The following is a 461373-nucleotide window of genomic DNA, read 5'->3' on the forward strand; positions in this document are numbered from 1 at the left end:
CGACGCTAACGGAACAGAGTTTGCGACCAGTGACGCCACGCTGACGATTGTCGCCAGCGCATTGCCAGTGGCCACTCCCGGTGTGGCATTCAATGATGGCATTCTCAACGGTGAGGAAGCCTCGGCAGGTGGCGTGATCACCGGCAGCACCGGCGTAACCGGTGACGGCCAGACGGTCGTTGTGACGCTGGGCGGCAGTAACTACAGCGGTACGGTGGATGCCACGGGCAACTGGCAGGTCGCGGTTCCGGCCGATATTCTGGCTGCGCTGCCACAGGGCAATGCGCCTTACACCGTGGTTGTCAGTGATGTAGCAGGCAACACCAGCCAGGCGAATGGCAACATTGTGGTGGATACCGTGCCTCCGGTGCTGAACTTCATCACGCCATCCGATGGCATTATCAATGCTGCCGAAAGTCAGCAGCCGCTCACGCTGACCGGCAGCAGCGAAGCAAACGCGCTGATTGTGGCCAGCTTCAACGGCACCACGCTGAGCACCACCGCTGACGTTAATGGCAGCTGGTCGCTGGCATTGCCTGCCACGGTTTACAACGGGCTGGGCAACGGTAGCTATCCACTGACCGTGACCGCCAGCGATGCGGCAGGCAATGCCACCACCACCAGCCGTGACCTGGCGCTGAAAGTGGAACCCGGCACACTGCCAACCCTGACGCTGGATGCGTTTGCTGGTAACAACGTGGTTGATGGCGCGGAACGCCTCACCGATCAGCGTCTCTCGGGCACCACCACCAATGTTGAAGCGGGCCAGCTGGTCACTGTGAACATTGAGGGGACGGTTTACAGCGCCACCGTGCAGGCGAGCGGCGCGTGGAGCCTGACCGTGCCAGCCGGTGCGCTGGCGGCCATTAATGACGGTAGCGCCAGTTTCACTGTGGCGGTCAGCGATGTGGCAGGCAACACCACTAGCCGTGATCTCAACTTTGACGTGAACAGCAACGCCTCTGGCCTGGCGATGGACGCCATCAGCCAGGACAACTACCTGAATGCACAGGAGCTGGGTCAGTCGCTGATCGTGACCGGCACCTCGGTGAATGTGCCTGAGGGCAGTACGGTGACGCTGCTGTTTAACAACATCAGCTATACCGCGCAGGTCTCGGCCACTGGCCGCTGGAGTGCGATCGTGCCGGCTGAGGCACTCACGGCGCTCGCCGATGGGCCTTACACCGTGACCGTCACCGCGACAGACAGCGGCGGGTCGACCCTGAGCAGTGAGGCGACGCTTAACGTACTGGCGACCACTCTGCCGGCACCACAAATCCTCTCTGCCTTTGGCGATGGAGTGCTCAACAGCAGCGAGATCGCCACAGCACAAACCCTGAGCGGCACCACAGGTGTAACAGGTGACGGACAGCGCGTCAGCGTGCAGCTGAATGGCGTCACGTATAACGGTACGGTCGACAGCAACGGCAACTGGCAGATCAACGTGCCTGCTACGGCGCTGGCTGACCTGCCAGAAGATGTTATTAGCTATACCGTCACGGTGCAGGATGCGGCGGGTAACACCGGCAGCACACCGGGCAGCGTAACGGTGGATCTGACGCCACCGACGCTGACCCTGAACGCCGTTGCGGGCGATAACAGCGTTAATATCGCCGAAAGCCTCGCTCCGATTGTCCTCAGCGGCAGCAGCAATGCTGAAGCCGGGCAGCAGGTCACGATTACCCTGAACAATCAGCTCTGGACGACTACCGTTACCCAGGAGGGCGACTGGAGCCTGACACTGCCTGCAGGTTCGCTGGCCGGTATTCAGGCCGGCGCTTACATCCTGACTGTGACAGTCAGTGATGCGGCGGGTAACCCGGTCACGGAAACGCGTGAAATCACCGTGGCAACCGGGGCATTGTCGGTCAGCATAAACACCCCGTTTGGTGATGGTTATCTGAATCTGGCTGAGCAGGGTGTCGGCCAGACACTGACCGGCAGCACCGGTGTGCCGGGCGACGGCCAGACCGTCACCGTGACGCTAGGCGGGAATGATTACCCGGCCACGGTGGATGCGCAGGGCAACTGGACGCTGAATTTAACACCTGCGCAGGTGCAGACGCTGGACGAGGGGATTAATACCCTGGTGGTCAATGCCAGCGATGCGGCCGGTAACAGCGGTCTGCTGACCAGCGCCGTCACCGTTGATCTCACACCGCCGGTATTGAGCGTCAACCCCATCGGCGGCGATAACATCATCAATTCCCTGGAGGTACTGGAAGCGGTCGCCATCAGTGGGTCGGCAACGGTGGCGGATGCCGGGCAGACAGTGACGGTCAGTTTCCAGAATGTCGATTACACCACTCTGGTGCTCTCTGACGGCACCTGGCAGGTGACGCTGCCTGCCAGCGTTGTGCAGGGGCTGGCGGACAACACCTACCCGGTTGTTGTCTCAATGACCGATGCCGCAGGCAACCCGGCGGTTGCGGTTCAGACCACACTGACGCGCGATGCTGACAGTCTGAATCTGCCGACCCTGACCCTCGGGACGCTCAGTGAGGATAACTTCCTTAACCAGGCCGAGTCGCAGCAGGATCTGAGCATCGGCGGCACCAGCACCAATCTGGCTGAGGGCCAACTGGTGGCGGTGACGCTGAACGGCCTGCAGTACAGCGGCACGGTGACCGCGAATGGCAGCTGGGCGGTAACCGTTCCGGCCGCCGCGCTGGGTAATCTGCCGGATGGCGATCAACTGGTGCAGGTGGTGGCAACCGATGCCTCTGGTAACCCGGCCAGTGCCAGTGGCAGTCTGGTTGTGCTGGCCAGCGCGCAGGTTCAGCCGACGCTGACCATGAACGTGGTCGCCGGCGATGATGTGATCAATGCCACCGAGTCCACTGCAGAGGTTGCGGTCAGCGGCAGCAGCACGCTGCTGGCAGCGGGTACTGTCGTAACGGTGTCACTGAGCGGCACGGATTACACGACGACGACCCTGCTCGATGCAAACGGCATCTGGACGGTGAATGTACCGTCCACGGCCTTTGCCGATGTGGTGCCAGGCAGCAGCCAGACCTTTACCGTCAGCGCAACGGATGTCGCGGGTAATCCGGCAACCGCCACGAAGGAGGTTGATTTTATTACCACACGTCCTGTGCTGACGGATATCACGGTCAGCGCGGGCGACACCCTTAACCTGTCGGAGTCGCTGCAGGATCTCACCATTAGCGGCACCACCACGGGCGCAATACCTGTGACGGTAACGCTGAATAATGTCAGCTACACCGCCACGGCAGATGCCGACGGAAACTGGACAATTACTGTTCCGACGGCCGACGTGCAACAACTGGCGGATGGCCCCAATGCGGTCACCGTTTCTGTCACTGACGCGGCGGGCAATATCACCACGGACACCACCACCTCACTGGATGTGGCGTTTAACACCCTGCCAGCGCTGACCCTGAACACACCGTTTGGCGATTCGCTGCTCAGTCTGGCAGAAACCGAAGGCCCGATAACGCTGAGTGGTGACAGTACTAACCTGCCGGAAGGCAGTGTAGTAAACATCGCTCTTGGCGGGCTGACGTTCAGCACCACCACGGATGCCAGCGGCAGCTGGACGCTGAACCTGGCATCAGGTGCGCTCACAGGCCTTGACGATGGACTGACCCAAGTGGTGGTCACTGCTGTTGATGCTGCCGGAAATCCGGCGCAGGCTACTGCAGGCGTTGAGATCCTGCAAACCCCACCGGTTTCCGCTGACTTTGCCGTTACGCAGTTCGGCGACAACGTTATTAACATCAGTGAAGCCGCCTCGGTGCAGCAGGTTACCGGCACCTCCACCGTCGTGGCGGGTCAGACGCTGAGCGTCACGGCAGGTGATGACGCTATCCCGTTATCCGTCACGGTCGATGCCAGTGGCAACTGGACGGCCAGCCTGACGCCAGAGGTGATCGCCAGCCTGGGGAGCGGGGAACATACCCTGACCCTCACAACCACGGATCGGGCAGGAAACACGACCGAGGCGACCAAAACATTTATCTCTGCGATTACACCGATTGCTGACCCCTCGCTGGATACACCCTTTATTGATGGGCGGATTAACGCCGCAGAGGCGGCCGCAGGGGGATCGCTTACCGGTGCGGTGAATGTTGATAACGCAGCGGGGGTCACCGTCACGCTCAATGGGACTGTTTATTCCGCAACGCTCAGTCAGGATGGTTCCCGCTGGTCACTGGACCTGCCACCTGCTGTATTGCAGTCACTGCCGGATGGCAACTGGCCGGTGACGGTGACTGTCACCGATGTGAACGGCAACACCGGAAGCTTCGGCGGTACGGTGCTGGTGGCGATTAACTCGCTGCCGGATGTCAGCCTGAATCTGCCGTTTGGTGACGGTGCGCTGAACGCTGCCGAGGCGGGAACGGAACAGATCCTGACGGGTACCACCGGCATTAGCGGTGCCGGTCAGACTGTATCGGTCCTGATCTCCGGCTTTAATAATGATCAGCCGCTGGCTGCAACGGTGCAGACCGACGGCAGCTGGTCTCTGGCCCTGTCGCCAGCGCAGCTGGCCACGTTCACCAGCGGCACTCACACCATTACCGTGACCGCAACCGACATCGCGGGTAACAGCGATAACACGGCGCTGAATGTGGTCACCGAAGTGGCCGTGCCGGTACCCGGCTTTAACCCTGGTGCATTTGGCGGAGATAATCTGCTGAACATCAGTGAAGCTTCGGCAGGCGTGACCCTGACCGGCACCACCGGCAGTGTGGGGGCAAATCAGGCGGTCAGCATCACCGTCGATGTTAACGGCAGTCGCTATTCTGGCTCAGTGGATGGCGACGGTAACTGGACCGTGGATATTCCGCCGGATGCCCTGAGTTCACTGGGTAGCGGGCCGCAGACGCTGACGGTCAACGTGGTGGATGCAGCGGGCAATAGCGCATCAGCGCAACTGCCATTCACCGCTGATCTCACCGCGCCACAGCCTGCAGTCAATCCGGAATTCCTTGGCAGCTATGTAAACAGTAGCGATGTTGCCGCGGGCATTACCCTGAGCGGCACCACCGGTGAGGTGGGCGCGAATCAGACGGTGGGGCTCACGCTTGACGGCACGACCTATACCGCAACAGTGGATGCGAATGGCAACTGGACGGTGCCCCTGACTCAGGCGCAGCTTTCAGCACTGCCGGATGCCACCTATCCGGTCAGCGTGACAGCAACCGATGCAGCGGGCAACAGCACCACCATTACCAGTTCGCTGGTGCTCGACAAAACCCCGCCGGTGCTTAGCTTTACCGACTTCACTGGCGACAACGTCGTTAACTACGCCGAGAGCATTCAGCCGCAGATACTCAGCGGCACCACGACCGGCGCAGAAACCGGTGCTGTCGTCACGGTTTCGCTGAATACCAACATCCTTGGCACCGCAATTGTTGACGGTAACGGCAACTGGAGCGTGACGCTGACGCCAGAGCAGATGGCCACCTTTACGCCATCGACCACGCTGACGCTGGCAGTGACCGATCTGGCTGGCAATACCGCAACCGTGCCTGTCTCGCTGACCGTCGATCTGACGCCACCACCAGGCCCGCTGGTAACGCTGGACACAGTCTCGGGCGACAACATTATCAGCACCCAGGATGTGGCGGGTGGGGTAGCGGTAAGTGGTACTTCGGCTAACCTCGGCGCGAACGGGTCAGTGGAGGTGGTGATCAATGGTGTTCCCTACACCACCACGCTGGATGCGTCGGGCAACTGGTCGACCGGGGCCTTGCCCGTCACCGCCTTTGGCAATGTGGACGGCAGCGTCGGCATCACCGTGACGGGCACAGATGGCACAACACCGGTGACGACCAGCGGTAACGTGCTGATCGATCTGACTGCACCAACCCTGTCGATCAATACCTTTGCGGGTGATAACCAGGTTAATGGCAATGAAAGCACCCTAAGCCAGGCGATTACCGGCACCGCCGATATCGCTGAGGCTGGCCGCACGGTCGTTGTGACCTTCAATGGCCAGACCTACAACGCGGTGGTGCAAACCAACGGCACCTGGTCCACTACCGTTCCTGCCAGCGCAATGCAGGCACTTACCGATGGCACCACGCCAATCACCGCGCAGCTGACGGATGCCGCCGGTAATGTGGGGACGGCTACCCAGACAGTGACGGTCGATACCGCCGCGCCACTGGTGCAGGTGGACGCATTCCTCGGCGACAATGTGGTCAACGCCGCTGACCTGGTGGCCAGTCAGGTGCTGACCGGCAGCGCGACGGGCGCCGAGGGCCAGACCATCGGCCTCTACCTGGGTGATGCCTCGCCGATCGCCACCGCGACGGTGGGGGCTGACGGACGCTGGAGCATCGATCTTGCGCCGAACGTCCTGTCGAGCCTCAATGACGGCGCGCTGGTGTTTGGCGTGCGGGTCAATGACCTTGCAGGCAACCAGACCGACGCCACGCTAACGGTCAATAAAGTGGTCAACAGTGCGCTGACGCTGGTGGTTGATTCGGTGTTCGGCGACGGCACGCTCAGTGCGCTGGATACCACCGTCGCGCAGACGATCTCCGGGACCGCACTCTCCGCGGGCGTCGGTGCCACAGTTTCCGTGGTGCTGGGCGGGACCACGCTCTCTGCCTCAGTGGGTCAGGATGGTAAATGGGCTATCGTGGTGCCACCGTCGGTACTGGGTCTGCTCACCGATGGTCAGCTGGATATTGACGTCACCCTGACGGATGCCGCAGGCAACACCCGCACGGTGGGTGAAACCGCTACGGCGATTGTCGATGCGGTGCCGGTCGTTGGTCCGCTCACCGGCTTGTTTGGCGGCGATAACCTGCTGAACATTGCAGAAGCCGCAGCCGGACAGCTGGTCGGTGGCGTCATCAGCAACGCAGCTGAAGGTTCGCAGGTGACTGTGACCTTTGGCAGCAAGACGTACAGTACAACGGTGCAGGCGGGCGGAAGGTGGAGCGTTAACCTGCCGGGCAGCGATCTGACCTCACTGCTGGATGGCAATCTGACGCTGGGCGTCAGTGTCAGGGATGCCGTGGGTAACGTTGCCTCTAACAGCGCCTCAATTGGTATCTTTACCCAGACACCGTCCATTTCGCTGACGTCACTGTTTGGTGATGGGGTACTGAATCTGGCCGATATCGCCACCGGACAGGTGATCAGCGGCGTGGTAAATAACGTTGCGCAGGGCAGTGTGGTCACACTCTCGGTGGGCAACAGCCAGCTCAGCGCTACCGTGGGTGCGGGCGGCGCCTTCAGCACCACGGTAACGCCGGATATTCTGGGCACGCTGGCACAGGGCAACGTGACGGTAGGGGCTTCGGTCACGGATGCAGCGGGCAATACCGCCAGCACCAGCGCCGGTGTCCGCGTCGATACGCTGCTGCCGACCATCACGGTGAATCCGCTGTTCGGCGACGGTCTGCTGAACGTGGCAGATGCGCTGTCGACGCAGATCATCAGCGGCGTCGTGGGCGGTGCGGAAACGGGGTCGCGTGTGGTGGTGTCGGTGGGCGCACAGCAGTTTGTGACGGGAACGGATGCGAATGGCAACTTTACCGTCTCGCTGACGCCTGCGCTGCTGCAGGGGATTGCCGATGGTAACCTGACGGTCGGATTCAGTGTCACCGACAGCGCCGGTAACACCACCAGCACCACTGCCGGGGCGCTGGTGGGTATTCACAATCTGCCGAAGGTCACGCTCAATCCGCTGTTTGGTGACGGCGTGCTTAACCTGGCGGAATCGCTGGTCACGCAGACTATCAGCGGCACCGTCTCCGGGCTGGCGGCGGGCAGCAGCGTCAGGCTGGCGATTGGCAGTACCAACGTCACCGCGCAGGTCAACGCCGACGGTACGTTCTCTACTGCCATCTCGCCAGCGGTGCTCTCGACGCTGCTTAACGGTAACTTCACCGTCAGTGCGTCGGTCACCGACACGGTCGGTAACGTCAGCAGCACCAGCGCGGGCGTCTCCCTGGGACTGGTCCAGCCAACCCTGACAGTGAATACGGTGTTTGGCGACGGTGTGCTGAGCGCCCTGGATCTGGCTTCCAGCCAGACCCTGAGCGGGACCTCCAGCCTTTCAGCGGGTTCTGTCGTCAGCGCCACACTGAATGGCCAGACCTATACCACCAAAGTAGTGAGTGGCGGCAACTGGAGCATCAGCGTGCCAAAAGCGGACCTTGCCTTGATCACTGACGGCATTAAAACCGTGACGGTCACTGGCACCGATGCCTACGGAAATGTGGTGAACAGCAGTGGAACGCTGAACGCCATCAGCCAGTCGACGCCAGTGGTCGCCATTACCTCACTGTTTGGAGACGGTGCGTTGAGCGCGGTGGATGTAAAAACCGCACAGACTATCTCAGGTACCGCCAGCAATGCTGAGGGATCGGTGGTGCGGGTGACGCTGGGTGGGCAGACATACAGCACTACCGTGAGCAGCAATGGCAACTGGAGTCTCTCTGTTCCGGCAGCTAACCTCGCCGCCATTGCAGATGGACTACAGACTGTCACCGCCAGCGTCATCAACGGTGCAGGTACCAGTGGTTCCACTTCGGCGTCGCTGGGTGTGGTGAGTCACACCACGCCGACGGTCAGCGTGAACAGCTTCTTTGGTGGCGATGGCTACCTCAACATCTCAGAGGCCAATGCCCCTGAGACCATCAGAGGAACCAGCACTAACGCGGCGGGTGGCACGGTAACGGTGAACGTGGCGGGCAACATCCTCACCACCACCATCGGTGCGAACGGCGCATGGAGCATCAGCGTGCCATCAGCGACGCTGAAAGGCATTCCGGACGGCAGCCATCCGCTGACCGTGACGGTGGCGGATATTGGTGGCAACACCGCGACCAGTACCAGCAGCTTTACCGCGTTGTCGCATAATCAGCCGCTGGTGGGTGTTGATCCTGTACTCAGCATTGTGGGTTCTCTGCTCAGCGGTCTGGTGGTGCAGGGCGGATCGCTGAATGCCGCGCAGGGCTCAAAAGTCAGCGTAACGTTGCTTCTGGCCAACGGCAACAACGGTCCGACGCTGAACACCACAACCGATGCGCTGGGGCGTTATGCGGTTAACTTCTCACCGTCACTGCTGTCGGTGGGTGGCCTGCTGCTGTCGCTGAGTACGCTGGCAAAAGTTTCGATTACCGACGCAGCCGGTAACAGTTACACCACCACAAACACGCTGTTGCTGGGTGCTGTGCTGCCGGTCACGCTGGCGGCATCCGAGTCGCTTGCGCTGTTCTCAATAGCGGATGACAGCGCCACGGTCGCCAGTGCCAGCACGGAAACGCAGCACAATACGAGCACCAGCAGCGACGATAACAGCGCCCATGTCGCAGTGACCTCGACGCTGATTACCGAAGCGGATACCGTAACGCCGGTCAGCAGTGAAACCGCCACAGCGAGTGACACCGCGGTGGCAGCGGCACCGGCAGAGGAGGCGGGCTATACCATCGGCGGCGTAGTGATTACGCTGGCTGATGGCACGACGGCAGAAGGGGCGTCGGTTACCGGCAGCAGCGGCGCGGATACCGTGACGGTCAGTGACCTTAACTTTACCCATATTGATGGCGGCGCAGGCACGGATACACTTGTGCTTAACGGTGAGTACCTCAGTCTGGACCTCACCGCGCTGGGCCTGAAAGTTGAACACATTGAAGTGCTCGATTTGGGTAAAACCGGCACCAACTCCGTGAAACTCGATCTCAATGAGGCACTCAATATTACGGACAAACAGAGTGACGATTTGATGATCAAAGGCGCGGATGGCAGTCAGGTCACCCTGGCGAACAGCAACGGCGGTACCTGGGAAGTGACTGGCGAGCGCACGGTAGAGGGCAGAGTCTTTGAGATCTACCACAACTCGGCGCTGACCAGTGAGAACACCCTGGGTGATGTGCTGGTGCAGCAGAATCTGCAGGTTCATGTGGTGTAGCAATAATAACGTCGGTCAGGCTGATCGGAGAAGCGGGTGCGAAAGCACCCGCTTTTTTATTTAGTCACGTGATAATTTATTTTCCAGATAATCGCCAATATTCATTAGCAGAATGAAAGATTAGGGTAGGTGCAACAAACGGCGTCACGCCGTGAATCATTATTCTGGCTCCCTTTGTCGCTTTATCAGCGTCCTCTTTCTCCATCCCTGTTACCTGCGGGTAATCAGTTCCGACCAGCGGAAACGGGCAGCATCAGCTGACCCACCACCTGTCGACAGCCTTAACGTCCGGTTTATCCGGGCGTTTTAGTCTGCGTTTCTGTTCTGAACTGAGGTTACCTATGTCAACACGTGATACGTTTCGTTCTGTCCGGCTTGAATCCATTTTCCAGACGGCAGTCAGCGACTTTGCCGTTACCGACAGCACGCTGCCAGCCATCGTGCCACTTCCCCTGCAAAGCCTGAGCCTTCCGGTGGCTACGCAAAGCCTGAACCTGCCAATCAGCACTTTCTCCACGGAATCGCTGCATAGCAGCCCGGTTAATGACAACACGCTGTCCACGGTGAAGAGTTCATCTCCCCCGGCACTACGGCCTTACGAACCCATCGCCATGGACGGCGTTATCGCCAGCTGGGAAGCGCATAAGCCAGTACATCTGCGGGGGCGTGCTGAAGGTGAAGCGGGTTCAACAGTGACACTGACTTTTAACGACCAGAGCTGGCACAGTACGGTCAATAAGTGGGGCTACTGGAACGCCTCTATGCCCGCTGAGGCGCTAAAAGGGGTGCCGGATGGCAATCACAGCCTGCAGCTGACCCTCACCAATAAAGCGGGCCACAGTACCACTACCGACGTCGATTTTGGTCTCTATGCTGATCGCACCATCAAACCGACACTGACCGTGGATACGGTCAGTGGTGACAACGCGGTGAGTATTGCCGAGAGCATTTATGGTGTTGAGATCAGTGGCAGCGCAACACACCTGCCGGTGGGGTCGGTGCTGAAACTAACGCTGGGCACGCAAACCACCACCGCGCACATGGAAAGTGACGGCAAGTGGTACGGTTCTTTTGCTGAAAGTGATTTAACCGCGCTGCCGGATGGCGTTTACAGCCTCAACGTCACGGCGACCGATCCCAATGGAAAAACGGCAACTGATTCTCACGATTTGACGCTGATCACTCATCAGAGCAGCCTGCCACAGATAACTTTCGATAAGATTACTGCGGACGATGTGATTAACCTTGCGGAAAGCCAGCAGGATCTGCTGCTGAGCGGCATGCTGACCACCGTCATGCCGGGCCATCAGCTGGTTATCAGCGGCGCCAACGGAAAAGATTATAACGCCACCCTGGGCCAGGAAGGACACTGGCAGGTGATCATCCCGGCAGCGGAGGTGAACGCCTTTATCAGCGCCGGGGAAATCCGTGCCTGGTCCATTGATGGGGCAAAAAACTACACCGACGTCACCCATGAACTGAATATCCATACGGATTTACAGCAGGTCTACACCGAAATGGATATCGGTGGTGACATGATCCTCAACTATCAGGAAGCGCAGCACGATCTGAGCTTCTATATTGAGGGCTGCAGAACACTGGAAATCAATGGGATAACCTACCAGCCTGACGCAAAAGGCATGGTCACGATGACCTCCAGCGAGCTTATGGCGCTGCCGGATGGTCCGGTCACCGCCACTTTCCATCGCCAGGATGACTATGGCAACAGCGATACCCAAAGCTGGGACACGCTATTTACCGTTGCCGTACATCAGCGGCCAACCCTGACGCTGGACATCGCCTTTGGCGACAACAAAATCGATGCTGCCGATGTGAACAGCTGGCATCTGATTCAGGGCAGCTCCAGCAATCTGCAACCGGGAAGCCAGGTGGAATTAACGCTGGGCGATCAGCATTACAGCGCCAGTGTCAAAGCGGATGGTGGCTGGTCCCTGACCATTCTGGCCGGACAACTGGCTCCACTGGATGAGGGGGAATATCCGATGACGGTCAGCGCCAAAGACAGCGCCGGTAATATCGCGACGGCCAGCCAGACGGTGCAGGTGGCATCGCATACCGAAACGGCGAGCCTGACAGAGGGGCAGACGCTGGATCAGCTGCTGGAAACCGTTAGTCAGACTCAGCAGGCAGAGACCGGGCATGTGGCACAGGCATCTGTTGCTGTCCTCCCTCAGGAGAGCCATCTCTTCTCAGATGTGCCTTATACGCTTGCCGATCACCTGTTGCAGCATCCGGCAGCACAGTCGATAGTGTGACGCTAAATCATTAGTAAAAGTACTGACTTCCGGGCAGGTCTGTTAAGCCTGTCTGGAGTGGTCAGGCGTGGCTGGGTGGTTAATTTTCATTCATTCAGGCGGAGTATTAAAGATTTCATCACTATTTAACAGGAATAAGTACAGAATATGATCTAATAATGTTAATAGTTATTTAGTGTCTCTGATGTTAATCATAAATAAAATAATGCAATAACTCTGTCAGGATCTGATCGTCATCCCTTTTGCTCGCGTTGTTCACCAGGAAAAACATCATGATGATAAAACCCCCTGTTGGTATGGATAATGAACAAAGCGCAGTTAACTTTTTTATTGTGCGCCCTGAGCGGCGTGTCAGTGAATGCGGTCTTTTCCGCACCCTTACCCAAAGCAGAATTTAACTGGCGCGCAGCGCCGACCGAAGAACAGATTGCCAGCTTAACGCTGCGCGACGCCATTCTCCGGGCCTTCGCCCGTAATCCGAAAATCTCGGAAGCGGCGGCACAGATCCACGTTGGCGAGGGCGATCTTGATGCCGCCCGCAGCGCCTGGTATCCGCAAATCTCACTACAGGGTGCGGCGGGCCGCTCCCATCAGACTGACTCCGCCGGGAGCCTCAACAACAATGGCTCCGGCGGTATCACGCTTAGCCAGCTGCTCTACGACTTTGGGCGTACCGGCAGCGCCATCGATGAACAGCATGCACTGTCAGAGGCTTATCGCTTCGGCCTGTTCGACTCCATGACCACCGTGGCGGAAGATACGCTGCAGGCCTACCTCGAAGTCAAACGCTACCAGGCGCTGGCAGACATCGCGCACACTAATATCGCTTCACTGCAGCGGGTGCGGGATATCGCGAAACTGCGCGCCGATGCGGGGCTCAACTCACAGTCAGACGTGCTGCAGGCGGAAACCCGCATCGCCGCAATGCAGGCCACGCTTGAGCAGTATCGCGCCCAGCTGCGCTCCGCTACCGCCCAACTCACTGTACTGACCGGTGTGGTGCCCGCCACACTGCCAGAACTGCCCCAGGCACTCCTGAAACAGCAGATCACCCTCGACAAAATTGCCTATGAAAGCAGCGCGGCGGTGCGCAGCGCACAGTCTAAACAGGAGGCCGCCCGTGAACGGGTACGCCAGGCACAGTCCGGTCACTGGCCAACCATCAAAGTGCAGGCGGGCCGGACCCGCTATGAAAACGATCGCCAGTCTTACTGGGATGATGAAGTGCAGCTGCAGGTGGAAGCGCCGCTCTATCAGGGTGGCATGGTCAATGCCAAAACTGAATCAGCGGAGGGCGACCGTGAGGCAGCGCAGGCTGCAGTGCAGCAAGCCAAACTCGCCATTAATCAGAACGCCTCAACCGCCTATGCCGACATGATTGGCGCGCAGCAACGGCAGGCTGCCGGGGAAGTGCAGCTGGCCAGCGCCGACCATACCCGCAATGTTTATGCCGATGAATATCGTCTGAGCAAGCGCAGCCTGAACGATCTGCTGAGTGTAGAACAGGATGTGTTTCAGGCTGACAGCTCACGTATCACCGCGCTCTACGATGGCTGGGACGCCACCGTACGCTATGCCGCCGCAGTAGACAATCTGCTCGATATCATGGGTATCGATCGCCAGCAAAGCAGCGGCGATCTCCTTCCTTCGCTGCAATAGCGATAAGGCAAAAATCATGAGTACGTTAACCCTGAACACCGATAACTGGATTGCCGCCATGCTGCGCGTCGCCGCGCGATTCGGTAAGCCTGCCGATGGCAAAACCCTGCGTCAGCAGATGCGCTGGTTTGAACATCTGCCGGTGTCACAGCAGCTGGAGCGGCTCTCCGGCCTGCTGGGACTGCATCTGACCATGGTGCCGCAGAACAAACTGCGCTGGCGTCAGGAGATCACGCCGGTGGTGCTGGTGCTGGAAAATGCCAGCGTAGCGGTGCTGGAGAATATCGATGCGGACGGCAGCGCGCGTTACTGGCTCAGTGAAGGCGGCGATGTGGTGCGTGAAAGCGCCTTATCGGAGCTGCTGACACGTGCTCAGGGCGATGTTGGCGTGATTGGGGTGGCGGCGCGTGGCCGTGATGCGCGCATCGACGAATTCATTCAGCCTTATGAGCCACACTGGTTCTGGAAAAACTTTCGCGGCATTGGGCGTCGTATCACCGAGATCTCACTGGCGTCGGTGATCGGTAATGTGCTGGCACTGGCCGGAATTCTCTTTTCGATGCAGGTCTACGATCGGGTGATTCCGGCGCAGTCACAGTCCACGCTGTGGGTGCTGTTTGTCGGGGTACTGATTGCTGCGGCTATTGAATATCTTATCCGGCTGATGCGAACCCAGGTCTCAGATTTAATGGGTAAACGCATCGACCTGAAAGTTTCCGCCATGCTGTTTGCCCGGGCGATGAGCATCCGTAATGAGGCGCGGCCGAAATCGACCGGCTCATTTATCTCGCAACTGCGTGAGATCGACCAGGTGCGCGAGTTGCTGACCTCGACCACGGTTGGTGCCGCGGCCGATCTGCCGTTTGTTATCCTGTTCCTGTTCATCATGTCGTTTATAGGCGGCTGGCTGGTGCTGATTCCGCTGGCGGCGATCCCGCTGATCGTCATTCCGGGTCTGCTGGTTCAGATTCCCATGGCGCGGCTGGCTAAAGAGGGGCTGCGTGAGGGCGCGCTGCGTAATGCCGTGCTGGTGGAGACCATTGAAGGCATTGAGGATATCAAGGCGCTTCAGGCCGAACCCTATTTCCAGCGTCAGTGGGAGCAGACGCATGAAGTCAGCGCCGCGATCAGCAATCAGCAGCGATTGTGGGGCGCGCGCCTTACCGGCTGGGCATCGACGGTGCAGCAGCTCACCTATGCAGGGATGCTGGTGTTTGGGGTTTACCTGGTGCTCGATTCACACATCACCACCGGTACGCTGGTCGCCTGTAGCCTGCTCTCATCCCGCACTATCGCTCCACTGATGCAGCTGACCATGGTCTTCTCACGCTGGCAGCACGCCAAAATGGCGATGAAAGGGCTGGATGAGTTGCTGAAAAAGCCGCTCGATCAACCTGAAGCCGCCACGCTGGCGCACTGTCCGACGCTCACCGGCCAGTACGATCTGCGCAATGTGCATTACAGCTATGACGAAGAGAATGAAAAAAATGTGCTCAACGTGCAGCAGCTGCAGATCAAGCCCGGCGAGAAGATTGCCATTCTGGGTAAGGTCGGGGCAGGGAAGTCGACCTTGCTGAAGATTCTTGCCGGTCAGGCACAGGCCAGTCAGGGCAAGGTGATTGTTGATGGTGTCGATATTGAGCGTATCGATCCCACTGATTTACGCCGTCAGCTCGGGTGGCTGTCGCATGACTCCCGCCTCTTCTTTGGCACGCTGCGGCAGAACCTGATGCTGGGCAATCCCCATGCCAGCGAACAGGAGATGCTGCAGGCACTGCGTATCAGCGGCGCACTGTCGCTGATCCAGCAGGACGCCGCCAGCCTGGATCGTATTATCAATGAAGGCGGTCGCGGGCTCTCTGGCGGGCAACGTCAGATGGTGATGCTGAGCCGATTGATCCTGCGTCAGCCGCAGGTGGTGCTGCTGGATGAACCCACTGCGGCAATGGATGAACAGCTGGAGGAGCATGTGATTCGTCAGCTGCAGGGCTGGATCAGCGGCCGGACGCTGGTGCTGGTGACGCACCGTCCGGCACTGCTGAAAATGGTCGATCGTATTGTGGTGATGGATAACGGGCGCATTGTCGCTGATGGTCCGCGCGACGAGATCCTGCGCCGCGCGACTGCACCTGCTACGGCAGGTAAAGGAGATGTGGCATGAGTCTGGTGATTGTTGATAAAGATCTTGCCCGTCATGAGCGCCGGACATCAGCGATTATCTGGCTCTGCACCGCCGCGCTGGCGATATTTCTGATCTGGGCGCACTTTGCCATTCTGGATGAGGTCACAGTGGGCACCGGTAAAGTGACGCCCTCCAGCCGCGCGCAGGTGATCGACAGCCTGGATGGCGGCATCGTCAAACAGCTTAATGTGCATGAAGGTGACATTGTTGAGAAAGGGCAGGTGCTGGCGACCCTCGATCCAACGCGCTTTCAGTCAAATTTCGGTGAAGCGCAGGCTAAAGTGCGCACGCTGCGTGCCTCGTCCGAGCGGCTGGAAGCGGAGCTGTCGGGCACGCCGCTGAAGTTCAGTGCCGAAACGCTGAAGGAGCCGAATCTGGTTACGCGCGAGCGGCAGCTCTATGAGTCACGACGTCGTAATCTCACTGAAACCATCAGTAACCTGCAGCAGTCGCTGAAACTGGTGCAGGATGAGCTGCGGCTCACCGAACCGCTGGTGGCGAAAGGCGCGGCAGGGCAGGTTGAGGTGATCCGTCTGCGTCGTCAGGTCAGCGATCTACGTGGCAAAATCGACGAAGCGCGCAATGACTATCTGGTGCGCGCTCACGAAGAGCAGGTGAAAAACAATGCGGAACTGGATGCGCAGTTGCAGGTTGCCGCAGGCAAAGAGGATCAGCTGACGCGCGCGACGCTCTACTCGCCGGTGCGCGGCATCGTCAAAGATATTCAGGTCACCACGGTGGGTGGTGTACTGGAACCGGGCGGTAAACTGATGGAAATTGTGCCGCTGGAGGATCAACTGCTGATTGAGACGCGTATCAATCCACGCGATATCGCCTGGATTCGGCCCGGACTGGCCGCCACCGTGAAAGTCACCGCCTATGACTCCTCTATTTATGGCGATCTGCACGGCGAAGTGGAAACGGTGTCGCCAGACACGCTGCAGGATGAGGTGAAACGTGATCAATATTATTATCGTGTCTACGTTCGTACCCAGAAAGCCGAGCTGACCAACCGCACTGGCCGAAAATTCCCGATTGTGCCCGGAATGGTGGCCAATGTGGAGATTAAAACCGGTCAGAAATCCGTCATGGATTACCTGATTAAACCACTGAATAAAGTCAAAGAATCGCTGCGCGAGCGCTGAAAATGCGGTCCAGCTGAGAGGCTTATTTGCTTAATTACGGTGATAAATTAACATGGCGGATATTCAGACTATCCGGGCACAAAGTGTGCGCAATTTAACAAACTGTGCGGAAGCAGAGTGAAGTTAATTTAACCACGTTAAAAATGTTTACGAAGATATAGTGCGACGGCGAATGACAGGCAAAAAAATGCCGGACAGATTGTCCGGCGGGAAATAATAAGTTGTACATCTCATTCGGGGAGAATGAAGGTAATAATGGAATAAATGATGATAGCGGGGTCTATTCTATTATCAGATGTCGTATAAGTTTTATCATTCAGTGCTTCAGAATGCTCTGATGTAAACTGTTGATAACAAAGATATCGGAAGGGGTGTATCAATTTGTGCGGTTTTTTTTACCGATCTGTGCTGGTTATTAGTTCCCCGCTATTTACATTATGAAATAACTGTTTCGATGGATGAAACAGTTTTGGAAATTTAGTAGCATTTTCCTGGTGGATTATTACCCGCTATAAAACAACAATGACCTGCCGGCTGAATTTTTAATCATTCAGTTAGCAGTGGCAAATTATAAAGGCATATAACAGAGGGTAATAAAATGAAACGTCGCGTTCTCTCCCTGATGATTCCTGCACTGCTGGTTGCAGCAGGATCAGCAAACGCAGCTGAAATCTATAATAAAGACGGCAACAAATTAGATCTCTTCGGTAAAGTTGACGGCCTGCACTACTTCTCTGACAACAGCAGTTCCGACGGCGACCAGTCATACGTTCGCTTCGGCTTCAAAGGCGAAACAGAAATCAGCAATCAGCTGACCGGTTACGGCCAGTGGGAATACCAGGCAGCACTAAACAACTCTGAAGACCAGGGGACAGCAGACAGCTTTACCCGTGTTGGGTTCGCCGGTGTGAAATTTGGTGATGCGGGATCCTTCGACTATGGTCGTAACTACGGCGTAGCCTATGACATCGGCGCATGGACTGACGTGCTGCCTGAGTTCGGCGGCGATACCTATGGCGCGGATAACTTCATGTATCAGCGCGGTAACGGCATGGCGACCTACCGTAACAACAATTTCTTCGGTCTGGTGGATGGCTGGAACTTCGCAGTCCAGTATCAGGGTAAGAATGGCAACAGCAGCGAGTCACCGAATGGTCGTGACGTGCTGGGCCAGAACGGCGACGGCTGGGGTCTGAGCACGACCTATGATCTGGGTTCAGGCTTCGGCATTGGTGCGGCAACCTTCCAGTCTGACCGTACCAACGACCAGAACAGCGAAACATCAGGTATCCTCGGCCATGGCGATAAAGCGTCAGTGTATACTGGCGGTCTGAAATATGACGCGAACAACGTCTATCTGGCAGCGATGTACTCACGCTCCTTCAACGCAACCCGCTTCGGCAGCACCGACTCTTCAGCGTTTGGTTATGCGGATAAAGCGGATAACTGGGAACTGGTTGCGCAGTATCAATTCGACTTTGGTCTGCGCCCATCTCTGGCCTACGTGACCTCACGTGGCACCGATGTTCAGAACTGGGGCACACAGAATCTGAAAAAATATATCGATGTTGGCGCGACGTATTACTTCAACAAAAACATGTCTACCTATGTTGATTACCAGATCAACCTGCTGGACGACAACGCCTTCACCGACGCGGCCGGTATCAATACCGACGACGTGGTGGGTGTAGGCCTGGTTTACCAGTTCTAAGTGATAAGGGAGCGCAGTTACGGCTGCGCTCCTGCGTTATCTTCCGGGCTAAACGCATCAGCCTTTGGCCACTTCGTTGCTTCCGGCGCCGTTGTTTCTGATGACATAACGCTGCCAAACCGCGCGCCTTCAAATGCCACGCCTGCCAGAGTAAAAGCAGAAAAGCTCAACCAGTGATGCCATGCTGACTGCCACTTCTGTGAATTTTTCATTCTGCACCTCTCAGAGATAAACACTGTTTCAACAGTGCAGAATTCATGCCAGCTTTACCGCTCTCACAGCCACAGGCGTTACGCCCGTTTTGATACACTTGCCGCGCACGTCAGGGAGCGATTGCCCCAATCAGGTGCAGTTAAGCCCGTTACTGGCGCGGCCGGGAAGGGGTCATGTGACGATGACGACGCTGTTCGACAACTTTATAACTGCCGTAAACAAACAGACCCAGGGCAACGACCAGAATCGCATAGATCATCTGTAGCTCCTTACTTTGATTAATGTTAATCCCCTGTCGCGAGGCGGGATCAGGATAGATGACCGGGGAATGCTCTCGTGATTCAGTGAAATATTCAACTCTATTTAAGCGAATTTACCCAAACTTTATGCTTTGTAGTGGCTATTCATAAAGTGTTACAGGCGAGGAATGATGAGTTATAAGATTAATCTGCTGTTTATGTCGATTTTAATTCTGACGGCGGCGGGCTGTGATCAATCAGCACCGACAACAGCGATGGTGCTGGAAGGAAAAACCATGGGCACCGTCTGGCGGGTGAGCCTGGCGGGTGTTGAGAGTAAGCGTAAAGCGGCCTTACAGCAGCGGATTCAGCAGCAGCTGGACGCGGATGATGCTGAGCTCTCCACCTGGAAGCCGGACTCTGCGTTATCGCGCTTTAACCAGAGCCGTGACCTGTCACCGCAGCCGGTGAGTGAAAACATGGCGGACATTGTCACGACCTCGCTGCGGATTGGCCGTAAAACCGGCGGGGCGATGGACATTACCGTCGGTCCACTGGTTAATTTATGGGGCTTTGGCCCGACGAAACAGCCCATCCATACACCGGATGTAGCCCAAATTGCCGCCGCCCGTGCGCAGACCGGATTGCAGCATCTGAGAGTGCTGCAGGGTGCGGATGGACAATGGTTGCAGAAAGATTTGCCAGAGCTCTATGTCGATCTCTCGACGGTGGGTGAGGGCTTTGCCACCGATCATCTGGCACGGCTGATGGAGCAGCTCGGTATCAACAACTATCTGGTGTCAGTCGGCGGTGCCGTGCTGAGCCGGGGTCTTAATGCGCAACAGCAGCCGTGGCGGGTGGCGATCCAGAAACCCACCGATCAGGAGAATGCGGTTCAGGCACGCGTGAGTCTGCAGGGACACGGTATCAGTACATCCGGCAGCTATCGCAACTATTATGAACTGGACGGCAAGCGCATTTCTCATGTGATCGATCCCGTTACCGGACGACCCATTGAGCATAAACTGGTTTCTGCCACGGTGATTGCCACCACGGCGCTGGAAGCCGATGGCTGGGACACCGGACTGATGGTGCTCGGCACCGAGAAAGCCAAAGCGCTGGCAATTGAACAGCATCTGGCGGTCTATCTGATCAGCAAGCAGGGCGATAAATTTGTCAGCTGGATGTCGCCGCAGTTTGCTGCTTTTCTGATTCCCGCTGAATCCGGAGAACCCTGATGTTAGATCTTTTTAGTGAAGAGCAACCCTGGCAGGAGCCGCTGGCGGAGGGGGCCGTGATCCTGCGGCGCCGCGCACGTGATGACGCAGAGGCGCTGTATCAGCAGATACTGGCGATTGCGGATCAGAACCCCTTTGCCCATCGCATTACGCCGGGTGGCCATCGCATGTCGGTGGCGATGACCAACTGCGGCGATTTTGGCTGGTCGGTGGATTCACGCGGCTACAATTATCAGCAGCAGGATAACCTCAATGGCCGCAAATGGCCGCCCATGCCACCGCTGTTTCGCGAGCTGGCGCAGCAGGCCGCGGCGGAGGCGGGCTTTCCTGGCTTTAATCCGGATGCCTGTCTGCTTAATCGCTATGAACCGGGTGCGAAGCTGACGCTGCATCAGGATAAAGATGAGAAAGACCTGCACCAGCCCATCGTTTCGGTGTCGCTGGGTCTGCCGGCCGTGTTTCAGTTCGGTGGCTTCGAACGGGGCGACAGCACCCAGCGTGTGCTGCTTGAGCATGGTGATATTGTGGTGTGGGGCGGGCCGTCGCGCCTGCGTTACCACGGCATTTTGCCGCTTAAGCCAGGCGTGCATCCGCTGGCCGGCGCCTGGCGTTATAACCTGACATTTCGTCGCGCCTTTTAACCCACTACGGCAGTCACGGCGTGGTGAGAATAACTATTGCTATCATTTGGCATCCCATTAAACTGCAGGCTGTTTTTTAGCTGATGGATTGCCTGCATGACGTTGTTAAGCGTTGTTTTTCGCCAGTTTCGCTGGCCTTTTATCGGGGTCATTGCCCTGACGTTGTTAAGCGCCGTGCTGGGTATCGGCATGATCGCCTTTATCAACCGCGAAATGATTGTCGCCATCAACACCTCATTCGCGGTGCTGCCGCAGTTCCTGTTGCAGCTGGTGGTGCTGATGGCGGTGACGCTGGCTTCGCAGCTGGCACTGACGATGCTCGGGCATCAGTTTGTCTGGCGACTGCGTGGCGAGTTCATCAAGCGAATCCTTGATAGCCGGGTTGAACGCATCGAGCAACTCGGCAGTGCACAACTGCTGGCGGGACTGACCAGCGACGTGCGAGCAATTACGCTGGCTTTTGTGCGTCTGCCGGAGCTGTTTCAGGGCGTAATCATTACCCTCGGCTCAGCCATCTATCTCGCGTGGCTGTCACCAAAAATGCTGCTGGTGACCAGTCTCTGGCTGGGTGTGACGCTGGTGGGCGGCTGGATGCTGGTCTCGCGGGTTTACCAGCACATGGCAAAGTTGCGCGAAATCGAAGACAACCTCTATCGTGATTACCAGACGGTGATTGAGGGGCGTAAAGAGTTACAGCTTAACCGCTCACGTGCGCAACAGGTCTATGACACAGTTTATCAGGAAGATGCCCGCGCCTGGCGTCACCATATTGTGCGTGCCGATACTTATCATCTGAGTGCGGTCAACTGGTCAAATATCATGACCCTGGGCGCTATCGGCATGGTCTTTTTCATGGCTAACAGCCTGGGCTGGGCCAATACTGCTGTGGCCGCGACTTTCTCCCTGACGCTGCTGTTCTTACGCACGCCGCTGCTTTCTGCAGTGGGCGCGTTACCCACGTTGCTCAGCGCCCAGGTCGCATTCCGTAAGCTCAACGCCTTTGACCTCGCGCCTTATCAGGCAGGGTTTCACGCGCCATCGGCGTCGTCAGACTGGCAAACTCTGGAGCTGCGCGACGTCTCTTTTCACTATGGTGACAACGGCTTCCAGGTCGGGCCGATTAACCTGGCGCTGCGCCGGGGCGAACTGGTGTTTCTGATTGGTGGCAACGGCAGCGGAAAATCGACGCTGGCGATGCTGCTGACCGGGCTGTATCAACCGCAGTCCGGCACGCTGCTGCTGGATGGTAAAGCGATCACGGCAGACGAGCTGGATGTCTGGCGCAGTCAGTTCTCCGCGGTCTTTACCGACCTGCATCTGTTTGACCGGTTAATCGGGCGGGAAGGCGTTGCCGCCAATCCGGCGCTGGTGCAGCAGTGGCTGGAAAGGCTGAAGATGCAGGACAAGCTGAAGATTGAAGGCAATAAAGTGCTCAATCTGCGGCTCTCAAAAGGACAGAGTAAGCGACTGGCGTTGTTGCTGGCGGTGGCAGAAGAACGCGATGTGCTGCTACTGGATGAGTGGGCGGCAGATCAGGACCCACATTTCCGACGCATCTTCTATCGTGAGCTGCTGCCGTGGTTGCAGCAGGCGGGTAAAACGGTGTTTGCTATCAGCCATGACGATCACTACTTCATTCATGCCGACCGGCTGCTGGAGATGCGCGAAGGCCAGTTGACGGAGCTGACCGGTAATGAACGCGACCTCGCCACGCTCGACTCGGTTAAACGCACCGATACCGGGCTTTGACGGCAGATGGCACACTCAGCAGTTAGCGCGTTAAGTTCCGTGCAGGTCGCTGAACACGGTGTTAACACTTCTGTAAGCGTCAGCAGCAGGCAGCCGTGCTGACTGAACAATCCGTTGGCAGGTGTGCCTCATACGCAGTAAATCACAGATAACAGCCCTGTACGGCAGGTCATCTGCAGTGAAGTCGATCCGTTAAAGTTTGCCTCCTGCCAGCGCAGGAGGCCGCGGATTAGTGGGCGAAATGTTGATCAAGCGGTGCGCTGAACCAGCGATTGTTCAGCACGTTTTTGATAACACTCTTTTTGTCTGCCGCTGACAGGGCGTTGTCCTGTTCAATGCGGGTGAGAATATCGTTATAGCTATACGTCTTATTGCTCATGTAGATAATGGCTTTCTGCTTGTTAGCATCCATCACCAGCAGCGATTCCCCCGCTGCGGCATTTTCCGGTGTCCATTTCTTCCATTCCGGAAGGGTCTGATCGTTGGGTGACCCTGTTGCCAGGAAGTTTTTAATGTAGGAATTAAAAGATTCACCTAATGCCTGAGAGCCTTTTAGCTTCAGCGCATCCTGCGTAAATTCAGCATACTTATTTTTATCCCAAAAAGGCATAAACACGCCGTGGAAAGAACCGATGGCCGATAGTTTATCACCTGTGACAAACGCATCCGTGCCATAACGGAACTCCATCCCATACAGCGGCGCGTTATAATTTTTATACATGCGCTCAGCAGACTGGTTAACATTAAACAGGCTATATAGCAGCCCGCCATAATAATTTGCAAAGGTGTATTTATTCAGCAGCGCGGTATCATTTTTAAGCGAACCGTCTTTCACCTGTGTTGCAAACAGTGGGTCGTTACGGGCGAAGAAAGAAAACTCCTGTTGTCCTGTGGCCATGATGGCGGGGACGGCATTATAATTTTTGGTCTCAAATCCATCCTTCGGGATCACCACACCATCGCGGTAGAGATGCGGGAATTGATTCATGCGAATTCCCGCATCGCCAAAAAGCATTGCCAGATCTGCTGCCGGAAGCTGATAGAGAAAATGACGAACCTCTGGTGAGCCCGACAGGAGCCAGCTTTTCGCTGCGCCGGCATCCGGTTTAATGCCCTGTTTAACGACCAGAGGCGCTATTCTTTGCGCGAAGATGCTTTCCGCTTCATGTTTGTCAGAGGTGGTCATGCCACCACTGAAAACAATGGCTTTGTTGAACGTATTTTTAAAAAGGGGCGATATAAGCATCGCCATCACGTCTCTGCCACCCGCTGAAAATCCGGAAACGGTAATATTATTTCTGTCACCACCAAAAGCCGAAATATTGTCTTTGATCCACGCCAGCGATTGTTTGATGTCGAGTAAGCTGTAATTCCCGGAGTCATCCAGCGGGTTGCCATCGTTCAGCGCTTTCAATGGATTAAAGCCGAGTGCGCCAAGACGGTAGTTTACGGTGACAATCACGGCATTGTATTTTTCAGCGATAAACGCCGGCGCGAACTCAGTGGAACTGCCCAGCTGATTATTGCCACCATGAATATAGACCAGCACCGGAAGCGGTGTGCTGCTCTCTGTCGGGCGATAGATATTGAGATTCAGGCAATCCTCATCACCTTTGGCTCCGTCCGGGGAAACCTGGATACAGTCTGTCGCGGGCCGGGTCGCATCGAAAACGGTTTGCCATGCGTCAGGGGAAATCGGTTTTTTCCAGCGCAGTTCCCCGACCGGTGCTTTTGCATAAGGAATACCGGTCCAGGACAGCGTGTTTTGATGCTCTGCGCCTTTGACTTTGCCTGACTGCGTCGTAATTTCAGGGGAGATCGTTTGTGCAGTGGCTGATGAGGCAAGCAAAAAGAGTAAAAAGGTCGGGGACAATCTGAACAGAGAATTTTTCATGCGTACCTTGTTCCAGGGAAATATTTCTTATACCTGAAGTTCCGTAATACCCACTCATGTCTGGTTCACAAAACAGCACAAATCCAGCCATTATCGCGTGTTACTCTTTTTTGGTGGTGAAATATGCCTGTGGCTGGCGGAACGCATCGCCCCTGTTGTGCCTCTGCTTATTGTGGATTCTGATTTAGTGGTTGTCGCAAATCACAAGGTGACAGGCCAGGAAAAAACATACTGGCGTTCTGTTTAGAACGCTTTTAAAGCCGATGCATAATCAGCGTGATCACCTGATTATCGCGCCACATAAACTCCGCCTCCAGTAACGTCCCCATCGCAAAACAGCCACCGAAGTCCTGAGCCAGTTGCAGCGTCGCGCGCTGCTGCGCGAAATCTACCGACACCAGTGCAGCATCCAGAAAATCCATCGGCTGATGCAGTTGTGGCCACAGCGCTTTATAAAGGCTCTCTTTGAGAGAGAAGAGCAGCGTCGCGGCAGTGCTGAAGGAGACGGGCAGCGTCTGCAACAGTTGCTGTTCCTGCGCATTCATCAACAACTCTGCCGTTTCCTGCGCCGTCGTCTCTGACATCAACTGCTCAACATCGACGCCAACCGCACAGCGTTGCCGGGTTGCCGCTACCACGACGACACCGGCACTGTGCGACAGCGACGCCTGAACGCCAGCGGGCCAGCAGGGGGAGCGATCGGATGCGTTGGTCAGGATGAAATCAGCAATGCCCAGCTCTGTCATTACCGACCGGACCAGTAAACGGCTGGCGAGGTATTCAGCACGCCGTTTAGTGACAGCCTGCTGCAGTCGGGCGGGTAAGGGAATACCCCATTCGACAGCCAGCACGTCATGATACTTTTGCGGGTCAAAGCGACTCACCGCCAGCAAATAATCGCTGTGGTTCAGGTGGCTGGAAAGAATAAAGCCGCCTGGAACAGGCGGCAGCGGCAGGTCGGGATAGCGCATGCGAAACCATTTAAGCCAAAAAGGCATTAAATCAGGCACGATGCATCAGGGCAAGCAGCCCGCCGTAATCAGTCGTTGGGAGGAATGGCAAAACTCTTCAGAGAAACAACAAAATGGTGGTGACCCCTGCTGATGCGTGCACCCCGGTCGCACCAGTGGCTCGCCAGACGAAAGAAGTCGTCGCTACCAATGTCATACGCCAGTTCCACTTTGCTAATGCCTGAATGCAGTAAAGCTTCCGCATCTTTCAGGCTTTTCGCTTTGATCGCCATAAAAATTATCCGTCAATTTCTGGGGAGTTTAGAGTAGGCAATTTTTGTGACATTTTTGTTTCAGTTTGATGAAAAGACGCGACTGATGGCCGATTTTGTGAGGCAGATCAGTTTTGGGCGCCCGCGTTAACCTGCTGATTGTAAGAGAAATGTTAACTGCTTCAGCGGACAATTCTGAATGTTAAGCCGGAGAGTGGGCAGAGATAACAGAAACAGAAAGGCCGCGTCATACGCGGCCCTGTGGGTTACTTCTGGTCTGGCGGGGAAGGTTGCTTATCGCCGGACTCGGGTGCTTCGGATGGATCATCTTTTTCGATTAATGTCATGAACTCTCCTCTTGTTACCCACACGCTATTAAGTATAGAACGCTTTGCAGGAGATGTGATGAAAGTTATGTTTTGATGACAGAAACGAAAAAAGCAGCCTTTTGGGCTGCTTTTCAGGGAATTTGGTCGGCACGAGAGGATTTGAACCTCCGACCCCGGACACCCCATGACCGTGCGCTACCAGGCTGCGCTACGTGCCGAACACTGGAGGATTAGTCTACTGGTTATCGTCATGAATGCAAGATACCTGCCGACTATTTGCCTGATAATTAATCAGTTAGCGATAAACCGCTTCTCCTCGGTCAGGACCTGCAACAGCAACGCCAGCTCTGGCTTGTGATCTTTCAGCGCGTTGCCCTGTGCATCATAAGCGCGATAGCTGCCGTTGTTGTTGAGCACCAGCGTCACCTGCGGCGTGGTAATCACCAGCTTATTCTCTTCACTGCTCGCCACCCAGTCATGACGGCGACGTGCAGCAAACAAATCTTCACCCTGTGAATAGTTCACCGGATTGGTCCGCACATGCAGCAGTCGCTGCATCAGCGTTGCCATTACATCCTGATGATCAGAGAGCCGATCAACAGTTTGCGCCGGTGTATCAGGCCAGTGAATCACCAGTGGCACCTGCAGCGTCTGACGGTTTCCGGCGCTGTCAGGATCGCCATCCAGTGCCAGACCACGCTGCGCCGTAATCACTACGACGGTGTTCTTCAGCAAATCACGCGCCTGCAGGCTGCTTAGCACGGCGCTAATCTGTTCATCAACAGCAGGTGCCTGACGGAGATAACTGCGCTGACGCGCTTTGCTGTTGTCGCCGGTGACATCAGGCCCGTTCAGAGCAATCCATGAGAACCACGGCGCCTGCGAAGCTTTCTGTTTCTCCAGCCAGTTCTGCCATTGCGCCACGGTGCTGGCGTTGGGCTGGCTGGTTGTCGCAGGCAGTGAATAGTCGGTCAGCAGCGCCTGACGGTAGAGCGGCGGATTAAAGCCTTCCGAGGAGAACAGGCCAAACTGATAACCCTGAGTACTCAGTGCCCCCAGCAGTGCCGACGGTGTTCGTGATGCCAGAATACCGTTCATGTAACTGGAGGAGATGCCATAGAACAGGCCAAACAACCCTTTCTCAGGTGTATCACCGGCGCTGTAGTGCTGGGTAAAACGCACGTTTTCGCTGGCGAACTGATTAAGCTGCGGCAGCGCTTTGGCAAGCGTAGCATTGTTCAGACCATCAACAGTCAGCACCAGCAGGTTGTTACGGGTGCCAGCATCGCGGAAGGTGATATCGCTCAGCGGATACTCTACCGCCACCGCTTCCGGATCGCCCTGCTGAATCAACCGGCGCTGATACTCCTGCGCATCCAGCAGACCGTGACGTTCAAGGAAGCGACGGGCCGTCATCGGATAGGAGAGCGGCAGATTGGCGCGCTGCATGGTAATCGGGCGATAGAAGTTGGCATCGGCCCAGATATACATCAGGTGGCTGGCAAAGAAGGCGCTGATAAACAGAGCGGCGACAGGTTTACCAAACGAGCGGCGATTCAGGCTACGCAGCTTCTGCCAGCTCCAGGTCGCAAACAGCATCTCGACCAGGAATATCAGCGGCACGCTGATAAACATCAGTTGCCAGTCGCGCGCCATCTCGCTCTGGTCGGGGTTAATGACCAGCTCCCACACCACAGGATTAAGGTGCAGGTGGAAACGGCTGAACACTGCACTGTCGACCATTATCAGCGTCAGTCCGGCAGTGGCGACCACCGCGGATAACACCCGCATCAGCCGTTGCGACATCACCACAAAGGTCAGCGGGAAGATAATCAGCAGATAGGCAGCGAAAACGACAAAACTAAAGTGGCCAACCCAGCTGGTATAGGCGTAGATGCGCCCCGCCAGCGAAGAAGGCCAGTCGGCGACCAACAGGTAGCGACTGCCTAAAATCAGCGCGAATAAGATGTTAAACAGAGCAAACCAGTGCCCCCAACTGATCATCTGGGAGACTTTTTCGCGGTAGCGCTGCCGGTTGGTTACCATATTATGAAATCAAATCAGCCAATTAATGGGCGTTATCGTCACGCACTGATGCCTGAAGGGCATCGGCGAAAGAACGTGCCAGTGAACGACGTTGCGCCGGAGCGACATCGCTGTTAATTAAGTTGGTCACCATATTTCCCAGAACCATCAGGGAGAGATCGGTGGGGGCCTTGTCCTTGTGCAGGATTTGGGCCATTTCCGCGAGGAGTTGTTCCACGCGTTCGTCACTGTAACGGGATGATTGTGCCATATCGTCGTCTAAGCTCATTTCAAAAGGCGATATATTACCGGAATAGCGCACTTTTTACCGCAATTTTATCGAAAGCAGTACGTTCGCTTCACGCATAGAGTTGAAAGCCGATGCTGGCGGTGTTTGAATACGCGCCTGTGCTAAAAGGAGAGTCTACCATGAGTCTGGATATCGACCAGATTGCCCTGCATCAGTTAATCAAACGCGATGAAAACCAGCTTGAACTGGCGCTGCGCGATTCACTGCTGCCTGCCACCAACACGGTTAACGCGATGGTGGAGGAGTTACACCGGGTTTACAGCGCAAAAAGCAAAGCCTATGGCCTGTTCAATGCAGAAAGTGAACTGGCAGAAGCGCTGCGTAATTGTCGTAAGGGCAACGATGATTTTCTCGCTTTTAGCCGCGCTGCAACAGGTCGTCTGCGCGACGAGCTGGCCAAATATCCGTTCGCTGAAGGCGGCGTGGTGCTGTTTATTCACTATCGCTATCTGGCGGTGGAATATCTGCTGATTGCGGTGCTGAACAGCCAGTCCAGTATGCGCGTCAATGAGCAGATGGATATCAGCAGCACCCACTATCTCGACATCAATCATGCGGATATCGTGGCGCGAATTGATTTAACCGAATGGGAAACCAACCCGGAATCGACCCGTTACCTGACCTTCCTGCGCGGCCGCGTCGGACGTAAAGTGGCTGACTTCTTTATGGACTTCCTGGGTGCCGAAGTGGGATTAGACACGAAGGCGCAGAACCGCGGTCTGTTGCAGGCCGTTGATGATTACTGCAACGAATCCGAACTGGATAAGCAGGAACGGCAGAACTATCGCCAGCAGGTTTACAGCTACTGCAACGAACAGTTGCAGGCGGGCGAGGAAATTGCACTGGAAGATCTGTCGAGCGAGCTGCCACCACTGGGCGAAAAAACCTTCCAGGCCTTTACCCAGGAGCAGGGCTACGAGCTGGAAGAGAGCTTCCCGGCGGATCGCAGTACGCTGCGTCAGCTGACGAAGTTTGCCGGCAGCGGCGGGGGACTGACCCTGAATTTTGATGCGATGTTACTGGGCGAGCGCATTTTCTGGGATCCGGCCACGGACACCCTGACGATTAAGGGCACACCACCCAATCTGCGGGACCAGCTTCAGCGCCGTACCAGCAGCAAATAAAAAAAGCCGGGCTTAGCCCGGCTTCTGTTCTCTGACACGTCGATTATCTCTGTGTATCAGGGACAAAATAAAAGGGCCGGTTTCTCAACCGGCCCTTTTACATTTCAACGTAATTCGCGATTAAGCGCGAACGAAGTCGATGTGGAACAGTTTTGGCTTGAACGGGTGACGCTGAACAGCCTGAACTTTCACTTTAGTTTCTTTGCCGTCAACTGACAGGGTCAGAACTTCGTCGTAGAAACCTGGCTTAGATTGCAGGTTCATTACTGAGTCGTGATCCAGATCGATGGCAACAGCCGCTTCAGAACCACCGTAGATGATGGCCGGGAAACGGTTTGCTGTACGCAGGCGGCGGCTCGCACCCTTACCCTGCTCTTTACGTTCTACTGCATTGATAGTGAGCATTAATATATCTCTTTATTTAAATCCTGCTACAGGCGACCCAGTAACAGGCAGGTTATTCAATACCGCTGATGCACATGCAAAAGCGGGCGGCAGTATAGCCGTTATGCCGGGTGGTAGCAAACGATATACCCGCTCGCCGGGTTCAGCATCCGGTCAGCCCTCGCTGGCATCACCTGTTAACGCAGCTCATTGGCGCGGCGATAGCGGCCCTGATAATCGAACATTTTCTCGCGGATCTGCCAGAACTGGCCTTTGGCCCGTGCGACGACAAAATCGGGATGACGTAGCAGCGGCTGGAGTGCCAGGACGTCAGCGGCGGTCTGCCAGCCCAGCGGCACGCCGGGGGCGCGCTGATGGGGACGCATAAAGAGCTGTTCAAACGCCTTACGCTGGGCCGGCGTCTGCAGACGAAAGCGTTCGCTGACGCTGGTGCCTTCCTCATCAAAATAGGTCGCCTTCAGCCATTCCCCTTTGGCGTCATGGCCCTGTTCCAGCGTCATGCCACCACAGCGAAGCACCAGTGCGTCTTTCAGTTTCAGCGCCGCTTTCAGCATATCGTCCGGATCGACCAGAATTTTGTCGCACTGGTGACAACGTCGGGCGGCAATATCATTCTCTGCGCCGCAGTCGGGACAACTTTTAAACCGGAAGCGGAAATCACACTGTTCGCGCTCACCTTCGTCATCTTCCAGTACGCCCTGACAGCGCCGGCCAAAATGCTCGATCACCATGCCATCTTCGGTCGCCTTGCCCCAGAAGGTGTTGGCGAAACCGCAGGCGGGACAGAAAACCTGAACCGGCTGATTGTCGCTGGCCCCTTTGGGGGCGCCAACTTCGGGCGTAAAGAGATCGTGCGGATTACCCGCGTAATCGAGAATCAGGCAGTCGGTTTTACCCGGTGAGAGCCGCAGGCCGCGTCCGACGATCTGCTGATAGAGGCTGACCGACTCGGTCGGACGCAGGATTGCAATCAGGTCAACGTGCGGCGCATCAAACCCGGTGGTCAGCACCGCCACATTCACCAGGAATTTCAGTTGCTGCGCCTTAAACGCCAGAATCAGGGCATCGCGCTCTCTGGCTGGCGTTTCGGCCGAGACGAGCGCGCTGTTTTCTGGCAGCAGCCGCAGGATTTCACGCGCATGCTCCACCGTTGAGGCGAAAATCATCACGCCCAGCCGATCTTCAGCGAACTCCACGATCTGGCGAATGATATGGGGCGTCACGCGCTGCTGCTGCTTCAGTTCACGATTCAGATCGGCTTCGCTGAACAGGCCGTTGGACTGTGCCGTCAGTCGGCTGAAGTCATACTGCACCACCGGCATATCCAGTCGTTCCGGCGGCACCAGAAACTGATGCTTGATCATGTAGCGCAGGGGCAGTTCATAGATACAGTCGCGAAACAGCGATTTTTCATCGCCACGCACCATGCCGTGATAGTGGAACTGATAAATCCAGCCTTTACCCAGACGGAATGGCGTAGCGGTCAGTCCCAGTAAACGCAGTTGCGGATTGTGCTGACGCAGATGATTAAAGATCTGCTGATACTGACTCTCTTTATCATCGCCAATGCGGTGACACTCATCGACAATCACCAGCGAGAAGGCGCTGTCGAACTGGTCGAGGTTACGCGCCACTGACTGCACGCTGCCAAACACCACTTTGCGCTGACTCTCTTTGCGCTGAAGTCCGGCAGCAAAGATATCCGCCTCCAGCCCGTAGGCCTGATATTTACTGTGGTTCTGCGCCACCAGCTCTTTGACGTGCGCCAGCACCAGCACCCGGCCACGGGCCAGCCGGGCCAGCTCGGCAATCACCAGACTCTTGCCGGCACCGGTTGGTAGCACAATGACGGCAGGTTCCTGATGGCGACGGAAATGCGCCACGGTGGCATTCACCGCATCCTGTTGATAGGGGCGTAAGGTAAAAGACATGTTGCTCACTTTTGTATAACTGGCGGCAATTATGCCATGAAAGTGCGGTAAACGCGCTGTCAGGCTGGCGCGGATCACGTTATACTTCCCGCACATTTTCAACGGTTAACCAGGCCGTTTCAGATTCCCTCCGCAGTAACAGGCAAAACGAATTCATGCGACTCGACAAATTCATCTCTCAGCAACTGGAAATCAGCCGCGCCATCGCTCATCGCGAGATCCGTGGCCAGCGTGTCACCGTTAACGGGGAAGTTGTCCGCGATACCGCGTTCAAACTGCTGCCCGACCACGAAGTCGTCTATGACGGCAACGTACTGCAGATGCAGACCGGTCCTCGCTACTTTATGCTGAACAAACCGCAGGGTTACGTCTGCTCAACCGACGATCCCGATCATCCCACCATCATCTATTTCATCGAAGAGCCGATGTCATTCAAACTGCATGCGGCAGGGCGTCTGGATATCGACACCACCGGACTGGTGCTGCTGACAGATGATGGCCAGTGGTCACACCGCATTACCTCGCCACGTCATCACTGCGAGAAAACCTATCGGGTGACACTGGAATCGCCGATCAGTGACGATACGGCCGCACAGTTTACAGCGGGCGTGCAGCTGCACAATGAGAAGAGCCTGACGAAACCGGCACAGCTGGAGGTGATTACCCCCACAGATGTGCGGCTGACACTGAGCGAAGGTCGTTACCACCAGGTGAAACGGATGTTTGCAGCCGTCGGCAATCGGGTCATTGAGCTGCATCGTGAACGCATCGGTGACATCGTGCTGGACGAGGATCTGGAACCGGGCGAATACCGTGCGCTGACAGAAGACGAGATCGCCAGTATTGGTCTGCCGAAAGAGCTGCAGACAAAATAACCGGGCGGGCCAGGCGGCCCGACCCAGACTCATTTGTGCAGGAGAAGGTGTGCGTAAGGAAAAGAACTCGCCAACAGGACTGGTCGTCATCCTCGGTCTGTTAGCCATGCTGATGCCGTTGTCGATTGACATGTATCTGCCTGCCATGCCGCAGATTGCGCGTGAGTTCGGGGTGTCAGCCGGTAGCGTGCAGATGTCGCTTAACCTCTACATCCTTGGCTTCGCGATTGGCCAGCTTATCTATGGTCCGCTGGCAGACAGCTATGGGCGTAAGCCGGTAATTGCACTCGGCACGCTGATCTTTGCCTGCGCCGCTGCGGCCTGTGCACTGTCACAGACCATCGATCAGCTGATTCTGATGCGCTTCCTGCACGGACTTTCTGCCGCCGCAGCCAGTGTGGTGATCAACGCGCTGATGCGTGACAGTTACTCGAAAGAGGACTTCTCGCGCATGATGTCCTTTGTGATGCTGATTACCACCATCGCGCCGCTGCTGGCGCCGATCATCGGTGGCTGGCTGCTGGTGCTCTGGAGCTGGCACGCAATTTTCTGGGCGCTCGCGGGTGCGGCATTAGTGACCACTGTGCTGGTAACCACACAAATCCGCGAAACCCTGAAGCCGGAGCAGCGACAGCGTTTTCATCTGCGCACCACGCTCGGCAACTTCGTGACGCTGTTTCGCCACAAACGGGCGTTCAGTTACATGCTGTCGAGCGGCTTCTCCTTTGCCGGGCTCTTTACTTTTCTCAATGCCGGCCCCTTTGTTTACATTGAGCTGAATCACGTCTCACCGCAAAACTTTGGCTACTACTTTGGTCTCAACGTGGTGTTTCTGTTTGTCCTGACGCTGATTAACAGCCGTGCCGTGCGCCGCTTTGGCCCGGTGGCGATGTTCCGGCTGGGGCTGCTGATACAGTTCTGCATGGGCATCTGGTTGCTGGTTGTCAGCGCCTTCAGCCTCGGCTTTTTGCCGCTGGTGATGGGAATCGCGATGTTTATCGGCTGCGTGTCGATGGTCTCATCGAATGCGATGGCGGTGATCCTGGATGAGTTTCCGCATATGGCCGGAACGGCATCCTCTCTGGCGGGCACGCTGCGTTTTGGCGTGGGTGCTTTTGTCGGTGCACTGCTGTCGCTGGTGAGTTTCAACAGCGCCTGGCCGATGGTCGGCACAATTGCCCTGTGCGCGACAATTTCTCTGCTGCTCTTCTTCTACGCTTCACGTCCCCGCACTGCGACCCGTTAACCGGGCGCAGTGGTTTCTTCCCCGATTGCCCGCAGTGATGCACATCCCGACGGTTTTGTTTCTTTATTGTGAAAATTTTTAGTTAAAAAAGTAATCATAATGCGTCTAAAATGATTGTTAACGGTGAGTGAACGCGGTACATATAGGCTGAAGTGCGATGTAAGTCGCAAAAATGCGCTTCTGCAATCCGCACGGATGGGCCTCCCTGTCCGGACTCTGCGGTGAATGACCCGCTGGCTGCGGGCAGGTCGGTGTTGCGACATAAACTCATCCGGGGAAAGTAAACTATGCTGCAACTTTCAATTGTGCATCGTCTGCCACAGCATTTTCGCTGGGCCAGCGATCACCACAGCGCCATTGATTCTGATGATGCAACGCTGGATGAGCAGGATTTCGTGGCGCTGCGATTGATCAGCCATGACGGCATTCCGGCGTGGGAGATTCTGCAGCAGTTAAAAGAGGTTCTGGCGGATATTCAGGTTGATTGCAAAGTTGCTGAGTGCGAAGGGCAGCCCTGCCTGTTCATTCAGCGTCGTGACGAAAGTGCCACTAACTGCTGTTTAAAAAATCAGGGCGTGGCGATAGCAGAAACCTTTATTGGAGGTTAAGCTGCGCCGACTGCAGTAGCTCGCGGGTATAATCTGCCACGGGTGAAGCAAACAGCCTTTCACACTCGCCCTGTTCCACGACCTCTCCCTGGCACAGCACGATAAGCTGGTGGCACAGCGCGCGAACCACATCCAGGTCGTGACTGATAAACAGATAACTGAGCTGCCGCTGCTGCTGCAAACGGCGTAACAGCGTCAGAATTTGCTTCTGCACCGTGCGATCCAGCGATGAAGTCGGTTCATCCAGCACCAGCAACTCCGGCTCCAGAATCAATGCCCGCGCAATAGCAATACGCTGTCGCTGACCGCCAGAAAATTCGGCCGGATAACGATGGCGACTTTCCGCTTCAAGCCCCACTTCCTCCATGACGGCGATAACCCGCTGCGTCTGCTGCACACTGTCGAGTTCAGGCTGATGTACCGCCAGACCCTCAGCAATAATCTGCTGCACCGTCATGCGCGGATTGAGTGAGGAGTTAGGGTCCTGAAACACCACCTGAATACGCTGACGCAGCGGCAACAGTTGCTGACGCGACAGTTGATGCAGCGGCTGACCGTCAAACCAGATCTCGCCGCGTGAGGCAATCAGCCGCAGCAGTGCCAGCCCGGTGGTGCTTTTACCCGAGCCGGACTCACCCACCAGGCCCAGACTTTCGCCACGCCGCAGGCTAAAACTCAATCCGGAAAGCACCCGCTTTTCACTGTTCTGGCGACGGAACAGCCCGCGCCGCTGTGTAAAGCTCACCTGAAGCTGCCCGACACGAAGAAGAATGGGCGACGCTGCGGGCAGCGGAACGGCTTTTCCCTCCGGTTCCGCAGCCAGCAACTGCTGGCTGTAAGGATGCTGCGGCTGGTTCATCAGGGTCTGGCAGCGATTCTGCTCCACGATGTGACCGTTGCGCATCACGCTGACATTATCTGCCAGCTGACGCACAATATTCAGGTTATGCGTGATGAACAGCATGCCCATGTTCAGCTCACGTTGCAGTTCGCGCAGCAGCGTCAGGATCTGGGCCTGAACCGTCACATCCAGTGCCGTGGTCGGCTCATCGGCAATCAGCAGCTGCGGCTCGGTCAGCAGCGCCATGGCAATCATCACCCGCTGGCGTTCACCGCCGGAAAGCTGGTGGGGAAAATCATTGAGCCGGGTGGCGGGCTGCCGGATACCGACCCGATCGAGCACGCTGAGAATCTCCCCGCGTGCGGCCGGACGACGCATCCCGCGATGCAGTGACAGCACTTCATACAGCTGCTTCTCCACGGTGTGCAGCGGATTCAGTGACACCATGGGCTCCTGAAAAATCATCGCGATCTGGTTGCCGCGAATACCCCGCAGACGCTGCTCGCGGGCGCGCAGCAGATCTTCACCGTTAAACAGAATCTCGCCGCTGGGATAAATCACTGAAGCCTCATGCAGCAGTCGCATTACCGACAGCGCGGTGACGCTCTTGCCGGAACCAGACTCACCCACCAGCGCCAGCGTTTCACCTGCGTCAATGCGCAGCGACACGTCATTCACGACCTGTCGAAGCTGCTTGCCCTGACGAAAGGCGACTGAGAGATGATTGATAGCAAGCAATGGCGTCGTCATTCAGGCTCCTTTGCCCGGATCAAAGGCGTCACGCACCGCTTCGCCGATAAAAATCAGCAGCGAAAGCAGGATCGCCAGAGTGAAAAAGCCCGCCAGACCTAACCAGGGAGCCTGCAGGTTGTTCTTGCCCTGCAGCAGTAACTCGCCCAGCGAGGGCGAACCCAGCGGCAGGCCGAAGCCCAGAAAGTCGAGTGAGGTCAGCGTGGTAATCGATCCGCACAAAATAAACGGCAGAAAGGTCAGTGTGGCCACCATCGCGTTAGGCAGCATATGGCGCAACATAATCCGGCCATCGCTCACGCCCAGCGCCTGCGCGGCACGAATGTAATCAAAATTTCGGGTACGGAGAAACTCTGCCCTGACAACACTTACCAGACTCATCCAGCCAAACGCCACGGTGACCAGCAACAGCCACCAGAAGCCAGGCTGAATCACGCTGGAGAGAAGAATCAGCAGAAACAGCGCGGGCATGCCAGACCAGACTTCAATCATCCGCTGCCCAATCAGGTCAATTCTGCCGCCGAAATAGCCCTGCACCGCGCCGACCACAATCCCGATGACGCTGGAGAGAAGCGTCAGCAGCAGACCGAACAGCAGAGAGATACGTGTGCCATAGAGCAGCCGAGCCAGTACGTCGCCGCCGTTGGCGTCCGTGCCGAGCCAGTTCTGCGCAGAGGGCGGAGAAGGGAAGGGCACCTGAGTAGCAAAATTAATGGTTCCGTCGCTGAAACGAATCGGTGCCCACAGCGCCCAGCCATTCTGCCTGATGCGCTGCCGCAGCCAGGGATCCTGATAATCCGCCGCTGTCGCCAGTACACCGCCATAGTCGGTTTCGCTGTAGTCAAACAGCAGCGGCACCGTCCAGCGTTGGTGGTAATGCACCAGCAACGGCTTGTCATTCGCGATCAGTTCAGCACCCAGCGACAGCAGAAAAATGATCAGAAAGATCCAGAGCGACCAGTAGCCGCGTCGGTTGTGACGAAAGCGCTGCCAGCGCTGCTGATTCAGGGGTGAGAGCGTCATGAGCGGCTCCCGAAGTCGATGCGGGGATCGACCAGCGTATAAGTCAGATCGCTGAGGATATTCATCAGCAAACCGATCAGCGTGAAAATATAGAGCGTGCCAAACATCACCGGGTAGTCGCGTTGCAATGTCGCGTCATAGCCGAGCAGCCCAAGCCCGTTGAGCGAAAACATCACTTCGATGAGTACCGAACTGGTAAAGAACATGCTGATAAACGTGGCCGGGAAGCTGGCGATCACCAGCAGCATCGCATTGCGAAACACATGATGATAGAGAATGCGTCGCTCTGGCACCCCTTTGGCGCGCGCGGTCACCACATAGAGTTTGCGGATCTCGTCCAGAAAGGCGTTTTTGGTCAGCATGGTCAGCGTGGCGAAGCCGCCGATCACTGTCGCCAGCACCGGCAGAGCGATATGCCAGAAGTAGTCCAGCACTTTGCCATACCAGGGCAGTGTATCGTGCTGCGCAGAGGTGAGCCCACGCAGCGGAAACCAGTCGAGATAGCTGCCACCGGCAAACAGCACAATCAGCATGATGCCGAACAGAAAGGCCGGAATAGAGTAGCCGATGATAATAAAGGCGCTGCTCCAGACATCAAAGGCGCTGCCATTGCGCACCGCTTTGCGGATCCCCAGTGGAATCGACACCAGATAAATAATCAGGGTGCTCCAGAGTCCCAGGCTGATCGAGACTGGCAGGCTCTCTTTGATCAGCCCGATCACCGAGGCGCTGCGAAACAGGCTGTCGCCAAAATCCAGACGCAGGTAATTCCACAGCATCTCGCCGTAGCGCTGCCAGAGAGGTTTATCGAAGCCGTAACGCTTTTTAATCTCAGCAATCACTTCAGGATCCAGCCCGCGTGCGCCACGATACTGATTATCGCCAGGATTAATGTGACTGAAGCTGGCGCGTGAACTGGCGCTCTCCGCCCCGCTGCCGGGCAGGCCGGTTGTCTGACCAAACTCAATATTTGCCAGCGCCTGATCGACCGGGCCGCCGGGCGCGATTTGCACGATAAAAAAATTAAGCGTGATGATCGCCCACAAGGTCGGGATAATCAGCAGCAGTCTGCGCAGAAAGTAAGCGGCCAACGGTGATCTCCTTAGCGTTTACTGGCCGGCAGGCGTCCGGCTTTGTTTGTGTCGTACCACCAGTTTTCCAGCCCTGTACTGTAGGCGGGCTTGCGTGCAGGGTGAGAAAACTTATCCCAGTATGCCAGCCGCTGTTCAGCGTTGTACCACATTGGGATCATATAGGCATTCCACAGCAGCACCCGATCCAGCGCCTGTGCCAGCGGGCGAAGTTCAGCAGGATCGTCCTGATGCGCCACAATCTGTTTCACAAAGTGATCCACTATCGGATCTTTAACCCGCGCACTGTTCCACGACGAGTTGATGTAGTCGGAGTGCCAGAGGATCTGCAGGCTGGACGTCGGGATGGGCATCGCTGAATAGGCGGTGGCAATCATATCGTAGTCACCTTCCCGTTTGCGCCGCAGATACTGCGAGCTGTCGATCTGCCGCAGATTCAGCGTAATGCCAAGCCGCGAAAGATTGTGCTGCAGCGGGAGTGCCCAGTCGATGTCAGAACCGCTGCGTAACAGCAACTCTGCGGTGAACGGCTGACCGGTTTTATCATTGACCAGGCGGCGATTTTTAATCTGCCAGCCCGCCTGTTTTAACAGGTCAAATGCGGTTAACAGACTGGCGCGGTCATAGCCGCTGCCATCCGTTTTGTGTGGCTGATAGGGCTGGCTGAACAGCTCTGGCGGCAGTTGTGCGCGCCAGGGTTCAAGCAGCGCCCGTTGCTGTGCATCCGGCACACCACTGGCAGCATACTCCGTGTTCTGGAAATAGCTGCTGGCGCGATGCCAGGCTCCGTAGTAAAGCGCTTTGTTCATCCACTCGAAATCGAACATCAGTGAGATAGCCTGACGCACGCGTCGATCATGAAACAGCGGTTTTTCATTGTTAAATGCCAGCCAGCGGGTATCAATAGCAGCGTCATTGGGCGTAGTCTCTTTGACGATGCTGCCATCGTCGAAATGGCGGCCGCGATACTGGGTGGCCCATTTCTTCGCCGAAGTCTCTTCACGCCAGTCGAAAGCGCCAGCCTTAAAGGCCTCAAACGCCACATTGTCATCCAGATAGTAGTCATAGCGTATGCGATCAAAATTAAAACGTCCGCGGTTTACCGGCAGATCGGCGGCCCAGTAATCTTTTACCCGGCTGAACTCAATAAACTGACCCAGTTTCCAGCGGGTGATGCGATAGGGTCCGCTCGACAACGGCGGTGCGCTTAACGGTTCATTAAACTTTTTATCGTGCCAGAATGACTCGGCGATCACCGGCAGCGTCAGTAATCCAAGCAGCAGGTCTTTATCCGGCTTCTGTGCTTCTATACGCACTTTAAGGTCGTTCAGCGCTTTTACGCTAACGCCACGGTAGGCGACGCGGAACTGGGGCACGCCCTCAGTCATGAATTTTTCAAAGGTGAACGCCACGTCGCGGGCGGTGATCGGTGTGCCATCCTGGAAGCGGGCGTGGGGATTCATCTGGATCTCGATCCACGAAAAATCGCTGGCATAGCGCGCCGACTCGGCAATCAGCGGATAATAGCTGCCGGGTTCATCGTCTGAACTGGTGTAAAGCCCGTCATAAAGCGAGCCGGTGTTAATGCCTGGATTGCCGCGTGAGGCATAGCGATTGAAGTTGTCATAGGTACCGATCACCGCCAGGGTGATGCTGCCTCCTTTGGGCGCGCTGGGGTTGGCATAGTCGTAATGGCTGAAACCGGGCGGATATTTTGCTTCACCAGCCTGGGTGAATGCATAGCTTTGCTGGACAGAGGCAGCCAGCAGCGGGGCGCTGAGCAGGCCACACAGCAGTATGAGTCCAAAGCGAAACAGCATGATTCCTCCAGTCAGATGTCCGGGGCGTTTCAGGCCAGGTCATGTCAGGCCTTATGACGACGGAAATAGTCTATCAGGGTTTCTGGCCGTAACGGACGGCTAAAGATATAACCCTGCAAATGCGTTACACCACGATTAATTAACCAGGTGGCCTGCTCACCGGTCTCAACGCCTTCGGCCACACTCTTTAAGTTGAGTTTCTTCGCCAGTTGCAACACGGAATCCAGAACCGGTGAGGTCAGGGTGTCTGTACCGATGCTCTGAACAAAACCGCGATCGATTTTGAGGTAATCAAAGTCATAACGTTCCAGATAGATTAACGCGCTATGCCCGGTACCAAAATCATCAATAGCAATATGAATCTGCTGCTGATGCAGCCAGTCAAACAGTTCTCCGACGTTTTCATCCCGCACCATGGCTCGCTCAGTAATCTCAAACACATAGTTAAAGTGTCCCGCAGGCATGGTATCAAGCCAGTGCAGCACATCCTGACGGAAACCACTGTCAGCCAGATGCAGGGGCGAAATGTTGAGACTCAGGCTGGCATGACGGGGAATGGTATGACACAGCAGATGTGCATCACGGGAAACCAGCTGAAACAGATGCCGCGTCAGCGGAATAATCAGATTCTGTGATTCTGCAAAATGAATAAAGACATCGGGCGGAACCGGGCCTTTCGTCGGGTGAGTCCAGCGTAATAATGCTTCCATACCATAAGGCTGGCCATCATGAGACGTCACCAGCGGCTGATACTCAACGTGAAACTCGCCGCGTTTCATGGCCCGAATCAGCTCTCTGCCGGGACGCTGATACACCGACAACAGTAGCCACCATCCGCCTGCAAACAGCAGCGACAGCAACAGGCCACTTAGCAGGATAGTTTGATAGTCGCTGACTGCCAGAGTGGAGCCGTACACGACAAACTGGAGCGGATATCCTGTCAGCGCCCGCTGGTGCAGGGGCGTCGGCAGGTTTTTATTCTCAATGAGGCCGGGCTGCCAGCTGGTTAAGGCGCTGCGCTGTGCCACGAGTGCCATGCCGGTGATTTCCGGTCGCCGGGACGCCAGCAGCTGATAAGGCGCGAGAGTGATATTGAGCGTCGCGAAAACGCCTGACTGCAGGCTGCCTGGATTTTTGATCCACAAGGCCAGCACCGGTTTATTCGGCTGCAACGGCGTGCCTGGCATCAGTTGCAGGTCGGTATCGCGAGAAATGTCACTGTGCGGCGCAATCACATTAAGTGGCAGACTAAAACTGCCGGTCGCTGACGAGCAAAAGGCTGTACCGTTATCAACCAGCAGAATGGCGCGAAGGTTTCCGGCAAAGGCGGCGCGTGAGGTCAGTTCACGATCTATGTTATGGCAGGCAGTGTGGGTAAACGGAAGCAGGGGAGTGAGAGTGCTGTTAATCAACGTGGAGAGCGTTTGCTGCAATGCCGTGCGACTGTTCTCCAGCAGTTGCTGATGCTGCCGTTCGCGCTTCTGCCAGGTCTGGTGAAAAGAGAGTACGGCGAACAAAAGAAAGAATAAGCCGCCAGCCATCGCGCTACTGCATGCGATACGGCGAGGAGTAGTGTCACGGCGCCGTAGTGCCCCCGACAATGGCATGAGGTGCTCCTGATAAATTATTATTATGTTATTGCGCACGACTGCTTCGGTTTAAGCGACCGAGAATATAACGAGAGAGTCTGAAATGTCTCGTTATTTATCTGAAATACAATGCTTTTATCTGATAAAAATCTGCCTGCCATCTTCAGGCACGAAAAAAAACGCTGCACAGGCAGCGTTTCTTGTTCTCTGGCGAGAGAAAATCGAAGGTGATAATCAGGTCGGGTTACGACTTAATACACGACGCCCTTCACGGTAACGCTTTTTCCAGTAGTCATCATTGAGACTGGAAATCATCACGCCACTGCTGGTAGATGCATGAACAAAGTTATCGTTACCCAGGTAAATGCCCACGTGGCGGCCCGTTGAACCGGCACGGAACATCACCAGATCGCCAGGGCGTAATTTACTGCGGGTGATCTCTTTGCCTGTGTCTTGTTGCTCAGAGGTAGAACGAGGTAATTCTAAGCCAAACTGATCGCGGAAGGTGCGTTGTACAAAGGCGGAACAATCGATCCCGCGTTTGGTATCGCCACCGAGGCGATAGCGCACACCTTTCCAGACGGCGTATTGTTCCATGATGCGCGACTTAACATCGACGTTACGCACCATTTCTTCAAACTCATCCTGAGACGCCTGAAGTAAAAAACCATTGTGGTTGTTAACTTCATGATTCTCGTTATTCGCGTTTTGACTGCTATGGGTACTGCTACAAGCTGAGAGGAGTGTGGCTAGCGCCAATGCGGGCACGATCCGCATTATATATCTCAGTATTGGTTGAGACTTGACCATTATTCGGGTTTTCCTTCGATTTCCTTACGACAAAATTGTCGCCAGCCAGATGACAAAACAGGGAGATTAATAAGCGAAACAGGCTAAGACAAATCCTTAATTACTAAAATGTGTTAATGGACACACTTTAACGGTAAAAAATCTGAATTTTCTGCCGCTGTAGTCTCACTGCGACTGAGGTTAACTGATTACAGACGCCGTGGCGAGTGCTTTTAATCAATTTCATATAGGTTTTTTTGATGAGAATCAAACCGTAACACACTGACTATTTTAGAGACAATTGTGGGGAAATAATGGTGAGAACAGGGGATGAAAGGGAGGTCAATTCGGGGCATAGCCTGCTGTTTCAGTGTTTTCTTAATTGACAGCCTGGTGTGAAGACCCGTTAACGCGTAAGCCGGGTCATAACCTTTTCTTTTCGTGAATTTAATTAGCAGCCTAATAGTGAGGAGCTGTTTTTTATAAGCGCGGGCGGTTATGAACCTGGCGGGTAAACCGACCGCGCTTAACATTTACATCACGGGCTTATATTTACCCGGTAATTTGCGATAAAACCAGTTAACCAATACGTCACTTGCTGGTGTTAATAGCCACCAGCTCAGTCCGACTAAAACGACCGACAGTGAACCGACGGCAATATCGGTAAACCAGTGCGCGCCCGCCATGACGCGCGGCAGTGAAAATATCACCACAATAGCGGCGGCAACGATAAAACGGCTGAAACCAAAATAACGCCAGATAAAGCAGGCGAAGATGATCAGCATCATACCGTGGTCCCCAGGGAAACTGTCTTTTGAGGCATCTTTAGCGGGAATACCGGTTAATTCACTGACGCGATAAACGTGATCAAAGAATCGCGTCGGACTCGAGTGTTTCACGGGCAACAAATGGCCCAGCTGATTAAGCACCACGGCGGTTAACAACATGGTGATACCAATGGCCAGCATCCGACGCCTGGCCTCTGGCGTTTCCTGCCGCCAGATCGACAGATAAAGCAGACCCATCGCCAGCAGGGATACCGCATCAAAACCACGAAAATTGGTGATAGCGACGATCAGCGCGAAGAGCGGATGAGTGCCCATCTGATTATTGAAGCCAAAGAAAACAGATTTATCGATGCCAAACCAGAAACCGTGTTCAGGCGGCAAATACCAGGAAAGAAACAGCACTATGCCCAGTGCATTGAGCAGCAGGATAGTAATAAGGCGGGTTACGCGCATAATTAAAACTCATTAAAAAAATAACCGCCGACAATACCTGTCTTAGCGTAAACGGCACTTCAACAATGCCGATTGTAGCTGATTCCAGTCGACCTGCTGAGAATGGATGATCTCAATACGGCTATCGGGCGGCAGTGAGGTGAATGTCTCACTTTGCAACTCTTTTGCCTGGCAGTTAATACGCATTGTGCCTTCTGGCGTGCGCATTACCCCTTTAATGCGATCGACCGCTGCCAGCCGGACCCACTCCAGCAGCGCATCGCGGCTAAACAGCGTGTCAGCATCAAACAGCCAGCCGCAGGCGCTATAGCCCTGGCCGTGGTTCAGCGCCCGACGCCATCGCGCCTCGCCATCCAGTCGTAATGCCGCCAGACCGCTGGTCGGGGGCGACGAATGATGGTGATGCGGCGCAGGGAGGTCGCGCGGCAGATAAGGGGCATCAAGCAGGGAAAGGGGGATTTGACCGAATTCGGTCTGTATCAGAGGACGAGCAGGCTGCATCTGCTGCTGCCAGTCAGCCAGGCGCTGACGGTCCTCTTCGCTCCAGCAGTCGCGCTTATTAGCAATAATAATGTCGGCGGCAGCGAGTTGATCGCGAAAGTTTTCATTGGCAACAATACGCGGCTCAGCCAGTTGACGAGCATCCAGCAGCGTCAGAGTGGCGTTCAGTTGCAGCCACGCCTGATACACCGGCGCACTTAACATCTGCAACACCTGACGCGGATGGCCCAGACCCGTTGGCTCAATCAGCAGTCGGTCGGGCTTGCTCTTCAGCAGCATATTCAGCCCAACCTGCATCGGCAGACCGTTAACGCAGCACAGGCAGCCGCCGGGAATCTCCTTCAGCGTGGCACCGCGATCGGCCAGCAGGGCACCGTCGATCCCAATCTCGCCAAATTCATTGACCAGCACCGCCCACTTTTCTCCTGCGGGCCGCGCTGCGAGCAGATGGCAGAGCAGCGTGGTTTTGCCGCTGCCCAAAAAACCGGTAATCAGATTAACGCGTGTCATGGGACGCCCCCGCCAGAAAATAACGCAATAGTGTAATACTATAACATTATCGCGATCAGCAGCAGGCTGGCGGTTTAGTCAGCGCGGCCCATGTAACGGCGTTCAGCGATATGGATGCGGATGCGGTCACCGTTGCTCAAATATTCCGGAACCTGAATAGAGAGGCCTGTGCTCATTCCGGCTGGTTTGGTACGGGCGCTGGCGGAAGCCCCTTTAATGCCTGGTGAAGTATCCACGATCTCCATATCCACGGTTTGTGGCAGTTCCAGCGCCAGTACCTGACCCTCCATCGTCAGCACGTGAATGCCAGGGATGCCGCCTTCAGGGATAAACAGCAGCTCTTCTTCGATCTGCTCCTGCTTAAAGGAGTAAGGGGTGTAATCCTCATCATCCATGAAAATATATTCGTCACCATCTATATAAGAGAAGGTGACGCTGCGACGGCTGAGCGAAATCGCATCAATAATCTCGTCGCCTTTGAACCGCTCTTCAACTTTTAAACCGGTGCGGACATCGGTAAAGCGCATTTTATACAGGGTGGCAGCACCGCGTGCGCTGGGGCTCTGGACATCAATGTCTTTAACCAGCAGCAGTTTACCGTTGTGCGTGACGGCCATCCCTTTTTTGATTTCATTGGCTTTTGGCATTGCTGTTCTCGCTATCTTGAGAGTGAAGTGCGCGCAACGTTACGCGTGCCGGTGAAAACTGGCAATATGGTGGAGGCGAAATTTTGTGTCAGGCCGCGGCTTCCATGGCAATTTCTGCCCCGGACTGCTATTGTCGCCGCGACTTTCTCTGCCGGAGCACAGCATGCAATGCCGTAGCCAGTGCGGTGCCTGTTGTACAGCGCCCTCGATCTCTTCACCCATTCCTGGCATGCCTGACGGCAAGCCCGCGAACACGCCCTGCGTTCAGCTCGATGACTCACTGCGTTGCAAACTGTTTGGTTCGCCATTGCGTCCTGCCGTCTGCGCAGGCCTGCAGCCTGCATACAGCATGTGTGGCAACTCACGCCAGGAGGCGATGACATACTTACTTCAGCTCGAAGCCGATACTACCCCCTGAAGCGCTGACGCTGCTGACATTTTCGGTCCACAGATCTCTGCATTACAGCAACCGCGTCAGCCTGTTCACTTTTTATTCCCCTTAATCCTCCTGAAATGTGCGTAACGTCAAAAATCTGTTACGCCGTTTGCGCATTCTCTTGCCTCCGCAAAATTGCTGTACCACAATCCCTGAAACGTTTCAGCGGTGACTGCGCCACCTGTTTTCAACAGCATGGCGTAAAAAAATCCCCACTGGCTGAAACGATTCAATCTCAGCAAGCGAGGAGAATTATGTTCCAGCTCGAATTGCAGGCCATCCATACCGGAGCCAGCGCCCAGAATAAAGAAGAGGCCATTCGTCAGGTTGCTGCCGCGTTAACCGCTGCGGGTAATGTGACGGAAGGCTACGTCAACGGCATGCTGGCCCGCGAACAGCAAACCTCAACGTTCCTCGGCAACGGCATCGCAATTCCCCATGGCACCACCGATACCCGCGACATGGTCCTGAAAACCGGTGTTCAGGTGTTTCAGTTCCCGCAGGGCATTGCCTGGGGTGACGATCAGACTGCTTATGTCGCCATCGGGATTGCCGCTAAGTCGGATGAGCATCTGGCGCTGCTGCGTCAGCTGACCCATGTTCTGAGCGATGACACCATTGCTGAACAGCTTAAAACTGCCTCTGCTGAAGATCTCCGTGCGTTGCTGATGGGCGAAAAACAGGCCGCCGAGTTCAGCTTCGACACCTCATTAATTACGCTCAACGTCGCTGCCAGCGATCTGATCACTCTGCAGGCAATGAATGCTGGCCGGCTGCAGTCCGCGGGTGTGGTGGATGCGAGCTACGTCGCAGACGTGGTCTCGACGGCTCCGCTGAATCTGGGTCAGGGCATCTGGCTCAGCGACAGCAGCCTCGGCAACCTGCGCAGCGGTGTTGCCATCAGCCGCGCTGAACATGCATTCGACCATCAGGGCGAATCCGCGGCGATGTTAATCAGCGTTTCAGCGACCGATGAACGTCCACTGGAAGTGCTGGGTTACCTCAGCGCATTACTGCAGCAGAACAAAGCAGATCGCCTGCTTAATGCGGATGCAGCAGGCGTTTACGCACTGCTGACCAGCGAAGTTGATGAGCAGGCTGAGGTGCTGACCGCAGAATTCACTATTCGCAACGAGCATGGTCTCCATGCCCGTCCAGGCACCGCGCTGGTTAGCGTAATCAAGCAGTTCAACAGCGACATCACTGTGACCAATCTCGACGGCAGCGGTAAACCTGCTAACGGCCGTAGCCTGATGAAAGTGGTTGCGCTGGGCGTGAAGAAAGGCCATCGCCTGCGCTTTACCGCCAGCGGTGACGATGCACAGCAGGCGCTGACCGCCATTGAAGAGGCGATCAACAGCGGTCTGGGCGAGGGGGCAGCATGAGCAGACGCGTCGCCACCATCACGCTGAATCCGGCGTATGACCTGGTGGGATATACCCCTGAAATTGAACGCGGCGAAGTCAACCTGGTGAAAACCACCGGGCTGCACGCGGCGGGCAAGGGCATCAACGTTGCTAAAGTCCTGAAAGACCTGGGTATTGATGTCACCGTGGGTGGATTCCTGGGTAAAGAGAATCAGGACGGCTTCCAGCAGCTGTTCAGCGAGCTGGGCATTGCCAACCGTTTCCAGGTGGTGCCGGGCCGTACCCGTATTAACGTTAAACTCACTGAACAGACCGGCGACGTTACCGATCTCAACTTCTCCGGTTTCCAGGTAACGGGTCAGGACTGGGATCGTTTTACGGCTGATTCTCTGACCTGGCTGGGCCAGTTCGACATGGTCTGCGTCAGCGGCAGCCTGCCAGAAGGCGTTGATCACGATGCCTTTACCCGCTGGATGACCGAACTGCGTACTCACTGCCCCTGCATTATCTTCGACAGCAGCCGCGAGGCGCTGGTGGCAGGACTGAAAGCCGCACCATGGCTGGTGAAACCTAACCGCCGTGAGCTGGAGATCTGGGCCGGTCGCAAACTGCCTGGTCTGCAGGATGTGATTGGCGCTGCGCACGAACTGCGCGAGCAGGGCATCGCCCATGTGGTGATTTCATTGGGCGCGGAAGGCGCACTGTGGGTCAACGCGTCAGGCGAATGGATTGCTAAACCGCCGGTGTGTGAAGTCGTAAGCACCGTGGGTGCCGGTGATTCGATGGTGGGCGGCCTGATTTATGGCCTGCTGATGCGTGAATCCAGCGAACACACGCTGCGTCTTGCGACTGCCGTGGCGGCGATGGCCGTCAGCCAGAGCAACGTTGGCGTTTCCGATCGTACGCAGTTGGCCGCAATGATGGCGCGTGTCGACTTACAACCCGTTAACTGACAGCAGGAGAGCGATAATGAAAACGCTGCTGATTAAAGACCCTACACTGGGACTGGCTTCCGCATATATGGCGCAACAACGTCTGGCTGCCGCCGCAGCTGCTGCGGGCCTGACCCTGACTGAGAACCCTGCCGACGCTGAACTGGCGATTGTGCTGGGTAAAAACGTGCCGGATGATGCGGCGCTGAACGGCAAAGCGGTCTGGCTGGGTGATATCCAGCTGGCGGTCCGCGAGCCGGAAACCTTCCTTAACCGCGCCAAAGCTGAAGCCAAAACCTGGCAGGCTCCTGCGGCTGTGGCAACACCTGCAGGTGCATCAGCTGCAGCACCGGCTCAGGCTGGCGCGCAGAAACGCGTTGTGGCCGTTACCGCCTGTCCGACCGGCGTGGCACACACCTTTATGGCTGCCGAAGCTATTCAGGCTGAAGCGACCCGTCGCGGCTGGTGGGTGAAAGTTGAAACTCGCGGTTCAGTGGGTGCGGGTAACGCCATCACCCCGGAAGAAGTTGCTGCCGCCGATCTGGTGATCGTCGCAGCTGATATCGAAGTGGATCTGGCGAAATTTGACGGGAAGCCGATGTACCGCACCTCAACCGGTCTGGCGCTGAAGAAAACCGCGCAGGAACTGGATAAAGCGGTTGCAGAAGCGACGCCGTATAAAGCGGTGGCTGGTGGACAGAGCAATAGCAGTGAAGAAGAGAAGAAAGGCGGGGCAGGGGCTTATCGTCACCTGCTGACCGGTGTTTCTTACATGCTGCCGATGGTGGTCGCGGGTGGTCTGAGCATCGCCCTGTCGTTTGCTTTTGGTATCACAGCGTTTAAAGAACAGGGCACTCTGGCCGCTGCGCTGATGCAAATCGGTGGGGGCAGCGCTTTTGCTCTGATGGTACCAGTGCTGGCGGGCTTTATCGCCTTCTCCATCGCTGACCGTCCGGGTCTGACGCCAGGTCTGATTGGCGGTATGATCGCCACCAGCATCAATGCAGGCTTCTTAGGCGGTATTATCGCGGGCTTTATTGCCGGTTATGCAGCGAAGCTGATCAGCGGCAAAGTCAAACTGCCGCAGAGTATGGAAGCGCTGAAACCGATATTGATTATCCCGCTGTTCGCGAGTCTGATCACCGGCCTGCTGATGATCTACGTGGTGGGCAAACCGGTTGCGGGCATCATGAGTGGCCTGACACACTGGCTGGCTAACATGGGCACGGCGAATGCGGTCCTGCTGGGCGCAATCCTGGGCGGCATGATGTGTACCGATATGGGCGGTCCGGTGAACAAAGTGGCTTACGCATTTGGCGTCGGCTTACTGAGTTCGCAGACGTATGCACCGATGGCCGCCATCATGGCAGCCGGTATGGTGCCACCGCTGGCGATGGGTCTGGCTACGCTGGTTGCCCGTCGTAAATTCAACAAAGGTCAGCAGGAAGGTGGTAAAGCGGCACTGGTTCTGGGTCTCTGCTTTATCTCTGAAGGTGCGATTCCATTCGCAGCCCGTGACCCGATGCGTGTTCTGCCTTGCTGTATCGTGGGCGGCGCAATCACCGGCGCGATCTCCATGGCGATTGGCGCGAAACTGATGGCACCGCACGGTGGACTGTTTGTACTGCTGATCCCTGGCGCCATTACCCCGGTTGTCGGTTATCTGATGTCGATTGTCATCGGTACTGCGGTTGCGGGTCTGGGCTATGCGATACTGAAACGTCCGGAAGAGCAGCTGGCGAAAGCCTGATGTGCAGAAATGCATAATCTGCTGAAGTGATAATAACAGGGAGCCGGTGGCTCCCTGTTTGCTTTTACGTCTTTCCGATCTGACCTTGTTCCCTGTGCAGGCTCAGTCTTACAGCAACCAGGCCTGACTTTGTCAAAAATCTCGGAGCCAGCTGGCTCCCTTTTTCTATCCCTGCTGTTCGGCTTTCAGCCAGGCAATCTCATCTTTCCAGATGTCGGGATTAATAGTCTCAAGAATTAACGGAATACCATCAAACCGCGGATCTTTCATCAGCCAGCTAAATACGGTTTTGCCGATATTCCCTTCACCCAGGCTATGATGGCGGTCAACGCGACTGTCGAAGGCGCTTTTGGCATCGTTAAGGTGCATACCGCGCAGATAATCAAAGCCGACAATGCGCTCAAACTCAGCAAAGGTTGCCTCGCAGTCCGCTTCGGTACGCAGGTCATACCCGCCAGCAAACGCATGACAGGTATCAATGCAGACGCCGACGCGCGACTTATCTTCGACATGTTCAATAATGGTGGCGAGGTGCTCGAAGCGGAATCCGAGGTTACTGCCCTGACCGGCGGTATTCTCAATGACGGCGGTCACATTCTGGCTCTGGTCGAGGGCGATGTTGATCGACTCCGCAATCCGCTTCAGGCAGGCCTCTTCTTCAATCTGATGCAGATGGCTGCCGGGATGGAAGTTCAGCAGCGTCAGGCCGAGCTGGTCACAACGTTTTAATTCATCAATAAAGGCCGCGCGGGATTTCTCCAGCGCCTCTTCAACCGGATGACCGAGGTTAATCAGAAAACTGTCGTGCGGCAGAATTTGCTGCGGACTGAATTTGTACGTCTCGCAGGCGGCGCGAAAAGCATCAATCACCTCAGTGGAGAGCGGGGCGGCCTTCCACTGACGCTGATTTTTAGTAAAGAGGGCAAAGGCGGTGGCTTCTATTTCATGGGCGCGAATCACTGCCTGATCCACACCACCTGCCGCACTCACGTGTGCGCCGATATATTTCATGCCTTTCTCCTGGGGCTATGCACGGATGAAACGGCATGATACCCGATGCTGTTAGCCCATGAAATGTTGCACCAGCAGATTGATGGTGCCGCCACCCGCGATTAACCAGCCAAATACCAGTGCGCCCAGAAGCAGCGGTTTAACGCCCGCCTCACGTAATGCGCTAAAACGGGTGGTTAATCCCAGAGCCGCCATCGCCATCGCCAGCAGCAGACCCGCCAGCTCGTTCAGCGTGGCCACTACCGTGGCAGGCAGCAGCTGCAGCGAGTTAAACAGCGCGACTGCGATAAACAGCAGGGCGAACCAGGGAAACGTCACCGGCTGACGCGCGTTGCTCGCTTTGCGTTTGCCGCGTAGCACTGCACTCAGGCAGAGCAGGAACGGGGCCAGCATCATCACCCGCAGCATTTTGGCAATCACCGCGCTGTTCTCGGCATCGGGACTGATGCTGTGTCCGGCAGCCACGACCTGTGCCACTTCATGGATGGTCGAACCGGTAAATACCCCAAACTGCGATGCACTCAGGCCTGGAAAAAGATGGTGCGCCAGCGGCCACAGCATTGGATAGATAAAGATTGCCAGCGTGCCGAACAGCACCACGGTTGCAATAGCCACCGCCACTTTCGAGGAGGCGGCTTTTACCACTGGCTCGGTCGCCAGTACGGCCGCTGCCCCACAGATGCTGCTGCCCGCGCCAATCAGCCAGACGGTATCGCGATCCAGTTTCAGCAGCCGGATGCCCAGCAGGCAGGTAATAAAGAAGGTGCTGCTCAGCGTCAGCGCATCAATCAGGATGCCGCTAAAACCAACGTCGGCAATCTGTTGTAAGGTGATGCGAAATCCAAACAGGATGATCCCCAGCCGCAGCAGCTTCTGCTTAGCCAGTATCACGCCGCTGTCGCAGCGCGACGCCAGAGGCGTATAGACGCTATTGCCGACCAGGATGCCCAGCATGATTGCCAGGGTCAGTGAACCCAGCCCCGCTGCTGCCACCACCGGTTGCTGTGCGAGCCAGCTGGCAGCCGCGGCAATCGCGGCAGTCAGCAGCAGACCGGGGAACCAGAGCGTAACAGGATGATGGGGTTTAGCGATGCTCAGTTCGGTCATGGTGGTCACTCCTCATGGTTGAGTCATGATCATGACGGCGACTGGCTTAAAAGTGAAATTGATAATATATTTATAATTGACCAGAATAAACGATAAGGCCGCAATCATGATAGTTTCGCGTCTGCGCCGCTGGGCGACGCTGATCAAAAGAGATGCCCGGGTGCTGTGGTTTGCCTTTCGCGATCCGCGCACGCCCTGGTGGAACAAAGTGGCGATGCTGGGGCTGGTCGCGTATGGCGTCAGCCCGATCGATCTCATCCCGGATGTGATCCCGTTTGTTGGTCTGCTGGATGACGCGGTGATTATCCCGACGGGCGTCATGGTGCTGATGCGGTTGCTGCCGAAAGACGTGCGTATCAGCAGCATCGCGAAAGCGCAGTCTCAGCGTGCGCGCGGTAAAAAAATGGCTGGCTGGCTGGGCGTCGCCGGGCTGCTCTGGCTGGCATTAATGATTTATCTTGTCAGGCATTCATTGAGTTAAGAGGCAACAATGCACATTACGCTGCGGCAAATCGAAGTGTTCACCGAAGTGCTCAAAAGCGGTTCAACGACGCAGGCTTCGCAGTTGCTGGCGCTGTCGCAGTCCGCAGTCAGCGCGGCGCTGGCCGATCTGGAGAGTCAGCTCGGGGTGCAGCTGTTTGATCGGGTCGGCAAACGGCTGGTGTTAAATGAGCACGGGCGGCTGCTCTATCCGCGTGCGGTAGGACTGCTGGAGCAGGCAGGTGAAATTGAGCAATTGTTCAAAGAGGATAACGGCGCAATTCGCATCTTCGCCAGCAGCACCATCGGTAACTATCTGCTGCCGGGCATGATGGCCGCTTATCGCCGTGATTTTCCGGGGTTGCCGCTGGAGCTGAGCGTCGGAAACAGTCAGGATGTGATTCAGGCGGTTTCCGATTTTCGCGTAGACGTCGGGTTGATTGAAGGGCCGTGTCACATGACCGAGCTGGTCAGTGAACCCTGGCTGGAAGATGAACTGGTGGTGTTTGCCGCACCTGACGCCGCGATCCTGCAACAGCCGGTGACGCTGAAAACGCTGGCCGAAGCGCCCTGGATCCTGCGCGAGCGCGGCTCGGGCACCCGTGAAATCGTCGACTATCTGCTGTTGTCACACCTGCCAAGTTTTCAGCTGGGCATGGAGCTGGGCAACTCCGAAGCGATCAAGCATGCAGTGCGGCATGGCATGGGGATCAGCTGTCTTTCACGCCGGGTGATTGCCGATCTGCTGGAGGCGGGCACGCTGACAGAACTGACGATTCCGTTGCCGCGTCTGACCCGAACGCTCTACCGCATTCATCACCGGCAGAAGCATATTTCAAAAGCGCTGACGCGCTTTTTGTCCTATTGCCGTGAGTGACCGCTAATAATTCGGGCGCGATCATGAACATAACTTATAACAGCATGGCATCAGCTATACAGAGGCGGTCTGGCTGCTACAATCGCGCCTCATTTTTACCCAGCGTAGCGTTAACACATGCATAATGACCCAAATACAACACAACAACCTGCATTACGACGTGCGTTAAAAGCCCGTCATCTGACGATGATCGCCATCGGCGGCTCAATCGGTACTGGCCTGTTTGTCGCCTCTGGCGCAACCATCGCACAGGCTGGCCCCGGCGGAGCACTTCTCTCCTATATGCTCATCGGCCTGATGGTCTACTTCCTGATGACCAGTCTCGGTGAGCTGGCCGCCTTTATGCCCGTATCGGGTTCTTTCGCCACCTACGGCGCGAAATATGTTGAAGAGGGCTTTGGCTTCGCCCTCGGCTGGAACTACTGGTACAACTGGGCGGTGACCATCGCGGTTGACCTGGTGGCGTCCCAGCTGGTGATGACCTACTGGTTCCCTGACACGCCAGGCTGGATCTGGAGCGCGTTGTTCCTGGGTCTGATATTCCTGCTTAACTACATCTCGGTGAAAGGCTTTGGCGAGGCGGAATACTGGTTCTCGCTGATTAAAGTGGCCACCGTGATTATCTTTATCATTGTTGGCGTGCTGATGATTACCGGCATTATGCGCGGTGCGGAGCATGCGGGCTGGCATAACTGGCAGGTTGGCGATGCGCCGTTTGCGGGTGGCTTTGCGGCAATGATTGGCGTAGCGATGATTGTGGGATTCTCCTTCCAGGGCACCGAGCTGATCGGTATCGCGGCGGGCGAATCTGAAGATCCGGCGAAAAATATCCCGCGCGCGGTGCGGCAGATTTTCTGGCGTATCCTGCTGTTCTATGTGTTCGCCATCCTGATTATCAGTCTGATCCTGCCGTACACCGATCCGCAGTTGCTGCATAACGACATTGACGATATCAGCGTCAGCCCGTTCACCCTGGTGTTCCAGAACGCCGGTCTGCTCTCTGCGGCAGCGGTGATGAATGCGGTGATCCTGACGGCGGTGCTGTCAGCCGGTAACTCCGGTATGTACGCCTCAACGCGTATGCTTTACAACCTGGCGAGTGAAGGCAAAGCGCCGCGCATTTTCGCGAAACTCTCTAAAGGCGGCGTTCCGCGCAATGCCTTATGGGCGACGACCGTCGTGGCCGGGCTGTGCTTCCTGACCTCTAAGTTTGGCAATCAGGAAGTCTATCTGTGGCTGCTGAATACCTCAGGCATGACCGGTTTTATCGCCTGGCTGGGTATTGCCATCAGTCACTATCGCTTCCGCCGCGGCTATGTTGCCCAGGGTCATGATCTTAACGATCTGCCTTACCGTTCCGGCTTCTTCCCACTGGGGCCGATCTTCGCCTTTGTGCTTTGCCTGATCATTACGCTGGGTCAGAACTATCAGGCATTCCTTAACGACAGCATTGACTGGTACAGCGTAGCGGCCACCTACATTGGCCTTCCGCTGTTCCTGATTATCTGGTTCGGCTACAGGCTGACGCGCGGCAGCCGTTTCGTGAAGTACAGCGAGATGGAGTTCCCGGTTCATAAAGATTAGAACTGTGCGCTGGCGCTGTTAAGTCAGGTACCTGACACAGCGCCTTGAGGCAGCTCCCGGCCTTAAAGCGATAGGCGCATACGTCTTTGCGAAAGACGTATGCGCCCTGAGCATCTTCCCCATCTTTAACGTCAAGGCGCTATAACTGCCATTATCGTTCCCCTAACAACACCATTTTTTACGGTTTTTTCTCGCCTCGCTTATGCGAACGAATTGATAATTATTATCACCTGCACTATTGTGACTGCGTTTTCTGACGTGATAGCCACACAGGGTTCAAAAATGACTACCGAAACTTCGCTGCTGGCGGGGGAAGAGACGCTTCACCACACCATGCAAAACTATCATCAGGTGCTGCGCCGCCGCCTGATCTGGATTGGCGTATTACTGGTGGCGATTGTTGCCTCGTTAATCCTCGACTTTACGCTCGGTCCGGCCGGGCTCTCACTGGACACGCTGTGGAATACGCTGCTCAGCCCCGACAGTGTCGATGCCGGTACCCGTGTTATCGTCTGGGATATTCGTCTGCCTTATGCACTGATGGCGCTGGTGGTCGGGCTGTCGCTGGGCCTGGCCGGCGCAGAAATGCAGACTATCCTGAATAACCCGCTGGCCAGCCCGTTTACGCTCGGTGTCTCATCGGCGGCGGCGTTTGGTGCCGCGCTGGCGATCATTCTCGGCGTCGGTATTCCTGGCATTCCTGATCAGTGGTTAATCTCAGCCAACGCCTTTGTCTTTGCACTGTTTGCCGCGCTGATGCTGGATGCCGTGACCCGCTGGACGCAGGTCTCCTCTGCGGGCGTCGTTTTGTTCGGTATCGCACTGGTCTTTACCTTTAACGCACTGGTCTCAATGATGCAGTTCATTGCCAGCGAAGATACGCTGCAGGGTCTGGTGTTCTGGACCATGGGCAGCCTGGCGCGCGCCTCCTGGGAGAAGCTGGGCGTGCTGACCGTGGCGCTGGCCATCCTGGTGCCGTTCTCAATGATGAGCAGCTGGAAGCTGACGGCGCTGCGTCTGGGTGAAGACCGCGCCGTGAGCTTTGGTATCGACGTGCGTCGGCTGCGCCTGACCACCTTGCTGCGCATCAGTATCCTTTCGGCGCTTGCGGTGGCGTTTGTGGGACCCATTGGCTTCATCGGCCTGGTTGCACCCCACATTGCCCGCATGATGTTTGGTGAAGATCACCGTTTTTATCTGCCTGCCAGTGCGCTGGTTGGCGCGCTGGTGCTCTCCCTGGCGTCAGTCGCGTCGAAAAACCTGCTGCCGGGTGTCATTATTCCCGTGGGTATTGTGACGTCACTGATTGGTGTGCCGTTCTTCCTGAGTATTATTCTGCGCCATCGGGGGACGGTATAATGGAAACGGGTCTGACATTACGCGGCTTCAGTGCCGGTTATCCCAAACATAAAGTGATTGAAAACCTCAACGTGGCTCCGTTGCCACGGGGTGAGATTACCGTTCTGCTGGGACCGAATGGTTGCGGTAAATCGACGCTGTTGCGTGCACTGGCTGGTCTGAATAAAGGTCAGGGCGAGATGTGGCTTAACGGTGAAGATCTCATGACTCAGCCGTTTGCCCGCCGTGCGAAAAACGTAGTCTATCTGCCACAGTCGCTGCCTGCGGGCGTGCATCTGCATGTGCTGGAATCGATTATCGTGGCACAGCGTGCCTCCGGTGGCCTGCACAGTGCCAGCAGTGAAGCGGAAATCATGCATCTGCTGGAACAACTGGGCATTGCCCATCTGGCGATGCGCTACCTTGATCAGCTTTCGGGCGGACAGAAGCAGCTGGTCGGGCTGGCGCAATCTTTAATCCGTCGCCCTAAACTGCTGCTGCTGGATGAACCGCTGAGTGCGCTGGATCTCAATTACCAGTTCCACGTCATGGACCTGGTGCGCCGCGAAACGGCCCAGCGCAACATCGTGACGGTGGTGGTGGTGCATGACATCAACATCGCGCTGCGTCATGCGCAACATGCCCTGATGCTTAAGCAGGGCGCGCTGGTCGCAGAAGGGCAGCCGGATAAGGTGATTACGCCGGCTACGCTGGCAAAAGTGTATGGCGTCAACGGGCGTATCGAACACTGCTCACGCGGCATTCCGCAGGTGATGATCGATGGGCTGACCGGTCCGGCCTTAGTCTGATCGTCAGGTTAAGGTTGCGGCGGCTGAAGTATCCGCCTCTTTCGGAAAGGAGAGTGCAGGGCTGGCAGGGCGCTGACGTTGCAACCATGTTCCCGCCTCTACAGCATGCAAAAAAAGAGGGCCGCAATAGCGGCCCTGATTATTTACGCCAGCAGATGCTGGGCATGGAAGCGAAGATGATCTTCCACAAAACTGGCAATAAAGAAGTAGCTATGGTCATAACCCGGCTGAATACGCAGCGTCAGCGGGAAACCCACCTCGCGGGCGATCTCCTCTAACCGCTCTGGTTGCAGCTGATCGGCCAGGAACTGATCGCTGTCACCCTGATCGATCAGCATTGGCAACCGATGGGAGACTTCCGCCATCAGCTGGCAGCTGTCATATTCCCGCCACGCCGCCTGATCGTCGCCCAGATAGGCCTGAAACGCTTTCTGGCCCCAAGGCACCTGCATTGGATTCACAATCGGTGCAAAGGCTGAAGCCGAGGCAAAGCGATTACCCAGACGCAGCGCCAGCATCAGCGCGCCGTGTCCGCCCATAGAATGACCCATGATTGACTGGCGTTCACTGACCTTGAAGTTATCCGCAATCAGGGCAGGTAACTCGCTGCTCAGATAGTCGAACATGCGGAAATGACTCGCCCAGGGTTGCTGGGTGGCATTGAGATAAAATCCCGCACCCTGACCCAGATCGTATCCCTCATCGTTCGCCACGCCGTCACCGCGCGGGCTGGTGTCCGGCATAATCAGCACCAGACCCAGTTCCGCCGCAACGCGCTGCGCGCCCGCTTTGGTGGTGAAATTCTCGTCGTTACAGGTCAGGCCGGCTAAAAACCAGACCACCGGCGGCGGTGCATCACCGTGCGGGGTGGGCAGATAGATGCTAAAGGTCATCGGGCAGTTCAGCACGGCTGACTGATGACGCCAGCGCTGCTGCCAGCCGCCAAAAATACGGTGTTCTTCCAGTAGCTCCAGAGTGGATGCCATAACGCCTCCTGATTACTTGTTAAAGTGCACGACCGAGCGAATCGATTTTCCTTCGTGCATCAAATCAAAGGCGTCGTTGATCTCTTCCAGCGGCATGGTGTGAGTGATGAAGTCGTTAAGGGCAAATTTACCGTCGAGGTAATCCTGCACAATGCCTGGCAGCTGTGAACGGCCTTTTACGCCACCAAACGCGGAACCGCGCCAGACGCGACCGGTTACCAGCTGGAACGGACGGGTAGAGATCTCTTCACCGGCACCGGCAACACCGATAATCACAGACTCGCCCCAGCCTTTGTGGCAGCACTCCAGTGCGGAACGCATTACGTTGACGTTACCGATACACTCAAACGAGAAGTCCACGCCGCCGTCGGTCAGCTCGACAATCACATCCTGAATCGGTTTGTCGTAATCTTTCGGGTTAATCAGATCGGTGGCACCCAGTTTACGTGCCAGATCGAATTTGCTGGTGTTGAGGTCGATGGCAATGATACGGCCTGCTTTCGCCATTTTCGCGCCAATCACCGCAGAAAGACCGATGCCGCCGAGACCGAAGATCGCCACGGTGTCGCCTTCTTTCACTTTGGCGGTGTTCATTACCGCGCCCATGCCGGTCGTGACGCCACAGCCCAGCAGACAAACCTCTTCCAGCGGTGCTTCTTTACTGATTTTTGCCAGTGAGATCTCCGGGATGACGGTGTATTCAGAGAAGGTCGAGGTGCCCATGTAATGGAAAATCGGTTTGCCATCTTTGAAGAAGCGGGTGGTGCCGTCCGGCATCAGGCCCTTACCCTGGGTGGCGCGAATCGCCTGGCAGAGGTTAGTTTTGCCCGACAGACAGTACTTACATTTGCCGCACTCCGGGGTGTAAAGCGGGATGACATGGTCTCCCACTTCCACGCTGGTTACGCCTTCGCCCACCGCTTCCACGATGCCGCCGCCTTCATGGCCAAGGATCGCCGGGAAAACACCTTCCGGGTCAGTGCCGGAAAGGGTGTAGGCGTCGGTATGACAGACACCGGTCGCGACAATACGCACCAGCACTTCACCTTTTTGCGGTGGCATTAAATCCACTTCTTCGATTTTCAGTGGTTCGCCAGCAGCCCAGGCAACCGCGGCACGGGTTTTGATCATGTTCATGCAATCCCTCTTCCAGTCAGATTGTGACGCGTAATAGCGCCTTTTTTCGTGAGTTAAACATAGCGTGGAACGCTTATTCCGTCGCCTGCAATGGGTGGATCAGCTCATCGTTGAGCGGACGATCGTCAAACTGTTCAATAATCAGGTATTTCAGCGCTTCGACATTCGGGGTAAAGGCGTCACGCCGCCACATCAGCCAGGTGGCGGTGTCGCGATAAGCTGCGGGCAGGGTATGCGCCTGCACCCGCGACCGATCCGCCATCTGCTTCAGCACCGAAGCCGGAATCATCGCGACCCCTGCACCGCCCGCTACGCAGGCCAGCATGGCGTGATAGGACTGAATCTCCATCACACTGTTGGGTGCGGTCTGGCTGTCGCGATACCAGCTCTCCAGCTTCACCCGGTAAGAGCAGCTGTTGCGGAACGCAAACAGAGTATCGTCCTGCACGTCGCGCGCCGTGGTGATTGGCCCATGATCCAGCCCGGTGATCAGCACCATCTCCTCGCGAAAAGCGATGCAGCCATTCAGGTCATCATGAGAAACCGGGCCATCCACCAGCGCAGCGGCCAGGGTGCCTTCACGGACCCGATCGATAATTTCGCCTGAGGTGCCGGTAATCAGCGACAGCGCCACTTTAGGAAAGCGCTGATGATAGGCGGCGAGCAGGCCAGGCAGGCGGGTCGCTGCGGTGCTCTCCATGGAGCCCAGTGCAAAGTTTCCCGCCGGTTCGCCGGTTCGGGTCATGCTCATCGCTTCTTCACTTAACGCCAGAATGCGTTGCGCATAATTCAGGAAATTATGGCCCATCGGCGACAGGCGAATGCGCTGCTTCTCACGAATAAAGAGATCAACACCTAATTCCTCTTCCAGCTGACGCAGCCGCGTGGTGAGATTAGAGGGGACGCGATGCAGATGTTCTGCTGCGCGCGCCAGTGAACCCGTTTCGGCGACGGAACAGAACATACGCAGCTGAACTAAATCCATATCTTCTCTTCCTGTAAACAAGTTGGTTAATATTATTCACTTTCCGTGAGTTTAGTCATCCTGCATGCTATTAGCAAGTCAGAAGAGATCTCAGGGCAGAACAACAGGAGTTCAGCAATGGCGTTACGCGTCGCGCTCAGTGCATTTTTAACTTTATTTGTGGCGATGGGCATAGGGCGATTTGCCTTTACGCCGCAGGTGCCACTGATGATTCAGGCTCACCAGCTGACGCTTACCAGTGCCAGCCTGGTCGCAGCCCTCAACTATTTAGGCTACCTGTGTGGCTCCTTTGATGCGATGCGGGCGCATCAAAGGGTCGAACTGCGGCTGCAGGCGGGTGTATGGGGCGCGGTAATCCTGACGCTGCTCTCGGCACTGGCAACCGGCCCGTGGCTGCATGGCGCTATTCGTTTTCTGATTGGCTGGGCCAGCGGCTGGGCGATGGTGCTGGTGGCGGCCTGGAGCAACGAACAGCTGCATCGGCATGGGCGGGCAGGGTTGTCGGCGGCCGTGTTTGCCGGACCGGGTTGCGGCATTTTTGTCAGTGGTTTGCTGGGGGTAGCGCTGCACACATTCCAGGTCTCCGCCGGTCTTGCCTGGGCTGCTTACGGGGCGCTGGCGCTGCTGCTGATTGCGTTAATCACCCGTAATTTACCGCGTCGCGGCGAACTGCATCGTCCGGATCAGGCACCCGAGCCGCTGGTGCTGAACCGCAATCTTAAACGTCTGGTGCTGAGTTACAGTCTGGCAGGGTTTGGCTACATCCTGCCCGCGACTTTTCTGTCGCAGATGGCCGCCACACGTTTTCCTGACGGCATCTTCGCGCAGTTTGTCTGGCCGATATTTGGCGGGGCGGCAATGATCGGCATCCTGCTGGGTATTCTGACGCGGCGCTGGGGGCACAGCCATGTCCGCCTGGCGCTGGTGCTCTGGGCACAGGCGCTGGGTGTGTTTGCTGCGGCGCTGCTGCCCGGCTTTAGTGGCCTGCTGGCCGGTGCGTTGCTGGTCGGAGGCGGCTTCCTGAGTGTGGTGCAGTTGTCAATGCTCTGCGCCCGCGAACTGGCGCCCAACCATCTGCGATTCATGGCTGGCCTGCTGACGACCGGCTATGCGATTGGACAACTTGTCGGCCCGCTGCTCTCTTTTCTCTCAACGGCCTTGTTACATCGGCTTGAGCCTGCGCTCTGGGTGGCAGGGGTGAGTCTGGTCTGGGCAGGCCTACTGGTCTGGCGAAGAATTGAGTGAAAAGCTTTCATCACCAATCTGATTGATTGCTGGATTCCCCGCAAAGAAAGTTTCACAATACGCGCCTGATTACAGGGCCCGCAGGCAAAAGCTTGCGGGCGCAACACCAGCCGGAGAAGAGTAGATGAGCACCTTAAGTCAGGAAGCTGCCCTGGTTCACGAAGCGCTGCTGGCGCGTGGACTGGAAACGCCGTTACGTGCACCGACGCGCGACATTGATGACGAAACGCGTAAGAGCCTGATTGCCGGGCACATGACCGAGATTATGCAGCTGCTGAATCTGGATCTTGAAGATGACAGCCTGATGGAAACGCCACATCGCATCGCCAAAATGTATGTGGATGAAATCTTTTCCGGCCTCGACTACGCAAACTTCCCGAAAATCACCGTCATTGAGAACAAAATGAAGGTCGATGAGATGGTGACCGTGCGTGATATCACCCTGACCAGCACCTGTGAACACCACTTTGTGATCATCGATGGCAAGGCTACCGTCGCCTATATTCCCAAAGAAAAGGTGATTGGCCTGTCGAAAATTAACCGCATCGTGCAGTTCTTTGCTCAGCGTCCGCAGGTGCAGGAGCGGCTGACGCAGCAGGTTCTGGTTGCATTGCAGACGCTGCTGGGCACTAACAATGTGGCTGTTTCTATTGATGCGGTGCACTACTGTGTCAAAGCGCGTGGCGTAAAAGATGCCACCAGCGCCACTACCACGACGTCGCTGGGTGGCCTGTTCAAGTCAAGTCAGAACACCCGTCAGGAATTTTTGCGCGCGGTGCGCCATAGTTGAGTTTATGGCGGGCGCATAACGTTGCCCGCCTCAATGTGCAGGTGCCGCATGCAACGCTATCACGCGCTGGATTTCATTCGTGGATGTGCCATTCTCGGCATTCTGCTGCTCAATATTGTCGGCTTCGGTCTGCCTTCAGCCGCCTACCTTAATCCAGCCTGGCAGGGTAGCGTCACGCTTTCCGATGCCTGGACATGGGCACTCTCTGACGTTTTTGCTCAGCTCAAATTCCTCACGCTGTTTGCGCTGCTGTTTGGCGCGGGTCTGCAAATGCAGCTGCCGCGCGGCAGTCGCTGGCTCACAGCCCGGCTTTCCCTTCTGGTCCTGATCGGTTTTGTTCACGGGGTTTTTCTCTGGGAAGGGGACATCCTGCTGGACTACGGCATTATCGGGCTGGTGGTGTGGCGGGTGCTGCGTGATGTTCCCTCCACCCGCAGCCTGATGAATACCGGCATTCTGCTCTACCTGGTCGGCTGTGGGGTGCTGCTGGTGTTTGGGTCGATCTCCTCTCCTGAACCGACTAATTCCTGGCTGCCGGGCGCAGCGGAACTGCAATATGAACAGTTCTGGAAACTCGCTGGCGGCTGGGACGCGATACAGAACCGGCTGGACCATCTTTCGTCAGGGCTGATGGCGCTTGCAGCGCAGTATGGCTGGCAGCTGGCAGGTCTGATGATGATCGGTGGCGCACTGCTGCGCAGCGGCTGGCTGATTGGCGAATTCCCTGCACGGCATTATCGTCAGGCGGCGGCGCTGCTGTTAATCATTGGGTTCGCCATTGCGGTGGCCGGTGTGGCAGCGCAATGGCTGTTACATTGGGAGTTTCGCTGGACCGCATTTTACCTGCAAGCGCCGCGCGACCTTGCCAGCCCGCTAATTAGTCTGGGCTACACCGCACTCTGCCTGGCTTACTGGCCGCAGATCGTGCGCTGGCGCATCAGCTATGCCATCCAGTGCGTGGGCCGGATGGCGCTGACCAACTACCTGCTTCAGACCGTGATCTGCACTACGTTGTTCTATCGCTTTGGCTTCTATATGCACTTTACCCGGCTGGAACTGCTGCTGATAGTGCCTGCGGTATGGCTCTTCAATATCCTGTTTTCACTCATCTGGTTACATTTCTTTGCACAGGGTCCGCTGGAATGGCTTTGGCGGCGGTTTACGCTGCTCTCAACCGGCAGATCACGCATCACTGACAACGCAAGATAATGACCGTCATCACAAAGGTTACAGAATTGTATGTAACCGTTTTCATTGATGTGACGCAATTCACGCTGTACGCCTCCTGCCCCTGACAAAATAGCGCCGGTGTTCAACCCGGCGTGATGCCTAATTTTCCTTTCTGGAACTGCTGCATGATAACTATTCGTGATGTTGCCCGTCAGGCTGGCGTGTCAGTGGCGACCGTGTCGCGCGTCCTTAATCAGAGCAACGCCGTGACCTCAGACACCCGTGATACCGTGTTACAGGCGGTTGAAGCGCTGGGCTATCGCCCTAACGCCAACGCCCAGGCGCTGGCGACGCAGGTCAGCGACACGATTGGGGTGGTGGTGATGGATGTCTCCGATCCCTTCTTCGGGGCGCTGGTTAAAGCAGTCGATACCGTAGCGCAGCGCGTGCACAAACATGTGTTAATCAGCAACTCCTGGCATCAGGAAGAGAAAGAGCGTCATGCCATTGAAGTGCTGATCCGTCAGCGCTGCAGCGCGCTGGTGGTGCATGCAAAAACACTGCCGGATGCGGAACTGGCGGACTTTATGCAGCACGTACCCGGCATGGTGGTCATTAACCGTATCGTTCCCGGTTTTGAACACCGCAGCGTCAGTCTGGATAACGTCACTGGCGCATTGATGGCTTCAAGAACCCTGTTACAACAGGGACATAGCCGCATCGGCTATCTCTGCTCCAGTCATCCGATCGAAGATGTCGCCCAGCGTCGTGAAGGGTGGATGCAGGCGATGGCAGAGCAGGGCATTCGGCCCCAGGAGAGCTGGATAGCCAGTGCAGAGCCCGACATGCAGGGCGGTGAAGCAGCGATGGTGGAGTTGCTGGGGCGCAATCTCAACCTTACGGCGGTGTTTGCCTATAACGACGGCATGGCAGCTGGCGCGCTCACTGCGCTGAAAGACAACGGCATTCAGGTTCCACAGCATTTTTCTGTCATTGGCTTCGATGATATTCCCATTTCCCGTTACACCGACCCACAGTTAACGACTGTTCGCTATCCCATTGTATCTATGGCAAAAATCGCCACTGAACTGGCACTGCAGGGCGCAGCAGGCCTGCTTGATGACACCGCAACACATATCTTTATGCCGACGCTGGTGCGGCGTCATTCGGTGGCGCAGCGGCAAAATGTGGAGTCCGTCACTAATTCAGGTGATTCAGGCATGTAACCGTTTTCAATCTGTGATTACATTCACAGTTAATTAACATTGCTCTCACTATGATGGCAGCGTCTTACCGGACTGAAACATTATGTAACGCCAGTGTAACGGCATCAGTTGTGGTCTCAGTAGCCGGTTATAGGGTTCACCCCCTCTTCATGGAAGCATTCAGGCACAAGGATGTCAGGTTTTAGACGGTGTTCAACGGCTCAACATCCCCATTACGTTAGCCGACGCGCCGATCTGTTTTACCGATTGCTCTCCCGCATGTTACGCGGTAGCGCTAAAAAGACCCTGCATAATAAAACCGGAGATACCATGAATAAGAAGGTTTTCACGCTTACAGCACTGGTTGCCAGCATGATGTTTGGTGCAACCGCTCACGCAGCTGACACCCGTATCGGCGTGACCATTTACAAATACGATGACAACTTCATGTCAATGGTGCGTAAAGACATCGAGAAAGAAGCGAAAGCGATCGGTGGCGTACAGTTGCTGATGAATGACTCACAGAACGACCAGTCCAAACAGAACGATCAGGTTGACGTGCTGATGGCAAAAGGCGTGAAAGCGCTGGCGATTAACCTGGTTGACCCGGCTGCCGCTGCGGTGATCGTAGACAAAGCGCGTGCTAACGATGTGCCGGTTGTCTTCTTCAACAAAGAACCGAACGCCAAAGTGCTGGCTGGTTATGACAAAGCCTACTATGTCGGTACCGACTCTAAAGAGTCCGGCATCATTCAGGGTCAGCTGATCGAGAAACACTGGAAAGCGACACCAGCCTGGGATTTGAACAAAGATGGCACCATTCAGTTCGTGCTGCTGAAAGGCGAGCCGGGTCATCCTGATGCAGAAGCCCGTACCAAATATGTGATCGACACCCTGAACAAAGATGGTCTGAAAACCCAGCAGTTAGCAATGGATACGGCCATGTGGGATACCGCTCAGGCTAAAGATAAGATGGATGCATGGTTGTCAGGCCCGAACGCCAAAAAAATCGAAGTGGTGATTGCCAACAACGATGCGATGGCAATGGGTGCGGTTGAAGCGCTGAAAGCGCACAACATGACGTCAATCCCTGTGTTCGGCGTCGATGCCCTGCCAGAAGCGCTGGCGCTGGTTAAATCCGGTGCGCTGGCCGGTACCGTGCTGAACGATGCGGAAAACCAGGCGAAAGCGACGCTGGATATTGCCAATAACCTGGCGAACGGCAAAGCGGCAACTGACGGCACTAACTTCAAGATGGTTGATAAGATCGTCCGCGTTCCTTACGTGCCGGTTGATAAAGAAAATCTGTCTCAGTTCGTGAAATAAGATCGATTACGGGCGCGACCGCGGTCGCGCCTTTTTTATGTCACCACCGTTTTTTAGCCAGGTAAAATATGGCCAGTGATAACACGACCGCGCAGCGAGAATATTTGCTGGAAATGACGAATGTTTCAAAATCATTTCCCGGCGTTAAAGCGTTAGATAATGTTAATTTGAAAGTGCGGCCTCACTCTGTTCATGCATTAATGGGCGAGAACGGTGCCGGGAAATCCACATTATTAAAATGCCTGTTTGGTATCTATAAAAAAGATACCGGCAGTATCCTGTTTCAGGGTAACGAGATCGATTATAAAAGCTCCAAAGAGGCGCTGGAAAATGGCGTGTCGATGGTGCATCAGGAATTAAACCTGGTACTGCAACGTACCGTGATGGACAACATGTGGCTTGGGCGCTATCCGCGCAAAGGCTTTTTTGTCGATCAGGATAAAATGTATCAGGATACAAAAGCGATTTTTGACGAGCTGGATATCGATATCGATCCGCGCGACAAAGTTGCCAATCTTTCTGTATCTCAGATGCAGATGATTGAAATTGCCAAAGCGTTCTCTTACGACGCGAAAATTGTGATTATGGATGAACCGACTTCCTCGCTGACTGAGAAAGAGGTTAATCACCTGTTCACGATTATTCGCAAACTGAAAGATCGCGGCTGCGGCATTGTTTATATTTCGCACAAGATGGAAGAGATTTTCCAGCTGTGCGATGAGATCACCATTCTGCGTGATGGTCAGTGGATTACCTCTCAGCCGCTGGAAGGGCTGGATATGGATAAGATCATCGCTATGATGGTCGGCCGTTCACTGAACCAGCGTTTCCCTGACCGTACCAACGTGCCAGGCGAGACCATTCTTGAGGTGCGCAATCTGACGTCGCTGCGTCAGCCGTCGATTCGTGACATCTCATTTGATCTGCGTAAAGGGGAGATACTCGGCATTGCCGGGCTGGTGGGCGCCAAACGTACCGATATCGTCGAAACGCTGTTTGGCATTCGCGAAAAATCGGGCGGCACCATTAAACTGCATGGTAAACCGATTAATAATCACAGCGCCAACGAAGCCATTAACCACGGTTTTGCGCTGGTGACGGAAGAGCGTCGCTCAACCGGTATTTATGCTTATCTGGATATTGGTTTTAACTCGCTTATTTCCAATATTAAAAAATATAAAAACAGTATGGGGCTGCTGGATAATAAACGCATGAAGAGTGATACCCAGTGGGTGATCGATTCTATGCGCGTTAAGACACCAGGCCACCATACTCAAATTGGTTCGCTTTCGGGCGGTAACCAGCAAAAAGTGATTATTGGCCGCTGGTTATTGACCCAGCCTGAAATCCTGATGCTTGATGAACCAACTCGCGGTATTGATGTTGGTGCAAAATTCGAAATTTACCAGTTGATTGCTGAGCTGGCGAAGAAAGAAAAGGGCATCATTATTATCTCTTCTGAAATGCCGGAGCTGTTAGGCATTACCGATCGTATTCTGGTAATGAGTAATGGACTGGTAGCAGGCATAGTTGATACCAAAACGACCACGCAGAACGAAATATTGCGTTTAGCGTCATTACACCTTTAATGAAGCAAGGGCTGTTAACATGAAAGCGACCACAAAAAAGAATGCGCTAACCTGGTTAAAAGAGGGCGGCATTTACGTCGTTCTGCTGGTATTGCTGGCTATTATCATCTTCCAGGATCCATCGTTTTTAAGTTTAATGAACCTGAGTAATATTCTGACCCAATCTTCAGTGCGCATTATTATTGCACTGGGTGTGGCAGGTCTGATTGTGACCCAGGGTACTGACCTGTCAGCCGGACGTCAGGTTGGTCTGGCTGCGGTTGTCGCCGCGACGTTGCTGCAGGCGATGGATAACGCGAACAAAGTCTTCCCGACGCTGGATACCGTGCCGATTCCACTGGTTATTCTGACCGTGTGCATCATCGGCGGTGTGATTGGTCTGGTCAACGGTGTGATTATTGCTTACCTGAAGGTAACGCCATTTATCACCACGCTGGGCACCATGATTATCGTTTACGGTATCAACTCACTCTATTACGACTTTGTTGGTGCATCACCGATTGCCGGTTTTGACGCGGGCTTCTCGAAATTCACCCAGGGCTTCTTGCGCTTTGGTGATTTCAAACTGTCGTTCATCACGTTCTACGCTGTGATTGCCATTATTTTCGTCTGGGTGCTGTGGAACAAAACCCGCTTCGGCAAAAACATTTTTGCTATCGGCGGTAACCCGGAAGCGGCGAAAGTCTCTGGCGTGAACGTCCCGATGAACCTGATCATGATCTATGCCCTGTCAGGTGTATTCTACGCCTTCGGCGGGATGCTGGAAGCGGGTCGTATCGGTTCTGCCACCAACAACCTCGGCTTTATGTATGAGCTGGATGCGATTGCGGCCTGTGTGGTCGGCGGCGTCTCCTTTGCCGGTGGTGTGGGTAGCGTAGCGGGCGTCGTGACCGGTGTACTGATCTTCACCGTTATCAACTACGGTCTGACCTATATCGGCGTCAACCCTTACTGGCAGTACATCATTAAAGGCGGCATCATTATCTTCGCCGTTGCGCTGGATTCACTGAAATACTCTCGTAAGAAGTAAGTCTGATTCAACGCTAAGAAAGCGACCTTTGGGTCGCTTTTTTTATGGGCAGATGTTGTGAGGAATTGCTGTGAGATCGAGTCAGCGAAGGGAACAGGGTCAGATCGGAAAGTCGCAAAGGCCGTCATCCATGACACGCTCGGCCCGCGCCATCCATGGCGCGGGACGCTTTCCTCTTCTGACCCTGTTCCCTGCGCGTTGAGCTTAGTCGTTGCTGTCAGAATTCCCTGAACCTTGTACCTTGCTGCCAGACCGCAGCAAAGTGCTAACAATGCGATTTCAGCAAAGCTAAAAGAAGCCGCTGAGCGCCAGCTATTTCCGCAGTTTTTGTTCCAGCTCCAGCAGCTGCTCCGGCGTCACCGCAGGGTAACTCTGCGCATCTTCAGGGACATCGCGTACGGCGGGAATAGGTACCAGCGGACCTAAGAAGCGAGGTTCACGCTTGAGCAGAAAGAGGTCCGCCAGCGCGCCCAGTCGGGCACCGACTTCACGGAAGCGCACGCTGAGCATGTTTTTAGGTGAGGGCACCGCATAGCACTGCGCCTGAATGCCCAGCTGTAAGGCGATAAACAGCGCACGCTCACAGTGAAAACGCTGCGTGATAATAATGAAATCGTTGGTATCAAACACTTTACGTGTGCGAACGATGGAGTCCAGCGTACGGAACCCGGCATAATCGAGCACGATATCAGCCGGATCGACACCAGCTTTGATGAGGTCGCGTCGCATGGTCATCGGCTCGTTATAACTTTGCAGCGCGTTATCACCACTCAGCAGCAGGTAATTGACCTTGCCGCTGTTGTAGGCGTTCAGCGCGCCCTGAATGCGATAGAGGTAATACTGATTGATGACGCCGGTACGATAATATTTAGCCGTACCCAGCACCACGCCAACCTGACGATGGGGTAAAGAGGCGACATTTTCGTAGATAAAAGGCGCAGTTTTCCAGCTGATCCAACGATCAAGGCCGAGCGCCGTTGCCATCATCAGTAAGATGATGAAAAGCAGACCAATGGAAACGCGTTTCAGCATGCGCCTGGAGACTCGATGTCAGAATGTTGAGATGGGACAAGGCTACTTGAGCTGTCGCAGTGAAGCAAGTTACTGCCGGCTGGCTGTGCTATTTTTGAACACTGCCGGATCGCCTGCGATCCGGCAGTCTGAAGGTTAAATCGAGGTACGACGATAATGACGATACTGCGGCAGCCAGAAGTTGTTGGCGATAGCCTGTGACAACACATCCTCTGAGGTCACTACGGCGACACCCGCCAGCTGAGCCGCTTTACCCACTTCCATCGCAATGATTTTCGACACACCCTGAATATCTTTAATCTCAGGCAGCACCGGGCCTTCGCCTTCATTCACCAGCGGTGAACAGTCGGCGAGCGCACGGCTGGCGGTCATCAGCATGGTATCGGTAACGCGGCTGGCGCCTGACGCAATCACACCCAGCCCAATACCGGGGAAGATATAGGAGTTGTTGCACTGCGCAATCGGATAGGTTTTACCATTCCAGCTCACCGGTGAGAACGGGCTGCCCGTGGCGACCAGCGCGGCACCGTCAGTCCAGGCAATGATATCCGCAGGTGTGGCTTCCACGCGTGATGTCGGGTTCGACAACGGCATCACGATAGGGCGCTTACAGTGCTTGTGCATCTCGCGAATGATCTCTTCGGTGAACAGACCCGGCTGGCCGGAGACACCAATCAGAATATCGGGTTTCGCATTGCGTACGACATCCAGCAGCGAAATGGAATCATTGGTGATATCCCAGGTCTGCAGGTTTTCGCTTTTCTGCACCAGCTTGCTCTGGAAGTCGAGCAGGTTGGGGAGCTTATCAGTCAACAGACCAAAGCGATCCACCATCATTACCCGGCCACGCGCTTCATCATCACTCAGACCTTCTGATTTCATCTGCGCAATGATCTGTTCAGCGATTCCGCAACCCGCAGAACCGGCACCCAGGAACACCACTTTCTGCTCGCACAGGCGGCTACCGGCTGCGCGGCTGGCCGCAATCAGCGTGCCAACGGTCACGGCGGCGGTGCCCTGAATATCGTCGTTAAAGCAGCAGACTTCATCGCGATAGCGGTTCAGCAGCGGCATAGCATTCTTCTGGGCGAAATCTTCAAACTGCAACAGCACTTTCGGCCAGCGGCGCTTAACGGCCTGAATAAACTCATTCACGAACGTATCATACTCTTCGCCAGTGATACGCGGATGACGCCAGCCCATGTAGAGCGGATCGTTCAGCAACTGCTGATTGTTGGTGCCGACATCCAGCACAACCGGCAGCGTGTACGCCGGGCTGATGCCGCCACAGGCGGTATACAGCGAAAGCTTACCAATCGGGATACCCATGCCACCGATGCCCTGATCGCCGAGGCCCAGAATACGTTCGCCATCAGTCACCACAATGACCTTCACATTCTGCTTGGTGGCGTTTTGCAGCATATCTTCGATGCGATCGCGGTTTGGGTAGGAGATGAACACGCCACGCGCACGGCGGTAGATTTCAGAGAAGTGTTCACACGCTGCGCCAACGGTCGGGGTGTAGATAATCGGCATCATCTCTTCGAGATGGTTATCCAGCAGGCGGTAAAACAGCGTTTCGTTGGTGTCCTGGATGTTGCGCAGGTAGACATGCTTATCGTTATTGTTTTTGAAGTCCTGGAACTGACGCCAGGCACGCTGCGCCTGTTCTTCAATCGATTCTACGGCTTCTGGCAGCAGACCATTGAGGTTGAATTCGTTACGTTCTTCGATACTGAAGGCGCTGCCTTTGTTTAACAGGGGAAATTCCAGCAAAATCGGGCCAGCATAAGGGATATACAGCGGGCGTTTACTTTCGTAGTCGAGTTCCATGCAGTGATGCTCCGGTTGCAGTGTTGTCTGGCGTCACGCCGGAAAGGTAGCGCCAGTTTTCTTACCCGTTATAGCTCAGACTGCAGGCCCGGCAGCGGCAGGGTAACCGCTCCAGAAAGATTCACGACCGCGGTGCCATCCTGCAACCTGAATTATTCAGAGTAATTTGTGATCACGTGAATTCTGGCGCCAGATCCTATGAAATTTCCCGCAGAAGTACAGCGTTTGTTCATAAAAGCTCACAAAACTGTGGCCTCTCTGACAGCGGGTTATGCTTTGTACAGCGTCACCTGCAGCAGCTCACCGCAACCAAATGTCTCAAGTGTTGCCTGTGTGGCGGCAAACTGGCTTAACGTGGCATTTTCTGCTTCAGCTAAAACCGCTTTTTTTATCTGATGAACATCGCCGCCCTGCATGTTCAGCAAGACCAGCGCCGCCTGAAGTGGCGGGAAGCTTGGGTTGAACGCGGCATTTTCCGCATAGCGACCCGCGACAATCGCGCCATCCTGGGTCAGCAGGGCAACACCAGCGTGTGACTGACTGTAAGGCGCATGGCTGGCATTGGCGGCGGCCACGGCGGCCTGTACCAGTTCATCGCCCACGGCCACGTAACCATGATCAACCTCGTCCATCAGGAAGGTTGTGATGTCGAGATCGCGTGGGCCAAAGGCATCGGGCAGATAGTCGGCCAGGGTGCTGATCGCGCGCTTTGGCAGGCTGATCCGAATGCTGGTGCCGCTGTTCAGCTCGTTCATAAACTGACGGCAGTGCCCGCACGGCGTGTAGTTAACGGTTATCGTCTCAAGCTGGCGCTCGCCACGCAGCCACGCATGGGTAATGGCGCTCTGCTCGGCGTGAACCGTCTGCTGCATCGCCGTGCCGACAAATTCCATGTTGGCCCCGAAGTACCAGTTGCCGCTGACGCCACGGGCAATCGCCCCGACGTTAAAATGCGACACGGTAGCCACGGCGCAGGACGCCGCCAGAGGCAGCAGCGCCAGCGCCAGTGCATCGGCATCCATCTGGGTCTGTTGTTGCAGCGAGGCGACCTGGTCGGCGCTGAGCACGGCGTTGAAGTCAGCCTCGTTCAGCAGGGGAACCAGTGCAGTTTGCAGCGTTGACGGCAATGCCTCAAAAGCGGAGAGGAAACGGGATTGCATGTGAGCCTCATTAAATTCAGCAGGGCGATGTGCCAGTCACCGGTTTATATGTGATCCACATCGCTCTGACAATGTAACCTGTGTTGCATGTTTCAACTTTGCGAGATCTATCGCAAAGTTTCAGCCAAACCAGTGCAGCAGGAGCGGAAAAATAAAGGGCGCCAGCAGTGAGGTGATGATGCCGCAGATCACCAGCGCCAGTGAACTGAAGGCGCCCTCCTGATAGTCGAGCTCGGCCGCGCGTGCTGTGCCCAGGGCATGTGACGCATTGCCAATTGCCAGTCCGCGCGCGGCTTTAGACTTCACGCCCAGCAGATTCAGTACCGTGTGCCCGAACACCGCACCCAGCACACCGGCAATAAGTACACATATAGCGCTGATAGCGGGGATACCATGCAGCGAGCCGGAGACAGCCATCGCGATGGGTGTGGTCACGGATTTGGGCATGATCGTGGCGGCAATTTCGGGCGTGGCACCCATCCACAGAGCAATAGCAGTACCTGAACTCATGGCGGTCACACTGCCAATAAAGCAGACGCCGATAATGGACTTCCAGCGGGCACGAATCTGGTGCATCTGCTCATACAGCGGCAATGCCAGCGCAACCACGGCCGGTTGCAACAGCTGATTGAGAATCTCACTGCCTGCGAAATAGCGCGAGTAGGGCAGCTGTAACAGCAGCAGTATCGGGATAATGATCGCCATCGCCACCAGCAGCGGATTGAGCAGCGAAATCTTCAGTTTTATCGCCAGCTTGCGCGCCAGAAAAAAGGCGGCCAGCGTCAATGGCAGCGACCACCATATCTCACTCATCAGCAGACCCCCCGGCCGGACGGCGGCTGTGAAGCTTGTGGGCACTTACGCCAACAATGGAGAGGACCAGCAGGGTGCTGACGACGCAGGAGACAACGATAGGGCCGAACTGCGCGGTAAGAATATCGGTGTAGCTCATTACCCCGACGCTAATCGGCACAAACAGCAGCGCCATGTAGCGAATCAGCAGATGGCATCCCGGCTTCACCCAGTTGACTGGCAGAATCTGTGACGCAAGCAGGGCAAACAGAATTAACATCCCCAGAATGCTGCCGGGCATTTTTATAGGCAGCAGCGAGGCGATACCGATACCGGCGTATAAGCAGAGATAAATGATGATAAAAGCGCGAAGATAACGTCCGCAGACAGACAGCACGGTGAGCATGGCAGGCTCCTGTTTTCACTGAGCTTCATCATACGCATTAACCGCTTAGCGTGCTAGCGATCACACTTATGGGTACAGGGCAGTGCCGGGTGAAGCGTGCCGGGAAAGAAAAGGAGAGGTTGGGTAGTCGTGGGAACAGAGAAGAGAAAACCCTTCGCGCCAGAGCTAAGGCACGAAGGGTTTCAGAACGGCAGTGTGCTTTACAGTTTAAACCGCAGAGGGCAGACCTTTACTTAACCGGCATGCCCGGTACAGCACCGCTATCAACGGACAACACGAACAGATCTTTCCCGCCCGGACCCGCTGACAGCACCATACCTTCGGAGATGCCGAAGCGCATTTTACGCGGCGCCAGGTTGGCCACGATGATGGTCATTTTACCGACCAGCACAGAGGGATCAGGATAAGCGGCGCGGATGCCCGAGAAAATCTGACGCTTTTCACCGCCCAGGTCGAGTTGCAGACGCAGCAGCTTGTCTGAACCTTCAACCCGTTCCGCCTGCTCGATTAGCGCAACGCGCATATCCACTTTGGCGAAATCGTCGATGGTGATGGTGTCACCAATCGGCGCATCTGCCAGCGGACCGGTTGCGGCTGGTGCACTTGCTGCGGCAGCATCCTCTTTTGAGGCGTCAATCAGTCCCTCAACCTTCGCCATTTCAATGCGGCTGTAGAGTGCTTTGAATGGCGCAACCTGATGATCCAGCAGCGGCTGCGCAATGGCATCCCAGCTCAATTCACAGTTCAGGAAGCCCTCTGCACGGGCGCTCAGTGACGGCAGCACCGGCTTCAGCCAGGTCATCAGAATGCGGAACAGGTTAATGCCCATTGAGCAGATGGCCTGCAGATCGGCATCACGGCCTTCCTGCTTCGCGACCACCCACGGAGCCTGCTCATCGACATAACGGTTCGCCAGGTCGGCCAGCGCCATAATTTCACGGATAGCACGGCTGTATTCGCGCGCAGCCCAGGCATCACCAATCTTCTCTGACGCATCAACGAAGGTCTGATAGAGCGCCGGATCGGCCAGTTCTGCTGCCAGTTTGCCCTCAAAGCGTTTGGTAATGAAGCCTGCGTTACGTGACGCCAGGTTAACCACTTTGTTGACGATGTCGGCATTTACGCGCTGGACGAAATCTTCCAGATTCAGGTCGATGTCGTCGATACGTGAAGAGAGTTTCGCCGCGTAGTAGTAACGCAGGCTGTCGGCATCCAGATGTTGCAGCCAGGTGCTGGCTTTGATAAAGGTGCCGCGCGACTTCGACATCTTGGCACCGTTAACGGTGACATAGCCGTGTACAAACAGATTGTTCGGCTTGCGGAAGTTGCTGCCTTCCAGCATCGCTGGCCAGAACAGGCTATGGAAATAGACGATATCTTTACCGATGAAATGATACAGCTCGGTGGTGGAGTCTTTACGCCAGAATTCGTCGAAGTCGATGTCGCCGCGCTTGTCGCACAGGTTCTTGAACGAGCCCATGTAGCCGATAGGCGCATCCAGCCAGACGTAGAAGTATTTGCCTGGCGCATCCGGAATTTCAAAGCCGAAGTAAGGCGCATCGCGTGAGATATCCCACTGCTGCAGGCCTGACTCAAACCACTCCTGCATTTTGTTCGCCACCTGATCCTGCAGCGCACCGGAGCGGGTCCACGCCTGCAGCATGGCGCTGAAGGACGGCAGATCAAAGAAGAAGTGCTCAGAGTCGCGCAGAACTGGCGTCGCACCAGAAACCACAGACTTCGGATCGATCAGCTCGGTCGGGCTGTAGGTCGCGCTGCAGACTTCACAGTTGTCGCCGTATTGATCAGGTGACTTACATTTCGGGCAGGTGCCTTTCACAAAACGGTCCGGCAGGAACATCCCTTTTTCCGGATCGTAAAGCTGGGAAATGGTGCGGTTTTTAATAAAACCGTTCTCTTTCAGGCGGCCGTAAATCAGCGCAGACAGCTCGCGGTTTTCATCGCCGTGAGTGGAGTGATAATTGTCATAGCTGACGTTGAAACCGGCAAAGTCGGCTTCATGCTCGCTTTTCATTTCTGCAATCATCTGCTCCGGCGCAATGCCCAGCTGCTGAGCTTTCAGCATGATAGGCGTGCCGTGCGCATCATCGGCGCAAATGAAATAAACCTGATTGCCACGCATTCGTTGGTAACGCACCCAAATATCTGCCTGGATATGCTCGAGCATGTGGCCGAGATGGATTGATCCGTTCGCGTAAGGCAGTGCGCACGTTACCAGAATTTTTTTAGCGACTTGAGTCATAGTTTGCGTAGCTTTCTGTTGATTGAAAAAACGGGCTTAGATGGTAACTGATGGCTTCTCCTGCGTAAACATAAGGGATTCACCCCGCCAGTCGCCGCAGATCCACGAGCATCTGATATCATTGACAATACATCGCTGAAACACAGCGTAAGCACAGCAGAAATAAGGAGCAGGGGATGACAGTACAATCCCGGGAACCGCATACGCCAGAGGGCCTGCGCGCCATCGTAGCGGGCGTATTGAGAAGCTTTGAGCATCCGACCCTTAAACAGAATCTCACCTCGCTGAAAGCGCTGCACCACGTGGCGCAGCTGGATGGAACGCTGCATGTTGAACTGCTGATGCCGTTTGCGTGGGCCAGCGGGTTCGATGCCCTGAAAGAGCAGGTAAGCGCCGACCTGCTGCGTCAGACCGGCGCACGCGCCATCGACTGGCGGCTCAGCCACGATATCGCCACCCTGAAGCGGGTGAAAAACCAGCCGGGCGTTAACGGGGTTAAAAACATTATTGCGGTCAGCTCCGGCAAAGGCGGCGTGGGTAAATCCAGCACCGCCGTAAATATGGCACTGGCGCTGGCAGCTGAGGGCGCGCGCGTCGGCATTCTTGACGCGGATATCTACGGCCCGTCTGTGCCGAACATGCTTGGGACTCAGGACCAGCGGCCAACCTCGCCGGATGGGACCCATATGGCGCCGATCATGGCACATGGGCTGGCCACCAACTCCATTGGTTATCTGGTCACGGATGACAATGCGATGGTGTGGCGCGGCCCCATGGCCAGTAAAGCGCTTATGCAGTTGCTGAATGAGACTCTGTGGCCTGAGCTGGATTATCTGGTGCTGGATATGCCGCCCGGCACCGGCGACATTCAGCTGACGCTGGCGCAGAACGTGCCGGTAACCGGTGCGCTGGTGGTCACGACGCCGCAGGATATCGCCCTGATTGATGCCCGCAAAGGACTGGTCATGTTTGAAAAGGTCAATGTGCCGGTGCTGGGCGTGGTAGAGAATATGAGCCTGCATGTCTGCAGCCAGTGTGGCTTCCACGAGCCGATTTTCGGCACCGGCGGCGCGCAGAAACTGGTGGAAGATTACCAGACGCAACTGCTGGCCCAGTTGCCACTGCACATTGATCTGCGCGAGGATCTTGATGAAGGTGAACCGACAGTGATTCGCCGGCCCGATAGCGAGTTTACTACGCTGTATCGCCAGTTGGCCGGACGCGTCGCGGCCCAGCTTTACTGGCAGGGCGAGGTCATCCCTGGCGATATCGCCTTCCGCGCGCTTTAAGCCCGACCCGACCCGCTGGCGTATTGTGAGGCCAGCGGGTAGTGCATCAGCACATAACCGCCGTGCTCGCCTTCGCCCTGTGAAATCATCTTCCAGCCATGCTTCAGATAAAATGCCTGCGCCGCTTTGTTCTTCTGCAGGCACTTAAGCGCGCCGGTTGAGGTAAAACGCGCCTCTACCGCCTCCAGCAACGCGCTGCCCACGCCGCGCCCCTGCCAGTCTGGATCGACATAGAGACTGTGCAGGAAGTTGTCGTTCTCCAGCAGACCTGCAAAGCCGACCCGATGGCCATCAGCCTCCGCAACCAGGACGGTCTCCCCCAGAATAACGCCATCAAAATCTTCCAGTTGCCACTCGCTGCCCTCCAGCCAGCGCCAGTTATGTCGTCGCGCTGCCAGAAACAGCGTACGCAGGAAAGGACGGTCGGCTTCAGTAAACGGACGAATCTCCACGGGTCAGCTCCTTATCATCTGGTCTTACAAAACTAGCAGTGATTAGCGGAGACGTGCCTAAAAGATCATGTAAAAGATAAAGCGGGTTAAATGTCACGTAAATCGCTGTACACTGCCTGCCGGGCCAGAGAGCATCAGGCTCTCAGCGTTTGATAGCTTTCGTTTATCAGATTGATAACGTCCGCATATTAGATGTTGGCCCGAAAATTATGTAACCTGCATCACATATTTTAACGGAGGCCACCAGATGTCTATTATCAATACCAAAATTAAGCCGTTCAAAAACGCAGCATTCAAAAACGGCGAATTCATCGACGTAACCGAGAAAGACGTTGAAGGTAAATGGAGTGTGTTCTTCTTCTATCCAGCTGACTTCACCTTCGTCTGCCCGACCGAACTGGGCGACGTAGCTGACCATTACGAAGAGTTCCAGAAACTGGGCGTAGACATCTACTCCGTTTCTACCGACACCCACTTTACCCACAAAGCCTGGCACGGTTCTTCAGACACCATCGCGAAGATCAAATACACAATGATCGGTGACCCGACTGGCGCGCTGACCCGTAACTTCGAAATCATGCGTGAAGACGAAGGTCTGGCTGACCGTGGGACGTTCATCGTTGACCCGCAAGGCGTAATCCAGGCAATCGAAATCACCGCTGAAGGCATTGGCCGTGACGCCTCTGACCTGCTGCGTAAAGTGAAAGCGGCTCAGTACGTGGCTTCTCACCCAGGTGAAGTGTGCCCGGCTAAATGGAAAGAAGGTGATGCAACACTGGCTCCGTCTCTGGACCTGGTTGGCAAAATCTAATCCCGCTTTGCTCTTTCGATCATTCTCCAATCGGGTGCTGCGGCACCCGATTTTTTGACCAGGATATCACTATGCTCGACACAAATTTGAAAACCCAGCTCAAGGCCTACCTTGAGAAATTAACCAGACCTGTTGAGTTGATTGCCACCCTGGATGAGGGTGCAAAATCAACCGAGATCCGTGAACTGTTGGTTGATATCGCCGGCTTGTCTGACAAAGTCAGCTTCCGCGAAGAGAACGATCGTCAGGTGCGTAAGCCCTCATTTCTGATCACCAACCCAGGTTCGAACAGCGGCCCGCGTTTTGCCGGTTCACCTCTGGGTCACGAATTTACCTCACTGGTGCTGGCACTGTTACAGACCGGTGGGCATCCGTCTAAAGAAGCACAGAGCCTGCTGGACCAGATCGCCGCGCTGGACAGCGACTTCCATTTCGAAACCTATTATTCACTCTCATGCCATAACTGCCCGGACGTCGTCCAGGCGCTGAACCTGATGGCGGTGATTAACCCGCGCATCAGCCACACCGCTATCGACGGTGGCCTGTTCCAGAACGAGATTCAGGAACGCAACGTGATGGGCGTGCCAGCGGTTTACCTGAATGGTAAGGAGTTTGGTCAGGGCCGCATGAGCCTGGCGGAAATCGTCAGCAAAGTAGATACCAACGCGGATAAACGTGCAGCGGAAGAGCTGAACAAGCGTGACGCCTATGAAGTCCTGATTATCGGCAGTGGCCCGGCGGGTGCAGCGGCAGCCATCTACTCAGCGCGTAAGGGTATCCGTACTGGCCTGATGGGCGAACGTTTTGGCGGCCAGGTACTGGATACGGTGGATATCGAAAACTATATTTCCGTACCGAAAACCGAAGGCGCGAAACTGGCAGGTTCACTGCGCGCACACGTTGATGATTACAATGTGGATGTCATTGAAAGCCAGAGCGCCATCAAATTGATCCCGGCGGCGAAAGAGGGCGGACTGCATGCCATCGAAACCGCCTCCGGCGCAGTATTGAAGTCACGCAGTATCATTCTGGCGACCGGCGCACGCTGGCGCAACATGGGTGTGCCGGGTGAGGAAGAGTATCGCACCAAAGGCGTCACCTACTGCCCACACTGCGATGGCCCGCTGTTTAAAGGCAAGCGTACGGCAGTGATCGGCGGCGGTAACTCCGGCGTTGAAGCAGCCATTGACCTGGCGGGTATCGTTGAACATGTTACGCTGCTGGAGTTTGCCGGTGAGATGCGTGCCGACCAGGTATTGCAGGATAAGCTGCGTAGCCTGAAGAACGTTGATGTCATCCTGAACGCGCAGACCACCGAAGTGAAAGGCGACGGCACTAAAGTGACCGGCCTGCACTATCTTGACCGTACGACGCAGACCACCCATGAGCTGCCGCTCTCTGGTATCTTCGTTCAGATCGGTCTGCTGCCAAATACCCCGTGGCTGGAAGGCGCGGTTGAGCGCAATAAAATGGGTGAGATCATCATCGATGGTAAATGCGAAACCAGCCTGAAAGGCGTGTTCGCGGCGGGCGACTGCACCACCGTGCCGTACAAGCAGATTATTATTGCCAGCGGCGAAGGCGCAAAAGCCTCACTGAGCGCTTTTGACTATCTGATTCGCACTAAATCAGCTTAATAACGTTTAGTCAGACAGACAATAGCCCTTCAGCATTCGTGCTGAGGGGCTTTTTTTAGTCTGTTAATAGCCCGCCAGCGTCATCAGCATCATCCATATCGGCGTCGTTACCGCGGCAAACACCGTAGAAAAGAGCATGCTGGCCGCCGCCGGGCCGGTAATGACATTAAACTTCTGCGACATCAGATAAACGTTTACTCCCACCGCCATTGATCCCAGCAGGACTACCACTTTACTCTCCAGCGGCGGCAGACCGGTCAGCCACGCGATAGCCCATACCGTCATCGGTTGCAGCACCAGCTTCAGCAGGCAAATGGTGTAGCTCTCTTTTAAGCCGTCCCGCACCCGATAGTGCGCCAGGCTCATGCCCAGCGTGACCAGCGACAGCGGCGCGGCCAGCGAGGCCAGCATCTTTAATGGTTCAGCGGCCAGCAGTGGCAACGGGCGTTGCAGAAAACTCCAGGCTGTACCGCTGAGAATGCCGATGATGAGCGGATTCTTCAGCACACCGATCAATGTGCGCCAAAGGCCATTCAGCGAGAAGCTGCCCTGCTTCGCCCACTCGACTGAAACGGTCAGTAAAGTCCACAGGATCAGGCTGTTAAACACCAGCACCAGCGCCACCGGCGGCAGCGCTTCTGGCCCGAGTAACACGGTGGCCACCGGGATCCCCAGCATCACGTTATTAGAGAAGATACCGCCCAGGGCAAAGACTGAAGCCGCCACGCCATCCAGATCGAACAGCCTTGTTGCCAGCAGTCGCCCCACGATAAACACCAGCAGGCAACTGCCGAAGAAGGCCAGTAACAGGCGCGCATCCACCGGCGGGCTTTGTGAGAAGGTACTCATTACCCGAAACAGCATGCAGGGCAGTGCAACGTTAAACACAAAGCGGTTCATCCCTTCGCTGATGCTGGCAGGCCATTTTCCGAGGCGTGTCAGGCAGTATCCCAGTAAGATCAGGATAAACAGCGGAGCTGAGAGATAAATTTGATGGCTTAAGCTTTCAAACAGCAGTGGCATAGAGGGCGTCTGATCAGGCGATGATTAGTTATCAGACTAACAAATTGCTAACTAACTGTTAACTGGAACGGTGTCTGAACCCTCCGCCGTGAGGGCGACTAATCTAGCCAGCGACGCGCCTGTTCATCGGTGATATCACGATAATAGACGCGATGGATTATTTCGTTACAGCCTGAGCAGCGTGCGGAAATATAGGTTGAAAAATAATATCTGCCACTGGGTGCGACGGCACCCTGACGTTCAATAATAATATCCTGCCATCGATGACGGTGTGGAATAAGCGCTAAAAATCGCATCATACATCCTGCATAGTATGAAGTTCCGCTTCAGGAGGTAACTAACCTCATGAAATAAAATATTTTTTACGATGATGCTGCAAGCAGGTTAATTATTATTATGCAGTCAGAGACACTGCAGGAAATATTTCCTGTCAGGGGGATAAATAAAGCTAACTATAAAGAGGTGTTTCGTTAACCCGCAGCATTAAGCCTTTTTTTGTGACCTCAGGCGTTGATCGGGATCATATGAATTGTTTCAGCACGGATTATTTCCCCGACAGGTGTCGCTTGCTTTCACCGTATAGCTCTCCTATGCTGCAAGCCGTAACACGACTCGGGGTGCCGCTTTCCACACGGAAAGGGCTGAGAAAAACCCGCTGACCTGAACTGGATAATGCCAGCGTAGGGAAGTCTGATGCCTGACCGCATTCGCCTTCTTGTTCGCCGGTTGGGAGCTACGATGACACATCAATCTCAACACCTTTCTGCCGCGCACTTCGCGCCCATCCTGCACACTTTCCGCCGTCAGTCACCGCTGGTGCACTGCATGACCAATGACGTGGTTCAGAACTTCACCGCCAATGTACTGCTGGCACTTAATGCCTCACCGGCGATGGTGATCGATCCGGAAGAAGCCGCAGAGTTCAGTGAATTGGCCGATGCGCTGCTGATTAATGTGGGCACGTTAACCCGCGAACGGCAGCAGGCGATGCAGGCTGCCATCACTGCCGCTAATCTGGCGGGCACACCCTGGACACTCGATCCGGTTGCGGTCGGCGCGCTGACGCTGCGCAGTGACTTCTGTCAGCGGTTATTGAGTCAGCAACCGGCGGTGATCCGCGGCAATGCATCAGAGATTCTGGCGCTGGCACAGCAGGCCAGTGGCGGGCGGGGCGTTGATACACTGCATCAGGCGGATGCGGCAATTGATGCAGCACAGCAACTCGCTGAGACCTGGAAAACGCTGGTGATCGTCACCGGTGAAGTGGACTACGCCACGGATGGTCAGCGGATCCTCGCCATAAGCGGTGGAAGCCCGTTAATGACACGGGTGGTGGGCACCGGCTGTGCACTCTCCGCCGTGGTAGCGGGCTTCAGCAGTCTGCCTGGTGATCGTCTAATGAATGTCGCGGCCGCCTGTCAGGTCATGGCCCTGGCGGGAGAAAAGGCAGCGGCGCAGGCTGCCGGGCCGGGCAGTTTTGCCACCGCGTTTATTGATGCCCTCTGGACGCTGGAGGTGGGCAATGAAGCGCATTAATGCCCTGACGATTGCCGGTACCGATCCCAGCGGCGGGGCAGGCATTCAGGCCGATCTGAAAACTTTCTCGGCTCTGGGCGCCTATGGCACCAGCGTCATAACCGCGCTGGTGGCACAAAACACGCAAGGCGTGCAGTCTGTTTACCGGATTGCACCTGACTTTGTTGCCGCCCAGCTCGATTCGGTGCTGAGTGATGTGCGCATCGACAGCGCAAAAATTGGCATGCTGTCAGAAACGGCTATCGTAGAGCAGGTTGCTGCCCGGCTGAGAAAGGCTGATATCCCGTTTGTGGTACTGGATACAGTGATGGTCGCAAAAAGTGGCGATGCGCTGCTCTCGCCAGACGCCGTGGCCAGCGTACGTGAGCTGTTATTGCCGCAGGTCTCGTTGATCACACCGAATCTGCCGGAAGCGGCGGCGTTGCTCAACTGTGCTGTCGCCAGCGATGAGGCGGAGATGCGCGAGCAGGGACGGGCATTGCTGGCGCTGGGCTGTCAGGCTGTGCTGATGAAAGGCGGACATCTTACGGCGGCAGAGAGCCCGGACTGGCTGATCACGCATTCCACTGAGCAGCGATTCAGCACGTCTCGCGTCAACACCCGTCACACCCATGGCACCGGCTGCACGCTGTCGGCCGCCTTAGCCGCGTTGCGTCCGCGTCATGCTGACTGGGCAGAGACGATTGGGGAAGCCAAAAACTGGTTACAACAGGCGTTGTTAATGGCAGATACGCTGGAGGTCGGGAAGGGCATCGGGCCGGTTCACCATTTTCATCAATGGTGGTGACGGCGAAGACCCGCACCGGCCTGAAATTCAGGCGGTGCGGGTGATGAGCGATTAGGGTGCTTCAAACCAGGCGCTGTTACGCTCGGCAATGGGGGTGATTGAGAAGATCATCTCCTGCAGGTGGCGACGCATCGCCGCTTCGGCGGCATTGTCGTCATGGCCCTTGAGCGCGGCAAAAATCTCTTCATGCTGCTCAATCAGCTTTTCTGGCGGCGAGACTTCACTCAGCGTCAGAAAGCGCACGCGGTCCATTGCCGCTTTGATGTTCTCCACCGTCTCCCAGGCCAGCTTGCAGTCGATACTTTCAGCGATCAGGCGATGAAACTCATCGTCCAGCGTAAGAAAAGCCTGGCTGTCATGGCGCTCAGCAGCCATGCGCTGCAGCTGCAGGTTATGTTCCAGCGCCATCAGCGACGAATCGTCTATCTCCAGCGCCGCACGACGAACCACCGACACTTCCACCGCTTCACGGATAAAGCGGCCATCCGCTACCCGCTTAGCGGAGATTTTGCGCACAAAGGTGCCGCGCTGCGGCAATACCTGTACCAGTCCGGCTTCAGCCAGCTTGATGAACGCTTCGCGCACCGGCTGGCGTGAGACGTTGAAGCGCGCGGACACTTCCTTTTCAGAAAGCAGCGAGCCTGGCTGAATTGCGCAGGTGACAATATCTTTGCGCAGATACCGGTAAATCTGCTGATTTACCGGTTCGCTGGTCGTAATGGTATAGGCGATCGACATGCAGCAATATCCATATTACGGCTGGCAAAAGCCAGCGCGATGGGAAAGTGCCAGTCTAATCAGCGCGCTGCGTCTGCGCCAGCCCTTTTAGCTGCGGTTGAGAGACTGATGCACCGTCGTGCGCGCGCCCTGAGCGGTCAGTTTGTTATACCAGGCGGTCAGTCGGCCGACCACATCGGCATTCTGCGCCAGATCGTCGCCAAACACTTCGCGCATGGAGAGTAACGCCCGAACACGCGCTTCACCCTCTTCGCTGCTGGCGACGCATTCTGCCAGTTGCGCTTTCATCGGATCACGAATCTCAATCGGCTGACCCTTCTCATCAATGCCGCCGACATAGCGCATCCAGCCCGCCACGCCCAGCAGCAGCAGGTCGCAGTCGCTGCCGCGCTGCAGGTGCCAGCGCAGGCTATCAAGCATACGTTGTGGCAGCTTCTGGGTGCCGTCAGTGGCAATCTGTCCGGTGCGATGTTTAATCGCACGGTTTTCATAACGGGCAATCAGCGAATCGGCGTATGCATTGAGATCCACGCCCTGAGTGCGCAGCGTCGGGGCTTGCTCATCCACCATCAGTGAACGGGCGGCGGCGCGGAAATGAGGATCGGCCATGCAGTCGCTGATGTACTCATAACCGGCCAGGAAGCCAAGATAGGCCAGGAAAGAGTGGCTGCCATTCAACATCCGCAGTTTCATCTCTTCATAGGGCAGGACATCGCTGACCAGCTCTGCGCCTGCTTTTTCCCACGCCGGACGACCATTAACGAAGTTATCTTCGATCACCCACTGGAAGAAGGGTTCCGCTTCAACCGCAACGGGATCGCTGCAACCCAGGCGCGCGTTCAGCGCGGCAAATGCCGCATCGGTCATGGCCGGAACGATGCGATCCACCATGGTGGAGGGGAAGGTGATGTGCTGCTGAATGTAGTCTGCCAGCGCCGGATCCTGATACTGTGCCAGCTGCACAATCACATTACGGATGACGTGACCATTTTCCGGCATGTTGTCGCAGGACATGACGCTGAACGCAGGCAGATCCTGCTTCCGCCGGCGGCGAATCGCGGCCAGAATCAGACCCGGCAGCGAGCGAGGCGAGTCTGGATTCTGCAGATCGTGCACGATGTCAGGATGATCGGGGTTTAAATTTCCACTGGCGGGCTGATGGCAATAGCCTTTCTCGGTGACGGTCATAGAGACAATGGCCACCTCTGGCTGACTCATTGCGTTGATCACCGCCTCAATCCCATCACTTTTGCCGTGCAGCGCCTGAGTAATCACGCCAATGACCCGGGTTTGCAGTGAGTCATCGGCCATCTCTGTCAGGGTATAGAGCAGATTTTGCTCACGCAGAGCCTGAATCAGATTGCCGCTGTTGAGGTTAACTTCGCAGTAGCCCCAGTCACTGCCCTGTTCAGCCAGCTTATCGCTGCAGAGTGCCTGATGCGCGCGGTGAAACGCACCAAAACCAATATGTACCATGCGAGTCTTTAAATTGCTGCGGTCGTAAGTGGGGCGCTGGACCTCAGCGGGCAGGCGATCAATCTGTAACATACTCCGTCCTTATGGCAAACGGGGCGCATGGCGCCCCGAAATCATCGTTCTGTTAGCGGAACAACACTCAGACCGAAACCGGTTTATCCTGGGATTTCGGACTGCGAATCACGAACAGCACCAGGAAAGCCCCCAGCGCGGCGACACAACCCGCCAGTACAAAGGCGCTATCGAATTTACCGGTGTGCTGGACAATAAAGCCGGTGACGATCGGCCCGATGATGCCGGAGAGGCTACCCACCAGATGGATAAAGCCGCTGATGCTGCCGATACGACTCTTGTGTACCACATCCTGAATAATCGCCCAGTAGATCGCGCCGGTGATATAGAGAAAGAAAATCGACACCGACATCATCATAACGGCGGGAACCACTTCTTTTATCGTACCCGCCAGTGCCACACAAATTGCGGCTGCCAGCAGTGAGACAACCAGCACAATTTTACGGGACAACAACAGTTTGCCGGTGATATTGAAGATTTTATCGGAGATCCAGCCACCCAGCGCCAGACCAACGAATCCGACTATCCACGGGATCATGGTGGTGATGCTCATGGATTTGATATCCAGGCCGTGCGCCTGCACCAGATAGGCCGGGAACCAGCTCAGGAAGAAGAACAGGATGTAGTTGTAGCAGAAGAAGGCAAACGCCGTGACCAGGATAATCGGCTGGCGCAGGTAGTAGCCAAACGGATGCGGCGTTTCAGCCAAGTCAACCTCATCATTCGGATTGGTGGCTTTCAGGCGATCAATCAGCAGACGCTCTTTTTCGGTGACAATTTTGCTTTTTGCCGGGTTATCAGCGGCAAAGAAGAGCCAGAACGCCATCCAAACCAGACCGATACAGCAGACGATCACAAACGCCGGACGCCAGCCATAGGCCAGAGCAAGATAGCCAATGATCGGGCCGGCGACGGCGCCACCCAAAGGTGAGCCGGCACTCAGTAAGCCCATCGCTGTTGCGGCCTGTTTTTTCGGGAACCAGCCGTTAATGGCTTTGTTGGCTGAGGAGCAGATTGGGCCTTCCGCCATGCCGAATAGCACACGCAGAATCAGCAGCGACCAGAAGCCGGTCGCCAGTGCGGTCATGCCGCAGAAAATGGACCAGGCACCCACCGCCACGGCCAGCACGATTTTCGGGCCAAAGCGGTCAGTGGCGAGGCCGCCGACAAAGTTAAACAGGGCATAGCCGAAAAAGAAGCTGCCGAATATCATGCCGAACTGCTCAGCATTGATCGCCAGATCTTTCTCCACCAGCGGCACCGTCAGTGAGAGGGCAACACGATCGAGGTAGTTGATCATGTAAACCAGGAAGAGCAGCAAAACGAGGGTCCAGCGCAGATTCTTGAACATACAAACTCCGTGATCTGTTTTCTTTTTTAATCAGGCCGGCGGGTACGCACCGGCGAAGGAGACCTGGTGTTCAGCGGGAGTTAACCCATTTGCAGGATCACTTTGCAGCAGGTGCGCGGATCTTTTTCGAACAGGCTCATCGCGCGTTCAATCTCCTGCAGCGGGAAGTAGTGCGTCACGAGTTTCTCTGGCTGGATCAAGCCTTTTTCCATCCACGCGATCACCTGTGGAAAGCGGTTGCTGTTGAGACGCGAGGTAAACAGCGACAGCTCTTTGCTGGTCAGGCTCTGCTGAGTAATGCTGCACGGTTCGCCGGAGAAGCCCAGCAGACCGATACGCGCGGCCGGTGAGGCGAGCGCGGCGGCTTCTGCCAGAATAGCGGGATGGCAGGCGGCGTCGATAATCAGCGTGGGCTGGACGCCCTCAAGCTGTGCTGCCAGTGGGATTTCGCTGTTATCGAACAGCTGATCGGCACCACTCTCTTCAGCCAGCGCCAGGCGTTCCGGCAGACGATCCACCACCATCACTTTTTTCACTTTATAGACGTTTTTCAGTACCTGAATCGCGGTAAGCCCCATTGGTCCGGCGCCATAAATCAGGGCGACATCGTCTGGCTGCGGCTTAAGAAACGCCGTGATGTTGGCTGCGATGGTAAAGGGCTCAACCAGGCTGGCAAGCTTGTCGGGGATGGCGTCCGGCAACTCCCAGGCATTTTTTGCCGGGGCCAGCGCATAGTCGCTGAAGCCGCCGTCGCGATGCACGCCAATCACCTGCAGTGTGGTACAGACATTGGGGCGGCCTACTGAGCAGGGATAGCAGCTGCCGCAGCTCACCACCGGATCGACCGCCACGCGCTGACCCAGTCGGGCCGCATCGACTCCCGCACCTACCGCATCGATCACACCAAAAAATTCGTGACCAATAACCCGAGGATATTTCGCGAACGGGTTATGGCCGTGCCAGATATGCACATCCGAACCGCAGATACTGGCATAGGCCACTTTGACCCGGACTTCACCTGCCGCCGGTTGTGGCAGTGGACGTTCAGCTATCACCAGTTCGCCTGGCTGTTCAATAACAACACTTTTCATGAGTTTCTCCTTACCAGTTCCACAGGGTGCCATCTTCAAGACGGGCGACCGGCAGATAGGCAGGTTCATAGGGATATTTCGCAGCCAGTTTCTCGTTGAACTCTATGCCAAGGCCCGGTTTGTCGCCGGGATGCATATAGCCCTGATCAAAGGTCCAGTTTGCGTCAAATAGCTCCATCATCTGTTCAGAGAAGCCCATGTACTCCTGCACGCCGAAGTTCGGCACCCAGAGGTCAAAGTGCAGTGCCGCCGCCATGCAAATCGGGGAGAGATCTGAAGGACCGTGGGAGCCGGTGCGCACCTGATAGAGCGAGGCAAAATCAGCGATACGTCGCATACCGCTAATGCCGCCCGCATGTGTGATGGTGGTGCGGATGTAGTCGATCAGCTGCTCTTCAATCAGCTGCTTACAATCCCAGATGCTGTTAAACACTTCGCCCACCGCAATCGGCGTGACGGTGTGCTGGCGGATCAGACGGAAGCATTCCTGGTTTTCGGCGGGTGTCGGATCTTCCATCCAGAACAGGCGATAATCTTCCACGCTCTTGCCAAAACGCGCGGCTTCAATCGGTGTCAGGCGATGGTGCATGTCATGCAGCAGATGCTCATCGAAACCAAATTTGTCGCGGATAGCCGCAAAGAGTTTCGGCGTGAAATCGAGGTATTTCTCGGTTGACCAGAACTGCTCTTCCGGCCAGTGACCTTTGGTTGCCGGCTCGTAAGCCAGGCCTTTGCCTTTCGCCATCCCATAGGTGGTTTTCATGCCCGGCACGCCGCACTGGGCGCGAATCGCTTTGAAGCCCAGCTCTTTGTGTTTCGCGTAGTCATCCATCACTTCATCAATGGAATGGCCGGTGGTGTGGCAATAGACCATAACGCCAGTGCGTGAGGCACCACCCAGCAACTGGTAAAGCGGCATATTGGCGGCTTTACCTTTGATATCCCACAGTGCCATATCGACCGCAGAGATAGCGGACATGGTCACCGGACCGCGACGCCAGTAAGCGCCTTTGTAGAAATATTGCCAGATATCTTCGATCTGATGGGCATCGCGGCCAATCAGCTGCGGACAGATGTGATCTTTCAGGTAGGAGGCGACCGGTAATTCACGGCCATTCAGCGTGGCGTCGCCAATGCCGGTCAGCCCCTGATCGGTGGTGATTTTTAGGGTGACAAAGTTTCTGCCTGCGCAGGTTACAAATACTTCCGCCTTAACAATTTTCATCCTGGTGCCTTTCAGTCAGCGTTCAATGATGAAAAAGTACGCACTTTAATACTACCATACAAGTTGGTCTGGCAGAGTTGTGAACCCAGTCACAGAGTGTTTCAGGGGTAGCCAGGCGCGGCATAAAGGGGAATGAAAGAGGCGCTTTTTACAAACAGAGATTCAGACCGGCATTAAAAGGGGGCTTTCGCCCCCTTACTCAGCCTCAGGAAAGGAGTTCACACTGTGGTGGCAGGCGACAGCTTAATGCGCCTGCCATCACCTCAATCACGAATTCCCGTCCTGAAAGCGGCTCGCCATCAAGGTTAAAGGTCATTTCATGCGGAGAACGGATGGTCAGTGACTCCAGCTGTGCGGTGACGATGCCCGGATTGTCATCGTCGCCCGTCAGTGAGTGCAACAGGGTCGGCAGCAGCTCCTGTGCGGTGACAATGCTGACGTCCAGCCGGCCATCGTTAATCAGGGCCGAAGGGCAGAGTCGCTGACCACCGCCCGCCTGACGTCCATTACCAATACCAATGACCAGCGCATCACCCTGCCAGTTGAAATCGGGACCGCTGATCTCGCAGGTATCAGGTTTCAGCGTATCCATGCGCATCAGGCCGTGAATAAAATAGGAAACACCGCCCAGTGCCGACTTTAGCTTTTCCGGGGTTTCCGTGGTGATGCGGGTGCCAAATCCACCCGTCGCCATGTTAATGAAGTAGTGATCCTGGTTCACTCTGGCTAGGTCGATGGTGCTGGCTTTGCCCTGGATCGCCAGGCGTAATGCCGGTTCCATCTCTTCCGGGATGCCCACGCTGGTGGCAAAATCATTGGCCGTTCCCAGCGGCAGGATGCCCAGCACCGGGCGATGATCGGCATTCGATGCCGCCAGCGCCGTCGCGATTTCGTTGATGGTGCCATCGCCACCACCTGCTACCACCGTCTCCGCCTGCAGCGCAATCGCCTCTTTGACGTACCTGTCGCCATCACCTTTTTCAAAAGTGACACGCACCGCAATATCGAAGCCTTCTTCACGAAGGGCAGTAATGGCTTCGCGCAGATCATCATTGCCCGCGCCTTTCCCATTCAGAATGAGTAGCGTTAGCGGTTTATTATCCATTTTGCGTTCCTTGAAGATCTACAGAGTAAGAAGGGGAATTTATAACATAGCTGCCAGCAGTAAATAATTGGCGAAAGAGAGAAAAAAGAAAACCCGCACGGGGGAGCCGGGCGGGTAAATGAGGTGGTTCCAGGTAAATCTGCCGTTTGTTGTTACTCATTAGCAGCAGGCAGGACTATAAAGCAGCGCTGAACAGGGGTCTGTGATCCTGTTCTGATTTCCTCAAAATGTTTCCGTTGGTAAACGATTATGTGGATCCCGGGTATCTTCACCATGATCGAAGTTGCGCAGCAGCAGTGCAAAACGCAGATCGACTTCCTGCGGCACCCGCAACCAGACACGATGGCCATCACCCGGCGCAACCTCTATGGGTTCGCCGCGCGCGTTCTGCAGCGCATCAAGCTGGCAATTCAGGTTTCCTTCGGGCGTCATGATCTCCACGCTGTCGTGCAGCATAAACTTGTTCTTCACCGCCACTTCAGCCCACTCACCCCGACGCTCGCCGGTAAATTCGCCGACGAATTGCTGGCGATCGGACACGGAAAAACCCTGCTGATAATTCTGATAACTGTCATGCGTGTGGCGGCGCAGGAAGCCTTCGGTATAGCCGCGATGGGCCAGACCTTCCAGCGTTAACAGCAGTGACGGATCAAACGGCTTCCCGGCAGCGGCATCATCAATCGCCCGGCGATACACCTGGGCGGTGCGGGCGCAGTAGTAATAGGACTTGGTACGCCCCTCGATTTTCAGCGAATGAACGCCCATCTCGCTGAGCCGTTCAACATGCGCGACCGCGCGCAGATCCCGCGAGTTCATGATATAGGTGCCATGCTCATCTTCGAACGCGCTCATCACTTCGCCAGGTTTCATCTTCTCTTCCAGCAGAAACACCTTGTCGGTAGGCTGACCGATGCCCAGCACAGGCGTGACATCCTGCACTGCGACAGGCGTGTGAATACCGACGATATTCCCCACCTCATCCTGCTGGCCTTCCTGCACTTTATATTCCCAGCGGCAGGCATTGGTGCAGGTGCCCTGATTCGGGTCGCGCTTGTTCATATAGCCTGACAGCAGGCAGCGACCGGAATAGGCCATACAGAGCGCGCCATGAACGAAGACTTCCAGCTCCATCTCCGGCACCTGCTGGCGGATCTCGCCAATCTCCTCCAGCGATAACTCGCGTGACAGGATTACCCGGCTCAGCCCCATCTGCTGCCAGAATTTTACCGTGGCCCAGTTGACCGCATTGGCCTGCACCGACAGGTGAATCGGCATCGTCGGAAAAGCCTCGCGCACCAGCATGATAAGACCGGGATCGGACATGATCAGCGCGTCAGGCTGCATCTCCACCACCGGCGTCAGGTCGCGAATAAAGGTTTTCAGCTTGGCGTTATGCGGTGCAATGTTCACCACCACATAGAATTTTTTGCCCAGCGCGTGCGCTTCATTGATGCCCAGCGCAAGATTTTCGTGGGTAAATTCGTTATTGCGCACCCGCAGGCTATAGCGCGGCTGGCCGGCATAGACGGCATCGGCCCCATAAGCAAAGGCGTAACGCATGTTTTTTAGCGTGCCAGCAGGGGAAAGCAGTTCGGGTTTCATGATCTTCTCACTGATGTCAGGTCAGTATGTCGCTTCAGGCGACAGGTGCAGGACCATTAAGCCCTGCAAAGGGTGCGGAATTGTAGGCAGTGAGAAAAGGGAAGTAAATTGATCGGGATCAAACTAGATCAAATGACAGGCATCGGCTTCCCAGCGATAGCCCATCCCGTAAACGGCGCGGATAAAAGGTTGCTCACTGTCGAGGTTCTCCAGCTTCCGCCGCAGATTCTTGATATGGCTGTCGATGGTGCGATCCGTGACCACGCGGTAGTCATCATAAAGATGGTTGAGCAGCTGTTCACGTGAAAAGACCTTGCCCGGTTCCAGCGACAACGTTTTCAGCAGGCGGAATTCCGCCGGAGTAAGATCCAGTGGCTTTTCGCGCCAGCTGGCGAAGAAGCGGCTTTCGTCGACCCGCAGCAACGAGGCGCTTTGCGGCTCTTCCGCTGAACGCCTGACCCGGCGCAGAATCGTTTTGACCCGTGCCACCACTTCACGCGGACTGAAGGGTTTGCAGATGTAGTCATCCGCGCCCAGCTCTAATCCCAGCAGCCGATCGATCTCCTCGGTACGCGCGGTAACCATAATAATCGGCAGCTCGGAATGACGGCGGATTTCACGGCAAAGCGTTAAGCCATCGGTGCCAGGCAGCATTAAATCCAGCAGCATCAGATCGGGTGGCGTCTGACGCACATACTCCAGCACCGCGTTGCCGTCGGCGATGTGATGGGTACGGTAATTTGAGGCGTGCAGATAATCGATCATTAGCTGCGCCAGTTTCGGCTCATCTTCGACCACCAGAATCAGCGGGTCGTGGTTTTCCTGGCTCATAAGCGTTTACACAAGGGGAACATAGCGCAAGTGTAGCGCGATTTTCAGTCCACCTAAATCAGAGTGCGACGCATGAATATCGCCACCATGTGCATCAGCGATATTTTTACAGATGGCCAGTCCCAGACCCGAGCCGCCGCTGGCGCGGTTGCGCGAGCCTTCGGTGCGGAAGAAACGCTCAAAAATCTGCACCTGATGTTCTTTATCCACGCCAGGTGCGCTGTCATCAAAATCGATGCACCAGTGGGGCGCTTCATACTTCAGCGTCACTTCTACGCGGCCACCGCTGTCGGTGTAGCGCAGGCTGTTCTCAAGAAGGTTGGTGAATAACTGCATCAGCCGGTCGGGATCGCCAAAGAACGGGGCGTTTTCGGGCAGATTCAGTTTCAGCGTCAGGCCGTGTGCGCGATAGCGCTCGGCAAAGCTGCCCGCCGTCACCTCCAGCAACTGAACCAGATCGGTGGCCTGTTTGCGGTAGGCAAGGGCACCCTCATCCGACAGCGACAGCTGGTGCAGATCGTCCACCAGCTTGGTCAGCACCACCACCTCGCTCTGCAGCGAGGCGATCGCTTCCGGCGTCAGTTTGCGCACCCCATCCTGCATCGCTTCCAGTTCACCGCGCAGGATCGCCAGCGGCGTGCGCAGCTCATGGGAGATGTCGGCCATAAAAGCGCGCCGCATGCTCTCGTTTTTCTCCAGCGAGCTGGCAAGAAGGTTAAAGTCACCGGCCAGCTGGCCCAGCTCATCCCGGCTGCTGACCTCCACGCGGGTAGCAAAATTACCGGCCGCCAGATGATGGGTGCCGTCGACCAGTCGCTTGACCGGCGCCAGCAGACCGCGCGCCATCAGCCAGGTCGCCAGTGCCGCCAGCAGCGTTGAAAGCCCCACGATAATCCAGCTGGTGCGCCGCTGCTGTTGATCAAAGTTAATGTCCGTGCTGCGCGTCAGCCGCTCCGGCGGCGAGCCGATCACCCAGCCGACCACTTTATTGTTGCTGGTGGTGATGTTGCGTCGTGTGCCTTCGGGTGGCACCGGTGATTTTGGTCCGGCCAGCACTTTATACTGCTGGTCAAGAATCCAGAACTGGGTCCGCCAGCCGTGCGGCGGTAGTTGGCTGTTGCTGTCGGGATTCTGCTCCAGCGAGCGCAGCATGGTAAAGACCAGCCGATCATTATGGCGCAAAAAATCCCAGTTGCCGTGCTGCTCATACTGATCGGCGAGGGCATCGCTGAGCAGGTTTAACCGCTGCTCGTTGCCGCGTTTAATGTAGTCGACAAAGCCGTGCTCGAAACTCATCCGAACGCCCCAGTGCATGGTGATCAGGACCAGCATGCAGGTAGCGAAAATCGCCATAAACAGTTTGGCACCGATGCCCAGTCGCAGGTTAACTCTCATTTTTCTCTCCGGCGTCGCAAATCAACGTTGGCATTCGTCTGTGGCGGAACGCGCCAGAACACCAGCGCGGGCAGAAGAATAATCAGCGACATGCAAAGGTAGGTATAAATAAACATTGAGTGATTCGCGGTGCTGTTCGCCATGTTTTCATGAGCAAATGCGCCCAGCAACAGCCCGGCGACGGTGACGCCAATACTCATCGACAGCTGCATAATCATCGACAACAGGCTGTTGCCGCTGGATGCCAGCTCATCGGGCAGCTCCTTCAGCGTCAGGGTATTCATTGAAGAGAAGCGAATGGCATTGACCATGCCCTGCAGAAACAGCACCAGCGGCAGTAGCCAGACCCAACCCATGAGCGCCACCAGGGGGAACAGCAGGACCACCAGCGCCAGCGCCACCGTCGACATCACCAGCACGTTGCGGTAGCCGTAAAGATTGACGATGCGCACCACTATGCGCTTCATCCCCATATTCCCCAGCACCATTGAAATCATCATCAGACCGGCGTGAAACGGGCTGTAGCCCATGCCAATCTGCAGAAAAATAGGGGTCATAAAGGGCAGCATGCCGCTGCCGATGCGGCCGGTAAAACTGCCCAGCAGACCAATGGCATAAACGCGGTTATCAAACAGTTTCAGGCTGAACAGCGCATTATCATTGCCGCGTGCATGTATCAGGTAGAAGAGCAGAGAGAACAGGCCAACGAGAATCATGGCACCCAGTAACAGCGGTGAGCCACCACTGCTGCGCTGGCCATCCAGCGCCAGTGTCAGGGTTGCCATGCCAGCGGCCAGCAGGATAAACCCGGCGAAATCAAAGCGCCGCGTCTGCATGCTGTAGTTGGGCATCAGCATCAGAGTGGCGATAGCGCCGGCGATGCCGACCGGAATATTGATGAGAAAGATCCAGTGCCAGCTGGCGTACTCTACCAGCACACCGCCCAGAGCCGGACCCAGCAGCGGGCCAATCTGGCCGGGCAGAGTGACAAAGGTCATGGCGGACATATATTGCTCGCGCGGCACGATTTTCATCACCGTCAGGCGACCCACGGGGACCATCATGGCGCCGCCAATCCCCTGAACCACGCGCGACAGCACCAGCTGATCCAGCGTGCCGGACATGGCGCACAGCAGCGAGCCGATACTGAACAGCAGAATCGCGCAGAAGAAAACGTTACGCACGCCAAAACGATCCGCCAGCCAGCCACTGACCGGCAGCATCACCGCCACCGTCAGCACGTAATAGACGATCACCGAGTGCATGTGCAGCGGACTGACTCCCAGATCGTGCGCCATCGATGGGATCGCGGTATTGACGATGGTGGTATCCAGCGTCTGCATAAAGAAGCCGATGGCAACGATCCACAGTTGCCAGCGGACGTTAGTGCTTTGCGTAGTCATCGATCCCCCCGATAAAAGCATCACGCGCCGTGCCTGCCGACACACTCATTACGGCTATTGCGCGGCGGCGGTCAGCGGACGCTTTTTGCGCCGCAATTTATCCATCATCAGATAGACCACCGGCGTGGTGTAGAGTGTCAGCAGCTGGCTCATCACCAGCCCGCCTGCAATGGTAATTCCCAGCGGTTGACGTAGTTCGGCACCGTCGCCGCTGCTCAGCACCAGTGGCAGCGCGCCAAACAATGCCGCCAGTGTGGTCATCATAATTGGCCGGAAGCGCAGCAGGCACGCCTGGAAAATCGCCTCTCGCGCACTCAGCTGGCCGTTACGCTCGGCCTCCAGCGCAAAATCGACCATCATGATGGCGTTCTTTTTCACGATGCCAATCAGCAGCAGAATACCGATCAGCGCAATCAGGCTAAAGGGCGTATCGAACAGTTCCAGCGCCAGCAACGCCCCGACACCCGCCGAGGGCAGGGTAGAGAGAATCGTCAGCGGATGCACATAGCTTTCGTAGAGGATGCCCAGCACGATATAGACCGCCGCAATGGCTGCCAGCATCAGCCAGAGCTGGCTGCTTTGCGACTGCTGAAACACCTGCGCCGTACCGGCAAAACTGCCGCGCACGCTGGAGGGCACACCAATCGCGGTCATGGTCCGTTCAATTGCTTCCGATGCCTGTGACAGCGACACACCCTCTGGCAGGTTAAAAGAGATCGTCGAGGCGGCTGACAACCCTTCATGGTTCACCGACAGCGGCGCATTCGCTGGCTGCCAGTGGGCGAACCACGACAGCGGGATGGCTTTACCGTCGCTATTTATCACAAACATCTGTGAAAGGGCGCTGATATCCTGGGTGTAGCGCGGATCGACCTCCATCACCACTTTGTACTGATTAAGCGGCTGATAGATAGTGGAAATCTGACGCTGACCAAAAGCGTTATTCAGCAGGGCATTGGCCTGAGAGACATCAATGCCAAGCCGGGCCATGCTTTCACGATCGTAGGTCAGCGCCATTTCGCTGCCTTTATCCTGCTGATCGGAGTTCACGTCCGCCAGCTGCGGCAGCGCGGAGAACGCCTCGCGGATTTTCGGCTCCCACGTCCGCAGTGCGCCGAGATCGTCCGACAGCAATGAATATTGATAAGCAGCATTCGATTCCCGCCCCCCTGCGCGCAGATCCTGTACCGCATTCAGATAGAGATTCGCCCCCGGCTCTTTCGCCAGCTTAGTGCGCAGCCGGGCGATTATTTCAAGGGCACTCTCTTTACGCTCCGACAGCGGCTTCAGCGAGATAAACATCGAGCCGCTGTTGGTCCGCATCCCACCGGTAAAGCCCACCACGCTGTCCACCGCCGGATCGGCCCCGACAATCTCCATAAAATCCTGCAGCTTGCTGCGCATCGCCTGAAAGGAAATGCTCTGGTCGGCAGAGATAAAGCCGGAGAGTCGCCCGGTATCCTGTTCCGGCATAAAGGTTTTCGGGATATGAACGAATAGCCAGCCTGTCAGGGCGATGGTGGCGAAAAACAGCAGCAGCACCCAGCGTGCATGGTTCAGCACCACGTTAAGCGACCGACCGTAGCCTTGCTGAATCGCCATCAGTAGCCGGCCCACCCCGCGCTGACGTGGCTGGCTGCGCGGCGCGTGCGGCTTCAGCAGATAAGCGCACATCACCGGCGTCAGCGTGACCGAGATAAACAGCGAGATAAGAATCGACACCGACAACGTAATGGAAAACTCAGAGAAGAAGCGGCCAATCAGCCCGCCAATCATCAGGAGCGGCAGGAACACCGCAATCAGCGACAGGCTCATCGACAGCACGGTAAAGCCGACTTCCCGCACCCCTTTTAGCGCGGCAGCCAGCGGCTTCATGCCGGCTTCCACGTGACGGGCAATGTTCTCCAGCACCACAATCGCATCGTCCACCACAAAACCGGTAGCAATGGTCAGCGCCATCAGTGACAGATTATTCAGGCTGAAGCCGCACAGGTACATCGCGGCAAACGTGCCGATTAGCGAAACCGGCACGGCAACGGCCGGGATCAGCGTGGCGCGGCCCGAGCGCAGGAAAACAAACACCACCAGAATCACCAGCGCCACGGCGATAATCAGCGACTGCTCCACTTCATGCAGCGAGGCGCGAATAGTGGGCGAGCGATCCTGCGCAATCTCGAGATCGATGGCAGCAGGGATCACCTCATGCAGCAGCGGCATTTCAGCGCGAATCCGATCGACCGTATCAATGACGTTCGCTTCAGGCGTTTTGCGGATCAGCAGCAGAACCGCAGGTTTACCGCGTGACATCCCGGCGTTGCGCACGTCCTGAACCGAGTCCTCTACCGTCGCTACATCCGACAGCCTGACCGCCGCGCCGTTGTTGTAATGCACCACCAGCGGCTGATACTCCCGGGCAGTCTGCAGCGCGTCATTGGTTCGCAGTTGCCAGCGCTGCTGACCGTCATCCAGTGCGCCCTGCGGTCGTCGCTGATTGGCATTGGAGATAGCGGTGCGCACCGCATCCAGCGATACGCCCTGGTTAAACAGTGCCTGGGGATTCAGCGCCACGCGCACCGCAGGCAGCGAACTGCCGCCCACGGTGACATCGCCCACGCCTTCAATCTGTGACAGCTTCTGCGCCAGCTGGGTAGAGGCGTAGTCATAAAGCTGACCCGGATTGTAGGTATCTGAGGTCAGCGTCATGATCATGATCGGCGCATCAGAAGGGTTAACTTTCCGGTAGGTTGGACGCGACGGCATGCCGGTGGGCAGCAGGCTTTGCGCGGCGTTAATGGCGGCCTGCACGTCGCGCGCCGCGCCGTTAATGTCGCGATCAAAATCAAACACCAGAATGATGCGGGTGCTACCCAGCGAACTGGTGGAGGTCATTTCACTGACTCCCGCGATGCGTCCTAGCGAGCGTTCCAGCGGTGTCGCCACCGACGATGCCATGATTTCCGGTGAGGCGCCCGGCAGCGAGGCCGAGATGACGATGACCGGAAAATCGACCTGCGGCAGCGGTGCCACCGGTAGCAGACGGAAGCCCAGCATCCCGGCCAGGGCGATGGCCAGTGTCAGCAGGGTCGTGGCGACGGGCCGATGGATGAAGAGGGCAAAAAACTTCACTCTGCGGCCTCCGTACGGCCAAAGCGTCGGCGGGTAGCATGCGCCAGGCGGTCAAACAGCAGATAGATCACCGGTGTGGTGAACAGCGTCAGTACCTGACTCAGAATCAGGCCACCGACCATGGCGATTCCCAGCGGATGACGCAATTCGGCACCGACGCCGGTGCTGAGCATCAGCGGCAGCGCACCGAGAAGGGCTGCCAGTGTGGTCATCAGAATCGGACGGAAGCGCAACAGACAGGCCTGATAGATGGCATCTACCGGCTTCATGCCCTGTTCACGTTCGGCTGCCAGCGCAAAGTCGATCATCATGATGGCGTTCTTTTTCACGATGCCGATCAACAGGATGATGCCGATAATTGCCACGATATCCAGCTCATTGCCGCTGAGCATCAGCGCCAGCAGCGCGCCGACACCGGCAGTGGGCAGTGTTGAGAGAATCGTAATCGGGTGAATAAAGCTTTCATAGAGCACGCCCAGCACGATGTACATCGCCACGATGGCTGCCACAATCAGCCAGACGGTGCTGCTGAGCGCCGCCTCAAACGCCAGCGTACTGCCCTGGAACTGGGTCATCAGCTCCGCGGGCATGCCCAGCTGCGCTTCCGCCTGCGACACCGCCTTCACCGCATCTTCCAGCGAATAGCCATCAGCCACGTTGAAGGAGAAGGTCGCCGACGGGAACTGGTCCAGATGGTTAATGCTGAGCGGCGTGTGACGCTGTTCAATACGGGCGATGGCGCTCAGCGGAACGCTGCCGCCATCACTGCTGTTAAGGCGAATTGCCTCCAGGCTCTCCAGCCCCGGTGTGGCGTTATTATCCTGCTCCAGCACCACACGATACTGATTTGCCTGGGTATAGATGGTGGAGATGAGTCGCTGCCCAAACGCGTTGTACAGCGCGTTATCGACATCGGCCATGCTGATACCGAGGCGGCTGGCGCTGTCGCGGTCAACGTTGACATAAGCTTCCAGCCCCTGATCCTGCCAGTCACTGCTGACGTCACGCAGCTGTGGCAGGGTACTGAGCCGGGTCAGCAGGGCCGGCACCCAGATGCTGAGCGACGACAGGGAGCCGGACTGCAGCGTGAACTGGTACGGCGTGCGGCTCGCCTGGGTATCGATGGTGAGATCCTGCACCGCCTGCAGCCAGAGCTGCACGCCCGGCAGCTGACTGACCTGTTGTTGCAGGCGTTGCTGAATAGCCGGAATGCGGTCGTCGCGTTGATCCAGAGGTTTAAGGTTAATCTGCAGTCGCGCGCTGTTCAGTGAGGCATTGGTGCCATCGACGCCGACGAACGAGGTCATGCTCTCAACCGCCGGATCTTTCATGATGATGGAGGCAACGTCGCGGGTGCGCTCTGCCATGCTGGCGTAGGAGACCGACTGCGGTGCCTGCAGCGTACCCTGAATAATGCTGTTGTCCTGCTGCGGGAAAAAGCCTTTCGGGATCACCATCCACAGCAGCAGCGTCAGCACAAGGGTGCCAAGCGCGACCGACAATGTCAGCCAGGGGTGATTCAGCACCCGTTTCAGGCCACGGCCATAGGCGGCCACGATACGATCAAACATCGCCTCGCTGGCCCGTGAAAAGCGGTTCTGTTTACGCAGCGACTCTGCGCTCAGCATCCGGGCGCACATCATCGGCGTCAGGGTGAGTGACACTACTGCGGAAATCAGAATCGCTACGGCCAGTGTTACGGCAAATTCGCGGAACAGACGGCCAATTACGTCGCCCATAAACAGCAGTGGAATCAGTACCGCAATCAGCGAGAAGGTCAGGGAGATAATGGTAAAGCCGATCTCACCGGCACCTTTCAGCGCGGCGGTAAGCGGCTTTTCCCCTTTTTCGATATAGCGCGAGATGTTCTCAATCACCACAATGGCATCATCGACCACAAAACCCGTGGCAATGGTCAGCGCCATCAGCGTCAGGTTATTAATGGAAAAACCGAGGAAGTACATCGCCGCAAAGGTGCCGATCAGCGACAGCGGCACCGCCACCGCCGGAATCAGCGTGGCGGGCACGTTACGCAGGAACAGATAGATAATCATCACCACCAGCGCCATCGCCAGTATCAGCTCAAACTGCGTGTCGTTTACCGACGCGCGAATATTGGTGGTGCGGTCGGTGAGCAGTTTCACCTCTACCGATTTGGGCAGCGTTTCGGTCAGGGCGGGCAACATGGCACGGATATTATCTGCAGTGGCGATAATATTAGCGCCAGGCTGACGCTGGACATTAAGCACAATCGCCGCATCGCGATTGGCCCAGGCGCCAAGCCAGCTGTTTTCTGCTCCCTGTTCAATGGTCGCCACGTCACCAAGACGCACCGGCGCGCCATTTTTGTAGCTGATAATCAGCTGGCGATAATCTTCCGCGGATTTCATCTGGTCATTGGCTGACAGGGTAATAGAACGCGTCGGACCATCCAGGCTGCCTTTGGCGGAGTTAACGTTGGCATTGCTGATGGCGGTTCGCACCGTTTCACTGGTCAGACCCAGCGCCGCCAGCGCCTGCGCATTCATTTTTACCCGCACTGCCGGGCGCTGACCGCCTGACAGTGTGACCAGGCCGACACCGCTGACCTGCGAAATTTTCTGCGCGACCCGCGTTTCCACCATGTCCTGCACCTGCGTCAGCGGCATGCTGCGCGTCGTGACGGCCAGCGTCATGATGGGCGGATCGGCAGGGTTTACTTTGCTGTAGACCGGTGGATTGGGCAGGTCGTTGGGCAACAGATTAGTGGCGGAGTTAATGGCCGCCTGCACCTCCTGCTCGGCCACATCCAGCGGCAGCGTCAGCTGAAACTGCAGTGTTACCACCGAGGCACCGCCGGAGCTTTGCGATGCCATCTGTTTCAGCCCCGACATCTGACCAAACTGACGCTCTAGTGGGGCGGTAATGGAGGAGGTGACCACATCCGGGCTGGCACCAGGATAAAGCGTAACCACCTGGATGGTCGGATAATCGACTTCCGGCAGTGCCGAGACCGGCAGGAACCGGTAGCCCAGCACTCCGGCCAGCAAAATCGCAATCATCAACAGCGTGGTGGCGACCGGACGCAGAATAAACTGGCGTGACGGCCCGCCACTGTGATCGGGAGGCATGACCTGCATTACTCACGCTCTCCTTTTGACGGCAGGGCGGCGCGGGTGGCGCGCGGTGCGTTGATCTGCGGCGCGACCACCTCGACTTTCGCGCCTTCGGTCAGACGATCCAGACCATCGGTCACGACCCGTTCACCGGCTTCCAGACCGGCGCTGACCACCACTTTCTGGCTATCCTGCAGGCCGGCAATCACGCTTTTCTTGCTCACCTTGTTGTCACTGTTGACCACCCAGACAAAGTGGCCTTCGTTGCCCATCTGTAATGCGGCAGGCGGAATCACAACGGCATTCTGCAAGGTGTTGACCTTGAGCCGAACATTGACGAACTGATTAGGGAAGAGGGCGTCGTCCTGATTATCAAACCGCGCTTTGATTTTTATGGTGCCGGTCGTCACATCAATCTGGTTATCAAGGCTGAGCAGTTTGCCGCTGGCGATTAAATTCTCATTACTGCGATCCCAGGCCTCCACCAGCAGCGGCTGGCCGCTTTTCTGTGCCTTGAGAATGGAACTGATGCTGTTCTCCGCCAGGGTAAAGACCACATCAATCGGGTGCGTCTGGGTGATCACGACGATACCGGTGGTGTCGCCACTGGTGACGTAGTTGCCGACATCCACCTGTTTCAGGCCGACACGGCCGGCAATCGGTGCAGTGATTTTGCTGTAGGTCAGATTGAGCTGCGCACTGGCGACGCCACCCTCATCCGCTTTCAGGGTGCCCAGCGTTTCATTCACCAGTGAGCGCTGGGTATCCAGCTCCTGCTGCGATACCAGCGACGTTTTTGCCAGCTTCTCGAAGCGCGCCAGGTCGCGACGGGCATTGGCCAGCGTCGCCTGATCTTTCGCCAGCTGGCCCTGAGCCTGGGTTAACGCCACCTGGTAAGGACGTGGGTCGACTTCTGCCAGCAGATCGCCCGCGTTGACCTGCTGGCCTTCGGTAAAGTGGATCGCCAGCAGATCGCCATTGACCCGGCTACGCACCGTGGCCGTGTTAGCCGCCGTGACGGTACCCAATCCGCTAAGGTATTGCGGCACGCTCTGGCTGGTAGCCGTCGCTGCCTGAACCGGGGCGAGTGGCCGACGAGCGCCGTCACCGCTGCCCTTGCCACCTCGAGGCCCGGGCGAGTCCGTCTGGCTGCTGCTCTGTGGCTGGGCAGTGCGCTGCCAGGCATAGTAGCCGCCAGCGGCCACAGCAATCAGGGCCAGTGCGATCAGTGTTTTCTTCATAACAGGGTGTCGGGTGCTCATGATTGTTGATGCTCTCCAGCAGTGACGTAGTCCCAGGCGCAGGCATCAAATGGGTAGCCTGCAAACGACAGAGTGTAGTCGCCTCTGACAGGCAAAATTTGAAGGAAATAAGGATATCTGTCAGGGCCGGGTAATTATGCCTGTTATTACATTAATCGCAGCACAATCGTCATAAAGGCGTGAAAACACTTTGCTATGCTGAGAAACAGGCAGTTTGTCAGGCAAATTAAGGAGCAGATAATGAGTCAGAATCAAACCCGGCAGTTGGGTGACAGTGGGATTACGGTGCCGTTACTGACGTTTGGCGGCAATGTGTTTGGCTGGACGGTGGATCAATCCACCTCGTTTTCTCTGCTGGATGGGCTGGTTGAACGAGGGCTGTGGTTCATCGATACCGCCGATGTCTACTCCCGCTGGGCGCCAGGCAATAAAGGCGGTGAATCCGAAACCATTATTGGAGAGTGGCTGAAAAAAAGCGGAAAACGTGACCAGATCGTGCTGGCAACCAAAGTTGGCATGGAAATGTCGCCTGAGAAGACCGGGCTGAAGCCGCAATATATCCGTCAGGCAGTCGAAGATTCACTTCGCCGCTTACAGACTGACTATATCGATCTCTATCAGGCACACCGCGACGATCAGGATACGCCGCTGACGGAAACGCTGAGCACCTTTGACAGCCTGATCCGTGAAGGTAAAGTGCGCGCCATTGGTGCCTCCAATTACAGCGCAGCGCGTCTGCAGGAGGCGTTGAAGGTGAGTGAATCGCAAGGGCTGGCGCGTTATGAAACGCTGCAACCGCAATATAACCTGTTTGACCGCCAGCCTTATGAGTCGGAGCTGGAGCCCGTTGTCATGGCGCAGGGTTTAGGCGTGATCAACTACTACTCGCTGGCCAGCGGTTTTCTCAGTGGCAAATATCGTGATGCAGCAGATGCCGGTAAAAGCGCACGCGGGCAGGGCGTGGTGGAGAAATACCTTAACCCGCGCGGTCTGCGGATCCTGGATGCGCTGGATGCCATCAGTGAAGCCCATCAGGCGACGCCAGCTCAGGTGGCACTGGCATGGCTGATTGCCCGTCCTGGCATCACCGCCCCGATTGTCAGTGCGACGTCGATTAAACAACTCGACGATCTGGCTGGTGCGATGCAACTGACGCTGACCCCCGCGCAGATCGCGCAACTGAACCAGGCGAGCCGTTAACTTCAGGGGCGCCAGCGCCCCTTTTTACGGTATGGCTGTGCAGGAAGTAAGCCCGACCAAAGAATAATCAATCAGAGATCCCGATCACACTTGCATTAATAAACGGATGTTACGGGAAATTATGCGCACGTATTTATAAAAAACAGCGTTTACCCAGCACTATCCTCTGCGCGTCACTTCCCGTAACTCACATAAGAATAAACAAGATGAAAAACAGAAAAGCACCCACCTTTTCCGCTGCCAGTATGGCAACAGGCACCCTGATCCTGGCCATTTTTTCTTCACAAGCCATGGCTGCTGACGCGCTGAGTCCGGACTCCGAATGGATGTTTGGTGACTGGGGCGGCTACCGAACGCAATTGCAGGATGACGGCATCAAGTTTGACGTCAACTACACCATGGAGAGCGCCGCAAATTTAGGGGGTGGCGCAAATACCAACACCACCATGCGCTACAGCGACCAGTGGACGTTCGGCACTAATTTCGACCTGCAAAAGCTGCTGGACTGGCAGGATGCCGAATTTCAGATGACCGTGACGAATCGTAACGGACAGAATGTTTCTGAGCAGGTCGCGGATCAACGCACCGGGATGCTCTCCTCCGTGCAGGAGGTGTATGGTCGCGGCCAGACCTGGCGTCTGACACAGTTCTGGTTACGCAAAGGATTGTTTAACGATGTGGTCGATCTGAAAGCCGGACGCGTGACGGTGGGTGAAGACTTCGATAATTTCGATGGCAACCTGTTCCAGAACCTGGCACTGGGCAGCGGACAGGCAGGTAACTGGCGCGGCGACCGCTGGTTCAACTGGCCGGTATCGCAGTGGGGCGGTCGGATTAAGTTCAATATCACCCCGGAGGTCTTCTTCCAGGTTGGTTTCTACAATCAGAACCGAGCTAACTATGATCGTGGAGATGGCTTCCGTCTGGATACCAGCAATTCCGAGGGCAATCTGGTGCCGGTGGAACTGGGCTGGAAACCGACGTTCGGGCCGGAGAAATTACCGGGTAACTACCGCATCGGTTATTACTATTCGTCGGTGGATGGCGATGTTTATGGCAGCTGGCGCAATGGCGGCTATCAGGATCAGGCGCATGCCTATGGCGGCTATCTGCTGTTACAGCAACAGCTGACCGCGCAGGATGGCGATGTGAATCGTGGTCTGGGCGTGCGGGTTCAGGCGGTGATGAACGATCACAAGACCTCGAAGACGGATAACTACCAGTCTATCGCGTTTACCTGGACAGGACCGTTTGATGCCCGTCCTCAGGATGAGATCGGCGTGGGCGCGTCGCGTATTCATGTGAACAGCGACTACACCCGCGCTCTGCGTCAGCAGAATCAGGCGAATGGCGAGAGCCGCTTTGACAGCCCGACCTATCTGCCGCTTCAGGAAGGTTCAGAGTACAACTATGAGGTTTATTACAACGCCAAAGTGACGAACTGGATGTCACTGCGACCAAACCTGCAGTATGTGGTGGCGCCAGGCGCGGTAAGCGAAGTGAAAGATGCGTTTATCGGCGGTATCAGCGCCAATATCGCCTTCTGATTTACAGCCCAAAAGGGCTCAGATGTATCAGGCAGACTGCTCCCAAACGTAAAGCGGTGGGAGCGTGCTCATCGTTGTCTGCAAACAAAAACGATAAGCAGTTGCCGTTTGAGATTGATGACGAAGTTTGGCTCGGTTAGCTGTGAGATCGAGCCAGTGCAGTAAACACGGTCAGATCGGAAAGTCGCTTACACCAATCCCTGGCACGCTCGGCCCGCGCCGTCCATGGCGCGGGACGCTTTCCTCCTCTGACCGTGTTCCCTGCTTGTTGAGTTATTCCGTCGCTGCCAGTTACACCATGATTTGAATTTGTCAGCAGTCTGAAAGGGCACTTAAAGGTGCTTTTTTTTACATAGCAGGGCTGCCAAAGATCAACGGAACATCACTTCTGCCCAGCGGGCCAGCCCGGCGGTGACGGAGGCGAAATCATCGCCGCCCGCAATCGGCGTATCCGGCAGCGTCTGCTGCAGTGCCGCGCGCAGTAACGGTGAACGCGCACTGCCGCCGGTCAGGTAGATGACATCCGGTTTAATCTGGCTGGTGGCTAATGCCAGCTGCACCTGCTCCAGAATTTTCTCCAGCGGCTGACTGATGGCGTCCTGCAACTGCTCCACACCAATTTCTGTCTCTAATGCCGCGGCAATAAAGTCGAGCGAGGCGGTATGTGCCGGATTAGCTGACAGCGCAATCTTGCTCTCTTCCGCCGCACGCACCAGGCGATAACTGAGTTTTTGCTGCCACACTTTCAGCAGGCGAGCCACCACATCACCCTGTTCAGCATCCCGCACTAAATCCCGCAGCCACTTTCCGCAGGCCGGGCTGTAGAAGTCGCTCTGTGCCGGCACATCATTTATCGCGATGGCGTTCCACCACGGCAGGGCTGGCAAGGCGGTGCCTTTCTGGGTATTACCACCCAGGCCAAGTAGCGGCATCAGGGTCTTAAACGTCAGCATGATATCCAGGTCGTTACCGCCAACGCGGCAACCGCTATGGCCCAACAGGCTTTCGCGGCGGTCGGCCTTATCACGCCACTTTGGCCCCATCAGCAACATCGAGCAGTCGGTGGTTCCGCCGCCGATATCCACAACCAGCACGGTTGTTTCCTGTTTGAGTGTGGCTTCGAAATCGAGTCCGGCTGCCACCGGTTCAAACTGAAATTCCACGTCGCGGAAACCGGCACGGTGTGCTGCGCGAAGCAGAATGCCTTCAGCCTGCTGGTTAGACTCTTCACTGCCTAAGCCCTGGAAGTTGACCGGACGCCCGATCACAGCCTGATCGATAGCGTGATCAAGCTGGCTTTCGCCCTTTTGGCGGATGTGCAGCATCATAGCGCAGACCAGATCTTCAAACAGAGCAATCTGCTGCGGCTTCAGGCCAGTGGCACCGAGAAAGGATTTGGGGGATTTAACGAACCAGACATCTTCGGGATCGACCATATAGTGCTGCAGCGCGGTAAGGCCAAACTGCACACTGTTGGGCTGAACCTCAATATCTTCTTCGCGGTTATAACGCAGGGCGCGCTGCAACAACGCGGTGGTTTCGCTATCAGGTGTTGCCACCTGATGATGGCGATAGAGCCATTCGCTGATCGACTCGCGGGTAGGCGCACAGATCATCGACGGCAGCAGGCGCTGATCATTTTCCAGCGTTAACAGACGTGGCGTGCCATTTTCGCTGACTGCAATTGAGCAGTTAGCCGTACCGTAATCGAATCCTATGAACATTTTCGCCCCCATGCCGGAAAAAAGGGGGCGACTTTAGCGCAGCTTCATCAGTGTAGCAAGCAGGTCGCGCTGGAATTAACGGATAGCGAAGATTCGATCTTCGGCCAGTGCGCGTAATGGCTGCCGCTCGGCCACGGCACTGCCCCAGACGCCATCCACATCAAGGGTAGCCAGCGTGCTGAGCACAGCAGGGACCGAAACCGGACCGGCCAGCACCGCGATGTTACGCTGCGTTGCCTGGCCCTGAATAATGGTCAGCAGCATCTCATCCATCAGATTATTGTGAACGTTAGCAACCAGTTCAGGTGCCAGTACCAGGTAATCAACTACCTCGTTACTCAGCAGAGTAAACGCGTCCAGATTTCGGCCAAAATGTTGCAATACGATACGGCAGCCACACTGCCGCAGTTGCAGCAGTGCGGAATAGAGCTGATCGCCTTTGCTCAACACGCTGGCCGCAGGGAAAGCGAAACCACAGTGGCTTTCAGAGAGACCGGCCGCGACAAAGCGCTGACAGAGTTGCTCCACAAAGGCGGCATCACTGAGTATCCCGGCATCAAGCGGCAAAATCACCGGAATGCCTTTCTGATTGAGCTTTTCCACGTCGTGGCGGAAAAAAACCGCAAGAATATTGTTATCGAGACGACGTCGCAGCGTCTCATCGTGCAGGTTATTGCGCAGCAACGTCTCATCCAGCAGTAATCCATCTGCGGTTAACAGCTGTACATCAAGCAGCCAGATAAAGGCGGCCTGCGGGGTTTTGGGTGGCGCAACAGGCCAGGCGGGCAGTTCAATCTGCAGCGCATCAATCATCGCGGCATCCATTCCCTGATGGTTACCCGGCAGCGGTAAGCTATGCTGCTCATAAATCATCAGTCGTCCACGCCCACTGCGTTTGGCGTTGTAACAGGCGATATCCGCCTGAGAAAGGACGTCGCTGCTCTGACAGTTTTCTGCTGAAATTTGTGTCACTCCCGCACTGGCGCCCACATGATAGAGGCGACCCAGCCACTGGAAGCGGTAATCGTTGACCGCAGCGACGATGCGCTGCACCACGTCATGTGCCTGACCCACATCGCAATCAGGCATCAGAAGCGCAAACTCATCGCCGCCCAGTCGGGCCAGGAAGTCGCTGCTGCGCAGATGGTGCTGCATCAGATCGGAGAGCTCGCGCAGCAATGCATCGCCTGCGGCATGCCCTGCGGTGTCATTGACCGCTTTAAACTTATCCAGGTCGATAAACACCAGCACATGCTGATGCTGATGTTCAGCGGCATCAAACAGCAGACGTTTAAGCTGAAGCTCAAAGCTGGCGCGGTTAGGCAGGCGGGTCAGGGTGTCGTGGAGGGCGCTGTAACTCAGGCGCTTCATCAGTTTACGTGATTCACTCACATCCTGAATAACCATGACGGCACCCTGTTCCACGCCCGCTTCTGAACGCAGTGGCGTGATGCTGTAATGAATATCGATGTGGCCGCCATCCGGGGTGTGGAGCACCAGATCTTCAGCCAGACTGGGGGTGATTTTTTCCGGTGGCAACTGGCACAACAGCAGATTCTCCACTTTCGGGCCGTTACGTCCCTGAGTTATGTGCAGCAGCTCACTGAGCGGCTGCCCGGCAGCCTGCTCCTGTGACAAGCCACTCATCTTCTCCGCCACCGGATTCATAAAGGCGACACGCATCTCTTTGTCCGTGCTGATAACCGCTTCACCGATTGAGTCCAGGGTTATCGCCATGCGCTCTTTCTCCTGAAACAGCGCTTCGTTCAGATTACGAAGCGGGGTGATGTCCTGGCAGATCCCCAGCATGCGCTCAATGCGGCCCTCTTTACTCAGTAAACGGTTTGCCTGGGTGCGCACCCAGCGCTGGCCCTCGGCATTAACCACGCGATACTCCATGTGAAAAGCACTGCGCAGCTCAATCGCCTGTTGCACCGTCAGCGCAGCATACTCCCGATCTGCGGTATGCAGCAGATGGATCCAGAGGTCATAGCTGGGCGACTCATGAGAGGCGAGACCAAACAGGGCATACATGCGCTTGTCCCATAACATTTCACCGGTCAGCAGGTTCCACTCCCACACGCCAATGCCACCGGCTTCGTTGGCCAGCGTGATGCGCTCCATCAGCCGGCGATTCACCTGCTCACTCTGCTTCAGCTCAGAGATATCAATAATTTGCGCGATAAAATAGAGCGGTTCCTGGCTGCCATCGCGCACCAGCGATACCGTGAGGCGTGCCCAGACAATCTCACCATCTTTACGAAAATAGCGCTTCTCAAACGTGTACGTATCAATCTCACCTTCCAGCAATCGGCTGGCATGTTGCAGATCAAGGCTCAGATCATCAGGATGCGTAATTTGCTGGAATGTCAGGCGTTTGAGCTCTTCGGCCGGATAGCCAAGGATATCGCACAGCGAGCGGTTAACCTGCAGCCATTTACCCTGAGGCGCCACCAGCGCCATACCGATTGCAGAGTATTCCATGGCGTGACGGAAGCGGGTTTCGCTGTCGGTGATGTGGAGTTTTTCACGCCGGAACGCATCCATCACCAGCGACATAATGTGGCTGGGGATCAACACCAGAAGGAAAGGTAACCAGCTGGAGACCGGGCCCAGCGCGCTGTTGTTGTTTACTACGCTGACCGCATCCAAAGCCAGCAGCATCGAGATAAAACTGGCGTTGATGAAGAACAGCACAAACGCCTGCAGCTTGGGCAGGCGCACCGCGCACCAGAACAGGATTACGACAATAAAGGTAAAGGGCCAGGGCAGAAAACGCAGCGACAGATAACTGGCACCCAGGGTCAGGAGCAGCGTCATCAACGTTTCAGGCAACTGCCTGCCCAGCTCGCTGAACTGGGCCCGTCGCAGCGGCCAGGGCAGCAGCAGCAGCATCGGGCCTAACACCAGCATGCCGATGATTTCTGAGATCACCCATGTATAAAAGAAGGGAAACGAAGCGTGGCCGCTGACCTGCAGCGTCCAGAGCGCCAGCAGGCCGCCCAGAACCGGTGTCACGATACCCACCGATAACACCATCCGGGCCCAGTCATGCAGAGAGTTCAGTGGCGCGCGCCGATCCAGCAGCGCGCGCAGCAGCATGCCACCCACACTGGCCTGAATAAGGTTTAACAGCGCGAATTTAATGTTTGAAAAGGCGGGCCCGATGATGATGGCGTTGGCCGCGGCGGTGCCCAGCACACAGGCAGTCAGCAGCAGGGGTAGCTGTCGTGACGGACAGCGGAAAACCACCACAGTCATTAATGTCGTCGGGAACCAGAGCGGGGAGATTTTCCCGCTGACCACGATCAGTTCAAGACAGAACAGTGTCAGGACAAACACTATACAGCCAAGGAACAGCGCCGAAAGCCAGCAGTTTGGCGTGCTCTTTTGCGGGGACAGGATCTCTATCGTCATGCGGACTTCCGTCAGGGTGCAACACTCCGCTACGGCGAATCAGGCACCAGTCATTCTCTGACTGCATGCTAGCACATTCGGCAAAGAAAAAAGGGGTGAAATCAATATTGCCCGTTATTCGGTGAATTGACGGGCACAGAGAAATTGATGACCAGCGTATTGATTACTGGCGGAAAAGATCGGCGCGGGTATAGGGCTTCTCCAGCCCCGCGAGGCTGGCAGAGAAGCGTTCCAGAAACTGTTGCGTCGTGGCGACACGGCCATGACCCATTAATAGAAACGGCACTAACAGTGCAGCACCGATCTGTGGCCAGCTAAAGCCTTTGAGCGCGGTGCGGCGCTGAGAGATCAGAAACGCGGTACTCAACGTGAAGCCCAGCAGCAAACCGGTGGCAACCTCACTTTTCGAGTGAGCGTGGATGACCAGACGCGAGAACCCAACCATCAGAGGAATCAGGTAACCCACGCCAATCGCGGCAATGCGCCATTTTGCTGACCAGCGTCCGGAAATCAGCCACAGCATCACTGGCCACAGGGTAGCGGACATCGCGCTGTGACCGCTGAAGCCGGTAAAATTAAAACGGGCACTGCCGATGCCAAACCCGAGAAACAGAATCTTTGAGATGCTGACTGTCAGGCCAGCCAGGCCAAAGGCCACAATCCAGTAAAAGACCGTAAGGCGGTTATCACTTTTCCACGGCAAAATCAGCGCAATAATTACCGCTGTCGGAATCAACAGCATGCTGTCGCCAAAATAGGTCAAAGTCTTCCAGTGCATACCACTCCTGATGCATCATTCGGTCATCATGTCAGCGACACGCGTTCAGACAACCGCGCGCCGCACAGGCCATTTTTTTATAATATGGTGTGCTGCTAGTTTATCGGTGAAATGAGTGGCGTCCAAAGGAGAAAGTCTGAAAAGACGCCGGTGCCATTTTTCTGGCATCAAAAGGCCGAAATCCCTATACTTAGCGCGAACACACCCTCTCCATTTCGGCCCGTCCGCTGCCCGCGTAATGTGTGACCAGTGGCAGGCTCCAGTTATCAGGTCTTAAAAAAGTATGACTGACAAGTCTCATCAGTGCGTGATTGTAGGCATTGCCGGCGCTTCCGCATCCGGTAAAAGTTTAATTGCCAGCACGCTCTATCGTGAAATCCGTGATCAGGTAGGTGACGAGCATATCGGGGTTATCCCGGAAGATGCTTATTACAAAGATCAAAGTCACCTCACCATGGAAGAGAGGGTTAAAACCAATTATGACCATCCGAGTGCGATGGATCATGATTTGCTGTTGCAGCATCTGCAGGCGGTAAAAGCCGGGCAGGACATTGAGCTGCCGGTCTACAGCTACGTTGAGCACACCCGCACTCAGCAAACGCAGCACCTGAAAGCGAAAAAGGTCATTATTCTTGAAGGCATTCTGCTGTTAACCGATGCCCGTCTGCGCCAGGAACTTAACTTTTCTATCTTCGTCGACACGCCGCTTGATATCTGTCTGATGCGCCGTATGAAACGTGACGTCAATGAGCGCGGCCGCTCAATGGATTCGGTAATGAGTCAGTATCAGAAGACCGTGCGTCCGATGTTTCTGCAGTTTATCGAGCCATCAAAACAGTACGCCGATATCATTGTGCCGCGCGGCGGAAAAAACCGTATCGCCATTGATATCCTGAAGGCGAAAATTAACCAGTTTTTTGAATAACCCACGTCCATCCGGACGGGGTGCAGACCGGTGGCAGGCACGCTGTCACCGGTTCGCTACACTTATGCCATGGAGTTACCGCAATGAGATTATGCGATCGCGATATTGAAGCCTGGCTGGACAATGGCAAACTGGCCATTGAGCCACGCCCGCCTGTCGAGCGCATTAATGGGGCAACCGTCGATGTGCGCCTGGGGAATCAGTTCCGCACCTTCAGCGGCCATACCGCGGCCTTTATCGATCTGAGTGGCCCGAAACAGGAAGTAAGCGCGGCACTGGATCGGGTCATGAGCGATGAGATCGTGTTGCCTGATGGTGAAGCCTTTTTCCTCCATCCGGGTGAGCTGGCGCTGGCGGTAACGCTGGAGTCCGTGACGCTGCCTGACGACCTGGTCGGCTGGCTGGATGGCCGTTCATCGCTGGCGCGCCTCGGGCTGATGGTGCATGTGACAGCGCACCGCATTGATCCAGGCTGGCAGGGTCGTATCGTGCTGGAATTCTACAATTCAGGTAAACTGCCGCTGGCTCTGCGTCCGGGTATGTTAATCGGCGCGCTGAGTTTTGAACCGCTTTCAGGCCCGGCTGCGCGTCCTTATAACCGACGTGAAGATGCTAAATATCGGGGTCAGCAGGGCGCTGATGCCAGCCGTATCGATAAAGACTGATCTGAGGATGTAATGAAAAGAGTGATAACCACGCTGGCCATCCTGTTAGTGGTGGTCGTAACGGGATTGAGCGCACTGGTGCTGCTGGTCAATCCCAACGACTTCCGTACCTATATGGTGCAACAGGTTGAACAACGCAGTGGTTATCGCCTTGAGGTCAGTAACGATTTGCGCTGGCACGTCTGGCCTCAGCTCAGCATCCTGGCTGGGCGGATGAGCCTCACCGCGCCGGGGGCGACTCAGCCGCTGGTCTCAGCGGAGAACATGCGTCTCGATGTTGATCTCTGGCCTCTTTTATCCCATCAGCTCAGCGTCAGTCAGGTGTTGCTGAAAAATGCGATAGTGCGGGTAACGCCCGACAGTAGCGCGCAGCCTGCCAGAAATGCCCCTCAGGGTCCCCGTGATGCGGAGCCTGCCTCGACATCCACCGGCTGGTCATTTGATATCGCTAAACTGCGGGTAGCCGACAGTCTGCTGATCTGGCAACAGCCAGGCGGCGACGAATATAATTTCCGCGACCTCAACATTACGATGGATCAGGACGCGAACAAGCTGGCGACACTCTCTCTGAGCACGACGCTGATGCGCAACCAGCGCAACGCCGCGCTGAATCTCAAAGGCCAGCTGGATGCTGCGCAATATCCGCACCGTCTTACCGGCCAGCTGCAGCAGCTCGATTACACCTTATCGGGCGCCGACATTCCGTCTCAGGGGATTAAAGGGTCGTTAAGCCTGCAGGGCGAATGGAATGGTGACCGGCAGCAGTTCTCCTTTAGTGGTCTGCAGCTCACCGCAAATGACAGTACCCTGACCGGGCAGGGCAGTGGTCATGTGGTGCCGCCACAGCAGCTGGCGCTGGATCTGAAAGCCAGCAACCTGAATCTCGATAATTTACTCACCAGTGCGCCCGTTTCTGAAGCGCCTGGCGCGCAGCACGCCACCGTGGCCCGTTCGCCGGTGATTGCTGCGCCGCGTGAACGCACCAATGCGGACTCTCCTCTCAACGACATGGATCTGGCGCTAAAACTTCAGGCGAATAATGCGGTATGGCGCGGCCTCTCGCTGACTGATTTTACGTTAAATGCCCGCAATCAGCAGGGACTCATGACGCTGAACACCCTCAGCGGCAAGCTGGGTAATGGCAGCTTCTCGATTCCCGGCAGCATCGACATTCGTCATCCAGAGACACGGGTCAGCCTGAAACCGCAACTCCGGTTTATTCAAATCCAGCCGTTGCTGAAAGCGTTTGCACTACCGGAAAGTCTGCAGGGCAACCTGAGTCTTGACGGGGAGCTGTCCGGCGATACGCTGACAGTCGAGGCGGCAAAGCGCAGCTGGCAGGGCAGGGCGACGATCAGTGCCAGCAACCTGAAGCTGGCACAGCTTAATCTCCAGCAAATGGTGCAGCGTGCTGTGGCTCGGGTCAGCGATAAGGTCAGCAGCCAGGATGCCGTAGAAGAGGGTATTGAGTCGATCAGCGGGCAGGTGGCGCTGAATAAAGGTGTACTCAGCTTCAGTGATCTCAATGGCAACGGTCAGAATCTGGGATTACAGGGCGCGGGCAAAGTCGACATGGTGCAGCAACAGCTGGATGTGACGCTGGGCCTGAAAATCAGCGGCTGGCGTGGCGATGATGCGCTGGTGAAGGCACTTTCCAGTCAGCCTATCCCACTGCGTATGTATGGCGGCTGGAACAGCCTGCAATATTCCCTGCCAGTGGATGACGTTCTTCGTAACCGTCTGCAGAGTGAGGCAAGGTCACGTCTGAATCAGTGGATTGATCGCCAGAAAGAGGGCGAGAACAAACAGAATCTGAAGAAAATCATGCGTCCCTAGCGGGCGCATTCCCTGCGCCCCTGGCAGTGGCTATACCTCGTAATCAGCGTCAGGCTGCCGCAGGATTTCTACCTTCTGAATCCGATGATTTTCAACCTGCAGCGTTCGCAGCAGATAGTCACCCAGTTGCAACACTTCGCCTTCCTGAGGAATGTGTTGCAGCTTATCCATCAGTAAGCCAGCCAGCGTATGGTAGTCACGCTGTTCATCCAGCGGCAATTTCACATAGAGCGCCAGATCGTCCAGTGGCATATGGCCGTTGGCAATCCAGTGACCTTCACCCTGAATCTGAATATCGTAACGGGCATCAATTTCACCCGCTTCATTCGGCAGATTGCCGGCGATGGTCTCCATCACATCACTCAGCGTCACCACGCCTTCCATTGAACCGAACTCATCTACCACAAAGGCAAAATGTGTATGAGCCTGACGAAACTGTTCCAGCGCCTGCAGCAGGGTCAGTCGCTCAGGAAACACCAGCGGTTGTCGGATAAGGGCGCGTAAATCGAGTGAATTGTTGTGCAGCGACTGGTGCAGCAGATCGATAACATGCACCACACCCAGTGGTTCACTGGAGTGCTCGGTTATCAGAATGCGCGTGTGCTGATTGCGGTCAAGGCGCGACATGATCTCAGCCGGATCATCACTGAGATCAATATGGTCGACGTCGTGGCGCGAGGTCATAATGCTGTTAACGTGACGCTGACCCATGCCCAGCACGCGGGCAATCATTGCGCGTTCCTGGCGGTTAAAGAGCATACTCTCATCGCTGTCAGCAATCAGCGATGAGGTTTTGGCATCCAGCTCCGCCGGTTCTGCCGCACCGCGCAACAGCCTTAATACCGCTTCCGCCGTGCGCTGGCGCAGTGGGCGACCAGCCGACAGCACGCGGCGGCGATTAAAGTGTGCCAGCTGGTTAAGCGCTTCGATGACAACTGAGAAGCCGATGGCCGCGTAGAGATACCCTTTAGGAATGACAAAGCCAAAGCCTTCCGCCACCAGGCTGAAACCGATCATCAGCAAAAAGCTTAAGCAGAGGATGACAATTGTCGGATGGTTGTTCACAAAGCGGGTTAACGGCTTGCTGGCGAGCAGCATCAGCAAAATGGCAATGGTGACAGCAACCATCATGACGGGCAGATCATTCACCATGCCCACGGCGGTAATGACCGCATCCAGTGAGAATATGGCATCCAGCACCACGATTTGCGCCACCACCGGCCAGAATTTAGCGCCGCCTTTTTGTTGACCGGACGCCTCATCGTGTCCTTCCAGACGCGCATTCAACTCTGTAGTGGCTTTAAATAGCAGGAAAATCCCACCTGACAGCAGCAACAGATCGCGCGCACTAAAGGGGTGTCCGCCCAGCGTGATCCAGGGTTCTTTCAGGGTAACCAGCCAGGAAAGCGATGCCAGTAACAATAATCGGCAGAATAACGCCAGCAGCAGTCCTATCACACGTGCGCGGTCGCGAAGCGGTCCAGGCAGCTTCTCAACCAGGATGGCAATAAAGATAAGATTGTCGATGCCTAAAACCAGTTCCAGAACGATTAGCGTTACTAATCCCGCCCATATCGAGGGATCTGCAATTACCTCCAGCATGTCATGTTCACCTGAATATTTTAAATTGAGTTTTCTCTGATGATAGAGGAGTGCGAAGCCACGTACAAATGGCAGGGCAGGGGGGCGATGACCCAATCAAGGCGATATATCGTGCAAAATATGAACATATGAGTGTGACGTTTTGATTAAATTCATAGTATGCAGCAGAGAGTATTCTGACTCCTTTTTAACCCTGGATGAGATATTCACCTGTCGGGCTTATGCGATTTATCTCATCACGAGTATGGCATTAATCCTAATTTTGAAGAAAGCATTGCACTGCCTGTCAGGCCTCAATACTAATCGCTGGTAGTCTTTTTCCTAAAATAGTCCAGGGATAGCGGGACCTGCTTGTAAACAAGCCAGTAATAACTAGTATAGCAACAAGTTTGCAAACTCTGCCCCAGAGTCGTAATTCGCGAGCCTATTCGACATTAATCGCAATGTGACGAATGAGTCATTCGCCGGTGAACGTCTGCACGATGCAATGCGGTAACGTTACTGCATTACGGGGATCAATATGAATGACGACAGCGATATTGGCAGCGACAGCCAAGGGCGGTAGCGTGCCCGAATCGTGTTTTTGTTGATAAAGTGAGCAGCGCTGGCGGTGGTTAAGTCAGAGTAATCTGTTGGTATTCATCACAATATTACTGGTTTATGGTTAAGATCATTGGCGTAAACGCCGCAGGAGCTCCCCTTAGAAACGGCTCAGTCTGGAGAGGTTTCGTCGCTTAATGATTTAACAGGCGATAGCCGTTGCGGGTTTAAGGAAATAAAATAAAGAGTTAAATATGCGCGATACAGAATTTACGTTTAAAAGTCTTATTACCAAATTAATGCTGGCATGTTCAGACTTAATTTGTTTCAACGCAGCATTATTTGTGGCGATGATGCTAATTAATCTTCACTCAGGTTCGCCGCTGGCAGATATTTCTGAAAAAGAAATGAATTTAAAAATTGCCACACACATTTGTCTGTCGGTAATTTGTATTGGCTGGTTCTGGGTAAGGCTTCGGCACTATACCTACCGGAAACCTTTCTGGTTCGAATTAAAAGAAGTTTTTCGTACCATTCTTATATTTTCTGTCATCGATCTGTCGATCACCGCACTGTCGCAGTGGCAGATGTCGCGTTTCGTCTGGTTACTGACCTGGGTTCTGGCGCTGATTTTAATTCCAACCTGTCGTGCGCTCTCAAAACGTCTGCTGAATAAAAAAGGCTTGTGGAAGAAACAAACCATTATTATCGGCAGCAGCAAAAATGCGCACGAAGCCTGGCAGGCACTGCAAAGCGAAGAGGTCATGGGTTTTGACGTTATCGCTTTCTACGACGTTGATGGAACCTGTCCGCAGGAGATCATGAATGGCGTGCCAGTGCTGCGTGATGAGCAGGAGCTCTGGAGCCTGACTAACAGCGAAACCCAGTTTATCGTGGCAGTCGAGTATGAGCAGAGTCAGTATCGTGATATCTGGCTAAAATCGCTGGCGATGCATAACTGCCGTTCAGTTTCAGTGATTCCGACCCTGCGTGGTGTTCCGCTTTACGGTACAGACATGGCTTATATCTTTAGCCATGAGGTGATGATTCTGCGTGTTCAGAATAACCTGGCTAAACGCACCTCGCGTTTCCTGAAGCGGGCATTCGATATCGTGGGTGCACTCTCAATTATCCTGATGCTGATGCCAGCGCTGCTGGTGCTGGGCTTCCTGGTGGGCCGTGATGGTGGACCGCCGATTTATGGTCACGAACGTGTGGGAATGAATGGCCGTAAATTCAAATGCCTGAAATTCCGTTCAATGGTCATCAATTCCAAAGAAGTGCTGGAAGAGGTATTACGCACCGATCCGATTGCGCGTGCGGAATGGGATAAAGATTTCAAACTCAAAAATGATCCACGTATTACTAAAGTGGGCCACTTCATCCGTAAAACAAGCCTCGATGAGCTGCCTCAGCTCTGGAACGTGGTGCGCGGTGATATGAGTCTGGTTGGACCTCGTCCGGTCATTGAAGATGAACTCTGTCGTTATGCTGGTGATGTTGATTATTACCTGATGGCTAAGCCGGGCATGACGGGATTGTGGCAGGTCAGCGGTCGTAATGACGTTGACTATGAAACCCGCGTCTATTTCGATTCGTGGTACGTAAAAAACTGGTCACTGTGGAATGACATTGCCATTCTGTTCAAAACAGTGGGTGTGGTGTTAAAACGCGACGGTGCCTATTAACCGTGAGTCGAAATGAGCGTGCTAACGCGCGCTCAGAGGTGTTGTGCCGTTGTCAGGCGTGTCGTTAATAGCGGCCATCACCAGGGATATCGCAGTGCATCCATAGTCCGCTATGATGCAAGGCGTTTCAGGTACACCCTGGTTGATGGCCACTACTTATAACAAGTGGAGCAAGGATAATGAACGACAGGTTCAGTGCTTAAGGCTTTAGTCAGCCAGGATTTACTTTTTGTTGGACGCTTACACAGCGGCGGTTTCGCCTCTATCAATAAATAACTGATAGCGAAGATCTAAATGATTACAATCAAAATGAAATTGATACCCTTGCTGGTATCCGCCACATTCCTTGTCGGGTGTACAATCGAACCCGGTTCTCGTCTTACTACATCAGGAAAAGATGTTATCGAGCAGCAGGATAGCAACTTTGACATCGATAAATACGTCAACGTCTTTCCGTTAACGCCTTCACTGGTTGAAAAGATGCGTCCTAAGCCTCTGGTGGCTCAGACGAACCCGGCACTGCAGAACGAAATTCAGAACTATGAATACCGTATCGGCGTGGGCGATGTCCTGACCGTGACAGTCTGGGATCACCCGGAACTGACCACGCCAGCGGGTCAATACCGTAGCGCTAGCGACACCGGTAACTGGGTGCATTCTGACGGCACCATCTTCTATCCTTACATTGGTCGCGTCCGTGTCGCGGGCCGTACCGTCGGCGAAGTGCGTGACGAAGTTTCGCGTCGTCTGGCTCAGTATATTGAAAGTCCACAGGTTGATGTCAGCATCGCCTCGTTCAAATCGCAGAAAACCTATGTTACGGGTTCTGTGACCACCTCAGGTCAGCAGGCGATCACCAACGTACCGTTGACGGTTCTGGATGCGATCAACGCCGCTGGCGGCCTGGCACCTGATGCTGACTGGCGTAACGTCGTGCTGACGCACAACGGTCGTGAACAGCGCGTCTCTCTGCAGGCACTGATGCAGAACGGCGACCTGAGCCAGAACCACCTGCTCTATCCAGGCGATATTCTTTACGTTCCGCGTAACGATGATCTGAAAATCTTCGTGATGGGTGAAGTGAAGCAGCAAACCACGCTGAAAATGGACCGTAGCGGCATGACGCTGGCGGAAGCGCTGGGCAATGCGGCGGGGATGGATCAAACCACCTCTGACGCTACTGGTGTCTTCGTTATCCGTCCACTGCACGGCACCGATCGCAGCAAGATTGCCAACATCTATCAGTTGAACACCAAAGATGCGGCATCCATGGTGATGGGAACCGATTTCCAGCTCCAGCCTTATGACATCGTCTATGTCACCTCTACACCGCTGACGCGCTGGAACCGTGTGATTTCGCAACTGATACCAACCATTGCTGGTATCAACGATGCGACTCAGGCCGCACAGCGTATCCGCAACTGGTCGAACTAAGGTCTGACCATGATTACGTCCGTGTTAGTCGTTTGCATTGGCAACATCTGCCGCTCTCCTACCGGAGAGCGCCTGTTTAAACGTGCATTGCCCGATTTGGATGTTCGCTCTGCTGGCCTGGGAGCGCTGGTAGGCCATGCGGCCGACAGAATGGCATCCGAGGTCGCGGCAGCACAGGGTCTGTCGCTGGAAGGACATCAGGCACAGCAACTGACGGCCGAAATGTGCCGTCAGGCTGACCTGATTCTGGTCATGGAAAAGCGACATATTGAACAGGTCAATCGCATCGACCCGGCTGCACGTGGCAAAACCATGTTGCTTGGGCACTGGCTCAATCAGAAAGAAATTGCGGATCCGTACAGAAAAAGCCGTGAGGCCTTTGAAGAGATTTACGGGTTACTGGAAAACGCTACCCAGAAATGGGTCAACGTATTAAGCCGATAGTTGGGATTATCCATGAATATAAAAAATAAGGTCAGAACTGCGCCGGGAGAGGATTCGAATGGATGGGATCTGGCGCATCTTGTGGGACAGCTAATTGATCATCGCTGGATCATTGTTGCCGTTACCGCATTTTTCATGCTGGCGGGAACACTCTACACACTGTTTGCAACACCGATTTACAGCGCAGATGCGTTAGTTCAGGTTGAGCAGAAGAATGCCAGTACCGTCCTGAACGAAATTGACAGCATTCTGCCACAAACGCCAGCCTCCGATACGGAGATCGAGATTCTGGAATCCCGTATGGTCATCGGCAAAACCGTTGACGATCTGGGTCTGGATACTGTGGTTGAGCAGAACTACTTCCCGGTTATCGGCAAGGGCCTGTCGCGCCTGATGGGCAACAAACCTGCTGATATCGCGATTTCGCGTCTGGAAATCCCACGCACTGTCGAAAAACGTAATGTCGAGCTGGAAGTTACCGGTCCGGATAGCTACACCGTCTCTAAAGATGGCGATGAGTTGTTTAAAGGTAAAGTCGGCCAGCTGGAGTCGCACGGCGACATCAGCATGCTAGTGAGCGAGATTCATGCCGATGAAGGCACCAGCTTCACCGTGACTAAGCTGAATGACCTGCAGGCGATCCGTTCCGTACTGGCTAACCTGACCGTTGCAGACAAAGGTAAAGATACCGGCGTACTGGGTCTGGAGTATCTGGGTGAAGATCCCGAGCAGATCAGCAAAGTCCTGAACCAGATTGTGAACAACTATCTGTTACAGAACGTTGAGCGCAAGTCAGAGCAGGCAGAGAAAAGCCTGGAGTTCTTACGCACTCAGTTGCCTGCCGTTCGCGCCAAGCTGGATGAAGCAGAAAACAAACTGAATACGTTCCGTCGTCAGAACGAATCGGTTGACCTGTCACTGGAAGCGAAATCCGCCCTGGACTCTTCTGTCAGCGTGCAGAGCCAGTTGAACGAACTGACCTTCCGTGAAGCTGAAGTGTCTCAGCTGTTTACCAAAGATCACCCAACGTATCGCGCGCTGCTTGAAAAACGCAAAACGCTGGAAGGTGAACAGGCTCAGCTGAACAAGAAAATTTCTGGCATGCCACAGACTCAGCAGGAAATCCTGCGTCTGACCCGTGACGTTCAGTCAGGTCAGGAGATCTACATGCAGTTGCTGAACCGTCAGCAGGAGCTGAGCATCAGCAAAGCCAGCACCGTGGGTGATGTCCGCATCATCGACAATGCGCAGACCGCTAACGCGCCGGTTGCACCGAAGAAGCTGCTGATTATCGCTGCAAGCCTGATTCTGGGCCTGTTCGTGTCAGTGGGTCTGGTTCTGCTGAAAGCCCTGCTGCATCACGGTATCGAGAACCCTGAACAGCTGGAAGAGCTGGGCATGAATGTCTACGCCAGCGTTCCACTCTCTGAGTGGCAGCGTAAGAAAGATACCGAAGCGCTGGCGCGTCGTGGCAGCAAGGTGAAAACCGACCCGCACGAAACACTGCTGGCGCTGGGTAATCCGACTGACCTCTCCATCGAAGCGATTCGTAGCCTGCGCACCAGCCTGCACTTCGCCATGATGGAAGCGAAAAACAACATCCTGATGATCACCGGCGCCAGCCCGGGTATTGGTAAAACCTTTATCTGTGCCAACCTGGCGACACTGGTCGCGAAAGCGGGTCAGCGTGTTCTGTTTATCGATGGCGACATGCGTCGTGGTTACACCCACGAGCTGCTGGGCGCGGATAACAAATCAGGCCTGTCAAACGTGCTCTCCGGTAAAACGGAATTCAGCCCGGCGCTGATTCAGCAGGGCGTCTACGGTTTCGACTTCCTGCCACGTGGTCAGGTTCCACCGAACCCGTCTGAGCTGCTGATGCATCGTCGTATGGGTGAGCTGCTGGATTGGGCGAGCAAGAACTACGACCTGGTGTTAATCGATACGCCGCCAATCCTGGCCGTCACCGATGCGTCAATTATCGGTAAAATGGCCGGTACTTCACTGATGGTGGCGCGTTTCGAAGCCAATACCACCAAAGAAGTGGACGTCAGCTTCAAACGCTTTGCCCAGAACGGTATTGAGATTAAAGGTGTGATCCTCAATGCCGTGGTGCGTAAAGCCGCCAATGCTTACGGACATGGCTATGACTACTACGCCTATGACTACAGCAAGCCCAGCAAAAGCTGATCATTGAGTAATAACCAGGGGGCGGTCTGACCGCCCCTTTTTATCGTCCTTTTGAATGACGACACGCATCAATTTACACAGGTTATTCTGTCCAAACCCACAAAAGCGATACCTCTATAAATCGCATGGCGAGCGTCAATCAACAGAATTCATCACCAGCATGGCATTGCCTGCACGCAATGTGTGACCGTACTGTCAGGTTTACTGAAAAGCCCGTCGGGAAGGCGAAGCGTGATTATTGCTGGCATGAGAACTTGTGGAATTAAGGAATCACACCATGGCTCCATATTGGTATGTATCAGGATTTTTACTGCTGATTTCGCTGTTTGAATTAGCCCTGAAAAAAGACGAACGCACAAATCATATTCTGACCTGGCTGCTCTGTTTTGCTGCCATTCTATTGATTGTTTTTGGGGGAATACGCGGCCTTGGCACCGGCATGGATGACTTCCAGTACCGGAGCTTCTTTGAAGACTTTGTTCGACGTATAGAGATTAACGGCTTCTTTAAAACCGTTGCTTTTTTCCGTTACGAACCGCTGATTTTTGCCACGGCCTGGATCACCAGTCTGTTTTCGCATAATGCCAGCATCTTTCTGTTTGTTTTCTGCGCCCTTGCCGTATCCATCAATGCTTACTTTTTCAAAAAGATGTCACCGTATCCGGTGCTGGCGCTGGTGCTCTATTCAGCGCACATCTTTATTAACAAAGATATAAACCAGATTCGCTTTGGCCTGAGTTCTGCGCTGTTCCTTGGTGTCCTGTGGTCAATCTATCTCAAGCGTTACTGGTGGGCTTTTGCCTTCTTTATTCTGTCGTTTACAAGCCATAACACTGCCGTAATGGTGGTAACACTTGTGCCGTTCCTGTTTATTCGCGACTGGCGCTGGTGGCCTGTGGTCATTATCGTTGCCAGTCTGCCGCTGTCCGTAGTGGGCGGATCCAGCTTTGTTGCCCTGATTGCGGGTCATCTTGGATCGCTGGGGGAAAGGGCATCGGGCTATAACAATGACCCGTCCTACGCAATGGGTGGCAGCATCCTGGCCGTATCGAACCTGAAAAACATCATGCTGGTGTTTGTCTTCTTCTATTTCATGCTTACTGACCAGTTGAAGCGCGAAAATTATGCTCAGTATCGTCTTAACTATCTGCTGATCATGAGTTTTGCTATTGGCGGTGCTGTCAGGATCTTCCTGTACAACTTCCCTTCAGGTTCGCGCCTGTCCAACTATTTGCAACAGGTCGAGCCGATCATCCTGACCTCACTGATTTATCAGGCCAGGCGATCGTGGAAGCCAGCGCTGTACGCGATGCTGGTGTTCTTCCTGCTCTATTACCTCTACTACAACACCATTTCAACCAAGCAGGCCGTTACTGGCTATGAAGTGGCGCGGGAGTTTTGGCTGGTCCACTGATTGACCCGACGGGCGCCCCTTCGTGATAAGTGTCACGCGGGGGCGCTCGCGTGTGAGAATTCAGATTTTTAATCGACCGTTGTCGACTGAACTGTTTATTTTTTTGAACTTTTTAATGAGGTGCTGGCAATGAAGGACATTCGTTTCTCCATCGTAATTCCGGCTTATAACGCGTCAGAATCGATTGTCACGACGCTGGATTGCGTTAAAGCACAAACGTATCGTAATTTCGAAGTCATCATCGTGGATGATAAGTCTGCAGATGCCGCCGCGCTGGCGGAGGTCGTTCGCAGCGAACGCTATCAGGATCTCGACATCAATCTGGTGCTTTCTGAGGTCAAACTCAACGGGGCCGGTGCACGTAACAAAGGCATTGAGCTGGCGACCGGTGATTATGTCAGTTTTCTTGACGCCGATGATGAGTGGGCGGCGGACAAACTGCAGCAGGTAACTGAAAAAATTGCTCAACTGGACGCACAGGGCAAAAAGAATGTCGTTATTTTCAGCCAGGTAAATATCTATCAGGACGGCACATTCCTGAAAGTGATGCCAATGCAGCCACCAGGCAAAAATGAAACCGTCGCTGAGTATCTGTTCGGCTGTTATGGCTTTATCCAGACCAGCACGATTGTGCTGAAACGGGAAGATGCGTCGAAAATTCAGTTCGATACCCGCTACATCCGTCATCAGGATTATGATTTCTGCATTCGTGCCGACCGCATGGGCTATGACTTTGTGATGATCGCCGCACCGCTGGCGAACTACCACCTGGTCACAAAATTTGGCTCAAAACATAAAGGCGAATCGGTGAACTATTCGATGTTTTGGCTTGATAGCATGAAGCCGCATCTTACCCCGCGTGATATCCACACCTACAAAGCTTTTAAGCTGCCGCTGCGCTACAAGATGGACGGTAAGTCGCTGATGGCGAGCCTGAGCTTTGCTCGCTACTTCTTCCTCACCAATAAAGACAACCGTGCTTATTTTATGAACCGGGTTAAAGACAAGGTCAAAGCACGTTTTGGCGGTGAGAAAGCGATCTCCTGACGCGCACTGCGCCTCGCTCTGCTCCTGATACCAGGAGCACCTCTCTTTTCGTTTACATTCAGGGTTGAAGATGAATACTTCTGTTGGAACCGTTGGCATTGTTATGCCTATGTACAATGCCCGTCAGACCGTGTTACGCGCTGTGCAATCGGTTATCAATCAGCACTATACCGACTGGCACCTCTATCTGGTCAACGATAAATCCACTGATGACTCGCTGGCATTTGTGCGGGAGCATTGTCAGGATCCGCGCATTACCATTCTGGATAACGCGGTCAACATGGGCGCAGCAGAGACCCGCAACGTCGGACTGCGCGCGGCCACTGAAGAGATTATTGCCTTTCTTGACAGCGATGATGAGTGGCATGCGGATAAGCTGACCCAGCAGGTAGCTGCTATCGCCGCCGGTGATGATTTTGTGATTACCGAATATCACTATAAAACCCGCAAGGCTGAGCACGACATTACCTACGGAAAGCCTTACCTGCAGCAGGACAACTTTGTGAAAAAGCAGTATCGCGTCTGCTTCTCCTCTGTCTGTTTCCGTCGTCCGCCACAGGGACTTTTCTTCCAGCGCAAAGGTCATGAAGATTTCCTGTTTTTGTATGAATTATTCACCCGCTATAAGCAGGCACGGGTAATTCAGACGATTCTTGTCAACTATTACGAATTAGGCGATTCCCTTTCTCGCAATAAGAACAAAGCAGCCCAGTGGCACCTTGAATTATTAAGAATTATCTATAAAAACAATCCGTTAAAAATCTATTACTATTACGCCTGGTATATGGTGAATGGTGTGCTGTTTACCCTTAAGCATCGTTGAGCCTGTCGGCAGGATTGTCTTTATTATTTGAGGTGGATAGCGTTTCATGAAAAAAATTGTCCTGGTGATCAAAGATGCTTATTCGTATGCGGGCACCGAGAACATCTGTAACTTCATGTCAGAGTGTCTTGGCGAAACACATGACGTCACCATCTACTCGCTGGAAGGCAGTGGTAAGACTTTTTATCCGTTTGAACATGTCAGACAGATTGTCAGCTTCGAAGGGCAGAGCAACCCCATTAAAAGCGCGGTAGCCCGGATCCACGAAGAGGGTTTCGATACCGTCTTCCTGATCAGCATGGGGCGTCTGAGCGTCATGTTTGCCTTCTGGAATCTGCTGGCAATGAAGAAGAAACGGGGCAAAGCCTACGCCTGCGAGCACATTGCCATTAACTCCTTCAGCAAGCCGATCAAGTTCCTCAAGTTTCTGTTGCTGCGCTACTACGACCGCGTGATTGTTCTGACCGACAAAGATCATCAGGTGTTCAGCCGCTGGCACATTCCCAGCAAGCAAATTCCTAACCCCGTCGTCTACAAAGGTTTTCAGCGTCAGACTCGTCATCGTCAGGCGCTGGCGGTGGGCCGTCTGGATAACCAGAAAGGGTTTGATCTGATGCTGGATATCTGGCGCGACTTCGCACGCAGCCATCCGGACTGGACGCTGGTGATTGCCGGTGATGGTGAACTGCGTCAGCAGCTGCACGATCAGGCCGCCGTACTGGGCATCACTGACAGCGTGAAGTTTGTCGGTAAGGTCAGCAATATCAATGACTACTACCGTGACAGCGATATGGCGCTGATGACCTCGCGTTATGAAGGATTGCCACTGGTGCTGCTGGAAGCAAAATCCTGGTCACTGCCCGTTGTAGCGTATGACTGTCCGACCGGACCGCAGGAGATCATCAATCACGGTGAAGACGGTTTCCTGGTTCCGATGAATGATAAAGCCACGTTTCTGGCACGAATGGAGCAGCTCGCTACCGATGACGCCCTGTTCTATGCCATGAGCGAAAAAACCAAACAAACCGCGCTGAAATTCGACGGTAACCAGATTAAGCAAAGCTGGCTGTCATTGGTTTAACCGGAGCTGGAAACGCTCACTTGCGACGTGCCTCAGGGACACCGCCATGGCCAATGGCCTTATTGACTACGGGAATTGATGCATGAAAAGAAGAGAAGTTTTACAGACCGCCGCCTCCGCTCTGGTGGGGGCTCTCTCCGTGAGCACCTTTTCCAGCTACGCTGCAAAAAGTAACGGTATTGCCCTGAAGCCGGTTGATGCCACTAATATCCCGAAAGGCGACGTGCCGATCCTGACGCCAGAAAATGTCTACGCGATGCCACCGCAATTCTGGCAGAGCTTTGAAGGAAAACTCTGGATCGGTAAAGCGGGTGCGGATGCCAGTAAGCCTGGCAACCAGATTCCGGTCTTCCTGCGTGACGCCAGCGGTAAGGTGTCTGAGATTGCGCAGCCCATCGCGCTGAATAAAGGCAATTTTACCCAGTTTATTCAGGACAATGCCGCATTGATTGCCGATCCTTCGCATTCGATGACGGTGGAAGACAGCAACGGTCAGACGCTGTTCAACATTGCGGATGTCAGTCGTCCGGGCGCTGCAGATTTCAGTCAGCGTCTGGCGCAGCCAGCGGGTTATCAGCTGATTGGTGAGATTGCGTCTGTGGCGGAGTTACGTAAAACCCGTCCACTGTTTGAAGGGGCCAAGGTTAAGCTGAAAAGCTGGCATGAAGGACGGGAAGTTGGCGGCGGCGAGTTTGTCGGGAGCTTCCAGCCTGCCCAGAATGATGGCGGTGTGAATTTTGCCGGTGAGGGGTTCTCCTGGCGTCGTGTGGTAGACGATTTTAACCGCCTGACGCTGTTTGATTTCGGTGCGATTGCCGATGGCAAAACCGATACGGCACCCGCCATTATGGCGATGTTCCAGTGGTCGCAGCAGGCTAACCAGCAGATCTGCGTCCAGTTCCCGGCCGGTACCTTTATGGTCTCAGCCTGTAACCTTGGCGATAAGTATCTCAACTTCTTCCGCATGTCCGGTGCGATGGTGAACTTCGGCTATTTTCCAGCGACCACAATTGTCTCGGATGGTAAGTCAGCGTTCGTCTTTGAGATGAACGCCCGTCGCGTTGAACTTTCCAACCTGATTTTTAATGGCAACAGCGATAAGAGTGCAAATCAGCAGGGCTTTTTCCATAACAACTGTCCTGGCGGACAATATTTCCGGGGTGCCTGCCTGCGCTTTAACGCCGTTGGCGGCACGGCCATCAGCCTGCAGGATACCCTCGATTGTAAAATTGACCAGTGGTACGCCTCTCGTTGCAGCGGCGACGTAATTAAATCGGGCTGGTCAGGGCAGAAGCAGGGCAAATGGGACCACAGCACCGCAATTGAGCTGTCAAACTTCAATGCGCAGCACTGTCGTGGCGGTAAAGTCCTTAACCTGCCGCGCTGCGGTCAGTCAATTATCCATAACGGCTGGATTGAGCACTGCGATAACCCAGGCGATCTCTCCAACGGCCAGTGGATCGTTGATGCGCTGAGCATTGAGGATTGTAAGAATCCGCTTATCGCCCATAACACTCGCCTGAATATGCGTCAGACCAGTCTCCAGTCGGGCAGCTGGATTGATAACTCCATGCAGGGCGATCGTCTGCTTAGCATCTGGGAAATGGGCTCTACCCGCGTTGAGTCCTATGGCGTCGCACTGGATGGCAGCCTGAAGTACAACTACATCACCTCGCGCTGGCGCTTAGAGAACAACACGAATCAGGAAACCTGGTTTGATCTCGGCAGCCTCTACTCACCGACGGTGGGGGATTCATGGGAGATCGAGATTTTCGGTCAGTCGCAATTCAGTAACGGCAGTGGTGATAAGCCGCTGATGAACCTGATCGGCGACAAGACCACCGGCGGCCGCGCGGTAATCCACGTGCAGCGTAAGAAAGACCGCTCGGAAGCGAGCTGGTCAGCCGAAGGCAGCTGCCCGATTGTGGATGTGCGCTATGTGGCTGAGCATGACACCGATGTGCATCTCTACGTCAAACTGGCGGGCTGGACGCCGTCGGCTGCCGTGCTGGTGAAAACCACCGGTAAAGATCGCTTTGTGACCGGGCGCTGTGCGCGGGTCAATGCGGTAATGGAGAAGGGCAATCCACCGTCAGGTGACGCGACGAAACGCGCGCCACAGCGCTTCAGCCTGCACAACGGCAAAGCGGGTATCGGTGCCAACGAGCAGGGCGATCTGTTAATGGCTTCCCGTCCGATCGCTGCCGATCAGGTTGATACCAGTAAGCCAGAAGGGTTTGTTTCCGTGGTAATCAACGGGAAACAGGTTGCACTGCCTTACTTCGCGATTAAGTCGTAACAGCGTCTATAACGGCCGCCAGAATGGAGGCGGCCGGTTTCAACAGGAGCACTACCTTTGGGTGCGTTATCCCGTAAAGCATTACTTTTAATCAGAGTTCATTTTGCCCATTGCGGATCTGGGCGGCTTTCAGAATTAAAAAAAATTCATTCGGAGTTTTTATGAAAATTTTATTGGTGGGTAACCACACGTGTGGGAACCGCGGGGATGGCGCGATTCTTCGTGGACTGATTGATTCAATGCGGTCTGCACGGAGTGATTTAGAGATTGACGTTATAAGCCGTTATCCAACCAGCTCCGGTTATCTGCTCCAGCAGGATATACAGCAGGATGCGCTGTATCTGCACAACAGCAAGTCTGGTAAAGGTCTGGTCGGTTCGTTTAAACGTAAAGTCGCGAACCGCCTGATGCCCGATATCATGATGGCGCATCTGGGCAAGGGCGGTATCTTTAAGTCCTTCTCAGTACCACCGCACCTGAAAGCGTTTACGGAAAGTCTGGAAAAATATGATGCGATTATTCAGGTGGGCGGATCGTTCTTCGTTGACCTCTATGGCGTAACCCAGTTCGACCATGCGCTCTGTGCACTGATGGCCAAAAAGCCGATCTACCTGATTGGTCACTCGGTGGGGCCTTTCCAGAACCCGCGCGTTAATGCGCTGGCGAATTTTGTCTTTGATCGGGTCGACAGCCTGGTGCTGCGCGAATCGGTCAGCCTTGATCTGATGAAGCGCGATGGTGTGACCAGCTCTAAAGTGGCGTCTGGTGTGGATACCGCTTTCCTGGTACGTGCGCGTGAAGTCGAAAACCCAAGCCATAACCTGCTCTACTGGCAGGGCATTATCGATGGTCGTAAAACCATCGCGATCACCGTGCGTGAACTGGCGCCGTTTGATAAACGTCTGGGTGTCACACAGAAAGAGTATGAAGCAGCATTTGGCCGGGTCATCAACGCCATGATTGCGGAAGGCTATCAGGTTGTGGCGTTCTCAACCTGTACCGGCATCGACAGCTATGCCAAAGATGATCGCATGGTCGCACTGACACTGCGTGACCACGTGACGCAGCCTGAACATTACCATGTCATCATGGATGAGTTTAATGACCTGGAGCTGGGCATCCTGCTGAGTCATTGTCATCTGACCATTGGTACCCGCCTGCACTCGGCGATTATCTCCATGAACTTTGGCACCCCGGCTGTGGCAATCAACTACGAGCACAAGTCGATGGGTGTGATGAACCAGCTTGGTCTGCCGCAGATGGCAACCGACGTAAAAAGCCTGATGGATGGCTCGCTGATCGATAAGGTAAAAACGGTCCTTGCCGATTACGACAACATCAAGCTGAAGGTCAACACGGCCGTTGCGAATGAAAGGGAAATTGGCAACCGGATCACTGAAGAGATTCTCAAAGTATTAGGGTAATGTGATGAAACTGACTTTTTTCACCATGCGTTTCCCGGTTGCCTCTGAGACATTCGTACTAAATCAGGTAACCCATTTTATTGATGCCGGTTACGAGGTGGAGATCATTTCAGTCTTTCCCGGCGATTTAGTGAACCGGCATGCCGCGTTTGATGAGTATGGTCTGGCGGCGAAGACGCACTATCTGCTGCCGGAAGAGAAAATCTCAATTGTCGATAAGCTGAACCAGCGTATCAAACTGGTGCTGCCAAAAGTGACCAAACCGTCGCTACTGCGTTCGCTGAATGTGCGCCGTTATGGCGCGCAGTCCAGCAAACTGCTGCTGCCGTCGATTGTGGCGAATGCAAAGCAGACCTTCACTGCAGATGTGTTCCTGGTGCATTTCGGCTATGCCGGTGCGCTGGCGAACAAGCTGCGTGAACTGGGCGTGCTCAAGGGTAAACAGGCGACCGTGTTTCATGGCGCCGATATTTCCCGTCGTCACATTCTGGAAGAGCACAAACTCGATTACGTCAATCTGTTCCGCCAGAGTGAGCTGATGCTGCCTATCAGCCATCTGTGGGAGAACAAGCTGATCGAGATGGGCTGTCCGCCGGAAAAAATTCACGTGACGCGTATGGGCATTGAACCAGAGAAGTTTAACTTCCAGCCGCGGCAGGCGTTCCAGACGCCGCTGCGTATCGTTTCGGTGGCGCGTCTGACCGAGAAGAAAGGGCTGGATGTGGCGGTCAAAGCCAGCGCCATCCTGAAGCAGCGTGGCGGTCAGTTTCAGTACACCATCATCGGCAATGGCGATCAGGATGAGATGATGCGTGATTTCATCGCCCGCGAGGGGATGGAGGATTGCGTCAGCATGCCGGGCTTCAAACCGCAGGAGGAGATTCGTCGTGCGCTGAGCGAAGCCGATATCTTCCTGCTGCCGTCTAAAACCGCCGCAGATGGTGACATGGAAGGTATTCCGGTTGCACTGATGGAGGCGATGGCGGTGGGCCTGCCGGTGGTCTCAACCTTCCACAGTGGTATTCCGGAACTGATTGAGAACAACGTGTCTGGCTGGCTGGTGGAAGAGGACGATCCTGAGGCGCTGGCGGAAACGCTGCTGAAGCTCTCTCAGGGCGAAGTGGATGTGGCGCCCGTCGTCGCAGCTGCACGTCACAAAGTTGAGACTGAATTTAATCAGCATATCGCCTATGGCGAACTGGCACAGATTCTGGAGCGACTGGTGTGAGTGGATTTAAGTCACAGGCGATTTGGCTGTTCGGCAGCACCTGCTTTTCCGCAGTGTTGCAGGTTGCACAGCTGAGCTTTCTCGCCCGCAAACTGGAAACCCACGAGCTGGGCCTGTTAGCCATCATCAACGCCATCCTGGCGGTGGCGGGTGTGCTGCAGGATATGGGGATGAGCAGTTATCTGGTGCATCGCCAGAATATTACTCGTCGTGAGCAGAGCACTATCTACTGGGTGAACGTCTCACTCAGCTTGTGCACCGGTCTGATCATGTTACTGATCGCCTTCCCGGTTTCCTGGTTCTATCATCTGCCAGAGCTGACCGGGCTGATCATGCTGACCAGCCTGAACTTCCTGGTGCTGGGGCATCTGTCCCAATATCAGGCGCACTACATCAAAACCAAGCGGATGGTCTCGCTGGCGAAGATTGAGATGGGCACCAAGCTGTTTGCCTTCCTCTGTGTCGTGGCGATGCTGGAGTTCACCTCGCTCACGGTGGCAGCCGCGATTCTGGGTCTGTTTATCAACGCCTTTACCCGCATCCTTTGCATGATTGCGCTGGGCGAAAAGTCATGGCGTCCGACGTGGGAGTTCGACAAAGCGACCTTTATCGGCGCCATTCGCTACGGCAGCTATCAGCTCGGCTCGCAGACTATTAATCAGCTGCGTACCCAGGCGGATGCGCTGGTGGTGGGTAAAGTGATGGGTGCCGAGATGCTGGGTGTCTACTCGCTGGCGAAAGAGCTGGTACTGCAACCGCTGAAGCTGGTCACGCCGGTGATCAACCGTCTGGCACTGCCACGTTTTGCTGAAAAGCAGCACGATGCCGAGCAGCTGAAAAAGCTGTTCCTGAAGGGCACGCTGGGGATCATGTTGTTCAGCAGCGCGATGTACCTGGTGATTGGTATCTTCTCGCCGGTCATCGTCCGTGTACTTTATGGTGCGTCGCATGAGCAGGTTTATCATCTGATCCCGCTAATGCTGCTGTTTGGCATGCTGCGACCGATGGGCGGCCTGACCGGGGCGATTTCACAGGCCAACGGGCGGACCAACGTAGAGTTTTACTGGAACATCGTGGCGAGTATTGTGGTGCTGGCCGTACTGGCGACCACCTTTATCTGGCCTAACGTGCTCTACGTGGCGCTGACGCTCTCTATCTCGCAGATCCTGATCTCCGCACTGGCGCATCCGTTCTTTATCAAGCCGGTGATTGGCATTCGGTTTATTCCTTATGCCCGTCAGTGGGTGGCGGTGTCGGTGGTATTTGTCGGTGTGATGTTGCTGGTAAATCACTTTAATCTGTTTGTGATGCCAGAGTGGTTTGAAGGCTGGCTCTGATTACTGCACAGATATATCAACGGGCGACCTTAGGGTCGCCCGTTTTCATTTATGGCTGGTCTCAGGCATCCAACGGATAGTGCTGCAGATCACAGTCGTCATATTTGATTACTGATTGTCTTTATTCAGTTTATGCCGTATCTGGCAATGGGCAAAATGCCGAATTTCCAAGATATGACAGAGAGTTACTGTCCGCTTTTCAGATAAAGATTATACTTGGACTTCCGGCCGATCCTGCATAATCGACCCACATCTTCATTTTATTAAACGGAATAAATATGACCAAGCTTAAAGCAGTAATCCCCGTTGCGGGCCTCGGTATGCATATGCTCCCTGCGACTAAAGCCATTCCGAAAGAGATGCTGCCTGTCGTCGACAAACCGATGATCCAGTACATCATTGACGAGTGCGTTGCCGCGGGTATTAAAGAGATTGTGCTGGTCACGCATGCATCTAAAAATGCAGTAGAAAACCACTTCGACACCACTTACGAGCTGGAAGCACTGCTCGAAGCACGCGTGAAGCGTCAGCTACTGAGCGAAGTGCAGTCTATCTGCCCGCCAGGCGTAACGATCATGAACGTGCGTCAGGCACAGCCACTGGGCCTGGGTCACTCCATTCTCTGTGCCCGTCCAATGATCGGTGATAACCCGTTCGTGGTGGTGCTGCCAGACGTCCTGCTGGATGATTCTACCGCGGACCACATGCGTTATAACCTGGCTGCAATGGTTGCCCGTTTCGAAGAGACCGGCCACAGCCAGGTTCTGGCACAGCATATGCCAGCGTCCGATCTGACTGAGTACTCAGTGATCACCACTGCAGAGCCGATTGAACACCCAGGTGACATCAGCACCATCACCGATTTCGTTGAGAAGCCAGAAGATACTGCAGGACTGAGCTCTGACCTGGCAGCGGTAGGTCGCTATGTTCTTTCTGCTGATATCTGGGCGGAACTGGAGCGCACTGAGCCAGGCGCATGGGGTCGTATTCAGCTGACCGATGCGATTGCCAGCCTGAGCAAAAACAAAACCGTTGATGTTTCGCTGCTGACCGGTCACAGTTTCGACTGCGGTCGTAAACTTGGATACATGCAGGCGTTTGTCTCTTACGGACTGCGCAGTAACACGCAGGGTCGTGAGTTCCGCGAAGCTATCCAGACCATCCTCGCAAAACAAAAGTAATAAATTCGCCGCGTTCTGCGCGGCAGATTGAAAGGAGCTCACATGGCAATTTTAGTAACGGGCGGAGCAGGGTATATCGGCTCCCATACCGTACTGGCGCTGTTGCAGCGCGGTGATGATGTTGTAGTTCTGGATAACCTCTGCAATGCCTCACGCGAAGCGATTAATCGCGTTGAGAAACTGGCGGGTAAAAAAGCGACCTTCGTTGAAGGCGATATCCGTGACCGTGCCTGCCTGCGTGATTTATTCGCGTCAAATAGCATTTCAGCCGTCATCCACTTCGCAGCCCTGAAAGCAGTGGGTGAATCAACCCGCATGCCGCTGGAATACTACGAGAACAACGTAGCAGGCACCGTGGTACTGCTGGAAGAGATGCGCAACGCCGGCGTCTGGAACTTCATCTTCAGCTCATCAGCGACCGTTTACGGCGCAGATGCACCGGTTCCATACGTTGAGACCACCCCGATTGGCGGTACCACCAGTCCTTACGGCACCTCTAAACTGATGACCGAGTTCGTGATGCGCGACTTCGCTAAAGCAGAGCCGAAGTTCAAGGCCATTGCCCTGCGTTACTTCAACCCGGTTGGCGCGCATGAGTCTGGCGAAATTGGTGAAGACCCGACGGGTATCCCGAACAACCTGCTGCCATACATTGCGCAGGTTGCGATTGGGCGTCTGGAGAAGCTGGGCGTGTTTGGCGGTGATTACGATACGCCAGACGGTACCTGCCTGCGTGACTATATCCACGTGGTAGACCTGGCGGAAGGGCACCTGAAAGCACTGGACCACCTCAATAAAGTTGAGGGCTACACGGCCTTTAACCTGGGCGGCGGCAAAGGCTTCTCTGTACTGGAGATGATCAAGGCGTTTGAGAAGGCGTCTGGTAAAGCGATTCCGTTTGAAATTAAGCCACGCCGTGATGGCGATTTGCCTGCATTCTGGGCCGATGCGTCACTGGCGAACAGTACGCTCGACTGGCGCGTGACGCGCGGCATCGATGAGATGATGCGCGATACGTGGAACTGGCAGAGTAAGAACCCGGATGGGTTTAAGTAGCTGAAAACAGAAGGCGAACATAGGTTCGCCTTTCTTATATTTGGTTTGAATTATCTTATAAGACCTTTCTCAATATTCTGATTGCATCGTCCTGGCGCATCAGCAACCATCATCTGTGCCTGCAAAGCGCTCATAAGTTGAACTAACACCCTCGGCATAATCGCATTTTATTCGTAATAGCTATACCTGAGTGATAGAATTTACGATGGTTGAATGATAAACCCACTTAACTAATTTCATTAATAAAGTGATATCAATCAATTGAATGCTGAACACCTGGCGAGTTCATGTTTCAGCATACTTATTCGGTCAAAGATAATCAGCATCGTGGGAGCTGTAACCCAGGGGCGGTAGCGTGCTCTGAAAACACCTATGATTGTCTGCTTCTTATTCAGGCGCCCATGCCTCAGATAGCTTGTCAGGAATAAATACGTTATGAAGATTCTTATCACTGGTGGTGCAGGTTTTATCGGTTCAGCGGTTGTGCGTCATGTTATCAACAATACGAACGATGAAGTCATAAACGTTGATAAACTTACTTACGCAGGCAATCTTGAATCGTTGAAAGAGATTAGCAGTAATCCACGCTACACCTTTAAGCAGATCGATATCTGCGACGGTCAGGCTATCACTGAAGCGTTAAATGAATTTCAGCCAGATGCCATCATGCACCTTGCCGCAGAAAGCCATGTAGACCGTTCAATCACCGGTCCGGCGGAATTCGTACAGACCAACGTGGTTGGCACCTATGCACTGCTAGAGGCAAGCCGTCAGTACTGGAGCGCTCTGCCTGAAGAGCGTAAATCAGCTTTCCGTTTTCACCATATTTCAACGGATGAAGTCTATGGTGACTTACCTCATCCGGACGAGATGGACGGTGAACTACCGCTGTTTACCGAAGAAACCCCTTATGCGCCAAGCAGCCCTTACTCGTCAACGAAGGCAGCCAGCGATCATCTGGTACGCGCCTGGGGCCGAACCTACAAGTTGCCGGTGATTGTGACAAACTGTTCAAACAACTACGGTCCTTACCATTTCCCGGAAAAACTGATCCCGTTGATTATCAGTAATGCGCTGGAAGGCAAACCGTTACCTATCTATGGCAAAGGCGACCAGATTCGTGACTGGCTCTATGTTGAAGACCACGCGCGCGCGCTCTATACCGTGGTGAAAAATGCAGAGACCGGCACTACCTATAACATCGGTGGTCATAACGAAAAGAAAAACATCGATGTTGTGCTGAAAGTCTGCGAACTGCTGGATGAGCTGCGACCAAAGGCAACCCCGTACAGCGATCAGATTACCTACGTTCAGGATCGTCCGGGTCACGATCGCCGCTACGCGATCGACGCCGCTAAGATCGAAAAAGATCTTGGCTGGAAACCGGAAGAGACCTTTGAAACGGGCCTGAAAAAAACCGTTGAATGGTATCTCAACAATTCGCAGTGGGTTGAGCATGTCAAGAGTGGTGCTTATCAGAACTGGATCGAAGAAAATTACGAGAAGCGTAGCTAATGAATATTTTGCTTTTTGGTAAAAACGGTCAGGTGGGTTGGGAGTTACAACGGGCGCTGGCTCCGCTTGGGAAATTGACGGTTGTTGACCGTCAATCAACTGATTACTGTGGTGATTTTGAAAATCCTGCTGGCATCGCCGAGACAGTTCGAAAGCTCAATCCGAACGTGATCGTGAATGCCACTGCTTACACTGCTGTTGATAAAGCCGAAACTGAGCAAGATAAAGCGCACGTGGTCAATGCAACGTCTATTGAAGCATTGGCACAGGCAGCCGAGGAAATCGGCGCGTGGCTGGTTCACTACTCAACGGATTATGTTTTTGACGGTTCAGGTGATAGACCCTGGCGCGAAGATGATGCAACCGCTCCGCTGAATGTTTATGGACAGAGTAAGCTGGAAGGTGAGCAAGCCATTGTCCGCCACATGAGCCGCTATCTTATTTTCCGTACAAGCTGGGTCTACGCAGCTAAAGGTAATAACTTTGCCAAAACGATGCTGAAACTGGCAAAAGATCGCGATTCATTATCAGTAATCAATGACCAGTTTGGTGCACCAACCGGCGCTGAGTTGATTGCTGACTGCACTGCTCATGCAATCAGAGTAGCTCTGAATGACAGGACCGTTACTGGTCTGTATCACCTGATTGCAGGGGGAGAGACAACCTGGCATGCCTATGCCACTAAAGTGATAGAGTTTGCAAAAGCGCAAGGCATCGAACTGCAGGTACAGGCAATTAAAGCTGTGCCAACGAGTGCGTTCCCTACACCGGCTAAACGACCGGCAAACTCAAGACTCAATACAGAAAAGTTTCAACAGGCCTTTGGTCTGAACCTGCCCGACTGGACAGTTGGCGTTGAACGTATGTTGCTTGAAACTCTTATTTAATAGAAGCAGGCCGCAATAGCGGCCTGGCCAATTAAGGTGAAATTGTGAAAAAGAATAAAGGCATTATTCTCGCTGGTGGCTCAGGAACGCGCCTCTATCCGGTAACGATGGCAGTCAGCAAGCAATTGCTGCCGGTTTACGACAAACCAATGATTTACTATCCGCTCAGTACGCTGATGCTGGCAGGAATTAATGACATTCTGATCATCAGTACCCCGCAGGACACGCCGCGCTTTGAAAGTCTGCTGGGAGATGGCTCACAGTGGGGAATTTCGATTCAGTATAAAGTTCAGCCTAGCCCTGATGGTCTTGCTCAGGCATTTATCATTGGTGAAGAGTTTATTGGTGACGACTCCGTCGCATTGATCCTTGGCGACAATATTTTCTATGGTCACGATCTTTACAAGCAACTTGAAGCTGCATCGATGAAAGATGATGGGGCAACTGTCTTTGCCTATCACGTCACTGACCCTGAGCGTTATGGCGTTGTTGAATTTGATAAAGATGGCAAAGCCATTTCTCTGGTCGAAAAACCTGAACATCCTCGCAGCAACTATGCAGTGACCGGTCTCTATTTCTATGACAACAGTGTTGTGGAGATGGCGAAAAACCTTGCGCCATCACCCCGCGGTGAACTGGAGATTACGGATATCAACCGTATCTACATGGAGCAGGGGAAGCTTTCTGTATCAATTATGGGCCGCGGACACGCCTGGTTAGATACAGGCACACATCAAAGTCTGATGGAAGCGAACAATTTTATCCAGACTATAGAATCACGTCAGGGTCTAAAAGTTGCCTGCCCGGAAGAAATCGCATTCAGAATGGATTTCATTAATAAAGAGCAATTACAGGAACTGGCTAAACCATATCTTAAAAATGAATATGGCAAATACCTGATGGCGCTGGTTGAAGGACGTTTATAATGAATATTATTGATACTAAAATTCCTGATGTAAAAATCATTGAGCCTAAAGTGTTTGGTGACGAACGTGGTTTCTTTCTGGAAACATTCCAGAGTGAAAAATATAAACACGCGCTCAATATCGAAGGTGAATTCGTACAGGATAATCACTCACGTTCAGCAAAAAATGTATTAAGAGGTTTACACTTCCAGCGCAATAATCCTCAAGGGAAGTTGGTTCGTGTTGTAAGAGGCGAAGTATTTGATGTCGCAGTCGACATCAGACCCGAATCACCAACGTTTAAACAATGGGTAGGGGTCTATCTCTCAGAAGAAAATAAAACCCAATTCTGGGTTCCGCCGGGCTTGGCTCATGGCTTTGTGGTCATTTCAGATTATGCAGACTTTGAGTATAAATGTACCAATTATTATGATCCGTCAAGCGAAGGTTGTCTTTCATGGAATGACCCAGAATTAGGGATTGACTGGCCTGTTTCAGACCCTATTCTATCTGAAAAAGATAAATCCGGATTGCTGCTTTCTGAGTTAAAATAATTACATCAGAAATTGATAATAAGGGTGAGCCAAAGAAAAGCCCATCCTTAAATTGTTTGAAACGTGTAACTTATTAAATCTTACTAAGCAATATATAAATATTAATCAGGAAAAATTAAGTTTACGTCAGGTTTTATGAATATCAACGGGTGTAACTAAATAGATTTCAAAAATCAATCAACATTGGTTCGATCATCATCACCTTTGGGACTGTGTTAGCTTAAGATTAAAAAATATTTCGTCACAGCAGTAAATACTCCAGCCCCAGCTTTTAAGAGATTACTAATGAATCCGCATAGTTCGAGATCTACCTCGCTCTTTTCTCTGATTCGTCAGACATGGGCAAATCGAAATCTTATTTTTCAAATGACTAAACGAGAGATTGTTGGTCGTTATCGCGGTTCAACAATGGGTATCCTGTGGTCATTTATTAACCCCATTTTTATGCTCATGGTTTACACCTTCGTATTTTCAGTCGTTTTTAAAGCTCGATGGGGAACAGCTGGAGCGCTTAACGAATCTAAGACTGATTTTGCCGTTATTCTATTTGTCGGCTTGATTATCCATAGTCTTTTTGCCGAAACACTTAGCCGTGCTCCTTCTCTGATACTTGGCAATGTAAACTATGTCAAAAAAGTGGTTTTTCCTTTAGAGATATTGCCGGTTGTGAGTTTTCTAAGTGTGCTCTTCCATAGTTTTATTAGCATGATCGTTTTGATAACCGCTTTTTTCATATTTAATGGTTACATTCACTGGACAATAATCTTCATACCGGTTGTTGTTTTTCCATTGGCATTATTAACTTTAGGCTTGACCTGGTTTCTATCATCGTTGGGCGTCTATCTGCGAGATGTGGGGCAGACAATAACTATAATAATGACTGTGATGATGTTCTTGTCTCCTGTGTTCTATCCGATATCCTCTCTTCCTGAAAACTTGCGTCCGTTGATAATGCTTAATCCGTTAACATTTATTATTGAGCAGGCCAGAGCGGTTCTTATCTGGGGCAAGTTACCTGATTTTACTGGTGTTGGAATCTATACAGTTATCTCATTATTGGTAATGTGGCTGTGTTACGTCTGGTTCCAAAAAACGCGAAAAGGTTTTGCTGATGTCCTTTAAAGAAAATGCGATTGTAATAGATGGCGTAAGTAAATGTTTTCAAGTTTATGACAATCCAGTACGAAGACTAAAGCAGTTTATTGTTCCAAAAGTTGACCGGGTAGTAGGACGTGAAAGCCGGGCTTATCATGAAGATTTTTGGGCTTTGAGAGATGTTTCTTTTGTTTTACCAAAAGGTGAGACAATGGGAATAGTGGGACGAAATGGTTCGGGCAAATCTACTTTACTTCAGATTATTGCCGGTACATTAACGCCAACATCCGGCAGTGTAACTGTCAATGGACGAGTTGCGGCTCTGTTGGAACTGGGTGCTGGTTTCAACAGCGATTTTAGTGGACTTGAAAATGTTTACCTCAACGCATCGCTCATGGGTTTAACGCGAGAGGAAACGGAGTCAAGGCTGGATGATATTCTTTCGTTCGCGGATATCGGGCACTTTATAAATTCTCCTGTACGGTCTTACTCAAGTGGAATGCTGGTTCGCCTTGCATTTGCAGTGCAGGCTCAGATCGAACCGGAAATTCTAATCGTTGATGAAGCGCTTGCTGTGGGGGATGCAAAGTTTCAGGCGAAATGTTTTGCCCGATTAAAAAAGCTAAAACAAAATGGCACTTCAATTCTCTTTGTTTCACATGCAACTGAACAGATAGTCACTCATTGCGATCGAGCATTGTTACTGGATGGTGGAACTACTCAGCTGTCTGGTGCACCACGTGATGTCATTAACCGCTACCTGGATATATTGTTTGGTAAGAAAAACACTTCAGACAATACACGTGATGAAGTCGATAAGCAGATTTCTATCGCTGCTGAAGGTGAGAGAGAGCGCCTGGGGCGTGAAACGGATGCAGAAGAAGCTGCTAAGAGTAAAACTGATACGCAACGTAAGTTAGACAGCACTTATCACGAACGCGCGCATTATAATCCTTCTGAATATAGATGGGGTGATAAAGCTGCTGAAATTTATGACTATTATTTTGAGCAGGATGGTAAAGGTTTTCCTGGTATATTCGAACCTAAAAAGAAAATAAAGTTTCTATTTAAGATAATTAGCCATGAGCTAATTTTCAGGCCTATTTTTGGTTTCGCTATTAAAACTAAAGATGGAGTTACCATTTATAATACCAATAGTGAATGGCAATCAGTTTCTATTGTTGAAGAAGCAAAGCCTGGTGAGACCTTTTTTTTATCAGTTGAAGTGCCTAATCTTCTTTTTGAAGGTGACTATTTTATCTCTGTAGGTATTGCAAGTAGTAATGCCCAGGGTGAAATAATTCCTCATGACCGTCGCTATGATTCAATTCATTTACCTGTAGGCCCAGTTGGTACTTTTACGGGTTTGGCCGATTTAAACGCGAGAATAAAACTTGAAAATGGCTAATTTAGAAAATATTTTGTTAAAGGCTGGCTTTCGTAAAAATGAAGAAACTGCGCTCTGGTCTCCTGCTACCATGAGAGACTTCGCTTACAGTGATGGAGACGATTCTGAAAATTACATTTTTGACACTATACGTAATGCCTCGGATGTGACTGTTGATTCTAAAGAGTTAGGAAAGTTTATTGTTGACTGGCCCTCAACCTATCATCTTAGCTCTGTCCGGGCTAATTTATTACGTCCATTCCAGAGTTGGATGAAAGATAAACGCATTTTGGAAATTGGCTGTGGATGCGGGGCCATTAGTCGGTATCTTGGAGAAAATGCAGCAGAAGTTGTCTCTGTAGAGGGGAGTTATCGTCGTGCAAATATTGCACGTTCTCGTTGCCGGGATCTGGATAATGTCACTGTTATTTGCGCACCCTCAGATACACTACCAGACTTGGGCAAGTTTGACGCAGTTTTACTCATTGGTGTTCTTGAATATGCCCGTGTTTTTATTGGCGAGAAAGGAGAGCAGCATCTTTTAAAAGCCTGTAAAGAGCGTTTGAAAGATGATGGTAAAATCTTTGTAGCCATTGAAAATAAAATTGGCATCAAATATTTTGCAGGCGCGCGTGAAGACCATGTCAACATACCGATGTTTGGTATTAACAACAGTTATGACAAACAAAGCGTAGTTACCTTCGGAAGAAAAGAATTAATAAGTGAGCTTAATGAAGCTGGTTTCACTGATACGCTGGAGTATCTTCCTTTACCTGACTATAAATTACCCTGTGCTGTAGTTACTCCACTGGGATGGCAAAATTACTCTAAAGAGTTAAGTCAATTAGCTGTTGAAAGCGCCCATAAAGAAAAACAGGTTGTACCTCAATATTTGTTTTCTCTTGAACAGGGCATTAAAAATATCTGGAATAATGAAATTGCGGCTGATCTATCAAGTTCCTTTTTGATGGTATCAAGTATGAATAAACAAGAGTCTGTTCATAAGAATGTTGCTGCTATCTATTATTCTGATGATAGAAATACCGAGAATAAAAAGAACGTTGAATTTATTAAAACAAATGAAGGTTTGTCTGTTTCTTCCGGTTCAAGCCAGGATGGTGAAGTGTTATGTGAAGAACTGGAAAGGTTTATCTACGGACAATCATTATGGTCAGATCTTTTAAGGATTGTTAACCGCCCTGATTGGTTGGTAGAAGAATTAGCCGCATGGGCGAAAGGCTGGCTTGATCAGCTTCAGCTGAAAGCTTGCGTTTCACTGGATATCGACAAAGATATTTTATTGCCTGATTCTTATCTGGATGCGTTACCATTTAACGTGATTAAAAAGGATACTGGCGAGTTTGTTTTCTTCGATCAGGAATGGCACGCATCAGAAAGTATAACTTTGGGGTACGTTGCTTATCGCGGTATATATCACTCCTTATTGCGAGTAACTTCTGCAGGTAACAGTAAGTTTTGTAATAGTAACAACATAGCCGATTTGACTGTTGCCACATTAAATGTCATTGGTTTCTCTTGTTCTGCTGCGGACTCAAGAAATTATTTAAGACAGGAAGCTAATTTCCTGGCACAAGTTCAGCATAAAAATGCTGAAGAAATTTATAGTATGCTTAAAGAATTTTCTTTAAGTATGCGAGCTGAATACTGGCTTGACTCTAATGACTACAATTCACTAAAAGGGCATGCAGAAAATCGTCAGCGTCACTATCTAAGCCGTATTGAAGATCTTGAAAAATCTCTTCAGGGTGAACATGAGAATAGTGTCAGACTTCAGCATGAGCTAAATCAACTACATGCAATATATGCTCAACAAGGCCATCTTCTGGATCAGTACCGGCATGACATCGAGAAAATTTTAAACTCTGCAAGCTGGAAAATCTCTGCTCCATTTCGTGTTGCAGGCCGTCGTCTACCTGAAAGATTTAGGGCGCCGGCAAAAAGAACAATTTTCAAAATGTTTTATCTTGGTCAGAAAGTAAAAGTAAAAACAGGAAGTTTATTAGTGAGAGTTAATGCACCTGACAGCAATCTGAAACGAAGCTTACGCGATTTTTTACGGAATCTTTATCTTCAGTTGCCTGAACGATACAAAGATAAAGCTCTTAAATTAGCTATGAAGGTCCGGCCGAGTTGGTTCAGGCATCATCCAGCCTTTAACCAGGCTCAATATGAGCAGGGAATTATTAACAACAACAAAGATGTTCATCCGACCTTTCTTTCTCGCCGCAATGATGGCACTTATTCATTTGCTGAACGCCCTGATGAGTATGTCTATATCCCGGCTAAAAAACCAAATTTCTTCGAAGACAAGCTCAATGAACTTGAAGTACAGCCTCTTTTTTCGATTATTGTTCCTATCTATAACACGCCATTAGATTTGTTAGAATTGATGGTTAAATCGGTTGAGAATCAGTGGTATTCTAATTGGGAACTGGTTCTCGCTAATGATTGCAGTCCGGATAAGGAGATCGTACCAGCACTGAACGCCTTCAAAGATCCCCGGATTAAAGTAATCCATATGGATAAAAATCAGGGGATCGCAGGAGCAACCAATATTGCTATTGATAATGCAAGTGGTGATTATATAGTCTTCCTGGATCATGATGACGAGTTAACTGAAGATTGTTTATTTGAATTTGCTAAATGTATAAATGAAGAAGACCCGGACTTTATTTATAGTGATGAGGACAAGTTCACACCTGAAGGCAACTATTCTCAACCCCACTTTAAACCAGACTGGTCTCCGGACACGATGATGGGAACAATGTACACCTGTCATGCTGCGTGTGTTCGATTGAGCGTTGCCCAGAAATTAGGTGGATTACGTACGGAATTCAATGGTTGTCAGGATTGGGATTTCATTTTAAGACTCTGTGAACTGACTCAGAAAATTTCCCATATTCCTAAAGTTCTTTATCACTGGCGTATTATCCCAGCTTCTGTTGCTTCTGATATTACTGCTAAGCCCTATGTCCTGGCTGCCTCAAAGGCTGTACGTGAAGATGCCCTTAAACGTCGTGGTATTGATGGAATCGTTGAAGAGTTACCTGGCTATCACGGGTATTTCCGCGTTAACTATAATCTTCGCGCTGAAACCCTGGTATCAATTATTATTCCGACACGTGATAACCATGATGTACTTTCTCGCTGTATCAGCTCAATCACAGATAAGACTGCATGGAAACATTATGAAATTGTGATTGTCGATAACGGCTCTCAAAAGAGAGAAACGCTTGATTATCTTGATAAAGTCGCTCTTAATGACAATATCTCAGTCATCAGGCACGACAAACCATTCAACTTTTCAGAACTTAATAATGTTGGGGTTGGGCATGCGAAGGGGAGTCTGTTACTTTTCCTCAATGATGACACTGAAGTGCTGCAGGAAGATTGGCTTCAACGATTAGGCGGTTATGCTCAGCAGAAACATGTTGGTGCAGTTGGTGCTAAACTTGTTTATGCTGATGGACATACTATCCAGCATACAGGCGTTCTTAATTTGCAGACCGGGCCAGTTCATGCTTACATTGGCCACGATAAAAACAATCCTGGGTACTTTTTACGCAATCAGATTGAGTATAACTGGCTTGCTGTCACCGGTGCATGTTTGATGATAGATCGTCAAAAATATGAATCAATCAACGGTTTTGATGAGTCTTTCCCGATTGCTTATAATGATGTCGATATTTGTATGCGTCTTGTTGAAAAAGGCTATTACAATGTTATGTGTCAGGCTGTAACATTGATTCATCATGAATCAGTGTCTCGAGGACTTGACCACATGGATGAGGTAAAAGTTAAGCGTCTACAAAATGAATTAGGTCGCCTTAATAGCAAGCATCCTCAATACTATCAGCATGACCCATTCTATAATGTGAATTTTGCTTTCAATGGACATAATTTCGAGATTATGAAATGATTATTTACGATAACACTGTTAATCCTGCTTATACGAAAGAAGAGATGGATCTGATTTCACTTCGTCATTTAGCTAAAGACGCCAGAGTTATCTCCTTTGATTTTTTCGATACCCTCTTTGTTCGACCTCTGGATGATCCGGAAGACGCCTTTGATCTTCTGGCAAATAAGTTTCTAATTCCTGACTTCAGACAATTACGCCGTAAAGCACAAAAGGATGCTTTTGTGCAGATGGTCAAAGAAGGCCGGAAAGAAATAACATTAAGAAATATTTATAACAATTTCCATGATAGCCGGGCAGATAGTGAAAGCATCATGGAAGCTGAATATCAGCTTGAATTAGCACTTGTTGAACCTAATCCATTTTTTAAGGATTTCTTCAATGAACTGATTGCTGCTGGTAAAACAGTGGTTATTACTTCTGACATGTATCTTGATGAAGGTTTCTTTCGGGAAGCATTGAGTAAATACAATATGGCTGAAGTCCCTCTGTTCATTTCGGCCGATCGTAATGCAACCAAGCGCGATACCGGAGAAATATTCGACTTTTTAATTGCTGAATGCGAAGTTGAACCTCATGAGGTTTTACATATCGGTGACAATGAGTTAGCTGATTATATTAAGCCACGTGAAAAAAATATCCGTGCGTGGCACTACGAGCCAATTCATCTGGCGAATAAAGGAAAGAAACAGTCCCTGGCTTCCTCCTTGATTAACGGAATGCTCCGGACCTTGCAGTCTGAAAATATTAATGCAGACTCTTTTCAGAAATTAGGCTACAAGTATCAGGCGCCTGCAACATGGGGATTTCTGGAGTGGATTCGTAAGCAAAGCATTGCCGATAGCATTGACAAATTATTATTTGTTTCGCGTGATGGTTATTCACTCGAAAGGATAGCATCGCATCATTTTCAGGGTAAGTTGCCAGAGTTTTCCTATTTTATGGGATCCCGTATTGCCTTTAACCTGGCTTTAATGGATGAAGCTAATTTTAATGAGAATCTCAGTTTTCTGATGTCAGGATCTGATGGTTTATCACCTGGTGAATTACTGGAGCGTATTGGTGTAGAGCCTCCAGCAGATGAAGTAATGTTGTCTGTAGGTATTGCTCCTGACATGATCATAGCGCCAGATAACTATGACTTAGTGCATAAGTTCCTTATTGCATTACGTGCAGAGATTCTCAAAGTATGCCAGCGTAATCGACGTGGACTATTTATGTATCTTCATTCTTTAGGTATTAATGAGGGGGATACGGTAGCTATGGTTGATGTTGGCTGGAGTGGAACCACGCAAGAAGCATTCATTCATACTGTAAAAAAATTTATGAACATAAATGTTATTGGCTACTATTTCTGCATTGCCAATACGTATGAAAGAAAACGACGTTCGCCGCATCAGATCATGAAAGCTTTCATTAACAATGACTCTACCAGTCCAGCTTTAGTGGATAAGATTTATGAAAACCGGGTAGCAATTGAGTTGTTTTTCTCTGCACCACATAATACGGTTATAGGTTATAAGCCTATTAAAAATACAGTACTTCCTGTAACGGATCCCGGACGTATAAAGTCTAAGGACCATAATTTAATCAATGCGCAACTAACTGAAGGTGTCGATAGGTTTAGTGAGGATTTCCTGCATATGATAGGGAGATTGCAGGTCAAACTGACCCCTATGCAGCTTGCTCAGCCCTTAATTTCGTTGACGACTAATGATGACTGGCGCAAAAATAAATTATTTATGCAGATAGAAAACTTTGATTCATGGGGCAGTACACGTAACAAAGTTATCAAGTTTCAGGATTATTTTCAGAACACCTCTCAATGCTGAATAAGCCGCTAAAGGGACATGTTGCTATTCTGATGGGCACCTACAATGGTGCCCCATACATAGAAAAGCAACTTAATTCAATTAAACACCAGAAATGGAAAAACTGGTCTTTATGGGTTTCAGACGATGGCTCCAGTGATGATACGCGTTCAATTATAGAAAGTTCTTTTTCAAAAAATCAGAATGATTGCACTTTATTGCAAGGGCCAGAACAAGGTTTTTGCGAAAATTTTAAATCTATGATCGGCAACGAAAACATTATTTCGGATTATTATGCGTTTGCTGACCAGGATGATATATGGCTTCCTGATAAACTGTCACTTGCAGTGAGTTACCTTAGTTCATTTTCTAAAGAGACGCCGGTAATATATTGTTCACGAACTCAGTTAATTGATAAGGATGATAATGTTATTGGTTACTCATCTCTCAACCATAAAAAACCTGGGTTTTCTAATGCACTAATACAAAATATCGCAAGCGGCAATACTATGGTTTTCAATCATGCCGCACGTCAACTTTTTCATAAAACGCTCTCATTTCCGATGATTGCACATGATTGGACTCTATATCTGATAGTTACTGCATGTGGTGGTTCTGTTTTCTATGACCCATTGCCCACGGTACTATACAGGCAACATACAGCTAATTTAATCGGAAATGGAATGAAATTGAGTACACGATTTGGCAATCTCTTTGATGCCTATCGTGGTCGTAACAGGCGCTGGAATGATCTTCATTTCCAAATTTTAGACTTTATTTACCTCCACATGACGTTCGAAAATCGTGCCAGGTATAATGCTTTTCGGCAGATACGAAACAGTAATATTTTCAGTCGCTTGAAATTATACAAAGCCTCGAAAGTTTATCATCAGAACCGAGTGGGTCAGATAACGAACTTTTCATACGTTCTATTTAACAAGTTTTAAATTTGGTAATCTCGTGAAAATAATCGCATCGCTTGTACTCTATCGTCATGCTTATAAGGATATTTCACGCACATTGGATTCATTGTTATCTGAAGAAAGTATTGATAAAGTCTGTATCGTTGATAACGGTGGGCATTGCGACTGGCTAAACGATTACAAACATTCTAAGGTTTCCGTTTTGTTGCTTCAGGATAATAAGGGTTTTGGTGCGGGCCATAATAAAGCTTTTGAAAAATACCGAGCCGAATCGGAATATTTTCTTATTTGCAATCCCGATATCACATTTAATTCTGGCGAGGTTGATGCTCTTTTTAATTTTGCTACAAAAAATCATCTTGCATTAACTATACCTAAAGTCATTTATCCTGACGGAAGTCTTCAATATAGTTGTAAACTTCTGCCTACGCCCTATCAGTTATTTATGCGGCGTTTTTTCTCACCACATGTTATCGATTCAAATCGTGAATATGAACTTCACGATGCTGATTATCAACGCCCATTTTATGCCCCATCTTTTTCAGGGTGTTTTATGCTGATTAGTCAGCAGGCTCTCATCCAGACCGGTGGCTTTGATGAACGCTTCTTTCTTTATCTTGAAGATGTAGATTTATCCAGACGAGTTTCAGGTTTAGGCCTGAATGTCCAGTACTGTCCTGATTCAATGGTTGTTCATGAATCGCAAAGACGTTCATATCAGGATTTTAAGTTTCTTATTTTTCACATCGTCTCAGCGGTTCGCTATTTTAATAAATGGGGCTGGCTTATTGATCCGGAGAGAGACAGATTAAACGCTTTGTGCCTTTCCCAGTTGAACTGTAAGAATTCGTGATTAAAGACTTTTCAGAATTTACGTATTAGTGTAACTCTTCTTATAACTAATTCTATTGATCTAAACGCAGTCATGTTACTGATAACATTGTTTATGAAATGATGTATAATAGATGTTACGTTTATATTGACTGAGTTTGTCATTCGCTATTGGGATAGAGCTGAACGGCTCTGTATATATAGATCAGGAGTAAATAATGTCCAAGCAACAGATCGGCGTTGTAGGTATGGCAGTGATGGGCCGCAACCTGGCTCTTAACATTGAGAGCCGCGGTTACACTGTTTCTATCTTCAACCGTTCACGCGAAAAGACTGATGAAGTCATCGCTGAGAACCAGGGCAAGAAGCTTGCTCCTTTTTACACCGTTGAAGAGTTTGTCGAATCGCTGGAAAAACCTCGTCGTATCCTGCTGATGGTTCAGGCAGGTGAAGCGACTGATAAGACTATCGCCTCACTGACTCCACACCTGGATAAAGGTGACATCCTGATCGATGGCGGTAACACCTTCTATAAAGACACCATCCGTCGCAACAAAGAGCTTTCTGATCAGGGCTTCAACTTCATCGGTACCGGCGTTTCCGGCGGTGAAGAGGGCGCACTGAAAGGCCCATCAATCATGCCTGGCGGTCAGAAAGAAGCGTACGAGCTGGTTGCGCCGATTCTGGATAAGATCGCGGCACGTGCGGAAGATGGCGAAGCCTGTGTGGCTTACATCGGTCCGGACGGCGCGGGTCACTATGTGAAGATGGTTCACAACGGCATCGAGTATGGCGACATGCAGCTGATCGCTGAAGCTTATGCTCTGCTGAAAGGCGCTCTGGGCCTGAACAACGAAGAGCTGGCTGAAACCTTCACCGAGTGGAATAACGGCGAGCTGAGCAGCTACCTGATCGACATCACCAAAGATATCTTCACCAAGAAAGACGAAGAAGGTAAATATCTGGTTGATGTGATTCTGGATGAAGCAGCAAACAAAGGTACCGGTAAATGGACCAGCCAGAGCTCACTGGATCTTGGCGAGCCTCTGTCACTGATCACCGAGTCTGTTTTTGCCCGTTACCTCTCGTCACTGAAAACGCAGCGCGTTGCGGCCTCTAAAGTACTGAGCGGTCCACAGGCTAAAGCTTTCACCGGCGACAAAGCAGAGTTCATCGAGAAAGTTCGTCGTGCATTGTACCTGGGTAAAATTGTCTCTTATGCGCAGGGCTTCTCACAGCTGCGTGCTGCGTCAGAAGAGAACAACTGGGATCTGCATTACGGTGAAATCGCTAAGATCTTCCGCGCGGGTTGCATCATCCGTGCTCAGTTCCTGCAGAAAATCACTGATGCTTATGAAGCAGATGCAGGCATCGCTAACCTGTTGCTGGCGCCATACTTCAAAGATATCGCGGATCAGTATCAGCAGGCGCTGCGTGATGTGGTTTCTTACGCGATTCAGAACGGCATCCCGACGCCAACCTTCTCTGCGGCGATTGCTTACTACGACAGCTACCGTTCAGAAGTGCTGCCTGCCAACCTGATTCAGGCGCAGCGTGACTACTTTGGTGCGCATACCTATAAGCGCATTGACAAAGATGGTGTGTTCCACACCGAGTGGTTAGATTAATCACTAAAAAGGGCTTCCCTCGGGAAGCCCTTTTTTTATCCTACCAGCAAATCCCCGCTCCGAATCTCCTTCTCACCCGCCAGCCGTACCACTAGCATGCCTGCCGTCGCAAATCTTACCCAGTGTCTCGCATAGAGGATACCGCCATGTTCTGCCACCAGTGGTGTGATATGGTCAGTAATCGGATCGACAATCTCAGCGACCACTTCTCCTGGCCGAATCTGTGCGCCCAGCGGTTTACGATGCAGAATCAGACCTGACACCGGCGAATGAATATATTCGCAACCTGCTAACGGCGTAGGGGGATTTTTCAGGGCAGGTGAGGCCGCCGCTGATCCCTCGCTGTGACGCTCTTTAATCACACCTGTCTCTCCCGGCGCTTCAGCAACGTCAGGCACGTTTAAACCAATCGGTCCGTCATTGATTGCCACGATATCGTCACCGCCCGCGCTTGCCGGAACCAGTTCATCGCCACCGATTACAGGTGCAGCCACTTCCACGGAAATTGAGGGCTCGCTGTAGCCGATATAACCGCCTTCCTGCAGTGCCGAAATAATCGCATCCGCATCTTTCTCCGCCTGTTCAGGCGACACATCACGCACGCCTCGTAACTCCAGCGTCACCGGCAGCAATCCCCGTGGCATGGGGTAATCTTTGCCAAAGCGTTCTGCCAGCGTCAGCCAGGGTTCGCAGCAGGCTTCATCAAACGGTTCACCGCCAGAGATCTGCGCCAGCAGCTGCACTTCACTGCCTAACCATCGCGCCAGCGGCTCAATGTCCGGCCAGGCATGCGGCGTGGTGTAGAGATGCGGCACGGCTTCCCAGTCACAGTGCAGGTCAATCATTAGATCCGCCTGGCTGGCCATTCGCATCAGCGTATAACGCTGCGCATCCAGCTCCGTTTTTGGCACGGTATCGCGATAGTGACGATCGATCGCGTCGCGAATCAGGCTTCGGTTCTGCGATTCACTCTGCGTCAGACTATCCGCCAGCCCGGCCGCCAGCGTGGTACCCAGTGACGGGAAACGGCGATTAAAGTCCTGACCAGAGAGCGTATGGAAACGACCCAGATGGGTGCCGTGCCAGTGCTGTCCCAGCGCCAGGGGATTAGCAACCGGCACCAGGGTAAACGCGGCTTTGAGCTGTCCGGCGGACTCCAGCGACTGCAGTCTTTGTTTCAGAAACCATGCCACCGCCATACCGGGCAGTTCGTCACCATGTAGTGCAGCCTGGATATAGACCTGACGCTCGTGGTCCGGAGCAAAATGAAAACTGATGATTTCACGCTGGGTGCCTAAAGAGGCGCTTAACAGTGGATGATGTTGTTGATGCATACCGTGTTAATGTCCTTTAATCGGCAAAGGACGACAGCGCGCCGTCCTGAAAAAGTTAAAGTATAGTGCCGGATCGCGGTGAGGACGAAAAAGGGCGACCGCGAGGTTACTGCTGGATAGAGATATCCGTAGCGAAATAGCGTTTCTGAATCTGGTCAAACGTGCCGTTCTTTTTGATTTCGGTAAAGGCATTATCCAGCGCCGTTTTCAGCTCAGCATCGCCTTTGCGCAGGCCAATTGCCGTGCCGGGGCCGATAATCGGATCCTGAATAATCGGTCCAGCCAGTTCAAAGTCTTTACCCTGCGGATGCTTCAGGAAGCCAATGGCCGCTTGTGCCGCATCAGTGAATACCGCATCCAGCCGGCCTGAAACCAGATCGCTTTCAACCTGGGCCTGATCGCCATAAGGCACCACGGTCACTCCATGCGGCTGCCATTTCGCCAGCGCATAGCGCTCCTGTACCGTTCCCTGTTCCACGCCGACTGTTTTCCCTTTCAGGGATTCAACCGTTGGCAGTATGCCAGAACCCTTACGGGCGATTAGCTGGGTGTGGGTGTCATAGAGCGGCACGGTGAAATCGATCTGTTTAAGGCGCTCTTCGGTAATGCCCATGTCAGAGAGAATGGCATCGAATTTACGCGCTTTCAGCGCCGGGATCATGCCGTCAAACTGGCTTTCAACCCAGACGCATTTCGCCTGCATCTGGGTACAGAGCGCATTGCCCAGATCGATATCAAAGCCGACCAGCTTGCCCTGTGGTGTTTTCGATTCAAACGGTGGATAGGTCGGGTCGACCGCGAAACGCACCTGTTCGATTTTCGCCTTAGCGCCAAACGCGCAGCCAGCCATAACCGCCACAGCCAGCGTCTGACGCAGGCGTTGAGTGAAAATGTTCATGATTTTGCTCTTATTCTGTCGTGATGAATGTTTATGCAGAGTATCGCCGGGCTGCCGGGATGGCAATTACTGCGTTATCTTCACCACGTCAGCCGCGCACAGCGACCGGTAATCTTCGGTGTTCAGGATCACTGAGCGCTCCAGCAGACCGGCGTTAAACGCGATCTCCGGATAACGTTCAAACAGCGTGGGGTCAACGACCAGTCTGAGGTCAGGATGAAAGCTGAACGGCGGGATAGCCCCGAATACACAACCGGTCAGCAGTTCGGTCTCTGTCGGGCTGGCGAGTGAGGCGCGCCGTCCACCGACCGCCGCTGCGACTTTACTCAGGTCGGCCTGCTGATCAGCCGGTAACACCGCCAGCACGTGCTGTTTCACGCCATTGCCTTTCACATGACAGACCAGCGCTTTCGCGCCCTGGCCAATTTCGGTGCCGCGTATCGCCGCAACCGCTTCACATTTACCGGTCGCCTCATGCTCCATCAGGCGATAGCGTGCCTGGTGCTTGTCGAGCAGGGTGATTAATTTTTCATGGGTCGTCACGGTTCTCTCCCCGAGGTTTGAGTCGCCATTATTTTGCGGGATGGGGGTGAGGATTGAGAAGGATTCTGCTCAGAATCCCCATAAAAGTGAAATTCTGAGCAGCATATTGCACAATTATTTATGGCGGGCGCGCAGGTTGTTGATCACAGCACTGAAGTCCAGATCCTGATCCTGTAACAACACCATCAGGTGATAGACCAGGTCAGACGCTTCATTAGTGAGTTCATCCCGATCGTTGACGGTGGCCGCCAGCGCGGTCTCAACCCCTTCTTCGCCCACTTTCTGCGCAATGCGCTTGGTGCCGCTGGCGTAAAGCCGGGCAGTGTAGGAGCTTTCAGGATCGGCCGTTTTGCGAGACGCCAGCAGTTCTTCCAGCTGATAGAGGAAAGTCCACTCAGGCACAGCCGGCGAGAAGCAGCTGGTGGTGCCCAGATGGCAGGTCGGGCCAATCGGGTTTGCCAGCACCAGCAGCGTGTCGTTGTCGCAGTCGGGCGTAATGCTTACGACCTGCAGAAAATTGCCGGAGGTCTCGCCTTTGGTCCACAACCGGTTTTTGGTGCGGGAGAAAAAGGTGACATTGCCTTCTGCCAGCGTTTTTTCCAGCGCCTCTGGGTTCATATAGCCGTGCATCAGCACTTCGCCTGAGACGTTATGCTGAACGATGACCGGCATCATGCCCTGTGTTTTGTCCCAGTCGAGCTGGGACAGTTGTTGTTCGGTTAGCACGCGCGAATCTCCACTCCGTTGTCGATCAGGAAGCTTTTCAGCTCACCAATATTAATAATCTGCTTATGGAATACCGAGGCCGCTAAAGCTCCATCCACATTCGCCTCAGTAAACGCGTCGAGGAAGTGCTGCATCGTGCCTGCACCGCCAGAGGCAATCAGGGGCACGTTGCAGACTTCACGCATTTTCTTAAGCTGCACCAGGTCATAGCCGTTACGCACGCCATCCTGGTTCATCATGTTCAGCACGATTTCGCCTGCACCCAGTTTCTGGACTTCCTGCACCCACTCCAGCGTTTCCCACTGTGTCACGCGGGTACGCGCTTCGTCACCGGTGTACTGATTCACCTGATACTTACCGCTGGCTTCATCAAACCAGGTATCAATGCCGACCACAATACACTGAACACCGAAACGGTCAGCGAGGCGGGTGATCAGCGAAGGATCGGCCAGCGCTGGTGAGTTAATCGAAATCTTATCCGCACCAAACTCCAGAATGCGCGCCGCGTCTTCCGGGGTTTTAATCCCGCCTGCTACGCAGAACGGAATATCAATCACCTCAGCCACGCGCGACACCCAGCTTTTGTCGACGACGCGGCCATCAGATGAGGCGGTGATGTCATAGAACACCAGTTCATCGGCACCTTCAGCGGCGTAGCGCTGCGCCAGCGGCACGATGTTGCCGATGATCTCGTGATTGCGAAACTGTACGCCTTTGACCACCTGGCCGTCACGTACGTCCAGGCAGGGAATTATCCGTTTTGCCAGCATGCAATCGCCTCCGAAACAGTGAATTTATCTTCCAGCAGCGCACGTCCGACAATTACGCCCTGAACACCGCTACCGCGCAGGGCGGCGATATCATTGAGGTCGCCAATGCCACCCGAAGACTGGAAAGCAATCGTCGGGAAGCGCGCCGTGACTTCCTGATAGAGCGAAACATTGGAGCCGCTGAGGGTGCCGTCGCGCGAAATGTCGGTGCACAGCACGTGCTTCAGACCCACCTGCTGAAAATCGGTAATGACCTCCTCCAGCGTCACGCCTGCCGCTTCCTGCCAGCCACTGATTGCGACTTCTTTGCGGTTACTGGCATCAATGCGCACGTCTAACGCGAGCACAATCGCCTCTGCGCCAAACTCCGCAAACCAGCGCTTTACCTCTTCAGGCTGTTTCACCGCGGTGGAACCGACCACCACACGACTGGCTCCGGCTTCCAGCAGCGCGTGAACATCGTCCCGGCTGCGAATGCCGCCACCGACCTGCACCGTGACATCAACGCCGTTGAGCAGGGTTTTCAGTAGCGCAATCTGGCGTTTCGCCGGATCTTTCGCGCCGGTTAAGTCCACCAGATGCAGCACGGTCGCGCCCTGGCTTACGTAATCCTGCAGACGGGGCAGCGGATCGCTGCCGTAATCGCGCTGCTGACCATAATCGCCCTGATGCAGACGAACCACTTTTCCGTCAATTAAATCTAACGCGGGGATAATCATTACATCTCCAGGAAGTTTTTCAGCAGCTGCGCGCCCGCTTTGCCCGAGCGTTCCGGATGGAACTGGACGCCGAAGAAGTTATCTTTCTGCACCGCGGCAGTGAAGGCTTCACCGTAGTGACACTGGGCGATGGTGCTGGCGTTAACGGGCATGGCGTAGCTGTGGACGAAGTAGAAGTAGCATCCTTCGTCGATGCCACGGAACAGATGATTGCCCGCCTGCGCGGTAATCTGGTTCCAGCCCATGTGCGGTAACGGCAGGCCGTGGGTGTCCATCAGGGACACTGGCTCATCAATAATACCCAGGGTCGGCACGCCGCCATTTTCATCGCTGCCGCGTCCCAGCAGCTGCATACCCAGACAGATCCCCAGCACCGGCTGGGTACAGGCTTTCACCAGATCGATCAGGTCACGCTCCTGCAGCTGATTCATTGCAGCCTGTGCGGTGCCGACGCCGGGCAGAAAGAGTTTGTCGGCGCGCAGCACCACATCGGGATCGCGGCTGACGTCCGGGGTGTAACCCAGACGTTCAATCGCCCACTTTACCGACGAGAGGTTGGCGCAACCGGTATCCATGATCACCACGTTCATCACAGCACTCCCTTCGAGCTTGGCAGCGTATTGCCCTCAACGCGGATCGCCTGGCGCAACGTACGACCAAAGGCTTTAAACAGGCTCTCGACCCGGTGATGGTCGTTCTTGCCTTTGGTTTTCAGATGCAGCGTGCTCATCATGGCGTAGGAGAGCGAGCTGAAGAAATGCTCGACCATCTCGGTGCTGAGATCGCCCACGCGCTGATAGTTGAACTCTGCTTTGAACTCGATGTGCGGTCGGCCGGAGATATCCAGCGCACAGCGCGCCAGACATTCATCCATCGGCAGCACAAAGCCAAACCGGCCAATGCCGCGTTTATCGCCCAGCGCTTTCAGCAGCGCTTCGCCGAGTGCCAGACCGGTATCTTCCACTGTGTGGTGATCGTCGATGTAGAGATCGCCTTTCACTTCAATATGCATGCGGAATCCGCCGTGCACCGCAATCTGATCCAGCATGTGGTCAAAGAAACCCACGCCAGTATTAATTTTGCTGCCGCCTTCGCGGTCCAGCCACAGTTCAACCCGCACCTGCGTCTCTTTGGTGTTGCGCTGCACCAGCGCATGGCGATCTCGCTGGGTCAGACGCTGCTGGATGGTCTGCCAGTTCTCGCCGTCAGCGCCGTAACGGATAGGCTGAATACCCATGTTCTCCGCCAGTTGAACATCGGTCAGGCGATCGCCAATCACGTAACTGTTGGCGGTATCCAGTGCGCCCTCTGCCAGCCAGGCTTCAACCATTTTGGTTTTAGGCTTGCGGCAGTCGCAGTGGTCGTCCGGCATGTGCGGACAGATCAGTACATCGTCAAACGCAATGCCCTGCGAGGTCAGAACCTGCATCATCAGATTGTGCGGACCATCGAAATCGGCTTGCGGAAAACGGGCGGTGCCCAGACCATCCTGATTGGTGATCATCACCAGGCGATAACCGGCGGCCTGCAGCGCCAGCAGCGCCGGGATAACGTCTGGCTCAAACGTCAGCTTATCCAGTCGGTCCACCTGATAATCTTCAGGCGGCTCAGAGATCAACGTACCGTCGCGGTCAATAAAAAGGGTCTTCTGGCTCATGCTTGCTCCACAGAAAAGGCTTGCAGCGCGGCGATCACTCGTGCGCACTCTTCACGCGTGCCGATGGAGATGCGCAGACATCCCGACAGGCCCGGATTTTTGTTCTGATCACGCAGGATAATGCCCTGATCCCATAAGGTTTTGAAGACTTTTGGTGAATCGGTAAAGCGCGCCAGAACATAGTTAGTCTCGCTGGGGAAAACCTGCTCAACGCAGGCCAGCTGAGGCAGTTCGGCCAGAAGCCAGCTGCGGTTTGCATTCAGCTCCGCAACATGTTCACGCATCAGCGCAATACCCTGTTCACTTAATGCCTGACCGGCCACATCGGCCACAGGGGTCGCCAGCGGGTAGGGCGCAATCACTTTCATCAGCAGGTCGATAACGGGCTTATTGGCCAGCGCAAAGCCGCAACGCAGGCCAGCCAGCGCAAAGGCTTTCGAGAGGGTACGCAGGATCACCAGGTGCGGATAATCCTTCAGCCAGCCAGTCAGCGTCGCCTGAGGACAAAATTCAATATAGGCTTCATCGGCCACCACCAGCGCTTTACCGGCAGTCATCGTGAGCAATTGACGGATATCCTCCTGATTAATCAGGTTGCCGGTCGGGTTGTTCGGGCTGCAAAGATAAACGACTTTCACGCCGTCCAGCTGTTCCGCGATAGCAGGCAGATTCAGCTGCCAGTCGCTGAGCGCCGGGACGGTACGGTATTCAATGCCGATGGTTTCGGCGCTGACGCTGTACATGCCATAAGTCGGTGGACAGAACAGAATCGCATCCTGCCCCGGCTCACAAAAAGCGCGCATGATCAGTTCAATCGCTTCATCCGCCCCACGGCTCACCAGCACCTGCTCCGGCGTTAAACCTGCGTAGGCCGCATAGCGCTCAATCACGATTTTCGGCTGACACTCCGGATAGCGGTTCAGCGTCTGCTGTGACAGTTCAAACGGCACCGGCAACGGAAACTCGTTGGCGTTAAGCCAGACATCGCCATTGCCACCCAGACGACGCGCCGACATATAAGGCGTGAGAGCGCGTACATTGGCGCGCGCCAGCTGCTCAATATCCTGACTCATGCTTGCTCCTTTAGTGCGGCAACGCGCAGGGTGACGGCATTTTTGTGGGCATCCAGCTGCTCGGCGGCGGCCAGGGTTTCAATGGTCGCGGCCAGATTAAGGAAGCCCTGTGGCGTCAGCTCCTGCACCGTCATGCGTTTCTGAAAATCAGCCAGGCCCAGGCTGGAACAGGTCGAAGTATAACCGTAGGTCGGTAACACGTGATTGGTGCCTGAGGCGTAATCGCCTGCGGACTCCGGTGACCAGTCGCCTAAAAATACCGAACCGGCGCTGGTGATGGACTCCACCAGTTCGCGTGGCTGGCGGGTCTGCAGAATCAGGTGCTCCGGGCCGTAAAGATTGGAAATCTCAACGCATTGCTCAAGGTCGCGCGCCACGATCAGGCGGCTGCTTTCCAGCGCCTGACGCGCCGTGGCCGCACGCGGCAACTGCGCCAGCTGCTGCTCAACGGCGACCGCGACCGCTTCGGCCAGCTTAAGTGACGGCGTCAGCAGAATCACCTGCGAGTCAGGACCATGTTCGGCCTGTGAGAGCAGATCAGACGCAACAAACGCGGGGGTGGCACCTTCATCAGCAATCACCAGCACTTCTGAAGGCCCGGCTGGCATATCAATCGCGGCGCCATCAAGACGCTGACTCACCTGACGTTTTGCTTCTGTGACCCAGGCATTGCCCGGACCAAAAATCTTGTCGACGCGCGGCACGGTTTCCGTACCGAAGGCCAGCGCGGCGATAGCCTGCGCGCCACCCACCTGGAACACCTCTTCTACGCCACACAACTGCGCGGCATAAAGAATCTCATCGGCAATCGGCGGCGGCGAACAGAGCACTACGCGGCCACAACCAGCGATACGGGCAGGTGTCGCCAGCATCAGCACGGTAGAGAAGAGCGGGGCGGAACCACCAGGAATATAGAGTCCGACCGATTTCACCGGGCGAGTGATCTGCTGGCAGCGCACGCCAGGCTGTGTTTCAACATCCACCGGCGGCAGAATCTGCGCGTTGTGGAAGGTTTCGATATTCCCCACCGCGACGGCCATCGCCTGCTTCAGTTCGTCACTTAAACGGGCGCTGGCTTCTGCTATCTGCTGCGGCGTCACGCGCAGGTTTTCCACCTGCGCTTTGTCGAAGCGGGCACTGAACTCGCGCAGAGCGTCATCGCCGTTCAGCTTTACCTGTTCCAGCACGTTGCGCACCGTCAGCGTGACGTTTTCAGAGGCGGCGATAGCGGGACGTAACAGCAGCGCCTGCTGCTGTTCGGGGGTGCACTGCTGCCACTCAATCGGGGTAGAAAAGGCCATGGCTTACTCCATCATCTTCTCAATAGGCAGCACCAGAATGGAACTGGCACCCAGTGCTTTCAGTTTTTCCATCGTTTCCCAGAACAGGGTTTCGCTGCTGACCATGTGCATCGCTACGCGGCTGACATCACCTGCCAGTGGCAGAACGGTCGGGCGCTCTGCGCCAGGCAGCAGGCTAATGACTTCTTCCAGACGCTCACTCGGCGCGTGCAGCATGATGTACTTCGATTCACGCGCTTTAATCACGCCCTGAATACGGGTCATCATTTTGTCGATCAACTCCTGCTTGGCGGCAGGCATCTCGCCGTCACGCTGAATTAATACGGCTTTGGAACGATAGATGACTTCAACTTCGCGCAGGCCGTTGGCTTCCAGGGTTGCACCGGTGGAGACCAGATCGCAGATGGCATCCGCCAGACCCGCACGGGTCGCCACTTCCACGGAACCGTTCAGTAAACAGGTTTTGAAGCTGACGCCTTTTTTGTCGAGGTATTGTTTGAGCAGGTGAGGATAAGAGGTGGCGATACGGGACTTATCAAGGCATTCCGGACCGGTGTACTCGGCGTCAGTCGCCATCGCCAGTGACAGGCGGCAGCCGCCGAAATCCAGGCGGCGCAGCGTGAAATAGCGCGGATCTTCACCCTGAGCACGACGTGAGAGCAGTTCTTCTTCCAGGACGTTCTCACCGATGATGCCTAAATCGACCACGCCATCCATCACCAGGCCAGGGATATCGTCATCGCGCACACGCAGGATGTCGATTGGCATGTTCTCCGCAAACGCAATCAGGCGCTGTTGCTGAAGGTTGATTTTAACGCCGCAGCGCGCCAGCAGTTCGCGTGAATCATCACTTAAACGGCCAGATTTCTGCATAGCTATGCGTAAACGGGTGTTATCTAACATGGTTCCTGTCCTTTTCCTGTCCTGAATGTGTGGTTACGTCAGCCCATAAAAAAACCCCCGGAAGACGATCTTCCGGGGGTTCTCTTGCGTTCACACCACTGGAAGATCTTGAAAGTCTTCCAGCACCAATCGCCTGAAAGACTAGTCAGGATGATGGTGATGATGATGGTTGAACTGAACGCGTGTCATAATAATCTCGTCGATGAATGAGTATTCATTTGTGGGGTTTAACCTAACGAAGATGGCTGCGCTTGGCAACACTTTTTTAAACAGGTGATTCGGAAAGCACTGAAACAGGTTGTTCTGGTTTGCAATCCGGGGGCAAACTACGGTGAAGTCGGGGTTGATGTTTTACGTCAGGAGTCAAAATGAAGAAGGTCGCGATTGTGGGACTGGGCTGGTTGGGCATGCCGCTGGCCACGGCGTTAACCGCGCGAGGCTGGCAGGTTACCGGCAGCAAAACCACGCCAGACGGTGTTGAAGCCGCACGTCGCTGCGGGATTGAGGCGTTCCAGCTGGAACTGACGCCGGAACTGCTCTGTGATGCCGCCGATATTGAGCCGCTGTTCAACGTTGATGCGCTGATCGTTACGCTGCCCGCCAGCCGCACCGCAGAAGGTGGCGAGGCCTATCTGCAGGCGGTGCAGAATGTGGTCGATACCGCGCTGGTCTACAAAGTGCCGCGCATCATCTTTACCAGCTCAACGTCAGTTTATGGCGGCAGTTCAGGTGTTAAGCGGGAAAACAGTCCGCTGGCTGCAGAAACGGTAGCCGGAAAGACGCTGGTGAAACTGGAAAGCTGGCTGCACGATCTGCCTGGGACCAGCGTGGATATTCTGCGTCTGTCCGGTCTGGTCGGGCCAAAACGCCATCCAGGTCGCTTCCTGGCGGGTAAGCAGGATGTGGCAAATGGCTCGCAGGGCGTGAATCTGGTGCATCTGGATGATGTGGTCGAGGCGATTGCGCTGCTGCTGCAGTCGCCGAAAGGCGGCCGGGTGTATAATCTGAGTGCATCAAAACATCCGTCGCGTGACACATTCTATCCAGCGGTTACGCGCCAGCTTGGGCTGCAGCCGCCGCAGTTCGCGCCAGAGGCCGTAAAAGACAGCGGCAAGCTGATTGATGGATCGCGCATCTGTAGCGAACTCGGTTTTGAGTATCGCTATGACGATCCGGTGAAGATGCCGCTGGAGTGAAAAGTTTCTGAACTGGAAAGCCCTGTGCGTTACTCAAAATAAATGAATTTTCATTTATCAGACGCCGGGGCAAAGGATGTGACTTTGATCGTTATTAAAGATTATAAGAAATGTTAACCATAAATTCCGTAACCTGCCCACTAACGTTTCTAATGTCGGGTCCAGTCATAGAAGCCGATGAGATGAGAAGAGACTGGCATCACTTTTACGTTAACGATAACGGCAAAAAATTAGTAAGCTTAACCTTTCCCTGGGATTTCATTTTCAGTATCATCGCCGGCGTTCAGTTTATGTCAGAAAAATAACAGTTCATCGCTTTGGGCCGGAGCTGGCGGCCTTGATATTGGGTAAAATTTGGAGATAGCGGATGTTGGCACAAAAGAATATAGCTATCGCTGGGGGCGGGTTTTTTGGCTTGTATCTGGCAGAGCAACTTGCGCTTCGCGGTTGCTGCGTGACTGTATATGAAAAAAGCCAGCACCTGATGTCCCGCGCTTCATATGTTAACCAGGCACGAGTGCACAATGGTTATCATTACCCGCGCAGTATTCTTACTGCCCTGCGTTCTCGCTTATCATTCCCACGCTTCGTTAATGAATTTCGTGATTGTATTGATGATGAATTCGAAAAATATTATCTGATTGCAGGCTCATTGAGCAAAGTGACGGCTGAGCAGTTCAGGCGTTTTTGTCAGCGTATTGGCGCAGACTGTGAAGAAGCACCATCTTCTGTCACAAAAATGGTCAATCCGGCTCTGATTGATACTATATTCACTACCACAGAGTATGCTTTCGACTCCTTTAAATTACGCGATGTAATGATAGAACGCCTTTCACAGGCCGGGGTGCGCGTTATTACAGATGCAGTCGTTGAAAAAGTCTGGACTTATAATGATGGTCTAAAACTTGCTGTCACAATCTCCGGCGAGCAGGACATCGTCTATGCTGACCATCTCTTCAACTGTACTTACTCAAGAATCAACTATTTACTGAATAGTTCCGGGCTTGAACTCATTCCATTGCGTCATGAAATGACTGAAATGTGTCTGGTCGACGTTCCTGACGAATTCAGGAAAATGGGATTGACGGTAATGTGTGGCCCTTTCTTTTCCGTAATGCCTTTTCCTTCAGCACAATTGCATTCTTTCAGCCATGTTCGCTACACACCTCACTATCAATGGCGGGATGATGCAGGCAACCCGTATGAAGACTCACATGCAAAATATGACGAATATTCACGTCAATCTGCATGGGGGCATATGATTCGTGATGCACAGCGTTATGTTCCTGCCTTAAGTGAATGCAAATATGAGCGTTCTATATGGGAAGTCAAAACTATTCTGCCTCGAAGTGATAGTGATGATTCCAGGCCCATCCTTTTCCGTAAAAATCACGGTCTGAAGGGGTTGCATTGCATTATGGGTGGGAAAATAGACAACGTTTATGATGTTTTGCAAGAAATTGAGCGACTAATAGAGTTGAACTAAAAATGATAAAAAGTGAATCCTTTGTTTCTGTCGTTACCGTTATTCATGGGCATCTTGAAGAGGTTTATGAACCGCTTAGAAAGTTAAGCCTGACGCTGGACGAAAGTTACAGCGATTATGAAATTGTCGTCGTCGTTCCGGGCGTAAATTCTACACACGCGCAAATTGAAGACCGTATTTTAAAAGACATAAACTGCGTCCGGATTATTCTGCTTTCCACGCCGGTTTATCATGATGTTGCGCTTGCCGCTGGTCTGGAAAACGCGATTGGAGACTTTGTTGTTCTGTGGAACCCCGCTGCTGATCCGGTTGAAATTGTTCCTCAGGTCGTCGAGCAATGCCGTGCGGGAAGCGATATCGTTATCGGAGTAACAAATAAAGTCCGTTCGCTACGTTATAGACTTATTCGAAAAATGATGAATGTCGCATTACGTACGATTGATTACGATATTCCGGCTAACTCAACCAGTTTGCGTTGTTTAAGCCGCAGGGCAGTTAACGCCGTTACAAGAATTGGTAAATTTCATCACCAGTTCTATCTGCGCATCCAAAAAACGGGATACGCTGCATCAGCTTTCAATTACATGCCAGTAAAAGAAAATGAGGGTGCAAAAATCGTTGAATCCATGCGACGTTTACTTCGTCTGATGGTTTTCAATTCTGCACGTCCTTTGCGCTGGATGTCTATGCTTGGATTCTTTGGCAGCGTAGCAGGATTAATCTTTGCCTGTTACAGCGTGCTCATTCACCTGATAGATGGTCACGTTGTTGAAGGCTGGACAACAACCATTCTTTTCATGTCCGTTATGTTTATTATCCAGTTCGTGATGATGGCCTTTTTTGGCGAATATCTGGGAAGAATGCTGGATGAAAACAGCGCTCAGGCTGGTTATGCAGTTGTTTATGAACGCAATAGTGATGTCATGGTTAATGCAGACAGGGTCAATGTTCTGGAGACGTCACTTATGCAGGAACCTAACAACGTCCAGACCGGGCGCGATAAATAAATTCTGGAGATGAAGATGGATGCACTTATTGGTTTTTCAGGTTTTGTCGGTCAGACACTGCTTAAACAGCGTGAGTTTGACTCGCTTTACCGTTCAACAAATATTGATGAAATTATTGGCCAGTTATTTGGAACGGTCGTCTGCGCTGCTGCGCCTGCTCAGAAATGGCTGGCAAATAAAGAGCCTGAGAACGATCTTAAACACATTGAAAGTCTGATCGAAAAACTGAAAACCATCAATTGTGAAAAATTCATATTGATAAGCACAGTGGACGTTTTTAAAACGCCTGTAAACGTTGACGAAAACACGCCTGTCGAAACAGACGGATTACATGCGTATGGTCTGCATCGTTACTACCTTGAGCAATTCGTGAGTCAGCATTTTCCGGATGCATTGATCGTTCGCTTACCTGGTCTGGTAGGGCCGGGATTAAAGAAAAATATCATTTACGATTTCCTTAACAATAATAATCTCAATCAAATTGAAAGCCGTGGCGTATTTCAGTTCTATCCCATGATCAACCTTTGGTATGACATTGAGATTGCTTTGAAAAACGACATCAGGCTGTTACATCTTACCGCAGCCCCTGTCAGCGTTGCAGATGTGGCCAAATATGGCTTCGGATTTGATTTTGAAAATCACGTGCAGCAGCAGCCCGGACATTATGATATGAAAAGCTGCTATTCTCATCTTTATACGGACGGCAAAGATTATCAATACAGCTACCGTGAATCACTGATGTCGATTCGTGCTTATGCTCAATCCGAGCCAGGAAAGAAACCTGAATGAATATTTCCATTTCGAATATCGCATGGGATAGTAAAGATGATGACGCAGTGCGTGCACTTCTTCATCGTCATCATATCCATGCTATCGATATTGCGCCTGGAAAATATTTTCCAGACCCAAAATCAGCGAGTGATAAAGAGATTCTTGCCGTTCGAAATTATTGGGAATCGCAGGAGATTTCTCTGGTCGGGATGCAGTCACTCCTGTTTGGCACACAGGGCTTGAATCTGTTTGATGAGCCGTCTGTACAACAGAAAATGCTGGAACATTTACAGGCAGTGAGCCATGTTGCAGCAGGATTAGGCATTACACGTTTAGTGTTTGGTTCACCCAAAAATCGTTATCGACCGGCTATCAGCGATGAAGCTTCATGCGCGATCGCACTCCGCTTCTTCACGCTTTTGGGGGACATTGCACGTCAGGAAGGCGTTGTTATTTGTCTGGAGCCTAATCCAGAGTGTTATGGCGCTAACTTCATGACCAGCAGTGCAGAGACGGCTAAGATGGTACGGCTTGTTAATCATTCAGCCATTAAAATGCAACTGGATACCGGGGCTATTGCGATTAACGGCGAAGATGTGGCTCAGGTAATCAGTGGTAATGAGGATATTATCGGCCATGTACATCTTAGTGAACCGAACCTTATAGCGCTGGGGCGAAGTGCTGTGAATCATGCTGATGTAGCCGCAGTGTTGAATCGTATGCTTCCGCAGCGTATTGCCACTATTGAAATGCTGGTCTCTAAAAATGAGAACGCTTTAATGGTTATTGACGAGTCTCTTAAATTTGTGACTGAGCATTATCGGAAGACGCCGGGAGATGTTTCATGAAATGGTTAATCCTGATTTTAGGTATAGCCTGCAATGCTTCTGCCAGCGTGCTTATTAAGTTAGCGATGACGCCTCCACGCAGGCTTCCCAGTTTGTCCGAACCTTTAGCAGTGCTGAGTAATTTCCCGCTGTTATTGGGAATATTTCTCTATGGCATGGCTTTCCTGCTTTATGCCGCAACACTGGCATTTTTACCCTTAAACGTGGCACATCCTGTTTTAACCTCAGGCGCTATTGCCTGTGTTGCCTTAATGTCAGTTGTGCTATTCAAAGAACCTGTTTACTGGTCCACTATTGCCGGCATTTTGATGGTAATAGCCGGCGTTGTACTTATTACCCTAAAAGTTAAATAAGATGGAAAAGAATATGAGTGAATCTTTAAATATAAAAAATACTGACTGGGAAGTTCCATCTTATGAGCGTCAGTTATGGCAGGGTAAACAGCATAATTATTGCGTGATCATTCCCGTCATCAACGAAGGGGAACGCATCCGCAATCTGTTAAGCCGAATGGCTGCAGTAAATGTCCATACCTATGCAGACATTATCATTGTTGACGGTGGAAGTCGGGATGGTTCACTTGAACTTTCAGCGCTGAAACAACTTTCGGTTTGCGGTCTGCTACTTAAAACTGGCCCGGGTAAGTTAAGTTCTCAGCTGCGTTGTGGATATGCTTTTGCTCTGGAGCAGGGTTATGAAGGTATCGTAACGATTGATGGGAATGATAAAGACGATCCGGATGCCATTCCTCAGTTCATTGAGGCACTGAAACAGGGTTATGATTTTGTTCAGGCATCCCGTTTTGTCAAAGGTGGCGTTGCTGAGAATACACCTGCTTCACGTGATTTTGCTATCCGTTTTATTCATGCACCAATGCTCTCACTTTTTTCCGGCTTCAAGTGGACCGATACGACACAGGGCTTCCGTGCATATAGCCGAAAAATGCTGCTTGATCCGCGCGTTGCACCGTTTCGCAATATTTTTCAGACTTACGAATTACTGGCCTATCTTTCTTATCGCGCACCTAAATTAGGGTTCCGCTGTATCGAAATCGCAACAGTTCGCCGTTATCCAAAAGGCGAAGTACCAACTAAAATTAGTGCTATTAGTGGGAATTGGGCAGTATTGTCGATTTTATTTTCTGCTTGCTTCGGCAAGTATAATATCAAATAATTAAATAAAGGTTAGGCAGAACTCAGCTATGATTACACTGTCGCATATAAATGTTCTGAAACAGAATGAAACCACGGCAGAGCTCTTCAAGCTCTGCCAGTTTTTTATGTTGATGTTCGCAATCATTGTTGTTGAAATGAATCAACAGCCACTCATAATATCACTAGACCGCGTGCTGGAACAATGGTCAACTCTTTTACCAGATTTTTTTGTAGGTAAACAGGATTTCTTATTTAGTTATGGACCGTTATATTGGCTTCAGGGGAGTCCGGTAGTACAATACTCACAAGCAAGTTATTTTATTTCGTTGTTTTTTATAAGCCTTTATTGTGCTTTAAACTGGGCTTTGATGTTGAGATTAGCTATTAACGCCCGTTGCGTGTTTTTTTTTGCTGTAATTTATATCGTTTTTATTAAAGTTTATAATGCTTACGCCGTATTCTTCACTTTGCCTTTATTTATTATAGTGTATCTTCGCCAAAATAGTCTGGATAAACTTTGGGATAAAAAAATATTCCTGTGTGCGGCAGCGTTGCTTGTGGCTTTTTTATTTTACTTTCGTTTTTTTTACGGAATCGTTGGGGTGCTTACAATAGGTAGTTACTTAGTCTCAACTCGCTTATTAGGACGGCGCCATTTATCTCCTGTTGCTTTTTTCCTCAGTGTTACAGTATTGCTCTATATTATTTTTGGATCGTTGATATTTCGCGACTCATACAGTATTGTAAATTATGCGCTGATAAATTCACAACTGAGTTTTGGTAACTCTGTTGATATGAATTATGATTTAGACATAAAAGAACAAGCCTATTATATTATTTTTGCAATTTTTATTTTGTTTAACTTCTATCTTGTTAAATGTCAGCGAACATTGTTTTTAACAGTTAACGGTTTGTTGCTTATTTTTGTGAAAATTGGTTTTTCACGAGCAGATCATTATATCTCTTATTTTATAATGCCTGTCGCACTCTTTTCTTTGTTAATTCTTGTCAGCAATTACAAGTATAAATACTTGTTGGCTGGGTTAATTTTATCGCTTCTTTTTTATCTTGGTAATATGCCTATTTATAATGGAGCTAAACGGATTGATGTTTTTAGCACTCATGAGGATTTTTCTAAAAGCTTAAAGGAACGCGCGGCAGAACGTCATCATAAATTTAAGTTACCGCAGGATGTTATTGCTGAAGTGGGCAATAGTACTATCGATGTATATCCATATAATAATGAATATACTACTGCCAATAAATTAAATTACTGGCATCGCCCATCATTTCAAAACTATATGACATTAACACCCAAATTGGATCAGTTGAATGCTGATTTTTACGAAGGAAATGATAAGCCAGAGTATGTATTATGGACAGCCAGTATTACTTGTGTTTCTAACGATTGCAGTGTTTTTGATGATTTTGATGGGAAATATATTCTCAATGAAGATCCATTAACAACGATGGCGATTTTGAAAAATTATAAATCGGTGCGTGTTATATTTGATCTTAATCATAAGCCTATCATGCTTATGAAAAAGACTCCTAATGCTCAGGACCTAAACATAAAAAAAACAGGTGACATAAAGATTAAATTCGGTGAGTGGATTAAGATACCGCGCACTGATGATGTGATAGTAAAGTTAAAGCCTCAGTTTAGAATGACTATTTTAGCCAGGCTCCAGAATTTATTCTTCCATGGATCCGTCATTTATGTAAATTACAGGCTTTTTAACGGAGAAATAAAACGATATCGTCTTAACATCATCAATGCTCCAAGTGGAGTATGGATTTCACCATTACTGGACTCTTTACCGCTACAGGGGCAGCGTGTGTCAGAGGTTATGATTGAAACAACAGATAAACACTACTTTGAACCACAATTTAAAGCGCATTTTGTAGAATATCAATTTAGCGGTATTAGTATCGATGAGAAAATTGCACCTCGCTTTACATCTTATAAGCCTGCAGGACTGTCTAATTCTGTTGCCGTGTGTGTTGCCACCATTGATAAGCTGAAGCAATCAAATTTTACGCTTGATAATGTCGTTTCTAAGAGATTAACGAGCGAGGGATGGGCTGCATATTCAATAGAGAAAAACCTTGCTCCGCAAGCGATATGGCTGACGCTGCAGGATGAGCAAGGACGGAAGTTCTTTGTACCTGCAGATAAAACTTTAAGGCAGGATGTGGCAAATGCCTTTAACAAACCGGATCTGGTTAACGCGGGATATAAAGTGTTTGCTGATATCACACCTTTCAAAGGTCAATATAAAGCTGGCCTTGCAATTGCGGGAGAAGGGAAGCTAATTGAATGTGACAATTTCGCACAACCCATCACAATTCAATAAGTTAATTTAAGCCTCAATAGTAACTAACAAGGGAGCTTTGCTCCCTTTTTTTATACTCCCAATCGGTCCCTCAGCGCGTACCACACCGCGCCCATCGCCGTCAGCGGCACTTTAAACCGCCGTCCGCCGGGAAAGGGCAGGTGAGGCAGGCGGGCAAAAGCATCGAACCGTTCGGCGTCGCCGCGTAACACTTCGCTGATTAGCTTGCCGGAGAGATGCGTGCTGGTCACACCATGGCCGCTGTCGCCCTGCATGAAATAGACATTGTTCTCCAGCCGGCCAAACTGCGGCATGCGCGACAGCGTCAGCAGGAAATTGCCGCTCCAGCTGAAGTCCAGCTTCACATTCTGCAACTGCGGGAACGTGCGCGCCAGTTTGGGTCGTATTAACGCTTCGATATCCGCCGGTTCACGTGCGCCATAGACCACACCGCCGCCATAAAGTAGCCGGTTATCTGCGGTCAGTCGGAAGTAATCCAGCAGATAGTTACAATCTTCCACACAGTAGTTGTTCGGCATCAGCGATAACGCCTGGTCGGGTGTCAGCGGCTCGGTCGCGACAATCTGCGATCCACACGGCATGCTTTTCCTACTCAGGCGCGGCTCCAGTTGCGGTGACAGATAGGCGTTACCGGCGAAGATCACAAACGTTGCGCTCACCTCGCCCTGAGCCGTTTTCACCCGATTAGGTGTGCCATAAACCACATTGGTTGCCGCGGACTGTTCATAGATGCGCCCGCCATGTCGCCGGATGGCTTCTGCTTCACCCAGTGCCAGGTTCAGCGGATGCAGATGACCGCCACGCCGATCCAGCAGTCCACCGACGTAGCGTTCGGTGGCGACTTCGCGGCGAATGGCGCGTTCGTCCAGCAGCTCCAGATCGTAATTGCCATACTGCTGCCATAACGCTTTCTGTTTCTGCAGATGCGCCATCTGGCGCGCATTCAGGGCCGCAAAGATGCCGCCAGGACGGTAGTCACACTCAATTGCATACCGCTTAATGCGGTCGCGGATAATCTCAGCGCCTTCAAACATCATGCCGCCCAGCATGCAGGCGCTCTCTTTGCCGTAGCGCTGTTCAATCACATCCACGTCGCGGCTGTAGGAGTTCACCACCTGACCGCCGTTACGGCCGCTGGCACCAAAGCCGACGCGTGCTGCTTCCAGCACGACCACGTCGTAACCCACCTCGGTCAGATGCAGTGCCGCCGAAAGACCGGTGAAACCACCGCCAATAATGCAGACGTCACACTGAATACTCTCCTGCAGCGTCGGCCAGGGCGCATGCGTATTGGCGGTCGCAGCGTAATAACTCTCCACATAATTCATAACAACCTCCGGAATGCGCCTAGAAATTTGCTGGTGTGTGGGCACTGACAATGCGGCACGGGAAGTCTGCACTGTTGGTAAAGCTGTGCGGTAAGCCGGTATCAATCACGTAGCTCTCTCCGGCGGAGAGATGAAACGCTTGTCCGTTAATCACCAGCGTAATTTCGCCTTCCAGCAGCGTACCGGTTTCCTCGCCCGGATGACGCAGTTTCTCGCCGGTACTGGCGCCGGGTTGATACGTTTCCAGCAGCATGCCCAGCGAGCGCTGCGCACCACCGTTGTCGATGAGCTTCAGCGAAACACCCTGGCTGCCAATCTCCACCAGGTCGCCGGGACGGACAATCACTTTGGGTTCTGCGTCCGGTTTGGGTTCCGAAAAGAATTCTGACAGCGATAGCCCATAAACCTTCAGCAGCTTCTGCAGCGTGCTGACTGCCGGGCTGACTTTATCCTGCTCAATGGTACTGATGGCGCTGTGAGTCAGTCCGGCCTGTTCGGCAACCCGACGTTGCGACAGCCCCAGCGTCTGGCGAATCTGCGCCAGCCGTCGTCCCGGTGCCAGCGTGGCATCACTCATCTGCTTTTCCCCTGTGATAGCGAATGGCGGCCTGAATAAAGCCGCTGAACAGCGCCTGCGATCCCGCCGTGCTTTCTGGCTGCCACTCGGGATGCCACTGTACCGCCAGGGCGAAGGGATGATGACGCAGACTGACGGCCTCAATCAGGCCATCCGGCGCGCGCGCTTCAACGCGCAGTTGCGGGCCCGGTTCGCGTACGCCCTGATGATGCAGTGAATTGACCCTCAGTGATCTATCACTGTCGAGTAATGTTGCCAGCACGCCATCCGGTTCGATAGTGACCTGATGCGCCGGTGCATACTGTTGATCCAGTGGCAGCGTCTCATCTTCATGATGACGCTGAAACGGCGGCTGCCCGCTCACTTCTCTCCACAGCGCGCCGCCATTCGCCACCACCAGCTCCTGCATGCCACGGCAGATGCCGAATATCGGCATTTTATGGCTGGTGGCCCAGGTAATCAGCTGAAAGGCAAGATGGTCCCTACCCGGATCGGCATGGGGCTCTTCGCCCGGCTCGCCATAATGCCAGGGTTCGATATTACTTGGGCTGCCGGTTAGCAGCAGGCCATCCAGAACAGCCATAGCGTTTTCTAATAGATGAGGGGCATTCATCAGACTGTGGGGAAGTGCCAGCGGCACACCGCCTGCAAGAACAATCGCGTCGATATATTTGTTTTGAACCGTCTGGGTCAGATGGCCGCCCAAATCTTTCTGACACATCACTACGCCAATCAACGGCTTGTCAAAAATAATGCCCATCTCCCGTCCTCGCATCGCTGTTCGAAATATCTACCGAAAAGGCACGTCTGGTGACTAAGTGTGCAATATTTTTTCAATCTAACAACCTGCTGTTTGTTCTTCAAACAGAATTGTTACATTTGCACACTTTTTATGTTGGCGCTATGTTAGTGGTGTGGCTGTTATTTTGAGCATTACGCAAACCTAATAGGGGCGGGTGAGATCATGACTAACCTGGTAGAAGTGGAAGACTTCATGCTTCACAGTGAAGAGAAACGAACCAGCGCGTTCCAGCTTGAGGTGAAAACCTGGCTGGAGCGCCATCCTGAAACGCAGTATGTCGACATCCTGTTAAATGATCTAAATGGTGTGTTCCGCGGCAAGCGCATTCCGGTCTCTGCGCTGTCTAAACTGGAAAAAGGGTGTTATTTCCCCGCCTCGGTGTTTGCCATGGATATCCTCGGCAACACGGTGGAAGAAGCGGGACTCGGCCAGTCACTGGGCGAACCTGATAACCTCTGTCTGCCCGTCACCGGTACGTTAGTTCCCTCCGCGTCTGACCCTCAACACATTGCGCAGCTGTTGTTAACCATGTGCAACCAAGATGGCACTCCCTTTGACGTTGAACCCCGAAATGTCCTTAACCGGCTGTGGCAACAGCTGCGTAACCGAGGGCTGTTTCCGGTGGTAGCGGTAGAGCTGGAGTTCTATCTGGTGGACAAAAAGCGTGATGCAGAAGGCTTTATCCAGCCGCCGTGTTCGCCTGGTAGTGATGAACGCAATATGCAGAGCCAGGTCTACTCGGTAGATAACCTCGATCACTTCGCCGATGTGCTTCGAGACATTGACGATCTGGCGCGTCAGCAGGGTATACCGGCCGACGGCGCACTGGCGGAGGCCTCGCCCGGACAGTTTGAAATTAACCTTCACCACACGCGCGACGTGCTGCGCGCCTGCGACCATGCGGTGCAGCTCAAGCGTCTGATTCGTCAGGTGGCGGAAAATCACGGTATGACCGCAACATTTATGGCCAAGCCGTATGAGGAATATGCGGGCAGCGGCATGCATGTGCATATCAGCATGCTGGATGCGGCCGATCACAATGCTTTCGCCTGCGATGACGGCAGTGATTCGCCATTGATGAAACGCGCGCTGGCCGGCATGATCGACCTGATGCCCGCGTCAATGGCGCTGCTGGCACCTAACGTGAATGCCTATCGCCGCTTTGTTCCGGATGCCTATGTGCCGTTACAGGCCTCATGGGGCCATAACAACCGGACGGTTGCGCTGCGCGTTCCCTGTGGCGATATTGATAACCATCGTATCGAGTATCGCGTGGCCGGTGCCGATGCTAACCCTTATCTGGTGGTGTCGGCTATCCTGGCCGGGATGCTCCATGGACTCGATACTCAGTTGCCGTTGCCGCATCCGGTCACTGGCAACGGTCATCATGCCGAGGGGCTGGCACTGCCGATTCGTCAGAGCGATGCACTGTATGAATTTGACAACAGTTATCCGTTGCAGAAGTTACTGGGCGAACGTTTTGCCAGTGTCTGGCACAGCTGCAAAAATTATGAACTGATGCAGTTTGAACGGCTGATTACCTCTACGGAAATTGACTGGATGCTGAAAAACGCCTGAAACGCCGGTTTACCAGCAATTCCGTGCGTTATTTTTGCATATGATGCCCCGATGGCTTGTATTTCTGCCACGGGTTGGGGCAGAATACGCGGCCTGCAAAATCAGATGATAACCGACGCTTCCCGCGCCGGTTATTTTTTTTGCATCAGGTTTTAATAGAGCGTTTTTGCTGACTTAACCGAGGCCGGGCACGCACCCGGATAGATAAACACTGAAAACACGCGTAAGCGTGAGATTGAGGATTACAAAGATGGGGATGTTTTACACTCTGCCAGCTAACGCTGGTACGCGTTTTCGTGATGACTACGGCGCCGCGTCAACCGCTAACCTTTCTCCCTGTCGCTTAATGCGCAGTTGCCCTGTGACCCAGCCCAGCCAGGTTGTTGCACATGGGGGACTGAAGCATGTCGCTTAATACCTCCGCCGCACCGCAGCGTGCGCAACTCAAAAAAACACTCACGTTACTTCCGGTCGTCATGATGGGCTTAGCCTACATGCAGCCTATGACCCTGTTCGATACCTTTGGCATCGTTTCCGGGCTGACCGACGGTCACGTCGCCACCGCTTATGCTTTCGCGCTGGTTGCGATTCTGTTTACTGCTGTGAGTTACGGTAAGCTGGTACGCCGCTTCCCCTCTGCGGGCTCCGCTTATACCTATGCTCAGAAGGCAATCAGTCCGCACGTCGGCTTTATGGTCGGCTGGTCATCTCTGCTGGACTACCTGTTCATGCCGATGATCAACATCCTGCTGGCTAAAAACTATTTCGAATCGCTGGTGCCGGGCATTCCGTCGTGGATTTTTGTTGTGCTGCTGGTTGGGTTTATGACGCTCTCTAACCTCAAGGGCATCAAAACTGTTGCGAACTTCAACAGCGTGATTGTGGTGCTGCAGGTGGTTGTCATGGTCGGGATCACTGCGATGGTGATCTACGGTGTGGCCAGCGGCGTCGGTTCCGGTACGCTGGTAAGCAGCCGTCCGTTCTGGTCTGAGAATGCCCATGTGGTGCCGATGATTACCGGTGCGACCATACTCTGCTTCTCGTTCCTCGGCTTTGATGGCATCAGTTCGCTGTCGGAAGAGACCAAAGATGCTGAACGCACGATTCCTCGCGCCATTTTCCTGACTGCGCTGATTGGTGGTGTGATCTTTATCGCTGCGTCTTACTTCCTGCAGCTTTATTTCCCGGACATCACCCGCTTCCAGCACCCGGACTCCTCACAGCCTGAAATCATGCTGTTTGTCGCCGGTAAAGCGTTGCAGGTTGGCATCCTGATCTTCTCGGTGGTCACGGTGCTGGCATCCGGTATGGCAGCGCACGCAGGCGTGTCGCGTCTGATGTATGTAATGGGCCGCGATGGCGTGTTCCCGGAGCGTTTCTTCGGTTACATCCATCCAAAATGGCGTACCCCATCGCTCAACGTGCTGCTGGTCGGTGCGATTGCGCTGATGGCGATTAACTTTGATCTGGTTACGGCTACCGCGCTGATTAACTTTGGTGCGCTGGTGGCGTTTACCTTCGTTAACCTGTCGGTGATCGCGCAGTTCTGGATCCGTGAGAAGCGTAACCGCACGCTGAAAGATCACGTTCAGTATCTGCTGCTGCCGCTGCTGGGTGCACTGACGGTGGGTGCGCTGTGGGTAAACCTGGAAGAGAGTTCTATGGAGCTGGGCCTGATCTGGGCCGCCATCGGGATTATCTACCTGGCCTTTGTGACCCGCAGCTTCCGTAATCCGGTGCCGCAGTTCAGCGAAGAAGTTTAATCGCGCTAACGCTAACGTTGCCGCCTTTCTGGTCTTGCGGGAAGGCGGCAACGGTTTAACTGGCCAGCACCAGCTCCCAGTTACCCGTATTTAACAACTCCCGCCCTGCATCGCTCAGTTTTTTATCGGTTATAACGACATCAAACTTCTCCAGCGGTAACGCCAGAAACGTCGCAATCCTGTTGTACTTCGAACTGTCACTCAGCAGCACCCGCTTACTGCTCACATCACTGACCGCCTGTTTCACCATCACTTTATCTTCATCCGGCGTAAACAAGCCGCGCGGCCCCCAGCAGGAGGCGGAAATAAAGGCAATATCGATAGCCAGATGACGCAGGCTTCGTGCCGCCGACTCGCCGACACAGGAGCGGTTCTCCCGGCATACGGTGCCGCCGGTATGAATAACCCGGCACTGACTCGCTTCCATCAGCAGATTCGCCACCATAAAATCATTGGTCACCACCAGCACATCATCCCGATCCACCAGCTCTCGTGCCAGCGCTAGTGTCGTGGTGCCGGCATCCAGATAGATGCAGCTGTTACGCGGAATGTGCCGGGCTGCGGTGCGGCCGATAGCGCACTTTTCATCGTTGTAGAGGGCGCTTTTCGTCAGATGTGAGGGTTCAGCCGCCAGCCGATCGGCCGATCGCACGCCGCCAGAAACGGACAGCACCGCACCTTGTTCCTCCAGTTTCTGCACATCACGACGTATGGTCATGTGTGACACACCCAGCCGCTCAGTGAGTTCTGCAATACTGACCACGCCACGATCGGCGACCAGCGCCAGAATCTGTTGATGACGTTCAACCGGAATCATATCTGCTCCCTGATAATTATCATTTTTTCACACTATAAAGTATCTGCCGCTTATCCAGAACAAAAAATAACAGCATGCACCCCATGATACCGTGCTTAAACGCCGTTTAATGGCCTGATTGCGGACAAGTATGCCATGTTAAAAATTGTTCCTGTTCACAAGTGTGATGTTTTTTTGTGAGGGGCGACACATTTTTACCGGGAGTAAGCTGGCAGGATTAACAGTAACAAACAAATAATCACTTAATTTAACAGTGGAGGCGTAACGTGCCAGCTGAAAATATCTGTGTTATCGGGTTGGGTTCTATGGGCATGGGTGCCGCGAAATCCTGTCTGCGTGCCGGTTTAAACACCTGGGGTGTCGATTTAAACCCCGCTGCGCTGGAGAGTTTACGTCAGGCCGGCGCACGTGATGCGCAGCCATCCGCCTCTGCCTTTGCAGACCAACTTGATGCCGTATTGCTGCTGGTGGTCAACGCGCAGCAGGTAAACGCCATTCTGTTCGGTGAAGCGGGCCTGGCTGCAAAACTGCGTCCCGGCACCGCAGTCATGGTTTCATCCACGCTCTCCGCGCACGATGCGCAGCAGATTGAACAGCGGCTGGCCGAACACCAGTTGCTGATGCTGGATGCCCCGGTTTCCGGCGGTGCCGCCAAAGCGGCCAGCGGTGAAATGACCGTAATGGCCTCAGGCAGCGACGCAGCCTTTGCGTACCTGCAGCCGGTGCTGGATGCTGTCGCGGCCAAAGTGTACCGCGTGGGCAGTGAAATCGGCCTTGGGTCTACCGTCAAAATTATCCATCAGCTGCTGGCGGGTGTTCATATCGCAGTGGGTGCAGAAGCGATGGCGCTGGCGGCGCGGGCCGGTATCCCGCTGGACACCATGTATGAAGTCGTCACCAATGCGGCGGGCAATTCGTGGATGTTCGAGAACCGTATGAAGCATGTAGTAGACGGGGATTACAGCCCGAAATCAGCCGTCGATATCTTTGTGAAAGATCTTAACCTGGTCGCCGATACTGCCAAATCGCTGCACTTCCCGCTGCCGCTGGCCTCAACCGCCCTCAACATGTTCACCGAAGCCAGCAACGCGGGATATGGCCGCGAAGATGACAGCGCGGTAATTAAAATCTTCAGCGGCATCACGCTGCCACAGGCCGGGGAGAAAAACTGATGCGTCTTGGGGTCATAGCGGACGATTTCACCGGTGCAACGGACATCGCCAGTTTTCTGGTGCAGAACGGCCTGAGCACTATTCAGTTCAACGGCATTCCCGCCAGCGAAGAAATCACTGGGGCGCAGGCGATAGTGGTCAGCCTGAAAAGCCGCTCTTGTCCGGCAGAGCAGGCGGTTGCCCAGTCGCTGGGGGCGCTGGCCTGGCTGCAGCAACAGGGCTGCGAGCGCTTCTACTTCAAATATTGCTCTACTTTCGACAGCACAGCGCAGGGCAATATCGGTCCGGTGACCGATGCGCTGCTGAACGCACTGGGTGAAACGCAGACGGTCATCTGTCCGGCGCTGCCGGTAAATGGCCGCACTGTCTACCAGGGCTATCTGTTTGTCGGTGATCAGCTGCTGTCAGATTCCGGGATGCGTCATCATCCGGTCACACCGATGTACGACAGCAACCTGCTGCGTCTGATGACGTCGCAGGCGTCGGGAAAAGCCGGGCTGATCGCAGCGGCGCAGGTCGGGCAGGGCGCAGAGTCAGTGCGTCAGGCGCTGGGCCAGCTGGCGGCGCAGGGGATCAACTACGTCGTGACCGATGCTCTGCATCAGGATCATCTGGTGACGCTGGGCGCAGCGCTAAGCGATATGCGGCTGGTCACCGGCGGTTCGGGTCTGGCTATCGGTCTGGCACGGCAGTGGGCGACGGCTGGGACCGACTCTGAGGCGGAGCAGGCAGGACGTCCGCAGGGCGATCGCGCCGTGGTGCTTTCCGGCTCCTGCTCGCAGATGACCAACCGGCAGGTTGCCGCGTATCGCCAGCTGGCACCGGCCTGCGAAGTTGAGATTGAACACTGCCTGGAGGATGCCGAAGGGTATGCCCGACAGCTGTGCGACTGGGTAGAAGCACATCGCCATCAGGCGCTGGCACCGCTGCTGTTTGCCACTGCGGACGCGCAACAGTTGCAGGTCATTCAGCAGCGCTATGGTGCGCAGCGCAGCAGTGAAGCCGTTGAGCAGCTGTTCGCCGCCGTCACCCGTGAGCTGAAACAGCGCGGCTGGCAGCGCTTTATCGTGGCGGGCGGTGAAACCTCCGGTGTGGTTGCGCAGAGCCTGGGCGTAACGGCCTTTCACATCGGCCCGACCATTTCACCTGGCGTACCCTGGGTTCGCGATATCCATCAGCCGCTCTCACTGGCCCTGAAATCAGGCAATTTTGGCGATGAAGACTTTTTCCGCCGCGCGCAAACGGAGTTTACTTATGTCTGAATCTTTCTCTTTCGCGGAGCAGCAGGCGCGTGACGAAATGGTGCGTCTTGGCGCGTCGTTCTTTCAGCGTGGCTATGCCACCGGCTCGGCGGGTAACCTCTCTATGTTGCTGGCCGATGGCAATCTGCTGGCGACACCCACCGGTTCCTGCCTCGGGGAATTACAGGGCGATCGGCTGTCAAAAGTCACGCCTGAGGGGGAATGGCTCTCCGGTGATAAACCCTCCAAGGAAATCGCGTTTCATCGCGCGCTCTACCTGAATAATCCCGACTGCAGGGCAGTGGTGCATCTGCATAGCCACTACCTCACAGCGCTGTCGTGTTTACAGGGTCTGGACAAGAAAAACTGCATTCGCCCGTTTACGCCTTATGTCGTGATGCGCGTGGGTGATGTGCCGGTCGTGCCCTACTACAAGCCGGGCGATGAACGACTGGCCGAGGATCTGGCAACGCTGGCTCCGCGCTACCGTGCCTTTCTGCTGGCGAATCACGGTCCGGTGGTGGTGGGCAAGTCACTACAGGAAGCGGCAGACAACACCGAAGAGCTGGAAGAGACTGCCCGGCTGATCTTTACCCTGGGCGACCGCCCGATTCGTTATCTCAATGATGCCGAAGTGGCGGAATTAAGGAGCCGATAATGCCGAAGTTTGCTGCTAACCTCTCGACGCAGTTTACAGAATACCCCTTTGCTGAACGCTTTGCGGCAGCAGCTGAAGCCGGTTTTACTGCGGTGGAATTTCTGTTTCCTTATGACTATCCCGCCACGCAGATAAAACAGTGGCTTGATGATAATCATCTGGAGCTGGTGCTGTTCAATACAGCTCCCGGCAACATTGCGGCGGGTGAGTGGGGCGTCTCTGCCATTCCCGGACGGGAAGCGGAAGCTAAGGCGGATATCGATCGCGCCCTGAGTTATGCGATTGCGCTGAACTGCCCGCAGGTTCATATCATGGCCGCGACGGTGCCGCCTGGTGCCGACCGCCAGCGCTACGTCGAGACCTTTATCAGTAACATGCGTTATGCGGCTGAGTGCTTTGCGCCGCACGGAATCACCCTGCTGATAGAAGCACTCAACCCGACAACCAAACCCAACTATCTCTACGCCAGCCAGTATCAGACGCTGGAGATGGCTGAACAGATCGACCGGCCGAATGTGTTTACTCAGCTCGACCTGTTCCATGCGCAGCGCGTTGACGGCAACCTCAGCCATCTGATTCGCCACTATGCCGGACGCTATCGTCACGTACAGATTGCGTCGGCACCGGATCGCCATGAGCCGGATGAGGGTGAAATTAATTATCCGTACCTCTTCGCGCTGCTGGATGAGGTTGGCTATACCGGCTGGATCGGCTGCGAGTATATCCCGCGCGGAAAAACTACTGAGGGGCTTGGCTGGTTTAAAACCTGGAAGATAAGAACCTGATTTAACGTGCTTTAAAACCGGTGTTTCGGCACCGGTAGGGAGAGGCTTGCCTTTTTTCTGGCCCTGCACCTGCTATTTCTGTACGCCGATAACCCAAAAAATATAACAATTTCTGAGGTTTACTATGTCCACCGCACTGCTGTTAGCCATAGCGACCGCCAGCATCGTGATCCTGCTGCTGCTGGTCATCAAAGCCAAAGTTCATCCGTTTGTCGCCCTGTTAATTGTCAGTCTGCTGGTGGCTATCGCGACCGGCATTCCGGCTGAAAAAATCATGGAGACGATTATCACCGGGATGGGTGGACTGCTCGGTCATATCACCATCATTATCGTTTTGGGTGCCATGCTTGGGGCGATTATTGAAGCCTCGGGCGGTGCTGAATCGCTGGCGCAACGCTTCAGTAAAACGCTGGGGCTAAAGCGAACCGTCGCGGCCCTGACCATGGCGGCCTTTATCCTGGGCATTCCGGTGTTTTTCGAAGTGGGCTTTATTATCGTCATCCCGCTGATTTATGGCTTCACTAAGGTGGCACGCGTCTCACCTTTGAAATTTGGTCTGCCGATGGCGGGTGTGATGCTGACAGTGCACGTGGCGCTGCCGACCCATCCGGGAGCAGCCGCTGCGGCGGGCATCCTGCACACCGATATGGGTTGGCTGATGATGCTGGGTATTGCGATTTCAGTGCCGGTCGGCATCATCGGCTACTACGTGGCGAAGGTCATGAACCGTCGCCATTACCATCTGTCGGTGGAGGTGCTGGAACAGTTGCAGATGGCGAAGCCGGAGGGACAGGAAAAGAAAAATGAGCCAGCTCCACCCGGCGCGCTGACCATCAGCGGTCTGATTGTGGTTCCGATTGTGTTAATTGTGCTGGGAACGCTGTCCCACACACTCCTGACAGAAGGGAGCCTGCTGCGAAATGTGATGACCGTGATTGGCACGCCGCCGATTGCCCTGCTGATTGCTTTAGGTCTGGCGGCGTGGCTGCTGGGCGTGCGACGGGGCTGGAGCAAAGACAAGCTGGAAGATCTGACCGGTCGGGCCATTCCCACCTCAGCCAGCGTGATTCTGGTGGCCGGTGCGGGTGGGGCATTCGGTAAAGTGCTGGTGGAGTCGGGCGTGGGTAAAGCGCTTGCGGTCACGCTTGAAACGCTGCATCTGCCGCTGGTCCCGGCTGCGTTTATCCTGTCGCTGGCACTGCGTGCATCACAGGGTTCAGCCACGGTGGCCATCCTGACCACCAGCGGTTTGCTGACGCAGGCGGTAACTGGCGTGACGGATATGCAGCGGGTACTGGTCACCCTCGCAGCCTGTTTTGGCGGCCTGGGACTGTCGCATGTCAACGATGCGGGATTCTGGGTGGTGACACGTTATCTTGGATTATCCGTCGCCGATGGTTTACGCACCTGGACCGTGCTGACGACAATAATGGGATTAAGCGGTTTTGCACTGACCTGGCTGGCGTGGACCGTACTCTGATTCAGCAATATCAGACACTCAGACCCGGCAGGTGATGCCGGGTCTGAGTGTCTCAGTACGTCAGGAAACCAGCTCCTGCGCATAGAGATAGAGCGCTTTCAGCTGCCCAACCTTTTCTGCATCCGCTTCATGCAGATTGGCCAGTCCCTCCAGCTCCTGCATAAACGCCGACACGCGCTCAGCATTCAGCACTTCACGGCGATGCTGCAACCAGCGTTGCTGCTCGGCATCATCCAGCGTGCCGGGGAAGTTACGCGCCCGGTAGCGGAACAGCAGTTTTGCCACCCGTGCACTTTCAAAGCTCAGGTCGAGCGCGGGCAGATTCGCGGGCGCGGTCTGACGAATGATATTCATCCCGGCGCGGTCGGCATCACTGAAGAAGCCATCATAAAGTTGCGTGTCTACATCGTCTGACGGCGTAAACGGCTCCGCTTCCGCAAACAGCGTGACCAGCTTTTCCCGCACGTCGGGCTGCTGACGCAGCAGTGCCAGATTCGCCAGACAGTGCTGACGGTCAATGCCCAGACGGGCCGCATCTTCCGGACGCAGCGTACTGGCAGGGGCCAGCACCGGACATTTGTTAATATGCACCAGTTTTACCGGCACCGGCGGCAGATCGCCAAGGTCGTTTTTCGGCGTAAAAAGACGCTCACGAAGCGTGTCAACATCCAGTTGCAACAACGGCGACATGTCACCCGCCAGATCCACGACGATCAGCGCATTGCGGTTATCGGGATGCCAGGCCAGCGGCACGATCCAGCTGGTGTTGCCGCGCGCGGCACCGAACATACCGGAGACATGGACCAGCGGCTTCATCTGCGGGATGTCGATCAGGTTCATCAGCTTGTTTTTGTTTCGATGAGTAAACAAAAACTCAAACAGTTTTGGCTGCTTCTCTTTTACCAGCTTCGCCATCGCCAGCGTGGCGTACACATCAGACATCGCATCATGGGCATTTTCATGGGCTACGCCATTGGCTTTGGTCAGATGCTCCAGCCGGAAGCTGGGGAAGCCTTCTTCATTCTCCGGCCAGATGATCCCGTCAGGGCGCAATGCGTAACAGGCACGCATCACGTCCAGGAGGTCCCACCGTGAGTTGCCATTTTGCCAGGCCCAGCCATAAGGGTCATAGAAGTTGCGATAGAAGATATTGCGTGTCACTTCATCATCGAAACGCACGTTGTTGTAGCCCACCACACAGGTTTGTTCGGTGGTGAACAGCGTATGAATACGCTCGGCAAACTCTGCTTCGATCATGCCGCGACTCATCGCTATCTGCGGGGTAATGCCGGTAATCATCACGGCTTCGGGCTGTGGCAGATAGTCATCAGGCGGACGGCAGTAGAACACGTCGGGCTCGCCAACCGGATTAAACTCGCTGTCGGTGCGCAGGCCGGCAAACTGGGCGGGCCGGTCGCGAGAGGGGCTGGTGCCGAAGGTTTCATAATCGTGGAAGAGGAAAGTAGGCTGTACGCGGTCGTTATTCAAATTTCATATCCGTTCATTGCGTTCACTGACTTTATAAACAGAAAGCGAGAAAACGGCTCTCTGTTCGCTCTGAATTTGTCTGCGCACAGCAGGCTGAATGATGTTCGTTGTGTCTGATGTGCGCTGATTGTGGTTCAGCCGTGTCGTGCCATTATAGTGGCCCAATACAGCCGATGGGGCTTTACCTGTATGGTAAACCATAATCCGGCACGCCAGAAGTTAAGGGTTTAACCCGCTACATTGATTTTTAGCGGCATCGCAGCAAGAACCGCAGCGTCAGACGAATAAGACCCTGTTGGTGTCGTTTGTCACGCTCCCAGACCGGACGCTGTTTCGCCTGTTCTTACTGCGTCATGCCTGGCGCTCGCGGTGCAGGTCGCCCTATGAAATCTGCTCTTTACCTGTGGGATGACGCGGATCACTGGCGTTAACCCGGCACCTGGCAGGTCAAACCCCGTCATCAGTTCATACTTTTTTTCAATTTATTCAAACCTTCACAACGCTTTTAACGTAAAACGTGCGGCTGTTTCCGTTTCGTTTTAGAAATTTTCTCTCCCGTGTAATTAAGGATGAAGTGTTGAAAAGGCGTCTGCTGTTCACCGTTACCGCTACTCTATTTTGGGCCTCGCTGGCACAGGCTGATGCGATCCCCTTTCCTGTGACGCCTCCGGCGATTGATGCCGCTTCCTGGGTGCTGATGGATGCCACCACCGGGCAGGTCCTGACGGCGGGTAATCCCGATGAACGCCGCAATCCCGCCAGCCTGACCAAGCTGATGACCGGTTACGTGGTGGATCGCGCCATCGACCAGAAAAAAATCAGCCGCGACGATATGGTCACGGTGGGTAAAGATGCCTGGGGAGCGGGTAATCCGGTGTTTAAAGGCTCATCGCTGATGTTCCTGAAGCCAGGCGATAAACTGAGCGTCCGGGACTTAAGCCGTGGCGTCATCATCGATTCCGGTAACGACGCCTGCGTTGCGCTGGCGGATTACGTGGCGGGCAGCGAAGCAAACTTTGTCGGCATGATGAACCACTATGTCGAAAAACTGGGTCTGCAGAATACCCATTTTGAAACAGTGCATGGACTGGATGCACCCGGTCAGTTCTCCAGTGCGCTTGATATGGCAAAACTGTCACGCGCCATTATTGATGGTGAGCCGGACTTTTATGCCATGTACAGTGAGAAAACCCTGACCTGGAACGGCATCACTCAGAACAACCGTAATGGCCTGCTGTGGGACAATAATCTTCACGTTGATGGACTGAAAACGGGTCACACTGAGACGGCAGGCTTTAACATTATTGCCTCGAATGTGGTGGGCAAGCATCGCCTCATCGCCGTTGTGATGGGGGGTAAAAGTTCAAAAGGCCGTGAAGAGCAGGCGCGTAAATTGCTGGTCTGGGGCCAGAACACCTTTGATACTGTTCAGCTGTTCCACGCCGGTAAGAAGATTGGCACTGAAAATGTCTGGTACGGTAATCCTCATCAGGTCGATGTCGGAACCGCAGATGATGTGTATCTGTCGCTGCCGCGCAGTGAAGTGCAGAACGTGAAGGCGAAGTACGTCATTAATCGCAAAGATCTGGAAGCCCCGCTGAAAGCCAATGAAGTGGTGGGTGAAATTCAGGTGATCGATAAAGATCAGCAGATTGCTCACTATCCGCTGGTGGTGCTCAGTGCGGTTGAACCGGCCGGTGTCATTACCCGCGTGACGGATTATCTGAAGCAGAAGTTCTGATTAGCCGATTGTCAGCACTAAAACGGGTAGCCTGCGGGCTGCCCGTTTTCACATTGATGCCCTGTGACTGCGTGTCGATAAAAGTTACAGAGCCGTAGCCAGTTGTTTTTAACTTCCGGGCAGGTATGTGAGACGGATGTTGATAATTGTAAGCGAACGTCAAAACTGTTTGAAATATCCCGCCTGCGCTAAGCCTGAGCCGCGTTCAGGGTTAAGATAGCCACATTATGTTCCCGCAACCGGAAAGCCACCTTGCGTCCTGATAAGCCCATATCAAAACTGGAGTTCTGGTTTTATCGCCATTACCGCTCCGTTCACGGCGTGCGCATTGCCATCGCCTTTTTGCTCTGCTTCATCTTTGTCCGGGCAACCGGGATACCTGAAGGCACCTGGCCGCTGATTACGCTGGTGGTGGTGATGGGACCGATCTCCACCTGGGGAAATGTCTTTCCGCGCGCGCTGCAGCGTATCAGCGGCACGGTGGCGGGCTCCATCTCCGGTCTGATTGCTCTGAAGCTGGAACTGATCTCGATGCCGGTGATGCTGGCCTGGTGCGGTGTCATCATGGTGATCAGCGGCTATCTGACGCTGGGCAAACATCCCTACATGGCGCTGTTGATCGGAATTACGCTGAGTGTGGTGGTGGGTGCGCCAACCGGCGATTTCACCATGGCATTGTGGCGGGGCGGTGATGTGATTCTGGGATCGCTGATGGCGCTGCTGTTTACCGCGATCTGGGCGCAGCGGGCCTACATCCACTGGCGTATTCAGCTCTCTGACGCGCTGGCGGAAATGGCGAAGATCTATCACGCCGGTTTTTCGCCCAACCTGGTTGAAAAGCCGCGTCTCAACAAGCCGCTGAGCAAATTGCTGAGCAGCGTCATTAAGATGCGAGCGCTGCTGGAGCCGTCGAGCAAAGAGACGCGCATCCCGAAGTCGGTGCTTGAAGCCATTCAGACCATTAACCGTAATATGGTTAACACCATTGAGATGCAGATTAATGCCTGGTGGGCATCGCGTGAAAGCCATCTGATTATGCTTAACGCACCCGCACTTCGCCGCACCCAGCAGATGACCGAGAACACGCTGCGGGCGCTGTCGGTGATGGCGATTGAGGGGGAAACGGAAGAGGTGATTGCCAACAGCCATGAGCTGACTGAAATCAGCGGCGAACTGCGACGGCTGATCGCCGACGCGGGCAGCGATGGTCTGGAAGAGACGCCCATCTACGGCTACGTCTGGCTGACGCTGGAACTGGCGAAACAGCTGGAGCGGATGACCGATCTGATGCGAATGGCGCTGCGCAAATAATCACCTCAGACAATGACTTAATGTGAAACCGGGTTTCTTTGCGCTAAGATAAGAGCCAGTCTGAATTTAGCTGTGAAAATTGCTTACCTGGCGGGCTAGCCGCTAAGCTGATCGTTTTGACTCTCTCCCTGCGTCAGCAGGCTCAAAGAAAGGTGCCATCATGGAAAATGCCAAGCAGTCATTTCAGGACGTACTGGAGTTCGTGCGTATGTTCCGCCGCAAAAACAAACTGCAGCGTGAAATCGTCGACAACGAGAAGAAAATTCGCGACAACCAGAAGCGCGTTCTGCTGCTCGACAACCTGAGCGAATATATCAAACCGGGCATGAGCGTTGAGGCTATTCAGGAAATCATCGCCAGCATGCGTGTGGATTATGAAGATCGCGTCGATGAGTACATCATCAAAAACGCCGACCTGTCGAAAGAGCGTCGCGAGCTGTCTAAAAAGATCAAAGCGATGGGCGTGGGCGAACACCCAAAAGCGTAAGGGCCTATAGCTGAGCGCTAATGCGACTGAGCTCCCATGCGAACCCGCTTCCACTCTGGTGGAGCGGGTTTTTTATTGCCCGCATAACCGCAGATTTATTTACCCGCCAGCCTTCGCGCAATCCCCTGTAGCTGCTGTGACAGCGCCACTAAATCGACCTGCTTATCTGCGGGCGGGGCGGTGGTCTCGCGGATCACCAGCGTAGTTTCCAGCGCGATGTGTGAAGCTTCTTCACCCTGAAGCCGCGCCAGCATCCGCTCGACGCTCTGTGCGCCAAGAAAGTGTAAATCCTGCCGCACCGTGGTCAGCGGCGGCTGATACCACGCGCTCTCTGCGGTATCATCATAACCAATCACCGATATCTCACCGGGAATCGCCACGCCATACTGATGCAGCGCCCGCATCGCACCCAGCGCCATCTGATCGTTTGCGACCAGCAGCGCCTGTGGCAGATCGTCGGGCAACTGCGCCAGCAGCGCCTGGTAGCCGGACTGTGCGCTCCAGTCGCCCCGCAGGGAACAGTGCGGCGTTAACTGATGATCGGCCAGCGCCTGACGCCATGCGTTTTCACGCTGACGGGCGGACACCGAGCGCAGCGGTCCATTTAGCAGGCCAATCTGACGGTGACCCAGCGCCACGAGATGTTCAACGGCAGCGCGCGCGCCAGACTCATTCGGGTACTGACACTGCGCCACCGCGGCCCTGGGTTCAACATCCAGAAAGATTACCGGTTTACTGCCACACAGCAACTGGATCTGCTGCGCCTCGTCCGCCTCCAGCGGCAGATTGATCAGCAGCCCATCGACCCGCTGTGCCAGCAGTTCATTCACGGTGGCTGCCGCATCGTTACCGCTGTCCATCGCGATCACCAGATGATATCCCGCCCTCGCAGCACGCTGCTGAATCGCCGAGGCGATCTGCGCCGGTGCCATCAGCGCCAGATCGCTGGTAGCCAGACCGAGCGTGCGCGTCGCTTTGCCCGCCAGCTGCTGCGCCACGCGATTAGGCACATAATTGAGCTGCTGCATTGCCGCCTCAACCCTTTGCCGCGTGCGGGCTGACACCTGTTCAGAACGATTTAAAACACGTGAAACGGTTTGATATGAGACGCCAGCCAGTTGAGCGACATCATCGAGGGTCACGGAGCGGGAAGTCATTGAACTCTCCAAAATATGAAGCGATGAGTGTAGCAAATTTTCCTGCTGCGCTGCTGCTGCTGACCACACTTTCACCGCCACACTGCCGGGGCCATTCCCGCACCCGGTCAGCGCAGTCGGCCCTGGTTAACGCTGTTGCAGATAGACCTGCAGATTCACATCCACTGCGTTCAACAGCGGCGTCGCGAGGCCATTTCGTTTCGCCCGCAGCAGCAGATCGCCTATCACCTGATCCGCTTCGATATCAGAGCCCTGGGTGAGATCGCGATACATAGAGGAGGTCATGGGCGTCGCCGGATTGTTCAGCAGCTCAAAAATGCGGGCGGTGACCGCCGGGCGCGGCTGATAGCCTTCGGCAGTGATGACGTACAGAATCTCAGTGAAAACCCCCTGTAACAGCGCTTCACCGCCGCGCGAGGTGAGAATTTGCTGAGTATTGCCGCGTGCCAGGCAGCAGACCGCGCCCAGCGTGCTCAGCAGCAGCCACTTTTCCCACAGTTCATCCATGATGTTGTCACTGAACAGGGTATCAACCCGACAGTCGCGCAGTGCGGCATCAACCCGCTGCAGCCGCGCGTCGTTGTTACCGTCCAGCGCACCGTATAAGAGCTGATGCAGCGGCGTCATCTGGATCACTTCACCCTGGTCACCCAGCGTGGCATTGATTTTACACAGGCCGCCAATCACCTTATCTTCGCCGAAACGCTGTTGTAGTGTTGCGATGTGCCGCATTCCGTTGAGAATCGGCATGATCAGGGTTTCCGGGCCGACCGCAGGCGCAATGTCATCCATGACCTGATCAAGGGCAAAGCTCTTCACCGTCACGATAATCAGGTCATAGTGGCTTTTCAGCGTGCTGGCCTGGATTAGCTGCGGCTGAAACTTTTCAGTGCCCTGCAGCGTCTGTAATACCAGACCGTGGGTCTGAAGCTGCTGATAACGCCGTTCACGTACCAGAAACGTGACATCCTGACCTGCCTGAATCAGTCGTGCCCCAAAATACCCGCCGGTCGCCCCGGCACCTGCCATCAGAATACGCATCCCACTCTCCCTTTCTGAAAACCTCTACCTTAGAACGCCGCAGCCGGGCTTACCAGTCTTAGCAAGGTCAGAGCGCATTGAGGAGCATAAAATGCCAGGTCGGGAAAGCGTCGGCAGGGAGGCGGCAACGCAGAGTCTCCCTCTATTCCGGTCCGGTTAAACGATTAAGCCAGCATGGTGCGTTACAGCCGGGTGACGCCCAGCGCGGCGGCCTGCTGCTCCCATGCCAGCACGACCTGATAATTGTCCCGATGCACCGGGCTGAATCCGCCGATCAGATTATCGTCGCAGATGGCGCGAAACGCAGGGTCGCTCACCAGCTGAAGCAGTATTGTGCGTAAAGTCTCCAGCAGGGCCGCTGACGTTGAGGCTGCCGTGATCAGCGGTAATCCGGGTGCGGCTGGTGACTCTCCGATGATATGCAGGCCGCGCAGTTCCTCAGGTGCATGGCGCGCCAGCAGCGCCCAGCTGACGCAGTCGATCGCCGTGATATCCGCCTGTGAATCCCGCAGTGCCGCCAGCGACTGACGGTGCCCGCCGCTCAGCAACAGCTGCGAAAACGTTATGCCCTGAAGCGCAGCGACAAACCGCAGCGTGTTATAGCCAGAGTGCGAGTCCAGGCTGTTTGCCACGGCCCGCTGACCATTAAAATCGGCGAGCGTTGCCTTTTTATCCCGCGCCACCAGCCAGCTGCGATATGCGTAACCGTTGCAGCCCGGTGCCCGATAGTGAAATGCACCGACCAGTTGCACTGCAGGCAATTGACTGACCAGCGGATAGCCGCAGGTCTGGCTCAGCAGCAACCGATCATTCTGCCAGTGTGTCAGCAAATCCTCAGGCCAGACCGGTTGCGCGGCCATACCCTGCTGTGCCAGCAGGGTAACCATCGCCTGCATCAGCGCCTGCGTAGCGGGTGGATGAATCGCATACATCGGCAAAGCGAGCAGGGTATTCATGTGTGTTTTCCGGTGGCGCGTAATGCTCTCAAGGGTAGTTCAGATTCAGCAGCAACCTGCGCCCCGGCAATCTATTGGGCGTACCCGTGTCTGACAGCTGAAACCCGCAGAAACCCGAAGAGTGAAAGCCAGGTTGGTCAAAAGTAACGTGGATACGCTGCAGGCTATGTCGAAAATCCTGAATATAGCGCTGAAAGATATTGACTATCAGTGGCGGCGCGGAGGGCGTAACCTTCCCCTATCGAATATCGCCTTATGCTCACAGGCGTTTAACGCCTGTCAGGAGAACTACAGATGAAAAATATTGGCTTCTTATCTTTTGGTCACTGGACGCCTTCGTCTCAGTCTGCCACCCGTACCGCGCAGGATGTCTTATTGCAGTCGATCGACCTGGCGGTCGCCGCCGAAGAACTGGGCGCAGATGGCGCTTACTTCCGCGTCCACCATTTTGCCCGCCAGCTGAGCTCGCCATTTCCGCTGCTGGCTGCCGTGGCCGCGCGCACCAAAAAGATTGAGATTGGCACCGGCGTCATCGACATGCGCTATGAAAACCCACTCTACATGGTGGAAGACGCCAGTTCAGCAGACCTGATCTCCAATGGTCGTCTGCAACTGGGTCTGAGCCGCGGTTCACCGGAGCAGGTGATTGATGGCTGGCGCTACTTTGGCTTTGAACCCAAAGCGGGTGAAAGCGATGCGGATATGGGACGTCGTCACACCGAAGAGTTCCTGGAGGTGCTGCGCGGCGAAGGCTTTGCGAAGCCGAATCCGCAGCCGATGTTCCCGAATCCGCCTGGCCTGCTGCGCCCTGAGCCGCTTTCTGAAGGGCTGCGCGACCGCATCTGGTGGGGCTCCGGATCCAATGCCACCGCAGAGTGGGCAGCAAAAATGGGCATGAACCTGCAAAGCTCAACCCTGAAAGATGATGAAACGGGTGAGCCGTTCCACATTCAGCAGGCGAAACAGATTCGCGCCTATCGTGAGGCCTGGAAAGCAGCCGGGCATCAGCATGCGCCACGCGTCTCTGTCAGCCGCAGTATCTTTGCGCTGGTGAATGATATGGACCGCGCCTATTTTGGCCGCAGCGGTAACGACCAGGATTCGGTCGGTTTTCTGGATGAGAAAACCCGAGCCATCTTTGGCCGCAGCTACGCCGCAGAGCCTGAAGTGCTCATTAAGCAGCTGGCACAGGATGAAGCCATTGCCGAAGCGGATACGCTGCTGCTCACCGTGCCTAACCAGCTCGGTGTCGCCTATAACGCCCATGTTATTGAGGCGATCCTGAAGTATGTCGCCCCGGAACTCGGCTGGCGTTAAGTGACCCAGCGCCCTGGATAAGCAGGGCGCTATCTGGTTTACCTTGTCCGCAAATGATGCGCGTTCGTTGTAATGTCTCTGCAGCCTGTGCGTATCATCACCTTCTGATTCTTTAGCTTTTCCCCTCTGCGTTTATCGCTGGCAGGTTATTCCCGACCTGACAGGGTATTTCTCGCTCACTCACTCACTCTTAGTTAATACCTGCGATTTCTGGAGTGGTGACTTTTCCCTATTTTAGTCACGCCTGCGCCTGGAAGGGAGTTACATCCACTTAGTCAGCGTTTCAGCAAATCTTCTGCTTAAGCCTTTGCTGCTCGTTGCTCTTTAAAGATCGGCTCAACGGATAATGCCTTTCCGTAATTAGTGACCATTGACAATATTGGTCACATGATAACAAAATGGCGGCACTCTCCTGCTTACTGTTGAAGGTCATTTATGCTCAGGTTTATTCCCGCCACCCTGGTTGTTTGTCTGCTGCCACTGGCGCTGGTGGGCTGCCGGGACAACGCGTCCAAAGCGGATCCGCGCACCCAGCCGCCGCTGGTCAGGGTCACGAAAGTTCTCAGCGCTGCGGATGACAGTCGCGCATTCAGCGGCATCGTGGTTGCCCGGGTTCAGAGCGACCTCGGCTTTCGGATATCGGGCAAAATCCTCGAAAGGCTGGTGGACAGCGGCCAGCGTGTGAAGCGTGGTCAGCCGCTGATGCGGCTTGATCCGGTCGATCTGCGACTGCAGGCCCAGGCCGCACAGCAGAGTGTTGCCGCTGCGCAGGCACGCGTCAGACAGACCCGTGCCGATGAAGCGCGTTACCACACACTGATGGCAACCGGCGCGGTTTCCGTGTCGGCCTATGACCAGATTCGGGCCGCTGCGGCCACCGCGCTGGCCGATCTGAAAGCCGCGCAGGCGCAGGCCAGCGTGGCGACTAATGCCAGTGGATATGCGCTGTTACTGGCGGATGACGACGGTGTGGTGATGGCAACACTGGCGGAGCCGGGCCAGGTGGTGAGCGCCGGTGAGGCGGTTGTCAGACTGGCCAGAGCCGGGCAGCGTGAGGCGAGCGTTCAGTTGCCGGAGACGCTTCGTCCCGCAGTGGGCAGCGAGGCGCAGGCAACGCTCTATGGTGCGGGTAGTGCGCCCGTGTCAGCCCGGCTTCGGCAACTGGCGGATGCAGCCGATCCGATGACGCGCACCTATGAGGCGAGATATGTGCTGGAGGGCGCACTGGCCAGCGCGCCACTGGGTGCTACCGTCACAATTTCGTTAATCAATAAACCCGTGCAACCGCAGCTGAAGGTGCCGCTGGCTGCGATCTATGATGCCGGTAAAGGGCCAGGCGTCTGGGATATTACGGGGCTGCCTGCCACTGTTGCCTGGCGGCCGGTAACAGTGATCGCGATCGGTGACGAGGCGGCGACCGTGACGGGGCAGTTGAATGCAGGCGATCGGATCGTGGCTCTCGGGGCACATCTGTTGCAGCAGGGCGAGCGCGTGCGACCCGATGACGCTGCGGTTGCAGGGAGCCAGCCATGAGCCACGGACGCTTTAATCTGTCAGCACTGGCCGTGCGCGAACGCGCCATCACGCTGTTTCTGATCATCCTGATTACGGTGGCGGGCATCCTGTCCTTTTTCGAACTGGGCCGGGCAGAAGATCCGCCGTTCACCGTAAAACAGATGACGATTATCTCCGCGTGGCCAGGTGCGACGGCGCAGGAGATGCAGGATCAGGTGGCCGAACCGCTGGAGAAGCGGCTTCAGGAGCTGCGGTGGTATGACCGCAGCGAAACTTATACGCGGCCTGGCCTGGCGTTCACCATGCTCTCCCTGCAGGACAAAACGCCGCCCTCCCAGGTTCAGGAGGAGTTTTACCAGGCTCGTAAGAAGCTGGGCGATGAGAGCAGAAATCTGCCCGCCGGGGTCATCGGGCCGATGATCAACGACGAGTTCTCTGACGTGACCTTTGCGCTTCTGGCGCTGAAGGCAAAAGGAGAGCCGCAGCGCCTGCTGGTGCGTGAGGCGGAATCACTGCGTCAGCAATTGCTGCATCTGCCGGGTGTGAAAAAGGTCAATATCATCGGCGAGCAGAGTGAGCGCATCTATGTTTCGTTTTCACACGATCGGCTGGCGACGCTCGGTATTACCCCACAGGAAATTTTTGCGGCACTGAACGACCAGAATGTCCTGACGCCTGCGGGCTCGATCGATACTCAGGGACCGCAGGTGTTTATCCGGCTGGAGGGCGCTTTTGATAAGCTGGAAAAAATTCGTGAGACACCGATTGTGGCGCAGGGGAGAAGCCTGAAGCTGGCAGACGTGGCTACCGTGACGCGGGGATATGAAGATCCCGCCACGTTTAAGGTTCGTCATCAGGGTGAACCCGCATTGCTGCTCGGTATTGTGATGCGTGATGGCTGGAACGGGCTGGCGTTGGGCAAGGCTCTGGCTGCTGAAACCGTCAGCATTAATCAGGCGATGCCGTTGGGGATGTCACTGACTCAGGTCACCGATCAGTCCGTGAATATCCGTTCAGCGGTCGATGAATTTATGATTAAGTTCGTCGTGGCATTACTGGTGGTGATGGTGGTCTGCTTCGTCAGCATGGGCTGGCGTGTCGGAGTAGTGGTGGCGGCGGCCGTTCCGCTCACCCTGGCGGTAGTATTTGTGGTGATGGAAGCCTCCGGCAAAAACTTTGACCGCATCACGCTGGGATCGTTGATTCTGGCCCTGGGCCTGCTGGTGGATGATGCCATTATTGCCATTGAGATGATGGTCGTGAAGATGGAGGAGGGCTACGACCGCATCAAGGCGTCTGCCTATGCCTGGAGTCATACGGCGGCACCGATGCTGGCCGGAACCCTGGTCACCGCCGTGGGCTTTATGCCCAATGGTTTTGCGCAGTCCACGGCGGGTGAATACACCAGCAATATGTTCTGGATAGTCGGTATCGCCCTGATTGCCTCCTGGATTGTGGCCGTGGTATTTACCCCTTACCTCGGGGTGAAGCTGCTGCCTGACATCAAAACGGTGGAAGGCGGTCATGCAGCCATCTACAACACACACAACTACAATCGCTTTCGCCAGCTACTGACCGGTGTGATTGCGCGTAAAGGCTGGGTAGCAGGCGTGGTCATTGCCCTGTTTATTATCGCAGTGCTCGGGATGACGCTGGTAAAAAAGCAGTTTTTCCCGACCTCAGACCGGCCTGAAGTGCTGGTTGAAGTTCAGCTTCCCTACGGCAGCGCCATTGAACAGACAGCGGCTGCGGCTGAAAAGATTGAGACCTGGCTTAAACAGCAGCGTGAGGCAAAAATCGTCACCACCTACATTGGTCAGGGACCGCCGCGTTTTTACCTGGCGATGGCACCCGAACTGCCCGATCCCGCCTTTGCCAAGCTGGTCATACTGACCGACAGTCAGGATGCACGCGAGGCGTTAAAAGCGCAGCTTCGCACCGCAATCGCCCGCGGCCTGGTGCCTGAAGCGCAGGTTCGCGTGACACAACTGGTATTTGGCCCTTATTCACCTTATCCGGTGGCGTGGCGCGTGATGGGGCCGGACCCGGTACGCCTGCATGTTATCGCTAATCAGGTGGAAGCCGTACTGCGTGCCAGCCCGATGATGAGGACGGTGAACACCGACTGGGGCGCACCCGTGCCGACACTGCATTTCTCGCTGGATCAAAACCGACTGCAGGCTGTGGGCCTGACCTCCAGTGAAGTCGCCCGGCAGTTGCAGTTTCTGTTGACGGGCGTGCCGGTCACCACCGTGCGGGAAGATATCCGCGCGGTCCAGGTCGTGGGCCGTGCCGCCGGAGATATCCGGCTCGATCCGGCTAAGATTGCTGACTTCACGCTGGCAGGTGCGGCGGGGCAACGTATCCCACTGTCGCAGATTGGTGAGGTGCAGGTGAAAATGGAAGATCCCCTGCTGAGGCGGCGCGACCGTACACCGACCATTACTGTTCGCGGAGATATTGCTGACTCCCTGCAGCCGCCGGATGTCTCCACGGCGCTGAATAAAACTCTGCAACCGATCATCGCAACGCTGCCTGCGGGCTATCGCATTGAACTGGCCGGTGCAATAGAGGAGTCCGGTAAAGCGACACAGGCGATGGCGCCGCTGTTCCCAATCATGATTGCGATCACACTTTTAATCATCATTTTGCAGGTGCGTTCTCTGTCGGCGATGGTGATGGTCTTTCTCACCGCACCTCTCGGGCTGATAGGTGTTGTGCCGACGCTGCTGCTGTTCGGTCAGCCGTTTGGTATCAATGCGCTGGTCGGGCTGATTGCCCTGTCGGGTATCCTGATGCGTAACACGCTGATCCTGATAGGGCAGATCCACCATAACGAACAGCAGGGGCTGGCACCTTTTGCTGCGGTGGTAGAAGCGACCGTACAGCGTGCGCGTCCTGTGTTACTGACGGCGATGGCGGCGGTGCTGGCGTTTATTCCACTCACCCACTCGGTGTTCTGGGGAACGCTGGCCTACACGCTGATTGGCGGCACGCTGGGCGGTACCCTAATCACGCTGGTTTTCCTGCCCGCGATGTATGCGATCTGGTTCCGTATTCGTCTGCCAGAGAGTAAAACGGCAGTTGTGAAACCGGCGCTGTCGGAATAGTCTCAGGGTGGCGGTTGCCGCTTCGCTGCTTTTTTTAAGCACAGCGGCGGCCGTCGGTTCATTGCCTTAAGCTTTTGAAGAAGGTGCATAAAAAGGTAAAAGCTATCAAACATATAGGATGAGACAGGTGTGCGATCCTGAAAATCCTCTATAGAGTAGCGATGAAAATACAAAAAAGAGGTGTGACCATGAGCAATTCCGTTGATGAAGATGCAAAAGATGCAAAGCCTATTGTCGAAGCCGATCGCGAAGCGCCTGAGGGAAAATGTCCTTTTCATGCGGGCAAACCACCTCAGTCAAATCAGGCGCCGGGTGGCGGAACAACTAACCGTGACTGGTGGCCGAATCAACTCCGGGTTGACCTGCTGAACCAGCACTCATCCCGTTCGAACCCGCTTGATGAATCCTTCGATTACCGTAAAGAATTTGCCAAATTAGATTACTCTGCACTGAAAGCTGACATCAAAGGGTTGCTCACCGAATCACAATCCTGGTGGCCCGCTGACTGGGGCAGCTATATCGGTCTGTTTATTCGCATGGCCTGGCACAGCGCCGGAACCTATCGCTCCGTGGACGGACGCGGTGGTTCGGGCCGTGGTCAGCAACGTTTCGCCCCGTTAAACTCCTGGCCTGATAACGTCAGCCTGGATAAAGCGCGCCGTTTACTGTGGCCAATCAAACAGAAATATGGTCAGAAAATCTCCTGGGCCGACCTCTATATTCTGGCGGGTAACGTTGCGCTGGAAAACTCCGGGTTCCGCACCTTTGGCTTTGGTGCCGGCCGTGACGATGTCTGGGAACCGGATATGGATGTGAACTGGGGCGAAGAAGCGGCCTGGCTGGAACACCGTCATCCGGAATCTCTGGCGCAGTCACCACTGGGCGCCACTGAAATGGGTCTGATCTACGTGAACCCGGAAGGTCCGGAACACAGCGGTGATCCTGCTTCTGCGGCCCCGGCTATTCGTGCCACCTTCGGCAACATGGGCATGAACGACGAAGAGATCGTCGCGCTGATTGCAGGTGGTCATACGCTGGGTAAAACCCACGGTGCCGCACCCGCCAGCCACGTCGGTGTCGATCCCGAAACCGCGCCCATTGAAGCGCAGGGCCTGGGCTGGGTTAACAGCCACGGCACGGGTGTCGGTGCAGATGCGATTACCTCTGGCCTGGAAGTCATCTGGTCTCAGACGCCTACCCAGTGGAGCAACTACTTCTTCGAGAACCTGTTCAAATATGAGTGGGTCCAGACGCGCAGTCCGGCGGGCGCTATTCAGTTTGAAGCGGCTGATGCACCGGAAATCATCCCGGATGCGTTTGATTCCACGAAGAAACACAAACCGACCATGCTGGTCACTGACCTGACGCTGCGTTTTGACCCGGAATTTGAAAAAATTTCGCGTCGATTCCACAACGATCCGCAGGCGTTCAACGAAGCCTTTGCCCGTGCCTGGTTTAAGCTGACGCACCGTGATATGGGGCCAAAAGCGCGTTACATCGGTCCGGAAGTGCCGCAGGAAGATCTGATCTGGCAGGATCCGCTGCCTGCACCGGTTTATCATCCAACCGTGGCAGATATCGCCCAGCTGAAAGAGAAGATTGCAGCATCCGGTCTCAGCGTCAGCGAGCTGGTGTCAGTTGCGTGGGCCTCGGCATCCACCTTCCGTGGTGGCGACAAGCGTGGTGGTGCCAACGGTGCCCGACTGGCGCTGCTGCCGCAACGTGAATGGCAGGTCAATGCCATCGCGGCACGCGTGTTGCCGACGCTGGAAGCGATCCAGCGCGAAGCACACAAGGCTTCACTGGCGGATGTGATCGTGCTGGCGGGTGTTGTGGGCGTTGAGCAGGCGGCGAAAGCGGCTGGCGTCGCGATTGAGGTTCCGTTCACGCCGGGCCGCGTTGATGCGCGTCAGGATCAGACCGACATCGAGTCGTTCGATCTGCTGAAACCGCGTGCTGATGGTTTCCGCAACTACGGCACTGGCTTTGGCAAAACCACCACTGAAAGTCTGCTGATCGATAAAGCGCAACAGCTGACGCTGACTGTGCCGGAGTTAACGGTGCTGGTGGGCGGGATGCGTGCACTGGGTGCTAACTTTGATGGCAGCCAGCACGGTATCTTCACGCACCATGTGGGATCGCTGAACACAGATTTCTTCGTCAATCTGCTGGATATGCGTACCGAATGGAAAGCGACTGATAGCAGCAACGAGCACTTTACCGGACGTGATCGTGTTAATGGGGAAACCCGTTTCACCGCCACCCGCGCCGACCTGGTATTCGGTTCTAACGCGGTGTTACGTGCCTCGGCGGAAGTCTATGCCAGCAGTGATGCCCGTGAAAAATTCGTCAAAGACTTTGTGGCCGCCTGGACCAAAGTGATGAATCTGGATCGGTTTGATATCTGACTGGTGTTAACGCGGTAAAACGCTGACAAGTGACTGCACCCCAAAAGTTGGTAATCCAACTGAGTAGGGTGCAGTTTTTTTTGCGCGCTATGCTTCTGATGGCAGGTCTGAGGCGATCCTTTTTACTCAGACCTGGTGTGGCAGATAATTACTCGTCCAGTTTCAGCGGCGGCAACTGCGCAAAAATGCTCAGCAGCCCTTCGCCCCAGCCCTTGCGGATCATGTCGAAATAGGGGTGCGTTTCGGTAATTCGATGCTGCTGCGCGGCACTAAAGCTGTCTTTGGGGTAGGTCATCACATCCAGCGGCAGGCCCACGGAAAGATTACTGCGCAGTGTGGAGTCCATCGAAATCAGTGCACATTGCATCGCCTGATCCAGAGCGGTGTCGTAGTTCAGCACGCGATCAATAATCGGCTTACCATACTTACTCTCACCTACCTGGAAATAGGGCGTGTCGTGCGTGGCTTCAATGAAGTTTCCCTGCGGATAGATGTGGAACAGCCGCAGACCTTCCCCTTTAATCTGTCCGCCGAGCAACAGGTTGCAGCTGAAATCTGTATTGCTGCCCTGATTTGCGCCGCTGTCCCGGGCGATCACTTCTCGCACCGTTTCACCCAGCAAACTGGCGGCATCATACAGGGACGTTACGTTCAGCAGGTTTTCCCGTTCATCGTCTGCGCAGCGACGATGCAGCAGACTGATAATGCTCTGTGTGGTCGCCAGATTTCCGGCACTCTGAATCACCAGCACGCGCTCATCGCTTTGATGAAACACATGCAGTTTACGGAAGGTGGAAATATGGTCCACTCCGGCATTGGTGCGTGAATCTGAAACAAACACCAGGCCAGAGGACAAGCGCATGGCCACACAGTAAGTCATAAAATGGCTTCCTCAGGTATTCAGGATCATTGCGGAACGTCGAGCATGGCAACGGCGGCAACAGTGCGCATGTCTTCGCTTCCTCCACCTAACCGGATACCGCGGACCGGGCATGCATCAAGATAATCTATGCCGATAGCCAGTTTCAAATGCTGATTCGGTTGGCAGGTGTTATTGGTGACATCAAAGCTCTGCCACCGGTCATCCAGCCAGGCTTCCGCCCACGCATGCATGGCCACATGTGCGGAGTCTTCCGAGTATAGATAGCCGCTGACGTAACGCGCCGGGATACCCAGGCTGCGGCAGCAGGCCAGGAAAACATGCGTGTGGTCCTGACATACGCCGGTTTGGGCGGAAAAGGCCTGGGAAGCGCTGTCTTTTACCGTGGTGCTGCCGGGGTTATAGGGCATTTTCAGCAGCAGTTCGCCCATCAGATTGCACAGACTCTCATGCTGTGCCTGCGGCCGGTAGTAACGACTGGCGAAATCGCGGATCGCGCCATCGGCCAGCGTCAGCGGGCTGGTGCGCAGAAACACCAGTGGTGAGAGATGCCCGCAATTATCGTCTTCCGTATTATCTTCAATCTCCACCACGCCGTTGGCGACAATGGTAATGGCCTGATGGGGCTGGTCGAGTGTCAGAACATGCAGGATATTGCCGTAAGCATCCAGCGTGCGGGTGGCGTATTCTGGCAAGGTCAGATCCCACGACAATATCTTCTGATGACTGGAATCCTGCGGCGTAAGGCGAAGATATTGCGTGCTGTGTTTAACCTGTTGCGCATAGCTGTAATGCGTCTGATGCGTGACATTCAGTTTCATTATTGAGCCTCCAGATAGGTTTGATGAATGCACTCAGCGATGGCAGTGGTCTGATCCAGAAACTGCATCAGCCAGGGACTGAGACCCATCTCAACAATTTCGTCCATTTCGGTGAAGCGCAGCTGAGCGTAAAGGGTATGAACGCGACGACGGGGCTGATTACCCGCGCTGCCACCGATCTCATCCAGCTCCTGGGCCATAAGTTCGATGCAGGAAAGCAGAGAACGCGGTAGCTCGCGGCGCAGTATCAACAGCTCGGCAATACCTCTCTGGCTGATTTGCTGCTTATAAAGCGTGTGGAACGCTTCGCGGGCGCTGACTGCACGCAATAGCGTGTCCATCCGGTAGTATTCACGCACCGGATCCTCATCGGCGTTCAACAGCTGATTTTTAGCATCCAGCAGGCGCGCGGTGCTGTCTGCGCGTTCCAGCAGGGTACCGAGGCGGATGAAGTTTTGTGCATCACTGCGCAGCAAGGTGCCAAACATCGCCCCACGGAACAGATGTGAACGCTCTTTGACCCAGTCAAAGAACGCGTCTGCACCGGCAGAACCGACGCCCTGACGGCGGATCAGCTTCATCTCTATCCACGTGGCATTGATGCTTTCCCAGACTTCAGAGGAAAGGCTGCCGCGCACCGCATGCGCATTGTTCCAGGCCATTTGCAGACAACTGAAAATGCTGCTGTGGTTGAAACTGTCCAGTGCGAAGAAATTAAGCAGATTCCCCATCGACGCCTGCGGATAGTGCTCGTCGAACAGATCCCGCGTGCCGGTCATGGTCAGCGGGACCAGTAAATCATTGTTTTCATCGCGTGCGTGGACATCACGGATCGACATCATCGAAAGCTTATTGGTCACGTCCAGCAGGCGTGCAATTGTCTCGGCGCGTTCCAGATAACGTGCCATCCAGTACAGTTCGCTGGCTGTTCTGCTTAGCATGCGTCATCCTCCGTCGCATTTTCTTCCAGTACCCAGGTATCTTTGGTTCCGCCGCCCTGAGAGGAATTCACCACCAGTGAGCCTTCTTCCAGTGCTACGCGGGTTAATCCACCTGGTACCAGACGAATTTCGGCGCCAGTCAGCGCAAAGGGCCGCAGGTCGATGTGACGCGGTGCGAGCCCGTTATCGACAAAGGTCGGGCAGGTGGAAAGCGCCAGTGTTTCCTGCGCGATGTAATTTTCCGGGCGGGCGCGCAACAATTCGCGAAAGCGTTCGATTTCCGCCTTGCTGGCCTTGGGGCCAATCAGCATGCCGTAACCGCCAGCACCATGAACCTCTTTCACCACCATTTTTTCCAGGTTTGCCAGTACGAAAGAGAGATCGCTCTCTTTGCGGCATTGCCACGTCGGCACGTTGTTGAGAATGGGATCCTCAGCAAGGTAGTAGCGGATCATCTCCGGAACATACGGATAGATCGATTTATCATCTGCCACGCCGGTGCCTATCGCATTCGCCAGCACCACACCACCGGATCGGTAGACTGACAGCAGGCCGGGAACGCCGAGCATGGAATCGGCGCGAAACGCCAGCGGGTCGAGGAAGGCGTCGTCGATACGTCGATAGATCACATCAATCCTGCAGGGACCTGCGGTAGTGCGCATAAACACCGCGCCGTCTTTCACGAACAGATCGACACTTTCAACCAGTTCAACGCCCATTTGTTGAGCGAGGAAGCTGTGCTCGAAATAGGCGCTGTTAAAGCGGCCAGGTGTCAGTACCACAACGGTCGGATCGTTGACGGTGGTGCTTTCGCGCAGGGTTTGCAGTAAGTGAGAAGGGTAGCGGGAAACCGGCGCGATACGCTGCCCGGCAAACAGTTCGGGATATAACCGCATCATCATTTTGCGGTTTTCCAGCATGTAAGAGACACCAGAGGGCGTGCGAAGGTTATCTTCCAGCACGTAATATTCGCCATCGCCTCCCCGCACCATGTCGGTTCCGGCAATGTGGGCGTAAGTATCACGGTGAAGGTCGATACCCTGCATGCACGGCTGATACTGCTCGTTGGCCAGCACCTGTTCAGCGGGGACGATCCCTGCCTTGAGGATCTTCTGGTCATGATAAATATCATGCAGAAACGCATTGAGTGCCTGAACCCGCTGACGAATCCCGCGATCCAGCATCTGCCATTCGCTGGCCGGAATAATACGTGGCACGCTGTCGAACGGGATCAGCCGTTCCGCGCCATCGTCTTCACCATAAACATTAAAGGTAATCCCCACCCGGTGAAACAACAGCGCAGCTTCCTCTTTTTTGCGCTGGACGGCCTGCTGATCGGCTTTCTGCAACCACTGCCAGTAGTCCTGATAATGGCTGCGGTGTTTACCTTCAGCCATCAACATTTCATCAAAAAAGGGTGAATCGGAAAGGTCAATCTTGATCATCATCACCTCACAAACAGGACAGGCTGCAATTGAATCGTTCAATAACACTGACGATCAGGCATAAAGTGTGCCAGGGTGCAAAATGGGCTGAAAATCAGGGAAAAAGGGGCGGTTCTGCCCTGTTCGGGTGCGGCTCGCTTTCAGGTTGTGTGAAAAGAGGGCAAAAACAAGGTGCTTACTTTAAATATGGTCGCTGATGAGGCAATTGCCAGTAATGCCAGGAAACGACGCACTTACCGCAGAGTCCGCTTATCGGCTCCATGTGGATCAATTCAAGCTGCCTTAAGCAACATCTGCTTATGGAGCGCAGCAGAAAAACTCCAGGAATGAGAGATCTGTTGAGCGCGAGCAGCGGACAGTGAGTGAGACTGAAGCGGTAAGATAATTCAGACATTCAGGGCGATTCAGGCTGCAATTTATGTTTATATAAATTTTGAGAATCAGTAGCTAAGAATTTTTAAGAGGGGGAATGTGCGTATTCGACCATCATCACGGCTGATCATTCTTTCGCCTGAAAATCATGTCCTGCTCTTCAGGTTCTGTCATGAAGACGATGCTCTGAGGGGAAAAACATACTGGGCAACGCCGGGAGGAGGGCTTGAAAATAATGAATCTTTCGAGCAGGCCGCTCTACGCGAATTATTTGAAGAGACGGGTTTGACAGGAACATTAACTGGACCAGAAATAGCGTCCCGAACTTTCACAATGATGTTACCCAGTGGAGAGACAGTACTTGCTGATGAGCGGTTCTTTATGGTTAATGCAAAGACCGTCGATCTCGATCGCTCAGGATGGAGTAGCAATGAAAAGGAAGTCATTCGCGATTATCATTGGTGGACAATAGAAGAGCTGATACACACCAATGAGACAATTTTTCCACGCGACTTAATCATTAACATACTTCAAAGCAAGCCGGACGGATCGTCGACGTTAACGGCGTCATGATATTCTGAACCTCTTCACTGACGCAAAACTGTCCACGGTTGTAACCCGTCTTTCTTCAATGTCATGACTTTGCTGCTATCAGCCCGTCACATAACAGCAACTGCCGCTCTCAAATATTTATTAGGGTGAAAATCCTTAAGAGCCAGGGTTGCCTGAAGAGAAGGGTTATTCAGACTCAAACGCCAAAAAGCAAAAAGCCCGCTTAGTTTCCTAAGCAGGCTTTTCTAATTTGGCTCCTCTGACTGGACTCGAACCAGTGACATACGGATTAACAGTCCGCCGTTCTACCGACTGAACTACAGAGGAATCGTTTGAACGGGGCGCATAGTAACGGCCACGCCGGAGCATGTCAAAGCTCTTTTTCATAAATTCGCGCGACTGCTGAAATAGTCGCCACTATCGCGTGTTATGCCGTGACAGAACGCGCTGCAAGGAGCATTCATGCGGAAAAAGAGGCACGCAAAACTGAGGTGTTTATGAGGTGTTCCGATGGTGCAAAGCGCTTGTCAGACTGCTGTGCGCATGATTTAAGCGGATAGTTTTTTACGGCCGTCACAAAGTCTCTATTCTCGCTTTGTCAGCAACAGAAACGAAACGTAGATTTCATTTCAATCCTGAACAGAATATACGGAGTTGACATGAACAAAGTCAGAATCGGCATGATCGGCAGCGGCTATATCGGGCGCTGCCACGCAATTGCCTACGCCCAGGCACCCACAGTCTTCGCGCTGAAAGGCGAAATCGTGCGGGAGATGCTGGCCGAAGTGAATCCTGAACTGGCGGCCCGACAGGCAGCAACCTTTGGTTTTGCGCGTTCAACCGGTGACTGGCGCGCCCTGGTCAGCGATCCGGCGATTGATGTGGTGGATATCTGCGCGCCTAACTTCCTGCACAAAGAGATGGCGCTGGAGGCGATTCGCCACGGCAAACATGTCTATTCAGAAAAGCCGCTGTCGCTGAGCGTGGCGGACGCGCAGGAGATGGTCGCGGCGGCTGAAGCCGCAGGGGTAAAAACGCTGGTCGGCTTCAACTATATGAAAAACCCCACCAGCCAGCTGGCAAAAGAGATCATTGCCAATGGCGAAATTGGTGATGTGGTGCATTTCTACGGCACCCACAACGAAGATTACCTCGCCAGACCGGAAACCCCGCTCGACTGGCACTGTCAGAAAGCGCTGGCCGGTCTGGGTGCGCTGGGCGATCTGGCGGCGCATATCGTCAATATGGCGCACTACCTGGTCGGTGACATTGCAGAGGTCAGCGGCGACATGATGACGGTAATTACCTCACGGCCCGACCCGAAAGCACCTGAACGGCAGTTACCGGTTGAAAACGAGGATCAGGCCAGCGCGCTGCTGCGCTTCTCGAATGGCGCACATGGCGTGATTGAAACCTCACGCATCGCCTGTGGCGCAAAAATGGGGCTGACGTACGTCGTCACCGGCACCAATGGCACACTGCGGTATACCCAGGAGCGTATGGCGGAGCTTGAGCTTTATCTGCATGACGATCCCGCCGGGCGTCAGGGATTTAAAACCATCCTCACCGGGCCGGCACATCCAGACTACGCGAACTTCTGTGTTTCAGCCGGGCACGGCATCGGATTTAACGATCAAAAAACGGTGGAAATCCGCGATCTGATCAACGGTATCGCGGCGGGTGATCGAATGTGGCCCGATTTCGCAGAGGGATTGCAGGTGCAGAAAGTCCTGGAAGCGATTGCGCACTCCGCAGAGCAGCGTCGCTGGATCGCGGTGTAATGCAGCGTCACAGGTGAGAGGAGATTGCCGCTGCGGTAATGAATGCCGTCGGGCAGGGCGGGAACCTGGGTTTCCCGCCCTGACGTAATCAGATCAAGCCGCTTTTTTCCCACCACAGCTTGTCCAGCGCATAGAACCGATCACGCTGGCTCTCCGGCTGATTGAGATCGCGTTTCCACGGCTTCGCCAGAATATAGTGCAGGTTCTTCACCTCATCATCCTGCCAGAGGCCACGGTGCTGGAAGGGCAGCGTTTTTAACGCATTGTAGATATAAGAGAGCGGTTTCCAGCGTTCCGCGAACACTTCATTCAGCAGATCCTGTTCAGAGAAAGGATAAGCGCTAAGATCATCAATGGCGGCAATACGTTTTTCCAGTGCGTCGAACATTGCGTTGTCAGGCTTCAGCACCAGAAAACCGCCGTTGAGATAATAGTCGACGCTCTCCGGCGCCTGCTCACCGCGTGCCTGCCAGGTGTAATGACACTGCTCTGGCTGCCATTCTGGCGGATAAGAGGCAATCTGGTTGGGATTACAGCGGCAGGCGTGACAGGCAGCCAGCGGGTTTTCACCCAGATCCAGCGTAAACAGCTCATCCATGTTTTTAAGCACCAGCATATCCGCATCCAGGAACACCACGCGCTGATAATCAGTGAGCTGCCATGCGCGCAGCTTGGTCCAGACCTCACCAAACTGCGCCGAGGCGTAATGCTGGTCAAGATCGTCACGCGGATAGAGCGGATCGACCGGTTTAATCACACAGCCTTCATTTTGCAGAATCTGACAGTCAGCGTCTGAAATCGCCGATGTCGTCATCACCACCAGCGGCCACTGGCTCTGGCTCTCTTTCAGCGAACGGTGCAGCGCTTTCACGCCCACCAGATAATCGGGTTGTGTTAACAGCGTTACCCAGGCAAACATAGCTTTCCTCAATCAGTCAAAAAGTGGCGTGATGTAGTCGTTACCCAGTCGGCCCTGCGGGTCGAGCTGGCTGCGCAGGGCGCGGAAGGCGTCCCACTTCGGATAGATCTCACGCCAGTTGTAGCGTTCTTCGTCGTAATACTTGCCCCAGTGCGGGCGTCCACCCTCCTCGGCGAGCAATTTTTCCACTTCAGTCAGGAAGTGCAGCCCTTCCTGAGATAGCGAGCCATCATCGGCGTAATAGACGACAAAGCCGAAAAAGCAGGTGGGCTGGTCAGTTGCCGGGCTGAGCCAGGCTGATGATGCGCCAGTGCAGCGCAGGATAATCGGGTAGTGCATATGCGGACGGTTTTCGGCATACCATTGCTTGATCCGGCGAATAATGGCCGGCGTTTTTGCCAGCGGTACGCCGATTTCCACATTGATCTGGGGGACTGCAATGCCACGGCAGAAGAGCTGGTAGATGTCACCGGTAACATCGGTGAAGTCACGAAAACGGGTAACGGTGCGGAACTGTTTTCCCCCTTTGCCCTCAATCTGAGTATCGCGATGCATATGCGCCAGCGTCTGGTCGATAGTGTCGTTAAGACTCTCATCAACCTCACCCTCATGTTCCACCACCTGACGACCCTGTGCTTCATAGTGCTCACGCTCTTCGGCACTCGCTTCATGGGCGTTCCAGACGTGCATCAGGTTGTCGTCAACAAACCACCACGCTTTGCTCAGCGGATAGTCGTTGTTCCAGCGCAACAGGTCCTCTTCAAGCGTATCGGCGGACACGGCATTCTTGTGGCAGGTGAAAATGCGAAACGGCTGCGTACGAAGTTTTACCGCAGTAACAATGCCCAGCGCCCCGAGAGAAACCTGCGCGGCCGGGAAGTCAGCTTCACCACGAACAAATTCGCGCACGCTGCCATCGGCCAGCACCATCCGGATTGCCAGCGCCTCATCGGCAATCGAACTCTGCTGCAAACCCTGGCCGTGCGTGCCGGTCGCCATCGCACCGGCCAGCGTCTGAATCGCTATCACACCTGGCGAAGATGCCAGCATGCGGTTCATTTCGGTCAGGCTGCGATAAACCTGCTCAAGCGGGGTCGCGCCACCAAAGGTCACGCTCTCTTCATCGCTGGCGAGCTGGCCACTCAGTGCGCTGAGATCAAGCAGCACATCATCATCAGCGACGTGCAGCATGCGGCCTGGCGACAGCTTGCTGCCAATCACCCGAATCTGACCGCGTGACTCCCGAAGAAGTTTCTGTAATTCCGCTTCACTGGCGGGACGCTGAACCTGCTGACGACGGCCGATCTGCGCGTTCTGCGCCCAGTTCCACAGTGCATCATCATCGGGTTTAATATGGGTCTGACGAAGCGGATAGAGGCGTGCGTCTCTGGTCACAACAGTATTCCTTATTATTGCATTTAAAAGACAAGTATCACTAAGCGTAGACTATTGCCAAATGCAGTCAGGAATGCCGGTAATTATTTACGGATGTAACGTAACGTTGCGGTGACAGCCAGCTGACGATTGCGGCGAATACTCTCCGCTTCGCTATTATCAGGGCTAAACAGAGCGTTGAAAGTATAACGGTTCGAAACGTGGTGAACGCAGATGCTACTGATCAGGCGATGAACATCAATGGTCTGCACGCCGGATGTAAACACGCCCTGTTGCTGACCCCGTGCCAGGATATCATCCAGCAGATCCAGCGCACTGCGGTTCAGTGCTTTTATCTGCGCCGACTGGGAAATATAGCGACCGCGCAGCAGGTTCTCACTGCACACCAGCCGGATAAAATCGGGATGCTCGACATGGTAATCAAAACTGGCTTCCACCAGCCGTGTCATAGCCAGCTCTGGCTCCATCGCCGCAAGGTTAAGGCCCGTTTCATGCTGACGTATCTGCTGATAAACCTGTTCCAGCACGTCGATATAAAGCTGTTCTTTACTGCCAAAGTGATAGACCACCATGCGTTTCGTGGTCTGCGCATGCTCAGCAATCTGCTCCAGCCGCGCACCCTGCATACCAAATTCTGCAAACGTCTTAAGTGCGCCGGCAATGATGCGTTTTTTCAGCCCTTCAGGGTCATTTTTACGTTTTGTTAGTTCTGACATGGTGCTCAATAAAGTGATTCTGACCGAGGAATGTTAGCACAGTGTTGAGTGGCTGCCTGCAACCGCAGGCGCAGCAGATGCGGCAACCTGGCACACGCCGGACGATTGCAGGTATAATCCCGGATAGAATTTCACAGCTTCAGAGACGACTCAGAGACCACAATGACAAAACTCACCTTGCAAGAGCAGATGCTGAAAGCGGGATTGGTATCCAGCAAAAAAATGGACAAGGTTCAGCGCACAGCCAAAAAATCCCGGGTTCAGGCGCGCGAAGCCAGAGCCGCGGTGGAAGACAACAAAAAGGCGCAGCTTGAGCGGGATAAGCAGCTGAACGAACAGCAGAAGCTGGCTGTGCTGTCGAAAGAGTACAAAGCCCAGGTCAAGCAGTTGATTGAGATGAACAAAATTGATGTGGCAAAAGGCAACATCACCTTCAACTTTACCGACAATAACCTGATTAAAAAGATCTTGGTGGATAAGCCTACGCAGACGCAGCTGATTAATGGTCGTCTCGCCATTGCCCGCCTGGCTGCCGACGCCAGTGGTGAGAGCCAGTACGCTATCATCCCGGCCAGCGTAGCGGATAAAATTGCGCAGCGTGATGCCAGCGCCATCGTGTTAAACAGCGCATTAAGCGAAGAAGCACAGGACGAAGATGATCCTTATGCTGATTTCAAAGTCCCTGATGATTTGATGTGGTAATTGTATTCTGACCCATTCAGAACGGGCTGGCGGCAGAGAGTTGCATTACCTCGCCGCTGACAGGATGAACAAACGTCAGCCCACTGGCGTGCAGCATCAGCCTTTCTGCCTGTTGGGCGCCCGGCATCAACAGCCCACCGTAAAGATCACAGCCCAGAATCGGGTGCCCCCGCTGCTGACAGTGAATACGAAGCTGGTGGGTGCGTCCGGTTTCGGGCGTCAGCTCAACCCGCGTGACCGGCAACGCGTCTCCCTCACTTCCCTGATAATAACCGCGTTCAGTGACCCGGTAGCGTGACCGCGCGGGTTTGCCCCTGATGGCGCATATCGTCATCCGGGGAAACAACGCCGGATCTTTCGCGATGGCAGCATCAATGACTCCCTCATCATCGGACAGATGGCCGCACAGCAGGGCCTGGTAGGTTTTGCTCACGCTACGCTGGCTGAACTGCTGGCAGAGGGCGGCGTTAATCGCCTTGTTTCGTGCAACAACCATCAGGCCGGATGTGCCGAAGTCGAGCCGATGCACCAGCGTGCAGCCAGGGAAAAGGCTGACCAGCCGGTGATGCACCGAATCAAGATTTTGAGGATTTTTACCTGACAGGCTCAGCAATCCGCCGGGTTTGTTGATCACCAGCAGATGTGCATCCTGAAAGAGAAATGTGATCTCATCAAAGCAGGGTGGGGCGATAAACGTATCGATAATGGCAGACATGGTGCAACCGGCAGACAAAGGGCCGGAGATCATAACCTATTGCCCGGTCACTGACGACGACGGCAGACTTCACCGGGTCTTTATTCTCCCGTAATGGTTTCACCGCTTTGTGTGGCGAGCGACTGGCTGGCCTGATGCGTTCCGAACCCCGCCTGAGCAACAAATACTGAGCATACCGTCGCGGCTAACAACGTGAGAAGAACAGAAAGTTTCATGGCTGCATCCAGTGCTGATAAGGGCAGTCAGTCTGGCAGGAACGGTGACAGAGACAAACAGAACAATCCGGAAAAAAACTTTTAGTACATTTGAACAGCAACTTGCACGATTTTTAGTGATTTATTCGGGCAAGTCTCGCTTTAACGACTACAGTCTCTGGTGAGGTTGTCATCAATTCGTACCAAATGGAGGATTTTCTGTGTTAATTCAAAACGACGAGAAAGGCCACGTCATTATTGGCGAAGCGGCACTAAGCCTTGCCCTGGGTGAGAAAGAAATCAGTATCGCATCACTCTTTACTCAGCTGGGTTTGATGGCGAAATCTGAAAGCAACGCTGATCGACTGGAGAAAATCGACAAAGCCAGAAACTGGCTGAGTAGTTTTACGTCACCAGCGGTTGCCCAGCAGCAGGTGCCGTACCTGCGAACGCTTGCAGGCCTGAACGAAGAGCTGAACTAGCCCCGATAGAACTGACGCCAGTGGACGTAGTCCGGCTCCGGCCGGAAAACGACGAAGCGGACGACCTCAACGGTTGCGCGAGAGCGTATACCGGCCGGAGATAATGTCAGGGACGACACTTCTCCTGCACTCAAAAACTTCACCTGTGATCGCGACATTATCCCTTTCTACTACAACCTCCCAGATCCCTTTCTGCCTGCAAACCGCCAGCCTGATACAAATCAGGCGAGAGACACATCGCACCCGCCGTCCAGCCAGATTGTATCGCTGCCATCATATTCAACATCTTCACGTCGTGCCTGCGGCGGCCGTTGCTGTAGGCTTTCTGTTTATCGACTGTCTTGTTGTCTGAAGATAATGACTATTTCAGCCAGCCTCGTTGTGACAAGGCTGGCTGAATTAACGTGCAGAACAGATTGACGCGTTGCTACGGGTTAAAAACTCTCCCAGCTGGCGTCTGCGGATGCCGCCACAGGCACAGCAGGTACTAAACGTGGCGTCAGAACCGGAGTCCGGGTTTGCACGGCAGAGAGACGGAACACAGCCACTGTTTTTTCCAGTTCATCTGCCTGCGACTCCAGAGAGCTGGCTGCAGCGGAAGACTCTTCAACCAGCGCGGCGTTCTGTTGCGTGGTGGTATCCATTTCGGCCATGGCCGTGGCAATCTGAGAAATGCCGCGGTTTTGCTCGTCAGATGCGGCAGCAATCTCACCCATAATGTCTTTAACCTGACTGACTGAGCGAACGATGTCATTCATCGTGGTGCCGGCGCGTTCAACAAACGCAGAGCCATCCTGCACCCGGTCAAGTGACTCGCGAATCAGCGTTTCAATCTCTTTAGCGGCCAGCGAGCTGCGCTGGGCCAGATTTCTCACTTCACCTGCAACCACCGCAAACCCGCGCCCCTGTTCACCGGCGCGTGCCGCTTCCACGGCAGCGTTGAGTGCCAGGATGTTAGTCTGGAAAGAGATGCTGTTGATGACGTGAATGATTTCGCCAATTTTCCCTGAACTCTGGCTGATGCTGTCCATGGTGACGATAACATCACGAATAATCTCACCACCGCGTCCGGCATTCATCGACGCATCGGTCGCCAGCTGACTTGCATGGTGGGCGTTCTCCGCATTCTGTTTCACCGTCGAGGAGAGCTCTTCCATACTGGCAGCTGTCTGAACCACGGCGGCAGACTGCTGCTCAGTGCGCGATGACAGGTCGGTGTTGCCTGCGGCAATTTCTGCCGAAGCGCGCGCCACGCTGCTGACGCCATCGCGCACGTTGGTGATGATGTTCTGCAGGCTGATGTTCATTGCATCTACCGCCTGCATCAACTGACCCAACTCATCGCCACGCGTGGTTTTCAGCGAGGTTGTTAAATCACCGCTGGCGATACGCTGCGCGGCATTCAGTGTCTCTTTCAGGGGCTGCGTAATGCTGCGGGTGATCCGCCAGGCAATCAGCAGGCTCAGAATGGCACAAATCAGCGCGGCAAACGCAATACGCCACTCCGCCTGTTTAATGAACTCTGCAGAAAGCTGAGACTGGAACGCAAAGGTGTCAGAGACTGCCGCATTGAGCCGTTCAGCAGCAGCAGTCAGGCTCGCAGATTCGCCTTTTTCTTTCTCTGAAGCATCGATATAGCGCGTTAAAGCCTGGCGCTGCTGCGCAAGCGTGTTAAGTAAGTTTCGCGTGCCATCACTGATGGTGGGCTGAGCAAAAATGTCCAGCTGCTCACTCAGCGTATTAATCGCAGTGTATTCTTCCAGGACCGCATCTCTGCTGGTCTCTGTGGGTTTATCCAGAAACGCTTTTTCAACATTGGCGGCATCAAACAGTGCGGCAGCCAGATGCATGACGGGAAGGGCCGCATCCGGTGACTGAGCCATATCGAGCGATTCAAACTGATGTGCAAAACCGATCAGGGCACCGGGTTTAATCGCATCGAGAGCGGCGGAGGTTGCTTCTGCGGATGCCACAAATTTCTCACGCTGGCTCTTGTAGTCGTTGAGCAGCTGTCCCATCAGGGTGATTTTCTGCTGACCAATCTCATCCCATTTGAATCCATCCAGCCGTTTATAAAGCGCTTCTAAATCCTTCAGGGCCTGAACGTTCTGTGACGCAAATTTGGGATCTTTGGTGTACTGGTAGAGGGTACGGTTAAGACGTGCTTTGCCTAAGGTGTTAACCATTTCCACGGTAATTGAGCGCCGGGCAGAGTTGTCTTTGATACTGCGAAAACAGTCAAAAGCCATAAAGGTAATGGCAAGCGAGGCAGCGATAAGGACGATAAAGCCGGCACCCAGTTTTTTTCCGATTTTAATATCAGAGATACGTTGAGAAAGACCCATGAGGTTCACCTTTAATGAGGTTCAGAAGCAGAAGAAAAGGAAAAAAAGTTAAATAATGCCAAAGATGATCTTTATATCGTCAGGGTGAAAATAACCTTTAATTTTATTTATAATTGCATGAGGGGCTAATGAGTTGGCTTTTTATTGTTAATGTTGAAATTATTTGCCTTCTAATAATTTCAGGCATGATTGCAAGCTTCTGATTAATAAAATAAAAATTTATAATTATATGGAGTTGAATTGTATTTATTTGATCCTGATCAAAATTATTTTATGAAAGTATGGATCAAAAGCGATAACGGTTTACAAAGGGAAAGTGCAGGATTTTGCTAATGTTTTGATTAAGCAGTCAGATATAAACAGCTTTATTCATGAGCAATGCTATTTGCCACGCGCACTATCCTATAAAGTAGAAATCCCACTCTCAATAGTGAGCACAACTGATGCCAGATTACTGTTTCTACACGCAGGGAAAACAGACCATTGCCCTGGCAAGGTCAGACATGAACCGCGCCAGCGAGTTGCTTGCTCAGGGGTTTATAAAAGAGGCTGAAGAAGTGCGTGCTCCTGATGAAAAGCAGGCCGCTGCGCGCTTTGCAGATATCAGAAAAGAGAATGCCATTGATCGGCATAACTTTCTGGCCGGCGCGGGAACAATGCCGTTGATTGGCGTGCTCACAGCGTTGGCTGCCTTTCTTTTCTGGCGTAAAAAATAATCCTGATTCTCCGCAGTTCTTCAAAAAACAGTCGGCCGACGCCCTGACGCTATCGGGCACAGCATTATCACAGGAAGCTGTGCCAGGCGTTAACCCGCCAGCGTCTCTTAATATGGTGGGGTTGTCTCGCTGGAACAAAGAATGAACACCCACGTCCGTCGAGAATCTTCATTATCTGTCAGGCGATCATCTTCATCCTGAATGACTCCGTATTTACGCAGATTCCCCTTTCCAACCACTCTGCTAAACATTCTTACAGATATTATTCATGCCTTCAGATTGATGTGACAGTGATTAGTTTGTTTAAAATTTAAATCACATTAAGGTTAGTCAGGTGTCACCGAAAAATTACGCTGATTTTTATCTCAGACCGTATTCAGTTATCGACTAATAAAATTAGCGATCTCACTAAAATTTCAGTATGGTCTGAACGTTATCCTACATTCCCCCTCCATTCTTTAGTTCCATCCCTAATCGGCTCAGGCATGCAGAAATAAAATTTTCAGTATTTTATACGTTAGTTATTCCATGGAATAAAAAGCGAATTGAAAATCCGACACCAATAGCGCTCAACTTCAGCGTAACGCTGAATAGGTTATTTCTCATTAGTGCCATCCTGTCAAAAAGTAATAGAGCTGCCCGGCAGAAAAACTGCCGGTAACTTTTATTTAAGGGCACACACAGGCAATCGCCGCCCCGCCTCTGTTTCTGTCACCTGAAGTGGGGAGGCTTATTATTATTTAATGATTAATAACAGAGGGTCTTTATCTAATATCAGATTGTCGCGTTCCGCCCAGCCTCTGAGCTTGCCGGGGTTAAGTAATCCTTCAGGATCAAGACACTTCTTAACAGAAACGACGTCAGGTTTAATTTCTCCCTGTTTACCATCCTCAATATGATAAACATGTGGGTTATTTATTTTTACGTCATTGTCACGGAAGGTTGTCATTATTTCATTCAGTCTTTCTTCGGTTGAATAACGCACAAGTTGCAAACCGCTTGCGGTAATATTGCCATCATTGTCACGCAGGAATTCAATATGCGAAATAACCTCATCACCGAACAACGCTGCCATATCGATAATCTGCTGACGATAACAGGTGTGATCAAACGCTGTCTGTAAATATGTCAGAGAGCTGTCAACTTTAAGTGCGTGCAGCGTGGTGTGGTTCCAGCAATACTCCATCAGCGACGCGTTAGCCTCACGCGCTTCGTCGGCCGGCTGGCGCAGGGCGCTCTGACCGCGGTATTTTTCCAGCAGATGCGCGCAAAATCCTTCGCTTTCCTGCGCGATCACACTGATTACCGCATGCTGGCTGGCCTGATAGCGTCCGTTCAGGTGACTGAAATAAGAGGGGATTGGCGCGGCGAACAGCGCGAGCTGGCGTTTTGCCAGCCCCGGCGAACGGGCAAAGGCATTGGCATAATCCAGCGCGTCGGTGAAATCATCAAACACGTCCAGCCTCTCAATCCACTGATGGACCGGTGCCAGTGCCAGCGCCACCTCAAGCACAATACCGTTGCTGCCATAGGCATGATGCAGCAGCAATGCCTGTGGCGCGGGCACCTGCAGAATGCGTGGTTCGGCTTCCATCGTCATGACTTTTACGCTGAGCACATTGCCGGGCGCGCCGAGTGGGCCGTAGTTAATGGAGCCGATACCGCCAAATCCGCCGCCGTAAAGGCCGCCCAGACTGGCGAGCCGGTAGGTGGAAGGCATGCAGCGCAGTTCCCATCCTGTTGGCCGGGTCAGGGTTTCAATCTCCGCCAGCCGGATCCCAGCCTGCGCCCGTACCACGCCGTTGCCCAGTTCACATACCTGATTGAATCCGGTCATATCGACCAGAATGCCGCCCTCCAGTGGCACCAGCTGGCCGTAGTTGCCGGTCGCGCCGCCGCGCAGGATCAGCGGCAACTGATGCTGAACACAGGCTTTCACCAGTAATCTCAGCTCTTCTTCGCTGCGCGGCCTGACCACGGCATCGGCCTGTTTGTCTTCCAGTTGCCGCTTAAGCACCGGGCTGAACCAGTGAAAATCACGGGAAAGGCGTTTGACCTTCGGCGCCTGTAAAGTCCAGTCCAGATCAGGTAGCGCCTGCAGAATCAGGGCGAGCGCCTGTTGACGTTGTTCACTGTCCATAATCTTCCTGCCTAAAGATGAATGAGGTTAATGAGATTGCACGGCTTCGCTTTCATGCCAGGCACTCAGCACGCGTCGGGAAATCCAGGACATCGCGCCAAAGAGTGCAATGCCGGTGAGTGAAATAAGCAGCAGAGCGGCAAACATCAGCGGGATGTCCAGCTGATAGCCCGCCTGCAATATCTGGTAGGCCAGGCCGGTATTATTGCCGCCGGTGCCGGCCACAAACTCAGCCACCACCGCACCAATCAGTGACAGACCGCTGGAAATGCGCAGTGCGCCGAAGAAATAGGGCAGAGCGGAGGGAATGCGCAGGCGAATGAGGATTTGCAGACGGCTGGCGTGATTCAGCTGAAAATAGCTCAGCAGCCCCGGCGATACGCTGCGAAGCCCCTGTGTGGTATTGGAAATAATCGGGAACACCGCCATCAGCGTTGAACACACCACCAGCGACAATGTGGTGTCTTTGACCCAGATGATGATCAACGGCGCGATGGCGACGATCGGCGTCACCTGCAGGAACACGATGTAGGGAAACAGCGCGGTTTCAATAAAGCGGTTCTGTACCAGTACGAACGCCACGACTGCACCGATGACAATCGACAGTAAAAATGAAATCAGGGTGATTTTCAGGGTGAACAGCAGCGACGTCATCAGCGAACCGCAATGTGTCCACAGGCTTTGCAGCATCACCACCGGTGACGGCACCAGAAACTGAGGGATGTTGAAATAGCTCACCCAGCCTTGCCATAGCAAAATGACCACCACGGCGACTACCGCCGGATAGAGCACTTTGCGAAACGTGGGGTTGTTGATCCACGGAGAAGCATTTTGCGTTTTCATACCGTTACTCCATACCCGATTGGCTGGCTTGCAGCAGGCTGTCCTGCAACTGCTTCGCATAGCGTGAAAATGCCGGACTGACGCGGAAATTTTCGCTGCGCGGAAAAGGTTCGTTGATGGCGATATCTTCCACCACGCGCCCCGGACGCGCGGCCATCATGATCACCCGCTGCGACAGGAACACCGCTTCGTGGATCGAGTGAGTGACGAACACGACCGTCAGTCCCTGTTCCCGCCACAGGCGCAGCAGGTCGCTGTCGAGTTTGTTGCGGGTGATTTCGTCGAGCGCGCCGAAAGGTTCATCCATCAGCAGCAGCTTCGGGCGCGTGACCAGGCCGCGGGCAATCGACACGCGCATCTGCATGCCGCCTGACAGTTCGCGAGGCAGGACGTTGGCAAATTTGCCAAGCCCCACCAGTTCCAGCGCTTCACTGACGCGGGTATTGGCTTCAGCGCGGGGTACGCCTGCCAGATCCAGCGGCAAACGCACGTTGTTCTGCACATTACTCCACGGCATCAGCGTGGCTTCCTGAAACACGAAAGAGAGCGGAACCTGCGCTTTTTCACGGCTTTCGCGGCGCCACAGCATCAGCTTGCCGTCGCTGGGTTCCACCAGACCGGCAACCATTTTTAACAGCGTACTTTTGCCGCAGCCCGACGGGCCGAGCAGCGTGACAAATTCACCCTGATTAATGGTCAGATTGACCGGCAGAAGCGCGCGGGTGCCGTTGCTGTAAATTTTCTCCGCCGACAACACCTCGATAGCCGGAACGGTTGGAGAAATAACTGAGCGGACATCGCTCATCACGGTGAGTTTCGGGGCTGAATTCATGGCATAACCTTCGCGTCTTTAATCATGTCGAGGGTATAGGTCTGCGCAAACGGCACTTTATCCGCGTCGATGAGTTTATTTTTGACCAGCATCTCCCAGGTCTTTTTCAGACGAGGTTCAGTGATGATGCCGATACCGCCGGTTTGCGCGTCGCCACCCGTCACCAGCGCATACTTCTTCATCTGCGCAATGCCAAAGGCAATCTGGTCGGCGCCCATACGCGGGTTAGCCTGGGTAATGAGCGCGTTGCCCGCGGCGGGGTCCTGCAGATATTCCTTCCAGCCCTGCATGGAGGCTTTCACGAACGCCGCCACGGCTGCCGGGCGTTTTTTGACAGTGTCGGCCATGCAGATAATGGAGTTGCCGTAAGGCGGATATCCCCAGTCGCTAAGCATGTAGACATAGAACGGTTTGCCACCTTTCTCGATTGAGAACGGCTCGGAAGTCACATAACCCTGCTGTACCAGATTATTGTCCGCAAGAAACGGCTGCACGCTGAAGGTGTAGGGCCGGACTTTGGCGTTACCCAGCCCCAGTTCACTTTTCGCCCAGGGCCAGAATGAGGTATACGCCTCGGTCGCCAGCAAAAAGGTTTTGTCTTTCAGTTGCTCGCCGGCCCCGACTTTATCGTGGCTGATAAACACCGTCGGCGAATGCTGGAACACCGTCGCCACGGTCACCGCATGCACGCCAGCCTGCCAGGTTTCCAGCGCCTGGCCATTGTCGCCGAGCGTACAGTCCGCCTGACCAGCGGCCATCAGTTGCATCACGTTAACCTGCGGGCCGCCCATTTTAATGCTGACATCCAGACCGGCGGTTTTGTACAACCCTTTAGCCTGCGCCTCGTAAAATCCGCCATGCTCCGCCTGCGCGTACCAGTTGGTCAGGAACGTGAATTTCTCTTCCGCCATTGAACTGGCCGAAACGCCGCTCAGCAGCAGAGCCAGCAGGGTGTAAGCGGGTGAACGCCGTAGTTTCATCTTGAGAATTCCTTTATTCAGAGGCCAGAGAAGACGAAGGAGGAGTGAAGCGGGTTTGCACAAAGCCGTTCCAGTGGTGTTTACCCCAGGTGGGTTCGCTGCGGACTGTCCATTCCATCAGGTGGATCTCCGTGATCGCCTGCGCCCAGCTTGCCGCCAGCGAATCGAGGATCGCGTGCCCCTGTTCGGCGGTTGCGCCAATCGGATCGCCGATTACGCCGCTCGGACCAAAATCATAAGAAGCCCAGGCGGCGACAGGGCGGCCAGATGACAGCGTCGGACAGGGAAACGCCGGCGGATAATTGGCGACCGCGTGCTCCATGTGAACGCATTCCGGTGCAAGAGCCAGCATCACTGCCGTTTCGCTGTGACCGGCATGCATCGCCATTTTCTGCTCCTGCGCACTCAGGAACTGATTTTCCACGTTAGGCACGCGGAACACGTCGTGCGGGATCATGATCATGTCCCCGTGACGCAGGCGCATTTCCCGCGAGGCCATTTGCAGCACCTGCGGCTGTCCGCCGTGCCCATTGATAATCAGCAGTTTGCGGAACCCGGCGCGGTAGAGCGATTCGGCAATTTCCAGCACCGTCTGCAACAGCGTGTCGCCGGTCAGGGTCAGCGTGCCGGGGAAGTTCAGATGCTCGTCCGACTTGCCGTAAGTAATGGGCGGAATCGCGAAGGCCGGAATCTCTTCCGGAAGCCGCGCCAGTGCGTGACCCGCGACGCCGGAGGAAATCACGCTGTCCACCGAACACGGCAGATGCGGGCCATGCTGTTCGATGGCGCCGGTCGGTAAGACAATCACGGTGTTAGCCTTGTCGGGCAGAGCAGCGATAGCTGTCCAGCTCAGAAAAGGGAGAAAACGTTCTGCGGGAATATAGCCGTTAATCATGCTCTGCCTCGTATTCGGACTTGTCAGGGTTAGCGGGACTGGGGTAACCAGGCGGTGGCTTCCACTTCAATCAGCACGTCGGCGCAGGGCAGCATTTCGCTGACCTGAACCACGGTAGAAACCGGCGGTTGACCGGGATAAAAAAGCTTTCTGACCCGGCTGTAATAGGGGAAATGATCAAGATTGCGAAAGTACTGCACCAGCTTGATCACATCACTCATCTGCCCGCCGGCGTCTTCAATGATGTGGCGGATACTTTCGAGCACATACCAGCTCTGGGCGAGGATCGGCCCCTGTTTGATATCAGTCGAGAATTCGCCGGTTTCACCCAACAGCAGGCGTGCTTCGGCGGGGATATCCTGAAAGCCGCGCACGATGGTCCCGCTCTGCGGATTAACCGGAATCACGCCCGAGAGAAAAACAAAATCGCCCGCGCGGCGCCACGCGGCATAGTTGGCGAGCGGTTTACCCGCACCCGCTTCAAGACTCATGGGATAACTCCGGATTCCAGGTACGTTGGTGGGCAAGCCTGCCATGGTGGAAAACCAGCCGGGCTGCGCTGTTTAAAGGCCAGGTCAGGCTGTCGCTGCCTGGAAAGAGAATCAGCGTGGCATCGCTGCCAGGTGCGAGTGGCAGGCCGGGCGGTGCATCACCGCTCAGTGCGGCAACATCGCAGATCAGTCGCGACTGCCAGTCAAAAACGTTATCCAGCTGCAGTGCGAACAGGGCACAGGCCAGCGTATCCAGCGGGTCGTAGCTGCCGGCCGGACAAAAAGCGTCCTGCACGTTATCGCAACCGAGCAGCACCGGAACGCCTGCCGCCTGCGCCTCTTTCAGCAGCGTTATGCCGCGCTGTCGTGGCGTGCGGCCGGTGACGGCATCCTGCAACAGCAGGTTGGTCATCGGCAGTGCAATCAGCGTGACGCGCTGCTCCGCCAGCAAACGCAGGACCTCCACTGCCTGATGTTCACTGCCGGAGGCCAGCGCGCAGCCGTGGCTGCAACAGATATGGCCGCTGAATCTATTTTCTGACAGGTAATGCGCCAGCCAGCTCAGGCCGTGTGCCACCGGCGAGAGCTCTTCATCGATATGCAAATCCAGATTCAGTTGCCAGCGCGAGGCACTGCGCATCAGGTTGGTCATGGCGGCCGGATCCCAGTTGGATGAGTGGATAAATCCACCCAGCAGGCAGTGGTTCCCGCTTTGCGCCACCGCAGCGGCGATGCGGTCAGCGGCCTCGCTGTCGGCAAAAAGAGTCAGCGGGACCAGCGCCACCCGTTCCAGCATGACGCCGGGTTGTGTGATAGTGGCCAGTGCCGTCCAGGCCAGCGGCGGCGTGGCATCGAACCAGTCAATATGGGTGCGCAGGCGGGTTACGCCGTTGGCGGCGGCCCATGCCATTCCCTGTCGGGCACGCTGATGAAGATCTGCCGTGGTCCAGTGCCGGCGATCCTCATGCAGGGTTTCAATCGCGGCCAGCAGACCGGGTTTTAGGGGACGGCTGCGACCAATGGTGAAGGTTTTATCAAGATGCGCATGAGGTTCGAGCAGACCTGGCAGCGCCAGCATGCCCTGTGCGTCCCACAAATCATTCTGGTCGGGCTGAAAAGGCGTCATGGAAGTTATTTTGCCTGCCTCAACGCGCAGATCTGCCGTCACCGGTTCACCTGCCTCCTCAGGCCACCCGGCAGGAAGCAGCCAGGCGGGAAGGCGAACGTTGGCAATGCCGTTTAACGGTGAGGCAAAAGAAGGAAAGTTCATATTGAGGCTCCGCGTTGGCATTACAGGTCCAGGACCAGAACAGGACTCTTAGCGCGCGAACAGCACAGCGTAATCTGCGTGTTCTCCGCTTTCTCTTCTTCTGTCAGCACGCAGTCGCGGTGATCGGGAATACCGTCGATGACATCCGTAATGCATGAGCCGCAAATACCCTGTTCGCACGACAGCATAATATCGACTCTGGCACTCAATAAGACTTCTGCAATGCTTTGGTCTGAACCAACTAAATAACGTTTTCCGCTGGATTTCAGCTCAATGTGAAATTCAGAGTTGGCGTTATTTTTGTTTATAGCGTTATTGCTGAATCGCTCAAAAGATAATTGATTCTTATGCCAGTGGTGCGTGTACATAATCTCTTCAAGGCGCTTAATAAACCCATCCGGGCCACAGGCCATCACCTGCGTATTGGCATCCGGCTGACACAGGCTCAGCGGCGTCGTGTGCCGCAGGGAATCGTTTGCGCTGCTGTCATGTAAAAAGAGATTTTTTGCCAGTGAAGGTGCTGTGAGACGCGGTATATACGCCGCTTTATCCAGGCCCGAAATGTAGTAGTGCAGTTCAAATTCAATGCCTTGCCGAGAAATCTGTTCCGCCATCGCCAGCAGTGGCGTAATGCCAATTCCTCCGGCAAATAACAGATAGCGCCCGGCGGCTGGCAGAGGGAAATGGTTACGTGGCATCGAGATATTGAGTGTGTCGTTAGCACTGAAATGATGATGAATAAAGTGCGACCCGCCGGTCGCGTTGTCTGCCAGTTTTACGCAGATTTCATAATATTCCCCGCTGTGATTTTCGTTGCAGAGAGAATACTGGCGCGGGCCAATTTCAGGAATGAAAAGGTCAATGTGCGCACCGGGTAACCAGGGCGGTAATAATCCACCGTCCTGCGCAATAAGTTGCAGTGAAATATTTCCTTTACCATTTTCGCCGATCGCCTTGATCGTGACAGGAATTAATCCGGCATCATTCATCGTCATTTACCGTATTCATTTTGATGAGTCATTCATAAACAAGGGTAACCTGTTCACCGCATAACCTGCTGCCATCCGGCCTGGAATAGCCCGCGGCGGGATGTAATGTCGATGAAACGATTGTTCCCATTGCAATGAAAGCTACGTTATTGTTGTAAAGCTGTTGCGTCCAGCGCTTTGATTCGCACATCCCGTTGCAAAAAAGAGAGCACTCAATCATGTTCGCATTCTCACGGTTTCTGCTGTACTTCACTGAGGTTGCCCGCCAGGGCTCGTTTCGTAAGGCGTCAGAAACCTTACATGTCGCCGCATCGTCGATTGACCGGCAGATCCTGCGGGTGGAAAAAGAACTGGCAATGCCGCTGTTTGAACGGCACCCGACCGGATTGCGGCTAACGGCAGCCGGCGAGCTGCTATTGCACGCCGCCAACAACTGGAAAAAGGATTTCACCCGCGTCTGCGAGCAACTCGATGACCTGCGCGGTCTGCGGCGCGGACACGTGCGAATTGCCACCATTGACGCCATCAACCGGCAGTTTTTCTCGGCGATGCTCAGGAAGGTGCATGCTGATTATCCGAATATCTCTTTCACGCTGACCACCATGAACAATGTGGACATTCAGCAGGCGCTGATATCTGGCGATGCTGACTTTGGTCTGATGCTTAATCCGCAAAGTTCACGAGAGTTGCAGGTACGCGCTTTTGCAGAAATCGAGCTGGGGATTGTGGTGCCGAAAGGGCACCCGCTCGGCGACAGAAGCCACGTGCGTTTTAGCCAGTGCATGGAATATCCGTTTATCCTGCCGGCTGCGCCGCTGATGCTGGCCGAACCCGTCCAGGCGCTGATGAATATCAACGGCGACATGATTAACGAAGTCGCGGTATCCAATAACATCCACATGATCCGCACGCTGATTAAAGAGAAAATGGGCATCGGTATTCTCTGCTGGCTCGACATCATTGATGAGGTGGAAAGCGATGAACTGCAATTTATTCCGCTGACCGATCCGCAATTAAAAACGTTCACCCTTTCGTTGTGCGTCGCCCCGACAAGACAGCTTTCGCTGGCCGCCTCGATGATGCTCAAACAGCTGGAGATGTTGTTCAGCGAGATCCAGATGCCGCGAGGTGATCGGGATTGATTTGCACTGTTCTGGTGCTGGCTGCTTTGTAATGAATCAAAGGTTGCAGAGCCAGCGCCGATCAATCCCCTGTTAAAGCGCAGAGAAAGCGCATTCGTGGAGTTGGCACCTTTCTTGTATAACCCACAGTGAGTAGAAGCGGTCAGTGCGGGCAACTGCGCGGGACATTGCTCAGCAACCATTTCGCGGTTCATTTTGAGCCGGTCAGGGGAGCTGAGCCGCATTCGCTCAACGCCCCTCCGGTGATGATTAGGAGAGGAGCAATGAAGTCAGTTTCCCGCATTCCCCTGTCTTGCTGCGTGCTGAGCGCGCTGATCCCTGCCGCATTTTCACTGTCGGCACACGCCGATGAGAAAATAGCGCTACTGACATCCTGGTACGCGCAGGCGGAGCAGGGCGGCTATTATCAGGCGCAGGCCACAGGCATTTACAAGCGTTACGGGCTGGATGTCAGCATTCAGTCCGGCGGCCCGCAGGTCAACGGCATGCAGTTGCTGCTGGCAAAGCGCGCGGACGTGATCATCGGTTATGATCTCCAGCTACTCGAATCCGTACAGCGCGGTTTTCAGGCCAAAGCCATCGCCGCCCCTTTCCAGTTTGATCCTCAGGGGCTGCTGACACATGCTTCAGTCACTTCCCTGGACGGTCTGAAAGACAAAACCATTTTAGTCTCCAGCTCCGGGCAATCGACCTGGTGGCCATGGCTGAAAGCACGCTATCAGCTTAGCGATTCACAGGTTCGTCCTTACACCTTCAATATCCAGCCCTTTGTGGCTGACGAAAATGTCGCGCAGCAAGCCTATGTCAGTTCTGAAGTTTTTCAGGCACAAAAGGCGGGTGTGAAATCAAATTTCTTCCTCTTCTCGGAGCACGGTTATCCCCCTTACGGCGGCATTCTGATCACCCGTCCTGAACTGATCAGCAGCCGGAAAGAGGCGATGGCTAAGTTTGTAAAGGCGTCGATGGAAGGATGGGTAAGCTATCTGCAAAATCCGGCGGCGGGCAACGCGCTGATCAAAAAGGATAACCCGAAGATGACGGACGACCTGCTGGCCTGGGGCGTTCAGCAAATCAAAGCGCACCATCTGATTGACGGCGGTGATGCGGCAACAAAGGGGTGGGGCACCATGACGGAAGCCCGCTGGCAGAAAACCCGTGATTTCATGGTGAACGCCAGACTGCTGAATGCGAATACCGACTGGAAGCAGGCGTATACCACTGAAATTGTCGACCAGATGCAGGTTAAGCCCTGAGGAGTGTTGCAATGTCATCTGACGTTTTACTGATTAAAAATGCGCACGCAATCCTCACCGGCTTGCCGGGAGAGGCAGCGCGTCACGCCGGGCCGGATATTCGCGTGCGTCATGGGGTGATCGAGGCGATAGGTTCCCTGACGGCAATGCCCGACGAGCAGCTGATCGACGCCCGCGATTGCGTGGTTTATCCCGCCTGGGTGAATACGCACCATCACCTGTTTCAGTCATTGTTAAAAGGGGAACCGCAGGGGCTGAACCAAAGCCTGACCGCATGGCTGAGTGCCACGCCTTATCGTTTTCGCGCCACCTTCGATGAATCCACCTTTCGTCTTGCGGTGCGTATCGGCCTGACCGAACTGCTGCGTTCCGGCTGCGCGACGGTGGCGGACCATAACTACCTTTACTGGCCAGATATGCCGTTCGATACCTCGGAAATCCTGTTCAGTGAAGGTGAGGCGCTGGGAATGCGCATTGTGCTATGTCGGGGTGGCGCAACGCAGGGGCGCGCGATCGAGAAAGATTTGCCGCAGGCGCTGCGCCCGGAAAACTTCGGGGATTACATGGCGGATATTGAACGGCTGGTGGGTCGTTATCACGATCCGAAACCAACGTCACTGCGCCGTGTGGTGATGGCACCTACAACCTTGCTGCATTCTGCACCCGGTGCGGAGTTGCGCGAAATGGCGAAACTGGCCCGCAGTCTGGGGATTCGGCTGCACAGCCACTTGTCGGAAACCGTGGATTATCTTGATGCGGCGCGTGCCAGATTCGACATGACGCCGGTGCAGTTTTGTGCGGAACACGACTGGCTGGGTGAGGACGTCTGGTTTGCGCACCTGGTAAAACTGCTGCCGCAGGAAATCACGATGCTGGGTCAGACCCGCACTGGCATTGCACACTGCCCGCAAAGCAACGGGCGTCTGGGCAGCGGCATCGCTGATTTGCTGGCGCTGGAACAGGCCGGTGTGCCTGTTTCATTAGGCGTAGACGGTGCGGCATCGAACGAAGCCGCCGATATGCAAAGTGAAGCGCATGCGGCCTGGCTTTTGCAGCGCGCCCGAAAAGGCATGCTGGCGACACCGCGTTATGACGGCGGCACGTTTGAAGGCGGCGGCGACGCAGCATCAATTGAAGACGTGGTGCGGTGGGGCAGCGCAGGCGGGGCGCAGATCCTTGGCCTGCAACAAAGCGGCACCGTGCAGGTGGGCAGGCTGGCGGATATCGCCATTTATCGGCTGGATGACCCGCGCTACTTCGGCCTGCACGACATGGCCATTGGTCCGGTGGCCTGTGGCGGACGCGCTTCGCTTAAGGCACTGATGATAAATGGCCGGGTGATCGTCGAAAACGATGTCATCCCCGGACTCGATCTGGAGGCCATGCGCCATGAGGCAATGTCTGCCGTCCGTACTTTACAACAGCGCGCTGCGCGCTAACCCTATTGATTAAGAAGGATAAGAACAATGACGCAATCAAATCAAACAGCATATGCATTACAGGAACTGGAAAAAGAAGCAGGAATGGGCGCGATGGGTGAAGAAACTTTTGCCCGTGAAGTGCGTTGTATCGATTTATCAGATTTCGAAAACCGTAAAAGTGAGATCGCCGACGAACTCTGGAGCGCAGCCGTAGAAATTGGCTTCTTCCAGGTCAGCAATCACGGCATTGCACTCGGCGATATCCGTCAGGCGTTCAGCATGACAGAGGATTTCTTCTTACTGCCCGAAGAGATAAAAGCGCAATATCCGCTGGCGCGTAACGCAGGCTGGGAGAATAAATCTCAGGTGCGACCATCAACCCGAACGCCAGACCAGAAAGAGTCTTACCAGATCACCCGTCCGTTGATGGCACCGCTATGGCCGACTGAACAGGAACTGCCGGCTTTCAAAGAGACCATGCTGAATTTTGAATCGCAATGCTGGCAACTGGGCATGAAACTGCTTTCCTGTTTTGCCCTGAAACTGGGCTTTCCTGAGCACTTTTTCGAGCAGGCACATAATCCGGACCTGCAAACTTACCAGAGTACGCTGCGCATGCTGCACTACTATGCCACTGAGCAGTCAGAGCAGGGGATGTGGCGCGCGGGTGCGCATACAGATTTTGACTGTCTGACGCTGCTGTTCCAGCGTCCCGGTCAGGGCGGGTTGCAGGTATGTCCTGGCAAAGACCGCGAAAGTCAGCAGTGGACCAGCATCGAGCCGCGCGAAGAGGTGATCACCTGCAACATCGGCGACATGCTGATGCGCTGGAGCGACGATCAGCTGCCGTCAAATTTCCACCGTGTGAGAAGCCCACTGCCCGGCGAATACCAGGGTGCGCGCTACAGCCTGGCCTTTTTCTGTCAGGCTAATAAAGATGTGGAGATTCTGGGGCCGCAGGCGAAATATCCGGCCATCACCGCCGAAGATTATCTGCAACAGCGCATTCAGGCGAACTTTGCGAAAGGATAATTTGCCAGAAAGATAAAGAGAGCTGAAAAGCAAAAAGCCCGCTCAGGGAAAACTGAGCGGGCTTTTTTAATTCTGGCTTTTCTGGCTGAGATCGCCTTTGTCAGTAACTCGCTAATATAGCCTTCGCCTTCATGTACTTACGGGCATAAAAAATACAACCCTCGCATAGAAGGAATTTAATGCGATCTCATTATTTGATTTGAACATGATAACAACATTCTTTGTTGCGTAAATCTCTGTTACTGCCGAACAGGCAGAACAATGTAACCAGAAGGATTTGTGTCGATTACTGTTAATGAATGTTGAAATATGAAGCTATTCTCTGAACTGGCTTACCTGAGATTGAAAATTTGAAGCTGTAAGCATAGGCGGGATTCCCCGCTTATGCTTCTGATTAACGTCAATGCGACAGAGTCAGTCAAATCCCTGAACATTACAGGGTGTTCGCCTGATGTTTTTATTTCTGTCAGTCTCCATACGCGTAAGCGGTGGTCTGGACGGTATAGGTATCAGGTTTCACGTTCTGCGTCCCGCTTAATGTAACATTGTAAGTTGATACGCCGTTGGTGGCAGTGCTGTATAAAATGTAATCGGTGGTACATGTCAAACCTAACTCTGTGCAACGAGTAAAGCCAGTAGAGCCAGGAGTATCAGAAGTCCTGAGTATTGATACAAGAATGGCGTTATTGCTGTCGTTTTTGCCTTTAATATTTAATGGGAACTGGGGTGTGCCGTTACCAGACCCTGTTAATGACCCGGGCATACCCAAAGCTATGTAATGACGAGAGGCGCCGCCTGTCGAAGTGATGGTACCATTTGCCAGCACTTTTCCACTATTATGAGTCCCGTCCGACAGACCCGACACCGGTGTCAAAACGTTAGAAACAGTGAGCGGAGAAGTAAAAGTAATGTCGGCCGACGTAGTACTGGCTTCGGACAGCGCTGCGATTGCTGCGTGGGATGAAATACCCGCGATGATTATCGCTGCTGCCGCTGAGGTTTTGATGTTTAAAAATTTCATATCTCTATCCTTTGTTGTGTTGAATTAACGACTGCAGTCGTCCCTAAAAGTCGTAGACAGTGCGTCTACCCGACCATCGAGGCATATGTGCCACCGATGGCTCCCCGTCACCAAAAATGTCAGTGACGTGGTATTCGTGAAATCTCTATATAGCGCCCGGCTGTTGCACGTTACTGAGTGACCACCTGACCAGCGATGTTTAAAGAGTAGGTATCCGCTTTCACCCTCTGGTCGCCATCCGCCAGAATGTCAAAAACCATTCTGTCTTCGCCGGTATGCACGGTTATCACCTGCATGTCCGCCATTTCCGTTACCACCTGTTGCTGTGGCACCAGACGCACCCGCAACTGATGCGCCGGATTCTGCTGGCCTGTCAGCACATAACGCCCTCCCTGCTGGCCGGATGCAGCCTGATCGCTCCGGAGCTGAAAACCCGTATGAATGTCGTAGCTGACCAGCGTGCCCCTGCCGAGCTTTGTGCCGTCTCTGACAGCACCCGCCTGCAGGCCATGATTCATCTGTAACACCAGTTGCGGGCTACCCGTCGCGACAGCCGGAGCGCTGCTGGCCATGACTGTCAAAAGTGCTGCCGCTATCAGATACAATCTTTTTCTTTTCATCATTCCCCTTCTCCGGGTGATGTTTCTGTTCAGTTTTTTCGGAAGCCGGTAACTGCTTTCAGCGACAAACTGCCTCTGACAGATACAGCCCTGCTGGCCCTGGTTTTTCCGGCAGACGGTAATCAGCCCGGCACTGTTGCTTCTCTCCCCATCTCGCCATCAGGGCACCTTTTCCGTTCAGTCCGGACAGATACACCTGTCCGGCTTCACCGGTAATGCCACTGCCTGATGACGCCTGGTTTTCCGGGGTAACCAGTGCCCCAAAAGGAACCGGTTTACCGTGCGGACGTATCAGTGTCACCAGCGCCCGCCGGCCAATATGCGTGATAAAGGTGGCCGGGATAACCGCGCCCTGCGTCGGCACTACCGTCACGTCCGTCTGTTTTATTTCTGCATCAGCCGAAAGACGAGCAGGGTCCAGGCTGACAATATTCTTCCGGTAAGGCTGCAGGCCTGACTGTGTGGTGTAGCCACGAAAATCGGTTTTCACTCCCGGCCAGCCGCCAACAGCCACTCCGGAGGCACCCGGCGCTTCCACCAGTGCCACGGTATCGTTCAGCGTCTGCCCTGCGGTGACACTACTGCGGGTAATCACGATGCCGCCTGACGCATCCAGTCCTGTCTGCCGGTAAGACGGACTGTAGCCGTAACGGCCATTCAGCTGGCCGTAGCCCCCGCTCCAGCCAAGGTTCAGGTCGCTGTCGTTGCGGTCTCCGCTCACCGCCCCCGAACGTTGACGCTGGTTCACATTCCACTGCAACTGGCGGTCATACGCCTGACCACTGAGCCCCACCTGCTGTGTATTGCCGCCGGATGAAGGCGACGTCATCTGATAGGTCGCCCGGGTTGCCCCACCAGGCCAGCGGTCCAGTGGAATACTGACCATCATGTTAATCAGCCGGTTATCCTGCCATTTACTGCCGCTGTTCCGGTTACGGTTCTGCGTCGCATTCAGCGACAGGGAAACGCCGCGTATACTGACGCCATAGCCGGCACTGAACGACTCTGTACTCCCTTGCCCGTTGCCGTAACTGTTGCGAGAACCGCTCAGGCTGAGACTCCCCAATCCGCCCAATGACTGACTGAGCGTCAGGGTTGTCTCAGACCGGCGTTGTGCGTCACTGCCGGCTGGGTTTTCCTGCCGATAGCTGTCCATTACCTCAGACAGCGTGCTGAAACCGGATGCGTCATAGCGGGTATGGGACAGATCAAGCGAGGTGTTGGTTACCTCAACGCGCTTGCTGTAGCGCAGCCGTCCGTATCCCCCCGTTTCACTTTCACGCCCTTTCTTCTGCCCACGGCCGTGGGTCCCATCCAGAGATACCGCGCCCCACGACCCGAGCAACATACCCAGCCCCGCAGTCGTCGCCTGATAGCGCTCCGCGCCCTGCAAACCGCCGTATAGGGTCAGGCTCCACGGCAGGCCATACATAACAGTGGCCTGTGCAACCAGAGGCGAATCAACCGTGTTATCTGATGCCCGATACTGCCCGGCCATCAGGTTGTACACGCTGTGGCCTTCCTGCAGCGCAATCGCCGGCGTCTGATAAGGGACGCTGAATTCCTGAGTAGTGCCGTCGGCTTCCCATACGGTAACCTGCAAATCCCCACCCGAGCCGCCAGCGGCAAAGTCACTCAGGGCAAACGGGCCGGGCGCTACCGTGGCGTTGTAAACCGTGTAGCCATTCTGCTTCACTTCTACCCTGGCCTGAGTGCGGGCAATACCGCGCACCACGGGTGAAAAAGTCCGCTGCGAAAAGGGCAGCATATTTTCATCCGAACCCAGCATCACGCCGCGAAAAGGTACGCTGTCAAAAATTTCCGACGGCGTGAAACGCTCTCCCAGCGTCAGCCTGCTTTGCATGTCATACAGGCCCCGATCAAGATAGGTATAAGGAGTCTGCCAGCGGCCGGTTTGTCCGCGGCTCTTCTGCCACGTCGTCGAATTACGTAATCGCCATGGTCCCCAGTTAGCGCCGGGCTCCAGCTGCAGGTACTGCGATTCATTGACATTTCTACTCCCGACCCGGGATTCCACATGGCTGGTACCGGTCCGGTAATTCATCAGGATCGCCGGGACTCCCTCATCCCACAGCTCTCGGGGAGAAATGCCCTTTACTTCAGGGCGCAATGCTATCTGCGGAACGCTCAGCACCAGCTGCTGTGCCCCGAAATTAAAATCAGCTCTGGCATGCGGAATAACGCGGATGTCAGCACAATCTTTGTTTGCGTCCAGGCCTTTGCCGGACAATGCCGGATAGTCTTCCGTCTTTATGCCGTAACGTAAAAGCTGCTTCCTGCTCAGGCAGGGCTGCAAAACAGGCATGCCCCGGGAATCTTCCTGCTGAACAAAAACCACTTCACGGGAATCCACCTGCTCACCATTGAGCAACACGTCAACCAGATAGGTTCCTGGAAGCTGCCCGCCCTGGTTAAATAGAGCGATATCCGCATCACTGACACCACCACCCAACTGTGAAGCATCAAATTCCCAGGTCCGGGCCATCACCGGCATTGAAAACAGCCCGGCAGATACCACGATGGCCACCACAGAAAACCGAAAATATTGCATTATCCAGGCGCCTTATTAGTGCAACGGCGACTGAAACGTGCGGCTCTCTCCACCTTCATCAGTGATAACCGTCCACTTCACCTGACCGGCAGCGCCTTTTGGCAGGATAAAGCTGCGGGAAGAGTGCGGAGCGACATATTCCCTATCCGGAATATTCATCTCCCCCACGCTGAGTGAGGACAAATTCATATAAAATGCGGAAGGGTTAGTTACCGTCAGCTTATCGCCCTGGCGTTGCCACTTAAGCGCGGATACGGCATCCATCATCGTTCCTCTCACGCCGGACGGGCGCACCAGCAGCTTAATACAGCTGTTTGCGCTGACTTCCAGGTTCAGCGTGACTGCTGTGGGCTTTAACGGTGTCCCTTTCGCATCCTGAGCCCAGACATCACTATCTTTAGGCGGAATACCGGTCACGCAAAGCCAGTGCAGCGTTTCACGGTCACCGGCCATTTGACCGCCGGTACGAATAATTCGCAGGCGGTTCTGCTGCTGTGCATCCAGACGGAAAACTGGCGGGGTGACAATAAAAGGCGCAGGTGTTTTTTTATCTTCCGCAAGCACCTTTCCCTGCACCAGTATGGGGTAAGCCTGCGCATTGGTGATGGATAAAGACGCTCCGCTGGAGTCCGGGTTATATATCACTCGTGAGGCACCCAGTTTGACCTCGAATACTTTGGTATTGGTGACCGTCTTCAGCTCCTGCGCAAAAGCCGGAGTAGCGCCATTACTGATTAATATCGCGGCGGCCAGTACAGCCCCGGCTGCCCTGTAAGTTTTTTTATTACAAAGTAAATACATAACACATCCCTATCAGAGAATAATTATTCCTGACTAAACGTAATCGTAAAATACCCTTGTTGATTTTTAGGTAAACGTAAAATTAACAAAGAAATTCATTTTAAAAATACACGACCAGATTTTTAAGAAGAGAAAAGCTTCAGATAAAAAGCGGCACAGGTAGTTAGCGAGCCCGATGAACCACAGGTGGAAAGGGCAGTCGTGCAATAATGTTTAAATTTAAGTTTCATATTCAGTAATCCTCTGGTGTGTTTTCGGGTTATTTATAATGCCCATAAAGCATGTTGAAGAAATTACCAGGTCATTGCTTTTCACATTCATATAGATGGCGCGGATTCAGGTACATCTATAATCACCGAGCTGAAGCAAGATGCGTACCCACCTTAACCCCCACACTGGCCGGGGCTTGCTGCCTCAGGATGGAAACAGTGTTATACAGGAAAACCAATAACGGAATGTAATTCGAATTTATCTGTATTTTTAGTTTAATGATCTATTTTTGTTATTTTTTTAGCTTAAACAGTCGCCGATTGTTGCAGGCTGCCCACTACCTGACATCCGGAGGAGAGTTTAAAAGAGCATCTCCTGCCGTGAATCTGGTTGAATCGTCGTAATTCCCTTCTGACAGCGGAAGGTTCAGCTGTGCGAATATACTCATACTTTCATTAGCAACGGCGTTCCGACATCAGGACAATGATTTCCCTGAAACAGAGTCAGTGGGTATCAACGCGTTCCCGTGCTTTTTATTCGCTTGTTTTAAAAATGCTACGTGCAAAAAGGGTTTTACTGTATTATGTTGTGAGATAAATCTGAGATTGAATTTATTTAATCGGGGGGGATGTGAAGGTGTTGTATACCATTAATGGTTCAATAGTGTTTAATACGGATGACAGTACTCTCCGACATATACCGACGAAAGATACCGTTCAGATTAACCTGCCTTCGGCGCGATTACTGGCACTCATTCTTGATTCCAATGGCGATATTCTGACAAGAGAATATTTGATTGTTGAAGTCTGGGATAAACATAACCTCAGAGGGTCAAATGCAAATTTAACGCAATACCTGAGTATAATGAGACGTGCATTATCCGCATTTGGATGTGATGAAATTGTCATTACCATTCCTAAAATTGGTATTAAGTTAAATACTAATCATTCTGTCGTTAAATCCCCCTCCTTTGACGGAATAGAGTCATCCCCACCGGCTCATTTACCTAAGGCATTATTAAATAAACCTGGATCTTTTCTTTCATGGAAAGTCATTGTTCTTTGCCTGTATATCATTTCACCCGTTTTTATTGCAACTGCGGTGTTAGTCTTTAAAAACAATACGTCTTCATTGGATAATATCAACATTTATCTGAAATCAGATTTTCTTGCAGAGGGGTGCGAGGTGGTTTTTGTTAAGGATCTCAATGAAAATAAGATGAAAGAAGTAAAAAGTAAAATAACTGCTCTTTTAGCAGAAAATAATTTAGTCTGTGATAAAAATAAAAAAATCTATTTTGATAACTATACATCTTTTTCGCCAAAAGATGATGGCCGAACATTAATTTCGTATTGCAAGCTTGGAAAAGAGAGGAATGTAACCAGTTGCAATAATTTCTTCCATATTAACGAGAATTAATATGATGTTTCCAAACGTGAGAGTTCTGATAGCTATTTCAACTGTCTGTACGGCAATTCTTCTGGGTTTTATATTTTTTGGGTCTGAAAATAATTTAATATTGCCACTGAGATGTTACTCTTTTACCCAATACGATCTGGGTGGTGAGGGACAGACGCTTAAATTTAATGTCGCCCAGGATCTCAGACTATACAAGGACGGAACCGGATATTTTTTACTGAATGGACGGGTGTTAATCAATAATGAGGAAAAAAATTTAGGAAGAACCCTCATACTGAATAGGGGGGAAGTAAGGGGCAGTAATACAGCGCATTACTCTATAAGCCGCATCATTATCTCTCCCACTGACAATACAGATAATCCAACCTTTGAGAAGCTGTTAGCTGAATTTACCGGCGACCCGGAAACCTTACAACTTGATGTGATTAATGTCGGACATCATACTTTTATGATGGGAAGCCCACTTTCGTTTGTCTTTACCTGCGTGGCTTTTTAACTGATTGCATGAAAGCTCGCAGAACCTTTGCACTAAAGAAAGAACCAGGCACTGGCGCCATTTTCTCTGGCAGGCAGCAAAGGAAAAGGATGGCGGAAAGGCACAGCACAAATGCTAAACCGCTTCCTGGCTAACATCAGTGGGGGTCGATAGACGCTCTATCTACAGGGCCGCCTGAGTAGCGCCCACAGCACATCGTTATTTGATGGTTCACATCTGAACCTGTCAGTGATTCGCCGACCTGTAACACAAAAGCAAAAAGCCCGCTCAGGTTTCCCTGAGCGGGCTTTTCTAATTCTGGCTCCTCTGACTGGACTCGAACCAGTGACATACGGATTAACAGTCCGCCGTTCTACCGACTGAACTACAGAGGAATCGCTTGAACGGGGCGAATATTAGCGGCGTAGATCCTGCTTGTCAAAGCCCTGTTTACTGATTTGCGTTCAGATGCTCGTAAAAGCAGCGGATTGGCGGTTTTTAGTCACTTGTGATGGATTTTCAAACTGCCAACAGGATCTCACTTTGCTGGCATTTCTCAGTAGATGTTAGATGCATGTCAAAGTTTTGTTATTTGCCGATGTTAAAACAAGCGTTTCAGTGCTTTTATGATAAAAATTTCAAAAAGAGATCATATGGAACAAATGAACTGCTTATCATCACGGTCGTCATCATCGGCCAGAAGTGAAACGGCATTTTGAAACTAACTGTTTGCAGATCAAGTGATTGTGAAAAGGAGTGGTCGATCACAAAAATAGCCAGAACCTGAAGTCTTACCTCAAATTTTCCGAAACAGACGCCAGACAGGCTGGGTGAATGTAAAAGATATTTTTCATTCGTGGTCCGCAGCCACTGAGCAAGTTAACAAATAAGAAGGGTCCCTATGAACATTAAAAAAACGATTGTCGCCTCACTGTTAGCCTGCATGTTACCTGCCGCAGTTATGGCAAAAGATATTTCAGTGGGCGTCTCTATGGCGCTGTTTGATGACAACTTCCTGACCATTCTGCGTACCTCAATGCAGAAAGAGATGCAGAAAGATGGCGTCAAAGGGCAGGTTGAGGATGCAAAAGGCGACGTTTCACAGCAGCTGCAGCAGGTACAAAACTTTATCGGACAGGGTGTTGATGCGCTGATCGTTAACCCGGTCGATACCAATGCGGTGAAACCGATTATGGATCAGGCGAGCAAAGCGGGTATTCCGCTGATCTTCGTAAACCGCCGCCCTGGGGCTGAACTGACCGGAAAAATGGCTTATGTCGGATCCGACTCAGAACTGGCCGGACGCTTACAGATGGAAGCGCTGGCGAAGGCGATGAACGGCAAAGGCAACGTTGCCATCCTGATGGGTGACCTGGCAAACGAAGCGACCCGCGACCGTACTAAAGGCGTGGAAGAAGTCGCAGCTAAATTCCCTGGCATCAAAATCGTTCAGAAACAGACCGCCAAATTTACCCGTAACGATGCGGTGGATGTGGTCAGTAACTGGATGACTGCCGGTGATCAGATCAATGCCATCGCCTCGAACAACGATGAAATGGCGATTGGTGCGCTGCAGGCGCTGGGTAAAAACCCGGACAAAATCCTGATCGCGGGTGTCGATGGCACACCGGATGCGCTGCAGATGCTGAAGCAGGGCAAGATGGTCGCCACAGTATTCCAGGATGCGCAGGGCCAGGGTGAAGGTGCGGTGCAGACGGCAATCAAACTGGTGAAAGGTGAGAAAGTCCAGAAAATCATCAACATTCCTTACCAGCTGATTACCAAAGAAAACATGGAACAGTTTACCAACCGTAACCTGAAATAATCGTTCCCGACCCAGCTGTACGGAGGTGATGTATGAACGCGTTTGCGCTTGAAGCCGAAGGCATCAGCAAGTTCTTCCCCGGCGTTAAAGCCCTCGACAACGTCTCGTTGCGGGTGCGTCCGGGAACGGTACATGCCTTGATGGGCGAAAATGGCGCGGGCAAATCCACTTTAATGAAGTGCCTTATCGGGATGTACCGTCCCGATAAGGGCACCATCAAAATTAAAGGGGAGCCGGTGCAGTTTCAGGACACCATGGACGCGTTGCGTTCCGGCATTTCGATGATTCACCAGGAACTCAATCTGGTGCCCTACATGACCGTCGCTGAGAATATCTGGCTGGGTCGTGAGCCAATGAAGTTTGGTTTTGTTGATCACGCCCGGCTGAATCAGAAGACGCAGGAGCTGCTCAACCGGCTGAATATCCGCCTGAAAGCGGAGAGCATGGTGGGCGAGCTGAGCATTGCGTCACAGCAGATGGTCGAGATTGCCAAAGCGGTCTCCTGGGATTCAGATATCGTCATCATGGATGAGCCCACCTCCGCGCTCACCGAAACTGAAGTGGCGCACCTGTTTACCATCATTCGTGATCTGCGGGAGCAAGGCAAAGCAATCATCTACATCAGTCACAAGATGGATGAAATTTTTAACATCACTGATGAAGTCAGTATTTTCCGCGACGGCGCCTGGATTGCCAGTGATGAGACGGCGAAATATACCCGTCAGTCGCTGATTACGCAGATGGTGGGACGTGAACTGACCCAGCTGTTCCCGAAATTCAACAGCGCCATCGGAGAAGATGTCCTGACGGTTCGCAATCTCACCTGCAAAGATCGTTTTACTGATGTCAGTTTCAACGTCCGCAGGGGTGAAATTCTCGGCGTCGCCGGACTGGTGGGTGCCGGTCGCAGCGAAGTGATGGAGAGCCTGTTCGGCATGGAGAGCTTCGACAGCGGCGAGATCTTAATTGATGGCGTGCCGGTGACGATCGACTCACCTTCCACGGCGATTGAAAAGGGCATGGCGTTTCTGACCGAAGATCGCAAAAAGTCCGGGCTGTTTCTGGTGCTGTCGGTGATGGAGAACATGAGCATCGTCAACATGCCGGAGTACAGCGGTAAAAGCGGGTTTGTCAGCCATGTGAAGATGGCGCAGGACTGCATGGACCAGATCCGTCGCCTGAATATCAAAACACCGACCATGGATCAGATCATCAACAACCTCAGCGGCGGTAATCAGCAGAAAGTCCTGATTGCCCGCTGGCTGCTGGCGCAACCGAAGATTCTGATTCTGGACGAACCGACGCGCGGCATTGATGTCGGCGCTAAAGCGGAGATTTACCGCTTAATCAGTGAACTTGCCAACCGTGGCGTGGCTATCATCATGGTCTCCTCTGAACTGCCGGAAATCCTTGGCATGAGCGACCGGGTGATGGTGATGCACGGCGGGCGTATAACCGGCATCCTCGATAAAGAAGAAGCCGATCAGGAAACCATTCTGTCGTTGGCATCCGAGTGAGGCGCGAGACCACTATGAGCAATATGAAAGCTACTGCTACCCCGGCAGCCCCGCAGCAACCCTCTTTTTTCGCCAGCCTGCGTCATAAATTGCCGAAAGATACCGGCATTTTCGTGGTGATGGTGGGGATTGCGTTAATTTTTGAAATGTTTGGCTGGTACGTGCGTGACCAGTCTTTCCTGCTCAACACCAACCGTCTGATCCTGATTGTCCTGCAGGTGGCGATTATCGGGATTATCGCCGTTGGCGTGACCCAGGTCATCATTACCACCGGTATCGATCTCTCCTCCGGGTCGGTGATTGCCCTGGCGGCGGTGGTTGCCGCGAGCCTGGCGCAGACGTCTGACAGTCTGTCACCGATGTATCCCTCGCTGGTGAATATGCCTGCGGTGATCCCTATCGCGGCCGGTATTGGCGTCGGTTTACTGGCGGGCGTCGTCAACGGCGTACTGATTACCCGCACCGGGATTCCACCGTTCATTGCCACACTGGGCATGATGGTATCGGCACGCGGTCTGGCGCAGTATTACACCCAGGGTAACCCAATCAGCTTCCTGTCCGACGGTTTTACCTCAATCGGGCAGGGTGCAATGCCGGTGGTGATTTTCCTGGTGGTGGCGCTGCTGTTCCACATCGCCCTGAAACATACCCGCTACGGTAAATATGTTTACGCCATCGGCGGCAACATGACCTCGGCGAAAGTCTCCGGTATTAACGTTAATAAGTATCTGATCATCGTCTACACCATTGCTGGTGCACTCTCTGGCCTGGCGGGTGTGGTCCTGGCGGCGCGTGTCAGCAGCGGTCAGTCAAGCATGGGGATGTCATACGAGCTGGATGCGATTGCCGCAGCTGTGATCGGCGGCAGCAGCCTGATGGGCGGCGTGGGCCGTATCACCGGCACGTTAATCGGCGCGGTCATTCTCGGCCTGATTAAAAGTGGATTCACTTTCGTTGGTGTCGATGCCTACATTCAGGACATCATCAAAGGGATCATCATCGTGGCGGCGGTCTCAATCGATATGCACCGTAACCGCAAAAAACGTTAATCAGCAGGCGTTGCCCTCTTCTGCATGCGGGAGAGGGCACTGTTTACTTTCCTCCCTCCCTTCGTCAGCGATAAGAAATCCTGCTGATAGCGTTTACATTTATACCCGCGCTTTACCGCTACGCTTCAGGCCCTGCAAGCCTTCATCAGGTGCAATACGTTTCCACTGCACTAAAACTGTACAGTCTGTCATCACTTTTATGCACGTCTGACTCGCAGCGTCTGCACTGTCACAGTGCGCCCGGGATCCTTACTCACACTGATTACGCATTCCTGATCCTTATTAACCCTTAAGAGGTAATCAGAAACGCTTATTTTCCGGGCCGTTAGGAAAAATCTGGCTGGACACTGACTGCTGCTCTTTAAACCTGGCCTGCATCTTGCAAAATCTCTGTTATCAGGGCGATTGGATCAGACCCATTTCGCTATTCGGGGTGAGTGACGGAGGCAAGATGAATTTAAGACGACTAAAGTACTTTGTTAAAATCGTCGATATCGGCAGTCTGACGCAGGCAGCAGAAGTGCTGCACATCGCACAGCCTGCACTCAGTCAGCAGGTCGCGACACTGGAGAATGAACTGGATCAGCAATTACTGATTCGCACCAAGCGCGGCGTTACGCCAACGGAAGCCGGTAAGATTCTCTATGGCCATGCGCGTACTATTCTGCGCCAGTGCGAGCAGGCCCAGACCGCGGTCATCAACGCCGGTCAGGTGCTGAGCGGTCAGGTGTCGATTGGACTGGCACCCGGCACGGCGGCATCCTCGCTGACCATGCCGCTGCTGCAAACCGTACGCGATCAGTTTCCGGAAGTGCTGGTCTACCTGCATGAAAACAGTGGCAGCGTGCTGAACGAGAAGGTGATGAGCGGTCAGCTGGATATGGCGGTGCTGTATGATCGCGCACCCACTGCCGGAATTAACAGTATGCCGCTGATGAAAGAGGATCTCTTCCTGGTAGGCGCCACTGATTATCCCGGTGTCAGCGTCGATCTGGCCGATGTGGCACAGATGAGCCTGTTTTTACCACGCGACTACAGCGCCGTGCGCAAGCGGGTTGATGAGGCATTTTCACTGCGTCGCCTGAGCGCGCGCATCATCGGAGAGATCGAATCAATTTCTACTCTGACCGCAGCGATTTCCAGTGGGATGGGTGTGACGGTATTACCTGAATCCGCTGCCCGTGCGCTGGTGGGATCGACGGACGCCTGGATGTCGCGCATCAACAGTCCATCGTTGAGCCTGCCGCTGTCGCTGAACATTTCCGCCCGTTTGCCGCTGTCGCCTTCCGCACAGGCGGTGAAGAATATCCTGCTGTCGCTGCTGAACAAGCCGCTGACTGAGGAGCGGGAGTTGATGTTAGTGGGGTAGGGGCGCTTGCAGCGGGCGGGTTCTGAATCGTTCTCGCTTAGCAGCGGGCCAGGTATTGAGCTGATTACGCTTAGCAGCGGGGGCGGGTCTCGCTTTGCTGCACCTTCACACTGAGAAGATTACGTTGCGCGGTGCCTGCCCACTGAGCGGGTAACGCCCGCCAGGCGGTGGCGAATTTCAGGTCTCCCGTGCAGGCGGACGCATTAAGGGGCGTACGCCCGCCCCTTAACAATCCCGGCGTCCGGCAGCCTGCGCGCCCCGCTGTGCGGGGTGCCTTCGTCACGCCCTGCGGCTCGCGGACCGTCCGGACGCGCCATCCCTGGCGCGAGCCGTCCTTTCGCCGGCGTCCTGTCGGCTCCTCCTTGCCTGCGGTTGTTCCTCAGCGCTTCGGATGCCTCTGGTAAACCCCTGCCTTTAATATCCTGGTTTTTATCGGACATGGCGTTGTCTGGTGGTTTGAAAGCCAAAGCTAATTTTGGAAACTATCAGCGGCAATGCATCAGCATTAAAAAGAAGAGGCAACATTTGATAGGGTGAAGAGCCATTCTTCCTGCCAGGCAGAGAGCCGCAGATAATCCTTCAGACTTACAGCGATGACGTACCCGACACAAAAATAAGAGATATCAGCGAGGGTAGAAGGCCATTCTTCCTGCCAGGCAGAGAGCCGGAGATAATCCTTCAGACTTACAGCGATGACGTACCCGACACAAAAATAAGAGATATCAGCGAGGGTAGAAGGCCATTCTTCCTGCCAGGCGGAGAGCCGCAGATAATCCTTTAGACTTACAGCGATGACGTACCCGACACAAAAATAAGAGATATCAGCGAGGGTAGAAGGCCATTCTTCCTGCCAGGCGGAGAGCCGCAGATAATCCTTCAGACTTACAGCGATGACGTAACCAACACAAAAAGAAGAGATAAAGCGGGGAAGGAGGCCGTCAGAGCCGCTGAGCGGATGAGGGATTTCAGGACGAGCGGCAGGGATGCCGCGAAGAGGCGGGTTCGCGCCAGGGATGGCGCGTCCCGCCGGTCCGTAAGAAATCCGGAAGAAGCGAAGGGACCGCGAAGCGGCGGTGAAGCAGGCCGGAGCCCGGGGTCAAGGGGGCGCGGCGACTGGCGCCCCCTTGTTGGTCGCCTGCAGAGGCGTAACTGAAACTGCCCGGCTCACCAGGCGAACGAAACCTTCTCATAGCCCGTTCGCGCAGCGAACACCCCCAGGCACCCAGGTGCACCCCAGCCCGTTCGCGCAGCGAACACCCCCAGGCACCCAGGTGCACCCCAGCCCGTTCGCGCAGCGAACACCCCCCCAGCACCTGCGTGCACCTCAGCCCATTCGCGCCTCTCCACTCCCACCCTTTATTCCCTAAAGTCATAAAGCCAAATTTTTAAGTATTTCCAGTTATCAATAATTGTTCTTACCATCAACGAATCAGATTATGTAAAGGGAGGTAAATATCGTGAATTTCCAGCAGCTTAAAATCATCCGCGAGGCGGCCCGCTGTGAGTTTAATTTGACGGAAGTCGCTAATACGCTCTTTACCTCTCAGTCGGGTGTGAGCCGCCATATTCGCGATCTGGAAGATGAACTGGGCGTGGAGATCTTTATCCGTCGTGGTAAGCGCCTGCTGGGCATGACCGAACCGGGCAAAGCACTGCTGACAATTGCCGAACGCATTCTGGATGAAGCAGGAAAGGTAAGACGACTGGCTGATGTCTTTACCAATGAAACCAGTGGCATCCTGACTATCGCCACCACCCATACTCAGGCGCGCTACAGCCTGCCGAAAGTGATTAAAGCGTTCCGTCAGCTTTATCCCAACGTTCGTCTTGAGCTGAATCAGGGATCGCCACAGGAAATCGTCACCATGCTGCTGGCGGGTGAAGCGGATATCGGCATCGCCAGTGAAATGCTGGTGAATAACAGCAGTCTGGCGGCATTCCCCTGGTTCAGCTGGCATCACGCTTTGCTGGTGCCGAAAGGACATGAGCTGGTACAGAACCAGCCGGTCTCACTGAGCACGCTCAGCCGCTATCCTCTCATCACGTATCGACAGGGCATTACCGGACGTTCGCGGGTTGACCGTGCTTTCCAGGCGGCGGGCCTGAAACCGGATATCGTGCTCAGCGCCCAGGACTCAGACGTAGTCAAAACCTACGTAAAACTCGGTCTGGGTGTCGGGATTCTGGCCGATCAGGCGTGTGAAACCGAAGAGAATGAAGAGCTGGAACGCCTGGATGCCACGCATCTGTTCGATGCCAGCACCGTATGGCTCGGCCTCAAACGCGGTCAGCTGCAGCGTAACTACGTCTGGCAGTTCCTGGAACTCTGCAACGCCAACCTGTCACTGGAAGAGATCAAACGTCAGGCGCTCTCCTACAGCAACGACGATGAACCGGTTATCGACTTCCAGATTTAAAGTGCGCGCATCCAGCCGGATGCGCGGCTGTTTATGCACGGCATAAAATTTCAAAACAGCGCGAAAAACTATTTCACTCATCTTTCTCACCCCGCACAACAACATCCTGCGCTGACCCGGCACGATAAAGTGGAATTAACTGACCACGAGGGGATGTTATGTCGCGATTAAAACTTACCGATAGCGATCTGCTGCGCCAGCAGGCGCTGTTTGCCGGACGCTGGCAGGATGCGCATCAGGGCGCCACGCTGCCGGTTATCGATCCCGCTACGGGCGAAACGCTGGCCACCATTCCGGCGCTGGGCCGGGCGGAGACGGAGCAGGCGATAGCCTATGCAGAAACGGTGCGCATCAGCTGGGGCAAAACCACCAATGCCAGCCGTGCCGCGCTGCTGGAAAAATGGCATCAGCTGATTGTTGAACATGCGGATGACCTGGCGATCATCATGACCGCTGAGCAGGGCAAACCGCTGGCGGAAGCCCGGGGCGAGGTGCTCTACGGCGCCAGCTTTGTGAAATGGTTCGCAGAAGAGGCGCGTCGAATCTACGGCGACACCATTCCTGCACCCAGCGAGGACCGCCGCATCCTGGTGCTGAAACAGCCTGTCGGGGTGACTGCGGCTATAACGCCGTGGAACTTCCCGATTGCGATGATCACCCGCAAGGTTGCTCCGGCGTTAGCGGCCGGCTGCCCGATTATCGTTAAACCTTCGGAGCTGACACCGCTCTCGGCGCTGGCCCTGGCCGTGCTGGCAGAGCGCGCCGGATTCCCGTCGGGCGTGTTGCAGGTACTGACCGGGCTGCCCACGGAGATTGGTGCGGCGCTGACTGAAAGTCGCACGGTGCGCAAAATTTCGTTTACCGGCTCCACCCGAATCGGCCAGTTGCTGATGCAGCAGAGCGCCAACAGCATAAAGCGCCTGAGTCTGGAGCTGGGCGGCAACGCGCCGCTCATCGTGTTTGATGATGCAGATATTGAAATTGCGGTTGCCGGCGTCATGCTAAGTAAGTTCCGCAACGCCGGTCAGACCTGCGTTTGTGCTAACCGTATTCTGGTGCAGCGAAGTATCTATCCGCGCTTTACCGCACGACTGCTGGAGGCTGTTGCCACCCTGAAAGTGGGCGATGGCTTTGCGCCAGACAGCACCATAGGCCCGCTAATCAACAGCCGCGCCGTCGAGAAAGTGAACGGCCATATCGACGATGCGCTCAGTCACGGGGCAACGCTGCTGACCGGCGGCATCAGCCAGGGCAACGGCACGTTTGTGCAACCTACGGTGCTCGGTGAGGTCACGTCCAGTATGCGTATCGCCCATGAAGAGACGTTCGGTCCGGTCGCGCCGCTGTTTATCTTTGATGATGAAGAGGAGGCGATTGCGATGGCGAATGACACGCCTTACGGCCTGGGCGCCTATTTCTTTACCGAGAATATCCGGCGAGCGTGGCGGGTGGCGGAAGCGCTGGAGTTTGGCATGGTCGGCTTTAATACCGGCGCTATTTCCCTGGAGGTCGCGCCATTTGGCGGCGTCAAACTCTCCGGTATAGGGCGTGAAGGGTCCCGCTACGGAATTGATGAATATCTGGAACAGAAAACATTTCACATTGGCAGTTTGTAATTAAATATTAAGAGAACGCCAGCCGGATCATCCGGCTGGCGTTTTTTTTTGCCTGATGCGCAACCTGAATTCTTCGGCGTCAAATAATACTCTTTAAAAATTTAAAGAATTTATCCGGGATGTGAGGCACGTCGGTAAACGGTGAGTCAGGAATCGAAGAATGAGCGGCCTGGTCACAAATATCCGCTTTGGTGCAATTTCCGTGCAGGTTGCACCAGCAGGGCGCATAAATTTTGTGAAGTAAATCATCTGTTTAATTGTTCGGCAATTCCGCAAAAAATCCCCCGGCAATACGGCAGAAAATTTTTTTGCGCTGTTTTAAACGCATTTTTATTTTTTGCCCGGCTGGCATACTTTCTGCATTAGCTTATTAACGCCACAGAAATCGGCCAGTGAAAACGCTAATAAAACAGCAACTGATGGGTGTAACAAATAAGGATTTTTCCATGTTAAGTTTCGACCCTGAAAAAGTTTCTCTTCCGGCTGGCCATTATATTGGCGGCCAGCACTGCCAGAGCCAGGGCGCATCATTTGAGGTAAAACGTCCCTCGGATGGCAGGGTCTATGCCACGCTGCAGGACGCGACGCCGCAGGATGTTGATCGCGCTGTCACTGTTGCGCATCAGGCGCTGAAAACCAGCGGCTGGTCCGGCTGTCCGCCGCGCGAACGCGGTCGCGTGTTACGCCGCTGGGCCGATCTGATTGAGCAGGACACGCTGCTGGCTCAGCTGGAAGCACTGGGTTCGACCCGTCCAATCAGCGACGTTGTGCTGCATGAAATTCCGTTCACCGCCGAAGCGATTCGCTTCTATGCCGAATGCGCCGACAAATACAGCGGTGACCTCTTTCCAACCCGTGACAGCAGTCTCGGCATGCTGATTGCTGAACCTTATGGTGTCATCGCCGCGATTACCCCGTGGAATTTTCCGCTGTCGATGGCGTCGTGGAAATGCGGACCGGCGCTGGCGGCGGGTAACGCCGTGGTGCTCAAACCCTCTGAACTGACCCCGTTTTCAACCGTGCGTATGGCTGAACTGGCGATCCAGGCGGGCTTACCGGCGGGCGTGCTGAATATTGTTCAGGGCAGTGGTGCGGTGACCGGCAGCGCGCTGGTGACCCATCCGCTGGTGCGCAAAGTCTCCTTTACCGGCTCGACCGTGACCGGAAAACGCATCATGAGCGATGCCGCGCAGCACGGTATGAAACCCGTGACACTGGAGCTGGGCGGTAAGAGTCCACAACTGGTATTCGATGACGCGGGTGACCTTGAGGTGCTGGCTCAGCGCATTCTGCGCGGCTTTACCGCTAACGGCGGGCAGGCTTGCGTGGCGGGCACCCGTCTTATCGTACAACGCAATATCGCCGATCCGCTGGTTGAGCGGCTGGCCCAGCTCTGCCGCGAACTTAAACCGGGTGTCACGTGGCAGGAAGAGAGCCGTTATGCCCCGCTGATCGACGAACGCCAGGGCAACAAAGTCTGCTCGGTCATTGAGGCAGCAAAAGCACAGGGCGCAGAAGTGCTGGTGGGCGGAGAGCGTTTTGCCGACACCGACAACGGCTGGTTCTGGCAGCCCACACTGCTGAGCCACGTGGCGCAGGATAACCCGGCGGTGCAGCAGGAGATTTTTGGTCCGGTGCTGACAGTACAGACGTTTGACGACGAAGAGCAGGGGCTGGCGATGGCCGCCCATGACACCTATGGCCTTTGTGCCGGCGTGCACACGCTGAGCCTGCCTCGTGCCATGCGGGCGATGCGTGCCATAGAGGCGGGCACCGTCTGGATTAACCGCTATGGACGCTCCGGCGACTTCATTATTCCAACCGGTGGCTTTCTGGGTTCTGGCATTGGTAAAGATTTAGGGCGTCAGGCGTTTCAGGCCTGCCAGCGCCAGAAAAGTGTACTCATCGATTTCTAAGCGCAACTGACAATGACGAGGGTGTTACATGGCACTGTTTAAACCGAAATTCATCACGTTTGACTGTTACGGCACACTGATTCGCTTCGATATGGCTGGCGCGGCGGAGCGTTGTTTCAGCGACCGCGTCGACCCGGATGCAATGCATGCCTTTACTACCGACTTTTCCAGCTACCGGCTGGATGAGGTGCTCGGCGCATGGAAACCCTATTACGACGTGGTCAGTAATGCGATTCAGCGCACCTGCAAAAAGTGGGGCGTGACGTGGAGCAAAGCCGACAGCGACTTTATTTACACTGACTGCGCCAGCTGGGGACCGCATCCTGATGTGCCCGCCGGGCTGGCAAAAGTGGCTAAGGAGTTTCCGCTGGTGCTGCTGACCAATTCGATGAAAGACCTGATCCCACACCATGAACCGCGTCTGGGTGCACCCATCTACCTGACCATCACGGCTGAAGAAGCGGGCGCATATAAACCCCAGATGAAAGGTTTCGAATACATGCTGGATAAGCTCGGCTGCGGCCCGGAGGAGATTCTCCATGTCTCCTCCAGCTTCCGCTATGACCTGATGACCGCCTACGATCTCGGCATCAAAAACAAGGTCTGGGTCAATCGCGGCCATGAACCGGCGAATCCGTACTACCAGTACACCGAAATCAAAGATATCGGCGGCCTGCCTGGCGTCGTCGGACTCTGAGGAACACCCCATGAAACTGGAATCGTTCTGGCAGGCCACCGCTCCCACCTTTACCGGCGCCGCCCGCGAACCGCTGCCCGCACAGGCGGACGTGGTAGTGATTGGTGGCGGTTTCACCGGCGTCTCGGCGGCGCTTAACCTGGCGCGCAGCGGCATCAGTGTGGTGCTGCTGGAGAGTGGTGACGTGATGAGCCAGGCCTCGGCGCGCAACGGCGGCCACTGCAACACCGGTGTAGCGCAGAACTTCGCCTCGCTGGTGGCAAGTCAGGGTCTGGAACAGGCCAGCCGCTTCTATCGGGCGTTCGACGATGCGGTGAGCTATGTCCAGCAACTGATCCAGGATGAAGCCATCGACTGTGACTTCCGGTTGTGCGGCAAGCTTAAGCTCGCCAGCAAAGCGTCGCACGTGGCCGGACTGCGGGAGGCGTATGAACTGATGCGTCGCACCGTAGACCCGGAGATCGAACTGCTCGACAAAACGGCGGTGCGCGACGAGATCGCCAGCGACGATTTCCACGGCGGCCTGCTGCAGAAACGGGGCGGTCAAATGCACATGGGTAAGTTTGGCGTCGGGCTGGCTGAAGCCGCTGCACGAAGCGGGGCGAAGATTTTTCCGCATCACGCGGTAACGAAGTTAGAGCGACTCAAAGGCTATCAGCACCGGATACACACGGCGCAGGGCACCATTGTGGCGGATAAAGTCCTGATGGCGACCGGCTGCTCCAACGTCGGTCCTTTCCCCTGGTTTCAGCGTCGCATTGTGCCGGTCGGCAGCTTTATTGTGGTGACCGAAGCGCTGGACCCGACGCTGCTGCGCCAGGTGCTGCCCAACAATCGGACTTACGTCACCTCGCTGAATATCGGCAACTACTTTCGCACGACTGCTGACAGCCGTCTGGTGTTTGGCGGCCGTGCCCGTTTTGCCGTCAGCAACCCGACATCCGATTCGCGCAGCGGCGAGATCCTGCGCCGTGCCATGACGCAGATGCTGCCGCAGTTGGGACAGGCAGAGGTGGAGTACTGCTGGGGCGGCATGGTTGACATGACCGCCGACCGTCTGCCGCACGCGGGCGAACAGGATGGCCTGTTCTATTCGCTGGGCTACAGCGGTCACGGCACGCAGATGTCGGTGTGGATGGGGCGGGTGATGGCCGATCTGCTGACCGAAAAGCGCACTGAAAATCCCTGGCAGCGCGACACATGGCCCGCGCTACCCGGTTATCACGGCAAGCCATGGTTTTTACCGCTCGCAGGACTCTATTACAAAGCAAAGGATCGCCTTTCATAACGTCCCGTCGGGTGCTGGCCGCCAGGTCACCAGCACCGCCAGAACATCATTCCCGGTTCGCCTGACTATTGAGGGTAGAGAGATGAGTAAATTTGATAATAACGATGCTGATGCGGTAAATCCGGCACTGACGCGCATGATCACTGAAGGCTCACTGTCACGTCGCAGCCTGATGAAAATCCTCTCCGCGGGAGCGGCGATGAGCAGCGGCCTGATCGGTTTTTCAGGGAAAGCACTGGCGGATGACAAGCCGGTTAAAGGCGGAAAACTGCGGGCAGCGATGTCGAATGCGTCAGCCACCGACACGCTCGATCCTGCCAAAAGTAACAACAGTGCGGATTACACCCGTCAGTTTATGTTCTACAGCGGCCTGACCGAACTGGATAAAAACCTGATGGCGAAACCGGCGCTGGCCGAATCGATTGAATCCAGCGACGGCATCACCTGGCATATCAAACTGCGTAAAGGGGTGACCTTTCACGATGGCAAACCGCTGACCGCGAAAGATGTGATCTTCTCGCTCAGCCGCCACAAAGATCCTGCCATCGCCTCTATCGCTTTTAAGCTGGCCGATCAGTTTAAATCGTTCAGTGCGGTGAATGACAATGAGGTGCAGCTGGAGCTCAACAGTGCCAACTTCGATGTCCCTTACATGCTGGCAACACCACCGTTTTTGATTGTGAAGGATGGCACCACCGATTTCAGCAAAGGCATCGGCACCGGTCCCTTTGTCTGCAAAACGTTTATGCCAGGTACGCGCACCATCGGCACGAAAAACCCCAACTACTACAAGCCCGGACTGCCCCATCTGGATGAGGTGGAATTGATTGGTGTCACCGACGGCGCGGCACGCGTCAATGCCCTGATGTCGGGCGATCTGCAGATAGTGTCGACACTGACCGCCGCTGACTGCAAGCGCCTTAAAGGCAGCAATGAATTTGGTGTGCTGGAGAGTAAATCGGGCATGTATACCAACCTGATCATCCGCACCGATGTTAAGCCAGGTAACAACGAAGATTTCGTGCTGGCAATGAAATACCTGCAGCCGCGCGAAATGCTGGTGAAAACCGTACTGCAGGGATACGGCGACGTCAGTAATGACACCCCGGTTCCGCCGTGGCATCCGCTTTACAACGCCGACCTCAAGCCGCGCCCGCTCGACGTTGAAAAAGCGAAATTTCATATCAAAAAGGCAGGCATGACAGGCTCCACGGTAGAGATCATCACCACGCCGAATATCGAAGGCGCGAACGAAGGCGGACAGCTGATTCAGCAGATGGCGCGTGGGGCGGGTCTCAACGTGAAAGTACGCCGCGTGCCCTATGACGGTTACTGGTCTTCGCACTGGATGAAAGATCCGATCGGATATGGCTCGATAAACCCGCGTCCAACGCTTGATATGCTCTTTTCCCAGTTCTACCTCTCTACGGCTCCGAACAACGAATCGGGCTGGAAAAATCCCCAGTTTGATCAGCTGGTGGTCGCCGCACGCGGTGAGCGCGATCAGGCAAAACGCAAGCAGATGTATGGCGACATGCAGGCTCTGATCTATGACCACTGCGGCACGATTATCCCCACCTTTATCAGCTCCACCGATGGTTATAACAGGAAGGTTAAAGGGGTAGAGGCCTGGCCGTCGGGCATGATGATGGGTTATCGCTTCCATGAGTTTGCGTGGCTGTCAGCCTGATCCCCGCCTGGCCCAACAGGCTCTTTTAAGGAGTACGCCGATGAACCGATACATGATGTTCCTGATTGCCCGGCGGATTGGCGCCGGCATCCTGACTTTGCTTATCGTCTCGGCGGTGGTGTTTTTCATCACCAGCCTGCTGCCGGGTGACGCGGCACAGATGATCCTCGGCCAGAACGCCACGCCGGAAACGGTGGCGGCGTTACGGCAGCAGCTGGGTCTCGATCAGCCTTTGCTGATGCGCTATATCCACTGGCTGACCGGCATGGTGCAGGGCGATTTCGGCACCTCGTTTGCCAGCCATCTGCCGGTCTCACAGCTGGTGGCGCAGCGTATCCCCGCCACCTTTGAACTGGCGGGTATCACCACGCTGATCTGCGTGCCGATGGCGCTGATCATCGGCATCATCGCGGCGATGAATCGCGGTTCCCGGCTCGATCGGGCACTGGTTATCGGCACGATGGCGACGGTTGCGGTACCGGAATTTCTGGTGGCCACCGTGGCGGTGCTGATTTTCGCCGTCAAACTGCACTGGGTGTCGGCGATGTCGTTCGGCAGCCCGGACAGCGACCTGCTGAGCTACCTCAAAGCATACGCGCTGCCGGTGCTGACACTCTGCTGCGTGCTGGTGGCGCAGATGGCGCGCATGACGCGGGCCGCCATTATCAATCAGCTCGACAGCCCCTATCTGGAGATGGCGTTGCTGAAAGGAGTGTCACCGCTTCGCGCCGTGCTGCGCCACGCGCTGCCCAATGCGGTCGGCCCTATCGCCAACGCGATTTCACTCAGTCTCTCCTATCTGTTTGGCGGAGTGATCATCATCGAAACCATCTTCAGCTATCCCGGTCTGGCCAGCCAGCTGGTGGATGCGGTCAGTAACCGCGACCTGCCGGTGGTGCAGCTCTGCGTGATGCTGTTCGCCGCCTGCTATCTGGTGCTGCTGCTGGCGGCCGACATTCTGACTATCGCCTTTAACCCGAAATGGAGAAGCGCATGAATACTCTCTTGTTGCCCTGGCGTTTCTTTCAGTCTCTTTCCTGGTCAGGTCGGCTGGGTCTGATGATGTCGCTGTTCTGGCTTCTGATGGCGGTATTCGGCACATCGCTGGCACCACACAGCATTGATGACATCGGCGGCGGCCCGCTGATGGGTGGCCTGACGGCGGATAACCTGCTGGGCACCGACTATCTGGGACGCGACATGCTGAGCCGTATTCTCTACGGCGCGAAATTCTCTATCGGCCTGGCACTGAGTGCGGCGCTGCTGGCCAGTCTGATCGGCACGCTGCTGGCTCTGCTGGCCGCGGTCACGGGACGCTGGCTGGAGGAGTTACTGGGCCGTGTCAATGACGCGCTGCTGGTGCTGCCAGGCAAAGTGCTGTCGCTGATGATCGTCGCGGTATTTGGCTCCTCGCTGCCGATGCTGATCCTGACGGCGGTTTTCACCTACTGGCCGGGTGCATTTCGTATCGCTTTTGCCATGGCCAGCTCGCTGCGCAGCATGGATTACGTCCGTGCTTCACGGCTGCGGGGCGAAAGCCGCTGGTATATCGCCATTCACGACATCCTGCCTAACATGGTGCACCCGATGCTGACGGACTTTGGCCTGCGCTTTGTCTATATCGTGCTGCTGCTGAGCGGGCTGAGTTTCCTCGGTCTGGGCGTTCAGCCGCCGTATGCCGACTGGGGCACGCTGGTGCGTGAAAATATGCAGGGGCTATTTGACGGTTCGCCTGCCGTCCTGATGCCCGCGCTGGCGATTGCCAGCCTGACCATTGGCGCCAACCTGTTTATAGACAGCCTTCAGGCGATGCGTCCGATGACGCTGGCGAAGGAGGGAGCATGAACGTGACACCACATACCGCCATGCCAGTGATATCGGTGGATAAACTGCGCGTCACCGCGCAGACCGATCGCGGCGAAGAGATTGACCTGGTTTCCGACATTCATTTTACCGTGCAGAAGGGAGAGGTGCTGGCGCTGATAGGCGAATCCGGCTCAGGTAAAACCACCATCGCCATGGCACTGATGGGCTATGCCCGCAGTGGTTGCCGCATTGCCGACGGTAACATTCACGTTGCTGGCACCGATGTTAACAGCCTGACGCCAGGCCAGTTACGCGCCTTTCGCGGCAACAACGTCGCCTATATCGCCCAGAGCGCGGCGGCATCGTTTAATCCGGGCATGAAGATTCTCGACCAGGTCATTGAGCCCGTAGTTATTCACGGCACCCTGACGCGCAAAGCGGCGAAAGAGAAGGCCATAGGCCTGTTCCGCGAACTGGCGCTGCCGAACCCCGAGACCATTGGCGACCGTTTTCCGCACCAGGTATCGGGCGGACAGCTACAGCGTCTGATGACGGCGATGGCGCTGATTGGCGATCCGGATGTGGTGATCCTCGATGAGCCGACCACCGCACTGGATGTGACCACCCAGGTGGAAGTGCTGAAAGCGTTTCGCCGCGTGGTGGTGCAGCGTGGCGTCACCGCGATTTACGTCAGTCACGATCTGGCCGTGGTGGCACAGATGGCTGACCGGATTCTGGTGCTGTTGCGCGGCAAAATGGCGGAGTATGGCAGCACGGCGCATCTGATTGGCGCGCCAAAGGCGGAGTACACCCGCTTACTGATGGACGCCGCGCGGCAGAAAGAGCGGCCCAGCAACTGGTGCCCGGCTGCTGCCGATATTCAGCCGCTGCTGGAGGTGCGCGACCTCAACGCAGGTTATGGCCCGCGCGGCAGCGACGGCCATTCGAAAGTGCGCATTCTGGAGGAGATCAACCTCAAACTGTGGAAAGGACAGGCGATTGGCATTATCGGTGAGTCAGGCTCGGGCAAAACCACCCTGGCGCATGCCATTGCCGGACTTAATGCCCCGAGTCACGGCCACATCCTGTTTAACGGCCACTACATTGCGGGCGATATGCAAAAACGTCCTGACAACGAGCTGCGGCGCATTCAGTATGTGTTCCAGATGGCGGATACCGCACTGAATCCGGCCCACAGCGTTGAACGTATCCTGTCGCGACCGCTGACGCTGTTTCACGGCCTGAGTGGTTCGGCCCGCCAGCAGCGACTTTATCAGCTACTGGATCTGGTACAGCTGCCACGCAGCGTGTTGTGGCGGCGTCCCTGGGCACTTTCTGGCGGGCAAAAGCAGCGCGTCAATCTTGCGCGTGCCCTGGCGGCTGAACCGGACCTGATTCTGTGTGATGAAGTGACCTCGGCGCTGGACACCGTGGTTGCCGCCGCCGTACTCGACTTAATCAGCGAGCTGCGCCGTGAGCTGGGCCTCTCAGTAATCTTTATCAGCCACGACATGCATGCCGTTCGCGCGGTGTGCGACGAAATTGTGGTAATGAAGAGCGGTCGGATCGTCACTCAGCTGGCACGTAATGACTACGACAAGCCGACCAGTGAACTCTATTTCGAGCGGCTGAAACGCGCGGTGCCGGAGCTGCGTCAGGGCTGGCTGGATGAGCATGAAGAGATTTTAAAAGCAGAGTGAGTTAGCGCGCTCTGATTTACCCGCCTGCAGTGCAGTGATGCATAGCGCAGGCGACGTACTTACGCACAGCGGCGATATTGCCCTGCGCCAGACCCGATACTGACAACAGAGGTTATTGTGTTATGCCTGCACCGATTCGTTATGTACAGGACAGTGCGAATTTCCCTGATTCCGCCGATGTGGTGGTGATTGGCGCCGGTATTGCCGGTGCCGCAGCCACCTGGGAGCTGGCAAAGCAGGGAGTGAAGGTTGTGCTGATTGAGAAAGGCCTGGTAGGGGCAGAGCAGTCAAGCCGCAACTGGGGCTGGTGTCGACAGCAGAACCGCGATGAGCGCGAACTGCCGCTGATTATTTATGCGCTGCAACGCTGGGGTGAGCTAAATGATGAAACTGGCGAAGAGCTTGGGTTCCGGCGCAGTGGTCTGGTCTACGCCACGCAGGAAGAGTCGGACATTGCGGCCTGGGACAAGTGGATCCAGATGGCAAAGGGCTATGGCGTAAACAGTTCGATTCTCACGGCGGAGCAGGCCAAAGCAATGACGCCGGGCAGCACCACTCCGTGGCGGGGCGGTCTCTCAGCGCCGACCGACGGCCACGCCGAACCGCGCCTCGCTGCGCCTGGGCTGGTGGCGGGCGCGCTGAAAAAAGGCGCAATGCTGTTTCAGCAGTGTGCGGTGCGCGGGCTGGATATCGCTGGCGGCCGTGTCAGCGGCGTCTGGACCGAACGCGGTCTGATCAAAACCAGCCGGGTTATCTGTGCCGGCGGAGCGTGGACCTCGATGTTCTGCCGTCGTCATGGCATCGATCTGCCGCTGGGCAACGTTATTGGCACCGCTTTCCGTACCCAGCCTATCGAGCAGGCGATCGCCATGCCGCTCTACACGCCGGGCTTTGCCTGCCGGCCGCAGATGGATGGCAGTTACACCGTCTCCGTCTCGGGTCGCGGGCGTCTGGAGCCAGGCGCACAGGGGCTGCGTTACGCTCGTCAGTTCTATCCCACATTCAAAAGTCGCCGCAAGAATCTCACCCTCAACCTTGGGCTGTCGCCGTTCTTCAACGGCCCGGAGGCGATGGGTGGCTGGGCATTTGACCGCGAGTCACCGTTTGAGCGCATGCGCATTCTCGATCCGGCCGCCGATGCAAAAATCGTGGAAGAGGGGCTGGCGGCGATGCGGCGTGAATACCCGGCGCTGGCGAACCTCCGGCTGGCGCAGTCGTGGGGCGGCATGATCGACAGTACCCCGGACGCAATTCCGGTGATCTCTACCGTGGCGAAACTGCCGGGGCTGGTGCTGTCTGCAGGGTACAGCGCCCACGGCTTCGGTATCGGACCGGGAGCCGGTCGACTGGCGGCGGATCTTGCCACCGAAGCCACCCCTATCGTTGATCCAACGCCGTACCGCTACAGTCGTCTGGTGGACGGCAGCGGACTTGAAACACCAGGCATGATGTAAGGAGAGTTTTAATGAGCCTGACAATACGCGCAATGACGCCAGACGATCTTAACCCGTGCTTCAGCATGACGCAGGCACTGAAATGGCCCCACCGACGCGAAGACTGGGCGCTGGCGCTGCAGCTGGGCGAGGGCACAGTGATTGAAGAGCAGGGCAGGCTGATCGGCAGTGCCGTGCTCTGGCGCTGGGGCGACAGTGCCGCCACGCTGGGTCTGGTGATTGTCGATAACCAGCAGCAGGGGCGTGGCCTCGGCAAACAGCTGATGCTGGCGCAACTGGAAAAAGTACCGGATTACAACGTGCGTCTGCACGCCACTGAAATGGGCAAAGGCTTGTATGAAAAGCTCGGGTTTGTCAGCTGTGGTGAGATTCGTCAGCACCAGACCCGTGAAGTCACCACGCTGCCAGACGTTGTGATCCCGGCGGGATGCCAGCTGCGCCCGGCGACACTGGCCGATCACAGCACGCTGGTGACGCTGGATCAGCAGGCACACGGTATGCATCGCCCGGCGCTTATTGCGCATTTACTGCGCGACTGTCAGACGGTGATTTTAGAGGACGCATCACAGCAGATTCAGGGCTTCGCCAGCCTGCGCCGCTTTGGGCACGGCTGGGCAATTGGCCCGGTAATCGCCGCTGACTTTGCGATCGCGCAGGCGCTGGTCGCCTCGCTGATGCAGTCGTTACAGGGTGAATTCCTGCGAATCGACACCGACGCCGCGCTGCCGATGGCTGCCTGGCTAACCTCTCTCGGTATTCCTCAGGTCGATGCGCCCACCACAATGGTGCGCGGCATGCCCTGGACACCGCAGGGTATGCAGGCGTTTGGATTGATGACGCAGGCGATGGCCTGATGCATATCGTCTATAAATCGGAGCCTGAACGTGGGCGGATCTGGCAGCGCTGGCTGGCAGAACATGCACCTGACATTCACCTGCATATCTGGCCAGAGACCGGTGAACCAGACCAGGTTGAGGCGCTGGTTGCCTGGCAGCCTCCGGCAGACATTCCGGCGCGGTTTCCACACCTGAAACTGCTCTTCTCGGTGGGTGCCGGCGCCGATCAGTTTGACTTCAGTGCGCTGCCGCCCGACCTGCCAGTAATCAGGATGATCGAACCGGGTCTGACGCAGGGCATGGTGGAATATGTCACCTTTGCGGTGCTCGGGCTGCATCGTGATATGCCGCGCTATTTTCATCAGCAGCGCCAGCAGCAGTGGCTGGCGCACGTGGCATTACCCGCCTCGCAGCGGCGGGTCGGCGTGATGGGGCTGGGCGAACTGGGTCAGGCCGCGTTAGTGCAACTGGTGGCGCTGGGTTTTGACTGCGCAGGCTGGAGCCGCACACCACGCCACTTTCCTGGCGTACGCTGCTGGCACGGCGCTGATCAGCTCGCTGACTTCCTGGCCCACAGCGAAATTCTGATCTGCCTGCTGCCGCTGACCGACACGACGCGGGGTTTGCTGAACCACAGCCTGTTTAATCAGTTACCCCAGGGCGCGGCGCTGGTGCAGGCCGGTCGCGGCCCGCAACTGAACCATGACGATCTGCTCAAAGCGCTGGAGAGCGGTCAGCTCCGTGCTGCCGTGATTGATGTCACCGATCCGGAGCCGTTACCTCAGGGCCATCCGTTCTGGCACCATCCCGCCATCTGGCTCACCCCACACATCGCCAGCCAGACGCAGAATGAGAGCGCCATTGCGGCACTGCTGGAAAACCTGCGGCGCTACCAGCGTGGCGAACCGCTGCACGGTGAAATTGACCGTTCGCGAGGATATTAAGATGGAACATTTAGTGGCACTGCGCCGCGATCTGCATGCGCACCCGGAGCTGGGCTTTCAGGAGCAACGCACCAGCGAGATGGTGGCGAATTTCCTGCAACAGCTGGGCATGGAGGTGCATCGCGGCATCGGTAAAACCGGCGTGGTCGGGATACTGAAAAAGGGCAGCAGTGACCGCATGATCGGCCTGCGCGCCGATATGGATGCGTTGCCGATGCAGGATCAGAGCGGCACAGAGTGGCAAAGCCAGGCAGAGCAGGTGAGTCACGCCTGCGGCCATGACGGTCATACTGTGATGCTGCTGGGGGCCGCCGAAAAACTGGCGCGCGACGTCAGCTTTGACGGCAGCGTCTGCTTTATCTTTCAGCCTGCCGAAGAGGGGCAGGCGGGCGCAAAGGCGATGATCGAGGATGGCCTTTTCAGCCGCTTTCCCTGTGAGGCGGTCTACGCCATTCATAACTGGCCTGAACTGCCCCTCGGTCAGGTGCAGACCCGGCCCGGCGCCATCATGGCGGCAGCCGACCGCTTTGATATTCGGGTGCTGGGTGGCGGCGGTCACGCTGCGCAGCCTCATCTCACATGCGATACGCTTCTTGCGACCAGTGAGCTGGTGGTGCAGCTGAATACCCTGGTTTCACGCGCACTCGACCCATGCGAAACCGCGCTGCTCACCGTTACCCGAATGCAGGGTGGCTTTTCACACAACATGATCCCGGCAGAGGCGAACATCACCGGCACGGTGCGCACCTTCAGCCCGACTGCACAGGATACGATTGAAGCGCGTTTGCGCCAGATGGCGGCGCACATCACCGCCGCCCACGGCCTGCAGGCAGAGGTCAGCTATCGGCGCTACTACCCGGCGACGATCAACAGCGCAACGGAAGCGCAGCTTTCCCTTGAGGCGCTAAAGCAGGCGGGCATCCCGGCTGACCTCGCACCACAGCCCGCGCTGACCTCAGAAGATTTTGCTTTTATGCTGCAGGCGCGCCCCGGTGCCTATCTGTGGCTGGGATCGGCACCCTGCAAGCCGCTGCACCATGCCGCTTACGACTTCAATGATGCGCTGATCCCGCATGGCATTAACGTTTTTGTCGCCCTGATTCGTCAGGCGCTGGCAGAGAAATTTCCCTGCTGAATGCAGCGGGATTTTGACAGGAAATGCCGCTGCCTGGGGAATTACGGCAGCGTAAGAAACCAGCAGGTTGCGATACTTGAGCCAACCGAACGTTACGTGGATGAGGGTTTAAAATGCAGAATGTCATGGCAGAGCAGCAAGCATATTCCGATAACAGCCTGTTACTGGATGCACGTGAGCAGAATGTGCCGCGCGGTGTAGTGACCGCCCATCCGCTGGTGATCGAACGCGCCAGAGGCAGTGAAGTATGGGATGTGGAGGGCAATCGCTATCTCGACTTTGTTGGCGGCATCGGCGTGCTGAACGTCGGCCACAATCACCCTGCGGTGGTCAATGCGGTCACCAGGCAGTTGGGTCTGGTTTCTCACGCCTGTTTTCAGGTGGTGGCCTATCCGGGCTACATTGAACTGGCACAGCGGCTGAACAAACTGGTCGGCGGCGATGAGGCATTCAAAAGCGTCTTCTTCACCAGCGGCGCCGAAGCCGTGGAAAATGCGGTGAAGATTGCCCGCTCGCACACCCAGCGGCCTGGCATCATCGCGTTTGATGGTGCGTTTCATGGGCGTACCTTATTGGGCGTCACCCTGACCGGTATGTCCGCGCCTTACAAACAGAACTTTGGTCCGTTCCCTGGCGACATCTATCGTCTGCCATTCCCGAACCCGCTGCACGGCATCACCGAAGCGGACTGCCTGAAGGCGATGGATCAGCTCTTCGCCGTGCAGATACTGCCTGAGCGTGTGGCTGCGATTATCATCGAGCCGGTACAGGGCGATGGCGGCTTCCTGCCAGCCGGACCGGCCTTTATGCAGGCTCTGCGTCGTATCACCAGCCAGCACGGCATTCTGCTGATCTGTGATGAAGTGCAATCCGGCTTTGGGCGCACCGGTACCATGTTTGCCTTCCAGCAGTTGGGGATCAAACCAGATTTAATTACCCTGGCGAAAAGCCTCGGCGGCGGTCTGCCGATTTCCGGTGTGGTTGGCCGTGCAGAGATCATGGATGCGCCAACGCCAGGCGGGTTAGGCGGCACCTACGGCGGCAACGCACTGGGCTGTGCGGCGGCGCTGGCGGTACTGGATCTGTTTGAACATGAGAACCTGTTGCAGCGGTCCTGTCAGCTCGGCGAACAGCTCAACGCCCGTCTGCGACAGCTGGCGGACAAATATGCCTGCATTGGTGATGTGCGCGGCGTGGGCTTTATGCAGGCGGTGGAAATTCTCGACTTCGAAACGGGGCGTCCCGATGCGGCGCTTACCCAGAAGATCCTCGACAGCGCCTGCCAGGAAGGATTGCTGCTGATCAAATGCGGCCTGCATCGCAACACCATCCGTTTCCTGGCGCCGCTGGTCACGACCGACTCACAACTGGAAGAGGCACTGCATATCTTTGATATTGCGCTGGCCCGCGCCACGGGCCGGTTGGGTTAAATCTGCATTCCTCATTGATTTTATTAGAATAATTTGAAAGCCTCCCGCTGGTATAACCACTGCGAAGCGCTGGCGCGTTTACGGTAAAGCGTGTTATATCTTCGGGAGGTTCTGAACATTTGATTAAGCGCCTGGCCCAACAGGCTCTGACAATGAGGGGGGTGCTATGAACGGCTTAATGAAACTTGACCGCATCGACATCAACATCCTGGTGCAACTCCAGAAAGATGGCCGTATCAGCAACGTTAACCTCGCCGACGCCGTCGGTCTCTCGCCCAGTCCCTGTCTGCAACGGGTCAAACGTCTGGAACAGGCTGGTTTTATCACCGGTTATGAAGCGCACATTAATCTCACCCGCATTACCGATTCGGTGACCGTCTTTACCGAAGTCACCCTGTCAGGCCATCGCCGCGAAGATTTTATGAAGTTCGAAAGTGCGATGCGCGACGTCGATGAGCTGATGGAGTGCCATCTGATCACCGGCGGCTATGACTATTTGCTGCGCTTTATTACCCGCAGCATTGAACATTATCAGGAAGTGATTGAGAAGATGCTGGATGCGCAGATCGGCATTGATAAGTACTTCAGCTATATCGTGATTAAATCCCCGATCATGAAAAGCAGCGTGCCGTTACGATCGCTCATCGGGAAGCACACTGTGGAGTTCGGCGTATAAATGTCTGCCCGGCGTTGCCTCTCTCCTGCGTCCACCGGAGAGAGGGCCGTCACACCCATCCCGCTTTTTGGCTGCCTGCCTGACCCGTTATCCCGTTACCTCTATACCGCTTTAATCTGCCCAATCTTCCCTCAGCATAAAATTTTTTTCCGTTACAAAATTCAGTGGCTGCACCCGGTTTCAGGGCGCGCTACAGCCTCAACCATCGTCCGAACCCTTTTAAAATGATTTCAACCGATACAAGGAGTTGCCATGGACTCATTACAGATTGCTGATCAGCAGTGGCAGCGCGATATGTTCACCATTTCTACCGATCGCCAGCGGCTGGACCTTGCCTGGATCCATATTCAGCTGGCGGAGAAGTCCTACTGGGCCAAAGGTCAGCCGCAGGCCAAAACCACGCGGGCGATTGCCGGTTCGCTGCCGTTTGGTCTTTATCACCAGCAGACTCAGATAGGTTTTGCCCGACTGATCACTGACTACACCCGTTTTGGCTGGCTGTGCGACGTGATCATTGATGAAAACTGGCGCGGTCACGGGCTGGGCAGCTGGCTGGCGACCTGCGTCCGTGAACATCCGGAGCTGCAAACGGTGCACCGCTGGATGCTTTCAACCCAGGATGCCCATCAGGTCTACCAGCGACTCGGCTGGCGTGTTGTGCAGCATCCCGAGACGCTGATGGAATTTCCGCTCTCATAACTCTGGAGTTAACCCGATATGCGATACCGCGTTGGCGTGGATATTGGTGGATCCTTTACTGATTTCGCCGTGCTGGACCAGCAAACGAACCAGATCCATACCCTCAAAGTCCTGTCACGCCCGGACAAACCTGGCAGCGAAATCGAGACCGGGCTGACGCAATTTCAGCAGCATCAGGGCATTGATCCCGCTGAGATTGGCTACTTTACCCACGGCACGACGGTAGGGATTAACGCGGTGATCCAGCGGCGCGGTGTGCGGCTGGCACTGTTTGCTACCGAGGGCTTCTGCGATGTTCTGGAGCTGGCGCGGCTGAAAATTCCGCATATCCATGATCTTTTCTCCCGGCGTGCCGCACCGCTGATTACCCGCGACCGGGTATTTGCCATCCGCGAACGCATTGACGCCCACGGCAATGTGCTGCACGCGCCTGATCGTCAGAGCGTGCTGGACGCCATTGAGCAGGCACGCGCCGCAGGTTGTCAGGGTATTGTCGTGTCGCTGCTGCACAGCTATCGCAACCGGCATAATGAAGCAGCAGTAAAAGCGATTATTGAGGAAGTCGCGCCTGAGCTGCTGACCTCCTGTTCCGCTGACATCTGGCCGATTATTCGTGAATATGAACGCACCATCACCGCCACCATTAATGCCTACGTGCAGCCGATGGTCATTCACTACCTGGAATCCTTTGAGCAGGCGCTGAAACGGCTTGGCGTAAAGCCGCCGCCGCGTATCACCAAATCCAACGGTGGGGTAATGGGCGTCGGGCAGGCGAAACGCGAATGCGTCCAGATGGTGCTCTCGGGCACCGCCTCCGGGGTGATCGGGGCCAGCTATCTGGCCAGCGCCTGCGGTTTTGACAAAATCCTCAGCCTGGATATTGGCGGCACCAGCGCCGACGTAGCGGTGATCATTGACGGCAAAGTGGCGCAGGGCAACGGCGAAATCATCGGCGACTTCCCGATCTTTATTCCTTCTGTCGCCGTCACCTCAGTGGGGCAAGGCGGCGGCTCGCTGGCGTGGATTGACGGGCAGGGCGTATTGCAGATGGGACCAGACAGTGCCGGATCGCTGCCGGGTCCGGTCTGCTTCCAGCGCGGCGGCACACAGCCGACGGCCACCGATGCCTTTGCCGCCTGCGGCATGATGGGCCACGGTGCGTTGGGTTATAACGCCGTGACGGTGGATGTTGCCGCCGCCCGGGCGGCCTGGCAGCCCCTGGCCGATGCCCTCACTATTTCGGTCGAGGAAACCGCGGAAACCGCTATTCAACTGGCGATCTCCAGCATGTACAGCGACACCAGTGGCCTGCTGTCCCGCTTTGGCCTCGACCCACGTGAATTCTGGTTCCTCGCCTTTGGCGGAGCGGGCCCGATGATGGGCTGTTTTCTTGCCCGCGAACTGAACATGAAAGGGGTGATTGTTCCGCCTACGCCAGGCGTGCTCTCCGCATTAGGCGGACTGGTAGCGGACATCCGCAACGATTTTATCCGCACACTCTACGGCGACCTGACGCCTGCGCTGGCTGACACATTAGCCAGTGAAGCCGAAGCCTTGCAGCAGCGCGCCTGCAACTGGCTGACGCAGGAGCACGGCAGCGACATGCCCTATAGCCTGCAGTTCAGCGCGGATATGCGCTATCACGGACAGTCGTTTGAAATCGACGTGCCGCTGGAGGCGAGCTGGCTGACGCAGGCAGATTTCACTGCGCTGCATGACGCCTTTGATCGCCAGCATCAGCAGCTGTTTGGTCACAGTGACCCGCAGGCACCGGTGCAGTTGATTAACCTGCGGCTGGTGATCGCCTCACCCACGCCAAAACCGGTGATTAACCGGCTCGCAACGGCGACAGAACCGGTGCCAGTGCTGAAACAGACCGATGCATGGATCGACGGCGCATGGCATCAGGTGGATGTGGTGCTGCGAACAGTATTGCTTGCCGGCCATCAGTTACGGGGTCCGGTCATCATTGCGCAGAACGATTGCACCACCTGCGTGCCGCCCGGTATGGGCGTGACGGTCGATTCCTTTGGTAACCTGCTGATCACGGCGAACGAGGCATAATATGGCGATTGATGGACGTAACTTACAAATCCTGGCGAACTACTGCGCCGCTGCTGCCGATGCAATGGCCTTTACCCTGATGCGTACCGCGCACTCCACCTTTGTTAAAGAGACGGAAGATTTCTCCTGCCAGATTGTCAGCCGCACCGGACTGGCGTTTGCCTCGCCGCGCAGTTTTGGCGCACCCTGGTACAGCGGCATCGACTATGCGCCGGTGCTGGCACTGATTGACGATTACGCCGACGGCGATATCTGCATTACTAATGACGCCTACGCCGGCAATGTGGCAACGCACTCGCCCGATATCCACATCTGGAAGCCGGTGTTTTACCAGGGCGAAATTGTCTGCTTCGTGGTGGGGCACATTCATAACACCGACGTCGGCGGCGCGGTACCCGCCTCACTGTCGCGCTCGCTGACCGATATCGTGCAGGAGGGGATCCGCATCCCGCCACTGAAAATCATGCGGCAGGGGCAGCTCAATGAAGAGGTCGCCAGCATCATGCGGCTCAACGTGCGGGTGCCGGACCAGAACTGGGGTGATTTCAAAGCACAGCTGGCTTCAGTTAACGTCGGTGAGCGTAAAATCCACGACATTATCGCCCGTTTTGGTATCGACGATTTTTTACAGGGCATAGAAGGGATTCTCGATTACGCCGAAGCACAGGCCCGCAGCATTATCAGCACCATTCCCGATGGGGAGTATTTTTATGCCGACTACGCCGATGAAGATGGCGAGGGCGGTTATCCCTGCCGTATCGCCATTACACTGCGGGTGCAGGGCGATCAGCTGGAGCTGGACTACACCGGCAGCGACCCGCAGCTGGCCTCGTCACTGAACATGCCGACCGGCGGCCGTGAACGGCATCCGCTGGCGCTGGTGGGCGTCACTTATGTGCTCTCCACACTGGATCGTTCGCTGCTGCTGAACGCGGGAACACTGCGACCGACCCGGGCGATCCTGCCGCCGGGTACGGTGATGAATTGTGAAGCACCGGCGGCGGTGGGGATGCGCTCGCTGACCTGTGCACTGTCGCAGATTGCGACAATCGGCGTCTTCTCGCTGGCGATGCCGGACCGTCTTCCCGCCAATTCACCGGGCGGTAATTCAATCATGAACATCCGCACGCAGACGCATAACCGCAGCGTGGTTGCTTCTCTGGGTCCAGTGGGTGGTGGCGCGGGCGGTACGCCGCGTCATGACGGGCCTGACGGCTCTGGCGGGCTGTCTGCCTTCCTGAAAAACACGCCCATTGAGATCAACGAAGCGGAAGTCCCGATCCGTTTTCATCGTTACGGGCTGGCCCAGGACAGCGCCGGCCCAGGTCGCTATCGCGGCGGCTTAGCGACCGAAATGGCATTTGAGATTTTCTCGCCCAACACCACGATTACCGCGCGCAACCGTAACCGGTCGGTGTTTGCCTCGGCGGGCTTGGTGGGCGGGCAGAACGGGGCGCTCTCTTACTTCCGCACCCGGCGCGATGGCGAGGTTATCAATCACGGCAACACAGACGTAATCCACTGCCAGCCGGGTGACGTGGTCGAAGTGCGCGGCCCTGGCGCGGGCGGTTATGGCCTGCCGTCACAGCGCGAGACTGAGGCGGTCATGCAGGATGTGCGCTGTGGTTATCTCAGCGTCGCAGCAGCCCGGGCGCAGTATGGCGTAGTGATCGTTGATGACGGTGTGGATGAGTCAGCCACAGCACGCCTGCGCGCCGCGATGCCGCAACGCGCTGCGCAGCATTTTGAGCACGGCGAGGCACGGAATCGCTTTGAAACGCTCTGGACACCTCAGCGTTACCAGTTGCTGACCGCTTTTCTGGCAGGCGCACCGGTCAGCTGGCGTCATTTCCTGAAAACCCAGGTATTCCGGGCGGTAGCGGAGATAGGCGAAACGGCGGATATGAATCAAATATTCAGTGATTTGCATCAGCGATACCCGGCCATGGCGAACAATTAACGGAGAGTGCGCATCGTCGACTACGCTTTAAGTCTGCATGGACTATGAAGGCAACGCGACGATGAGCATGAAAACCAGTGATTTTTTTGTCCAGCGCCTGAAAGAGTGGGGCGTCACACGCATCTACGGCTATCCAGGTGACGGGATTAACGGCGTGCTGGGAGCTATCCAGCGCGCTAACGCTAAAGGTGACGGCATCGAATTTATTCAGGTGCGGCACGAGGAGATGGCGGCCTTTATGGCGGCCGGGCACGCGAAGTTTACTGGGGAGCTGGGCGTCTGTCTCTCAACTGGCGGGCCGGGCGCAACCCATCTGCTGACCGGGCTTTATGACGCCAAAATGGACCATGCGCCGGTGCTGGCAATTGCCGGACAGGCAGAAGCGACTGCGCGGGGAGCCAGCTATCAGCAGGAGATGAACCTGGACCGCATCTTCTCGGACGTCGCTAACTTCGTTCAGGAAGCTTCGACCCCGACACAGGTGCGCCATCTGCTGGATCGTGGCGTGCGCATTGCCAAAGCGCAAAACGGCGTGGCGGTGATCATCATCCCTAAAGATATTCAGGATGAAGAGTGGCAGCCGCCGCAGCATCTGCATGGCTTCACCCATTCCGGCAGCGGCTATCAGCGTCCCAAAGTTATCCCCTACGAAGCGGACCTGCAACGCGCTGCCGACGTGCTTAACGCCGGTAAAAAAGTGGCGATTCTCATCGGTGCGGGCGCACGCAACGCCGCCGTTGAGGTGGTACAGGTTGCCAATGTGCTGGGTGCCGGAGTCGCAAAAGCGCTGCTGGGCAAAGATGTGCTGCCGGACGACGCGCCGTTTGTTACCGGCTCGATTGGCCTGCTCGGCACGAAACCTTCATCCGATTTAATGCAAAACTGCGACACCCTGCTGATGATTGGCAGCGGCTTCCCGTGGACGGAATTTCTGCCGGAAGAGGGCAAGGCGCGTGCGGTGCAGATAGACATCGATCCCGCCATGCTGGGCCTGCGCTATCCCAGCGAAGTGAACCTGCATGGCGATGCGGCAGAAACGCTGCGCGCGCTGCTGCCGCTGCTGGAGCATAAAGCGGATCGCAGCTGGCAGGAGGATATTGCGGTTCAGGTACGTGACTGGTGGACGCTGATGGAAGAGCGTGCCATGGCACCGGCTAATCCGGTCAATCCGCAGCGGGTAGTGTGGGAGATGTCACCTCAGTTACCGGACAACGCCATTGTCACCTCGGATTCCGGCTCCTGCGCCAACTGGTTTGCCCGCGACTATCGGGTGAAGCAGGGACAGCGCGCGTCACTCTCCGGCGGTCTGGCCTGTATGGGCGCGGCGGTGCCTTACGCGATTGCCGCGAAATTTGCTCACCCGGAAAAACCGGTGGTGGCGCTGGTGGGAGACGGTGCGATGCAGATGAACAACATGGCCGAGCTGATCACTATTCAGAAATACTGGCAGCAGTGGGCCGATCCGCGCCTGATTGTCTGCGTGTTCAACAATCAGGATCTGAATCAGGTCACCTGGGAGCAGCGCGTGATGGAGGGTAACCCACGCTTCGACGCGTCACAGCAGCTGCCGGATGTGAAGTACGCTGAGTTTGCGCAGTCGCTGGGAATGGTCGGTATTTTTGTCGACAATCCTGACGATCTGGCAGGTGCCTGGCAGCGTGCGCTCAGCGCCGATCGCCCGGTATTACTGGAGGTGAAAACCGATCCGGAAGTCGCGCCATTACCGCCACACATCACCTTTAAGCAGGCGAAAGCCTTTATGGCGTCGATGGTGAAGGGCGATCGCGGCGCAGCGCAAATCATCAGCGACACCGCCAGTCAGCTGTTTCATAAAAAGCATTAAGGGCTAAGTGGGGCGGTCGCGTCTCACTAACCTTTATTCCCGGATGCCCTCGCGTCCGGGTCTTAAACCCCTTCATCATTCTCAACGGGAGTCTTGTTATGACTGCTCATTCCAGCCCTGTCTGGTTAATCTCGGGATGTTCGACCGGTTTTGGTCGTGAACTGGCGCAGCAGACCATCGCGCGTGGCTTTAAGGTGGTTGTGACGGCGCGTGATACCGCGTCCATTGCCGATCTGGTTGAGGGACACGACAACGCACTGGCGGTAGCGCTGGATGTGACGCAGCAGTTGAGTATTGACCAGGCCGTCAGTGCGGCCCTGGACACGTTCGGCACCATTGATGTGCTGGTAAACAACGCCGGTTACGGTTATCAGAGCTCGGTGGAAGAGGGTGTGGAAAGCGAAATCCGCGCGCAGTTTGATGCCAACGTTTTCGGTCTGTTTGCCCTGACCCGCGCCGTGCTGCCCGCAATGAGAAAGGCGCGCAGCGGCCACGTGATCAACATTACCTCAGTGGCAGGCTTAATCGGTTTTGCCAGCTCAGGCTACTACTCTGCCAGCAAACATGCGGTGGAAGGCTGGTCCGATTCGCTGGCGCTGGAAGCCGGTCCGCTGGGCATTCACGTGACCTGTGTTGAGCCAGGTCCGTTCCGCACCGACTGGGCCGGACGCTCACTGCATCAGACGCCGAGCACGCTGCCAGACTATGCGGAGACCGCCGCCGCGCGGATGAAAGCGACATCCGAATACAGCGGCACTCAGAAGGGCGATCCGGCGCGGGCCGCCGCGGCGATGATTGCTATTACCGAGCATGAAAACCCGCCACGTCATCTGGTGATGGGTGCCTGGGGCCATGACGCCGTGACAGGTAAGCTCAAAGAGCGGCTGGCTGAGATAGACGCGTGGAAACAGACGTCGGTGGAGACGGATTTTCCGGAATAGAGGTGAATTGTGGGTGGCGGGAAGCCGCCTGCGGGTGAACCAGAAGCTATTAAAATACGAAAGGCCCGTTTATCGGGCCTTTGAGTGCTAATCGGGGATCTTTGCTTCCTGCATGTCGCGCGCATTCAGTTCTTTCAGCTTGCGGCGCAACAGGGCAGATGAGGAACGTTTTCTCGCCTGAGCTAACTGAGCTTTAATGGCGGGCAGATCGGGCCGGGCCAGCCACTCTGCAATCAAAAGTGCCCTTAACTCTTTATATCGGGTTTCAACCGGAGCCAAAGGGGTTGTTTCATCGTGTGTATCATAAAACGACATAGCAAGCTCTCCCTGTAGTCACTACTTTATAAGCCTGGAAACAGTCCGGGATTAAAGGTTGCGGCGCTTTCTTCGGCAACCCTGTTCGGCGATTGTAGTGTAGTTCATTTTTTAACCCAAGCATGGCGTCGTAGATCTCTTCCAGAGGAGTCGGACGATTGCGTTCAACGATCTCGCCAGACGCAGGCTGGAAAACAAAACCGCCGATAGAGAAGCTTTCATGGTGTGCCATTAACGCAAGTACTACACTTTTTAAAACGACTGCACTACCTAATCCGGGAATGCTGATGTGGCGAAAATCGCTCATGCACTCCAGACCATCGAACACGTCAAAACAGACCTCAGCCAGCCCGTTAACAGGAAAGGAGATACCGGGTGGCATCCGATATCCGATGCGGGTAAAGGTCTGTTCATCTATCCGGTCGCCAACGATGACAGTGTAAGTTTCGCTGCCGCCAACAAAAACGTAGCTGTGATAAATCTGGCGGTCATAAATAAATCTTTTTCGTCTGATTTCGTAGTTTTCGAGATAAATATCTTCTTCAATACGCACTTCTCATCCCTGCCGTAACATATGAATCCCTGAAACTCGATTTTTCAGTTCCTGCTCAGCACCGTCAAACATCCATGGTAAAAGTGAGGTTATTCATTCCAGCATTTCAGCCGCTGTTGCGCATTAACAACACCGTTCTGTAAGCCAGCCCACAAACCATTCACCTGGCACGCACCCTTATTGCGCAGCCCTGCGCCATCACTGTGCTGAAAAAATAAACAGCGACCCGCTTCTGACACCATAAGAATTCGATCTTGTATCCCAGCCCGTATTCCACCTCGCATCCCTGACCCAGCCCCTTGAGTTCGCGGCTATCTGGCACGCTTCATGCACTAGATCATGGGTACACTTTTGGCGAGGTAACCCATGTTTGACTCCTTATTAGACGACGATGCCACGACGATGGTCGCTCTGATCCGCAACGGGGAAGTATCAGCCTGCGAACTGACCGCTGCGGCGCTGGCGAGGATGGAACAGCGTGAACCGACGGTGCAGGCCTTTTGCACCCCGACACCCGAGCTTGCGATGGCACAGGCTAAAGCCATAGATGACCGACGTGCGCGGGGAGAAACACTGGGCGCGCTGGCAGGCGTGCCGCTGGCGGTAAAAGATCTCATCTGCACCGCAAACGTCCGCACTACCTCCGGTTCAGCAGCATACAAAGAGTTCGTACCGGAAGATGACGACATCACGGTGGAACGGCTACTGGCCGCCGACGCCATTCTGCTGGGTAAAACCACCGCGCCGGAGTTTGGCTACAGCGGCGTCGGGCACAATCCGCTGTTTCCGTCGCCGCGCAATCCCTGGAATCTGGCGATGACGCCGGGCGGTTCCAGCGCGGGTTCCGGGGCGGCGGTGGCGGCACGCCTTTGCCCGATTGCACTGGGCAGCGATGGCGGCGGATCGGTTCGCATTCCGGCAGCGCACTGCGGCATTTTTGGCTTCAAGGCGTCGATGGGGCGGGTGCCGTTATGGCCTGGCTGTCGTGATGAACGCTATCCCGGCGTGTCGAGTTGGGAGTCGCTGGAGCATATCGGGCCGATGACGCGCAGCGTGCGCGATGCCGCCCTGATGATGTCACTGATGGCAGGACCGGATATGCGGGACCGCCACTCGATCCCCTGCAGCGACGTTGACTGGCTGGGTGCACCAGAACATCTGCCTGGCAAGTTGCGTATCGCATTCAGCGCAGATTTTGGCTATGTGGCGGTTGACCCGGAAGTCCGCGCTGTTGTCAGCGCGGCGGTAAGGCGATTTGCTGCTGAAATCGGTGCGGAACTGGAGCTGGCCGATCCTGGCTTCCCGGATCCGTCAGCCGCTTTTGGCGCACTGGTGGCGATGGAAAGTGATCTCACCGGCATGCGCCAGATGATGGTGGAGCAGGGCAGCACGATGTCACCGCATCTGGTCGCTATGTTACAGCGCGACTGGCGGGCAGAGAACTTTACCGATGCCATCGCCACCCGCAAAGCGGTCAGCAACAGCCTGTGGCGCTTCATGCAGCGCTTTGATCTGTTGATCACGCCGACACTGGCCGTACCGCCGTTTCCGCTGGGAATGCAGGGACCAGAGATCATTGATAGTCGCATGGTTCGCAACGATCACTGGCTCTCATTCTGCTTCCCGTTCAATTTCACCGGCCAGCCCGCCGCGTCAGTGCCTGCAGGTTTCACCGCCAGCGGCCTGCCGGTCGGTATGCAGATTGTTGGTCGTCATCTTGATGATGCTTTAGTGCTGGCTGCCAGTGCCGCTTTCGAGCGCATTCAGCCGTGGAATCACCTTCAACCCGGAATCGCCCAATGAAAACGTCTGACACACCTGCGCTGGAGCAGGAATTTGAACATGAGCCGGTGCCGCTGACGCATCGTCATTCAACCCGCTCTGTTTCAGCGGTCTGGTTTGGATTCCCGATGATCCTCACCAATGCGCTGTTTGGCGGCATCATTACCTGGCATCTGGGCTTCTGGCCCGCGCTGATCGCCATTCTGCTGGGCAACCTGGTGCTGTTCGCCTATGTCGGCGCGCTGAGCTGGTACGCCGGTAACAGCGGGATGAACTTTGCTTTACAGGCCAGACGCACCTTTGGCAGCAAAGGCTACATCCTGGTCTCGGGTTTTCTCTCGACGGTGGTGATCGGCTGGTATGCCTTCCAGACCGGCCTTACCGGCACGGTGATTAATCAGACCTTCGGCTGGAATGCGCTGGCGGTGACGGCCTTTGCCATGATCCTCTACACCGGCATCACGTTCCTGGGCGTGCGGGCGCTGTCCGTGCTGGGGATGATCGCCGCGCCGCTGTTTGTGGTGCTCGGGATGGTGGCACTGTGGCTGATCAGCAAACAGCACGACTTCTCCGTGGTGACGCAGTGGAAAGGCAGCGCCAGCGCCGCCGGCGCAATGAGCATGGGCACCGCCGTCACCATGGTGGTGGCCGGTTTTGCCGACTCCGGCACCATGACCGCTGACTTTACCCGCTGGTCGAAGAATGGACGCTCAGCGGTCATCGCTGCCTTCTCCGCTTTTCCGGTTGCGAACGTCATCTCGTATCTGTTCGGCGTGGTAATTGTAGCCGTGGGCGCGGCGGTGGATCCGCTGACCAATGGCGGTAACTTCCTGCCGATGCTGATGGGGCACAGTGCCATCCTGTCGGTGGTGGCCTGCCTGTTTGTCTTTATCAATCTGGGATCGGTCTGCACACACTGCCTCTACAACGGCGCAGTGGGTTTCAGTCATCTGTTCAGCAGCAAAATGCGTCTGTGGACGCTGATCCTCGGCGCCATTGGTGGCGCGCTGGCACTGGCGGGCGTCTGGTCTTACTTCCTGGAGTGGCTCAGCCTGCTCGGGATCGTGGTGCCACCATTTGGTGCTGTGATGATTGTGGATTTGATCTTTATGGCGCGCATCAGTGAGCAGCGTCCGGCTCAGCGATTCCGTGGTACAGCGTTTGCCGCCTGGGCAATAGGTAGCCTGTGTGCGGTGATCGCTCATGTGGCTTTCCCGCAGTTCGGTGAAGCAGTGATTGGTCTGGTGACCGCCGCCATCAGCTACAGCGTGATCAGCAAAATGCGCATGCCGCGCCCGGTAATGGAGAACAGCAATGCCCGATTACAGCGTTAATTCAACCCCTTACGCCTGGCCTTTTGACGGCCGTTTCACCCCGGCTGACACGGCGTTAATTGTGATTGATATGCAGACCGACTTCTGTGGCGTCGGCGGCTATGTCGATAGCATGGGCTATGACGTCAGCCTGACCCGCGCACCCATCGCCCCGTTGCAGCAGGTGCTGGCCGCGATGCGCGCCCGGCAGTTTCCGATTATCCATACCCGTGAAGGGCATCGGCCCGACCTCAGCGATTTGCCCGCCAATAAACGGTGGCGTTCGAGACGGATGAATGCCGGCATTGGCGATGTCGGACCGTGCGGCCGCATTCTGGTGCGCGGCGAGCCAGGCTGGGAGATTATTCCGGAGCTGGCCCCGTTGCCGGATGAGGTCGTGATTGATAAGCCAGGTAAGGGGTCATTTTACGCCACCGATCTGGAGCTGATACTGCGCAGTCGTGGCATACGTAATCTGATTCTCACCGGTATAACCACCGATGTCTGCGTTCATACCACGCTACGTGAAGCCAACGATCGCGGTTTCGAGTGTCTGGTGCTGTCTGATTGCTGTGCCGCAACGGAGCGGCGTCATCATGAGGCGGCGCTGAGTATGATCCATATGCAGGGCGGCATCTTTGGCGCGGTTGCCACCTCTGCCGCACTGCTGGACAGCCTGGGCAGTTAGTCTTTCTGGCGGATAACCTGAGCGTACAACTCCGCTCAGGCTATCCCGTCAGGCGATGATACCTGCCTGACTGTCTGGCGCCGCTCTCTTCATCAGCGTCTCAGGTCGGGCACCGCCTGACTGAACAGATCGCTCTGAAGCTGATTACAGCCTGCATCCGCCAGTGCAGACATCTGCCCCTGTGTTTCCACGCCTTCTGCTGTGACCACCAGGCCCATGGGCTGACCCAGCTTCATCATCGATTCAATACTTGCTACTGAATTTTCCGCTACGCCGGGCGGGATAGTCCGACCGCTCGCTTGGGCCATTGAGGTAAATCTGCCGTATCATCGCGCATTTCCTGCCAACTTCGCTGCGATGGTTCATACTCATGGGCGCTAAATGTGTTACGAACGGATAGCCGTGCAGACAACGGTTACTGAGTTTGTCACTTCGCTGACAGCCTGAGGTTGCCAGCTGACTATAAGGGAAAATAATGCCATTGTTATTCGGTGAGTTATCTGGTTTCCCGTCATGGGTGCCTGTTGTATTACTCGTCTCGCTTTCGTTTATCGTGGGCTTCCTGGCCCGGCTTATCCTGCTGGCCTTTATCCGCTACTGGCAGAGTCGCGACAGAAAGCTGTTCAAATCCCTTGAGAAGCACCTTAGCGGGTCCATGTTCTTTTTCGTACCGCTATTAATGATCAATGTCGGGATTAACTACATTAACTTTCACCCTGAGTCGCTTGAGTTAATCACTAACATCATCAACGTCTTTATTATTATGTCATTCTGTTCGGTCCTGATACGGCTGACCAATGTGGCGCAGGATATGCTCTATATCCGCTATGACATTAATATTTCGAATAATCTTCGTGCACGAAAAATTCGTACGCAGATTATCTATGTCAAAAAAGTGGTTATTGTCATCCTGGTACTGTTCTGCATTTCACTGATACTGCTGAGCTTTCCCGGCGTCCGTAAATTCGGCACCACTATTCTGGCCGGTGCAGGTGTTGCCGGTATCATTATTGGTTTCGCCTTACAGAAGTCGCTGGTTAATCTGTTTGCCGGTATTCAGATCGCCTTTACCCAGCCTATCAAAATTGATGACGCGGTGGTGGTGGAAAAAGAGTGGGGCTGGATTGAGGAGATCAACCTGACCTATGTGGTGGTGCGCATCTGGGATTTGCGCCGTCTGGTGCTGCCAATTACTTACTTCACTGAGAATCCGTTTCAGAACTGGACGCGTAATAATGCCCAGATTTTAGGATCGGTATTTCTCTATGTGGATTACTCCATGCCGCTGGAGCCGCTGCGCAGGCAGTTTGAAAAAGTCCTGAGTGAAACCAAACTCTGGGATGGGGAAACGTCTGTACTTCAGGTGACGGATACCACCGAAAAAACCATGACTATCAGGATGCTGATGACTGCCCAGAACTCGCCAATCGCTTTTGATCTGCGCTGTTACGTCAGGGAAAAGATGATTGAGTTTATTCAGCAGAATTACCCGGAAAGCCTGCCACAGGTGAGGGCGTCACTGACGGATAGCGGGGGTGAAAAGTCAGCAAGGGAAATAGCTGAATAGCGGGTTTTGAGGTGCGGAACGGCGTTTACTGTTGCAAACAGGCGTCAACGCGTAAAGCCTTAAACAGGCCATACCGACAGGGGGGCTTGTCGGTGCCGCCCGATGCCAGCGTATCGACCACCCTGGCGCCTGAGTCCGCAGAGGTGACAAAGAGCACGGCCACCATCGCCATGGCAATAAAGGAGAGCAGCGAGCTGAAGGGGAGGTGCTCAGGGAAGTTGAACAGTGCCAGCGTCTGATCGCTCACGATCGTCTGCGGCAGGTCAGTGGCACCCTGCTGCACAATCAGCCAGATTGCGCTGTTGCCGAAAAAAGTCATCCAGCGCAGCGTAGCGACCGTTGCCGTGGTGGTGGCCACCCACAATCTGGCGTTTGGGTACTGACCGGCGTGCTGATTGCGTCGCTGAACTTTGCCACCAAAGTGGCCTGCTTTATGGCGGTCTCCTCGGTGCTGAAGGGCGAGACACGCACCTATACCGTAACCGGGCAGGTCTTCTTTGCCTCGGCTGACCGGTTTATCCATCACTTCGATTTCCACGAGGCGCTGGATCGCGTGGTCATCGACGTGTCGCTCGCCCATTTCTGGGACATCACGTCGGTCAGCGTGCTGAACCGCATCGTGATTAAGTTCCGCCGCAAAGGTGCCGACGTGGACGTCAGAGGCATGAACGGGGCGATCCGCACTCTCGTTGACCGCTTTGGTGTGCATGACAAACCCGAAGAAGTTGAAAAGCTGATGGGCAGCCGCTAAACCGGATGTGCCGCTAGCCCTGATGCACGTGCTGGAAAAAAGATCCTCCCGCAGGTTCCGGACTGAATGAAAAAGCAGGCCTGTTAATGATTTTTCATTTGCATAATCGGCTGCTTACAAAATTAAGTAACGCGTTGACCTCGTATTCTTATTCTGGAAAACAAGAAGGCTGAAATGCCCTTTTTCCCCTGTCCTTCCGGTAATACCTTTCCAGGTAAAAACACAAAGCTTAATAAAACCTTAAGATCTGAAGGCTATTTCTCTCTATTTATTCAGTTAACATGCTATTCCGTCTCATGTCTTTTAATTTGTACAATAAAATCAGAAGCCTGCGGAATAGGTTATCGCTTTTTTTCAGCAGAGCCTTTCAGGTTAGAGTCTGAATGATAACCTGGTGAATTATCAGGGTCTTAATTTACACGGCCAGATACAAATATTAAGGGAGGTGATCTGCATCAATAAATATCATTATTTAAGGGCGGGTGATGAAAGTGGCTCTAATAAATATCGTCGCTATGCCGATATGTAACGTAACCCTGAGGAAATGTCAGTCTCAGGTACTTTTCAACACCAGGATTATTAAAATGAATATTATAAAAAAAGTGTCAAAATTCAATATAGGCAGGAAACTTACTCTGGGGTTTTTGCTGGTTATACTGGCGTCACTGGCTATATCAGTCCTTGCTGCCCTCTGTTTTTTAAAAATCCAGGATAACTCGGAAAAGCGCGACGTCACGGTACAAATGGTTGATGCACTGGCGAAAGCGAGGCTGAACCGCACGCTATTTCAGTACACCCGCGACACTAAATTCATCGAACTCAACGGTGAGGCGATGAATCAGTTGTCTGCTTTGTACAAAAATCTTGAGAAATATTCCTGGTCAACAGGCGGTCGTGAAAAGCTTTCTGCGCTCAATACTGCTCTGGCTCAGTATCAGGAAAAGCGTCAGCACTTTCTCGCAAGCAACCACAGTGCAGCCCTTTCTCTGAATGATATTCAGGCTCTCGGACTGACGTCAGTGGCGGAAAAACTGGCTGCCCGACAGGCTTATGTCCCGGCAGACCTTACTGCACCCCTGCTGGCTCTCAGCCTCAAAACTGAACAGGCTGCATTTTATGTTCAGGCGTTCATGCATGGGCCAGATGCTTCCACACTGAATAAGTTTAACGAAATCAAAGACGGTTTTTCACCACTCGTCAGTCAGCTTAGTGGTCTCGCTGACACCTCACTCGGTGCGCTTCTGGCCGATGTGGCGCAAAAAACCACCTCAGGCACCACGCTGTTAAATAATTATCTCCAGTCAGTGCAGGTCGAAAAACGCGCCTCAGATGAAATGACCGCAGCTGCGGGAAAACTGAATCAGTCAATCACTGACCTGGCGTTCTTTCAGTCTGAACAGGCTCAGAAATACATGCATACCGCACTGTGGCAGATTGGTTTTGCCACCCTTGTCTGTATCACTCTCAGTCTCCTGATTGCCTGGAGAATGACCCGCAGCATCACCGTTCCGCTGAGAGAGACGCTTTCTTCGGCACAGCGTATCGCTGAAGGTGACCTGACCGCCGAAATAACCAGTTCCCGTACTGATGAGCTTGGCGAACTGATGACTGCCATGGGTGCCATGAACCAGAGCCTGCGTAACATCATCTCCCGGGTCCGGGATGGGGTGAATAACGTCGCCCGCGCCTCGTCTGAGATTGCAGCAGGAAATACCGACCTCTCATCGCGCACAGAACAGCAGTCGGCTGCCGTGGTTGAGACGGCTGCCAGCATGGAGGAATTAACCTCCACCGTTAAGTTGAATGCGGAGAACGCCCATCACGCCAGTCAGCTGGCCACGGAGGCATCGCACAATGCCAGCTGCGGCGGGGAAATCATCAGTGAGGTGATAACCACAATGGGCGGAATAAGTCAGAGCTCAGGCAAAATCGGCGAAATCATCACCGTTATTAACGGTATCGCTTTCCAGACGAATATTCTGGCGTTGAATGCGGCAGTAGAGGCCGCGCGCGCAGGTGAGCAGGGCCGGGGCTTTGCCGTTGTGGCAGGCGAAGTGCGCAATCTTGCACAGCGCAGTTCACTGGCCGCAAAAGAGATAGAAGTGCTGATTCGGGAATCACTGGACAGAGTGAGTAACGGTACTGAGCTGGTAAACCGCGCCGGCGTGACAATGGAGGGTATCGTCAGGTCCGTGACGCAGGTAAGGGACATCATGGGTGAAATTGCCGCTGCATCAGACGAACAGAATCGCGGCATTACCCAGATTGCACAGGCCATGACGGAAATGGATAGTACAACCCAGCAAAACGCTGCGCTGGTTGAGGAGTCTTCTGCTGCGGCCAGCAGTCTCGAAGAACAGGCGCTTGAGCTTGAAAAAACCGTTGCCGTTTTCCGTGTGCCGTCTTCTGGGGCGTTTACACCCAGGGCGCAGACCACCAGGCGCAACGTACAACCCTCAGTATCCCTGATGGCGTCGAAAGCAAACTGGGAAACCTTCTGATCATCGTTGTCCTGCATTCTGAGGGGCCGCCCGACGTCGTTTCTGGCATCCGGTGGTCTCCTTTCGGGTTTATGTCATCGGAGGTGGTAAATGTGTGACGATAACGCCGTTAATGCACTGCATGTTCACATTGGTAAGGCGGTGGAGGCTCTTTTTTATGATGGCGAGCCAGTCACCCGTGCAAAAGTCATTGCCCAACTATGTCTGTTGTTAGATGAAGAACCTGACTGCATCCTGCAAAACGAAATAGCAGGCGCAGTCAGCCTGCTCACTTACCCGTTCGCCACAAAATGAGAGTGAACGGGTTGCTACAATCCCTGGCGACAGAATTTTGCGTGCGATGAGAGGTTGATCTGAAGAGGACGTGGTTAACCTCCACACTGCATTAATGATCGGGCGCACCCGATTTACTGTAGCAACAAACATTCAGATTTATTCCTGTGATCCTCAATCTTCATGGCAACGAGGCTCGTTCAGACGAGCATAGGGAAAGGGTACGGCTGACCCGGTGGCTGAACGCATTACCGGCTGTAAGCTGTATCAGTCCGGATAAGCAAGCCTGTGAAATCGCTGACAGATATCAGTAAGTATTTTGATGTATTCAGCGGGTCCGAGGCTGATGCGGCCCATTTTTCACAGTAATTTTATTAATTCAAACAGCCGCTTAAGGGACAGGTTATAACCTGCACGTGATTTTTAGCTTTTTTCCACTCTATGGTGTCCGGCAGTGATATGCCAGCGTTTCTCGCTTTTTCCTCTCATGGTGTCGCGTCATGTACGGGCGTCGCCGGTCGTGCCGCGTCGCCGGATTATCCGGAAAAGGTCAATTATCGTAATGAGTGCAAACTTCGATATCTCTCAAAAAACATAACAATAACTGCTTAGTTTCACCGTCTGACCATAAAGTGTGTTTTAGGATAGCCGATAAAAGAAAGGTATCTTGACATCTCCCTCGGGTAACCTCTCATGACAATTTTAAAGAAACTTACGCTGGTCTTTACCTTTACACTTCTGGCGCTGCTTTTTTTGGGCATTATCAGTATCCGCTCTCTGGGCGGCGCACAGGATCGGTTCGAGTATGTGGCGACCAACTCTCTGCCCAGCATTAACAAAATCAGTGAAATCTCTCAGCTTCGTGAAGAAGCAAGACGGCAGATACTGATGGGTCTTCTGGTTACCGATAAAGCGATATTTGAAAAGCATATGGTCACCGCAAAGGAATATCTGACCAAAACGCGCGAGGCAATGGATTATTATAAATCTCACCTGATTACAGACGATAACGACGGCCAGTTGATAAGCCAGACTATTCAGGATTTCGGCGTCTATCTCGAGAAAGTGAATAAGATGGTGGGCGTTTATCAGACCGGCGGCATTGATGCGGCCAGGGCTATGGTTTCCGATCAGGGAGAGACAGCGGCGGCATCGGTTGTGGTAAGCCAGAATCTGAAGGACATCCTGGCTTATAACTATCAGGTTGCCAACAAATTTGCAGCGGAAAATCATGCCGAGTATCTGCATACGTTATGGCTTCTGAGCAGCATTATTGCAGCCGCGGTGTTAATGACAGCCCTTTCTTCGTACTCTGTCCTGAGCTATATCAGAAAAGGCCTGCAGAATTTACAGAGCACCATGAAAACCATCGAGGAAACCCTGGACCTGACTCTTCGGGTAAATCTCAATAAAAAAGATGAACTGGGCGCAACGGCTGGCAGTTTTAATGCCCTTGTGACTAAGTTTCGGGAGGTTCTGTCAGGCGTCCGGGATGCCAGCAAAGAGGTGGATACGGCGTCAGAGGAAATCGCTCACAGCAATGATGATCTGTCATCACGCTCAGAGTCTCAGGCTTCTTCACTTGAGCAAACCGCAGCCAGTATGAACGAGCTGTCGGCCACCGTGAAACACAATATGGATAACGCGACAGAGGCGAATAACTTCATCGGTAAAGTGCAATCCATCGTCAACCATAGCAACCGTGAGCTGAATGATTTAACAAGTGCCATCAACGATATCTCTGTCTCTTCAAATAAGGTTTCAGAAATTATCTCCATTATTGATGGCATTGCGTTTCAGACCAACATTCTGGCGCTTAACGCTGCAGTGGAAGCCGCCCGTGCCGGGGAGCAGGGCAAGGGGTTTGCCGTGGTCGCCGGCGAGGTCCGCTCATTGTCACAGCGTTCTTCTGTAGCAGCCCAGGATATCCGGGGTCTGATTGAAGAAGCAATCCAGAATGTGGATAAAGGCGTGGTATACGCAGCGAATGTGACGTCGCGAATGAATGAAGCTCTGAGTGTTGTTGATGAAACGACGCAATTGATTAATCAGGTCAATACTTCCTCTAAAGAGCAGAGTTATGGGATCGACCAGGTGAACATTGCGGTCACGCAGATGGAAAGCAATCTGCAGCAGAATGCCGCAATGGTAGAGCAGATGTCTGCCGCTGCGGGCTCACTGAGTCAGCAGGCGGGCAGGCTGCTGACAGAGGTCAGCTCATTTAAGCTCTGAGCCAATCCGGATTCAGCCAACGTTTATTACCGCACAGGCTGAGAACATAGCGTGACTGGCCCTGTTTTACCGGTTTCAATCCCGTGTAGGGCAGGGTGCAGCCTGAGGGTCAAAAAAATTTATTGCCGTCAAGGATGCGGGCTAAATGCGCTCAGAACGGAAGGCTCGCTTTGAGAATTATATCGACGCACGCAGCGGGCGATAATTTTGCGGTATCCAGCTGCAGATGATCCCTTCTCCAGGGTTCATAATCACGATCCATGACGGCCTGCCAGTCAGGCACTTTTAAGCCAGGAATTTCTGAGATTCTGTTCTCTACACGAGCCCGATGCTGTTCCGGATCCGAACAAAGGATTTCGATTTCCAGAAAGGGAACACCTGATGATAGTGCGATATCACGAAAACTATCTCGCACCAGATTAAGATCATTTACTGAGTCAGTGACAACAGGTAGTCCCAGTCTGAGATTCTCCCGCGCAAGCGCATAGAGGATGAAATAGCCTTCAGGGCCCATCTCTCTGAACGCTGCTGATTCATTACGCAGTACCTGTTCGATCGTATCGACGCGTAAATACACCGCTTTTAATTTTTCAGATAACATTTTAGCGACCGTGCTTTTTCCACAACCGGGAAGGCCACTGAATATGTACAGCATAACGACTCCTGTTTAAATCCGCGCTCCAGCGTTAAATGCTGACATGTTTGCAGAGCATGCTGCGCGCAATTATCCATACACATTACGAATGCGCATCACCCTTTGCCCGCAGCGAACGTGGGTAATTCTGCATAGCTATTTATCTGGCAAGGCTTCAACATTAGCAGAGCGGATTGCCGGGAGGTTTTGGGTAATCTTTTCCACAGGCCAGTCCCACCAGGCCAGCTTCTCGAGTATCGATATGGTCTCATCGTTAAAACGCTGCCTGATAACCCTGGCTGGATTACCCCCCATAATCGAATATGCCGGGACATCCGACGTGACGACAGAACGTGACGAAATGATCGCGCCGTTACCGATTTTAATGCCTGGCATAATCAGCGCCTGATAACCAATCCATACGTCATTGCCAATCACTGTATCGCCTTTATCAGGCAGGTCACTGGCGTGAGGCTGGCTTGCTTCCCATCCGTTTCCGAAGATGTAGAACGGATAAGTGGAGAACCCTGCCATGCTGTGGTTAGCCCCATTCATAATGAACTGAACGCCTTTCGCTATAGCGCAAAATTTTCCAATAATGAGTTTGTCGCCAATAAACGGGAAGTGATAAAGGACATTGCGCTCGAAGTTTTCTGCGCCTTCAGGGTCATCATAATACGTAAAATCACCGATAATGATGTTGGGGTTTTTCACCCTGTTTTTAATAAAACAAACCTGTGGGAAGCCTTCCATTGGATGGGGATTGGCCGGATCCGGTCCGTACATATTCTCTCCTTTACGTGCGGCTTTAGGTCGTTCCAGTGTACACCCTAATGCCCGTTGTCCTTTTCACAGACAGAATGTAATCATGATGAGGGATAGATTCTGACTGTGAAAAACTTCCGTTTCCTGATGTGCTGCTTATTAGAGCCTGAATAAATAATACACAAAATTTTCATTCTCTGTTCATCCCTTTATTATCAATCATAGAGAATCAGAAACGATTTTATTAATGCCGTTTCGCCAGTGTGAAGCGTCACACGACGCCGTTTTCATAACGGCTGGTTTCAGATTTACCACTCAAAAATAAAATTTTTGCATTTTTGTCAGTTTATGCAGGGGCAAAGAGTTCTGATTTTCAGAATATTATATTTCAATTAAATCAAAGAATTATGCGTTTAAGAATCCTGGCTATATGGAAGGTTTGGTAGGAAAGCGAAACGCTGAGAAACATAACCTTACATTGGTTTTTTTATGTGACGCTCAGAAGGCCAGTAAAAGACGTTAATTTAATCAGATTGCTTAAAATTAACAGTGTAAATTTCGCTCGCCGGGCAAATTATCTATATCGCCATATACTGACAGCATATTCGTTGAACGAATATAACCGTCTTTTATTAACGCTAATTCATAGCGGCAGGGCTGGCACCATACCGGCGTTTTAGCACAGGAGAGAGTAAAATGGATCAAACCGCATTTATGATTGGGTTTTCGGTCATGGCCATTGCGTCACTGATTATTTACGTGACCGGTGATAAGAAATATCCCTTTGGTCACCATACACTCGTGCACGCGTCAGTGCCGTTTATTGCCGCCACAGCCTATCTGGCCATGGCGTTTGGGTTTGGCAATCTCACGCTGGACAGTGGCACGATAGTGTACCTGGCGCGTTACGCTGACTGGTCCATCACCACGCCTCTCTTACTGGCCGGGTTGGTCATGCTGGCTTTCCATGAACAGGGTAAACCAGGAGAAATGGGCGGCTTTCTGACTGCCATCATTGTGCTGGATGTGATGATGATTATCACCGGCCTGGTCTCTTCCCTGGCGGAAAATCCTGTCGCGAAATGGGTGTGGTATTCATGGTCGTGTGCGGCATTTCTGGGCGTTGTTTATCTGCTCTGGGGGCCACTGCGCGCACTGGCCGCGACGCGAGGCAACGCGCTGGCAGGTGCCTACAACAAGAATGTAGCCTTGCTGACCCTCGTGTGGTTTATCTATCCGATCGTTTTTCTGGTCGGTCCGGAAGGTCTCAGTGTCATCACTGATGCGACATCTGTTCAGGCATTCCTGATTCTGGATATTATCGCTAAAGTTTTCTACGCCTTCTACGCTGCGGCAAATATGAAAAAAGCGCTCTCTCATACTACGCCTGTTGGTGCTGTGAGGAGATGACAGCCCAGGTGCGGTTCGGCTGGGCAGGACTCTGGGGGGCAGCGCTCGCTGCCTCTTTCAGCCCCCCTGCGGGGCAAGTGCTGTTTGCGACCCTGGCCATTGGCGTTATCGGCATGGCACACGGTGCCAGCGATCTTGACGTCGTTAAACGCGAGCGTCAGTTCCCGTTTCTTGCCGCCTATGGACTGGTCATCTTGATCTGTCTGTTCTGGTGGCACGGTGCTCCGGCGCTGGCGTTGCCCGTTTTTCTTCTGGCATCTGCCCTGCATTTTGCGCTTGAAGACGCCCCTGATGGACGCAGCCCCGAACGTCTGGCGCGGGGGATAAGTATGATAGCGGCCCCAGCGACACTGCATCTGCAGGCATTTAGCGCAATTCTGCATGAGGCGGCCCCAGGATTTTCAATGCCGGACGCTCTTGCTGTGGGCATTGCCATTACAGGGGGACTCTGTGCGTCAGGGCTTATTTTTGCGGGTTTCGTTCGTCAGGACAGGCGTCTTCTGACGGGTACACTGGCGTTGTTACTGCTTCCACCTTTCGTCGGTTTTTCAATGGGATTCTTAATTTTACATGCGCTGCCGCAAACCCGACAGCGGCGCGATCAGCTGAAGTGCACCAGCTATCTCCGCTACCTGCAAGCCACCTGGCCGGTACTGACGGCGGCTCTTCTGCTGGCTGCGGGAACCATTGTGGTGATGCATCCTGTGGACAACGCGGGAATTCAGCCATTGTTTGCTGTACTGGCCGCACTGGCAATCCCGCATATGCTCATTACGCCCTGGTTTGAATCACGGCAACCGGCGTGAAACCGTCCCGCTAATAGGGTAGACGCCCCTACATTCACCACTCCTTCACTCCCCCGTCACCGTTCTGTCATCTGCTTCCCTCAGGCTAACACCATCCCGCAGCGTCTTATCACTGCGTTCCCACTCTGTAACCCGTGAGGATTTCATCGTGATGGAGTTATCCAGACATCCGACCACTGTTTATCAGGCTGTTGCCGCACAACTGGAGCAGGCGCTGAAAGAGCGCTACCGCTGCGGCGACTATCTTCCTTCCGAGCAGCAGCTGGCCGATCACTACGAGGTCAACCGCCACACGCTGCGCCGGGCTGTCGATGAGCTGGTGCACAAAGGGCTGCTGCAGCGCCGTCACGGTGTTGGCATCCTGGTACTGATGCGTCCTTATGACTATCCGCTACATGCCCAGGCGCGCTTCAGTCAGAACCTGATGGAGCAGGGGAGTCACCCGACCAGCGAACGGCTGCTGGCGGTACTGCGTCCGGCCAGCAACGACGTCGCCAATGCGCTGGGCGTGAAAGAGGGCGACAACGTCATTCATCTGCGCACCCTGCGCCGCGCCAATGGCGTGCCGCTCTGCCTGATTAATCATTTCCTCGCCGACCTCAGCTGGTGGCCGCAGCTTCAGCAATTTAACAGCGGCTCGTTGCACGACTTCTTAGTGGAACACACCGGCAAACAGCTGGTGCGCACTCAGACGCGTATCAGCACCCGCCGGGCGCAGGCCAAAGAGTGCCGGCAGCTCGACATCGCCCTGCATGCGCCGCTGCTCTGCGTGCGAACGCTCAACAAAACCAGTGATGGCGCAGTGGCGGAATACTCCGTCAGCCTGACGCGCGGCGACATGATCGAACTGACTCTGGAGCACTAATGGAACAGCAAACAGATCGCCAGCGCTGGCTGTCGGTGCTGGCACACAGCAGCGCCGCGTTACTTGAAGCGCACTGGCAGGCGCTTAACCTCCAGCCAGCATTCACGCTGGTCCGTCCGGCAGAGATCGGGCTGACGCGACTCCAGGCGCGGATGGGCGCTACCGGCAAACGCTTTGTGATGGGCGACGCCACGGTAACACGCGCGGTCGTGCAACTGGGCGATGGCACGCTGGGTTACAGCTATCTGCTGGGGCGCGACAAAGCCCACGCTGAACGCTGCGCCCTGCTGGACGCGCTGTTGCAGCAGCCGGAAACACGGCAGTTGCTGGAAGAGAAGATTATCACCCCGCTGGCGGCGTGGCGCGAGGAGCAGCGACAGCTGCGCGCCCGTGAAATCGCCAGCAGCAAAGTAGATTTCTTTACGCTGGTTCGCGGAGATAACTGATGACTTTACTGGCAAGTTTTAACCATCCGGTCGCGGATGCGCAGCGTGCGTTTCGCCGTATTTTGAAAGCGATGAGCGAGCCGGGCGTGATGGTCTCGCTGCCGCTGCAGCAGGGCTGGGGCGCACTGTCACCGGCGGCCACAGCATTGCTGCTGACGCTGGTCGATCAGGAAAGTCCGGTCTGGCTGGATGCGCAAATCGACAATGAACAGCTGCGTAACAATCTGCGCTTCCATACCGGTGCACCCATTACTTCGCAGCAGGACGCACCGTTCGCCCTGAGCCATGCAACAGCACAGCCCGATCCGACTCAGTTCGCGGCGGGTGACAATATGTCGCCGGAGAAAAGCACCACGCTGATTATCGAAGTGCCGTCGCTGAATGGCGGACTAACGCTGCGTCTCTCCGGCCCTGGCCTGCGGGAAACCCGTGCTATTGCACCACAGCTGCCGGAAAGCGTGCTGGAATATCTGCTCACCCGTCCGCATCCGTTCCCGCAGGGCGTGGATCTGATCTTCACCTGTGGCGAAGCGATCATGGCCGTGCCGCGCACCACCGTTGTGGAGGTGTGCTGATGTATGTCGCGGTGAAAGGGGGCGAAAAAGCCATCTCTAATGCCCATCAGTTACAGGCCGATCTGCGACGGGGCGATCGGGCAGTAGCGGAACTCGGCTGCGATCAGGTGGCCCAGCAGCTGGGGCTGGCGGTGGATCGGGTAATGACCGAAGGCGGCATATACGATCCTGAACTGGCGGCGCTGGCGATTAAGCAGGCCAGTGGCGATCTGGTCGAGGCGATTTTTCTGCTGCGTGCCTATCGCACCACGCTGCCACGTCTGGCAGAGAGCACGCCACTGGCGACCGGTTCGATGCGCATCGAACGCCGCATCTCGGCGGTCTATAAAGACCTGCCGGGCGGCCAGGTGCTGGGGCCAACCTATGACTACAGCCACCGTCTGCTCGACTTCACCCTGCTGGCAAACGGTGAAACGCCTGCCGCGCCGCGTGACGACCGTTCGGTGCCGGATCAGTGTCCGCACATGTTCAGCATGATGAGTGAGGAAGGGCTGGCCACCGCCGAGAGGGATGACGGCAGCGAGCCGGTTGATATCACCCGCGAGCCAATGCGCTTTCCTGCTTCGCGCGCTGCACGGCTGCAACAGCTGGTGCGCGGCGATGAAGGTTTTCTGCTGGCGCTGGGCTATTCGACCCAGCGCGGCTATGGCCGTACCCATCCCTTTGCCGGCGAGATCCGCACCGGCTATCTCAGCGTCAGCATCTGTCCCGAAGAGCTGGGCTTTGAGCTGGAGATTGGGGAAGTGCTGCTGACCGAATGTGAAATGGTCAACGGCGTCGCCCACAGTGATGACGCCGCGCCGCAGTTTACCCGTGGCTACGGGCTGGTGTTTGGCCGTGCCGAACGCAAGGCGATGGCGATGGCGCTGGTGGATCGGGCGCTGCAAAGCCGCGAGCAGAATGAGCGCGTGACCAGCCCGGCGCAGGACGAAGAGTTTGTGCTGTCGCACGCCGACAACGTCGAAGCCGCGGGCTTTGTCTCGCATCTCAAGCTGCCGCACTACGTCGATTTCCAGGCAGAACTGGAACTGCTGAAACAGCTGCAGCACGATTATCAGGAGCGCAACCATGGCTGAACTCACCGGCTATAACAATGGCTATCTCGATGAGCAGACCAAACGCACCATCCGTCGCGCCATCCTGAAAGCGGTGGCGATCCCCGGCTATCAGGTGCCGTTCGCCGGACGCGAGATGCCAATGCCTTACGGCTGGGGTACAGGCGGCATCCAGATTACCGCCAGCGTGATTGGCGATCAGGATGTGCTGAAGGTGATCGATCAGGGCGCTGATGACACCACCAATGCGGTGTCAATACGTCAGTTCTTTAAGCGGGTCAGCGGGGCCGCAACCACCGAACGCACCGCCGATGCCACCCTGATCCAGACCCGGCACCGCATCCCGGAAACGCCGCTGGAGGAAGACCAGATCCTGATATTCCAGGTGCCGATTCCTGAGCCGCTGCGTTTTATCGAACCGCGCGAAACCGAGACCCGCACCATGCATGCGCTGGAGGAGTACGGCATCATGCAGGTGAAGCTGTATGAAGATATCGCCCGCTACGGCCATATCGCCACGACCTACGCCTATCCGGTCCGGGTTAACGATCGCTACGTGATGGATCCGTCGCCCATTCCCAAATTCGACAACCCGAAGATGCACATGATGCCTGCGCTGCAGCTGTTTGGGGCCGGGCGTGAAAAGCGCATCTACGCCTTGCCGCCTTATACCCGCGTGGAGAGCCTGGACTTCGACGATCACCCGTTCACCGTTCAGCAGTGGGATGAACCCTGCGCGCTGTGCGGATCGCGCCACAGCTACCTCGATGAGGTGGTGATGGACGACCAGGGAACGCGGATGTTTGTCTGCTCCGACACCGACTTTTGCCATCAGCAGCAGGAACAGCAACATGCACAGTGAACAGCCGCTGCTTGCGGTGAACCAGCTCACCCATCTTTATGCGCCGGGCAAAGGGTTTGAGCAGGTCAGTTTTGATCTCTGGCCTGGCGAAGTACTGGGGATTGTCGGCGAGTCCGGCTCCGGTAAAACCACGCTGCTGCAGAGCCTGTCGGCCCGTCTGACGCCGCAGCAGGGCAGCATTCACTATCAGAACCGCGACCTCTATGAGATGAGTGAAAGCGACCGCCGTCACCTGCTGCGCACTGAGTGGGGCGTGGTGCATCAGCATCCGATGGACGGGCTGCGTGCGCAGGTCAGCGCGGGCGGTAACATTGGTGAACGACTGATGGCGACCGGTCAGCGCCACTATGGCGACATCCGCGCCGAGGCGAGCCGATGGCTTCAGGCGGTGGAGATTGATGCCGGGCGCATCGACGATCTGCCGACCACCTTTTCCGGCGGGATGCAGCAGCGTCTGCAGATTGCCCGCAATTTGGTGACGCAGCCGCAACTGATGTTTATGGATGAGCCGACCGGCGGGCTGGATGTCTCGGTGCAGGCGCGACTACTGGATCTGCTGCGCACCCTGGTGCGCGAGCTGAATCTGGCGGTGGTGATTGTCACCCACGATCTCGGGGTGGCGCGACTGCTGGCGCATCGCCTGCTGGTGATGAAACAGGGACGGGTGGTGGAGAGCGGTCTGACTGACCGTGTTCTGGACGATCCTCATCATCCTTACACTCAACTGCTGGTCTCTTCGGTGCTCAATTAAATGACAACGCTCACTCCGCGCCTGCGGGTAGAAAATCTGTGTAAAACCTTTGTGCTGCACAATCAGAACGGCGCGGCGCTGCCGGTGCTGCACAACGCCAGCCTGACGGTGGGCGAGGGCGAATGCGTGGTGCTGCACGGTCATTCCGGCAGTGGCAAATCCACGCTGCTGCGCGCGCTTTACGGCAACTATCAGCCCGACAGCGGTCATATCCGGGTTGCACATCAGGGTGAATGGATCGACATGGCGCAGGCATCAGCGCGCCAGATTATCGCCCTGCGTCGCGACACGCTGGGCTGGGTCAGCCAGTTTCTGCGGGTGATCCCACGCGTGCCGACACTGGAGATTGTGATGCAGCCGCTGCTGGAGCGCGGCGTCGATCGCGAATTCTGCGAAGCGCGGGCCGCCGAACTGCTCAGCCGGCTGAATGTGCCGCAGCGTCTCTGGTCGCTCGCCCCGTCTACCTTTTCTGGCGGTGAGCAGCAGCGCGTGAATATCGCACGCGGCTTTATCGCCGATTATCCGGTGCTGCTGCTGGATGAACCCACTGCCTCGCTCGACAACGTCAACAGTGAGGCGGTGGTGAGCTTAATTGAACAGGCGCGCGCACGTGGTGCTGCCATCGTCGGTATTTTTCACGATCGGGCGGTGCGCGAGCGGGTCGCCGACCGGCTGCACCTGATGCACCCGATCGACACAGGAGTGCAGGCATGATCATCAATAACGTCAGACTGGTGCTGGAAAACGAAGTGGTCAGCGGGTCACTGGAGTTCCGCGATGAGCGCATCAGCAGCTTCAGCGAAACCACCAGCCAGCAGCCCGGTGCGCTGGATGGTGAAGGTGCCTGGCTGCTGCCAGGTCTGGTGGAACTGCACACCGATAACCTCGACAAGTTTTTCACCCCGCGCCCGAAAGTGGACTGGCCCGCACACTCGGCGATGAGCAGCCACGATGCGCTGATGGTTTCCAGCGGCATTACCACGGTGCTGGACGCGATCGGCGTGGGCGATGTGCGCGACGGCGGGCACCGGCTGGATAACCTCAGCAAGATGATCGACGCCATCCGCGACAGCAACCGCAAGGGACTGAACCGGGCTGAGCATCTGCTGCATCTGCGCTGTGAACTGCCGCATCCCACCACTGCGCCGCTGTTTGAAGCGCTGATGGGCACGCCTGAGCTGGCGCTGGTGTCGCTGATGGACCATTCGCCGGGCCAGCGTCAGTACGCGTCGCTAACCAAATATCGCGAATATTATCAGGGCAAATATCAGCTTAATGACGCCGAGATGGATCAGTTCGAGCATGACCAGCTCACCCTTGCGGCAGCGTGGTCGCAGCCCAATCGTCAGGCGATTGCGGGACTGTGCCGGGAACATGGCATCGCCATTGCCAGCCATGATGACGCCACCGCCGCGCATGTGGAAGAGTCCCATGCGGCAGGCAGCCGCATTGCGGAGTTTCCGACCACGCTGGAGGCTGCACGTGCCTCACGCTATCGCAACATGCAGGTGCTGATGGGTGCGCCCAACATCGTGCGCGGCGGCTCGCACTCCGGCAACGTCGCAGCCTGGGAACTGGCGTCACACGGCCTGCTGAACATTCTGTCGTCCGATTACTACCCGGCCAGCCTGCTGGATGCCGCGTTCCGGCTGGCGTATGACGAGCGCAACAGCCTGGGCATGGCGCAGGCCATCGCGCTGGTGACCTGTAATCCGGCCCGCGCATTAGGATTGGAGGACCGCGGTGTCATCGCGGAAGGTTGCCGCGCCGACCTGGTGCTGGCGCACACCGCACACGGCTACCCGCACGTGCGGCACGTCTGGAGCAAAGGCCGGCAGGTGTACTGATGGCGCGGCTGATCTGGCTCACCGGTCCCTCCGGCTCCGGCAAGGATAGCCTGCTGGATGCGCTGCGGGAGGCACCGCCGCCAAAACTGTTGATCGCCCATCGCTACATCACCCGCGCCGCCGATGCGGGCGGTGAAAACCATGTGGCACTCACCGAGGCGGAGTTTGCCCGCCGCGCCGCGCTCGGTCTGTTTGCCGTGAGCTGGGAAGCGCACGGTTTCCGCTACGGCATTGGCTGTGAGACAGAACAGTGGCTGCTGCGTGGACAGAATGTGGTGGTGAACGGGTCGCGGCTGCATCTGGCTCAGGCACAGGCCCGCTTTGGCTCACAGCTGCTGCCGGTCTGTCTGCAGGTGTCGCCCGCTGTGCTGGCGGCGCGGCTGCGTCAGCGTGGACGGGAAGATGAGGCGGAGATTGCCCGGCGGCTGGCGCGTGCTGCCCAGCCGCAGCCCGACTGCTGTCTGATCCTCAACAACGACGGCGCGCTGGCGGAAACCGTCTGCCAGCTTCGCCAGATACTGGAGGCGCATCAATGACATCGACTTTTCCGGCACGGGCAGTAAGCGCCCGGCAGCGATATACGCGACCAGGAGCGCATCCATGAAACTCACTTTTCTTGGCACTGGCGGTGTGACTGCCGCGCCGCTGCCGGGCTGCGACTGTCACGCCTGTCAGCGGGCGCAGCGTAACAGCACTCATGCACGGGCGCCCTGCAGTGCGCTGATTGAGTTTGGCCACGAACGCATCCTGCTGGATGCCGGTCTGCCGCTGCTGGCATCACGCTTTCCGCCTGGCTCGCTGACCCGCATTCTGTTGACGCATTATCACATGGATCATGTTCAGGGCCTGTTTGCGCTGCGCTGGGGCGTGGGCGCGCCGATTCCGGTCTGGGGACCGCCCGATCCGCGTGGCTGTGACGATCTCTACAAACACCCTGGCCTGCTGGATTTCCGTCCCGCTTTAACCCCTTTTGTGGCGCATGCCTTTGGCGAGCTGCAGGTTACGCCGCTGCCGCTGCAGCATTCAAAGCTGACGCACGGTTATCTGTTTGACTGGCATGACACCCGGCTCGCCTGGCTGTGTGATACCTGCGGACTGCCGCCCGACACCGCCGACTTCCTGCGCGGCCAGCCGCTGGATCAACTGGTGATTGACTGCAACGATCCACCCCGTGCAGAGCCTCGAAATCACAATGATCTGACCCAGGCGCTGGCGATAGCAGAGAGGCTCAAGCCGCGTCAGACCTGGCTCACTCACCTCAGTCATGAGATGGATAACTGGTTAGCCGAAAACCCGTTGCCAGAAGGCGTGCTGCCAGCCCGTGACGGCCAGACTTTGCTGTGCGGCGCGCACTGGCCTGTCACGGTTTGATCATCTGGCTGTCATCTCGTGTTCATCGCGTCACGCCTTAATAACCGGCAGAACGCAATCAGCGATGACGGAGAACACCATGGCACAGGCACTTCTGAAAACGGTGGTCGACAACGATCTGCCACCGGCCAGCCTCAGCGGACAAAAAGTGTTGTCGGTGCAGAAACTGAGCAAAGCCTACGGCGACACGCAGGTGCTGGATCAGGTCAGTTTTGACCTGCACGCCGGTGAGCTGGTGGCGGTAATTGGCCGTTCTGGCGCGGGTAAATCGACACTGCTGCACATGCTCAACGGCACAATTAACGCGACGTCCGGTGCGATTATCAGTCTTCATCAGGGCGAAGCAGATCGTAACGTGGTCACGCTTAACAGCCGCCAGCTGCGCGAATGGCGCAGTCAGTGCGGCATGATCTTTCAGGATTTCTGTCTGGTGCCGCGCCTCGACGTGCTGACCAACGTGCTGCTGGGCCGCCTGAGCCAGACCAGCACGCTGAAATCCTTCTTCAAAATCTTTTCTGACCAGGACCGGGCGCACGCCATCGAACTGCTGCAGTGGATGAACATGCTGCCGCAGGCGCTGCAGCGGGCCGAAAATCTCTCAGGCGGACAGATGCAGCGCGTGGCGATCTGCCGCGCCCTGATGCAGAACCCCAAAATCCTGCTGGCTGATGAGCCGGTGGCCTCACTCGACCCTAAAAATACCAAACGCATTATGGATGTGCTGCGCCAGGTCAGCGAGCAGGGCATCAGCGTGATGGTCAACCTGCACTCGATTGAGCTGGTCAAAAGCTACTGCACCCGGGTTATTGGCATTCAGCGCGGTGTCGTGCTGTTTGATGGCCATCCTTCCCGACTCACCGACAGCCTGTTGCACCAGCTGTACGGCGATGAACTTAACCAAATCCATTAACGTCCACAGCAAGAGAATAATTCCGAATGAAACTGACTTCTTTAGCACTTCTGACCAGTGTCATGGCGTTTGGTGTCAGCGCAGCGGATGCGCCGAAACAGCTTAATCTGGGGATTCTGGGCGGGCAGAACGCCACCCAGCAGATTGGCGATAATCAGTGTGTAAAAACCTTCTTCGATAAAGAGCTGGGTGTGGATACCCAGATGCGCAACGCCTCTGACTATTCCGGCGTGATTCAGGGCCTGCTGGGCGGCAAGATCGATATGGTGCTGAGCATGTCACCGGCTTCGTTTGCGTCGGTCTACATTCAGGACCCGAAAGCGGTGGATGTGGTGGGTATTGTCGTCGATGACAAAGATCAGTCACGTGGCTACCACTCTGTCGTCATCGTTAAAGCGGACAGCCCGTATAAAAAGCTGGAAGACCTGAAAGGCAAATCATTCGGTATGGCCGATCCCGATTCGACGTCCGGCTTCCTGATGCCAAACCAGGCGTTTAAGAAGATGTTCGGCGGCACGGTGGATGACAAATATAACAACTTCTTCTCCAGCGTCACTTTCTCTGGCGGTCATGAGCAGGACATCCTGGGCGTGCTGAATAACCAGTTTGATGGCGCAGTCACCTGGACGTCCCTGGTCGGTGACTACAACAGCGGTTACACCTCTGGCGCCTTTGGCCGATTGATCCGCATGGACCATCCGGACCTGATGAAGCAGATCCGCATCATCTGGCAGTCGCCGCTGATCCCTAACGGCCCGGTGCTGGTCAGCAACAAGCTGCCCGCTGACTTCAAAGCGAAAGTGGTGTCGGCGATTAAAAAACTGGATAAGGACGATCACGCCTGCTTCGTAAAAGCCGTGGGTGGTGAACAGCATATCGGTGAGGCGACGGTCGCTGACTATAAAAACATCATCGATATGAAGCGTGACCTGATGAAAGGCAGCCGCGGCTAAGGCCGACGGTGCCCTGACTTTCCCCGTCGAGGCGGGGAGAGCGGGACGCGGCAACCCCGCCCTGCGTCCCGCTGCTTTAGCGCCGGAGATCCTCCTTTGACCGAATTCGAACACTACTACCAACGCATCCGACGCCAGCAGAAACGTGACACGCTGCTCTGGTCACTGCTGCTGGTGGCACTCTATCTGGCGGCGGGCAGGGTGGCAGAATTTAATCTGCTCACCGTCTGGCAGTCGCTGCCGCATTTTTTTGACTATCTGCATGAAATCCTGCCGGTGCTGCATCTGCCGCTGCTGTTTGCCGACGGCAAAACCGAAGGTTCGCTGGCGTACTGGGGCTACCGTCTGCCGATTCAGCTGCCACTGATCTGGGAAACGCTGCAGCTGGCGCTGGCCTCGACGCTGATCGCGGTGGCCGTGGCGGCGGTGCTGGCCTTTTTCGCCGCCGACAACACCCAGACGCCGGTCAGCGTGCGGATGACCATTCGTGCCTTTGTCGCCTTTCTGCGCACCATGCCGGAACTGGCGTGGGCAGTGATGTTTGTGATGGCCTTTGGCATTGGGGCGATCCCCGGCTTTCTGGCGCTGGCGCTGCACACCGTGGGCAGCCTGACCAAGCTGTTTTATGAGGCGATTGAGTCGGCATCGGATAAGCCGGTGCGCGGCCTGGCCGCCTGTGGCGCCAGCAAGCTGCAGCGGATGCGCTTCGCTTTCTGGCCACAGGTTAAACCGGTCTTTCTCTCTTACAGCTTTATGCGACTGGAAATTAACTTCCGCTCTTCAACCATCCTCGGGCTGGTTGGCGCGGGCGGCATCGGCCAGGAGCTGATGACCAATATCAAACTGGACCGCTACGATCAGGTCAGTATCACGCTGCTGCTGATTCTGATTGTGGTATCGCTGCTGGATACGCTATCTGGCCAGCTTCGTCGCCGTGTGACAGGAGATCGGACATGATGAGCCACGTACCTGATGTCACGCTAATGAAGCAGCAGCATCGTGAACTCTTTGCCGCGCAGCCGCGCTATCTGCGCCGCATAGGACTGATGGCGCTGGTGGTGCTGCTCTACTATCTCTTTTTCTTTTCCGTATTTGGCCTGGAATGGTCGCGCCTGCTGATGGGCTGCCAGCAACTTGGACGCTATTTCCTGCGAATGTTTGTCTGGCATGACTTCATGAACTGGCCGTTTGGCTACTATTTTTCGCAGGTCGGGATTACCCTGGGGATTGTGTTCGCCGGGACGCTGACCGCCTCGCTGCTGGCGCTGCCGCTCTCGTTTCTGGCGGCACGCAACGTCATGCACGATGGCGCGGCAAAACCGCTGGCGTTTCTGATGCGCCGTGTGTTCGATGTGTTACGCGGCATCGACATGGCGATCTGGGGGCTGATATTCGTGCGTGCGGTCGGCATGGGGCCGCTGGCCGGGGTGCTGGCGATTATCCTGCAGGATGTCGGTCTGCTCGGCAAACTCTACGCCGAAGGGCACGAAGCGGTGGAGCGATCGCCAGGTCGCGGACTGAGTGCCGTGGGCGCCAACAGTCTGCAGAAACACCGCTTCGGCATCTTTACCCAGTCATTCCCGCAGTTTCTGGCGCTGAGCCTTTACCAGATTGAGTCCAATACCCGCTCGGCAGCGGTGCTGGGCTTTGTCGGCGCGGGTGGTGTCGGTCTGGTCTACGCCGAGAACATGCGCCTGTGGAACTGGGATGTGGTGATGTTTCTGACGCTGATCCTGGTGGTGGTGGTGATGGTCATGGATGTGATCTCCAGCCGCCTGCGTAAGCGATACATCAGTGGGAAACCGGTGCCGTTGTGGCAGCCTGCTGCGCGCGGTTAAGCCGTTCGCTGCGCTGCCAGGCGCGCTGTAGCGCCTGCATCAGTTGTGCCTGCTGCCAGGGTTTCGCCAGCCGTTCACACAGCGGCAGCGTGACCGGCTGGTGGCGCAGATCCTGACCGCTGATAAGCAATGTCGCCAGCTGTGGCCAGTTCTGATGGGCCTGCCGGATCACCTCTGCGCCGTTAATCTCGCCGGGTAGCATCAGGTCGCTGATCAGCAGGTCGATATCCGGTGTCTGGCGCAGCAGCGCCAGCGCCTCTTCACCGTCGCCACATTCCAGCGTCAGATAACCCAGCTGATGCAGATGCTCGCACAGTGTCTGCCGTACCGCCGGTTCATCATCCAGCACCAGCACCAGCCGGTTACTGGCCGCTTCAACATCTGCTGCAAGGTCAGCCTCACCGGGCACAGGCGGTGGCGGGGCGATAACGGCGGCTTCCGCTGCGCGCGGCAACAAGAGACGCACCGTGGTGCCCTGGCCCGGCGCAGTTTCCAGTTCTATCTGTCCGCCTGACTGCCGCACAAAGCCGTAAACCATGGACAGTCCAAGCCCGCTGCCACTGCCGGTCGCTTTGGTGGTAAAGAAAGGCTCGAAAACCTGTTCGCGCACGTCGGCGGACATGCCGCAGCCGTGGTCGATCACCTCAATTGTGACGCGGTCACGTTTTTCTCCCCCCTCCAGACGACGCTGATTCCAGATGCGCAGCCGGATTTCGCCGTTTTGCTGGTGCATGGCATCGCGCGCATTCACTACCAGATTCATCAGCGCATTTTCCAGCTGGCTGGCATCGATCCAGGCGGGCCAGCCGGGGCGCTGGGCATCAATAATCAGCTGCTGTCCCGGCAGCAGCGAGTGCTGAAGCAAGCCCTGCAGGTTATCCACCAGCGTCACCACCGACACTGCGCGCGGATAGAGCGCCTGTTTGCGCGAGAAGGCCAGCAGGCGCTGCGTCAGCTGGGCGGCGCGATCGGCCGCCTGCCGCGCCCGCTCAATGCGGGTGGCGAGGGGGCCGGGCATCAGCTGGCCTTCAGTCAGCGCCAGACTGCCGATAATCACCGCCAGCAGATTGTTAAAGTCGTGCGCCAGCCCGCCGGTCAGCTGACCGACCGCCTTCATCTTCTGGCTGTGCTGGAGCGCTTCTTCCAGGGTTTTACGTGAGGTGCGGTCCAGCACGGTATTGACCATGCCGCGCCGCGGAATCGGACTGAAACGCAGCTCCAGCGTACGGCCATCGGCCAGCCGGATCTCCTGCTGCTCACCGGGATCGTGCAGATCCACCGCCAGCGGGGCCAGCAGTTGCTGATAGTGGACGCCACGATGGACCTCACGCGGCGCAAGGCCGAGCAGTTCGGCATACTGCGCATTCCACACCACCAGCTGACCATTGTGATCAAACAGAGCAAAGCCGTCGCGCATCGCCAGGAAGGTGGACTCCAGCTGGTTACTCTTCTCTTTCAGCAGCCGTGAGGTGTGGGCCAGCGAGGCGGTATTTCGGGCAAAGACGTTAAAGGCCCGCGCCAGTTCACCCAGTTCGTCACGCCGTTGCAGCCCCGGCACGCTGACGTTCTGTTCGCCCTGCGCCAGACGCGTCATCGCGCCGGCAATCGCTGTCAGGCTCGATCCGAGATTGCGGTAGATGTAGATTCCGGCATAGCCGGTAATCGCCAGCGCCAGCAGCACAAACAGCGCGATAAAGCCGATGATCGAATCAAGTTCGTGGTGAGTGGCCTGGGTACGCGCCTCACTTTGCAGCGCAACCTGCTGCACTGACGCATTGATATCGTCATTCAGCATCGCCACCAGTGCTTTAATCCGGTAGGTGGCATAGGCGATCGCCAGGTCGCTCTGTTCCAGCGCCTCCGCCAGCGGCAGCAGGCGCTGCTGAGTGGCCAGCAGTCGCTGCACGTTCTCGCCCGTGACGCCCGTCAGCGGCACAGTGCGCCACTGATTCATCACCTGCTGAAGCTGTTCAATGACGGCAATGGGCGTGGGTGTGCGAATGGCGATGGTGATCAGCCGTTCGGTTTGCTCACGCAGTGCGGCATCCGGCAGTGTGAGCTGTTCCCGCTGCACCAGCTGGTTGATATGGCTGAGCAGAATCTGGGTCTGCCACAGATCACTCAGCATGTTGTTGCGCTGCAGATGCCGCTGATGGCCATTCAGCAGCAGGCTATTAATCGTCTGCTCCAGCATCAGGCTGCGGGCGCGGATCCGCGCGATGCGATCCGGCTGACGGGCCGCCAGCGGTGCGCTGGCCAGCATGCTCAGCGACTGCTGCAACGCCTGCTGATTCTGCTGCAGGCGCTGCGATTCGCTTTGATACTCCAGTGCCCCGACCACCTGCGACAGCCGCACGGCCGCCGTCGCCACATTGGCGGTATCGCGCGCCAGCGCCAGGCTGCCATTCATATCTGCCAGCGTCTGCGCCTGCGCCTGCTCCTGAATTGCCCCGGCATGACGAAAGCCGATGATCGCCACCACGCTTACCATCAGCGTGACTGACACCACCAGCAGATTGAACATCAACAGGCGTCCACGCGCCCCGGCCTGCCACGGATAACTGCGCTGCATCCCACGACCTCTTAATCACTGCAACGATGCGCCGAGTATAGGAGCGTGATGTCAGGCGTTTATGACAAATATGAACGGCCGCTGACATTTTCCGTTTATCTGGCGTTGTTTTACTGGCGGCTATCCACAGTCCGCAGGAGCGAGGCGATGACAGCCACACCAATACTGGAAATGCGGGGAATTACCCGACGCTTCGGCAATTTTTATGCCCTGAAGGGTGTCGATCTCACGGTCTGGCCCGGTGAGGTTCACGCACTGATGGGTGAGAACGGCGCGGGTAAAAGCACACTGATGAAGATTCTGGCCGGTGCCTATACCGCCAGCAGCGGGGAAATTTTAATTGAAGGTAAGCCCTGGGCACTGAAAGGGCCGAAAGAGGCGCTGGCTGCCGGGATTACCCTGATTTATCAGGAGATCAATCTGGCACCCAACCTGACGGTGGCAGAGAACATTTTTCTGGGTAGCGAAATTGCGCCTGGCGGGCTGGTGAAGCGGCGACAGATGGCTGAAGAGGCGCAGCGGGTCATTGAGCGGCTCGGCGCACAGTTCAGCGCCTGGGATTTAGTCAGTCGTCTGAGCATCGCCGAGCAGCAGCAGGTGGAGATCGCCCGTGCGCTGCAGCGCAACAGCCGCATTCTGGTAATGGATGAGCCGACCGCCGCGCTCTCTAACCGCGAAACCGAACAGCTGTTTGCACTAATCAAACGGCTGCGCAGCGAAGGCATGGCGATTATCTACATCAGCCATCGCATGGCGGAAGTGTATGAGCTGTCTGATCGCGTCAGCGTGCTGCGTGATGGGCAATATGTGGGCAGCCTGACCCGTGACCAGCTTAACGCCAGTGAACTGGTGCGGATGATGGTCGGACGCCCGCTCAGCGACCTGTTTAACAAAGACCGTGCGATCCCTTTAGGCGACATCCGGCTGGCGGTGAATCACCTTACTGATGGCGGCAAAGTGCATCCCAGCAGTCTGGCAGTGCGGGCCGGAGAAATTGTCGGGCTGGCCGGGCTGGTAGGCGCCGGTCGCAGCGAACTGGCGCAGCTGATCTTCGGCGTACATAAGCCGAAAGAGGGCGAGATCTGGATCGACGGTGAGATGGTCACCATTCATTCGCCGCGTGATGCGATTGCCCGTGGCATCGGCTTCCTCACCGAGAACCGCAAAGAGCAGGGACTGTTTCTGGAGATGGCCGCGCAGGAGAACATTGTGATGGCGACGCTGGAACGTGACGCCAGTTACGGGATGCTCAACCGACGCAAAGGGCAGACCATCGCCAATGAGGCGATCGCCTCACTCAATATTCGTGTTCCGCATGCTCAGGTCCGGGCGGGCGGTCTGTCCGGCGGCAACCAGCAAAAGCTGCTGATCTCGCGCTGGGTGGCGATTGGTCCGCGCATCCTGATTCTGGATGAGCCGACGCGCGGCGTTGATGTCGGCGCTAAAAGTGAGATCTACCGCATGATGCAGGAGATGGCGCGGCAGGGCGTGGCGATTTTAATGATCTCCAGCGAACTGCCGGAAGTGGTCGGGATGAGTGACCGCGTTTACGTGATGCACGAAGGCACCATCGTCGGTGAGCTGGAGGGCAGCCACATCAGTCAGGAAAATATTATGACGCTGGCAACCGGTGCGCACAGCGCGTCAACAGGCGAAATCTAAGGAGACCACCATGACACAACTGGCCCGCACCAAAGCGCCGACGCTGAAACGCGCCCTGATGGGCGATCTGCTGCAAACGGTGGGTATCCTGCCGATTCTGATCCTGATCGTGGCGGTATTTGGTTTCGTCACGCCAAACTTTTTTACTGAAGCCAACCTGCTCAACATTACCCGTCAGGCGTCGATCAACATTGTGCTGGCGGCGGGCATGACTTTCGTCATCCTCACCGGCGGTATCGATCTGTCGGTGGGGTCGATGCTGGGCACCACGGCGGTGGTGGCGCTGGTGGCGTCGCTGGACCCGATGCTCGCCTCCCTGACCATTCCGATGGCGCTGGGCGCGGGTCTGGTGATGGGGCTGTTCAACGGCATCCTGGTCGCCTGGGCCGGATTGCCCCCCTTTATTGTCACGCTGGGTACCTACACCGCATTGCGCGGAGCGGCGTATCTGCTGGCGAACGGCACCACGGTGATCAACTCCGATATTAACTTTGAATGGATTGGCAACGGCTATCTCGGGCCGGTGCCGTGGCTGATTGTGATTGCCTTTGCGGTGATTGCCATCTGCTGGTTCATCCTGCGTCGCACCACGCTGGGCGTCCATATCTACGCCGTCGGTGGCAATATCCAGGCTGCACGCCTGACGGGCATCAAGGTTGGCGTCGTGCTGCTGTTTGTCTACGGCATGAGTGGCCTGCTGTCGGGGCTGGCCGGGCTGATGAGTGCCTCGCGGCTCTACAGCGCCAACGGCAACCTGGGCGTAGGTTATGAGCTGGATGCGATTGCGGCGGTGATCCTCGGCGGCACCAGCTTTGTCGGTGGTATCGGCACCATCACCGGCACGCTGATTGGCGCACTGATTATCGCCACGCTGAATAACGGCATGACGCTGATGGGTGTCTCCTATTTCTGGCAGCTGGTGATCAAAGGCGCAGTGATCATCATCGCCGTCCTGATCGACAAATACCGTACCCGTCATCATGTGAGTTGAGGCTTAAAAGGGCGGATGCGTCATCTGGCCTCCGCCACCTAAAAAACGCCATTAAGTGGTTGGCACCTTGAAAACAGCAGGAGAAGGTCTATGCGTTTTAATCCGATTGTAACCGGGCTTCTGGCGGCAACGCTGTTCAGCACCGGCCTGGCCCAGGCAAAAGAACTCAAATCTATCGGCGTAACGGTCGGCGATCTGGCTAACCCCTTCTTCGTGCAGATCACTAAAGGCGCAGAGATGAAGGCGCGTCAGCTGGCGGGCGATAAAGTTAACGTCACGCTGGTCTCCAGCGGGTACGATCTTGGTCAGCAGGTCGGCCAGATTGATAACTTTATTGCGGCGAAAGTCGACATGATTATCCTCAACGCCGCCGACTCAAAAGGGATCGCCCCAGCCGTTAAACGGGCGCGTGACGCCGGTATCGTAGTGGTCGCGGTTGACGTGGCAGCCGATGGCGCAAATGCGACCATCACCTCCGATAACACCCAGGCAGGCGCAATGGCCTGTAAATATATCTCTGACCGTCTGAAGAACAAAGGCAATGTGGTGATCATCAACGGACCGCCTGTCTCTGCCGTGCAGAACCGTGTTGAAGGCTGCATGAACGAGCTGAAAACCCATCCGGACATCAAGCTGCTCTCCTCCAACCAGAACGCCAAAGGCAGTCGTGAAGGCGGACTGGAAGTGATGACCGGTCTGCTCTCGGCTAATCCAAAAATTGATGCGGTATTTGCCATCAATGATCCGACGGCTATCGGTGCGGATTTAGCGGCGAAACAGGCGCAGCGCAGCGAGTTCTTTATCGTGGGCGTCGATGGATCGCCGGACGGGGAAGAGGCATTGAAGCGTAAAAACTCACTGTTTGTCGCCACGCCAGCTCAGGACCCGCAGGTGATGGCCGCCAAAGCGGTTGAGATTGGCTATGACATTCTGCAGGGCAAACCGGCTCCGGATAAACCTGTGCTGATCCCGGTGAAGCTGATCGATCGTAATAATATCGGCAGCTATCAGGGCTGGACGGTGAAATAAGCGTTAGAGCGGCACCTTCAGGTGCCGCTTTCAGGAGGCCACTATGCAACGTTCAGAGGTTAACGACTACCTGCAACATACCCGCGATTTTTTCCGGCAGCAGGATGTGCATCTTCCGTCTTGGGCCGATTACAGCATCAGTCAGTGGCGCGCGCAGGATCGTGAAGTGATACAGGAGATTCTGGCGCTGCGGCTGGGCTGGGATCTCACCAGTTTTGGTGCGGCTGATTTTTTTCAGACCGGATTGACGCTGTTTACTCTGCGTAATGGCTCCCCTGGCGGACAGCCCTGGCATAAACCCTACGCTGAAAAAATTATGCATGTACGTGAAGGGCAACTGACACCCATGCACTACCATCCGCGCAAGATGGAGGACATCATCAATCGCGGTGGTGGCAACCTGATTGTTGAACTGCATAACCGCGACGGGGACGGGCTGGCCGACTCGCCGGTGGTGGTGTCGCTGGATGGCATGCGACAGACCCATGCGGCCGGAACACAGCTGCGGCTTTCACCGGGTGAAAGTGTGACTTTGGAGGCGGGGATCTGGCACAGCTTCTGGGGCGAAAGCGGCTTTGGTGACGTGCTGGTGGGCGAAGTGTCGATGCCCAATGATGACGAGAACGACAATGTGTTTCTGACACCGCTGGCCCGTTTCAACCCGCTGGATGAGGATGAAGCGCCGCGCTGGCTGCTGTGTAATGACTATGCGCATGCCTTTCTCTGAGCCGCATTTATTGCGTTCATTCCCTGAATCTTTTCAATCAATCTCAGTGCAAAATCTCAGTGCAACATTGCCGGCCTCACGGCGGCAGGCCGCGCTGAGCGTGCGCTGTGTTCACCTCAATGATTTCGCGAGGTGTTCAGCGTTATTCAGCCTGAGTTTTCTGATACTGCGGGCGGGGGGCTCACCGAACAGGCGTGCATATTCACGGGTAAACTGCGTCAGACTTTCGTAGCCCACATCTGCCGCAACAGCGGCGACATTACCGGGGCGTAACATAAGCGTCTTGCGCGCCTCGTAAAGCCGGAGATGTTTTTGATACTGCAGCGGGGAAAGTCCGGTGCTGGCCCGGAAACCACGATGAAAAGCTGAAAGACTCATGCCCGCAATCGCCGCCATATCCTCAATACGAAGCGCGGCGGCATAGTGTGTACGCAACCAGACCAGCGCCTTTCTGATCTTCGCGAAATACCCGTTCACCTCTGCTGCCTGACGCAGTAAACCGCCCTGTGGGCTCAGCAACAGCCGATAAAGAATCTCGCGCTCTACTAACGGCGCCATCACCCTAATCTCGCCAGGCTTTGCTATCAGGCGCACCATCCGCAGCCAGGCATCCACCAGCGCCTCATCCACCCGATTGACTGACATGCCACTCTTTGTTTTGGGCGCATCGGTCATGGGCATCTGATGCAACAGTTCGCTGATAGCAGTGAAATCCAGTGTCAGGCGCACCGCCAGATAAGGTGAGATTTCACTGGCCTCTGTAATTTCGCCTGTGGCGGGCAGGTCGAACGACGCCGTGAACATCTCTCCGGCGGAATAGCGGAGAGAGCGTTCGCCCATCTGCAGCCTTTTTTCTCCCTGCAGTATCAGGCTGACGAAAGGCGAATAGATTTCCGGCGGCAGGGGCATCGGCTGACTGACGCGGTAAAGATCCACGCGCGGAATCGCCGTCGCCGTGAGTTCATCAGCCGTGCATGCCAGCATTTCATCTCTTATCGCATCAAGCCTGTTTATGGGACACCTCTCCGGCGGTTGCCGTGTGCAGAGTGAGAAAAGCAGTAACAGGCAAATTTTAGGCAGGATTACAGCCGCCGCACAATCGGCTGAGGATTATTCTCGCTCTCTGACCATTTTACTGGAGGGGATGACATGAGAATTGAGAACGCCGTGATTATGATTACCGGTGCATCGTCGGGCATCGGAGAAGCCACCGCGCGTGCGGCGCTGGAGGCGGGTGCGCAGGTTATTTTACAGGCACGACGCAAAGACCGCCTGGTTGCCCTCGTGGGAGAATCAGGCAAAGCACTGGCTGTGGCCTGCGATGTGACGCAGCCAGAGCAGATTGCAGATGCTGTCAGGCAGGGGATAGCACGCTTTGGCCGGATTGATGTGTTAATCAACAATGCCGGGCAGGGGTTGTTCGCGGCGGTTGAGGAGATTGCTGCAAGCGAGTTCAGAGCGCTGCTCGACCTGAATCTGATCGCGCCGCTGATGATGATGCAGGCGGTGATCCCGCAGATGCGGGCGCAGGGCGAGGGGTGCATTATCAACGTCAGTTCCGGTGCGACTCTGGCAACCTGGCCGGGATCGGCGGCCTATACCAGTTCCAAAGCGGGACTGAATATGCTCTCCGGCGTGGCACGGCTGGAGCTGGCAGACGCCGGGATAACGGTATCTGCTGTTTATCCATTCATGACCGTCTCGGAATTTTACCAGTCGGTGAAATCGGGGCAGGACGTTGCGATTGCGCAGGCACAGCAGAGCGCCGCAATTGCGCATACGCCACAGCGCGTGGCTGAAACGATTCTCACCGTCATTCAGAGCGGAGAGGCGCAGGTCGATCTGGTGCCGCGCGCCTATGGCGGAAGTTATGAGGGATGAGTACCGGCCAGCGGAACGCAGGCCGGGTAAAGTGATTCAGGCGATCTGGCTGGCGCGTAGCGCGGCTTCGGGTTTCATCACGTCAGCGGAAAAGACATAGCCCAGCCCGCGAATGGTGCGAATCAGGTCGGGCTGATGCGGGTTAGTTTCGATTTTGCGGCGCAGTCGCATGATCAGCACATCGATGGTACGGTCAAATACGTCCAGGCTTTCGCTGTGGGTCAGCTCCAGCAACTGATCACGGGTCAGTACTTTGCGGGCATGGCGCACCAGCGCGTGCAGCAGGCTGTATTCTCCCTGGGTCAGCGGCACCAGTTCATGCTGCGGATTAAACAGCTGGCAGCGGCCATCGTCCAGTTGCCAGCCGCCAAAACGCCAGCCCGCCTGTTCGGGGTGAGCCTGCGCAATGCGTCCGCTGCGACGCAGTGCTGCACGGGCGCGCGCCACTACCACGCGTGGATTAAAAGGTTTGGCAATATAGTCATCTGCGCCCATCTCCAGACCCACGACCATCTCCGCTTCCGAACCCATGCCCGTCAGCATAATCACCAGCACGTCCGGCCGCTGACGCTGGAGCTGCTGCAACACCAGCAATCCGTTGGTATCGGGCAACATCATATCCAGCATCACCAGCGAAATTTCCGGGTGTTCGCTGAGCATGGAGAGCGCCTCGCGTCCCTGATGACAGCTGTAGACAGTTAACAGATGTTCACTTAACGCATCCTGCAGGACGTCGCAGACAGCAGGATCATCATCCACCACCAAAATCGCTGGCTTCATGGCGCGGCCTCAATGTTACGAAGGAGTTAATTCTGGAGTCTACACAGGCCAGAAATGGTTGCTGAGGCAGCGTGCTGAAACGTGACCAGCTTCGCCTGTGAGAGTGCGGAAGCGTGCGCTGGCGCAGAGTTTTTCAGGGTGACGCATTTGCCGCAGGAAAACGATTGCGCGGAATCGGTGCATTGCACCATAATCGCGCCCTGTTTTGATTCGGAATCTTCTTAGGCGTGGCCGGCTCTGCCAGGTAATCGATTGCGTCGGCAGGTGGCATGGCAATTGCTTAGGCCAACAGGTTACACAGGGATTTCAGGCGGTTCTGGCAAGCAAGTATGCAGCGGCCAGGACAATGTACCGGAAACAGAATAAATCAGCATGCAAACCCCTTTGGCAAGTGAGACTCCTGTCTCCTGTATCGAGAGATGATGATGTTAGAAAAACTATTCAAACTCAAAGCACATAACACGACGGTTCGTACCGAGATTATCGCCGGGATCACCACCTTCCTGGCGATGGCTTATATTCTGTTTGTGAACCCGAGCATTCTGGGCGCAACCGGCATGGACAAGGGCGCGGTATTTGTCGCGACCTGTCTGGCGGCGGCGATTGGTTGTGTGCTGATGGGGCTGATTGCCAACTATCCGATTGCGCTGGCGCCGGGTATGGGACTGAACGCTTTCTTCACCTATACCGTGGTGCTGCATATGGGCTACACGTGGCAGATTGCGCTGGGTGCGGTGTTTCTCTCAGCAGTGATTTTCTTTGCGATGTCACTGTTTAAGATTCGTGAGTGGATTATTGCCAGTATCCCGCTGCCGCTGCGTGCCGGGATTGGCGCTGGTATCGGGCTGTTTCTGGCAATTATTGCGCTGGAAGGGGCAGGCATCGTGGTTGATAACCCGGCGACGCTGGTGGGTATTGGCGATCTGACTAAACCCGGCCCGCTGCTGGCAATGCTGGGCTTTGTGGTGATCGTGGTGCTGGAAGCACGCCGCGTAACCGGTGCGGTGCTGATCGGCATTCTGCTGGTGACCTTTATCTCCATGGGCATTGGCCTGTCGCCGTTCGCGGGCGTTTTCTCAGCTCCGCCATCGATTGCACCGACCTTTTTGCAGCTTGATATTGCCGGGGCATTTAACGTTGGCCTGGTCAGCGTGATTTTTGCCTTCCTGTTTGTCGATGTGTTTGATAACACCGGCACACTGCTGGGCGTGACCAAACGTGCCGGTCTGGCTGATGAGCAGGGTAACGTGCCGAAGATGGGCCGTGCGCTGATTGCCGACAGTGCCGCTGCACTGTTTGGTTCGCTGCTCGGCACCTCGACCACCACCAGTTATGTGGAATCGGCGGCGGGTGTGAGTGCTGGAGGCCGTACCGGCCTGACGGCGATCGTAGTAGGTGTGCTGTTCCTGCTGGCGCTGTTCTTCTCGCCGCTGGCTTCCAGCGTGCCGGTCTATGCCACCGCACCTGCGCTGCTGTTTGTGGCTGTGCTGATGACATCCGGTCTGGCTGATATTGACTGGAAAGATATTACTACCGCTGCGCCAGTCACCGTGACTGCGTTGACCATGCCGCTGACTTATTCTATTGCTAACGGCATTGCGTTTGGTTTCATTACCTGGACGCTGGTGAAGTTGCTGAGCGGTCGTGTGAAAGAGATAAATGCGGCGCTGGTGATTCTGTCGATTCTGTTTGTGATTAAGCTGGGATGGCTGAGTGCTTAGCTGTTGCCTGGCGGCAGGGATGTTACGCCTTGCGGCGGGCTGGCGCTGAGCGGGTTACGCTGAGAAGGTTACGCCCGCCAGGCGGTGGGGAGTTTCAGGTTGCCCGTGCAGGCGGACGCGTCAAGGGGCGAACGCCCGCCCCTTAACAATCCCGGCGTCCGGCAGCCTGCGCGCCCCGCCTTGCGGGGTGCCTTCGTCACGCCCTGCGGCCTGCGGACCGTCCGGACGCGCCATCCCTGGCGCGTTCCGTCCTTTCGCCGACGTCCTGTCGGCTCATCCTTGCCTCCGGTTGTTCCTCAGCGCTTCGGATGCCTCGGGGAAACCCCAGCCGGTGGGTTTCCTGCCCGGTGGGGGAGTTCAGGCCGCTGAAAGCGGGGGAAGAGCTGCACTGGTTTCGCTTTGCAGCGGGCCTGCTATGACAATGTTACGTTGCGCGGTGCCTGCCCACTGAGCAGGTTACGCCCGCCAGGCGGTGGGGAGTTTCAGGTTGTCCGTGCAGGCGGACGCGTTAAGGGGCGTACGCCCGGCCCTTAACAATCCCGGCGTCCGGCAGCCTGCGCGCCCCGCGTTGCGGGGTCCCTTCGTCACGCCCTGCGGCCTGCGGACCGTCCGGACGCGCCTTCCCTGGCGCGTTCCGTCCTTTCGCCGACGTCCTGTCGGCTCATCCTTGCCTCCGGTTGTTCCTCAGCGCTTCGGATGCCTCAGGTAAACCCCCGCCTTTAATATCCTGGTTTTTATCGGACATAGCGTTGTCTGGTGGTTTGAAAGCCAAAGCTAATTTTGAAAACCATCAGCGGCAATGCACCAGCATTAAAAAGAAGAGGCAACATTTGATAGGGTGAAGAGCCATTCTTCCTGCCAGGCTTAAAACCGCAGGCAATCCTTCAGACTCGCAGCAATTACTTACCCAACACAAAAAGAAGAGATAAAAGTAGATAGGGTGGAAGTGCATTCTTCCTGGCAGGCCAAAACCGCAGGCAATCCTTCAGACTTGCACCGGTGACATACCCAACACAAAAATAAGCGATATCAGCGAGGGTAGAAGGCCATTCTTCCTGCCCGGCAGAGAGACACAGATAATCCTTCAGACTTACAGCGATGACGTACCCAGTACAAAAAGAAGAGATAAAAGCGGGGAAGGAGGCCGTCAGAGCCGCTGAGCGGATGAGGGATTTCAGGAAGAGCGGCAGGGATGCCGCGAAGAGGCGGGTTCGCGCCAGGGATGGCGCGTCCCGCCGGTCCGTAAGAAATCCGGAAGAAGCGAAGGAACCGCGAAGCGGCGGTGAAGCAGGCCGGAGCCCGGGGTCAAGGGGGCGCGGCGACTGGCGCCCCCTTGTTGGTCGCCTGCAGAGGCGTAACTGAAACTGGCCAGCTCACCAGGCGAACGAAACCCTCTCATAGCCCGTTCGCGCAGCGAACACCTCAGCCACCTGCGTGCACCTTAGCCCGTTCGCGCAGCGAACATCCCCCCCTCGCCAGCGGCGAAAAACTTACCTGAAAGGCGGCTCATTAAACGTCCGCAACTTACGCGAATGCAACTTATCACCCTCGGCGCGCAGCAACTCAACCGCATGAATGCCAATCTGCAGATGCTCCGAAATCGCCCCTTCGTAGAAGCGGTTCGCCTGACCAGGCAGCTTAATCTCGCCGTGCAGCGGCTTATCCGAAACGCACAGCAGCGTGCCATACGGCACACGGAAGCGATAACCCTGCGCGGCAATAGTGGCGCTCTCCATATCGACTGCGACGGCGCGGCTCAGGTTAAAGCGCAGAGCCGACGCGGAGTAACGTAACTCCCAGTTGCGATCGTCAGTGGTCACCACGGTGCCAGTACGCAGACGCTGCTTCACCTCTTCGCCAGGCATATTACTCACAGCTTTTGTGGCGTCGTAGAGCGCGCGCTGCACTTCGGCAATGCTAGGCACCGGGATGTCTGGCGGAAGCACGCTGTCGAGCACGTGATCGTCACGCAGATAGGCGTGGGCCAGCACGTAATCGCCAATTCGCTGGCTCTCACGCAGACCGCCACAGTGACCAATCATCAGCCAGGCGTGAGGGCGCATTACCGCGAGATGATCGCAGATGGTTTTAGCATTCGACGGGCCGACGCCGATATTGATCAACGTAATACCACGGCGATTCGGCGAAGTCAGATGCCAGGCTGGCATCTGGTGCTTCTTCCACGCCAGATCAGAAAGCATCGACTCACTGTCGGCGGTGTCCGAGGTCAGCACTACATCGCCGGCACAGGCCAGGCTGTCGTAAGGGGTATTGGGATCGCGTACCTGCTCAATCGCCCAGCGCACAAACTCGTCAACATAACGGGTGTAGTTAGTGAACAGCACAAACGGCTGGAAGTGCTCCACGCTGGTGCCGGTGTAATGACGCAGGCGGGCCAGCGAGAAGTCGGTGCGCAGTGCGTCAAAATGCGACAGCGGGAATTTGGCGTCAGCGTGGAACAGACCGTCGGCGGTCTCATCGCCAATCTGTGACAGCTCGGTGGTCGGGAAGTGGCGTGCAATACCGGCACTCATGGTACGATCCAGTGACAGATCGGAGCCGTCGATCACGTAAGGATAGGGGATCTCCTGGCTGGACGGCACCACGTCAATCTCCAGCTGATACTCCTTCTCCAGCATTGCCAGCTGTTCCGCAATATAGTGACGCAGCAACGCCGGACGGGTGACGGTAGTGCTGTAACTGCCGGTGTGGGTAAAACGTCCCCAGGCACGTGTGCGGTTCTGCTGCGGGCCTTCGCCGTGCCAGGTGATGCGCAGCTCGGGGTAGACAAACAGTCCCGCTGCCCGATCGGCCTCATCCGGCAGCGTGCCGTTTTCGGTGAAGACTTTAATCGCCGCACGCAGCGCATCAACGGCACTGTCGTAGAGGCGTTCAAGTTCATCCAGCGCCTGCTGGCTGGTCAGGTTTTTCCGTAGTGTCGGCATGGTTTCTCCTTCCATTTTTTTCCGCAATTTGCCCCAAGCTTAGCGGGTTTGCTGCAGAGATTGGTGAAGAATCTGTGATTGCTGATTTTACGCGCTAACAAAGCGGGAAATCTGAGCAGTACGGTTTTAAGGATGAGTCAGTCGCACTGAGGTCCGTTAAGTAAATCTTTACTATCAGACAGGATGATTAGCCGTCATTAACTGCGTTACGGATGACGAATGCGCCGTAAAGCAGCCTTATGCAAGCCGGCGGTAATCGATCATAACGTCAGGTAAATAATCAGAATTGCTACAGCGGACAGGGCGGTGAGGCAGAATCTGCCGTAACGGGATTAAAAAGTTTGTAACCATGATTAATTTGCGCCGGAAAGACTTTGCATATTTCTCAGCCCCCTATCATCATTAGATCTCCTATCCAGTCACTTCTGATTTGGTAATCCTTTGCAAAATCCCGGCGTAGCAGTGATGCAGGCGATCAGGCGCACGGCGTGGTATCCAAAACGCCGCTCTTATCGCACGCTCTACTGGCGTGAAATATCGCCACTGGCAGTGCCTATCTTCTTCGAGAACGCCTGTGTGTTGTTGATGGGCGTTCTGAGCACCTTCCTGGTCAGCTGGCTGGGTAAAGAAGCGATGGCAGGCGTGGGCCTGGCTGACAGCTTCAACATGGTGATCATCTCATTCTTTGCCGCCATCGATCTCGGCACCACGGTGGTGGTGGCATTCAGCCTGGCAAAACGCAACGGGAAGCGCGCCCGCGCCGCCACGCGACAGTCGCTGGCTATGATGACGATACTCGCCTTTGTGCTGGTGATCGCCATTGAGTTCTGGGGCCATTTGATTGTCGATGCGATCGCCGGTGCAGCCGATCCCAAAGTGAAAGAACTGGCGCTGAGCTATCTGCAGACGTCCGCCTGGAGCTATCCGGCTGCGGCCATCACACTGATCGGCAGCGGGGCGCTGCGCGGTGCAGGCAACACCAAAATTCCGATGCTGATTAACGGCGGCATGAACATCCTGAACATCATCATCAGTAGCGTGCTGATTTATGGCTGCTTCTCGTGGGACGGTTTAGGCTTTATCGGGGCCGGACTCGGACTTACCATCACCCGCTATATCGGGGCGATCGCGGTGATTTACGTGCTGATGATCGGCTTTAACGCCTCGCTGAAAATCACGCTATCGAGCTATTTCCGGCGCTGGAACAGCAGCATCCTGATGGAAGTTTTAGGCATAGGTGTGCCTGCCAGTATCGAGTCTGTGTTGTTCAACGGCGGCAAACTCCTGACCCAGGTCTTTGTGGCAGGGATGGGCACCAGTGAAATTGCCGGTAACTTCATCGCGTTCTCTGTTGCATCCCTGATCAACCTGCCGGGCAATGCGCTGGGCTCTGCATCCACCATTATTACCGGCACACGATTAGGCCGGAATCAGGTGTTCCAGGCGGAACGCCAGGTGCGGCATGTTTTCTGGCTGGCGACGGCATGTCTGAGTGCGATAGCGCTGTTGACCGTACCGCTGGCCGGGTTACTGGCCCGCTTCTATACCAGCGATCCGGAGGTGATAAACGTAACGAAGCACCTGCTCTGGCTTAACGCGCTCTTTATGCCGCTATGGGCCGCGTCCTGGGTGCTGCCCGCCGGACTTAAGGGCGCGCGTGATGCGCGTTACACCATGTATGTCTCAATGTTCAGCATGTGGTGCGCCCGTGTGGTGGCCGGTTATCTGCTCGGCATTGTGCTTGGGATGGGCGTCACCGGTGTCTGGCTGGGGATGTTCCTCGACTGGACGGTGCGCGGCATCTTCTTCTGGTGGCGGCTCAATAGCGGTAAGTGGCTCGATCGCTACCGGAAGATGATCGCCAAAACCGGTTAGCGTTCTGCTTACGCCTTCCCTGATTCTGGGGGAGGCGTTAAATCTCATTCCCGCCCCAAAAAATAACATCTCCGTCACATCTCCAGACTTCTGGTCCTAAATTCAGACAGTTGCACAAAGCCAGCCTCATCAGACGGGGTTAGCGTAATGCCTGCTGCGCACTGACGCAGAGATTACTTATCAAGGTGACCCTATGATCCGTCTCAAAACGGCGCTGGCACTTCTGCCGCTGCTGTGTAGCTGCCCGCTGTGGGCGACAACCTTTGTCTATGTGTCGAATGCTGAATCCGGCACCGTTTCCCGCTATCAGCTCAGTGAGGCGAACGGCAGCCTGAAATGGTGGGGCGATACGCCGGCCGGAAAAAAAATCATGCCGCTGGCGGCCAGCCCGGATGGTAAACATCTCTATGGTGCGCTGCGCAGTCCGCCTTATTCGATCATCAGCTGGCGCGTTACCGGGCCGCAGGGTGATTTGCAGAAACTGGCGGTAACGCCGGTTGCAGCTAGCTTCCCGTGGATTACCACTGATAAGAGCGGACGCTATCTGCTGGCCGCCTCCTATGACAGCGATATCGTCACCAGCAACCGGATTGATGACAAAGGGATTGTGACCGCGCAGGTCACGGGCGAAGTGAAAACCGGGCCCCATGCCCATTCCGTAATTACCGACGTCACTAACCATTCACTCTACGTTGGCAATCTTGGCGCGGATCGGGTGCTGCAATATACCTTTGCCAGTGACGGGGCCATCACGCCACTGGGCACCGGTTTTGTTCAGGGCGAGAAAAACAGCGGCGCACGACATTCCGTGATTTCGCCAGATAATCGTTTTCTCTACAACCTCGCGGAGATGAGCGGCACCATCACGCAATTCCGACGTGCAGCGGATGGCTCGCTGTCAGAGCTGAAACGCTGGCCAAATGCGGTGGTTAAGAAATATAACCTGCAGCATGGCGAGCAGCGCCCGGCGGGTTACAGCGATCCGACACCGCGCATCTGGGCGGCAGACATCAAAATTACGCCGGATGGGCAATTTATCTACGTGACCGAGCGCACCTCCAGCACCGTCAGCGGCTACCGGGTGGATAAACAATCCGGTGAGTTAACGCTAATCGGCAGCTGGCCGGTTGAAAAACAGCCGCGCAGTATAGCTATCGATGCAAAGGGCAAATGGCTGATCGTCAGCGGCGAGAAGAGTGCCGTGATTGGCAGTTACGCTATCGATCCTGCCAGCGGCGAACTGAAACGGGTCGCTGAAGCACCTGCTGGTAAAGGCGCGAACTGGGTGACGCTGATTACGCAGTAACAGACCTGTTTCTGGCGCTGACTAATCAGCCGGGCAGGCTGCTTATGCCATCTCCGGCATAAGCAGCGCAGAAATTTTTGCTTCAGATTGCGCGCACAAACAGGTTTACTCAGGGCATCAACCGATGCGGAGAACCTGAGATGAAACAGAAACTGATAGCCTGGTTTGAACAGCTGCTGAGTGGCCCCGGAGTGAGTCAGCATGGGCATGATATCAATGTCGAGCTGCTGCTGCCGCTGAGCCAGCTGTATGGGCTGGAATATTATCCGGCTGTGCATCGCTATCATGAAAAATAGTGGTTGTTGTGTTTTGTGTGTTTGAAGACCCGTAATCTGAGCGGGCTTTTTTACGCAAGGGGATTGAGAGGCTGAGTCCGTTGATGAGTAGAGGTTCAATTTGGCAAAAATGCACTCAGGCAAAACAATAATGACGTCTCCTGAACGTCTCTTACGCCACGAGTATCAATCTCAGATCTAAAAAGCCCGGCGTTTTTTCTTTGAGACAAGTTTGTGCCATAACGGCATCTACCGCTTATTGGCCAATAATGAAATGGAACAACCATTGCCAAAATGCATATCTGAAAAAGGGTGTGGGATGACGTGTTTTTAATTGAAAGGGGATAAATATGAAGGAAGGGATATCCAACGGGTATAAAGCAAAAAAGCAGATATCCGAAGATATCTGCTTTCTCTAATTCTGGCTCCTCTGACTGGACTCGAACCAGTGACATACGGATTAACAGTCCGCCGTTCTACCGACTGAACTACAGAGGAATCGTTTGAACGAGGCGAATATTAACGGCGTCGCTCTAAGGTGTCAACAGCAAAAAATACATTATCATTCAACTGGCTAGGTTTAACGCAAAGCGATCGGGATTTAAGCAGTTTGCGCCGTGTCAGTAGCGATCCGGGTCAGCGGATCCTGCTGATAAAACTGTCGCAGATGCTGATACATGGCGGGAAAGCGTTCTGCCAGCAGAACCGGGGCCGTAAAGAAATATTCTGAGAGCACAGCGAAGCACTCAGCCGGATCGCTGGCGGCATAAGGATCAATAGTGGCAGCCTGTTCGCCCACCAGCTCGACCTCACTCTCAATTTCTGCCATCGCGGCACGCAAATCCTTTTCCCACTGCGCCACGTCTCGCAGCGGTATCACCGGAACACCGCTGGTGTAACCACTGCCGCGCGCATCCAGCTTATGTGCCACCTCATGAATAACCAGATTAAAGCCGGAGAGGTCAAAGGAGTCCTGAATATCCAGCCAGTTGAGGACTACCGGTCCCTGTGTCCAGCTCTGTCCTGAGTGAACGGCAGGCGCACTGTGAACCAGCCCATGCTCATCCTGCCAGTGATCGTCGACCTCGAATGGCTCGGGATAGATCAGCACATCGTGAAAACCGTCCAGCCACTCCAGACCCAGCTTCAGGACAGGCAGAGAAAAGAGCAGGGCGATGCGCACGCTGCGCAGTTCATCAAGCTGTGCACCCTCGAGAGGCACCAGTTTTTTCTGCTGCAGAAAGCGCTTTGCCAGCTCAACCAACGCCTGTTGCTCGTCATTGCTGAGCAGGCTGAATACCGGCTGTGCCAGACCCTGCTGCCACGGTAATGTAGCCAGCATGTCGTCATGCGTTTTCCAGGGCCATTTAAACATCGCAACTCCCGCACAGAATCGGACTATTTCACTATCCTGACGCGGCAGATATAAAAATGCCAGCATCGAATGCTGGCACCAGTTGCTGGCTACAGGGCTGAAGGCTGTCTATTCAACCCGTTAGCGCGACCGTTGTCTGTGATTCAACCCGCAAAGCGCAGGGCTAAAGCATTAGTTGCGTTCGATGCGCTGAAATTCAATGACCCAGACCCAGGGATTCACTTCCCAGCTGGTCGCGCCGTACTGTTTTTCCCAGGCTTTGCGATACGCCTCTTTAGGCGATTCTGAGTTGGCGTTCATGGTGAAGAAGTTATTCAGGAAGTGCGAATCGGTCTGTACGCCCTCTGCCCGGATGTCATCTTCACTGATGTCCTGAATTTTCTCCGCGCGGACGCCGGTAATTTCGAGGTTGATACGGCTGGCCCAGCGAGGCATATGGATGGCGGTCTGCCAGCCAAACTCTTCGGCCTCTGGCGTACTCAGTGCATGCTGACCCAGCTCATTACTGTCGGCCCGATACTGGCAATATTCCGGCAGGCGAAACGGCGTCGGGTCACGTTCATATTCGGCCAGATCGCTCTCTGGCACCATTGGGCCACGCCAGGTTTCACGCACCCAGAGTATGTCACCCGGTTTGCCATAGGGGCATTGATAGCTGATGTCAGCCATCGACATCATTTTGTAGCCGTGCAGATGGTTAGCACTCACATCGAAGGCGTGCACGCCCTCGTGATGATCCTGTCCCGGACCGAAAGCCTGAGTTTTCATAATGCGCCGGGTTTGCGTTTGCTGGCCAACCAACAGGGCACGAACACGCTGTTCGGAAAAAAGAATCGGCCGTTCTTTCATTGATTACCTCTTTTTTATTAGTAGAACCCGGTTACTGCTGTAAACATCCATTCACGTCACATCTCAGAGTCATCATAAAAGCTTTAAATCATTTTGCTTAATAATTTGTCGCCTGACAGTCACTTTAAAGTTGTCACGTTGGGTATTAAAAAAACGCAAAATGCAAAAAGCGCACCAACGCTTTAGATATCATGGACGCAACACGACGATTAGCCCGGATACAGTACGTTATAACGATAAAAATAGGAACCTTTTCAGACTTTTTCGCCTGCTTTTGTGCACAGTTTTACAATTAAACACGTGACAAAAAAAAGTTAAACAGGGTCTGTATTATCGGTTAAACATCGACAAAACATTACAGCTGTTAAACTAATTTTCTTAGCAGCAATTCACTGAGGAAAGGCTGAAAACCGCCGAAATTGCGGTTATTGTGTAACAGAGATGCTATACAGATGATCCAGATCTCATTTTTCTGCCCGAAAAACTGGCAGCGCCGCTCTTTTCAACAGCACTGTAAAAAAAGTGTCATTAGCCAGTCGCTATGATGGCTTGCCGTTCGTGCACTGAACACGACAGAGAATCTGCTGTCGGTCACTACAGGGAGATAGACTATGTCACTCACACTCTGGCAATCTCGCTATGAAAGCTGGTTTCAGGCGAACTGGATCCACGACGACGGCGCGCACGATATTGCCCATTTACGGCGCGTCTGGATGAGCGCGCAGCGAATCATGACGGGTACACCCGCTGATCCATTGGTAGTGCTCACCGCCTGTTATTTTCACGATGTGGTTAATCTGCCAAAAAATCATCCGGAACGTCATCTCGCCTCAACCTATGCCGCCACGGAAACCCAGCGCATTCTGCAGCAGGACTTTCTCGATTTCCCTGCTGAGAAGATTGATGCGGTGATGCATGCCGTTAAAACTCACAGTTTCAGTGCTGGCATACCGCCTCAGACACTGGAAGCTAAAATCGTCCAGGATGCTGACCGGCTGGAGTCACTGGGCGCAATCGGACTGGCGCGCGTTTTTTACACGGCGGGTGCGCTGAATCGCCCGTTATTTGACAGTCAGGACCCGCTGGGCAGAGATCGCGAGCTGAATGATGTTAAGTGGACGCTGGACCATTTCCAGAAGAAGCTGTTGCGCCTGCCGGAAACCATGCATACCGAAACCGGCCGCATGTTAGCTGAGCATAACGCCGATTTCCTGGTGCGCTACATGGCGAAACTTTATGCCGAACTGCAGGGCAATCTGGTAGGGCTGGATGAGGGCGTACTGCGTGACTTCACCCCATTGAAAACTGAATATTAAATTTTTATGACAGTATATTAATCGAAACGGGCATCCGGTAGCGTGTAGCGATAACAAAAAGGAGCTGCCCGATGACCGAAACTGTTAATTTAACAATTAAAATTGATCCTGAGTTGAAAGAAACGATTAAACAGCTGGCGCTGGAAAACCAGATTTCAATGAGTCAGGAAATTGTGCAACGTTTGCAGGCCAGTCTGGAAACGCATCCCCATCCGGCGATTGATAATCAGGACATCACCGAAGAGGGGACTGAGGGATCAGGTGCCACTGACGTGAAATCCGATGGATTGAGCGCCAGCGAGTTGAAGCAGATTCGTCTGCTGCTCAAGAAACAGAGCAAGAAGAAGAAATAAAACAGAAACCCGTCGCAGGACGGGTTTTTTTATTTCAGAACCATTACGATTTCAGCTGACGTATATGTGGCAGCAGCAGCTGCGCGACTGCCGCAAACACCGGCACAACCACCGAGTTCCCAAACTGTTTATAAGCCTGCGTGTCCGAGACCGGAATGCGGAACGGCTCACGGCCAGGCACATCGAAGCCCATCAGACGGGCGCACTCGCGCGGGGAGAGACGACGGGGCCGTCGTGCCATATTGTCTGCATCCTGAAACGCTGCTTCGCCAACAGCGCTATCCCAGCCGCGGTCAATCAGAATTTCTGAGCCATCTTTATAGTACCGCGCCGACAGCGTTCGCACGCAGCAATCAGGATTACGCGGATCGTTAAGACCAAAACCAAAGCCATTGCCTTTCGCTTTGTGTTTTTTTGCATACTGGTAGAGGTAGCGCCATAACACCGGCGACAGAATATATTTGTCGTCTGGCGCGCGCTCCAGCAGGCTCTGCAGGCTGGGCACCTGCGCCGGATAGAAACGCCGGATGTCGCGTAGCGTAAAGTCCTGCTTCTTCAGGTCGCGGCGGATACCCACCAGCACAATGCGTTCGCGATGCTGTGGCAGAAAGTGACGCGCGTCGATCACTTTGGCGTCCGGGCTACCGGCTCCGGCATCGGCCACGTCATAGCCCAGCTCATCCAGCGTCTCCATGATAATGGCGAAGGTGCGGCCTTTATCATGGCTCTTAAGGTTTTTCACATTCTCCAGCACAAAGAAGGGCGGTTTCTTGGCGGCCAGAATACGGGCGACATCGAAAAACAGCGTGCCCTGCACCTGACACTCAAAACCGTGCGCGCGTCCCATCGCATTTTTCTTGCTGACGCCCGCCAGCGAAAAGGGCTGACAGGGAAAACCCGCCAGCAGTACCTGGTGATCAGGGATCGCCGCATCAATCGCGCGGTAAATCGCGTCGTCATCGGTCAGACCTTCCGGCTGGGTAACCTGACGGATATCGGTATTAAAGTGATGTTCCAGCGGATCGCTGTAGTGATTGGCTTTGTAAGTGCGAACCGCCTCTTTATTCCATTCACTGGTGAAGACGCACTTGCCGCCAATTGCCTCGAATCCTTTACGAATGCCGCCAATCCCGGCAAAAAGATCGATGAAACGAAACTCAGGATTATCATAATGGGCCGGTCGGGTCGGCAGCAGACTTTGCAGCAGCGACAGCTCCGCCTCGCACAACGGCGGCAAGGCGCTTTTACCCTGACGGATCCGGTTCAGCAGTGATGGCGTCCAGCAGGAAAACCCTGCCTGATGCAGGCGGGCCGTAAGATCACGAACTGAATAGATTGCCAGCACCTGCTGAACAAGCTCAGACGCGTCAGCAGATGAGGGTGCAGCAGAGAGTGGGGCAGCGAGAGCGGCGGAATGCATGCGTTTTTCCTTAACAGTAAGGCGCCTATGCTATCACTCCAGACGCTATGAGGAAATTGCCGGGATGTGCCCCGTGCCAGCGCCCCGGAAAGTTCTGTTTTTGCGGCATACTCTCCGAACTCATCCGGCGACAGCTTTCGCTTTTCGTGGCGCAGACTAAAGTTACAGAACCAGCAAAAAAGGAGAGGTTATGGCTGATGTTCACTCCAGCGAAACGCGCAGCAAAAATATGCGTGCTATTCGCGCTCAGGATACGGCCATTGAGCAACGTATTGCACTGTTGCTGAAAGACCGGGGATTCAGCTTTCGCGTGCAGGATAAAAACCTGCCGGGTCGGCCTGATTTCGTTCTGACAGAACAGCAGGCAATCATCTTCGTTCATGGCTGTTTCTGGCATCGCCATCACTGCTATCTGTTTAAGATGCCGGCGACGCGAACAGAGTTCTGGACCGGCAAAATCAACAGCAATGTTGAACGTGATCGGCGCTATGTGCGCCAGCTGCAGGAGGGCGGCTGGAAAGTACTGATCATCTGGGAGTGTGCGCTACGGGGCAAACTGCGCCTGACGGATCAGGATCTGCTGGAGCGGCTGGAGGAGTGGCTGATGGCGATGTCGGAGAGTGCCGAGGTCGACCATCAGGGTATTCATCATTACAACGCTGATTGCTAATCAGGAACATAATTGGTTAGATCTGCGCTTTCTCCGTGGCCAGGAGCCTAAATGAGCAGCATAAAACTGACGGTAAAACGCCTCTATCAGATTCGTGACGAGCGGATGGTTAACACCAAAGCGACTGCGCGGGTCTACTGCGGTGACAGGCTTATTGCCACGGAGGAGATTACCGGCATGACCGAAAGCCCGGTCAGCAAATATTTGCATGCTGAAGGCAAAGCAGGTGAGACGGTACGGGTGGAGTGGGATTGTGAGGGCATTGCAGAGATGACCGTTACGGAAATTGAGCGCTGCCCATGTTGTCAACATAACGAACCAGACTAAGGATAAGAATTTTGGCAGGCACCAGTTTACTGACTTTACTTGATGATATTGCAACACTTCTGGACGATATTTCCGTCATGGGGAAAGTGGCGGCAAAAAAAACCGCTGGCGTACTGGGCGACGATCTGTCGCTGAATGCACAGCAGGTCACCGGCGTAAAAGCCAATCGTGAGCTGCCTGTGGTCTGGGGCGTTGCCAAGGGCTCGTTCCTCAACAAACTGATCCTGGTGCCCATGGCGCTGGTCATCTCTGCGTTTGCGCCCTGGCTTATCACGCCGCTGCTGATGATTGGCGGGGCCTATCTCTGTTACGAAGGCGTTGAAAAGGTCATGCACACGCTACAACAGGATAAGCAGAGCAAATCACCGGAAGCGCGCAAGCAGCGACTTGACTCACTGGCTAAAGAGAATGCGGCAGAGTTCGAGAAGAAGAAGATCAAAGGGGCGGTGCGCACGGATTTCATTCTCTCTGCTGAAATTGTCGCGATTACCTTAGGGATTGTGTCGGACGCACCGCTGCTTAACCAGGTGATTATTCTGGCGGGCATCGCGATTCTGGTCACCATTGGCGTGTACGGCATCGTGGCCGCCATCGTGAAAATTGATGACCTTGGCTTCTGGCTGCGTGAAAAAACCTCGCGGCTTGCGCAGGGCATCGGCAGCGTGCTGCTGGCTGCAGCGCCCTGGTTGATGAAGATTCTTTCAGTGGTCGGCACCATCGCGATGTTCCTTGTGGGTGGTGGCATCGTGGTGCATGGCATTGAACCGCTGCATCACCTCATCGGGCAAGTCAGCAGCGGCTTTAACGGCTGGATCGCCATGCTCCTGAGTAATGGCGCAAACCTGGTGCTTGGTTTTATCATTGGGTCGATCGTGCTGTTAGTGGTTAACCTTATTGCCAGAGTGCGCGGAAAATCGGTATAAAGCGCACTGTGATTTACGGTCAGGAGAATGACGATGAACGACGACATGTTTGAATTTGATATCGACGCACAACTTGAGCAGGCTGAAGCGAAAGCGGAGAAAAAAGCCAGCGAAGTGCCGGATGATCTCGGCGACGAAGCCGATTGCGAAGGCTGTAAAATCTGACGTCAGCGTCAAGACTTCATCAAAGCGGATAAGTTTTTATCCGCTTTTTTTATTTTCCGCATATCCAGCTGATTAATTGCGAATTTGCCCTTTTTTTGCGTGCCTTAACAGGCAGGAACCTTCTTCGCCTGCTATAAAGAAAATAGTCACTCAGGTTAATAACACACAGGTAAACAAAGGAGCGCAATATGGTTTTCGCAATCAGTGAAGAAGTGCAGCACAAGGAACAGGGACAGACGATGGTGGTGACCGGCTTCGCGAGTGGCATGGTGGAATGCCGCTGGTACGACGGTTATGCTGTGCGCAGTGAAGCCTTTCGTAGTGATGAGCTGAGCGCCCTGAATCCTGAGCAACTGGCGAGCTAATAGCATACAGGCCTGTGGGTCCAGTGACCCGCCAGGCCCGCTTAAAGTTTATTGATGGCCCGGCACGTCCCTGTGCCGTCCTGTTTCAGACATTCCCGTCGTTATCCTCTTCAACGGCCTGATAGATACGCTGCAGCACGTCCGGAAAAGCAGACTGGACACGGCTCCAGCTCGGTATAAACGGCTTATCGTTAGGTCGCTCAATAAAAGCCTGGCCCGCTTCCAGAATGGACTGGGTAAACATCTCTACTGCTGCCTCTTCCACATGCTGATCAAACTTCAGCCCGTTCATCGCCGCTTCGTGGTTATAGGTCTCCATCATATCCAGCGCATTACGGTAATAGGTTGCCTTCAAAACACGAAACGAGTCGCTGGTCAACGGCACACCCATGGTGGCGAGCTTACGCAGCAGTGACTGGACGATATCGCTGCTCATACGCTTCAGGCCGCCGGTGCCATCATCTTCCGCCAGTGGCTGATGCTTGTGATCGTAATTATCGGCGATTTCCACCTGGCACGACTGACGGGTGGTGTAGTTGCGGTAAATCTCTGACAGCACACCAATCTCAAGCCCCCAGTCGCCGGGGATTTTAATGCCGTTCAGCACATGGGTTCGCATAGCGAACTCGCCGGAGAGCGGATAGCGGAAGCTCGACAGATAATCCAGATATTCGGAATGGCCATAGACTTTCTGCAGCGAGCGCAGCAGCGGCCCGACCAGAAGACGGCCTACGCGGCCATTAAGCTTGCCATCCGCAACCCGCGCATAGAACCCTTTACAGAATTCATACTGAAACGCCGGGTTTGCCAGCGGGTAAAGCAGACGGGCCAGCATGCCGCGCTCATAGGTGACAATATCGCAGTCATGCAATGCCACACAGCTGGTGCGGTCCGACGCCAGGGTATAACCGGTACAAAACCAGACATTGCGGCCTTTACCCGGATTGGTGGGTGACAGACCCTCTTTATCCAGTTCCGCATCGATCGCCTTGAGGCGTGGGCCATCGTTCCACAGAATGCGATGCCGTTGCGGCAGACGGGAGAAGAATTCGCGGGCAAACAGGAACTGGTCGCGGTCGGCACGGTCCAGACCAATCACGATTTCATCCAGATAAGGCACTTTAGCCAGTTCATCAACGATTTTTGTCAGCGCCGGGCCTTCAAGTTCAGAAAATAGCGATGGCAGGATCAGCCCCATTTTGCGTTTGCGGGCAAAGCGTACCATCTCTTTTTCCAGCGACTCCACACTGCGGTGGGTAAGGTTGTGGAAGTTAGTGATTACGCCATTCTGGTAAAAGTCACTCATCGCATCATCCTTTTAATGCCCGTGGGCAGCTTATTGAGATTGAGTCAGAAAATAGTCCAGCCCTTCACGCCAGCCTTCAGGGCCATGATGAGCCGTGTGATAAACCTGAGCAGGGTTGGTCCGGCTGAGTGTCACCGGCGTTTTACTGTAGCCTTTAATCACCACGGCATAATCAACCGCATCCAGCATCGGCGCATCATTAGGCCCGTCGCCCAGGCCGATTGTGGTGCGTGTCTCTCCGGGGAAGTGATCCAGCAGCCAGCGTAGCGCTTCGCCTTTGCCGCTCCCGGCGGGCAGGACATGCCAGAAACGTCCGCCCTGGGTCAGCGCCAGGCCTTGAGCGCGTAGTGCGTCATGAAAACGATCAAAGGCTTCGTCACTGTCGCGCCAGACAATGACTTCAGAAGCGTCGCGCTGACGGGACAGCGCTGATTCCGCTTCGCTTAATCCAGTCATTGAGGCAACTTCCGGATCAGAGAAGTCATGAAAACCGGTAAAGCGAAAATCTTTTTTTAAAGCAGCCAGGCGCAGACAGAGGTTGTCATAAGTCAGCGTGTTGTCAGGCAGGCGAATCCGCTGTTGATCCTGTGTCTGTATCACTGCGCCATTCTCAGAAATAAACGGCGAACCGCTGATGCCGAGCCTTTTTTGCAGCGGAATAATTTCGGCGGCTGTTTTGCTGGAACAGATCACCAGCGGAACCGCATGGTGTTTCAGCGTGTTGAGCCACTCGGTGGCCGCATCCCAGCGATAGGTATGATGGTCCAGTAGTGAACCATCCAGATCGGTAATAACCATTAACGGCTGGTGGAGATCGGGCATTAACAGGCTCCTTTCATCACGTTCGCGGCTAAAGCGGCGATTTTTCAATATTATAGTTGAATATGGCTCACACTTTTTTTCCTGCGTCATTGGCCCGAAATCCAGGATAATTCTTAAAACCAGGTCGCAATAATCCGAGGGATGCATGAAGTGTGCGGGGCGCAATGACCAGCTGGCGCGGTGTTTCCGGTAACATTTTTCCATATCTGTCTGACATGTTGCAAAAATGTGCATATCTGATGCTTGTTTCAATCCAGGGATAGGGTAATCTGCAGAGGTGTTAAGAATTCCCTGGTGTAACGAATGAGTTTTTTACCCGGCCTTCCCGCCGGGTATTTTTTTGAAATCGATTTCAGCCATCAAATTCTCAGGCGCGATAATTCGAAATGTCGATCTCAAACGCCTCTGCCAGTTCGGTGTAGGAGTGAAAAACCCGGCCTTCAACTTCCAGCCGTGGCTGCTGGTCCTGATCCATATACTCCCGAATTTCTCCAGACGTTCTGGCCTGAATAGCCGTTAGTAAACCCTCGATATCAACCTGTAAATCTGACGGCTGACCCTCGCTGTGCTGCATTTCGTCTTTCATTTTCTGACTCCTGAGAGCAAACAGAATATTGAGTATAGAACCTGATGCAGAAAGGCGGGCGCGGGCAAATTTCAGGCAAAAAAAAGCCCGCGCTGCGCGGGCAAAATCCTTGTTACTTGCATGTTGGCTGCACCTATTGGGGTGGTGCAGTCAGGGAAGTGTATAGGCGAGGCGCGTAAGAAATCTTGCGGTAAAACGTTAAGATACTGCAAAACTTTATCCTTACTCAGATTTACCTGACTTTATGTCCTGACAGAGCATATTCAGCTATAGTTGATAATAAAGCTGATTTTTATCAATACCTAAAGGAATGGTCATGGACATTTTACGAATTATTATCGCGATATTGCTGCCACCACTGGGCGTGTTTATGCAGGTTGGTTTTGGCGGCGCATTCTGGCTGAACATCCTGCTGACGATCTGTGGTTATATCCCGGGCATCATTCACGCCGTCTGGGTTATTGCCCGCCGGTAACGCGCTGCATTGGCACGGTTCTTCGTTTAGACTGTATTCAGGATATTATCTGGAGAACCGAAATGAAGGTAAATGACCGCGTCAGCGTTAAAACCGATGGCGGCCCACGTCGCACAGGCAACATTCTGGCTATGGAGCCATTCAATGAAGGCACTATGTTTTTAGTGGCGCTGGAAGATTACCCATTGGGTATCTGGTTTTTTAATGAAACAAACCAGCCGGATGGCATTTTTGTAGAGCCTTGCCACGATGCCTGAACCTGAGGCGCAATAAAAAAGCCGCGTTTCCGTATACGGAAACGCGGCTTTTTGCTGTTGGTAATCCCCCGGCAGTCGTCGCCCGCCCGGGATGATTGCCGAAGAGCTTAGAAGGTTTCCCAGTTATCAGTACCGGTGGCGAGCGCAGGACGTGCTGCCAGTGCCGGTGTTTTGAGTGGTGCAGCGGCGCGTGGAGCCACACCTGCGGTAGCGGGGGAGTCGTGCAGGCGGAATGCGGCTACCGCCTGTGTTAATTTACCGGCCTGATCTTCAAGCGAGGCTGCTGCGGCTGAAGCTTCTTCCACCAGAGAGGCGTTCTGCTGGGTAACGTTATCCATCTCGGTAACCGCCTGGCTCACCTGCTGAATGCCACGGCTCTGTTCATCCGACGCTGCTGCAATCTCTGACATAATGTCGGTGACGCGACGGACTGCTTCTACAATTTCACCCATCGTGTTCCCGGCCGCGCCGACCTGATGCGAACCGTCATTGATCAGCGTAACCGACTCCGCTATTAAAGATTCTATCTCTTTAGCAGCCTGCGCACTGCGCTGGGCCAGATTTCGCACTTCGCTCGCTACCACCGCAAAACCACGTCCCTGTTCACCGGCCCGTGCCGCTTCAACCGCCGCGTTCAGCGCCAGAATATTGGTCTGGAACGCAATGCTATTAATGACATTGGTGATCTCAGCGATTTTCTTCGAGCTGCCGGAAATATTGGTCATGGTTTTCACGACATTATTGACCAGATCGCCTCCGCTGCGCGCTTTGCCTGAGGCATCTGCGGCGAGCTGACTGGCGTGATGCGCATTCTCGGCGTTCTGTTTCACTGTGGCGGTAAGTTGTTCCATGCTGGCTGCGGTCTGCTCCAGTGCCGCTGCCTGCTGCTCGGTACGGGATGAGAGATCGGTGTTACCGGCTGATATTTCGCTGGAACCCTGATAAATGGCCACTGCGCCTTCACGCACCGTACCCACGGTGGTCACCAGCGACTGCTGCATCAGCTGCAGATTGTGGATCAGTGTACCAATCTCACTGCGACCAAAGGGCAGGGGGGCGGAGGTCAGATCGCCCTGCGCAATACGCTCGATACGCAGCACAGACTGACGCAGGGGGCTAATGACCACGCGGCGCAGGAACACAAAGGTCAGCAGCACCAGCACCAGTGCGGCACTGAACGCCACAGCCATTGAGATAAAGCCGATGCGCGATTGCTGATCCGCTTCAGCGGTAATGGCATTGGCGCGGTCAGTACGAATCTTGATCGCTTTGAGTAATACCGCGTTGTACTCGTCATCCAGCTTGCGGGTAACGTCCGTCTCCTGAGCGATAATGCCCTCAAAACTGCCCTGTTTACCGGAATCGATCATCGGTATCAGGCCTTTATTGATGTAATTGTTGAAGCGGGTCTGCAGTGTGGCGTCCAGTTCAACGTCTGCTGGCGTCTTCACTACACGCGCCATATAGACCGCGAACCCCTGCTTTGCCTGTTGAATACGTTTTTCAGCGGCGGCGATATTGGCACGAAAATCGTCCATTTCACCGATACGCGCGGCGGCACCCGCCTGAATAATGGTCAGTCGCGCAGTACGCAGGTGGTTTGAACTGTTAGAAAGGCCCATACGAACCTGAATTTCGTCCGTGGCATCATCAAGTGAGTGGTTGCTTAAAATCAGAAAGTAACTGGCGACACCAATGCAGAGTGCGAACAGCAGCAAAATGCCGCCGAAGATCAGGCTAAACAGCGGCACCAGGCGGAGATTCTGCCAGATGCCAGCGCTTTTCTGTCCATCATTATCTAATGCAGTGTTCATATCCTTGCTCTCTTGAGGCTGTTGTTATAAGGCATAACATCGGCAAAAGAGCGAAAAAGGTTAGCAGTAAGAATGAGACATGGATCGCAATTTAGTGCAAAAAAAAACCGGCCATAGCGGCCGGTTCTTCAGGATTTACGATCAGCGAATATTAACGTAAATACCCGAGGTCACATTATCGGTCAAACGCACCACATGATAAATAACCTGCTTATTATGGGTTTTGATTTTGCGTTTAATATTACCTTTGTGTGACGATACCGTTTTGGCCTTAATTTGCATTTTATCTGAGATCTGAATGGTATCATGACCTGACATCCACATCTTCAGCATGTTTGACTCAGTCTGGCTCAACGTTAATGGATGAACATCCATGCCAGAAGAGATGCGTGCAGACTGGTTAAGCTTCTTCTGCAAATAGGTGCCGAGTAAGGAGTCCAGGGTCGATGTCTTCATCGATTTTGATGTAATAATCAGGTTCTTACGAACGTAGAGATATTCCTCAAAATGGATATTGCTAATCGCCATGAATATAAAGAACAGTGTGTCCGGATGCTGCGTAATAATACTGCGAATACGTTCACTGGAATCTGACTCATGAATGAAACAATCTTCATTAATAAAGACGACACCAGGATTTAATTGCTCACATTTCTGCTGTAGTTGCTCAATATCGGAGACAGAAGAGATATTTTTCTTCTTAACTCCTTTTAAAGACATATAGTCTGATAATCCCAGGCGTGTGTAGTTGCAGGAATCCATAATAATAGTTGGCATAATAGCGACCCTCACCAATTTGTTATCCGTTTAAATCAACGATGAATACGCGTTGCGGTACGAGAGAGATTTCTTAGATACTTTTTATTCTGCTCGTGCAGTTTGGCAACAGGCAACCGCCCGTAAAAGTCTTCATCCCTGACCCGTTCTGCAAAAATTTTGTGCCGCCATGACGTCACACACTCTCCGACCATGGCGGGGGAGTGCCAGTGAAGTGTCGGAAGCAGTAAAACTCATTTTTGAGAGCTGTATCACTATCCTAGAAAACAAAGCGTTTTCTGATAGGACAATTCTCAAAAACATTTGTTTTACGAAAGTGTGAAGTCTCAACGTGCGTTGACAATGCCGGAAAAACACTTTTTTAACAAGAAAAATCACTTAAAGAATTTTTTCTTGTAAATACAGTGATTTGCCGATTTAGCCTGCACATTCACAGTCTGACCGCTTCTGTGAACCACCCAACTAAAATACGCGAAGCCCGGTTTAATAAGAATTATTTTCAGACTCTGCGCACGTTTATCAGAATTTCCTTAGTTGCATTCTGGAAAACATGGTTCTGAAGATGCATGGATGGTTTTGTGATACTTAAGTGTCATTTTGCAAAGGTAGTTAGAAACTTAATGTTCAGGGACGGGATAGTTCTGTCAGGAACAGGGCGAGTAAATCAAAAATTTCACCGAATAAACGTTCACAGAACGGGGCTAGCAGGGGCATCAGCAAGCTGATGGTTAAAATTCCAACTGATAAGGTAATAGGGAAGCCAATTGCGAAGATTGATAACTGTGGTGAAACACGATTTAACAAACCCAGTACCAGATTTACCATGAGTAACAAAACGATTAAGGGCAGCGCTAACATCATGCCGTTAAGGAAAATTAATCCGCCTGACTTCACCAGCGCCATAAACGCGTTGGCATTTACCGGCTCACCGCCAATCGGCAGCGTATGAAAACTGTCCACCAGCAGCGAAATCAGCCACAGATGCCCGTTAAAGGTCAGGAACAGCAGCATCGCCAGCATGTCGAGAAAACGGGCCAGCACTGGCATGTTCAGGCGGCTGCCGGGATCGAAAAAGGTGGCGAACGAGATGCCCATCTGCAAACCAATCACTTCACCGGCAAGGCGCACAGCCGCAAACGCGAACTGCATGGTGAAGCCGAGGGCAATACCTATCAGCATCTGCTGAATCAGCAGCAGAAAGCCGGGAGGTGAAAACAGCGTCACATTAACAGCCGGTAACAGCGGCATGACCAGCCAGGTGATCATCACCGCCAGACCGATTTTGACACGCTTGCTGATAGATCGTTCATTGAGGATGGGAGCAGTGGCGAATAATGCCATGATGCGCACCAGAGGCCAGAAGAACTGGCTGACCCAATGAACCAGCTGGCTGCTATCGAGAGTAATCATCAGCCGATGATGTATGGCAGGTTAGTAAAGACGGTGCGGATATAATCCAGCAGCAGATTCAGCATCCACGGACCGGCAATGATACCGGTGGTGGCAACGGCCAGAATCTTAGGAATAAAGGATAAGGTCTGTTCGTTGACCTGGGTCGCCGCCTGGATCAGGCTGATCAGCAGGCCACTGACCAGGGCTGCCAGCAGCAGCGGGGCGGCCAGCATCAGGGCGACGCGCATCGCTTCCTGTCCCATTACCATTACTGATTCAGGTGTCATATGTTGCTCCGGTAAGAAAAGGGGGATCAGGAGTAGAAGCTTTGCGCCAGTGAACCGACCAGCAGTTGCCAGCCATCGACCAGAACAAACAGCATCAGTTTAAACGGCAGCGCGATAGACGCTGGCGGGACCATCATCATTCCCAGCGCCATCAGCACACTGGCAACCACAAGATCGATGATCAGGAACGGGATAAACACGGTAAAGCCAATCTGGAACGCCGTCTTCAACTCGCTGGTGACATAGGCGGGCAGTAGAATGCGCATCGGCACCGCTTCAGGGCCGGCAATTGGGGCGGTATTCGCCAGACGGGCAAACAGCGCTAAATCGGCTTCGCGGGTCTGACGCAGCATAAATTCGCGCAGTGGCTGGGCGCCTTTATCGATCGCCACATCCATGCTGATCTTGTCCTGACTGAATGGCAGATAAGCGTCCTGATAAATTTTGTCGAACGTCGGCGCCATAATAAAGAAGGTCAGAAACAGCGACAGTCCAAGCAGCACCTGGTTAGGCGGCGCCGAGGGCGTGCCAAGGGCGTTACGCAGTAAGCCAAACACGATGATGATGCGGGTGAAACTGGTCATCATCAGCAGCACGGCCGGAATAAAGGTCAGTGCAGTGATAAAAACCAGCGTCTGAACCGGCAGGGACCAGCTCTGACCGCCGTTCGGCAGTGAGTGGCTCACCAGGCCCGGCAGCTGGGCATGGGCAACCGGTGCCAGTAACAGCAGTGGCAGTAAAGGAAGCAGTCGACGCATCATTGTGGTTTTCCGGGACGTTTAACCAGGTTCTGTAACAGCTGACGAAAATCCTGTGGCGCACTGTTCACCGGCGTCACAGCGACCGGTTCACCCGGCGGCAGCGTGTGCAGATGGGTAACCTGCTGTGCGGTGACGCCCAGCACCAGACGGGCATCGGCGGTATCGATAATCACCACCCGCTCACGCTGGCCCACCGATACGCTGGCGGTGAGTTTAAGCTCCTGGCTGCTGACCTTTTTCGGCGCGAAGCCGACACGGCGTGCCAGCCAGGCGCAGGCCAGAATCAATAAGATAATTACGGCTAATACGCTGCTGACCTGAGCCAGCATAGAGCCGGTTGAGATCGCCTGAGCGTGCGGTGCAGCCGGTTGCAGCGTTTGATTCTGGCTATTCATAATGTGACTCTTAGCGACTCAGACGACGCATACGTTCAGATGGGGTGATGATGTCAGTGATGCGCACGCCATATTTGTCGTTCACCACGACAACTTCACCCTGAGCGATCAGGTAGCCGTTGATCAGAATATCAAGCGGTTCACCTGCCAGGCCATCCAGCGAGACCACCGAACCCTGCGTTAAACGCAGCAGCTCTTTAATGGTCATTTTGGTGCGACCCAGTTCCACGGTGAGTTTCACCGGGATATCCATAATCAGATCGATATCCTGCAGCGATCCAGCGACGTTGCCGCTGTCGAATGATTTGAAGACGTCGTCGGTCTGCGGCGCACTGCTGCTGCCGACCTGCTCATTCATCGCTTCAGCCCACAGATCGTCCGCAGAGATATCGTCAGACGGTTTATTACTGTCAGTCATGGGGCTGTTCCTCGTTCAGCGAATTCAAAATCGGGTTAATCAGGTGTTCGACACGGAGCGCGTACTGACCATTCATCGTGCCATATTGGCTGGTTAAGACCGGGACGCTATCGACATGGGCGATAATGCGTTCCGGCTTCTCAATCGGCAGCACGTCACCGGGTTTCAGCTGCAAAATCCGTGACAGACGCAGTGAGGTTTCGGCAAAGTGCGCAATCAATTCCAGCTCAGAGTGCTGCACCTGTTTGACCAGGTTGTCGCGCCAGTGGTTATCTTCCTGACGAGAGTTTTCGAGCGGTGGGTTCACCAGCAGCTCGCGCAGCGGTTCAATCATTGAAAACGGGATGCAGATATTAAACTCACCCACCAGGTTACCAATCTCCACCTGGAACGGCGTGTTAACCACGATATCGTTCGGTGAAGTGGTGATGTTGGTGAACTTTACCTGCATCTCTGAACGTACATACTCAACGTCCAGTGGATAAATGGCTTTCCATGCGTCGCTGTAACCATCCAGCGCCAGCTTCAGCATGCGGCGAATAACGCGCTGCTCGGTATGGGTAAACTCACGGCCTTCAACTTTCGTCGGAAAACGTCCGTCGCCACCAAACAGGTTGTCGACAGCGATAAACACCAGGCTTGGTGAGAACACCACCAGCGCTGTACCACGCAACGGTTTCAGGTGGATCAGGTTCAGGTTGGTTGGCACCGGCAGATTGCGGGCAAACTCATGATACGGCTGAATCTTGATCGCCCCGACGCTGATATCCGGGCTACGGCGCAGCAGGTTAAACAGCGCCATACGGAAACTACGGGCAAAACGCTCGTTAATAATCTCCAGCGCCTGCAAACGCTCGCGCACCACGCGGCGCTGGGTATTCGGATCGTAAGGACGAATATCACCTTCCGGTCCGTTTTGTTTCTTTTCTTCTTCCGCGCTGCCACTGTCGCCGTTTAAAAGGGCGTCAATTTCAGCCTGGGAAAGAATGCTATCGCCCATTGATTCACCTCAAAATGAAGGCAGTAAACAGCACGTCGCTTACAGCCTGCGGAGGTTGACCTTTTACCAGCGGGGGTGTCAGCGCCTGTTTGATTTGTTCAACAAGCGCCTGCTTTCCTTGCTCTGTCGCCAGCGTCGCAGCGCTTTGACGCGAGAGCAGCAGCAGCAAACGGCTGCGCACCTCAGGCAGATAGTCATTCAACCGACGCCGGGTATCCTCATCGGCCAGACGCAGGGTAAAGCCTACGTAAAGCACGCGGTCGGGATCGTTGTCGGGATTGACCAGGTTAACCGTAAATGTATCAAGTGCAAAAAAGACCGGAGCGGGAGGCGGTTCAACTTTCGCCACCTCAGGCTTATCGCCCTCATGTTTATTCATCATTCGCCAGACTGCATACCCTGCCGCGCTGCAAGCGGCCAGCGTTACAATGAGCAACACTGGTATTAAGAGTTTACGTTTGCGGCCTTTTGCTTTCGCGTTATCAGACATGGTTGCAGTTACTTCCTGTGAATTATGGGCAAGCCTCTCGGCTCACGGGACAGATTATCCGCGTCTTAAGTCAAACCAATGGGTAGATAAGACGCGGGTTTTACGCTTACCTTCAGCGTTTGCCGCTGTCAGGCGAAAGTATCGACGGCGCTGTTGCCGCTAACACGAGCCTGAAGGGCGGCGGGAACGGCAATCGGCGTAATGTCGGTGTCACTGTCCTGGGTGAGGGAGAAGCGGCCGTGCTCTCCATCGCGGCGCGCCTCCTGTTGTTGCTGGAATTGCTGGCCCTGCGCGGAACTGTCACTGCTCACCTGACTCTCGCCCAGGTTAATACCGCTTTCTGCCAGCGCACTGCGCAACTGCGGTATTGCGGCTTCCAGTGCCGCTCTGACGTGGCTATGGCCGGAAACCAGATTAATTTGTGCCTGGTCGTTATCCAGTTTCAGGCTGATCTGGATAGCGCCAAGGTCTGCCGGATGTAAACGCAACTCCGCGTTCTGCTGGCCGTTACGCGTGAACATCACAATCTGCTGACTTAGCGCCTGTTGCCACTCGTCGCTGCCCAGCTGTGAGTTCAGCGTTGGCGTTGACGGGGTGCTGATGGTCGCGGAGGCGGTCACCGCGGCGGGCAGGCTGCTGGCGGTGGCAACGGGCATCGCGTTGATCGTGCTATCGCTGGTGCTGGCTTTGATCGCTTGATCATCCTGCTTAACCATATTGCTCAGTGCCTGCTGAAAACTGCTATCAAGCGTCAGGCCATTGCCTGTTGCACTCTGCGCGGCGGTGTTGCTCTGGCTGGCGGCAGTCGCGACGGCAGGTTTGCTTTGTGCGTCGCTTCTGACTTCAGCCTTCTCATCGTCACCTGTTTCGTGGCCCGGCTGTGCGCTGCTCAGCAGTTGCGTCAGCGACGTCTGACTTTTCCGGCCGGTGTCGGTCTGGGCAATCAGCTCGCCCGCCTCACTGCTGACCGGGGTCGACGGCGTCGCTGTCGGTGTCACCGCACCGGGTAACATGGCGAACAACGCCTGCACATTTTGCATGTCAGTGGCGCTTAAGGGTGCCACGTCCGGCTTGTCTTTATCATCGGCTGATTTTGACCCAGCTTTAATATTTTCCGGTTTAAACAGGGCGGTCAGCGCAGCAGGATTATCCAGCGCCGCCATCAGTGCATTCAGGGGGGCCTTCGGGAGGGCGTCATCAGCCTTTTCTGCTTTAGCGTCAGCGGATTGCGCCACTTTCCCATGCTGTTTCGCCAGGCCGAGCAGCTGGTTTCCCAGCGCAGTCAGAAAGTCCTTAGGCAGCGCGTCTTCACCCGCTGCAAGATCGGTTGAAACTGATGGTTCCGCGTCGGTTTTAACCGACGCTTTCGTGGCAATATGTGGCAGCGTAATCATTCGCCTCTCCTCGATGCGGCCCGTTGGGCAAATTCGTCCATCCGTTTCTGATCGAGACGGTTTTCCTGTCGTAATGCATTTTCTGCTGCACGCGTTATCAGCGTCTGATAAGCGTTCAGCCGCTGCTGTTTGTCGCGCCAGTTGATCAGCGCCTGTTCCAGCCGCTGATTCCAGTTATTGAGCTGGTTGCGGTGCTGCTCAATCGCTTTTTCCAGCGTCTGAATAAACTGGTGATAGTTGGTCCAGCGGGTGCTGGCAATACCGGATGACATATCGTCGTTGAGCTTGTTGCGATACTCATCCTGATAGTCGAGCAGCATCGTCAGCTGCTCGTTAGCGGCGTGCTGGCCGCGACGCATATCGCCTAAGTAGATGGCGGCACGTTCGAGATCCTGCTCCGCGAGGTCGCGCAGCGTATCGATGGCATTTGCAGTTTTCATTGCCGTTACCTCGTGTTAATTCGTGTGACTAGCCAAACAGCGCATGCAGATGCAGGCTGGCGTCGTCGTAATCGCTGCGCTCAAAGATGCCCTGTTGCAGGAAAGCTTCCATCTGCGGATAGAGCGTGATCGCTTTATCCAGCATCGGATCGCTGCCGGCGGCATAGGCGCCGACGCTGACCAGATCGCGGTTTCGCTGGAAGCTGGAAAGCAACTGCTTAAACTGGCGCACCTGTGCATAGTGGTTCTCATCGATCAGATGCGTCATCGCACGGCTGATCGAGGCTTCGATATCGATGGCCGGATAGTGACCCGCTTCGCCCAGCCGGCGTGACAGCACGATGTGGCCGTCGAGAATGGCGCGCGCGGAGTCCGCAATCGGGTCCTGCTGATCGTCGCCTTCGGTCAGTACGGTATAAAAGGCAGTGATCGAGCCGCCGCCGTCGATGCCGTTACCGGCACGCTCAACCAGCGCAGGCAGTTTGGCGAACACGGAAGGCGGATAGCCTTTGGTTGCGGGCGGTTCACCGATTGCCAGGGCGATCTCACGCTGCGCCATGGCGTAGCGGGTCAGGGAATCCATAATCAGCAACACATGCTTGCCGCGGTCGCGAAAATCTTCCGCGATGCGGGTGGCGTAAGCGGCACCCTGCATACGCAGCAGCGGTGACACGTCGGCCGGCGCGGCAATAACCACTGAACGCGCACGGCCTTCAGCACCGAGAATGTTCTCGATAAAATCTTTTACTTCACGGCCACGTTCGCCAATCAGACCGACCACGATCACGTCGGCTTTGGTATAGCGCGCCATCATGCCGAGCAGGACGCTTTTACCCACGCCCGAACCGGCGAACAGGCCCATACGCTGCCCGCGACCGACCGTCAGCAGGGCGTTAATAGCCCGCACGCCGGTATCCAGCACGTCGGTAATCGGCGTACGCTGCAGCGGGTTAAACGGCGGGGTGTTCAGCGGTGCGCGATAGCCGGTATCCGGCGACGGCAGGCCATCCAGCGGTCGACCGCTGCCATCAAGTACGCGGCCCAGCAGTTCCGGGCCCAGCATCATCTGTTTGCCTGCCTGCGGGTTCTCACCGTTCTGGCGCGCATAGACACGCGCACCCGGTAAAATGCCGTCCACTTCTTCCAGTGGCATCATCAGCAGTTTCTGCCCGTTGAATCCCACCACTTCGCTTTCGATTTCACTGATGGTTTTGCCATCGTTGCGTTCGATCACACAGGTTGCACCCAGTGGCAGCTGTAAGCCGGTCGCTTCCAGCACCAGGCCGGTGGCGCGGGTCAGGCGGCCATAACGGCGCACCGGCTGCACCTGGGCGATCCGTTTCTCAAAGGCGTCGAGCGAGCCAAGCCAGCGATTCAGACGGGTGGTCATTAAATTTCTCCAGGTGCAGCAAGTCGGCAAAGTTCCTGCCAGCGCGTCGCGACGCTGGCATCCAGATCGCCATCTTCTGCGCTGAGTTTGCAGCCGCCAGGATGGAGTGTGCTGTCTGCGATCAGGCGCCAGCCATGCAGGTCCAGCGTCGGACCCAGGGTCTGCTCGATACGTTGTAAGTCATCCGGGTGAACACGCAGCTGTGGTTTGCCGCTGAACATCGGTTCCTGCTGCAGTAATCCCTGAATCTGGCGTAGCAGGGCGGTACCATCTACCGTTGTCGCCTGACCAATGACCGAGCGAGCCGCTTCCAGCGCCAGCTGCATCAGACGGGCAGCGATGACGCTGTCGAGGGATTCCAGCGTGTTCTGAAACTCCGTCACCAGCTGCTGCATCCGCGCCTGAAGGGGCGCCTGCTGCTGCTGGGCATCGGCCAGACCCTGCTGAAAACCGGCGTCATAGCCCGCTTTCTGACCTTCGGTTACACCCTGCTGATAGCCTTCGTTGTAACCCTGACTCTGTGCCTCTTTCCGCATCTGCTGCTGCAGACGTTCAAGCTGCTGTTGCTGCTCATCAACGCCATCGCCATCTTCAGCGTCGTATATTTCTGGCTGCAGCGCCGGTTCAGGCTCATCAAAACGGCCTAAATCATTGGGCTGCCACAGCTGCCAGGGGCGGGCAGAAAATGCATCAGACATACGTTTCCTCGCCACCACCAATCACCATCTCGCCAGATTCGGCCAGGCGGCGAACCACCAGCAGGATTGCTTTCTGTTCGTTTTCCACTGCCGACATCCGAACCGGACCACGGTTGGCCAGATCGTCGCGCAGGATATCGGCCGCACGGGCTGACATGTTTTTGAGGAATTTCTCGCGCAGTGGCTGTTCGGCACCTTTCAGTGCAACCAGCAGCTGCTCGGACTCCACTTCCTGCAATAGACGCTGGATGCTGCGGTCGTCCACGGCCACCAGGTTTTCGAACAGGAACATCTCGTCGATAATTTTCTGTGCGAGTTCGCCATCGAAGTCGCGTACCGCTTCGATAACGGCCTCTTCCTGCTGCGTTTTCATCAGGTTGATGATCTCGGCTGCCGTTCTCACGCCGCCCATCTTCGCGCGCTTGAGGTTGGTGCCATCCAGTAGGCCGTTCAGTACTTCGGTCAGTTCGGCCAGCGCGGCTGGCTGCACACCACCGAATGTCGCGATACGCAGCATCACATCGTGACGCAGACGTTCGTCGAACAGCGCCACGATATCCGCAGCCTGGGCACGCTTGAGGTGCACCAGTATGGTCGCGATAATCTGTGGATGCTCGTCGCGAATAAGGTCGGCGGCGGCCTGCGGTTCCATAAAGTTGAGCGTTTCCATACCGCTGGTGGTTTCGCGCGTTTCGAGAATGTCCTCCAGCAGGCTGGAGGCACGCTCTTCGCCCAGTGCACGTGTCAGCACTGAACGCAGGTATTCGTTAGAGTTAAGGCTCAGTGCCGCGAACTGCTCAGCATCTGCTTCGAACTCACGCAGCACCTCTGTCAGCTGTTTGTGCGACACCTGACGCATATTGGCCATCGCACCACTAAGATGCTGCACCTCGCGCTGATTCAGGTGTTTGAAAACTTCCGCAGCACGCTCTTCACCAATGGTCATCATGAGGATGGCGCTTTTTTCGGTTCCGGTCAGACTCATAGCTCTTTACTCATCCATTCGCGAATTACCAGCGCGACGACGCGCGGATCGTTTTCTGACATGTCGCGGATGCGTTGACTCATCACTTCTGCGCTCATGCGGTTGTTTGACTTACGTTCCTGATCCAGCTCATCTTTGCTGAGCTGCACATTAAAGGCTTCTTCCTGCGGCTGATCAGTAGCGGCGCGGGCGGCAACGGCTTCAGCAGCGGCTTTCTCTGCGGCCTGCTTGCGAACCAGATGCGGACGAACCATCTTGCGGTAGAGGACGAAGGCGACCAGAGCAACCAGCAGCCACTTACCGGCATCCATCAGCTGATCAAAGAAGGACTGCTGTTGCCAGAATGGCAAATCAGTGGTCACAGGTTCAGTGGTGTTAAACTGCGAGTTCACCACGTTAATGCTGTCGCCACGGCTCTGGGAGTAGCCCATCGCTTCGCGGGTCAGGTCTTCAATCTGCTTCAGTTGTTGTTCATTCAGCGCAACGGCTTTGCCTTTATCATCTGCACGGAAGTTCACCACCACCGCAACCGACAGGCGCTGTACGTCGCCGACGTTGACTTTGGTATGACGAATGGAGCGATCCAGCTCGTAGTTCACCGTGTCATCACGACGTGAATTCGTCGGGCCTGAGCTGGCCGGTGCAGTGCTTGTGGTCTGGCTGGCGTTATTCGCCGCATTGTTCTGACCATTCGCGGCCTGACCATTGCCTGCGTTGTTAGGTGTAACCTGCGCGGTGTTGGCTGGCGCCGGCTGGTTAGAAAGTGCGCCCGGCACGCCGCCCGGATAAGGGCTGCCTGATTGATCGCTGGTGCTGGTCTGACGCGAACGAATCGCTGAGTTCGACGGATTAGCGTTAGGCTGATATTTCTCGTCAGTCTGCTCGGCAGTGTCGAAGTTAATCTGCGCGGTAACCTGCGCATGCACATTGCCCTGGCCAAGAATCGGATTCAGGATCGCTTCAATACGTTGCTGGTAACGCGCTTCAACTTCAGAGGAGTACTTCAGCTGCGCGTCATTCAGATCGCGACCGGCAGAATCAGAACGGGTCAGCAGGCGTCCGGTCTGATCGACCACCGTCACGTTGCCCGGCGGTAAACCGGCGACGCTGCTTGAGACCATGTGGGCAATGGCCTGAATCTGACCTTCATCCAGCGCACGGCCAGGTTGCAGCGTTAAGGTGACAGAGGCGGAGGGTGCTTTCTGCTCACGCACAAATAAGGTGGGTTTAGGCATCGCCAGATGAACACGGGCACTTTTGACCGGGCCCAGCGATTCGATGGTGCGCGCCAGTTCGCCTTCCAGCGCGCGCTGGTAGTTAACCTGCTCGCTGAACTGGCTGATACCGAACTTCTCTTTATCCAGCAGCTCGAAGCCTACCGAGCCGCCTTTCGGCAGACCCTGCTGAGCCAGACGCAGACGCAACTCATGCACATTCGCTTCAGGCACCATTAATGCGCCGCCGTTTTCGGCGAAGCGATAGGGAATGTTCATCTGCGTCAGCTGCGTGACGATGGCACCGCCATCCTCATCAGTGAGGTTATTATAAAGGACGCTATAAGATGGCTGTTTCGCCCAGAGCACCATCGCGATCACGATTGCTATGACAGCAGCCGCGGCGATGACTAAAGGAATACGCGGATTTGCGCGCAGGCGAGCTAACAGGTCACCGAAGCCTTTCTTTTCTTGTTCTGTTGTGGCGGCTGTACTCGCATTCATGACCGTTTCCTGCCTGACGTAATTGACCGGGTAAGTTGAGATGGCAAAACAGACTCCCTGACCTGCGTAGATAAAATTTCCACTTCAATGCCAGGCATTATTAGGTGATAAGCAAAATTCGATGGCTGGATAAGGTAGGGTTTTTGATGTTATTTAGCGGCTTTGTCTCATTGACAACGTGCTAACTTTTGCTCACATCAAAAATGTCACCCTCTTTAAAAGGTATCGTTCATGTCCATTCAGGCAATTGACGGCGTACTGCAGCAGCTACAGGCGACCTCACTGCAGGCCAGTAATCGCAGCAGTGAAGCACCCAATCAGATCGATTTCGGCGCGACCATGAAAGCGGCGCTGGATAAGATCAGCGAGACGCAGACTACCGCACGCACCCAGGCGCAGGATTTTGAAATGGGGAAACCCGGCATCGCATTGAATGATGTGATGGTCGATCTGCAGAAATCGTCAATCTCAATGCAGATGGGAATTCAGGTCAGGAACAAACTGGTGTCGGCGTACAGCGAAATTATGAATATGCAGGTTTAGGCGGGTAACTGCCTGAAGCTGTTGAGGTTTATCATACTGCCACTTTAGTGGAGCACGTATGTAGCACAAGATCGCTCATTTTCGTGTTGATGAGTGATAGCTGGTCGGTATTGTTCTCTGACATCCAGGCGCCATAAACCCGATACACCCTCTGCGCATCGGAATGACCCATTTGCGATGCAAGGTAGTTCGGGTTTGCGCCTGCTGAAAGCGCCCAGCACGCAAACGTATGACGTGACTGATAGGCTTTCCGGTGCCGCAGGCCTGCACGCTTCAGTGCGCCGGTCCATGTCTGTCCCAGTGATTCTGTTGAGTAATATGCTCCCGACCTGCCGTTGAGTGCGTTAACGCAGGGATTGAACACAAATGTCTTCTGTTCCTCAATGCGCCCGCCATACTCCCTGGTATGAAAGTTGAATGAGGTCTGAGGATACATTCGGGTCAGCTCCCTTTAATCACGCAGAATATCAACGGCCGCATCTATCAGGCATATGACACGGTTTCCGGCTTCCGTCTTAGGTGGAGTGAATAAACCCTGCGGTGTCAGGTTGCGGCTGACGGTCAGCTTCTTCGCTTCAAGGTCAACATCCTCCCACGCCAGCGCGCATATCCAGCGTGCCACTAATCACAAGCATTTTCTGTGCCACTGTACAAGAGTTCATTCCCAACTCGTATCTCTCCATATTGTCGATTAATTTATTTGTTTCTCTAAGCTTCCATTGTTATAAATTTCTATAGAAGTTATTCTCTGAAAATCTTTGAATGGTATGTCTCCGTTTATTACAATGAGCGGGCATTTGTCATTCGCATTTTTTTCAATATCTGAAGGTAATCGTTCCCATATAGACCGTCCCATGATGAAATTAAGATAAGCCCTGACTCGGGTGCTATTGTAAATCGATACACACTCATAATCTTTTACACCAGTCACTTTGTTAGCTATGACGATGTTTGCTTTTTGTATATCCTTCCAGTTTCGAAACTGACCAGTGTCAGCTCTATATGTTACAAATGATACAAGGCAAGAACAGATAACAAATATTACTGGTGCTAGAACGTATTTTCCTTTTGTGACCAAAAAGATCTGACACATCATTATTGAAATCATGAATGAAAGCTTTAAGCGATCAAAAGTATAACTCGTTGCATGTTGTGCAAGGATTATCTTTTCAACTAAGGAAAAGGCCATGAGAATAATTATCAGGCTGGATAGGTAATTGTACTCTACTTTTTTGGAGAGATTTAAAATAGGGAACACAGGTATAGCAAACAAAAATAGTCAGTATGACTGATGGTATCCTAAAAACAATGCTTTAAAATCTGCATCGCCACCACTCCGAACTAAGAAGCGCGAAATGTAAGCTGTAAAAAACTCACCTAAATCAAGGGTTATATAAAGCTGAAAAGCAAATGTTACAGCCGAAGTCAACACTGATAATAGTAAGCTAAAAGCTAAATTGATATTTCTTCTTTGTCGATTTACCAAAAAATAGATTGCTGATAAACAGCCAATAACGTAACCAGTCCACTCAGTCATACACAGTAAACATATGGAAAGACCGGATAATACAGTCCATACATTTTTTTTGGTTTTAATGGTTTTGCAGGTTGAAAAAATGAATGCAGCAATGAATAGTTGGCTAAGCGATTGATGCCAGTATAGTAAACCCGTAGAGGCCAAAGACTCTCTTGATAAAACCAATGGAGAGCACGATAATGCTATCAAAAGGATTTGAATATTATTTTGTGGTTTGAATATCATCAATAAGGCGAAGAAAAACATCAAAACAGATGATGTCAAAATTATCAAATTTAAGGATAAAAGACTCATTAGTGTGTAATTTAAGCCAAAAGTTTTTATAAAAGCGGCTGGAGCCAGAAAACCAAGTGAAGGAAAACTTGTATATATGTATGAACCTGAACTGTCACGGACGGCTGCGCCCCACGGTATATTTTTATTTACCTGTCCACCCTGAGTGACCACAGGCAAAAGGTGGTGTTCAGTTATCATTCCTTCATTTAACGACTTTGCGATAAGTAATGAGTGATAGGATGCTTCGATATTTTCAATTCCCTCATTATTGCTAACATCCCTGTATTTTATAGCTGACGAAATGATAAGCATGGAAAGTACGATTATTAGTCCAAAAAAAAGCCTCTATGTTTAATTTCAGCCATGATTTCACATTCCATTAGTTCAAAATTTAAATTAATTTAATCTTATCATTAGATATATATGGACACCTACAAAAATTCCCGACGGTCGCGCAATGAATGAACAGCGCCTGTTTTAACAGGCTATGGGGTAGGTCACTTAAGATTAGTCACTCCCCCGACCACGCATGATTGAAATCCCTTGCCACTTAACCACTTTAGAAGTCTGTGAACTGTTCACCTAATTTGCTACTACCGATTGATTTCTGTTTATCCATACAGTTTTCAAAAGAGGAGAATTTTTGCCATACGATTATTGAATCGAGGAAGTGTTTCTATGCGTCATCATGAACAAACCAGATGAAGAACGTATTGCCGTTTGTAATAGATCAGGAGCGTATAAACTGGTATCTACGCCTGAGTGAGCCTAAGAAGTAGATAAAACCAATACAATGATGTTCCGTAACTTATCACCGCAAGCAGGGGAAGCGTAGACGTATCAGCAGTTCACTATGAAGGGATGATCTGACAGGAGATTCCCGTTACCAGTTATTGACTATGTTGAGCAATGACTCACACTGAACAGCATTCTAATGCCTCATCCAGCCAAAATGATGCTGGTTGAGACACCGCAATCATTTGTACTACTAGTCCGCTCCCTGGCGGCTAACAATGGCTAAGTTGTTGCTTACAATTTAGGCATTCACCCGCAGTGGGAAATATTCAACTTAGGGATTATTACATTTGACAGCGAGACGTTAGTCAAAGAGAGCATGGGCGGGGTTGATCGTGCTGGAGAAAGTGACGACACATGGTAGTGTCTGTGCGTGAACCGTGAAAGCCAGTTGTATAGAGACAGCACGCTTATAGCAAAATATCTCAACACATCTCGAAATTTTCATCACGTCAGTTTGTGAATTGTAGTATTGATCTGTGAAAATATGCCTCTACGCACATTAAAATGACATTCTCAAAGCAGGATGATGAATATGTAAGTCTAAACGATTAGATGTCTGAGGCGATTGAGTTTTATGATAATGTTACATTAGTAGAATACTTATGGGGAGCAATATCACCCATTTTGCTGCTGATAAAGGATAGCGATTTTGTATGCCCTTATATGCTTAGAAAACAGACCAGTTTTGCTTACAGCATTTGTAAGATATGGATTATCATTCATGAAGTTAATATATATTGGTGCTCTCAAATAAAATCATTGTATTATAAATCGAGATGTTTTTGGGAAAATTAAAAAGCCCGCGTTAGCGGGCTGGGTGCTGTAAAACCTAAAGATATAAAGGGAGATATTTTATAACACTTAGATAACTTACGTAACTGATCAATGCCAGATAACAGACCGCAGTTATTGCCAGGATTTTCCTGTCACGTAAGCAATGAGCCAGGCTGGAATTCATTACTCTTTCGCTGGAAGCGAGTGCCAGGACAATGAAGAGCATAAATGTTAGCAGGCTTATAATGAAATATCGCCCTTGAACGCCGGCCACAATACCAATATTTAAAGGTGAAAAACCAATCCATAAAGCGGCAAATATCAAAACGATACTTCCCAGACTCATAGCAGGGAGGTATGAGAGCCGTAACCAACCAAAATCGAGCTGCTTTTTAGGCAGGCTCATTACAGTTGAGATAATTATGAAGATCATAGCTCCACGGCAGAAAGGACCGCCAATTGTCCAGGTAAAGGCTTGTGGGCCTCCGCCGAAGGTAGCAAACATGCGGTTAAACATGTCAGGTGTCTGAATCCAGATGCTTTTCAGTATGAATGCAACAGCAGCATGCGGCTGTGATATTAACATCTCCATTGCTGCTTTAGCATCCCCACCACTATGCCAGAACTGGCTGGGAACCCATGAATAATGCATGTTCCATGCAGCCGCTATCAGGCACCCAAATATCATCGAGCCGGCTACGAAAGAAACCCATTTTATTTTACTGTTAAATAGAGCAGCCGGAATAAGCATCAGAAAAGGAAGATAGGCGATGTTGGTCATTTTAAGCAAGCCAACCAGACCCGCTAGAACAAATGTCTGCCAGATTAATCTTTCTTTTAATATAGCCATGCGCAAACAACAGGCAATAAACAAAGCAGTGACCAGGTTAGTAACAGGATCTGGACTATATGATGAAGCAAGATTGATGAGCGTAGGGAATGTCAAAATAAACAATGTGGCAAAGCGCATAACTGGTATAAGCGCAACAGTCAGATAAACCATGCCTATGTAGACAAATAAGTTTAAAAGACGACCCGCATACATCTGGTTATCTATACCCATTCCCGCTAATCTTGTTACTGCGATACCAATTGCTGATGGTAAATATAAAATAGGTGAATAAGTTGCTGACGGGGCAAAGTTGAAACAGGTATTATGATTATTGATGGACGCATCAATCTCCTTCGCCCTTTTAGCTGCATCAGCCTTGCTTGCAGGCTTGTTTTGATCCTGTGTCACGAAGAAAGGCCAGACATACTGTAATGCCTTGTCGCTCACACATCCGCCCCATGCACCTTTCTCGTTGCCAATTTCTTTAGGAAGCATTTCACCCTGAGAAATTTGATAGGCTCTAAAAAAATGAAACCGTTCATCCAGACCCGTTAAAGGGGTGTTTTTAAAAACAAAGAAAAGTCCAATTACAAAGATAATAGTCAAATAGGCTATTATCCCTTTTTTTTCATAGGCTTCCATTTTTTCAGTCATTTACTATACCTAACGATTGATAGTCCATTCATTTTTTTCATATTTCGCAAATCCTCATGGTGGCAGAGAGACATAAGGCATACTTCTTACCGGACTGACTCTAATGGCAGTTATTGCCAGTATTGCCACACTCTTGGTGAAAGTGGTCGCTTGCGTTCTAAAACAGAGTGCATCAGGGCCGTACCATTAAAAAGCTAGCGCATATTGTAGTGAAGAGCGCGGTCTAACAAAAGCCATAAGTGTATCTTATGGAATCCAATGCGGATGGATTGACTTGTGAGCCGCGTTCTTGGTAGCCCAATAGTCTGGTTCAACTGCATATAATGGCTGATAACAGTATGAGGTCATTGGACTGATGAATGTGATTGCACCGATGTTGACTGGCCATCAAAAATCGTTGACGGTGCCGTTCATAGCTGGTTAGTGTGGCTAATCATGGTTTTCAAAAATTCAGAGTGAATTAATTCGCGATGCGAACATCAGACAAAGCTTTTATGTTCAAGCACTCTGCGTCAACCTTAACTGGTTCGTGGTTCGTGGTTCGTGGTTCGTGGTTCGTGGTTTGTAGTTTGTGGTTCAAAGTTATCGACAATGTGACAACGATAGTCAAGCCTCCGGTAGCTATAATATACCGTATCCAGAACTTGGAACGGGAGACTGTTTCTCAAATAAACGACGGTTTTGTGCACGATCACCTATCACCCGGAATTCAATCTGATGCTAAAAAAACTCATTCTCACTACATTGATAACCAGCTTTTCAGCCACAGCTTTAGCTGCTACCCAATGCGGGCCTTTCTACATCAAATCTGACAGCAAAGGCTGGTTCTCAGTAAATGGTGAACGGGCAAAAAACCAGAAAGTGACGTTTGCCAGAGAGAAGGGTGACTACAGCAACGCAACGGTGAAAATCCGGGTCAAAAATAGCAAAGCGCCGGGAATGGTGGATATGGAGCAGACGAACCGCGATGGCAAAGGGTTGTTAAGGGCAGAAATCGTCCGCTCCAGTCAGAGTCAGATCCGCATTCGGGGTGACTATGATTGCGAGCCAGCTAAGTAAGTTGAGTTATTACTGCAAATGCCCGTGATTATCGCAACTATGGAGTGATGACACCTGGTGCTTTTGGGTCATAGTAAAATGTCGCACTGGTTTGATGATGACTTAACTTTGTCCTTTCAACCCAGGCTACTGTTTCATTATCCTGCACCATGTTAAACCGCTTTTAACCAGTAAGTAGCGGATTATCCTGCTCCAGATTAAATCTCCGGTCCTGTGCCACTCCGGTAAGGCAAGACCATCAAAATAAGCCGTTTTCGTATACAGGCGCAGCCCAACCCGTTCACTATCCATGTCCGCCAGCAGTGTCAGGCTCAGAGCAATAATGATCTTCTTCATCTGCTAAATCATAAGCGTTATTTTGTCGACAACTAACATCGGGAACTCAGTTGTTCCGCTGATTTTCAATCAAAAATTTGCGCTTAATATTGCTAGCGTCGCTAAGTAAATGTAACATCCGGCCTGATAAATAAAGCATCGTATATCTTTTAGCTGCAACAATAATTTATTCCACTGTTACATTGTTAGCCAGCTTACAATAAACACGGAAAGTTTAACGCAGTTAAATACCGCATCTATCAGACGCATATAAATCAGCCTTATAAAAAGGTATGCAGACGTTTGTTAAGTGCCATTAACACCATTGTCCTGATGAAAATTTTCTACTTAAGTGCCTCTGATGACTATGATTTATGACTGTTTTTTATACTACGATGAAGATGTTTTGCTTGAAATGCGTCTGAACACGCTTGAGCATGTTGTTGACCGGTTTGTCATTGTTGAATCGCTTTATACCTTTACGGGTAAACGCCGATGCAAGCTTAATTTTGACATTGAGAAATTCGACCGTTTTCGCGATAAAATTATTTATGTCGTCAACGATATTGCGCCAGTATTTTATCAGCACGCCTTTCAGTCGAATAGCTCTCTGGTTAAGGCGGGCGAGACCGATCCCTGGGAGAATGAATCCACTGCACGGAATCAGATTATGCAAGGTCTGGCTGGCGCGCAGGATGATGATATTATTATTGTGTCAGACGTCGATGAAATTCCCCGACCTGAAGCGATTAAAGCCTTTAGCCATCGTCACCTCTGTACAACATTGCACCAGCAATATTTCAATTTTAAATATAATGTACGTGTATTGAACAATGACGGTACACCGCGTTGTGCCACACTGGCAAAAATGGTGACGTTTAAAACATTACGAACCTTTTTCATGGGACAACCGGAATTACTGCGCAACGTTAAGCGCCGTGGAACACCCATACGCGACAGCTGGTGGCGCTGGAAATGGCTCGGCTGGCGAACGAAAGTCATTAAGGATGGAGGATGGCATTTTTCATGGGTGATGAGCGATGAACGCATAAGTGAAAAAATGGCGTCGATTTCACATACCGAACATAACTGTCCTGAATTCAATAACCCGGATCATATCCGGCGCTGCGTTGAGAACAACATTGATATCTGGAATCGCCCAAGAAGAATGGAAATAGTGCCGATTACCGCTGAACATTTTCCTGAGTGGCTGGTTACACATCAGCATCAGCTGACTGATTTTATTAAATCCTGATGCTGACCAGCGCGCCCACCGGGCGCGCCTCTCGTCCTTCAGGTTGCTTTGTAGGGATCTTTTTTATCATCCTGACTGTCATCATTTTTCCGCGGCACTTCACCATGGTCTTTTGGTGCATCGGTGGCGGGATGATCATCTTCCTCATACGCATTACCGGCGTTAGGTGCTGCTTCGGGCAGGCCTTTGCTGACATCACCTTCTTTCTTACGTTCTTCATTCGTATTGTGCTTAAACATAATTCACTCCTGTTGTCCCAGTCGTTTAAGTCTAGACCAGCCCTGAGATCCCGCATTAGCATGGAATTAAAGGCAAAAAAAAGCCCGCCAGAAGCGGGCTAATCGGAGTTTCTCTCATACTGAACATGTTATCTTTTGATGTTTTGGTGTACAGCAGCTCAATGCTAACGGGAAATTCCTGATGCAGAAATGGACAAACTTGCCATATCGCTTGCGACAGGTCACATTCCAGGTCGATAAAAACATCGATAAATAAATTCGATTGAACTGATTAATGAAAAGCATATAGTGGCCTCCGTTACCAGGAGATAGAAAATATGTTACGAGACCATTTAAAGATTGAAGCAGAAGATCAGTTAATTGAACAACGCTCCCTAAGCCTGAGAAATCGTGGTCAGGAAGAGGTGACCGAGTGGATTATCGTTAATCGTCAGGGCGTTAAAAAAGGCGGTGTCACACTGTTCGATAAACTCAGTACCCGCCGCTCATGGCCAGTGAACTACCGCATTATGCAGACCGATCTGCAGGGCAATGTGGTCGTGGATCAACTCACCGACGCCCTGTAGTTACCAGACCCGGACGCTGTGCACTGTTGTACGATAAAAAATTAACCCGCATTGGCGGGTTTTTTTATGACTGCCGGTAGCGGCGCAGTTCCACCACCGTACCAATTAGCTTCAGGTTCTCCCGACTGGAATGCAATTCAGGAAAGTTGATGTTAATGGGGGCCAGCTCAAACTGCGTAACGCCACCTTCACTACTACGTTGCCGCCAGGTACGGATCAGAGCAATCTGCTGCTGTAATGCCAGCACGCTATCGCCAGGCTGGGGTGAAACTTGCGGATCGATGATCACCACATCATCCCGCACAATCGCGGGCATCATTGCCTGTTCTTCTACACGAAAGGCAAAGCTCTGTTGTGAAAGCGCCATATCGTTGTGCATCAGCAATTCGTGTCTGACTGAACTGTCATCCGTCAGCCATCGTGTCACATCACGCTGATTAAGCAGCGGAATCTGGTGAAGACCGCCATAAGCACTTTCGCTGAAAACAGGGCCATCCCCATCTATCAGAAAAGCCGGGGCACAACCCAGCGCTTCGGCGAGCCGTAGCAGATTCTCACCGCGCGGAAGCGTCTCCTCTTTTTCCCATTGCGAAATCGCTACATGGGACACTTTTACCTGTTGTGCCAATTGCTTCTGCGTTAATTGCAGTGATTTCCGTCGGAGGCGGATTCGGTCACCCAGCGTTTCGTTTTTCATAAGCTTGACATATTGGTTGAAAGTGATTTAAGTATACTTAAGCATGGTATTTAAGTAAACTTAAATTTCAAGCGGAGGACGTGGCTTTTCAGCACGCAATATGTTCCAGCGACCTAACCGGAAAAAGGGGTATGGCATGGAAAGTAGTCTGATTACCAGTATGGGAGCGTTAGTTCTGGGTGGAGGCGCAGCAGCACTGTTCTGGAAACCGTTATTGGCGGGTATCGCGTCAATCGTAACCAGTAACCGAGCGGGCGGCGAAATTATTACCAGCTACAAAGAGCAGGTGGTGTTGCTGAAAGAGAGCAACCTGCTGATACGGGAGGAAAACGATGAATTACGCGAACGGCACGACAGGAATTTGCGGCGAATCTCGACACTCGAAACCGATCTTCGGTTAATCAAGAATGCGGTAGGGATTTTGCTAGCAATGACCGAAACCGATCAAAACGACAAATTTCGTAATGAAGTTGATCGGCTTATCTCAACTCTGGAGGATCGCAGCAATGGCAATGATTGATAATACCAGGGCTCCAATATCATACAGGCGTAAAGTTATCCTCGGCTGCATTCTTCTCAGTTGTTCGATGATTTGCATCCTGATGACGATTATTTTTCTTTATGTCAGTAATACCGCAAACAAACGAGTCGAGGAGATTAGGGCGGATTACCGGGCAATAGCGGCACGACGTGATGAAAGGGTCGAGGTGCTGACGGATAAGGTCACAGCATTACAACATAAGCTTGATGTGATACCGGATCGTACCGCTGATAAAACACTGAGTAGAGTGAAAGAGGTCGTTTCTGAAGACAACCAGACGTCCGCAAAACCGGGCCAGACACCGTAACTTCCGATTATTCTTAGTGCGGCTTCGCTATTATCGACTAGTTTTAAATCTCCGGGCAACATTTTGTACCTGAATGCAGGCCCGATGATTGGCCGGTCGATGAACCGCTAAGCCTAACCACTTTGGATAACTGACCAGAAGGAAATTTAGCATGAGCGATTCAACAGAAACCAAGACCAAAACTGACTATCTGCGTGATGTGACGTCTCAGCTAAAAGAGATGCGTCACTATGCGCAGACCAACACCGAAACGCTTTCCAGTCATTGGTTAGCGTTTGATGCCGGTGAGTATAAAGATAAGACTAACGCCGACCGTATCGATGCATTGCTTAATAAGCAGGGTAAACTGCTGGAAGATCTGGATGCGGCTATCCAGGACATTGAGATTGAAATTAATCACAGCGAGCAGGAGAGCTAAGTCATCTCCCGCTAACTGATGCGGTGGCCGGTAAAGGATTAATCGGCCACCAGCCACATCTCCGCTTCGTCGAACATCTCTTCAACAATCCGCGCAACCGTCGCTTTATCGTTCTTACTCAAATCAGTATCAATCGCGTTACGTTCCATCGGCTTGACCTTAACTTCAATGTCAGGAAACACCCGATGCACCCGCTTTTCCAGCTCCTCACGAATCATCTCGCGGGCACCCGGTAAACCGGCAACGTTGCGCTTGTCATAAATCAACTCAACAAACATGATGGCAATCCATTCAGGGCAAAATCGCTGACATATAATACTGTAAATAAAAACAGTAGCAAGGCGTGACGCGTGATTTCGCGTAAATTTTTATGTCGCGTTAAACACGATCTTCAACTGGAAAAATGCGCACGCATCACGACATAATGACGGCTTACTTTTCAGGAGGTCCGCGATGCGACAACTGGTAATAGATATTCTGCTAAAACTGGCAAAGATGGATGTCGATGCAAAAGAGTTGACGGCGCAGCTTGAAGCGCAGTCCCTGCTGGTTGCAGCGCTGCTGGTGCAGGCGAAACAGGACAACTCGCTGACCATTTCAGAAACGGTGCAGGATGCCATCATTACGGCTTCACAATCGTCGACCGGGTTTCTGCAATCGGATGTTGATCTGCTGCTGACGCACATTAATCGTCTGCTGGCTGTGGCAAGTTATGTCGAAGTGAAGGGTAAAGCAACGGAAGAGAGAGAGTAGGGCAGGAAAAATTCGCCTCTGGAGATGGATATCCATCAACATCTTCAGAGGCAGTGCAGGCGCAGGGGGCGTTCAGGAAAAGTGACGACCTGAATCCCGCAGAGAAGTCACTACTCTTTTAACCGGGTATACATTATTCCGCTACTTTATGCTGGCAGGCGTTGTGCTTTGCAGGCCTCTTCTCTGCAGCGCGTATTACAATTCGTTTTTAATGCAAAATTCTTCCCAGCTCATACCCAATGATTCAGCGTGAGATTTGAGATAAGTCTCGATCGCTTCAGCCGCCACCGCTTTATCTGGCTCAGCGAGCTGAATGGAGAAGATCATTCCATCCAGATTCTTCTGGCGCAAAAAGGCCGCATAGATACGTTCGGCATGCCATTCGCGCAGCTGGCGCAATGACAGGTTGGCGGCGCGGGCATCGCTTTCAGTTAATTCGTCAAGTGCGGATTGAAAGTCTGGATGCGCGGTAAAAAACATCTCGCGAGCCTGGGCATAGTAAGCTTCTGGCGTTTTCATATTCATATTCCTGAAAGTCTGTTGCAGCGCGTCAGTGTAGCGGGTTGTCTCCTGCTTGTCAGGCGTGGCAAAGATAAGAGATGAACCTGCTTCGCCAACAATTTTCCGGTTAAAATGCTTTATGCAGACCTCACTACGGGTTTCGTTCTGCCGCAATCATCGTCTGTGTGGCGTCTTAACATCCAGATATCTTGCGTAACGCGGTGGAAAAATTATAACGTAGCCGCCATTGACGTGATCTTAGGGATTTAATATGAAAAAGTGGATGCTGATTGCCGCGCTGGCATTGAGTGGTTGTGCGCAAATCAACGATTATGAAAATGCGGTGCAGACACCGGCACCTGCTGATCTGCAGGGGACCTGGCAAACCGTCGGCCCACAGAGCAGCCTGATCAGCGACAAGGCGATAGCCAGTCTGATCATTAATGCCGATGGCAGCACGCTGGATTGCCGTCAGTGGATGCGGGTGATCGCGAAGCCGGGCAAACTGACCCGATTAAATGGCGATTATGTGAATGTAACACGTAAAATGCGGGTGATGCCGCTGGTGGTCGATAATGGCGAGCTGAGCTACGACAGGATGACTCTGCGCAAAGTGGCGCGTCCGACAGTAGAGTGTCAGCAGGCACTGGAAGAAGTCGCAAAGCAGCCAAAAGCCGCCGTGATTCAGAACATCGAACCGCAACTGTTGCGCACGGCGATTACCGAGAATAACGCGAAGTCATAACAGTCGATCCATAGCAAAACCGCCCCAACAGGTAGAGTGCCGTTCACGCACTTGTCTGCCGGGGCGGTTTTCGTTTTTACTGCATCCCTAATTTTGCTGCTAACTTATTCTGCGATGACCCAGACGCTGACGCTGCCACCGTTACAGGCAAAGACCGCTGTGCCATGCTCGTCGGCGGTAATCGTCTCTTCACGGTTACCCAGATAATCCCGCCAGACCTTACCGGCAAAACCTTCACCCATCGGCACGCTTTTCTCACCTGCATCGCCATTTGACATGATCACCACACAGCCTGGCTGCGTTTCGGTGCCGCTGCGGCTGAATGCCACGCAGTTAGGATGATCAAAATAGTCGGTCTGTACGCCCCAGCCATATTGCTGACGCGCCCGGATTAACCCTTCCAGTTCAGGGATCACCGGCATCTCTATTTTGTGCGTTTCACCGTCGCCGCCTTCATCTTCGTAGGTTGCCCCGAACAGATCAGGATAAAAAATGGTGGGCACACCTTGTTCACGCAGCAGGATTAGCGCATAAGCCAGAGGCTTAAACCAGGCTTCAACCGGCGCTTCCAGAGACTGCAACGGCTGGGTGTCGTGGTTGGCGACGATCGTCACGGCATGCCAGGGATCAGCCACGACCAGCGAATTAGCAAAAATCTGGCTCATGTCATAGGCACTGCCCGCGGTGGAAGCCTGATGGAAGTTCATATGCAGTGGGGCATCAAACAGCATGGTTTTACCTTCCACCTGATGCACATACTCCTGCAGTTTCTCGGTTTCAAATGACCAGTATTCCGCGACGATAAACATCGGCTCTTCAGCAACCTCCTGAATATGCTCGATCCACTCTTTGTAGAACCAGGCCGGAATATGTTTGACCGCGTCCAGACGAAAGCCGGTGCAGGGCACCTGTTCCATCACCCAGCGCGCCCAGTATTTCAGCTCTTCCCGGACCGCATTGTTACGGAAATCGATGTTGGCACCCATCAGATAGTCGAAGTTACCCAGTTCGTTATCGACCTGATCGTTCCAGCCTTCGGCGGTATAGTCATTGATGATTTTAAACACGCCGTTTTCGTCCGGATTCTCAATGTGGTCTACGCCGCTAAAGCACTTGTGATCCCAGACAAACTTAGAATATTCCCCGGCACGGGCCGGAAAGGTGAATTTCGTCCAGGCTTCGCACTCGACAACCTCTTCGTAGATTTCATCACGGTTATCCGGGTTGACGCGGTTAACACTGATCGCCTCTTTCTCATCAGCGCCCATTTTGTGGTTCAGCACCACATCCAGCAGTACCCCAACGTTGTGGCTGCGCAGGGCTTCTGCTGCCGCCAGTAATTGCGTTTTGTCGCCATATTTGGTGGCAACACCGCCTTTTTGATCAAATTCCCCCAAGTCGAACAAATCGTAACTGTCGTAACCGACTGAATAGCCGCCTGAACCCCCTTTGTAGCAGGGCGGTAACCACACCATACTGATTCCAATTTCGCTGAGCCAGGCTGCACGATCGGCGACCTCAGGCCACAGTTTGCTGCCATCCGGGTAATACCAATGGAAAAACTGTAATAACGTTGGGTTTTGCATGTACCACACTCCAGGGGATGATGAGAATCAAGTATGGAGTAAGCGGCAGAAAAGAGACGCCGCGCAGAGAAATAAATCTGGCGGCGTAGCAGAGAAGGGGATCAGGAGAGCGTTTCGCGCGGCACCATAACTAGGCCGCCCTGACTACTGTAGGCAGACATGACCGATTTCTGACGGGTGTTCTGACCTACCAGCGAGGCCAGCTCATCCATCCGCGCCTGCAGCAGACGTTTTACTTCGCTTTCGTTATCCAGTATACGACGCAGCACCGGGCGTAACTGCTCCTGCGTCTGCGATGAAGGCGACACAGCTTCTGTCGATTGGGCTAAGTTCTGCACCGCACTGACATACTCCATCTCCCTGCTGATCAATTCATCCCATTCGCCCTGTACTGCATGACGCAGCATTCCCTGGCTGAGATCGAGTAACTGTTGGTAAACGGTAATCAGATGCGGTGCAGTGGTCATTAAACGGCGTCCTGAATCAGGTGAGATTGAACTACTTCTTTCCACGCGTCCGCAATATTGCGCAGCAGGCCTTCGACCTCCTCGACCGCTGCAACATCATTGTGCAGGTTGGCATGCAGCAGGCGACGGGTCATGTAGTTGTAAAGATCCAGCAGATTGTCTGCCAGTTCATCACCACTGTTTTCAAGCAGGCCCTCTTTCAGGCCTGCTTCAATGATATTGATGGCTTTGGAGATAGAACTGCCTTTGCCTTCAATATTGCCATCCTGCATAAACAAGCGGGCGCGGATTAACGCGCTCAGTGCGCCGTCGAACAGCATACCCACCAGCTGCTGCTGGGTGGCGCTCATGACGGCGCTTTCTACGCCAATTTTTGCATAGGCTTTGGTGCCTGTAGCGCTGTACATGGTCACTCCTAGGATTTACTTGAAGAACTTGACGTATCGAACTGCTGCGTCAGATACGTACTGGTCGAGTTGAGTTTACTGATGGCCAGATCAAGCTGAGTAAACTGTGTTTTATAGCGTGCGATATCCGCATCAATACGATCGCTGGTGGTGTTATAGAGCGCAGTTAAGGTATTCAGTGTCTTGCTGACGCCATCGGTGGCCGCCTGAACAATCCCCTTGGTCGATAACCAGCCCGTGATGTTGGTTGCGATTTTGGTGGTAATACCGGTGGTTTTACCGTCACCCACGATCATCTCTTTCACACCAGCGGCATCTTTATCCAGCGCTGCACTGACCTTCGTCGTATCAATGACCAATGAACCGGTCTGAGGATCGGTGGTGATGCCAATCTGACCCAGCGATTTGTAGGAAGAGGAGCTTTGCGCGTTGGTCAGCATGCTTTTCAGCTGCGTTTCAATCGTGCGCAATGTGCTGTCACCGAGCAGGGCACCATTACTGGCGTCCTGGGAACCACTGTTCGTATCAACCTTGGTGTATTTGGTCAGGGTATTGAACTGATCCAGTAACGTATTATAAGCACTTACCCAGCCGCTGATTGCGCTGGACGCTTTTGAGGTATCTTTGGTAATCGTCAGTGACTGATCGCCAACCGTCGTCGCGGTCAGATTTAAGGTAATGCCTTCCAGTGCATCACTGATCTGGTTGCTACTGTTCTCAATCGCAACGTTGTTGACTGTGAGCTCGGCATTCTGTGCTTTAACGCTTTCTGTCATCACATTGCTACTGGCGGATGCGTCAAAACCCACAATCCCCTGCAGCGTGCTGTCGCCGGTGACCGCAATCTTTGCTACCGCATTATCGCTACCGGTTTTATTGGCGCTCATAGAGAGACGGAAGCTGCCGTCTGACACCTTTATGATGCTGGCGGTGATGCCTGCATTCGCACCATTAATCGCATCACGCATGCCAGTCAGCGAGGTCTGATCGCTGGAGAGCGTTATGCTTTTGCTGGTGCCATCTTTTAAGGTAATCGCGATGCTGCGGCTGGCCACAGAGCTGTCGCCCAGTGCAGCAGTGTTGCTGCTCTGCACCGAAGAGGTCAGGACCTGCGCCTGCGCCAGCTGTGTGACGCTGATAGAATATTTTCCGGCCACTGTACTGCCAGAGGTGGTCGCGCTAAACGCCGTCGAGCTGCTGCTTGCGGTGGTGGCGGTAAACAGATCTGCACTGTTCAGCTTAGTGTTCGCGGTCTGGAACGTCGTCAGTGAACTTTTCAGGGAGGCATAGGCACTGAGTTTGGCCGTATAAGCCGACTGCTGGGTAGATATAGGTGTAAGTGCAGCTTTTTCAGCGGTGGTCAAACTGTCAAGCATGGTACTGAGTGGCAGGCCGGAGCCCACACCAAGGTTGCTTATACTAGCCATGTTAATTCCTTTATAAGGTCGACAGAGAAATTGATACCTGGGTTATCGGCCTTGAATAAGGAAAGTTTAAGGGTATTTGCCTTAGGGTAATGAGGTAAATAAGCACTATAGAGAAGGGTAATTCAGCGGCTAGAAAATTAATGAATTAAGTCTAAAGAAGTTCGGACGGGTGGCGATAACTTAAAACGTGACAGGTTGAAGCAGAAAAATTCGCCTGGTACTAAAAAAATTCTAAAGGTTGTTAAACGGCAGACGATAACAACTTTGACGGCGCTGAAGCCGGCGGGTTGAAGCCCACACCTTAACCGAAAGACTTGATTAACAGGAAAATTCATCATGGCCCAAGTCATTAATACCAACAGCCTCTCGCTGATCACTCAGAACAACATCAACAAGAACCAGTCAGCTCTGTCTACTTCAATGGAGCGTCTGTCTTCTGGTTTACGTATCAACAGCGCGAAAGATGACGCTGCTGGTCAGGCAATTGCCAACCGTTTCACCTCTAACATCAAGGGCCTGACTCAGGCTGCCCGTAACGCTAACGACGGTATCTCTGCTGCGCAGACTACTGAAGGCGCACTGTCAGAAATCAACAACAACTTACAGCGTGTTCGTGAACTGACTGTACAGGCTCAGAACGGTACTAACTCTGATTCTGACAAAACCTCAATCCAGGACGAAATCAAATCCCGTCTGAGCGAAATTGACCGCGTATCGGGTCAGACTCAGTTCAACGGCGTGAACGTGCTGGCTAAAGACGGTAAAATGTCTATCCAGGTTGGCGCTAACGATGGTCAGACTATCGACATCGACCTGAAGAAGATTGACTCTTCTACTCTGGGTCTGGCCGGCTTCTCAGTTGCAGGCAACTCACTGAAAGTTAGCGATTCTATCACTCAGATTACTGGTGCTGCTGCAACTGCACCTGTTGCAGTTGACCTGTCAGCTGCTGCCACTTCACTGAGCACCGCTACCGGTTCAACTGTTGATGCATCAAGCCTGAGCCTGCACAACACCCTGAAAGCAGATGGCACAGCATCAGCACAGTTCGTTGTACAGAGCGGCAGCGATTTCTACGCAGCTTCTATCAACCACACCACTGGTGCAGTGACTCTGAACAAGGCTGATGTTGCGTATACCGATACCGACAATGGTTTAACCACCGCAGCGACTCAGGCTAATCAGCTGATCAAAGTGGGTACAGATTCAACTGGCGCAGCTCAGGGTTATGTGACCTTCCAGGGCAAAAACTACGCAACAACTGCTGGTACTGCTCTGACTGATGACAACACCAAAACTGGTACGGACAACAAAGTTACTGTTGAACTGTCAACTGCTACCCCAACGGCTCAGTTCGCTGGTGCAGCGTCTGCAGATCCACTGGCAATGCTGGACAAAGCTATCGCATCTGTCGATACCTTCCGTTCAAGCCTGGGTGCAGTACAGAACCGTCTGAACTCAGCGGTAACTAACCTGAACAACACCACCACTAACCTGTCTGCAGCACAGTCTCGTATTCAGGATGCTGACTACGCTACTGAAGTTTCAAACATGTCTAAAGCGCAGATCGTACAGCAGGCTGGTAACTCAGTGTTGGCTAAAGCTAACCAGGTTCCACAGCAGGTTCTGTCTCTGCTGCAGGGCTAATCGCCTTCTGACCCCATTCAAAACCCCGCTTCGGTGGGGTTTTTTTATGCGTACGATTAGCCCATTTTTTCACTGTTTCTCAGTCAATCAACCTCTCCATATTCATTTATATTGGTCAGTAATCGCATTCTCAATGTGCCTTTGCAGAGCAGATAAATAATGAAAAATATTGTTGTCGTCGAACCGCTTTTTGTCAGCGCCTTTAAATGTATTGGCAGTGCGTGTCGTGATCACTGCTGTCAGGGCTGGGATGTCACCCTTGATAAACCTACAGTTAATCGCTATTTAAAATCCTCTGTCATTGAAATAAAGAACCTGGCTGTTGAGAACATTGATATCACCCGAAAAAGTTTTGCTAGTTGGGGTGTCATGAAACTTAACGCAGCGGGCAACTGTGGCTTTATGGATGAAGCTCGATTGTGCAAAGTACACGCCAGCCTGGGCGCCTCCGCTCTGAGTGACACCTGCGCCAGCTATCCCAGAAAGTCCCGATTTTTTAAAACTGAGCAGCAAAAAACCTTGGCGCTCTCCTGCCCGGAGGCGACTCGTCAGTTATTAGCGGCACCGGATGCGATGCTCTTTGCGCAGGCCCTCAGACCACAGGCTGAAGCTAACAAAGCCAAAGAGCTCAATCAGCAAAAGAAGCTGCTGAATCTGATGTGTCTCAATCTGGTTAAACTAAGCGGCGAGAAGCTGGATGAAGCTTTTTACGCGCTGGCCACTTTCTTGCTGGGCGCTGAAAGAGTCAGCCAGGGCGAGGATTGGCTGGAACAGATGGAGAATCATTTTTGTGACGTGCTCAACAACCTGGCTCAGGGCGAAATCAGGCAGCAACTGGCCGATATCAGGCCCGACTATAATCTGCAATGGTCATTACTTTTACGAATGCAGTCATGGTTAGGCACCAGGAAAGATAAACGCGCCTTTTCCACTCTGAATCACTACGTCAATAAGCTTATCTACATTCAGGCTGAAGGGGCTAAAACCGATGACGTCAGTCAGTCTATGATCCGACTGGACAGCGTCTGGCAGAATCAGGTCATGCCGTGGCTTGCTGAGCGCCCATGGATAATGAGTAACTATATTCAGTACCGCATTTATGATGAGTTTTTTCCTAATGACGAAACGCGCAGCCCGTTACTGAGTTTGTATCTTCTGACGGCAGAATGGTTCCTGCTTAAGTCATTAATCGCAGCCAATGTTGAGCTGACTGGAACTGTTAACGAAGAGGATATGATTAATATCATCTACAGCTACCACTCAATAACAAAACATACTCCGCAGTCGGTAATAGCGTTCCTGGAAGAGATTGATAAGGTTAAAGTCAATGACGATCTGTCGCTGATTTACCTGCTGAGATAACGATGTTTTAAATGGTATCGGCCATATCTCCCTGCCAGTCATGGTCTGGCATCGTCGTGTCATGAAGAGTGCGCTCCGGAATGCTGGCAATTATTCATACCAACCTTTCCGGGGCGCTTATACGTGATATCAGGCAGCATACCGCTAACGCGTTCTCTGACCATAAGGTACAGAGTGCTTTTCTCATCCCCGGATTCACTCAGTCAGTTACAGTTCCCCCCACGCCTGCCGATAACTCTCTACAGAACAACATCAATTTTGATTTTCACTTTGTGGAGTGTCTATGCGCTTCAATTACGACCTGTTACCGGGCGAGCGGCTGACCTTCGACGAGATCGCCCGGCGTTATGCGTTGCAATACCCTGATGAGAAAGAGCTGACAGCCCGCGCGTTGCTCAGTCCCTCAACGGGCCTGCGTACGCTAAAAATTCGTGCGGTGTTTGCACAGGAGGAGAGTAACAGTCCGCTGGAGGACCTGCTGTTCATCTCCCATGACAACGAGCGAAAAAATTACCTGCGTCGCTTTGAGCACTACCTGAAGCAGAATCTCTCTTTCCTCTATTTCCGTCGCAGCGAGAACGAGAAGCGCGAAAACCTGTGGAAAGTGATGGGCAGCAGCCAGGTTTTCGCGATGATCGATCCGCAATCCGCTACGGCGCAGAACCTGATTAACAGTCGCGGCTACAAACTGGTGCTGATGCATCAGGATGATGATGACGCTTACTGGCAGCTCTTCAGTCCGCAGGCCGATCCCTGTTTTCCGCAGTCGCAGCGCATTCAGTTCATCGTGGTGCTGAGTACGCCGCAGCACAAAGTCCCTGCGGCGGTCATGCCGGGTACTGAAGTCGGACGTCGGGTTAAAGCGCGGGTGCTGCAGCGCGCCAGTCAGGCGGAATTCAGTGCCGGGGTAAAAGCCCGCTACGGCGCCTGTGTAATGACCGGAACCGAGCTGACCGAACGCCATAACTGGCCGTGGGTGGAAGCCTGCCATATCGACACACAGGAAGGCGATGACGGTATCCTTGCCGATAACAGCATCGATAATGGCCTCTTTTTACGCAGCGATTTACAGCGGTTATTTATTAACCGACTGATTAGTATAAATGGTGAGTCGGGAGAGATTCAGGTGCACCCTGGCGAGGAGGCGCGGCAGCATATCGCGCCCTGGTATCAGGAGCTGGATGGTCGCGTCTGTAGCCTGTGGGCCGCCGTACCACCCGCCACGCGGCAACGGCTTCGCGCCCGTCGTTAATTTCTATTGATGGGTGCAGAACGATATGCACCCTGACTTAACAAAAATGAAATAGCCTCGTTTTACCCCGCCTATTCAGTCAATCGAAAACGCTACAGAATTGCATAATCATGCCGATAACTTCATTAACGCAGGGTAGTCAACGTGAACGATTTCTATACCGCCGAAGGCGTGATGGACAAGCATTCGCTCTGGCAGCGCTACGTGCCGCTGGTGCGTCATGAAGCGTTGCGTCTGCAGGTTCGCCTGCCGGCAAGTGTTGAGCTTGACGACTTGCTGCAGGCAGGTGGGATAGGGCTGTTAAATGCCGTAGAGCGCTACGACGCGCTTCAGGGTACAGCCTTTACCACCTACGCCGTGCAGCGTATTCGTGGCGCAATGCTCGATGAGCTTCGCAGTCGGGACTGGGCACCACGCAGCGTGCGTCGTAACGCACGTGAGGTGGCTGGCGCAATGCACAGAGTTGAACAGTCGCTGGGGCGTTCTGCTTCCGAGCAGGAAGTCGCGCAGCAGCTGAACGTTTCAATGGAGGAGTACCGGCAGATCCTGCTGGACACCAACAACAGTCAACTTTTCTCCTACGACGAGTATCGGGAAGAGCACGGCGACAGCGCGGAGCTGGTGACGGAAGGCCATGAAGAAGCCAATCCACTTCACCAGTTGCTTGAAGGGAGTCTGCGTGAGCGCGTCATTGAAGCGATCGAAGCGTTACCCGATCGTGAAAAGATGGTGCTGACACTGTACTACCAGGAAGAACTGAACCTGAAAGAGATTGGTGCGGTGCTTGATGTGGGTGAATCCCGTGTCAGCCAGCTGCACAGTCAGGCGATTAAACGCCTGCGGGCCCGACTTGCGGGAGCGCGCTAGCAGTATCAGTTCCTGGCGATTCAAAATTATAAGAAACCGGGGACTCAGTAATGGGAGCCAAGACCAAAGCCAGACCGTTAAGTCGTTATCTTAAAGACTATAAACACAGCCAGAGCAATTGTTCACACTGTGGCAAGGTATTAGATCGAATGGCGCTCGTTTTTCGTGGCCAGATCATCAATAAAGAGGCCATCGCTCGGATGGACCAGATGATTGATGAACAGCTGTGGCTGAAACTTCAGCCCGAGCTGACCGCGCTTTGTCGTTTTTGTAGTGATATTTTTTGCAATACCCATCCTAATTACTTCGACATTATGGCGTTTAAACAGTATCTGTTTGAACAGACAGAGATGAGCCCGAGCACGATTCGTGAGTATGTGGTGCGTCTCCGTCGACTGGATGAGATGCTGAAAGCCAAAAATTTCCCGGCCGAAAAGCTTAAAGGAAATAGCTGGCATCAGTGTCTGGAAAGCGATTTGCCCGATGCCGGTAATAACAATTACCGCATTGCGCTGCGCAAGTACGATCAGTTCTTAGGCTGGCAGCAGGCGTAAGCCTGATCTGCACCGATTGTTCCCCCGCGTGCCTGTGGCACAATCCTCTTTTCCCGCCAGCCGGGAAAAAGGGGCGGGGGAGCACGGCGCTTCTTCCTCCTGGTTTTTTCCCTGCACTTCCGTCACACCGCATCTGCTGACACCTGAATAAGGGTGATCCTTTTCGCATCTTCTGCAACACTGTAAGGATAATTCCCGTGCCCAAACGGAGGCCGCATTGTCTTTGCATTTGTTACACCAATTTCCTCGTCTTGAACTGCTGGGCGCACCGACGCCGTTAGAACATCTGCCACGGCTTTCTGATTATCTGGGGCGCGATATTTTCATCAAACGCGATGACTTCACGCCTGTCGCGATGGGTGGCAACAAGCTGCGCAAGCTGGAATTTCTGGCGGCCGATGCCCTGCGTGAAGGTGCCGATGTGTTACTGACTGCGGGCGCTATTCAGTCCAACCATGTGCGTCAGACGGCGGCAGTCGCTGCCCGGCTTGGCCTGAAGTGCGTAGCGCTGCTGGAAAACCCGATCGGTACACACGCTGAAAACTACCTGAGCAACGGCAACCGTCTGTTACTGGATCTGATGGATGCTGAAGTGATCATGGTGGATGCGCTGCACAATCCCACCGAACAGCTGGCTGAAGAGGCAACCCGGCTGGAAGCGCAGGGCTTTCGTCCTTACATCGTGCCGGTCGGCGGCTCAAATGCGCTGGGTGCACTAGGCTATGTGGAGTGTGCACAGGAGATCGCTCATCAGAGCGAAGGCGTGGTTGATTTCGCCGCCGTGATCGTTGCTTCCGGTAGTGCTGGCACCCATGCCGGACTGGCGGTAGGACTGGAGCATCTGCTGCCGGAAACCGAGCTGGTGGGCGTCACCGTTTCACGTCAGGTTGACGCGCAGCTGCCGCTGGTTGAGCGGCTGCGTCAGTCGCTGGCAGAGAAGCTGGAAGTACAGGTTAAGGCACCGATCACCCTGTGGGATGACTATTTTGCGCCACGCTACGGCGAGCCGAATGATGAAGGCATGGCGGCGGTAAAACTGCTGGCGCAGCTGGAAGGGATACTGCTGGATCCGGTTTACACCGGCAAGGCGATGGCCGGACTGCTGGATGGCATCAGCCAGAATCGTTTCCGCCGTGAAGGTCCGTTGCTGTTTATTCATACGGGCGGGGCACCGGCGTTATTTGCTTATCATCCTTCAGTCTGAGACAAGCGAATAAAACAGTTTATACTCCGTGCGTTATCATTTTGAACAGGCAGCGATACGCGGTGCTGCCCTTATAACAACACACACAATACTGTCAATAATGGGGTGAATATGTCCTTTTCTCGTGCAGGTCGTCAGATGGTGATGGGCGTTATGGCTGTGGCGCTGATTGCAGGCGTCAACGTTAAAACCTTTGCAGCGGAAAACCTGCTGAACAAAATTAAAGAGCGCGGCACGCTGCTGGTGGGGCTGGAAGGCACTTATCCGCCATTCAGCTTTCAGGATGAAAAGGGCAAGCTGACCGGTTTTGAAGTGGAATTCGCGGAACAGCTGGCGCAGCACATGGGCGTCAAAGCGAGCCTTAAACCCACCAAGTGGGATGGCATGCTGGCGTCACTCGACGCGAAGCGCATTGATGTGGTGATCAACCAGGTCACTATCTCTGATGAGCGCAAGAAGAAGTATGACTTCTCAACGCCATACACGGTCTCCGGTATTCAGGCACTGACCATGAAAGCCAACGCCAGCACTATCACTAAACCGGCTGATCTGGCCGGTAAGAAAGTGGGCGTGGGTCTGGGCACTAACTACGAGCAGTGGCTGCGCGAGAATGTGAAGGGCGTGGACATCCGTACCTATGATGATGACCCGACCAAATATCAGGATCTGCGTTCTGGCCGTCTGAATGCGATTCTGGTTGACCGTCTGGCCGCGCTGGATCTGGTGAAGAAAACCGGTGACACCATGGCCGTCGCGGGCGATGCGTTCTCCCGTCAGGAATCGGGCGTGGCGATGCGTAAAGGTAACGACGATCTGCTGAAAGCGGTCAACCAGGCTATTGCTGATATGCAGAAAGATGGCTCGCTGAGCAAGCTGTCTCAGAAATGGTTTGGCGCGGATGTGACGAAATAATGCAGGAAAGTCTTCAACTGGTGCTGGATTCAGCACCTTTTTTATTAAAGGGCGCGCTGTTTACGCTGCAGCTCAGCATCGGCGGGATGTTCTTTGGTCTGCTGCTGGGCTTTATTCTGGCGCTGATGCGTCTGTCACGCTTCTGGCCGGTTCGCTGGCTGGCGCGGATCTATGTCTCGATTTTCCGTGGCACGCCGTTAATCGCCCAGCTTTTTATGATCTATTACGGCCTGCCGCAGTTTGGCATTGAACTGGATCCGATCCCCTCTGCGATGATTGGTCTTTCCCTGAATACCGCCGCTTACGCCTCAGAGTCACTGCGCGGCGCGATTTCATCGATTGAACGCGGTCAGTGGGAAGCGGCGGCCAGTATCGGCATGACGCGCTGGCAAACGCTGCGCCGGGTCATTCTGCCGCAGGCAGCGCGCACCGCGTTGCCACCGCTGGGCAACAGCTTTATCAGTCTGGTGAAAGATACCTCGCTGGCAGCGACCATTCAGGTGCCGGAACTGTTCCGTCAGGCGCAGTTGATCACCTCACGCACGCTGGAAGTCTTCACCATGTATCTGGCGGCCTCGCTAATCTACTGGGTGATGGCAACGGTGTTGTCTGCGTTGCAGAACCGGCTGGAACAGCATGTTAATCGTCAGGATTCGGAGTCGAAATGAGCGCCATTGAAGTCAGAAAGCTGGTGAAATCGTTTAACGGCCAGACGGTGCTCCACGACATCGACCTTGATGTTGCCGCTGGTGAAGTGGTGGCGATTATCGGCCCCAGCGGCTCAGGTAAAACCACGCTGCTGCGCAGTATTAATCTGCTGGAAGTGCCGGATAGCGGCACCATCCGCGTCGGGGAGATTACTGTCGATGCCGCGCTGGCGCAGAGCAAGCAGAAAGAGCAGGTGCGTCGTTTGCGTCAGCAGGTCGGCTTTGTCTTCCAGAACTTCAATCTGTTTCCGCACCGTTCGGTGATGGAGAACATTATTGAAGGGCCGGTCATTGTTAAAGGCGAGCCGAAAGCGGATGCAATAGCCCGTGCCCGCACTCTGCTGGAGAAGGTCGGGCTGAATGGTAAGGAGGAGAGCTATCCGCGCCGTCTGTCAGGAGGACAGCAGCAGCGCGTGGCAATTGCGCGTGCACTGGCGATGCGGCCGGAAGTCATTCTGTTCGACGAGCCGACCTCTGCGCTGGACCCGGAGCTGGTAGGCGAAGTGCTCAGCACCATTCGTGCCCTGGCCGAGGAGAAACGTACCATGGTTATCGTCACGCATGAGATGAGTTTTGCCCGCGACGTTGCGGACCGCGCCATTTTTATGGACCAGGGACGTATTGTCGAGCAGGGCGACGCGAAAGCGTTGTTCAGTAACCCTCAGCAGCCGCGAACCCGTCAGTTCCTCGATAAATTCCTTAATCAGTAATTCCACTGCCTTCTCCGGAAGGCAGTTTTATCCCTCCCGTACGCCTGTTTTAACGCAGCAATGGACTGCTTTTTCCTGAGTGTGCGGCGCAATATCATAACTATTTATTTAGCCGTTAAACCTTTTGGCACATCTGACAAATCTTTTCTTTTCATCGGATATTAAATGGCTTTTACTGATGCCACTTTCTCTTATTTGTATTTTAGCGATCATCAGGGAATATTATCGTTTTCTTTGAGTGAGGTGGCGGTAATAAGCGTATCGCTTCATCAATTAATAAGTGTAAGGAAACGTTCGGTCAGGTAAATAACTGTAGCAGCAGGGCCACTCCACGGCTTTTAAGAGTTTCGCTACATTCAACTTCGGCTCAATGGCGAATAATCGCTGGATAACCATAAAAGCAAAACTGCTTTCCTCGCTTTTACATTCCAGCATTCTGACCTACACAGCAGGAGTCATTGAATGAGCCAGACTAAGTCAGACCAGATATTATGGGTAGATACCCTTAAGGGCGCCTGCATATTGCTGGTGGTCCTGTACCACACGGTTTTACCCGGCTTTGAAGGAACCATGAAATATCTCACTGCCGGATGGATTCCTGCCGAAATATGGATACAGTTTAATACGGTATTGTCGCCGCTGCGTATGCCTGCCTTTTTCTTTGTTTCAGGATTGCTGGCGACGAATGGCATTATTAACCGGCCCTGGAAACAGGTGTTTACCAGTCGTATTACCAATCTCTTTTATCTCTATATTCTATGGGGCTTTATTCAGTGGTGGTCCATCATAGGCATCTCTACTGAAATTACCGGCCAGCGCATTTCCCAGAATCTCAATGCCGCCTATGCGGGTTCACTATTCGAGTTCCTGAAACTGACCTTTATGGCCATGAGTACGTCATGGTATTTGTATGGGCTGGGGCTCTATTTCCTCTGTGCCAAAGTTTTTCGTCAATATAAGCTGGCCCTGGTATTGGTGGCGATCCTGCTGAATTACCTCGCGGTGGAAAAAGTGATTCCGTTCTGGGGTCCCCAGAGTCTGGCCCAATATTTCCTGTTCTTCCTGTTAGGTGCGTTCTGGAGTCAGACCATGCTGCGCCTGAGTGAGTGGCGGCGCGAGAATCTGATGCCCTGGGCGCTACTGGCAGCGGTCGCGGGGATTCATGTGATTTTCGGTCTGGATAAGAGTCTGTTCCTGTGCGTACTGGCTGTGTTGTTCAGTATTGCCGCGTGCCGCTGGCTGAATCAGCATTTCAGCATGCGCTATCTCAACTGGGTTGGCCGCAATACACTGCAGATTTACGTTATCCATCGTATCTTCATCGAGTTCTTTGGTATGTCTGCGATTCTGTTCGCGCAGCGTCATCATCTGTTTGAGCAGGCGTGGTTTTCGTTTCTCTGGGCTTGCTTCTATCCGGTGGCGATAGTCGGTCTGTGTTCGCTCTGCTCAGTGGCTATCTGGTCGCTGACCAATCGCGGCGTGGGGCAGTCGCTGTTTGTATTTCCGACACTGGTTAAGCGGGCGCATGGGAGGGGGTGAGGTTTGCGCCTTGCAGCAGGCTGCGCGGTAGCTTCCACCTGGAAGCGGGCAGGGTACGCTTAGCAGCGGGCTGACACTGAGCGGGTTACGCCCGCCAGGCGGTGGGGAGTTTCAGGTTGCCCGTGCAGGCGGACGCGTTAAGGGGCGTACGCCCGCCCCTTAACAATCCCGGCGTCCGGCAGCCTGCGCGCCCCGCTTTGCGGGGTCCCTTCGTCACGCCCTGCGGCCTGCGGACCGTCCGGACGCGCCTTCCCTGGCGCGTTCCGTCCTTTCGCCGACGTCCTGTCGGCTCATCCTTGCCTCCGGTTGTTCCTCAGCGCTTCGGATGCCTCTGATAAATCCCCGCCGGTGGGGTTTTTGCCCGGTGGGGGAGGTTCAGGCCGCTGAAAGCGGGGGAAGGGCATGGCGGGTTTCGCTTTGCAGCGGGCTGACATTAAGCGGGTTACGCCCGCCAGGCGGTGGGGAGTTTCAGGTTGTCCGTGCAGGCGGACGCGTCAAGGGGCGAACGCCCGCCCCTTAACAATCCCGGCGTCCGGCAGCCTGCACGCCCCGCGTTGCGGGGTGCCTTTGTCACGCCCTGCGGCCTGCGGACCGTCCGGACGCGCCTTCCCTGGCGCGTTCCGTCCTTTCGCCGACGTCCTGTCGGCTCCTCCTTGCCTCCGGTTATTCCTCAGCGCTTCGGATGCCTCTGGTAAACCCCTGCCGGTGGGATTTTTGCCCGGTTCGGGGATTAAGGCCGCTGAAAGGGGGGGGGAAGGGGCTGGCTGGTTTCGCTTTGCAGCGGGCTGACACTGAGCGGGTTACGCCCGCCAGGCGGTGGGGTGTTTCAGTTTGTCCGTGCAGGCGGACGCGTTAAGGGGCGTACGCCCGCCCCTTAACAATCCCGGCGTCCGGCAGCCTGCGCGCCCCGCGTTGCGGGGTCCCTTCGTCACGCCCTTTGGCCTGCGGACCGTCCGGACGCGCCATCCCTGGCGCGTTCCGTCCTTTCGCCGACGTCCTGTCGGCTCCTCCTTGCCTCCGGTTGTTCCTCAGCGCTTCGGATGCCTCTCCCAACCCCGCCTCTAATATCCTGGTTTTTATCGGACACAGCGTTGTCTGGTGGTTTGAAAACCAAAGCTAATTTTGAAAGCTATCAGCGGCAATGCATCAACATTAAAAAGAAGAGCCAACAGAGGATGGTGTGAAAGGCCACTCTTCCTGCCCGGCAGAGAGCCGCAGATAACCCTCCGGACTTACAGGGACGACGTACCCAACACAAAAAGAAGAGATAAAAAGTAGATAGGGTGGAAGGCCATTCTTCCTGCCCGGCAGAGAGACACAGATAATCCTCCGGACTTACAGCGACGACGTACCCAACACAAAAAAAGAGATAAAAGCGGGGAAGGGAGGCCGTCAGAGCCGCTGAGCGGATGAGGGATTTCAGGACGAGCGGCAGGGATGCCGCGAAGAGGCGGGTTCGCGCCAGGGAGGGCGCGTCCCGCCGGTCCGTAAGAAATCCGGAAGAAGCGAAGGAACCGCGAAGCGGCGGTGAAGCAGGCCGGAGCCCTGGGTCAAGGGGGCGCGGCGACTGGCGCCCCCTTGTTGGTCGCCTGCAGAGGCGTAACTGAAACTGGCCAGCTCACCAGGCGAACGAAACCTTCTCATAGCCCGTTCGCGCAGCGAACCCCCCAGCACCTGTGTGCACCCAAGCCCCTTCGCGCAGCGAACCCCCCCTTAAGCTTCAGCGCTACCCAATCGTCATCAGACTCGCATTACCGCCCGCCGCGGCAGTATTCACACTCAGTGAACGCTCAATTAACAGACGTTCCAGCAGCAGATTGGTCTCGCCGCGGGCGAAGCCCTGCACCGACACAATCGCGCCGTCACGCGCCGCAATTTGTTCGCACAGGGTGCGCAGCTGATCGGCATCGCCGTGATAGATCACCGCATCAAACTCCGAGGCTAATGGGTCACGCGCCAGCGTGATACGCGCTTTCACGGCGTCAGGCAGTGCCGCCCGCAGGGTGCGATGCAGCTCATCATCTGCCCACAGCGCTTTACTGCCCACGCTGGTGACCGCAGCCAGCTGGACTAACGCATCCTGCTCGTTGTCAGCCAGACAGAGCACCTGGTCACGCGGCAACAGTGAGAAAGTGTTACGTTCGCCGGTTGGGCCAGGCAACAGGCGGACCACGCCCGCCTGGGCCAGCTCGCCATAGTGCTGGCAGAGTTCAGCCAGCTCAGGCTTATCTTTAGCCCAGTTGCTGAGTGCCTGATGCGGTGCCAGTAAAGAGTGACGGAGCGTGCTGTCGGCCGGGCGCTCGGCATCCTGACGATCAAAGGTCAGACGCAGTGCGCTATCCGGGCGATGGGCAAGCAAGCGATAAAGATAGAGTGGGCCACCCGCTTTCGGACCGGTTCCGGATAAGCCTTCACCACCAAACGGCTGAACGCCGACCACGGCGCCGACCATGTTGCGGTTAACGTAAAGGTTGCCGACCCGGGCGTTCGCCGTCACCTGCGCGATGGTTTCGTCGATGCGCGTATGCACGCCCAGCGTCAGGCCATAGCCGGAGGCGTTGATCTGATTAACCAGCTGCGGCAGGTTGTTGCGGGTGAAGCGCACGACGTGAAGCACTGGCCCAAAAATCTCTTTATCCAGATCGCTAACCTGATTCAGCTCAATCAGCGTCGGTTTCACAAAGGTGCCGCTATTCCACTCTTTGCTGTCCTGCGGGTTATCCTGCACCGCCTGATACACCGTGAAGCCCTTGTTACGCATCGCCTGAATATGACGGTCGATATTGGCTTTGGCTTCGGCATCAATCACCGGGCCGATATCGGTTGAGAAGCGTTCCGGATTGCCCATGCGGCACTCCGCCATCGCGCCACGCAGCATCTTCAGCGTATGGTCGGCGACATCTTCCTGAATACAGAGCAGACGCAGCGCAGAGCAGCGCTGTCCCGCGCTGTCGAAGGCCGAGGCGACGATATCGATCACCACCTGCTCAGTCAGCGCGGAAGAGTCGACGATCATCGCGTTCATCCCGCCGGTTTCCGCAATCAGCGGCACCGGACGACCATGTTGATCAAGGCGACCGGCAAGATTGCGCTGCAGCAGGGTTGCCACGGCAGTCGAGCCGGTAAACATCACGCCGCGAATCCGATCGTCTCCGGTCAGCTGTGCACCGACCGTTTCGCCCTGGCCTGGCAGCAGTTGCAGCACGCCTGGCGGCACACCCGCATCCAGCAGGATCTGAACCGCCTGCGCGGCAATCAGTGGGGTTTGCTCAGCCGGTTTTGCCAGCACGCTATTGCCAGCTGCCAGTGCAGCCGCAACCTGACCCGTGAAAATCGCCAGCGGGAAGTTCCACGGACTGATACAGACCACCGGGCCAAGTGGACGGTGCGTTTCGTTGTCGAAATCGTCCCGCACCATACCGGCGTAGTAATAGAGGAAATCAACGGCTTCACGGACTTCCGCGATAGCGTTGTTATAAGTCTTGCCCGCTTCACGCACCAGGATACCAATCAGCTGTTGCATCTGGCCTTCCATCTGCTGTGCAGCGCGTTCCAGGATCGCAGCACGCTCCTGCGGCGGCGTGGCAAACCAGATCGGTCCGCTGTTCACGGCGGCATCCAGTGCCACAGAGACCTCCTGCTCAGTAGCTTCGCGAACCTGACCGACACGGTCGCCCGGTGCGGCCGGGTTAAGGATATCGCGCAGCTCGCCTGCACCCGCTTCACCCTCTATAATCGGCTCGGCCAGACAGGGCTGTGCGGCGCTGCTCAGCAGGGCGCTGGACAGTGAGGCAAGACGATGTTCGTTGGCCATATCCAGACCCGAAGAGTTAACGCGGTTATCGCCATACAGTTCGCGCGGCAGAGGGATCTTCGGATGCGGCAGGCCAATGGCGCCTTCGCTGGCACCCAGTTTCTCGACGGCAGTCACCGGATCGGCTACCAGCTCATCGATCGGCAGCGAGGTATCAGCAATACGGTTAACAAAGGAGGTGTTGGCCCCGTTTTCTAACAGGCGACGAACCAGATAGGCCAGCAGGGTTTCATGGGTGCCCACCGGCGCATAGATACGGCAGGGACGATTAAGCTTGCCGTCCGCCACTTTGCCGACCACCTGCTCATACAGTGGTTCGCCCATGCCGTGCAGGCACTGGAACTCATACTGGCCCGGATAGTAGTTATTGCCCGCCAGTTGATAAATTGCCGCCAGAGTGTGCGCGTTGTGCGTCGCGAACTGCGGATAGATCAGGCTTGGCACCGCCAGCAGTTTGCGGGCACAGGCCAGGTAAGAGATATCGGTGTAAACCTTGCGGGTATAAACCGGGTAGCCCTCCAGGCCTTCCATCTGGGCGCGCTTGATTTCGCTGTCCCAGTACGCGCCTTTCACCAGACGGATCATCAGGCGACGGCGGCTGCGCTGTGCCAGATCAATCAGCTCATCAATGACAAACGGACAGCGTTTCATGTAGGCCTGAATCACAAACCCGATGCCGTTCCAGCCTTCCAGCTCTGGCTCGAAACAGAGTTTTTCCAGCATATCGAGTGACAGTTCCAGCCGATCGGCTTCTTCTGCGTCGATATTGATGCCGATGTCATAAGAGCGGGCCAGCAGCGTCAGTGATTTCAGAATAGGGTAGAGCTCGTCCATTACACGCTCATACTGCGCGCGGCTGTAGCGGGGATGCAGTGCGGAGAGCTTGATGGAGATGCCGGGTCCTTCATAAATGCCACGTCCATTCGACGCTTTACCAATGGCATGGATCGCCTGCTGATAAGAGAGCAGATAGGCTTTGGCATCGCCTGCAGTAAGTGCCGCTTCGCCCAGCATATCGTAAGAGTAGCGGAAACCTTTCTCTTCCAGCTTGCGGGCGTTAGCCAGCGCTTCGGCAATGGTTTCACCGGTAACGAACTGCTCACCCATCAGACGCATCGCCATATCCACGCCTTTGCGGATCAGTGGCTCGCCACCCTTACCAATAATGCGGTTAAGCGAGCTGGAGAGGTTCGACTCATTGTGGGTCGAAACCAGGCGGCCGGTAAACAGCAGGCCCCAGGTCGCTGCATTGACAAACATTGAGGAGCTGCGTCCCAGATGTGACTGCCAGTTGCCATTGCTGATTTTGTCGCGAATCAGCGCATCGCGCGTGGGTTTGTCAGGAATACGCAGCAGCGCTTCAGCCAGGCACATCAGCGCTACGCCTTCATGTGAGGAGAGAGAGAACTCCTGCAGCAGACTTTGCACCATGCCAGCGCGTCCGGTTGCCCCTTTCTGGTGCCGCAGCTTGTCGGCGAGCTGATAAGCCAGCTGATGGGTTTTCTCTGCCAGCGCTGCCGGCAAGCGGGCCTGCTCCAGCATCATGGGTACTGCATCAGTCTCCGGACGACGCCAGGCGGCGGTCACCGCTGAACGGGTCACTGACTGAGGTAAAATCTGCTCTGCGAAGTCAAGGAACGGCTGGTGCGACTCCTCTGGCTGGGTGTCATCGGACTCCGCGACCGCCAGGGCAGAAAGCGGGATCTCCGGCACGGCGTCGCCGCTTTCAAGCTGGCCCAGGTAGTTAAATATCGCCTGTTTAATCAGCCAGTGTGGCGTGCGATCAATCCGCTGTGCAGCCAGTTTGATGCGCTCACGTGTTGCGTCATCCAGTTTTACACCCATGGTGGTTGTAGCCATGACTCCAGAGCTCCTTGTAGTGGTTCGGTACGGCGTTGGCTGCACTATCACTTAAGTTGCAACTTTGTGCAACCGTGTTAAATGTGAGCCAGTTAACACCCTTTAAATGAGGCCGATTGTTAAATTTCTCAAAGCGGCATGGATATTGCTGCAAGATCCTCGCCAAGTTGGCAAGCCTGATAAAAAGCGGTTTTATGGCGGGTAATTCCGTGGTGCAACCGGATAACTGTGAGCGAGTGCAACCTATCAGCACGTTTTCACAAACGGTTAGTGAAATCACTGTAACGCCTGTGTTAAATCCATTGTGCGCGCCACGCCTTTCCGGCAGGATACCGCGCCGCTGGGAAATGACTGACGCCCTGACGAAAAAATCGGCCCGCTTTGCCCCGTTCCGGCTGGCGGGTAGCTGGCGATTTCTCTGGGATATCAAATAATAAGTGGAGAGACAGATGAGTGTAAGTACACCAATGCTGGTGACCTTTGTGATTTATATTCTTGGGATGGTGTTGATTGGTTTTATAGCCTGGCGCTCAACCAAAAACTTCGATGATTACATCCTCGGTGGCCGCAGCCTGGGTAGCGTGGTCACGGCACTCTCTGCCGGTGCCTCCGATATGAGCGGCTGGCTGCTGATGGGATTACCCGGTGCCATTTTCATCTCCGGTATCTCTGAAAGCTGGATCGCAATTGGCCTGACCATCGGTGCCTGGCTGAACTGGAAAATCGTGGCGGGTCGCCTGCGGGTCCAGACCGAGCATCATGACAACGCGCTGACGTTGCCGGACTTCTTCACCAGCCGCTTTGAAGACCACAGTAAAATCCTGCGTGTCATTTCTGCTCTTGTGATCCTGGTGTTCTTCACTATCTATTGCGCCTCGGGCGTGGTGGCCGGTGCGCGTCTGTTTGAAAGCACCTTTGGTATGAGCTATGAAACTGCCCTGTGGGCGGGTGCAGCGGCGACTATCCTCTATACGCTGGTGGGTGGGTTCCTGGCGGTAAGCTGGACCGATACCGTTCAGGCGAGCCTGATGATTTTTGCGCTCATCCTGACGCCGGTGTTTGTGATTATCGCGGTCGGCGGCTGGTCTGATTCCATGGCAGTGATTCAAGCGAAAAGCCTGGAAAACCTCGACATGCTCAAGGGGCTGAACTTCGTGGCGGTCATCTCGCTGCTTGGATGGGGTCTGGGTTACTTCGGGCAGCCGCATATCCTGGCGCGTTTTATGGCGGCAGATTCACATCGCTCAATCCGTACCGCACGTCGCATCGGTATGACGTGGATGGTGCTCTGTCTGGCGGGCGCTGTGGCGGTGGGCTTCTTTGGTATCGCCTACTTCCAGAACAACCCGACGCTGGCAACGGGCGTTAATGATAATGCTGAGCGCGTCTTTATTGAGCTGGCGCGTATTCTGTTCAACCCATGGATTGCGGGAATTCTGCTGTCAGCGATTCTGGCCGCCGTGATGTCAACGCTGAGCTGTCAGCTGCTGGTCTGCTCCAGTGCCCTGACTGAAGATCTCTACAAAGGTTTTCTGCGTAAAAATGCCAGCCAGAAAGAGCTGGTGTGGGTAGGGCGTCTGATGGTGCTGCTGGTGGCACTGATTGCCATTGCCCTGGCGTCTAATCCGGAAAACCGCGTGCTGGGCCTGGTGAGCTACGCCTGGGCGGGCTTCGGTGCTGCGTTTGGTCCGGTCGTGCTGTTTGGCGTCTGCTGGAAGCGCATGAACCGCAACGGTGCGCTGGCGGGCATGATTATCGGTGCGCTGACCGTGCTGCTGTGGAAACAGTATGGCTGGCTGGGACTGTATGAAATCATCCCAGGCTTCATCTTTGCCAGCATCGCGATCGTGGTCTTCAGTCTGATGGGACGTGAACCTTCAGCAGAAGCGCAACAGCGCTTTGTCGCTGCAGAAGCAGAGTTCCAGACCAAATAAGCGAAGCGTTAATCCTCAAGGCCTGTCCCGGAAGGGGCGGGCCTTTTTGTTACAAAGATAAATCACCCAAAGATGAAATTATCTCCACCAGTAACTTGTTTTTTTCGCAGCGATAATGATAATCGGTATCGTTTACACTTTACCTGATTTTACTATTTATTGACGCTGCTTAACATTCAAGAGGTTGGCGATGTTTGTTCCTTTTCTCATCATGCTGCGTGAAGGGCTTGAAGCCGCGCTGATAGTCAGCCTGATAGCCAGCTATCTCAAACGCACCCAGCGCACCCAATGGTTCCCGGCGATGTGGGCGGGCGTGTTTATCGCCGCTGCACTCTGTCTGGGCCTGGGTCTGTTCATCAATGCCACCACCGGTGAATTCCCGCAAAAAGAGCAGGAGCTGTTTGAAGGTATTGTGGCGCTGATTGCGGTCGTCATCCTCACCTCAATGGTGTTCTGGATGCGCAAAGTGGCACGCAATATCCGGGTCGAGCTTGAGCAGGCGGTCGATCAGGCGCTGCACCGCTCCGGCCGTGGCGGTCTGGCGCTGGTGCTGATGGTATTTCTGGCCGTGGCACGTGAAGGGCTGGAGTCTGTCTTCTTCCTGCTGGCCGCCTTTACTCAGGATGTCGGTTATGCGCCGCCGATTGGCGCGGTGCTGGGGCTGGCAACGGCGGTGGTGCTGGGCATGCTGCTCTACTGGGGCGGTATCCGCCTGAATATGGCGCACTTTTTCCGCTGGACCAGCGTGTTCATTTTATTTGTTGCGGCGGGCCTGGCGGCGGGGGCAATTCGTGCGTTCCACGAAGCAGGCCTCTGGAATCGCTTTCAGGATGTGGCGTTCGACCTCAGTAATACTTTATCGACCCATTCGCTGTTCGGCACTTTGCTGGAAGGGATTCTGGGATATCAGGAGGCCCCAAGCGTGAGTGAAGTGACCGTTTACTTCGTCTACCTGATCCCGGCGCTAATTTTGTTCTTTATGCCTGCGCGTCCTGCTGCGTCGGCCACGGTGTAATCAGACATTTAACAGGCGCGCCCGCCGCGCCGGCAACTTAACAGGGAATATCGAGATGACAATGCGTTTCCGCCGCAAGGCACTGCTGCTTCCTCTGCTGGCGATCTCCGCTTCGGCTGCGGCAGCGGTTCCTCAGGTCACCGTTAGTGTCAACGACAAGCAGTGTGAGCCGATGAGCTTAACGGTCAAGGCCGGCAAGACTCAGTTCCTGATCAAAAACAACAGCCAGAAAGCGCTGGAGTGGGAAATCCTAAAGGGCGTGCTGGTGGTTGAAGAGCGTGAGAACATCGCGCCAGGCTTCAGTCAGAAGCTGACCGCCAATCTGGAAGCAGGCGAATATGAGATGACCTGTGGTCTGCTGAGCAATCCTAAAGGCAAGCTGATTGTTGAGGCGGGCGAGGGCACGGCGAAAAGCACCACGTCCGCGCGTATGCAGTTAGAAGGCCCGATCACCGCCTATAAAGCGTATGTGACGGATCAGGTGAATCAGCTGGTCAGTAACACCCAGGCGTTTACTGACGCTGTTAAAGCGGGTGATGTGGAAAAAGCCAAAACGCTGTTTGCGCCGACCCGTCAGTATTATGAGCGCATTGAGCCGATTGCTGAGCTTTTCTCCGATCTCGACGGCAGCATTGATGCCCGTGAAGATGACTACGAGAAGAAGGCAGCCGATCCTAAGTTCACCGGTTTCCACCGTCTGGAAAAAGCCCTGTTTGCGGATAACAGCACCAAAGGCATGGCGGACTACGCGGATAAGCTGAATAAAGATGTGAAAGATTTGCAGGTGCGCATCAGCGAACTGGCCTTCCCGCCAGCTAAAGTGGTTGGCGGCGCGGCCGGTCTGATTGAAGAAGTGGCCTCCAGCAAAATCTCCGGTGAGGAAGATCGCTACAGTCGTACCGACCTGTGGGACTTCCAGGCCAACATTGATGGCGCGCAGAAAATTGTTGAGCTGCTACGCCCGATGGTGAGCAAAGCGAACCCGCAGTTGCAGGCTAAGGTTGACGCTAACTTCAAAAAAGTCGATGCAATCCTGAGCAAGTACCGCACCAAAACCGGTTTTGAATCCTATGAGAAACTGACCAGCGCCGACCGTAACGCGCTGAAAGGACCGATCACCGCGCTGGCGGAAGATCTTTCGTTACTTCGTGGCACTTTGGGTCTGGATTAATCATGAGTCGTAAGGAAGATGACGCGCAGCCTGCGCGTCGTCGTTTACTGAAAGGTTTGGGTCTGCTGGGCGGCGCGGCGGCGATCGGCGGCGGTTGTCCGTTCCACGCCGCTGCTGCGGACAGCTTTTCGCCGGGTACGGTAACGCCGCAGGCGCGACAGCAGAGGCAGCCGTTTTACGGTCCACATCAGGCGGGCATCACGACGCCCCAGCAGGCATCGATGATGCTGGTGGCATTTGATCTGCTCAGTAGTGATAAAGCGGAACTGAAGCGTCTGTTCCAGCTACTGACCCAGCGTATCGCCTTTCTCACCACGGGAGGGCCGGCACCTGCGGTGACTAATCCGCAACTGCCGCCAATGGATTCCGGCATTCTTGGGGCGACTATCGCGCCTGATAATCTGACAATTACTGTGTCGGTCGGCCATTCGCTGTTTGATGAACGCTTCGGTTTAGCGCCTCACAAGCCGAAAAAATTGCAGCCGATGACGCGCTTCCCCAATGATTCGCTTGATGCCAGTCAGTGTCATGGCGATCTGCTGCTGCAGATTTGTGCTAACACGCAGGATACGGTGATTCATGCTCTGCGTGACATCATCAAGCATACGCCTGACCTGCTGGGTGTACGCTGGCGACGCGAAGGTTTTATCTCGGACCACGCGGCACGCAGTCAGGGGCAGGAGACGCCGATCAATCTGCTGGGTTTTAAAGATGGCACCGCCAACCCGGATACGCACAATCCTGCTCTTATGAACCAGTTGCTGTGGGTGACCGCCGATCAGGATGAGCCTGTCTGGGCGCGCAATGGCAGCTATCAGGCAGTACGACTTATTCGCTTTCACGTTGAAATGTGGGACCGCACCCCACTGGGTGAGCAGCAGACTATCTTTGGTCGCGAGAAGCTGAGCGGCGCGCCACTGGGCATGCAGCATGAACATGACGTGCCGGATTACGCGCGTGATCCGGATGGTGAGGTCATTGCACTGGATGCGCACATTCGTCTTGCGAACCCCCGCACACCTGAGACCGCCAGTAGCCTGATGCTGCGACGTGGCTACAGCTACTCTGCGGGTATCTCTGCATCCGGGCAGCTTGAGATGGGATTATTGTTCGTCTGCTACCAGCACGATCTGGAGCGTGGTTTTCTCACGGTGCAGCAGCGTCTCAACGGTGAAGCGCTGGAAGAATATATCCGTCCTTTTGGCGGTGGTTACTTTTTCGCTTTACCCGGAGTTGCCGACGCCAGCCATTATTTAGGACAGTCGCTACTGGAGGCTTGATTAATTTTTGAACAATGCGGGCGGGCCTGTCTCATGCCGCCCGCGGTTTACCACTTTCAGGTATTATTGGCTAAGTTTTTACTGAGATTTACCGGGTGCCGGGTGTATATAAAATATGGTAATTGACTGAAATGTAGAGATTTTACATTTTGCCTTAAAAGAAATACTTACCCGCGATTAGCAATTCCTTTGCCAGCAGGTAAAATTACTGTTGCAAAGGCCCAACAAAATGGTGCAATTTATTAAACAGGCGTAATCGTATGTGTTGATGTATCACACTGGAGTTCGCGAATGGGTCGAGTCTTTAATGGAAAGTCACTGTCACTAAATAAATTGCGCCTGACCGCGAGGGCAATTCTGCCTCGTTATTTCTCCCTTCCTTCAACCATTTCTTTTGTCTTATCGCATCCTGTTTTATCCGGTGTTCAGCCACGTCATTGTGTTGCTGCATACCCATTATCCTGTCCTGTCATGGCTCTAAAGGAAGCCAACTGAAACCTCTAAAGCGTTCACGTAATCGCAACGGGTTAACGACCTCGCGCGGGAAATGAAACCAACTGAAAGGTGCCACTATGGGAAGACAGAAAGCAGTGATCAAAGCGCGTCGTGAAGCAAGAAGAGTGCTTCGCAGTGACTCTCGAAGTCATCGTCAGCGCGAAGAAGAGTCGGTCACTTCGCTGGTGCATATGAGCGGACTGGATGCAATTGGCATGGCGCGTGATACGCGTGACCGGTTACCGATTGAGGCCCGTAATGAAGCTCAGGCGCACTATCTTAATGCCATAGGAACGAAACAGCTGATCTTCGCAACCGGTGAAGCCGGATGCGGTAAAACCTGGATCAGTGCTGCGAAAGCAGCTGAGGCCCTGATTAATAAGGATATCGACAGGATTATCGTTACGCGCCCGGTACTACAGGCAGATGAGGATCTGGGTTTCCTGCCCGGTGATATTTCTGAGAAATTCGCCCCTTATTTCCGCCCGGTTTATGACATTCTGGTTAAACGTCTTGGCGCATCATTTATGCAATATTGTCTGCGTCCGGAAATTGCCAAGGTAGAGATTGCGCCTTTCGCCTACATGCGAGGCCGCACTTTTGAAAATGCTGTGGTGATTCTGGATGAGGCGCAGAACGTGACCGCCGCGCAGATGAAAATGTTCCTGACCCGACTGGGCGAAAACGTCACAGTCATTGTTAACGGCGATATTACCCAGTGCGACTTGCCCGCTGGGGTGCCTTCCGGTCTCGCGGACGCGCTGGCGCGTTTTGAAGAGGACGAGATGGTTGGCATTGTGCGCTTTGGCAAAGAGGATTGTGTGCGTTCTGCGCTGTGTCAGCGCACCCTGCACGCGTATAGCTAGCGTTTGATTGAGTAGAAGTGTAGCGCCCAAACCCGGCTTCGGCCGGGTTTTCTTTTCAGGCAATCCCTCAACAGAATTCATTCTCATCTAATAAGTGATTTCACTCTCATTTTCCCATGAAACCGGTTGCATGAAATATCTCGCAGGATACCGTGAAACCGGTTGCATGGCAGGTTTCCAGATTGCCATGCAAATATTTTCACTTTTTCAGACGGTGTAGTCAGTGACAATGAAAGGGAAAAAATATGACAGGCATCAGGGATTACAATAAGTTAGCAAGCGATATTCTTCATGAAGTTGGTGGGCAAGAGAATATCCAAAGTTTTACCCGCTGCGCCACGCGTTTAAGGCTGGTGCTTGTTAAAACGCCCGCTGAGGCGAAGCGTAACGTGCAACGTCTGTCAGGTGTCATTGCCGTAGTTGAGAGTGGCGGGCAGTTTCAGGTTGTGATCGGTACCCATGTCGCCGATGTGTTTAATACAATGTCCGGCCTGGTTAAAGAGACAGGAACACCGAAACAGCTGGGAAAAACACGCAAACTGGATGCGGTCATTGCCACGATGTCGGCGGTATTTGCGCCTATTGTTTATATTCTTGCAGCGGCAGGTATCCTTCAGGGACTGCTGATTGTTCTGGGTTTGATTAATGTTGATATTAAAACAACCGGTACATTTGCTGTACTCAACTTCATGTCCTGGACGCCGTTTGCTTTTTTGCCCGTATTTATCGCGATTACGGCCGCACGGCATTTTAAATGTAACCCGTTTATTGCTGTCCTGTGTTGTTGTGCGTTAATTAGTCCGGACTGGACTTCGCTGGCAGCGCGCATTGCCGGGGGAGAAAGCATCAATTTCCTTTTCTTCCCGCTTTCTGAAACAGTTTATACCTCTTCAGTTTTACCTCCCTTGTTTCTGGTTTGGGCACTCTCCTGGCTTGAACATCGTGTAGTCAGGTGGTTACCAGAGGTCATCAGTCCGCTTTTTACCCCATTAATCTGCTTTGTGGTGATTGTGCCGCTGACTCTGATCGTTATTGGTCCGATTACCACATGGGCGGCTTTGGCGGTAGCAAATGGCTATAACGCATTGTTCCATGCTGCGCCCATGCTGGCCGCCGCGGTAATTGGAGGCATCTGGCAGATAATCGTTATTTTTGGCGTTCATTGGGGTATTACGCCCGTCATTATGGCGAACTTCGATACGCAGGGTCATGACTCCTTCCAGGCTTATCAGACTATCGCGGTTATCGGTCAGATGGCGGCAGTGTTAGGTGTCTTTCTGAAAACCCGCAACGCGCAGTTAAAAGCAACTTCGCTCTCTGCCGGCGTCACCGCTATTTTTGGCATCACTGAGCCGGCGATTTATGGCGTGACATTGCGCTTTAAAAAACCCTTTATCTGTGGCTGTATTGGCGGGGCAATTGGTGCCGTTGTTGCCAGCCTGTTCGGTAGCCTTTACTACGCGTATGCTGCACTGCCGGGTCTGTTTACGCTGGTTAATGCCATCAGTCCTGATGCGCCGATGTCGTTTATTGGTGAGCTTGCAGGTGCGGGTACGACAATAGTGCTGACTATTTTGATGGTGCAGTTTGTAGGCTTCGACGATCCCATCGATGAAGAAGAGTCTGCGCCTCTGGCATCCACCCCGCAGGCAACATCCACAGCGGCGAGTGGTCAGGCGATTGATATTCTTAGCCCGTTAAAAGGAGAGGTCCTCGCGCTGGAAAGTGTTACTGATGAGGTCTTTGCCGGTAAGGTGATGGGTGACGGTATCGCCATTAAGCCGGCCGCGGGAAAAGTGGTGGCACCCTGTAATGCGAGGGTGGAATCCCTGATCGCTTCCCATCATGCCATCGGGTTATTGTGTGATAATGGCGCCGAATTGCTGATCCATGTTGGATTAAATACGGTCGAGTTGCAGGGGCAATATTTCCGACCGTTGGTAAAAGAGGGGGATGTGGTTAAAGCAGGTACGCCACTTCTTGAATTCGACAAAGACTGCATTGAACGTGAAGGCTATGACCTGACAACACCCGTCCTGGTGGTGAATAGCGAAGACTTTATTTTAACAGAATATCAGTCTCAGGGTCCCATCGGGCCAGGGATGCCGCTGATGTCTATGACACAAAGAGAGGGGGCTGGGCGCGCACAGGTTAAATGACCCAGGTTTTAGTCGATACGATTAATGTGTATCTCACTTTACAGCCTGGTTCAGCCTGGGTGGTTTAAGCCATTCAATGATTGAGGTTCCTTAATGGTCACAATACAGGACATCGCCAGGGTGGCTGGTGTATCAAAAGCCACCGTATCGCGTGCGTTAAGTGGCAAGGTTTTTGTGCGGGAAGAGGTGAAAGCCAGAATTATGCAGGCTGTAGCTGATACGGGATATCGACCCAATCTGCTGGCACGAAATCTTTCTACTAACAAAACGCATTCGATTGGGCTGGTTATCACTAACGGATTGTACAACGGGCCGTTTTTTTCAAGCCTGGTTTATCAGGCGGCAACGCTCAGCGAGAAACAAAACCGTCAGTTGGTGCTCGCGGACGGTAAACACAGTGCTCAGGACGAGCGCAATGCGATTGACTTACTTATTGAGCTCCGTTGCGAAGCGATTATGCTCTACCCCAAGTATCTTTCAGTCACTGAGCTGGATGATATTGTCGATAAAATTCAGACGCCGATAGTGGTCATTAATCGTGAACTCATCAGAAATCGACGCCACTGTGTGTTCACCGACCATCAGCGCAGTAGTGAAGAGATGATGGCGCATCTGTTGGCGCATGGGCATACCCGGATTGCGTTTATATCGGGATGCAATGATTCACCGACAGGTGAGCGTCGTTTACAGGGCTATCGTAATGCACTACTGAACGCGGGGATCGACCCGGATCCGCAATTAGTGGTGCAGGGTAGCTGGAGCACAGAGAGTGGATACGACGCCGGACTCCAGCTATTAGCGCGCAATATTCCGTTCACCTGCGTGCTGGCGGCCAATGACGACATGGCCATTGGTGTGGCAAAAGCGTTTCAGGACGCGGGCAAAACTATACCTGGCGATATTTCACTTGCCGGGTTTGATGACTCAGTGATTGGAAAGTATTACACACCCTCTCTAACGACTGTTCGTGTGCCTATTGATGAAATGATACAGGATGCGATTAAGATTTTATTGCATCCCGATGAGAGCGTCCCGTCTTCTCATCAGGGAACGCTGGTAAGCCGGGATTCAGTGACGCCGCAGGCTGTGGCGGTGTAATGCTGGTGGCAGGCGCCAGGACTTGTGTCTGCCATGCGTTAATTTAAGGCTGTGACTTTGCATTTAAAGGTGTGCGGCTCTCACAATAACCGTCATTCAGGCTCTTCTTCAGAATGTGGCGGTGAGAGGGGGATTGATTCGCTGCGCTCACCCTTCGGGCAGCGTCGCAGGCTCCGCTGTCCAGCGGGCATGGCCCGTTGTCGAACCCCGGCGGGGGTTCTCATACCCCTCTCTCAGTGCAATATGCAAAAAAAAAAGCCTGAACAAACGTTCAGGCTCTTCTTCAGAATGTGGCGGTGAGAGGGGGATTGATTCGCTGCGCTCACCCTTCGGGCAGCGTCGCAGGCTCCGCTGTCCAGCGGGCTTTGCCCGTTGTCGAACCCCGGCGGGGGTTCTCATACCCCTCTCTCAGTGCAATATGCAAAAAAAAAAGCCTGAACAAACGTTCAGGCTCTTCTTCAGAATGTGGCGGTGAGAGGGGGATTCGAACCCCCGATACGTTGCCGTATACACACTTTCCAGGCGTGCTCCTTCAGCCACTCGGACACCTCACCACATTTACTTCGCCGACCGCGCTGGGTCAACGGGGCGGTACTATAGGGAGTCGGCTGAAAAGGGTCAAGCACTATTTTTCTCTTTTGATCTATTCGCTTAAGCTCTGAACGAATCGATTTACTGCGACATAAAACCGGGGATTTATGTCGCATATTTTGCTTCGTTAAAGGCTAAATCAGCTCTTCACCCGATTCGCGAAACTTTTGCGCAGTTTCTGCAGCTTCGGTGGGATTACCGCCATGCAGTAGCCGTTGCGCTGGCCCGCGCCTTCCCAGTAATCCTGATGATAGGCTTCGGCAGGGTACCACTCTTTCAGCGGCTCAATGGTGGTTACCACCGGCACATCATGGTCAGCCTGAGCACGGGCAATGGCGGCGCGCGCTTCTGCTTCCTGTTCTGCGTTGGCCGGGAAGATCGCCGAGCGATACTGGGTGCCGATATCATTGCCCTGACGGTTAAGCTGGGTCGGATCATGCGTCACAAAGCTGATATCCAGAAGATCGCCGTAGGTCACTTTCTCCGGGTCAAAGCCAATGCGGATGGCTTCTGCATGACCGGTTGCACCACTGCAGACCTGCTCATAAGTCGGATTAGGACGGGCACCACCGGTATAGCCACTTTCAACCGACTCTACGCCGATCACATCTTTAAACACCGCTTCGGTACACCAGAAACAGCCGCCGGCGATAACTGCATATTCGATAGCCATAATAATTTACTCCTGTCAGGTCGAAAGAGGTGAATGGGGGCGCGACAGACCGCTTTCAACTAGATCAGCATCTCCGGTTTAAAATCTCTGCTCCTGTCCACTATTTTCTCGCTCATCACGCTGAACCGGCCTTCGCCGGTGTAGTGCAGAGTCGTGGGATATTCCGGCTGCTCAGCAACATGGGCTTTCACGATCTCAAAAATAAACAGGTTGTAGTTAGCGACCATCGAATCGTCATAGAGCTGACACTCAAAGCTGGCAAAACATTCGGCAATCATCGGTGCGCCCACGACCTGAGCCGGTTCTGGCGTGAGGCCAAAAGCCTCGAACTTATCCAGCTGGTCGCCGTGACTGTTGCCAATCCCTACAACTTCATCAATCAGTGAGGCCGAAGGGATATTCAGCACGCATTGACCGCTATTGCGAATCAGCTCATGGCTGTGATTCATGCCGGCAATCACGCAGCCGACCAGGGAGGGCGAGAACTCCATCACGGTGTGCCAGCCGAGCGTCATGATGTCATGGTGATCTTTGTACTGTGAACTGAGCAGCAGCACCGGCCCGGGTTCAAGGTATTTACGGGCTTTACTGACCGGGAAAGCATATTTGTGCATGCGTTGGCTCATGACATAACTCCTTTAGCGTAAGGGTGCCATTAAGTGTAGAGCACCCGGCGCGGAGAGCAGGAGCCTCAATGGTCAGAAATGCGAGGTTGATAGCGGAGGGAAGAGCGCTGACATTTTACTGCAGTATCGCGACCTTAAGGTTTCCTTAATATGCAGTCGCGATACTTCCCGCTCTAAGTGAGGATAATATTATGAAAACTGTACCTGTCTCTCTTCCTGTTACTGCTTCACGTCCGATGAGTGAATATGCTGCATTGCTGATTGCCGCAGCCACCGTTGTTCTTTTCCTGTCAGCCTGGTTTACTGCTTAAAATTTAACGACGGCCCGACACCCGCTTCGGTCGCGACGATTCCCCAGGAAAAACTGAAACCGGTGTAGCTGGACGATACGGCTGACAATGCTCAGCCCAAGTCCGATACCGCCGTAACGACTGTCCATGCGGATAAATGCCTTACTCAGCTCGCCACTTTTACTCTCATCGATACCGGGTCCCTCATCTTCCACCACCAACATCAGGTCGGGAGCAGAGAGCAACTGCACACTGATCGTGCTGTTATCCGGGCTGTAGCGATGAGCATTCTCTACCAGGTTACGCAACAACATCTTCAGCAGCGTGGCATCACCGCGCACAAACTGCTCCTGCGGCAAATCAAGCAACAGCGTCTGCTGATGCGCCTCCAGCATGATACTCAGCTCCGCCTCCATCGGCAGGATCACATCTTCGATCAGCCCGACGTTCTGATAGGTACCAGAGGTAAACGACTGCCCGGCACGCGCCAGATTCAGCAACTGCGACACGCTGTGTGTCATTTGATCCAGGCGCTGCACCAGCGGCTGAACTTTGACATCGCTATTACGCTCAATTAATTCCAGATGCAGACGTAATCCCGCCAGCGGCGTTCGCAACTCATGCGCCACATCAGCAGTGAACAGCCGCTCGCGCTCGAGGCTGCTGTTCAGACGCGCGACCAGCTGATTGATCGCCTGGGTCACGGCATCGATCTCATGGACCTGACTGTAACAGGCGACAGGCTCGAGATTTTCTTCGCTGCGACTCTCCAGTTCACGCTGTAACTGATAAAGCGGCCGGGTAATCCATTTTACCGCCTGATAGCAAAGCAACAGCGTCAGAGTAATCATGACCAGACTAGGCACCGCCAGGCTGGCTACCGCTTCATGAATTTCACGTTTAACGTGACTGTCCATGTTACGTTTCTGCAACTGCGCTTCCACCAGAAACTGAATCTGCTCTTTACTCTCATGCCATAGCCAGATCACGCTGATGATCTGAAAGACCAGCAGAATCAGGCCGATAGCCAGAATGAGGCGAAAGCGCATACTACGGTGATCGAAACCTCTTATCATGTTGCCTCACGAACGCCATCCTGCGTTACCAGCGCATAACCGAAGCCACGCACGGTGCGAATCGCGCTTTTACCAATTTTGTCACGCAGATTATGGATATGTACTTCCAGCGTATTAGTAGAAGGCTCGGTCTCCCAGTTGTAAATATCCTGGTAGAGAATTTCACGGTGCACCGGATTTCCAGCCTTGAGCATCAGCCGTGACAGAATCGCAAACTCTTTAGGTGTCAGATCCAGCAGCACGTCATTAAGCATAATCTGGCGATGGGTCATATCCAGTGCCAGCGCACCCACTCTGACATGACTGTCGCCCTGATTAACATGGCGGCGGATCAATGCGCGGATACGCGCCAGCAGCTCATCCAGCGAAAACGGTTTAATCAGATAGTCGTCAGCACCCGCGTCGAGTCCGGCAATCCGCTCGTTGATGGTGTCGCGCGCGGTCAGAATCAGCACAGGTGTCATCTGCTTCTGGCGACGCAGTCGTATCAGAAAATGCAGGCCATCTTCATCCGGCAGGCCAAGGTCCAGCACCACCAGACTATAGAGGCCGCTGGCGAAGTGCGCTTCAGCGTCCCGCACGCGCGTCACGCCATCACAGACATAGCCTTCACCTTCCAGCGCCAGTATCAGACCCTGCAACAGCAGAGCATCATCTTCAACAATCAGTATCTTCATTAAGGTTGGCTCCGACACGACGTCAAAATATCATCCGCAGGCACATATTCGTGAGTCGCGGTGCCGGTTAATCCCAGCATGGTTGAAAACAGATTATCCTGTGAAAATTCGTCTGTCGCCGCCAGTTTATTCAGGCAACTGCGATTAACGGCATAGCGTTTCTGATAATCATCGGAAAGCCAGATCAGAAGCGGCACATGTTTCTGGGTATCCGGTGCAATAGCATAGGGCAGGCCATGCAGGTAAGCCCCGTTTTCACCCAGCGATTCGCCATGGTCTGACAGATAGACCAGGCTGGTGGTGAAGCGATCCTGATGCGCACGCAGTACGTTAATGGCTTTATCGACAATATGATCCACATTGACCAGCGTATTGTCATAAGTATTGATCAGCTGTTGCTGCGAACAGTCCTGTATCTGATTGGTATCACAGGTCGGTTCAAACTGACGGAACTGCGGCGGATAGCGATGGCTGTAAGTCGGACCATGACTGCCAATGGTGTGCAGCACGATCACCGCATTGCCTTTTAACTGACTGATGTATTCATCCAGACCGTGGAACAGCACGTCGTCATAACACTCACCCTCAATGCACATACCAGGCAGGTTCAGGCTGGTCATATCCTGATGTGGAACACGATCGCAGGCACCTTTACAGCCGCCATCGTTCTCATTCCACAACACGCTGATCCCGGCACGCTGAATGACATCGAGCAATCCTTCCTGGTGCGCGGCCAGCACATCATCATAATGTGCGCGCGGCATATTAGAGAACATGCAGGGCACGGAAACCGCCGTAGCGGTGCCGCACGAGGTGGTGTGCGGGAAATAGATCACATCATCTTTCGCCAGTAAGGGATTGGTAAGACGGCCATAACCGCCCAGCGAGAAGTTTTGCGCGCGTGAGGTTTCACCCAGCACCAGAATCGTCAGATTCGGCTTGCCGCTGCTGCGGCTGGGTTGCAGGTGGGCATCTTCACCGATACGAATCAGCGGCGCGTTCTGCAGCTGCTCGTGTTTATACCAGGAGAGCGTCGCCGCAATGCTGTTAGAAGGACTAAGCGCTTTAACCAGCTCGCGGTTGTTGCGAAATAGCGAGGCGTAATCTTTATAGAAGAGCAGGGCGACCAGCACGATCAGTGCGGCTGAGAGCAGCACGCTGAGCAGTCGCGCCAGCACGCCGCGCCACCGCTGCTTTTTGATTCGCGGCCAGAACACCAGCAACGCCATCAGCACCCCTGAGCTAAGCAGGGTCACGAGCAGCTTTGGCGTGATCAGCGCAAAGGATTCCGAAGCCGTGGTGTCCATCATGTTGGTGATCATCGAGCGATCGACCACGATGTTATAGGTCTGAATAAAATATTGTGCCGACGCGGAGAGCAGAATAAACAGCACGGCCAGCAGGCGATCCAGCCAGATAAACGAGGCCAGTGTAATCACGATATTAATGACGCTAAAGGCGACCAGCGGCATTGATAAAAACACCAGCGTCGTATGCAGGTCGTTCAGCGGCATTATCGTCAGCACCTGACGGTAATAGGCAATATTAAGGAAAATCGCGATGTAAACCGCAGCCAGAATCAACAACGTAAGGCGGCTGATTAGCGGCCTTTTAAGGGTTAACGCCATGTGAGCAGGAACCAAAGTAATAAAAGTGTCACGAGAATGCACTTTCAATATTAGGAATACCTTAAGAAACTTAAGGTTTGAATCTGGCTGGCTGGTGAGGCAGCGATACAACAACGGCCGCAGCGAACAGTGGATCGGCGAAGGCCCGTAAAGCTAAAAAAAACAGATGTGCAGTGCGCTGTTATGCTGTCTTAACCGCAGCGGCTGGCATGAAAACTGCATATTTCTGGCATAACCCCTGTTAATGACTACACTTAATGTGAAGATGTTCTCAGTTAGCCAGTATTGTCAGCAATGCGCTTGCAAGTTTGAGGAGTGTGACCTATTCAATCACCGCGTTTTATCCCTCAATCACCGTTTTATCAGAATTTCCCGCTTGCTGACCTGACTGCGTCAGGACATTCTTGTTTTAACTCAATGTTTTATTAAAATTCGATTTTCAGGAGAAGTAACGTGACTCAAGCGGCAGATACCCATGCCAGGTACCCGACATTAAGCAGCGGGCAATACGCCTTCTTTTTTGATGTCGACGGCACGCTGGCAGCGATACAGTCCCGTCCCGAAGCGGTATTTATTCCTGAGCAGGTCATTGCGCAACTGCAGCGACTGTCTGCACTCTCACAGGGTGCACTTGCGCTGGTTTCTGGCAGACCCATAGAACAACTTGATGCGCTGGCCGCGCCTCTGCACGGCCCGGCCGCGGGTGTGCATGGTGCTGAACGCCGTGATGCCGAGGGTAATCTGCATCGCATCAGCCTGCCAGCTGAGGTTGAGCAACCGCTCAGAACCGAACTGCAGGCGGCCATGGCCGCGTGGCCAGGCACTCAACTGGAGATCAAAGGCATGGCCTTTGCGCTTCATTATCGTCAGGCGATGCAGCATGAGCAGGATGTCATGCGACTGGCCGAACAGTCAGTAAAGCGTTTCCCGGGACTGGCGCTTCAGCCGGGAAAATGTGTGGTAGAAATCAAACCAGCAGGTATCGATAAAGGCGCCGCAATAGGCGACTTTATGCAGCAGTCCCCTTTTGCCGGACGTACGCCGGTCTTTATTGGCGACGATCTCACTGATGAGAAGGGCTTTCTGGCCGTCAACGAACGACAGGGCGTTTCTGTCAAAGTCGGCGAAGGGTTCAGCCAGGCCGATTATCGGCTAAGTGATATCGATGCGGTTTACGGCTGGCTGGAAAAAACATTATTACTATTAGAGCAAGACAACGTCGGTAAGGAGTTTAGGTTATGAGTCGTTTAGTGGTTGTTTCTAACCGTGTCGCCATGCCAGATGGGTCTAAAACCAGTGCTGGCGGCCTGGCCGTCGGCATTCTCGATGCTCTGAAAAGCACCGGTGGAATGTGGTTTGGCTGGAACGGTGAAATCAGCGAGTTCACTGGCGAGGAGGTAGAGGACGTCAAGGTTCAGGAACATGAAGGTATCGAATATGCCTCGTTCCCGCTGAGCCAAAACGATTACGATCTCTATTATTGTCAGTTCTCCAATACAGTGATCTGGCCTGCCTTCCATTATCGCCTCGACCTGGTGCAGTTCCAGCGTGAAGCGTGGGAAGGGTATTGCGACGTCAATGATTCGGTGGCGCAGCGTTTAAAACCGCTGATCAAGCCTGATGATATTGTCTGGATCCACGATTATCACTTTTTACCGTTTGCCGCCGCACTGCGTCGCGCAGGCATCAATAACCGCATCGGTTTCTTCCTGCATATTCCGTTCCCGACGCCTGAAATCTTTAACGCGCTGCCACCACACAAAGAGCTGCTGGAAATGCTGTGTGAGTATGACCTGCTGGGCTTCCAGACCGAATCCGATCGGGTGGCATTCCTTGACAGCGTCAGCCAGCTCACGCAGTTACAGAATAAGGGCGACAAAAAGCATCGTGCCTTTGGCAACACCTTTATGACGGAGGTGTATCCGATCGGGATTGAGCCAGACAGCATTAAAGAGATGGCCGAAGGACCGCTGCCGCCGAAAATGGCTGCCATGAAGAAAGAGCTTGGCGATGCGCGCAACATCATTGCCTGCGAACGTCTCGACTATTCCAAAGGTCTTCCGGAGCGTTTCCTGGCTTATGAAGCGCTGCTGGAAAACTTCCCGGAGCATCGCGGCAAGATCCGCTATTCGCAGATCGCCCCAACTTCGCGTGGCGATGTGCAGGCGTACCAGGATATCCGTCATCAGCTGGAGACCGAAGCAGGGCGCATCAACGGTAAGTACGGAACGCTGGGCTGGACCCCGCTCTACTATCTTAACCAGCATTTCGACCGTCGCCTGCTGATGAAGATCTTCCGCCTCACCGATGTCGGTCTGGTGACGCCGCTGCGTGATGGGATGAACCTGGTCGCCAAAGAGTATGTTGCTGCGCAGGACCCGGACGATCCAGGCGTACTGGTGCTGTCGCGCTTTGCCGGGGCAGCAAATGAGCTGACCTCAGCGCTGATAGTCAATCCTTATGACCGTGATGAAGTGGCCGCCGCACTGGACAAGGCGATTACCATGCCGCGTACCGAAAGGATTTCACGCTACAACGACATGATGGCGGTATTGCGTAAGAATGATATTACCGCATGGCGTGAAAGCTTCCTGAAAGACCTGGAACGCATCGACCCACGTAGCGTTGACCACAACACGGCCAACAAGGTTGCAACCTTCCCAAAACTGGCTTGATCTGAGTCCAGGTTAAGATGATAAAAGCAGCGATACCCGAGTCAGGGTTTCGCTGCTTTTTTTTGGTACCGCTCACAGAAAAGCCGCTCCGCATCTGTTAAGGACCGAATGTGGTAAGCACGCGTTAGTGCCTGCCGTGAGTGCGCAGAGTGGCTCGATTCCTGCAACCCCTGCGATCCCTGCAATGCCCACCATGTCCCGAACCCCGTCAGCACGGCCCCTGCCGCTTTATTTACCTTCTTTACTCAAGTTTTCCGACAGGCTGCCGATAGTGTTAGTGCCAACCTATAACTCCTCGTTAATTCATTCGACATTCTTATGTAACCCCTTGTTACATCGGATATCTCAGCCCGGACACATCCCTGCAACTGTTAACACCCGTTGTCAGAAAATTCGCGTACTGCCGTATAAACCTTAACGGTTTCATTACTTACCTTCTGCGATACTCCCGTTAAGTAACTAATTTAACAGCAATTACGCGCACCGCCTGCCAGCACAATCTTCTGATAACGCGTGTTTGGCTGGTTCTAAATAGGGTGTTAAAACGATTAACACCCAATATTCATTCCGGACTGCTCAAAGCGTCGAATAGCGATGATTTTACCCCCTATTAAACCTTTCTCAGGACCAATTGGACTTAAAATTGCTCTTTTTTGAGCAAAAAATGACCGGTCGGTAAGAAATCGTAAAGGGTTGCTGAAGAAATTTGCCTTAAAAGTGTGATCTACGTCACACTTTATCTAAAATTACGCGTCACTGTCGTTGTATGTCGAAATCAGACGATATAGATTTGCCTTGTTTTCGGATTAGTCCTAAAAAACGTAAGAAGATGTCACGGAAGATGTCCAGAACTCGAAAATAGAATGGCATGGATTTTCGACCTTCGGTGGGTCTGAAACCCACAAAAAACAGAAGGCGAAAACGGTGACATTAATTATATGTGAAGTTTTTTTTGCCATCTTTTGATTTAACAAACAGCAGCTCGAACCGCAGAGTTTTATCTGCGATACAGTTACGTCGCATCTCTCAGGATGGAAAAATAATGGGCACCTCTGAAGTACTGAAACATATTTACGATCTCAACTTGTCTTATTTACTGCTGGCACAGCGCTTAATTAACCAGGATAAAGCCTCAGCGATGTTTCGCCTCGGCATTGACGAGAAAATGGCGAACGCATTATCTGAATTAACATTGCCTGAAATGGTAAAAATGGCAGAAACCAATCAACTGGTTTGTCAATTTCGTTTTACCGACAGCAGCAGCATTAGTCGGCTGACGCAGGAATCTCGCGTGGATGATTTACAGCAAATCCATACCGGAATTCTATTATCCAGCCGTTTACTGCGTAATGCGTCTAAAGATGATGCGCCTGCTAAAAAGAGAGCAATGTCATGAGTGAGAAAAGTATTGTTCAGGAAGCACGTGATATTCAGCTCGCAATGGAGTTGATCACACTGGGTGCACGCTTACAGATGTTAGAGAGTGAAACCCAGCTCAGTCGTGGTCGTCTGATCAAGCTCTATAAAGAATTACGTGGCAGTCCGCCACCGAAAGGCATGCTGCCGTTCTCCACGGACTGGTTTATGACGTGGGAGCAGAACATCCATGCTTCGATGTTCTGTAACGCCTGGAAGTTTTTACTGAAAACTGGCCTGTGCAGCGGCGTAGATGCTGTGATCAAAGCTTACCGCCTGTATCTTGAACAGTGTCCTCAATCGGACGAGGGCCCACTGTTGGCGCTGACTCGAGCCTGGACCCTGGTCCGATTTGTTGATAGCGGTATGCTGGAACTGGCGGATTGTAAGAGCTGCAGCGGCAGCTTTATTAACCATGCGCATCAGCCGGTTGGCAGCTTTACCTGCAGCCTGTGCCAGCCGCCATCACGTGCCGTAAAAAGACGTAAACTTTCTGCAGAACCTGCCGATATATTTCCACAACTGCTGGATGAACAGGTTAAACACGCCGTTTAAATTTGTTCGCATTGTGGAAGCCATCCAGCAGCGGTTAATACCGCTGCTTTTTTTTTGCTTGCGGTTCAGGAATAGCACCTGCAGCTCTCTGGCTTAACTTCCACCAACACGTTACGGACGTAAGGATTTTTTGTGCTGATAATTATAGGTTACCTGATTGTTTTAGGCTCCGTGTTGGGCGGATATGCGCTGGTAGGTGGCCATCTGGGCGCGCTTTATCAGCCTGCTGAATTATTAATGATCGGCGGTGCCGGTGCGGGTGCTTTTTTAGTCGGCAACAATGGCAAGTCGATTAAAAAAACGCTGAAAGCGCTGCCTAAATTATTTCGCGGCTCCAAATACAATAAAGCCGTTTACATGGATTTAATGGCGCTGCTTTATCGCCTGATGGCGAAGTCGCGCCAGCAGGGGATGTTGTCGCTGGAACGGGATATTGAAGATCCGAGCCAGAGTGAAATTTTTGCTAATTATCCCCGTATTCTTGCCGATAAACAGTTAGTCGATTTTATCACTGACTATTTACGTCTGATGGTGAGCGGCAACATGAACGCCTTTGAAATCGAAGCGTTGATGGATGAAGAGATAGAGACCTACGAACATGAGTGTGACGTACCAGCGCAAAGTATTGCTGCAGTCGGTGATGGTCTTCCTGCATTCGGTATCGTCGCAGCAGTAATGGGCGTGGTTCACGCACTGGCTTCTGCTGACCGTCCGGCCGCTGAGCTGGGTGCGCTGGTCGCGCATGCGATGGTGGGGACGTTCCTGGGCATTTTGCTGGCGTACGGGTTTGTCTCCCCGCTGTCGTCAGTATTGCGTCAGAAGTGTGCGGAAACCACCAAGATGATGCAGTGCATTAAAGTGACATTGCTGTCGAGCCTGAATGGTTACGCGCCGCAAATCGCAGTGGAGTTTGGTCGTAAAACACTTTATTCCGCCGAGCGCCCATCGTTCAGCGAACTGGAAGAGCACGTGCGTAACGCTAAGAACCCGGCTAAACAGACGTCAGACGAGGCTTCATGAAACACGGCAATCGCCCAATTGTGCTGATCAAAAAGCGCAAACATAAAGGCCATGAAGGCAGCCACGGATCGTGGAAGATTGCCTACGCCGACTTTATGACGGCGATGATGGCCTTTTTTATGGTGATGTGGCTGCTCTCTATCGCCAACCCGCAGGAGCTGGTGCAGATTGCAGACTACTTTAAAACACCTCTTAAAGTTGCGATTACCGGTGGTCAACGCAGCAGCGACAGTACCAGTCCAATCCCTGGCGGCGGTGACGATCCGACGAAAAAGATTGGTGAAGTTAATAAAGTTGTCGATATGGATGCCCAGAAACGCAAGCTGGATGAGATTCGTCTTAACCGTTTGCGTGAAAAGCTCGACCAGCTAATCGAAGCGGATCCGCGCCTTAAAACGCTGCGCCCGCATCTGATCATCAACATGGTGGAAGAGGGGCTGCGTATTCAGATTATTGATAGTCAGAATCGCCCGATGTTTAAAACCGGTCGGGCCGAGGTGGAGCCTTATATGCGCGATATCCTGCGTGCAATAGCGCCCATCCTTAATGACATCCCGAACCGCATCAGCCTGGCCGGACATACCGACGATTTTCAGTATGCCAGCGGTGATAAAGGCTACAGCAACTGGGAACTGTCGGCTGACCGTGCGAACGCCTCACGCCGTGAACTGGTTATTGGCGGCCTGGACAGTGGCAAGATTTTACGGGTGTTAGGCATGGCCGACACCATGAGCCTGAAAAATCGTGGCGGGAATGATGCAGTAAACCGCCGCATTAGCCTGCTGGTGTTGAACCACGACACCGAAGCGGCAATTGAAAAAGAGAACGCAGAAAGTGATGCCGTCCAGATCAGCGATCCGGCGGCGATTGAACAGATTACCGCACCTGCAACACCAGGCAGCGCGGTGAATACAGCAGCCCCCTCACAGCCGAGGTGATTCCCGTGAGTATGGACATCAGCGATTTTTACCAGACGTTTTTTGATGAAGCCGATGAGCTATTAGCGGATATGGAACAACACCTGTTGGGTCTGGACCCACAGGAGCCAGATTCGGAACAGCTTAACGCCATCTTCCGTGCCGCTCACTCCATAAAGGGTGGGGCCGGAACCTTTGGTTTTACGGTATTGCAGGAAACGACTCATATCCTGGAAAACATTCTGGATGGTGCTCGTCGCGGCGAGATGCAGCTCAGCACCGACATCATCAACCTGTTTTTGGAAACCAAAGATATTATGCAGGAACAGCTCGATGCTTATAAAACCGCGCAGGAGCCTAACGCGGAGAGCTTCAAATATATCTGTGAAGCGCTGCGCCAGCTGGCGTTAGAGGCCAAAGGTCTGCCGGTTGAAGCACCGGCCAGTGTTGCCACTGCCAGCGCAGAGCCCGCCAGCACCAGCGGCCTGCGTGTACAGCTGATCGATCTCAAAGAGAAAGAGGTCGATTTGATGCTGGAAGAGATGAGTAATCTGGGCACGCTGACCAATGTGCAGAAGGGCAGCAACATGCTGGACGTCTGCATTGATGGCGTCGGTAAAGATGACATCGTGGCGGTGCTCTGTTTCGTCATTGACGAAGCGCAAATTCGCTTCCCGGCAGCTGATGACGCTGTTGCTGAGCCGGTTGCCGTCGCCGCTCCCGCCGCACCTGTGGTGGAAGAGGTTCACACCGCGACCGTCACCGAACTGCCTGTGGCAGCGGCGAAGCGTGAAACTAAGCGCGCTGCAGCGCCGGCTAAATCAAGCGAATCCACCAGCATCCGCGTAGCCGTGGAGAAAGTCGATCAGCTGATCAACCTGGTGGGCGAACTGGTGATTACCCAGTCAATGCTCGCCCAGCGTTCCGGCGAACTCGATCCGGTGGCGCACGGCGACCTGCTGAACAGCATGGGTCAGCTGGAGCGTAACGCCCGCGATCTGCAGGAATCGGTGATGTCGATTCGTATGATGCCAATGGAATATGTCTTCAGCCGCTTCCCGCGTCTGGTGCGTGACCTGGCAAGCAAACTTGGCAAAGAGGTCGAACTGACATTGCTGGGCAGTTCAACCGAACTCGATAAGAGCCTGATTGAACGCATCATTGATCCATTAACACACCTGGTGCGTAACAGTCTTGACCACGGTATCGAAACGCCAGAGAAACGCCTTGTCGCCGGTAAAGTGGCAACCGGTAACCTGACGCTTTCAGCGGAACATCAGGGTGGCAACATCTGCATCGAAGTCTCTGATGATGGTGCCGGTCTGAACCGTGAACGTATTCTTGCAAAAGCACTGTCATCGGGCCTGCCAGTCCATGAGAACATGAGCGACGAAGAGGTCGGCATGTTGATTTTCGCACCAGGCTTCTCTACAGCGGAGCAGGTGACGGATGTTTCAGGACGCGGCGTCGGTATGGACGTGGTGAAACGAAATATTCAGGAGATGGGCGGTCACGTTGAAATCGCCTCGAAGCAGGGCAAAGGCACGACCATTCGTATTCTGCTGCCGCTGACGCTGGCCATCCTTGATGGCATGTCCGTTCGCGTCGCCAATGAAGTCTTTATTCTGCCGCTGAATGCGGTGATGGAGTCGCTGCAACCGCGTGCCGAAGATCTCAAACCGATGGCCGGTGGCGAGTGCGTACTGGAAGTCCGTGGTGAATATCTGCCACTGGTTGAGTTGTGGAACGTCTTTGATGTGCAGGATGCTAAAACCGAAGCCACTCAGGGCATCGTGGTGATCCTGCAAAGCGCGGGCAAACGCTATGCGCTGCTGGTCGATCAGCTGATTGGTCAACATCAGGTGGTGGTGAAGAACCTGGAAAGTAACTATCGCAAAGTGCCGGGCATCTCTGCTGCCACCATTCTTGGCGATGGTAGCGTAGCGCTGATTGTCGATGTTTCAGCACTGCAATCACTTAACCGTGAAAAACGTGTGGCTGGCGCTGCCGCCTGATTGATAACGAAAGGGTAAATAACATGAATGGAATGGCAACCGTGACAAAAATTGCTGGCGAAACTGTGGGTCAGGAGTTTCTGGTCTTCACGCTGGGCGACGAAGAATACGGCATCGATATCCTCAAAGTTCAGGAAATTCGCGGTTACGATCAGGTAACACGTATTGCGAATACCCCTGATTTTATCCGCGGAGTGACTAACCTGCGCGGTGTCATCGTGCCCATTATCGATCTGCGCGTGAAGTTTGCGCAGCCCGATGTTGAGTACAATGAAAACACTGTGGTTATCGTGCTGAATCTGGAAAATCGTGTGGTTGGTATTGTGGTTGACGGCGTTTCTGACGTGCTGTCGCTGACTCAGGATCAGATCCGACCTTCACCGGAGTTTGCGGTGACCATGTCGACCGAGTACATGACCGGTCTGGGTGCACTGGGCGATCGCATGCTGATTCTGGTCGACATCGAAAAGCTGCTGAGCAGCGACGAGATGGCGCTGGTTGATAATCTGCGTAGCGCGTAATCGAATCTTCACGGGCCAGTTATGGCTGGCCCGTGATAATTACTTCATGTGATAATCCCTTTAAATTCATAGAATAAAGTTACGTCCTCCCTAATTTCCTGCGATCACCTGCCGATAATCCCTGAGTCACTTTTTAATTACCTACTTTGTTCAGGGTTACTCATGTTAACGAAAATCCGTGTTGTCACCAGCCTGTTACTGGTGTTGCTGGTGTTCGGGCTGTTACAGGCCTTCTCCGGTTCTGTCTTTTACTCCGCATTAAGTCACGATAAGCAAAACTTCGCCGTGTCACAGCTTGCCATGCAAAATACGCAGGGGCTTAATGATGCCTATATGAGTCTTAACCAGAGCCGTGTATTGCTGACCCGCATTCAGCTGCGTTTTGCCACCAGTAAACTTGAAGGCAAACCGGCGGATGTTGCTACGCTGTTTGAAGAGAGTCAGCGTTTCCAGCAGGCGGCCGCGGGCTTCTACAAGGCGTTCAGAGAGACGCCAGAAACCCCAGGAATGGATGAGCAACTCGGCAGCCAGCTTGACCAGCGCTTCAGAGACTATGCGGGCGCGCTGAGCAGCCTGCAGAGCGCGCTGCAGGTAAACGACATGGTCGCGGCCGCTAAAGCCCCGGTCGCACCGAGCCAGAGTGCATTTCTGACGCTCTACCGTGAGTGGCGCGCCGACCAGAGTCGTCTGACCAGCCTGGGTGTGGCAGAAAACAGCAGTGCCTATACCCGTATGATGTGGATCCTCTCCACCATTATGGCTGCCGTGGTGGCGGTGATCGTGTTGTGCTGGTTTGGCCTGCGCAAAATCGTGATGACGCCACTGAACAGCAGCATTCATCACATTCAGCATATCGCCCGGGGCGATTTAACCCAGCCGATCGTGGTGGAAGGGCGCAATGAAATGACCCAGCTCGCGGCCAGCCTGCATGATATGCAGCAGTCGCTGGTGCGCACCGTAACCAATGTACGTGAAGGATCGGATGCGATTTTCACCGGTGCCAGCGAGATCTCTGCCGGGAATAATGATCTCTCCGCCCGCACAGAACAGCAGGCGGCCTCCCTTGAGCAGACGGCAGCCAGCATGGAGCAGCTCACCGCCACGGTAAAACAGAATGCCGAAAACGCCCGCCAGGCGTCACAGCTGGCACTCAGCGCCTCCGAAACCGCAGAGAAAGGCGGGAACGTTGTGGCTGGCGTGGTGAAAACCATGAGCGAAATCGCCGGCAGCTCGAAGAAAATTGCCGATATCACCAGCGTGATTGACGGGATTGCGTTCCAGACCAATATTCTGGCGCTTAATGCGGCCGTTGAAGCGGCGCGTGCCGGAGAACAGGGTCGCGGTTTTGCTGTGGTGGCGGGTGAAGTGCGCAGTCTGGCGCAGCGCAGCGCCCAGGCGGCCAAAGAGATCAAAGGATTGATCGATGACTCCGTGAGCCGGGTCAACGTCGGTTCGCAGCTGGTTGGCACCGCGGGCGAAACCATGAGCGATATCGTCAGTGCCGTCACACGCGTCACCGACATCATGGGTGAAATTGCCTCGGCGTCGGACGAGCAGAGTCGCGGCATCGATCAGGTCGGTCAGGCGGTTACTGAGATGGATCGCGTGACCCAGCAGAACGCCTCGCTGGTGGAGGAATCCGCTGCGGCGGCCGCCTCGCTGGAAGACCAGGCCAGCCGGTTAAGCCAGGCCGTGTCTGTGTTCAACATTACACGCGGCACCGTGCAGCAGACACTGACAAAGCATCTGCCGATTGCCGCGCCAGCCACGGTTGCGCAGATCCCCCGCAAAGCCCTGACGGCCCCCGTCAGTGATACCCACTGGGAAACCTTCTGATGTCCCGTTGCGCATCCTGAGGGATGCGCAACACTCCCCGTTATTCCTCTGCTTAAAGCCAAACTCAGCAGCTCATGCTGATAAAAATAATTACAAAAGCCACTTCTCTCCTGAAAGCGCCAAAAAGCGTTAATTAATCCTGAAGGGTCGCCGATATAGCCGCTGCACCTTAATCAACCTGCAGGGGAACAAGATGTTAAAAAAAATAAAAGTGGTAACCAGTTTAATCGCAGTACTGGTTATCTTTGGCGCGCTCCAGTTAGTCTCTGGCAGCCTTTTTTGGTCAGCACTGAATAAAGACAAAGCTTCCTTCGCGCTGTCTCAGGTCTCTAATCGTAATGTTACTGAGATGACAGATGCTTATATTTCCTTAAACAACAGCCGTACCACGCTGAACCGCGGCATGCTTCGGTTACAGACCAGCATGGCTTCGCAGATGAACGGCGGTCAGCTTGATGAACTTATCACCAAAGCCAATAACCAGTTAGCAGAGGCCGATCGTCACTTCAAAATCTATTACCATCTGCCTACCACCGCTGGTCTTGACGAGACGCTGGGGGACAAGCTTGAAGCTGATTACGGCAATTATGAAAACGGCCTGAAAGCGATGGTAAAAAGTCTGCAGGCACGTGACCTGGAAGGGATGTTCAAACAGAACATCGAACAGAAGCAGGTGGCGATGCAGGAGAGTTACAATAAATGGCGTGCGCTGCAGACTGCACTTTCTGACAAGGGCATGGAACAGAACCACAACGCGTACACCCAGATGATGTGGCTGCTGGCCACCATTGGCGTTGCGGTACTGGCGGTGATTATTACCTGCTGGTTTGGCCTGCGTCAGGTGCTGATTCAGCCCCTGCAACAGCTGCTGGCACAGATTCGTGCTATCGCTTCCGGTGATCTGACACAGACTATTGTGGTTGAGGGACGCAATGAGATGAGCCAGCTGGCCGCAGGCATCCATGAGATGCAACAGTCTCTGGTAATGACCGTGGGTAATGTCCGTGATGGCTCAGATGCCATCTTTACCGGTGCCAGCGAAATCGCCGCCGGTAACAACGACCTGTCGTCACGCACCGAAGAGCAGGCCGCCTCACTGGAACAGACTGCCGCCAGCATGGAGCAGTTGACCGCCACGGTGAAGCAGAATGCGGACAACGCCCGTCAGGCGTCGCAACTGGCGCTGACCGCCTCCGAAACCGCACAGCAGGGCGGGAAAGTGGTTAATGGCGTTGTCACCACGATGAAAGAGATTGCGGACAGCTCGAAGAAAATTGCTGACATCATCAGTGTGATCGACGGTATCGCCTTCCAGACTAATATCCTGGCGCTGAATGCCGCCGTTGAAGCCGCGCGGGCCGGTGAGCAGGGGCGTGGTTTTGCAGTAGTGGCGGGTGAAGTGCGCAGCCTGGCACAGCGTAGCGCCCAGGCCGCCAAAGAGATCAAAGGCCTGATTGAAGACTCCGTCTCTCGCGTTAACGATGGGTCACTGCAGGTTGAAAGCGCCGGCAGTACCATGAATGAGATTGTGGGTGCCGTGACCCGCGTTACCGACATCATGGGCGAAATCGCCTCAGCGTCTGATGAACAGAGCCGCGGTATTGAACAGGTCGGCGTGGCCGTTACTGAAATGGATCGCGTGACGCAGCAGAATGCTTCTCTGGTTGAGGAGTCTGCCGCCGCCGCCGCCGCTCTGGAGCAGCAAGCCAGCGTTCTGACCCAGGCAGTCTCCGTATTCAAAATTTCCCGCGCCTGATTTTCTGCTTTTCACCATGGCAGCGGCTTTAAGCTGCTGCCATGCATAAAGTTCCCCCTGACTCCGCCGATAAATAAACACGAATCGCCAACCAATGAGGTGTGTATGTTTAGTCGTGTACGAGTCGTTTCCGGCCTGCTGTGTGTGCTGGCGCTGTTTGCGCTGCTGCAGCTTTTTTCCGGCGGAATGTTTTTCAAAACTGTCAGCTCAGATAAAGAGAATTTTGCCTACAACCAGCGTCTGAATACGTTGCAACAGGCGATGGGCACCTCATGGGTTTCGCTTGTTCAGGCGCGTAACACCCTTAACCGCGCCGGTATCCGTTTTTTGCAGGATGCACAGATGTCGGGGTCGGGAGCCAGCGTGAAAGAGCTGGTCGCCCTGGCGGGCGAGGAGCTGAAACAGGCCGAAACCAGCTATCAGATTTTCAACGATAACCTGTCAGAAAAGGGCAAAACAGCTGAAAACGTCCTGACGTTACAGGCGAACTATAAGGCCTATCACGATGCCCTGGCAGAACTGATGGTCTTCTTCACGACCGGTAACTTCAAAGGTTTTGTCGATCAGCCTACGCAAAGTTTCCAGGACAAGTTCCAGAAAGATTACAGCGCCTGGCTTGAGCACAACAAAGAGCTTGCAGAGGAGGGTGTAAAAACAAACCAGCAGGCTTACAGCCGCTCTATCACCATTGTCATTGCCACGCTGGCTGTGACATTGCTGATGATTGTTCTGGTGTGGAACGTGATGCGTTCAGTGCTGATCCGTCCATTGCGTCAGAGCATTGAGCACATCCAGCACATTGCACGTGGTGATCTGACCCAGCCGGTTGAGATTAACGTACGAAATGAAATCGGCGAATTGCTGACTTCACTGCAGCACATGCAGCAGGAGCTGGTGCGTACCGTTCGCACTGTCCGTGATGGCTCCGACGCCATCTATACCGGCGCCAGCGAAATTTCCATCGGCAATAACGATCTCTCTTCGCGAACGGAACAGCAGGCCGCCTCGCTGGAGCAGACTGCCGCCAGCATGGAGCAGCTCACCGCAACCGTGAAACAGAATGCTGAAAACGCCCGTCAGGCGTCGAAGCTGGCGCTGACTGCCTCAGAAACCGCGCAGCAGGGCGGCAAAGTCGTGGATGGCGTGGTCACCACCATGAAAGAGATTGCGGGCAGTTCTAAGAAGATTGCCGATATCACCAGCGTGATTGATGGCATTGCTTTCCAGACCAACATCCTGGCGCTGAATGCCGCGGTTGAAGCCGCGCGTGCCGGAGAACAGGGTCGTGGTTTTGCGGTAGTGGCGGGTGAAGTCCGCAGCCTGGCACAGCGCAGCGCCCAGGCCGCCAAAGAGATTAAAGGGCTGATTGAAGATTCCGTTAGCCGCGTTAATACCGGCTCAGTGCTGGTAGAGAGTGCCGGTGACACCATGAGCAACATCGTCAGCGCGGTTACCCGCGTCACCGACATCATGGGTGAGATCGCCTCCGCGTCAGACGAGCAGAGCCGTGGCATTGACCAGGTGGGCCTTGCGGTGACCGAGATGGATCGCGTTACACAGCAGAACGCCTCACTGGTTGAAGAGTCAGCCGCCGCCGCTGCAGCGCTCGAAGATCAGGCAAGTCACTTAAAACAAGCGGTTTCAGTGTTCAATATTGGTAAAGAATTTGTCGCTCAGGCCGTTAACAAGACAACGGCGATGAAAACTCTCCAGTTAGATGCACCGTTAGCCGTTGGTCGTTCGTCTGCGTCACGCGGCGACGATAACTGGGAAACCTTTTAAACGCCCGTGGTCCGGTCGCTGTTATAGCGCCGGGCATCGCAGCAGACAGTTAATGTATAAAGTTCGGGCCAGGTGCAGAGATGAAAAAATCGACGATTTTAGATCAAAATGAGACGACAACGCTGCTGTCGCAAATGGTGCAGCGTTTGCCGCTCTCCGATACGCATTTTCGCCGTATCAGCCAGCTGATCTATCAGCGTGCCGGCATCGTATTGGCCGACCACAAGCGTGAGATGGTTTACAACCGTCTGGTTCGTCGTCTGCGTACGCTGAATATCGACGATTTTGGTCGCTACCTGGCGCTGCTGGAGTCCGATCCAAACAGTGCCGAGTGGCAGGCTTTTATCAATGCGCTGACGACCAACCTGACCGCGTTCTTCCGCGAAGCGCATCACTTCCCGATTCTGGCGGAGCATGCACGTAAGCGACAGGGCAACTTCAGCGTCTGGAGTACCGCAGCGTCAACGGGTGAAGAGCCTTATTCGATCGCCATGACGCTGGCGGAAACGCTGGGCACAGGACCTGGCAAGTTCCAGGTTCATGCCAGCGATATCGATACTCAGGTACTGGAAAAGGCGGTGGCAGGGGTTTACCGCCAGGAAGAGCTGCGCACGCTGTCACCGGCGCAAATGCAGCGTTTCTTCCTGCGCGGAACCGGTCCGCATGCCGGTATGGTGCGGGCGCGTCCCGAGCTGACCAATATGGTCACTTACGCGCAGCTTAACCTGCTGGCGAATGACTGGGCGCTGCCGGGTCAGTTCGACGCTATTTTCTGTCGCAATGTGATGATCTATTTCGATAAAGAGACGCAGGAGAAGATTCTGCGTCGGTTTGTCCCACTGCTAAAACCGGGCGGCATCCTGTTCGCCGGACACTCAGAAAACTTCAGTCAGATCAGTAAAGAGTTCTGGCTGCGTGGGCAAACCGTCTATGGACTGACGAAGGAAAGATGATGAGCAAAATCACCGTGATGTGCGTAGATGACTCTGCGCTGATGCGGCAGTTGATGACAGAGATCATCAACAGCCATCCGGATATGGAGATGGTCGCTACGGCGCCCGATCCGCTGGTCGCCCGCGATTTGATCAAGCAGTTCAATCCGCAGGTGCTGACACTGGATGTGGAAATGCCGCGCATGGATGGCCTCGATTTCCTGGAAAAACTGATGCGGTTACGGCCAATGCCGGTGGTGATGGTTTCATCGCTGACCGGAAAAGGCTCCGAAATTACGCTGAGAGCGCTGGAGCTGGGCGCGGTGGATTTCGTGACCAAGCCGCAGCTCGGCATCCGCGAAGGGATGCTGGCGTACAGCCAGATGATTGGCGACAAAATTCGTGCGGCTTCCCGTGCGCGCCTGCACAACCGCACAGCGATGCCGGTGCCGGCGACACTGAAAGCGGGTCCGCTGCTGAGTAGTGAGAAGCTGATTGCGATTGGCTCCTCAACCGGCGGAACTGAGGCGATTCGCCATGTGCTGCAGCCGTTACCGGCAACCAGCCCGGCACTGCTGATTACCCAGCATATGCCGCCAGGCTTTACCCGCTCCTTTGCCGAGCGTCTGAACAAGCTGTGTCAGATCACGGTAAAAGAAGCCGAAGATGGTGAACGTATTTTGCCAGGCCACGCCTATATCGCCCCAGGCGCAATGCACATGGAGCTGGGCCGAAGTGGTGCCAACTATGTGGTGAAACTGAATGAAGGGCCTCCGGTAAACCGGCACAAACCCTCTGTGGATGTGCTGTTCAAATCGGTGGCGATTAACGCCGGACGAAATGCGGTGGGGGTCATCCTCACCGGAATGGGCAACGATGGTGCGGCCGGGATGCTGGAAATGCACCGGGCAGGCGCCTGGACCATCGCCCAGAACGAAGCCAGCTGTGTGGTATTTGGCATGCCGCGTGAGGCTATTGCCACGGGCGGCGTGAGCGAAGTCGTAGATTTAAGCAACATCAGCCAGCACATGCTGGCGAAAATTAGCGCCGGACAGGCATTGCGTATTTAACAGGCCCGTCCCGCCGGGCGAGACAACTCAGGAGTAGATATGGCAGATAAAAACATGCGCTTTTTGGTAGTAGACGACTTCAATACGATGCGTCGTATTGTGCGTAACCTGCTGAAAGAGCTTGGCTTCAATAACGTAGAAGAAGCGGAAGATGGTGTGGATGCCCTCGGCAAACTGAAAGCGGGTGGTTTCGACTTCGTGATTTCCGACTGGAACATGCCAAACATGGATGGCCTGCAGCTGCTGCAGACCATTCGTGCTGACGCGGCAATGAGTACGCTGCCGGTGTTGATGGTCACTGCGGAAGCCAAGAAAGAGAACATTATCGCCGCCGCCCAGGCGGGTGCCAGTGGATATGTAGTGAAACCTTTCACTGCGGCAACCCTGGAAGAAAAGCTGGGTAAAATTTTCGAAAAACTGGGCATGTAAGGGGATGTGATGAGCGACTTTCCGAAACCAACTGAGGATGCCGCGGCACACGACATCATTTCACGTATTGGCTCTCTGACGCGCATGCTGCGCGACAGTCTGCGCGAGCTGGGGCTGGATAAAGCCATTGCCGATGCGGCTGAAGCCATTCCTGATGCCCGCGATCGTCTGGATTATGTTGTGCAGATGACGGCGCAGGCCGCTGACCGTGCGTTGAACTGTGTTGAAGCAGCACAACCTCATCAGGATAAAATGGAAGCCGGGGCAACCCAGCTGAAAGGACGTTGGGATGAGTGGTTTGAGAACCCAATTGAACTGGGTGATGCGCGGGAGTTGGTGACGGATACGCGCGCATTCCTCACCGCCGTGCCAGAGCACACCGCCTTTACCAACAAGCAGTTGCTTGAAATCATGATGGCGCAGGATTTCCAGGACCTTACCGGTCAGGTGATCAAGCGTATGATGGATGTGATTCAGGAAATTGAGCGCCAGCTGTTAATGGTGCTGCTGGAAAACATGCCAGAAGTCAGTGCTGAAAAGCGTCAGGAAGGCACCAGCCTGCTGAACGGACCGCAGATTCACGCTGATGCTCCAGGCGTGGTGGCGAACCAGGATCAGGTTGATGACCTGCTGGACAGCTTAGGGTTTTAAGCGTCGTTCGCCCGCGTGCGGGCGAAACAGCGGCATATTATATTAAACAGGGTCACCTTCCGGTGGCCCCGTTCTGCATTGTCAGATCCATCCCCGAAAGAACGCCTGTTTTTCCCATCTTATCTCCGCTTTGACTTAAGCCAGATTTGGCATCCTATGCTCAGAATTCCTGCCAACCGAGGTTTGTCGTGTCTGATAGCGACGAGGACAAAACAGAATCGCCCACGGCCCACCGACTTGAGAAAGCGCGTGAAGAGGGCCAGATTCCGCGTTCGCGCGAACTGACATCCGTACTGATGCTGCTGGCCGGCATCATGATCCTGTGGATGGGCGGCAACATGATGGCGCACCGGCTGGCGGCGATGGTCGCCACCGGACTTCGTTTTGACCACGGCATGGTCAGAGATGACAAAATTATCGTCAGCCACATTGGCAGCCTGATCACGCAGGCACTGATGGCGCTGCTGCCGCTGATGGGCGGTCTGGTGCTGGTGGCGATTGCCGCCCCTATGCTGCTGGGCGGTATCGTTTTCAGCGGTAAATCGATCAAGTTTGATCCGAAAAAGATGAACCCGATTGCCGGCTTTAAGCGAATGTTCGCCGCTCAGGCCTGGACCGAACTGTTTAAAGGGATCCTCAAGACTATCCTGGTTGGCGCAGTGGGCTGGTGGTACATCTGGAGTCACTGGCCTGAGATGCTGCGGCTGATCAGCGAAGCACCGGTGACCGCGCTCATCCACGGCATGGAGATGATTGCGGTCTGCTGCTCGCTGGTGATGCTGGGGCTGATACCGATGGTGGGCTATGACGTTTTCTGGCAGCTCTACAGCCACTTTAAAAAGCTGAAGATGTCGATGCAGGAGATTCGCGACGAGCATAAGCAGCAGGAAGGCGACCCGCATGTTAAAGGACGCATCCGTCAGCAGATGCGCGCCGCTGCACGACGCAGAATGATGGCAGATGTGCCAAAAGCCGATGTCATCGTTACCAACCCGACGCACTACTCCGTCGCCCTGCAGTACAACGAGAAAAAGATGAGTGCGCCAAAAGTTGTGGCGAAAGGGGCCGGCGAGATCGCCCTGAGAATTCGTGAACTGGCTGCTGAACACCGCATCCCGGTTCTGGAAGCACCGCCGCTGGCGCGTGCGTTATATCGTCATACCGAAATTGGTCAGCACATCCCTGGCGCGCTGTATGCTGCCGTGGCCGAGGTGCTGGCGTGGGTCTGGCAGTCGCGTCGCTGGAAGCGCGAAGGCGGCCTGATTCCAACCAAACCAAAAGACCTGCCGGTTCCGGCAGAGATGGACTTTGCAGGAGAGAGCAAAAACGATGGCTAATAACCTGGCCGTAAAGCTACGTCTACCGGGCTTTAAAGATATGCAGTGGCAGGTACTGGCCGGGCCGGTACTGATCCTGATGATCCTGTCGATGATGGTTCTGCCATTGCCGCCGTTTATCCTCGATCTGCTGTTCACCTTTAACATTGCGCTGTCGATCATGGTCCTGCTGGTGGCGATGTTCACCCAGCGGACTCTGGAATTTGCGGCGTTCCCGACCATTCTGCTCTTCTCAACATTGTTGCGTCTGGCGCTGAACGTTGCGTCAACCCGTATCATCCTGATGGAAGGGCACACTGGTGCCGCTGCGGCCGGACAGGTGGTTGAAGCGTTCGGTCACTTCCTGGTGGGCGGTAACTTCGCCATCGGTATCGTGGTGTTTATCATCCTCGTGATCATCAACTTTATGGTTATCACCAAGGGTGCCGGTCGTATCGCGGAAGTGGGTGCGCGCTTTGTGCTGGACGGCATGCCCGGTAAGCAGATGGCAATCGATGCCGACCTCAACGCCGGTCTGATCGGTGAAGATGATGCCAAACGCCGCCGTGCAGAAGTGACCCAGGAAGCCGACTTCTACGGTTCGATGGACGGTGCGAGTAAGTTCGTTCGTGGTGATGCCATCGCCGGTATCATGATCATGGTCATCAACGTCATCGGCGGCCTGCTGGTGGGCGTGGTGCAGCACGGTATGGATGCGGGTCATGCCGCAGAGACCTATACGCTGCTGACCATCGGTGATGGACTGGTCGCGCAGATCCCGGCGCTGGTTATCTCCACTGCTGCCGGTGTTATCGTGACGCGCGTTGCCACCGATCAGGATGTCGGTGAGCAGATGGTCACTCAGCTGTTCAAAGATCCCCGCGTACTGATGCTCAGCGCCGGGGTGATTGGCTTACTGGGTCTGGTGCCTGGCATGCCTAACTTTGTTTTCCTGCTGTTCACCGCCGCCTTACTGGGTCTGGCCTGGTGGTTGCGTGGTCGCGAAGCACAGCCGAAGAAGAAAGTGGACGTTGCAGGCAGCATCAGCAACAAACCAGCCGACACGCCAGCCGCCACCGAAGCGTCCTGGACCGATGTGCAGCTGGAAGATACCCTGGGCATGGAAGTGGGCTATCGCCTGATTCCGATGGTCGATCATCAGCAAAACGGTGAACTGCTGGGACGTATCCGCAGTATTCGTAAGAAAGTTGCTCAGGATGTTGGTTTCCTGCCGCCGGTGGTGCATATCCGTGACAACATGGAGCTGCCGCCTGCGCGCTATCGCATCCTGATGAAAGGGGTAGAGATTGGTAGCGGTGATGCCTATCCTGGCCGCTGGATGGCGATTAACCCGGGCACGGCTGCCGGAAGTCTGCCTGGTGAAGCGACCGTCGATCCCGCCTTTGGTCTGGCAGCGGTCTGGATTGATAGCGCACTCAAAGAGCAGGCGCAGATTCAGGGCTTTACAGTCGTCGAGGCCAGTACCGTCGTAGCAACCCATCTCAACCATCTGATCGGCCAGTTCGCCAGCGAGCTGTTTGGCCGTCAGGAAGCGCAGCAACTGCTGGATCGCGTAACCCAGGAGATGCCGAAACTGACCGAAGATCTGGTGCCAGGCGTGATTTCACTCACCACGCTGCACAAGGTGCTGCAGAACCTGCTGGTGGAGCGGGTGTCGATTCGCGATATGCGCACCATCATCGAAACCCTGGCGGAACACGCGCCGGTGCAGAGCGATCCCCAGGAGCTGACCAGCGTGGTCCGTGTGGCGCTGGGCCGTGCGATTACGCAACAGTGGTTCCCGGGTAATGACGAAGTGCAGGTTATCGGGCTGGATTCAACGCTGGAGCGTCTGCTGTTGCAGGCGTTGCAGGGTGGTGGCGGACTGGAGCCGGGTCTGGCCGATCGGCTGTTGAGTCAGGCACAGGCGGCATTGCAGCGCCAGGAGATGCTGGGGGCACCGCCGGTGCTGCTGGTCAATCATCCGCTGCGTGCACTGCTGGCGCGATTCCTGCGCCGCAATCTGCCACAGCTGGTGGTGCTCTCAAACCTGGAGCTGAGCGATAACCGTCAGATCCGTATGACTGCCACCATTGGAGGCAAATAATGCGCAGACTGATCATGGCATTGTTAATGATGCCACTGATGGCTCATGCGGCTGGAGGGGCCTGGAGTGCCTCGGCTAACGGGCCGCTACTGGCGAACCGTGGCAGCTGGCAACGAGCGCAGCCGCTGACGCCACCCGCCGGCGTCGGTGGGGAAGTCAGCATCATTAACTGGCGTTATGAGCTGAGCAGGCCGGCGCCCTCTGGCCTGGAAGTGCGGCTGTGCGGTGAACAACGTTGCACGTCGCTTGAAGGTGCCAGCGGCACCACGCGCGGGCTGGCGCATCTGAATGCCGGTGAGACATTGCACATGGTGTTTGGTTTTGCGGGCAGCGGGGCGCTTCCACCCGGATTACGGGTGGTCAGCAGTGAAGTGATGGTCAATTATGAATAATGAATCAGCAACGTTGATGCCTGCGCGGGACACGCCGATGCACACCAGATATGTGCATCGGCTGTTGCGTCGTTTACAGAGCAACAATTAACGCACTGACTCTCAGCCGATACATCAGGCACCGACGCAAAGGTCAGAATTCAGGCATTAACGCCTTTCATTCCCTCTTCCGAGTAACGCCCCCCTTTAACTTCTATTTGCCGGTGAAGTGCATTCAGCAACAGGAGATCGTTCTCTTCCAGCTGAATATCCGCGGCCTGCGCGTTTTCATTAAGATAAGCGATCTGCCTGGTGCCCGGTATCGGCACAATTCTTTCATACTGGGCCAGGAGCCAGGCCAGCGCAATCTGCCCGGTGGTGGCGTGATATTTCTCCGCCAGCGGCGTAATCGCATTTACCAGCTGCAGGTTGTGATCGATATTCTCCTGCTGGAAACGCGCGTTATTTTTGCGGAAATCATCCCCGGCAAAATCACTGTTCTGGCGGTATTTCCCGGTCAGAAAACCTCTGCCCAGCGGGGAATAGGGCACCAGACCGATACCGAGCTGTTTCACCGCTGGCAGGATGTCTTCTTCAATGTCACGCGTCCACAGAGAATATTCCGTCTGCAGCGCGGCCAGCGGATGGATGGCGTGCGCCCGATTCAGCGTGGCAGCCGACGCTTCACACAATCCAATCCGGGCAATTTTCCCCTCTTTTACCAGGCGGCTCAGACACTGCATGCTCTCCTCAATCGGTGTTGCCGGGCTGATACGATGCAGATAAAAGAGATCAATACGCTCGACGCCCAATCGTTTCAGGGAGGCATGGCAGCTGCGGGTAATGTAGTCCGGCTTATTGTTAATGGTACGGGCATAAGCCTCATCTGCCGGACGCTCGATACCACATTTGGTGGCGACGGTGAACGTCAGGCGTTCAGCCTTGCTCATCCCGGCAAGAAACTCACCGATCAGCTGCTCATTGTGGCCACGTCCGTAAAGATCGGCGGTATCAATGAAGGTGATATCCAGGTCGCGCAGCTGGCTAAGCAGCTGGAGAGACTGGCGGTCGTCGGAGTGACCGTAAAATTCGCTCAGCCCCATTGCGCCATAGCCTATGGCGCTGACATCCAGACCCTGACTTAAGGTTCGCTTTTTCATTGTTTCTCCTCGTGAGTGAAAGGCGATTGTTTCACCCCGCGTGAAGGCAATGAATTGCTCTTTTCGTCATGCAAAAAAGGTATCAGGAAAGGTAAGACCGGGGACAACACAGGAGCGGGCGGAACCGCGCATCATCAGCCACAGGCAGCGCGACGTAAGAGGGCGGCGACTCAGTCCGATGAATGCGGGTGAGCGTCGTGATCAGCCGACTGTGAAAGCACGCTCAGCGCATTCAGCACTGCCGCATTTTTTTCATTGGCGCGAATGGCCGCATAAACATCAATCGTCAATTGCCGCGCCGCGCTTTCAGTCAGCGGGCGATAACAGAGTCCTGTCTGGTTAAAGGTACATTTTGACTGCGGCATCAGGGCGAATCCTTTGCCTCTGGCAATGTGCGACAGCATCAGCAGAGAGTCATCCGGCTCTCTTATTCGTTTTAACGTGACGCTGAGCGTCGCAAAGTAGCGTTCGCATTTATCGTAAAACTGCGGATTGGCACTGCGCGCAAACCAGAACAGCGGCAGGTCGGCCAGCGCCTCCAGTGCGACCTTTTCTCCTGCCAGACTGGCAGGGTGCGTTGACGGCATAGCGAGCAGCAACGGTTCACGGTAAACCCAGGTGTACTGAACCAGGGTTTCCGCTTCAGGACCTTTTTCGCCAGTGAGAATTAAATCCAGGCTGTTTTTGGCCAGGCTTTGCAGCAGTTGAGCGGAGGTCAGGCTGGGCATCTCCATTTCATCGCTGGCATGGAAACTGGCGAGCTGCCGGTTAAGCGGTGCCATTAATTCAAAGTTGAGCGTGCGGGTCAGTCCGATACGTGGTCGCACGGCAGCAGGCTGCTTTAGGCTATTCAGCGCGGTAAGAATCGCTTCTGCTTTTGCAACCAGCGCACGGCCAGCATCGGTGAGCATCACCTCATGAGTCGTACGGCTGAACAGCGGCTGACCGAGCAGATCTTCCAGGCTTTGAACCTGACGGGTGAGCGGCGGCTGCGTCATGCTGAGGCGTTCTGCGGCCCGGCGAAAATTAAGCTCGTGCGCAACAGCCAGAAAGCACTGCAATTGCTTTATGGTGGGAAGATGACTGCTGATAAGGTGCGCGGCGACAGACATAACACCATCCTGCTGCGGAAATTTGGGGGGCGTTCAGAGCGGATAACTGGGAACAGCAACGGAGAGGGAAATCCCTCTCCGTTTTACAGGTTACATGCGCTCGACGGTGTCGATACCCAGAGTATCCAGACCCTGCTTCAGCGTCTTCGCCGTCAGCGCGGCCAGCTGCAGACGGCTCAGGCGCGTTGCGTCTGATTCTGCGCTGAGAATCGGGCAGTGCTCGTAGAAGCCGGAGAACAGACCGGCCAGATCGTAGAGATAGGCACACATCACATGTGGCGTGCCGTCGCGAGCGACCTGAGTAATGACCTCTTCGAACTGTAGCAAACGCGTGGCCAGCTGTGCTTCGCGCTCTTCACTGATCACAATCTCTGCATCCAGCGAATCGGCATTAATGCCCGCTTTACGGAACACGGAAAGCACACGGGTATAGGCATACTGCATGTAAGGCGCGGTATTGCCTTCAAACGCCAGCATGTTATCCCAGTCGAAGATGTAGTCGGTGGTGCGGCTTTTTGACAGATCAGCATATTTGACAGCACTGATCCCCACCACTTCCGCCAGGGTTTTCACTTCCGCTTCGCTCATCTCCGGGTTCTTCTCACGCACCAGCGAGTAGGCACGCTGATAGGCTTCATCCAGCAGATCAGAGAGTTTAATAGTACCGCCGCTACGTGTTTTAAATGGTCGTCCATCTTTGCCCAGCATCATGCCGAATGCATGGTGCTCCAGCGGCACAGACTCCGGCACATAACCCGCTTTACGGACAATCGTCCATGCCTGCACCAGATGCTGATGCTGACGTGAATCGATGTAATAGAGTACGCGATTGGCTTTCAGCGTTTCATAACGATATTTCGCACAGGCGATGTCCGTGGTGGTGTAGAGGTAGCCACCATCCTTTTTCTGGATGATGACGCCCATCGGCTCACCCTCTTTGTTCTGGAATTCATCCAGGAACACCACGGTTGCGCCTTCGCTCTCGACCGCTAAGCCTTTCTGTTTCAGGTCGGAAACAATGCCGGGCAGCATGTCGTTATAAAGACTTTCACCCATGACATCGTTGCGCGTCAGCGTCACGTTCATGCGGTCGTAGATTTTCTGGTTCTGACTCATGGTGATGTCGACCAGCTTCTTCCACATCTGGCGGCAATATTCATCGCCACCCTGAAGTTTCACGACATAGCTGCGTGCACGCTCGGCAAACTCAGGATCTTCATCATAAGTGCGTTTTGCTTCACGGTAGAAGCCTTCGAGGTCGGCCAGCGCCATCTCTGCGTGATCTTCATTCTGCTGCTTTTCAAGGAACGCGATCAACATGCCGAACTGCGTACCCCAGTCGCCAACGTGGTTAGCGCGGATAACGTTATGGCCGAGAAACTCCAGCGTACGCACCGCCGCATCACCAATGATGGTGGAGCGGACGTGACCGACGTGCATCTCTTTTGCAACATTAGGGGCGGAATAGTCGACCACGATGGTCTGCGGCTCAGCCAGCTGCACGCCAAGACGCGGCAGGCTAAGTGCCTGACGGGCGTGTGTTGCCAGCCAGTTGTGGTCAAGGAAAATATTAATGAAACCCGGCCCGGCAATTTCAACCTTGCTGGCGATGCCGGTCAGGTCGAGGTGCTGAATCACCGCTTCCGCTAATTGTCGCGGTGCCTGTCCCAGCTTTTTCGCCACGGCCATAATGCCGTTGGCCTGATAGTCTCCAAACTGAACCCGTGCAGACTGACGAACCTGTGGTTCGCAATCGGCGGGTGCGCCGGCTAAAACCATTGCCTGACTGACTTTTGCGGAAAGAAGTGCCTGAATATTCACCGAGTTACCTTCATAAGCTGAACAACGCCCTGGACTGCTAAACCGGGCTGTCATCATCTTGCCTGAGCACATCGCGTTACGGCGGGGCAGAAACGGATGGGGCAGACAAAATGGAAAAAAATGAGGGGAAAAGTATACGTGAAATGTGGATGGGCGTCAGCAGTTGGATGAAGCGGGGAAACAGAGCTGAAGAAGATGTTTCCCGGAGGCGTTAACGACGTCGCAGATGACGACGTGGGTTCTTTACGCTTTTATCTTCAAGCACCTTCCAGTGGCGCGCAATTGCGAATCCCATCAGTGCGATCAGTACAGCGACAACGATGAGCATAGACATATAGCCATTCCTTTTGTTTGTGTTAGGTCAAATTTATAGGAAGGCAGAGAATGCTGCAATTGTTTATCAGTCAATTGAGACTTATCTTATTGTATTAAAGAAGTTGATTATAATCATACAGTTAACTCACTTTCATCAAGGAACTTATGGCCCTAAACAGGAGATAAATCCGAAATGAAAGATGTTATTATGAGGTTTTGCGTTAAATTTCAGTCCAAATAAGATGAATCTTATCATTATGTGACGTCAGGCACGCGGCGCTCCATAAACGAGACTGTTTATAAATGCTAAACAAATTGAGAGGATTTACGGTGTCAGAGCGATCTTTTCCGGCAGAATTGGACGATTTAAAGACAGATTTAAGGCGTTTTGAAAAATCGTTGCAAAGTTTTGCGCAGCAACTTGGTTTGCGCCTTAACGATCTTGAAGTGGACCATATTTCGGTGCGTTGTCATCAGGACACGACGGCGATCCGCTGGCAGCAAGGCCTGCAGCAGATGGGTACGCAGTTTTCCGCGACGATGATTAACGGACGGCAGATTTGCCTGTTTAAACTACATGATCCACTGGTTGTGGCGGGCAGAGAGATCGATGTGGTTGAGCTGCCGTGGCCGTGTGAGAAGCGTTATCGCCATGAAGGCTGGGAGCACATTGAAGTGGTGTTACGTGGCGATCATCGAACGCTGGGCATGCGCGCGATGGCATTATTGTCTGATGAGGCACTGACGCAGCCCGGCCTTTCCTTTAAAACCAGCTCACCGCAGGGCGAGAATGAGCGTCTGCCTAATCCGACCCTGGCGGTGACGGACGGGCAGACAACCATCAAGTTTCATCCGTGGCGACTGGAGGAAATTGTCGCCAGTGAGCAGCACTAAATGCGGGCAGCCACGGCGCGTTTCAGTCGGGCAACCGCCTCGTCCAGTAGCGCTCGGGTACAGCCGAAATTGAGCCGGACAAACTGGTCGTTGCCGAACTCACGTCCGGCGGTTAAGCCCAGTCCGTGCTTCTCAAAATAGAGGGCAGGACTGGCCACACCCAGCGCGCTGGCATCAATCCAGGCCAGGTAGGTTGCTTCCGGCGTGGCAACTGACAGACCCGGCATTTTATTGACCTGAGATACCAGCCAGTCCCGGTTACTGCGCAGGTAAGCATTCTGTGCCTTCAGCCAGGGCTCACCTTCGCGCCAGGCTGCTGCTGCTGCGGTGATGGCCAGAATATCTACATCCGGCACAATGCCGCGTCGCACCCGGTTAAAGCGCGCGCGCAGTTCAGCATTCGGTATGATGGCGATGGACGCACCCAGACCGGCGATATTGAAACTCTTGGAGGGCGACATCAGCGTGACACTTCGCTGGGCCGCATCCTCACTTAGCGAAGCAAACGGAATGTGCTGCACGCCCGGTTCCAGTAGCAAATCGCTGTGGATCTCGTCGGAACAGACAATCAGATTGTGTTTCCGGGCGAATTCCAGCTGCGCCTGTAGTTCGTCCTGGCGATAGACCGTGCCGCCCGGATTCTGCGGGTTACACAGCATTAACAGCCGTTCTTTACCCCTAGTCTGTTCTTCGGCTGCATCCAGATCCAGCAGCCAGCGCCCCTGTTGCAACGTGACAGGCACATTGATCTGACCTCGCTCTGCCAGTTTTGCCGCCCCGCGAAACGGTGGATAGATCGGCGTGGGAGAAATCGTCAGCTCGTCCGATGCAGTGAAGGCACGCACGGCGAGATTCAGTCCACTCACCACGCCGGGTAAAACCACAATCCATTCCGGATTGACGTGCCACTGATAGCGTGAGGCGAGCCACGCAACTGCGCTGTCGAGAAACGCTACCGGCGTATCGCCATAGCCGAAAATGCCATGCCCGGCGCGGGTTTTGATCGCATCGATAACGCAGTCAGGCGATCGGAAATCGGTATCTGCCACCCACAACGGCAGAATGTCCTGGTCCGCATATTTGTTCCATTTAAGGCTATCGCTGTGACGACGGTCTATCCGTTGGTCGAAATTGAATGCCATAGTTAACTTTCCCGGTAAACTCATATCAGCAGCCAGACTAACTGATGAATCTGCCTTGAACCAGAGTCATGTAAAGGAGAAGAGAATGACCACACTGGAAATTTGCTGCTATGGCGTGGATTGCGCCGTGACCGCACAACAGGCGGGCGCCGATCGGGTTGAACTTTGTGCCGCACCGCGTGAGGGTGGTCTGACCCCATCGGCAGGAATGCTGAATGCCGCCCGGCGCGAGGTTTCAATCCCGGTTCATCCTATTGTCCGGCCACGGGGTGGTGACTTTTGTTATACCGCGCGCGAGTTTGAAGCGATGAAATCGGATGTGGCGTTGATACGCGAACTGGGTTTTCCGGGGCTGGTCATTGGGATGCTTGATGAGGACGCGCATATCCATCATGGTCAGATGCGGCAGATTATGGCGCTGTGTGACGGCCTGTCAGTGACGTTCCATCGCGCCTTCGATCTGTGCCACAGCCCTAAGCGAGCGCTGGAAGAATTAACAGATTTGGGGGTGGCGCGCATTCTGACATCCGGTCAGCAACACAGTGCTGAAAACGGAATTGCACTCCTCAGGGAACTAAATGAGGCCAGCACCGGTCCTATTATTATGGCGGGTGCCGGGGTTCGTCTCAGCAACCTGCAAAAGTTTCTCGACATGGGGATTGATGAAGTTCACAGCTCGGCAAGTCGCCTGATGGTGTCGCCGATGCGCTACCGCAAAGCGGGGGTCTCCATGTGTTCTGAAGCCGAAAGCGATGAGTTCAGCCGCTACTGTGTAGACGGCGATGTCGTTGAGGCGATGAAAAGTGTGATGCAGATGAGCACCGTTCGGGTCGCCTGAATCACAACAGATTTTGCCGCGCAGCACGCCGATTCTTGACGTGGTGTTTGCAAGTACCAAACCCCAGTATTCTTGCTGGGGTTCTTTTTGTCTGAAGCCCTCTCAAGTGCAGTGACCTTATTCCGGGGTTCTCTGGCATTGTCATGATGTGAGGGGGAGATGATATCTGACGTTTGTGCCTTTTCACCTCTCTCATCTTTTAAAGCACTGCAGGCCGGAATCGTCAAAGATTGGCGCTGTTTATCACCACAGCGTTTACACTGAAAGCAACGTCGCCTGGAAATTACCCTATGAAACGCAATCAGATTCTTGTTTTAAGCCTGATGCTGACTGCCTGGACTGAAAGCGCAGCGGCCAGCGCCTGCAGCCCGAATAATGCGGCCGTTGCAAACAGCAATAACCTTATTCTGCTGGGGGGAAACGCGAAAGGCGCTGTGAAGCAGGTGATTGCGGGCGAGTTTGGCAAAGATGTGAACTCGCAAAAGCGGGTGCTGGGGCAGTTTGACGCCTGCGGCGATCTGACCGTCGCCGACGTCAGCTACGATAAAAGCGAACGTAATGTGATTCTCAGCATGGAGCAACATATCGCCAGAGTGCAGGGCGGCTGGGTGGCGGAATACGCCTATCTGGTCAAAGTACTGAAAGAAGGTAAGGAAGTCGTCGTGGATAATCGACAGGGAACGATTAACTGGCAGAAAGGCCGGCATGGCACGATCACCAGCGCCTCTGATAGATTTACCAGCATGGGGAAAAGCGGCTTTACCGACATCACCTATCGCTATGATCCCCAGCTACGGCTGGAGAAGAGCGTGGCGCGCGGCAGCGATCCGCTGACCAACGGTGAATTTCACTATCACTGGAACCCAAAAGGTCTGGTCACGCGCACCACATCTGCAAGAGGCACCGACGAATACACCTATGATCCTCAATGGCGTGAAGTAAGACTTAACGTCACCGAGACCACACCGCTCAGCACCATCCGGTCGGTTGATGAGTGCCAGTTATGGGATGAGGTCGGCAACTGTACACTCAGCTATCTGCATGAGACCGAGATCTTTACGCGTGGCACTATCGAGCGCCACCTCAGTTCGGCCTACAAATATGAGTACTGGAACCAGCCTGCGACAGAAGAGTAACAGGCGATCGGGTGATCGCCCGTTCCTGACCTATTTTACGGTCTGACTAAAGGCATCCAGTGCCAGCAGGGCGTTTGCGATATCTTCGGGTGACAGGTGTGGGTTGAGGTTTTTCAGCGTATCTCCCTCACTGTTTGCCAGCGCCCCCACTTTCACCAGATTCTCCCAGCTTTCATTTTCCAGATGCAGCTCCCGGAGTGTGGTTGGCATATTGATAGCGCGATAAAAGCGTATATAGCGCGCAATATCCTCATCCGTACGCTTCTCAAGCACCATCTGCGTCAGCGTGCCATAGGCAACTTTCTCGCCATGAGTCAGATGGTGGATATCGCCATCGATGGCGGTAAAACCATTATGAATCGCGTGGGCGGCTGCCAGACCACCGTTCTCAAACCCCAGTCCCGAGAGCAGCGTGTTGGCCTCAACGACCGCTTCCACCGCTGGCGTTACCCGTTTTTCGGAAACGGCAACATAGGCGCTGTAACCCCATGTAAGAAGCGTTTCTTCACAGGCTCGGGCAATGGCCAGTCCGGCAAGTGTCGGATCACCGTTAACCATTGATTTCGCATGCGAACGTGCCACGGCCTGCGCTTCAACCCAGGTCGCCAGTCCATCTGCAATGCCTGATGCAAATAGCCGTGCTGGCGCACTGGCGCAGACTGCCGTGTCCACGAGCACCAAATCTGGATTTTTGCTGTAAAAGCGATAGCTCTCGAATACACCGCTGTCAGAATAGATGACCGACAGGGCGCTACAGGGCGCATCGGTGGACGCAATGGTTGGCACGATAGCCACCGGCAGTTTAAGTTCATCCGCCACCGCTTTAACCGTATCCAGCGTTTTTCCCCCGCCCAGGCCGACAATCACATTACAGTCCTGACTTTTTGCGAGCGCACTGAGTCGGGAAATCTCATTACTCGAGGCTTCGCCATTGAATTGCTGCCAGCTGAATGTCACGCCAGCGGAATGCAGGGCGTGTTGCGTCCGTTCGCCAATCAACGTCCAGACCGTGTTGTCAGCCACCAGAAAAGCCTGATCGCCCAGTTCAGTCAGATACGTTCCCAGCTCGTCCAGCACTCCTGCGCCCTGTACATATTTACGGGGTGAGGAAAAAATAAATTTACTCATAATCAAAACTCCCTGATATGAATGAATCAACCTGATCCAGTCTGGCACAATCCGGGAAGAGTGACAGTTGATGAAGGATTGCGGTCACCGGAGCTGTTAAGCTGCGTGAACACCCAGGAGATAACGGAGAAATCATGATGAGCGCAATGCTCTTTTCATTTCTGCTTGCGATAACCATTCTGACGCTCACACCCGGATTTGACACCGCACTGGTGCTGCGAACCGCTATCGCGCAGGGCTGGCAGCGCGCCTGCGCCACCGCGCTCGGCGTGACGCTGGGCTGTCTGATCTGGGGAGTGGCGGTAGGCCTGGGGCTGGGTGCGCTATTGCTGGCCTCTGAAATTGCATACAACCTGCTGAAGTGGATGGGGGCGGCCTGGCTGCTCTGGCTCGGTATCAGGCTACTGCTTAAACCGCGTCAGCAACCGCTCATCGTGGACGAACAGCCTGCCAGGTCGCAGGGTTATCTGGCCTGCTTCAGTCGGGGGTTGATGGGGAATCTGCTGAATCCAAAAGTGGGCGTGTTTTACGTCACCTTCCTGCCACAGTTTATTCCGGCCGGGGCGTCAGTGGCGCTCTGGTGCACACTGATGGCGCTGGCACATATGCTGCTGGGGCTGATATGGAATGCCGTGTTAATCGGCGGCAGTCACTATTTTGCGGGTCATCTGCAAAAACCGCGGGTATTAAAGGTGATGGATCGCCTGACCGGCTGCGTGTTTATTGGATTTGCGGCGAAACTGGCGTTGTCTCGCCGCTGAGATTTAAGGTTTGGTGGCGACCAGCACGGCGCGCAGCGGAGCCGGATAGCCCTCAACCGTTTTGCTCGGATCATCGGGATCGAGGAATTCCGCCAGCGACTCGCTGGTCATCCAGTCTGTCCGACGTTGTTCTTCGGTGGTGGTCAGGGCGAAATCGACAATCCGTACATCGACAAAGCCGCTTTTCTCCAGCCAGCTTTTCAGCGCCTCGGCGGAGGGGATAAAGAAGACGTTACGCATCTGCGCATAGCGTTCACCGGGCACCAGCACCTGATTCACATCGCCCTCAATCACCAGCGTCTCCAGCACCAGTTCACCGCCGCTCACCAGCTGATTTTTCAGCTGTAACAGGTGATCCAGCGGGGAACGGCGATGGTAGAGCACACCCATCGAAAATACGGTATCAAATGCCTGTAACGCCGGTAACTGTTCAATACCCAGCGGCAGCATGTGCGCCCGGCGATCATCGTTGAGCAGCTTACGCACGGCTTCAAACTGCACCAGGAAGAGCTGCATCGGATCAATGCCGACCACCAGATGCGCACCCGCACCAATCATTCGCCACATGTGATAACCGCTGCCACAGCCAATATCCAGCACCGTCCGGCCCGCCAGCGAGGATATATGCGGCAGGACACGCTCCCATTTCCAGTCAGAACGCCACTCAGTGTTGATATGGGTGCCATAGAGGAAATAGGGCCCTTTGCGCCATGGCATCAGGTTACGCAGTAATTTCTCAATACCCTGACGATGACGATCGCTGATGTCATCGCGGTCGGCGGTGACACTATGCAGCAGGTCGAGCTTTTGCGGCTCCAGCAGCGGCAGATACTCCAGCGACTTGTACCAGTCACGGAAGTGCCCATGCAGGTTTTCACGCTGCCACTCGCTGATTTGCGCCGGTAAAACTTCCAGCCACTTCGCCAGTGGACCTACGGCAATTTGCTGATAAAAACGGCCAAAGTCGATCATTTCAACGCCACCAGAGATCCAAAATTAAAGCACTGGAACCAGAGTTCGGCGTGCGAGAAACCGGCCTGTTTCAGGCGGGCTTTATGGGCTTCGACGCTGTCAGTCAGCATCACATTTTCCAGCATGCTACGTTTCTGGCTGATTTCCAGTTCGCTGTAGCCGTTGGCGCGCTTGAAGTCATGGTGCATGTTGAACAACAGTTCACCGACTTCGGCATCTTCAAAACTGAATTTCTCCGACAGCACCAGCGCGCCACCGGGTTTAAGTCCCTGCCAGATTTTTTCCAGCAGAGCCAGACGTGCGGGTGGCTCCAGAAACTGCAGCGTAAAGTTAAGCACCACCAGCGAGGCGTTTTCTATGTCAATATCACGGATATCCGCTTCCAGCACCGTCACCGGCGTATCAGCGCGAAACGCATCCAGATGACGACGGCAACGCTCCACCATCGCCGGGGAGTTATCCACTGCGATGATCTGGCAACCCGGGACATGAATATTGCGGCGCACCGAGAGGGTGGCGGCGCCCAGCGAGCAGCCCAGGTCATAAACCGTGCTGTCGGGCGTAACAAAACGTTCTGCCAGCATGCCAATCATCGAAATGATGTTGGAATAGCCCGGCACCGAGCGCTGAATCATGTCTGGAAAGACTTCAGCTACACGCTCGTCAAAGGTCCAGTCGCCCAGTTTTGCAATGGGCGCTGAGAAGAGTTGATCGCGGTCAGACATATCGAAAATCCGAAGAGACGACGGAAAGGGCGCTATTCTCGCAGAAAGTGGGGCGGCCTGCACCCCTTAACCCAGGGCGACTTAATGGAGTGTCAGCACCAGTTCCCACGGCAGATAAATAAGATTAAAAATGACCATGCCGCACAGGGAAAACAGCGTCAGCAGCATGCCATATTTACGGCCAGCCATGGCGCTGCTGCGTAAACCCCAGGCATGGAGTAACCGGCTGATGAAAAAGAGCAGGCCAGTGAGATGCACCATCCAGATATCGGCGCCATTCATCTCCATCATCACCAGCAGCAACAGCGCCAGCGGGATAGTTTCGATGGCATTGCCGTGAATGCGAATCGCCATTTTCAGGTCGTGATAGCCGCCATCGCCATACGCCACGCGATAGAAACGGCGGTAACGCACCACGTCCAGTGTAAATTTCATTACCAGCAATGCACCCAGTACGACGTATAACGCGCTAATCATTGTCACTCCGGTATCCATCCGTAAAGTGGCTATTCTATCCAGCGTACAGCACGCTGTCCTGTGCAGTGATCAAAACAGTGATGTCTGTTGCGGCCAGTCGGGTCCATTGCCGATAGCCGGATCGATCTGCTGCAGCTGCGGCCATAGCGCCTGCACCAGCGGAAACACCTGACCCATATCGGGCGTATGCAGAAACAACATGGCGTCGCCCTGTTGCTGCCATTGCGAGAGCTTGTCACGCCAGATCTGAAACAGCGGCACGGTCTCTTCCACACTGTCGCTGCCGATAAAACGGACCATTGGCTGCGAGCCGGTTCGTAAGGCATGAGGCGGCACTTTAGGCTTCTGAGCACGGGCCACCAGCGCTGCCGGGCTTTGCGAGGTGGAGGCGTGAACCGGGCGGCTGTCCAGCATGACGCGATTGATGCCGCGCTCAAGCAATCCGCGATTCAGCGCCCGCTCTGCGTCACCTTTGGCAAAGAAAGCGGGATGGCGGACTTCGACGCCGTAGTGAAAACGACGCGGCAAACTATCCAGAAAGCGCCACAGATCGGCGATCTGCGCCGGAGAGAAGCTGGCAGGCAGCTGCAGCCAGTACTGACCGATGCGATCGGCCAGCGGCTCCATCAGGCGCAGGAAATCGGTCAGCAGGTCGTCACTGTGCTGTAGCGCCGCCTGATGGCTGATGGTGTTGGGAAACTTAAAGCAGAAGCGAAACGCATCATGCGTCATATCGCGCCAGCGCATCACCGTTTCGGTATCAGGCAGCGCATAAAGCGTGGTGTTTCCCTCTACACAATGGAAGTATCGGGCATAGTCCGCCAGGCTCGTGATACCCCAGCGTTTCCAGTGTGAATGCCCCCACTGGGGCAGGCCAATACGAAGTGTCACGCGCGCTCCTGGCGATGGGTTAAGATGCCCCATTATCTTCTATGTTCGGTCAGGTGGGCAAATGCACACAGGAAATCGGTGCTTTGGCGTGGATCTGCTTATCCTGCCTGGCTTTTTCCATTATAATGACCGCCATTTTTGCGACAGCATCGCAACAGGTAACGCGGCCGGATGCTGTCAGCTGCAGCGGCGAAGTTAAAAGGATAGTGTTATGCGTACAGAATATTGCGGACAGCTCAATCTGTCTCATGTAGGTCAGCAAGTCACGCTTTGCGGCTGGGTAAATCGCCGTCGCGATCTGGGCAGTTTGATTTTTATCGACATGCGCGACCGTGAAGGCATCGTGCAGGTGTTTTTCGATCCCGATCGTCAGGACGCATTTAAGCTGGCTTCTGAACTGCGTAACGAATTCTGCATCCAGATCACCGGCACCGTGCGTGCGCGTGATGAGAAGAATAAAAACAGCGACATGGCGACCGGCGAAGTCGAAGTGTTTGCCCAGGCGCTGACCATCATCAACCGCTCTGAGCCACTGCCGCTGGACTCTAATCAGACCAACAGCGAAGAAGCGCGCCTGAAATACCGCTATCTGGATCTGCGTCGTCCTGAGATGGTGACGCGTCTGAAGACCCGCGCGAAAATCACCAGCTTTGTTCGCCGCTTTATGGATGACGAAGGGTTCCTGGATATCGAAACCCCGATGCTGACCAAAGCGACGCCAGAAGGCGCGCGTGACTATCTGGTGCCTAGCCGGGTTCATAAAGGCAAGTTCTACGCGCTGCCGCAGTCACCGCAGCTGTTCAAACAGCTGCTGATGATGTCAGGTTTTGACCGCTACTATCAGATCGTTAAATGCTTCCGCGATGAAGATTTACGTGCCGATCGTCAGCCTGAATTTACCCAGATCGACGTTGAAACCTCCTTTATGACCGCGCCGCAGGTGCGTGAAATTATGGAGCGTTTAATCCGCAATCTGTGGCAGGACGTGCAGGGCGTTGATCTCGGCGAGTTCCCGCAGATGACCTTTGCGGAAGCGATGCATCGTTACGGTTCTGATAAGCCGGATCTGCGTAACCCGATGGAGCTGGTGGACGTGGGTGACCTGCTGAAAAATGTGGAGTTCCAGGTCTTCTCTGGCCCGGCTAACGACGAAAAAGGCCGTGTTGCGGCACTGCGTGTGCCAACCGGTGCGCAGCTGAGCCGTAAGCAGATTGATGAATATGGCAAGTTCGTAGAAATTTACGGCGCGAAAGGCCTGGCGTGGATGAAAGTCAACGTCCGCGCGGACGGCCTGGAGGGCGTGCAGAGTCCGGTTGCCAAGTTCCTGAATGCAGAAATCGTTGAAGGCATTCTGAGCCGCACCGGCGCACAGGATGGCGACATCATCTTCTTTGGCGCCGATCGCGCCAAAGTGGTTGCGGATGCACTGGGTGCGCTGCGCCTGAAAGTGGGTCGCGAGCTGAACATCACCGATGAAAAAGCCTGGGCACCGCTGTGGGTGATCGACTTCCCGATGTTCGAAGAGGACGAGGAAGGCGGTCTGGCTGCGATGCACCATCCGTTCACTGCACCAAAAGAGATGAGCGCAGAAGAGCTGGCTGCGGATCCAACCCGTGCCGTGGCGAATGCCTACGACATGGTGATCAACGGTTATGAAGTGGGCGGCGGTTCAGTGCGTATCCACAACGGCAAAATGCAGCAGACGGTGTTCAGCATTCTGGGTATTGAAGAGCACGAGCAGCGCGAGAAGTTTGGCTTCCTGCTGGATGCGCTTAAATTCGGTACACCACCGCATGCGGGCCTGGCGTTTGGTCTGGATCGCCTGACCATGCTGCTGACCGGCACCGACAACATTCGTGACGTTATTGCGTTCCCGAAAACCACGGCGGCAGCCTGCATGATGACCGAAGCGCCAAGCGAAGCGAACCCGGCTTCTCTGCTGGAACTGGGCATTCAGGTCATTAAAAAAGAAAAGCCTGAGATTAAATAATGGGCTATAAACACCCGGTTTCAGTGCTGGTGGTTATTTCGGCGCGCGATACTGGCCGGGTGTTGATGCTGCAGCGGCGTGACGATCCCTCATTCTGGCAGTCGGTTACCGGCAGCCTGGAAACGGGGGAGTCACCGCTGGCGACCGCGTGTCGTGAAGTGAATGAGGAGGTCGGCATTGACGTGCTGACTGAGCAGCTGGAGGTGGAGGATTGTCATCGTCAAATCGACTTTGAAATCTTTCCCCATTTCCGCCATCGCTATGCGCCTGATGTCACCCATAATCACGAGCACTGGTTTCGCCTGCAACTGCCGGAAGAGCGCGATGTGACGCTCACGGAGCATCTGGCGTTTCGCTGGCTGGCACCTGCTGACGCTGCAGCATTAACCCGATCATGGAGTAACCGCCAGGCAATTGAAGAATTTATCTGAATGCTCGCCATCGCCCGGTATTCCGGCGGCGGATAGATTAAATTTTATGAATCTGGTGAGTTTTAACAGGACTTCACCAATATATTGAACAGCCAGGCATCATCTACGCTGCGACGTTGTTTACCACCCGCGTGAAGTCATCAGCATACTGTTGTACGTGATGATCATGCGCGATGCTCGCCCAAAGCGGGTACACGGGTTTTTAAAAACGGTGTAAGCACCGACGGTAAACAGGCTCGCAGCCAGGATAGCCTGCACCCTGTAAAAGATCGGAGAAACGTTAAAATGGCAGGACACAGTAAGTGGGCAAACACCAAACACCGTAAGGCGGCGCAGGATGCTAAGCGCGGCAAAATCTTCACCAAAATCATTCGTGAACTGGTGACAGCGGCCAAGCTGGGCGGTGGTGATCCGGGCTCAAACCCGCGTCTGCGTGCCGCGATGGATAAAGCGCTGGCGAACAACATGACCCGCGACACCATGGATCGCGCTATCGCGCGCGGTGTGGGCGGCGATGACAACGCCAACATGGAAACCATCATTTATGAAGGTTATGGTCCAGGCGGTTCAGCCATCATGATTGAATGCCTCAGTGACAATCGTAACCGTACCGTGGGTGAAGTGCGTCACGCCTTTACCAAAACCGGTGGCAACCTGGGTACTGACGGATCCGTGGCTTACCTGTTCAACAAGAAAGGCGTGATCTCTTTTGCGCCAGGTCAGGATGAAGATGCGGTAATGGAAGCGGCCCTGGAAGCGGGCGGCGAAGACGTTGTCACCTATGACGACGGCGCGATTGATGTTTTCACCGCATGGGAAGAGATGGGCACGGTGCGTGATGCACTGGAAGCACTTGGTCTGAAAGCGGATACCGCAGAAGTGGCGATGATCCCGACGACCAAAGCCGAAATGGATGCGGAAACCGCACCAAAACTGCTGCGTCTGATCGACATGCTGGAAGATTGCGACGATGTGCAGGAGGTTTATCACAACGGTGAGATCTCCGACGAGGTGGCGGAAACGCTGTAATGGCGTCTGCCGCCCTGTTAACCGGAGAGGCGTAATGTCGATTATCCTGGGAATTGATCCCGGCTCACGCATCACCGGTTATGGTGTTATTCGTCAGACTGGCCGCCAGCTCACCTATCTGGGCAGCGGCTGTATCCGCACCAATACCACCGAGTTGCCCGCCCGTCTGAAGCTTATTTATGCGGGCGTCTGCGAAATCATCACGCAGTTTTCACCCGATTTCTTCGCCATTGAACAGGTGTTTATGGCGAAGAATGCCGACTCGGCGCTGAAGCTCGGCCAGGCGCGCGGTGCCGCCATTGTTGCCGCGGTTAACCACGATCTGCCGGTGTTTGAGTATGCCGCCCGTCAGGTGAAACAGACCGTGGTTGGCATCGGCAGCGCCGAGAAAAGTCAGGTGCAGCACATGGTGCGAACCCTGCTGAAGCTGCCCGCAAACCCGCAGGCGGATGCCGCCGATGCCCTGGCGATAGCCATCACTCATTGTCACGTGGCCCAAAACGCGGCGCGCATGAGTGACAGCAAGCTGGTGCTGACGCGCGGACGATTGCGCTCAGGTTAGCGCTTATCGCTCAGGTCTCACTCTCAGGCTGGATATTCATCCAGCCTTTTTTATGTTATAAAATCCGCCACATTCTTTAGTTAAGGAAGCATTCAGGTGATAGGTCGTTTACGGGGCAATATTCTGGAAAAGCAGCCGCCACTGGTGCTGCTTGAGGCACACGGCGTCGGCTATGAAATTTACATGCCCATGACCTGTTTTTATGAGTTGCCTGAACTTCAGCACGAAGCGGTGATTTTTACCCATTTTGTGGTGCGTGAAGATGCGCAGTTGCTGTTTGGTTTTAACAGCAAGCAGGAGCGCGCGCTGTTTCGCGAACTGATTAAAGTGAATGGCGTCGGGCCCAAGCTGGCGCTGGCGATCCTCTCCGGCATGTCGGCGCAGCAGTTTGTGACTGCCGTCGAGAAAGAAGAGATCGCATCACTCGTTAAACTGCCCGGTGTGGGCAAGAAGACGGCTGAGCGACTGGTGGTCGAGATGAAGGACCGCTTCAAAGGGATGCACGGCGACCTGTTTGGCGGCGATTCTGCGTTTACGCTCACCACGCCGAGCGCCGAGCCGGAAACCAATGATGCGGAATCCGAAGCGGTTGCAGCGCTGGTTTCACTGGGTTATAAACCGCAGGAAGCGAGCCGTATGATCAGTAAAGTCGGTCGACCGGATGCGGATTGCGAAACCCTGATCCGCGAAGCGCTACGCGCCGCCATTTGAGGTAAGTCATGATAGAAGCCGACCGCCTGATCTCCGCTGCCAGTATCAGCGAAGAAGAGGTTATTGACCGCGCGATTCGCCCGAAGATGCTGACCGAATATGTCGGTCAGCCGCAGGTGCGTGAGCAGATGGAAATATTCATCAAGGCAGCGCAACTGCGCGGCGATGCGCTCGATCATCTGTTGATCTTCGGTCCACCAGGGCTGGGTAAAACCACTCTGGCCAACATCGTGGCCAATGAGATGGGCGTCAATCTGCGCACCACATCCGGTCCGGTGCTGGAGAAGGCGGGCGATCTGGCGGCGATGCTGACCAACCTTGAGCCCCATGACGTCCTGTTTATCGATGAAATCCATCGCCTCTCACCAGTAGTGGAAGAGATACTCTACCCGGCGATGGAAGATTATCAGCTGGATATCATGATTGGTGAAGGCCCGGCTGCGCGTTCAATCAAACTCGATCTGCCGCCGTTTACGCTGATTGGTGCCACCACGCGTGCTGGCTCGCTGACCTCGCCGCTGCGCGACCGTTTTGGCATTGTGCAGCGTCTGGAGTTCTATCAGGTTAAAGATCTGCAGCATATCGTGGGTCGCAGTGCCGCCTGTCTGGGCCTGGCGCTGAGTGATGAAGGGGCATTAGAGATCGCCCGTCGCGCACGCGGCACACCGCGTATCGCCAACCGCCTGCTGCGTCGCGTTCGTGACTTCGCAGAAGTGCGGGCAAACGGTGATCTCAGCGGTGAAGTCTCCTGCAGCGCGCTGGATATGCTTAACGTTGACAGCGAAGGGTTCGATTATATGGACCGTAAACTGCTGCTGGCGATCATCGACAAATTTATGGGTGGGCCGGTGGGGCTGGACAACCTGGCTGCTGCCATTGGTGAAGAGCGGGAAACCATTGAAGATGTGATTGAACCCTTCCTGATTCAGCAGGGCTTCATTCAGCGCACACCACGTGGCCGGATGGCCACGCAGCATGCTTATCGTCACTTCGGTATGACGCGCGAAGAGTAACTACATGGCCGGTTTGCGTACCATGCTGAAGATAAACAGGATGGCAGCGCAGAGCACAACCGACGGCCCGGCAGGCGTGTCGTAGAACGCGGAGAAGGTCAGACCGCCGGTGACGGCAATCACACCGATGACCACCGCGACGCCCGCCATGCCTTCCGGTGAGCGCACGAAACGGCGTGCGGTCGCCGCCGGGATAATCAGCAGTGAGGTGATGATCAGCGCACCGACAAACTTCATCGCTACCCCAATTGTCAGCGCCGTGACCAGCATCAGAACCAACCGGGTACGCTGGATATTGACGCCATCGACCTGCGCCAGCTCCGGGCTGATGGTCATCGACAGCAACGACCGCCACTGCCACGCCATCACCAGCAGCACGATCACCACGCCGCCACCCATCATCCAGAGATCGTCGGGTGTGACCGCCAGCAGGTCGCCAAACAGATACGCCATCAGATCGACGCGCACGTTCTTCATCAGGCTGACCACCACCAGACCCAGCGACAGCGCACTGTGCGCCATAATGCCCAGCAGGGTATCAATAGCCAGATGCGGACGACGCTCCAGCCAGACCAGGCCTAGCGCCAGGCAGACAGTGACCAGAATCACCGCATAGTAAGGATTCACATTTAACAGCAGGCCAAATGCCACCCCGAGCAGAGAGGCGTGCGCCAGGGTATCGCCGAAATAGGACATCTTGCGCCAGACCACAAACGAACCCAGCGGACCGGCAGCCAGCGCTAACATCACACCGCCTATCCAGCCCGGTAATAGCAACTCAATCATGATGAACCCTGTCCTTTGCGTAAAACGATACGTCCCTGAAGGTCGTGACGGTGATTATGATGATGACGGTAAATCGCCAGCTCTTCTGCGCCACGCGGGCCAAACATCGCGATGAATTCCGGATGTTGCGAGACCGCTTCCGGGGTACCGGAACAGCAGATGTGGTGGTTAAGGCACAGCACTTCGTCAGTTTTTGCCATGACCAGATGCAGATCGTGGGAGACCATCATCACGGCGCAGTTCAGTTCCACGCGTAACTGATTAATAAGGTCATACAGCGCAACCTGACCGTTCACATCCACACCCTGCGTTGGCTCATCAAGCACCAGCAGCTGAGGCTGATTCAGCAGCGCGCGGGCCAGCAGCACACGCTGAGTTTCCCCACCCGACAGTTTTTGCAGCGGCGAATGAAGCAGGTGGCCCGCCTGCACCCGTTTCAGGGCCGGCAGAATCTCCGCGTTTTTACTGCCACGCGTCAGGCGCATAAAACGCTCTACTGTTACCGGCAGAGTAGGATCGATGTGCAGCTTCTGAGGGACATAACCAATACGCAGGCCGGGATCACGCTGAACGGAACCGGACGTCGGGGCAAGCAGGCCAAGCACCACACGCACCAGTGTTGATTTACCGGCACCGTTGGGACCCAGCAGAGTGAGGATGCGACCAGGCTGCAGGGTCAGGCTGACGCCAGACAGCACATTGCGCTGGTTAAACTTTATCGAAACGTTATCGAGTGTGACAAGTGGGGTCATAGTATTTACAGGTTGCACAGAATTTCGAATGTTATAATATCACATTCCACCTCATGGTCACGATGGAATGACGCAATATGTTACACAATAAAAAGGGCGCAATTTTCGCCTTAGGGGCTTTAACTGTTTCAGCTTTATTAACCCTTCCTGCCCAGGCAAATGTCGTGGCTTCACTCAAACCGGTAGGTTTTATCGCTGCGGCCATCGCCGATGGCGTCACGCCGGTAGAAGTGCTGCTGCCAGACGGGGCATCTGAACACGATTACTCCCTGCGACCTTCTGATGCAAAACGCTTAAAAAACGCGGACTTAGTTGTCTGGGTCGGGCCTGAAATGGAAGCCTTTATGGCGAAATCTGCAGCCGAACTTCCAGCCCAAAAAAACCTCGCCATGGTGAACATCGACGGGGTAAAACCGTTATTGATTAGCGGTGGTGAAGATGAAGAGGAACATGCAGCGGAAAAATCCGAAGATCAGGACGCAGATGCTCATCACCATCATCACGGCGAGTTTAATATGCACCTGTGGTTGTCGCCAGAGATTGCGCGCAAAACCGCGGTTGCAATCCATGGAAAATTATTGGAACTTATGCCGCAAGATAAAGCCAAACTTGACGCCAACCTCCAGCAGTTTGAGGTAGCTTTGGCGGACACGGACAAACGCGTTAGCGCACAACTTGCTCCGGTTAAAGATAAAGGATATTTCGTTTTTCACGACGCTTACACGTACTTTGAAAAGCACTACGGTCTTTCGCCCACCGGGCACTTTACCGTCAATCCTGAAATTCAACCGGGCGCTCAGCGTTTACACCAGATACGAACACAGTTGGTTGAGCAAAAGGCGGTCTGCGTCTTTGCTGAGCCACAATTCAGGCCAGCAGTCATCGATGCTGTCTCCCGTGGAACGCAGGTGCGTAAAGGCACACTCGATCCTCTGGGCACAGACATCAGCTTAGCCAAAGACAGCTATGTGAAATTCCTCTCACAACTGTCGAGCCAGTATGAAAGCTGCCTGAATGGAGCATGAGGAATAGGTAAAAGTGCAGCAGATAGCCCGCTCTGTCGCCCTCGCATTTAATAATTTGCCGCGCCCCCACCGCGTAATGCTGGGATCGTTAACTGTCGTCACTCTGGCCGTCGCTGTCTGGCGGCCTTACGTTTATCATCCCACGGATGATGTGACGCCCATCGTTAAAAACATTGAGCTGGATAAGAACACCCTCCGCACGCTGTTGCCGGAAGCCAGTGAGCCGATCGATCAAAGCACACCGGAACCGGACGAAGAGCTGCCAGCGGACGATGTGGACACCGACGCGCCGGAAATGGCTGGGGTTCACGACTACACCGTCTCATCCGGCGATACCCTGAGCAGCGCACTGAATCAGTATGGCATCGACATCAGCGACATTAACGCGCTGGTGGTAAGCGACCGGGATCTGCGTAATCTGCAGGTGGGTCAGCAACTGAGCTGGACGCTGGATGATGATGGCGGCCTGAAAACCCTGAGCTGGGAAATTTCCCGCCGCGAAACCCGCACCTATGAGCGCACCCCATCGGGTGGCTTTAAGATGGAAGCGGAGATGCAGAAGGGTGAATGGCGCAACAGCGTAATGCAGGGTGAAGTGCGCGGCAGTTTTGCCGCCAGCGCCATGCGGGCGGGATTGAGCAGTGCCGAAGCCAGCGCCGTCATTAAAGCGATGCAGTGGCAGATGGACTTCCGCAAACTGCGTGCGGGAGACCAGTTCAGCGTTCTGATGTCACGCGAAATGCTGGAGGGTAAGAGTGCACAGAGCCAGTTGCTGGGTGTGCGCCTGCGTAGCGGCGGGAAAGACTATTACGCCTTCCGCGCTGAAGATGGCAAGTTCTACGATCGCAACGGCTCCGGTCTGGCGCGCGGCTTTATGCGTTTCCCGACGGTTAAGCAGTATCGTGTCTCATCGAACTTTAATCCGCGTCGTCTTAATCCGGTGACCGGTCGCATTGCGCCGCATAAAGGCGTCGACTTTGCGCTGCCAATCGGTACGCCCGTGCTGGCAGTCGGGGATGGTGAGGTTGTCGTGGCGAAGAACGGCGGCGCTGCGGGTAACTATGTAGCTATCCGTCATGGCCGTCAGTATATGACCCGCTATATGCACATGAAGAAAGTGCTGGTGAAACCCGGTGAGAAAGTGAAGCGTGGCGACCGTATCGGGCTGTCAGGTAATACCGGACGCTCTACCGGCCCGCATCTGCATTTCGAAATCTGGATCAACAATCAGGCGGTTAACCCATTAACGGCGAAACTGCCGCGCATGGAAGGTCTGACTGGCAAAGATCGCAGTGATTATATGGCGCAGGTGAAAGCCTGGTTGCCTCAGCTGGGTCTGAAGTAAGCGAATTTCGTCAAATCGCACAAAAACCGACGGCATCTCCGTCGGTTTTTTGCTATCTGGCGCAGGATGATTGCAAATTTTCAGGTCGTCACTATCATAAGCCGGTCATTGCTTGAGGCGAGTGCATGGAAACCCGTAAAAAAAATAACACTGAATTTATTCCCGTTTTTGAACGTTCTTTTCTCAAACCTAAGTACTGGGGCAGCTGGCTGGCAATTGGTGCGCTGGCGGGTCTGGCTTATTTACCGCCGAAAGTGCGCGATCCGCTGCTGGGCCGTTTAGGCCGTTTTGCCGGTAAGCTGGCAAAGGGTGCACGTCGCCGTGCACTGATTAACCTCTATTATTGTCTGCCGGAACTGAGTGAAGCGCAGCGGGCAACGCTGGTCGATGAGATGTTTGCGACCGCACCGCAGGCAATGGCAATGATGACCGAGCTGGTGCTGCGCGATCCGGCGAGTATCCGTGAGCGTGTTGAGTGGCACGGCCGTGACATTATCGATCAGATGATGGCTGACCAGCAGAATGTGATTTTCCTGGTGCCACACGGCTGGGCGGTGGATATCCCCGCGATGTTGCTGGCGTCAGAAGGGCAGAAGATGGCGGCGATGTTCCATAATCAGAGCGACCCGCTGATGGATTATGCCTGGAATACGGCACGTCGCCGTTATGGAGGCCGGTTGCATGCCCGCAATGACGGGATTAAGCCGTTTATCAGTTCGATTCGGCAGGGGTACTGGGGCTACTATCTGCCCGATCAGGATCATGGCCCGGAGCACAGCGAGTTCGTCGATTTCTTTGCCACGTACAAAGCAACATTGCCTGCAGTCGGTCGACTGATGAAGGTGTGTCGTGCCCGCGTGGTGCCACTGTTCCCGGTTTATAACAGCGACACGCACAAGCTTGAGATTTATGTGCGTCCACCGATGGATGACCTGCTGGAAGCAGACGATCGTCAGCTGGCGCGCCGGATGAATGAAGAGGTGGAAGTGTTTGTCCGTCCGCATCCCGAGCAGTACACCTGGATCCTCAAGCTGCTGAAAACCCGCAAAGAGGGTGACATCGAACCGTATTCGCGCAAAGAGCTTTATCCGCGCAAATAGAAAAAGGCCGCTCTCGCGGCCTTTTTTGATCATGAAGTTTGCGCTACGGAGCATGCTTTGCACTAGGCCTATGCTCCATCGCTTTGGCCAGGGTCGACGTCTGAGAAAAACGACTGCGCAGCTTGTTATAACGCCTCGAGCCGGCTGCGGCGTTTACGCTCACGCATAAACAGAATAACCAGCCCAAACCACAGCACGCCGCTGATAAAGTTAATCAGACAGAACCACAGCGTGCCGCCACTGAAATAGCCACTTTTCGCCAGTTCAATTCCCACCGCCAGCGTCAGAATACTGATCATACCCAGCATCGCGGCTACGCTACCTTTACCTTCATTACTGGCGTAAAGCGTCAGGCGATACAGCCCGGCATTTACCATTCCGGCACCAAAAGCGTAGAGACTCAGGCCGGCGGTAATCAGCAGATAACTATGACTGTTGAGCAGGCTTGCGGCCAGCGCAAGACTCAGGCCAATCAGAATGGGCCAGGCGGCGAACTTCACCGGCTGTTCAATCGGCACCCGTCCCGCCAGCTTACTCAGCGTCAGGTTACCGGCGATCATCGCCAGAAACACCGGCAGCTGCAGCAGGGCGTACTGCATGCGTGACAGGCCTTCATCATGCATCAGGATCACCGGCGAAAGGGCAACCCAGGTGAGGATTGGAATAAACACCAGCCCGATCGCAAAAGAGCCAGACACCACCAGACGGTCTTTCATTAACCGGCCATAGTTGCGCGCCAGATTGGGCAGGGCGATAGAATGACTGCGGTCGCCTGCAGTTTCGGGCATCACACGCCACAGCACCACAAAAGCGACCAGGCTGCAGGCGGCAAACAGCCAGAACATGCTGCGCCAGCTGCCAACAGTGAGCCAGGCGGCACCAGCCAGTGGGCCTGCCAGCGGAGCCAGTAACGCTACGTTAGCCATCAGCGCCATCATCCGCACCGCCAGCGCCTCATCAAAGGCTTCCTGGATCGCGGCATAGCCAACTGCGCCGATAAAGCAGAGGCTGATGCCCTGAATGAAGCGCAGGCTGACAAATTCCTCAATCGAGCTGACCCAGTGCGTCAGCATGCAGGCGACAGCAAAAAACAGGATGCCAGACAGCATCACCGGTCGCCGGCCAAACTTATCAGAGAGCGGACCCAGCAGCCATTGCAGCACTACACCACCAATCAGGTAGGCGGTTAGCGAAGTAGAGACCCACTCAGGGCCAACAGAGAACTCACTGGTGACGATCAGCATACCAGGCTGGATCATGTCGTGAGCAATATAGGTAGCAAACTCGAATAGCACTAACGCCAGAGGAAAAAGTAAAATTCGGCCGGTAAGCTGGCTGATAGGCTGGAAACGGGGCATCTTGCCTCCTTGTCAGAAAAGAAAACGCGACTGCCTGGCAGTCGCGTCATTGATTCTACACCGACAATGTCAACCCAGACTCAATTAATCCACGCGAAGCACACGGGTGGTGTTGGTGGTGCCGGTGGCGCCCATCACATCACCCTGCGTCACGATGACCAGATCGCCGGAGACCAGGAAGCCTTTATCACGCAGCAGGTTAACCGCGTCGTGTGCAGCAGCGACGCCGTCGTTGTTGCTGTCGAAGAACACCGGCGTGACACCGCGATAGAGTGCGGTAAGGTTCAGGGTGCGTTCATGGCGCGACATCGCAAAAATCGGCAGGCCTGAAGTGATACGCGAGGTCATCAGCGGCGTACGGCCAGACTCGGTCATGGTGATGATGGCGGTCACGCCCTGCAGATGGTTCGCAGCATACATAGAAGACATAGCGATCGCTTCTTCGACGTTGTCGAACTGCACATCCAGACGGTGTTTGGAGACGTTAACGCTTGGAATCTTCTCTGCACCCAGGCAGACCTTCGCCATCGCTGAAACGGTTTCAGCCGGATACTGACCTGCGGCGGTTTCCGCAGACAGCATCACGGCATCGGTACCATCCAGCACGGCGTTTGCCACGTCCATAACTTCTGCACGGGTCGGCATCGGGTTAGTGATCATCGACTCCATCATCTGGGTCGCGGTAATGATAGTGCGGTTAAGCTGGCGGGCACGGCGAATTAACGCTTTCTGAATGCCGACCAGTTCCGGATCGCCAATCTCAACGCCCAGGTCGCCACGCGCAACCATCACCACGTCAGAGGCCAGAATGATGTCATCCATCGCTTCCTGGCTGGCAACCGCTTCGGCACGTTCCACTTTAGCCACCAGTTTGGCGTCGCAACCGGCTTCACGCGCCAGGCGACGTGCCAGGTTCATATCTTCACCACAGCGGGGGAAGGAGACAGCCAGATAATCGACACGGATTTTAGCGGCGGTGATGATATCCGCTTTATCTTTTTCGGTAAGCGCTTCAGCCGACAGGCCGCCGCCCAGCTTGTTAATGCCTTTGTTGTTCGACAGTGGGCCACCGACAGTAACTTCGGTGAACACTTTCATCTCCTGAACTTCCAGCACTTTCAGCTGCACGCGACCATCATCCAGCAGCAGAATATCGCCTGGCACCACATCTGCAGGCAGGCCTTTGTAGTCGATTCCGACACGCTCTTTATCGCCTTCGCCTTTACCCAGATTGGCATCCAGCAGGAAACGGTCGCCGATATTCAGGAAAACTTTGCCTTCTTTGAAGGTAGAAACGCGAATTTTTGGGCCCTGAAGGTCACCGAGGATAGCCACATGGCGACCCAGTTTTGCCGCGATTTCGCGCACTTTATCAGCACGCAGCTGGTGGTCTTCTGGCGTGCCGTGAGAGAAGTTGAGTCGTACAACGTTCGCGCCGGCAGCGATGATTTTTTCCAGGTTATTATCACGATCGGTAGCCGGGCCGAGGGTTGTAACGATTTTGGTTCTTCTGAGACGTCTTGACATCGAGGACTCCGTAAACATTTAAGCGTGTCATGGACAGTGGACACAGCAAGGTTATCTATTCTATATGATCGATGGGTTGTGATACGACTCACATTGTAAATGTGATGTTAATTTTTTTGCTGATCATCCTTTTCCCGAATGGTGTTCTTTTCGTAACGCGACGCTTTCAACGCCTCTTTCACGCGTTTCAGGTTTTCCCGGAAGGGCGCACCCCGTTCCAGAGTAAAACCAGTCGCCAGCACATCAATCACGGTCAACTGCGCCAGGCGCGACACCATCGGCAAATAGACATCAGTATCTTCCGGTACATCAAGCACTAAAGCTATCGCTGCTTCATGAGCAAGGGGTGAATCGGGAGAGGTGATGGCAATAACGGTGGAACCGTTTACACGGGCCAGGCGAGCCAGTTCTACCATATTTTTTGTGCGTCCAGTATGCGAAATAAGAACAAATACGTCACCGGCTCGACTATTTATGCAACTCATGCGCTGGATCACAATATCGTCCGACCAGATGACCGGCAGATTAAAACGCAGAAATTTGGTGAAAGCGTCATGCGCCACTACAGCGGACGCACCGAGCCCGAAAAAGGCGAGTTTATCGGCCTGCGCGAGCAGGGTTACCGCCTGTTGCAGATGCGCGCTGTTCAGCTGATCGCGCACCCGCTGCAGTCCTGCAAGCGCTGAGTCGAAGATTTTGTGGCTGTAGTTCTCTGCTGTGTCGTCGTCTTCAACGCCCCGGCTGACCCAGTTGCTGCCCTTCACCAGGCTCTGCGCCAAATGCAGTTTAAAGTCGGGAAAGCCCCGTGCACCCAGTCGGTGGCAAAAGCGGTTCACGGTGGGTTCACTGACGCCGGCAATGCCGGCGAGTGTTGCGATGCTGGAGTGCATCGCCGCCTGCGGTTCAGCCAGAATCTGCCGGGCGACTTTCATTTCCGCTTTGCTCAGCGCTGCATACTGCGCCTCAATTTTTTCCAGCATATTCATAAGCTGATGACCATAATCACTTTTATCATTTCAATTATCACTGTCGCAGGAGCCGATTAACAGAGACTATATCGCGCCAGCACCTGGCAAGCGCAACGGCTGACAAGTTGATTGCTCTTTTTTTTGGGATACTTTGACCGGTGCCAGATTTTCCTGACACCAACAGAAACAGAAAAAAACGGCAATCCGCACGTGTCATCACACGTGTTTAGCACATCCGGTACAGAGTTAATGCGGTTGACCCGGCGAGTCGGTTTACCTGGCGCAGGGAAAAAAGTACATTGTGCTGAAAGAAAATAATAACCTGGACCCGGTGGCAGAAGATGCATCACCACCGGATTATCCTGCAACGAGGAGAGGAAAATGGCGGTAACACAAATAGCCCAGGCATGCGATCTGGTGATTTTCGGTGCCAAAGGCGATCTTGCACGCCGTAAACTGTTGCCTTCACTGTACCAGTTAGAGAAAGCGGGTCAGATCCATGAAGAAACCCGCATTATTGGTGTCGGCCGTGCTGAGTGGGATAAAGCGGAATACACCAAAGTGGTACGTGAAGCGCTGGAAACCTTCATGAAGGAGAAGATTGACGAAGCGCTGTGGGATAAACTCAGCAACCGTCTCGACTTCTGCAACCTCGATGTTAATGACACCACGCACTTCCCGAAACTGGGCAAGATGCTGGATCAGAAAAACCGCACCACCATCAACTATTTTGCGATGCCACCCAGCACCTTTGGCGCGATCTGTCAGGGCCTGGGCACGGCGAAGCTGAATGCCAAACCGGCGCGCGTGGTAATGGAGAAGCCGCTGGGCACCTCACTGGAAACCTCTCAGGAGATCAACGACAGCGTTGGCGAATACTTTGAAGAGAGCCAGGTGTTCCGTATTGACCACTATCTCGGCAAAGAGACCGTGCTTAACCTGCTGGCGTTGCGCTTTGCTAACTCCATCTTCGTCAACAACTGGGATAACCGCACCATCGACCATGTGCAGATCACCGTGGCCGAAGAAGTGGGCATTGAAGGCCGCTGGGGTTACTTCGATAAAGCGGGCCAGATGCGCGACATGATCCAGAACCATTTGTTGCAGATTCTGACCATGATTGCGATGTCGCCGCCGTCCGATCTCAGCGCCGACAGCATCCGTGACGAAAAAGTGAAAGTGCTGCGCTCGCTGCGCCGCATCGATCAGACCAACGTACGTGAGAAAACCGTGCGCGGTCAGTACACCGCTGGCTTTGTGCAGGGCAAAAAAGTGCCGGGCTACCTGGAAGAAGAGGGCGCCAATAAAACGAGCGCAACAGAGACGTTCGTGGCGATTCGTGTCGATATCGATAACTGGCGCTGGGCAGGCGTGCCGTTCTACCTGCGTACCGGTAAGCGCTTACCGACCAAGTGCTCTGAAGTTGTGGTTTACTTCAAAAACCCTGAGATGAACCTGTTTAAGGATTCCTACTCAGAACTGCCACAGAACAAGCTGACGATTCGTCTGCAGCCGGACGAAGGTGTGGATATCGAGATCCTGAATAAAGTGCCAGGCCTCGATCACAAGCACAAACTGCAGACCACCAAGCTCGATCTGAGTTACTCCGAGACATTTAACCAGTCGCACCTCGCTGATGCTTATGAGCGTCTTCTGCTGGAGAGCATGCGCGGTATCCAGGCGCTGTTTGTGCGCCGTGATGAAGTGGAAGCCGCATGGACCTATGTCGATTCTATTATCGAAGCATGGGCTGCGGATGGCGATTCCTCCAAACCGTATCAGGCGGGCACCTGGGGTCCGGTGGCTTCGGTCGCGATGATCACCCGCGATGGCCGGTCGTGGAACGAATTTGAATAACTAAAGTGATGATAAAGCCCGCAACGCGGGCTTTTTTTTCGCCGTTAAACCGGGCCAGAGCATGCAGATAAAATTGAACTGCTGTTTCAAAATGGTCGCAGGGTGATAGACGCTCAGGAAGCGGATCATGTATGGTAGTGGCGCAATTTACAGGGCAGGAGCCGATGCTCCATGACCGGGTCATAATCCCGGTGTTATCAAGCAAGGGGAACTGATGAAAAACTGGAAAACGAGTGCTGAAAAGATTCTGACCACCGGACCTGTGGTGCCGGTCATCGTGGTGAACAAACTCGAACACGCGGTGCCGATGGCGAAAGCACTGGTGGCGGGCGGTGTCAGAGTGCTGGAAGTGACGCTGCGCACACCGGTGGCGATGGATGCCTTACGGGCGATGATCAAAGAAGTGCCGGATGCGATCGTTGGTGCGGGAACCGTAATTAACCCGCAGCAGTTAGAGGAAGTGACCGATGCCGGTGCGCAGTTTGTTATCAGCCCCGGCGTCACCGAATCGCTGTTGAAAGCGGCGGTTGACGGGCCGGTTCCGTTGATTCCGGGTATCAGCACCGTTTCTGAGTTAATGACGGGTATGGACTACGGTCTGCGCGAGTTTAAGTTCTTCCCGGCAGAAGCGAATGGTGGCGTTAAAGCGCTGCAGGCGATTGGCGGACCTTTCCCGCAGGTGCGTTTCTGTCCGACCGGCGGTATCTCTCCGGCCAACTATCGTGACTATCTGGCGCTGAAAAGCGTGCTCTGCATCGGGGGTTCATGGCTTGTGCCTAACGATGCGCTGGAAGCGGGCGACTGGGATCGCATTACCCGCCTGGCACGCGAAGCTGTGGAAGGCGCGAAGTAAGTAATGGCGGTGAGCATTTGCTCACCGCATAACGTCAACCCTGAACCGTGACCGCGGCTGCGCTGGCAACCGCACGCGCAATCGCCTGTTCGGTGCTATCACCGCTGGCGAGCGCCACACCAAGACGACGCTGACCGCTGATCTCCGGCTTGCCGAACAGTCGCAGTTGCAGCCCTGCCCCCAGTGCTGCTTCGACATTCACAAACTGTACGTTCTGGCTGGTCAGTTGCGGCAGGATAACGGCGGAAGCAGAGGGACCATACTGACGAATCCCGCCAACAGGCAGACCCAGAAACGCCCGCACGTGCAGCGCAAACTCAGACAGATCCTGCGAGATCAGCGTCACCATGCCGGTGTCGTGTGGGCGCGGTGATACTTCACTGAACACCACCTCATCTCCGCAGACAAACAGCTCAACGCCAAACAGACCATAGCCGCCAAGCGCCTTAACGACCTCTGCGGCAACATCCTGTGCCCGCTGCAGCGCCAGCTCACTCATCTGCTGCGGCTGCCATGATTCACGGTAATCGCCATCTTCCTGACGATGACCAATCGGTGCACAGAAGTGAATGCCATCGACGGCACTGATAGTGAGCAGGGTGATCTCAAAATCGAAGTTGACGACGCCTTCAACAATGACGCGACCGGCTCCGGCGCGACCGCCCTGTTGTGCGTAGTCCCAGGCTTTATCAAGCTGGCTGGCGTCGCGGATAAAGCTCTGGCCTTTACCCGATGAACTCATCACCGGCTTCACAATGCAGGGAAAGCCAATCTCTGCAGCGGCTTCGTCGAAGCGCGCCTTGCTGTCGGCAAAGCGATAACGGGAAGTTGGCAGTGACAACTCTTCAGCCGCCAGGCGACGAATGCCTTCGCGATTCATCGTGAGGCGTGCGGCACGGGCAGTCGGAACCACGCGCTGGCCTTGCTGCTCCAGTTCAACCAGGGTATCCGTGGCGATGGCTTCAATTTCCGGTACCACAAAATCCGGCTGCTCTTCCGCTATCAGCGCAGCCAGGGCCGCGCCATCCAGCATGTTAATCACATGGCTGCGATGGGCGACATGCATCGCCGGGGCATCGGCGTAACGATCAACCGCGATCACTTCCACCCCCAGACGCTGACACTCCAGCGCCACCTCTTTACCCAGTTCACCTGAACCCAATAGCATTACACGCGTCGCCGCCGGACGCAGCGCTGTTCCGAGAGTTGTCATACATTCCCCTAAGCAGTCAAAATTCGCGCGCAAGTATAAACGAAAACGTTTGCGTTCTCATCTTTCATCCATGTGACACCGCTTTTTGCCGTACTTTTCCCGCTCTGACGTTTCCTGACATCCTTTTGGTCAGGATAACGGCTGACATCCTGAAAGGAGTGAATGATGAATAACTGGTTGCAACAGATTCAGTCGGTGCTGACAAAGAAGAGCGGTGAGAGCAAACCGGGCGGCGGCTTAAGTGACATGCTGGCACCCGGCGCGCTGGGCGGTCTGGCTGCGATGCTGATCTCCAGTAAGTCGTCGCGCAAACTGCTGACCAAATATGGCGGCAAAGCCCTGATTGTGGGAGGGGGTGCGGCAGCAGGCGCGGTACTGTGGAACAAATACAAGCAGCGGGTTAGCGAAGCGCATCAGAATGAGCCTGACTTTGGTGTGGCACAGACGCCCGTGGACCTGCGCGCTGAGCGTCTGGTCACTGCGCTGGTGTTTGCTGCTAAAAGTGACGGGCATATCGACGATCAGGAGCGAGCCGCGATTGAGCAGAACATTCATCAATCCGGTTATGGTCAGGATGCAGAGCAACTGATTCAGAAAGCGATGAATCGCCCCCTGGATCCGCAGTGGCTGTCGGCTGATGTGAAAAATGAAGAGGAGGCGCTGGAGCTTTATTTCCTGAGTTGTGCCGCTATCGACGTCGACCACTTTATGGAGCGCAGCTATCTCTCCGCCCTGGGCGACGCCCTGAAAATTCCTCAGGATGTTCGTGATGGCATTCAACAGGACCTCGAGGCCGAAAAAGCCCGTCTGCCTGCCAGTTAAACTCTCGATTCTCCGCCAGCGGGTCACTGAAGATGTTCCGCTGGCGGCAGCTTCTCACCCTATGTCTGGCTTCCCGCTGCTGAAGTGTTACGCTTACAGATCATTACGTTGATGGAGACGGATGGATGAAAGCACCCATCGCAAAAAAAACACCCCACGAGATGACGCTGCATGGCGAGACCCGCGTTGATAATTATTACTGGCTGCGCGACGACAAACGCGAAAACAGCGAGGTTCTTGATTACCTCCGAGCCGAAAATAATTACGGCAAAAAAATCATGTCGTCGCAGCAACCGCTGCAGGACCGGGTGTTAAAAGAGATTATCGATCGGCTGCCGCCGGAAGATCACTCCGTGCCTTATGTCAAAAACGGTTACCGCTATCAGAGCCGTTATCAGAGCGGTAACGAATACCCGGCCTATTACCGTCAGCCTGCAGCAAGCGATGAATCGGGCGAGTGGAGCCTGCTGCTGGATGCCAATCAGCGCGCCTCGCACAGCGATTTCTACACCATGGGCGCGCTGCATATCAGCCCGGATAACCGGGTCATGGCGCTGGCGGAAGATTTCCTGTCGCGGCGGCAATATGGCATCCGGTTCCGTAACCTGGAAAGTGGCAGCTGGTATCCCGAAGTACTGAGCAACGCCTCATCCAGCTTCGCCTGGGGCAATGACTCACGCACCCTTTACTATGTGCGCAAGCACCCGCAGACGCTGCTCTCTTATCAGGTCTGGCGACACGAACTCGGTTCGCCGCAGTCCGATGATAAGCTGGTCTATGAAGAACGCGATGACACCTATCATCTCAGCGTGCACAAGAGCACCTCCAAGCAGTTCATCATGATTGCGCTCTACAGCACTAACACCAGCGAAATCCAGTTAATCGATGCGAACTTCCCTGATGCGCAGCCGCATGTGTTTTTGCCCCGCCGTCGCGATCACGAATACAGCATCGATCATTACGATCATCAGTTTTTCATTCGATCAAACCGTGACGGGAAAAACTTCGGGCTCTACCGCAGTCGCTATCTGGATGAGTCACGCTGGGAAACGCTGATTCCTGCGCGGGAACAGGTGGTGATGGAAGATTTTCAGCTGTTCCGCGACTGGCTGGTAGTGGAAGAGCGTCAGCGCGGCTTAACCAGTCTGCGTCAGATCAACTGGGCCAGCGGCGAGACCAGCGGCATCGCCTTTGACGATCCGACCTATGTGACGTGGCTTGCTTATAATCCCACGCCCCGCACCAGCAAACTGCGTTATGGCTACTCGTCCATGACCACGCCGACCACGCTGTTTGAACTGGATATGGATACGGGTGAACGTCGCATTCTGAAACAGAGCGCAGTGAAAGGCTTTAACGCGGAAGATTACAAAAGCGAGCACCACTGGATCAAAGTCAGCGATGGCACCGAAGTGCCGGTCTCGCTGGTTTATCACCGCAAGCATTATCAGCCCGGTCAGAACCCGATGCTGGTCTATGGCTACGGCGCTTATGGCAGCAGCATGGATGCCGATTTCAGCGTCAGCCGTCTGAGCCTGCTGGATCGCGGCTTTGTCTATGCCCTGATTCAGGTACGCGGTGGCGGTGAGCTGGGACAGCAATGGTATGACGGTGGTCGTCTGCTGAACAAAATGAACAGCTTTACTGATTTTATTGAGGTGACGGATGCGCTGGTGGCACGCGGCATCGGCCACCCGGAGCGGCTTTATGCCATGGGCGGTAGCGCAGGCGGGCTGTTGATGGGCGGGGTGATTAACCTGGCACCAGAACGGTTCCACGGCGTGGTGGCTCAGGTGCCATTTGTGGATGTGGTTACCACGATGCTGGATGAATCGATCCCGCTGACTACCGGTGAGTATGACGAGTGGGGCAACCCCAATGATCCTGAATATTACTGTTATATCCGCCAGTACAGCCCCTATGACAATATCGAGGCGAAGGATTATCCCCATCTGCTGGTCACGACTGGCCTGCACGACTCACAGGTGCAGTACTGGGAACCGGCCAAGTGGGTGGCGAAGCTAAGGTCGATGAAAACCGACAATAATCTTCTGCTGCTCTGCACCGACATGGATGCCGGTCACGGCGGCAAGTCCGGACGCTACAAAGCCTACGAAGGGATCGCGATGGAGTACACTTTCCTGCTCGGACTGGCGCAGGGTACCTTGCCGCCAGCCCAGGATTACTGAGATTCAGAGAGGTATTTATTCAGCGCCTGCCGCAATGGCGGGCGCAAATCACTGACATTATTCAGTACCCACTTCAGGTAGCCGGGATCTTTTCTGGCAATTACGGCAATCGCCTGGCCGCGATATTTGCCGAACGGCAGAATGTCGTCGCGCTGGGCCGCCGGTTGCGAACGCACAATCATTTCGGAGGCACTCCAGCCGGAGGTCTCCATGATACGGATCAGCAGCGCCGCCGTGACATAGCAGTCATACAGTGCGCGGTGCGCATGAAGCTCAGCGGGTGGCGTGACATCCAGCTTCAGCGAATGACGTAACGCCTGGTTGCCATATTTAATGCCCGGCCAGAGCTGGCGCGCCAGCTGCATGGTGCAGATCCATTCGCCGTACATTTCAGGCAGCATCCGCCGATCAAAACTGGCGTTGTGCGCGACATAAAAAGCGCTGCCGTAATAGCGTGGAATCGCTTCTTCAATCGTGGGTTTACCGGCGACCATTGCTTCGGTGATGCGATGTACAGCCATCGCCTGACGGCTGATCGGGCGGTCCGGTAGGGTCAAATCGCTCATTGGATTCACAATTCTACCGTCGACCACATCCACGGACGCAACTTCAACTACGCCGCCCTGCAGGCCGCAGGTTTCGGTATCAATAACGCGGAACATCATTGCTTCATCTTCGGTTCATAAGGAAGGCGCGACAGGCTGAGTGATGCCTGACGGTATTGCATCAGACGCTGACGAAACCAGTCACGCAGCGCTTCAGGCTGCTCCTGCGCCACCATCTCGGCGACGACCGGCATGTTATAGCGCTCTTTAAATGCCACGCCTGCGGCCGCCAAATCGACATTTATCTTGTCTTTCTCTTCCTGGGACAGCAATGCAAGGTTACGGCTCATAATTATCTCCTGACGATAGCCGGCAAAAGTAATGTTTTCGTCGGTCTGAATCAAGGATAAAGGATCGCATCGCTGGCCTCGACAGTGTAAAACCAGCAGCGTATCCTTTTGCCACGTTTACGCCCTGGCGGCGGTTAAAAGGATGATCTTATGCAGAAAAAAACTATTTCCCGCATGATTATAGCAGTGACGGCCGCGGGCATGATGGCCTTCAGCTCGCTGGCGGGGGCGCATGCACACCTCCAGTCTTCTCTCCCGGCGGCCAAAGCGCAGGTTACGACATCCCCTGATGCGCTGACGCTGAACTTCAGTGAAGATATTGAAGCGGCGTTCAGTGGCGTGACGCTGCTGGACAGTGCACAGAAGCCCGTCGTGACCGCCAAAGCCCGCGTTGAGTCTGACCAGAAAAAACGCCTGATTGTTGGCCTGCCGCAGCCGCTAAAAGCGGGAAGCTATCAGGTTAACTGGCATGTGCTGTCGGTGGATGGCCATAAAACCGCTGGAAGCTATCGCTTTAGTGTGAAGTAACCCGGTGACAACCCTCTGGATCCTGCTGCGCGCGCTGCATTTTACTGCCGTGATGTTGCTGACCGGCAGCGCCTGTTACAGTGCGCTGCTGGCGCCCAAACGCTATCGATCCCTGCTGGCGCTACGGTTGAACCCGCTGGTGAAGGGGAGTGCCTGGCTGGTGCTGCTCAGTGCGGTGGCGATGCTGGCCTGCCAGAATGTGTTAATGAGCGGCACCAGCACTAACCTGACCGACATCGATATCTGGCTGGCAGTGTTGGGCACGCACTTTGGTGAAGTGTGGCAGTGGGAAATCATTTTCGGCGTGCTGGCTGTTGGCGCGCTATTACTGACCGGAAGCCTGCGTCAGCAGGTGTTACTGCTGGCTGGCGTTCTGCAACTGGCCTGCATGGCGCTGATAGGCCATGCTGCGATGCGCGATAGCTGGCCCGGCGATCTTCAGCAGATTAACCATGCACTGCATCTGATTGCGGCGACGTTCTGGGCAGGTGGATTACTGCCACTGTTGCTGTTGATGCGCGAGGCACGGCAGATTGATCGCCGCACCGATGCGATTCGCACTATGATGCGTTTCTCACGCTATGGTCATCTGGCGGTGGCGTTAACGCTGCTCAGCGGGGTGATAAACAGCGTAATGATCGCGGGCTGGCCGCTGATGTGGCACGATTCACGCTACGTTATATTGCTACTGTGCAAAGTGCTGCTGGTTGCTCTGATGGTTCTGGTGGCGCTGATTAATCGATACTGGCTGGTGCCGCGATTCCGCCTGGCGGGCAGCGGGGCGCAGCAAAAATTTATTCGCATGACGCAGCTTGAACTACTGCTGGCATGCGGCGTGGTTGGGCTGGTCAGCGTATTTGCCACGCTGTCGCCAGCCTGAATGTAGTTTAAGAGAGAAAAGGGTAGTTATGTTGCTGAAGAAAGTGATTCCCGCAATCCTGTTGTTATCCGTATGCGGCCAGGCGCTGGCGGCGCAAATCATTACCGTCAGCCGCTTTGAGATCGGTAAAGATAAGTGGCCCTTTAATCGTGAAGAGGTGATGCTGACCTGCGAGAAAGATGGTGCGATGTTTGCCATCAATCCGAGTACGCTGATGACATACCCGCTGAACGACATCGCTGACACACTGTTTAAAAACAAGCAGGTGAAAGCCCAGCCGATCAGCGTGATTCAGGCCGAAGACAAAGCCCATCCGGGCCAGATGATGAGCCTGCAGCCGATTATCGAACGCACTCAGGCGCTGTGCGGAAAATAGGCCTTTCGGGTGCAGCCTCGCGCTGCGCCCACTCTCCGAAATTTTGCCGTTGCGATCACAATCTGATCCAGTTTATGGCCCTGATTCCCGCGTTTGCTGGCATTTCCACCGCGCTGTTCTAATCTTAAATGGCAAGGCGACACCGCCTTCATAAATGCCAACTTTTAGCGCACGGCTCCTTGAGAGCCATTTCCCTGGACCGAATATAGGAATCGTATTCGGTCTTTTTTTAGTTGTATGATTTATATGGTATTTTTGAGGGTGGTTACGAAATTTCCCGAAAATATCCCGAAATCTCGATATCCAATCTATACCATTACATATTCCTGACCACGCGAATCGAGATACTTTTTAGTCATAGAAAGGTTTTTATGGCCGAGTAATCTTTGCGCAAAGTCCTCCCCATTTTCCACTTCATACAGTCGGCTGGCAAGACTTCTGATTTCATGAAAAGTTGGTGGGTTAGGGCCAAAACTAATCCCGCTCATTTCACGAGCCTCTGCAAAAGCACCTGTGAGCGCATCTGGTGAAACTGGCCCCGGCTTTCTTCCCCCGCGCCGGACTGCAGAATAAATCAGGCTATCCGATGGGTTAACCCGCTTCGCAATGTAGCCAGATTACGATACTGCAAACGCAAGAGCGTGCAAAACATCGGCTCATCGCTGATTTATTACTGCAGCATCTCACCAAAAGAGGCCCGGAACAGAATGGAATGGGCCATGGATATTCTCGAAGGAGAAATGTTTTACGCAATTAATCGAGAAATGGAGAAGGAGATTCTTAAAATCGCTGCGTGAATATACAAAATAGCACGAAATGACAAAGACAAGGGCAAGCAACCTGGCACATTAACGGCATAATCGGGAAGTGAAGCGAACAGATCGCGGTTTTACCGGTCAGTTGCATAAATGTGGATGCCAAGAAGCCTCGCGACCTCACCAGTCGGCGGGGCTTTTTATTTTCTCCCTCTGCATCGCACAGATAACACTAATAAATCATTTCAAAGGTCAGCCATAGAGCTGGCCTTTTCTTTTTTCGCCCCTGCCAATCAACCTCGACTCTCACCTTTTCCTGTGTGGCAACGGGCGATGTTTTATGCATAAAAAAATCCGCTCAATGGCGGATTATTTCTTATTGGCTACCCAACGGCGGTGCGGTGTTTTATCTCGACAAGAAAAGACTAACCGGACTTGCTCAGTTCAGAAAGTAGACAATTCCTAATTGAGCCTGTCCCCGAAACCGGGGGTCACATGAGTATTGATATGAGCAAACTGGCATCAGGCGCAGCATATGGCGCATCTGCCGGGACGATTGCCAATGGTCTACTGACCCGGTTAAGTCCCGATGAATGGAGTGCTGTGGGCGTACTGGCCGGTATTCTGGTTGCGCTCTTCACGCTCGGCATCAACTGGTATTACAAGCGCAAAACCACAATAGCGCAGATTAAAGCCCTTCAGCGCTGGCCCACCGCGCCAGACATCAACGAGGATTAACCCATGGCTATGTCAAACAGCCTGCGCAATAAGCTTATTGCTGTCGCGGGTGGCGGAGCTATGGCTATCACTACGGTATTCCTCGGCGGAAAGGATGGGGTAGAGGGCAGGGTGTACGAACCTTACAAGGATGTGGCAGGCGTGTGGACTGTCTGCGATGGTCACACCGGCACCGACATCATCAAAGGCAAAAAGTACACCGACCGCGAATGCGATCGGCTGATGTGGAATGACCTGCAGCCAGTCAAAAAAAGCAGTCGACGGAATGGTCAAGATTCCACTGGGCGAATATCAGCGCGCCGCACTTTACAGCTTCACCTATAACGTGGGCACAAGCGCGTTCTCAAAATCGACGCTGCTTAAGCGCCTGAATGCCGGTGACGTTGATGGCGCATGCGAAGAACTACGCGGCTGGATCTACGCTGGCGGCCAGAAGTGGCGGGGATTGATGAACCGTCGCGATATGGAGCGCACCATGTGCCTGGCGGAGAGCGCTGATGACCTCAAAGGCTAAAGTGCTCGCCGCGCTCATCCTGCTGGTTCTGCTGCTATTAGCCACCTCTGTAGCCTTGGCGCTTTATTATCGTGGAAATGCCATTAACTACAAGGCGCAGCGTGATACGGCATCAAGCAATCTAAAGATGGCAAAAGACACCATCACGGACATGCAGACACGCCAGCGCGATGTGGCTGCACTCGATGAGAAATACACGAAGGAGTTAGCCGATGCTAAAGCGACTATCGATCAGTTGCGTGATGATGTTGTTACTGGCAAGCGCCGGTTGCAGCTCAACGCCACCTGCACGAAGCAATCTGCCCCCGGCACCTCCAGCCTGGATGCTGCTGCCGGCCCCCGACTTACTGACACCGCTCAACGGGATTATTTCACCCTCAGAGAGCGAATCGAAGTGGCCGGAAAACAGATAGCCGGGCTGCAGCAGTATATTGTTGAACAGTGCCTGAAATAGAAAAAGTGTCAACACGTCATTCTTAAGCGAACGCTATTAACGGCTGAAGAAATTGTGGGCTTCGAGATAGTTTTCGGCAATCACTATTCCGAGGGGGCTTAAAACATAGTCATTAAATTCCTCGATTTTTTTAATCGAAAAAGCTTCCATTATCGAAGATAATGTTGCAAATTCTGCCTTAAAAAATTCCTCATTGTCTATAACTATACCTGTTCTTTCTTTTATAAGTTCCATGTAATTCTTCTCATAATGTTGCTCTGAATTTATGCAGCCTTTAATTGCAAGCATTTGCTTGTTCACCGGTTTTAATGAATCCAGTGTTGACAGTATTTTTATGTAATCAAGCTCATAAATTTTATAAGCTTGGGCGATGATGTCGAAGCAAGTTTGAAGTGGTAGTCCTGGAACTGAAGGGCCGTCAGTTCCACGTTTAACAATCTCTGTAATGTCGACTTCGCCCATAGTTTTATGGCAGAAACGAAAATAATAAATTAGTGAAAGGAGTTTTATCTCGCTTGTTGTTAGCTTCTGCGTGGTATCTAAGGCATGATCTAAAATCAGATTTTCTTCTTCTTCAGTGCTTTTAAATTTGGATACTATAAGCTCTTTGAGCAGTTCTGATTTAGCATCAAACCCTTTTCTTGCGACCTGAATAACTGCTTGGTTGAGGGTGTACTGAATATCAGGATCAGCGAGTTTTGCTCTTAGTTTTTCATCAACATCTTTAGACAGTTTTTCTGCAATTTGTTGGCCAAATTCTTGAGCCCGTGAGTCGACTAAAGCGTAAGCATCTGCACGAAGAGATGCCATCTCACTTTTAACCATGAGCTGGCAAATCGCCATGACCTCAGTTGTAGTGTTGCCAAAGTGGGCATCACCTGTAACTTGTATAGCTGAGGAATTATCGCCCACACTTTGGCCGGACTTCTCGAATAAGTTCATTTTTTGTCCTTTTCATTAATGGTCATGTTCCCACCCACTTGTATGCCACTCGAGTTATCGCCGATTGTTTGACTAACTTCTTTCTCCTTGGTTTTGTTGCTTTTCAAATTGGCTAAGGCGGTTAGAAAAACAATCAAACTCGCTAATGCTGCAAGCACGGTAGCTAATGTTTGGCTGGTAAAGGCTTGATAGCCAAAGCCTAAAGTCGAAATAAAACATACAAAAACGATTAACTTTCTCACCAACATCTCCAGAGGCAACAATGGCACTCACCGACAAACAAGAAATGTTCTGTCGCGAGTACCTCATCGATTTGAACGCCACGCAAGCGGCCATTCGGGCGGGGTACAGCGAAAAGACCGCCCGTGCATCAGGTTGCGAGAACCTGACTAAACCTGACATCCAAAACAGAATCGCCGAACTTAAAGCCGATCGCAATGAGCAGATTAGCGTTGATGCTGCTTATGTATTGAGGCAGCTCATTGAAATCGACGAAATGGATGTGCTCGACATCATGACTGACGATATGAGTATTAAGCCAGTATCTCAGTGGCCCGCCTCCTGGCGTCGATACCTTAGCGGATTTGACCTAGCCGACATGTTTGAGGGCAGGGGGGAAGATCGGGAAATGGTTGGCATCCTGAAAAAGATTAAGTGGCCTGACAAGGTTAAGAATCTCGAACTGCTTGGCAAGCACATAACTGTCTAGGCGTTCAAAGATAACGTTAAAAACGAACTGGTCGGCGCTAATGGCCTTCCTCTTGCCACGTCATCATTCGTGATTAGCTTCGGAGCGGAAGATGACAGCAGCGGAGACGAGACTTAGCTTTGCGCCTAAGTTCAAGCCACTCTTCCAGCCAAAACGCTACAAGACGTTCCACGGTGGGCGTGGTGGTGCTAAATCATGGGCTGCTGCCCGCGCGCTGGTCATCATGGCTGCCAGCAAGAAGCTCCGCATACTCTGTACCCGTGAGGTGCAGAACTCGATTAAGGATTCAGTACACAAGCTGCTGAAAGACCAGATTGAGATGCTCGGGCTTAATCCATGGTTCCGCATCACCAATGAGAGCATCACCAGCGCATCCGGCAGCGAGTTCCTGTTCAATGGCCTGCGCTTCGACCCGCTTGGCATCAAATCAACTGAAGGCGTAGACATCTGCTGGGTAGAGGAGGCGCAGTCTGTGTCCTCGGATTCATGGGCGATCCTGATACCCACCATCCGTAAAGAGGGCTCGGAGATTTGGGTGACGTTTAACCCCGGCAAAGAGTCAGACCCGACCTATCAGCGCTTCATCGTTACTCCACCGGATGACAGTATCACGGTCGAGGTGAACTACTACGACAACCCATATCTGCCGGAAACACTTCGCAAAGAGATGGAGTACTGCAAGCGAGTTGATTACGAAGCGTATGAGCACATCTGGCTGGGCAAGCCGAAGTCGATTAGCGATTCAGTAATCTTCCGTAACCGGTACCGTGTGGAAGCATTCCCTGACGACCTGTGGCAACAAGCTGACCGCCTGTTCTTCGGTGCTGACTTCGGTTTCGCAAATGACCCGAGCACGCTTATCCGCATGTTCATGATCGACACCCGGCTCTATATCGAATATGAGGCCTATGGCGTCGGCGTGGAGCTGGATGAGATGCCGCAGTTCTACGACTCAATCCCTGAGGTGCGTAAGTGGCCGGTAAAAGGTGATAACTCCCGACCGGAAACCATCAGCTATTTGGCACGTCAGGGCTTCTCGATTGACGCGGCGGCCAAATGGAAAGGCAGTGTTGAGGATGGTGTCACCCATCTGAAAGGGTTTGAAGAAATCATCATTCATGAACGCTGCAAACACACCGCCGATGAATTTCGCCACTACTCCTACAAGGTCGACAAAAAGACCGGCGACATACTGCCGATCATCGTCGACAAGTTTAACCATTGCATCGATGCCATTCGCTACGGGCTGGATGGCTACATTACCAGCTCAGACAGCCTCGGCACCTGGGCGCAACTTGGGAAAGGCTGAATATGTCCGAAACAGAAAGCATGTCGCAGCCTGTACCAACGCGTGACAGCTATGAAAACTTCATTGCCCGGATGGGCGTCAACGAGTCGAACCAGTCTGGCGCTGGCACCTATCGCAACAACTGGACCTCCCGCAACCGGCTGCTGATCGAGCAGGCCTACCGCACATCATGGCTGGTTGGCGCTGGCGTTGATGCTATTCCTGATGACATGACCCGCAAGGGCGTGACCATCACCTCAAAGCTGGAAGATGGACGCAAGGAGCAACTCGACCACGCATGGGATGAAATGGGGCTGTGGGAAGCAATCAACGACACGCTGAAGTGGGCGCGGCTCTATGGTGGCGCTGTAGGCGTCATCCTGATTGATGGTCAGAACTACTCAACGCCGCTTCGTGTTGAGGCCATTGCCAAAGACTCGTTTAAAGGCGTGATGGTGATGGACCGCTGGATGCTCAATGCCATGACAGAGCGCCGGGTGAGCGAGCTGGGCCCTGACTTTGGCATGCCAGAGTTCTACAAAGTGGTGACGTCAGCTACCGGCATCCCGCCGTGGCGCATCCACCACTCCAGACTTATTCGCTTTGATGGCATCCCACTTCCGTATCAGCAACGTCTGACTGAAAACGACTGGGGCATGTCGGTGATTGAGCGTTGTTTCGATCGCCTGCTGGCATTCGACTCCACAACAACCGGTGTTGCTCAGCTGGTCTACAAGGCTCACCTGCGCACCTACAGCATTGAAGGCTTGCGTAAGCTGCTGGCGATGGGTAAAGACAGCCCGATGTTCAAGGGGCTCATGTCGCACATGGACATGATCCGCGAGTACCAGAGCAACGAAGGCATGACGATCATGGATGCGGCTGACAAGTTTGAGGCGCACACCTATTCGTATGCCGGGCTCAGTGACGTGCTGGCGCAGTTTGGTCAGCAGGTCTCAGGCGCGTTTGGTATCCCGCTGGTACGCCTGTTTGGTCAGTCTCCTGCCGGGTTCTCTACCGGTGACACCGACCTGGCTGACCGGATGCGCCAGGCTATGCGCGACACGAAAGGGATCGGCAACTTCCGCAACCTGTTTATGTACGCGCCGAACGGTAAGCCGGACGGGATCAAGATTCTGCCGCTCAGCGAGGTAGCGACGAAGGACGATTTCTTTAACATCAAGAAGGCCAGCCGCGACGACCTGCTAAGCGCACACCGCGTGCCGCCGCAGATGATGGGGATTATCCCGGACAACTCCGGCGGATTCGGTGATGCGGTGAAAGCGGCATAGGTGTTTGTGCGTAACAAACTGACACCGCTGCAGGAACGTCTGAAGGAAATCAATAACTGGCTGGGCGAAGAGGTGATCGCCTTCCGCCCTTATTCGCTGGAAGCGGCAACAAACTGAAGATGTAACGCCTGCCTGTGCAGGCGTTAGTTATTTACCCAACCAGCGCCCGGCCTGTGCAGACTCAACCAACAAACGGAGAGTAAGCGGATCATGCGGTGCGGTGAAATCTTCCGGGAAATAGTCGTTAAAAGAGATGGTGCCGGGGTCAATGCCAAAACTGTCAGCATACCGCTCAAGTAATTCATAAGCGTCGATGGGATCCATGCGAAAGTCGTTGTTCAGATCAGTGTCCAGCTCAAGCTTGTAACGTTTTAATGTAAACAAGCTTCTGCCGTTATAATCTTCAACCAGCGCAAATACTGCCTTCTCTATATCCTCACTTACCATATTCTGTCGTCCTTATGGGCAATAAGGTTGTATTTTACCGTAGTTTTCCAGCCTATCTCCGCCACATCAGCGGCCATAATTACCCATCCTAAAACCGGTATTGTGCGACCGACGAAAGTACCCAATTTATGGGTCATCAACATTTTAATTTGGAATGGTTTTTTAGGGTTTTGTATCCACGTAGGCAACCTGAACGGGAGACGGTAATCGCGCAACAGCTTGCGAGAATACACCGAGGCATAAGAGGTACCTTTCCAGGCACCCTTTAACTTTCCTGACACGTCAATCGTATTCTGTCCCGAGTAAATTGCAGCTATGGCTATGATATCCTTTGCACCGCTAAAATGCTCAGCGGTCACATCAATCATAATCCAGAAATAAAGCTCTGCCGGGGAAAGGTTGGTAAGCCCGCCATAGAAGTAAGTCCCGTTTAACTGTTCAGTTGTATCCATATAATTCCCTTACATGGTTAACCGTGTTGGTCAAAACTTTATCATATTGATTCCGGTCAGTGCCATACTTCATCTGCCGCTCTCAGACCCGATTTGCGAGGCTCAAATCCTCTTCACCAGTTCAATCTCATCAAACCCTTGCGTGCGCCTCCGTGCCGCTGGCGCAACCTCCGAATACATGTTTACACCCCTCGCGCGCAATGCTATCCCCGCCACGCCTGCCCGCTTTGTGCATCGCTTTTAATGCAGTTGCATGTACAACCTCTGAGCGCGCCAGCTCTGGTCTTACAGACGCTTAGCGATCCACTTTGGATCATGCGGATTAATGCAAGCATATGCACTTTGATGCAGAAGCAAAAAGCCACCTTAAAGGTGGCTAGTGAACGGTAGGGAAGGGGCAATTAATCATTCTGCCTGGCAGTAAATAGCGGCTTCGAAAATAGCTGTGTCGATTGTCCCTGCCATGTCGCTAATCATCGACAGTGCCATTTTTAATTCATCTTCTTTGCAATGTGCGATCAGCGATACGTCAGCAATGAACTGAATGCGTGCAACCGTTTCACTTAGATTATCTATTTTCATCAAATGATTAACTCCTTTTAGTCAAAATGTACTGTATGTATAAACAGTGTCATGATGAACTAAAATCGTAAACAATCGTGCGGCTCAGATTAGTCCGACTGCCGTTTTATTAATCAGGCAACTGTATGCCTCTTTTTCTCGCTAGTGCATTGAAGCGCTTTAATGGGGCGGCATTTATGCGACGTCTATGGAACAGATAGCCGCTTGTTCCGCTCCAGTAAGAAAGCTCTCCAATCTTGATTGTGTGGCCTTTCATCATGCGCACAGCTTCACCGTCGGACAGTGTTAACCTGGAGATCTCAAAGAAACTCTTTTTCAACGCCTCACGTTCTGCGCAATGACTCCGTTCAGAGTGATATTTGTCCGGCTCAGGTTGCTCCTGCGCTGGCTTTTCTCTTAATCGCTTAAGAATCCTTCTTCGCTCGGCGCGAGTAGGGGGCTTTGTGAAATCGATAGCGGCTTCAGAGCCTGTCGGCTCCGTACAGTTATTGACAGAACTCCGAGAGGACGCAGGCGCGTCCTTAAATTCAAAATCCAAATCAACGGCACGTTTCGGGACAATCCTCCATTGCATCAGACGGGTTAAAATTGGCGTATCGTTGCCAACTTCAGTTGCGTAAACACCCTTGATACGCACAGTTTCCTCTCCGTACTCATTCATGTCTTCGCTTGCCTGATACCAGGTGCGCACAGCCAGCTCGTCGCGGCGCACAAATGGGCCACCCTGCGCGTTAACGTATCCGGCCCAGTCTCCTGCGTCGGCGGCGTCATGCGCGGCCGCAAACTCAACGCTCAGGCCGTGCGCGGTTTCGCTGTCTGCCATGCGGCGCAGTTCGCGGTAAACCGTGACCGGCGCACCGCCCACAAACTGAAATTGCCGGATGTGCCAGCGTGCCGCCCAGGCAGAAACGGCCGAGGCAGTTTCCTTAAGGTCTTTGCCGCTTTCGGCGTCCGTCTCGCCGTCTAGCGCGTAGCCGTCGATATTCTTGGAAATGTATTTAGCAACGTAACCCGTCGCGCTACCTTTCTCCGGGTCGATAGCCTCGGCGTGAAAGCGGGCCTTACGGGCTTTGTCGGTTGTCAGCTCGCTGCCGTCTTGCTGCCAGGCGTAGTCGCGCATAATCTCGCGCACGCGTTCAGCCTGCTCCGGACGCATAAACATGAGCATGTGCTAGTGCGGAGTCGCATCATGATGAGGCTCAGCAACGCGGATCCCGAAGATGCGGATTTCTTCGCGGTGCAGCTTGGCGCGAATTTTCTGCCAGACACTGCAGAGATAACGCTGGGTGTCGGCCGGGCTGGAACCGTTCCATTTACGGTTACGATGCCCGGTTTTGATTGTGGCGTGATAGCGCGCGGGGGCGGTCAGCGTGTAGAATTCGCCGATAAAGCCCATTTCATTGCAGATATTTTCGAAGCCACGAATGCGGGTCATCAGCTCGCAGCGGCGAATAGCCGGATTGGCCACACTGCCGTCATATTTCTCGATCAAGCTGATACGGTTGCCTTCTTCGTCTTCCAGCTCCATTCCCTTCAGAAACTCACGGGTGCGGCGCTTCTGCTCGCGCCACTCTGAAACGGTCATGCTGCTGGCGTAGGGGGTGTGCTTTTTGCTGACGTTAGCCAGGGCGATCTGAAGGTGTTCACGCCATGATGCAGCCACTCGCCGCAGTCGGCCTTTCCACCACTTTTCCGTCTGCATACGCATGATCGCCGGGATAACTTCCTCCGGGTCAAACAGCCGTGACGTGACTTTATCCCATAATGGCGGGGTCTGGCTCAGCTCACGGGTAATGGTGGCGGCGGTCATGTAAACGCGGTGCGTGTATTTGTAATCTGACTCATCGCTGGCCTGCGCGTGCGCCTGTACCAGCTCAGCGAGAATGAAATTAGCCACATACCCGGCCAGCAGATCGACATCGGCGCGAGCCATATCCGGCAGGCGGTTAAAACGGCGCATTAGAATGAAAAGCTGACCACCTGCTATAGCCGCATTGTCGCGCTCAGTTGCGTTACCGCCGAGTAAACTTAATGTGCTCCCCTACATCACGCCGAGACGATATTGAGCATTAACGGTTTCAACGCGTGGCAATGTGCGCTCAACAAATGTCTTTGTTAAGTACGCATTGGCGCGGGCTGTTCCCTGTGTCTTTTCAAGATCACTAACGCGGCGTTTAACGTCGAGCTGTATCACAGTCGGCTGCTTTTCAAGTAGCTCCTGCGCACGCACTAAAGCCGCAATCATCTGAGTGCGGCTGTGCATTTCCTCATAGGTGGGATAAGGGCTGGCGATGGCTTCCCGTGGAGCATTCCACGGGTAAGCAAATTCCTCATGCATCAGACATTGCCCTGCCGGTGTTTATTGCGATGTTCCTCAATTTCCTGGCAGGAAACGCAGCGAATTACACTCAGATATGCGCGGCGGCGCGTTTCAGGAATTGGGGTATCACAGTCTTCACAAAATGAGGCGCTTATAGCAGGCGCGCGCGCGGCTGTTACAGCCAGAATCAGTCAAGGGACCATATCTCTTTTGCGAGGGCGGCTTAAAATCGGGCTGCATGCGCGCAATTTGAAAATGACCGAAACAGCAGCAAAACATATGCTTGAACCCAGTCGGTATGTACCTTTGCAGATTCAGGAAAGAGCTATTCGTTTTGGTAAGCGAATGCCAGACCCTCGTGAAGGAAAAGGAATGTTCCGATACGAAACGGATATTTATAAACTGCGCTACGATAAGCAGCGAAGGGAATATGTTCATCAGAAATACAAATTTGAAGTAATAGTCAGGGAATCAGACTGGACAATATCTCATTTTAAATATTTTTATTAGCTGACAAGGAAATTTCAATGTTTGATATCAGGAATGAAGAGTTTACATTCGCAATCGCTCCCTTTGAACGCGTAGTGGATAACGAAGCCGATCCTGTTAACCATCACTGGGACTGGATACAGTCCAGGGTGGAGTTTTCGGTAAGCGGCCTGAAAGTGGCATTTAAAACGGAGTTCACCGTTGGAGAATTGAAAATGCTGAAAAAAGAATTCTCAGCTTTTCATCAGGCGCTTATTAATCAGCAAAAGATCAAGTCGTTTAACTATCAGAGCGATATTCATCAACTGGACATGATACTGACCAATGAAAAAAGTATTGATGGCGTAACTGTTGATTTCATTCTTCGCCCGGAACCACATGCCGACAGCGTCCAGGTTAAAGGCAGCTTTGGCCTTGATGAAAGCTATTTCCCCGACATTCTGAATCGACTTGATGAAATGATTCAATGGCAGAATTAAACATTCTGCCATTGAAAATTTTAATAGAAAGCTACGGGCGTAAAACGAATTTTCTATTCAGGCGTTTTCGGCCAGCTGATAGCTGGCGCATTTGTGATATCTGCAGCCTGTACCGCCTGCACGTACTTCATCCAGGTGGTCAGCGTGGCTTTATCCGCATCAGTAATGATGCCGGGCAGCAGCTGCGTCTGCCATGCCTGAGTAATTCCGTTGACCTCACTCACGCCCGCTGACTTTTCGCTGGCCGCTGCGTCAAGCAGTAGCTGCTGCTGCGCATCGCTGTCGGTTAGCCACTTTTCACCGTCCCACTTATCAAACGCGGTTGCCGGAGAATGCGTTATGGTGTCCGCCGGATTGTCGCCCAGTACCGTGATTTTCACCGGCGCGCCGCCTGAAATCGGGTAAGCCGTTTCACCGCGATGGTCCGGCACGCTAATGTTAGCTTTCATCGTGCCGCCCTTTTTGACTTCCAGCTGCGCAGTTTTGAGCAGCGTTGCGCATTCCACTTCTGGCGAGTCGAACAGGATTTTACCGTCGCTTTGATGGTTGCCGTCTGTATGCCGGTTGCGGTCAGTGCGCCGGTTTCCGGCTCGTATTCGATCACCGCATCGTCAGGAAATGACCAGCGCATCGGCCCAGGCAGACGGAGCCGGATTGTCATAAGAGAAAATTCCCGGCATCACAAAGCCGGTATCAAGTTCACCACCGAGGCACAGTTCAAGCACCTGCTTACCCACTGACGGCGTATTCCAGGAGCGGGTTTTACCCGCGCGGGCGCTGAATGTCTTCGGGTTGTTCATTCATGATTTAGATTTTATTTTCCCCACAAGCTAAAGCTAACATCAGTTACGCATAGCCAGCCCGTTGCGGCAGGAAAATGGCTACGCCATGCGCGTTATAACATCTCGTCCTGTCTGATTGGATGTTTCTTCTGACATTCTATATGCTTATTGGATATTAAAATGATCATGACACTATTTCACGTAGATGCAGTGTTTACAACGAATAAAAATCAGATGCTATAAATGAGAGGTTGAATAAGTGAAGCGTGTATTTTTATGGCTCATGCAATCATTTATCTATTTAATCCCTGCTGCTTTAATTATTGCAGGAGTTTATATTTTCATTCTATTTATTCCTGAATATGCGGCGATTATTAGCATAATATGGGTGATGGTTGTTTCTTATGTGTATATTAAATACAATCGATGGTATTAGGTTTGTTAAGAGATCTTCGTGATCCTGATTTAATCGATAGCGTTAAAGTGTGAAGTGTGACGAAAAAAATGATCTCCTTAGTGAGGTTGGCTGCCATTTAGCGATTATATAATCTGGTTTCTCTGGTTAAGTCCTGTCTGAGATATCATTGAGTCAGGCTCGCGCTCTGTCTTATTTTCTGACATATAAATCATCTTAATAACTGCTCTGTTATTCTTACTTTGGGTCCCCTTAATACTCATGATACCCCCCATTTTACTGCCAGCAGAACAGAGGCTTTCCGGACGCTTCTCCTCAAAATTGATCTCAATCAATATATCTAAACATCTTCCCCGAACGGTCCTCCACGTTTATTTAACGTATAAAAACCACGTCGTAACCTGCCCCGGTGATTTTTAACCAGGGTTTATTATGTTCTTAAAAAAAGTTATTCCTTGTGCGCTCGTAGCGTTAGCGAGTGCATCCATGTCTGGTTGTGTGATGGCAGAGGGAGGATACCATCGCGGCCCATCATCTGAATGGCATCATCACCATGCGTCTTATCAGGACCAGCAAAATGATAATGGCTGGAGCCACCATGCCGGACCAGCCGCATCAGAAAATAACGCTTCTCAGCATCTGGGGCCACCGCCAGCGACGTATAGTGCAGCCCAGCATCTGGGGCCACCGCCAGCCTCGGATGATTCTACTGAACACAGGGGACCGGCAACTGACAGTGGCATTCACCGCTGGCAACCGAGCGACTCCGCTGAGTAATTGATACGAAGCATTTAGATGAACAGGGGCGCTATCGCCCCTTTTAACCGGTAATCGCCGTCTGAAAAGGTTCTTCACGATAAACGTGCTTCACGCATCCAGTAAGTCACTCATGATTTCCAAAGCTTTAACACGCAAAATCCCTTTAGTAACGCACCTCAAAACTGACTTCACTCACAAAGGCAGCAACAACTCTTTCTGTCCCGCACCCAAAGCTAATCTGTAATCTTGCCATCATTCCCGTATGGCATATTCTTGAGATTCAATCAAAAGGAGTAACGTTTATGAAAGCGGCAATTGCTAATAGTGAACACAAGGTTGAAGTTGTTGAGAAGACGCTGCGTCCTCTCAAAACCGGTGAAGCCCGGCTCAGGATGGAATGCTGTGGTGTATGCCATACCGATTTGCATGTGAAGAACGGTGATTTCGGCGATAAAACGGGTGTGACCCTGGGTCATGAAGGGATCGGTATCGTTGAGGAAGTCGCACCGGATGTGACGTCACTCAAGCCTGGCGATCGGGCCAGCGTCGCCTGGTTTTTCAAGGGCTGCGGTCACTGCGAATACTGTAACTCCGGTAACGAAACCCTCTGCAGATCGGTAATCAATGCCGGTTTCACAGCCGATGGCGGCATGGCTGAAGAGTGCATTGTCGTTGCAGATTACTCGGTCAAAGTCCCTGATGGACTTGATCCTTACGCTGCCAGTAGCGTCACCTGTGCCGGTGTCACCACCTATAAAGCGGTTAAGGTGTCAGAAGTTAAACCGGGACAATGGCTGGCCATTTATGGTCTTGGCGGGCTGGGAAATCTCGCGCTGCAATATGCAAAAAATGTCTTCAACGCCAAAGTGATCGCGGTTGATGTCAGTGATGGTCAGCTGGCACTGGCGAAGGAGATGGGAGCCGATCTGGTTGTCAATTCGGCCAGCGAAGATGCAGCGCGCATTATTCAGGAGAAAACCGGCGGAGCACATGCTGCTGTGGTGACGGCGGTGGCTAAAGCGGCCTTTAACTCGGCGGTGGATGCGGTGAGAGCAGGAGGGCGCGTCGTGGCTGTCGGACTGCCGCCGGAAGCGATGAGTCTTAATATTCCCCGTCTGGTACTTGATGGCATTCAGGTGGTGGGATCACTGGTCGGAACGCGAAACGATTTGGCAGAAGCCTTCCAGTTTGCGGCAGAAGGGAAAGTCGTGCCTAAAGTGACCAAAAGGAAGATTGGTGAGGTCAATGACATCTTTGATGAGATGGTGCAGGGCAAAATCCGTGGCAGGATGGTAATCGACTTCACCGGTCACTCTGCTGATTAAAGTTCATCTGACTCCTGCAAAGGCCCGCATCCTGCGGGCTTTTTAATATCGTTAAGATCTCTCTGAGCCCTTCAGAGCACAATCCTTCTAACCATTAATAAGCCAGTCTTTATGTTTCATGATGTGATTTTGACTTGAACTTTACCGGTAACATTATAGTTTATGGGGTGAAAGGTTATTACACACACGTGAAGGAGGGTTATTTATGGCGAAGCATCACTTACTTAAATCCATTGAAATAACAGCGATTGTGCTCTTTGTTCTGATACTGGCATATCTGATTTTGACAGGGTTACTGTCATCAACAGGCGTGGATCATGCCTGGCCTTATCCCAATCAGTAACTGAGTACCACACCAGGGAAAGCATTAATAAAATGACCCTCTCACAGGGCAAACAACCCCGCGATGGCGAGGTTGAATTGACGTTATACCAGACTCACTGACAGCAGTATCAGCTCTTCGGTTTCCAGCGACAGACTTTTTTTGGTTTCGAACATAAAGGTTTCCAGCGCCTCCTCGACATCGTCACCCTCAATAAAGGCGTGAGTCGTGACATGATTTTCACCTTCTGGTTTGATCACGTAAGAAACAAACCACTTCTTCTTTTCCATAATGCTTATCCTCGTTTTAAATCCTGATACCGCGTTTTGGCAATGGTATGTTTTTCTGCCAGACATTTAGCGGGTGGTGTGGAGTTCGACCAGCAAAGTCTAGTTCACCTCAGCAGGCGTGCTGGCGACGGCATGTGATAAACACCTGTTCAGAGCAGATAGATTGTGTAAGCGGCAATAAAAAAGCCCCATCCGGGGCTTTTAAAAAAAGAACGGCCGGTGTTAAAAACTCAACTGGTCTGATCGGCCAGCTTCGGCTTCAGCACGCGTTTACCCATCTGAATGCCGGGCTTCTCAACATACTTATAGAGTAAAGAGGCCAGGGCATAGGTTAGCGGGATGGTTGAGACACAGACGATCAGGAAGCGCAACATGTCGCTCTTAAACTCAATGTCGGTGTGCGTGAGCAGCAGCGCAATCATCGGGATCACAATCAGCAGGTGCAGCAGGTAGACCGAGAACGAGACGTCACCCAGCCAGGTGCTGAGACGGTTGTTCAGCAGCTTACGTGGCAGAGCAATCAGCGTTGCCATCAGGCTGCCCTGAGGGTATTGCCACAGAATTGCTGCCATCCCGACAATCATCAGCGCTTCCATTATCACCTGCAGCTTG

The 461373-nt window shown here is 54.2% G+C and carries 396 protein-coding genes, 5 tRNA genes, 2 other RNA genes, 8 pseudogenes, 1 riboswitch and 1 other annotated feature (2 of these 413 cut by a window edge); of the genes and pseudogenes, 236 read left to right on the forward strand and 175 right to left on the reverse strand.

Going from position 1 to position 461373, the window contains the following annotated elements:
• The 6 genes from NP77_RS08365 to ompC all read left to right on the forward strand — a co-directional run.
• Positions 1-9901: the 3' portion of an Ig-like domain-containing protein gene (locus NP77_RS08365; protein ID WP_039659738.1), read on the forward strand. It extends 7799 nt beyond the left edge of the window; 9901 of the gene's 17700 nt are visible here — the last part of the coding sequence; the start codon falls outside the window, past its left edge; its stop codon occupies positions 9899-9901.
• Between the two features lie 341 nt (positions 9902-10242).
• Positions 10243-12177: an Ig-like domain-containing protein gene (locus tag NP77_RS08370; protein WP_039659740.1), complete on the forward strand. Its 1935-nt coding sequence runs from the start codon at positions 10243-10245 to the stop codon at positions 12175-12177.
• A gap of 303 nt (positions 12178-12480) precedes the next feature.
• Positions 12481-13836 (forward strand): TolC family outer membrane protein, encoded by a 1356-nt coding sequence (locus NP77_RS08375; protein WP_003854194.1) that lies wholly within the window; start codon positions 12481-12483, stop codon positions 13834-13836.
• Between the two features lie 16 nt (positions 13837-13852).
• Entirely contained in the window at positions 13853-15997 is a 2145-nt protein-coding gene (locus NP77_RS08380) for a type I secretion system permease/ATPase (protein WP_039659743.1), read from the forward strand.
• The gene (locus NP77_RS08385) at positions 15994-17163 is read left to right on the forward strand and encodes an HlyD family efflux transporter periplasmic adaptor subunit (RefSeq protein ID WP_039659744.1); all 1170 of its coding nucleotides are present in this window, start codon (positions 15994-15996) and stop codon (positions 17161-17163) included. Before NP77_RS08380 ends, NP77_RS08385 begins: the two co-directional genes overlap by 4 nt.
• A 598-nt stretch (positions 17164-17761) precedes the next feature.
• A complete protein-coding gene (ompC, locus tag NP77_RS08390) occupies positions 17762-18874 on the forward strand; it encodes a porin OmpC (protein ID WP_039659746.1) in 1113 nt (370 codons plus the stop codon).
• Positions 18875-18891: 17 nt separating this feature from the next.
• Here the strand turns inward: ompC and NP77_RS08395 are convergent, their stop codons facing one another.
• Both NP77_RS08395 and NP77_RS23645 read right to left on the reverse strand, forming a co-directional pair.
• Positions 18892-19086, reverse strand: a complete 195-nt coding sequence (locus NP77_RS08395; RefSeq protein WP_003854187.1) for a hypothetical protein — start codon at positions 19084-19086, stop codon at positions 18892-18894.
• Between the two features lie 149 nt (positions 19087-19235).
• Positions 19236-19346: a hypothetical protein gene (locus NP77_RS23645; RefSeq protein WP_008926126.1), complete on the reverse strand. Its 111-nt coding sequence runs from the start codon at positions 19344-19346 to the stop codon at positions 19236-19238.
• Between the two features lie 168 nt (positions 19347-19514).
• Between NP77_RS23645 and apbE the strand changes: the two genes are divergently transcribed.
• The 3 genes from apbE (at position 19515) to NP77_RS08410 (ending at position 22954) form a co-directional block, all read left to right on the forward strand.
• Positions 19515-20564, forward strand: a complete 1050-nt coding sequence (apbE, locus tag NP77_RS08400; protein ID WP_003854184.1) for an FAD:protein FMN transferase ApbE — start codon at positions 19515-19517, stop codon at positions 20562-20564.
• A complete protein-coding gene (alkB, locus tag NP77_RS08405; RefSeq protein ID WP_003854182.1) occupies positions 20564-21205 on the forward strand; it encodes a DNA oxidative demethylase AlkB in 642 nt (213 codons plus the stop codon). Before apbE ends, alkB begins: the two co-directional genes overlap by 1 nt.
• A gap of 96 nt (positions 21206-21301) precedes the next feature.
• On the forward strand, positions 21302-22954 hold the full coding sequence (locus tag NP77_RS08410; protein ID WP_039659748.1) for a multidrug ABC transporter permease/ATP-binding protein: 1653 nt from the start codon (positions 21302-21304) through the stop codon (positions 22952-22954).
• Between the two features lie 229 nt (positions 22955-23183).
• Here the strand turns inward: NP77_RS08410 and NP77_RS08415 are convergent, their stop codons facing one another.
• The 6 genes from NP77_RS08415 to NP77_RS08440 form a co-directional block, all read right to left on the reverse strand.
• On the reverse strand, positions 23184-24848 hold the full coding sequence (locus NP77_RS08415; protein ID WP_039659751.1) for a carboxylesterase family protein: 1665 nt from the start codon (positions 24846-24848) through the stop codon (positions 23184-23186).
• A gap of 254 nt (positions 24849-25102) precedes the next feature.
• Positions 25103-25819, reverse strand: coding sequence for a 4'-phosphopantetheinyl transferase (locus NP77_RS08420; RefSeq protein ID WP_003854175.1), 717 nt, complete (start codon positions 25817-25819; stop codon positions 25103-25105).
• A 68-nt stretch (positions 25820-25887) separates the two neighbouring features.
• On the reverse strand, positions 25888-26091 hold the full coding sequence (locus NP77_RS08425; protein WP_003854174.1) for a hypothetical protein: 204 nt from the start codon (positions 26089-26091) through the stop codon (positions 25888-25890).
• A gap of 449 nt (positions 26092-26540) precedes the next feature.
• Positions 26541-26617 (reverse strand) — tRNA-Pro (locus NP77_RS08430).
• Positions 26618-26690: 73 nt separating this feature from the next.
• Positions 26691-28445, reverse strand: coding sequence for an LPS biosynthesis-modulating metalloenzyme YejM (gene yejM / locus NP77_RS08435; RefSeq protein ID WP_003854173.1), 1755 nt, complete (start codon positions 28443-28445; stop codon positions 26691-26693).
• A gap of 22 nt (positions 28446-28467) precedes the next feature.
• A complete protein-coding gene (locus NP77_RS08440; protein WP_010248348.1) occupies positions 28468-28695 on the reverse strand; it encodes a YejL family protein in 228 nt (75 codons plus the stop codon).
• A 158-nt stretch (positions 28696-28853) separates the two neighbouring features.
• On the opposite strand from NP77_RS08440, the gene yejK reads away from it, so the two are divergent.
• Positions 28854-29858 (forward strand): nucleoid-associated protein YejK, encoded by a 1005-nt coding sequence (gene yejK, locus NP77_RS08445; protein WP_033743236.1) that lies wholly within the window; start codon positions 28854-28856, stop codon positions 29856-29858.
• Positions 29859-29978: 120 nt separating this feature from the next.
• On the opposite strand, the gene rplY is transcribed toward yejK, so the two are convergent.
• Both rplY and NP77_RS08455 read right to left on the reverse strand, forming a co-directional pair.
• The gene (gene rplY / locus NP77_RS08450) at positions 29979-30263 is read right to left on the reverse strand and encodes a 50S ribosomal protein L25 (RefSeq protein ID WP_003854168.1); all 285 of its coding nucleotides are present in this window, start codon (positions 30261-30263) and stop codon (positions 29979-29981) included.
• A 176-nt stretch (positions 30264-30439) separates the two neighbouring features.
• Positions 30440-32194 carry a DEAD/DEAH box helicase gene (locus tag NP77_RS08455; RefSeq protein WP_008926122.1) on the reverse strand — a complete coding sequence of 585 codons (1755 nt, stop codon included), beginning with the start codon at positions 32192-32194 and terminating at the stop codon, positions 30440-30442.
• A 155-nt stretch (positions 32195-32349) separates the two neighbouring features.
• Here NP77_RS08455 and rsuA point away from each other — a divergent pair, with 155 nt between their 5' ends.
• From rsuA to NP77_RS08470, 3 genes are all read left to right on the forward strand, one after another.
• On the forward strand, positions 32350-33069 hold the full coding sequence (gene rsuA, locus NP77_RS08460; protein ID WP_003854163.1) for a 16S rRNA pseudouridine(516) synthase RsuA: 720 nt from the start codon (positions 32350-32352) through the stop codon (positions 33067-33069).
• Positions 33070-33118: 49 nt separating this feature from the next.
• Positions 33119-34315 (forward strand): Bcr/CflA family multidrug efflux MFS transporter, encoded by a 1197-nt coding sequence (locus tag NP77_RS08465; protein WP_008926121.1) that lies wholly within the window; start codon positions 33119-33121, stop codon positions 34313-34315.
• A gap of 287 nt (positions 34316-34602) precedes the next feature.
• Positions 34603-34923: a hypothetical protein gene (locus tag NP77_RS08470; RefSeq protein WP_003854157.1), complete on the forward strand. Its 321-nt coding sequence runs from the start codon at positions 34603-34605 to the stop codon at positions 34921-34923.
• Here the strand turns inward: NP77_RS08470 and yejF are convergent.
• From yejF to yeiP, 9 genes are all read right to left on the reverse strand, one after another.
• Positions 34910-36514 carry a microcin C ABC transporter ATP-binding protein YejF gene (gene yejF, locus NP77_RS08475; protein WP_039659754.1) on the reverse strand — a complete coding sequence of 535 codons (1605 nt, stop codon included), beginning with the start codon at positions 36512-36514 and terminating at the stop codon, positions 34910-34912. The two genes, NP77_RS08470 and yejF, sit on opposite strands and share 14 nt — an antisense overlap.
• A complete protein-coding gene (locus NP77_RS08480) occupies positions 36515-37537 on the reverse strand; it encodes an ABC transporter permease (protein ID WP_003854154.1) in 1023 nt (340 codons plus the stop codon). It abuts the gene before it with no gap.
• Positions 37534-38628: a microcin C ABC transporter permease YejB gene (locus NP77_RS08485; protein ID WP_003854153.1), complete on the reverse strand. Its 1095-nt coding sequence runs from the start codon at positions 38626-38628 to the stop codon at positions 37534-37536. Before NP77_RS08485 ends, NP77_RS08480 begins: the two co-directional genes overlap by 4 nt.
• A gap of 11 nt (positions 38629-38639) precedes the next feature.
• Positions 38640-40448, reverse strand: coding sequence for an extracellular solute-binding protein (locus NP77_RS08490; RefSeq protein ID WP_039659756.1), 1809 nt, complete (start codon positions 40446-40448; stop codon positions 38640-38642).
• Positions 40449-40492: 44 nt separating this feature from the next.
• Complete coding sequence (locus NP77_RS08495; RefSeq protein WP_039659757.1) at positions 40493-42055, reverse strand: cyclic di-GMP phosphodiesterase; 1563 nt, start codon at positions 42053-42055, stop codon at positions 40493-40495.
• A 216-nt stretch (positions 42056-42271) separates the two neighbouring features.
• Positions 42272-42847: a bifunctional murein DD-endopeptidase/murein LD-carboxypeptidase gene (gene mepS, locus NP77_RS08500; RefSeq protein ID WP_071591717.1), complete on the reverse strand. Its 576-nt coding sequence runs from the start codon at positions 42845-42847 to the stop codon at positions 42272-42274.
• A gap of 512 nt (positions 42848-43359) precedes the next feature.
• On the reverse strand, positions 43360-44067 hold the full coding sequence (locus NP77_RS08510) for a phosphatase PAP2 family protein (protein ID WP_003854148.1): 708 nt from the start codon (positions 44065-44067) through the stop codon (positions 43360-43362).
• A gap of 42 nt (positions 44068-44109) precedes the next feature.
• The gene (locus NP77_RS08515) at positions 44110-45078 is read right to left on the reverse strand and encodes a GTP-binding protein (RefSeq protein ID WP_003854147.1); all 969 of its coding nucleotides are present in this window, start codon (positions 45076-45078) and stop codon (positions 44110-44112) included.
• A gap of 74 nt (positions 45079-45152) precedes the next feature.
• Complete coding sequence (gene yeiP / locus NP77_RS08520; protein ID WP_003854146.1) at positions 45153-45725, reverse strand: elongation factor P-like protein YeiP; 573 nt, start codon at positions 45723-45725, stop codon at positions 45153-45155.
• 163 nt (positions 45726-45888) lie between these two features.
• Here yeiP and NP77_RS22870 point away from each other — a divergent pair, with 163 nt between their 5' ends.
• From NP77_RS22870 to fruA, 4 genes are all read left to right on the forward strand, one after another.
• A complete protein-coding gene (locus tag NP77_RS22870; protein ID WP_072040357.1) occupies positions 45889-46143 on the forward strand; it encodes a YkgJ family cysteine cluster protein in 255 nt (84 codons plus the stop codon).
• 272 nt (positions 46144-46415) lie between these two features.
• Complete coding sequence (gene fruB, locus NP77_RS08525) at positions 46416-47546, forward strand: fused PTS fructose transporter subunit IIA/HPr protein (protein ID WP_039659760.1); 1131 nt, start codon at positions 46416-46418, stop codon at positions 47544-47546.
• Positions 47543-48481 carry a 1-phosphofructokinase gene (gene fruK / locus NP77_RS08530; protein ID WP_003854138.1) on the forward strand — a complete coding sequence of 313 codons (939 nt, stop codon included), beginning with the start codon at positions 47543-47545 and terminating at the stop codon, positions 48479-48481. The genes fruB and fruK overlap by 4 nt, the downstream gene beginning before the upstream one ends.
• A 16-nt stretch (positions 48482-48497) precedes the next feature.
• Complete coding sequence (gene fruA, locus NP77_RS08535; protein ID WP_039659762.1) at positions 48498-50210, forward strand: PTS fructose transporter subunit IIBC; 1713 nt, start codon at positions 48498-48500, stop codon at positions 50208-50210.
• Positions 50211-50375: 165 nt separating this feature from the next.
• On the opposite strand, the gene nfo is transcribed toward fruA, so the two are convergent.
• Together nfo and NP77_RS08545 are read right to left on the reverse strand one after the other, a co-directional pair.
• Complete coding sequence (gene nfo, locus NP77_RS08540; RefSeq protein ID WP_003854136.1) at positions 50376-51221, reverse strand: deoxyribonuclease IV; 846 nt, start codon at positions 51219-51221, stop codon at positions 50376-50378.
• 51 nt (positions 51222-51272) lie between these two features.
• Positions 51273-52328 (reverse strand): YeiH family putative sulfate export transporter, encoded by a 1056-nt coding sequence (locus NP77_RS08545; RefSeq protein ID WP_003854135.1) that lies wholly within the window; start codon positions 52326-52328, stop codon positions 51273-51275.
• A gap of 106 nt (positions 52329-52434) precedes the next feature.
• Between NP77_RS08545 and NP77_RS08550 the strand changes: the two genes are divergently transcribed.
• The 5 genes from NP77_RS08550 to NP77_RS08570 all read left to right on the forward strand — a co-directional run bounded on the left by NP77_RS08550 (position 52435) and on the right by NP77_RS08570 (position 57416).
• Positions 52435-52809 carry a YkvA family protein gene (locus NP77_RS08550; protein ID WP_039659764.1) on the forward strand — a complete coding sequence of 125 codons (375 nt, stop codon included), beginning with the start codon at positions 52435-52437 and terminating at the stop codon, positions 52807-52809.
• A gap of 9 nt (positions 52810-52818) precedes the next feature.
• Positions 52819-53685 carry a DNA-binding transcriptional regulator YeiE gene (gene yieE / locus NP77_RS08555; RefSeq protein ID WP_003854133.1) on the forward strand — a complete coding sequence of 289 codons (867 nt, stop codon included), beginning with the start codon at positions 52819-52821 and terminating at the stop codon, positions 53683-53685.
• Positions 53686-53802: 117 nt separating this feature from the next.
• Entirely contained in the window at positions 53803-55269 is a 1467-nt protein-coding gene (locus tag NP77_RS08560) for an amino acid permease (protein WP_003854132.1), read from the forward strand.
• A gap of 282 nt (positions 55270-55551) precedes the next feature.
• On the forward strand, positions 55552-56628 hold the full coding sequence (locus tag NP77_RS08565; protein WP_003854131.1) for an iron ABC transporter permease: 1077 nt from the start codon (positions 55552-55554) through the stop codon (positions 56626-56628).
• Positions 56628-57416 (forward strand): ABC transporter ATP-binding protein, encoded by a 789-nt coding sequence (locus tag NP77_RS08570; protein WP_003854130.1) that lies wholly within the window; start codon positions 56628-56630, stop codon positions 57414-57416. Before NP77_RS08565 ends, NP77_RS08570 begins: the two co-directional genes overlap by 1 nt.
• Before the next feature lie 143 nt (positions 57417-57559).
• Here the strand turns inward: NP77_RS08570 and fghA are convergent, their stop codons facing one another.
• The 3 genes from fghA to NP77_RS08585 all read right to left on the reverse strand — a co-directional run bounded on the left by fghA (position 57560) and on the right by NP77_RS08585 (position 60524).
• Positions 57560-58402: an S-formylglutathione hydrolase gene (fghA, locus tag NP77_RS08575; protein WP_039659768.1), complete on the reverse strand. Its 843-nt coding sequence runs from the start codon at positions 58400-58402 to the stop codon at positions 57560-57562.
• A 12-nt stretch (positions 58403-58414) separates the two neighbouring features.
• Positions 58415-59539, reverse strand: coding sequence for an S-(hydroxymethyl)glutathione dehydrogenase/class III alcohol dehydrogenase (locus tag NP77_RS08580; protein WP_003854127.1), 1125 nt, complete (start codon positions 59537-59539; stop codon positions 58415-58417).
• Positions 59540-59612: 73 nt separating this feature from the next.
• On the reverse strand, positions 59613-60524 hold the full coding sequence (locus tag NP77_RS08585) for a LysR family transcriptional regulator (protein ID WP_003854125.1): 912 nt from the start codon (positions 60522-60524) through the stop codon (positions 59613-59615).
• A 117-nt stretch (positions 60525-60641) separates the two neighbouring features.
• Between NP77_RS08585 and NP77_RS08590 the strand changes: the two genes are divergently transcribed.
• The 7 genes from NP77_RS08590 to mglC all read left to right on the forward strand — a co-directional run bounded on the left by NP77_RS08590 (position 60642) and on the right by mglC (position 68879).
• Positions 60642-61769: a YbfB/YjiJ family MFS transporter gene (locus NP77_RS08590; RefSeq protein WP_008926108.1), complete on the forward strand. Its 1128-nt coding sequence runs from the start codon at positions 60642-60644 to the stop codon at positions 61767-61769.
• A gap of 124 nt (positions 61770-61893) precedes the next feature.
• Positions 61894-62559, forward strand: a complete 666-nt coding sequence (gene folE / locus NP77_RS08595) for a GTP cyclohydrolase I FolE (RefSeq protein WP_008926107.1) — start codon at positions 61894-61896, stop codon at positions 62557-62559.
• Positions 62560-62607: 48 nt separating this feature from the next.
• Positions 62608-63768 carry a DUF418 domain-containing protein YeiB gene (gene yeiB / locus NP77_RS08600; protein WP_039659771.1) on the forward strand — a complete coding sequence of 387 codons (1161 nt, stop codon included), beginning with the start codon at positions 62608-62610 and terminating at the stop codon, positions 63766-63768.
• Positions 63769-63914: 146 nt separating this feature from the next.
• A complete protein-coding gene (gene galS, locus NP77_RS08605; protein ID WP_003854118.1) occupies positions 63915-64955 on the forward strand; it encodes an HTH-type transcriptional regulator GalS in 1041 nt (346 codons plus the stop codon).
• A 309-nt stretch (positions 64956-65264) separates the two neighbouring features.
• A complete protein-coding gene (gene mglB, locus NP77_RS08610; protein WP_003854116.1) occupies positions 65265-66260 on the forward strand; it encodes a galactose/glucose ABC transporter substrate-binding protein MglB in 996 nt (331 codons plus the stop codon).
• 68 nt (positions 66261-66328) lie between these two features.
• A complete protein-coding gene (gene mglA / locus NP77_RS08615) occupies positions 66329-67849 on the forward strand; it encodes a galactose/methyl galactoside ABC transporter ATP-binding protein MglA (protein WP_003854115.1) in 1521 nt (506 codons plus the stop codon).
• 19 nt (positions 67850-67868) lie between these two features.
• Positions 67869-68879 carry a galactose/methyl galactoside ABC transporter permease MglC gene (mglC, locus tag NP77_RS08620; protein ID WP_003854114.1) on the forward strand — a complete coding sequence of 337 codons (1011 nt, stop codon included), beginning with the start codon at positions 67869-67871 and terminating at the stop codon, positions 68877-68879.
• 312 nt (positions 68880-69191) lie between these two features.
• Here the strand turns inward: mglC and sanA are convergent, their stop codons facing one another.
• The 6 genes from sanA to metG form a co-directional block, all read right to left on the reverse strand.
• Positions 69192-69911 (reverse strand): outer membrane permeability protein SanA, encoded by a 720-nt coding sequence (gene sanA / locus NP77_RS08625; RefSeq protein ID WP_004571246.1) that lies wholly within the window; start codon positions 69909-69911, stop codon positions 69192-69194.
• A gap of 135 nt (positions 69912-70046) precedes the next feature.
• On the reverse strand, positions 70047-71744 hold the full coding sequence (locus NP77_RS08630) for an NAD-dependent malic enzyme (RefSeq protein WP_004571247.1): 1698 nt from the start codon (positions 71742-71744) through the stop codon (positions 70047-70049).
• A 269-nt stretch (positions 71745-72013) separates the two neighbouring features.
• Positions 72014-72904, reverse strand: a complete 891-nt coding sequence (cdd, locus tag NP77_RS08635; protein ID WP_039659775.1) for a cytidine deaminase — start codon at positions 72902-72904, stop codon at positions 72014-72016.
• Positions 72905-73024: 120 nt separating this feature from the next.
• Positions 73025-73717, reverse strand: a complete 693-nt coding sequence (locus tag NP77_RS08640) for a CidB/LrgB family autolysis modulator (RefSeq protein ID WP_004571249.1) — start codon at positions 73715-73717, stop codon at positions 73025-73027.
• On the reverse strand, positions 73710-74102 hold the full coding sequence (locus tag NP77_RS08645; protein ID WP_039659777.1) for a CidA/LrgA family protein: 393 nt from the start codon (positions 74100-74102) through the stop codon (positions 73710-73712). The genes NP77_RS08640 and NP77_RS08645 overlap by 8 nt, the downstream gene beginning before the upstream one ends.
• 229 nt (positions 74103-74331) lie before the next feature.
• Positions 74332-76365 carry a methionine--tRNA ligase gene (gene metG, locus NP77_RS08650; RefSeq protein ID WP_039659778.1) on the reverse strand — a complete coding sequence of 678 codons (2034 nt, stop codon included), beginning with the start codon at positions 76363-76365 and terminating at the stop codon, positions 74332-74334.
• Positions 76366-76541: 176 nt separating this feature from the next.
• On the opposite strand from metG, the gene apbC reads away from it, so the two are divergent.
• Complete coding sequence (gene apbC, locus NP77_RS08655) at positions 76542-77654, forward strand: iron-sulfur cluster carrier protein ApbC (protein ID WP_004571253.1); 1113 nt, start codon at positions 76542-76544, stop codon at positions 77652-77654.
• On the opposite strand, the gene NP77_RS08660 is transcribed toward apbC, so the two are convergent.
• Positions 77651-78106 carry a GNAT family N-acetyltransferase gene (locus NP77_RS08660; RefSeq protein ID WP_004571254.1) on the reverse strand — a complete coding sequence of 152 codons (456 nt, stop codon included), beginning with the start codon at positions 78104-78106 and terminating at the stop codon, positions 77651-77653. The two genes, apbC and NP77_RS08660, sit on opposite strands and share 4 nt — an antisense overlap.
• A gap of 247 nt (positions 78107-78353) precedes the next feature.
• On the opposite strand from NP77_RS08660, the gene ahpC reads away from it, so the two are divergent.
• Together ahpC and ahpF are read left to right on the forward strand one after the other, a co-directional pair.
• A complete protein-coding gene (gene ahpC, locus NP77_RS08665; protein WP_004571255.1) occupies positions 78354-78917 on the forward strand; it encodes an alkyl hydroperoxide reductase subunit C in 564 nt (187 codons plus the stop codon).
• Between the two features lie 71 nt (positions 78918-78988).
• Complete coding sequence (gene ahpF, locus NP77_RS08670) at positions 78989-80554, forward strand: alkyl hydroperoxide reductase subunit F (RefSeq protein WP_004571256.1); 1566 nt, start codon at positions 78989-78991, stop codon at positions 80552-80554.
• Between the two features lie 63 nt (positions 80555-80617).
• Here the strand turns inward: ahpF and NP77_RS08675 are convergent, their stop codons facing one another.
• Both NP77_RS08675 and NP77_RS24050 read right to left on the reverse strand, forming a co-directional pair.
• Positions 80618-81577, reverse strand: coding sequence for an AEC family transporter (locus NP77_RS08675; RefSeq protein WP_004571257.1), 960 nt, complete (start codon positions 81575-81577; stop codon positions 80618-80620).
• A gap of 98 nt (positions 81578-81675) precedes the next feature.
• Positions 81676-81873, reverse strand: coding sequence for a hypothetical protein (locus NP77_RS24050; protein ID WP_004571258.1), 198 nt, complete (start codon positions 81871-81873; stop codon positions 81676-81678).
• A 307-nt stretch (positions 81874-82180) separates the two neighbouring features.
• Positions 82181-82281: riboswitch (TPP riboswitch) on the forward strand.
• A 34-nt stretch (positions 82282-82315) separates the two neighbouring features.
• Here NP77_RS24050 and thiM point away from each other — a divergent pair.
• On the forward strand, positions 82316-83113 hold the full coding sequence (gene thiM / locus NP77_RS08685; RefSeq protein ID WP_039659781.1) for a hydroxyethylthiazole kinase: 798 nt from the start codon (positions 82316-82318) through the stop codon (positions 83111-83113).
• On the forward strand, positions 83100-83900 hold the full coding sequence (thiD, locus tag NP77_RS08690; protein WP_008926102.1) for a bifunctional hydroxymethylpyrimidine kinase/phosphomethylpyrimidine kinase: 801 nt from the start codon (positions 83100-83102) through the stop codon (positions 83898-83900). Before thiM ends, thiD begins: the two co-directional genes overlap by 14 nt.
• Positions 83901-83951: 51 nt before the next feature.
• Here the strand turns inward: thiD and NP77_RS08695 are convergent, their stop codons facing one another.
• The 13 genes from NP77_RS08695 to NP77_RS08755 all read right to left on the reverse strand — a co-directional run bounded on the left by NP77_RS08695 (position 83952) and on the right by NP77_RS08755 (position 103672).
• Positions 83952-84638, reverse strand: a complete 687-nt coding sequence (locus NP77_RS08695) for a GntR family transcriptional regulator (protein ID WP_004571261.1) — start codon at positions 84636-84638, stop codon at positions 83952-83954.
• A gap of 87 nt (positions 84639-84725) precedes the next feature.
• The gene (locus NP77_RS08700; protein WP_008926101.1) at positions 84726-86186 is read right to left on the reverse strand and encodes a mannitol dehydrogenase family protein; all 1461 of its coding nucleotides are present in this window, start codon (positions 86184-86186) and stop codon (positions 84726-84728) included.
• A 67-nt stretch (positions 86187-86253) separates the two neighbouring features.
• Positions 86254-87537, reverse strand: coding sequence for an MFS transporter (locus tag NP77_RS08705; RefSeq protein WP_004571263.1), 1284 nt, complete (start codon positions 87535-87537; stop codon positions 86254-86256).
• Between the two features lie 80 nt (positions 87538-87617).
• Positions 87618-88628 (reverse strand): Zn-dependent oxidoreductase, encoded by a 1011-nt coding sequence (locus tag NP77_RS08710; protein WP_039659783.1) that lies wholly within the window; start codon positions 88626-88628, stop codon positions 87618-87620.
• Positions 88629-88638: 10 nt separating this feature from the next.
• Positions 88639-89853, reverse strand: coding sequence for a D-mannonate dehydratase ManD (manD, locus tag NP77_RS08715; RefSeq protein ID WP_039659785.1), 1215 nt, complete (start codon positions 89851-89853; stop codon positions 88639-88641).
• A gap of 205 nt (positions 89854-90058) precedes the next feature.
• Entirely contained in the window at positions 90059-90958 is a 900-nt protein-coding gene (yegS, locus tag NP77_RS08720; protein ID WP_004571266.1) for a lipid kinase YegS, read from the reverse strand.
• A gap of 222 nt (positions 90959-91180) precedes the next feature.
• Positions 91181-92563 (reverse strand): tRNA 5-hydroxyuridine modification protein YegQ, encoded by a 1383-nt coding sequence (gene yegQ / locus NP77_RS08725; RefSeq protein WP_039659786.1) that lies wholly within the window; start codon positions 92561-92563, stop codon positions 91181-91183.
• Between the two features lie 120 nt (positions 92564-92683).
• A complete protein-coding gene (baeR, locus tag NP77_RS08730; protein WP_004571268.1) occupies positions 92684-93391 on the reverse strand; it encodes a two-component system response regulator BaeR in 708 nt (235 codons plus the stop codon).
• A 6-nt stretch (positions 93392-93397) separates the two neighbouring features.
• Complete coding sequence (gene baeS / locus NP77_RS08735; protein ID WP_004571269.1) at positions 93398-94786, reverse strand: two-component system sensor histidine kinase BaeS; 1389 nt, start codon at positions 94784-94786, stop codon at positions 93398-93400.
• Complete coding sequence (locus NP77_RS08740; protein ID WP_033762022.1) at positions 94783-96189, reverse strand: MFS transporter; 1407 nt, start codon at positions 96187-96189, stop codon at positions 94783-94785. The genes baeS and NP77_RS08740 overlap by 4 nt, the downstream gene beginning before the upstream one ends.
• 54 nt (positions 96190-96243) lie before the next feature.
• Positions 96244-99315, reverse strand: coding sequence for a multidrug efflux RND transporter permease subunit MdtC (mdtC, locus tag NP77_RS08745; protein WP_004571271.1), 3072 nt, complete (start codon positions 99313-99315; stop codon positions 96244-96246).
• Complete coding sequence (locus NP77_RS08750; protein WP_039659788.1) at positions 99312-102434, reverse strand: MdtB/MuxB family multidrug efflux RND transporter permease subunit; 3123 nt, start codon at positions 102432-102434, stop codon at positions 99312-99314. The genes mdtC and NP77_RS08750 overlap by 4 nt, the downstream gene beginning before the upstream one ends.
• Positions 102434-103672, reverse strand: coding sequence for an MdtA/MuxA family multidrug efflux RND transporter periplasmic adaptor subunit (locus tag NP77_RS08755; protein ID WP_039659790.1), 1239 nt, complete (start codon positions 103670-103672; stop codon positions 102434-102436). The genes NP77_RS08750 and NP77_RS08755 overlap by 1 nt, the downstream gene beginning before the upstream one ends.
• Positions 103673-103912: 240 nt before the next feature.
• On the opposite strand from NP77_RS08755, the gene NP77_RS08760 reads away from it, so the two are divergent.
• Both NP77_RS08760 and NP77_RS08765 read left to right on the forward strand, forming a co-directional pair.
• Positions 103913-104872 carry an aldo/keto reductase gene (locus NP77_RS08760; protein ID WP_039659791.1) on the forward strand — a complete coding sequence of 320 codons (960 nt, stop codon included), beginning with the start codon at positions 103913-103915 and terminating at the stop codon, positions 104870-104872.
• 206 nt (positions 104873-105078) lie between these two features.
• Entirely contained in the window at positions 105079-106419 is a 1341-nt protein-coding gene (locus NP77_RS08765; RefSeq protein ID WP_008926094.1) for a carbohydrate porin, read from the forward strand.
• A 371-nt stretch (positions 106420-106790) separates the two neighbouring features.
• Here NP77_RS08765 and yegD read toward each other — a convergent pair whose 3' ends face one another.
• The 3 genes from yegD to NP77_RS08780 form a co-directional block, all read right to left on the reverse strand.
• A complete protein-coding gene (yegD, locus tag NP77_RS08770) occupies positions 106791-108143 on the reverse strand; it encodes a molecular chaperone (RefSeq protein WP_008926093.1) in 1353 nt (450 codons plus the stop codon).
• Between the two features lie 75 nt (positions 108144-108218).
• A complete protein-coding gene (locus NP77_RS08775; protein WP_039659793.1) occupies positions 108219-111560 on the reverse strand; it encodes a diguanylate cyclase in 3342 nt (1113 codons plus the stop codon).
• 163 nt (positions 111561-111723) lie between these two features.
• On the reverse strand, positions 111724-112338 hold the full coding sequence (locus NP77_RS08780) for a phosphatase PAP2 family protein (RefSeq protein WP_004571278.1): 615 nt from the start codon (positions 112336-112338) through the stop codon (positions 111724-111726).
• 283 nt (positions 112339-112621) lie between these two features.
• On the opposite strand from NP77_RS08780, the gene udk reads away from it, so the two are divergent.
• From udk to asmA, 3 genes are all read left to right on the forward strand, one after another.
• On the forward strand, positions 112622-113263 hold the full coding sequence (gene udk / locus NP77_RS08785; protein ID WP_004571279.1) for a uridine kinase: 642 nt from the start codon (positions 112622-112624) through the stop codon (positions 113261-113263).
• Positions 113264-113346: 83 nt separating this feature from the next.
• On the forward strand, positions 113347-113928 hold the full coding sequence (gene dcd, locus NP77_RS08790) for a dCTP deaminase (protein WP_004571280.1): 582 nt from the start codon (positions 113347-113349) through the stop codon (positions 113926-113928).
• A gap of 12 nt (positions 113929-113940) precedes the next feature.
• On the forward strand, positions 113941-115764 hold the full coding sequence (gene asmA / locus NP77_RS08795; RefSeq protein ID WP_039659794.1) for an outer membrane assembly protein AsmA: 1824 nt from the start codon (positions 113941-113943) through the stop codon (positions 115762-115764).
• Positions 115765-115794: 30 nt separating this feature from the next.
• Here asmA and NP77_RS08800 read toward each other — a convergent pair whose 3' ends face one another.
• A complete protein-coding gene (locus NP77_RS08800) occupies positions 115795-117366 on the reverse strand; it encodes a TerC family protein (RefSeq protein WP_039659796.1) in 1572 nt (523 codons plus the stop codon).
• A gap of 794 nt (positions 117367-118160) precedes the next feature.
• On the opposite strand from NP77_RS08800, the gene wbaP reads away from it, so the two are divergent.
• From wbaP to gndA, 25 genes are all read left to right on the forward strand, one after another.
• Entirely contained in the window at positions 118161-119594 is a 1434-nt protein-coding gene (wbaP, locus tag NP77_RS08805; RefSeq protein ID WP_004571283.1) for an undecaprenyl-phosphate galactose phosphotransferase WbaP, read from the forward strand.
• 294 nt (positions 119595-119888) lie between these two features.
• A complete protein-coding gene (locus NP77_RS08810) occupies positions 119889-121028 on the forward strand; it encodes a polysaccharide export protein (RefSeq protein WP_033762024.1) in 1140 nt (379 codons plus the stop codon).
• A 9-nt stretch (positions 121029-121037) separates the two neighbouring features.
• Positions 121038-121472: a protein-tyrosine-phosphatase gene (locus tag NP77_RS08815; protein ID WP_008926086.1), complete on the forward strand. Its 435-nt coding sequence runs from the start codon at positions 121038-121040 to the stop codon at positions 121470-121472.
• Between the two features lie 12 nt (positions 121473-121484).
• Positions 121485-123662: a tyrosine-protein kinase Wzc gene (gene wzc / locus NP77_RS08820; RefSeq protein ID WP_039659797.1), complete on the forward strand. Its 2178-nt coding sequence runs from the start codon at positions 121485-121487 to the stop codon at positions 123660-123662.
• A gap of 277 nt (positions 123663-123939) precedes the next feature.
• Positions 123940-125076 (forward strand): EpsG family protein, encoded by a 1137-nt coding sequence (locus NP77_RS08825; protein WP_039659798.1) that lies wholly within the window; start codon positions 123940-123942, stop codon positions 125074-125076.
• Between the two features lie 129 nt (positions 125077-125205).
• Entirely contained in the window at positions 125206-126123 is a 918-nt protein-coding gene (locus tag NP77_RS08830; RefSeq protein WP_039659800.1) for a glycosyltransferase family 2 protein, read from the forward strand.
• A gap of 70 nt (positions 126124-126193) precedes the next feature.
• Complete coding sequence (locus NP77_RS08835) at positions 126194-126946, forward strand: glycosyltransferase family 2 protein (RefSeq protein WP_039659802.1); 753 nt, start codon at positions 126194-126196, stop codon at positions 126944-126946.
• Positions 126947-126992: 46 nt separating this feature from the next.
• Positions 126993-128027: a glycosyltransferase gene (locus NP77_RS08840; protein WP_004571288.1), complete on the forward strand. Its 1035-nt coding sequence runs from the start codon at positions 126993-126995 to the stop codon at positions 128025-128027.
• Positions 128028-128109: 82 nt separating this feature from the next.
• Positions 128110-130326: a phage tailspike protein gene (locus NP77_RS08845; RefSeq protein WP_004571289.1), complete on the forward strand. Its 2217-nt coding sequence runs from the start codon at positions 128110-128112 to the stop codon at positions 130324-130326.
• Between the two features lie 161 nt (positions 130327-130487).
• Positions 130488-131750, forward strand: coding sequence for a colanic acid biosynthesis pyruvyl transferase WcaK (wcaK, locus tag NP77_RS08850; protein WP_008926077.1), 1263 nt, complete (start codon positions 130488-130490; stop codon positions 131748-131750).
• A gap of 4 nt (positions 131751-131754) precedes the next feature.
• Positions 131755-132978, forward strand: a complete 1224-nt coding sequence (locus NP77_RS08855) for a glycosyltransferase (RefSeq protein ID WP_004571291.1) — start codon at positions 131755-131757, stop codon at positions 132976-132978.
• Positions 132975-134315 (forward strand): lipopolysaccharide biosynthesis protein, encoded by a 1341-nt coding sequence (locus NP77_RS08860; protein ID WP_004571292.1) that lies wholly within the window; start codon positions 132975-132977, stop codon positions 134313-134315. Before NP77_RS08855 ends, NP77_RS08860 begins: the two co-directional genes overlap by 4 nt.
• 278 nt (positions 134316-134593) lie before the next feature.
• Positions 134594-135496 (forward strand): UTP--glucose-1-phosphate uridylyltransferase GalF, encoded by a 903-nt coding sequence (gene galF, locus NP77_RS08865; RefSeq protein WP_004571293.1) that lies wholly within the window; start codon positions 134594-134596, stop codon positions 135494-135496.
• 42 nt (positions 135497-135538) lie between these two features.
• Positions 135539-136552: a UDP-glucose 4-epimerase GalE gene (galE, locus tag NP77_RS08870; protein WP_039659805.1), complete on the forward strand. Its 1014-nt coding sequence runs from the start codon at positions 135539-135541 to the stop codon at positions 136550-136552.
• 435 nt (positions 136553-136987) lie between these two features.
• Positions 136988-138067, forward strand: a complete 1080-nt coding sequence (gene rfbB, locus NP77_RS08875) for a dTDP-glucose 4,6-dehydratase (protein WP_004571295.1) — start codon at positions 136988-136990, stop codon at positions 138065-138067.
• Positions 138067-138954 carry a dTDP-4-dehydrorhamnose reductase gene (gene rfbD, locus NP77_RS08880; RefSeq protein WP_039659807.1) on the forward strand — a complete coding sequence of 296 codons (888 nt, stop codon included), beginning with the start codon at positions 138067-138069 and terminating at the stop codon, positions 138952-138954. The genes rfbB and rfbD overlap by 1 nt, the downstream gene beginning before the upstream one ends.
• A 44-nt stretch (positions 138955-138998) precedes the next feature.
• Complete coding sequence (gene rfbA / locus NP77_RS08885; protein WP_039659808.1) at positions 138999-139880, forward strand: glucose-1-phosphate thymidylyltransferase RfbA; 882 nt, start codon at positions 138999-139001, stop codon at positions 139878-139880.
• Entirely contained in the window at positions 139880-140413 is a 534-nt protein-coding gene (gene rfbC, locus NP77_RS08890) for a dTDP-4-dehydrorhamnose 3,5-epimerase (protein ID WP_039659809.1), read from the forward strand. Before rfbA ends, rfbC begins: the two co-directional genes overlap by 1 nt.
• 285 nt (positions 140414-140698) lie before the next feature.
• Entirely contained in the window at positions 140699-141535 is an 837-nt protein-coding gene (locus NP77_RS08895; RefSeq protein WP_039659810.1) for an ABC transporter permease, read from the forward strand.
• Complete coding sequence (locus tag NP77_RS08900) at positions 141525-142916, forward strand: ABC transporter ATP-binding protein (RefSeq protein WP_004571300.1); 1392 nt, start codon at positions 141525-141527, stop codon at positions 142914-142916. The genes NP77_RS08895 and NP77_RS08900 overlap by 11 nt, the downstream gene beginning before the upstream one ends.
• Entirely contained in the window at positions 142909-146835 is a 3927-nt protein-coding gene (locus tag NP77_RS22605; protein ID WP_052250638.1) for a glycosyltransferase, read from the forward strand. The genes NP77_RS08900 and NP77_RS22605 overlap by 8 nt, the downstream gene beginning before the upstream one ends.
• A complete protein-coding gene (locus NP77_RS08910) occupies positions 146832-148667 on the forward strand; it encodes a hypothetical protein (protein WP_052250639.1) in 1836 nt (611 codons plus the stop codon). The genes NP77_RS22605 and NP77_RS08910 overlap by 4 nt, the downstream gene beginning before the upstream one ends.
• The gene (locus NP77_RS08915) at positions 148661-149593 is read left to right on the forward strand and encodes a glycosyltransferase family 2 protein (protein ID WP_039659812.1); all 933 of its coding nucleotides are present in this window, start codon (positions 148661-148663) and stop codon (positions 149591-149593) included. Before NP77_RS08910 ends, NP77_RS08915 begins: the two co-directional genes overlap by 7 nt.
• 13 nt (positions 149594-149606) lie before the next feature.
• A complete protein-coding gene (locus tag NP77_RS08920; protein WP_039659814.1) occupies positions 149607-150422 on the forward strand; it encodes a glycosyltransferase family 2 protein in 816 nt (271 codons plus the stop codon).
• A gap of 196 nt (positions 150423-150618) precedes the next feature.
• Positions 150619-152028, forward strand: a complete 1410-nt coding sequence (gene gndA, locus NP77_RS08925) for an NADP-dependent phosphogluconate dehydrogenase (RefSeq protein WP_039659816.1) — start codon at positions 150619-150621, stop codon at positions 152026-152028.
• A 35-nt stretch (positions 152029-152063) separates the two neighbouring features.
• Here gndA and NP77_RS08930 read toward each other — a convergent pair whose 3' ends face one another.
• The 12 genes from NP77_RS08930 to hisL all read right to left on the reverse strand — a co-directional run bounded on the left by NP77_RS08930 (position 152064) and on the right by hisL (position 162141).
• A complete protein-coding gene (locus NP77_RS08930) occupies positions 152064-153362 on the reverse strand; it encodes a succinylglutamate desuccinylase/aspartoacylase family protein (protein ID WP_039659817.1) in 1299 nt (432 codons plus the stop codon).
• A 106-nt stretch (positions 153363-153468) separates the two neighbouring features.
• Positions 153469-154260 (reverse strand): ABC transporter substrate-binding protein, encoded by a 792-nt coding sequence (locus NP77_RS08935; protein WP_039659819.1) that lies wholly within the window; start codon positions 154258-154260, stop codon positions 153469-153471.
• Positions 154261-154326: 66 nt separating this feature from the next.
• Complete coding sequence (locus tag NP77_RS08940; protein ID WP_039659820.1) at positions 154327-154803, reverse strand: YbaK/prolyl-tRNA synthetase associated domain-containing protein; 477 nt, start codon at positions 154801-154803, stop codon at positions 154327-154329.
• 114 nt (positions 154804-154917) lie between these two features.
• Positions 154918-155529: a bifunctional phosphoribosyl-AMP cyclohydrolase/phosphoribosyl-ATP diphosphatase HisIE gene (hisIE, locus tag NP77_RS08945; RefSeq protein ID WP_039659822.1), complete on the reverse strand. Its 612-nt coding sequence runs from the start codon at positions 155527-155529 to the stop codon at positions 154918-154920.
• Positions 155523-156299, reverse strand: a complete 777-nt coding sequence (hisF, locus tag NP77_RS08950) for an imidazole glycerol phosphate synthase subunit HisF (protein WP_039659824.1) — start codon at positions 156297-156299, stop codon at positions 155523-155525. Before hisF ends, hisIE begins: the two co-directional genes overlap by 7 nt.
• Positions 156281-157018 (reverse strand): 1-(5-phosphoribosyl)-5-[(5-phosphoribosylamino)methylideneamino]imidazole-4-carboxamide isomerase, encoded by a 738-nt coding sequence (gene hisA / locus NP77_RS08955; RefSeq protein WP_039659825.1) that lies wholly within the window; start codon positions 157016-157018, stop codon positions 156281-156283. Before hisA ends, hisF begins: the two co-directional genes overlap by 19 nt.
• On the reverse strand, positions 157018-157608 hold the full coding sequence (gene hisH, locus NP77_RS08960; RefSeq protein ID WP_004571312.1) for an imidazole glycerol phosphate synthase subunit HisH: 591 nt from the start codon (positions 157606-157608) through the stop codon (positions 157018-157020). The genes hisA and hisH overlap by 1 nt, the downstream gene beginning before the upstream one ends.
• The gene (gene hisB / locus NP77_RS08965) at positions 157608-158675 is read right to left on the reverse strand and encodes a bifunctional histidinol-phosphatase/imidazoleglycerol-phosphate dehydratase HisB (RefSeq protein WP_039659826.1); all 1068 of its coding nucleotides are present in this window, start codon (positions 158673-158675) and stop codon (positions 157608-157610) included. Before hisB ends, hisH begins: the two co-directional genes overlap by 1 nt.
• Positions 158672-159748 (reverse strand): histidinol-phosphate transaminase, encoded by a 1077-nt coding sequence (gene hisC / locus NP77_RS08970; RefSeq protein ID WP_039659828.1) that lies wholly within the window; start codon positions 159746-159748, stop codon positions 158672-158674. Before hisC ends, hisB begins: the two co-directional genes overlap by 4 nt.
• Positions 159745-161049 (reverse strand): histidinol dehydrogenase, encoded by a 1305-nt coding sequence (gene hisD, locus NP77_RS08975; RefSeq protein WP_039659829.1) that lies wholly within the window; start codon positions 161047-161049, stop codon positions 159745-159747. Before hisD ends, hisC begins: the two co-directional genes overlap by 4 nt.
• 3 nt (positions 161050-161052) lie before the next feature.
• On the reverse strand, positions 161053-161952 hold the full coding sequence (gene hisG / locus NP77_RS08980) for an ATP phosphoribosyltransferase (protein WP_004571317.1): 900 nt from the start codon (positions 161950-161952) through the stop codon (positions 161053-161055).
• A 45-nt stretch (positions 161953-161997) separates the two neighbouring features.
• Positions 161998-162118, reverse strand: a sequence feature (His leader region).
• Entirely contained in the window at positions 162094-162141 is a 48-nt protein-coding gene (gene hisL / locus NP77_RS23410; protein ID WP_100396937.1) for a his operon leader peptide, read from the reverse strand. Its footprint overlaps the feature before it by 25 nt.
• Positions 162142-162320: 179 nt before the next feature.
• Here hisL and NP77_RS08985 point away from each other — a divergent pair, with 179 nt between their 5' ends.
• From NP77_RS08985 to NP77_RS09025, 8 genes are all read left to right on the forward strand, one after another.
• Positions 162321-163148 carry an SDR family oxidoreductase gene (locus tag NP77_RS08985; protein ID WP_039659830.1) on the forward strand — a complete coding sequence of 276 codons (828 nt, stop codon included), beginning with the start codon at positions 162321-162323 and terminating at the stop codon, positions 163146-163148.
• A gap of 367 nt (positions 163149-163515) precedes the next feature.
• The gene (locus tag NP77_RS08995; protein ID WP_039659834.1) at positions 163516-164634 is read left to right on the forward strand and encodes an FAD-dependent oxidoreductase; all 1119 of its coding nucleotides are present in this window, start codon (positions 163516-163518) and stop codon (positions 164632-164634) included.
• Between the two features lie 2 nt (positions 164635-164636).
• Positions 164637-165641, forward strand: coding sequence for a glycosyl transferase family 2 (locus tag NP77_RS09000; RefSeq protein WP_039659835.1), 1005 nt, complete (start codon positions 164637-164639; stop codon positions 165639-165641).
• Positions 165642-165656: 15 nt separating this feature from the next.
• Positions 165657-166430, forward strand: a complete 774-nt coding sequence (locus NP77_RS09005; protein ID WP_004571321.1) for an NAD(P)-dependent oxidoreductase — start codon at positions 165657-165659, stop codon at positions 166428-166430.
• Complete coding sequence (locus NP77_RS09010) at positions 166427-167260, forward strand: sugar phosphate isomerase/epimerase (RefSeq protein ID WP_039659837.1); 834 nt, start codon at positions 166427-166429, stop codon at positions 167258-167260. The genes NP77_RS09005 and NP77_RS09010 overlap by 4 nt, the downstream gene beginning before the upstream one ends.
• On the forward strand, positions 167257-167613 hold the full coding sequence (locus tag NP77_RS09015; protein WP_033762048.1) for a multidrug efflux SMR transporter: 357 nt from the start codon (positions 167257-167259) through the stop codon (positions 167611-167613). The genes NP77_RS09010 and NP77_RS09015 overlap by 4 nt, the downstream gene beginning before the upstream one ends.
• A 13-nt stretch (positions 167614-167626) precedes the next feature.
• Positions 167627-168433 carry a glycosyltransferase family 2 protein gene (locus NP77_RS09020; protein WP_039659840.1) on the forward strand — a complete coding sequence of 269 codons (807 nt, stop codon included), beginning with the start codon at positions 167627-167629 and terminating at the stop codon, positions 168431-168433.
• A 28-nt stretch (positions 168434-168461) separates the two neighbouring features.
• Complete coding sequence (locus tag NP77_RS09025) at positions 168462-170771, forward strand: hypothetical protein (RefSeq protein ID WP_039659842.1); 2310 nt, start codon at positions 168462-168464, stop codon at positions 170769-170771.
• Between the two features lie 50 nt (positions 170772-170821).
• On the opposite strand, the gene NP77_RS09030 is transcribed toward NP77_RS09025, so the two are convergent.
• From NP77_RS09030 to puuD, 3 genes are read right to left on the reverse strand one after another with little or no spacing between them, the layout of a single operon-like run.
• Positions 170822-172099 (reverse strand): FAD-binding oxidoreductase, encoded by a 1278-nt coding sequence (locus tag NP77_RS09030; protein ID WP_039659844.1) that lies wholly within the window; start codon positions 172097-172099, stop codon positions 170822-170824.
• Between the two features lie 19 nt (positions 172100-172118).
• Positions 172119-172676: an HTH-type transcriptional regulator PuuR gene (gene puuR / locus NP77_RS09035; protein ID WP_008926054.1), complete on the reverse strand. Its 558-nt coding sequence runs from the start codon at positions 172674-172676 to the stop codon at positions 172119-172121.
• On the reverse strand, positions 172669-173436 hold the full coding sequence (gene puuD / locus NP77_RS09040; RefSeq protein WP_039659846.1) for a gamma-glutamyl-gamma-aminobutyrate hydrolase: 768 nt from the start codon (positions 173434-173436) through the stop codon (positions 172669-172671). The genes puuR and puuD overlap by 8 nt, the downstream gene beginning before the upstream one ends.
• A gap of 204 nt (positions 173437-173640) precedes the next feature.
• Between puuD and NP77_RS09045 the strand changes: the two genes are divergently transcribed.
• Together NP77_RS09045 and NP77_RS09050 are read left to right on the forward strand one after the other, a co-directional pair.
• Positions 173641-175056, forward strand: a complete 1416-nt coding sequence (locus NP77_RS09045; protein WP_004571329.1) for a glutamine synthetase family protein — start codon at positions 173641-173643, stop codon at positions 175054-175056.
• A gap of 404 nt (positions 175057-175460) precedes the next feature.
• Entirely contained in the window at positions 175461-176819 is a 1359-nt protein-coding gene (locus tag NP77_RS09050) for an APC family permease (RefSeq protein ID WP_004571330.1), read from the forward strand.
• Between the two features lie 55 nt (positions 176820-176874).
• Here NP77_RS09050 and ygbI read toward each other — a convergent pair whose 3' ends face one another.
• The gene (gene ygbI / locus NP77_RS09055; RefSeq protein WP_033762050.1) at positions 176875-177636 is read right to left on the reverse strand and encodes a DNA-binding transcriptional repressor YgbI; all 762 of its coding nucleotides are present in this window, start codon (positions 177634-177636) and stop codon (positions 176875-176877) included.
• A gap of 266 nt (positions 177637-177902) precedes the next feature.
• On the opposite strand from ygbI, the gene ltnD reads away from it, so the two are divergent.
• The 5 genes from ltnD to NP77_RS09080 all read left to right on the forward strand — a co-directional run bounded on the left by ltnD (position 177903) and on the right by NP77_RS09080 (position 182972).
• Complete coding sequence (gene ltnD, locus NP77_RS09060; RefSeq protein WP_039659849.1) at positions 177903-178808, forward strand: L-threonate dehydrogenase; 906 nt, start codon at positions 177903-177905, stop codon at positions 178806-178808.
• The gene (gene otnK / locus NP77_RS09065; RefSeq protein WP_039659851.1) at positions 178808-180070 is read left to right on the forward strand and encodes a 3-oxo-tetronate kinase; all 1263 of its coding nucleotides are present in this window, start codon (positions 178808-178810) and stop codon (positions 180068-180070) included. The genes ltnD and otnK overlap by 1 nt, the downstream gene beginning before the upstream one ends.
• Positions 180063-180707 carry an aldolase gene (locus NP77_RS09070; protein WP_008926047.1) on the forward strand — a complete coding sequence of 215 codons (645 nt, stop codon included), beginning with the start codon at positions 180063-180065 and terminating at the stop codon, positions 180705-180707. Before otnK ends, NP77_RS09070 begins: the two co-directional genes overlap by 8 nt.
• Positions 180707-181492: an HPr family phosphocarrier protein gene (locus NP77_RS09075; protein ID WP_039659852.1), complete on the forward strand. Its 786-nt coding sequence runs from the start codon at positions 180707-180709 to the stop codon at positions 181490-181492. Before NP77_RS09070 ends, NP77_RS09075 begins: the two co-directional genes overlap by 1 nt.
• 124 nt (positions 181493-181616) lie before the next feature.
• Positions 181617-182972, forward strand: a complete 1356-nt coding sequence (locus NP77_RS09080) for a GntP family transporter (RefSeq protein ID WP_004571336.1) — start codon at positions 181617-181619, stop codon at positions 182970-182972.
• 60 nt (positions 182973-183032) lie between these two features.
• Here NP77_RS09080 and sbcB read toward each other — a convergent pair whose 3' ends face one another.
• Positions 183033-184460 (reverse strand): exodeoxyribonuclease I, encoded by a 1428-nt coding sequence (gene sbcB / locus NP77_RS09085; RefSeq protein ID WP_004571337.1) that lies wholly within the window; start codon positions 184458-184460, stop codon positions 183033-183035.
• A 577-nt stretch (positions 184461-185037) separates the two neighbouring features.
• On the opposite strand from sbcB, the gene dacD reads away from it, so the two are divergent.
• The 3 genes from dacD to tmaR all read left to right on the forward strand — a co-directional run bounded on the left by dacD (position 185038) and on the right by tmaR (position 187999).
• A complete protein-coding gene (gene dacD, locus NP77_RS09090; RefSeq protein WP_197066363.1) occupies positions 185038-186201 on the forward strand; it encodes a serine-type D-Ala-D-Ala carboxypeptidase DacD in 1164 nt (387 codons plus the stop codon).
• A 252-nt stretch (positions 186202-186453) separates the two neighbouring features.
• Positions 186454-187512: an FUSC family protein gene (locus NP77_RS09095; protein ID WP_004571339.1), complete on the forward strand. Its 1059-nt coding sequence runs from the start codon at positions 186454-186456 to the stop codon at positions 187510-187512.
• 160 nt (positions 187513-187672) lie between these two features.
• Entirely contained in the window at positions 187673-187999 is a 327-nt protein-coding gene (gene tmaR / locus NP77_RS09100) for a PTS system regulator TmaR (RefSeq protein ID WP_004571340.1), read from the forward strand.
• 95 nt (positions 188000-188094) lie between these two features.
• Here the strand turns inward: tmaR and NP77_RS09105 are convergent, their stop codons facing one another.
• From NP77_RS09105 to NP77_RS09115, 3 genes are all read right to left on the reverse strand, one after another.
• The gene (locus NP77_RS09105; RefSeq protein WP_039659856.1) at positions 188095-189156 is read right to left on the reverse strand and encodes a LacI family DNA-binding transcriptional regulator; all 1062 of its coding nucleotides are present in this window, start codon (positions 189154-189156) and stop codon (positions 188095-188097) included.
• Between the two features lie 126 nt (positions 189157-189282).
• Positions 189283-190197 carry a ketopantoate reductase family protein gene (locus NP77_RS09110; protein ID WP_039659857.1) on the reverse strand — a complete coding sequence of 305 codons (915 nt, stop codon included), beginning with the start codon at positions 190195-190197 and terminating at the stop codon, positions 189283-189285.
• A 182-nt stretch (positions 190198-190379) separates the two neighbouring features.
• Complete coding sequence (locus tag NP77_RS09115) at positions 190380-191153, reverse strand: phosphate/phosphite/phosphonate ABC transporter substrate-binding protein (protein ID WP_039659859.1); 774 nt, start codon at positions 191151-191153, stop codon at positions 190380-190382.
• A 294-nt stretch (positions 191154-191447) separates the two neighbouring features.
• Here NP77_RS09115 and NP77_RS09120 point away from each other — a divergent pair, with 294 nt between their 5' ends.
• The 4 genes from NP77_RS09120 to katG all read left to right on the forward strand — a co-directional run bounded on the left by NP77_RS09120 (position 191448) and on the right by katG (position 199503).
• Complete coding sequence (locus NP77_RS09120; protein WP_004571347.1) at positions 191448-192470, forward strand: LLM class flavin-dependent oxidoreductase; 1023 nt, start codon at positions 191448-191450, stop codon at positions 192468-192470.
• Between the two features lie 435 nt (positions 192471-192905).
• Complete coding sequence (locus NP77_RS09125) at positions 192906-194003, forward strand: efflux RND transporter periplasmic adaptor subunit (protein ID WP_039659860.1); 1098 nt, start codon at positions 192906-192908, stop codon at positions 194001-194003.
• Positions 194000-197095, forward strand: a complete 3096-nt coding sequence (locus NP77_RS09130) for an efflux RND transporter permease subunit (RefSeq protein WP_039659861.1) — start codon at positions 194000-194002, stop codon at positions 197093-197095. The genes NP77_RS09125 and NP77_RS09130 overlap by 4 nt, the downstream gene beginning before the upstream one ends.
• A 188-nt stretch (positions 197096-197283) precedes the next feature.
• A complete protein-coding gene (gene katG, locus NP77_RS09135) occupies positions 197284-199503 on the forward strand; it encodes a catalase/peroxidase HPI (protein ID WP_004571350.1) in 2220 nt (739 codons plus the stop codon).
• A gap of 148 nt (positions 199504-199651) precedes the next feature.
• Here the strand turns inward: katG and NP77_RS09140 are convergent, their stop codons facing one another.
• Genes NP77_RS09140 through NP77_RS09155 form a run of 4 tightly spaced genes read right to left on the reverse strand, consistent with a single transcriptional unit; the run spans position 199652 to position 203590 of the window.
• Positions 199652-200383 carry a proteasome-type protease gene (locus NP77_RS09140; protein ID WP_039659863.1) on the reverse strand — a complete coding sequence of 244 codons (732 nt, stop codon included), beginning with the start codon at positions 200381-200383 and terminating at the stop codon, positions 199652-199654.
• 26 nt (positions 200384-200409) lie between these two features.
• On the reverse strand, positions 200410-201204 hold the full coding sequence (locus NP77_RS09145) for a transglutaminase family protein (RefSeq protein WP_004571352.1): 795 nt from the start codon (positions 201202-201204) through the stop codon (positions 200410-200412).
• A complete protein-coding gene (locus NP77_RS09150; protein WP_039659865.1) occupies positions 201204-202145 on the reverse strand; it encodes an alpha-E domain-containing protein in 942 nt (313 codons plus the stop codon). The genes NP77_RS09145 and NP77_RS09150 overlap by 1 nt, the downstream gene beginning before the upstream one ends.
• Complete coding sequence (locus tag NP77_RS09155; protein ID WP_004571354.1) at positions 202139-203590, reverse strand: circularly permuted type 2 ATP-grasp protein; 1452 nt, start codon at positions 203588-203590, stop codon at positions 202139-202141. Before NP77_RS09155 ends, NP77_RS09150 begins: the two co-directional genes overlap by 7 nt.
• Positions 203591-204061: 471 nt before the next feature.
• Between NP77_RS09155 and NP77_RS09160 the strand changes: the two genes are divergently transcribed.
• Positions 204062-204535 carry an NUDIX hydrolase gene (locus NP77_RS09160; RefSeq protein ID WP_039659867.1) on the forward strand — a complete coding sequence of 158 codons (474 nt, stop codon included), beginning with the start codon at positions 204062-204064 and terminating at the stop codon, positions 204533-204535.
• A gap of 230 nt (positions 204536-204765) precedes the next feature.
• Here the strand turns inward: NP77_RS09160 and NP77_RS09165 are convergent.
• Positions 204766-204841, reverse strand: a tRNA-Asn gene (locus tag NP77_RS09165).
• Positions 204842-205173: 332 nt separating this feature from the next.
• Here NP77_RS09165 and NP77_RS09170 point away from each other — a divergent pair.
• Complete coding sequence (locus NP77_RS09170) at positions 205174-206295, forward strand: Gfo/Idh/MocA family protein (RefSeq protein ID WP_039659869.1); 1122 nt, start codon at positions 205174-205176, stop codon at positions 206293-206295.
• Positions 206296-206383: 88 nt separating this feature from the next.
• Here NP77_RS09170 and NP77_RS09175 read toward each other — a convergent pair whose 3' ends face one another.
• The 3 genes from NP77_RS09175 to NP77_RS09185 all read right to left on the reverse strand — a co-directional run bounded on the left by NP77_RS09175 (position 206384) and on the right by NP77_RS09185 (position 209325).
• Positions 206384-207214 (reverse strand): glycosyltransferase family 8 protein, encoded by an 831-nt coding sequence (locus NP77_RS09175; RefSeq protein ID WP_004571356.1) that lies wholly within the window; start codon positions 207212-207214, stop codon positions 206384-206386.
• Between the two features lie 12 nt (positions 207215-207226).
• Entirely contained in the window at positions 207227-208609 is a 1383-nt protein-coding gene (locus tag NP77_RS09180; RefSeq protein ID WP_039659870.1) for a D-arabinono-1,4-lactone oxidase, read from the reverse strand.
• Positions 208610-208692: 83 nt separating this feature from the next.
• Complete coding sequence (locus NP77_RS09185) at positions 208693-209325, reverse strand: TetR family transcriptional regulator (protein WP_008926027.1); 633 nt, start codon at positions 209323-209325, stop codon at positions 208693-208695.
• 162 nt (positions 209326-209487) lie between these two features.
• Between NP77_RS09185 and NP77_RS09190 the strand changes: the two genes are divergently transcribed.
• Positions 209488-210027, forward strand: a complete 540-nt coding sequence (locus NP77_RS09190) for a DUF2058 domain-containing protein (RefSeq protein WP_039659871.1) — start codon at positions 209488-209490, stop codon at positions 210025-210027.
• Positions 210028-210043: 16 nt separating this feature from the next.
• Here the strand turns inward: NP77_RS09190 and NP77_RS09195 are convergent, their stop codons facing one another.
• The gene (locus NP77_RS09195; protein WP_033762058.1) at positions 210044-210742 is read right to left on the reverse strand and encodes an RluA family pseudouridine synthase; all 699 of its coding nucleotides are present in this window, start codon (positions 210740-210742) and stop codon (positions 210044-210046) included.
• Positions 210743-210822: 80 nt separating this feature from the next.
• The gene (locus tag NP77_RS23945; protein WP_255348850.1) at positions 210823-210957 is read right to left on the reverse strand and encodes a hypothetical protein; all 135 of its coding nucleotides are present in this window, start codon (positions 210955-210957) and stop codon (positions 210823-210825) included.
• Positions 210958-211157: 200 nt separating this feature from the next.
• Here NP77_RS23945 and NP77_RS09200 point away from each other — a divergent pair, with 200 nt between their 5' ends.
• Complete coding sequence (locus tag NP77_RS09200) at positions 211158-211418, forward strand: hypothetical protein (RefSeq protein WP_004571361.1); 261 nt, start codon at positions 211158-211160, stop codon at positions 211416-211418.
• Between the two features lie 434 nt (positions 211419-211852).
• Here NP77_RS09200 and NP77_RS09205 read toward each other — a convergent pair whose 3' ends face one another.
• Positions 211853-213763, reverse strand: a complete 1911-nt coding sequence (locus NP77_RS09205; protein WP_039659874.1) for a methyl-accepting chemotaxis protein — start codon at positions 213761-213763, stop codon at positions 211853-211855.
• Positions 213764-214206: 443 nt separating this feature from the next.
• Between NP77_RS09205 and NP77_RS09210 the strand changes: the two genes are divergently transcribed.
• Positions 214207-214479 carry a hypothetical protein gene (locus NP77_RS09210; protein ID WP_039659875.1) on the forward strand — a complete coding sequence of 91 codons (273 nt, stop codon included), beginning with the start codon at positions 214207-214209 and terminating at the stop codon, positions 214477-214479.
• Between the two features lie 736 nt (positions 214480-215215).
• On the opposite strand, the gene NP77_RS09215 is transcribed toward NP77_RS09210, so the two are convergent.
• Genes NP77_RS09215 through NP77_RS09250 form a run of 8 tightly spaced genes read right to left on the reverse strand, consistent with a single transcriptional unit; the run spans position 215216 to position 222925 of the window.
• A complete protein-coding gene (locus NP77_RS09215) occupies positions 215216-216619 on the reverse strand; it encodes an FAD-binding oxidoreductase (protein ID WP_039659876.1) in 1404 nt (467 codons plus the stop codon).
• Between the two features lie 27 nt (positions 216620-216646).
• Positions 216647-217462, reverse strand: a complete 816-nt coding sequence (locus NP77_RS09220) for an ABC transporter permease (protein WP_004571365.1) — start codon at positions 217460-217462, stop codon at positions 216647-216649.
• Between the two features lie 4 nt (positions 217463-217466).
• Positions 217467-218294 (reverse strand): ABC transporter ATP-binding protein, encoded by an 828-nt coding sequence (locus tag NP77_RS09225; RefSeq protein ID WP_039659877.1) that lies wholly within the window; start codon positions 218292-218294, stop codon positions 217467-217469.
• Positions 218291-219274: an ABC transporter substrate-binding protein gene (locus NP77_RS09230; RefSeq protein ID WP_039659879.1), complete on the reverse strand. Its 984-nt coding sequence runs from the start codon at positions 219272-219274 to the stop codon at positions 218291-218293. Before NP77_RS09230 ends, NP77_RS09225 begins: the two co-directional genes overlap by 4 nt.
• Before the next feature lie 13 nt (positions 219275-219287).
• Complete coding sequence (locus tag NP77_RS09235; RefSeq protein ID WP_039659881.1) at positions 219288-220169, reverse strand: creatininase family protein; 882 nt, start codon at positions 220167-220169, stop codon at positions 219288-219290.
• A 29-nt stretch (positions 220170-220198) separates the two neighbouring features.
• The gene (locus tag NP77_RS09240; protein WP_008926002.1) at positions 220199-220660 is read right to left on the reverse strand and encodes a RidA family protein; all 462 of its coding nucleotides are present in this window, start codon (positions 220658-220660) and stop codon (positions 220199-220201) included.
• A complete protein-coding gene (locus NP77_RS09245) occupies positions 220650-221930 on the reverse strand; it encodes an amidohydrolase family protein (protein WP_039659882.1) in 1281 nt (426 codons plus the stop codon). Before NP77_RS09245 ends, NP77_RS09240 begins: the two co-directional genes overlap by 11 nt.
• Positions 221931-221950: 20 nt before the next feature.
• Positions 221951-222925 carry a PDR/VanB family oxidoreductase gene (locus NP77_RS09250; protein ID WP_039659884.1) on the reverse strand — a complete coding sequence of 325 codons (975 nt, stop codon included), beginning with the start codon at positions 222923-222925 and terminating at the stop codon, positions 221951-221953.
• Positions 222926-223137: 212 nt separating this feature from the next.
• On the opposite strand from NP77_RS09250, the gene NP77_RS09255 reads away from it, so the two are divergent.
• The 4 genes from NP77_RS09255 (at position 223138) to NP77_RS09270 (ending at position 227767) form a co-directional block, all read left to right on the forward strand.
• A complete protein-coding gene (locus NP77_RS09255) occupies positions 223138-224061 on the forward strand; it encodes a LysR family transcriptional regulator (RefSeq protein WP_039659886.1) in 924 nt (307 codons plus the stop codon).
• Between the two features lie 263 nt (positions 224062-224324).
• Positions 224325-225314 carry an ABC transporter substrate-binding protein gene (locus NP77_RS09260; RefSeq protein ID WP_039659888.1) on the forward strand — a complete coding sequence of 330 codons (990 nt, stop codon included), beginning with the start codon at positions 224325-224327 and terminating at the stop codon, positions 225312-225314.
• 11 nt (positions 225315-225325) lie between these two features.
• Positions 225326-226753, forward strand: coding sequence for an amidohydrolase family protein (locus tag NP77_RS09265; RefSeq protein WP_039659890.1), 1428 nt, complete (start codon positions 225326-225328; stop codon positions 226751-226753).
• Between the two features lie 27 nt (positions 226754-226780).
• A complete protein-coding gene (locus NP77_RS09270; RefSeq protein WP_004571376.1) occupies positions 226781-227767 on the forward strand; it encodes an isopenicillin N synthase family oxygenase in 987 nt (328 codons plus the stop codon).
• A 466-nt stretch (positions 227768-228233) separates the two neighbouring features.
• Here NP77_RS09270 and NP77_RS23415 read toward each other — a convergent pair whose 3' ends face one another.
• The 4 genes from NP77_RS23415 to NP77_RS09285 all read right to left on the reverse strand — a co-directional run bounded on the left by NP77_RS23415 (position 228234) and on the right by NP77_RS09285 (position 232781).
• On the reverse strand, positions 228234-228788 hold the full coding sequence (locus NP77_RS23415; protein WP_140033267.1) for a hypothetical protein: 555 nt from the start codon (positions 228786-228788) through the stop codon (positions 228234-228236).
• A 170-nt stretch (positions 228789-228958) separates the two neighbouring features.
• Positions 228959-229411, reverse strand: coding sequence for an AfaD family invasin (afaD, locus tag NP77_RS09275; protein ID WP_154926603.1), 453 nt, complete (start codon positions 229409-229411; stop codon positions 228959-228961).
• A gap of 55 nt (positions 229412-229466) precedes the next feature.
• The gene (locus NP77_RS09280; protein ID WP_369700124.1) at positions 229467-231923 is read right to left on the reverse strand and encodes a fimbria/pilus outer membrane usher protein; all 2457 of its coding nucleotides are present in this window, start codon (positions 231921-231923) and stop codon (positions 229467-229469) included.
• 72 nt (positions 231924-231995) lie between these two features.
• Positions 231996-232781: a fimbria/pilus periplasmic chaperone gene (locus tag NP77_RS09285; protein WP_008925993.1), complete on the reverse strand. Its 786-nt coding sequence runs from the start codon at positions 232779-232781 to the stop codon at positions 231996-231998.
• Between the two features lie 846 nt (positions 232782-233627).
• Here NP77_RS09285 and NP77_RS09290 point away from each other — a divergent pair.
• Entirely contained in the window at positions 233628-234410 is a 783-nt protein-coding gene (locus NP77_RS09290; protein ID WP_008925992.1) for a winged helix-turn-helix domain-containing protein, read from the forward strand.
• A gap of 1 nt (position 234411) precedes the next feature.
• Positions 234412-234906 (forward strand): FidL-like protein, encoded by a 495-nt coding sequence (locus tag NP77_RS09295; protein WP_008925991.1) that lies wholly within the window; start codon positions 234412-234414, stop codon positions 234904-234906.
• A gap of 298 nt (positions 234907-235204) precedes the next feature.
• Here NP77_RS09295 and NP77_RS09300 read toward each other — a convergent pair.
• Positions 235205-235280, reverse strand: a tRNA-Asn gene (locus NP77_RS09300).
• A 506-nt stretch (positions 235281-235786) separates the two neighbouring features.
• Between NP77_RS09300 and NP77_RS09305 the strand changes: the two genes are divergently transcribed.
• From NP77_RS09305 to NP77_RS09425, 24 genes are all read left to right on the forward strand, one after another.
• Positions 235787-236710 carry a sugar ABC transporter substrate-binding protein gene (locus tag NP77_RS09305; protein WP_003852592.1) on the forward strand — a complete coding sequence of 308 codons (924 nt, stop codon included), beginning with the start codon at positions 235787-235789 and terminating at the stop codon, positions 236708-236710.
• Positions 236711-236742: 32 nt separating this feature from the next.
• A complete protein-coding gene (locus NP77_RS09310) occupies positions 236743-238227 on the forward strand; it encodes a sugar ABC transporter ATP-binding protein (protein WP_003852594.1) in 1485 nt (494 codons plus the stop codon).
• Between the two features lie 23 nt (positions 238228-238250).
• Complete coding sequence (locus NP77_RS09315) at positions 238251-239276, forward strand: ABC transporter permease (protein WP_181162214.1); 1026 nt, start codon at positions 238251-238253, stop codon at positions 239274-239276.
• Positions 239277-239727: 451 nt separating this feature from the next.
• A complete protein-coding gene (nac, locus tag NP77_RS09320) occupies positions 239728-240645 on the forward strand; it encodes a nitrogen assimilation transcriptional regulator NAC (RefSeq protein WP_003852599.1) in 918 nt (305 codons plus the stop codon).
• 1457 nt (positions 240646-242102) lie between these two features.
• Positions 242103-243062, forward strand: coding sequence for an HTH-type transcriptional regulator Cbl (gene cbl, locus NP77_RS09330; protein WP_003853203.1), 960 nt, complete (start codon positions 242103-242105; stop codon positions 243060-243062).
• A gap of 158 nt (positions 243063-243220) precedes the next feature.
• Positions 243221-244678, forward strand: coding sequence for an NAD-dependent succinate-semialdehyde dehydrogenase (locus NP77_RS09335; protein WP_008926927.1), 1458 nt, complete (start codon positions 243221-243223; stop codon positions 244676-244678).
• A gap of 446 nt (positions 244679-245124) precedes the next feature.
• Positions 245125-246594, forward strand: coding sequence for an aldehyde dehydrogenase (locus tag NP77_RS09340; protein ID WP_008926926.1), 1470 nt, complete (start codon positions 245125-245127; stop codon positions 246592-246594).
• Between the two features lie 28 nt (positions 246595-246622).
• On the forward strand, positions 246623-247291 hold the full coding sequence (locus NP77_RS09345; protein ID WP_003852370.1) for a haloacid dehalogenase type II: 669 nt from the start codon (positions 246623-246625) through the stop codon (positions 247289-247291).
• Positions 247292-247301: 10 nt separating this feature from the next.
• Positions 247302-248579, forward strand: a complete 1278-nt coding sequence (locus NP77_RS09350) for an FAD-binding oxidoreductase (RefSeq protein ID WP_039659901.1) — start codon at positions 247302-247304, stop codon at positions 248577-248579.
• Positions 248580-248661: 82 nt separating this feature from the next.
• Positions 248662-250269, forward strand: a complete 1608-nt coding sequence (locus NP77_RS09355; protein ID WP_003852374.1) for an ABC transporter substrate-binding protein — start codon at positions 248662-248664, stop codon at positions 250267-250269.
• A 40-nt stretch (positions 250270-250309) separates the two neighbouring features.
• On the forward strand, positions 250310-251266 hold the full coding sequence (locus NP77_RS09360) for an ABC transporter permease (RefSeq protein WP_003852376.1): 957 nt from the start codon (positions 250310-250312) through the stop codon (positions 251264-251266).
• Positions 251263-252114 carry an ABC transporter permease gene (locus NP77_RS09365; RefSeq protein WP_003852377.1) on the forward strand — a complete coding sequence of 284 codons (852 nt, stop codon included), beginning with the start codon at positions 251263-251265 and terminating at the stop codon, positions 252112-252114. The genes NP77_RS09360 and NP77_RS09365 overlap by 4 nt, the downstream gene beginning before the upstream one ends.
• Positions 252111-253775, forward strand: a complete 1665-nt coding sequence (locus NP77_RS09370) for an ABC transporter ATP-binding protein (protein WP_039659902.1) — start codon at positions 252111-252113, stop codon at positions 253773-253775. The genes NP77_RS09365 and NP77_RS09370 overlap by 4 nt, the downstream gene beginning before the upstream one ends.
• 122 nt (positions 253776-253897) lie before the next feature.
• Entirely contained in the window at positions 253898-255229 is a 1332-nt protein-coding gene (locus tag NP77_RS09375; RefSeq protein WP_003852381.1) for an FAD-binding oxidoreductase, read from the forward strand.
• Positions 255230-255240: 11 nt separating this feature from the next.
• Complete coding sequence (locus NP77_RS09380; protein ID WP_039659904.1) at positions 255241-256083, forward strand: GNAT family N-acetyltransferase; 843 nt, start codon at positions 255241-255243, stop codon at positions 256081-256083.
• Complete coding sequence (locus NP77_RS09385; RefSeq protein WP_039659905.1) at positions 256083-257009, forward strand: glyoxylate/hydroxypyruvate reductase A; 927 nt, start codon at positions 256083-256085, stop codon at positions 257007-257009. Before NP77_RS09380 ends, NP77_RS09385 begins: the two co-directional genes overlap by 1 nt.
• Before the next feature lies 1 nt (position 257010).
• The gene (locus NP77_RS09390) at positions 257011-258144 is read left to right on the forward strand and encodes a M20 aminoacylase family protein (RefSeq protein WP_039659907.1); all 1134 of its coding nucleotides are present in this window, start codon (positions 257011-257013) and stop codon (positions 258142-258144) included.
• 113 nt (positions 258145-258257) lie between these two features.
• A complete protein-coding gene (gene gabT / locus NP77_RS09395) occupies positions 258258-259574 on the forward strand; it encodes a 4-aminobutyrate--2-oxoglutarate transaminase (RefSeq protein ID WP_008926920.1) in 1317 nt (438 codons plus the stop codon).
• Between the two features lie 166 nt (positions 259575-259740).
• Positions 259741-260250: an Lrp/AsnC family transcriptional regulator gene (locus NP77_RS09400; RefSeq protein ID WP_003852391.1), complete on the forward strand. Its 510-nt coding sequence runs from the start codon at positions 259741-259743 to the stop codon at positions 260248-260250.
• Between the two features lie 252 nt (positions 260251-260502).
• Positions 260503-260949 (forward strand): GNAT family N-acetyltransferase, encoded by a 447-nt coding sequence (locus NP77_RS09405; protein WP_003852392.1) that lies wholly within the window; start codon positions 260503-260505, stop codon positions 260947-260949.
• Between the two features lie 18 nt (positions 260950-260967).
• On the forward strand, positions 260968-263013 hold the full coding sequence (locus NP77_RS09410) for a hydantoinase/oxoprolinase family protein (RefSeq protein ID WP_008926919.1): 2046 nt from the start codon (positions 260968-260970) through the stop codon (positions 263011-263013).
• A 1-nt stretch (position 263014) separates the two neighbouring features.
• Positions 263015-264973, forward strand: a complete 1959-nt coding sequence (locus NP77_RS09415; RefSeq protein WP_039659909.1) for a hydantoinase B/oxoprolinase family protein — start codon at positions 263015-263017, stop codon at positions 264971-264973.
• Between the two features lie 61 nt (positions 264974-265034).
• On the forward strand, positions 265035-266816 hold the full coding sequence (locus NP77_RS09420) for a thiamine pyrophosphate-requiring protein (protein WP_003852397.1): 1782 nt from the start codon (positions 265035-265037) through the stop codon (positions 266814-266816).
• A gap of 98 nt (positions 266817-266914) precedes the next feature.
• Entirely contained in the window at positions 266915-267757 is an 843-nt protein-coding gene (locus NP77_RS09425; protein WP_003852399.1) for an oxidoreductase, read from the forward strand.
• Positions 267758-267844: 87 nt separating this feature from the next.
• Here NP77_RS09425 and NP77_RS09430 read toward each other — a convergent pair whose 3' ends face one another.
• Positions 267845-268072, reverse strand: coding sequence for a hypothetical protein (locus tag NP77_RS09430; protein WP_003852400.1), 228 nt, complete (start codon positions 268070-268072; stop codon positions 267845-267847).
• Complete coding sequence (locus NP77_RS09435; protein ID WP_039659911.1) at positions 268059-268625, reverse strand: hypothetical protein; 567 nt, start codon at positions 268623-268625, stop codon at positions 268059-268061. Before NP77_RS09435 ends, NP77_RS09430 begins: the two co-directional genes overlap by 14 nt.
• Before the next feature lie 366 nt (positions 268626-268991).
• Between NP77_RS09435 and NP77_RS09440 the strand changes: the two genes are divergently transcribed.
• From NP77_RS09440 to NP77_RS09450, 3 genes are read left to right on the forward strand one after another with little or no spacing between them, the layout of a single operon-like run.
• Positions 268992-270428 (forward strand): amidase, encoded by a 1437-nt coding sequence (locus NP77_RS09440; RefSeq protein ID WP_039659913.1) that lies wholly within the window; start codon positions 268992-268994, stop codon positions 270426-270428.
• Positions 270425-271741: a cytosine permease gene (locus NP77_RS09445; RefSeq protein WP_008926915.1), complete on the forward strand. Its 1317-nt coding sequence runs from the start codon at positions 270425-270427 to the stop codon at positions 271739-271741. The genes NP77_RS09440 and NP77_RS09445 overlap by 4 nt, the downstream gene beginning before the upstream one ends.
• Entirely contained in the window at positions 271722-272408 is a 687-nt protein-coding gene (locus NP77_RS09450; protein WP_039659916.1) for a cysteine hydrolase family protein, read from the forward strand. The genes NP77_RS09445 and NP77_RS09450 overlap by 20 nt, the downstream gene beginning before the upstream one ends.
• A 92-nt stretch (positions 272409-272500) precedes the next feature.
• Here the strand turns inward: NP77_RS09450 and NP77_RS09455 are convergent.
• Positions 272501-272683, reverse strand: a pseudogene (locus NP77_RS09455) (EAL domain-containing protein); the annotation flags it as partial.
• 200 nt (positions 272684-272883) lie between these two features.
• On the opposite strand from NP77_RS09455, the gene NP77_RS09460 reads away from it, so the two are divergent.
• Complete coding sequence (locus NP77_RS09460; RefSeq protein ID WP_003852412.1) at positions 272884-273975, forward strand: mechanosensitive ion channel family protein; 1092 nt, start codon at positions 272884-272886, stop codon at positions 273973-273975.
• 55 nt (positions 273976-274030) lie between these two features.
• Here the strand turns inward: NP77_RS09460 and NP77_RS23810 are convergent.
• A pseudogene (locus NP77_RS23810) lies at positions 274031-274306 on the reverse strand (BCCT family transporter); the annotation flags it as partial.
• Between NP77_RS23810 and NP77_RS23815 the strand changes: the two are divergent.
• From NP77_RS23815 to NP77_RS09485, 4 genes and pseudogenes are all read left to right on the forward strand, one after another.
• Positions 274305-274726, forward strand: a pseudogene (locus NP77_RS23815) (STAS domain-containing protein); the annotation flags it as partial. The pseudogenes NP77_RS23810 and NP77_RS23815 overlap by 2 nt on opposite strands.
• Before the next feature lie 584 nt (positions 274727-275310).
• Complete coding sequence (locus NP77_RS09475; protein WP_039659921.1) at positions 275311-277227, forward strand: methyl-accepting chemotaxis protein; 1917 nt, start codon at positions 275311-275313, stop codon at positions 277225-277227.
• 90 nt (positions 277228-277317) lie between these two features.
• Positions 277318-277521, forward strand: a complete 204-nt coding sequence (locus tag NP77_RS09480) for a hypothetical protein (protein ID WP_003852422.1) — start codon at positions 277318-277320, stop codon at positions 277519-277521.
• 672 nt (positions 277522-278193) lie between these two features.
• Positions 278194-279732: a methyl-accepting chemotaxis protein gene (locus tag NP77_RS09485; RefSeq protein WP_003852423.1), complete on the forward strand. Its 1539-nt coding sequence runs from the start codon at positions 278194-278196 to the stop codon at positions 279730-279732.
• Positions 279733-279883: 151 nt separating this feature from the next.
• Here NP77_RS09485 and NP77_RS09490 read toward each other — a convergent pair whose 3' ends face one another.
• Positions 279884-280387: an AAA family ATPase gene (locus NP77_RS09490; RefSeq protein ID WP_039659923.1), complete on the reverse strand. Its 504-nt coding sequence runs from the start codon at positions 280385-280387 to the stop codon at positions 279884-279886.
• A gap of 135 nt (positions 280388-280522) precedes the next feature.
• Positions 280523-281152 carry a Vat family streptogramin A O-acetyltransferase gene (locus NP77_RS09495; protein WP_039659925.1) on the reverse strand — a complete coding sequence of 210 codons (630 nt, stop codon included), beginning with the start codon at positions 281150-281152 and terminating at the stop codon, positions 280523-280525.
• Positions 281153-281827: 675 nt separating this feature from the next.
• On the opposite strand from NP77_RS09495, the gene NP77_RS09500 reads away from it, so the two are divergent.
• From NP77_RS09500 to phnE (NP77_RS09575), 16 genes are all read left to right on the forward strand, one after another.
• Complete coding sequence (locus NP77_RS09500; RefSeq protein WP_003852428.1) at positions 281828-282541, forward strand: bacteriorhodopsin; 714 nt, start codon at positions 281828-281830, stop codon at positions 282539-282541.
• Positions 282538-283347, forward strand: a complete 810-nt coding sequence (locus NP77_RS09505) for a Brp/Blh family beta-carotene 15,15'-dioxygenase (protein ID WP_039659927.1) — start codon at positions 282538-282540, stop codon at positions 283345-283347. The genes NP77_RS09500 and NP77_RS09505 overlap by 4 nt, the downstream gene beginning before the upstream one ends.
• A gap of 151 nt (positions 283348-283498) precedes the next feature.
• Complete coding sequence (phnF, locus tag NP77_RS09510; RefSeq protein ID WP_003852432.1) at positions 283499-284212, forward strand: phosphonate metabolism transcriptional regulator PhnF; 714 nt, start codon at positions 283499-283501, stop codon at positions 284210-284212.
• Positions 284212-284658: a phosphonate C-P lyase system protein PhnG gene (gene phnG, locus NP77_RS09515; protein WP_039659930.1), complete on the forward strand. Its 447-nt coding sequence runs from the start codon at positions 284212-284214 to the stop codon at positions 284656-284658. Before phnF ends, phnG begins: the two co-directional genes overlap by 1 nt.
• Positions 284658-285233 (forward strand): phosphonate C-P lyase system protein PhnH, encoded by a 576-nt coding sequence (phnH, locus tag NP77_RS09520; RefSeq protein WP_039659931.1) that lies wholly within the window; start codon positions 284658-284660, stop codon positions 285231-285233. Before phnG ends, phnH begins: the two co-directional genes overlap by 1 nt.
• Positions 285233-286309, forward strand: coding sequence for a carbon-phosphorus lyase complex subunit PhnI (locus NP77_RS09525; protein WP_003852439.1), 1077 nt, complete (start codon positions 285233-285235; stop codon positions 286307-286309). Before phnH ends, NP77_RS09525 begins: the two co-directional genes overlap by 1 nt.
• Positions 286302-287150 carry an alpha-D-ribose 1-methylphosphonate 5-phosphate C-P-lyase PhnJ gene (locus NP77_RS09530; protein WP_008926903.1) on the forward strand — a complete coding sequence of 283 codons (849 nt, stop codon included), beginning with the start codon at positions 286302-286304 and terminating at the stop codon, positions 287148-287150. Before NP77_RS09525 ends, NP77_RS09530 begins: the two co-directional genes overlap by 8 nt.
• Positions 287140-287901, forward strand: coding sequence for a phosphonate C-P lyase system protein PhnK (phnK, locus tag NP77_RS09535; protein ID WP_039659934.1), 762 nt, complete (start codon positions 287140-287142; stop codon positions 287899-287901). The genes NP77_RS09530 and phnK overlap by 11 nt, the downstream gene beginning before the upstream one ends.
• The gene (phnL, locus tag NP77_RS09540; RefSeq protein ID WP_003852445.1) at positions 287902-288615 is read left to right on the forward strand and encodes a phosphonate C-P lyase system protein PhnL; all 714 of its coding nucleotides are present in this window, start codon (positions 287902-287904) and stop codon (positions 288613-288615) included.
• Positions 288612-289748 carry an alpha-D-ribose 1-methylphosphonate 5-triphosphate diphosphatase gene (phnM, locus tag NP77_RS09545; protein WP_039659936.1) on the forward strand — a complete coding sequence of 379 codons (1137 nt, stop codon included), beginning with the start codon at positions 288612-288614 and terminating at the stop codon, positions 289746-289748. Before phnL ends, phnM begins: the two co-directional genes overlap by 4 nt.
• Positions 289748-290284 carry a ribose 1,5-bisphosphokinase gene (gene phnN / locus NP77_RS09550; protein WP_039659938.1) on the forward strand — a complete coding sequence of 179 codons (537 nt, stop codon included), beginning with the start codon at positions 289748-289750 and terminating at the stop codon, positions 290282-290284. Before phnM ends, phnN begins: the two co-directional genes overlap by 1 nt.
• Positions 290285-290348: 64 nt before the next feature.
• The gene (gene phnP / locus NP77_RS09555; protein ID WP_039659940.1) at positions 290349-291119 is read left to right on the forward strand and encodes a phosphonate metabolism protein PhnP; all 771 of its coding nucleotides are present in this window, start codon (positions 290349-290351) and stop codon (positions 291117-291119) included.
• A 79-nt stretch (positions 291120-291198) separates the two neighbouring features.
• Positions 291199-292029: a phosphonate ABC transporter ATP-binding protein gene (gene phnC / locus NP77_RS09560; RefSeq protein ID WP_003852452.1), complete on the forward strand. Its 831-nt coding sequence runs from the start codon at positions 291199-291201 to the stop codon at positions 292027-292029.
• A 26-nt stretch (positions 292030-292055) separates the two neighbouring features.
• Positions 292056-292982: a phosphonate ABC transporter substrate-binding protein gene (phnD, locus tag NP77_RS09565; RefSeq protein WP_039659942.1), complete on the forward strand. Its 927-nt coding sequence runs from the start codon at positions 292056-292058 to the stop codon at positions 292980-292982.
• 96 nt (positions 292983-293078) lie between these two features.
• Positions 293079-293939: a phosphonate ABC transporter, permease protein PhnE gene (gene phnE / locus NP77_RS09570; RefSeq protein WP_039659943.1), complete on the forward strand. Its 861-nt coding sequence runs from the start codon at positions 293079-293081 to the stop codon at positions 293937-293939.
• Complete coding sequence (gene phnE, locus NP77_RS09575) at positions 293936-294820, forward strand: phosphonate ABC transporter, permease protein PhnE (RefSeq protein ID WP_008926898.1); 885 nt, start codon at positions 293936-293938, stop codon at positions 294818-294820. Before phnE (NP77_RS09570) ends, phnE (NP77_RS09575) begins: the two co-directional genes overlap by 4 nt.
• Here the strand turns inward: phnE (NP77_RS09575) and NP77_RS09580 are convergent.
• Positions 294774-297392 (reverse strand): ATP-binding protein, encoded by a 2619-nt coding sequence (locus tag NP77_RS09580; RefSeq protein ID WP_039659945.1) that lies wholly within the window; start codon positions 297390-297392, stop codon positions 294774-294776. The genes phnE (NP77_RS09575) and NP77_RS09580 overlap by 47 nt on opposite strands.
• A gap of 147 nt (positions 297393-297539) precedes the next feature.
• Here NP77_RS09580 and NP77_RS09585 point away from each other — a divergent pair, with 147 nt between their 5' ends.
• The 4 genes from NP77_RS09585 to NP77_RS09600 all read left to right on the forward strand — a co-directional run bounded on the left by NP77_RS09585 (position 297540) and on the right by NP77_RS09600 (position 301801).
• Complete coding sequence (locus NP77_RS09585; RefSeq protein ID WP_039659947.1) at positions 297540-299054, forward strand: sugar ABC transporter ATP-binding protein; 1515 nt, start codon at positions 297540-297542, stop codon at positions 299052-299054.
• A gap of 10 nt (positions 299055-299064) precedes the next feature.
• Positions 299065-300045, forward strand: coding sequence for a ribose ABC transporter permease (locus NP77_RS09590; RefSeq protein WP_008926895.1), 981 nt, complete (start codon positions 299065-299067; stop codon positions 300043-300045).
• Between the two features lie 90 nt (positions 300046-300135).
• The gene (locus NP77_RS09595) at positions 300136-301074 is read left to right on the forward strand and encodes an ABC transporter substrate-binding protein (protein WP_008926894.1); all 939 of its coding nucleotides are present in this window, start codon (positions 300136-300138) and stop codon (positions 301072-301074) included.
• Between the two features lie 43 nt (positions 301075-301117).
• Positions 301118-301801, forward strand: coding sequence for a D-lyxose/D-mannose family sugar isomerase (locus tag NP77_RS09600; RefSeq protein ID WP_039659950.1), 684 nt, complete (start codon positions 301118-301120; stop codon positions 301799-301801).
• A gap of 111 nt (positions 301802-301912) precedes the next feature.
• On the opposite strand, the gene NP77_RS09605 is transcribed toward NP77_RS09600, so the two are convergent.
• The gene (locus NP77_RS09605) at positions 301913-302785 is read right to left on the reverse strand and encodes an AraC family transcriptional regulator (protein WP_039659953.1); all 873 of its coding nucleotides are present in this window, start codon (positions 302783-302785) and stop codon (positions 301913-301915) included.
• 165 nt (positions 302786-302950) lie between these two features.
• Here NP77_RS09605 and NP77_RS09610 point away from each other — a divergent pair, with 165 nt between their 5' ends.
• Positions 302951-303682: an SDR family oxidoreductase gene (locus NP77_RS09610; RefSeq protein ID WP_039659955.1), complete on the forward strand. Its 732-nt coding sequence runs from the start codon at positions 302951-302953 to the stop codon at positions 303680-303682.
• Between the two features lie 36 nt (positions 303683-303718).
• On the opposite strand, the gene NP77_RS09615 is transcribed toward NP77_RS09610, so the two are convergent.
• The gene (locus NP77_RS09615) at positions 303719-304462 is read right to left on the reverse strand and encodes a response regulator (protein ID WP_003852465.1); all 744 of its coding nucleotides are present in this window, start codon (positions 304460-304462) and stop codon (positions 303719-303721) included.
• 422 nt (positions 304463-304884) lie between these two features.
• On the opposite strand from NP77_RS09615, the gene NP77_RS09620 reads away from it, so the two are divergent.
• Positions 304885-306183: an NCS2 family permease gene (locus NP77_RS09620; RefSeq protein ID WP_008926891.1), complete on the forward strand. Its 1299-nt coding sequence runs from the start codon at positions 304885-304887 to the stop codon at positions 306181-306183.
• A 1490-nt stretch (positions 306184-307673) separates the two neighbouring features.
• Here NP77_RS09620 and NP77_RS09630 read toward each other — a convergent pair.
• Positions 307674-309128 carry an AMP nucleosidase gene (locus NP77_RS09630; RefSeq protein ID WP_039659960.1) on the reverse strand — a complete coding sequence of 485 codons (1455 nt, stop codon included), beginning with the start codon at positions 309126-309128 and terminating at the stop codon, positions 307674-307676.
• A gap of 465 nt (positions 309129-309593) precedes the next feature.
• Between NP77_RS09630 and NP77_RS09635 the strand changes: the two genes are divergently transcribed.
• The 3 genes from NP77_RS09635 to NP77_RS23650 all read left to right on the forward strand — a co-directional run bounded on the left by NP77_RS09635 (position 309594) and on the right by NP77_RS23650 (position 312605).
• A complete protein-coding gene (locus tag NP77_RS09635) occupies positions 309594-311003 on the forward strand; it encodes an EmmdR/YeeO family multidrug/toxin efflux MATE transporter (protein WP_039659961.1) in 1410 nt (469 codons plus the stop codon).
• A 193-nt stretch (positions 311004-311196) separates the two neighbouring features.
• The gene (locus tag NP77_RS09640) at positions 311197-312309 is read left to right on the forward strand and encodes a beta-propeller fold lactonase family protein (protein ID WP_039659962.1); all 1113 of its coding nucleotides are present in this window, start codon (positions 311197-311199) and stop codon (positions 312307-312309) included.
• 140 nt (positions 312310-312449) lie between these two features.
• The gene (locus tag NP77_RS23650) at positions 312450-312605 is read left to right on the forward strand and encodes a hypothetical protein (protein WP_003854427.1); all 156 of its coding nucleotides are present in this window, start codon (positions 312450-312452) and stop codon (positions 312603-312605) included.
• A gap of 401 nt (positions 312606-313006) precedes the next feature.
• Here the strand turns inward: NP77_RS23650 and NP77_RS09645 are convergent.
• The 3 genes from NP77_RS09645 to NP77_RS09655 form a co-directional block, all read right to left on the reverse strand.
• Positions 313007-313082, reverse strand: a tRNA-Asn gene (locus tag NP77_RS09645).
• Positions 313083-313185: 103 nt separating this feature from the next.
• Positions 313186-313959 (reverse strand): DgsA anti-repressor MtfA, encoded by a 774-nt coding sequence (mtfA, locus tag NP77_RS09650; protein ID WP_008926889.1) that lies wholly within the window; start codon positions 313957-313959, stop codon positions 313186-313188.
• A 171-nt stretch (positions 313960-314130) separates the two neighbouring features.
• Positions 314131-314808 (reverse strand): hypothetical protein, encoded by a 678-nt coding sequence (locus tag NP77_RS09655; protein WP_003854430.1) that lies wholly within the window; start codon positions 314806-314808, stop codon positions 314131-314133.
• Positions 314809-315419: 611 nt separating this feature from the next.
• On the opposite strand from NP77_RS09655, the gene NP77_RS09660 reads away from it, so the two are divergent.
• Together NP77_RS09660 and NP77_RS09665 are read left to right on the forward strand one after the other, a co-directional pair.
• On the forward strand, positions 315420-316124 hold the full coding sequence (locus NP77_RS09660) for a phosphohydrolase (RefSeq protein ID WP_003854432.1): 705 nt from the start codon (positions 315420-315422) through the stop codon (positions 316122-316124).
• Between the two features lie 71 nt (positions 316125-316195).
• The gene (locus NP77_RS09665) at positions 316196-316477 is read left to right on the forward strand and encodes an Arc family DNA-binding protein (RefSeq protein WP_003854433.1); all 282 of its coding nucleotides are present in this window, start codon (positions 316196-316198) and stop codon (positions 316475-316477) included.
• 43 nt (positions 316478-316520) lie between these two features.
• Here NP77_RS09665 and dcm read toward each other — a convergent pair whose 3' ends face one another.
• The gene (dcm, locus tag NP77_RS09670) at positions 316521-317897 is read right to left on the reverse strand and encodes a DNA (cytosine-5-)-methyltransferase (protein ID WP_039659965.1); all 1377 of its coding nucleotides are present in this window, start codon (positions 317895-317897) and stop codon (positions 316521-316523) included.
• A 190-nt stretch (positions 317898-318087) separates the two neighbouring features.
• On the opposite strand from dcm, the gene NP77_RS09675 reads away from it, so the two are divergent.
• The 5 genes from NP77_RS09675 (at position 318088) to NP77_RS22875 (ending at position 320347) form a co-directional block, all read left to right on the forward strand.
• Complete coding sequence (locus tag NP77_RS09675) at positions 318088-318567, forward strand: very short patch repair endonuclease (RefSeq protein ID WP_003854438.1); 480 nt, start codon at positions 318088-318090, stop codon at positions 318565-318567.
• A gap of 51 nt (positions 318568-318618) precedes the next feature.
• Complete coding sequence (locus tag NP77_RS09680; protein WP_003854439.1) at positions 318619-318894, forward strand: hypothetical protein; 276 nt, start codon at positions 318619-318621, stop codon at positions 318892-318894.
• Positions 318895-318905: 11 nt separating this feature from the next.
• The gene (locus tag NP77_RS09685) at positions 318906-319817 is read left to right on the forward strand and encodes a DUF808 family protein (protein ID WP_003854441.1); all 912 of its coding nucleotides are present in this window, start codon (positions 318906-318908) and stop codon (positions 319815-319817) included.
• 33 nt (positions 319818-319850) lie between these two features.
• Positions 319851-319982, forward strand: a complete 132-nt coding sequence (locus NP77_RS23950; RefSeq protein WP_003854444.1) for a hypothetical protein — start codon at positions 319851-319853, stop codon at positions 319980-319982.
• Between the two features lie 188 nt (positions 319983-320170).
• Complete coding sequence (locus NP77_RS22875) at positions 320171-320347, forward strand: YodC family protein (protein WP_003854445.1); 177 nt, start codon at positions 320171-320173, stop codon at positions 320345-320347.
• A gap of 85 nt (positions 320348-320432) precedes the next feature.
• Here NP77_RS22875 and NP77_RS09690 read toward each other — a convergent pair whose 3' ends face one another.
• The 3 genes from NP77_RS09690 to NP77_RS09700 form a co-directional block, all read right to left on the reverse strand.
• Entirely contained in the window at positions 320433-321653 is a 1221-nt protein-coding gene (locus NP77_RS09690; RefSeq protein WP_003854447.1) for a glycosyl transferase, read from the reverse strand.
• Positions 321654-321683: 30 nt separating this feature from the next.
• A complete protein-coding gene (locus NP77_RS09695) occupies positions 321684-322475 on the reverse strand; it encodes a mannosyl-3-phosphoglycerate phosphatase-related protein (protein ID WP_039659967.1) in 792 nt (263 codons plus the stop codon).
• A 367-nt stretch (positions 322476-322842) separates the two neighbouring features.
• Positions 322843-323061 (reverse strand): DUF2525 domain-containing protein, encoded by a 219-nt coding sequence (locus NP77_RS09700; protein ID WP_003854453.1) that lies wholly within the window; start codon positions 323059-323061, stop codon positions 322843-322845.
• Positions 323062-323377: 316 nt separating this feature from the next.
• Here NP77_RS09700 and NP77_RS22880 point away from each other — a divergent pair, with 316 nt between their 5' ends.
• A complete protein-coding gene (locus NP77_RS22880; RefSeq protein ID WP_003854456.1) occupies positions 323378-323536 on the forward strand; it encodes a YqaE/Pmp3 family membrane protein in 159 nt (52 codons plus the stop codon).
• A gap of 62 nt (positions 323537-323598) precedes the next feature.
• Positions 323599-323793: a protein DsrB gene (gene dsrB / locus NP77_RS09710; RefSeq protein ID WP_039659969.1), complete on the forward strand. Its 195-nt coding sequence runs from the start codon at positions 323599-323601 to the stop codon at positions 323791-323793.
• 107 nt (positions 323794-323900) lie between these two features.
• Here dsrB and NP77_RS09715 read toward each other — a convergent pair whose 3' ends face one another.
• The 15 genes from NP77_RS09715 to fliF all read right to left on the reverse strand — a co-directional run bounded on the left by NP77_RS09715 (position 323901) and on the right by fliF (position 337752).
• The gene (locus NP77_RS09715; RefSeq protein ID WP_003854460.1) at positions 323901-325607 is read right to left on the reverse strand and encodes a methyl-accepting chemotaxis protein; all 1707 of its coding nucleotides are present in this window, start codon (positions 325605-325607) and stop codon (positions 323901-323903) included.
• Between the two features lie 141 nt (positions 325608-325748).
• Positions 325749-326384, reverse strand: a complete 636-nt coding sequence (rcsA, locus tag NP77_RS09720; protein WP_008926881.1) for a transcriptional regulator RcsA — start codon at positions 326382-326384, stop codon at positions 325749-325751.
• Between the two features lie 624 nt (positions 326385-327008).
• Complete coding sequence (gene fliR / locus NP77_RS09725; RefSeq protein ID WP_003854464.1) at positions 327009-327794, reverse strand: flagellar biosynthetic protein FliR; 786 nt, start codon at positions 327792-327794, stop codon at positions 327009-327011.
• Positions 327794-328063, reverse strand: coding sequence for a flagellar biosynthesis protein FliQ (gene fliQ / locus NP77_RS09730; RefSeq protein ID WP_003854466.1), 270 nt, complete (start codon positions 328061-328063; stop codon positions 327794-327796). Before fliQ ends, fliR begins: the two co-directional genes overlap by 1 nt.
• A gap of 26 nt (positions 328064-328089) precedes the next feature.
• The gene (gene fliP, locus NP77_RS09735) at positions 328090-328821 is read right to left on the reverse strand and encodes a flagellar type III secretion system pore protein FliP (RefSeq protein ID WP_031593200.1); all 732 of its coding nucleotides are present in this window, start codon (positions 328819-328821) and stop codon (positions 328090-328092) included.
• Positions 328821-329219, reverse strand: coding sequence for a flagellar biosynthetic protein FliO (gene fliO / locus NP77_RS09740; protein ID WP_003854470.1), 399 nt, complete (start codon positions 329217-329219; stop codon positions 328821-328823). Before fliO ends, fliP begins: the two co-directional genes overlap by 1 nt.
• Positions 329220-329229: 10 nt before the next feature.
• Positions 329230-329637: a flagellar motor switch protein FliN gene (gene fliN / locus NP77_RS09745; protein ID WP_003854471.1), complete on the reverse strand. Its 408-nt coding sequence runs from the start codon at positions 329635-329637 to the stop codon at positions 329230-329232.
• Entirely contained in the window at positions 329630-330637 is a 1008-nt protein-coding gene (gene fliM, locus NP77_RS09750) for a flagellar motor switch protein FliM (protein WP_003854473.1), read from the reverse strand. Before fliM ends, fliN begins: the two co-directional genes overlap by 8 nt.
• A 4-nt stretch (positions 330638-330641) precedes the next feature.
• Positions 330642-331127 (reverse strand): flagellar basal body-associated protein FliL, encoded by a 486-nt coding sequence (gene fliL, locus NP77_RS09755; RefSeq protein ID WP_003854474.1) that lies wholly within the window; start codon positions 331125-331127, stop codon positions 330642-330644.
• A gap of 128 nt (positions 331128-331255) precedes the next feature.
• Positions 331256-332521, reverse strand: a complete 1266-nt coding sequence (locus NP77_RS09760) for a flagellar hook-length control protein FliK (RefSeq protein WP_039659972.1) — start codon at positions 332519-332521, stop codon at positions 331256-331258.
• The gene (fliJ, locus tag NP77_RS09765) at positions 332518-332961 is read right to left on the reverse strand and encodes a flagellar export protein FliJ (RefSeq protein WP_003854478.1); all 444 of its coding nucleotides are present in this window, start codon (positions 332959-332961) and stop codon (positions 332518-332520) included. The genes NP77_RS09760 and fliJ overlap by 4 nt, the downstream gene beginning before the upstream one ends.
• Before the next feature lie 28 nt (positions 332962-332989).
• Complete coding sequence (gene fliI, locus NP77_RS09770; RefSeq protein ID WP_003854480.1) at positions 332990-334351, reverse strand: flagellar protein export ATPase FliI; 1362 nt, start codon at positions 334349-334351, stop codon at positions 332990-332992.
• Positions 334351-335049 carry a flagellar assembly protein FliH gene (fliH, locus tag NP77_RS09775; protein WP_039659975.1) on the reverse strand — a complete coding sequence of 233 codons (699 nt, stop codon included), beginning with the start codon at positions 335047-335049 and terminating at the stop codon, positions 334351-334353. The genes fliI and fliH overlap by 1 nt, the downstream gene beginning before the upstream one ends.
• On the reverse strand, positions 335042-336034 hold the full coding sequence (fliG, locus tag NP77_RS09780; protein WP_003854483.1) for a flagellar motor switch protein FliG: 993 nt from the start codon (positions 336032-336034) through the stop codon (positions 335042-335044). The genes fliH and fliG overlap by 8 nt, the downstream gene beginning before the upstream one ends.
• Entirely contained in the window at positions 336031-337752 is a 1722-nt protein-coding gene (gene fliF / locus NP77_RS09785) for a flagellar basal-body MS-ring/collar protein FliF (RefSeq protein ID WP_039659977.1), read from the reverse strand. The genes fliG and fliF overlap by 4 nt, the downstream gene beginning before the upstream one ends.
• A gap of 231 nt (positions 337753-337983) precedes the next feature.
• On the opposite strand from fliF, the gene fliE reads away from it, so the two are divergent.
• Positions 337984-338295 carry a flagellar hook-basal body complex protein FliE gene (gene fliE, locus NP77_RS09790; protein ID WP_003854485.1) on the forward strand — a complete coding sequence of 104 codons (312 nt, stop codon included), beginning with the start codon at positions 337984-337986 and terminating at the stop codon, positions 338293-338295.
• 1279 nt (positions 338296-339574) lie between these two features.
• On the opposite strand, the gene NP77_RS23420 is transcribed toward fliE, so the two are convergent.
• Positions 339575-340420: a hypothetical protein gene (locus NP77_RS23420; RefSeq protein ID WP_156137294.1), complete on the reverse strand. Its 846-nt coding sequence runs from the start codon at positions 340418-340420 to the stop codon at positions 339575-339577.
• Between the two features lie 1315 nt (positions 340421-341735).
• Positions 341736-343166, reverse strand: a complete 1431-nt coding sequence (locus NP77_RS09805; RefSeq protein ID WP_082040839.1) for a DUF2142 domain-containing protein — start codon at positions 343164-343166, stop codon at positions 341736-341738.
• 717 nt (positions 343167-343883) lie between these two features.
• Here NP77_RS09805 and NP77_RS09810 point away from each other — a divergent pair.
• Positions 343884-344225 (forward strand): hypothetical protein, encoded by a 342-nt coding sequence (locus NP77_RS09810; protein WP_039659982.1) that lies wholly within the window; start codon positions 343884-343886, stop codon positions 344223-344225.
• A gap of 682 nt (positions 344226-344907) precedes the next feature.
• On the forward strand, positions 344908-345795 hold the full coding sequence (locus NP77_RS09820) for a benzoate transporter (RefSeq protein WP_039659984.1): 888 nt from the start codon (positions 344908-344910) through the stop codon (positions 345793-345795).
• Positions 345796-345833: 38 nt separating this feature from the next.
• Here the strand turns inward: NP77_RS09820 and NP77_RS09825 are convergent, their stop codons facing one another.
• Positions 345834-346034: a hypothetical protein gene (locus tag NP77_RS09825; RefSeq protein ID WP_003854493.1), complete on the reverse strand. Its 201-nt coding sequence runs from the start codon at positions 346032-346034 to the stop codon at positions 345834-345836.
• A gap of 317 nt (positions 346035-346351) precedes the next feature.
• On the opposite strand from NP77_RS09825, the gene NP77_RS09830 reads away from it, so the two are divergent.
• Positions 346352-346600, forward strand: coding sequence for a hypothetical protein (locus NP77_RS09830; protein WP_039659986.1), 249 nt, complete (start codon positions 346352-346354; stop codon positions 346598-346600).
• A gap of 64 nt (positions 346601-346664) precedes the next feature.
• Here the strand turns inward: NP77_RS09830 and NP77_RS09835 are convergent, their stop codons facing one another.
• Positions 346665-347297 carry a helix-turn-helix domain-containing protein gene (locus NP77_RS09835; RefSeq protein WP_008926861.1) on the reverse strand — a complete coding sequence of 211 codons (633 nt, stop codon included), beginning with the start codon at positions 347295-347297 and terminating at the stop codon, positions 346665-346667.
• Between the two features lie 136 nt (positions 347298-347433).
• Between NP77_RS09835 and NP77_RS09840 the strand changes: the two genes are divergently transcribed.
• The 3 genes from NP77_RS09840 (at position 347434) to NP77_RS09850 (ending at position 348563) form a co-directional block, all read left to right on the forward strand.
• A complete protein-coding gene (locus NP77_RS09840) occupies positions 347434-347817 on the forward strand; it encodes a hypothetical protein (RefSeq protein ID WP_008926860.1) in 384 nt (127 codons plus the stop codon).
• On the forward strand, positions 347804-348145 hold the full coding sequence (locus tag NP77_RS09845; protein WP_033763175.1) for a hypothetical protein: 342 nt from the start codon (positions 347804-347806) through the stop codon (positions 348143-348145). The genes NP77_RS09840 and NP77_RS09845 overlap by 14 nt, the downstream gene beginning before the upstream one ends.
• A 151-nt stretch (positions 348146-348296) precedes the next feature.
• Entirely contained in the window at positions 348297-348563 is a 267-nt protein-coding gene (locus tag NP77_RS09850; protein WP_003854505.1) for a hypothetical protein, read from the forward strand.
• Between the two features lie 38 nt (positions 348564-348601).
• Here the strand turns inward: NP77_RS09850 and NP77_RS09855 are convergent, their stop codons facing one another.
• Positions 348602-348841 (reverse strand): DinI-like family protein, encoded by a 240-nt coding sequence (locus tag NP77_RS09855; RefSeq protein ID WP_003854508.1) that lies wholly within the window; start codon positions 348839-348841, stop codon positions 348602-348604.
• 175 nt (positions 348842-349016) lie between these two features.
• On the opposite strand from NP77_RS09855, the gene iraP reads away from it, so the two are divergent.
• Positions 349017-349316, forward strand: a complete 300-nt coding sequence (iraP, locus tag NP77_RS09860; RefSeq protein ID WP_003854510.1) for an anti-adapter protein IraP — start codon at positions 349017-349019, stop codon at positions 349314-349316.
• Positions 349317-349511: 195 nt separating this feature from the next.
• Here iraP and NP77_RS09865 read toward each other — a convergent pair whose 3' ends face one another.
• Complete coding sequence (locus NP77_RS09865; protein WP_008926858.1) at positions 349512-349835, reverse strand: DUF6388 family protein; 324 nt, start codon at positions 349833-349835, stop codon at positions 349512-349514.
• A 253-nt stretch (positions 349836-350088) separates the two neighbouring features.
• Between NP77_RS09865 and yedD the strand changes: the two genes are divergently transcribed.
• Complete coding sequence (gene yedD / locus NP77_RS09870; protein ID WP_008926857.1) at positions 350089-350562, forward strand: lipoprotein YedD; 474 nt, start codon at positions 350089-350091, stop codon at positions 350560-350562.
• A 104-nt stretch (positions 350563-350666) separates the two neighbouring features.
• Here the strand turns inward: yedD and amyA are convergent, their stop codons facing one another.
• The 4 genes from amyA to fliD all read right to left on the reverse strand — a co-directional run bounded on the left by amyA (position 350667) and on the right by fliD (position 354449).
• Positions 350667-352148 (reverse strand): alpha-amylase, encoded by a 1482-nt coding sequence (gene amyA, locus NP77_RS09875; RefSeq protein WP_039659987.1) that lies wholly within the window; start codon positions 352146-352148, stop codon positions 350667-350669.
• A 101-nt stretch (positions 352149-352249) separates the two neighbouring features.
• Positions 352250-352615 (reverse strand): flagella biosynthesis regulatory protein FliT, encoded by a 366-nt coding sequence (gene fliT / locus NP77_RS09880; protein ID WP_039659989.1) that lies wholly within the window; start codon positions 352613-352615, stop codon positions 352250-352252.
• Positions 352615-353022, reverse strand: a complete 408-nt coding sequence (gene fliS / locus NP77_RS09885; RefSeq protein ID WP_039659990.1) for a flagellar export chaperone FliS — start codon at positions 353020-353022, stop codon at positions 352615-352617. The genes fliT and fliS overlap by 1 nt, the downstream gene beginning before the upstream one ends.
• A gap of 8 nt (positions 353023-353030) precedes the next feature.
• A complete protein-coding gene (gene fliD / locus NP77_RS09890) occupies positions 353031-354449 on the reverse strand; it encodes a flagellar filament capping protein FliD (protein WP_039659992.1) in 1419 nt (472 codons plus the stop codon).
• A 336-nt stretch (positions 354450-354785) separates the two neighbouring features.
• On the opposite strand from fliD, the gene NP77_RS09895 reads away from it, so the two are divergent.
• The 10 genes from NP77_RS09895 (at position 354786) to NP77_RS09940 (ending at position 365203) form a co-directional block, all read left to right on the forward strand.
• On the forward strand, positions 354786-356096 hold the full coding sequence (locus tag NP77_RS09895; RefSeq protein WP_039659994.1) for a FliC/FljB family flagellin: 1311 nt from the start codon (positions 354786-354788) through the stop codon (positions 356094-356096).
• Between the two features lie 159 nt (positions 356097-356255).
• Positions 356256-357458 (forward strand): flagellin lysine-N-methylase, encoded by a 1203-nt coding sequence (gene fliB, locus NP77_RS09900; protein ID WP_039659997.1) that lies wholly within the window; start codon positions 356256-356258, stop codon positions 357456-357458.
• Positions 357459-357741: 283 nt separating this feature from the next.
• Positions 357742-358710, forward strand: a complete 969-nt coding sequence (locus NP77_RS09905) for an HNH endonuclease signature motif containing protein (RefSeq protein ID WP_039659999.1) — start codon at positions 357742-357744, stop codon at positions 358708-358710.
• Between the two features lie 144 nt (positions 358711-358854).
• The gene (locus tag NP77_RS09910) at positions 358855-359577 is read left to right on the forward strand and encodes an RNA polymerase sigma factor FliA (protein WP_003854529.1); all 723 of its coding nucleotides are present in this window, start codon (positions 358855-358857) and stop codon (positions 359575-359577) included.
• Positions 359578-359627: 50 nt separating this feature from the next.
• Positions 359628-360131, forward strand: coding sequence for a flagella biosynthesis regulatory protein FliZ (fliZ, locus tag NP77_RS09915; RefSeq protein ID WP_008926851.1), 504 nt, complete (start codon positions 359628-359630; stop codon positions 360129-360131).
• Between the two features lie 217 nt (positions 360132-360348).
• Positions 360349-361335, forward strand: coding sequence for a D-cysteine desulfhydrase (locus NP77_RS09920; RefSeq protein WP_039660002.1), 987 nt, complete (start codon positions 360349-360351; stop codon positions 361333-361335).
• A gap of 111 nt (positions 361336-361446) precedes the next feature.
• Entirely contained in the window at positions 361447-362247 is an 801-nt protein-coding gene (gene tcyJ / locus NP77_RS09925; RefSeq protein WP_033743520.1) for a cystine ABC transporter substrate-binding protein, read from the forward strand.
• Entirely contained in the window at positions 362247-362915 is a 669-nt protein-coding gene (tcyL, locus tag NP77_RS09930) for a cystine ABC transporter permease (protein ID WP_003854540.1), read from the forward strand. The genes tcyJ and tcyL overlap by 1 nt, the downstream gene beginning before the upstream one ends.
• The gene (gene tcyN, locus NP77_RS09935) at positions 362912-363664 is read left to right on the forward strand and encodes an L-cystine ABC transporter ATP-binding protein TcyN (RefSeq protein ID WP_003854542.1); all 753 of its coding nucleotides are present in this window, start codon (positions 362912-362914) and stop codon (positions 363662-363664) included. The genes tcyL and tcyN overlap by 4 nt, the downstream gene beginning before the upstream one ends.
• 462 nt (positions 363665-364126) lie before the next feature.
• A complete protein-coding gene (locus NP77_RS09940; RefSeq protein WP_008926847.1) occupies positions 364127-365203 on the forward strand; it encodes an acyltransferase family protein in 1077 nt (358 codons plus the stop codon).
• A 1726-nt stretch (positions 365204-366929) separates the two neighbouring features.
• Here the strand turns inward: NP77_RS09940 and putA are convergent.
• Positions 366930-370877 carry a trifunctional transcriptional regulator/proline dehydrogenase/L-glutamate gamma-semialdehyde dehydrogenase gene (putA, locus tag NP77_RS09945; RefSeq protein ID WP_039660007.1) on the reverse strand — a complete coding sequence of 1316 codons (3948 nt, stop codon included), beginning with the start codon at positions 370875-370877 and terminating at the stop codon, positions 366930-366932.
• Between the two features lie 116 nt (positions 370878-370993).
• Between putA and NP77_RS23425 the strand changes: the two genes are divergently transcribed.
• The 8 genes from NP77_RS23425 to NP77_RS09980 all read left to right on the forward strand — a co-directional run bounded on the left by NP77_RS23425 (position 370994) and on the right by NP77_RS09980 (position 380895).
• Positions 370994-371311, forward strand: a complete 318-nt coding sequence (locus NP77_RS23425; protein WP_156137295.1) for a hypothetical protein — start codon at positions 370994-370996, stop codon at positions 371309-371311.
• A 15-nt stretch (positions 371312-371326) separates the two neighbouring features.
• Positions 371327-372811, forward strand: a complete 1485-nt coding sequence (putP, locus tag NP77_RS09950) for a sodium/proline symporter PutP (protein ID WP_039660009.1) — start codon at positions 371327-371329, stop codon at positions 372809-372811.
• A gap of 190 nt (positions 372812-373001) precedes the next feature.
• Positions 373002-373826, forward strand: coding sequence for an iron uptake transporter permease EfeU (gene efeU / locus NP77_RS09955; RefSeq protein WP_039660010.1), 825 nt, complete (start codon positions 373002-373004; stop codon positions 373824-373826).
• Positions 373827-373881: 55 nt separating this feature from the next.
• Positions 373882-374997 carry an iron uptake system protein EfeO gene (gene efeO / locus NP77_RS09960; RefSeq protein WP_003852286.1) on the forward strand — a complete coding sequence of 372 codons (1116 nt, stop codon included), beginning with the start codon at positions 373882-373884 and terminating at the stop codon, positions 374995-374997.
• 2 nt (positions 374998-374999) lie between these two features.
• Positions 375000-376277 (forward strand): iron uptake transporter deferrochelatase/peroxidase subunit, encoded by a 1278-nt coding sequence (efeB, locus tag NP77_RS09965; RefSeq protein ID WP_039660012.1) that lies wholly within the window; start codon positions 375000-375002, stop codon positions 376275-376277.
• 572 nt (positions 376278-376849) lie between these two features.
• Entirely contained in the window at positions 376850-377638 is a 789-nt protein-coding gene (phoH, locus tag NP77_RS09970; protein WP_003852284.1) for a phosphate starvation-inducible protein PhoH, read from the forward strand.
• A 245-nt stretch (positions 377639-377883) separates the two neighbouring features.
• Positions 377884-379797, forward strand: coding sequence for a beta-glucoside-specific PTS transporter subunit IIABC (locus tag NP77_RS09975; RefSeq protein WP_039660013.1), 1914 nt, complete (start codon positions 377884-377886; stop codon positions 379795-379797).
• Positions 379798-379890: 93 nt separating this feature from the next.
• Positions 379891-380895, forward strand: a complete 1005-nt coding sequence (locus tag NP77_RS09980) for a LacI family DNA-binding transcriptional regulator (protein WP_039660015.1) — start codon at positions 379891-379893, stop codon at positions 380893-380895.
• Between the two features lie 116 nt (positions 380896-381011).
• Here the strand turns inward: NP77_RS09980 and NP77_RS22895 are convergent.
• From NP77_RS22895 to eptA, 8 genes are all read right to left on the reverse strand, one after another.
• Positions 381012-381140: non-coding RNA, RtT sRNA (locus NP77_RS22895), on the reverse strand.
• 46 nt (positions 381141-381186) lie between these two features.
• Positions 381187-381315: non-coding RNA, RtT sRNA (locus NP77_RS22900), on the reverse strand.
• A 46-nt stretch (positions 381316-381361) separates the two neighbouring features.
• A tRNA-Ser gene (locus NP77_RS09985) sits at positions 381362-381449 on the reverse strand.
• Positions 381450-381625: 176 nt separating this feature from the next.
• Positions 381626-382159, reverse strand: coding sequence for a peptide-methionine (S)-S-oxide reductase MsrA (gene msrA, locus NP77_RS09990; protein ID WP_003849120.1), 534 nt, complete (start codon positions 382157-382159; stop codon positions 381626-381628).
• A gap of 59 nt (positions 382160-382218) precedes the next feature.
• On the reverse strand, positions 382219-382785 hold the full coding sequence (locus tag NP77_RS09995; RefSeq protein ID WP_181162200.1) for a flavin reductase family protein: 567 nt from the start codon (positions 382783-382785) through the stop codon (positions 382219-382221).
• A gap of 307 nt (positions 382786-383092) precedes the next feature.
• Positions 383093-384151: a two-component system sensor histidine kinase PmrB gene (gene pmrB, locus NP77_RS10000; RefSeq protein ID WP_008925381.1), complete on the reverse strand. Its 1059-nt coding sequence runs from the start codon at positions 384149-384151 to the stop codon at positions 383093-383095.
• On the reverse strand, positions 384148-384828 hold the full coding sequence (gene pmrA / locus NP77_RS10005) for a two-component system response regulator PmrA (protein ID WP_003849128.1): 681 nt from the start codon (positions 384826-384828) through the stop codon (positions 384148-384150). Before pmrA ends, pmrB begins: the two co-directional genes overlap by 4 nt.
• Positions 384828-386456: a phosphoethanolamine transferase EptA gene (gene eptA / locus NP77_RS10010; protein ID WP_039660016.1), complete on the reverse strand. Its 1629-nt coding sequence runs from the start codon at positions 386454-386456 to the stop codon at positions 384828-384830. The genes pmrA and eptA overlap by 1 nt, the downstream gene beginning before the upstream one ends.
• A 453-nt stretch (positions 386457-386909) precedes the next feature.
• Here eptA and otsB point away from each other — a divergent pair, with 453 nt between their 5' ends.
• From otsB to NP77_RS10100, 18 genes are all read left to right on the forward strand, one after another.
• On the forward strand, positions 386910-387698 hold the full coding sequence (otsB, locus tag NP77_RS10015) for a trehalose-phosphatase (protein ID WP_039660018.1): 789 nt from the start codon (positions 386910-386912) through the stop codon (positions 387696-387698).
• Positions 387695-389131: an alpha,alpha-trehalose-phosphate synthase gene (otsA, locus tag NP77_RS10020; RefSeq protein WP_003849133.1), complete on the forward strand. Its 1437-nt coding sequence runs from the start codon at positions 387695-387697 to the stop codon at positions 389129-389131. The genes otsB and otsA overlap by 4 nt, the downstream gene beginning before the upstream one ends.
• 1042 nt (positions 389132-390173) lie before the next feature.
• Positions 390174-390527 (forward strand): flagellar transcriptional regulator FlhD, encoded by a 354-nt coding sequence (gene flhD, locus NP77_RS10025; RefSeq protein ID WP_003849135.1) that lies wholly within the window; start codon positions 390174-390176, stop codon positions 390525-390527.
• On the forward strand, positions 390524-391102 hold the full coding sequence (flhC, locus tag NP77_RS10030) for a flagellar transcriptional regulator FlhC (RefSeq protein ID WP_003849136.1): 579 nt from the start codon (positions 390524-390526) through the stop codon (positions 391100-391102). The genes flhD and flhC overlap by 4 nt, the downstream gene beginning before the upstream one ends.
• Positions 391103-391234: 132 nt before the next feature.
• A complete protein-coding gene (gene motA / locus NP77_RS10035) occupies positions 391235-392122 on the forward strand; it encodes a flagellar motor stator protein MotA (RefSeq protein WP_003849139.1) in 888 nt (295 codons plus the stop codon).
• Positions 392119-393060 (forward strand): flagellar motor protein MotB, encoded by a 942-nt coding sequence (gene motB, locus NP77_RS10040; protein ID WP_003849141.1) that lies wholly within the window; start codon positions 392119-392121, stop codon positions 393058-393060. Before motA ends, motB begins: the two co-directional genes overlap by 4 nt.
• 11 nt (positions 393061-393071) lie before the next feature.
• A complete protein-coding gene (cheA, locus tag NP77_RS10045; RefSeq protein WP_003849143.1) occupies positions 393072-395054 on the forward strand; it encodes a chemotaxis protein CheA in 1983 nt (660 codons plus the stop codon).
• Positions 395055-395077: 23 nt separating this feature from the next.
• Positions 395078-395575: a chemotaxis protein CheW gene (gene cheW / locus NP77_RS10050; RefSeq protein ID WP_003849145.1), complete on the forward strand. Its 498-nt coding sequence runs from the start codon at positions 395078-395080 to the stop codon at positions 395573-395575.
• A gap of 162 nt (positions 395576-395737) precedes the next feature.
• Entirely contained in the window at positions 395738-397411 is a 1674-nt protein-coding gene (locus tag NP77_RS10055) for a methyl-accepting chemotaxis protein (RefSeq protein WP_039660021.1), read from the forward strand.
• A 193-nt stretch (positions 397412-397604) separates the two neighbouring features.
• A complete protein-coding gene (locus tag NP77_RS10060; RefSeq protein WP_039660023.1) occupies positions 397605-399167 on the forward strand; it encodes a methyl-accepting chemotaxis protein in 1563 nt (520 codons plus the stop codon).
• A 105-nt stretch (positions 399168-399272) separates the two neighbouring features.
• Entirely contained in the window at positions 399273-400949 is a 1677-nt protein-coding gene (locus NP77_RS10065) for a methyl-accepting chemotaxis protein (protein WP_039660025.1), read from the forward strand.
• A gap of 80 nt (positions 400950-401029) precedes the next feature.
• Positions 401030-401902, forward strand: coding sequence for a protein-glutamate O-methyltransferase CheR (cheR, locus tag NP77_RS10070; RefSeq protein WP_003849153.1), 873 nt, complete (start codon positions 401030-401032; stop codon positions 401900-401902).
• Positions 401902-402951, forward strand: a complete 1050-nt coding sequence (locus NP77_RS10075; RefSeq protein ID WP_003849155.1) for a chemotaxis response regulator protein-glutamate methylesterase — start codon at positions 401902-401904, stop codon at positions 402949-402951. The genes cheR and NP77_RS10075 overlap by 1 nt, the downstream gene beginning before the upstream one ends.
• Before the next feature lie 39 nt (positions 402952-402990).
• Positions 402991-403380 carry a chemotaxis response regulator CheY gene (gene cheY / locus NP77_RS10080; protein ID WP_003849158.1) on the forward strand — a complete coding sequence of 130 codons (390 nt, stop codon included), beginning with the start codon at positions 402991-402993 and terminating at the stop codon, positions 403378-403380.
• 9 nt (positions 403381-403389) lie between these two features.
• Positions 403390-404031, forward strand: coding sequence for a protein phosphatase CheZ (gene cheZ, locus NP77_RS10085; protein ID WP_003849160.1), 642 nt, complete (start codon positions 403390-403392; stop codon positions 404029-404031).
• A 188-nt stretch (positions 404032-404219) separates the two neighbouring features.
• Positions 404220-405368 carry a flagellar biosynthesis protein FlhB gene (gene flhB, locus NP77_RS10090; protein ID WP_003849164.1) on the forward strand — a complete coding sequence of 383 codons (1149 nt, stop codon included), beginning with the start codon at positions 404220-404222 and terminating at the stop codon, positions 405366-405368.
• A complete protein-coding gene (gene flhA, locus NP77_RS10095; protein ID WP_003849166.1) occupies positions 405361-407454 on the forward strand; it encodes a flagellar biosynthesis protein FlhA in 2094 nt (697 codons plus the stop codon). The genes flhB and flhA overlap by 8 nt, the downstream gene beginning before the upstream one ends.
• Positions 407454-407846, forward strand: a complete 393-nt coding sequence (locus tag NP77_RS10100; RefSeq protein WP_039660028.1) for a flagellar protein FlhE — start codon at positions 407454-407456, stop codon at positions 407844-407846. Before flhA ends, NP77_RS10100 begins: the two co-directional genes overlap by 1 nt.
• A gap of 140 nt (positions 407847-407986) precedes the next feature.
• Here the strand turns inward: NP77_RS10100 and NP77_RS10105 are convergent, their stop codons facing one another.
• The 4 genes from NP77_RS10105 to NP77_RS23955 all read right to left on the reverse strand — a co-directional run bounded on the left by NP77_RS10105 (position 407987) and on the right by NP77_RS23955 (position 412252).
• The gene (locus NP77_RS10105; protein ID WP_039660030.1) at positions 407987-408985 is read right to left on the reverse strand and encodes an aldo/keto reductase; all 999 of its coding nucleotides are present in this window, start codon (positions 408983-408985) and stop codon (positions 407987-407989) included.
• Positions 408986-409155: 170 nt separating this feature from the next.
• A complete protein-coding gene (locus NP77_RS10110) occupies positions 409156-410097 on the reverse strand; it encodes a LysR family transcriptional regulator (RefSeq protein ID WP_039660032.1) in 942 nt (313 codons plus the stop codon).
• A 90-nt stretch (positions 410098-410187) separates the two neighbouring features.
• Positions 410188-411918, reverse strand: a complete 1731-nt coding sequence (gene argS / locus NP77_RS10115; RefSeq protein ID WP_033743091.1) for an arginine--tRNA ligase — start codon at positions 411916-411918, stop codon at positions 410188-410190.
• A 211-nt stretch (positions 411919-412129) separates the two neighbouring features.
• Positions 412130-412252 (reverse strand): hypothetical protein, encoded by a 123-nt coding sequence (locus tag NP77_RS23955; protein ID WP_003849175.1) that lies wholly within the window; start codon positions 412250-412252, stop codon positions 412130-412132.
• Between the two features lie 284 nt (positions 412253-412536).
• Here NP77_RS23955 and NP77_RS10120 point away from each other — a divergent pair, with 284 nt between their 5' ends.
• Entirely contained in the window at positions 412537-413127 is a 591-nt protein-coding gene (locus NP77_RS10120; RefSeq protein ID WP_052250641.1) for a VOC family protein, read from the forward strand.
• Here the strand turns inward: NP77_RS10120 and NP77_RS10125 are convergent.
• Positions 413124-414269, reverse strand: a complete 1146-nt coding sequence (locus NP77_RS10125) for a MalY/PatB family protein (RefSeq protein ID WP_039660036.1) — start codon at positions 414267-414269, stop codon at positions 413124-413126. The two genes, NP77_RS10120 and NP77_RS10125, sit on opposite strands and share 4 nt — an antisense overlap.
• An 85-nt stretch (positions 414270-414354) precedes the next feature.
• Here NP77_RS10125 and cutC point away from each other — a divergent pair, with 85 nt between their 5' ends.
• Complete coding sequence (cutC, locus tag NP77_RS10130) at positions 414355-415107, forward strand: copper homeostasis protein CutC (protein ID WP_003849180.1); 753 nt, start codon at positions 414355-414357, stop codon at positions 415105-415107.
• 290 nt (positions 415108-415397) lie between these two features.
• Positions 415398-416243 (forward strand): hypothetical protein, encoded by an 846-nt coding sequence (locus NP77_RS10135; RefSeq protein ID WP_039660038.1) that lies wholly within the window; start codon positions 415398-415400, stop codon positions 416241-416243.
• A 30-nt stretch (positions 416244-416273) separates the two neighbouring features.
• On the opposite strand, the gene NP77_RS10140 is transcribed toward NP77_RS10135, so the two are convergent.
• Positions 416274-417371 carry a glycerol dehydrogenase gene (locus NP77_RS10140; RefSeq protein ID WP_039660041.1) on the reverse strand — a complete coding sequence of 366 codons (1098 nt, stop codon included), beginning with the start codon at positions 417369-417371 and terminating at the stop codon, positions 416274-416276.
• A gap of 137 nt (positions 417372-417508) precedes the next feature.
• On the opposite strand from NP77_RS10140, the gene NP77_RS10145 reads away from it, so the two are divergent.
• Positions 417509-418132, forward strand: coding sequence for a LysE family translocator (locus tag NP77_RS10145; protein WP_003849184.1), 624 nt, complete (start codon positions 417509-417511; stop codon positions 418130-418132).
• A gap of 3 nt (positions 418133-418135) precedes the next feature.
• Here NP77_RS10145 and cmoB read toward each other — a convergent pair whose 3' ends face one another.
• From cmoB to NP77_RS10165, 4 genes are all read right to left on the reverse strand, one after another.
• Positions 418136-419104, reverse strand: coding sequence for a tRNA 5-methoxyuridine(34)/uridine 5-oxyacetic acid(34) synthase CmoB (gene cmoB / locus NP77_RS10150; protein ID WP_039660042.1), 969 nt, complete (start codon positions 419102-419104; stop codon positions 418136-418138).
• Entirely contained in the window at positions 419101-419829 is a 729-nt protein-coding gene (gene cmoA, locus NP77_RS10155) for a carboxy-S-adenosyl-L-methionine synthase CmoA (RefSeq protein WP_003849187.1), read from the reverse strand. Before cmoA ends, cmoB begins: the two co-directional genes overlap by 4 nt.
• 81 nt (positions 419830-419910) lie before the next feature.
• Positions 419911-420306: an MAPEG family protein gene (locus NP77_RS10160; protein ID WP_039660043.1), complete on the reverse strand. Its 396-nt coding sequence runs from the start codon at positions 420304-420306 to the stop codon at positions 419911-419913.
• A 69-nt stretch (positions 420307-420375) separates the two neighbouring features.
• Positions 420376-421197, reverse strand: a complete 822-nt coding sequence (locus tag NP77_RS10165; protein WP_003849190.1) for a DUF72 domain-containing protein — start codon at positions 421195-421197, stop codon at positions 420376-420378.
• Between the two features lie 211 nt (positions 421198-421408).
• Between NP77_RS10165 and aspS the strand changes: the two genes are divergently transcribed.
• From aspS to ruvB, 6 genes are all read left to right on the forward strand, one after another.
• Positions 421409-423187, forward strand: a complete 1779-nt coding sequence (aspS, locus tag NP77_RS10170) for an aspartate--tRNA ligase (protein ID WP_008925362.1) — start codon at positions 421409-421411, stop codon at positions 423185-423187.
• Positions 423187-423618: a dihydroneopterin triphosphate diphosphatase gene (gene nudB, locus NP77_RS10175; protein WP_003849197.1), complete on the forward strand. Its 432-nt coding sequence runs from the start codon at positions 423187-423189 to the stop codon at positions 423616-423618. The genes aspS and nudB overlap by 1 nt, the downstream gene beginning before the upstream one ends.
• A 285-nt stretch (positions 423619-423903) precedes the next feature.
• Positions 423904-424647 (forward strand): YebC/PmpR family DNA-binding transcriptional regulator, encoded by a 744-nt coding sequence (locus tag NP77_RS10180; RefSeq protein WP_003849201.1) that lies wholly within the window; start codon positions 423904-423906, stop codon positions 424645-424647.
• Positions 424648-424681: 34 nt separating this feature from the next.
• Entirely contained in the window at positions 424682-425209 is a 528-nt protein-coding gene (gene ruvC / locus NP77_RS10185; RefSeq protein ID WP_003849205.1) for a crossover junction endodeoxyribonuclease RuvC, read from the forward strand.
• Between the two features lie 96 nt (positions 425210-425305).
• The gene (ruvA, locus tag NP77_RS10190) at positions 425306-425920 is read left to right on the forward strand and encodes a Holliday junction branch migration protein RuvA (RefSeq protein WP_003849207.1); all 615 of its coding nucleotides are present in this window, start codon (positions 425306-425308) and stop codon (positions 425918-425920) included.
• An 8-nt stretch (positions 425921-425928) separates the two neighbouring features.
• Complete coding sequence (gene ruvB / locus NP77_RS10195) at positions 425929-426933, forward strand: Holliday junction branch migration DNA helicase RuvB (RefSeq protein WP_003849208.1); 1005 nt, start codon at positions 425929-425931, stop codon at positions 426931-426933.
• Here ruvB and znuB read toward each other — a convergent pair whose 3' ends face one another.
• Together znuB and znuC are read right to left on the reverse strand one after the other, a co-directional pair.
• Positions 426934-427719 carry a zinc ABC transporter permease subunit ZnuB gene (gene znuB / locus NP77_RS10200; RefSeq protein WP_003849211.1) on the reverse strand — a complete coding sequence of 262 codons (786 nt, stop codon included), beginning with the start codon at positions 427717-427719 and terminating at the stop codon, positions 426934-426936.
• Positions 427716-428471 (reverse strand): zinc ABC transporter ATP-binding protein ZnuC, encoded by a 756-nt coding sequence (gene znuC / locus NP77_RS10205; protein WP_003849212.1) that lies wholly within the window; start codon positions 428469-428471, stop codon positions 427716-427718. Before znuC ends, znuB begins: the two co-directional genes overlap by 4 nt.
• Positions 428472-428548: 77 nt before the next feature.
• On the opposite strand from znuC, the gene znuA reads away from it, so the two are divergent.
• The 3 genes from znuA (at position 428549) to lpxM (ending at position 431941) form a co-directional block, all read left to right on the forward strand.
• A complete protein-coding gene (gene znuA / locus NP77_RS10210; protein WP_039660044.1) occupies positions 428549-429496 on the forward strand; it encodes a zinc ABC transporter substrate-binding protein ZnuA in 948 nt (315 codons plus the stop codon).
• A 13-nt stretch (positions 429497-429509) separates the two neighbouring features.
• Positions 429510-430841, forward strand: a complete 1332-nt coding sequence (gene mepM / locus NP77_RS10215) for a murein DD-endopeptidase MepM (RefSeq protein WP_008925361.1) — start codon at positions 429510-429512, stop codon at positions 430839-430841.
• A gap of 125 nt (positions 430842-430966) precedes the next feature.
• Complete coding sequence (lpxM, locus tag NP77_RS10220; RefSeq protein WP_008925360.1) at positions 430967-431941, forward strand: lauroyl-Kdo(2)-lipid IV(A) myristoyltransferase; 975 nt, start codon at positions 430967-430969, stop codon at positions 431939-431941.
• A gap of 125 nt (positions 431942-432066) precedes the next feature.
• On the opposite strand, the gene NP77_RS10225 is transcribed toward lpxM, so the two are convergent.
• The 3 genes from NP77_RS10225 to NP77_RS10235 form a co-directional block, all read right to left on the reverse strand.
• A complete protein-coding gene (locus NP77_RS10225) occupies positions 432067-433299 on the reverse strand; it encodes an MFS transporter (protein WP_003849218.1) in 1233 nt (410 codons plus the stop codon).
• 84 nt (positions 433300-433383) lie between these two features.
• Positions 433384-434826 (reverse strand): pyruvate kinase, encoded by a 1443-nt coding sequence (pyk, locus tag NP77_RS10230; RefSeq protein WP_003849220.1) that lies wholly within the window; start codon positions 434824-434826, stop codon positions 433384-433386.
• A 107-nt stretch (positions 434827-434933) separates the two neighbouring features.
• Positions 434934-435812, reverse strand: a complete 879-nt coding sequence (locus tag NP77_RS10235) for a MurR/RpiR family transcriptional regulator (protein ID WP_197066364.1) — start codon at positions 435810-435812, stop codon at positions 434934-434936.
• A gap of 363 nt (positions 435813-436175) precedes the next feature.
• Here NP77_RS10235 and zwf point away from each other — a divergent pair, with 363 nt between their 5' ends.
• Both zwf and NP77_RS10245 read left to right on the forward strand, forming a co-directional pair.
• A complete protein-coding gene (gene zwf / locus NP77_RS10240; RefSeq protein ID WP_003849222.1) occupies positions 436176-437651 on the forward strand; it encodes a glucose-6-phosphate dehydrogenase in 1476 nt (491 codons plus the stop codon).
• 214 nt (positions 437652-437865) lie between these two features.
• Positions 437866-438504 carry a bifunctional 4-hydroxy-2-oxoglutarate aldolase/2-dehydro-3-deoxy-phosphogluconate aldolase gene (locus NP77_RS10245; protein ID WP_039660046.1) on the forward strand — a complete coding sequence of 213 codons (639 nt, stop codon included), beginning with the start codon at positions 437866-437868 and terminating at the stop codon, positions 438502-438504.
• Positions 438505-438538: 34 nt separating this feature from the next.
• On the opposite strand, the gene purT is transcribed toward NP77_RS10245, so the two are convergent.
• Positions 438539-439717 (reverse strand): formate-dependent phosphoribosylglycinamide formyltransferase, encoded by a 1179-nt coding sequence (gene purT, locus NP77_RS10250; protein ID WP_008925357.1) that lies wholly within the window; start codon positions 439715-439717, stop codon positions 438539-438541.
• 165 nt (positions 439718-439882) lie between these two features.
• On the opposite strand from purT, the gene NP77_RS10255 reads away from it, so the two are divergent.
• Together NP77_RS10255 and NP77_RS10260 are read left to right on the forward strand one after the other, a co-directional pair.
• Positions 439883-440539 carry a tellurite resistance TerB family protein gene (locus NP77_RS10255; protein ID WP_039660047.1) on the forward strand — a complete coding sequence of 219 codons (657 nt, stop codon included), beginning with the start codon at positions 439883-439885 and terminating at the stop codon, positions 440537-440539.
• A 125-nt stretch (positions 440540-440664) separates the two neighbouring features.
• A complete protein-coding gene (locus NP77_RS10260) occupies positions 440665-442728 on the forward strand; it encodes a prolyl oligopeptidase family serine peptidase (RefSeq protein WP_039660049.1) in 2064 nt (687 codons plus the stop codon).
• On the opposite strand, the gene exoX is transcribed toward NP77_RS10260, so the two are convergent.
• Both exoX and NP77_RS10270 read right to left on the reverse strand, forming a co-directional pair.
• Complete coding sequence (gene exoX / locus NP77_RS10265) at positions 442722-443393, reverse strand: exodeoxyribonuclease X (RefSeq protein WP_008925354.1); 672 nt, start codon at positions 443391-443393, stop codon at positions 442722-442724. The genes NP77_RS10260 and exoX overlap by 7 nt on opposite strands.
• Positions 443390-443623: a DNA polymerase III subunit theta gene (locus NP77_RS10270; RefSeq protein ID WP_008925353.1), complete on the reverse strand. Its 234-nt coding sequence runs from the start codon at positions 443621-443623 to the stop codon at positions 443390-443392. Before NP77_RS10270 ends, exoX begins: the two co-directional genes overlap by 4 nt.
• A gap of 150 nt (positions 443624-443773) precedes the next feature.
• Here NP77_RS10270 and copC point away from each other — a divergent pair, with 150 nt between their 5' ends.
• Genes copC through NP77_RS10285 form a run of 3 tightly spaced genes read left to right on the forward strand, consistent with a single transcriptional unit; the run spans position 443774 to position 445407 of the window.
• Positions 443774-444151: a copper homeostasis periplasmic binding protein CopC gene (gene copC, locus NP77_RS10275; RefSeq protein WP_003849236.1), complete on the forward strand. Its 378-nt coding sequence runs from the start codon at positions 443774-443776 to the stop codon at positions 444149-444151.
• A gap of 4 nt (positions 444152-444155) precedes the next feature.
• Positions 444156-445031, forward strand: coding sequence for a copper homeostasis membrane protein CopD (copD, locus tag NP77_RS10280; protein ID WP_039660051.1), 876 nt, complete (start codon positions 444156-444158; stop codon positions 445029-445031).
• 28 nt (positions 445032-445059) lie between these two features.
• A complete protein-coding gene (locus NP77_RS10285) occupies positions 445060-445407 on the forward strand; it encodes a YebY family protein (RefSeq protein ID WP_003849240.1) in 348 nt (115 codons plus the stop codon).
• A 308-nt stretch (positions 445408-445715) separates the two neighbouring features.
• On the opposite strand, the gene NP77_RS22910 is transcribed toward NP77_RS10285, so the two are convergent.
• Positions 445716-446015: a tyrosine-type recombinase/integrase gene (locus tag NP77_RS22910; RefSeq protein ID WP_082040840.1), complete on the reverse strand. Its 300-nt coding sequence runs from the start codon at positions 446013-446015 to the stop codon at positions 445716-445718.
• 642 nt (positions 446016-446657) lie between these two features.
• Here NP77_RS22910 and NP77_RS10290 point away from each other — a divergent pair.
• The 3 genes and pseudogenes from NP77_RS10290 (at position 446658) to NP77_RS23960 (ending at position 447868) form a co-directional block, all read left to right on the forward strand.
• Positions 446658-446900, forward strand: a complete 243-nt coding sequence (locus NP77_RS10290) for a phage holin (protein WP_039660053.1) — start codon at positions 446658-446660, stop codon at positions 446898-446900.
• 9 nt (positions 446901-446909) lie between these two features.
• Positions 446910-447414 (forward strand): annotated as a pseudogene (locus NP77_RS10295) (lysozyme).
• On the forward strand, positions 447398-447868 hold the full coding sequence (locus tag NP77_RS23960; RefSeq protein ID WP_039660055.1) for a lysis protein: 471 nt from the start codon (positions 447398-447400) through the stop codon (positions 447866-447868). Before NP77_RS10295 ends, NP77_RS23960 begins: the two are co-directional and overlap by 17 nt.
• Before the next feature lie 36 nt (positions 447869-447904).
• Here NP77_RS23960 and NP77_RS10305 read toward each other — a convergent pair whose 3' ends face one another.
• Both NP77_RS10305 and NP77_RS10310 read right to left on the reverse strand, forming a co-directional pair.
• Positions 447905-448810 (reverse strand): LPO_1073/Vpar_1526 family protein, encoded by a 906-nt coding sequence (locus NP77_RS10305; protein ID WP_039660057.1) that lies wholly within the window; start codon positions 448808-448810, stop codon positions 447905-447907.
• A complete protein-coding gene (locus NP77_RS10310) occupies positions 448807-449052 on the reverse strand; it encodes a hypothetical protein (RefSeq protein ID WP_128755130.1) in 246 nt (81 codons plus the stop codon). Before NP77_RS10310 ends, NP77_RS10305 begins: the two co-directional genes overlap by 4 nt.
• Positions 449053-449072: 20 nt before the next feature.
• Here NP77_RS10310 and NP77_RS10315 point away from each other — a divergent pair.
• The 3 genes and pseudogenes from NP77_RS10315 to NP77_RS23655 form a co-directional block, all read left to right on the forward strand.
• Positions 449073-449516, forward strand: a pseudogene (locus NP77_RS10315) (terminase small subunit); the annotation flags it as partial.
• Positions 449517-449610: 94 nt separating this feature from the next.
• A complete protein-coding gene (locus tag NP77_RS10320; protein WP_039660061.1) occupies positions 449611-450828 on the forward strand; it encodes a PBSX family phage terminase large subunit in 1218 nt (405 codons plus the stop codon).
• A gap of 2 nt (positions 450829-450830) precedes the next feature.
• Positions 450831-451847: pseudogene (locus NP77_RS23655) on the forward strand (DUF1073 domain-containing protein); the annotation flags it as partial.
• A gap of 399 nt (positions 451848-452246) precedes the next feature.
• On the opposite strand, the gene NP77_RS10335 reads toward NP77_RS23655, so the two are convergent.
• From NP77_RS10335 to NP77_RS24055, 5 genes and pseudogenes are all read right to left on the reverse strand, one after another.
• Positions 452247-452546, reverse strand: coding sequence for a DUF1493 family protein (locus tag NP77_RS10335; protein WP_003854584.1), 300 nt, complete (start codon positions 452544-452546; stop codon positions 452247-452249).
• A complete protein-coding gene (locus NP77_RS10340) occupies positions 452540-452998 on the reverse strand; it encodes an STM2901 family protein (protein ID WP_039660063.1) in 459 nt (152 codons plus the stop codon). Before NP77_RS10340 ends, NP77_RS10335 begins: the two co-directional genes overlap by 7 nt.
• Before the next feature lie 405 nt (positions 452999-453403).
• Entirely contained in the window at positions 453404-453580 is a 177-nt protein-coding gene (locus NP77_RS23665) for a hypothetical protein (protein WP_008925343.1), read from the reverse strand.
• A gap of 109 nt (positions 453581-453689) precedes the next feature.
• Positions 453690-455918, reverse strand: a pseudogene (locus NP77_RS10350) (replication endonuclease).
• A complete protein-coding gene (locus NP77_RS24055) occupies positions 455918-456091 on the reverse strand; it encodes a TraR/DksA C4-type zinc finger protein (protein WP_071778541.1) in 174 nt (57 codons plus the stop codon). The pseudogene NP77_RS10350 and the gene NP77_RS24055 overlap by 1 nt, the downstream one beginning before the upstream one ends.
• 336 nt (positions 456092-456427) lie before the next feature.
• Between NP77_RS24055 and NP77_RS10360 the strand changes: the two genes are divergently transcribed.
• A complete protein-coding gene (locus tag NP77_RS10360) occupies positions 456428-456868 on the forward strand; it encodes a hypothetical protein (RefSeq protein WP_039660065.1) in 441 nt (146 codons plus the stop codon).
• Between the two features lie 53 nt (positions 456869-456921).
• Here the strand turns inward: NP77_RS10360 and NP77_RS23670 are convergent, their stop codons facing one another.
• Both NP77_RS23670 and NP77_RS23675 read right to left on the reverse strand, forming a co-directional pair.
• A complete protein-coding gene (locus tag NP77_RS23670; RefSeq protein WP_039660479.1) occupies positions 456922-457317 on the reverse strand; it encodes a tail fiber assembly protein in 396 nt (131 codons plus the stop codon).
• Positions 457300-457647: pseudogene (locus tag NP77_RS23675) on the reverse strand (phage baseplate assembly protein V); the annotation flags it as partial. The pseudogene NP77_RS23675 and the gene NP77_RS23670, both read right to left, overlap by 18 nt.
• A 1479-nt stretch (positions 457648-459126) precedes the next feature.
• Between NP77_RS23675 and adhP the strand changes: the two are divergent.
• Complete coding sequence (gene adhP, locus NP77_RS10380) at positions 459127-460149, forward strand: alcohol dehydrogenase AdhP (protein WP_003852659.1); 1023 nt, start codon at positions 459127-459129, stop codon at positions 460147-460149.
• Between the two features lie 426 nt (positions 460150-460575).
• Here adhP and NP77_RS10385 read toward each other — a convergent pair whose 3' ends face one another.
• Positions 460576-460761, reverse strand: a complete 186-nt coding sequence (locus tag NP77_RS10385; protein WP_008925337.1) for a hypothetical protein — start codon at positions 460759-460761, stop codon at positions 460576-460578.
• 230 nt (positions 460762-460991) lie between these two features.
• Positions 460992-461373, reverse strand: the end of a protein-coding gene (locus NP77_RS10390; RefSeq protein ID WP_039660067.1) for an acyltransferase. The gene runs 761 nt beyond the window's last position; 382 of the gene's 1143 nt are visible here — the last part of the coding sequence; its start codon lies beyond the right edge, outside the window; it ends in the stop codon at positions 460992-460994.

This window comes from Pantoea sp. MBLJ3, from assembly GCF_000816655.1.
In the GTDB taxonomy this organism is placed as follows: domain Bacteria; phylum Pseudomonadota; class Gammaproteobacteria; order Enterobacterales; family Enterobacteriaceae; genus Pantoea; species Pantoea eucalypti.

Coding starts and splice junctions, on each gene's coding strand:
- NP77_RS09305 (WP_003852592.1), top strand. CDS start 235,787: ATGAACATTAAAAAAACGATTGTCGCCTCACTGTTAGCCTGCATGTTA.
- hisF (WP_039659824.1), bottom strand. CDS start 156,299: ATGCTGGCAAAACGGATAATTCCCTGCCTGGACGTACGTGACGGCCAG.
- NP77_RS08760 (WP_039659791.1), top strand. CDS start 103,913: ATGAGTCAGAATCAAACCCGGCAGTTGGGTGACAGTGGGATTACGGTG.
- NP77_RS09605 (WP_039659953.1), bottom strand. CDS start 302,785: ATGCTGGCATGCACGGCTGATGAACTCACGGCGACGGCGATTCCGCGC.
- phnH (WP_039659931.1), top strand. CDS start 284,658: ATGACTTTACTGGCAAGTTTTAACCATCCGGTCGCGGATGCGCAGCGT.
- NP77_RS09940 (WP_008926847.1), top strand. CDS start 364,127: ATGAGCCAGACTAAGTCAGACCAGATATTATGGGTAGATACCCTTAAG.
- NP77_RS08580 (WP_003854127.1), bottom strand. CDS start 59,539: ATGAACATGATCAAAACCCGTGCCGCGGTTGCCTGGGCTGCTGGCGAA.
- efeU (WP_039660010.1), top strand. CDS start 373,002: ATGTTTGTTCCTTTTCTCATCATGCTGCGTGAAGGGCTTGAAGCCGCG.
- NP77_RS08825 (WP_039659798.1), top strand. CDS start 123,940: ATGGCTCCATATTGGTATGTATCAGGATTTTTACTGCTGATTTCGCTG.
- NP77_RS08705 (WP_004571263.1), bottom strand. CDS start 87,537: ATGTTCAAGAATCTGCGCTGGACCCTCGTTTTGCTGCTCTTCCTGGTT.
- phnG (WP_039659930.1), top strand. CDS start 284,212: ATGGAACAGCAAACAGATCGCCAGCGCTGGCTGTCGGTGCTGGCACAC.
- NP77_RS09205 (WP_039659874.1), bottom strand. CDS start 213,763: ATGGGTCTTTCTCAACGTATCTCTGATATTAAAATCGGAAAAAAACTG.
- rfbB (WP_004571295.1), top strand. CDS start 136,988: ATGAAGATTCTTATCACTGGTGGTGCAGGTTTTATCGGTTCAGCGGTT.
- NP77_RS22870 (WP_072040357.1), top strand. CDS start 45,889: ATGCAATGCCGTAGCCAGTGCGGTGCCTGTTGTACAGCGCCCTCGATC.
- rplY (WP_003854168.1), bottom strand. CDS start 30,263: ATGCTCACTATCAATGCAGTAGAACGTAAAGAGCAGGGTAAGGGTGCG.
- NP77_RS23945 (WP_255348850.1), bottom strand. CDS start 210,957: ATGAAACTTTCTGTTCTTCTCACGTTGTTAGCCGCGACGGTATGCTCA.
- NP77_RS09020 (WP_039659840.1), top strand. CDS start 167,627: ATGAGTGAATCTTTAAATATAAAAAATACTGACTGGGAAGTTCCATCT.
- otsA (WP_003849133.1), top strand. CDS start 387,695: ATGAGTCGTTTAGTGGTTGTTTCTAACCGTGTCGCCATGCCAGATGGG.
- NP77_RS09000 (WP_039659835.1), top strand. CDS start 164,637: ATGATAAAAAGTGAATCCTTTGTTTCTGTCGTTACCGTTATTCATGGG.
- NP77_RS09175 (WP_004571356.1), bottom strand. CDS start 207,214: ATGTTTGCCTGGGTAACGCTGTTAACACAACCCGATTATCTGGTGGGC.
- NP77_RS10360 (WP_039660065.1), top strand. CDS start 456,428: ATGTTTGATATCAGGAATGAAGAGTTTACATTCGCAATCGCTCCCTTT.
- NP77_RS10305 (WP_039660057.1), bottom strand. CDS start 448,810: ATGAACTTATTCGAGAAGTCCGGCCAAAGTGTGGGCGATAATTCCTCA.
- lpxM (WP_008925360.1), top strand. CDS start 430,967: ATGGAAACCCGTAAAAAAAATAACACTGAATTTATTCCCGTTTTTGAA.
- NP77_RS08695 (WP_004571261.1), bottom strand. CDS start 84,638: ATGTCGATCGCCTATACCATTACGACCAGCGAACCGGTAAATCAGCAG.
- tcyN (WP_003854542.1), top strand. CDS start 362,912: ATGAGCGCCATTGAAGTCAGAAAGCTGGTGAAATCGTTTAACGGCCAG.
- asmA (WP_039659794.1), top strand. CDS start 113,941: ATGAAAAGAGTGATAACCACGCTGGCCATCCTGTTAGTGGTGGTCGTA.
- NP77_RS10245 (WP_039660046.1), top strand. CDS start 437,866: ATGAAAAACTGGAAAACGAGTGCTGAAAAGATTCTGACCACCGGACCT.
- phnN (WP_039659938.1), top strand. CDS start 289,748: ATGGCGCGGCTGATCTGGCTCACCGGTCCCTCCGGCTCCGGCAAGGAT.
- NP77_RS23420 (WP_156137294.1), bottom strand. CDS start 340,420: ATGCTTATCATTTCGTCAGCTATAAAATACAGGGATGTTAGCAATAAT.
- yegS (WP_004571266.1), bottom strand. CDS start 90,958: ATGGATAATAAACCGCTAACGCTACTCATTCTGAATGGGAAAGGCGCG.
- wcaK (WP_008926077.1), top strand. CDS start 130,488: ATGAAAATTTTATTGGTGGGTAACCACACGTGTGGGAACCGCGGGGAT.
- aspS (WP_008925362.1), top strand. CDS start 421,409: ATGCGTACAGAATATTGCGGACAGCTCAATCTGTCTCATGTAGGTCAG.
- NP77_RS09380 (WP_039659904.1), top strand. CDS start 255,241: ATGAGCCTGACAATACGCGCAATGACGCCAGACGATCTTAACCCGTGC.
- dcd (WP_004571280.1), top strand. CDS start 113,347: ATGAGATTATGCGATCGCGATATTGAAGCCTGGCTGGACAATGGCAAA.
- NP77_RS10270 (WP_008925353.1), bottom strand. CDS start 443,623: ATGAGCCGTAACCTTGCATTGCTGTCCCAGGAAGAGAAAGACAAGATA.
- NP77_RS08495 (WP_039659757.1), bottom strand. CDS start 42,055: ATGCCATTGTCGGGGGCACTACGGCGCCGTGACACTACTCCTCGCCGT.
- nudB (WP_003849197.1), top strand. CDS start 423,187: ATGGGCTATAAACACCCGGTTTCAGTGCTGGTGGTTATTTCGGCGCGC.
- thiM (WP_039659781.1), top strand. CDS start 82,316: ATGACACATCAATCTCAACACCTTTCTGCCGCGCACTTCGCGCCCATC.
- NP77_RS08440 (WP_010248348.1), bottom strand. CDS start 28,695: ATGGCACAATCATCCCGTTACAGTGACGAACGCGTGGAACAACTCCTC.
- tmaR (WP_004571340.1), top strand. CDS start 187,673: ATGGAAAATGCCAAGCAGTCATTTCAGGACGTACTGGAGTTCGTGCGT.
- adhP (WP_003852659.1), top strand. CDS start 459,127: ATGAAAGCGGCAATTGCTAATAGTGAACACAAGGTTGAAGTTGTTGAG.
- rfbC (WP_039659809.1), top strand. CDS start 139,880: ATGAATATTATTGATACTAAAATTCCTGATGTAAAAATCATTGAGCCT.
- putP (WP_039660009.1), top strand. CDS start 371,327: ATGAGTGTAAGTACACCAATGCTGGTGACCTTTGTGATTTATATTCTT.
- yegD (WP_008926093.1), bottom strand. CDS start 108,143: ATGTTCATAGGATTCGATTACGGTACGGCTAACTGCTCAATTGCAGTC.
- fliS (WP_039659990.1), bottom strand. CDS start 353,022: ATGTACAGCGCTACAGGCACCAAAGCCTATGCAAAAATTGGCGTAGAA.
- fliM (WP_003854473.1), bottom strand. CDS start 330,637: ATGGGCGATAGCATTCTTTCCCAGGCTGAAATTGACGCCCTTTTAAAC.
- efeO (WP_003852286.1), top strand. CDS start 373,882: ATGACAATGCGTTTCCGCCGCAAGGCACTGCTGCTTCCTCTGCTGGCG.
- NP77_RS09530 (WP_008926903.1), top strand. CDS start 286,302: ATGGCTGAACTCACCGGCTATAACAATGGCTATCTCGATGAGCAGACC.
- purT (WP_008925357.1), bottom strand. CDS start 439,717: ATGACAACTCTCGGAACAGCGCTGCGTCCGGCGGCGACGCGTGTAATG.
- NP77_RS09895 (WP_039659994.1), top strand. CDS start 354,786: ATGGCCCAAGTCATTAATACCAACAGCCTCTCGCTGATCACTCAGAAC.
- NP77_RS09220 (WP_004571365.1), bottom strand. CDS start 217,462: ATGAAAACGCAAAATGCTTCTCCGTGGATCAACAACCCCACGTTTCGC.
- phnK (WP_039659934.1), top strand. CDS start 287,140: ATGCACAGTGAACAGCCGCTGCTTGCGGTGAACCAGCTCACCCATCTT.
- motB (WP_003849141.1), top strand. CDS start 392,119: ATGAAACACGGCAATCGCCCAATTGTGCTGATCAAAAAGCGCAAACAT.
- udk (WP_004571279.1), top strand. CDS start 112,622: ATGACTGACAAGTCTCATCAGTGCGTGATTGTAGGCATTGCCGGCGCT.
- NP77_RS08675 (WP_004571257.1), bottom strand. CDS start 81,577: ATGCCACTGCTGTTTGAAAGCTTAAGCCATCAAATTTATCTCTCAGCT.
- copC (WP_003849236.1), top strand. CDS start 443,774: ATGCAGAAAAAAACTATTTCCCGCATGATTATAGCAGTGACGGCCGCG.
- NP77_RS09120 (WP_004571347.1), top strand. CDS start 191,448: ATGAAAAATATTGGCTTCTTATCTTTTGGTCACTGGACGCCTTCGTCT.
- cdd (WP_039659775.1), bottom strand. CDS start 72,904: ATGCAATCCCGTTTCCTCTCCGCTTTTGAGGCATTGCCGTCAACGCTG.
- yejF (WP_039659754.1), bottom strand. CDS start 36,514: ATGACGACGCCATTGCTTGCTATCAATCATCTCTCAGTCGCCTTTCGT.
- NP77_RS08775 (WP_039659793.1), bottom strand. CDS start 111,560: ATGACGATAGAGATCCTGTCCCCGCAAAAGAGCACGCCAAACTGCTGG.
- fliO (WP_003854470.1), bottom strand. CDS start 329,219: ATGAATAGCCAGAATCAAACGCTGCAACCGGCTGCACCGCACGCTCAG.
- otnK (WP_039659851.1), top strand. CDS start 178,808: ATGCGTCTTGGGGTCATAGCGGACGATTTCACCGGTGCAACGGACATC.
- NP77_RS10135 (WP_039660038.1), top strand. CDS start 415,398: ATGAAACGCAATCAGATTCTTGTTTTAAGCCTGATGCTGACTGCCTGG.
- galF (WP_004571293.1), top strand. CDS start 134,594: ATGACCAAGCTTAAAGCAGTAATCCCCGTTGCGGGCCTCGGTATGCAT.
- NP77_RS09225 (WP_039659877.1), bottom strand. CDS start 218,294: ATGAATTCAGCCCCGAAACTCACCGTGATGAGCGATGTCCGCTCAGTT.
- dsrB (WP_039659969.1), top strand. CDS start 323,599: ATGAAGGTAAATGACCGCGTCAGCGTTAAAACCGATGGCGGCCCACGT.
- efeB (WP_039660012.1), top strand. CDS start 375,000: ATGAGTCGTAAGGAAGATGACGCGCAGCCTGCGCGTCGTCGTTTACTG.
- NP77_RS09155 (WP_004571354.1), bottom strand. CDS start 203,590: ATGATCAAGATTGACCTTTCCGATTCACCCTTTTTTGATGAAATGTTG.
- ruvC (WP_003849205.1), top strand. CDS start 424,682: ATGTCGATTATCCTGGGAATTGATCCCGGCTCACGCATCACCGGTTAT.
- hisB (WP_039659826.1), bottom strand. CDS start 158,675: ATGAGCCAGAAGACCCTTTTTATTGACCGCGACGGTACGTTGATCTCT.
- dcm (WP_039659965.1), bottom strand. CDS start 317,897: ATGCATTCCGCCGCTCTCGCTGCCCCACTCTCTGCTGCACCCTCATCT.
- NP77_RS08985 (WP_039659830.1), top strand. CDS start 162,321: ATGAAGAAGGTCGCGATTGTGGGACTGGGCTGGTTGGGCATGCCGCTG.
- fliF (WP_039659977.1), bottom strand. CDS start 337,752: ATGAATGCGAGTACAGCCGCCACAACAGAACAAGAAAAGAAAGGCTTC.
- NP77_RS09355 (WP_003852374.1), top strand. CDS start 248,662: ATGAGTAAATTTGATAATAACGATGCTGATGCGGTAAATCCGGCACTG.
- NP77_RS10055 (WP_039660021.1), top strand. CDS start 395,738: ATGTTAACGAAAATCCGTGTTGTCACCAGCCTGTTACTGGTGTTGCTG.
- NP77_RS09340 (WP_008926926.1), top strand. CDS start 245,125: ATGTTAAGTTTCGACCCTGAAAAAGTTTCTCTTCCGGCTGGCCATTAT.
- NP77_RS09170 (WP_039659869.1), top strand. CDS start 205,174: ATGAACAAAGTCAGAATCGGCATGATCGGCAGCGGCTATATCGGGCGC.
- NP77_RS08915 (WP_039659812.1), top strand. CDS start 148,661: ATGCTGAATAAGCCGCTAAAGGGACATGTTGCTATTCTGATGGGCACC.
- NP77_RS09190 (WP_039659871.1), top strand. CDS start 209,488: ATGACAAAACTCACCTTGCAAGAGCAGATGCTGAAAGCGGGATTGGTA.
- phnC (WP_003852452.1), top strand. CDS start 291,199: ATGGCACAGGCACTTCTGAAAACGGTGGTCGACAACGATCTGCCACCG.
- NP77_RS09655 (WP_003854430.1), bottom strand. CDS start 314,808: ATGAAAGAACGGCCGATTCTTTTTTCCGAACAGCGTGTTCGTGCCCTG.
- NP77_RS10320 (WP_039660061.1), top strand. CDS start 449,611: ATGACAGCAGCGGAGACGAGACTTAGCTTTGCGCCTAAGTTCAAGCCA.
- pmrB (WP_008925381.1), bottom strand. CDS start 384,151: ATGATAAGAGGTTTCGATCACCGTAGTATGCGCTTTCGCCTCATTCTG.
- NP77_RS08700 (WP_008926101.1), bottom strand. CDS start 86,186: ATGTTACAGATTGATCGCCTGCCCGCTGAGGTCCAGCGCCCCACTTAC.
- eptA (WP_039660016.1), bottom strand. CDS start 386,456: ATGGCGTTAACCCTTAAAAGGCCGCTAATCAGCCGCCTTACGTTGTTG.
- phnE (WP_008926898.1), top strand. CDS start 293,936: ATGATGAGCCACGTACCTGATGTCACGCTAATGAAGCAGCAGCATCGT.
- NP77_RS09585 (WP_039659947.1), top strand. CDS start 297,540: ATGACAGCCACACCAATACTGGAAATGCGGGGAATTACCCGACGCTTC.
- NP77_RS09500 (WP_003852428.1), top strand. CDS start 281,828: ATGGATCAAACCGCATTTATGATTGGGTTTTCGGTCATGGCCATTGCG.
- NP77_RS09440 (WP_039659913.1), top strand. CDS start 268,992: ATGTTTGACTCCTTATTAGACGACGATGCCACGACGATGGTCGCTCTG.
- NP77_RS09905 (WP_039659999.1), top strand. CDS start 357,742: ATGCGCTTCAATTACGACCTGTTACCGGGCGAGCGGCTGACCTTCGAC.
- fliR (WP_003854464.1), bottom strand. CDS start 327,794: ATGATTACTCTCGATAGCAGCCAGCTGGTTCATTGGGTCAGCCAGTTC.
- NP77_RS09595 (WP_008926894.1), top strand. CDS start 300,136: ATGCGTTTTAATCCGATTGTAACCGGGCTTCTGGCGGCAACGCTGTTC.
- NP77_RS08415 (WP_039659751.1), bottom strand. CDS start 24,848: ATGAAAAATTCTCTGTTCAGATTGTCCCCGACCTTTTTACTCTTTTTG.
- fliQ (WP_003854466.1), bottom strand. CDS start 328,063: ATGACACCTGAATCAGTAATGGTAATGGGACAGGAAGCGATGCGCGTC.
- NP77_RS09050 (WP_004571330.1), top strand. CDS start 175,461: ATGTCGCTTAATACCTCCGCCGCACCGCAGCGTGCGCAACTCAAAAAA.
- NP77_RS09230 (WP_039659879.1), bottom strand. CDS start 219,274: ATGAAACTACGGCGTTCACCCGCTTACACCCTGCTGGCTCTGCTGCTG.
- NP77_RS08855 (WP_004571291.1), top strand. CDS start 131,755: ATGAAACTGACTTTTTTCACCATGCGTTTCCCGGTTGCCTCTGAGACA.
- NP77_RS09450 (WP_039659916.1), top strand. CDS start 271,722: ATGCCCGATTACAGCGTTAATTCAACCCCTTACGCCTGGCCTTTTGAC.
- NP77_RS08910 (WP_052250639.1), top strand. CDS start 146,832: ATGATTATTTACGATAACACTGTTAATCCTGCTTATACGAAAGAAGAG.
- NP77_RS09830 (WP_039659986.1), top strand. CDS start 346,352: ATGTTACGAGACCATTTAAAGATTGAAGCAGAAGATCAGTTAATTGAA.
- NP77_RS08425 (WP_003854174.1), bottom strand. CDS start 26,091: ATGGCGATCAAAGCGAAAAGCCTGAAAGATGCGGAAGCTTTACTGCAT.
- NP77_RS09005 (WP_004571321.1), top strand. CDS start 165,657: ATGGATGCACTTATTGGTTTTTCAGGTTTTGTCGGTCAGACACTGCTT.
- katG (WP_004571350.1), top strand. CDS start 197,284: ATGAGCAATTCCGTTGATGAAGATGCAAAAGATGCAAAGCCTATTGTC.
- NP77_RS09140 (WP_039659863.1), bottom strand. CDS start 200,383: ATGACTTACTGTGTGGCCATGCGCTTGTCCTCTGGCCTGGTGTTTGTT.
- yedD (WP_008926857.1), top strand. CDS start 350,089: ATGAAAAAGTGGATGCTGATTGCCGCGCTGGCATTGAGTGGTTGTGCG.
- NP77_RS09130 (WP_039659861.1), top strand. CDS start 194,000: ATGAGCCACGGACGCTTTAATCTGTCAGCACTGGCCGTGCGCGAACGC.
- fruA (WP_039659762.1), top strand. CDS start 48,498: ATGAAAACGCTGCTGATTAAAGACCCTACACTGGGACTGGCTTCCGCA.
- NP77_RS24050 (WP_004571258.1), bottom strand. CDS start 81,873: ATGCGATTTTTAGCGCTTATTCCACACCGTCATCGATGGCAGGATATT.
- apbC (WP_004571253.1), top strand. CDS start 76,542: ATGACAGTACAATCCCGGGAACCGCATACGCCAGAGGGCCTGCGCGCC.
- znuA (WP_039660044.1), top strand. CDS start 428,549: ATGTTACACAATAAAAAGGGCGCAATTTTCGCCTTAGGGGCTTTAACT.
- NP77_RS23670 (WP_039660479.1), bottom strand. CDS start 457,317: ATGAAAGCTAACATTAGCGTGCCGGACCATCGCGGTGAAACGGCTTAC.
- NP77_RS09695 (WP_039659967.1), bottom strand. CDS start 322,475: ATGCCCGATCTCCACCAGCCGTTAATGGTTATTACCGATCTGGATGGT.
- NP77_RS08585 (WP_003854125.1), bottom strand. CDS start 60,524: ATGGATTTAGTTCAGCTGCGTATGTTCTGTTCCGTCGCCGAAACGGGT.
- NP77_RS09825 (WP_003854493.1), bottom strand. CDS start 346,034: ATGTTTAAGCACAATACGAATGAAGAACGTAAGAAAGAAGGTGATGTC.
- NP77_RS08545 (WP_003854135.1), bottom strand. CDS start 52,328: ATGACCGAACTGAGCATCGCTAAACCCCATCATCCTGTTACGCTCTGG.
- NP77_RS09980 (WP_039660015.1), top strand. CDS start 379,891: ATGGTCACAATACAGGACATCGCCAGGGTGGCTGGTGTATCAAAAGCC.
- baeR (WP_004571268.1), bottom strand. CDS start 93,391: ATGAGCCAGGAAAACCACGACCCGCTGATTCTGGTGGTCGAAGATGAG.
- NP77_RS09995 (WP_181162200.1), bottom strand. CDS start 382,785: ATGAGCCAACGCATGCACAAATATGCTTTCCCGGTCAGTAAAGCCCGT.
- NP77_RS08480 (WP_003854154.1), bottom strand. CDS start 37,537: ATGACGCTCTCACCCCTGAATCAGCAGCGCTGGCAGCGCTTTCGTCAC.
- ygbI (WP_033762050.1), bottom strand. CDS start 177,636: ATGATTCCGGTTGAACGTCATCAACAGATTCTGGCGCTGGTCGCCGAT.
- NP77_RS08895 (WP_039659810.1), top strand. CDS start 140,699: ATGAATCCGCATAGTTCGAGATCTACCTCGCTCTTTTCTCTGATTCGT.
- sanA (WP_004571246.1), bottom strand. CDS start 69,911: ATGCTGAAACGCGTTTCCATTGGTCTGCTTTTCATCATCTTACTGATG.
- NP77_RS10335 (WP_003854584.1), bottom strand. CDS start 452,546: ATGGTAAGTGAGGATATAGAGAAGGCAGTATTTGCGCTGGTTGAAGAT.
- NP77_RS23955 (WP_003849175.1), bottom strand. CDS start 412,252: ATGTCTATGCTCATCGTTGTCGCTGTACTGATCGCACTGATGGGATTC.
- baeS (WP_004571269.1), bottom strand. CDS start 94,786: ATGAGAGTTAACCTGCGACTGGGCATCGGTGCCAAACTGTTTATGGCG.
- fliJ (WP_003854478.1), bottom strand. CDS start 332,961: ATGAAAACTGCAAATGCCATCGATACGCTGCGCGACCTCGCGGAGCAG.
- NP77_RS08375 (WP_003854194.1), top strand. CDS start 12,481: ATGAACAAAGCGCAGTTAACTTTTTTATTGTGCGCCCTGAGCGGCGTG.
- NP77_RS09590 (WP_008926895.1), top strand. CDS start 299,065: ATGACACAACTGGCCCGCACCAAAGCGCCGACGCTGAAACGCGCCCTG.
- flhD (WP_003849135.1), top strand. CDS start 390,174: ATGGGCACCTCTGAAGTACTGAAACATATTTACGATCTCAACTTGTCT.
- NP77_RS22605 (WP_052250638.1), top strand. CDS start 142,909: ATGGCTAATTTAGAAAATATTTTGTTAAAGGCTGGCTTTCGTAAAAAT.
- NP77_RS23950 (WP_003854444.1), top strand. CDS start 319,851: ATGAACGACGACATGTTTGAATTTGATATCGACGCACAACTTGAGCAG.
- NP77_RS09615 (WP_003852465.1), bottom strand. CDS start 304,462: ATGAAGCCAGCGATTTTGGTGGTGGATGATGATCCTGCTGTCTGCGAC.
- NP77_RS09150 (WP_039659865.1), bottom strand. CDS start 202,145: ATGCTAAGCAGAACAGCCAGCGAACTGTACTGGATGGCACGTTATCTG.
- fghA (WP_039659768.1), bottom strand. CDS start 58,402: ATGGCATCCACTCTGGAGCTACTGGAAGAACACCGTATTTTTGGCGGC.
- NP77_RS08370 (WP_039659740.1), top strand. CDS start 10,243: ATGTCAACACGTGATACGTTTCGTTCTGTCCGGCTTGAATCCATTTTC.
- NP77_RS08935 (WP_039659819.1), bottom strand. CDS start 154,260: ATGAACATTTTCACTCAACGCCTGCGTCAGACGCTGGCTGTGGCGGTT.
- NP77_RS09405 (WP_003852392.1), top strand. CDS start 260,503: ATGGACTCATTACAGATTGCTGATCAGCAGTGGCAGCGCGATATGTTC.
- NP77_RS09080 (WP_004571336.1), top strand. CDS start 181,617: ATGTCCACCGCACTGCTGTTAGCCATAGCGACCGCCAGCATCGTGATC.
- NP77_RS08380 (WP_039659743.1), top strand. CDS start 13,853: ATGAGTACGTTAACCCTGAACACCGATAACTGGATTGCCGCCATGCTG.
- NP77_RS08800 (WP_039659796.1), bottom strand. CDS start 117,366: ATGCTGGAGGTAATTGCAGATCCCTCGATATGGGCGGGATTAGTAACG.
- NP77_RS08455 (WP_008926122.1), bottom strand. CDS start 32,194: ATGTCTTTTACCTTACGCCCCTATCAACAGGATGCGGTGAATGCCACC.
- NP77_RS09675 (WP_003854438.1), top strand. CDS start 318,088: ATGGCTGATGTTCACTCCAGCGAAACGCGCAGCAAAAATATGCGTGCT.
- fliG (WP_003854483.1), bottom strand. CDS start 336,034: ATGAGTCTGACCGGAACCGAAAAAAGCGCCATCCTCATGATGACCATT.
- NP77_RS08510 (WP_003854148.1), bottom strand. CDS start 44,067: ATGCGCGTAACCCGCCTTATTACTATCCTGCTGCTCAATGCACTGGGC.
- NP77_RS09700 (WP_003854453.1), bottom strand. CDS start 323,061: ATGAAAGACGAAATGCAGCACAGCGAGGGTCAGCCGTCAGATTTACAG.
- NP77_RS09690 (WP_003854447.1), bottom strand. CDS start 321,653: ATGAGTGACTTTTACCAGAATGGCGTAATCACTAACTTCCACAACCTT.
- folE (WP_008926107.1), top strand. CDS start 61,894: ATGAGCACCTTAAGTCAGGAAGCTGCCCTGGTTCACGAAGCGCTGCTG.
- NP77_RS10065 (WP_039660025.1), top strand. CDS start 399,273: ATGTTTAGTCGTGTACGAGTCGTTTCCGGCCTGCTGTGTGTGCTGGCG.
- NP77_RS23415 (WP_140033267.1), bottom strand. CDS start 228,788: ATGAAATTTTTAAACATCAAAACCTCAGCGGCAGCAGCGATAATCATC.
- NP77_RS08845 (WP_004571289.1), top strand. CDS start 128,110: ATGAAAAGAAGAGAAGTTTTACAGACCGCCGCCTCCGCTCTGGTGGGG.
- NP77_RS09850 (WP_003854505.1), top strand. CDS start 348,297: ATGAGCGATTCAACAGAAACCAAGACCAAAACTGACTATCTGCGTGAT.
- NP77_RS08490 (WP_039659756.1), bottom strand. CDS start 40,448: ATGCTGTTTCGCTTTGGACTCATACTGCTGTGTGGCCTGCTCAGCGCC.
- NP77_RS09600 (WP_039659950.1), top strand. CDS start 301,118: ATGCAACGTTCAGAGGTTAACGACTACCTGCAACATACCCGCGATTTT.
- gndA (WP_039659816.1), top strand. CDS start 150,619: ATGTCCAAGCAACAGATCGGCGTTGTAGGTATGGCAGTGATGGGCCGC.
- NP77_RS10340 (WP_039660063.1), bottom strand. CDS start 452,998: ATGGATACAACTGAACAGTTAAACGGGACTTACTTCTATGGCGGGCTT.
- NP77_RS08395 (WP_003854187.1), bottom strand. CDS start 19,086: ATGAAAAATTCACAGAAGTGGCAGTCAGCATGGCATCACTGGTTGAGC.
- NP77_RS09260 (WP_039659888.1), top strand. CDS start 224,325: ATGAAGTCAGTTTCCCGCATTCCCCTGTCTTGCTGCGTGCTGAGCGCG.
- NP77_RS09410 (WP_008926919.1), top strand. CDS start 260,968: ATGCGATACCGCGTTGGCGTGGATATTGGTGGATCCTTTACTGATTTC.
- NP77_RS09210 (WP_039659875.1), top strand. CDS start 214,207: ATGCCAGATTACTGTTTCTACACGCAGGGAAAACAGACCATTGCCCTG.
- NP77_RS09495 (WP_039659925.1), bottom strand. CDS start 281,152: ATGTACGGACCGGATCCGGCCAATCCCCATCCAATGGAAGGCTTCCCA.
- NP77_RS09505 (WP_039659927.1), top strand. CDS start 282,538: ATGACAGCCCAGGTGCGGTTCGGCTGGGCAGGACTCTGGGGGGCAGCG.
- NP77_RS08565 (WP_003854131.1), top strand. CDS start 55,552: ATGACTACCGAAACTTCGCTGCTGGCGGGGGAAGAGACGCTTCACCAC.
- zwf (WP_003849222.1), top strand. CDS start 436,176: ATGGCGGTAACACAAATAGCCCAGGCATGCGATCTGGTGATTTTCGGT.
- NP77_RS09810 (WP_039659982.1), top strand. CDS start 343,884: ATGCTAAAAAAACTCATTCTCACTACATTGATAACCAGCTTTTCAGCC.
- tcyL (WP_003854540.1), top strand. CDS start 362,247: ATGCAGGAAAGTCTTCAACTGGTGCTGGATTCAGCACCTTTTTTATTA.
- NP77_RS23665 (WP_008925343.1), bottom strand. CDS start 453,580: ATGAAAATAGATAATCTAAGTGAAACGGTTGCACGCATTCAGTTCATT.
- NP77_RS10225 (WP_003849218.1), bottom strand. CDS start 433,299: ATGCCCCGTTTCCAGCCTATCAGCCAGCTTACCGGCCGAATTTTACTT.
- phnM (WP_039659936.1), top strand. CDS start 288,612: ATGATCATCAATAACGTCAGACTGGTGCTGGAAAACGAAGTGGTCAGC.
- NP77_RS09865 (WP_008926858.1), bottom strand. CDS start 349,835: ATGAAAACGCCAGAAGCTTACTATGCCCAGGCTCGCGAGATGTTTTTT.
- NP77_RS09115 (WP_039659859.1), bottom strand. CDS start 191,153: ATGAATACCCTGCTCGCTTTGCCGATGTATGCGATTCATCCACCCGCT.
- NP77_RS09415 (WP_039659909.1), top strand. CDS start 263,015: ATGGCGATTGATGGACGTAACTTACAAATCCTGGCGAACTACTGCGCC.
- NP77_RS10110 (WP_039660032.1), bottom strand. CDS start 410,097: ATGTCTGTCGCCGCGCACCTTATCAGCAGTCATCTTCCCACCATAAAG.
- fliB (WP_039659997.1), top strand. CDS start 356,256: ATGAAAAATATTGTTGTCGTCGAACCGCTTTTTGTCAGCGCCTTTAAA.
- mepS (WP_071591717.1), bottom strand. CDS start 42,847: ATGGTCAAGTCTCAACCAATACTGAGATATATAATGCGGATCGTGCCC.
- NP77_RS08830 (WP_039659800.1), top strand. CDS start 125,206: ATGAAGGACATTCGTTTCTCCATCGTAATTCCGGCTTATAACGCGTCA.
- cmoA (WP_003849187.1), bottom strand. CDS start 419,829: ATGTCTGACCGCGATCAACTCTTCTCAGCGCCCATTGCAAAACTGGGC.
- galS (WP_003854118.1), top strand. CDS start 63,915: ATGATAACTATTCGTGATGTTGCCCGTCAGGCTGGCGTGTCAGTGGCG.
- NP77_RS10180 (WP_003849201.1), top strand. CDS start 423,904: ATGGCAGGACACAGTAAGTGGGCAAACACCAAACACCGTAAGGCGGCG.
- fliH (WP_039659975.1), bottom strand. CDS start 335,049: ATGTCTGATGCATTTTCTGCCCGCCCCTGGCAGCTGTGGCAGCCCAAT.
- NP77_RS09185 (WP_008926027.1), bottom strand. CDS start 209,325: ATGTCAGAACTAACAAAACGTAAAAATGACCCTGAAGGGCTGAAAAAA.
- flhC (WP_003849136.1), top strand. CDS start 390,524: ATGAGTGAGAAAAGTATTGTTCAGGAAGCACGTGATATTCAGCTCGCA.
- nfo (WP_003854136.1), bottom strand. CDS start 51,221: ATGAAATATATCGGCGCACACGTGAGTGCGGCAGGTGGTGTGGATCAG.
- NP77_RS09310 (WP_003852594.1), top strand. CDS start 236,743: ATGAACGCGTTTGCGCTTGAAGCCGAAGGCATCAGCAAGTTCTTCCCC.
- NP77_RS08840 (WP_004571288.1), top strand. CDS start 126,993: ATGAAAAAAATTGTCCTGGTGATCAAAGATGCTTATTCGTATGCGGGC.
- NP77_RS09245 (WP_039659882.1), bottom strand. CDS start 221,930: ATGAACTTTCCTTCTTTTGCCTCACCGTTAAACGGCATTGCCAACGTT.
- NP77_RS09400 (WP_003852391.1), top strand. CDS start 259,741: ATGAACGGCTTAATGAAACTTGACCGCATCGACATCAACATCCTGGTG.
- NP77_RS08645 (WP_039659777.1), bottom strand. CDS start 74,102: ATGCTCACCGTGCTGTCTGTCTGCGGACGTTATCTTCGCGCTTTTATC.
- NP77_RS09635 (WP_039659961.1), top strand. CDS start 309,594: ATGCAGGCGATCAGGCGCACGGCGTGGTATCCAAAACGCCGCTCTTAT.
- NP77_RS09420 (WP_003852397.1), top strand. CDS start 265,035: ATGAGCATGAAAACCAGTGATTTTTTTGTCCAGCGCCTGAAAGAGTGG.
- NP77_RS09125 (WP_039659860.1), top strand. CDS start 192,906: ATGCTCAGGTTTATTCCCGCCACCCTGGTTGTTTGTCTGCTGCCACTG.
- ahpC (WP_004571255.1), top strand. CDS start 78,354: ATGTCTATTATCAATACCAAAATTAAGCCGTTCAAAAACGCAGCATTC.
- NP77_RS09610 (WP_039659955.1), top strand. CDS start 302,951: ATGAGAATTGAGAACGCCGTGATTATGATTACCGGTGCATCGTCGGGC.
- yeiP (WP_003854146.1), bottom strand. CDS start 45,725: ATGCCAAAAGCCAATGAAATCAAAAAAGGGATGGCCGTCACGCACAAC.
- NP77_RS09430 (WP_003852400.1), bottom strand. CDS start 268,072: ATGTCGTTTTATGATACACACGATGAAACAACCCCTTTGGCTCCGGTT.
- NP77_RS09820 (WP_039659984.1), top strand. CDS start 344,908: ATGATTTATGACTGTTTTTTATACTACGATGAAGATGTTTTGCTTGAA.
- NP77_RS09315 (WP_181162214.1), top strand. CDS start 238,251: ATGAAAGCTACTGCTACCCCGGCAGCCCCGCAGCAACCCTCTTTTTTC.
- cheY (WP_003849158.1), top strand. CDS start 402,991: ATGGCAGATAAAAACATGCGCTTTTTGGTAGTAGACGACTTCAATACG.
- NP77_RS09280 (WP_369700124.1), bottom strand. CDS start 231,923: ATGCCGGTGATGGCCCGGACCTGGGAATTTGATGCTTCACAGTTGGGT.
- NP77_RS09010 (WP_039659837.1), top strand. CDS start 166,427: ATGAATATTTCCATTTCGAATATCGCATGGGATAGTAAAGATGATGAC.
- puuR (WP_008926054.1), bottom strand. CDS start 172,676: ATGAGTGATGCCACGCTGGCACCGGGACGACGGCTGGCGCAGATTCGC.
- fliN (WP_003854471.1), bottom strand. CDS start 329,637: ATGACTGACAGTAATAAACCGTCTGACGATATCTCTGCGGACGATCTG.
- fliL (WP_003854474.1), bottom strand. CDS start 331,127: ATGTCTGATAACGCGAAAGCAAAAGGCCGCAAACGTAAACTCTTAATA.
- NP77_RS09250 (WP_039659884.1), bottom strand. CDS start 222,925: ATGACGATGAATGATGCCGGATTAATTCCTGTCACGATCAAGGCGATC.
- NP77_RS08750 (WP_039659788.1), bottom strand. CDS start 102,434: ATGCAGGTCATGCCTCCCGATCACAGTGGCGGGCCGTCACGCCAGTTT.
- mglA (WP_003854115.1), top strand. CDS start 66,329: ATGGCCAGTGATAACACGACCGCGCAGCGAGAATATTTGCTGGAAATG.
- NP77_RS22875 (WP_003854445.1), top strand. CDS start 320,171: ATGGTTTTCGCAATCAGTGAAGAAGTGCAGCACAAGGAACAGGGACAG.
- NP77_RS08640 (WP_004571249.1), bottom strand. CDS start 73,717: ATGAGTGAGATATGGTGGTCGCTGCCATTGACGCTGGCCGCCTTTTTT.
- NP77_RS08815 (WP_008926086.1), top strand. CDS start 121,038: ATGATTACGTCCGTGTTAGTCGTTTGCATTGGCAACATCTGCCGCTCT.
- NP77_RS08710 (WP_039659783.1), bottom strand. CDS start 88,628: ATGAAAAGTGTTGTTATTGAACAGCCAGGCGAACTGGTGATAGCTGAA.
- yieE (WP_003854133.1), top strand. CDS start 52,819: ATGCACATTACGCTGCGGCAAATCGAAGTGTTCACCGAAGTGCTCAAA.
- NP77_RS09295 (WP_008925991.1), top strand. CDS start 234,412: ATGATGTTTCCAAACGTGAGAGTTCTGATAGCTATTTCAACTGTCTGT.
- NP77_RS09265 (WP_039659890.1), top strand. CDS start 225,326: ATGTCATCTGACGTTTTACTGATTAAAAATGCGCACGCAATCCTCACC.
- NP77_RS09195 (WP_033762058.1), bottom strand. CDS start 210,742: ATGTCTGCCATTATCGATACGTTTATCGCCCCACCCTGCTTTGATGAG.
- NP77_RS09390 (WP_039659907.1), top strand. CDS start 257,011: ATGGAACATTTAGTGGCACTGCGCCGCGATCTGCATGCGCACCCGGAG.
- NP77_RS09285 (WP_008925993.1), bottom strand. CDS start 232,781: ATGTATTTACTTTGTAATAAAAAAACTTACAGGGCAGCCGGGGCTGTA.
- NP77_RS09110 (WP_039659857.1), bottom strand. CDS start 190,197: ATGCGTATTCTGATGGCAGGTGCCGGGGCGACCGGCGGGTATTTTGGG.
- NP77_RS09255 (WP_039659886.1), top strand. CDS start 223,138: ATGTTCGCATTCTCACGGTTTCTGCTGTACTTCACTGAGGTTGCCCGC.
- NP77_RS09490 (WP_039659923.1), bottom strand. CDS start 280,387: ATGCTGTACATATTCAGTGGCCTTCCCGGTTGTGGAAAAAGCACGGTC.
- hisC (WP_039659828.1), bottom strand. CDS start 159,748: ATGAGTCAGGATATTGAGCAGCTGGCGCGCGCCAATGTACGCGCTCTC.
- yeiB (WP_039659771.1), top strand. CDS start 62,608: ATGCAACGCTATCACGCGCTGGATTTCATTCGTGGATGTGCCATTCTC.
- cheW (WP_003849145.1), top strand. CDS start 395,078: ATGAATGGAATGGCAACCGTGACAAAAATTGCTGGCGAAACTGTGGGT.
- NP77_RS10160 (WP_039660043.1), bottom strand. CDS start 420,306: ATGATTAGCGCGTTATACGTCGTACTGGGTGCATTGCTGGTAATGAAA.
- NP77_RS08995 (WP_039659834.1), top strand. CDS start 163,516: ATGTTGGCACAAAAGAATATAGCTATCGCTGGGGGCGGGTTTTTTGGC.
- yejM (WP_003854173.1), bottom strand. CDS start 28,445: ATGGTAACCAACCGGCAGCGCTACCGCGAAAAAGTCTCCCAGATGATC.
- apbE (WP_003854184.1), top strand. CDS start 19,515: ATGATGAGTTATAAGATTAATCTGCTGTTTATGTCGATTTTAATTCTG.
- afaD (WP_154926603.1), bottom strand. CDS start 229,411: ATGATGAAAAGAAAAAGATTGTATCTGATAGCGGCAGCACTTTTGACA.
- NP77_RS09025 (WP_039659842.1), top strand. CDS start 168,462: ATGATTACACTGTCGCATATAAATGTTCTGAAACAGAATGAAACCACG.
- NP77_RS09975 (WP_039660013.1), top strand. CDS start 377,884: ATGACAGGCATCAGGGATTACAATAAGTTAGCAAGCGATATTCTTCAT.
- NP77_RS09365 (WP_003852377.1), top strand. CDS start 251,263: ATGAATACTCTCTTGTTGCCCTGGCGTTTCTTTCAGTCTCTTTCCTGG.
- NP77_RS08590 (WP_008926108.1), top strand. CDS start 60,642: ATGGCGTTACGCGTCGCGCTCAGTGCATTTTTAACTTTATTTGTGGCG.
- NP77_RS09620 (WP_008926891.1), top strand. CDS start 304,885: ATGATGTTAGAAAAACTATTCAAACTCAAAGCACATAACACGACGGTT.
- NP77_RS09805 (WP_082040839.1), bottom strand. CDS start 343,166: ATGACTGAAAAAATGGAAGCCTATGAAAAAAAAGGGATAATAGCCTAT.
- iraP (WP_003854510.1), top strand. CDS start 349,017: ATGCGACAACTGGTAATAGATATTCTGCTAAAACTGGCAAAGATGGAT.
- NP77_RS08560 (WP_003854132.1), top strand. CDS start 53,803: ATGCATAATGACCCAAATACAACACAACAACCTGCATTACGACGTGCG.
- rsuA (WP_003854163.1), top strand. CDS start 32,350: ATGCGACTCGACAAATTCATCTCTCAGCAACTGGAAATCAGCCGCGCC.
- alkB (WP_003854182.1), top strand. CDS start 20,564: ATGTTAGATCTTTTTAGTGAAGAGCAACCCTGGCAGGAGCCGCTGGCG.
- NP77_RS09660 (WP_003854432.1), top strand. CDS start 315,420: ATGTCACTCACACTCTGGCAATCTCGCTATGAAAGCTGGTTTCAGGCG.
- NP77_RS09045 (WP_004571329.1), top strand. CDS start 173,641: ATGACTAACCTGGTAGAAGTGGAAGACTTCATGCTTCACAGTGAAGAG.
- NP77_RS08780 (WP_004571278.1), bottom strand. CDS start 112,338: ATGCACTGGAAGACTTTGACCTATTTTGGCGACAGCATGCTGTTGATT.
- phnD (WP_039659942.1), top strand. CDS start 292,056: ATGAAACTGACTTCTTTAGCACTTCTGACCAGTGTCATGGCGTTTGGT.
- fliP (WP_031593200.1), bottom strand. CDS start 328,821: ATGCGTCGACTGCTTCCTTTACTGCCACTGCTGTTACTGGCACCGGTT.
- NP77_RS09240 (WP_008926002.1), bottom strand. CDS start 220,660: ATGAGTCTTGAAGCGGGTGCGGGTAAACCGCTCGCCAACTATGCCGCG.
- cheR (WP_003849153.1), top strand. CDS start 401,030: ATGAAAAAATCGACGATTTTAGATCAAAATGAGACGACAACGCTGCTG.
- wzc (WP_039659797.1), top strand. CDS start 121,485: ATGAATATAAAAAATAAGGTCAGAACTGCGCCGGGAGAGGATTCGAAT.
- cutC (WP_003849180.1), top strand. CDS start 414,355: ATGACCACACTGGAAATTTGCTGCTATGGCGTGGATTGCGCCGTGACC.
- mglB (WP_003854116.1), top strand. CDS start 65,265: ATGAATAAGAAGGTTTTCACGCTTACAGCACTGGTTGCCAGCATGATG.
- NP77_RS09075 (WP_039659852.1), top strand. CDS start 180,707: ATGCCGAAGTTTGCTGCTAACCTCTCGACGCAGTTTACAGAATACCCC.
- NP77_RS09845 (WP_033763175.1), top strand. CDS start 347,804: ATGGCAATGATTGATAATACCAGGGCTCCAATATCATACAGGCGTAAA.
- NP77_RS10385 (WP_008925337.1), bottom strand. CDS start 460,761: ATGGAAAAGAAGAAGTGGTTTGTTTCTTACGTGATCAAACCAGAAGGT.
- NP77_RS09345 (WP_003852370.1), top strand. CDS start 246,623: ATGGCACTGTTTAAACCGAAATTCATCACGTTTGACTGTTACGGCACA.
- phoH (WP_003852284.1), top strand. CDS start 376,850: ATGGGAAGACAGAAAGCAGTGATCAAAGCGCGTCGTGAAGCAAGAAGA.
- pyk (WP_003849220.1), bottom strand. CDS start 434,826: ATGTCAAGACGTCTCAGAAGAACCAAAATCGTTACAACCCTCGGCCCG.
- cheZ (WP_003849160.1), top strand. CDS start 403,390: ATGAGCGACTTTCCGAAACCAACTGAGGATGCCGCGGCACACGACATC.
- NP77_RS08570 (WP_003854130.1), top strand. CDS start 56,628: ATGGAAACGGGTCTGACATTACGCGGCTTCAGTGCCGGTTATCCCAAA.
- NP77_RS10260 (WP_039660049.1), top strand. CDS start 440,665: ATGAAAGCACCCATCGCAAAAAAAACACCCCACGAGATGACGCTGCAT.
- NP77_RS09855 (WP_003854508.1), bottom strand. CDS start 348,841: ATGTTTGTTGAGTTGATTTATGACAAGCGCAACGTTGCCGGTTTACCG.
- nac (WP_003852599.1), top strand. CDS start 239,728: ATGAATTTAAGACGACTAAAGTACTTTGTTAAAATCGTCGATATCGGC.
- NP77_RS09145 (WP_004571352.1), bottom strand. CDS start 201,204: ATGAAACTGAATGTCACGCATCAGACGCATTACAGCTATGCGCAACAG.
- ruvB (WP_003849208.1), top strand. CDS start 425,929: ATGATAGAAGCCGACCGCCTGATCTCCGCTGCCAGTATCAGCGAAGAA.
- ompC (WP_039659746.1), top strand. CDS start 17,762: ATGAAACGTCGCGTTCTCTCCCTGATGATTCCTGCACTGCTGGTTGCA.
- NP77_RS09270 (WP_004571376.1), top strand. CDS start 226,781: ATGACGCAATCAAATCAAACAGCATATGCATTACAGGAACTGGAAAAA.
- NP77_RS09350 (WP_039659901.1), top strand. CDS start 247,302: ATGAAACTGGAATCGTTCTGGCAGGCCACCGCTCCCACCTTTACCGGC.
- NP77_RS10075 (WP_003849155.1), top strand. CDS start 401,902: ATGAGCAAAATCACCGTGATGTGCGTAGATGACTCTGCGCTGATGCGG.
- NP77_RS08550 (WP_039659764.1), top strand. CDS start 52,435: ATGATAGTTTCGCGTCTGCGCCGCTGGGCGACGCTGATCAAAAGAGAT.
- gabT (WP_008926920.1), top strand. CDS start 258,258: ATGCAGAATGTCATGGCAGAGCAGCAAGCATATTCCGATAACAGCCTG.
- cheA (WP_003849143.1), top strand. CDS start 393,072: ATGGACATCAGCGATTTTTACCAGACGTTTTTTGATGAAGCCGATGAG.
- NP77_RS10060 (WP_039660023.1), top strand. CDS start 397,605: ATGTTAAAAAAAATAAAAGTGGTAACCAGTTTAATCGCAGTACTGGTT.
- NP77_RS10105 (WP_039660030.1), bottom strand. CDS start 408,985: ATGAAAAAGCGAACCTTAAGTCAGGGTCTGGATGTCAGCGCCATAGGC.
- NP77_RS10120 (WP_052250641.1), top strand. CDS start 412,537: ATGCTAAACAAATTGAGAGGATTTACGGTGTCAGAGCGATCTTTTCCG.
- thiD (WP_008926102.1), top strand. CDS start 83,100: ATGAAGCGCATTAATGCCCTGACGATTGCCGGTACCGATCCCAGCGGC.
- NP77_RS09835 (WP_008926861.1), bottom strand. CDS start 347,297: ATGAAAAACGAAACGCTGGGTGACCGAATCCGCCTCCGACGGAAATCA.
- NP77_RS09640 (WP_039659962.1), top strand. CDS start 311,197: ATGATCCGTCTCAAAACGGCGCTGGCACTTCTGCCGCTGCTGTGTAGC.
- hisD (WP_039659829.1), bottom strand. CDS start 161,049: ATGGCCTTTTCTACCCCGATTGAGTGGCAGCAGTGCACCCCCGAACAG.
- NP77_RS08420 (WP_003854175.1), bottom strand. CDS start 25,819: ATGCGCTATCCCGACCTGCCGCTGCCGCCTGTTCCAGGCGGCTTTATT.
- galE (WP_039659805.1), top strand. CDS start 135,539: ATGGCAATTTTAGTAACGGGCGGAGCAGGGTATATCGGCTCCCATACC.
- NP77_RS08835 (WP_039659802.1), top strand. CDS start 126,194: ATGAATACTTCTGTTGGAACCGTTGGCATTGTTATGCCTATGTACAAT.
- flhA (WP_003849166.1), top strand. CDS start 405,361: ATGGCTAATAACCTGGCCGTAAAGCTACGTCTACCGGGCTTTAAAGAT.
- NP77_RS09840 (WP_008926860.1), top strand. CDS start 347,434: ATGGAAAGTAGTCTGATTACCAGTATGGGAGCGTTAGTTCTGGGTGGA.
- znuC (WP_003849212.1), bottom strand. CDS start 428,471: ATGACCCCACTTGTCACACTCGATAACGTTTCGATAAAGTTTAACCAG.
- NP77_RS08930 (WP_039659817.1), bottom strand. CDS start 153,362: ATGCATCAACAACATCATCCACTGTTAAGCGCCTCTTTAGGCACCCAG.
- exoX (WP_008925354.1), bottom strand. CDS start 443,393: ATGATGTTCCGCGTTATTGATACCGAAACCTGCGGCCTGCAGGGCGGC.
- NP77_RS22880 (WP_003854456.1), top strand. CDS start 323,378: ATGGACATTTTACGAATTATTATCGCGATATTGCTGCCACCACTGGGC.
- NP77_RS09370 (WP_039659902.1), top strand. CDS start 252,111: ATGAACGTGACACCACATACCGCCATGCCAGTGATATCGGTGGATAAA.
- NP77_RS09445 (WP_008926915.1), top strand. CDS start 270,425: ATGAAAACGTCTGACACACCTGCGCTGGAGCAGGAATTTGAACATGAG.
- NP77_RS08515 (WP_003854147.1), bottom strand. CDS start 45,078: ATGACACGCGTTAATCTGATTACCGGTTTTTTGGGCAGCGGCAAAACC.
- fliE (WP_003854485.1), top strand. CDS start 337,984: ATGTCCATTCAGGCAATTGACGGCGTACTGCAGCAGCTACAGGCGACC.
- fliT (WP_039659989.1), bottom strand. CDS start 352,615: ATGACCACTGCACCGCATCTGATTACCGTTTACCAACAGTTACTCGAT.
- NP77_RS09385 (WP_039659905.1), top strand. CDS start 256,083: ATGCATATCGTCTATAAATCGGAGCCTGAACGTGGGCGGATCTGGCAG.
- NP77_RS09375 (WP_003852381.1), top strand. CDS start 253,898: ATGCCTGCACCGATTCGTTATGTACAGGACAGTGCGAATTTCCCTGAT.
- NP77_RS08810 (WP_033762024.1), top strand. CDS start 119,889: ATGATTACAATCAAAATGAAATTGATACCCTTGCTGGTATCCGCCACA.
- NP77_RS08765 (WP_008926094.1), top strand. CDS start 105,079: ATGAAAAACAGAAAAGCACCCACCTTTTCCGCTGCCAGTATGGCAACA.
- NP77_RS08470 (WP_003854157.1), top strand. CDS start 34,603: ATGCTGCAACTTTCAATTGTGCATCGTCTGCCACAGCATTTTCGCTGG.
- msrA (WP_003849120.1), bottom strand. CDS start 382,159: ATGGCTATCGAATATGCAGTTATCGCCGGCGGCTGTTTCTGGTGTACC.
- NP77_RS10125 (WP_039660036.1), bottom strand. CDS start 414,269: ATGGCATTCAATTTCGACCAACGGATAGACCGTCGTCACAGCGATAGC.
- manD (WP_039659785.1), bottom strand. CDS start 89,853: ATGAAAATTGTTAAGGCGGAAGTATTTGTAACCTGCGCAGGCAGAAAC.
- NP77_RS23650 (WP_003854427.1), top strand. CDS start 312,450: ATGAAACAGAAACTGATAGCCTGGTTTGAACAGCTGCTGAGTGGCCCC.
- mglC (WP_003854114.1), top strand. CDS start 67,869: ATGAAAGCGACCACAAAAAAGAATGCGCTAACCTGGTTAAAAGAGGGC.
- NP77_RS09475 (WP_039659921.1), top strand. CDS start 275,311: ATGAATATTATAAAAAAAGTGTCAAAATTCAATATAGGCAGGAAACTT.
- NP77_RS09015 (WP_033762048.1), top strand. CDS start 167,257: ATGAAATGGTTAATCCTGATTTTAGGTATAGCCTGCAATGCTTCTGCC.
- wbaP (WP_004571283.1), top strand. CDS start 118,161: ATGCGCGATACAGAATTTACGTTTAAAAGTCTTATTACCAAATTAATG.
- NP77_RS09680 (WP_003854439.1), top strand. CDS start 318,619: ATGAGCAGCATAAAACTGACGGTAAAACGCCTCTATCAGATTCGTGAC.
- NP77_RS09630 (WP_039659960.1), bottom strand. CDS start 309,128: ATGCCGACACTACGGAAAAACCTGACCAGCCAGCAGGCGCTGGATGAA.
- yejK (WP_033743236.1), top strand. CDS start 28,854: ATGAGTCTGGATATCGACCAGATTGCCCTGCATCAGTTAATCAAACGC.
- NP77_RS10290 (WP_039660053.1), top strand. CDS start 446,658: ATGAGTATTGATATGAGCAAACTGGCATCAGGCGCAGCATATGGCGCA.
- metG (WP_039659778.1), bottom strand. CDS start 76,365: ATGACTCAAGTCGCTAAAAAAATTCTGGTAACGTGCGCACTGCCTTAC.
- NP77_RS08410 (WP_039659748.1), top strand. CDS start 21,302: ATGACGTTGTTAAGCGTTGTTTTTCGCCAGTTTCGCTGGCCTTTTATC.
- mtfA (WP_008926889.1), bottom strand. CDS start 313,959: ATGTTTAAATGGCCCTGGAAAACGCATGACGACATGCTGGCTACATTA.
- tcyJ (WP_033743520.1), top strand. CDS start 361,447: ATGTCCTTTTCTCGTGCAGGTCGTCAGATGGTGATGGGCGTTATGGCT.
- hisH (WP_004571312.1), bottom strand. CDS start 157,608: ATGAACGTGGTGATCATGGATACCGGTTGCGCCAACCTCTCGTCGGTA.
- NP77_RS09485 (WP_003852423.1), top strand. CDS start 278,194: ATGACAATTTTAAAGAAACTTACGCTGGTCTTTACCTTTACACTTCTG.
- NP77_RS09070 (WP_008926047.1), top strand. CDS start 180,063: ATGTCTGAATCTTTCTCTTTCGCGGAGCAGCAGGCGCGTGACGAAATG.
- NP77_RS10100 (WP_039660028.1), top strand. CDS start 407,454: ATGCGCAGACTGATCATGGCATTGTTAATGATGCCACTGATGGCTCAT.
- NP77_RS09460 (WP_003852412.1), top strand. CDS start 272,884: ATGCCATTGTTATTCGGTGAGTTATCTGGTTTCCCGTCATGGGTGCCT.
- NP77_RS09215 (WP_039659876.1), bottom strand. CDS start 216,619: ATGGACAGTGAACAACGTCAACAGGCGCTCGCCCTGATTCTGCAGGCG.
- hisG (WP_004571317.1), bottom strand. CDS start 161,952: ATGTTAGATAACACCCGTTTACGCATAGCTATGCAGAAATCTGGCCGT.
- puuD (WP_039659846.1), bottom strand. CDS start 173,436: ATGGGCATTATTTTTGACAAGCCGTTGATTGGCGTAGTGATGTGTCAG.
- rcsA (WP_008926881.1), bottom strand. CDS start 326,384: ATGCCAACTATTATTATGGATTCCTGCAACTACACACGCCTGGGATTA.
- NP77_RS09480 (WP_003852422.1), top strand. CDS start 277,318: ATGTGTGACGATAACGCCGTTAATGCACTGCATGTTCACATTGGTAAG.
- NP77_RS23960 (WP_039660055.1), top strand. CDS start 447,398: ATGACCTCAAAGGCTAAAGTGCTCGCCGCGCTCATCCTGCTGGTTCTG.
- NP77_RS09760 (WP_039659972.1), bottom strand. CDS start 332,521: ATGATTACGCTGCCACATATTGCCACGAAAGCGTCGGTTAAAACCGAC.
- phnP (WP_039659940.1), top strand. CDS start 290,349: ATGAAACTCACTTTTCTTGGCACTGGCGGTGTGACTGCCGCGCCGCTG.
- NP77_RS09105 (WP_039659856.1), bottom strand. CDS start 189,156: ATGACTTCCCGCTCCGTGACCCTCGATGATGTCGCTCAACTGGCTGGC.
- NP77_RS23645 (WP_008926126.1), bottom strand. CDS start 19,346: ATGATCTATGCGATTCTGGTCGTTGCCCTGGGTCTGTTTGTTTACGGC.
- cmoB (WP_039660042.1), bottom strand. CDS start 419,104: ATGATCGACTTTGGCCGTTTTTATCAGCAAATTGCCGTAGGTCCACTG.
- fruB (WP_039659760.1), top strand. CDS start 46,416: ATGTTCCAGCTCGAATTGCAGGCCATCCATACCGGAGCCAGCGCCCAG.
- ahpF (WP_004571256.1), top strand. CDS start 78,989: ATGCTCGACACAAATTTGAAAACCCAGCTCAAGGCCTACCTTGAGAAA.
- NP77_RS09030 (WP_039659844.1), bottom strand. CDS start 172,099: ATGAATTATGTGGAGAGTTATTACGCTGCGACCGCCAATACGCATGCG.
- phnL (WP_003852445.1), top strand. CDS start 287,902: ATGACAACGCTCACTCCGCGCCTGCGGGTAGAAAATCTGTGTAAAACC.
- NP77_RS09715 (WP_003854460.1), bottom strand. CDS start 325,607: ATGAACACTGCATTAGATAATGATGGACAGAAAAGCGCTGGCATCTGG.
- NP77_RS09525 (WP_003852439.1), top strand. CDS start 285,233: ATGTATGTCGCGGTGAAAGGGGGCGAAAAAGCCATCTCTAATGCCCAT.
- NP77_RS10255 (WP_039660047.1), top strand. CDS start 439,883: ATGAATAACTGGTTGCAACAGATTCAGTCGGTGCTGACAAAGAAGAGC.
- fruK (WP_003854138.1), top strand. CDS start 47,543: ATGAGCAGACGCGTCGCCACCATCACGCTGAATCCGGCGTATGACCTG.
- hisA (WP_039659825.1), bottom strand. CDS start 157,018: ATGATTATCCCCGCGTTAGATTTAATTGACGGAAAAGTGGTTCGTCTG.
- NP77_RS10140 (WP_039660041.1), bottom strand. CDS start 417,371: ATGAGTAAATTTATTTTTTCCTCACCCCGTAAATATGTACAGGGCGCA.
- NP77_RS08740 (WP_033762022.1), bottom strand. CDS start 96,189: ATGACTACGCAAAGCACTAACGTCCGCTGGCAACTGTGGATCGTTGCC.
- NP77_RS10145 (WP_003849184.1), top strand. CDS start 417,509: ATGAGCGCAATGCTCTTTTCATTTCTGCTTGCGATAACCATTCTGACG.
- NP77_RS08385 (WP_039659744.1), top strand. CDS start 15,994: ATGAGTCTGGTGATTGTTGATAAAGATCTTGCCCGTCATGAGCGCCGG.
- pmrA (WP_003849128.1), bottom strand. CDS start 384,828: ATGAAGATACTGATTGTTGAAGATGATGCTCTGCTGTTGCAGGGTCTG.
- NP77_RS10285 (WP_003849240.1), top strand. CDS start 445,060: ATGTTGCTGAAGAAAGTGATTCCCGCAATCCTGTTGTTATCCGTATGC.
- fliI (WP_003854480.1), bottom strand. CDS start 334,351: ATGACCACCCGTCTGAATCGCTGGCTTGGCTCGCTCGACGCCTTTGAG.
- NP77_RS09235 (WP_039659881.1), bottom strand. CDS start 220,169: ATGATTAACGGCTATATTCCCGCAGAACGTTTTCTCCCTTTTCTGAGC.
- NP77_RS09360 (WP_003852376.1), top strand. CDS start 250,310: ATGAACCGATACATGATGTTCCTGATTGCCCGGCGGATTGGCGCCGGC.
- rfbD (WP_039659807.1), top strand. CDS start 138,067: ATGAATATTTTGCTTTTTGGTAAAAACGGTCAGGTGGGTTGGGAGTTA.
- NP77_RS09425 (WP_003852399.1), top strand. CDS start 266,915: ATGACTGCTCATTCCAGCCCTGTCTGGTTAATCTCGGGATGTTCGACC.
- NP77_RS08900 (WP_004571300.1), top strand. CDS start 141,525: ATGTCCTTTAAAGAAAATGCGATTGTAATAGATGGCGTAAGTAAATGT.
- fliD (WP_039659992.1), bottom strand. CDS start 354,449: ATGGCTAGTATAAGCAACCTTGGTGTGGGCTCCGGCCTGCCACTCAGT.
- putA (WP_039660007.1), bottom strand. CDS start 370,877: ATGGCTACAACCACCATGGGTGTAAAACTGGATGACGCAACACGTGAG.
- NP77_RS09580 (WP_039659945.1), bottom strand. CDS start 297,392: ATGCAGCGCAGTTATCCGTGGCAGGCCGGGGCGCGTGGACGCCTGTTG.
- amyA (WP_039659987.1), bottom strand. CDS start 352,148: ATGCAAAACCCAACGTTATTACAGTTTTTCCATTGGTATTACCCGGAT.
- phnF (WP_003852432.1), top strand. CDS start 283,499: ATGGAGTTATCCAGACATCCGACCACTGTTTATCAGGCTGTTGCCGCA.
- NP77_RS08755 (WP_039659790.1), bottom strand. CDS start 103,672: ATGAGCACCCGACACCCTGTTATGAAGAAAACACTGATCGCACTGGCC.
- NP77_RS09335 (WP_008926927.1), top strand. CDS start 243,221: ATGTCGCGATTAAAACTTACCGATAGCGATCTGCTGCGCCAGCAGGCG.
- znuB (WP_003849211.1), bottom strand. CDS start 427,719: ATGATTGAGTTGCTATTACCGGGCTGGATAGGCGGTGTGATGTTAGCG.
- NP77_RS08630 (WP_004571247.1), bottom strand. CDS start 71,744: ATGGAACTCGACTACGAAAGTAAACGCCCGCTGTATATCCCTTATGCT.
- NP77_RS09665 (WP_003854433.1), top strand. CDS start 316,196: ATGACCGAAACTGTTAATTTAACAATTAAAATTGATCCTGAGTTGAAA.
- NP77_RS10235 (WP_197066364.1), bottom strand. CDS start 435,812: ATGAATATGCTGGAAAAAATTGAGGCGCAGTATGCAGCGCTGAGCAAA.
- fliZ (WP_008926851.1), top strand. CDS start 359,628: ATGGGAGCCAAGACCAAAGCCAGACCGTTAAGTCGTTATCTTAAAGAC.